Source organism: Azospirillum oryzae (genome assembly GCF_900177515.1).
Classification (GTDB): Bacteria; Pseudomonadota; Alphaproteobacteria; order Azospirillales; family Azospirillaceae; genus Azospirillum; species Azospirillum oryzae_A.
The window spans coordinates 1-452,773 of the sequence record NZ_FXAK01000010.1 but is presented as its reverse complement, the minus strand read 5'-3'; the positions used below and the strand labels follow the sequence as shown (position 1 = coordinate 452,773).

Below are 452,773 nucleotides of genomic sequence, written 5' to 3'. Positions count from 1 at the left end.
CATCGTCTACGGCTATCTGCGCGCCGACGGCGGGGAGATCCGGGTGAACGGCAATCCTGCCGCCATCCGGACGCCGCGCGACGCGCTGGCCGCCGGCATCGGCATGGTTCACCAGCACTTCATGCTGGTCGACCCCTTCAGCGTGCTGGAGAACGTGCTGCTGGGGGCGGAAGGCGGGGTCACCCTGGCGGGCGGCCTTGCCCGCGCACGCACCGAGCTGACCCGTCTGGCCCGCGATTATGGGCTGGAGGTCGACCTCGACAGCCCGGTCGGCGATCTGCCGGTCGGCGCCCAGCAGCGGGTGGAGATCCTGAAGGCGCTCTATCGTGGCGCCGACATCCTGATCCTGGACGAACCCACCGGCGTGCTGACCCCGCAGGAGGCCGACCATCTGTTCCGCATCCTGCGGGCGCTGCGCCAGCAGGGCAAGACGGTCATCATCATCACCCACAAGCTCCGCGAGATCATGGAGCTGACCGACAACGTCACGGTGATGCGGCGCGGGCAGGTGGTCGCCAACGTTGCCACCGCCGACACCAGCCGGGCGCAGTTGGCCGAGCTGATGGTCGGCCGCAAGGTCCTGCTGCGCGTCGACAAGACGCCGGCCAATCCTGGGGCGGAGGTGCTGCGGGTCGAGGGCCTACGGGTGCGCGATCCTTCGGGCGTGGAGCGGGTGAAGGGCGTCGGCCTGTCGGTGCGGGCCGGCGAGATCGTCGGGATCGCCGGCGTCTCCGGCAACGGCCAGTCCGAACTGCTGGAGGCGCTGGCCGGCATGCGTCCCATCGCCGGCGGCTCCGTCCGCCTGCGCGGGGAGGAACTGGCCGGTCGCCCGGATCGCTTCAACGCCCGCGCGCTGCGGGGGCTGGGCGTGGGTCATGTGCCGGAGGACCGGCAGAAGGTCGGGCTCGTCACCAGCTTCTCGGCGGAGGAATGTTCGATCCTGGGCTTCCAGGACGATCCGGCCTGGAACGGCCGGGTGCTGATGGACCGCGACGCCATCGCCGCCGACTGCGCCCGCCGGATGGAGGAGTACGACACCCGCCCGCGCGACGGGTCGCTGGCGGCGGCCAACTTCTCCGGCGGCAACCAGCAGAAGATCGTGCTGGCCCGCGAGATCGAGCGGAACCCCGACCTGCTGCTGGTCGGCCAGCCCACCCGCGGCGTCGACATCGGCGCCATCGAGTTCATCCACCGCCGGCTCGTGGCCCTGCGCGACCAGGGCAAGGCGATCCTGCTGGTGTCGGTCGAACTGGACGAGATCCGCGCCCTGTCCGACCGCATCGTCGTCATGTTCGACGGCCACATCGTCGGCGAGGTGATGCCGGATCAGGCGGACGAGAAGACGCTGGGGCTGATGATGGCGGGATGTGGGTGAGGGGGCTGACGCCGCAAGAAGCCAGCCCCCATCCACCTCACTTCGCGAACAGCTGCGACATGTCCGCGAACGCCTTGAACTCCAGCGCGTTGCCGGCGGGGTCGAGGAAGAACATGGTGGACTGCTCGCCCACCTGACCCTTGAAGCGGGTATAGGGCTCGATCACGAACTTCACCCCGGCGGCCTTCAGCTTTTCCGCCAGCGCGTCCCAATCGGCGGGCTGCAGCACGACGCCGAAATGCGGGACCGGCACGTCGTGGCCGTCCACCGGGTTGTGGTGGGCAGGGGCGACGTTCGGATCGCGGGGCTTTAAATGGGCGACGATCTGATGGCCGAACAGGTCGAAATCGATCCATTCGTCGCTGCTGCGCCCCTCCGGGCAGCCCAGGACGGTGCCGTAGAACTGGCGGGCGGCGGCGAGGTCGTCGACCGGGAAGGCGATGTGGAAGGGCGTCAGCGTGGTCATCGGAGGGTGGCCTTCGGGGATGGCTGTTGGTGGACCCAGCAGAGCGTATCGCCGCAGACTTGACAAACGAGTTCTCGGGCAGAGATTTATGAGTTCAACTCATGATTCGGTTCATCCATGCCCGAACGCTCTCTCCCGTCGCTCAACGCCGTCCGCAGCTTCGTCGCGGTGGCCCGCCACCTCAGCTTCACCCGGGCGGCCGACGAACTGGCGGTGACCCAGGGCGCGGTCAGCCGGATGATGCAGACCCTGCAGGCGGACCTGGGCGTCGAGCTGATCCGCCGTGTCGGCCGCGGGATCGAGCTGACGCCGACCGGCGCGGCCTTCTATGGCGAGGCGTCGGCGGCGCTCGACCGCATCGCCGCGGCGGCGCGGGCGGCCCGCGCGCAGGAGGGCGGGGTGCTGCGGGTCAGCGCGCTGCCGACCCTGACGCAGCGCTGGCTGATCCCGCGGCTGAAGCGCTTCCAGGCGGACAATCCGGAGATACAGGTCGAGGTGAGCATCGGCGAGCATCGCGTCGACTTCGCCAAGGAGCGCATCGACGTCGCCATCCGCTATGGCGTGGAGGAGTGGCCGGGGGCCGAGACGGCGACGCTGATGCCGGAGACGATGGGCGTCTTCTGCGCGCCGGCGCTGCTGGAGCAGGAACCGCCGTTGCGCCATCCCGCCGATCTGGCGCAGCACCGGCTGCTGCAGCACACCACCCGGCCCGATTCCTGGCGTGTCTATCTCGGCGCCTTCGGCCTGCCCCTGCCGGACTCGGCGCTGTCGCTGGCTTTCGAGCATTTCTTCATGATCATCGAGGCGGCGTCGGCCGGCATGGGGGTGGCCCTGCTGCCGGTCTTTCTGGTGCGGGAGGACGTGGCGTCGGGCCGGCTGGTCCAGCCGATGCCCGAGACGCTGCGCCCGCGCGGCTGCTACCTGATCGCCCACGCGCCGGGAGCCGAGCGCGCCCGGCGGGTGCGCCGATTCAAGGAGTGGCTGCTGACCGAGGTGGAGTAGGGCTTCCGGCCTTCAAGCCGGGTCCTTCTCCCAGGACGGTGTCGGCAGGGTCATACCGTGGTTGCCGCGATAGGCCGCGACCTCCGGCGACGACCAGCCCGCCAGCTGCGCCGGGTCCAGCCGGTAGACCTCGACGCCCAGCGGGCGGCAGACCTCCAGCGGGTCGCGGGCGTCGGGGCCCCACAGCGGCACGCTGAGGTCGCCGCCGGGGCAGGTCGACAGGGCGCAGAGCAGGTCGATCTCGGCGAAGAACTCCAGGAAATCGCCCTTCTTGGCCGGGCAGGCCTTCATGAAATACTTGTCCTCGGCGTTCAGCCCGGTGACCTGGAAGACGTTCAGCACGTCATGTACGTCGAATTCGGTCAGGCCATAGGGGGCGACGGCGCGGGTCAGGTTGGAATGGCAGTGGTGGTGGAAATCCTCGCCCGTCAGCATGCGGTTGACATAGGGATCGCAGCGGGTGCCCAGCAGGTCGTGGACCCGGCCGCCATACTCGTCGATGCCGTAATCGGCCAGCGTGTCGTGGGTGATCGTCGCCAGCGGCCGCAGATAGGGCAGCGTCGACCACAGCCGGTCGAAAATGCTGACATGCGCCTGCTGGAGTTGCCGCGTGCGCGAGGCCCAGAACCGTTCGCGCGGGTTGTGGCGGTTCCAGATGTTGAGGTCGGCGACCTGCGGCCCCTCGATGGTGACGATGCGGAAGACATGGCCGGCCGGCACGGTCCAGGCGCGGCCGGAGCGGATCGGCACAATGAACTGCTCCACCAGCTCCCGCCCGCCCGTCTCCGACCCGATACGCCCGTAGAAGGCGCGGTCGACGTCGAGCGCCGAGCCTTTGCTGGCCTGATAGGCGGCGGGATAGCTGGGCATCGCGGACTCCTCAGGATGATCGGCGGGCGGAATGGTCCGGTCTTTTCAAACCGGACCGCGATCATGACGAGGGAGCCGCAGGGTACGCAACAGTTGTCAACAAGGGTGCCGTCAGGCCGCGACGGCGGCGGCCAGGACGCGGGTCTGGCGGGCGACCTTTTCGAAGGCCTTTTCCTCGATCTGGCGGATGCGCTCACGGCTGACGCCGTAGCGGACCGACAGGTCTTCCAGGGTCAGCGGGCTGTCGGACAAGCGGCGGCTGGTCAGGATGTCGCGCTCGCGGTCGTTCAGAACGCCCATCGCCTCGTGCAGCAGGGCGCTGCGCTGCCGGGCCTCGCCACGTTCGACCAGCGACTCCTCCACCGAGGGACGCTCGTCGGCCAGCAGGTCCTGCCATTCGCCGGAATCGCCGTCTGCGCTCATCGGCGCGTTCAGCGAGGCCACCGGCGCCGACAGGCGGCGGTTCATGGCGACCACGTCTTCTTCCGGCACCGACAGGTCGTTGGCGATGCTGGTGACGCTGTCGGGCTGCAGGTCGCCGCTGCCGTACTCGCCCAGCTTCCGCTTCAGGCGGCCCAGGCTGAAGAACAGCTTCTTCTGGGCGGCGGTGGTGCCGATCTTCACGAGGCTCCAGGACCGCAGGATGTAATCCTGGATCGAGGCCTTGATCCACCACATCGCGTAGGTGGACAGGCGGAAGCCGCGTTCCGGTTCGAATTTCTTGACGGCGGTCATCAGGCCGAGATTGCCCTCGGCGATCAGGTCGGACAGCGGCAGGCCGTAGCCGCGATAGCCGCCGGCGATCTTGACGACGAGACGGAGATGGCTGGTGACCAGCTTGTGCGCCGCATCGACATCGCCATGCTCGGTCCAGGCCTTGGCCAGCATGTATTCGTCCTCGGCCGGCAGGACCGGGTAACGATGCGTGTCGTTGATGTAGCGGGACAGCGATTCGCCGGAATCGGGCGAACGGAGGGCAATGGCGGTGCTCATGTCACATCCTCGTGCAAAGCGATATGACGGGTGCAAGGCCCCCAGATGGCAGGCCCAGGCCTCTCCGGCGGAGCAGGCATGGATATAGTACAAAATCGGTGCTGAAAGTCAAGCGTGGCGGTCGGGTATAGGGGCACGGCTCCGGAACCGGGGGGCGCCGGCCAGCGCTTATTCTGTTGCCCGGCGGGGGTGGGGCGCTTACGGTCGCATGTGTCGCACCCTACGAGAAATTCCCAGTCCGGTCACTTTGCCCAGATGCCGCGCCCCGTGATCCGCCGCCTGATCGATGCCGTGCCGACCGCCATCCTGCCGATGGCGGCGGGGGTGGGGCTGTCGGCGCTGGTGGCGCCGCAGCCGGATGCCGCCATGGCCCTGCTGCGCGGGCTGGTGGTCACGCTTCTGCTCATCCTGCCGTCGCTGGCGGTCGGCACCGCGCTGGGCACGCTGGCCGGATCCTGGGCGGCGGTGGCGCCGCGGTCGGCCGGCGGGCTGGTCGGACGGCTGCTGGCTGGAGCCGGACCGCTGCTGCCGGGTTTCCTGCTGGCCGCGGTCGCGGCACTCGCGGTGCGGGCCGGGGCGTCGGCGGCGCCGCTGGCCTGGACCGCCCTGTCGATTCCCGCAGCCTGCCAAGCCGCCCGGCTGGCGCGCCCGGCGATGGGCCGTGCCCTGGGCTCCGGGCCGGAGGGCGGGGCGGTGCGCATGGCGCGCGGGCTGGGGCTGGACGAGCGTACCGTGCTGCGTCACCACGCCCTGCCTCAGGCGGTCGCCCCGGTGATGGGCGGCCTGCGCGCCGCGGTGCTGGCGGCGATGGTCGGGGCAGTGGCGCTGGAAAGCCTGCTGGACCTGCCGGGGGCCGGGGTGCTGATGATCGACGCCGCCCGTGCCGGCTCGGCCGCCGGGGCGGTGCCGGCCCTGCTGGCGCTGGGCGGTCTGACCGCATTGCTGAACGCGCTGGGCCTTGGGGTGCGCGACTGGATCGACCCGGCCAACCACAGCTCCACGCCCTATGAGGGGGCGTGACCGCCGCGAAGGACCCTGATGGCCGAATTCGACCAATCGCCGCTTTCCCACCCGGTGCCGCCGGAGCCGCCGCGCGCCGGCTTCGCCCGGCAGTTGTCCGGGGCCGCCGTGCTTGCCGGCCTGGCGCTCGCCTGCGCAGCGGCGCCGCTGATGGCCGACGGCAGTGCGGTTCACCGGCTGGACGCCGACCCGGTCGCCGCGGCGCTGTTCGACGGGCGAGGCAGCCTGTCCTTCGCGCTGCTGGCGGCGGTGCTGGGCGGGGCGCTGGGCATCGGCTGGGCGCTGCTGGCCGGGGTTCTCGGCAATCTGGTCGGCAACCGGGTGGAGCGGCGCCTCATCGCCGCCGCCCATCGCATGGCCGGCTGGCCGCTCGCCCTGCTGGTTCCGCTGGCCGGCGGGCTGATGGGGAAGGTCTGGCTGCTGGCGCTGGTCACCGCGCTGACCGCGGCCCCGGCGGTCGCCGCCCTCGCCCATGCCGAACTGTCGGCGCTGTTGCGGGCGGAGTTCCTGACCGCCGCCCGCGCCGCCGGCCTGCCGGAGGGAGAGGTGCTGCGCCGGCACCTGATCCCCAACCTGACGCGCCCGCTGCTGGCCGCTGGAACGCTGGCCCTGCCGCGCGTTCTGGCGGCGGAGAGTTTCGCCAGCCTGCTCGGTCTCGGCCTGCCGCCGGCCTTGGGCAGTTGGGGCGCCTCGGTCGGGCTGGCGGCGCGGTTGGGCGACCCGGTGGCCTTCGCCCCGCCGGCCCTGCTGCTGTCGCTCGCCCTCTGGGCCGCCTGCGCCATCGCCGACGGCATGCAGGCCATGAACGGCCGGAAATCATGAACCACATCTCCGCAAAGCCCGCGCCGGTGGAGACCGAGGCGCTGACCCTGATGCTGGGCGACCGCGTCCTGCTCGACCGTGCGAGCCTGCGGTTGGAACGGGGGGAGGTGCTGGCCGTCACCGGCGGGGCCGGCAGCGGCAAGACCGCCCTGCTGGCTGCGCTCGCCGGCCAGCCTCCGGCCGGGGTCGACGTGGCCGGCGGAATCCGCGTCGAGGGGCATCTGCTGATTGCACAGGGCGGCCGGCTGGCGCCGCGCCGGCCGCTGGCCCTGCAGGTGGCGGAGGTGGTCGGCCATCATCTCGGGCTGGATCTGCGGTCGGCGCTGCGCCGGACCGCCGACGGGCTGGACCGCATGGGCGTGCCCGCCGCCGCCCGCCGGTTCGACCTGCCGCCGGAACAGCTGCCGGACTCCCTGCGCTGGGCCTGCCTGTTCGCCATGGCGGTGGCGGTGGGGCCGGCGGTGCTGCTGGCCGACGCCCCGGCCGCCGGGCTGGACCCGACGGTGCGGCTGCGGCTTCTCCACCGGCTGGCCGACTGGGCGCGGGCCGACGGTGTGGCGCTGATCCTCGCAGGCCGGCCGGAGGAAGGGATGGCCGGTCCCGCCGACCATGTGCTTGCGCTCCGCCGCGGCCGTCTGCTGCCGCCCAGACCGACGCGCACCGCCCCGCTGACGCCGCTGGAGCCGCCGGGCACCGCCCGCCTGCATGCCCGCGGCGTCGGCATGTCCTATCCTCTCTCCCCCGGCCCCAAGGGGGAGCCGCGGACGCTGGCCGTCCTGCATGGCGTCGACCTGGACCTGCGGACCGGGGAGACGCTGGCCCTGCTGGGCGAGACCGGCAGCGCCAAGGCGACGCTGGCCCGCGCGCTGCTCTGCCTGCCGCCGCCGACGGCAGGGGCGGTGGTGTGGATGGGCCGCGACCTGATGGCCGCCTCGGCACCGCCGGCCGCGGGGGAGGACCCCGACAGCAGTGGGCCCGATCATGTTGGGCTGCGCCGCGCCCGCCGCGACCTGCAGCCGCTGTTCCCGGACCCGGCCGCCTCCTTCGACCCGGCCATGACCATCGGTGCCCAGTTCGACCTCGCGCTGGCGAGCCTGCGCCCCGACATCGCCGCCGACCGCCGCGACCACCGCATCGACGAGGCGCTGGAAGAGGCCGGGCTGCGCCCCGAGGCGGCACTGCGTTGGCCCTCAGCACTGACGGTGGCGGAGGCCGCCCATGCCGGCCTCGCCCGTGCCATCCTGCCGGAGCCGCGGGTGCTGATCGCCGATGAACCGGCCGCCAGCCTGTCGGCGGAGGAGCGCGAGACCTTCCTCGACACGCTGATGGCGGTGCGCGACCGCCGCCGCCTGTCGCTGGTGCTGGCGACCGACCGCTATGACGAGGGGCTGCGCGACGCCCATCGCGGCATCGTGATGCTGGCCGGCCGGGTGGTGGAGAGCGCCGACGCCGAGACCCTGCGCACCGCGCCGCTGCATCCCTACAGCCGCGCGATGTTGGCGGCGTCCCGTGGCGAGCGCCCGGCGCTGGAGGGTGATGCACCGTCCGCCTTCGGCCAACCGACCGGCTGCCCGCTGCGCCGCCGCTGCCCCCTGGCGCGGGAGTTCTGCGCCCAGGCGGTGCCGGCATTGGAGGAGGTGGCGCCCGGCCATCACGTCGCCTGCCATTATTGGGACACGCCTGCGGACGAGTGAGCGGCCGGACCTCAACGGCTGGCTGTTTTCATGCCATCGTGCTACCTTTCCAGGACGTGACAGAACCTGTCCGGAACGCCTGCCGCCGGGGAGCCGATGCCGTCCCTGTCCGCCACGAAGCCCGCCTTGCCGGACCTGACTCTGTTGACCGGCCTTGCCACGCCGCTGTGGCTGGTGCGGGCGGAGGATGGCGGCGTGGTCTGGATGAACCGGGCGGCCCGAAGGCTGCTCGACCCTGAGTCCGTGGGCGGAACTCTGTGCCTGTCGCCCGCCGGGCCGGCGCCGGCGGTGGCCACCGAGCGCGCCGCGACCATCCGCGGCACCGTCGGTGAAACGCTGTCGCTGACCGTCCGCATCGGCCCGGTTCCGGGGACCGATCTCGTGCTGGTGGAGGCGCCGGCCGATCTTGCCGCCCGGCAGGAGGTGGCGCGGCTGAACGAACAGCTGGTCGCCCTGTCATACGCCTATCCCGATCTGCGGTTCGAGCTGCGGCGCGACGGCAGCATCCTGGACTTCGCCGCCGGCAGCCCCGCCGACCTCGGCATCCCGGCCCAGAAGTTCCTGAAAGGCCGCATCCAGGATGTGCTGCCCAAGGCCGCCGCCGGACCGCTGATGAAGGCGCTGGAACGGGTGACGGTGGGCGCCCTCACCGCCAGCGTCCACATCCGCCTTCCCGTCAATGGGGCAACCGGCGGCGAAGCCGGCGGAGAGGGCGACGCGGTGTTCGAGGCCCGGCTGGTCGCCCTTTCCGACGACGGCGACCGCATCCTCTGCATCCTGCGCAACATCACCGGCCGGGCACGGGCGGAGCAACGGGCGGAACGGGCACACCGGCTGCTGCTGGACGCGATCGACAGCATCGGCGAGGGCTTCGTCCTCTATGACGCCGACGACCGGCTGGTGCTGTTCAACCGGCGCTACCGCGACCTGAAGATCTCCGACCCCGATCTGGCGCAGCCGGGCACGCCGTTCGAGAGTTTGCTGCGCGACGGGATGCGGCGCGGCCTCTACCGGGTCCCGCCGGAGCGGGCGGAGGAGTGGATGGCCCATCGGCTGGCCCTGCACCGCCATGGCGGCCCGCCGATGGAGGTGCAACTGGCCGACGGCCGCTGGCTGCGGATCGAGGAACGGCGGACCTCCGACGGCGGGACCGTCGGCCTGCGCACCGACATCACCGACCTGAAGGCGCGGGCGCTGGAGCTGGCCGCCGCCAACCGCCGCAAGTCCGACTATGTCCATCACCTGAGCCACGAGCTGCGCACGCCGTTGACTGCGGTGATGGGTTTTGCCGAGATCCTGCGCGACCAGCTGCTGGGACCGCCGGGCAGCCCGCGCTATGGCGAGGCGGCGGCGCAGATCGTCGCGGCCGGCGAGTATATGCTGGAGCTGATCAACAACCTGCTCGACCTCGCCCGCATCGAGGCCGGGCGGCTGGAGCTGCATGAGGAGGATTGCCCGCCCGCCCTGATCGTCGATGCCACCCTGTCGATGATGGCGGCACGGGCCGATCAGGCGGGTGTGACACTCTCCGCCAGCCTGCCGGCCGACCTGCCGGTGCTGTGGGCCGATCCGTCGCTGGTCCGGCAGATGCTGACCAACCTCGTCGGCAATGCCCTGAAATTCACCGATCCCGGTGGCCACGTGACGGTGTCGGCGGAGCGCGACACGGACGGCGGCCTGGTCCTGGCGGTTTCCGACGACGGCCGCGGCATGCCGCCGGAGCGCATCCCGCAGGCGCTGACCGCCTTCGCCCAGATCCATGACCCGACCCGCGACCGCATGACCGCGACGCAGCACGGCTCCGGCCTCGGCCTTCCGCTGACCGCCGCGCTGGTGGACCTGCATGGCGGCGGCATCGCCGTCGACAGCGCGCCGGGACGCGGCACCACGGTGCGGCTGCGCTTCCCGCCGGAGCGGGTGATGGGATAGGCGCGCCCGCGCCCATCGCCCACACCCAAGAAAATACCCAAGGAAAAAACCCCCGCTCCGGTTGGAGCGGGGGTTTTTCACATCACAACGACCGATGAGAGATCAGGCCATCTCGATGCGCTGAGCCTCGGGACCCTTGGCGCCCTGGCGGATGGTGACGCGGACCTGCGCACCGTCGTCCAGACCGCTGATGCCCGACCGCTCCAGCGCACGGATGTGCACGAAGATGTCCTTGCCGCCGGTGGACGGGGCGATGAAGCCGAAGCCCTTCGACACGTTGAACCACTTCACCGTGCCGTCGACGGTCTCGCCGCCGTCCGAATCGCCGTAGCTGTCGTAGCCGCCGCGGCTGCCGCCGTAGCTGTTGCCGCCGCCGTAGCCGCCGTCGTTGCCCCAGCTGTCACGCTCGCGCGGGGCGCGCGACGGACGGCTCGGAGCGGCGGTCGAGGTGTCGACCGCGTGGATGGTGGCAACCTGCGGGCCCTTCGGGCCGCGCGACAGGTCGCAGGTGATGGTGGCGCCTTCGGGCAGGCTGTCGTGTCCGCAGAACTGCAGAACCGTGGAGTGCAGGAAAGCGTCGGGCGACCCGTCGTCGGGGGTGACGAAGCCGAAGCCCTTGGTTGCGTTGAACCACTTGACGGTGGCGCGGATGTCGCGCTGGGTGATTTCAGGAGCGCGGAAGGAGGAGCGCTGCGGACGGTCGAACATCAGTTATCGTCTCATCTGTCGTGTTAAACCCCATCCCGGCAAGAACCAAAGAAGGGAGACCCGGAACAGGGCGAGCGAAGGATGATCGGTTCCGACCCATAATTCAATCAGGATTGCGCATTTTCCCGGTCAGCGCACAACAAAAGCACCGCCGCCGCCTGTCGGTCAGGCGGGGCGGGTGCGATTTCGCCATAATTGTGCAGGTGCAGCGTGACGATTCAGCCGCGACTCAGGCCCAACCGTCAGGCGTGCAGGATCACGCGCCGTGGCACTTCTTGTACTTCTTGCCGCTGCCGCAGGGGCAGGGGTCGTTGCGTCCGACCTTGGGGCCGCTGCGCGGGCGGGCGCCCAGCTGGCCGTCCACATAGTACCAGCGGCCGTCCTGGTGGGTGAAACGGCTGGTCTCGTGGTGGGTCATCGGCTTGCCGTTCATGCTGAACCGCGCGACGAACTCCACGATCCCGTCGCTGTCGCCGGGCTGGCCGGCCTCGGTCGAGCGGATTTCCACGCCAGTCCACACGCTGTTCTTGGCCCAGGTCTCGATCTCTTCACGGTTGAAGTCGTCGCGGGTGCTGGGCAGCAGCGTGTCGTGCAGATAGTCGATGTTGCCGGTGGCGAAGGCCGAATAGCGCGAGCGCATCAGCGCCTCGGCCGTCGGGGCGGGCATGCCGGCCAGATAGGGTCCGCAGCAGGCGTCCAGCGGCTTGCCGGAACGGCAGGGGCATTCGGCGGCGGTCTGGGTGGTGTCGGTCATGGCCTGCTTCTCGGGTGATGGCGTGGCGGGTTTTGGCGTGGTCCGGATATCAGGGGCGCATCCATAGCGCAGCCGCGCTTCGCTTCTCAAGTGCTTGGTTGAGGCAAATCGGCGCGGCCTTGCGCCCGGACTCAGCCGCCGCTATCAAGCGGCCCCATCCCGTCCCAACCCGGAAGGCCACCCGCCGATGCCTGCCAAAGCGCCCCGCAAAGCAGCCGCTCCCCGGCAGCGGCCCGACCTGTCGCTGGAGGCGGGATTCGGCCCCGGCCGCCGCGTCTGCGGCATCGACGAGGTCGGGCGCGGCCCGCTTTGCGGCCCGGTGGTCGCCGCCGCCGTGGTCTTGGCGCCCGAAGGCCTGCCGCCGGAGATCGCCGCCCAGATCGACGACAGCAAGGCGGTCACCCGCCGCCTGCGCGAGGAGATCGAGCCGGCGATCCGGGCGCATGCTCTTGCCTTTGCCATCGCCGAGGCCTCGGCCGCCGAGATCGACGAGCTGAACATCCACAAGGCGACGCTGCTGGCGATGAAACGGGCCTATCTGGCGCTGCCCGGCGCTCCGCCCGACGCGGCGCTGGTGGACGGCAAATTCACCCCCGACATCGCGTGCGAGCGGGTGGCGGTCGTCAAGGGCGACAGCCGCAGCCAGTCCATCGCCGCCGCCTCTATTCTCGCCAAAGTGGCGCGCGACAGCGAGATGTTGCGGTTGTCGGTGCTGTATCCACACTATGGATGGGACCGAAACGCCGGCTATCCAACACCCGAGCATCTGGAAGCGCTGACCCGCCATGGTGTCACGCCGCATCACCGAGTCAGTTTTGCACCAGTGAAACGCCAAAAGGCACTAAGCGGCTGACCCGCCGTCACTTGGCAAAGAAAGCTGTTGACGGCGACTCGGCCGCGACTCATTGTCCGGCCGAGTCCCAGTTCTTTGCCGGTCGTAAAATGCTCCCTGAAAACCGTATCCTGGTCGGCGATTGCATCGCTCTCATGAACGATCTGCCGCCCGCTTCGGTCGATCTCGTCTTCGCCGATCCGCCCTACAACTTGCAGTTGGGTGGCGAATTGCTGCGGCCGAACCATACCCGCGTCGCCGGGGTGGATGACGAATGGGACAAGTTCGACGATTTCGAAGCCTATGACCGCTTCACCCGCGACTGGATGACGGCCGCCCGCCGCATCCTGAAGCCGGAAGGCTCGCTGTGGGTGATCGGCAGCTATCACAACATCTTCCGCGTCGGCGCCACGCTGCAGAATCTGGGCTTCTGGATTCTGAACGACATCGTCTGGCGCAAGACCAACCCGATGCCGAACTTCCGCGGCACCCGCTTCGCCAACGCCCATGAGACGATGATCTGGGCGGCCCGCGACAAGGACGCGCGCTATCGCTTCAATTACGAGGCGATGAAGAACCTCAACGAGGATCTTCAGATGCGCAGCGACTGGCTGCTGCCGATCTGCAGCGGCGGCGAACGCCTGCGCGACGAGGAAGGAAAGAAGACCCACCCGACGCAGAAGCCGGAATCGCTGCTGTACCGGGTGATCCTGTCCTCGTCCCGCCCCGGCGATGTGGTGCTGGATCCCTTCTTCGGCACCGGCACCACCGGCGCGGTCGCCAAGCGGCTCGGCCGCAAATGGATCGGGCTGGAGCGCGACGACACCTATGTCAAGGCGGCCCAGGCCCGCATCGACGCGGTGGAGGAGGCGCCGGAAGCCGCGATCCTCGACACCCCGCCCAAGCGCAGCGCGCCGCGCATTCCCTTCGGCTGGGTGGTGGAGCGCGGGCTGCTGCGCCCCGGTTCGACCCTGTTCGACCAGCGCCGCCGCGTCGCCGCCCGCGTGCGCGCCGACGGCACGCTGATCGGCTCCGGCCCGCGCGGCGACCATCGCGGCTCGATCCATCAGGTGGGTGCCGCCATGGCCGGGCTGCCGGCCTGCAACGGCTGGACCTTCTGGCACTATGAGGAGGGCGAGGATCTGCGCCCGATCGACGTGCTGCGCGAGCGCATCCGCTCGGAGATGCACTGAGTCCGCCCCTGACCTGTCCGTCTGGCATGGGAATCGGCGGGGACGGCGGCTTGGCAGCGGTGGCGCCGCCGTGTTAGGGCTGTCGCCCATGAACAAGCTCTTCGCCACCGTCACCGCCCCGGTGCCGCGTTCGGCCCCGGCGGCGCTGTCCACCCGTTGTTTCGTCCGCGATCTGGTGATGGACGCGCTGATCGGCGTCTATGCCCATGAACGGCTGAAGCCCCAGCGCATCCGCCTGAACCTCGACCTCGAGGTGATCGCCCCCGGCGTCACCGGCGAGGACATGGCGACAATCGTCAAGGGCGTGGTCACCCAGGGCCATGTCACGCTGGTGGAGACGCTGGCCGAACGCATCGCCGAGCGCTGCCTCGCCGACGCGCGGGTGACGATGGCCAAGGTGCGGGTGGAGAAGCTGGACGTCTTCCCCGACGCCGCCAGCGTCGGCGTGGAGATCGAGCGCGCCCGCGCCTGACCGTTTCCCACCCGATAGAAGAGGAAGCCGCCTCCCGTGTCGTCTCTCGCCGTCCTCACCGCCGAACAGACCGCCGCCCGCCTTCCTTTCCCCGCCTTGTGCGACGCCGTGGCCGCAGCCGCCCGCGACTATGCCGCCGGGCGCATCACCAGCCCGGAGCGGCAGGTGCTGCCGCTGCCCGACGGCGGCGTGCTGCTGTCGATGCCGGCGACATCGGCGGACATCGCCATCCACAAGCTGGTCAACGTCAATCCCGGCAACGGCGCCCGCGGACTGCCGACCATCCATGGCGTGGTCAGCGCCTTCGACGCGCCGACCGGCGCGCCGCAGGTGATCCTGGACGGCCCCACCGTCACCGCGCGCCGCACCGCCGCCGTGTCGATGCTGGGCATCCGCACGCTGGCCCCGGCTCCGCGCCATGTCGCACTGCTCGGCGCCGGCACCCAGTCGGCCGGCCATGTCGCGGCGCTGGCATCGCTCTTCCCTGGCATCCGCATCGACGTCCACAGCCGCAGCCTGGACAGCGCCAAGGCATTCTGCGCCAGGCAGGACGGGCAGGGGGTGGAGTTGCGGCCGATGAGCGGCCCGGTCGATCCGGGGGCCGAGGTGGTGATCGCGCTGACCACCAGCCTGTCTCCCATCTATGACGAGACGCCGCGCCCCGACCGCCTGCTGGTCGGCGTCGGCGCCTTCAAGCCGGAGATGGCGGAATTCGGCCCGACCGCCGTCCATGGCAGCGAGCTGTTCGTCGACGATCCCGCCGGCGCCCGCCACGAGGCCGGCGATTTCATCCAGGCCGGGGTCGAGTGGGGCACCGTCAAGTCGCTGGTCGATGCGCTGGACGGCCGCGCCACGCCGGGCCGCCCGCGCCTGTTCAAGAGCGTCGGCTGCGCCGCGTGGGATTTGGCGGCGGCGCGCTGCGCGCTGGGGCAGGGCGCCTGACCGCGTCCCTCACCGCCCCCGTCAACGCCGCAGCGGCACCGCGCGCTTGACCAGCCGGCGGTCCATGTCGGCCGCGGCCACCGTCGGCTCGCCCAGGCTGCGCATGACGAAGGCGAAGGTGTCCATCACCCGGTCCAGCACGATCTCGTTGTCGTCCGGGCGGCGGCTGACCGACACCACCGCATAACCGGCGGCGCGGGCCACCGCCGGTTCGCCGCGCAGGCCGCGCACGCCCCAGCCGGCCAGCGCATCCTTGCAACGGAACAGCTCGGCGGCGAAACCGCCCGCCGACTGGGTGCGGCCGACCACATAGGCGGCGGCGACAGCCAGCGGCGCCAGCAGCCCGTCCCAGTCCAGGCAATCCTCCCGACCGACCCATACCCCGCCGACCGAGCAGGCGGCGGCGCCGATGGCCTCGCCCAGCCCGGCGCGGAAGGCACGCAGCGACTCCACCGCCTCGGCCGCCGGCATCGGCTCCACCCGGCGTCCCTCCGGCATCAGCATCAGCCGGCCCGCCCATTCCGACGAGGGCGGCAGCTGTTCGGTCAGGCGCGCGAGCAGCGCCTCGCGGGCGGCGGCGAAGGGAACGACCTCGGACATCGGGGCCTGCGGCAATGGTGTGGAGGGGAGGGCGAGTAGAAGCCCGAGAAGCCTGGAATTGTCAAGAGCAAGCCTGCGCATCGGCAACCCAGGGGTGCGTCGCGGCGGCAATGTCACGGGCCGGCAGCGCAAAGCCGGTCCTTTCCGGAAAAAATCCGCGGCTCTGCGTTTTTCCGCTTGCCAGGATTCATCATCGGCCATATAAGGCGGGCCTCTGTTCCCGGTTAGCTCAGTTGGTAGAGCAGCGGACTGTTAATCCGCTTGTCGCTGGTTCGAGTCCAGCACCGGGAGCCATCGCGCGGGTGTAGCTCAGTTGGTTAGAGCGCCGGCCTGTCACGCCGGAGGCCGCGGGTTCAAGTCCCGTCACTCGCGCCATTCTCTCCTATATCTCCCCAATTCGATGTAGCGGATGATGGCGACTGCCCCACCGGGCGGCTTCGCGCTATCATGCGTTCTTCGCCGCGTCCACGATGCGGCCGATGGCGCCGGTTCCCTGTTGTACGGAGTCTGCGCGCCGAACGGCCGCGCAACAGCCGGGGAGGAACCGCTCATGCGTTTGTCTGACAAGGTCGCCGTCGTCACCGGCGGGGGATCGGGCTTCGGCGAGGGCATCGCCCGCCGCTTCGCCGCCGAAGGAGCCCGCGTCATCGTCGCCGACCTGGACGAGGCGGCCGCCGGCCGCGTCGCCGACAGCCTGGGCGAGACGGCGCTCGCCGTCCGCGCCGACGTCGCGGTGGGGGAGGATTACGAGGCCATCGTCTCGGCCGCGCTCGGCGAATTCGGCCGGCTCGACATCCTGGTCAACAATGCCGGCTACACCCACCGCTACGGCTCGATGCTGGACGTGGACGAGGCCACCTTCGACCGCATCTATGCCGTCAACGTGAAGTCGATCTATCACAGCGCCATCCACGCCGTGCCGGTGTTCCGCGCCCAGGGCGGCGGCGTGATCCTGAACATCGCCTCGACCGCCGGGCTGCGGCCCCGGCCCAACCTGACCTGGTACAACGGCTCCAAGGGCGCGGTCATCACCCTGACCAAGTCGATGGCGGCGGAACTGGCAGCCGACAACGTCCGCGTCTGCGCCATCGCCCCGGTGGCCGGCGAGACCGGCATGCTCCACCGCTTCATGGGCCAGGACACGCCGGAACGCCGCGAGCAGTTCCGCAGCAGCATCCCGCTGGGGCGCCTGTCGACGCCGGGCGACATCGCCAACGCGGCGCTCTATCTGTGCTCCGACGAGGGGAACTTCCTGACCGGCGTCTGCCTGGAGGTGGATGGCGGGCGGTGTATCTGAGCGCTTCTTGAGGAAGTTAGACCCCCACCCTAACCCTCCCCCGCTGGGCGGGGGAGGGAACTCCGCCGCTCTTCCGGTTCAGCGACCAATCCCCCTCCCCCGCCCAGCGGGGGAGGGTCGGGGTGGGGGCAAGTGGAACCGTCCATTTGCGCCACCACCTCCTCCTCAACCACCTCCTCCACCTCCTCCCGCTTCTCGTCGGGCAGCACGGCGTCCAGCAGGCGGGCAATGTCGTCGGTCGGCAGCAGGGCGCCATAGCCCGGCGCGTTGTAGTCCCAGTCATATTCGGCGAAGCCGCGGAACCCGGCGATGACCGGGTCGCTCGCCCATGCCTTCCTCAAGGCCTGGCGGCGCAGCTCCGCCGGCACGTCGGGGCGGAGAAAGCCGGTGTAGTCGCTGCCGGCATCCAGACTGTCCAGCGAGGGCAGCTCCGGCGCCTCTTCCTCGGCAACCTCGGCCTCGGCCGTTTCCGCCGGCAGCATGGCGGGCGCCTCCGGCACTGCCGGTTCGGCGACCGGTTCATCCTTCCGCGCCTCACGTTTCAGCCGTGACCAGCGGCCGAGGAAGCCGATCTCTTCCTCCATCCGCTCAGTCATGCTGCGGCCCTCCGGTGCGGCGGCGGAGCGCCAGGGCTTCCGGGTCGGCTCGGTCGCGTTTGCGCTTGTGGAAGGGGCGCTCGACGTAGTGGCGGGCGACGAAGCCGTCCATCCACAGCAGCAGCGGAATCGGCAGCGGCAGCGCCTCGATCACGTCGTCGCCGGCTTCGGCATGGGTGTCGATCTCGCCGGGGTCAGCGGTGACGGCCAGCAGCCGGATCCCCGGCGCAGGGCCGCCCGGCCGCAGGATGACGTAGGCGCTGGGGCTGCCGCCGTCGAGGTTGTGCTTGTAATTCTCCGTCTCGGTCGGGAACAGGGCGATCTCGGCGGTGCCGGCGTAATGGCGCGTCCAGTCCGGCCCTTCGGCCAGCACGCTCCAGTCCGGCAGGGTGGGATCGGCCGGAACCAGCATCACCGGCTGCCAGCGCGCCTCGATCCAGGGATTGTCGACGCGCCGCCGCTCCACCACCACGCCGACGCTGCGCCGTTCGGCGCGGTCGGGCGGCGAGGCCGGGGCTGTGGCGATGGAGGTGGGGGAAGACGGGAACTCGCTGGGCATTGTCGGTGTTCCTGATGGGCTGGGACCGGACGGCCGAAGCCGGACTCCGTCCCCGGTACAACGCGCCAAAGGCCGATTGGTGCCGCCGCGCGCCATGCTCCGACGGATTCCCCCGACGGTCGCCCAAAGGCCGAAGGCCAAAGGAAGGATGCGCCATGCGCAAGATCGCCGCCGCCCTGCTCCTGTCGGGGCTCTTGTCCGGCCTGCCGCTGCTCGGCGCCGCCGCGCAACAGGCGGATCAGCAGCAGTCCCAATCCGGGCAGCCCCAATCCGACCAGCCCCAATCCGACCAGACTGGGGCGGCTCCGGTCGAGTCAGGGTCGAAGGAGTCCACCGGCGACGCCCTCGCGCGCGATGCCGGGGTTCAGAAGAGCCAGGATCCTCAACCGACGCCGCAGGGCACCCGGCCGCCCGATGCGTCCAGCTCCGCCGCCACCGGCAGCAGCGAGCTGCAGCAGGCGCTCGCCGCCGTGCGCCGTGCGCCGCCCGACCTGAACGGCAACCCGGTGCCGCGTCCCAACCAGTGGGCGAGCGAGCCCGATCAGCCCAACGAGCCGACGCGCTCGCAGAACCCGTCGGACCTGACCAGCCAGGAAGTCAAATAATCAGAGGTCAGCCGGACACCCGGCGGCTGCGGACGCGGATCAGGCCGCTGCCCTCCGGATCGGCGCGGTCCGGCTTCAACATGGCGTCCAGCAGACGGGCGTCGCTGGTCCAATAGGGCACGTACCACGTGCGGTCGGGGTCCATCACCAGCGCGCGCTTCGTCGCCGCGTCATAGGCGCCCAGCGGAGCGATGTGGCCGACGCCGACATCCCCGGTCAGCGTGCCCTGGTCGAAGGCCAGCAGGATGATGTCGTCGGCTCTGCGCTCGTTCTCGGCCAGGATGCGGCGCAGCTCGGCCAGCGTGGCGGGAGAGGCGTCGCGCGGGCGCCAGACCTCCACCTCGGCATCGATGTCGTAGGCGGCAAGGCTGCGGCGGACATAATCGACCAGCTCCCCGAACGAGACGCCTTCGCCGTCGTCGGCGGTGGCGGCGCGCCAATGGTCGTCGTCCAGCCGGTCGAGCAGTTGCCTGCCCGTCACCAACCGGTCCGAGGCCAGGGCGGGCAGGCCACGCAGCGCGTTCAGCATCATCGTCACGCTGGCCAGCGAGCAGGAGGCACCGGTCGTCTGCGGCACGTAATAGGGGCTGAGCGCCCAGTAATCCGGCGCCGGGGCGTGGCGGACATAGTCGCTGGAACGCGTGATCGGCATCGCGTCCGGGCCGAACTTCGGCTTCAGCTCCTCCTGCGCCCAGGCGGGCGTTGCCAAGGGCGTTGCCGTGCAGGCGGTCCACAGCAGAAGGCCGCTTCCCAGGATTTTCGCCAAAGCCCCTGCGGTCAACGTCGCTTGCGTCATCTGAAAACGGTCTCGGTCCGTCTGGTCTGATAGGGGATGCGCCCCGTTCCGTTACCGGGGCGCGGCCTGCATATGGTGCGCTGCGGTGCGGGAGCCAAGCAGCGGAAAGTTCGAACCGGGTTTCCCCAAAAGCGGAAGGGCGGAGCCCGCGCCGCCCGATCATCGAGCGAAACGGGCCCCGCCCATGCCGCGGGGCCGGCGCATCGAAGGCGTAGCCCCGATGCGCCGTATCCGGGCCTTGGTCAGACGGCGTCCCAGAAATGCTCCAGACCGACCGCGGCGACGCCGTCGGCGCCCATCTTCGCCCAGGCGAGATCGTGGATGCCCATGGCGAAGGCCGGCGAGGATGCCTGCAGGGAATAGTCGTTCCAATAGGCGTTGGTGAACATCGGCTTGCCGACCACATCGTGATCGCCGTACTTCGGCACGTTGTAGACAAGGTTGTTGTCGATGACGAAGTCGTTGGCACTCAGCAACTCGGTGTAGTCGTCGAGCGGCAGGGTGCCCATGACCACGTTCTTGGTGATCGTGTTGTTGTGCGGGTCGCCGGCGGTGCCGTGCACCGGCTGCCATTCGATGCGGATGAAGTCTTCCTTGTTGCTGGCGATGACCGAGAAGTTGTTGGTCACCACGTTGTTGTCGCCACCATGGATCTGCACCGAGGCCCAGTCGGCGTCCTTGATGAAGTTGTCCTTGACGGTGATGCCGCCGGCCATGTCGTCCAGATAGATGCCGAAGCCCTTCTGGCCGTACATCCAGGTATCCTGCGCGCTGGTGGCCAGCCCGTTGGCGTGCTCGATCCAGTTGCCCTGGATGACCATGCCGGTGTTGGCGCTGGACCGGCCCAGGATTTCGATGGCGCCGTCGTCGGCGGTCTCCAGCCCGGTGTAGGAGATGTGGTTGTACTGGATGATGTTGTTGTGGTTCACCGTGTTGGTGGTGCCGCCGTAATCCTTGAACGAGATGCCGTAGCGCGCGCTGTGGTCGATGTCGTTGTTGGAGATCAGGTTGTTGTCCACCCCGGTGCCGATGATGCCGGCCACCGCCTTGCGCACTTCGCCGATGTTGCTGATCGTGTTGGCATAGATGCTGTTGCCGTTGCTGCGGCCATCCATCTCGATGCCGTTCTCGGCCATGTGGTTCAGCGTGTTGTGGGCGATCTGGTTGTTGGAGGAGCCGGCGGTCAGCTTGATCGCCGTGCCGACGTTCAGGAAGCTGTTGTCGCTGATGTGGTTGCCGTCGGCATTGTTCAGCAGCAGGGCGTCGCCGCCGGTGGTGGTGTTCTTGAAGGTCAGCCCGTCGATGGTCACGTCGCTGGCGCCGTTCAGCTTGACCAGCGTACCCAGCCGCGGCACCTCGACCCCGGTGGAGACGAAGCCGGAGCTGGCCGCCTTGTAGAGCAGCTTGCCGTCCGTGTTGCGCCACGCGAACTCGCCCGCCTGATCGACGTAGGAGGCGTTGTTCAGCAGCTTGTAGGTGGTGCCTTCCGCAAACGGCAGGGAGGCGCCGTTCTTCAGCATGATGGTGCGGGTGGAGGCGTTGAAGCTGGCGATGCTGGTCAGCGTGTCGCCCAGCCGCTCGGCATCCATGATCTGGATCAGCGTGCCCGGCTGGATGTCGGCGCTGGTCACCTCGGTGCCGTGGGAGCGGATGTACCAGCCGCTCGGGCCGCCTGAGGCCGCATCGGCGAACTTCCAGCCGCTGGTCACGTCGGCGGCGTCATAGGCGTACTTCTCGGCCAGATGCTGGCGGACGTCGCCGACGATCAGGTCGAGGTTGCTGGCGGTGGCGAGCTTGGCCGAATAGAGGCCGTTGCCCTCGCTGGTGAAGCTCTTCACCACCTCGCCGCCGCTCAAGACCGGCTTCTCGCCGGGATAGTTCTGGAAGCTGTGGCCGTTGTCGAGCGAGGTCAGCTCCAGCGTCTTGGTCAGGTGATAGGTGCCCTCGCGGACATAGGTGGTGTCGATGGTCGAGCTGGCCCGCATGGCGGCCTGGGCCTTCTCCAGGCTGGCGAAGGGGCCATCGGTGCCGTCGGCGTTCGGGGCCGCCAGCTTGCCGGACCACGTATCCTTGCCGTTGGCGGCGACGTAGAAGGCCGGCTTGGTCGGGGCGGTCGGGACCGGGGTCTGGTTGATGGGCGCGTCGCCGAACAGGTCGGCGCCGGCCTTGACGTTCAGGGCGCCGCCCCAAAACAGGCCTTCCTGGCCCTTGACCACGTCCTTGCCGTCGACGGCACCCTTGTCATAGGTGACGATGCTGTCGGTGGCGGCGACGGTGTGGCCGTTGATGGCGACCGACTTGACGTACAGGTTGCGGTCGACGCCGTTCACGGTGGCGTCGTTGTCGTACCAGACCTGGACGGTGTGGGCCTTGGTCGGATCGACGTTGGCGGTGAACTTGTAGGCGGAGGTGGTGGCCGCGGCCTTGGCGTCGCCGATCACCTGCCCGTCGACCAGCAGCTTGAAATGCGCCGCCTGTCCGCCGGCCGAGGTGCCGTAGGCGTTGACGACGATGTCCACCGACTTGCTCGGCGGCGGCGGGGGCGGCGGGACATAGGCGCCGCCGAAATACTCCTCGGGCACGCCGAAGGTCAGGGCGCCGCCCCAAAAGAGGCCTTCCTGGCCGGCGACAACGAATTTGCCGTCCACCGGACCCTTGTCGTAGGAGGCCATGTCGGAGGTCGACGCGATGGTCTTGCCGTCGATGTTGATCGACTTGACGAACAGGTTGCGGTCAACGCCGTTCACGGTGGCGTCGTTGTCGTACCAGACCTGGATCTTGTGGGCTTCGTTCGGGTCGACCTTGGCGGTGAAGGTGTAGTCGGTGGCCGAGGTGGCGTTGACCCAGGCATCGCCCACCACCTGATCGTCCACCAGCAGCTTGAAGTGCGGGGCCTGCCCGCCGGCGCTGATGCCATAGGCCTTGACCTTGATGGTCGTGGTCATGCTGGCCGCGGTATCCGCATCCGGGGAGGTGGCGGCGGACGAGAACATCGTGGCGGGCAGCGGCACGTTCAGCGCGCCCGGCCAGTACATCTCCGTCTGCCCGCCGATGACGTTCAGGCCGTCGACCTTGCCGGTGTCGTATTTGACCGACGGGTCGATCGACAGGATGGTCTTGTCGTTCACCTCGAACGACTTGACGAACAGGTTGCGGTCCACGCCGTTAACCGTGTCGTCGTTGTCGTAGACCAGCTGCAGCGCGTGCGCCTTGTCGGCCGGCACGTTGGCGGTGAAGACGTAACGCGACTGGGTGGCGGAGGAGACGGTGGCCTCGCCGATGCTGGTGCCGTCCAGAAGCAGTTGAAAATGCGGCCATTTTCCGCCGGCTGCCGTGCCCCAGGCATTGACCGCGAAGGTGACCTGGATCGTGCCGTCGGTGTTGGTGGTAGCCATTTTGGAACTCCGCTTTATGGGTATCGCCTCGTTCCGCAGGCTCGTCCGTTAGCCTTAATCGCGTACTAACACTTATGGTTAGGAAATTATGAATGAGGGGGTTTCCCGTGGCAGAACTGAGACAAAAATGGGATATCGCCGATTGGGCATGATTTGGCCAAAAATGAAACTTTGCTGATGCGATGAAGGATTGGGCATGCATTCGGCAGATTTTTCCCACTCGACTTGAGCTTGGCCGTTCCGCGTCGATGCGATGCTGAGAAACAAGCTCAAATGCCGAAATTCTTTGATGCTTTGACTTGGCCTTTTCCCCGTGGATAGGCGAACGCGCTTGCCGGATGAATGACGGGTTGAATGGAACCGAACGGCCCCGCGCCGCGTCTAGAACGAGCATCCCGACGATGCGGAGCGAAGCGGCGGAGGCGGCGGGCGTGGACGGCGGAACAGATGGTGGGCGGTGGGATGGCGGCCGGGAACCGGGACCGGGACAGGACAGGCCTCCCGTCGACCGCGTCAACCTCGCCCTCTGGCTGCTGGGCGTGCTGGCCGCGGCGGCCTCGCTGTGGGTTCTGCAGGCGGCGGCGTCCATCCTGATCCCACTGACGTCCGCCTTCTTCGTCGCGATCGCGGTGGCGCCGGTCGGCCGCTGGGTGCGCGGGCAGGTGCCGCGCCGCCTGTCCTGGCTCGGGCTGACCGCGTCGATGCTGCTGATCCTGGTCATCCTCGCCGCCTTCTTCGGCAGCATGGCCCTGGTGGCGCAGCGGGTGGCGGAGGATTTCCCGCAATATGCCGAAGCGCTGGGCAAGCTGTGGGCCAAGGCGAACCACTGGATCCGGGGCGCCAAGGCCGACCTGACGGCGGCGCAAGGCGGCCAAGGAGCCGGACAGGGGGCGGGGCAGGCGGCAGGGCAGGGCGGCACGGTGCCGGTCGACCCGATCACCGGATTTGCCAAGACCGCCCTGTCGTCCGCCGGGCAGACGATCTCGATCCTGGTGCTGACCGTCTTCCTGTCGCTGCTGATGCAGTTGGAGGCGCCGGTCTGGCGCGAGAAGATCGTCATGACCCTGGGCCGCGAGCGCTGCCGCATGGCGGTGGAGGCGGTGACCGCCATCGCCCAGCAGTTCCGCCGCTATCTGGTGGTCAGCAGCGTGCTGGGGCTGATCACCGGCGCGCTTTATGTCGGCTGGCTGTCGCTGTTCGGCGTGGATCTGGTTCTGCTGTGGGGATTCCTGGCCTTCCTGCTGAACTATGTGCCGGTGGTCGGGTCGGTGGTGGCCGGTGCGCTGCCCGTGCTGCTGGTCCTGGCGACGCAGGATGCCGGCACCGCGATGGCCGTCGCCGCCGGCCTGCTGGTGATCGAGCAGGTGATGGGCAACTTCGTGGCCCCGCACATGCAGGGCAAGCAGCTGGCCATCTCGCCGCTGGTGGTGATGATCGCGCTTCTGCTGTGGAGCTGGCTGTGGGGAGCCGCCGGTGCGCTGCTGGCGGCACCGATGGCTGTGCTGATCGCCATCACCCTGAACCACGCCGACGCCCTGCGGCCCTTCGCCATCTTCATGAGCGACAAGAGCGACCGCGAACGCTTCGACGCCCACACCCATCCGGAGTGAGGGCGGCGGAGTGAAAGCGGAACCGCGATTTTGCGGCGCACAATGTTGCAACCGGATAGAAATGTCAGTGGTTTGCGCAAAGTAGGAATGTCAGTAGGTCAGGCTTAGGCTTGACGGTGTGTCGGGGGGCCGGCCTTTTTCGGCATATCTGGCATGGATGCGTTTGGGATCGGCTCGGCGGCGCGGTCAAGCCCCATCGCCGCTTTGCGGTGCGCCGCAGGCGCAGGGCTTGACGGCGGCGACGATCGCCGAGCCATCATCCTGCTGCCAGAAATGCCGGCCGCATCGGGTCTTCAAGTCGGGGGCAAACACCTGCGGTCAGTCGGCCGCGCAGGCACTGTCGGGTGGTCCGCCCTGCCGCTTGCGCCGGCCTGTCTTGCGGTAGCCGGTCTTCTCGCTGTTGGTCTTCACCCGAGGTGGAGGTCGGCTCTCCTGCATCTCCTTCACCTGGGCCAGCACCGCACTCAGCCGCTTGTTCTCCACAACGTCGGCCTGGGTGACCCGCTGGTCCTTGTCGAAGGCCCGATAAGACAAGGCCACCCCCTTCCATCGCACCTCCAGACGGCCATCGGCGAAGGCGTAGGTGTCGACATACTGGCCAACCAGCCCCCGCGTCAGCTCGGTTTCCTCCAGCATGATCAGCTTGCGCTCGTAGGACAGCGTCAGCTGCTGCCCGACATGGCGCTGTTCGCGCCAGCACAGCACCTGGCGCAGCCGATCCGGCGCGATGTTCAACGGCCGGTGCAGATCGTCCGGCCGGGAAGGGGGCAGGGCAAAGCGGGCGTTGAAGCGCTCGACGAAGCCGGGCAGGAAGGCGTTGCCCGCCTCGATGCCGGTGATGCCGGCCAGCCGCAACTCCTTCACCAGCCGGTCCTGCAGCGTCCGGTTCACCCGCTCGACCCGCCCTTTGGCTTGGCTGGAGTTGGCACACAGGATCTCGATGTTCAATTCCGCCAAGGCCCGGCCGAACTGCGTCATGCCCTGGCCCCCCTTCGCCTCGCGCTGTGGAACCCGGAACACCGTGGCTTTGTCCGAGTAGAAGGCCAACGGCCGGCCATGGGCGTTCAGATAGCCCTCCAGCGCCTCGAAGTAGGAAAAGGCGCTCTCCGATTGAGCGAAGCGAAGCTGCATCAACTGGCCTGTCGCATCGTCGATGAACACCAGAAGCGTGCAGGGATCGGCGCGATCCTCGAACCAGCGGTGCTCGCTGCCGTCGATCTGGATCAACTCGCCGAACCGCTCGCGGCGCAGCCGGGGAGGGTGGAACTGCCGGCGCTGCCGACGCGACAACCACAGACCAGCGTCCGTCATCCACTGGCGCAACGTCTCGCGCGAGACCGTCAGCCCATGCTTGTCCCGCAGCAGTTCCGCCGCCAGGGTCGGGCCGAAATCGCCATACCGGCTGCGAACCAACTCCAGCGCCCGCTCCCGCACATCATCGCCAAGCCGCCGGTTCGATGGACGGCCGCGCCCCCGGTGAACCAAAGCACCGCCGCCACCGGCCTTGTAGCGCGCCAGAAGCCGCCACACCTGACGCTCGCTCAAAGCCAGAACCGACGCCGCCGATCCGATCCCACGGCGACCGCTCAGCACCTCGCCGAGAACCTCGACCCGTTGCAAGTCCCGTTCGCTCATCGTGATCCAGCCCATCGCCAGCCTCCCAGCCGTCGAAAACCGGATGGAAGACTGACACTTCTATGTTGCGCTGGACTGACATTTTAGCTTTGCGCCTACACACACAAGTGACACATAAGTTGAATTATGGAAATTGGTGACGGGCGCAGCTCCGTCGATTGCGGCCTGGCTCGGCACATGATCCGACGGGCTTACCGGTGCCGGGAAGAAAAAATGTCGGAGGTCGCGGAATAAACCGGTTCGCCGCCGGTCCACCCCCGCAAGACCGCGGCGAGACACACCGAGGATTTCCTTATGCGACATTCCACAGTGGCAGCCATAGCCCTCGTCCTGATGGCCGGAATAGCGACGTCGAGGCAGGCCGAAGCCCAAAGCGCCGACGCTGCTTCAATCGAGCCGCCCGCAACGGCCGCACTCGACGAGGAAGCCCCGTTCCTCGCGGAAAACACCGTCGCCATGGACAAAATGATGTCCGGCATGGCGGTCAAGCCAACGGGCGATGTCGACGCGGACTTCACCGCGATGATGATTCCTCATCATCAGGGCGCAATCGACATGGCGCTCGCCGAACTGCGCTATGGGAAGAACGAGCAGCTTCGGCGCATCGCCCAAGAGATCATCGTCGAGCAGCAGCAGGAGATCGCCGCCATGCGCATGGCGTTGGGGCAGCCGCTGCCGCCGTCCATGCCGGTGCCGACCCAGGTCCAGCCTCAATCACAGGATCTGAAGACCGCCCCGTCTCCAATGCACATGCACATGCACATGAATAAGGATCAGTCCCGATGAAGATTCGTCTGCTTTCCACGCTGGCGATGATCGCCGGATCCGTGCTTGCCGGGAATCTGCCCGCCTATGCCGGGCAAGCGCCGTACGCCAGCACCGCGCCGGATTTCCCGATCAGCCATCGTGATCGCGTCTACGCGGCCGAACAGTTCTCGAACACGGTTTCGGTCATCGATCCCGTCGACAACAAGGTCCTCGGCGTCATTCGACTGGGCGATCCGCAGCCGGCGAACTTCAGTCCTCTCTACAAGGGGCAGGTCCTGGTCCATGGCATGGGCTTCTCGCCCGACCGCAAGACCATCGCGGTCGTGTCGATCGGCTCCAACTCGGTCACCTTCATCGACACGGCCACCAATTCGGTCAAGCACACCACCTATGTCGGACGCTCGCCTCACGAAGCGTTCTACACTCAGGACGGCAGCGAGGTCTGGGTCACCGTGCGCGGCGAGGATTATGTCGCGGTCCTCAATGCCAAGACCTTCGAAGAGAAGACCCGCATCAAGACGCCGAACGGCCCCGGCATGCAGATCTTCTCGCCGGACGGAAAATACGGCTACATCTGCTCGTCCTTCAACCCGGAGACGGACGTCGTCAGCGTGGCGGACCACCAGATCGTCGCCCGTGTCCAGCAGGCAAGTCCATTCTGCCCGAATATCGCGGCGACCCCGGACGGCCAACAGGTCTGGTTCACGCTGAAGGATGTCGGCAAGACCCAGATCTTCAACGCCCAGCCGCCGTTCGACGTGATCAAGACGCTCGACACCGGCCCGATCACCAACCACGTCAATTTCGCGCACAACGCCAATGGGACATTCGCCTACGTCACCGTCGGCGGCCTGAACGAAGTGAAGGTCTTTCGCACCGATACGTTCGAGCAGGTCGCGACCATCCCCGTCGGCAACCTGCCGCATGGCATCTGGCCCTCCGGCGACGGCAGCCGCATCTATGTCGGGCTGGAGAATGCGGACGGGATGGCCGCGATCGATACCCTGACGAACAAGGTGATCGCGACCGTGCCCATCGGTCAGGCACCGCAGGCGATCACCTATGTGCCCGACGCTGTGCCCGAGGGCCCCGGCACCGACAACCTGACACCGCTCGGAATCGCCGGGCAGGCGGCGCATCTTGATCTTGCGGTCTCGGCGAACGGGAAACCCGGTAAGGTCGTCACGACGGTGTCGTTGTTCGAACAGGGCCTGATCCAGGTTCTTCAGGCCTCCGTGACGGGCCTGGAGCCCAAGAAGCCCTATGTGCTGGCGCTGGCCGAGACCGGAACCGGCCGAGGAGCATTGCAGCCGCTCGCCGCGTTCATGACGAATCCGGCCGGATCCGCGATCGTCAATGCGTCGGGGCCGATCCGGCAGATCGTGCAGAGCACCACGAAAGCCGAAAAGCGGTATCTGGTCATCGCCGAGGGCACGGCGGCCCAGCCCGGCGCCGTCGTCCAAATCCAGGCGCGGTAGCATTCGGCCCGCCCGCCGCGAACGCAGCGGGTGGGCTGGCCCAAAGTCCATCGCCGCACAAGTCTCATACCGGGTTCGGAAAGTTCTGACTTTCCAAACCCGGTGTCGCCCGCGACTGCGGGCGCGCGCCGAAAGGCGCGAAGCCTGCGTGGCGCATGAACGCAGCGGTCAGAATTTTTCTGACCGCGTATCATAGTCTACAGTCGCACGATGTCCGATCATGATCGAACTTCTCGAACCCCTCATTCCGGCGCTTCGCCGATACGCGCGTTCGCTGCTTCGCGACCGCACGGCGGCCGACGATCTGGTTCAGGACTGCCTGGAACGCGCGATCGCCCATTGGAGTCAGCGTCGGGTCGGCGGCGACACCCGCAGCTGGGTCTTCACCATCCTCCATAACCTGGCGATGACGGAGTTGAAGCGCAGGGCCCCGCGATCTTCGGACATCAGCGTCGAGTCCGCCGAAAACTGGCTCTCGACGCCTCCATCGCAGGAGGATGGCCTGCACCACCGCGCCCTGCTGCATGCGCTCGCAGCACTTCCCGAGGATCAGCGCGCGGTCATTCTGCTTGTCAGCATCGAGGACCTTTCCTATGCGGATGCAGCCAAGGTTCTGGATGTTCCAATAGGGACCGTGATGTCACGCCTGTCGCGTGCGCGCGAAAAGCTGCTGAAGAGCATCAAGGACATGCCGGCCGAACCCGCCGAACGACCCCATTTGCGGAGGGTGAAATGACCAGTCGTCCGATCACCGAGGACGATCTCAACGCCTTCGTCGACCAGCGCCTCGATCCCGCTCGGCTGGCCGAGGTGGCGGCCTATCTGGAGGCCCATCCCGACGTGGCGGAGCGCGTGAACGGGTACGCTGCTCAACGCGGCGAACTCAGAGCCCTTCTCTTGCCGATCTCCGACGAACCGGTCCCCGCGGCGCTCAACGTCCGGCACATCGCGGAAGGTCACGGACGCCGATCCCGCCTGCCCTGGTGGGCGGCAGCGGCGGCGGCCGTCCTGTTGATCGGCTTGGGCGGCGCCGGCGGCTGGACGATGCGGGGGTGGTCCGGCCCGCCGCTGCAAGGCATCGCCTCGCTTGGCCAGGAGGCCGCGGACAATTATGCCGTCTACGGTCCCGACCATGTCCGTCCCGTCGAACTGCGTGCCGGTGCCGGCACCGAACTTGCCGATTGGATCTCGACGCGCCTGGGGCGGCAGATCGCAGCCCCCGACCTCGAAGCGTCGGGCTACCGCTTCATGGGCGGACGTGTCGTCGCAACCCCGCACGGGCCGGCAGCGCTCTTCATGTATGACAACGACCGCGGCACGCGCCTCGTCATGCTCAGTCGCCCGATGGCAGTCGATCACGACGTCCCGATGCAGCCCCTGAGCCAGGCGGCGGCCAGCGGCTTTTCATGGGCGGCCAAGGGCATGGGCTACAGTCTGGTGGGTCCTGCCGATGCGCAGTCACTTCTGCATCCGATTGCCGACGAGGTGCGGCGTCAGATCGGCAACGATGCGTAAACGCCGCCCGGCCTCGCGACCGGACGGCGTTCGGAACCCTGCCGACAAAGGCGCGTGAGGCTCAGGCGGCGTTCTCGCTCAGCACGCCGCGGCGGATCTGGTCGAGTTCGATGGATTCGAACAGCGCCTTGAAATTGCCCTCGCCGAAGCCCTCGTTGCCGATGCGCTGGATGATCTCGAAGAAGATCGGGCCGATGACGTTCTGGGTGAAGATCTGCAGCAGCAGGCCCTGGCCTTCGGTCGGGGCGCCGTCGAGCAGGATGCGGTTCGCCTGCAGGCGCTTCAGGTCCTGGCCATGGCCGGGCACGCGGGCATCGACACGCTCGTAATAGGTGTCGGGCGTGTCCTGGAACGGCGTGCCCATGCCGCGCATCGTCTCCACGGTGTGGACGATGTCGTTGGTGCCGAGCGCCACGTGCTGGATGCCCTCGCCCTTGTAGTCGCGCAGATATTCGACGATCTGCGACTTGGTGTCGGCGGACTCGTTGATCGGGATGCGGATCTTGCCGCAGGGGCTGGTCATCGCCTTCGAGCGCAGGCCGGTCAGCTTGCCCTCGATGTCGAAATAGCGGATCTCTCGGAAGCCGAACAGGCGGGTGTAGAAGTCGGCCCACTCCTCCATCCGCCCGGTGTGGACGTTGTGGGTCAGGTGGTCGATGTAGGTCAGGCCGGCGCCCTTGGGATGCTGGTCCACACCCGGCAGCGGCACGAAATCGACCTCATAGATGCTGCCGCGCTCGCCATAACGGTCGACGAGGTAGATCAGCGAATCGCCGATGCCCTTGATGGCGGGGATGTTCAGTTCCATCGCGCCGACGCGGTTCTCGACGCCCCAGGCGCCGAGGTCGACGGCCCGGCGGTAGGCGAAGGCGGCGTCGGCGACGCGGAAGGCGATGGCGCAGATCGACGGGCCGTGCTGGGCGGCGAAGTTGCGCGGGAAGCCCGACGGCTCGGCATTGACGATGAAGTTCACGTCACCCTGGCGGTAGAGCGTGACGTCCTTCGACCGGTGGCGGGCGACGGCGGTGAAGCCCAGCTGCTCAAACAGGCGGCCCAGAGCCACCGTGTCCGGCGCGGTGAATTCGATGAACTCGAATCCGTCGGTCTTCATCGGGTTTTCCCACATGTCGGCCATGATCGCCTCTCCCTTGGTTCATTCTGCGATCAGTATGCCGGACTATCGGTGGAAATAGCTTTCAAAGTGGGGCAGGCACTCCTATGATTTTGGCAGGATTTTCCGTCCTCTTCTGCTGATCCGGAGAAATTTGCCATTGTCCGCCGCCCTATCGGAAATCGACATCAGAATTCTGGTCGCCCTGCAGGAGGACTCCCGCCTGACCGTGCAGGAGCTGGCCGACCGCGTCGGCACCTCGCCGTCCTCCTGCTGGCGCCGTCTGAAGTCGCTGGAGGAGACCGGGGTGATCCGCCGCTACACGGCGCTGGTCGATCCCAAGGCGGCGTCGGTCGGCGAGTGCGTTTTCGCCCATGTGACGCTGGACCGCCATTCGGCCGAGACCGCCGCCGTCTTCATCGACGCGGTGCGCAAGCGGCCGGAGGTGCTGGAATGCTATGCGGTGTCGGGCGATGCGGACTATCTGCTGCGGGTCGCGGTGCGGGCCATCGCCGACTACAACCGCTTCCTGGAGGAGTTCGTCTTCCAGCTGCCCTTCCAGGTCCGCATCCGCTCCAACTTCGCCCTGAAGGAAATCAAGTTCGAGACGGCGCTACCGCTGGGGGGTGGGGCGTAGCGCCCCACCTCGCCTCTCTCCCCTACCCCGCCACGCGGCGCTTGGCCTGCACGGCCGCGGCGGCTGCTGCAGGATGCGGGCCGGCGATGCGGTCGAGCAGCAGGTCCAGGCCGGTGCGGCTGGTCTCGAAGGCCACCCGGGCACGGGTCAGCGTCTGGGCTGAGGCGGCGGCGAGCGCCTCGCGGTCGTCGGCCCAGGCCGCCAGGATCGGCAGCGCCGCCTTGACGAAGTCGGCGTCCCGCGGCACCAGCCCGTCGGCCGGAATGTCGGAGCCGATGCAGCCGCGCTCGTATGCCAGCACCGGCACGCCGGCGGCCATCGCCTCGAACAGCACCAGCGGCTGCGCCTCGTTGCGGTACTGGGTCGGGAAGACGAAGACGTCGATGTCGCGGTAGAAGGCCTCCTTGGCCTCGCCATGCACCGGGCCGTGATATTCCACCGCCCCGTCGAAGGCCATCAGCCCGGCGGCGACCATCGCGTTGTCCCTCGGCTTCAGCCCGGGTCCGGCCAGCACCAGCTTGGCGTCCACCCCCTCCAGCTGCAAGGCGCGCAGCAGGGCGAACAGCGTGTCCAGGCCCTTCTCGCCGCACAGGTTCGACAGGTGGCCGATGCGCAGGGGACCGTCGCGCCGCGGGCGCGGGGCCGCGTCGGGCGTGGAGAAGATGGCGTTCGACATGGTCATGCAGGTGCGCGCCGCCGGATAGATCGACTGGAAGCGCATCTGCATCGCCGGGCACAGCAGCACATGGGTGCAGTCGGCGCCGGCCACGCGGGTCAGCAGCCGCATCCGCCAGGTCGGTTTGCTGATGGTGGCGAAGGAGTGATGGTGCAGCACCTGCTCGTAGCCGAACAGCCGCGCGGTCCCGGCCAATGCCGCGGTGTAGAGCGTGCCCCAGCCCGAATCCACCGGCATGTAGAAACGGCGGTCGGCTTTCCGCAGCCCGGCGGCGAGCCGGCCCATGGTGCCGAACACCCGCGTCATCTTGCGCAGATGGTAGGCGACGCCGCCGCCGTTCCAGCCGGGCGACAGGTCGGCGACCTCCACGCGGCCGCGCCCCCGCATGCGGTCCTGCAGACGCTCCAGCACCAGGGCCGTCACCCGGCTCATCCCGTCCACCGGAGGCGGCAGGCGCCCGGAGACGACCACATGGGTGCGCGCGTTCCGTTCCATCGTCAACTCCCGGTCAATGCCGCTCCGGTCGACCGGCCATGCTGGCCACCCTCCGGACCGGCGGAATAGTCGGACACATAGTCCGTGTCCGCGCTGCGCTCCGCCTTGGGGCCGCCCAGCGCCACCACGGCCTTCTCCACCGACTGGGCGAAGAAGCTGGCGTCGGCCAACGCCTGGAAGGGCCGCCCGTTCAGGCTCAGACGGCGCCACTCGTCCTCGTCCCCTGCGACCGACAGCATGTAGCGCGCCAGCCCCTCGGGGTTGTCCGGCTCCACGATGTGGCCGTTCAGCCCGCTGCGGATCAGCACGTCGCGCGCGCCGCACTGGTCGGACAGGATGGTCGGCACGCCCATGGCCAAAGCCTCGTTCACCACCAGACCGAACTGCTCCTCCAGCGACGGCAGAAGCAGGCAGAGCGTCGATCCCAGCGTCTCGGCGATCCCCTTTTCCTGCAGGAAGCCGCGGAAGATGATCGACCCGTCCAGACCGCGCCGCGTCACCTCGGCCCGCAATTCCGCCTCCAGCGGACCGGATCCGCAGAGGTGGAGCGGACGGGCGGCCGGACCGGCCAACTGCCGGTAAATGTCGTAGGCTTCGACCGCCCGGAACAAGTTCTTCTTCGGGACGAAGCGCGCGATGATGGTGAAGTGGCGGTCGGCGAAGGGTACTCCCCCAGGGGCCGGCTCCATCCCGGACAGTCGGCGGATGCGGTCCAACGACAGCGTGTCATACCCGATATAGAGCCGATCCTTCGGGAGTCCCAACAGACGGAAGTAATCCACCGTGCGGTGACTTCCGCCGATCCCCGCCTGATAGGGGGAATAGAAGACGCTCTTTACCATCTCCCGCCACAGGATGCGCGGCTTGTCGTCGTATTTGGACGCGTTCATGTTGATGACCTTGCGCCCCATCAGCCGCATGGTCAGGGCGAGCGCGAAGACGTCCGGATCCTCGTAATGGCACAGGAAGACATAGCGGGCGTCGACGCGCCGGCATTCGCGCAGCAGCGCGCGGTACACCGTGGCCGTGGACAGGTCCGCCTTCGACTGGCCGGGAAACAGGGTGATCTTGCGGAAATTCTGCCCGGAACCGGTCGAATCCCAGGCGTAGGTGTGCGATTTCGACCCGACCTCCAGCCCGATCACGTCATAGACGTGGCCCAGCCGGCGGCCGACCGCTTCCATCCGGTCCATATGGTAGGGGCCGAACATCTCCCAGCTGAAGACCAGCGCGGGCTTCTTCATGCTGCCTCTCCCAACAGAAGGCGGGCGTAGCGGTCGAGCGCCACGGCGCGGGTGGCGTTCGCCTCCACCCAGGCACGGCCGCGGCGGCCCATGGCGGTGGCGCGGGCGGGGTCCGACAGCAGGGCCGCCACCGCCTCGGCCATGGCGCGCGGCTCCTCCGGCGGGGTGCACAGGAAGGCGCCGACCTGCGCCTCCAGCGTGGCGAGCGCCGATCCCGGCAGGCAGGTGCTGACGAAGGGCCGGCCGGCGGCGAGGATGGTCACCGCCTTGCCGGGCATGGCGAAGGCCGCCCCCTCGGGCCGCTGGGGCACGAGATGGACGTCCCCCTCCGCCATCGCCTCGTTCAGCTGGTCCTTGGGCGCCAGCGGCTGGAAGATCACGTTGCCCAGCCCCATGGCGCGGGCGCGCGACTTCAGCTCCTCCTCCAGGCCGCCCTGCCCGCGCAGCTTGATCCGCGCCCGCGGCATCAGCTCCGCCAGATGGCCTGCCATGTCCAACACCTGCTCCAGCCCCTGCTTGCGGGCGAAAGCGCCGCTGTAAAGCGCCGTCGGCGGCTGGTCGGGACGCGGCAGCGGATAGACCGCGTCGGCATCGACATGGGGCGGGATCACATGGATCGGCCGGGTGACGCCCAGCTCCTCCAGCACGCCGCGCATCGGCTCCGACAGGACGACGATGGCGTCGGCGCGGTTCAGCGCCCGGCGCTCCATGGCGCGGATTGCCTTGACCGCCGCCTTGCCGCCCATCCCCAGCGCGCCGGCAAGGCCGGACTGGATGTCGTGGACGATGGCGACGTGGCGCCCGCCCGGTGCCTTGAAACGGTCGGCGACGCCCACCGAAAGGATCGACGGGCAGAGCGACAACACGGCGCTGTGCCGCCCGACCCGGCCGCGGACGCGGGCAGCGGCGAAGCCGGCATGCAGCACGCCCTCGTGGATCAGCCGGGCCTTCATGCCGCCGCCGGCCGGCGGGATGGTGTGCAGCCGCTCGATCAGCACCCCGTCCACCGTCTTGCTGTCCTGCGACCCGTCGGCGTAGCCGTCATAGACCCTGTTGCCGGGATAGTTGGGACGCGCGGTCAGCACCGTGGTCTCGGCCCCGGCCGCCGCGAAGGCGGTGGCGAGGTCGGTCATCATCGGCGCACTGCCGGCCGGTTCCGGCCAATAGCTCTGCGCCACGAGCAGCAGCTCCTCCGGCACCGGCACGTCCGCCAGGGAAAGAGAGCTGGACGGCCGGTCGGTGACCGGCTCCCGCAGATGGATGGAATCGTCCGGCATCGGCCTTTACTCCGCAGCCTGCTTCGGAGCCTGCTGGCGTTCCGGAGCGGCGTTCTCCAGGAACCAGGCGTAGGTGCGGCGCAGCCCCTCCTCCAGCGACACCTTGGGGCGCCAGCCTGTGGCGAACAGGCGCGACACGTCCATCAGCTTGCGCGGATGGCCGTCGGGCTTGCTCAGATCGTGGGTCAGCGTGCCGGTGTAGCCGACGGTGTCGCGGATCGATGCTGCGAGGTCGGCAATGGCGATGTCGTCGCCGGGACCGACATTGATGATCTCCCCGCTGTCGTAATGATCCATCAGATGCAGGCAGGCGTCCGCCATGTCGTCGACATAGAGGAACTCGCGCCGCGGCTTGCCGGTGCCCCACAGGGTGACCGTCGGATCGCCCGCCAGCTTGGCGTCGTGGAAGCGGCGGATCATCCCCGGCAGCGCGTGCGAGGTCTCCGGATCGAAATGGTCGCCGGGGCCGTACAGGTTGGAGGGCATGGCGCAGATGGCGTTGAAGCCGTACTGGCGCCGGTAGGCCTGGCACATGGTGATGCCGGCGATCTTGGCGACGGCGTAGGGCTTGTTGCTCGGCTCCATCGGGCCGGACAGCAGCGCCTCCTCCTTGATCGGCTGTTCCGCATGCTTCGGGTAGAGGCAGGAGGAGCCCAGGAACAGCAGCTTTTTCACGCCGGCGCGCCAGGCGGCGTCGATGACGTTGTTCTGGATCAGCAGGTTGTCGCGGATGAAGTCGCCGCCGAAACGGTCGTTGGCGAGAATGCCGCCCACCTTCGCCGCGGCCAGGATCACATGCTCGATCCCCTCGCGGTCGAAGAAGGCGCGCACCGCCGCCTGATCGGTCAGGTCGAGCTGCGACCGGTCACGGATCACGAGGTCGGTGTGCCCGGCCTCAGTCAGCTGCCGCAGAATGGCGGATCCGACGAGTCCCCGGTGGCCGGCGACGAAGATACGGCTGTTGCGGTCCATGCGGGCCGTCTCCTGATGAAGAGGTGTCTTGGGGGTGGAGGCCTGTTTGCCTCCTCCCCATCCCTCCCCCGCCCTCGGCCGGCCAAAGGCCGGTCCGATCGCGGGAGAGGGGGTAGAACGCTTGCTGCAGTCCTTTCAAAGGACAGCGGCAGTTCCCTCTCCCTCGACAAAGAGGGGGAGGGGGAGGGTTAGGGAGGGGGCAGAGAACGCCTCCTACTCCGCCGCCTGCCCCATGCGCCCCAGGTCCGCCCGCGCACGCTCCGCGTACCACTCCACCACGCCGGGCAGGCCGGCGGAGAGCGGGATGCGCGGGGTGAAGCCCAGGGCCGTCAGCTTGGCGATGTCGGGGCTGCGGCGGTCGGTGCCGCCGGGGGCGGCGGGACCCGGCATCACCTGGGCCTCGCGGCCGAGGCAGGCCACCGTCTGGCGGGCGAGGTCGGCGATGGTGACCTCCTCCGGGTTGCCGACATGGTAGATGCCGAGATGCTCGCCCTTGTCGATCACCGTCACGATGCCGTCGATGGCGTCGTCGATGTGGACGAAGGCGCGGGTCTGGCGGCCGTCGCCCTGGATCTTGAAGGGCACCGCCCCGCTCGGATGGCCGGCGATCGCCTCCACCGCGCGGCGGGAGAATTCCGGCACCACATGCTCCCAGCCCATGTCGGGGCCGTAGACATTGTGCGGGCGGAAGATCGCCACGCGGTCGAAGCCGCTGCGGCCCCAGTTGATCGCCAGCAGCTCCGAGATCAGCTTGGAGCCGCCGTAGCTGTAGCGGGCGTTCAGCACGTCCGGCACCACCAGCGGCACCTCCTCCGGCGTCGGCACCATCGGCGGGGTCTGGTAGGCCTCCGAGGAGGAGGCGACGACGAGGTCGCCCACGCCGTCGGCGCGGCAGGCATCCAGCACGTTCAGCATCCCGCGCACGCCGACGTCCAGCACCACCTCCGGCTTTTCGTAGAAATGCTTGGTGCCGTTGACGGCGGCCAGATGCAGCACGCCGTCGACGCCGCGCACCGCCTTGCGCACGGCGGCCGGGTCGCGGATGTCGCCCTGGACGAATTCGACGTCGTCCAGCACGCCGGCCAGCCGCCCGGTGTGCCCGCGCGAGTTGTCGTCCAGAACGCGGACGCGGTGGCCGTCACGGACCAGCCGGTGGACCAGGGCGGCGCCGATGAAGCCGCTGCCGCCGGTGACGAGATAGTGTTTCATGTCGGTCAAATTCCTCTTCTGGCCCGGATAACGTCAGGCCACATGCGCGTAGCGGGCGGCGCCATGGCTGCCGAGAGCCACGTAGGCGGTGCCTTCCGGCAGGTCGACATCGCGGCTGTTGAAGTTGTTCCAGAAGTCGTAGATCACGCCCGGACGGTCCATCCGCTGGGCCAGATCCGGCAGCGGCATGGAGGTGAAGACCGGGTGGTTGTTCAGGATCACCGCCAGATTGGCGCCGGACACCGCCTCGGCCATGTTGGCCGCCGGCTCCAGCCCGAAGGAGCGGATGTCGTCCGGCCGCACCACCGCGTCGAAGCCGCGCAGGCGGGCGGTGGGGAAGCGCTGGCGCAGTTCCTCCAGCACCGGCTTGGCCATGGTGCCGCGCAGGTCGTCGGTCGCCGGCCGGCCCTTGAAGGCGAGACCCATCAGGCTGATGGTCGGCGCCTGCGGGAAGCCCTGCATCGAATGGGCGAGCTTGCCGAGGAAGTCGGCGACCTCGATCGGCTGGCTTTCGTTGACCAGACGGCCGGCGGCGGTGATCGCCATGTCGACGCCGACCTCGCGCGCCGCCTCGATCAGGATGTGGGGGTCCTTCTCCAGGCAGGGACCGCCGACCGGGCCGGGCAGCGGCAGGTTGGTGCGCGGGTAGCCCAGCTTGCCGGCGCGCGCCACCTCGACCGCCGAGATCTCCATGGCGTTGCACAGCTTGGCGATCTCGTTGGAGAAGGCGAAGGTGACGTCGCGGTAGGTGTTGTCGACCAGCTTGATCAGCTCCGCCGTCTCCAGAGTGGAGACCTTGACGGTGGTCGGGGTCAGGAAGCCGAAGATCTGCGCCGCGCGGGTGGCGACGTCCATGCTCTCCGCCCCGACGATCTGCGGCAGCTGGTTCAGCTCCAGCAGCGCCTGCCCTTCCAGCGTGCGTTCCGGGCAGAAGGCGATGTCGAACTGCTTGCCGGTGGCGCGCAGGATCGGCGCCACGATGTTGCGGGTGGTGCCCAGCTTCACGGTGGAGCGCAGGATGACCAGATCGCCGTCATGCAGGCAGCTGGCGACCTGACGGGTCGCCGCCTCGATCATGTCGGTGCGGACCCGGCCGTCCTTGCTCAGCGGCGTGCCGACCGTGATGATGAAGACGCTGGCGTTGCTGCAATCGTCCTGATTGCGGCTGAAGGTGAAGCGGCCGCGTGCGATGACGTGGCGCAGCTTCTCCGTCAGGCCCGGTTCGTGGAAGTGCGGGTTGCCCTGGCCGAGCTTGTCGAGCACGTCCTGCCGCACCTCGACCCCATGCACCTGGAAGCCGGCGTCCGCCATCGCCACCGCCAGCGTCAGGCCGACATAGCCGAGCCCGAGGACGCAGACGTTACGATCGGAAAAAGTCTTGGGAAGCATCGTCGCTCCTGCCGTTTGCTGAGGCCCCGCCACCGGCGGCGGGTTGCCGAGAGTTTGGAGACGCCCCGACTGCCCTGCCCTGTTGCCAAGGGTGCAGACGAAGAAACCTCGAAATTCGAAATTGTTTTCTTGTTGTGACTTCGCCGTGACGATGAAGTACCTCGTTACCGGCGTTGTGCAGCGCGAAGTGTTTCAGAAATCACCGTCGGATGAAAAGACTATGATTGCTGCTCACCGACGTATTAAGAGTATTAACCCCCGCCGACGTCGAATGAATGCTTGGAGGGACCAACAGAGACGTTCGAAAGTGGTGCAAGAGGCGCAAGTCGTTTCAGCTACCGGCACGGATCCACCCGGCATTGCGGAATTGAGGGTTGCATCCGACCTCCCTGCCACGACCCGCCCCCTCAGGCCGTGGCACTGGTCAGTCGGCGCAACCGTTTCAGCTGCACCAGTCCCGTCAGCACCGCCATGGCCGCATAGACCGCGACCATCGCCACGCTGCCGATGACGAAATGCACCAGCGCCGGCGTCCGGTCGAACAGCGGGGCGGCGACCTGGTCGAGTGCCAGTGCCGCGGCCACGGAGGCTCCGGCGCACAGCAGCGCCTTCGCGGCGATCCCGCCATACAGCTCGCCGACCGCCTGCCGATGGATCCAGGCGATGGCGACCGTGGCGGCCAGTTCGGCGGTGAAGGTCGCCATCGCGGCCCCTTCGATGCCATAGCGCGGGATCCACCAGATGTTCAGCACGGCATTCAGCGCGCCGCCCGACAGCATGGCGATCATGTAGCCGGTCTGCCGGTGCCAGACGAGCAGCGGGTTGCCCAGGATCATGTTCGCGTAGACCACCGCCGAGGCCAGCATCAGCAGCCGCAAGGCCAGCGTCGCCGGAGCGTAGGCGTCGCCGAACAGCGTGCCCAGGATCGACGGCGCCAGGGCGAGGCCGCCGGCGATGACCAGCCCGCCGACCGCCAGCATGACCGAGGCATAGGCCCGCATGCGGTCGCGCATCGGCCCCAACTCGCCATAGGCCGCCGCCAACTGCGGCAGGAAGGCGTTCATCACGATGTTGCCGACCAGATTCGCCAGGGTCTGGATCTTCACCGCCGCGCTGTACCAGCCGACTTCGGTGTGCGGGGCCAGGAAGCCCAGCATCACCACGTCCAGATGGGTGAAGATCGCCCAGGCGAAGACGCCGACCGCCATCGGCGTCGCCGCCGTCAGGATCTGGCGCCACACCTTCAGGTCGACCCTGGGGCGCAGCGTGCCGAAGTCGCGGCGGAACCGGCCGATCATCACCAGCGCGTTTACGGTGATCGATCCGCCGGTTATGGCGGCTGCGGTGATGGCGTCCTCAGGCCCACGCACCAGCAGGAAGACAAGAAGCATGGAGCCGATGGAGGTGCCGATCTCGCGCGTGGCGATCACCCCCATCTTCTCGGTCGCCTGGTAAACAAAGTCGAGCACCAGGGCGTTCCCGAGCAGCTGCACCGCCTGCACCAGAAGAACCGCCTTCACCTCCATCGGTTTGTCCAGCGACAGGACGAAGGCGGCATAGAGGGCGCCCACCACCAGGGCAAGGACGGTGCGCAGGGTCAGCACATGCTCCGACAGCTCGGCCGCCTGCTCGCGGTGACCATTCTGTTCGCGATTGCGGGCGATCTCGCGGATGGCGTAGGTGGACAGGCCCATGTTCACGAACAGCGCCGCATAGGCCATCAGCGAGGTGCCGAAGCCCAGCACGCCGAAACTGTCGGGCCCCAGCACCCGCGCGGTCCAGGCCGCGGTGACCAGCCCGCTCGCCATCGTCGCCGTCTTGGCGGCGGCAAGGGCGCGGATGTTCCGGAAGATGCGGTGTCCAGCCGACATTCATGGGCTCTTCAGTGGTTCAAAACGTCACGTTGCACGGTGCAAAAACTCTTCTCCCGCCTTTTCGGGGCGGGAGAAGGAGACCTCAGTTCGCGTAGTAGCGGCGGTAGCCGTGGTAGCGGCCGCTGTCCGGGAACTCGTACTGGGCATGACGGCGGGTATCGACCTGACTGAACAGGACGCCCACCACCTCGCCGCCGGCTTCGATCACCTCCTTCAGGCCGGCCATCGCGGTTCCCCGCTTGGTCATGCCCCAGCGGACGATGAAGACGGTCTGGTCGGCGAGTGCGGCCAGCAGCTTGCCTTCCGACACCGCCAGCACCGGCGGCGAATCCAGCACGATGCGGTCGTAGTTGACCGACAGGCGCGACAGCAGCTGGTGCATGGCCGACGACCCCAGGGCATCCTGCGGCAGCGACGAGCCATGGCCGGCGACGATGACGTGCAGACCGGTGCGCGGATCGACCTGGATCACGTCCTCCAGCGCCACGGTGCCGGCCAGCACCTCCGACAGGCCGCGGTTGTTGGACAGGCCCAGCATCTCGTGCAGGCTCTTCCGCCGCAGGTCGCAGTCGACCAGGATCGTCCGCTGGCCGGCATTGGCGCAGGTGCGGGCGAAGGCCGCGGCGACGGAGCTTTTGCCCTCGCCCGGAACCGAGGAGCTGAACAGGATCACCCGGTGCCGCCCGTCGGGATTGGCAAGCAGAAGCGAGGTGCGCAGGTTCTGCATCGATTCCGCAAAGGCGGAGATCGGCTTGTCGACCACATAGGCGGCCGGCGAGCCGCCGAAGCGCGGGATGCGCGGCACGATGCCCAGGCTGCGCACGCCGGTCGCCAGCTCGAACTGGTGCGGGCTGCGGAAACCGCCGTCGGCCCGTTCGCGCAGCATGGCCAGCAGCACGCCCAGCGTGCCCGACGCCACCAGCGCCAGCAGCAGGATCAGCTTACGGTTGGGCTGCGACGGGTCGAGCGGGATCGCCGCCTCCGACACCACGCGGGCGTCGGGCTGGCGCATGTCGGTCTGCGCCGCGATCTGCTGCGAGCGGGTCAGCAGGGATTCGTACATCGCCTGTGCGGTGCTGGCGTCGCGTTCCAGCGTGCGCAGGCCGACGGTCGCCTGCTGCTGCTGGTTCTGCTTGACCTCGGCCTGATCCAGGCTGGCCTTCAGCGCCTGCTCGCGGCCCTTCGCCAGTTCGACCTCGTTGCTGAGGTTGGAGACGATCTTGCCGACGTCGGCCTTGATCTGGCCTTGCAGGTCGCGCAGCTGGCTCTGCAGGGCCTGCAGCATCGGGTGCTTGGTGCCGTAGCGGTTGGTGGCGTCGGCGATCTGGCGCTGCAGATCGACCTCGCGCTCACGCAGGGCCTGGATCAGTGGGGAGCCCAGCACATCGCCGACCGCCGAGGCGCCGCGCGGCGAATTCGCCATCGCGGTGACGTCGCGCAGCTTGGTTTCCGCCTCCTGCCGCTTGGTGCGGGCCAGGATATAGTCGGTGTTGAGCTGGCTCAGCTGCTGGCCGACAACCGTGCTCTCGTTGTTGGACGAGGTGGTCAGGCCATGCTCGGTGCGGTACTTCTCCACCGCGTCACCGGTCGTCTGCGCCTCCTTGCGCAGGTCGGCCAGCCGTTCCTCCAGCCACTGCGTGGCGCGCTTGGAGGCCTTGAACTTCTCATCCAGCTGGTCGACCAGATAAAGGTCGGCCATGGTGTTGGTGATCAGCGATGCCTTGCGCGGGTCCTCGCTGTCGAAGCTGACGGCGATGACGTAGGAGCGTCCCTGCGGCCGGACCGAGGTGTTGTCGAGCACCGCATTGACCACCGAGGTCATCTGGTTGCGCTCGACCTCCTCCGGCGACAGCGGCACGGTGCCGCCGCTCTTCCAGCTGTCGGGGATCCAGTTGCGCGGATTCAGCGCGGCCAGCCATCCCGGCGGCGGCGGACGCAGCGCCGAATTGAATTCCGGATCGTTCATCAGCTTCAGCTTCGCCACCACCTTTTCGGCGAAGGCGGGCGATTTCAGGATCGCGACCTCGCTCTGCAGCGCGCTGATGTCGGGGGTCATGTCGGACACCACGCCCTCGAAATTCAGGACGGTGTTCTTGCGGTGCTCGACCATGATCAGGGTTTCGGCGGTATAGAGCGGCGTCATCCGGAAGGCGATCAGGGCCGCCAGCCCGGTGCCGAGCACGATCACCGTGCCGATCAGCAGCTTGTGCCGGCGCAGCAGGCCGGTTGTCCGGCGCACGGCGCTGGCGGCGCTGGCCGACAGATCATAGGAAATGCCGGGGGAGGCGGAACCGGAGCCCCGCCGAGACTCAGGGGTATTGCGTCGGGGTTGTTCCTGAAGTTCCTGGGTGGCCAAGGGGTCCTCCTCGCGTAACGACCAAAAGCGCGGCCATAGGACCGTCCGTTAGCCCGATCCTCCATTCCGGGCAGCGGATGCTGTCCGGCGGGCAGGCTCGGCGGTTCGTCCGATTGGCTGAAACGCAGTGTTAGTCCAGCCGTTGCATCGGCCATCCAGTGCATGAGGCGAGCAATGGGCGCGCAGTGGGTAGCCTTCCTGACCCTGTTGCAGTGCAGTATGGACCGTCGAAGCAGGACCGGCGATAATGGGGGTTACTCGGAAGGACAGGTTCCATGACGTTCGATCGCACCGGCTGGGCCGCGGAAATCCCGGCGCTTTTCCCGACGCTGGCGAAGCTGGACCCGGATCAGGCCGCCCATCTCGCCAACGCCGGCAGGCGGGTGAACGTTCCGCGCGGAACCGTCCTGTTCCGCGCCGGCGACCGTTGTCACACCTTCCTGATGGTGCTGGACGGCGCGGTGCGGGTGCAGATGGCGTCGGAAAACGGGCGCGAGATCGTGCTGTACCGCGTCGGCCGCGGCGAGACCTGCATCGTGACGACCGCCTGCCTGCTGACCGACAAGCCCTACAGCGCCGAGGCGGTGGCGGAGACCGACATCGACGCGGTGGCGCTGGCGGCCGGCCCCTTCCACGATCTGGTGGCGCGCTCCGCCGCCTTCCGCGACTTCGTCTTCGCGTCCTTCGGCAACCGGCTGACCGGCATGATGATGCTGATCGAAGAGGTCGCCTTCGGCCGCGTCGACCTGCGCCTCGCCCGCTTCCTGGCCGACCGCCGCGACGGCACGGGCGGGCTCGACACCACCCATCAGGCGCTGGCGGTGGAACTGGGCACCGCGCGCGAGGTGGTGAGCCGGCAGTTGAAGGAGTTCGAACGCCGCGGCTTCGTGGCGCTGTCGCGCGGCCGCATCCAGGTGCTCGACCCGGCGGCGCTGCAGGATCTGGAGAAAGGTGCGCCATGACTCCGGTCGTGCGACGAATTGTTCCGTACACGTATTTTTATGCTATGATGGATAGCCTTAAAGGTATATGGTGTGTATGTCTTTTGGACGGAGAATTGCGATATGCCGCACCGTCAGGAATCCGCCACCGTCTGCGCGATCAGACAGATCCGCGACCACAGCCGTGAATGCCACAACCTGCCTGCCCGTGAGGTGCTGTTGCGGATCGAGCGGCGGATGATCGAACTCCTTGAGGATGGGCCGGTTCTGCCGACGCAGGGCTTATGGTCGAACTAGCACAACACTTCGCAGCGTGACTCAATCACAGACGGCATCACAGCACGGGTGTAGAGCGGACAACACCGTTCATACACGATAGGTGCCGCCATGAATTGCCGCAACATGGGCCCGGTGGATCGCGCGCTGCGCGCCATCGTCGGGCTGATCCTGATTTCGCTGACCGTCGTCGGGCCGCAGACCCTGTGGGGACTGGTCGGGCTGGTGCCGCTGCTGACGGCCGTCGTCGGCTTCTGCCCGGCCTATACGCTGCTGGGCATCAAGACCTGCCGGACGGAAGACCGCACCGCCTGACCGGCGTTTCGGCCCGATATGCGAACGGCCCGCTCCCTTCCGGGGCGGGCCGTTCGCGTTTCTCGCCGAAGCCGCGGCTTTTCAGGCGCGCGGGGCGTGCTTGTTCAGGATGCGCTGCAGGGTGCGGCGGTGCATCTTCAGGCGGCGCGCGGTCTCGGACACATTGCGGTCGCACTGTTCGAAGACGCGCTGGATGTGTTCCCAACGGACGCGATCGGCCGACATCGGGTTTTCCGGCGGCTGCGGCAGCGGCCGGCCGTCGGCCAGCAGCGCCGATTCCACCGCGTCGGCATCGGCCGGCTTCGGCAGGTAATCGACGGCGCCGGCCTTCACCGCGGCGACGGCGGTGGCGATGTTGCCGTAGCCGGTCAGCATGACGACGCGGGCGTCGGGGCGGGCGTCGCGCAGGGCCGCCACCACGTCCAGCCCGTTGCCGTCGCCCAGCCGCAGGTCGACCACCGCGAAGGCGGGGGCGGATTCCTGCGCCACCTCGATGCCGAGTTGGACACAGTCGACCGCGACGACGTTGAAGCCGCGCTTCTCCATGGCGCGGGCCAGCCGCGTGCGGAAGGGGGCGTCGTCGTCGACGATCAGGAGGCTGCGGGTGACGTCGCCAGTGAATGTCAGTTTGACGGCATCGCCCGACAGCAGGTCATCGGTTGTTTTGAGGGTGTCCACCGTGAAACCTCATTTCTTGGCGTTGATGGTCTTCCAGCGCACGGAAATCCGTGCACCCGTTCCGCCCTGGTTGGCATGCCCGCCGGCGGTCTGGTCGGCGGGCGGAGTGCCGGCAGACTGTGGAATGACTGGCGGATTGTTGCTGTAGCGCACGGTCGCGCCGGTCTTTTCCAGCAGCGTCTGCGCGATGAAGATGCCCAGCCCCATATGGCCGCCGCCCGTCTGCCCCTTCGGGCCGGAGCGTTCGCCGCGCACCGACAGATACGGCTCGCCGATGCGGCCCAGCAGATGGGGCGGGAAGCCCGGACCGTCGTCCATCACCGTGATGGTGACGCCGCGTCCGTCCCAGGCGGCGGCGACCGTCACCTTGTGGCGGGCGAACTGGTGGGCGTTCTGGATGAAGTTGCCGATGCCGTGGATGATCTCCGGGCTGCGGCGCAGGAAGGGCTCCTCCGCCTCGCCGACCGGATGGGGTTCCACGACGAAGTCGATGTGACCGAGACGGTGCGGGGCGGCGGCGGCCTCGATCAGCGTGGTCAGCGGCAGCCGTTCGAACGGGTCGCCGCCGTCGGCCTCCGGCTTGCGCGCCAGATCGGCCAGGATCTCGCGGCAGCGCATCACCTGGCTCTGCAGAAGCTCGACATCCTCGCCATAGGGGCTGTCCGGCGGCAGGTCGCGCGCCAGCTCCTTCGCCACCACGGCGATGGTGCCGAGCGGCGAGCCCAGCTCATGCGCGGCGGCGGCGGCGAGCGCGCCCAGCGCGCCGAGGCGCTGTTCGCGGGCGAGCGCCACCTGCGAGGCGGCGAGCGCGTCGGCGAAGCGCCGCGCCTCGGCGGCGACGCGGAAGACATAGCCGGCGATGAAGACCGACGACACCGACAGCGACAGCCAGACGCCGAAGGCGTAGAGCGGCGCCATCGAGCGCACCGGCTCCTCCCACGGCAGCGGGAAGTGCCAGAGGGCGAGCGCGGTCAGGCAGATCAGGTTCAACCCGGTCAGCAGCACCGTGCTGTAGCGCGACAGGATGGCCGCACCGACGGTCATCGGCGCCAGCAGCAGGATGGCGAAGGGGTTGCTCAACCCGCCGGTCAGATAGAGCAGCAGCGTCAGCTGCAGCATGTCGTAGCTGAGATACAGCGCGGCGTCGCGGTCGGCCAGCCGCAGCCGGCCGCCGCGCTGGGCCATCGCCACCACGTTCAGCAGGGCCGACGCGCTGATGGCGGCCAGCACCGGCCCCAGCGGCAGCGGGAAGCCCAGGCCGAGACTGACGAAGGCGACCGCGGCCAGCTGACCCAGCACCGCGACCCAGCGGATCAGGATCAGCGTGCGCAGCGTGATGCGGCCGTCGGGCTGCGCCCATTGCGGCGGCGGCGGAGCGACCGGGAACGGCGCGGTCAGCGCGCTGGCCAGCGTCACCATGATCCTTGTCCCCGGCCTGCATGCATCTGGATCGTATGCCCCTGGCGGTTGCGGCGGACGCCGCCATATTCTGTGCCCATGACCGAGCCAACCATGACGTCCCGCCCCTCGACGGCCTTATCGCCCGCCTTATCGCCCGCCATCCGGGCGGACGGGCTGACCAAGCGCTTCCCGACTCCGGACGGGCGGGAGGTGACGGCGGTCGACGCCATCGCCTTCACCGTACCGCGCGGCAGCGTCACCGGCCTTCTCGGCGGCAACGGGGCGGGCAAGACGACGACCATCTCGATGCTGCTGGGGCTTTTGCTGCCGACGGCCGGGACGGTGGAGATCCTGGGCGTCGACATGGCGCGCCACCGGCATGCCGTGCTTCCGCGCATGAACTTCTCCTCCCCCTACGTCGAGCTGCCCCATCGGCTGACGGTGCGGGAGAACCTTACCGTCTATGCCCACCTCTACGGTTTGACATGCGTCAAAAAGCGCGTCCAAGAGTTGGCCGAGCATCTTGACCTGTCGCGTTTTCTCGATCGCCCGTCCGGCGGGCTGTCGGCGGGGCAGAAAACCCGCGTAGCGCTTGCGAAAGCCTTGCTGAACGATCCGGAAGTCTTGCTGCTGGACGAGCCCACCGCCTCGCTCGACCCCGACACCGCCGACTGGATCCGGACATATCTTGAGCGGTACCGCCTGCGCACCGGCGCCACCATCCTGCTGGCATCCCACAACATGCTGGAGGTGGAGCGGCTGTGCGACGGCGTGCTGATGATGCGGCAGGGCCGGATCGTCGACCGCGGCGCCCCGTCCGCCCTGGTCGCCCGCTATGGCCGCCAGACGCTGGAGGAGGTGTTCCTCGACATTGCCCGCGCGTCCGGCAGCGTTGAATCCGATGGCCGCATCCTCACCGGGGAGACCGCCGATGCAGCCGAATGAAGCCCAGATCCCCGGGGCGATCCCGCGCGCCGACTTCTCGCTGCGCCGGGTCGGCGCCATGGTGCTGCGCTACTGGTATCTGCTGCGCGGGTCCTGGCCGCGCATCCTGGAGCTGGCCTATTGGCCGACCATGCAGATGATCCTGTGGGGCTACATCAACCAGTTCATGGCCTCGACCAACGGCGGCGGCAGCGGCTGGGTGGCGCAGGGCGCCGGTGTGCTGGTCAGCGCGGTTCTGCTGTGGGACGTGCTGTTCCGCGGCCAGCTCGGCGTCTCCATCTCCTTTCTGGAAGAAATGTGGTCGCGCAATCTCGGCCATCTGTTCGTCAGCCCCTTGCGCCCGGGCGAATGGGTGACGGCGCTGATGACCATGAGCCTGCTGCGCACCCTGATCGGCGTGCTGCCGGCAACGGCGCTGGCGATTCCCTTCTTCGGCTATTCGGTTTACGCGCTGGGCCTGCCGCTGGCCGCCTTCTTCGCCAACCTGATCGTGCTGGGCTGGTCACTTGGGCTGCTGATCGTGGCGCTGATCCTGCGCTACGGCATGGGGGCGGAGGGGCTGGCCTGGATCGTCGTCTTCATGCTGGCCCCGGTCAGCGCCGTCTATTACCCGGTCTCGGTGCTGCCGGCCTGGCTGCAGCCGGTGTCGTTGGCCCTGCCCTCGGCCCATGTGTTCGAGGGCATGCGGGCGCTGGTGTTCGAGGGCGTCCTGCGCTGGGATCATCTGGCCTGGGCGGTCGGGCTGAACGTGCTCTACATGGCGGGCGGCATCGCCGTGTTCCTCTACGCCTTCCATCAGGCGCGCGTACGCGGAGCCTTGCTGCAAACCGGCGAATAGCGGGTAAAGTGTCTGCCCTCTTCCGTCAGCCGCATCGGAGACCGCAGCCATGACCGCCGCCACCGTCACCTCCCTTGGCCCCGACTTGTTCGACCGGCTCGTCGCCGAGGCGCGGCCGGACTGGTCGGCCTATGTCGACCACGCCTTCGTGCGCGGGATGGGCGACGGGACGCTGCCGCAGGCGTGCTTCCGGCATTATCTGGTGCAGGATTACCTGTTCCTGATCCATTTCGCCCGCGCCTATGCGCTCGCCATCTATAAGGGCCGCGACCTGCGCGAGATGCGGGCGTCGCTTGCCGGGCTGAAGGCGATCCTCGACGTGGAGATGGACCTGCATGTCGGTCTGTGCGCCGGCTGGGGCCTGCCGGCCACCGAGCTGGAACAGGCGGCGGAGGCCAAGGCGACGATGGCCTACACCCGCTATGTGCTGGAAACCGGCCTGCGCGGCGACCTGCTGGACCTGCATGTGGCGCTCAGCCCCTGCGTCATCGGCTATGCCGAGATCGGCCGCCGGCTGGCCGCGCTGCCCGGCGCGCTGGACGACTCCAACCCCTACCGCGTCTGGATCGCGGAGTATGCGGGGGAGGCCTATCAGGAGGTGGCGCAGGCGGCGCGGGAGAATCTCGACCGGCTGGCGGCGGACGGGATGACGGAGGCGCGCTTCCCCCGTCTGCTGACCGTCTTCCGGCAGGCCTGCCGGCTGGAGGCCGATTTCTGGGAAATGGGCATGACGCTGGCAGGGTGAGGACTCATACCGGCAAGTCATTGACTTGACTTGCCGTATTGCGTTCAAACGCCACGCAGGCTTTTCCGCGCCCATGTGGGCGCGCCGCCGCAGTCGCGGCGGCCGACGAACGATCAAAGGGTCAGTTTGATCGTTCGCCGGTCTCACCCCTGCTTGCCGGCCGCCGCCTTCTCCCGGTCCACCGCCTCCAGAATCCGCTGCAACGCCTCGGTGGTCAGCGGCGAATCCATGGTCAGGCCGTCGCCGAACTTGCGGAGGGCGCCGATGGCGCGGCGGCGGGCGATGAACTCGTCGTCGCCGGCCTCGAACGGCTCGACCACCGGACCCTTGTAATAGCTGCCGCGGAACCCCCACTGGCGCCGCCCGTCGGCGCGCCATTCGCTGCCGTCGGACAGGATCATGCAGCGCCCGCCCTCTTTGTAGCGTTCCACCGTCGCGATGGATTGCGGAATGGACTGGCCGCTGCGGATCGTCACGCGGTCGCCGACGCGGAAGCTGGCGGCAGTGAACATGCTGTCTCCCTGAATGGCGCACACCCCCGAGGGGGCCGGAGCGCCGCAAAAATCGCGAAGGCGCTGTTTTCCACCAGATGCCCCGGCAAATCCAGCACCAAGTCCGGCCCTTCCCGACTCAGCCGGCCTTCTCCGCGGCCGGAGCCGGGCCTGCCGGAGCGAACGCCTTCTTCGTCAGTTGGGCGATGTAGATCCGGGCCAGCGACTTGAGGATCGGCGGCATCGCCGTCACCGCATCCTCGAAGCTGCGCTTGTCGATGACCTCGCAGATGCCGCCGGCGACCGCCACGGCGGTGACGTCGGGCTGGCGGCCGGTCAGCAGATATATCTCGCCGAACAAGCGGCCGGGCCCGAGCGTCGCGATGTCGTCGCCCAGCGTGCCGCGGCCGGGCCGCAGTGCGACGCGGCCGGACTGGATCAGGTAGGCGGCGTTCACCGGCTCGTTGGGGCCGAAGAAGACATGCCCCTCGCGGATCATCCGGCGGTCGACCACCTTCTGGAAGGAGTTGGTGGAGCGGAAATCCACCGCATTGCCGTAGCGCTCGACCGCCGGCAGGCCATAGTCGCGGCGGATGGCGGCGATCAGGCTCTGCAGCAGGAACGACGCCAGCGGCGGACTGCGCTTCAGCAAACCCTGGAAGGCCTCCCGCGTCACCTCGACGCAGGACACCTCGGTCAGCGAGCGCACGGTGGCGCTGCGCTCGCCATCGTCGATCAGCGCCATCTCGCCGACCACCGCCCCCTTGCCGACGACGCTCAGCCGCCGGGTGCCGCCGTCTGGCAGGGTCAGCAGCACCTCCAGCTCGCCGGATTCGATCAGCCACGCCCGGTCGGCGCGCTCTCCCTGCCGCATCATCACGATGCCGGGGCCGATGGTGTAGCGCTTGGGGCCGGGAGAGGCGGATTGCGTCATGGAAGGGCTCGGGACAGGCGGATAAGCGAAGCGTCAGAGTACCCCATCACCGGAAAACCGTCAGCCGCCCGTCTTCATCACCCCGCCGCGTCCGCGTGCCGGCCCGCCGCCATGGCCGAGAAATTGGCGCAGGAAGGCGACGACCTCCGGCGAATCCCACTCCACCGCCCCTTCGACACGGCCAAGCTCGCGCCCCTCCGGATCGACCAGGATCGTGGTGGGCAGGCCGCGCAGGGACAGCGCCTTCATCGATTCCGATCCGGGATCGAGGAACACCGTCAGATGCTCCACCCCCGTCTTCTTATAGAATGGCTCCACCGCCGTCCGCCCGCCGCGGTCCAGCGACAGGGCCACCACCTGGAAGGCGTCGCCGCCCAACTGGCCCTGCAGGCGGTCGAGCGACGGCATCTCCTTCACGCAGGGCCCGCACCAGGTCGCCCACAGGTTCAGCAGGATCACCCGGTCCTTGAAATCGGCCAGATCGACCCGCCGGCCCTCGGCATCGACGAAGGACAGCGGCGGCATCGGCTTGGGCTCCGCCCCCTTGAACTTCTCCAGCTTGTCGGCACCGGTGGAGGCGACCGGCGTAGCGGCATCCGCCGCGCCCAGCCGCACCACCTCCGGTGCAGCGGGCGCCGCGCCGGCGCTCCACCACAGGCCGGCCCCGGCCATGCACACACAAACCGTTGCGACGGCCGCCAAAGTCCGCATACTCACGCTTCCTCGCTCCCCTTCACCCGAATGCCCCGGTATACGTCCCCATGAGCGCCGATCAGACCCCGCCGAATTCCGCCGCCGCACCCGCCGCCAGCCAGATGTGGGGCGGGCGATTCGCGCGCGGTCCCGCCGCCATCATGGAGAAGATCAACGCCTCCATCGGCTTCGACAAGCGGCTCGCCGACCAGGACATCGCCGGGTCGAAGGCACATGCCGCGATGCTGGCCAAGCAGGGCATCATAACCCAGGCCGACGCCGACGCCATCATCGACGGCCTCGACCGCGTAAAGGCAGAGATTGACGCCGGCGACTTCACCTTCAAGGTGGAGCTGGAGGACATCCACATGAATGTGGAGGCCAGGCTGGCCGAACTGATCGGCGAACCGGCCAAGCGCCTGCACACCGGCCGCTCGCGCAACGATCAGGTGGCGACCGACTTCAAGCTGTGGGTGCGCGACGCCATCGACCGGACCATCGCCGGCCTGACCGCCCTGCAGACCGCGCTGATCGATCTGGCGGAGCAGCACACCGAAACGGTGATGCCGGGCTTCACCCACCTGCAGGCGGCGCAGCCGATCAGCTTCGCCCATCACCTGCTGGCCTATGTCGAGATGTTCGGGCGCGACCGCAGCCGCTTCCGCGACGCCCGCTGCCGGCTGAACGAATGCCCGCTCGGGTCCGCCGCGCTGGCCGGCACCCCCTACCCCATCGACCGCTTCATGACGGCGGAGGCGCTGGGCTTCAACCGGCCGACCGCCAATTCGCTGGACGCGGTGTCCGACCGTGACTTCGCGCTGGAATACCTGTCGGCGGCGTCGATCTGCGCCATGCACCTGTCGCGCTTCGCCGAAGAGATCGTGATCTGGTGCTCGGCCCAGTTCCGCTTCATCAAGCTGACGGACGCCTTCACCACCGGCTCCTCCATCATGCCGCAGAAGAAGAACCCCGACGCGGCGGAGCTGGTGCGTGCCAAGGCCGGCCGGGTGATCGGCAGCCTGAACAGCCTGCTGATCGCCATGAAGGGCCTGCCGCTGGCCTATTCCAAGGACATGCAGGAAGACAAGGAGCCGGTGTTCGAGGCCGACGACACGCTGGCTCTCTGCATCGCCGCCATGGAAGGCATGGTGCGCGACATGCAGCCGAACATCCCGGCGATGCGCGAGGCGGCCGACCGCGGCTTCCTGAACGCCACCGACCTCGCCGACTGGCTGGTGCGGGAGCTGGACATGCCCTTCCGCGAGGCGCACCACGTCACCGGCCGCGCCGTCAAGGCGGCGGAGGATCGCCGCGTCGGCCTGACCGACCTGACGCTGGAAGAGTTGCAGGCCATCGAGCCGCGCATCACCGAAGCCGTCTATCCGGCGCTGAGCATCGAGGCGTCGCTGAACAGCCGCACCAGCTTTGGCGGCCCGGCCCCCGTCCGCGTGCAGGAGGCGGTGAAGGCCGCCCGGGAGCGTTTCCTGTGAACCGCCATCTTCCCCGGCCCGTCACCCTGACCGTCCTCGCCCTGGCCGGCGTGCTGGCGCTCGCCGGCTGCGGCAAGAAGCCCAGCGTCGTCGACAGCCCGCGTCCGGAAGGTCAAGTCGATCCCTTCCCGCGCACCTATCCCAACCCCTCGCTGGACCCGAAGCCCGCTAAGCCGGCCGGTTCCGGAGTCCAGTTCCCATGACCGCCCGCACCGGTTCTCCGAATGGCTCGCCGATGAGCGTCTTCGCCTACCGCAACGGTGTTCTGCACGCCGAATCCGTGTCGCTTGAGGATGTCGCGCGGGAGGTGGGCACCCCCTTCTACCTCTATTCCACCGCGGCACTGGAATCGCACTACAACGCCTATGCCGGCGCCTTCGCCGGCCAGGACGCCGGCGTCTGCTACGCGCTGAAGGCCAACTCCAACCTTGCCGTCATCCGCACCCTGTCCAGGCTCGGGGCCGGCGGCGACGTGGTGTCGGTGGGCGAGATGAAGCGCGCGCTGGCCGGCGGCATCCCGGCGGAGCGCATCGTCTTCTCCGGCGTCGGCAAGACCCGCGAGGATCTGCGCGCCGCGCTGGAGGCCGGCATCCACCAGATCAACGTCGAATCGGTGCCGGAGCTGGAGGCGCTGAGCGAGGTCGCCTCGTCCATGGGCGTGGAGGCTCCCATCGCCTTCCGCGTCAACCCTGACGTCGACGCCAAGACCCACGCCAAGATCGCCACCGGCAAGAAAGAGAACAAGTTCGGCATCGACTATGACCACGCGCGCGAGATCTACCGCCGCGCGGCCGCCCTGCCGGGCATCAAGCCGGTCGCCATCGCCGTCCATATCGGCTCGCAGCTGACCGACCTCGCCCCCTTCCGGGCGGCCTACGAGCGGGTGGCGGCCCTGCTGCACCAGCTGCGCGAGGACGGCCACGACATCCAGCGGCTCGACCTCGGCGGCGGTCTCGGCATCACCTACAGGAACGAGGCGCCGCCCGATCTGGCCGACTATGCCGCGATGGTGCGCTCCATCACCGGCAATCTCGGCTGCCGCATCACGCTGGAGCCGGGCCGGTCGCTGGTCGGCAACGCCGGCATCCTGGTCAGCCGCGTCATCTATGTGAAGCAGGGGTTGCACCGCCGCTTCGCCATCGTCGACGCGGCGATGAACGACCTGATCCGCCCGTCGCTGTACGACGCCTATCACGGCATCGTCCCGGTGGCGGAGCCGGCCGACGGCGCGGCGCAGGAGCCTTATGACGTGGTCGGCCCGGTGTGCGAGAGCGGCGACACCTTCGCCGTGCAGCGCCCGCTGCCGCCGCTGGCCGACGACGACCTCGTCGCCTTCCTGTCGGCCGGCGCCTATGGCGCGGTGATGGCCTCGACCTACAACACCCGGCCGCTGGTGCCGGAGGTTCTGGTCAACGGCGACCGCTTCTCAGTCATCCGCCCGCGCCCGACGGTGGAGGAGATGCTGGCGGCCGAGCGCGTTCCCGACTGGCTGTAAAGGACCAGGAGCGCGAAGGGAGTATGCGGCTGGCCGCCGCGCCCGATGGCCCTAGGTCAGGCTCGACCGGTCCCCGCGATGGCGGCGGACCGGTCCGACCATGACCAGCAGGGAGACATCACCATGGCGATGCGGCAATCGGACGCCGAATGGCGCGGCGACCTGAAATCGGGCAGCGGCAAGATGCGGCTGGGCAGCGGCGCCTTCGAAGGCAGCTACTCCTTCCCGTCGCGATTCGAGAACGGCCAGGGCACCAATCCGGAGGAGTTGATCGCGGCGGCGCATGCCGGCTGCTTCTCCATGGCGCTGTCGGCCGGGCTCAGTCAGGCCGGGCACACGCCGACCCGTGTCCACACCACCGCCAAGGTGCATCTGGAGAAGGCCGGCGCCGGCTTCGCCATCAGCCGGATCGAGCTGGAGTGCGAGGCGGAAATCCCCGGCATCGACGAGGCCGCCTTCCAGGAACAGGCGAACGGCGCCAAGGCAAACTGCCCGGTGTCCAAGGCGCTGGCCGGCACTGAGATCAGGCTGACCGCCAAGCTGGTCTGATCCGCCGGATATGGGTCGCGCCGCCCGCCGCCGGGGCGGCGCCCCTCCCCCGGCCGCAATCATGCCTGCACCGATAATAATGAGCCATGTCGTCGGCGGGACTGCCGCAATGGCAATGATCGTACGCACCCACAGATCGGCCGAAGGGCAGATTGACCCCGCCGGTTTCCCCCACCCATAGTGCCGCGTTACGCGTGCGGAGGCCAAATCTTCCGTCCGCCGACCCCATCGAACGACGGCCAATGTTTTCCGCAGCCCTCCGCCTGTTCCATCATATCCTGGTTCTGCTTGCCCTCGCGCTTTCGCTTGCGGCAGTGCCGGCCGCTGCCGCGGCAAAATCGGCCCCGGAACCGGTGGTGCTGGCGCTGGACGGCGAATTCGGGCTGAACAACAGCACCTCGGCCGAATCCATCGAGCGCGGGATCCTGACCGCCATCGACGACATCAACCGCGCCGGCGGCGTTCTGGACGGCCGGCCGCTGACGCTGATCAAGCGCGAACACCGCTCGATCTCCGCCCGCGGCATCAAGAACATCCGGGAACTGGCCACCATCCCCGGACTGGTCGCCGTCTTCGGCGGCCGGTTCAGCCCGGTGGTGATCGAGGAGCTGCCGGTGCTGGAACAGACCCGCACCCTGTTCCTGGCACCCTGGTCGTCGGCCGACGCCATCGTCGACAACGGGATGAAGCCCAACTACATCTTCCGCCTGTCGCTGCGCGACAGCCTTGCGATGCCCTTCCTGCTGAAGCGGGCCGCCGACCGCGGCCTGACCCGCGTCGGGCTGCTGCTGACCAACACCGCCTGGGGCCGCTCCAACCTGGAGGCCGCCAACCGCTACCTCACCGATCACAAGACGCCGGACCTCGTTGCCACCGCCTGGTACAACTGGCGCGACCGTAGCCTGATCGACAAGTATCGGGCGCTGGCCGATGCCGGCGCCCAGGCGATCCTGTTGGTCGCCAACGACGACGAGGCCGCCGTGCTGGTGCGCGAGGTCGCCGCCCTGTCGCCGGCGCAGCGCTTGCCGATCCTCAGCCATTGGGGCGTCACCGGCGGGGATTTCGTCGGACAGGCCGGAGCGGCCCTGCAGGGGGTGGACTTCAGCGTGATCCAGACCTTCAGCCCCTTCCGCATTCCCAAGGAAAGGCTGGCTCCGGTGCTGGAGACCGCCGGGCGCCTGTTCGGCATCCAGCGGCCGGAGGACATCGTCTCGCCGGTGGGCTTCCTGCACGCCTATGAGCTGACCCGCATCCTGGCGCTCGCCATCGATCGCGCTGGGACCACCGACCGCGCCGCCGTGCGCGACGCGCTGGAACAGGTCGGCCCCTATCACGGGGTGACCCGCGACTACGACCGTCCCTTCGCCCCCGGCCGGCACGAGGCGCTGGGGCCGGACGACCTGCTGATGGCCCGCTTCCGCGCCGACGGCGTGCTGGTTCCGGTGGATTGAGAGCACGGATGACCGATCCAAGCCAACCAGGCTCCCCCCACACCGGCTCCCCCCACGGCGGCACCATCCCGCGCGCCGCCCAGCGGATGCTGACGTCCGGGCGGCTGGCCCGCCGCTTCGCGCTGGTGTCGCTGGCGCTGGGCGTGCTGATCGCCATCCTGATCGGCGCCAGCCTGTATCTGGTGTCGAGCCGCCATTTGGCGCGCCAGCACCACGCCAATGTGGAGGCAAACGCCAGCCTCGCCGCCCGCCAGACCGAAGGGCTGCTGAGCACGCTGGTGACGACGGTGCGCGAACTGGCGGACAACAGCGTGCTCGCCACGGCGCTGGTCGATTCGGCCGGGAAGGAGACCTATCTGATCCCCTTCCTGGGCAGCTTCAACCACATCGCCAGCGTGCCGGTGGCGCTGGTCTTCACCGACTTCGAAGGTGAACCGATCGCCGACAACGGGCGCCATGCCGCCCCGCTGGCCATCGCGCCGGCCGACATGGCCTGGCTGCGCGCCGCCATCGCCTCCGGCAAGCCCGCCGCCAGGGTGGTGCGGCAGGGCGACACCCAATTCCTGCTGGCGGCGGAAATGCTGATCTATTCCCGCACCGCCTCGCCGGAAGGGGCGCTGCTCTACAAGGTGCCGCTCGACTCCCTGGTCCTGCATCCGGAGGCGCAGCTTCTCCACGGCACTGCGCCGCCCCCGCCGGTGCCGTCCGACATGATGGCGGTGACGGTGCCGCTGACCGTGCCCGAACGGCTGGCGAAGTTGGGGTTGAAGCTGCGGCTGGAGGCGCCGGAAACGCCGACCACCGCGCTGCTGTCCTGGATGCTGCCCGCCTATGGGCTGGTGGCCGTGCTCGCCCTGCTGGCGATCTACATCGGCAGCCGCGCCGTCGGCAACCACATGACCCGGTCCCTGCGCGAGCTGGAACGGCTGGCCGGCGCCATCGCCACCGACGGCTTCACCGGGCAGCGCGCCCGGATCCGCGGCAATGACGAGGTTTCGGCCCTGGCGCGCGGCTTCAACGCCATGCTGGACCACATCGCGGCGATCCAGCGCGAGCGCGAGATGCGCGCGGCGGAGGAGATCACCATCCAGCGCACCCTGGCCGAGCGCGCCGAACAGGCCCGCGCCGAGGCGGAAAGCGCCCGCAACGAGGAGGAACGCTCGCGCCAGGAGGCGGTGATGGCGCTGATGGTGGCGGAGCGCGCCAACGCCGCCAAGACGCATTTCCTGGCGGCGGCAAGCCACGACCTGCGCCAGCCGGTGCAGTCGCTGGTCCTGCTGACTTCCGCCCTGGCGATCCGGCTGGGCGACCATCCGGCGGCATCGCTGGTCGGCAGCATCGAAGCGTCGATGGACGCGCTGTGCCGCCTGCTCGACGCCATCCTGGACATCTCCAAGCTGGATGCCGGCACGGTGTCCCCCAACATCCAGGCGGTGTCGCTCGGCACCATCTTCGCCCGGCTGGAGGGCGAATACCGGCTGCGCGCCGCGGAGAAGGGCGTCGCCTTCCGCAGCGTCCCCACCAACGTGACGCTGAACGCCGACCCGGCACTGCTGGAGCGGATCATCCGCAATCTGGTGGAGAACGCGTTGCGCTACACCGACCACGGCCGCATCCTGCTGGGCTGCCGCCATCGTCCGGGCGCCTTGCGCATCCAGGTCTACGACACCGGCATCGGCATCCCGCCCGAGCATCTGGAGCGGATCTTCCACGAATTCTACCAGATCTCCAATCCCACCCGCGACCGCGGCAAGGGGCTGGGGCTGGGGCTGGCCATCGTCGACCGGCTGGCGCGGCTGCTGGGCTACCGGGTGCATGTCGCGTCCCGGCCGAACAAGGGGTCCTGCTTCACGCTGGACATCCCCACCTCCGCCCTGCCCGCGGTCGAGACGGTGTCCGGGGCGCCCGATGCGGAACAGGCGCCGGAGCCCGGACGCGGCACCGCCCTGGTGATCGACGACGATCCGCTGGTGCGCGAGGGGCTGACCCTGCTGATCGAGGATTTCGGCTGGCGCGCGACCGCGGCGGACAGTGCCGCCGACGCGCTCCGCCTGCTGCGGGACCAGCCGCGCCCACCCGATCTGGTGATCGCCGATTACCGGCTGGAGGCGGGCGCCACCGGGCTGGAGGCCATCCAGGCGGTCGAAGCCGCCCTGCGGGAGCGGGGATTCCCGGCGCCGGCCAGCGTCGTGCTGACCGGCGATACCGCACCCGAGCGCATCGCCGATGCGGAGGCCAGCGGCTACCGCATCCTGCACAAGCCGATCGCCGCCAAGGAGGTCGCGCAGCTGTTGAGCGACTCCCTGCTCGACCAGCCGGCTGACCGGCGCAGTTCGACCATCCTGCAGGACTGATCGCGCCGGTCCGCCGGTGAGTCTCAGCCGCGGCTGTATTGACCGGCCGCGTCCACCTGCAAGGCCAATCGTTCGATGATGCGCACCGCCATCTGATGCCGGCTGCCGGGTGGGGGCACTTCCTGCCGCTGATGTGCGGCCGCCGCATCCTCCAGCACGCCCCGCGCCTCCTCGGCCGTGAACAGGCCTTTTTCAACCATCGCAATCACCAACGATTCACACACCGAAAGAGCGGCCAGCCCTGCCGCCTCTTCCTCCGCCGTCATCATGCCCCCCGCTTCATTTGTTCGCCATTTCACCCGGCCAAACCGCCGGTAGGTCCAATTGCATAGGGAACAACACGCGGGTCGGCTGCGCGTCACAGGCCGTTCGAGAAAAATATTCGGCCGATTAACCTATGTTGTGGCCGCCTTTGCTGAAAACCCTAAACGTTCGAGACCTCGCGGAACCGGTTCAACGGCGCGCCCGTTTATCGAAACGCCAATATTAGGACAAAGAAGGCAAAGAGACGACCATGACTCGCGCCCCGGCGAGCCGCGCCCTAGAGTCCACTCCATTGTGGCTCAAATTGAGCAGCTACCTCGTCCTGTCGGACGAGGAAAAGATGTATCTCGCCGATCTGGAAAGGACGATCGACCGCGTGTCGCCACGCACCGATCTTCTCCAACAGGGCGAAAGATATCGCGACGTCCGCATCATGAGAGAGGGATGGGCGATCCGCCACAAAGCCTTGCCCGACGGGCGGCGGCAGGTCGTCAACTTCGTGTTGCCGGGCGACATCATCGGCATGTACTGCACCCTGTTTGAATCGGCCGACCACAGCGTCACCACCCTGACCCCTGTCGAGGTGGCGAGCTTCCCGCCGGAGAAGATCGGCGAGCTGTTCCGGTCCTTCCCGCGCCTTGCCGCCGCGCTCGCCTGGTCCGGCGCGCGGGAAGAGGCCATCGTCGCCGAACGGCTGCTCAGCCTGGGCCGGCGCACCGCGCTGGAGCGCACCGCCCACCTGATCGTCGAGCTTCTGCGCCGCCTCAGCGTCGTCAACATGGTGACCGATGGGCATTTTGTGCTGCCGGTGACGCAGGAGATCCTGGCCGACGCGCTGGGCCTCAGCATCGTCCACATCAACCGCACCCTGCGGCGGCTGCGCGACAGCGGCCTGATCGAGCTGAACGGACAGCGGATCACCGTCAACGACGTGCGCCAGCTCGCCTCCGTCGGCCAGTTCGACGAGCTGTACCTCCACCTGATCCGCGCGCCCCGCCGCCTGGAGCGCGCTTTCTCCGGCGCCCACCACCACAACGGCGCCAGGATGGACGGCGAAAACCGCCCGAAGGCGTGACGGGAGTCCGTGCGGGGTGAGGTGGGGGGAACATCGCCTTCCACCCCCCGAAATTCCCCCCGCCACCCCCTGGCCCTGCCTGCGACCACGCGCCATCATCCCCATCGACCGACAGCCATTGGAAGGCCCGACGCGATGAAACAGGTGATGTTCGTGGAACTCGGCATGGGGGTGGATCTGCATGGCCAGGACGTGACCAAGGCCGCCGTCCGCGCCGTGCGCAACGCCATAGAGCGCAACTCCATGCCCGGCATGCGCACCCTGGTCGACGGCGACACCAGCCGGATGCAGGTGCGCGTCCACCTCGCCGTGCCGGCCGACGCCGACCGGCTGGACCACGAGGCGGTGAAGGCCGTCTTCCCCTATGGCGCCGTCAGCATCCACGTCACCGCCGGCGGCATGCTGGCGCCGAGCGGCATCTTCCTGGCCGACAAGAACGACCGCAACGAGCAGATCTACGTCGTCAACGCGGCGGTAGAGGTCGGGATCTAGGCCGCTTCAGGCTCCGCGCATCTTCGCCGGCGACGCGCCGAACCAGCGGCTGAAGGCGCGGCTGAAGGCGCTGACCTCCGAATAACCCAGCAGGGCGCCGATGTCGGCGATGGGGACGTGGCGCTGGCGGATATAGACCGCCGCAAGGTCGCGCCGCACCCCCTCCACCAGATCGGAGAAGCTCAGCCCCTCGTCGGCCAGCCGGCGCTGCAGGGTCCAGCGGGCGATGCCCAGCCGGTCGGCGATGTCTTCGACATAAGGCGGGCCCTCCGGCAGCCGCGCCCGCACCTCCGCCTTCACGCGGTCGAGCAGCGGCGGCGTGCCGGTGTCGCGGGCGATGTCGATCAGCGTGCCGCACAGCCCGGTCAGCCGCGCCATGTCGCCGCCGGGCATGCGGCGGTCGAGATGGCGGTCGCGCAGCAGGATGGCGTTGGTGCGCTGGCCGAAATGGGCCGGCGCGTCGAACAGCGCCTGATGCTGGCGCCACCCCTCCGGCTTGGGATGCTCGAAATGCACCTCCTCCGGCATCCAGTTCGGGCCGAGGCAGGCGCGCACCACATTGGCGAACATGCCCATGGTCAGTTCGGCATCCTGCCGCCGCTCGACGATGCGGCCGTCGAGGATGCGGTATTCCAGCCTCAGCAACTCGCCCTCGCGGACGAAGCGGGTCTCGGTCGCCTGCTGGTGGAAGGGAAAGAGCCGGGCCAGATGGTCGAGTGCGGCCCCCAGAGTCGGCGCGGCCAGCGCGATGGAGCCGATCAGCCCCAGCATTTCCGGCTGGAACTGCCGGCCGTACAGCAGACCGAAATTGTCGTTTCCGGTCTCCGCCGCCGCCACCTCCATCATCGACACATAGGCGCGGAGGTCGAGCGCCACCGTCGGCTGGCCCAGCGCCCGCTCCTCCACGCCGGCGCGGTGGAACACCCGGTCGGGACAGCCGCCCTGCGCGGCGATGAAGCCGGACACCCCGGACGCGGCGGCGGCCAGGATGTTGTGTTGCACAGAACCTGTGCGGCCTCCGCCAAGCTGGCCGGCAGTCTGCCCAATAGTCGGTCGGTGCGGCGTCATGACACAGCCCCTCGCAGCCGTTTTGCCGCAGCGCAGCAAACATCGTGCCGGAGTTCAGCCTGCCAGAATTGGTTTGCTTAGGAAATTATACGATCGCCTTACGATCACGCGGAAGAGCGACAGGCCCGTCAGCCCGGCGCCTGCCGGATCGCCTCGTATGCAGCGTTCAGGCGCTGCAGAACAGACTCCTGGCCCGACGGGCCGCTTGCCTCTGCGTTCAGATGACGCGCGCGCAGTTCCTCCATCAGCGCCTCCCACAGGGGCGGGCCGCCCTCTTCGAGCAGTTGGGCGCGGATCGACAACTCTCTGGAGGCAGGGGCATGCCGCCGCCCCCAGGCGCCCATCTGGGCCAGCATCGGCACAAGCTGGATCGCCGGTTCGGTCAGGCTGTAGATCGCGCTCTGCCGGTGACGCGGATCGTCGGACTTGGTCAGCAGGCCCGCCGCGACCAGCCGCTTGAGCCGGTCCGCCAGGACATTGGACGCGATGCCCTCCTCCGAGCGGGTGAGGAGTTCGCGATAGCGGCGCCGGTCGCCGAAAATGATGTCGCGGATGACGATCAGGCTCCAGCGGTCGCCCAGGACCTCCAGCGTCAGGTTGATCGGGCACCCCGATCGATGTGCGTCCTGCAAGACCGGTCTCCTTCCGCTTGCAAAGTAGGATCAGTCACGGTATCTTTCAACTGCTTGCAAATCGCAATCGGTTGGAGGTCCCCCGATGTCGCTGACGCTCTATGCACATCCCTTCTCGTCCTATTCCCAGAAGGTGCTGATCGCGCTCTGGGAGAACGAGATTCCCTTCACCTACCGGAATCTGGAGGATCGGGGTGCGGCGGCGGAGCGGGCGGCGCTTTGGCCGCTCGGTCGCTTTCCCGTTCTGGTGGACGATGGCCGCACGGTCGTGGAATCCAGCATCATCATCGAGCATCTGGATCTCCACCATGCCGGGCCGATCCGGTTGGTGCCCGAGGATGGCGACGCCGCGCTGGAGGTCCGGCTGATGGACCGCTTCTTCGACAACTACATCATGACGCCCATGCAGGCGCCGGTGTTCGAGTCGCTGCGACCTGACGCGACGCGGCTGGACGAGGTGAAGGAGAAAACCCGCAAGGATCTCGATACGGCTTATGGCTGGCTGGAGGAAAGGCTGTCCGGCCGACGCTGGGCGGCAGGCGAAAGCTTCACCATGGCCGACTGCGCCGCGGCCCCGTCGCTCTTCTATGCCGACTGGGTTCACCGGATCGGCCCTGACTTCCCCCGGCTGCGGGACTATCGCGCACGGCTGCTGGCGCGGCCGTCCATCGCGCGCGCCGTCGACGAGGGGCGCCCTTACCGGTCCTACTTCCCGCTCGGTGCGCCCGACCGCGACTGACCGGCGTCAAGCACGTGCCGGCGAGTTCTGGGCAGGCGATCGGTGGATAATGAAGAGATCACTGCTCAGAGCGCTCCCTCAGACCGCTGGCTTCATCCCGCCGCCCGAGACGTCGTTCTCCCGATGGCAGTGCCGCAGCCGGAAGGCGGTCACCAGCGCCAGCACGCCGAAGGCGATCAGGTACGCCGCGACGCCCCAGGCGAGCGCCAGCAGCCCCAGCGCCGGCAGCACCCACATGCTGAGCCCGAACAGGATCGACAGCACGCCGGCCACGCCCCAGGCCCATTTGCCATGGGTGCGGTCCATCCGCCACGCCCCCATCACCTCGGCAAAGCCGGTGATCACCGACCAGGCCGCGATCAGGAACACCAGCGCGAACAGGCTGGCGGCCGGCCACAGGGCGGCGACGATGCCGGCGATCAGGCTGACCACCCCCTCCAGGATGAAGGGCAGCGAGCGTTCATGGTGACGGGAGGCACGGATGCCGGCTAGAATCGCGAAGACGCCGTCCAGCAGCAGATAGGCGGCGAAGGTCAGCGCCAGCGTCGCCACCGTCACGCCCGGCATCAGCAGGGCCAGCACCCCCAGCAGGATCGCCGCCGCCCCGCGCAGGGCCAGAGCCCACCAGTTGCGCGCCAGCACCCTGTTCATGCCGTGCAGGCGGCTCGCCGGCTCGACTCCCGGCCGGCCGGTCCCGGTCTGATGTGCCTGATCGTAGGACATGGAACGCCTCCTGTTGCCGGTCGCGCGACAAGACAACAGGAGGAGAAGGGTTTTGTTGCCCGCCCTCTGATAGGCCGGTCAGTTGTTGCGGCCGAAATCCGATCCGCGTTGCGGCTCCTTGAAATAGAACATCTCGCGGTCGAAGGTGACGTCGGTGCGGGGGTTCAGCAGCGCCACCTCGGTGGTCATGCCCTGGGCGTCCAGCACCCGCCATTTGCGCAACTGGAACGGATGATCCTCGAACACCAGGGTCAGGGTGCCCTTGCCGGGGTCCTTGCTCTCCAGCAGGCTGACCTCGATCACGCCGGGGGCCTGGAAAACCTCGGTGACGGTGACATCGCCCGACAGCCGGATGTTCTTGCGCAGGATGAAGTCGGCAAGCGTCGAGCCGATGGGCGCGCTCGACTGCTGGCGCATCTCGCCGTCCCAATAGAAGACGAAAGTGCCGTCGGCGACGATGAAGTCCTTCAGCGGCCGGTCATATTCCAGCCGCATCCGGCCGGGCCGCCACAGATAGAAGGTGCCGGTCGCCTGCCGCCCGTTGGGCGCCACCTGCAGGAACTTCGACTGCAGGGTGGTGATGCCGTTCAGATACTCCTCCACCTTGGCGACGACCGCCTGATCCTGTGCCGACAGCGAGACCGGGGTGGCCGGCGCGGCGATGGCGGCAGACGGAAGCAGGACGGGAAGCGGGGCGAGGAGAGCAGCGGACAGCAGGGCGGCGGCCCGCAGAGAACGGGAAAGACGGCGAAGCACGATCTTCATCCTTGGTCGGAGTGGCCCGTGATCCCTTAACCGGGCGGTATGGCGGACATAAGGCGTCCGCCCCCCGCTGCCAAGGAGCACCAATGGCAGGACCACGGAAGTGAAATCAGGCGAAGTGAAATCGGACGGAAAGCGTTACAGCGGCTGTCCCTTGATCATCCGCGGCAGGTCGCCGACCACGCCCATCGCGTGTTTCATGAAGAAGCGCTTGACCGGCGGCAGCCGGTTGATCACCGCCATGCCCAGGTCACGCGCCAGCTTCACCGGCGGGATGTTGTTGGAGAACAGATGGACCAGCCCGTCGCACACCGCCGCCAGCAGCACGGTGTCGAAGCGGCGCCAGCGCTGGAAGCGGGCCAGCACCTCCGGCCCGCCGACGTCCAGGCCCAGGCGGTAGGCGTCGACCACCACCTCCGCCAGCGCGGCGACGTCGCGCATGCCCAGGTTCAGACCCTGCCCGGCGATCGGGTGGATGGCGTGCGCCGCCTCCCCCACCAGGGCCAGACGGTCGGCGATGAAGCGGTCGGCCAGCAGCACCGACAGCGGCCACGCCTCGCGCTTGGTCAGCAGCGTGATCTCGCCGAGATAGCCGCCGGAGCGGCGCTGAAGCTCGTCGACGAACTGGTCGTCGGGCAGCTTCAGATAGGTGTCGACCAGCGAGGTCTTCTCGCTCCACACGATGGAACAGCGGTTGTCCGTCATCGGCAGCACGGCGAAGGGGCCGTTGGGCAGGAAGTGCTCCACCGCGACGCCCTTGTTCGGCTCGGTGTGGCGGATGGTGCAGATGATGGCGCTCTGGTCGTAGGACCAGCGCCGCACCTTGATGCCCGCGCTCTCGCGCGCCATCGACCGCCGCCCGTCGGCGCCGACCAGCAGCCGGCCGCGCACCGTCCGCCCGTCGGCCAGCCGCACCGTCACGCCCGACCGCGTCCGCTCCACCGCCACCGCCTTGGCCGGCGCCAGATGGACCAGCCCCGGCAGCTCGGCCGCGCGGGTGAACAGGGCGCGGCGGATGTCCTTGTTGTCCAGAATCCAGCCGAAGGGCTGGTGCTTGCCCTCCATCGCCAGTTCGGTGTGGTCGTAATGGATGAACAGGGGGGAGAACTGGTCGGCGATGCGGATGTCCAGCATCGGGCCGGCCTGATCGGCCATGTGGTGCCACACCCCCGCCGCCTCCAGCACCATCTTGGAGGCATAGGAGATCGCGGTGGTGCGGATGTCGAACTCCTGCCCGCCCATGCGTTCGGGACTGTCCTGGTCGATGCAGACCACCGGCACGCCGGCGCTGGCCAGCGCCGCCGCCATGGTCAGCCCGGCCAGACCGCCGCCCAGCACCACGACCTCCGTGGTGATGTCTCCGCCCTGCGGCGGGACGGTCGCGTTGCCCGATTCGGTGCCCGGTACGGCCATGATGCTCGCTGCCCTCTCGCCTTCTTGTGCCTGTGCCGCCGTCGCCGGCCGGGCTTGAGCCTTGCTCCTCCCCATTGCCGGCGCTGCTGCGCGATCAGACAATTGTCGCGCGGGCGCGTCCTGTCCAGTGTCCTGTCCCCGACCCGTCGCGGCCAGCCACCGGACAGATTGTCGCTGAACGGATTTTGGGCAGCTGCCGCCTTTTTAAGCGCCCATTCGACAGGCATATTCCCATCCTTTCAGGGCAATTCAACCGGCACGATTCTTGTAATCGTTGATTTTTGCGGTCGACGCGAACAGGCTTGGGCCATCGGCGGAAGGACGGTACGGTGACAGGCCGGACTGGAACCGCAACGGGGCGGCCACAGCCTTACACGCGGCCGGAACAACGCTTTAAGGGGAAGCCACATGAAACTGGTTATGGCCATCATCAAGCCGTTCAAGCTCGACGAAGTGCGCGAGGCGCTGACGTCGCTCGGGATCCAGGGCCTGACCGTCAGCGAGGTCAAGGGCTTCGGCCGCCAGAAGGGCCAGACGGAAATCTACCGCGGCGCCGAATATTCCGTGAGCTTCCTGCCCAAGGTGAAGGTCGAGGTCGCCGTGTCCGACGATCAGTACGAGCAGGTGGTGGAGGCGATCCAGAAGGCCGCCAACACCGGCCGCATCGGCGACGGCAAGATCTTCGTGCTGGAGATCGCCCAGGCCGTGCGCATCCGCACCGGCGAGACCAACTCCGAGGCGCTGTAAGGCTTTCGGCCTCAGACTGCGGCCATGGCGGGTCCGCTCCTTCCGGCGGGAACGGACCCGATGGGCGCGCGTAGGCGCGCCTTCTCATTTTTTCAGCCGCCTTCGTTCAGGTTGACCAACGCCTCCGCCGCCAATGCGCGGGCATAATCGCGCAGGTCGGCCGGCCAGTCCGCCGTCAGTGCGTCAAACCGCGCGCGATCCGCGGCATAGAGCGCCCGCACCGCCTCCTCATATCCCGGCCGGTCGCCGGCCAGTTCCAGCATGACGCGATAGGCGGCCTCCTGCGCCCGGCGCACGCGGTCCTTCGCCTCGCTCCCTTTGCGCGCCTCGTCCACCAGCTTGCGCAGCGCCACCGACGCCCCACCCGGCTGGGCGTTCAGCCATTCCCAATGGCGCGGGAGCAGCGTGACCTCCCGCGCCACCACCCCCAGCTTCGGCCGCCCCGGCCCGCGCGGCAAGGGAGGCGGCGGTGGAGAAAGACGCCACGCGACCTCCTCGTCGCTTCCCCGCAGATCGAGGTCGATCCTTTTGCCGGTGGCATCCTCGAACACCAGCACCGGCGGCCCATCCGGCTCCGCATCCAGTGCCGCCCGCAAAGCCCGCGCAACGCTCAGCGCATCCCCGGCGGCAAGCCGGCGCTCGCCCCGGAAGGCGGTACAGAGGGTCTCGGCGGTGACGGACATGATCGGAACTCCGGTTGTGAGGAGCGGATTTTACCCGGATAAAATGTGCGCGTCAATATCACCCGGGCGAAACAGAAAGGCTCCCTCTCCCGCCCCCCTGTGACCGTTCGGCCACCTGCCACGCTGAGCCGCAATCAAGGGCTTTGTGCGCTTGTGCCCCCCGTGCCGCGCCGATAGGATCGCCCCTTCACGAGACGTGGCCGCCTCCCCGCGCCGGGGTGCGGCATCCGGGGTGCGAAGAGGGTTGCGGTCGCCATGGTCCTCACCGATTTCAGCGTCAACAGCGGTGCCGTGTTCACCGAGGCGATCGGCAATGACCGGCTCGACCTGCTGACCGACTATCCCTTCACCCGGCTGGCCAACCTGCTGGCGCCGATCACTCCGCGCGCCAATGTCTCCCCCATCCTGCTGACGGTGGGCGAGCCGCAGCACACCCCGCCGGCCATCCTCGAAGAGACGCTCCGCGCCACGGCGTCCGGCTGGAACAAGTATCCGCCGGTCGGTGGCACGCCGGAGTTCCGCGCCGCCGTCGGCGACTGGCTGACCCGCCGCTACGATCTGCCGGCCGGCCTGCTGCACGCCGACAGTTCCGTCCTGCCACTGTCCGGCACGCGGGAGGCGCTGTTCATGCTGGCCCTGCTGGCGGTGCCGACGCAGAAGGCGGGGCGCCAGCCGGCGGTGCTGATGCCGAACCCCTTCTACGCGCCCTATGAAGGGGCGGCGGTGATGGCGGGGGCGGAGCCGGTGTTCCTGTCGGCGACGCGCGAGACCGGCTTCCTGCCCGACCTCGACGCCCTGACGCCGGAACTGCTGGAGCGCACCGCCCTCTTCTATCTCTGCACCCCCGCCAACCCGCAGGGCGCGGCGGCGACGCCGGCCTATCTCGCCAAGGCCATCGGGCTGGCGCGGCAGTATGGGTTCGTGCTGGCGGTCGACGAGTGCTATGCCGAAATCTGGCTGGACGCCCCGCCGGTCGGCGCGCTCCAGGTCGCGGCCGGCCTTCACAAAACCAATGGGCCCCACGCGGACGGCAAGCCCTGGGCCAACCTGCTGGTCTTCCATTCCCTGTCCAAGCGGTCGAGCGCCGCCGGCCTGCGCTCCGGCTTCGTTGCCGGCGACCCGGCGCTGATCGGCCGCTTCTCCCGCCTGCGCAGCTACGGCTGCGCCGGAATGCCGCTGCCGGTTCTGGCCGCCAGCACCGCGCTGTGGCGCGACGAGGCGCATGTGGAGGACAACCGCGTCGCCTACCGCGCCAAATTCGCGGCGGCGGAGGCGGAGCTGGGCGGCCGCTACGGCTATTACCGCCCGGCCGGCGGCTTCTTCCTCTGGCTGGAGGTCGGCAACGGCGAGGAAGCCGCCAAGCGGCTGTGGGCGGAGGGCGCCGTCCGCGTCCTGCCCGGCGCCTATCTGTCGCGCAACAACCCCGGCGAGCCGAACCCCGGCGACGCCTTCATCCGCGTGGCCCTGGTGCAGGACGCCGACACCGTCGCCCAGGCCTGCGCGTCCATCGTCCGCATTCTCGGCTGACCGGTTCCGGCCAGCCCGCTTTTCGGTTTCTACAGCACGAGGTTTCCGTCCCATGGCCCGACCCGCCGGCCCCTCCTCCGCGCGCCCCCGGCCCAGCCTGGGACGGCAAGCCGCCAGCCCGCGCAAGGGGGCGCCCCGCGACGGCGTAAAGGAACCGACGAAGGACCGCATCCGCGCCGGCCGCGGCCGGCAGGAGAAGCCGCCTTTCTTCTCGCCCGCCATGCGCGCCTTCGTCGTCGCCCGTGCGCGCGAGGCGATGGGGTTCGTGCTCGGCCTGTTCGGCCTGCTGCTGATGGTGCTGCTGGGCAGCTACGACCCGCATGATCCCTCGCTGAACTCGGTCCCCGCCAATTTGGGAAGTGCGCACAACCTGTTCGGCACGCCCGGCGCCTATGCCGCCGACCTGCTGATCCAGTCGCTGGGCTGGGCCGCCTTCGTCATCGCCCTGGTGCCGATGTTCTGGGGCTGGCGGCTGGGTGCCCAGCGCAAGCTCGGCAATCCGCTGTTCCGCACCGTGCTGGCGCTGTGGGGCGTGTTCCTGGTGTCGATGGCGCTGGCCGGTCTGACCGACGCCTCCACCGATCCGCTCGCCCCGCTTCCCGGCGGCAGCGTCGGTCAGGTGCTTCTGCGCGGAGTCGGCAACCTGTTCGGAGCCGAGCCGATGGTGGCGACCGCCGCCGCGGTCGGCGGCGGTCTGGTGCTGTTCCTGGCCGCCGGGCTGACCATCGGCGAATGGATCGCCAGCGTCCGTTCGCTCGGCCGCGGCACGGTGAACGGTCTGCGCATGATCCGCCAGGGCGCCCGCAACGGCGTCGACACTCTGCGCCGCCATGGCCGCACCGCCGCCCAGGCTGCCTCGGTCGCGGTGGACGACGCGCTACGCGGCGACGATGCGCCGAAGCGCAATCGCCCGCGCTTCGACGAAGCCGTTCAGGTGACCCCGCTGCCCCCAGCCGGTCTTGACGCCGGTCCGGTTCCCCTGTCCGCCGGCCCGGCTGCCGCCCCGAACACAGCCGACAAGCCGATCCGCGCCGTCCCGATCATCGCCCCGCCGAAATCCGCCGCGTCGGAGCGTGAGGCGGCGAAGAACGATCCGCGTCAGACCCGCCTACCGCTCAGCGAGGAGGACGGCCCGCCGGGCTACGAGCTGCCGCCGCTCGACCTGCTGCAGATGCCGCCCACTGGCATCCGCGGCGAACAGCTGGACGAGGCGGCGCTTCAGCGCAACGCCGGGCAGCTGGAAGGCGTTCTGTCCGACTTCGGTGTTCGCGGCGAGATCCAGAAGGTTCATCCCGGCCCGGTCGTCACCCTGTACGAGCTGGAACCGGCCCCGGGCACCAAGTCGTCGCGCGTCATCGGCCTTGCCGACGACATCGCCCGCTCGATGAGCGCGGTGTCGGTCCGCGTCGCCGTGGTGCCCGGCCGCAACGTCATCGGCGTCGAGCTGCCGAACGCCAAGCGCGAGACGGTGCTGCTGCGCGAGTTGATGGCGGCGGAAGGCTTCGACAAGCATGGCGGCAAGCTGGCGCTGGCGCTCGGCAAGGACATCGGCGGCCAGCCGGTGGTCGCCGACCTCGCCCGCTTCCCCCACCTGCTGGTCGCCGGCACCACCGGCTCGGGCAAGTCGGTGGCAATCAACACGATGATCCTGTCGCTGCTCTACCGGCTGCCGCCGGAACGCTGCCGCTTCATCATGATCGACCCAAAGATGCTGGAACTGTCGGTCTACGAGGGCATCCCCCACCTGCTGACGCCCGTCGTCACCGACCCCAAGAAGGCGGTGGTCGCGCTGAAATGGACGGTGCGGGAGATGGAGGACCGCTATCGCAACATGTCCAAGCTGGGCGTGCGCAACATCGAGGGGTACAACGCCCGCCTGCGCGAGGCGCGCGAGGGCGGCGAGTCGCTGACCCGCCGCGTCCAGACCGGCTTCGACCCCGACACCGGCAAGCCGCTGTTCGAGGAGCAGCCGCTCGACCTCACCGAGCTGCCCTACATCGTGGTCATTGTCGATGAGATGGCCGACCTGATGCTGGTCGCCGGCAAGGACATCGAAGCGGCGATCCAGCGGCTCGCCCAGATGGCGCGCGCCGCCGGCATCCACCTGATCATGGCGACGCAGCGCCCGTCGGTGGACGTCATCACCGGCACCATCAAGGCCAATTTCCCGACCCGCATCAGCTTCCAGGTGACGTCGAAGATCGACAGCCGCACCATCCTGGGCGAACAGGGCGCCGAGCAGCTGCTGGGCCAGGGCGACATGCTCTATATGGCCGGCGGCGGCCGCATCACCCGCGTCCACGGCCCCTTCGTCTCCGACCATGAGGTCGAGCAGATCGTCCGGTTCCTCAAGGCGCAGGGCGAGCCCAACTACGTCGACGCCATTCTGGAGGACGAAGAGGGCGAGGAGTCCTTCGACGACGGCAGCCTGCCCGGCACCGGCGGCGGCTCCGGCGACGACCTCTACGACAAGGCAGTGGCCGTGGTCTGCCGCGAGCGCAAGGCCTCGACAAGCTTCATCCAGCGCCAGCTCCGCATCGGCTACAACTCCGCCGCCCGCCTGATCGAGCGGATGGAAACCGAGGGGGTGGTCAGCAAGCCCAACCACTCCGGCAAGCGCGAAGTGCTGGCGCGCAACATCGACGAATGAGTGTTTTTCGGCGCCCCGTTGACAGTGGGCGGGTGTAGCACCAATATCGGGGGTAGGCAGGCCGAGGACTGGTACTCCCCGGCCCGCCCGCCCGATCTTAGTGCATCAGAAGGTCAAGCAGCCGCTTGACGATCTCCAGCACCAGGATCAGGAGAGTGAGGAAGCGTTCCATCCTCAAACCCTCCGTTCGTGCGGCGGCGATGGCGGCCCTTCCGCCATCGCGTCCGCCGGGGGACTATGGCGCAGGCGCGCACGTCCGCAAACGGGAATTACATGCGGGCGTAATCTTTTCCTGATTGCAGTCAGCGACGCACATCAACGCCGCACATCAACGCCGTATAGGCACCAGCGATCCCAGCAGGAACAGCGCTGCCGCCGACACCACCACGCTCGGTCCGCCCGGCAAATCCCAGTTCAGCGACGCCAGCAGCCCGGCGACCACAGCCAGGATGCCCAGGACCGACGCCAGCACCGCCATTCCCTCCGGCGTGCGGGCGAAACGGCGGGCGGAGGCCGCCGGGATGATCAGCAGCGAGGTGATCAGCAGGATGCCGACGATCTTCATGGCGATGGCGATCACCAGCGCGATCAGCAGCATGAAGGCCAGCCGCAGGGCGTCGACCGGCATGCCCTCCACCCGCGCCAGATCCTCGTCCACCGTCACCGCCAGCAGCCGGCGCCACAGCAGTGCCAGCCCGGTCAGCGCCACCGCGCCGCCGCCATAGATCGCCATCAGGTCGCCGTCGGTCACCGACAGGATGTCACCGAACAGATAGGCCATCAGATCGACGCGCAAGGTCTCCAGAAACGCCAGCGCCACCAGCCCCAGCGACAGCGACCCGTGCGACAGGATGCCCAGCAGCGTATCCGCCGCAAGGTTGCGCCGCCTCTGCAGCGCCACCAGCGCCAGCGCCAGCGTCACGCACACCACCATCACGCCGATCATCGGATTGACGCCCAGCAGGAAACCCAGCGTCACGCCCAGCAAGGCCGAATGGGCCAGCGTGTCGCCGAAATAGGCCATGCGCCGCCACACCACGAAGGACCCCAGCGGCCCGGCCAGCAGGGCGATGCCGCCGCCGGCCAGCAGGGCGCGGATCACGAACTCATCCATGGCAGCAGCTCCCGTCATGCTCCGGAACCACCTTGCCGTCCTCGGCATGGGCGTGGTCGTGGTGATGGACATAGACGGCCAGATCGCGGGCATGGCCGCCGAACAGCGCGTGATATTCCGGGTGCCGGCTGACATCCTCCGGCCGGCCGGAACAGCAGACATGGCTGTTCAGGCAGATCACCCGGTCGGTGCGCGCCATCACCGTGTGCAGGTCGTGGCTGACCAGCAGCACGCCGCAGCCGCGCCGCTGCCGCACCTGGGCGATGCGGTTGAACAGTTCCGCCTGCCCATGCACGTCCACCGCCTGATCGGGTTCGTCCAGCACCAGCAGGTCCGGTTCGCCCAGCAGGGCACGGGCCAGCAGAACCCGCTGCATCTCGCCGCCGGAGATGGTCTGCACCGCCGAATCGGCCAGCCGCGTCACCCCGGCCTCCTCCAGCGCCGCCTCCACCTTGTCGGCGGTCACCGGCCGCCAAAGCGCCAGGAACCGGCGCACGGTCAGCGGCAGCGTGCGGTCCACCGCCAGCCGTTGCGGCATGTAGCCGACCCGCAGGTTCGGGCGCCGCAGCACCCGCCCGCCGTCGGGCGCCACCAGCCCCAGCACGGCGCGCACCAGCGTCGTCTTGCCGGCGCCGTTCGGGCCGATCAGCGTCACCACCTCCCCCGGCTGGACGGCGACGTTGACGCGGTCCAGCACGGTGCGGCGGCCGAAACGCACGGTCAGATCCTCGGTCCAGGCGAGCGGGCCGGCGAACAGCGCGGACTCATCCCGTGAAAGAGTGGGTGTTGACATGTTATGTTATAACGTGACACCAGTTGAGCGTGACTTCCCTATGCGCTGAAACCAGCGACCTGTCCAGCAAGTCGAGAGGATCCCTCCCATGCGCCTTACCGCGCTGTCCGCACTTCTGACCGCGGCCCTTGCCGCGACCGCCGCAACCGCCTCCCTGCCGGCCTGGGCCGAGGCGCCGAAGGTGGTGGTGTCGATCAAGCCGATCCATTCCCTCGTCGCTTCGGTCATGCACGGGGTGGGGGAGCCGACGCTGCTGGTCCGCGGCGGCGCCTCCCCGCACAGCTACACGATGAAGCCGTCGGACGCGAAGGCGCTGTCGGCCGCCGATCTGGTGGTCTGGGTCGGCCCCGAACTGGAAGGTTTCCTGGAAAAGCCCTTGCAGGCCAACGCGCCCAAGGCGACGCGGCTGACCCTGATGGACCTGAAAAGCCTGACCCTGCTGCAAGCCCGCGAAGGCGGCGCCTGGGAACCCCACGACCACGGCCATGAGCATCATGACCATGACCACAAGGATCACGCCCATGAAGACCACGAGGAACTGAACAGCCACATCTGGCTCGATCCCGCCAACGCCCGCGCCATCGTCACGGCGACGGCCGACGCGCTGGCCGCCAAGGACCCGGCCGATGCCGAGGCCTACCGCACCAACGCCGACCGCACGCTGCAGGCGCTCGACGCGCTGGACGCGGAACTGAAGACGACGCTCGCACCGCTGAAGGACAAGCCCTTCGTCGTCTTCCACGACGCCTACCAGTATTTCGAGGCGCGCTACGACCTGTCGGCGGTGGGGTCGATCACCGTCAGCCCCGACCGCCGTCCCTCGGCCAAACGGCTGTCCGCCATCCGCGCCAAGATCGCCGGTCTGAACGCCGCCTGCGTCTTTTCCGAGCCGCAGTTCGAACCGACGCTGGTCCGCACGGTGGTCGAGGGCACCAAGGCCAAGACCGGCGTGCTCGACCCCGAAGGCGCCGACCTGCCGGAAGGCGAAGCGCTCTACCCCACCCTGATGCGCAACCTCGCCGCATCGCTGCGCGGCTGCCTTGGCGCTTAAGCCCCGGCCGGGCCTGTGCTAAACCGCTGGGAGGGCTGGAAAGCCGGCCGGCAGAGATGAACAGGGGATGGGCGTCATGAAGATCGGTGTCGTCGGGTGCGCGGGGCGCATGGGCCAGATGCTGGTGCGCGAGATCGCGGCGACCGCGGGCTGCACGGTGGCCGGCGGGACCGAGCGGGTGGGCGGCCCGGCTCTGGGCAAGGATCTGGGCATCCTGGCCGGGATCGACCCGCTGGGCGTGACCGCCATCGACGACCCGGTCGCCCTGTTCGCGGAGGCGGATGCGGTGATCGACTTCACCAGCCCCGAGTCGACGGAACGGCACGCTGCGCTGGCCGCCCAGTCGGAAACCGTGCTGGTCGTCGGCACCACCGGCCTGAATCCGTCGCAGCAGGCGGCCATCGCCACCGCCGCCACCCACACCGCCATCGTCCAGTCGCCCAACATGTCGCTGGGCGTCAACCTGCTGCTGGCGCTGGTGGAGCAGGTGGCCCACACGCTGGGCGACGATTTCGACATCGACATCCTGGAGATGCACCACCGCCGCAAGGTCGATGCGCCGTCGGGCACCGCGCTCGGCCTCGGCCGCGCCGCGGCGGCCGGACGCGGGGTTGCGCTGGAGGATGTCTGGCAGAAGGTGCGCGACGGCCACACCGGCGCCCGCCCGCAGGGCGAAATCGGCTTCGCCACCCTGCGCGGCGGCGATGTGATCGGCGATCACACCGTCATCTTCGCCGGCGACGGCGAGCGGGTCGAGCTGACCCACAAGGCCTCCGGTCGTCAGATCTACGCCAAGGGCGCCGTCCGCGCCGCCCTGTGGGCGCAGGACAAGACGCCGGGCCTCTACAGCATGCGCGACGTGCTGGGCGTCTGAGCACCAGAGGGGCGTCTTCGACGGGACGGGGGACCTACACCCCCGCCCCGTCGCGTTCCAGCACGGCCAGAAAGGCATCGACCACGCGCGGGTCGAAATGGCTGCCCGCTTCGGCGCGCAGCAAATCCAGCACTTCTGCGATGTCCCACGCCTTCTTGTAGGGACGGCAATGCAGCAGCGCGTCGAACACGTCGGCGACGGCGACGATGCGGCCGGCAAGCGGGATGGAGTCACCGGCCAGCCCCTGCGGATAGCCGCTGCCGTCGAACTTCTCGTGATGGCTCTCGGCGATCTCCGCCCCCATCGACAGATAGCCGCGGCGGTCGCCGCCGCAGGCGTCGCGCAGGATGCTGCCGCCGATGGACGCATGGTCGCGCATCACCGCCATCTCCGCCTCGTCCAGCCGGCCCGGCTTGCGCAGGATGGCGTCGGGGATGCTGACCTTGCCGACGTCGTGCAGAACGCTGGCAAGCCCGATGGTGTCGCAGAACCAGTCGTCCAGCTCGTCCGCGAAGGCGTTGCGGGCATACAGCTCGCGGGCGATGGCGGTGGCCCAGCGGCCCAGCCGCTTCACATGGTCGCCGGTGACCTCGTCCTTGTATTCGGCCAGCTTGCCCAGCGCATGGACGGTGGCGATCTGCGCCTGGTTCAGCCGCTCATAGAGCCGCAGATTGTCCAGCCCGACCGCAGCCTTGGTGCAGAGCAGTTCCACCAGCGGCCGGTCGCCCTCGATAAAGGGGCCGCCCAGCAGGCAGAGCGCCAAGGGGGCGGCGTCGCGGCTGCGCAGCGCCGCCACCCCATGCCGGCTCCCCCAGCGCGCCTGACCATCGCCCAGCGTCGCCAGGATGTCGGCCGCGGCCTCCGCCGGCAGGTCGGCAGGCAGACCGGCCTCCGCCACGATCGCCGGCCGGCCGCCCTCCCCCGGTCCATACAGCAGGGCGGACTGTACGCCGGTCACCAGCGCCGCCGCCCGCCCGACCAGCCCGGCCAGGAAATGCGAGCGCGAGCGCAGCCCGGCCAGATGGTCGGCCGCCTCCATCACCCGCTCCAGCCCCTGCCGGCCACGCTCGATGGTGGCGATGTGCTGGTAGGAGCGCAGAGCCGCGACGGCAGCGGTGTAGAGCTTCTGCGCCGTCAGCTCGCTCTTGGCCTTGTAGTCGTTGATGTCGTAGGCGGCGATCACCTGCCGCTCCGGCGCCTGCCCCGGCTGGCCGGTGCGCAGGATGATGCGGACCTGCCGGTTGCCCATCTCCTCGCGGATGTGGCGGACCAGCTTCAGCCCGGCGTCGTCGGTCTCCATCACCACGTCCAGCAGGATGGCGGCGATGCCCGGATGCTCGACCAGAAGCGAGCGCGCCTGCCGCGCGGTGTAGGCCGACAGGAAGCGGACCGGCCGCTCCTCGAAGCTCATCTCGCCCAGCACGACGCGGGTGATGGCGTGGACCTCGTGGTCGTCGTCGACGATCAGGATCAGCCAGGGCGGGTTGCGCCGCCAGCCGTCGCCATCCCCATCGGCGGCGTCCTCGGTCTCGGCGGCGAATTCCAACACGTCGCCGTTTTCACCCCTGTCGCAGCCCTCGGCCATCACCGCCCCCGCGGTTCGATTCGCTTCGGCCGGCGTCCTGAAAATTACCGGCGCGTGCATCCCCCAATGCACCGACAATTTTCGATGAAGTTATGATGATTTGTCAATGAAACGGCGGCTGCACGACCGCCTCAGGCCGTCCGCTTCCAGGCGACGGTCAGCAGCCCGGCCGCCATCAGCAGCGACCCGCCGACCCGGTTGACCGCCCGCTGCACCGACGGCCTCCGCACCGCGCGCCGCGCCGCCGAAGCCAGCAGCGCATAACCGGCGGCGTTCAGTGTCGCCAGCACCAGGAAGGTCGCCTCCATCACCACCATCTGCCCGGCCAGCGGCCGGCCGGTGTCGAGGAACTGCGGCAGGAAAGCGACGAAGAAGACGATGCTCTTGGGGTTCAGCGCGGTGACGGCATAGGTGTGCAGCATCATGCGCCAGGGCCGGACGCCCGACTCGTCGGCCACCGTCTCCACCCCTTTGACCGGCGCCCGCCACAGCTTGATGCCGAGATAGACCAGATAGGCGGCACCGACCCATTTCAGCACGGTGAACAGCGCCGCCGAGGTCGACAGCAGCACCCCGAGCCCCAGCATGGAGGCGGTCATGGCGGTGAAGTCGCCCAGCGCCACCCCCGCCACCGTCGCCATCGCCGATTGCCGCCCATGGCCCAGCGCATAGGACACGACGATCAGCACCGTCGGCCCGGGGATCATCAGCATGATGGCGGAGGCGGCGGCGAAGGCGAGCCACAGATCGGGGGACATCGGACGGGTCTCCGGGTAGTGCCAGGAACCCGTCCATCAATCCACAGCGCGGCGGCCGGCGCAATAGCCCCGCTGGCGGCCGGCTGGCGTCAAATCCGCCGCAGCGGACGCCGGGCGCTCCATACCCCGGCCAGGAAGGGCAGCGCCAGCAGGATCTGCAGGGCCGCCCAGCCCAGCGCCTCCCAGTTCGGCCGCGTCCAATCGACCTCGTGCAGCGCCTCCATGAAGGGAAGCTGGCCGTAGATCAGCGATTCGAGCGGCACGAAGCCCTCCGCCACCACCGTCAGCAGCGCCCCCAGCAGCAGCCCGAATCCCAGGGCCGACTCGACCGGCAGGCGGCGGACGGCGCCGCACAGGCCGCGCGGCTCGCCGTCGGAGGCGGGGACCGCCGGGCGGAACAGGCTGGCGATGCCCAGCGCGTTGCGCGTCTCCGTCCCCACCGGCCGGCGGGCGGCACGGATCAGGCCCAGCGCCGGCAGCGCCACCGCCGGGATCAGCAGATACGGGTTGGGGAAGTCACGATAACGCCCGTCGAACACGATCAGCAGCGACCACACCAGCGCCACCAACCCCAGCGCGACGGCGCTCCACCGCCCCACCCGCTCGGTGCGGGTCAGGGCCGGGCGGGCATGGCGCAGGCCGACCAGCGGCTCGCGCGCCAGACCGCCGCTCGCCAGCGTGCGGTGGGCGGTCAGCAGCACCGCCAGCGCCAAGGCGGCGGTCAGCGCCAGCATCACCACGGCCAGCGTGGTGTCCTGCCAGTAATGCTTGCCATGCTCCGCCACGAAGGCGGCACGGACGTAGAGGGTGGACAGCGCCTGCGCCAGCAGGATCAGCGCCACCCAGCCGGTGCCCGGCACATGGCGGCGCAACAGCGCCAGACCGCCTAGCAGCACCAGCGCCAGCCCGCTCGACACCGCGAACAGCCAGGGCCATGCGACATTGCCGACCACCGGCCCGGCCAGCGAGAATTTCGGCGTGCGGTCGGCATTGTACAGGCCCCAATGGCCGCCGACGGTGCCCTCAAGCTTGGCCTTCCATTCCTGGTCGAAGGCCTCGATCACGTTGTAATCGAAGCCCTCCTGCTCGGCCATGCGGACGAAGGCGTTGACGAACTTCGCCTTGTTGACCAGCCCCGGCACGGCGGCCCCGCGCGAGCGGCCTTGCGTCGGCCAGCCGGTCTCGCCGACCAGGATCGGTTTGCCGGGGAAACGGTGGGCGATGATGCGATAGCTCTGGCGGATGCGCTCGGTCGCGGCCTCGACCCCGGCCGGCACGTCCTCCCAATAGGGCAGCAGATGGATGGTCAGGTAATCGACATGGTCCGCGATCTGCGGGTATTTCAGCCACCATTCCCACACGTCGGCATAGGACACCGGCTGCTTCACCGCCGCCTTGACGCGGTCGATGTAGCCGGCGACCTGCTCCGGCGTCAGTTCGCGGCGCAGCAGCACCTCGTTGCCGACGATGACGCGGGTGATGACGTCGGGATAGCGGTTGGCGAGGTCGATCAGCGAGGCGATCTCCGCCTCGTTCTTGTCGGTCCGGGACGACAGCCACGCCCCCATGGTGACCTGCAGCCCATGCTTGCGCGCCAGTTCCGGCACCACCTGCAGGCCTTCCAGCGAGGTGTAGGTGCGGATGCCGGCCACCTGCGGCGCGAGGGCGACCATGTCCTCCTCGATCTGGGCGGTGGAGGGCAGGACGCCGGTCAGCGGGCTCTGCCCGTCGCGGAAAGGCGCGAAGGACACGCTGCGCAGCTTGCCCCCCGGCGGCGGGTCGAGCGGCACCGGACGGTTCGGCAGGGACCAGACGGCGAGATTCGCGAGGCCGGAGACGATCATCGCGGCGAGGATGAGGATCAGGCGCATGGGCGGGATGTCTACACCAAAGGCTTGACGGTTTGAACGGTGACCGTCGCACCAACAGGCCGGACGGCGATTTTATTCACCGGCTCCCGACGGAAAATCGGGGGACAGAAAATGGGCGCGCCCCCCGGAGGAGGCGCGCCCAGTCGGTCAAGGATTGAGTGACGTGCCTTCGTCACGAATTGGTAAACCGGCGGGAGGGGGAGTTTATTCCATCGAAAGTTAGCCCACCCTCACCGCTCCACGAACGCCTTCTCGATGACGAAACCGCCCGGCTCGCCGTTGGTGCCCATGACGAAGCCGCGGCGTTCCATCATCGCGGTGGTCTCGGCCAGCATCGCCGGGCTGCCGCAGATCATCACGCGGTCCTTTTCGGCGTCCAGTTCCGGCAGGCCCAGGTCGCTGTAGAGCTTGCCGGTCTCCATCAGCGTGGTCAGGCGGCCCTGGTTGCGGAAGGGCTCGCGCGTCACGGTGGGGTAATACAGCAGCTTTTCCTTCACCTGCTCGCCGAAGAACTCGTTCTCCGGCAGGCTGTGCTGGATCAGGTCGTCATAGGCCAGCTCCGCCACGGTGCGGGTGCCGTGGGTCAGGATCACCCGGTCGAACTTCTCGTACATCTCCGGGTCCTTGATGATGCTGAGGAACGGCGCCAGACCGGTGCCGGTGCTCAGCAGATACAGGTTCCGCCCGGGAAGCAGGTTATCGGTGATCAGCGTGCCGGTCGCCTTGCGGTTCACCAGCAGCGTGTCGCCTTCCTTCAGGTGCTGCAGGCGCGAGGTCAGCGGGCCGTCCTGCACCTTGATGCTGAAGAACTCCAGCGTCTCCTCGTAATGGGCGCTGACGAGGCTGTAGGCACGCAGCAGGGGCCGACCATCGACCTCCAGCCCGATCATGGTGAACTGCCCCGGCAGGAAGCGGAAGGACGGATCGCGCGTGGTGGTGAAGCTGAACAGCGTGTCGGTCCAGTGGTGAACGGTCAGCACGCGCTCTTTGATCAAGTTGCTCATGGGGGCGTTCCAAAACCTGTCGAGGCCAAGCTCGGTTGGCGGTGTTCAAGCCGCAATGTTCAAACCATCGTCCGGGACGCTGCGTTCAGGTGGCCGGTGCGCAAACACGCAAGCGGAGCTGCCGCGACGCAACGGCCGAAACCTATCAACAAACCCGGTCGAAGGCCAAGGATTTCTACCAGTCGAATGACGGGCTTTCCGGCAAACAACACAAACAACGCCGTACAACATTGATCCCGGTCAATTCGCCCGCTATTCCGCGCTGGGCGGGGCGAACAGATAGGGGGAGAGGCCGCGCAAATTCTCATCGACGATAAGCCGATGATTCAACGGCGGAAACGCCCGCTGCGAGCAGTCCAGCCGCGGGCAGAGCCGGCAATTCACGCCGATCGGCGTCGCCGCATCGGTGTTGGACAGGTCGAACCCGTCCGCATAGGTGACCTGAGCCGCATGCTGGACGTCGCAGCCCAGCGCCACGGCGAATTGCTGCGGCGGGCTGCGGTGGCCGCCGCCGGCCTTCACCACCGTGCGGGCGATGGAGAAATAGGCGGTGCCGTCCGGCATCTCCGCCATCTGGCTGTGGATCTTGCCCGGCGTGCGGAAGGCCTCATAGACGATCCAGCGCGGGCAGCCGCCGCCGAAACGGGCGAAGTGGAAGCCGGCGCCGGAAAAGCGCTTCGACACGTTGCCGGCGCTGTCCACCCGCATGAAGAAGAAGGGCACGCCCTTGGCCCCCGACCGGTGCAGGGTGGTCAGCCGGTGGCAGACCTGCTCGAACGACGCATCGAAGCGCCGCCGCAGGATCTCGATGTCGTAGCGCAGTTGGGTCGCCGCCTCGTGGAAGCGGTCGTAGGGCATCAGCACCGCCGCCGCGAAGTAGTTGGCCAGCCCGATGCGGGTCAGCCGCCGCGCCTCGTCGTCGGACAGGTTGGCGGCATCGACGATGCCGTTCAGCAGGTCGCGGTGGCGCAGCAGCGCGATCTGGCAGGCCAGTTGGAAGGTGCGGCCCGACGGCGCCAGCATCTCCGACAGCAGAATGCGCCGGCTGTGGCGGTCGAACCGGCGCACGGCATAGCCCATCACCTCCGACGGCAGCAGGCGGACGCGGACGCTGTGCTGGGTGTTCAGCCAGTCGACCAGCCCGCGATAGAGGTCGCCGCGCTCCAGCTTGCCGTCCTGCCACAGGCTTTCCGCCGCCGCCTCCAGCTCCGGGAAATGGTTGGAATGGGCCTGGAACAGGTCGCGCACCTCGTCCTGCGGAAAGCCGGTGGCCTGCACCAGATGCAGCTTCTCGCGGTCGGCCACCCGCTCCGCCAGCGCCTGCAGGTCGTCGCGCGCCCCGCGGAAGCCGCGATAGAGCGCCACCACCGCCTGCCCCAGCGTCGGCGCCACCGCCGCCAGTTCGCGGAAATCCTGGTTCTTGATGTCGGAGCCGTCGAACAGCGGATCGGCGAACACCTCGCGCAGGCCCGCCACCAGCCGGCTTTCCTCATCCTCGGCGAAGGCCTGCAGGTCGACGCCGAACTGCTGGCCCAGCTTCAGCAGCAGCGGCACCGTCACCGGGCGCTGGTTGTGCTCGATCAGGTTCAGATAGCTGGGGGAGATGCCGAGCTGATCAGCCATCTGCGCCTGGGTCAGCCCCTGGTCGCGGCGCAGGCGGCGGACCTTCGGACCCAGCATCGCCTTCTTTTCCATGGTCGCCACGGCACGCCCCTCCGGCAGGTCACTGACTTTACAAGATTTACGGATTTACAGGATTGTGAAGACGGCAGTTTACAAACGGACCTTTTTACAAACAAGGGCTTATTGCAACGCACTCAGGGCAGGTTTAAGTCTTGTTTCACGGCCGCGCTGTAAAGCGCAAGCGGCCCCGAAGACGGCAAAGTGCAGTCGATAACGGCGGGAGGAAACGCCGCTGCACGACAGCCGCAGGGACCGACAAAAGGCCCGCCCCGAGACCCCAGTTCCGCCCCGATCAACCGGGCTTACCGGACAATAAGGAACCTGACCCATGTCGCTCGATGAAAAGACCAAGGCCGCCATCCACGCCGCCCGTTACGAGGGCATCCGCCGCGACTACACCATGGACGACGTCAAGCGTCTGAGCGGCTCGGTCAAGATCGAGTACACGCTGGCCGAGCTGGGTGCGCGCCGCCTGTGGGAGCTGCTGAACACCGAGCCCTACATCAACACGCTGGGCGCGCTGACCGGCAACCAGGCGATGCAGGCGGTCAAGGCCGGCCTGAAGGCCATCTACCTGTCGGGCTGGCAGGTCGCCGGCGACGCCAACACGGCCGGCCAGATGTACCCGGACCAGAGCCTGTATCCGGTGAACTCGGTCCCGGCGGTCGTCGAGCGCATCAACAACACCTTCAAGCGCGCCGACGAGATCCAGACCTCCGAGGGCAAGGGCGACACCTACTGGTTCGCGCCGATCATCGCGGATGCCGAGGCCGGTTTCGGCGGCCCGCTGAACGCCTTCGAGCTGATGAAGTCGATGATCAAGGCCGGCGCCGCCGGCGTGCACTGGGAAGACCAGCTGGCGTCCGAAAAGAAGTGCGGCCATCTCGGCGGCAAGGTTTTGATCCCGACGCAGCAGCACATCCGCACGCTGAACGCCGCCCGTCTGGCCGCCGACGTCTGCGGCACCTCGACCCTGGTGATCGCCCGCACCGACGCGGAGTCGGCGCAGCTCATCACCTCGGACATCGACGAGCGTGACCATCCCTTCATCGATTTCGACGCCGGCCGCACCACCGAGGGCTTCTTCCGCCTGAAGAAGGGCATGGGCGTCGATCACTGCATCGCCCGCGGCCTGTCCTACGCGCCGTATTCGGACCTGATGTGGTGGGAGACCTCCAAGCCGAACCTGGACGAGGCGCGCCGCTTCGCCGAGGCCGTGCACAAGCAGTTCCCGGGCAAGATGCTGGCCTACAACTGCTCGCCCTCCTTCAACTGGAAGGCCAACCTGGACGACGCCACCATCGCCAAGTACCAGCGCGAGCTGGGCGCCATGGGCTACAAGTTCCAGTTCGTCACGCTGGCCGGCTTCCACAGCCTGAACTACTCGGCCTTCACCCTCGCCAAGGGCTACGCCGAGCGCGGCATGGCCGCCTACTCCGAACTGCAGCAGGCCGAGTTCGCGGCCGAGAAGGACGGCTACACCGCCACCAAGCACCAGCGCGAAGTCGGCACCGGCTACTTCGACGCGGTCGCCACGGCGATCTCCGGCGGCACCTCCTCGACCACCGCGTACAAGGACTCCACCGAGGCTGACCAGTTCCATTGATCGCAGGTTCCGATCATCGGGATTGGTCCGTGATCCAGTGTGCGAGCTGGATCTTTTCGAACGGCTGATGCTTTGACTTGCCGACGGCCGGGGGCCTTCCCCCCGGCCGCTTTTTTTGTGCCCGAACAGTTCTCGGGCGGTTCAATGGGAATAAGCCTTCGGTTAAGCCACGCACCTATGGTATGGCAGCCCTGCACCGCATCAACCGGTGGTACGATACGGCCGGCCCGAAAGTCTTGAACTGGGCTGGAAAATGCCGGCAAATCCACTGTCGGAACCGGTTTCCGGGCCGCTGCATCCTTGGGTGCGGCGCGGAATCCGTTGTTGACTTGGAACCGCATCGGGACCAATTAAGTCCCCATGCTGAAAACAAACCGATCCGGGACGTAAAGGTCCCACACGCCGGCACCCGACCTTGGGCTACCGGCGGGCGGAACTGGCCGCCGCGCAACCCCTTGCGCGGCGATGACCGTTTCCCGACCGCCTCCCCTGCCCCGGCGGGTTCTCCCTGGCCGACATGCCATCGGAGATGCTCCGGCGTTCTTTGGTGAAACGATGAAAGGACACGACAGTATGGATCAATCGCTCGCAGGAAAGTCTATCGCCATCCTCGTCTCCAACGGCTTCGAAGAAGCGGAGATGACCGAGCCGCAACGCGCGCTCATCAAGACCGGCGCCACGCTGCGTACCATCTCCACCGAGACGGGTCTGGTCAACGGCTGGCACGGCAAATCCTGGGGCCATTACTTCCCGGTGGACAAGCATCTGAGCGAGGCGCTGGGCGCCGACTTCGACATGCTGCTGCTGCCGGGCGGTGAGCGCAGCGTGGCGAAGCTGCAGCAGTCGGCCCACACCCGCCGCATCGTCGGCCATTTCCTGGATGCCGGCAAGCCGATCGCCGCCATCGACCAGGGCATCCAGCTGCTCGCCATCCCCGGCAAGCTGCGCGGCCGTCTGCTGGCCGCCCCGGAGGCCTACCGCGCCGACCTGACCGCCGCCGGCGGCCGGATCAGCGAAGAGGCGCTGGTCGTCGACGACATCACGGTCTCGGCGCTCGGCCAGGACCAGTTGAACGAGTTCGTCGAAGCCGTGGTGAAGCTGTTCACCGAACTGGGTTCCGTTCGCAAGGCCGCCTGATCTCCATCCTCAGACGGTCCCGAAACGGCCGCCGCACCAACCGGGTGCGGCGGCCGTTTCGTTTTCGGGTCCAACTCCTCCGCCGCTGTGACCATTGCCCGTCCGCATGTGATCTCCGACCAATTCACTTACCTTCCGCGTTGATAATTTTAAACGTTCGGATTAGTAAGATTGAGGGTCGAATAATTCCTTCGGGCAGGACAGCTTCTTGTCGGAAGTTTGGCGGGGGTGCAGGCAAATTGGCTAAAATTCGCACATTCGGACAGCTGACCATCCGCGCCAAGATCATCGTCGCCGTGCTCGGCACCGTGGTGATGGCCGGCGCCTTCGGGCTGTTCACGCTCAGCCGGCTGGAAATCCTAAACAATGCCGCCGAGACGATGCGCAGCCGTTCGCTGCCGGCGACCCAGCTGGCCGGTCAACTGACCTCCGCCGCGCAGAGCCACCGCATTGCCGAAGCCGCCTATGCGCTCGCCACCAACGAGATGCAGGTGAATCAGGCCGAAAAGGGCTGGACCGACGCGGTGGCCGAGGTGACGGCCCGCCGTCAGGCCGCAGGATCCCGCTTCACCGGCGGCGAGGGCGCGGCGCGGCTGGCGGCGTTTGACGAGGCCTGGACCGCCTACGCATCCGCCGCCGACCGGGTGCGCGCCCAAGCCCGCGACGGCAATGCCCAGTCCGCCGTCAGCGTCTTCAAGCGCCCCAGCGCCGTCGCCTTCGCCCGCGTGCAGGAGGCTCTTGACGCTCTGGTCGAGAGCACGATGGTCGATGCCGGCGCGGTGGCCGACCAGGGCGCGGCGGTCTATAACAGTGCCCACGGCATGGTTCTGGGCGGGGTGACGCTCTGCACGCTGCTGGCGCTGGGATTCGGCGCCGTGCTGGTGCGCGGCATCTCCCGCCCGATCCTCGATGTCGCCAGTTCGCTGGAACGGCTGGCCGCCCGCGACTTCACCGCCATTTTCGAGGAAGGCCGCCGCGACGAGATCGGGCGCATGGCCACCGCCGCTCGCGTTTTCCGCGACACCATGCTCGACACCGAACGCCTGCAGCAGGAGCAGGAACGGCTGAAGACCGTCGCCGCGGAGGAACGCCGCCGCGAGTTGCGCACGCTCGCCGACGGCTTCGAGGCGACGGTAAAGCGCCTTGTCGAGGCGCTGTCGGCCTCCACCGCCGAAATGGCCGCCGCCTCCACCGCGATGGCGGAGGGCGCGGCCGAGACCGCGCGCCACTCCGACGCGGTGTCGTCGGCGGCCGGCCGCGCCTCGGCCAATGTCGACAGCGTCGCCGCCGCGACGGCCGAACTGTCGGCCAGCTTCGCCGGCATCTCGCAGTTGGTCGCCGATTCCGCCGGGATCGCCGCCGACGCCACCCGCGACGCCGAGCGCAGCACCGCCGTGATGGGCAGCCTTGCCGAGGCGGCAGAGGAGATCGGCAAGGTGGTCGACATGATTTCCGGCATCGCCGGCCAGACCAACCTGCTGGCGCTGAACGCCACCATCGAGGCCGCCCGCGCGGGTGAGGCCGGCAAGGGCTTCGCCGTCGTCGCCAGCGAGGTCAAGCAGCTCGCCGGCCAGACCGCCAAGGCGACCGCCGAGATCCAGGCGCGCATCGCCGAAATCCAGAGCGCGTCGGGCACGGCGGTCGACACCATCGGCGCCGTAACCCGCACCATCGCCCGCCTGAACGAGATCGCCGGCGAGGTCGCCGCCGCGGTCGAACAGCAAAGCGCCGCGGTGGGCGAGATCGCCGCCAACATCCAGGACGCCGCCGACGGCACCCGCAGCGTGTCCGACAACATCGCCGCCGTCACCGCCGCCGCGGCGTCCGCCGAGCAGGCGAGCAGCGTCATGGTGCGCTCTGTCGACACCGTCACCGGCGACGCCGGACGGATGCGGCAGGAGGTGGACGGCTTCCTGGGGGCGTTGCGGGCGTCGTAAGCCCGCCATCGATCCTCCCCTGCCGACGGCGAGCCCGAGGGCCGTCGCGACCATCGAAAGCAAGCCGGCGTAAAGCAAGCTGGCCCCGCTTCGGACCGATAAGGGTCCGGCGGGGCCCGCGTGCATGCGGGCGTGGCGGAACTGTGCCACTCCTTCGCCCATACCGGAGCGCCGCCGTCGGTCATGGGTCCGGCAGCACCCCTCCCCCTTCGTCTTGCCTCTTCCGCATCGCACAAAATCCTTAAAACTGCGCCGACCTTGTATCGGTGCAGGCCCCTGCACGCCCGCATCCGGTGGAGCGCGCCCCAAGCCATGCGCCGGAATTCCGAAGCAAGGAACTGATTTTCAACAGGTTTTTTGGCGCCATCCTGCCCACCCCGAAAGCGACACACATTTGCGCTTTACAGTCTTTGATCTGTATCATATTTTGCTTTCAGAAAATGTTCGCTGGACGCGCAATCCATCTCGGGGATGCCGATGTACACGCAGGGTTTGGACGCCAAGACCGAGCAGAGCGCTCAACCGTCTCCCCGGCTGGTGACGGAACAGGACGCCGCTCTCCAGGGCCGCTTCCAGGAGCGCGTCGACGCCGAAGAGAAGATCGAGCCGCGCGACTGGATGCCGGAGGGCTACCGCCGCACGCTGGTCCGCCAGATCTCGCAGCACGCCCATTCGGAAATCGTCGGCATGCTGCCGGAAGGCAACTGGGTCACCCGCGCCCCGACCCTGCGCCGCAAGGTGGCCCTGCTGGCCAAGGTGCAGGACGAGGGCGGTCATGGCCTCTACCTCTACAGCGCTGCGGAGACGCTGGGCGTGTCGCGCGACGAGCTGGTCGGCCAGCTGCTGTCAGGCAAGGCCAAATATTCCAGCATCTTCAACTACCCGACCCCGACCTGGGCCGACATCGGCGCCATCGGCTGGCTGGTGGACGGTGCGGCAATCATGAATCAGGTGCCGCTCTGCCGCTGCTCCTACGGCCCCTATGCCCGCGCCATGGTCCGCATCTGCCGGGAGGAGAGCTTCCACCAGCGCCAGGGCTATGAACTGATGCTGGCGCTGGCCCAGGGCACGGCCGACCAGAAGCGGATGGCGCAGGACGCGCTGAACCGCTGGTGGTGGCCGTCGCTGATGATGTTCGGCCCGTCGGACGACCAGTCCGCCCACTCCGCCCAGAACATGGCCTGGAAGATCAAGCGCTTCTCCAACGACGAGCTGCGCCAGCGCTTCGTCGACGCCACGGTGCCGCAGGCGGAGTTCCTGGGCCTGACCATCCCGGACCCGGAGCTGCGCTTCAACGCCGAGACCGGCCGTTACGAGTTCGGCGCCATCGACTGGACCGAGTTCAACGAGATCCTGAAGGGCAACGGCCCCTGCAACCGCGAGCGCATCGAGGCCCGCCGCAAGGCGTGGGACGATGGCGCCTGGGTGCGCGAGGCCGCCGTCGCCCATGCCGCCAAACGCAAGCAGCGCGCCCTGAAGAAGGCCGGCTGAGCCAAGAAATCCGAGGGAACGAGACCATGGACCGTAAAGACTGGCCGCTGTTCGAAATCTTCATCCGGCCGAAGAACGGGTTGTCGCACAAGCATGTCGGCAGCCTGCACGCCGCCGATGCCCGCATGGCGCTGGACAACGCCCGCGACGTCTACACCCGCCGCGGCGAGGGCGTCAGCATCTGGGCGGTCCCAGCATCCAGCATCGCCGCGTCCGACCCGTCGGAGAAGGCCAGCCTGTTCGATCCGGCCGACGACAAGGTCTATCGCCACCCGACCTTCTACGACATCCCTGCAGACGTGAAGAATATCTGATGAGCACGGATCTTCTGAAGGAGGCGCTGTTCGCCACCGCGCTGCGGCTGGGCGACACGTCGCTGGTGCTGGGGCACCGGCTGTCGGAATGGTGCGGCCATGCGCCGGAGCTGGAAGAGGACATCGCGCTGACCAACGTCGCGCTCGACCTCGTCGGCCATGCCCGCATGCTGCTGACCTACGCCGGCGAACTGGAGGGCAAGGGCCGCGACGAAGACTGCCTCGCCTACCGCCGCGACGTCTTCGACTACCGCAACCACCTGCTGGTCGAGCAGCCCAACCGCGACTTCGGCCACACCATCGTCCGCCAGTTCCTGCACGACGCCTGGGCGGTGGAGCTGTATGAGCGGCTCTGCGCCTCCAAGGACGAGACGTTGGCCGGCATCGCCGCCAAGGCGGTCAAGGAGGTGCGCTACCATGTCCGCCACAGCGGCGACTGGCTGGTGCGGCTGGGCGACGGCACCGACGTCAGCCACGCCAAGGTCGCCGACGCGCTCGGCCGCCTCTGGCCCTACACCGGCGAGATGTTCGAGCGCGACGAGGCCGAACAGGCGCTGGTCGCCGCCGGCATCGTCCCCGACCCGGCCGAGTTGAAGGCCGCCTGGACCGCCCGCGTCGAAGCGGTGCTGGAGGAGGCGACGCTCGACCGCCCGGCCGACGGCTGGATGCAGAAGGGCGGCCGCCGCGGCGAGCACAGCGAGCATCTGGGCTATCTGCTGGCCGAGATGCAGTTCCTGCCGCGCGCCTATCCCGACGCGACGTGGTGAGGCCGAAATGCCGGATGCAGCAGGCTGCTGGGGACCGGAACCGGGCGCCGACGCGGTCGTGAAGGCCGCCTGGGACGCGCTGGCCGGGGTGATGGATCCGGAGATCCCGGTGCTGAGCATCGTCGATCTCGGCATCGTCCGCGCGGTGTCCGCCGATGCGGAGGGGCATCTGTCGGTGGCGCTGACCCCGACTTATTCCGGCTGCCCGGCGACCGGCGTGATCGTTCTGGAGGCGGAAACCGCGCTGGCCCGCGCGCGCCTCGACGCCCGCGTCTCGGTGGTGATCGCCCCGCCCTGGACCACCGACTGGATCAGCGACACCGGCCGCGAAAAGCTGGCCGAGGTCGGCATCGTCCCGCCGCCGCACTCCGGCAAGCGCGCCCTGACCGCGCCGGACGAGGTGATCGCCTGCCCGCGCTGCGGCTCCCAGGACACCCGCCAGATCAGCCGCTTCGGCTCCACCGCCTGCAAGGCGCTGCACGCCTGCAACTCCTGCCTCGAACCGTTCGACGTGTTCAAATGCCATTGAGTGGAAGCGCCGGCCGCGAATGCCCCCTCCCTAACCCTCCCCCACCTTCGGTGGGAGAGGGAACCGCCGCCGCTTCGCATAAGGCACCCTCTCCCGCGAAGCGGGGGAGGGTTGGGGAGGGGGCAAACGACGCGACCACTCCACCGGCCCGCCCCCAACCGGCCCGATCGAGGACCACCCCATGACCACCCCCAGCTTCCACCCGCTGACCATCCGCGAGTGCCGCCGGGAGACCGCGGACACCGTGTCGATCGCCTTCGACGTGCCGGCCGATCTCGCCGACCGCTTCCGCTTCGTCCAGGGCCAGTACCTGACCCTCAAGACCCACATAGGGGACGAGGAGGTGCGGCGCTCCTACTCAATCTGCTCCGGTGTGGGCGAGGGCGAGTTGCGCGTGGCGGTGAAGAAGGTCGATGGCGGCCTGTTCTCCACCCACGCCAACCAGTCGCTGGCGCCGGGCGCGGTGCTGGAGGTGATGACGCCGATGGGGCGCTTCCACACGCCCATCGACCCGGACGCCGCCCGCACCTATGTCGCCTTCGCCGCCGGCAGCGGCATCACCCCGGTGATGTCGATCCTGAAGACCGTGCTGGCGCAGGAGCCGAAGAGCCGCTTCGTGCTGGTCTACGGCAACCGCACCGTCACCTCCATCATCTTCCGGGAAGAGCTGGAGGACCTGAAGAACCGCTATATCGGCCGGCTGGTCATCCACCATGTGCTGAGCCGCGAACCGGAAGAGGCCGGCCTGCTGGGCGGCCGGATCGGCGCCGGTCTGGTGCGCGAACTCTGCGCCGGCCCGCTGAAGGCCGAGGACATCGACGCCGCTTTCCTCTGCGGCCCCCAGCCGATGGTGGAGGAGGTGCGCGACGCCCTGGCCGCCTGCGGCACGCCGCCCGCCAACATCCATGTCGAGCTGTTCGGCACCACGACCGCCGCCCGCCCTGCAGTCAGGAAGGTGGCGACCGACACCCCCACTGACGCGGCGACCATCGCCATCCTGCAGGACGGCAAGCGCAAGGAATTCACGCTGCCCTATGACGGCGAGAGCATCCTCGACGCCGCCCACCGGCATGGCGCCGACCTGCCCTATTCCTGCAAGTCCGGCGTCTGCTGCACCTGCCGCGCCAAGGTCCGCGAAGGCAAGGTGGAGATGGCCGAGAACTACTCGCTGGAGCCGTGGGAGGTCGAGGCCGGCTATGTCCTGACCTGCCAGTCGCGCCCGCTGACCGAACGGGTCGTCATCGACTTCGACGCCGCCTGACACAACGAGAAAAAGGAAACGCCCCGCCATGACCACCACCCCGCAGAGCCTGTTCGAGACGCACGAGGCGACGCTGCAGAAGGCCGTGGAGGCCTGCCGCAGCCGCGCCTACTGGTCGGCCTTCCCTGAAATGCCGAGCCCGCGCGCCTATGGCGAGACGGCGGCGGCGGATGGCGAGGCGGCCTTCGCGGCCTACCGCGACAAGCCTTTCGAGCTGGACCAGCCGGGCGTCACCGGCACGGTGGGTGGCGAGCGCTCGCCCTTCGGCTTCGACCTCGGCATCACCTATCCGGTGTCGGACGTCGATGCGCTGGTGAAGGCGGCCAAGGCGGCGATGCCGGGCTGGCGCAAGGCCGGGCCGAACGGCCGCGCCGGCGTCTGCCTGGAAATCCTGAAGCGGCTGAATGCCCGCAGCTTCGAGATCGCCAATGCGGTGATGCACACCACCGGGCAGGCCTTCATGATGGCCTTCCAGGCCGGCGCCCCGCACGCCCAGGACCGCGGGCTTGAGGCGGTGGCCTATGGCTGGAAGGCGATGACCGACCAGACCCCGGCCGCGCGCTGGGAAAAGCCGCAGGGCAAGAACCCGCCGCTGGTGATGGACAAGCGGTTCGAGGTGGTCGGCCGCGGCGTCGGGCTGGTCATCGGCTGCGCCACCTTCCCGACCTGGAACGGCTATCCCGGCCTGTTCGCCAGCCTCGTCACCGGCAACGCGGTGATCGTCAAGCCCGGCCCCACCGCCATCCTGCCGCTCGCCATCACCGTGAAGATCGCACGGGAGGTTCTGGCGGAGTGTGGGCTCGACCCCAACCTCGTCACGCTCGCCATCGGCGACACCGTCGCCAAGGATCTGGCACTGCGGCCGGAAGTGGCGGTGATCGACTACACCGGCTCAACCGGCTTCGGCGATTGGCTAGAGCAGAACGCCCGTCAGGCCCAGGTCTACACCGAGAAGGCCGGCGTCAACACGGTGGTGATCGACGGCACCGACGACCCCAAGGGCATGGTGCGCAACCTCGCCTTCACGCTCAGCCTCTATTCCGGCCAGATGTGCACGACGACCCAGGTCATCTTCGTGCCCAAGGACGGCATCCAGGCCGGGCCTGAGCGCATGAGCTTCGATCAGGTCGTCTCCGCACTCGCCGGCGGCGTCGACAAGTTCCTGTCGGACCCGGAACGCGCGGTGGAGGTGCTGGGCGCCATCCAGTCCGACGCCACGCTGGCCCGCATCGACGAGGCCGCCAAGCTCGGCACCGTCGTGCTGCCGTCCCGCGCCATCACCCACCCGAAGTTCCCCGACGCCCGCATCCGCACGCCGCTGATCCTGACCATGGACGCGGCGGATGAGGACAAGTACGGCCATGAGCTGTTCGGCCCGATCTCCATCATCGTGAAGACCGACAGCACCGCCGACAGCCTGGAGCGCGCCGCCCGCCTGACCCGCACGAAGGGCGCGCTGACCACCGGCCTCTACAGCACCGACCCGCAGCTGATCGAACAGGCGACCGACCTGTTCGTCGAGGCCGGCGTCGCCCTGTCGGTCAACCTGACCGGCGGCGTCTTCGTCAACCAGTCGGCGGCCTTCAGCGACTTCCACGGCACCGGCGCCAACCCGGCGGCCAATGCGGCGCTGTGCGACCTCGCTTTCGTCGCCAACCGCTTCCGCGTGGTGCAGAGCCGCGTTCCGGTTCTGGAGGCCGCGCAATGAGCGACCGGCAGACCACCGACAAGACCATCCTCCTCGATATCGCCGACGGCGTCGCCACCATCACGCTGAACCGGCCCGACCGGCTGAACAGCTTCACCGCAGCGATGCATCAGGAGCTGCGCGAAGCCATCGGCGAGGTGCGCGAGGACAAGGCCGTCCGCTGCCTGCTGCTGACCGGCGCCGGGCGCGGCTTCTGCGCCGGGCAGGACCTGTCCGACCGTGCCGTGGCTCCCGGTGCCCAGGGCCCCGACCTCGGCGTGTCGATCGAGAGCAACTACAACCCGCTGGTCCGGTCCTTGCGCGCCCTGCCGATGCCGGTGATCTGCGCCGTCAACGGCGTCGCCGCCGGGGCGGGCGCCAACATCGCTCTCGCCTGCGACATCGTGCTGGCGGCGCGGTCGGCCAGCTTCATCCAGGCCTTCTGCAAGATCGGGCTGATCCCCGACAGCGGCGGCACCTGGACCCTGCCGCGTCTGGTCGGACATGCCCGCGCCATGGGCCTCGCCATGCTGGGCGACAAGGTCCCGGCCGAGCAGGCCGAAGCCTGGGGCATGATCTGGAAGGCGGTGGACGACGACAAGCTGATGGCGGAGGCCGGCGCCCTCGCCCGCCAGCTCGCCACCCAGCCGACGCGCGGTCTGGCCCTCATCAAGCAGGCGCTCAACGCCTCCTCCGCCAACGACCTCGACACCCAACTGGATCTGGAACGCGATCTCCAGCGCGAGGCCGGCCGCACGCACGACTATCGCGAGGGCGTCGCCGCCTTCGTGAGCAAGCGCGCGCCGAAGTTCGAGGGGCGGTGATGGCGGCGCTCGATCCCTCCGTCACCGTCGCGGTGGTCGGGGCCGGCGCCATGGGCCAGGGCATCGCCCAGGTCGCCGCGCAGGCCGGCCACCCGGTCCTGCTGGTCGACACCCGCCCCGGCGCCGCGCAGGCCGCCGTCGAATCCATCGCCAAGGCGCTGACCACGCTGGTCGAAAAGGGCAAGCGCACGGCGGTGGAGCGCGACGCCACGGTGGACCGTCTGCGTGCCGTGAACGGCCTGTCCGACCTCGCCCCCGCCGGTCTGGTGGTGGAGGCCATCGTCGAGGATCTCGACGTCAAGCGCCGCCTGTTCGCGGAGCTTGAGGACATCGTCGGCGCGGATGCCATCCTCGCCACCAACACCTCGTCGCTGTCGGTCACCGCCATCGGCGCCGGGGTGCGGCGGCCGGAACGGCTGGCCGGCCTGCACTTCTTTAACCCCGCCCCCTTGATGGCGCTGGTGGAGATCGTCAGCGGGCTCGCCACCGATCCGGCGGTGCTCGACACGCTGTTCGACACAGCCAAGGCCTGGGGCAAAAGCCCGGTGCGCTGCCGCTCCACCCCCGGCTTCATCGTCAACCGGGTCGCCCGCCCCTTCTACGCCGAAGGACTGCGGCTGGTGCAGGAGCAGGCGGCCGATCCCGCCACCATCGACGCCGTCGTCCGCGAGGCCGGCGGCTTCCGCATGGGGCCGTTCGAGCTGATGGACCTGATCGGCCATGACGTGAACTTCGCCGTCACCCGCTCCGTCCACGCCGCCTATTTCGGCGACCCGCGCTTCCAGCCTTCGCTGATCCAGCAGGAGTTGGTCGAGGCCGGGCGCCTCGGCCGCAAGACCGGCCGCGGCTTCTACGACCACAGCCCCGGCGCCGCCAAGCCGGTGCCGCGCAGCGCCGAACCGGCCGCCAAGCCGCAGCGCGTCACCGTGCAGGGCGAGCTTGGCCCCGCCGCACCCCTGGTCGGGCTGCTGCGCGAGGCCGGCATCGCCGTCGAGGAGACGGCCGGTCCCGGCATGCTCGTCGTCGATGGCATCACCCTGGCCCTGACCGACGGCCGCACCGCCACCGCCCGCGCGGCGGAGGACGGCATCGCCCCGCTGGTGCTGTTCGACCTCGCGCTGGACTACGCCAAGGCGACCCGCGTGGCGCTGGCCCCCGCCGACGGCACGCCGCTTAAGGCGCTCGCCGCCGCCGCCGGGCTGTTCCAGGCGCTGGGCAAGGCGGTGTCGGTGATCGACGACGCCCCTGGTCTGGTGGTGATGCGCACCGTCGCCATGCTCGCCAACGAGGCGGCGGACGCGGCGATGCAGGGCGTCGCCAGCGCCGCCGACATCGACATCGCGATGACCAAGGGCGTGAACTACCCGCTGGGTCCGCTGGCCTGGGCCGACCGCATCGGCCTGCCCCATGTGCTGGCCGTGCTCGACGCGCTGGCCCGCACCTACGGCGAGGACCGCTACCGGGCGTCGGCTCTGCTGCGCCGCAAAATCTCCGCCGCCCAAATCCCCTCTCCCCCCCGGGGAGAGGGTCAGGGTGAGGGGGTCGCACCGCGTGGCTTCCCAAGCAGCGGAAACCCCAACGCCACCACCGACTCCACGCCGCGCATCCCCCTCACCCCAACCCTCTCCCCGGGGGGGAGAGGGGGTAAGGAGCCGACCCTATGACCACCGATCCCCAAAGCCTCGCCGAAGCGGTCGGCCGCGGCATGTACGAGCGCGACCATTGCGCCCAGGCCCACGGCATCGAGCTGCTGGAGATCGCCCCCGGCTATGCCCGCATGGCGATGACCGTGCGCAAGGACATGGTGAACGGCCACGACATCGGCCATGGCGGCATGACCTTCACGCTGGCCGACACCGCCTTCGCCTATGCCTGCAACGCGGCGAACGAGGTGACGGTGGCGGCGGGCTGCTCCATCACCTTCCCGGCTCCGGCCAGGCTGGGCGACGTGCTGACCGCCGAATGCCGCGAAGTGCACAAGCGCGGCCGCTCCGGCGTCTACGACGTCACCGTCACCAACCAGGACGGCACGGTGGTCGGCCTGTTCCGCGGCCAGTCGGCCCGCATCGCGGGGGCAGTCATTTCGGTGGAGTGATTCCAGTGGACTAAACGCCTCTGGCGGCCACGGTCACGATCCCCATCTGTTAGTTTCTGGAGCGAACCATGCGTGAAGCCTACATCTGCGATGCCGTCCGCACCCCCTTCGGCCGTTACGGCGGCGGGCTGGCCCCGGTGCGCCCGGACGACCTCGCCGCGGTGCCGCTGAAGGCCCTGATGGAGCGCAACCCCGGCGTCGAATGGTCCGCCGTCGACGATGTGATCCTCGGCTGCGCAAATCAGGCCGGCGAGGACAACCGCAACGTCGCCCGCATGGCGGCGCTGCTGGCAGGATTGTCTGAGGCGGTGCCCGGCACCACGGTCAACCGCCTCTGCGGCTCCGGCATGGACAGCATCGGCATGGCCGCCCGCGCCATCAAGGCCGGCGAGGCCGAGTTGATCGTCGCCGGCGGCGTGGAGAGCATGACCCGCGCCCCCTTCGTCATGGGCAAGTCCGACAGCGCCTTTTCCCGGCAGGCGGAGATCTTCGACACCACCATCGGCTGGCGCTTCGTCAATCCGCTGATGAAGGCGAAGTTCGGCATCGACAGCATGCCGGAGACGGCGGAGAACGTCGCCGCCGACTATGCCATCTCCCGCGCCGACCAGGACGCCTTCGCCGTCCGCAGCCAGCAACGCGCCGGCCGCGCCCAGGAATCGGGCCGCCTCGCCCGCGAGATCGTCCCGGTCTCGATTCCCCGCCGCAAGGGCGAGCCGACCATCGTCGCCGCCGACGAGCATCTGCGTCCCGACACCACGCTGGAGGCGCTGGCCAAGCTCTCCACCCCCTTCCGCAAGGAGGGCGGCAGCGTCACCGCCGGTAACGCGTCGGGCGTCAATGACGGCGCCGCCGCGGTGATCGTGGCGTCCGCGGATGCCGTGAAGCGTTACGGCCTGACCCCGCGCGCCCGCGTCGTCGGCACCGCGGTGGCCGGCGTGGCGCCGCGCGTGATGGGCATCGGCCCCGCCCCGGCGACGCAGAAGCTGCTGGCCCGCCTCGGCCTGACCATCGGCGATGTCGACGTGATCGAGCTGAACGAGGCCTTCGCCGCCCAGGGCCTCGCCGTGCTGCGCATGCTGGGCCTGCCCGACGATGCCGAGCATGTGAACCCCAACGGCGGCGCCATCGCGCTGGGCCACCCGCTGGGCGCCAGCGGCACCCGCCTGGTCGCCAGCGCGGTGATGGAGCTGGAGGACCGCAAGGCGACCCGCGCGCTCTGCACCATGTGCATCGGCGTCGGCCAGGGCATCGCCATGATGGTGGAGCGGGTCTGAACGGATAGGGCCAACACCGGCCGTCAAGCGCCGGGCATCAGTACGAAGGGAGAAGCGCACCATGTCCATCATGACCGATACCGGCGTTAACCAGGGCGCGAAAGCCGGCATGGACCGCTACGAATTCGCCAGCCGCGACGAGATCGTGGCGATGCAGACGGAGCGGCTGGCATGGTCGCTCCGCCATTCATACGCCAACGTCGACTCCTTCCGCGCCAAGTGCGAGGCGAAGGGCGTCCATCCCGACGACTTCAAGGAACTGAAGGATCTGGCGCTGTTCCCCTTCACCGTGAAGGACGACCTGCGCCGCGCCTATCCCTACGGCATGTTCGCCGTGCCGATGGAGGACATCGTGCGCGTCCATGCCTCCAGCGGCACCACCGGGCGGCCGACGGTGGTCGGCTACACCAAGGGCGACATCGACGTGTGGTCGGAGGTCGTCGCCCGCTCCATCCGGGCAGCGGGCGGCACGCGCAACGACATCGTGCACATCGCCTATGGCTACGGCCTGTTCACCGGCGGCCTCGGCGCCCATTACGGGGCGGAACGGCTGGGCTGCGCCGTGGTGCCGATGTCGGGCGGCCAGACCGAGAAGCAGGTCCAGCTGATCCAGGACTTCAAGCCGACCATCATCATGGTCACGCCGTCCTACATGCTGAACATCGCCGACGAGATGCGCCGCCAGGGCATCGACCCGCGCAGCACCAGCCTGCGCGTCGGCATCTTCGGCGCCGAGCCCTGGACCGGCGCGCTGCGCGAGGAGATCGAGCGCACCTTCAACATCCACGCGGTGGACATCTACGGCCTGTCGGAGGTGATGGGACCGGGCGTGGCGTCGGAATGCGTCGAGACCAAGGATGGCCCGGTGATCTGGGAGGACCATTTCTATCCCGAGATCATCGACCCGGAAACCGGCGAGGTGCTGCCCGACGGCTCCTACGGCGAGCTGGTCTTCACCACCCTGACCAAGCAGGGCATGCCGGTCATCCGCTACCGCACCCGCGACCTGACCCGGCTGCTGCCGCCGACGGCGCGCGGCATGCGGCGGATGGACAAGATCACCGGCCGCTCCGACGACATGCTCATCATCCGCGGCGTGAACGTCTTCCCGACCCAGGTCGAGGAGCTGATCTGCAAGATCCCCGCCCTCGCCCCGCACTATGAACTGGTGGTCAGCCGCGACGGCCACATGGACAACCTCGCCGTCCGGGTGGAGATGCACGAGGACATCCACCCGTCGGAATGGGATGGCCACGCCCGGCACCTGCAGCACTCGATCAAATCGCTGATCGGCATCAGCACCCGCGTCGAGGTGGTGGAGCCCGGCGGCATCGCCCGCTCCATCGGCAAGGCCAAGCGCGTGCAGGACCTGCGTCCGAAGGCTTGACCGCCTCAGCCCTGCTTCGACAGCAGCGGGAAGGCGTCCAGAACACCGGTCAACAGGATCTGGACGCCGACGCAGAACAGCAGGAAGGCGAACAGCCGCGTCAGCACCCGCACCCGCGTCGGACCCAGGAAGGCGACGATGCGGTCGGCGGAGCGGTAGGACAGCCAGACCAGGGCAGCGATTGCCAGCGCCGCCCCCGACATGCCGATGAAGAACTCCATCAGCCCGCCGGCCCCGCGTGTCGGGCGGGTGGATCCCAACGCGATGGCGACCGAAATGGTGCCCGGCCCGGTGGTGAAGGGGATCGTCATCGGGAAGAAGGCCGATTCCGCCAACTGGTCGTTGTCGCTGGTGGGCGCGGCCTGTTCCTGCTTGCGCGCCTCGTGCCGTTCCGGCGCCGACAGCAGCGCCCAGGCCCGTTCGGCCACCACGAAGCCGCCGGCGATCCGCAGCGCCGCCATCGACACGCCGAAGAAGTTCAACACATAGGCACCCGCCCACAGCGCGGTCAGCATGACGATGGCCGAATAGACGCTGACCAGCCCGGCCAGCCGCGCCCGGTCGCGCGGACTGCTGTCCGCCGTCACCTGACTGAAAATCAGCGCCATCGCCAGCGGATTGACGATGGAGAACAGGGCGGTGAAGGCGAGTAGGAAACTGTCGAACATGGCATCCAAGCGTTTGTCGGCTGTCTGAACAGTTAGCGGGGACTGGGCAGGACTGGCAAGGGTGGTTTGATTACCCTCTCCCGCCCCGGGAGAGGGAAGGGGCCCAAGCGAAGCTTGGGAAGGGTGAGGGGTGATCCAAGGATCAGGAATCCATGTCCGGATTGCCCCTCACCCTCCCGCCTTCGGCGGGTCCCTCCCTCTCCCGGGGCGGGAGAGGGCATATCTCCTGCCCGAAAATTCACCACCGATACAGCCTCAGCCCGAAAATTGTGCGCTCCTCGCAAAGCACACCCACCGGACCACTGTCCATCCCGTCAGTTCCTGTCCCAACGGACAAGTTTTCTCTTCGTGAAATCAAACTACTACTTGCCAACCTCCCCACCCCCGCCCCATCTGGTCCGCTTCTTGCTCCCGTCCCCTGCGACAGACGACAACGCGAAGGGACGACCGCCGTGCCAGCCGCCCAGCCCGCACCGCTCACTCTGGTTCCGCCGGCCGCAGACACGGCACCGCGCACCATCGTCGACATCCGCAACCTGACCCTGACCTATCAGGCCGCCGATCATCCGGTCTATGCGCTGAGCGACGTCAGCCTGTCGATTGCCAAGGGCGATTTCATCTCGCTGATCGGTCCCAGCGGCTGCGGCAAGACCACGCTGATGCGCGTCGTCGCCGACCTCGAACAGCCGACCTCCGGCGAGGTGACGGTCAACGGCATGACGCCGGAACAGGCACGTCTGAAGCGCGCCTATGGCTATGTCTTCCAGGCCCCGGCGCTCTACCCGTGGCGGACGGTGGAGCGCAACGTCATGCTGCCGCTGGAAATCATGGGAATGCCCAAGGCCGACCGGCAGCAGCGCGCCCGCGAGCAGCTGGACCTCGTCGGCCTGTCGGGCTTCGAGCGCAAATTCCCCTGGCAGCTGTCCGGCGGCATGCAGCAGCGGGTGTCCATCGCCCGCGCGCTCGCCTTCAATCCGGACCTGTTGTTGATGGACGAGCCGTTCGGAGCGCTCGACGAGATCACCCGTGACCATCTGAATTTGCAGCTCACCCGCCTGTGGCTGAGCACCCGCAAGACCTGCATCTTTGTTACGCACTCCATCGCCGAGGCGGTGTTCCTCTCCACCCGCATCGTGGTGATGAGCCCGCGCCCCGGCCGCATCCTCGACGTCATCGACTGCGACCGCGACCTGCCGCGCGAACGCACGCTCGACATCCGCGAAAGCCCTGAGTTCCAGCGCATCGCCCACCGCGTCCGCGAAGGGCTGATGGAGGGCCACAGCTATGACGACTAAACACACGCTGCCCGTCGCCGTGATGGCGCTGGCGGTGCTGGTGCTGTGGTACGCCGGTGCGGTCTGGCTGAACGCGCCGATGGCGACGGATGCGCTGAACCGCGCCGGCCAGGGCTGGACGACCGCCGACCTGATCCGCGCCACGCTGGCGATGAAGCGCCCGATCCTGCCGACGCCGGATCAGGTGGCGCTGGACCTCTACAACTCCCTGACCGGCTATCCGGTGACCAGCATCCGCAACCTGCTCTACCACACCGGCGTCACCGCCGGGGCGGCGCTGGCCGGCTTCGGCATGGGGGTGGTGCTGGGGGTGGCGCTGGCGGCGGGGATCGTCCAGGCGCGCACGCTGGAATCGAGCCTTCTGCCCTGGGTCATCGCCTCCCAGACCGTGCCGATCCTGGCGATCGCGCCGATGATCGTGGTGATCCTCGGCAACCTGGGCTTCACCGGCCTGCTGCCCAAGGCGATCATCGCCGCCTATCTCTGCTTTTTCCCGATCACCATCGGCATGGTGAAGGGGCTGCGCTCCGCCGATCCGCTGACGCTGGACCTGATGCGCACCTACAGCGCCGGCACCGCCCAGACCTTCCGCCTGCTGCGCCTGCCGGCCTCCCTGCCCTACCTGTTCACCAGCCTGAAGATCGCGGTCGCCGCCAGCGTCGTCGGCGCCATCGTGGCGGAGCTGCCGACCGGCGGACAGGCGGGGTTGGGCGCCCGGCTGCTGTCCGGCTCCTACTATGGCCAGACCGTGCAGATCTGGAGCGCCCTGGTGATGGCCGCCTTGCTGAGCGTCACGCTGGTCGCCGCCGTCGGCCTCGCCGAGCGGGCGCTGGTGCCGGGTGCCCGCGGAGGTGCGCGATGAACCGCCCCGCCATGGCGCACCCCACCATGTCCCCGTGGCCGCTGGTGATGCTGGCCGCCCCGCTGCTGCCCTTCGCCACGTTCGACGGCACCGCCCTGTATCTGCCGCAGATACCGGCGGCGCTGGCCCTCTTCGCCCTGACCGTCGCGACGATCCTCGCCCGCCGCCTGCCCGGCTCCGCGCTGGGCGAGGCCATTCTCCTGCTTGCCGGAGTCGCCTCCGCCTATGCCGCCCCGCTGGTTCTGTTGAACCAAGGCCACGCCCTCGCCCAGGCCGGCGGACTGTGGATCTACGTGGCGGGCGCCACGCTGCTGCTGTGGCGCGTGCTGGCGCTCCTGGCGGGAACCAGCGGCCCGGTCCGGCTGACCGGTCCCGCCCTGTTCGGGCTGGCGCTGGTCATGCTGTGGGAGATCCTGACCCGCGGCTTCCAGGTGCCGATCATCCTGCTGCCGCCGCCAAGCCTCGTGGCAACCGCCTTCGTCGCCAACGCCGCCGACCTGTGGGACGATTTCCGCCAGACGGTGCTGATCTCGGTCCTGCGCGGCTACCTGATCGGCTGCGGCGCCGGCTTCCTCGTGGCGATTCTGGCCGACCGGGTGCCCTTCCTGGCGCGCGGGCTGCTGCCGCTCGGCAACCTCGCCAGCGCCGTGCCGGTGGTGGGCATCGCGCCGATCATGGTGATGTGGTTCGGCTTCGACTGGCAGTCCAAGGCCGCCGTCATCGTGGTGATGACCTTTTTCCCGATGCTCATCAACACGCTGGCCGGGCTGCAAAGCGCCGAACGCATCCAGCTCGACCTGATGCGGTCCTACGGCGCCGGCTATTGGCGCACGCTGGCGATGCTGCGGCTTCCCTGCGCCTTGCCCTTTTTGTTCAACGGACTGAAGATCAACTCGACCTTGGCCTTGATCGGGGCCATCGTCGCCGAGTTCTTCGGGACGCCGGTGGTGGGGATGGGCTTCCGCATCTCCACCCAGGTCGCCCGGATGAATCTGGACATCGTGTGGGCGACCATCGCCGTCGCCGCCCTGACCGGATCGCTGCTCTACGGCGCATTGGCGCTGGCGGAGCGGCATGTCACCGCCTGGCACCCGTCTTTGCGCAAACGCTGACCGCCTTTCTTCAAGCCAAAACAAACTCCAGCCAGAAGAGGATCGAACGCGATGAAGACCCTTGCCTCCGCCGTCCTGCTCGCCGCCACCGCGCTCACCGGCCTCGCCGGCTGGGGGGCGCCGGCCGCCGCCGCCGATCCGCTGACGCTGCAGCTGAAATGGGTCACCCAGGCCCAGTTCGCCGGCTATTACGTCGCGGCGGCCAAGGGCTTCTACAAGGACGCCGGGCTGGACGTCACCATCAAGGCCGGCGGCCCCGACATCAACCCGACCCAGGTCATCGCCGCCGGCGGCGCCGACGTGATCGTCGACTGGATGCCGTCTGCGCTCGCCAGCCGGGAAAAGGGCGTGCCGCTGGTCAACATCGCCCAGATGTTCCAGAAGTCCGGCATGATGCTGACCTGCCGCAAGGACGCCAACATCAAGGACCCGAAGGACTTCAAGGGCCACACGCTGGGCGTCTGGTTCTCCGGCAACGAATATCCCTTCCTGTCCTGGATGAGCAAGCTGGGCTACTCCACCTCCGGCTCCAGCCCGGACGTCAAGGTCCTGAAGCAGGGCTTCAACGTCGATCCGCTGCTGCAGAAGCAGGCCAGCTGCATCTCCACCATGACCTACAACGAATATTGGCAGCTGATCGAAGCCGGGATGAAGGCCGACGAACTGACCGTCTTCAAGTACCAGGACCAGGGCGTGGCGACGCTGGAAGACGGCCTCTACGCCACGGAAAAGGCGCTGTCCGATCCGAAGACGGTCGAGAAGCTGGCCAAGTTCGTGAAGGCGTCGGCCAAGGGCTGGGAATACGCCGCCAAGAACCAGGCGGAGGCGGTGAAGATCGTTCTGGAGAACGACACCACCGGCGCCCAGACCGAGGAACACCAGACCACCATGATGCAGGAGGTCGCCAAGCTGATCGACGGCGGCGCCAAGGGCACCGGCTATCTCGACCCGGCCGACTTCAACCGCACGGTCGACATCCTGATGTCGGGCGCCTCCACCCCGGTCATCTCGAAGAAGCCGGAAGGCGCCTACAGCCACGCGGTGTTCGACGCGGCGGCGAAGCTGTAAGAAGCAGGATGGGGGCGCTTCCCGCGCCCCCTATCCCCGCGCCGCCATCAGCGTCCGCAACATCCGCTCGAACCGCGCGCCGGCGAGCGAGACCTGATCGAGCAGCCCCTCGTCCAGCTCGTCCTCCATGATCCGGCCGGCATCCATCGTCTGGCCCTTGCCGTATTTCAGCCGGTCAACCGTGCCGCGCAGGCGGTCGGCCAGGAAGATCGCCAGGGCCTTGTAGAAGCGCCCGGCGAAGCCGCCGTCACTGCGCAGCCGCGCTTCGATCTCCCGCTTCGCCAGCGCCAGAACGATGCAGCGCCCATCCGCCGACACGGTGGCCGAGGGCGGGGCAGAATCGACGAAGGACACCTCGCCGACCACCTCGCCGCTGCCCAGCCGCGCGACGGTGCCGACCCCGGCGACATCGACGGTGGCGTGCCCCTCCAGCACAATGAACAGCGAGTCCGACGCCTCCCCCTGGCGCACCAGCACCTGCCCGCCGGCCAGATCGAGCCGCCGGCCGGCGCGAGCCATCCACTCGATGTCCTCGTCGCTGAGGTTTCCCAGAATATACAGGACCTTACGCATCGTTCCCCCTAAAGCAACTGCCGGCTGGCCAGCGTCCGGAACGGCCCGTCCACCGCCATCAGATCCTCGTACCGCCCGGACTGCACCAGCCGCCCGGCCTCCAGCACCAGGATGCGGTCGACGTCGCGGATGGTGCTGAGGCGGTGGGCGATCACCACGCGGGTGACGCTGAGCTTGGCGAGCGACGCCGTCACCACCGCCTGGGTGCGGTTGTCGAGCGCGCTGGTCGCCTCGTCCAGCAGCAGGACGCGCGGGCGATGCACCAGGGCGCGGGCGATCATCAGCCGCTGGCGCTGGCCGCCCGACAGGGTGCCGCCGCCGTCCATCAGCACCGTGTGCATGCCCATCGGCATCTGTTCGATGTCGCGGTCCAGCCCGACCAGCCGCGCCGCGTGCCACGCATCGTCCAGCCCCAGCGGCGCGGTGCCGACGATGTTCCGGAACAGGCTGCCCGAGGTGATGCGGCCGTTCTGCAAGACCACGCCGATCTGCCGGCGCACGGCGGCGAGGTCGAGCCGTTCGGCGGCGCGCCCGTCGAAGAACACCTCCCCCTGATCCGGCCGCTCGAAGCCCAGCAGCAGGCGCATCACCGTGGATTTGCCGCTGCCCGACGCCCCGACGATGGCGACGAACTCCCCCGGTTCGATCGACAGGCTGAGGTCGTGCAGCACCGGCGGCGCATCGGGGGCATAGCGGAAGCCGACGCGGCTCAAGGTGATGCCGCCCTGCAGTTCGCCCGGCGCGTCGCGGCCGGCCGGCACCTCGGGCGCGGTGTCCAGGATCGGCCGGGCGCGCTCCAGCAGCGGCAGGACGGTCAGGCTCTTGGTCAGGGCGTGCGCCATCTCGGTCAGCGCCGCCAGCAGCTGGCCGAAGGCGGTGATGAAGGCCAGGAAACTGCCGGTGGAGAAGGGGGCCGGAGGCGCCTCGCCCGGCGTGGCGGCGAGCGCCTGCAAGGCCTGCTGCTTGGCATCCGATTCCATCAGCAGCGCCACCGCCAGGAACACCGCGATGGTCGCCAGCGTCGGGAAGGCGGCGTGGAAGGTCTCCAGCGCGTTGCCGTAGCGTTGGGCGGCCACCGCGCGCGACTTCTGAGCCGAGAATCCGCGCGCCCATTCCGCCATCGCCCGCGGCTCCGCCCCGGCGACGCGCAGCTTGCCGATGCCGACGATCAGCTGCAGCACCAGCCCGTCCAAGCGGCCCTGACGGCGGATATGCTCCCGCTCGTGCCGCAACTGGCCATAGGACAGCGCCCCGGTCACCAGCGCCGACAGCAGCGCCAGCGCGGTCGCGATCAGGGCGAGGCGCCAGTCATAGACCGCCAGCAGCCCCAGGCTGATCGACCCGAACAGCGCGCCCAGCAGGCCGGTCACCGTGCTGGCCGCCAGGATCTCGCGCACCGTCTGCAACCCCAGCGCCCGGTCGGCGAGGTCGCCGGCGGTGTAGCGGCGGAAGAAGCCCACCGGCAATGCGAACAGCCGGTCGATGAAGGCCGCCTGCATCACCCCGTCGATCCGGCTTTCCAGCCGCAGCACCGCCATCACCTTGACGATGTCGAAGGCCGCACTGCCGATGGCGGCGGCGACCAGTCCGGCGATGATGAAGACCAGCTGCCCGGTATCGGCGCGCGGGATGGCACTGTCGAACAGGAAGCCGGTGGCGACCGGCACCAGCAGCCCCAACACCGCCGCCGCCAGCCCGCTCAGCCCCAGCCGCATCCCGTCGCCGCCCAGGCCGCGCAGGGGAAAGCGGATCGCCTCCGCCGCACCCAGCGCATGGGCCGGCAGCGGGCGGTAGAGGTGCAGCGCCTCCGCCGCCAGCAGGTCGGCGACTTCCTGCGTCACGCGGCGCCGTCCGCCGCCATCCAGCATGTCGAAGCCGGCCGGGGTGGGCAGCAGCGCCACCGGCACCCTGCCTTCCTCCAGCCAGCCGAGCATCGGCGCCCCTTCGCCCCGCCACCAGCCGTCGCGCAGGATGACCTTGCGCCCGCGCAGGCGCGCCGCGGCCAGCATCAGGTCCAGCGTTTCCGAGGCAGGCTTGCCGGCGGCATCGATGCGGGGAAGCGGCTCCTCCAGCCCCATCTGCGCCATCAGCGCGGCCAGGGCAGCCGACAGCGGGTCCGCCGCCGGGGCCATGGCGGTCGCGGAGGCCGGCCCGTCGACGAGGTCGGACAGGCCGCCCAACGCCTGGGCCAGCGAGTCCTTCGCCGAGTCCCGGCTGCGCTGGGCGCGCTTCACCTCGCTGTCGGCCTGGGCGGCGATGCGCCCGCCGATGCGGTCGAGCGCCAGCGCATGGAAACGGTCGAAGGCCGGCCACAGCGTGGCAGCGTCGGGCCAAGCCTCGGTCACCGCAACGGCGGCTCCGCCAGCGCTTTCAATCCAGGCGCGGTCGACCATCGGCAGCGGCGGCTCTCCTGCCACTGTCGCCGGTGCGCCCAGCCATGCCGCCTGCCCCTCCGTCACCGTCAGCCACAGCGGCCGGCGCGGGTCGGCGTGCAGCCGCTCACCGGCACCGAGCGAGCGCTCGCCCGGTTCCGCCACCCGGTCAGGCCAGACCGCCTCGCCGCCGGTCGCGGCATCGGTCAGGCGCAGGACCCAGGCCTCTGCATGGGGCAGGAAATCCTCCGCCCCGGCCAGCGCCTCCCGCTCCACCCCGCTGAGGCGCGAGCCGATGGACCCGACCGCGACCAGCGTCGCACCATCATGCGCGCCGACCCCGAACAGCAGCGCCCCGGTTTCCGCCCGGAACAGGTGGCGGCGCCGGCCGCTGTTGCCCGCGAGGTGGAACAGGTCGACATAGCCGTCCTCCACCCGCCAGCCCAGCCGCGGGTCGTCCAGCGTCAGCGGCCGGTGGTTGCCGCCCTCCACGAGAATGGGGGCCTGCAGGGTCGCGGGGCTGTCCAGAACGTCCATCGCCTCACCCCGCCGCGATCAGCGAGGCATACTCGCCGCCGCGCGCCAGAAGATCCTCGTGGCTGCCGCGCTCCACCACCCGCCCCTGGTTCAGCACGATGATCTCGTCGCAGTCGCGGATCGTGCTCAGCCGGTGGGCGATGATGATGCAGGTGCAGCCGCGCCGCCGCAGATTGTCGTCGATCAGCTTCTCCGTCGCCACGTCCAGCGCCGCCGTCGCCTCGTCCAGCACCAGGATCGAGGGGTCGGCGGTCAGGGCGCGGGCGATCTCCAGCCGCTGGCGCTGGCCGCCGCTCAAATTCACGCCGCCTTCGGCGACCGGCGCGTCGAGCTGGCCCTGGCGCCCGGCGACCTCTCCCAGGATGGCGGCGTCCTCCAGCGCGCGGGTCAGCGCCGCTTCCGGCACCGTGCGGTCCCACAGGGTCAGGTTGTCGCGCACCGACCCGTCGAACAGGAAGACGTCCTGATCGACATAGGCGATGGAGGCGGCGCGCAGCCCCACCGGGATCTCCGCCGGCGGACGCCCGTCGAACAGGATCTGCCCCGACCAGGGCTGGACGAGGCCGCAGATCAGCCGGCCGACGGTGGATTTCCCGCTGCCCGACCCGCCGACCAGCGCCACCCGCATCCCCGGCGCCAGCACCAGCGACAGCCCCTCGATCAGCGGCGGGTCGAGCACGCTGTAGCCGAAGGAGACATCCACCAGTTCCACCGCCCCGCTCAGCCGCGCCGGCCCCTCTGCAACCTCCGCCCCCTCGGCGGCGAGGCCGGACTGCGGGTCCGGCGCATGGTCCAGCGTGTCGTTCAGCCGCTGCAGGTCGGCCTTCACCCGCTGCAGCGTCCCGCCCATGCCGACCAGCTTGGCGACCGGCTCGGAGAAGCTGGCGGCTAGGCTCTGGAACGCCACCAGCGCGCCGACGGTCAGCGCGCCGTCCATCACCCGCACCGCGCCCAGCCCCAGGATCGCCGCCGTGCCCAGCGCGTTGAGGAAGGCCGGCGCCACCGTCAGCATCGCCGAATGCACCCCCAGCGTCTGGCGCACCGACAACAGCCGCGCCTGATAGCCGGCCCAGCGCTCGAACGCCTGCCCCTCCAGCCCGGCCGATTTCAGCGTTTCGATCGCCTGGATGCTGCCGATGGTGACGGCCCCCAGCTTGGCCTGTTCCGACAGCAGGCGCCGCCCGGCATCCTCCCGCCCGCGCGAGGCGCCGCGCAGGAACAGCACATTGCCCAGCACCAGCAGGATGGTCACCGCCGCCAGCGCCACGTCGTAGGTCAGCATGACCAGCCCGAAGAAGACCACCGTCAGCAGGCTCATCGCCGCCGTCGCCATCTCCCCCGACAACAGCCGCGCCACCCGGTCGTTGGCGGCGACACGGCCGGCGATGTCGCCGGGATGGCGCTGCCCGAAGAACGGCACCGGAAGCTGCAGCAGCCGCCAGACATAGCGGCTGGCCATCACCAGGGCGAATTTGGTCTCCAGCTTCAGCAGGGCCGACTGCTGCAGCGCCGTCAGCGCCGCCCGCAGCAGCGCCGTGGCGCCCATGCCCAGCAGCAGCGGCGCCAGCCAGCTGCGCTGACCGCCGATCAGCACCTCGTCGACGAAGGCCTTGGTGAAGGCCGGCAGGGCGATGCCCGGCAGCACCAGCGCCAGACTGGCGGCCAGCGCGAATCCCACCGCGGCGCGCGACCGCTTCAACTGCCGCCCGAGCATGCCGGCAAGGCTTGGCGGCCTCTCACCGGCGACGAACTCCGGCCCGGTCTCGAAGGCCAGCGCCACGCCGGTGAAGGCCTCGGAGAACTCGGCGCGGGTGACGCGGCGCGGGCCGGTGACCGGATCGTTCAGATAGGCGTGATCGCCCTTGAAACCTTCGAAGACCAGATAATGGTTGAAGTTCCAATGGACGATCAGCGGCCAGGGCATGTCGGCCAGCGCGTCCGGCTCCTTCTTGAAGCCCTTGGCGGTCAGGCCGTAGCGCCGGGCGGCGCGCAGCAGGTTGCTGGCCTTGCTGCCGTCGCGCGAGACGCCGCAGGCGACGCGCAGCTCCTCCAGCGGCACCCAGCGGCCGAAATAAGCCAGTACGATACCGAGCGAGGCGGCGCCGCACTCCACCGCCTCCATCTGCAGCAGGGTGGGCGTGCGGACTCTGCTCTGACGGCGAACCGGCTGCTTTGCGCTCACAGGCCGGTCGCCTTGCGCAGGGCCGGGATGACGAAGGCCATCGGCGGCTGTTCGCGCACCGTCACCTCGCCCTCGGCCAGCGTGCCGCTGGTGATGGTCATCGCCGGCCCGCCGCCGGACGACCAGCGGTAGCCGGACGGCGTTCCGGCCTCCGGCACCAGATCGACGCGCACGGCAAACGGCGGCCCCTTGGCGGAGAACTGCGTCACCAGCCGGTCGTTCTGCAGCACCGCCAGCATGCCCTGCGGGGTGGAGGGGAAGTCCGACACCTCGGCGACCCGGCCGACCAGCGTGCCGTATTCCTCCTTGCGCACCGTCGACGGCGCGATGCGGACATCCATGCCGGGCTTCAGCTTCTTGCCGTGCTCCGGCGGGACATAGAGCACCAGTTGCAGGCCGCGCGATCCGCTTTCGATGCTGACCACCGGGGTGCCGGCCGCCACGCGCGCCCCCTCCGCCACCTTCCATTCGGTGACGCGCCCGTCGGTCGGGCTGAGGATCCGGGTGTCCTGCTCCAACTGCAGGGCCAGTTCGTCCACCCGCCGGCGGGCGTCGGCGACGCGGTCGCGCCCCTCCGTCAGCGTCTGCTCGGCCCGGCTGGCCATGTCCAGTTCCTCGGTGTCGATCTGCAGAAGCTGGCTCTTGGCGTCGCTGACCTTCTGGCGGGCGGCGGCCAGCTCCTGCCGGGTGTCCTCCACCCGCTGGCGGGTGGTGAAGCCGCGGCTGGCGATGTCCTCCTGCCCGCGCAGCAGGGTGTCGAGGAACTGCACGCGCGTCTCCGCGGCGGCCACCACCTGCCGCAGGGCAGCGCGGCGGGCGGCGAAATTGGCGCGGCGGGCCTGCGCCTCGCGCTCCAGCTGATTGGTGCGGCGCGCCAGATCCTGCTCCCGCTCCCTCACCACCGCCCGCGCGTGGTCGAGCGTCTGTTCAAGCTCCGCCTTGTCGACGCGGGCCAACAGCTGGCCAGCGGTCACAGTGTCGCCGGGCTTCACCAGCGGCGCCACCAGCGCGCCGGACGCGCTGGCGACCGCGTCGAACACCCGGCCGCCGCTGCTGACCAGCAGTCCGGAGCCGATCACCCGCGTCGGGATGGTCCCCACCACCGCCCAAACCAGCGCCAGTGCCAGCAGCCCCAGCAGCGCGGCCAATGCCAGCCAGCCGCGCGGCGTAGTCAGCGTGACCAGCCGGTCCAGCTCCTCCGGCGACGACAGCCGGTCGAGCGCCGCCTTGCGGAACAGCCTTTCCGACGGCGAGGGGGTGGTCGGCGCTGCGGTCATGCGGATCGGGCTCGCAATGGGCGGTGCAAAGGTGGGTGTACGAATGGGTAGGTTGTGGAGAGTGAAACAAGCAGCGTGGCCATTGCAACCCTGCTGAACCGCGCCTCCCACGCTGTCACAGGAACTGTCACCGGACGGCCATGAATTTCCGGCGGCAAAAGGCTTTTCGCCTATGGAAGCGCAGCGATATATTAGTAACCGCGGCGTCAGGCCGAAGGACAGGATCGGGACGACAATGACTTCCAACGCGGGCGATTCGAATCTGGTGGCCGCACCGGCGCGCCGCCGCCGTCGCCGGCCCGCCAGCGCCACCGCAAGGCCCGCCCACCGCGGCGCCACCGTGTCGGGCACCATCTACCGCGACCTGCGCGACGACATCGTCTCGCTGCGCCGCAAGCCGGGCGAGCCGGTGATCGAGAAGGAGGTGGCGGAGGCCTATGGCGTGAGCCGCACGCCGGTGCGCGAGGCGATGCTGAAGCTTGCCGACGAAGGGCTGGTGGAGGTGTTCCCGCAGTCCGGCACCTTCGTCGCCCGCATTCCGATCAGCGCCCTGCCGGAGGCCATCGCCATCCGCCGCGCGCTGGAGGAGGCGACGGTGCGCTACGCCGCCGAACAGGCGACCGGCAGCCAGATCGCCCGCCTGCGCGCCAACCTGGAACTGCAGCGCGAGATGAAGGAGGCCGGCAATCTCGACGGCTTCCACGATGCCGACGAGGCGTTCCACGCGCTGCTGGCGGAGATCTCCGGCTATCCCGGCTTCTGGGCGGTGACCCAGCAGGTGAAGCGGCAGGTCGACCGCTACCGCCACCTGACCCTGCCGGCGGCCGGCAGGATGGACAAGGCGCTGGGTGAACACAGCGCCATCGTCGAGGCGGTCGCCGCCCGCGACCCCGACCGCGCGGTGGGCGAGTTGCGCCACCACCTGACCGACCTGCAGCTGGGCATCGGCGACGTCCAGCGGACCTATCCGCAGTATTTCACCGCCTGAGGATGGCGGGACGCGCTCACAGTTTGCGCGTCTCGTACTCCGTGAAGCAGGCGGCGCGCGGCGTGTAGCCGCCGGCGAAATGGGGCGAGGAGACGATCATGTCGGCCGTCGCCTCGTTGCAGGCCATCGGGATGTTGTAGAGCGTCGCCAGCCGGGTCAGCGCCTTCACATCCACATCGTGCGGCTGGGCGGTCATCGGATCGACGAAGAAGACCAGCAGGTCGATCCGCCCCTCCGCGATCATCGCGCCGATCTGCTGGTCGCCGCCCAGCGGGCCGCTCTTCAGCGGGGTCACGTCCAGGCCGGGATGGGCGTCGCGCACCTTCTGGCCGGTGGTTCCGGTCGCCCAATAGGCGTGGCCGTCCAGCGCCGCGATGTTGGCGCCGATCCAGGCGATGAGGTCCGCCTTGCGGGCGTCGTGGGCGACGAGGGCGATGCGCTTGCGGGGCTGCTGGCCAGAGCGTTGGCCAGAGTGCTGGGTGGTCATTGACGGACACTCCGGACGGGGACCATACACTAATATATTACCCCGTCCGCCAGCGCAACGCGGGTCCGCCGCCCCGCCACGGTTCGGCCGTTCAAAGCAACTTTGCCGCACCCTCCGCCTGATGAAATGTCCGGAATTCCATCATTAATCCTTGCCCTGCTTACTAGTATATTAGTATGATTGCGCCAGACCCGCCGGACAGCCGGCTGCACAGATTTGAAAGGACCCACCCCATGAAAATCTCCGTCCGGCACGCCTCCCACCCCGATGCCGTCCGCGGTTACGACACCGAGACGCTGCGCGACCATTTCCTGGTTCCGACCATCTTCGAGGCCGACGAGACCGTCTTCACCTACAGCCACATCGACCGTTTCGTGGTCGGCGGCGCCATGCCGGTTGCCGGCCCGGTGAAGCTGGAGTCCTCCAAGGAGATCGGCTCGCCCAACTTCCTCGACCGGCGCGAGCTGGGCGTGGTCAATGTCGGCGGCGCCGGCCGCGTCACCGTCGACGGTGCCGTCTATGAACTGGCGCCGCGCGACGCGCTCTATGTCGCGATGGGCAGCACGGACGTCACGTTCGAGAGCCTGGACCGCCGCGAGCCGGCCAAGTTCTACCTGAACAGCACCCCCGCCCATGCCCGGTTCGAGACGATGAAGATCTCGATCGGTCAGGCCAAGGCCGTGCATCTCGGCGACCCGGCCCAGTCGAACGAGCGCACCATCTACCAGATGATCCACCCCGACGTGGTCCGCACCGCGCAGCTGGTGCTGGGCATGACGGTGCTGAAGCCGAACAACATGTGGAACACGATGCCGTGCCACACCCATGACCGGCGCTGCGAGGTCTATTTCTACTTCGACCTGCCGGAAGAGGCGCGCGTCATCCACCTGATGGGCGAGCCGGAGCAGACCCGCCACATCGTGGTCGCCAACGAGCAGGCGGTGATCTCCCCGCCCTGGTCGATCCATTCCGGCGTCGGCACCCGCAACTACACCTTCATCTGGGCGATGGGCGGCGACAACCAGGACTTCACGGACATGGACTTCGTCGCCATGGACCGCCTGCGCTGAGGATGGCCGCCATGACGACCCCGTTCGATCTTTCCGGCAAAACGGCTCTGGTCACCGGCGCCAACACCGGCATCGGTCAGGCCATCGCCGTGGCGCTGGCCCAGGCCGGCGCCGACGTCGCGGTGGCCGGCCGCACCCCGCCGGTCGAGACGCAGGCGATGGTGGAGGCCGCCGGCCGCCGCTTCGTCTCGATTTCCGCCGACTTCACCAGCATCGAGCCGATCCCCCGCATCATGGAGGAGGCGGTCGCCGGGTTGGGCAAGCTCGACATCCTCGTCAACAACGCCGGCATTATCCGCCGGGCCGATTCCATCGACTTCACCGAAGCCGACTGGGACGAGGTGATGACCGTCAACGTCAAGTCGACCTTCTTCCTCTGCCAGGCCTTCGGCCGCCACATCATGGGCCGGAACGCGAAGGGCAAGATCATCAACATCGCGTCGATGCTGTCCTTCCAGGGCGGCATCCGGGTGCCGTCCTACACGGCCTCCAAGAGCGGCGTCGCCGGCATCACCAAGCTGCTGGCCTGTGAATGGGCAGGCAAGGGCATCAACGTGAACGCCATCGCGCCGGGCTATGTCGAGACCAACAACACCACGGCTCTGCGCGCCGACGAGAAGCGCAACGCCGAGATCCTGGCCCGCATCCCGGCCGGGCGCTGGAGCGTGCCGGCCGACATGGCCGGCCCGGCGGTGTTCCTGGCGTCGGACGCCTCCGACTATGTCCACGGCACCATCCTGCCGGTCGACGGCGGCTGGCTGGCGCGCTGATCCGCAACAACGCCCCTCTCCCCGCCGGAGAGGGGAGACCGGCAGGGAGAGGGGAGAGATGACCACAGACGTGTTCGTGACCGCTGGCGACATCCCGTGGCAGGATCTGGGCGACGGCGTGCGCCGCAAGATTCTCGGCTACAACGACACGATGATGATGGTGCGGGTGGAGTTCGAGGCCGGCGCCATCGGCGCGCAGCATCGCCATCCCCATGTCCAGTGCGCCGTGGTGGAGAAGGGATCCTTCGACGTCACCATCGACGGCCGCACGCAGCGCCTGACTGCCGGCGACGGCTATATGGTGCCGTCCAACGTGCTGCATGGCGTGGTGGCGCTGGAGCCGGGCGTGCTGCTCGACATCTTCACGCCGATCCGCGAGGACTTCCTGGGCGAGCCGGTGGCCTACGCCGCGGAAGCCGACGCCAAGTAAGTTCTAGGCCGGATCGCCCGGCGCCGTGAAATAGCGCGGATAGTCGCGCCGGATGTCGGCGACCGAGATCTGCAGGTCGTCCAGATGGTCGTCGAGCGCCTTGATGGCGGCCGCGGGATCGTTGGCCGCCACCGCCTCGACGATGGCCGCATGCTCGGCGATCACCTCGGCGATGCGGCCGCGCACCGGCAGGGTCAGCAGGCGGTAGCGGTCGATCTGCACCTTGGTCTGCTGGATCAGCGTCCAAAAACCGGGATAGCCGGCGATGTCCGCGATCAGCGCGTGGAACGCCTCGTCGGCCTGATGGAAACCTTCATAGTTGGCGGTCTCCTGCATCTCCCGCTGCAGTTCCAGATTGGCGCGGAGCGCCGCGATCTGGCTGCGGCTGGCCCGCGCCGCCGCATAGCGCACCGTCGCCTCCTCCAGAGCCTTGCGGATGGCGAAGGCCTCCGGCAGGGCATCCAGCGGGATGCGCGACACGAAGGTGCCGGACTGCGGGAAAATCTCGATCAGCCCTTCATCGGCCAGCTTCAGCACCGCCTCGCGCACCGGCGTGCGGCTGACGCCATAGGCCTCGGCGATCTGCTTCTCGGCGATGGCGTCGCCGGGCTTGCGCTTCAGCGAGACGATCTCCGCCCGCAGATCGCGGTAGATGCGCGACGCCACGGTCGCGGCGCGGCGCGGCGGACGGACCGCCGCGGCCGGGGCCGCCGCACGGCGCACGGTTGCGGAGACCAGGCCGCCTTCATCCTCTGTCGTCGCGACCTTCTTCACCGATGGCTCCATTCCGGCAGGCATGTAACCGGGCGGCGCGCCGCCACCCGTGGGATGTTCGTCATACCCGTCAATCTACCCGCCCCCCTTCACCAAGGTCAAATCCATCGCCGATCTCCCAACAGGATCGGGTGCGGCGACTGGGCGCAGGCCGCACCGGTGCCGATGCCGCGGAACGGGAACGATTGGGCTTGCAATCTAATCTGATATATTAATATTATACGACCAGCCGGTAGGGACGGTCCCCCGCACGGACCCCGCCTTTTCCCCACCCTGCTTTTGTCCCTCTCATGCAGCGTAGAGGCTTCCGATGCTTCACCCCGACCGTCTTTTCCCGAGCGACCCGACGCAACGCGACATCGCGCGCCGCCTGTATGGCGAAGTCGCCGCCCTGCCGATCGTCAGCCCGCACGGCCACACCGATCCGTCCTGGTTCGCGAAGGACGAGGCGTTTCCCGATCCGGCCAGCCTGTTCGTCAAGCCCGATCATTATGCATTCCGCATGCTCTACAGCCAGGGAATTCCGCTGGAGCAGCTGGGTGTTCCGCGCAAGGACGGCGGCGAGACCTCGACCGATTCGCGCGCCATCTGGCGGCTGCTGGCCAGCAACTGGCACCTGTTCCGCGGCACGCCGACCTCGATGTGGCTGACCCACGCCTTCGAGACCGTCTTCGGCGTCACCGAGCGTCTGAGCGCCGCCAGCGCCGACCGCATCTACGACCAGATCGAGGACTGCCTGCGCAAGCCGGAGTTCCGCCCGCGCGCCCTGTTCGAGCGCTTCAACCTCGAAGTGCTGGCGACCACCGAATCGCCGCTCGACCCGCTGGTGCACCACAAGGCGATCCGCGAGAGCGGCTGGAAGGGCCGGGTCATCACCGCCTTCCGTCCCGACCCGGTCGTCGATCCCGAGTTCGAGGGCTTCCGCGAGAACCTCGCCGAGCTGGGCCGCATCACCGGCAAGGACACCGCCACCTGGGACGGCTATCTCGCCGCGCTCGCCGACCGCCGCCTCTATTTCAAGAGCTATGGCGCCACCTCGACCGACCACGGCCACCCCACGGCGGCGACCGCCGATCTGGCCCGCGGGGAAGCCGAGAAGCTGTTCGACATCGTCCGTCGCGGCGGCGCCACTGCCAATGAGGCCGAGCTGTTCCGCGCCCAGATGCTGACCGAAATGGCGCGGATGAGCCTGGAGGACGGGCTGGTGATGCAGATCCACCCCGGGTCTTTCCGCAACCACAACGACCTCGTGTTCCAGCGCTTTGGCCGCGACAAGGGCGCCGACATCCCGAGCGGCACCGAGTATGTGCGGGCGCTGAAGCCGCTGCTCGACCGCTTCGGCAACGAGCGCGACCTGACCATCATCCTGTTCACGCTGGACGAGGACAGCTACGCCCGAGAGCTGGCGCCGCTGGCCGGCCATTACCCGGCACTGCGCGTCGGCCCGGCTTGGTGGTTCCACGACAGCCCCGAGGGCATGCGCCGCTACCGCGAGATGATCACGGAGACGGCCGGCTTCTACAACACGGTGGGCTTCAACGACGACACCCGCGCCTTCTGCTCGATCCCGGCCCGCCACGACGTGTCGCGCCGCGTCGATTGCAGCTTCCTCGCCCGTCTGGTCGCCGAACACCGGCTGGCCGAGGACGAAGCCGCGGAGTTGGCCGTCGACCTCGCCTACCGCCTCGCCAAGAACGCCTACAAGCTGTGATCGGCTGAACCTTCCTCTCCCCCGCCCGCGCGGGGGAGAGGAAGGATCACGTCTCCTCAAGGACATCTTCCCATGGCATCGCTGACCATCCGCCTGCACCCCGCCGACAACGTCGTCGTCGCCGGCGCCGACCTGGAGCCCGGCATCACCCTGCCCGGTTCCGCAGAGGGCTCTGGCGTCGCGACCACCGGGCCGGTGCCGGCCGGGCACAAGGTCGCGGTGCGCGCCATCGCTCTGGGCGAGCCGGTGCGCAAGTACAATCAGGTCATCGGCTTCGCCACCGCGGCGATCCAGCCGGGCGACCATGTCCACGTCCACAACATGGGCATGGGCAGCGACTTCGAACGCGATTACGCCTTCGGTGCCGACGTCCACCCGGTGGAAATGATCCCGGAGGCCGAGCGCGCCACCTTCCAGGGCATCCTGCGCCCGGACGGCCGCGTCGCCACCCGCAACTACATCGGCGTGCTGACCTCGGTGAACTGCTCCGCCACCGCGGCGCGGATGATCGCCGACCATTTCCGCGGCCCCGCGCTCGCCGCCTATCCCAACATCGACGGCGTCGTGGCGCTGACCCACGGCTACGGCTGCGGCATGGCCGGCAGCGGCGAGGTGATGGACACGCTGCGCCGGACCATCGCCGGCTATGCCCGCCACCCGAACTTCGCGGCGGTGATCCTGCTGGGTCTCGGCTGCGAGGTGAACCAGATCGACAAGCTGATGGAGGCCACCGGTCTTGAGGAGGGCGCCCGCGTCATCCCCATCGGCATCCAGGATATGGGTGGTACGGCGGCGGCTGCCCGCGAGGGCATCCGCCGGATCGAGGCGCTGCTGCCGGAGATCAACGACGTCACCCGCCAGACCCTGCCGGCCAGCCACCTGACGCTGGCGCTGCAGTGCGGCGGCTCCGACGGCTATTCGGGCATCACCGCCAACCCGGCGCTGGGCTATGCCGTCGACCTGCTGGTCCGCAACGGCGGCACCGCCGTGCTGAGCGAGACGCCGGAGGTCTATGGCGCCGAGCATCTGCTGACCCGCCGCGCCGTCCGCCGCGAGGTGGGCGAGGCGCTGGTCGAGCGCATCGGCTGGTGGGAGGACTACACCAGCCGCACCGGCGGCGAGATGAACAACAACCCGTCGCCCGGCAACAAGAAGGGCGGCCTGACCACCATCCTGGAAAAGTCGCTGGGCGCGGTCGCCAAGGGCGGCACCACCCCGATGACCGCGGTCTACCGCTATGCCGAGCCGATCACCGACAAGGGCTTCGTCTTCATGGACACCCCCGGCTACGACCCGGTGTCGGCGACCGGTCAGGTAGCGGGCGGCGCCAACGTGCTGTGCTTCACCACCGGCCGCGGCTCGGTCTTCGGCTGCAAGCCGACGCCCAGCCTGAAGCTGGCGACCAACAGCACGCTGTTCCGCCGGATGCCGGACGACATGGACATCGATTGCGGCGCCATCGCCACCGGCGACGCCACCATCGAGGAGGTCGGCCGCGCGATCTTCCAACTGGTGCTCGACACCGCGTCGGGCCGTAAGACCAAGAGCGAGGAACTCGGCGTCGGCGCCGATGAATTTGCTCCTTGGCAGATGGGAGCGGTTATGTAAGGGGTCCGCCCCCTTACCGATAACCGTAGACGAGCCGGCGCCATGCCCGACAGTTCCCTACACCGCACCGATGCCGACACCGGCCCTTCGCCGGTCAACGCGCCTCAGACCCCGATCCAGCCCACCGGGTCGGCGTCCAAGGGCACGGAGCCGATGCGGGCGATCCTGCTGGTGGTGCTGGCGGTGGCCTGCCTGTCCTGCTCCGACGCCACTGCGAAATATCTCGCCCGGACCCTGCCGCCGGCCGAGATCGCCTGGATGCGCTATGTCGTCTTCACCGCGCTGGTGATGCCGCTGGCGCTGCGCGGCGGCTCGCTCCGGGTGCTGAAGACGACGCGGCCGGGGCTTCAGGTGGTGCGCGGGCTGGGCATGCTGGGCTCGGCGCTGTTCTTCATCATGGCGATGCAGCATCTGCCGCTGGCCGAGGCGGCGGCGATCAGCTTCGTCTCCCCCGTCTTCGTCACCGTGCTGTCGATCCTGCTGTTAGCCGAGAAGGTCGGCGTCCGCCGCTGGGCGGCGCTGCTGGTCGGGCTGGCCGGCGTCATCATCGTCATCCGGCCGGGTGCGGAGGGGTTCCAGCCGGCCTCGCTGCTGCCGATCCTGACCGCCTTCAGCTGGGCCCTGGGTCTGGTCGCGACGCGCAAGATGACGGTGCAGGAGAACCCGCTGACCACCTTGGTGTGGAGCGCGCTCACCGGCCTGATCGTTCTGACGGCGCTGCTTCCCCTGCACGCGGCATGGCCGACGCCGTGGGAGATGCTGCTGGGGGTCTTCATCGGGCTGGTCTACACCCTGTCGCAATGGCTGCTGATCCTGGCCTACCGCCAGGGTGAGGCATCGGTGCTGGCGCCCTTCACCTATGTGCAGCTGATCTGGTCCACCGCGCTGGGATTCCTCGTCTTCGGCGCGGTTCCCGACCATTGGACCTTCGTCGGCACCGGCGTGATCATCGCCAGCGGCCTCTACACCGCGCACCGCGAACGGATGCGGGCGCGCCAGAACCGCCCCGCGGCGGCATGAAAAATATGGATTTGCCGGGGCATCCCCCGGCTTGCGGAGAAGAAGCATGACCGACACGCCCAACCGCGTCGCCGCGCTCGGCGAATGCATGATCGAGATGTTCCGGCGGCCGGACGGGTCGCTGACCATGGGCTTCGGCGGCGACACGCTGAACACCGCGGTCTATCTGGCGCGTCTGGGCACGCCGGTCGACTATGTCACCGCTCTCGGCGACGACAGCATCAGCGAGGACATGATCGCCGCCTGGGCCGCCGAAGGCGTGGGCACCGGCCACGTCCTGCGCGTGCCGAACCGCCTGCCCGGCCTCTACCTGATCGAGACCGACTCCAGCGGCGAGCGCCGCTTCCTCTACTGGCGCGACAATGCTCCGGCGCGCGAGCTGTTCGCCCTGCCCCAGACGCCGGAGCTGTGCGCAGCGCTGGAGGGCTACGGCGTCGTCTACCTCTCCGGCATCAGCATCGCCATCCTGGGCGAGCAGGGCCGCGAGCGGCTGTTCGAGGTGCTGCAGCGGGTCCGCGCGCGCGGCGGCAAGGTCGCCTTCGACACCAACTGGCGCCCGCGCCTGTGGCCGGACCTCGAGACCGCCCGCGCCGCCTTCGACCGCATGCTGCGGCTGACCGATATCGCGCTGCCCGGCGTCACCGACCTGCGCGACCTCTATGGCGATGCCGATGCCGACGCCGTGCTGGCCCGCGTGCGCGATGCCGGCGTCTCCGAGATCGTGCTGAAGCTGGAACAGCCCGGCTGCGTCGTGTTCCAGGACGGTAATGCCGTCGAGGTTCCCGCGCTGAAGGTCGCCACCGTGGTGGACACCACGGCGGCTGGCGACAGCTTCAGCGCCGGCTATCTCGCAGCCCGCCTGCGCGGCGAGGGGCCGGCCGACGCCGCCCGCGCCGCCCACCGGCTGGCTGCCGCCGTCATCCAACACCGCGGCGCCATCATCCCGCGCAAGGCGATGCCGGCCTGAACCAAGGTTTTTTTGGCTTCCAGATCACCCTTCCGCCGCCAGTTCGCGGCGGAAGGCGCGGCTCGCCATCTGCGCGAAGCTGGTGAGCGCCGCCTCGTCGGCGCCGTCGCGCGCCGCCGCCGACATTCCCCGCATCGCGATCGTCACGAAGTCGGCCAGTGCGCCGGCCCGCTCCGGCGCCTCTTCGGCGATGAAGTCGCGGAGCGCCGCCACGCCGGCCTTCCTCATCTCTTCGGCCAACGCGCAGGCTTCCGGGTCGGCGCTGTTGCGCGCCCCGTCGAGCACGAGGCAGCCCGCCACCCCGTTCCGCTCCGGATAGAGCCGCGCCGCCAGCAGCAGCGTGCGCTCGACCACCTCGGCCACGCCGCCGCCCTCTGCCCGCGCGCGGGCGAAGATGTTCGCCTCCCCCGCCGCATAGCGCTGAAGCGCCCGCTCGAACAGCCCGGCCTTGCTGCCGAAGGCGGCATAGAAGCTCGGCGGCTTGATCCCCAGTTCCGACCCCAGCTCGGCGACGCCGACGGCGTCGTAGCCGCGCGCATGGAACAGCCTCATTGCTGTTTCCACGGCCTCGTCCACATCGAAGGACCGCCGCCGTCCACGCGACCCGGACGATTCTGTAGCGACCACTATATTTTCTCCTTGCGCAAACGCCCCGCTGCCATTTATATAGCGCTCACTACATTGTCTCAAGGAGCGCATCATGGGTGAGTTCACCGGCCGCAAGATCCTGGTCCTCGGCGGCAGCCGCGGCATCGGCAAGGCCATCGTCCGCCGCTTCGCCAAGGCCGGCGGCACCGTCGCCTTCACCTATGCCGGGTCGAAGGATGCGGCCGAGGCGCTTGCCGCGGAAACCGGCGCCGAGGCCATCCGCACCGACAGCGCCGACCGCGACGCCCTGATCGCCACCGTGGCGGGTCGCGGCGCGCTGGATGTGCTGGTCGTCAATGCCGGCACGGCGATCATCGGCGATCCGCTGACCTTCGATCCCGACGCCGTCGACCGCATGATCGACATCAATGTCCGCGCGCCGTACCACGCGTCGGTCGAAGCGGCACGGCGCATGAACGAGGGCGGACGCATCATCGTCATCGGGTCGGTCAACGGCGACCGCGTGCCCTTCGCCGGAGCGGCCGCCTATGGCATGACCAAGTCCGCGGTGCAAAGCATGGTGCGCGGTCTCGCCCGCGATTTCGGCCACCGCGGCATCACCGTGAACGCCATCCAGCCGGGTCCGACCGACAGCGACATGAATCCGGCCGACGGCCCGATGGCGCCCGCCATGAAGGAATTTATGGCCATCAAGCGCTACATCCATGCCGACGAGGTCGCCGAACTGACCGCCTATGTCGCCGGTCCGCATGCCGGGATGATCACCGGCTCGTTCCAGACCATCGACGGCGGCTTCGGCGCCTGACGACGGCCGTTCGGCATTGAAAAAGGGGGACGGCGACCGTCCCCCCTTTGCGTTCCTACTTGTCGCCGCCCCGCCGCTTCGCGCCTTCGCCGCCGGTCTCGTCCGGCATCGGCGTCTGCATGGTGTCGCCGGTGATGTGCTGCGGGTCGTCGCCGCTCCGCGGCGTGTTGCCGGTGGACATGGCGTCGACGGCGCGCTTCGTCCGCTCACCGTCCTTGCGCGCATCCTGCTCATGTCCTGACAGGTCGCCGGATGCCTTGTCCTTGGCCTGATCGATCACGCCCTTCATGCGCTCGTTGTCGCCTGCGCTCCGGTTCTGGTCGTTCTTGTCGCTCATGGCGCTCCCTTTCGTTGGCGTGGTGACGGCGCCGGCCGGCTGACCGGCTGCGTCGCCTCTCCCTTCAACAACCGAAGCGCCGCCGCAAAGTGCGCCGCGCAAAAGCGGTAGGGCGCGCGTCTACCGCAAGGCTACGCCTTCATGCGCCAGCAGCCAGCGCTTGCGCTCCACCCCGCCGCCATAGCCGGTCAGCGCCCCGCCGGAGCCGATCACCCGGTGGCAGGGCACCACGATGCCGATCGGGTTGGCGCCGTTGGCATGTCCCGCCGCCCGCACCGCCGCCGGACGCCCGGCCAGCGTCGCCAGTTCGCGATAGGTGACGGTCCCGCCGCAGGGAATGCCGCGCAGCGCCGCCCATACCGCGCGCTGGAACGGCGTGCCGCCGGTGCGTACGGGCAGCCGGTCGATCGCCGCAAGCTCGCCCGCGAAATAGGCATCCATCGCCCGCCTCAGCCCACCCGGATCGGCGGACGGCCGCAATTCGTAACCGCCGGGATGGTGCAGGCGCAGCAGCCGGTGCAGCCGGTCCTCATGGTCGGTCCAGTCGATGGCGCGCAGGGCGCCGTCGGTGTCGGCGACCACGATCAGCTCGCCGATGGGCGTGGCGGTGCGGTCGATCAGCAGGCTGGACGGAGCGGACATGGCGGCACCCTCTATCCCTCTCGCATAAGGCGCTGCCGAAATTGAAGGCAGCGGCCTGCCGATGCAACTCTTTGATACGGCGCAATTTCCTGTTTCCGCTCCCCCCGTTTCCCATGGATTTCTTGCAGCAAGCCGCCAAAAGAGGCGCCAAAAGGCTGAGTTGCGTGCAATCCGCATGGCTGGCATGATGGCGGCATGCCTGTCCATATCGTCAGTTCTTGACCGAACAGTCAGCTTTTCCGCCGCCCGTCTTCGTTGGCAGTGCTGGTTGGTTCTCTTGGCACGCGGGTTGCTGACACTTCGGTAGACACGCCGCTCCGCGACCGAAGGGAAGCCATCCGCCATGACCCTGATCGCTACGCTTGCCACCACTCCAAAGCCCGACGCGGACCAGCCGCCCTCGCCCTATGCCGACCTGAGCCCGGCGATGACGCCGGTGCAGGCGCTGGCCGAGAGCAACCGCTGCCTGTTCTGCTACGACGCACCCTGCATCAAGGCCTGTCCGACCGGGATCGACATCCCTGCCTTCATCCGCTCGATCGCCACCGGCAACCTGAAGGGCGCCGCGACGACGATCCTGTCGGAGAACATCATGGGCGGCACCTGCGGCCGCGTCTGCCCGACCGAGACTCTGTGCGAACAATCCTGCGTCCGCAACCGGGCGGAGGACCGCCCCGTCGCCATCGGCCGGCTGCAGCGCCATGCCACCGACCGCCTCATTGATGGCGAGCCGGCCCACCCCTTCCCCCGCGCCGCCGCCACCGGCAAGCGCGTCGCCGTGGTCGGCGCCGGCCCGGCCGGCCTGTCCTGCGCCCACCGCCTCGCCACGCTCGGCCATGAGGTGACGGTGTTCGAGGCCAAGGCGAAGTCCGGCGGCCTCAACGAATACGGCCTCGCCCCCTATAAGATGGCCGATGATTTCGCCCAGCGCGAGGTCGCCTTCATCCTCGGCGTCGGCGGCATCAGTGTGGAGCATGGCCGCAAGCTGGGCGCCGACCTGTCGCTCGACAGCCTGCGCGCCGACTATGACGCCGTGTTCCTGGGCGTCGGCCTGGGGTCCAACAACCGCCTCGGCATCCCCGGCGAGGAGCGGGCGGGCGTCGAGGACGCCACCGCCTTCATCGAGCGTGTCCGTCAGGCTCCCCCCGGCCAGCCGCCAGCCGTCGGCCGCAGCGTCGTGGTGATCGGCGGCGGCAACACCGCCGTTGACGCCGCCATCCAGGCCAAGCGCCTGGGTGCCGAGGATGTCACCCTGGTCTACCGTCGCGGCCGGGCCCAGATGGGCGCCACCGCCTGGGAGCAGGAGCTGGCCCAGACCGAGGGCGTCGTGCTGAAGACCTTCGCCGCCCCGAAGGAAATCGGCGAGACCACAATCACCTTCGAACGCACCCGCCTGACCGACGGCAGGCTGACCGGCACCGGCGAGACCTTCACCCTCCAGGCAGACATGGTGCTGAAGGCGGTGGGGCAGAAACTGTCGGCCGACGCGCTGGACGGACTGCAGGTCACCGGCGGCAAGATCGCCGTCGACGACGCCTATCGCACCACGCTTGCCAAGGTCTGGGCCGGCGGCGACTGCGTCGCGACGGGCGAGGATCTGACGGTCCAGTCCGTGCAGGACGGCAAACTCGCCGCGCTCGCCATCCACAGCCACCTGTCCGCCTGAGGAAAGGGAGCCACATCATGGCCGATCTCAGCAGCACCATCGCCGGCATCCGCTCCCCCAACCCCTTCTGGCTGGCGTCGGCCCCGCCGACCGACAAGGCCTACAACGTCGTCCGCGCCTTCAAGGCGGGCTGGGGCGGCGTGGTGTGGAAGACGCTGGGCGAGGACCCGCCAGTGGTCAACGTCTCCAGCCGCTACGGTGCCCATCTTGACACCGACCGCCGGATGATCGGCTTCAACAACATCGAGCTGATCTCCGACAGGCCGCTCGACGTCAATCTGCAGGAGATCATCCAGGTCAAGCGCGACTGGCCCGACCGCGCCATGGTCGTTTCGCTGATGGCGACCATGACGGAAACGGCCTGGGCCGGCCTTGCCCGCCGCATCGCCGAGACCGGGGCGGCCGACGGGCTGGAACTCAACCTCGGCTGTCCGCACGGCATGTGCGAGCGCGGCATGGGCTCCGCCATCGGGCAGGTGCCGGAGATGGTGGAGCAGGTCACCCGCTGGGTGAAGAACGCCGTCAACCTGCCGGTGATCGTCAAGCTGACCCCCAACATCACCAACATCCTGTGGTCGGCGGAAGCGGCCAAGCGCGGCGGCGCCGACGCGGTGTCCCTCATCAACACCGTCAACTCCATCGTCGCGGTCGACCTCGACGCCATGGCCCCCACGCCGGTGGTCGACGGCAAGGGCAGCCACGGCGGCTATTGCGGCCCGGCGGTGAAGCCGATCGCGCTCAACATGGTGGCGGAGATCGCCCGCAACCCCGAGACCCGCGGCCTGCCGGTCAGCGGCATCGGCGGCATCACCACATGGCGCGACGCCGCGGAATTCCTGGCGCTGGGCGCCACCAACGTCCAGGTCTGCACCGCCGCCATGACCTACGGCTTCAAGATCGTCGAGGACATGATCGGCGGCCTGTCCAACTGGATGGACGAGAAGGGATACCGGACCTTGGACGAGTTGAGCGGCCGCGCCGTGCGCAACGTCGTCAACTGGAACGACCTGAACATGAACTTCTCGACCAAGGCGGTGATCGACCCCGCCTTGTGCATCGACTGCGGCCGCTGCCACATCGTCTGCGAGGACACCTCGCACCAGGCAATCCGCATCGATCAAGGGGAGGGCCGCCGCCTCTTCACCGTGGTCAACGAGGAGTGCGTCGGCTGCAACCTGTGCAGCCATGTCTGCCCGGTGCCGGACTGCATCACCATGGTGCCGGAGCAGAACAACCTGCCCTACGTCACCTGGCCCAACGACGCCCGCAACCCGATGCGCGTTCCCGAAGCCGCCGCCGAATAAACGACGTTCAGGAGAGAGCAACATGTCCACCCCGCAGAATGTCGCCGTCAACGGCTCGCGCCTGTGGCAGAGCCTGATGGACATGGCGCAGATCGGCGCCACGCCCAAGGGCGGCGTGTGCCGGCTGGCGCTGACCGACCTCGACAAACAGGGCCGCGACCTGTTCGTGCGCTGGTGCGAGGAGGCCGGCTGCACGGTTTCGGTCGACAAGATGGGCAACATCTTCGCCCGCCGCCCCGGCCGCGACGACAGCCTGCCGCCGGTCATCATGGGCAGCCATCTCGACAGCCAGCCGACCGGCGGCAAGTATGACGGCGTCTATGGCGTGCTGGCCGGGCTGGAGGTGGTGCGCAGCCTGAACGACATGAACTACGTCACCGAGGCCCCGGTGGAGGTCGCGGTCTGGACCAACGAGGAAGGCTCGCGCTTCGCCCCCGCCATGGTGTCGTCCGGCGTCTTCGCCGGGGTGTTCGATCTGGAGTACGGCCTGTCGCGCGCCGACCTCGACGGCAAGACGATGGGCGAGGAGTTGGCCCGCATCGGCTATGCCGGCGACCAGGAAGTCGGTGGCCGCAAGGTCGGCGCCTATTTCGAGGCCCACATCGAACAGGGTCCGATCCTGGAGATCGAAGGCAAGACCATCGGCGTCGTCACCGACTGCCAGGGCCAGCGCTGGTACGAGATCACCTTCACCGGCCAGGAGGCCCATGCCGGCCCGACCCCGATGGTCCGCCGCAAGGACGCGCTGCTGGGAGCATCCCGCGTCGTCGATGCGGTCAACCGCATCGGCCTGAAATACGGCCCGCTCGCCTGCGCCACGGTTGGGCTGATGCAGATCCATCCCAACAGCCGCAATGTCATCCCCGGCCGTGTCTTCTTCACCGTCGACTTCCGCCATCCCGACGACGCCATCCTCGCCGCCATGGACGGCGAGCTGCGTGCCGAGGTGGAGCGCATCGCCGGCGAGATCGGGCTGGAGAGCGATTTCCAGCAGATCTGGTACTACGCCCCGATCAAGTTCGACGAGACCTGCGTCGCCGCCGTCCGCAAGGGGGTGGAGCGCACCGGCCACAGCTTCCGCGACATCGTCTCGGGCGCCGGGCATGACGCCTGTTACCTGTCGAAGGTGGCGCCCACGGCCATGGTCTTCATCCCCTGCATCGACGGCATCAGCCACAACGAGGTCGAAGAGACGACCCCGGAATGGTCGACCGCCGGCTGCGAGGTGCTGCTGCACGCCGTGCTCGACCGAGCAGACGCCATGGCGGAGCAGGTGAAAGCGCCCGCGGAGTGATACGCTCCCGCTGAGAAGGCATCAGCAACAGCAATGGCAAAAGCGATGGCGCGAACGGCTGCCGACACCACCGACACCACCTCGCCCCAGGGCCGCATCCGGCGTGAGAACGTCGAGCGCATCCTGAAGGCGGCCGAACGCGTCTTCGCCGAAGCCGGCTTCGCCGGCGCCACCATGGCCGACATCGCCGAGCGGGCCGGCCTGCCCAAGGCCAACCTGCATTACTATTTCGGCACCAAGGACGAACTCTACCGCGCGGTGCTCGACAACATCCTGCGGATGTGGCTGGCGCCGATCGATTCCTTCACCCCCGATGCCGATCCGTCCGTCGCGCTGACCGCCTACGTCATCGCCAAGATGGAGGCGTCGCGCACCCGGCCCCACGCCTCGAAGGTCTTCGCCAACGAGATCCTGCATGGCGGGAACCAGGTCGAACGTTTCCTGGCCGAGGACCTGAAGTCGCTGGTCGACGCCAAGGCAGGCGTCATCGACGGCTGGGTCGCCGCCGGCCGCATGGCGCCGGTGGATGCCCGCCAGTTCCTGTTCATGATCTGGGCGGTGACCCAGCATTACGCCGACTTCGACGTGCAGATCCGCAAGGTGCTGGGCCGCCGCAGCCTGACCCGCCAGGACTTCGCCGCCATGACGGCGGAGGTGCTGCGCATGGTCCTGCGCGCCGCCGGGCTACCGGAACCTGAAATCCCGATTACGCCCACCGACTCCGTCCCATCGAACCTCTGAGGGAGCGCCCGAGCATGTCCACCATCCTGATCCGCGGCGGCACCGTCGTCACCGCCGAGCACACCCGCCGCGCCGACGTCCTCTGCCAGGACGGCATCATCACCGCGGTGGGCGACACTCTCGACGTGCCGGCGGGGGCGGAGGTGGTGGATGCCGGCGGCTGCTACGTCATGCCCGGCGGCATCGATCCGCACACCCACATGGAACTGCCCTTCATGGGCACGGTGACGACGGAGGATTTCTTCAGCGGCACCGCCGCCGGCTTCGCCGGGGGAACGACGATGATCATCGACTTCGTCATCCCCAACCCGAAGCAGAGCCTGATGGAGGCCTACCGCACCTGGCGCGGCTGGGCGGAGAAGGCGGCCGGCGACTACAGCTTCCACGTCGCCGTGACGTGGTGGGACGAGAGCGTGCGGCAGGACATGGGCACGCTGGTCGCCGACCATGGCGTGAACAGCTTCAAGCACTTCATGGCCTACAAGAACGCCATCATGGCCGACGACGAGACGCTGGTGAACAGCTTCCAGCGCTGCCTGGAGCTGGGCGCGATTCCCACCGTCCATGCCGAGAACGGCGAGCTGGTCTTCCAACTGCAGAAGAAGCTGCTGGCCCAGGGACTGACCGGTCCCGAAGCGCACCCCCTCTCCCGCCCACCCGAGGTGGAGGGCGAGGCCGCCAACCGCGCCATCCAGGTCGCCCGCGTGTTCGGCGTGCCGGTCTACATCGTCCATGTCTCGGCCAAGGAGGCGCTGGAAGCAATCGAACGCGGCCAGAACGGCGGCCAGCGCGTGTTCGGCGAGGTGCTGGCCGGACATCTGCTGATCGACGACAGCGTCTACCGCAATCCCGACTGGGACTTCGCCGCCGGCCACGTCATGAGCCCGCCCTTCCGCCCGAAGGAACATCAGGACGCGCTGTGGCGCGGCCTGCAGGCGGGGCACCTGCACACCACCGCCACCGACCATTGCTGCTTCTGCGCGGAGCAGAAGGCGATGGGCCGCAACGACTTCACCAAGATCCCGAACGGCACCGCCGGCATCGAGGACCGCATGACCGCGCTGTGGACCCACGGCGTCAACACCGGCCGGCTGACGATGAACGAGTTCGTCGCCGTGACCTCCGCCAACGCCGCCAAGATCTTCAACCTCTACCCGCGCAAGGGCTCGGTCAGCGTCGGGGCCGATGCCGATCTGGTGGTGTGGGACCCGAAGGCGACCAAGACCATCTCGGCCAAGACCCAGATGCAGAAAGTCGGCCTGAATATCTTCGAAGGCATGACCGTCACCGGCACCCCGGCCTACACGCTGAGCCAGGGCCGCATCGTCCACGCGCTGGGCGAAAGCCGCGCCGTGCGCGGTGCCGGCCGCTACATCAACCGCCCCGCCTTCCCGCCGGTCTACGAGGCGGTGTCGAAGCGCAACGCCCTGAACGTCCCGGTGGCGGTGGAACGGTAAGAAACCGGAAGAGCCCCCGCCCGAAAGCTCGGGCGAGGGCTCTTTCCGTCTAACTAGACGCTCACTTCAGCCGTCACCCCACCGGGTTGGCGAACAGGAAGTTCTCCGCCGTCAGGCTGTTGCGGTCGACGCCCATCAGCTTGATGGAGTTGAAGGCGCCGAGGTCGATCGACAGGTCGGCGCCGTTCTGCGCCGAGTGGGTCAGCACGTCGTTCAGGCTGCTGAAGCCGGAGATGCTGCGGAGGTCGACCACGTCGCCGCCGGTGCCGGCCTGGAAGTCGCCGATGCAGTCCCACCCGTCGCCGGCATTCTGGACGAAGGTGTCCCGCCCGGCGCCGCCGACCATGTAGTCGTTGCCGCCGTTGCCGGTGATGGTGTCGTTGCCGCTGCCGCCGGCCAGGAATTCCCCGGCCGAGGTGCCGGTGATGGTCTGGCCGGTGGGGCCGGTGGACCCGCCCGTGCCGCCACCCGTGCTGCCGCCCACCGTCGCGAAGGAGAAGTTGGCGGCGGTCAGGCTGCTGCGGGTGACGTTGGCCAGGATGGCGCTGTTGCCGTTGTCGAAGCGGACGACGGTGTTGGCGCCGTCCTGAACGGTGACGGCCATCACCGAGGCGAAATCCTTCAGCCCGTTCCAGCCCGCGACGTTCAGCACGTCGCCGCCGCTGCCGGCCTGGAAATCGCCGATGTAATCCCAGCCGTCGCCCGGCTTGAAGACGAAGCTGTCGCTGCCGGCGCCGCCGACCATATAGTCGTTGCCGGCATTGCTGATGATGGTGTCGTTGCCGCTGCCGCCGGCCAGATAGTCGCGGGCGTCGGTGCCGGTCAGGGTCAGCCCGCCCGTGCCGCCACCGGTGTTGCCGCCCCCGGTGTCACCGCCGCCGGTCGAGCCGCCGGAACCGGCCTGCCCCAGCGTGATGGTGTTGCCCGACAGGCTGATGTCCGACGCGGCGAAGCTGCCGGCGATGCGCAGGGTCATGTCGGACCCGGCGGTGGAATCCAGCCCGACATGGACCAGGGTGACGCCGTTCACCGTCTCCGCCTGGACCTGTCCGGCCTGCAGCGCGCTGCCGGTGCCCGACCCGACGCTGCCGGACAGCGACGCCCCGGCGATGGCGAAGGCATCGCCGGTCACGGCACCGGTGATGCTGGTGAAGCCGTTGGCCTGGGCCGCGGTCATCGTCACCGTGTGACGCTTGCTGCCGGTCAGGGCCAGTGTCTCGACGCTGGTCAGCGTCATGCCGCTGATGTCGATCTTCGGAGAGGCGACGTCGGTGAAATATTCCAGATCGTAGCCGTTGTAGCTGGTCAGGTTGTCCGACCGCAGTTCCAGCGTGTCGGTGCCGGTGCCGCCATCGAAGCTGACGGTGCCGGCATCATACTGGCTGACCACGATGTAGCGGTCGTTGCCGCCCTCGCCATAGAGGGTGTCGGCCTGGGTCTGGGCATAGCTGCCCGAGCTGACGATGCCGGCCAGGATGGTGTCGTCGCCGTCGCCGCCATGGATGGTGTCGCGTTCCCAGTCGCCCTTCATCAGGTCGTTGCCGGCATCGCCATAGAGCAGGTCGGCCCCGCCGCCGCCGGCCACCGTGTCGTTGCCGATCTGCCCATGAAGTTCGTCATTGTCGGCGCGGCCGTACATCAGGTCGGTGCCGCCGCCGCCGAAGATGGTGTCGTTGCCGTCGCCGGCCTCCAGCGTGTCGTTGCCGGCTCCGCCATATTCGACGTCGTTGCCGCCATGGCCCCAGAACCACACCGCGCTGTCGCCGGCGGTCAGGCTGTCGTCATGCTCCGACCCGACCCAGCGCTGGATGTCGACGAAGGTGTCGCCGGCCGCCTCGCCGGTGTTGTTGGCGCCGTTGGTCAGGTCCAGCGTGATGCCGGTGGTGGCGTTCTCGTAGGTGACGATGGTGAAGCCGTTGCCGCCGACATAATGGTCGCCGCCCAGCCCGCCGTTCAGCGTGTCGCCGGCCGACTGGCCGCTGTTGCCGCCGCCGACCAGCGTGTCGTTGCCGGTCCCGCCGAGCAGGCTGTCGTTGCCGGTGCCGCCGACGATGCTGTCGTTGCCGGCCAGCCCGTTGATGGTGTTGCCGCCGTTATCGCCGATCAGCGTGTCGTTGCCGCTGGTCGCCGTGCCGCTGTAGGCCAGAGTGTGCGGCCAGGCCTCCGCCCCCGCGAACGGACGGGCGGCCAGGATCGGGCCGGTCACGACGTCGAGATCCCACGAGCCGCCCTGGTCGGCATGGCCCACCGGATGGCTGGCGGCGGCGACGCGGGCGCCGGTGACGGCGGCCAGACGCTCGACGAAGCGGCGCCCGTTGCTGCCGGCGCCGACGTCGCAGGCATGGATCAGGATCTCGCAGCCGGACGCATCGGGCCAGCGGCGGTCGAACAGGGCGCTTGTGTCGAGCGGCGTCGCCCCCAGCTTCACCACACCCGGCGCGCCATGGGCAATCAGGTGGATCGCGGTGGCACCCGTCGCCGATGCCGTTTCCAGCGCCTCGACCAGCAGGGCGACGGCGTCCTCGTCGGCGGCGACCCGGATCACCGTCATGTCCGGCGCGTGCCGGCCGATCAGCGCATCGATGTCGGACAGACCGGCGTCGGCAAGAATGATCCCGTGCATGAAAACCCCTTTCTGGGGAGTTGTTGGAAATCGTTTTGCTCGACTGTGATGTACGGGATCATGTCCACGGAACAACGTCCAATAAGCCGATCATTCCTTGGGAAGCATCCGCCCCGGCCGGGCGACCTTTTTCTCTCCCGAAGCGCAAGCAGTACAGTCGCTATCGATTTCGACGCCACCCGGCTGGCCCAGCCCGGTGCGGCGGCTTGCCACTCTTTTTCCCAAATCGGGTAGATCCCCGGCCGATTACCTCCAATTCGGGGTGAGGCCCGGCGGGCGCACAAAAAAATAGGGCCACCGGGAAGATCCCGATGGCCCAGTCCAGGAGAGAAGTCGTTCGGCAGGCGGGAAAACCGGTCGCCGGCCTCAATCCGCGAACATGTGCGGCAGCGCCAGGGAGATCGCCGGGACGTAGGTGACCAGCATCAGCGTGACCAGGCAGGCGATGTAGAAGGGCCAGATCGTCCGCACGGCCTGCATGATCGGTATGCGTCCCACCGCGCAGCCGACGAACAGCACCGATCCCACCGGCGGCGTGCAGAGTCCAATGCCGAGGTTCAGGATCAGGATCACGCCGAAATGCACCGGGTCCATGCCGAAGGCCTTGATGACCGGCAGGAAGATCGGCGTGGTGATGATGATCAGCGGCGACATGTCCATGAAGCAGCCGAGCACCAGCAGCGCCACGTTGATCAGCAGGAAGATGACATAGGGGTTGTCGCTGATGCTGCGCATCAGGTTGACGGTCGCGGTCGGCACCTGCATCAGGGCCAGCAGCCACCCGAAGGAGGCGGCGGCGCCGATGACCAGCAGCACCATCGCGGTGGTCCGGGCGGCACCCATGGTGGCGGCGACGAAATCGGTCCAGCTCATGCTGCGGTAGACCGTCAGCGTGATCAGCAGCGCATAGGCCACCGACACCATCGAGCTTTCGGTGGCGGTGAACACGCCCGACCGCACGCCGCCGACGATGATGCCGATCAGCAGCAGGCCCGGCACCGCGTTGATGAAGATGCCGCCGACCGCACCCCAGCCCGGAAAGGTCTCCGACGGGTAGTTGCGCTTGCGGGCGACGTAATAGGCCGCGACCATCAGCAGGCCGGCCAGCAGCAGGCCGGGGACGATGCCAGCGGTGAACAGGTCGGCGATGGAGATCGTGCCGCCGGCCGAGATCGAATAGATGATCATGTTGTGGCTGGGCGGGATCATCAGCGCGATGATCGCCGAGGTCACGGTGATGTTCACCGCGTAATCGACGCCATAGCCGCGCTTCTGCATCTGCGGGATCATCAGCCCGCCGACCGCCGAGGCGTCGGCCACCGCCGAGCCGGACACGCCGCCGAAGAAGGTGGAGGCGGTGACGTTGACCAGCCCCAGCCCGCCGCGGAAATGGCCGACCATGGCCGCCGCCAGCCGCACCAGCTTCTCGGCGATGGCGCCGCGCACCATCAGCTCGCCGGCATAGATGAAGAAGGGGATCGCCATCAGGGCGAAGGCGTTCATGCCCGACGCCATGCGCTGGAAGACGATCAGCGGCGGCATGCCCATGTAGACGATGGTCGCCAGCGACGAGATGCCGAGCACGAAGGCGATCGGCACGCCCAGGAACAGCAGCACCACGAAGGTGCCGAAAAGGATGGTGAGTTCCATGACCGGAGTTCCCCAAGGCAGGGCCGCCGCCGCTTTCGCGCCGGCCGGTGCCGAGTTCTGAATGTGCTGACTGGTCGGCGCCCTGCCATTCGGCGCCCGATTAGACTGTGCCCGCGTTATTCCGCGCCCAGTTATTCCGCGCTGGGCAGCACGGCATGCGCCTGGGCCAGCGCCTCCGCTCCCGCCTGCGACCGGCGTTCCACCAGCAGGTGCAGCGTGCGTTCGATCGAGAACAGGGCGATCAGGACACCGGAGACGGTCAGCGGCAGGTAGGTGAAGCTTTCCGGGATCTCCAGCACCGGGATGGTGGCGCTCCAGGTGCCGATCACCAGATCCAGGCTGTACCAGGCCATCGCCGCCCCGAAGGCGCCGACGATCAGGAAGCTGGCGATGTCCATGCCCACGCGCACGATTTCCGGCACGATGTCGCGGATCAGATCGAGCCCGAGATGGAAGCGCTCGCGCACGCCGACTGCGGCGACAAGCAGGATGAACCACAGCATCAGCAGAAGCGACAGCGGCTCGGTCCAGGACGGGCTGTCGTTGAGGACGAAACGGCCCCAGACCTGCCAGCCGACGGCGGCGGTCATCACCACGAGGCCGGTGGCGCCGAGCCAGAGGGCGATGCGGCTGAGGACGTCGAGCAGGCCGGACAATGCGTCGAGCGCGGTTTTCATGAAGGGACTCCGCACGGGAAAACCGCGCCGGCCGAAGCCGGCGCGGGGGAGAGAGGCCTCACTTGACGGCGCGGATGCGCGCGACGAGGTCCTTCATCTTCGGATCGGTGACGTACTTGGCATAGACAGGCTCGACGGCCTTTTCGAATTCGGCCTTGTCGATCTCGTTGATCTGGACGCCGGCCTCGCGGACGACGGCCTCCGACTTCTTCTCGTTGGCCTGCCACAGCTCGCGCATCTTGGCGACGGACTCCTTGGCCGCCTTGCGGATCAGCGCCTGATCGTCCTTCGACATCTTGTCGTAGGTCTTCTTCGACATCACCAGCACTTCCGGCACCATCGAGTGCTCGGTCAGCGAATAGAACTTGGCGACCTCATAGTGATGGCTGCTCTGATAGCTCGGCCAGTTGTTCTCCGCGCCATCGACGACGCCGGTCTGCAGGCCGCTGTAGACCTCGCCGTAGGGCATCGGCGTCGGATTGGCACCCAGCGCCTTGACCAGATCGATGAACAGGTCCGACTGCTGCACGCGCAGCTTCAGGCCCTTCATGTCGGCCAGCGTCTTGATCGGGCGCTTGCTGTTGTAGAAGCTGCGGGCGCCGGAGTCGTAATAGGCCAGCCCGATCATGCCATGCGATTCGAAGGCCTTCAGGATCTCGTCGCCGATCGCGCCGTCCAGCACCTTGTGCATGTGATCGACCGAGCGGAACAGGAACGGCAGGGCCGGGATGCGGGTCTCGGGAACAATGTTGTTCAGCGCCGCGAAATTGATGCGGTTCATGTCGATGACGCCGAACTGCGTCTGCTGGATGGTGTCCTTCTCCTCGCCCAGCTGGCCCGACGGGAAGACCTTGATGTTGATCCGGCCGTTGGTCTCCTTGGAGAGCAGCTCGCCCATATACTTGACGGCTTCGACGGTCGGATAGCCGTCGGGATGGATTTCCGCCGACCGCAGCGTCACCTGCTGGGCGTTCGCCGCCGACAGGCCGGCGATCAGGGCCATGGCGGTGGAGGCCAGCAGCGTCACAAAGGATTTCATGCTCGTTTCCTCATTTGGTCTTATTGGTGCGTCCGCCACGGCCAAAGCGGTTCCGGCATGAACCGTGCGGGGTTAGTCGGTGAGCGGACGGCCTGCAGCCGTCATCGTCGCGTTCGGTTATATTAATATATCAGATGTTGGAGGCCTCAGCAATCGGGATCGAAGCCATCCGGGAACGAAATCTCGGACGCCTTCCATCATCTGTTCGGCCCCTCATCGATCATACCCCCGGCGGTGGCGGAGCGACAGGGGTGGCACTCCCTTACGCCGGCTCGCCCACCGCGACGGTTCGCCCGCTGTCCGCCGCCTGCAGCAGCGCTTCGATCAGCCGATGGACCTTCAGCGCCTCGCGCCCGTCCACCCGCGGCCGGCGCCCCTGGTCGAGCGCGTCGAGGAAGTCGGACAGCACGGCGCGGTGGTGCTGGTGGGAGAAGGCCATCGGGTCGGCCCCGCCGCCCAGCGTGGCGCCGTCCCGCCCTTCGACGATGCGCTCGCCGGTCACCAGCTGCACCTCCAGCCGGTCGCCGGCCAGCACGGCCGAGCCGCCGGTGCCGGCGATCTCGATCCGCTCCGGATAGCCGGGATAGGCGGCGGTGGTGGCATCGACGGTCGCCAGCATGCCGTTGCCGTAGCGGAGCGCGGCGGCAACCACATCCTCGGTATCCATTCCCGTGTCCGGGCTGCGCAAAACACTCGTCGCGGCGAATCCGGCGACCTCGTCAGGCAGCCCGAGCAGGCTGACGAAGCCGTCCAGCGTGTGGATCGCCTGGGTCAGCAGCACGCCGCCGCCATCGCGCGCCTTCTTCCCCCGACCGGGCTGGGCGTAATAGGCGGCGTCGCGCCACCAGCGCACCGACACCGCCGCCGTCAGCGGGCGGCCCAGCGCGCCGTCGCGCATCAGCCCGGCCAGCCGCTCCACCGACGCCCGGAAGCGGTGCTGCAGTATGACGCCCAGCGTCAGCCCGGCCGCCTCCATCGCCGAGACCACCGCCCGCGCCCCCTCCGGGGTGGCGTCCAGCGGCTTTTCCAGCAGCACATGCTTGCCGGCGGCGGCGCAGCGCGCCACCAGATCGGCATGGGTGTCGGGCGGGGTCAGCAGCAGGACGGCCGACAGCGCCGGGTCCTCCAGCAGCGTCTCCAGCCGGTCGACCACCGGCAGGCCGTGGCGGGCGGCGAAGGCGGCGCGGCGTTCGGCCGACGGGCTGAAGCAGCCCGCCACCTCCACCCGGCCGGCCAGATCAATCAGGCTCTGCGCATGCGGCGGCGAGGCCATGCCCAGCCCGATGACGCCGACGCGGCGGCGGGGATTGTTCGTCATCAGGGTGCTCCGTCCGGAAGGGCAATCCCGTCGGTCAGGCTGCCGGAGAAATAGAGCGGGGCGGCGTTGCGCACGTCGTCCACCGTGATCTGCAGATTGTCCAGATGCCGGATCAGGCTCTGTTCGGCGCGGTCGGGGTCGTGCCCGGCGATGGCCTCGACGATGGCCTCATGCTCGGCGATGACGGTGCGCATGCGGCCGGGAACCGGCAGGGTCAGGCGGCGGCAGCGGTCGAGCTGGACCTTGGCCTGCTGGATGATGCCCCAGAAGCCGGGATATCCCGCCATCTCGGTGATCTGGGCGTGGAACGCCTCGTCGGCCTGATGGAAGCCGTCGGCGTCGCCCTCCGCATCGACCTCGCGCTGCTGTTCCAGGCAGGCGCGGAGCGCCGCGATCTGGCTGCGGGTGGCGCGCTCGGCGGCGAAGCGCACGGTCGCCCGCTCCAGCACCTTGCGGATCACGCCGGCTTCCGGCAGGGCGCCCAAGGGTATGCGGGCGACGAAGGTGCCGGACTGCGGGAAAATCTCGATCAGCCCCTCGTCCGCCAGCCGCAGCACCGCCTCGCGCACCGGCGTGCGGCTGACGCCATAGGCCTCGGCGACCTGTTTCTCGGCGATGGGTTCGCCCGGCTTGCGTTTCAGCGACACGATCTCCGCCCGCAGGTCGCGGTGGATGGCGTCGGCGGCGGTCGGACCGCGCCGCATGTCCCGGCGTGCCGGCGGGCGGCTCAGGAGCGGAGTGGCCTTGGCCGGCAGGATCGGCGTCGTCGATGGTGGGGGAGTCGCAATGGAACCGGTTTTGGCCGGCGGGTTGCCCGATGGCATGGCGTCCAGCCTCCTCAGAAGCGAATGCCACAGAATATTAATATATCAGCTGGAACGGCAAGCAATTTCGCTCGTGACGCATCCGCCCATGGGTGTGACAAAGGCGCCCCCACTCCCGCCATGGCTGTGGAGAGAGGGCGCGACGCCGTTACAGCCCCGCCGCCAGCGTCGTCCCCTGGGCGATGGCGCGCTTGGCGTCCAGCTCCGCCGCGACGTCGGCACCGCCGATCAGGTGGACGGCGATGCCGGCGGCCTCCAGCGGAGCCTGCAGCTCGCGCAGCGGCTCCTGACCGGTGCACAGCACGATGCTGTCGACGGCCAGCGTCTGCACCCGCTCGCGCTTCTCGCCGAAGCTGATGGTCAGCCCCTCGTCGTCGATGCGCTCGTAATTCACGCCGGCCAGCGCCTTGATGTTCTTCATCTTCAACTGCGCCCGATGGATCCAGCCGGTGGTCTTGCCCAAGCCGGCGCCGGGCTTGGTCGCCTTGCGCTGGAGCAGCACGATCTCGCGGGCTGGCGGCGTCAGGTGCGGGCGGACGCCGGCGACGCCGCCGCGCGCCTCGGCCGGGTCGGCCACCCCCCATTCGGCGCGCCACAGCGCCGGGTCGAGGCTGGGCGACGGCGCCTCCTGCGCCAGGAATTCGCTGACGTCGAAGCCGATACCGCCGGCCCCCACCACCGCGACGCGCCGCCCCACCGGCTTGGCGCCGCGCAGCACGTCGACGTAGGTCAGCACCTTGGGGTGGTCCTGGCCGGGGATCTTCGGGTCGCGCGGCACCACCCCGGTCGCCAGCACCACCTCGTCGAACCCGCCACCCGTCAAGTCATCGGTCGTCACCCGCCGCCCCAGATGCAGCGCCACCCCCGTCTCCGCCAGCCGGTTGCGGAAATAGCGCAGCGTCTCGTGGAACTCCTCCTTGCCGGGGATCAGCTTGGCCATGTTGAACTGACCGCCGATCTCATCGGCCGCGTCGAACAGATGGACCTCGTGCCCGCGTTCCGCCGCCGTGGTGGCGCAGGCGAGGCCGGCCGGACCCGCGCCGACCACGGCGACGCGCTTGCGCTTGACGGCGGGGACGATCACCAGCTCCGTCTCGTGGCAGGCGCGCGGGTTGACCAGACAGCTGGCCGTCTTGCCGGAGAAGATGTGGTCCAGGCAGGCCTGGTTGCAGGCGATGCAGGTGTTGATCGCCTCCGGCTTGCCCGCCGCCGCCTTGGCAACGAAGTCCGGATCGGCCAGAAAGGGCCGCGCCATCGACACCATGTCGGCCAGCCCCTCACCGATCACCGCGTCGCCGACCTCGGGCGTGTTGATGCGGTTGGTGGTGCAGAGCGGGATCGATATCCCCCGATCCAACAGGGCACCCTTCAGCTTGCCCGTCACCCAGGCGAAGTTGGCGCGCGGCACGCTGGTGGCGATGGTCGGCACCCGCGCCTCGTGCCAGCCGATGCCGGTGTTGATGATGGTGGCCCCGGCCCGCTCGATGGCCTGGGCAAGCTGCACCACCTCCTCCCAACTGCTGCCGTCGGGGATCAGGTCCAGCATCGACAGCCGGTAGATGATGATGAAATCGCGTCCGACCGCCTCGCGCATGCGCGACACGATCTCCACCGGAAAGCGCATGCGGTTCTCGTAAGCGCCGCCCCATTTGTCGGTGCGCTGGTTGGTGTGGGTCACCAGGAACTGGTTGATGAGGTAGCCTTCCGACCCCATCACCTCCACCCCGTCATAGCCGGCCTCGCGCGCCAGTTCGGCACAGCGGACATAGGCGCGGATCTGGCGCTCCACCCCCCGCCCGGTCAGGGCGCGCGGCGTGAAGGGCGTGATCGGCGACTTGATGCGCGACGGCGCCACCGACAGCGGGCTGTAGGCATAGCGGCCGGCATGCAGGATCTGAAGCGCGATCTTGCCATCTTCGGCATGCACCGCATCGGTGATGACCCGGTGCGCCCGCGCCGCACCATGCCGCGCCAGGGTGGAGCCGAAGGGCGACAGCCATCCCTCCACATTGGGGGAGAAACCGCCGGTCACCATCAGCCCGACCCCGCCGCGCGCCCGCTCGGCGAAATAGGCAGCCAGCCGCGGGAAATGGCGGCGCCGATCCTCCAGCCCGGTGTGCATCGACCCCATCAGCACCCGGTTCTTCAGCACCGTGAAGCCGAGATCGAGCGGGGCCAGCAGATGCGGATAGGGCTGGGGCGCAGGCTGGGTCACGGGACGCTTCCTCCGGTTATGGAACCCGCGCTTCTTGCGGCGCTAGGCAGACGGATGATTGACGGTGCGAAGCCTAGTTCAGGTTGACGTATGCGTCAACTACGTTCCGTAACCACCGCCAACGCCCATGCGGCCCGATCGTTCGCGCATCCCGCTTTCCGCTGTGTGAAAAAGCCGTCCGGCGAACTGGCTCAAGGGCCTGCGCGGCGGTCAAGCTCCCTTCCCAAGGGCCGCCCCTCCATCCGCGGCGGCCAATTCGCGTAACCGGGAGTTCGGTCATGGTGCAATTCGCCGCCAATCTGACGATGCTCTACAACGAGCGTCCCTTTCTCGACCGATTCGCCGCGGCGGCCGATGCCGGCTTCCGTGGGGTCGAGTACCTGTTTCCCTATGATTTCCCCGCCGACGCGCTGGCCGAGAAGCTGCGCCAGCATGGGCTGACCCAGGTCCTGCACAATCTGCCGGCCGGCAACTGGGGCGGCGGCGAGCGCGGCATCGCCATCATGCCCGACCGCGTGCAGGAATTCCGCGACGGCGTCGCCCGCGCCATCGACTATGCCGGCACGCTGGGCTGCAAACAGGTCAACTGCCTCGTCGGCATCCTGCCGCAAGGGACAGCCGGGGGCGGGGACGCCGCCGCGGCCGAAAGCACGCTGGTCGGCAACCTCGCCTATGCCGCCGACGCGCTGGCCGGCGCCGGGATCAAGCTGCTGGTCGAGCCGATCAACACCCGCGACATCCCAGGCTTCTACCTGACCCGCACGAAACAGGCGCTGGACCTGATCGACAAGGTCGGCTCCGGCAATCTGTACGTGCAGTACGACATCTACCACATGCAGATCATGGAAGGCGATCTGGCCCGCACGATCGAGGCCAACCTCTCCCGCATCGCCCATGTCCAGCTGGCCGACAACCCCGGCCGCAATGAGCCCGGCACCGGCGAGATCAATTATCCCTTCCTGTTCAAGCATCTGGACGCCATCGGCTACAGCGGCTGGGTCGGCTGCGAATACAAGCCGAAGACGACGACGGACGAGGGGCTCGGCTGGTTCGCCCCCTACAGGACCGAACCGGCGACCGCCTGAAACGCCCCCAACATCACGCGAGAAAGGACCAAAGTCATGAAGGTCGGATTCATCGGTCTCGGCATCATGGGCACCCCGATGGTGGGGCATCTGCTGGACGCCGGTCACACGCTCTATGTCCACGACCTCAAGCCGGTCCCGGCCGAGCTGACCGACAAGGGCGCCATCCCCTGCCCGAGCGGCGCGGAGGTCGCGGCAGCGGCCGAGGTCATCATCACCATGGTGCCGGACACCCCCCATGTCGGCGCCGCCCTGTTCGGCGAGAACGGCGTCGCCGCCGGCTTGTCGTCGGGCAAGATCGTGGTCGACATGTCCTCGATCTCGCCGATCGAGACCAAGGAATACGCCAAGCGCATCAACGACCTGGGCTGCGCCTACCTCGACGCCCCGGTGTCGGGCGGCGAGGTCGGGGCCAAGGCCGCCTCGCTGACCATCATGGTCGGCGGCCCGCAGGAGGCGTTCGACACGGTCAAGCCGCTGTTCGACAAGATGGGCAAGAACGTTACGCTGGTCGGCGGCAACGGCGACGGCCAGACCACCAAGGTCGCCAACCAGATCATCGTCGCGCTGACCATCGAGGCGGTGGCCGAGGCCCTGCTGTTCGCGTCGAAGGCCGGCGCCGATCCGGCCAAGGTCCGTCAGGCGCTGATGGGCGGCTTCGCCTCCTCCCGCATCCTGGAGGTCCATGGCGAGCGGATGATCAACCGCAACTTCAACCCCGGCTTCCGCATCGAGCTGCACCAGAAGGACCTGAACCTGGCGCTGAGCGGCGCCAAGGCGCTGAACCTGTCGCTGCCGCACACCGCCAGCTGCCAGCAGCTGTTCAACGCCTGCGCCGCGCAGGGCGGCTCGGCCTGGGATCACTCCGGCATGCTCCGCGCGCTGGAGCTGCTGGCCGGGCATGAGGTCGGGTCGAAGTGAGCTTAGGTTCGGCGCCGGGTTGCCCCCTCCCTTCCCATGCTGACGCATGGGCCCCTTCCCTCCCCCGCTTCGCGGTAGAGGGAGGTGGGCGCGAAAGCGGCGGAGTTCCCTCTCCCGCGAAGCGGGGGAGGGTTAGGGAGGGGGCAACCGGCGCCACCCACCAAACACCACCCCACCCAAACCATTGGCCAACCCCGCATTCCCGTGCATTCTAAGCGCCCCGCCTCCACGACGCCCGAGCGACCATGACCAGCACCGACGCCCTGCTCCACGACCTGTTCCAGGCGGCCCTCACCGCGGTGACCGCCGAGACCCGGCTGCCGGCGGCCCTGCCGCAGCCGCCGAAGGGCCGCACGGTGGTCATCGGCGCCGGCAAAGCGGCGGCGGCCATGGCGAAGACGGTGGAGGACAATTGGCCGGGGCCGCTGACCGGCCTCGTCGTCACCCGTTACGACCACGACCTGCCGACCGAGCGGATCGAGGTGGTGCAGGCCAGCCACCCGGTGCCCGACGCCGCCGGGCAGGAGGCCGCCCGCCGCATCGTCGACATGGTGCAGGGGCTGACCGCCGACGACCTCGTACTGTGCCTGATCTCCGGCGGCGGCTCCGCCCTGCTGGCCTTGCCGGCGCCCGGCATCACGCTGGAGGACAAGCGCGCCGTCGCCAAGGCGCTGCTGAAGAGCGGCGCCGACATCGGCGAGATGAACTGCGTGCGCAAGCACCTGTCGGCGGTGAAGGGCGGCCGGCTCGCCGCCATGGCCCACCCGGCCCGCGTCGTCTCGCTGCTGGTGTCCGACGTGCCGGGCGACGACCCGTCGGTGATCGCCAGCGGCCCGACCGTGCCCGACCCGACCAGCTTCGCCGATGCCCGCGCCATCCTGGCCAAATACAACATCACCCCGCCGCCCGCCGTCGCCGCCTTCCTGGCGGCCGCGGAGGACGAGACGCCGAAGCCCGGCGACCCACGCCTCGGCGGCGCCGAGACCACCATCATCGCCACCCCGCAGGACGCGCTTGAAGCGGCGGCGTCCCTCGCCCGCGACCGCGGCTACACCCCGGTCATCCTCGGCGACGCCATCGAGGGCGAAGCGCGCGAGGTCGCCAAGGTCCATGCCGGCATCGCCCGGCAGGTTGCCCGCCATGGCCAGCCGGCCGCGGTTCCCGCCGTGATCCTGTCCGGCGGCGAGACCACGGTGACGGTGCGCGGCCAGGGCCGCGGCGGCCGCAACGTCGAATTCCTGCTGGCACTGGCGGTGGCGCTCGACGGCCAGCCCGGCATCTGGGCCGCCGCCTTCGACACCGACGGCATCGACGGGACGGAGGACAATGCCGGCGCCATCCTGCGTCCCGACACGCTGAAGCGCGCGGAGGAGAAGGGCCTCGACGCCAAGGCCTTCCTCGCCGACAACGACGGCTACAGCTTCTTCAAGGCGCTGGGCGATCTGGTCGTCACCGGCCCGACCCGCACCAACGTCAACGACTTCCGGGTGATCGTCATCGACCGCAGCTGACGGCACAGCTGACGGTGGGGCGACCTACAGCGAGAAGGTCGCCACCACCGGCGCGTGGTAGCTGACCGGCGACGGCTCGTCGGCATGGTCGACCTCGTCGGTCAGGTCCTCGTTGTGGATGGCGATGTCGCGCAGCCGCTCGGTCAGGCGCGGCGAGGTCATCAGATGGTCCAGCAGCACCGCCGTGCCGGCATGCAGCACGGTGTAGCGCCGCTCTTCCGGGATCGCCTCCTCCAACGGCTCCAGCACGCGGCCCGCCAGGTCTGGATTGCCGGTGAAGTCGGAGGCGGCGCGGATGATGCGGACGGCGGTCTGCTCCAGATCGGCGTTGCAGTCGCCGGCCACCACGATCAGCGCATCGGGATCGGCGTCGAACAGCCGGTCCACCGCCATCCGTGTCTCCAGCGCCTGCCCCGCCCGCTTGATCGAGGCGAGATAGAAGCCCTCGGCCCAGCCGGACGCCGTCTTCCAGGTCTGGGCCCCGGCCTTCTGCCCGGGCACCGGCGCGGCGATGGGCGCGCGCAGATGCAGGTCGAAGACATGCAGGATGCGCCCGTCCGGCATCTCCACCTCGGCATGCAGCACCGGCCGGTCCCAGCCGACCTCCGTCTCCCCCTCCGCCACCGGGTCGGCGGTGGCGAGGCGCACGCGGGCCGGCGGCACCAGATGATGGCGCAGCAGCCGCGCCGCCCGGATCGGCCAGCGGCTGACGATCACCGGATTGTGGCGGTCGGCCGGCGACGGGCCATCGCCGGCGGTGACGTGGTAACCGGCATAGCGCGTGCCCTCCAGCAGGCGGGTCAGCGCGCGCAGCGTCCGCGGCTCGCTCTTCACCGGATGCTGGGCGTCGACCTCCTGCAGGCAGAGGATATCGGCCTCCAGCCGCTCCAGCTGCGGGCGCAGCGTGGCGATCCGCGCCTCGAAGGGCGGCTCGTCGGCATCGTCGTCCAGGTTTTCCAGGTTGAAGGTGGCGATCCGGAACAGCGTGTCGGCCATGAAGCGCTCCGCGGAAGGACGGCGGGTGTCGGCGGCGCAGCCCATAGCTGACGAAACGCCGCCGGTCGAGCTTATCAGAACAGCTCGACGTCGCCTTCGATCCGCGACTTGCGCAGATGCTCGATGTAGGACGATTCGTTGCGGGCGATGTCGTGCAGCGTCTCGTCGCCGATCAGCCGGCGCTGGCTGCGCCCGGTGGTGGGGAAGAAGCGCACGGCACGCGGGCTGGCGCCGCCGACATCCCAGCTGACGGTGGGGATGCCCTCCGTCGCCAGGTACTCCATCACGAATTCGACGTTGCGCTGGCCGATGTTGGCGCTGCGCAGCGTGGTCAGGTTGACGTTGGCGCCGCCGAACAGCTTGGCGCGCAGCCGGTCGCGCCGGCCGGTGACCTTCAGCAGCCGGTTGATCAGTTGCTCCATCGCCGTGGCGCCGTAGCGCGAGGACAGCGACAGCGTGTCGCTTCCGGCGTCGGGCAGCAGGAAATGGTTCATCCCGCCGATCTCCGCCACCGGATCATACAGGCAGGCGGCGACGCAGGAGCCCAGCGTGGTGGTGATGACGACGTTCGGGTCGTCGGTGACGACGCAGCCGCCGACAACGATGTTGACGACCTCCGCCCCCAGCCGCCGGTCGTGATAGCGGTTGGCGGCAACATCCTGACGTTCCAGCCGGCGGCGCAGGACGCTGCGCGCGGTAGAGGTGCAGGAACGGTCTGTCATCATCGGATCTGGGGTTCTCTCTGCAGGGTGTGCACGGATATGGGGCGGCCGGGCCGGCGATCAATCCGTTACAGGTCGATTACGGCCGCTTCAACTTTGACCTGCATTTTAGCGAGGACACCATCTTCGTTCCTATGACTTATGTCAGTCAATAGGTGGAAGCCCACCGCTCCAGGATTTCGCCCTGCAACCGGCGGGCACCGGCGGCCCAGGTGCGCGCCTCCGCCGGCGTCGCGGTCACCCGGCGGTCGAGCGCGGCATCCATCGCCGCCCGGCGCGCGGGATCGGCGATGAACAGGACGAAGCCCAGCCTCCGGCCGCTGGCCACCGTCAGCAGCCCGGCCAGCCCCTTGACGTAGGCCAGCGTGCCCGATTTGGCATGGACGCCGGGGGGCAGCGCCTTGCCGTCCTCCTCCCCCGGCAGCAGGTCCCACAGGGCGGGTCCGCCGGCCCGCAGCAGCGCCGCCATCTGCCGCGGCGTGGCGCGCGACCCGGTGCCCAGCCCGGAATGGTTGGCCAGTTGCAGACCGTTCCAGTTCGCCGCTCCAATCGGCTGCCGCGTCAGCCAGCCTTGCAGCAGTCCCGCCGACCGCTGCAGGGTGGTGGCCGACGGATCCAGCCGGCGCGACGCGGCGAGCCCGATCACCTCGGCCGACAAATTGTTGGAATGGCGCAGCAGCCCGCGCGCCAGCTCCGCCAGCGGCAGGCTGTCCAGCACCGCCAGCGCCGGTGCTCCGGATGGCGCCCCACCGGCCGCCCTTCCGGCCACGGGCGCCGGCAGGGCGATGCCGGCATCGGCGGCCAGCCGGCGGAACAGCGTGGCGGCGGCCAGCCCCGGCCGCGCCACCGGCACCCAGGCGGCCCCCGCCTCGCCGGAGGCGGGCGGGGCCATCAGCCAGCGGTCCACCCCGTCCGGCAGCAGCGGAAACCCTCCGCCCGCCGCCATCGGCCGGACCGCGACGCTGTCCAGCGGCAGCCGCCCGGCATCGGCCACCGTCAGCGCGTCCGGCCCGGCAGGAGTGCCGCCGCGCCGCCAGCTCAGCAGGGCCCGGTTGTAGTTCAGCGACAGCGCCCCGACCCCGGTGTTGTAAGGCGCGGCCCAGGGCTGTCCGGAATCGATCTCCGCCAGTTCGGGCAGCAGCGCGGTGTCGTACAGGAACCGCCCCGCCACCTGCCGCAAACCGGCGGCACCGAGGCCGGCCAGCAGCTGCAGCAGCCCTTCGGTCGCCAGGGCCGGATCGCCGCCGCCCTGCAGGATCAGATCGCCGCGCAGCACCCCGCCCTCCAGCGGCCCGGTCCCCAGCAGGCGGGTGGCGAAGCGGTGATCCGGCCCCAGCAGCGCCAGCGCCGCCGCCACAGTCGGCAGCTTCGCCACCGACGCCGGGATGAAGGCGGTGTCCGCCGCCCGCTCCTCCAGGGCCCGTCCGCTGTCGGGATCGAACAGGAAATATCCGACCGAACCACTTTCTAAACCATTGGTGGCATTCTGCGGTCCCGTAGCCCAGGCGACACGCGCCGGTAGGGCAAGCGCCCCAAGCAGACCGAGAAGCGGTCGGCGGCCCATGGACAGCCGCGATGTGGGACAGGACGGGTTGCTGTCCGATTGTCGGTTTGCGGTCAAGGTCAGGGTCTTTCCGCTTCTGATGTTAAGGTTCATAAAGTATTTTGGTGAAAAATCGCTGGAAATAGCGGGTGGGGACGTAGCCGGACACCATGCCGGGTGGGGGCATGGTCAAGGGGGGACGCTATGGCGATGTCCAAACGGCGCGAAGCGCGCTTCGAGGTGGTGGTCGAACAGGGCGGCAAGCCCAACATCGACGGCGTCTTCGACGACGAGAAGTCGGCGACGGAACGCGCCAACTTCCTGTTGCGCCTTGCCAAGTTCCCGGTGGTGCGCGTGGTGAAGGTCACCGGCACCGGACGGGAGGAGACGATCTTCCAGAAGACCTCCTCCGGCGGCGCCAAGCTGACGAACATTTCGCCGATCGACAGCGCCAACCTCTGCACCGACGTGCTGCAGGTCTTCTCCTTCGACAGCCGGATGACCCTGCTGCGGTTGCTGCGCGGTTATTGGGACGACCAGGGCGTCATTCCGTCCGAACAGCTCCACCGCTACTATCCGTTGCGCTATTTCGAGCGTGAGGCGCTGCTGTTCAACCCCTCGATCAGCCGCCTCGCCACCCTCCAGGCGCCGATGCTGGGGGTGAAGCCGCATGAGCGCTACGACCAGCTCAGCCGCCTGTTCGCGACGCTGAAGGACCTCGCCCAGAAATCGGACACGCTGGCCCCCTTTGACCAGGCGCTGATGCGCGGCGGAGTTTCCGGCCTGCTGCTGGCCGCCGTCGACCGCCCGGCGGAGGAGCGCGACCGCATCGTCACCCACGCCTTCGGCACCCTGCTGGAACCGCACCGCGAATGGGGGGCCAAGCTGACCGCCGTCCTGCGCCTGCACAATGAAGAGGACGGCGAAAGCACCCGGCTGGTCGACGAATTCGCGGCGGAGATCACCGACGGGCGGGAGCCGATCCGCGCCCTGATCGGCTATTCGCCCGACCTCGCCTCCGCCATCCTGGCGCTGCTGGCGGCGTTGCGCGGCGACCTGGACGACCGGCTGCCCCACACCGAACCGCTGCTGGCGCTGTCCAACGCCCTGGCCTCCGACGGGACCGGGCTCGGCTTCGCCCGCACGCGCGAGGCGCTGCTGAATCGCATCCGCGGCGGGCTGGACGGGCTGACCCCGCTGACCCGCACCGGGGCGGCCAGCGACGCCCGCGCCTTCTCCACCATCGTCGACGGCATGATCGCCTTCGACGGCTACATGGGCGGGCCGGCGATGGCGGAGTCGCTGACCCGCCGCGGCAAGACCGTCTGGGCGACCGGCGGCAGCGACCTGCCCTTCGAGGAGACGATGACGCGGCTGGCCGGCCGCTTCAACACGGCGGCGGGGCGGCTCGGCTATCTGCTCGACCTCGGCGCCAGCCCCTACGGCCACAAGAAGATCAGCGTCGTCATCCAGCGCGTCGCCGACGAGTTCAACCGGGTGAAGTCCGCGGCGGAGCTGGCGGCCCCTGGCGCCTCCATCCAGGAGGTGCGCGAAGGGCTGGGCCGCCGCCTGCGCGCCGCCGGCATCCCGCGGGCCCTGGCGGACGGGCTGATCGCCAAGATCGCCGCCATCCCCGATGACCGGCGCGTTTCGGTGACCGGCAGCGGCGTCGCGGCGGGCCAGCGCATGGCGGCCCTGCCGGCTGCCCGGCCGACGGACATGACCGTCGACATGCAGGCGCCGCCGATGCCGGCCGCCCGCCTGACGCTCAGCTACCAGGGCCGGACGGTGGCCCTGCGCGACGCCGGCGAAGACGTCGTGATCGGCCGTGCCGCCGAATGCGGGATCGTGCTGGACCATGCCTCCGCCTCGCGCCGCCATGCGGTGGTGCGGCTGCGCGACGGCGCCTTCACGCTGGAGGATCTCAGCCGCAACGGCACCCGTCTGGTGCCGCAGGACGGCGAACAGCGGCTGCTGAAGCTGGGCGACGTGGCGCCGCTGTCCGGCCGGGGGGAGATCGTCATCGGCTCCCTCGACCTCGGCGAACATCCGGCGCGCATCGCCTGGGATTTGTCCGGACGCTGAAAGGCCGCTCAGTCGCCGGCGCAGGCTTCGGCCGCAAGTTCGGTATTGGCGGTCATCCGGGCGTCCAGCATCGCCACCGCCCACACCGCCAGACCGCCCAGCGCCAGCGCCGCACCGACCCAGCCGGTGGATGTCCAGCCCAGCCCGGCGGCGATCGCCATGCCGCCCAGCCAGGGGCCCAGCGCGTTGGCGGCGTTGAAGGCGCTGTGGTTCAGCGCGGCGGCCAGCGTCTGCGCATCCTCCGCCACATCCATCAGCCGGGCCTGCAGGGGCGTGCCCAGCCCGCCGCCGCAGCCGATCATGAAGACGACCACCGACACCAGCCAGATATTGCCGGCGGCGAAGGGATAGAGCGCCAGCGACCCGGCGCTCCACAGCAGGACGAAGGCGACGGTCGGCATCAGGGCGCGGTCGGCGGCCCAGGCGCTGACCAGCGTGCCGACGGTCATGCCGGCGCCGAACACCGCCAGCACCACCGGCACCACCGCCGGCGACACCTGCGTCACCTCCATCAGGGTCGAGGCGACATAGGTGTAGACCGCGAACATGCCGCCGAAGCCGATGGCGCCGATGCCCAGCGTCAGCCAGACCTGCCGCCGCTTCAGCGCCCCCAGCTCCCGCAGCGGACTCGACTCCGGATGCGGCCGGTCGTTGGGGGCGAAGATCCAGACCAGCAGCACCGTCAGCAGGGCGAGCAGCCCGACCACGCCGAAGCCCCAGCGCCAGCCCAGCGCCTGCCCGATCCAGTTGGCCATCGGCACGCCGACGATGGTCGCCACCGTCAGCCCCAGCATGGTCCGCGCCACCGCCTGCGCCCGGCGCTGCGGCGGCACCAGCGAGGCGGCGACCAGCGCCGCGACGCCGAAATAGGCGCCGTGCGGCAGCCCGCTCAGGAAGCGAAAGACCAGCATCCAGCCGTAGGAGGGCGAGAAGGCGCTGGCCACATTGGCGGCGGCGAACACCGCCATCAGCCCGATCAGCAGGGTCCGCCGCGCCAGCCTTGCCGCCAGAACCGCGATGATCGGCGCGCCCACCACAACGCCCAGCGCATAGGCGCTGATGACGTGGCCGGCGGTCGGCTCGTCGATTCCCAGGCCCCGGGCGAAATAGGGCAGCAGGCTCATCGTCGCGAATTCGGTCGTTCCGATGGCGAAACCGCCCATGGCGAGCGCCAGCAGCACCAGCCCGGGATGGGCCGGGGTCAGCTGTGTCCCGGCACGCATGTCGCCATTATGGCCGGCAGAAGCCATGGTCGTTACTCCGCTGTCGCGCAGGATGGGAACGGGAAGGGCCCGGCGGCAGGGAGAGACGGAAAGCAACCGGGGCGAGGTCAGGATATTTGCCCGACCCCCGCTGAGGCAATCCGCCGCAGGCCGCCATTTCCGCAGGTGCGAAATGAGCGGCGGGCATGGCTAGCGTGGGAATCCTCCCGGTGGAGCGGCCCGCTTCGCCCTGCCTACGCGACTGCTTACGCCACGGCCGCCATCGGCGTCAGGCCGTGGGTCAGACGCTCCACCTCGCGGTCGAACACCTCCTGGTCGGCGTCGGACAGGTCGAACTTCACGTGCAGCCGGTCATGCTCGCTGGACTTGATGCGGGCGGTCAGCGGGCGGGTCACCCCATCGATGCGCAAGCTCAGTGTCCGGCCGCTCACGCCGCCGATCATCTGGTCCGGCACGCCGGTCAGCATGGCGCCGCCCGCCGACAGGTTGGCGACGGTGGCGCGCATCGGTGCGGCGCCGGCCCCCTCCAGCACGCAGCCGACCGACAGGGCGAAGCGCGGGCGCTGGCGGCGGTCGACGTCGGTGGTGGCGGTGCGGACGACGCGGATCAGCACGTTGCGCAGGGAATCGATGCCGCCGGCGACATCGACGGCGACCGTCCGCACCTCTCCGGCGCGGCTCTGGGTCGCGTCGGCCTCGGCGGAGACACGGCGGATGCGCACCGACACCTCCTTCGCCGCGTCGCTGGTCTGGCTGACGGAGCGGGCGATCTCCTGGGTCGCCGCCGCCTGCTCCTCGACCGCGGCGGCGATGGAGGACGAGATGCCGGCCACCTCGTCGATGGTGTCCGACACCTCGCCGACGGCGCCGACCGCCGATGCCGTCACCGATTCCACCTCGGCGATCAGCGAGCCGATCTCCTCGGTCGACCGCGCGGTCTGGCTGGCGAGATTCTTCACCTCGTTCGCCACCACGGCGAAACCGCGCCCGGCCTCGCCGGCCCGCGCCGCCTCGATGGTGGCGTTCAGCGCCAGCAGGTTGGTCTGGCTGGCGATGTCGCCGATCAGCCGGGCGACCGCGCCGATCCGCTCGACCGAGGCCGACAGCCGTTCGATGGTGGACCGCGCCAGCCCGGCCCGCTCCACCGCGCGGCCGGTCACCCGCGTGGCGGCGGACACCTGCATGCCGATGTCGCCGATGGCGGCCGACAGTTCCTCCGTCGCGGCGGCGACGGTCTCGGCATTGCTCAGCGCCTGCTGGGCGGCGGCGGCGACGTTCTGGGCGTTGTCGCTGACCTGCACCGCCGATTCCGCCATGGCGCCGGCATTGCTGCTCATTCGGCTGGTACGCTCGGCCACATGATCGACGGCGACGCGGGTCTCGCGCTCCACCTTCTCCGCCATCGACTCCAGCGCCTGGCGCCGCTCCTCCTCGCCGCGGCGGCGGGTCTCCTCCTGGGCGGCGCGCAGGCGCGCATTCTCCTGCGCACCCTCCTGGAAAACGCGGACGGTGTCGGCCATGTGGCCGATCTCGTCCCGGCGCTCGGTCAGGCCGATCTCGACATCCAGATTGCCGCCGGCCAGCGCCACCATGGCGCGGCGCAGCCGCTCCATCGGGCGGATCATCGCCGCCTCCAGGAACACGACGCAGGCCGCGGCCATCAGCAGGATCGCCAGCCCGGCGCCGATCAGGGTCCAGCGCAGCCCGTCCGCCGTGTCCCGCACCGCCTCGATGCCCGCGGTCAGTTCCTTCAGCCGATCCGAACTGACGGCGACCACGCTGGCGCCCAGCGCCTCCAGGCTGTCGCCCATGGCGTCGGCGACCTGGTCGAACTGGCCCATGATCGGGTTGCCGGCCGCCGGGCCGCCGTCGACATAGGCCTGCGCCATGCGCCGCCCCATCTCGTAATAGGGGCCGAAGGCCTTGTTGGTGCGCTCGATCTCCGCCACCACCTGCGGCAGTTTCAGCGCCCGCGCCAGTTCGGCCGCCCTGGCGGTGTGCTCCGCGAAGCGGCGGGCGTAATCCGCCGCCTTTTCCGGCCCGTCATTCATCCCGTCCAGCCCGCGGGTGGCCGACACGTCGGTCAGCCACTGCTGGGTCTGCACCACGTCGAACCGGATCTCGCCCACAAGCGACACCAGGGGGATGACGCTGCCGACCACGTCGTGCGTCTCGCGCTGGACGTCGGACAGGCGATCGGTTTGCCGCCCCATGTCGCGCATGGTGAGGACGGAGGACAGGCCGACCGCGGCGAAGACGAACACCGCGACCGCCACAACCTTCGCCCGGATCGAGATGACGTGGAGAATGTTGCCGGCAGCGATCATGGTGAGGACTTCATTGGTTAAGAGTACGAATGATCGGCGGCGGCCGATCACCACGCACTCTAGACCTTTCAAACCATTCCGTCACCGGTATCACTGATAATACCAAAGATCTGCGACCGCAGGTCGCTGTTTTCCTTTGGCAATGACCTCATCCACAGCCGGAAACAAAGTAATCGCCGGCGCGATGTTTCATTTCCTCATACCGTCGCATGTTCGGCTTCGCTGTCGGCTGCCGGCCGGATGTGGGACGACAGCGCCTCCAGCGTGGCGTCGGCGACGGGGCCGAGCGCTTCGGCCAGCGGATCGCCGGCGAGGCAGCCGTCGGGACAGCCGCCCGGGCTCTGCACCCGCTGTTCGAGCAGCGAGGCCAGACGGCTGAGCCGCACGGCGCCGATGTTTGCCGCGGTTCCCTTCAGGGTATGGGCCATGCGGACCAGCGGCGTCCCATCCCCATCCCGCCGAGCCCCATCGCGAATCGCGGCCACGCTGTCGTCCACCGTCCGCCGGAAGGCGGTCACCGTCTGGCCCCAGGCCTCGTCGCCGATCACCGAACGCAGCGAGTCGGCCTGTTCGATATCCAGCAGCGGCGCCGTGCGCCAATGCTCCGGGCCCCTGGCGGCGGGCGACAGGGTGGGCAACGGCGCGGGTGGCGGGACGGGACGCGGCAGGGCCGCAGGCCGCGCCGGGGGGGACCGGCCGGCGCTCGCCCCATCTTCGCCGTCCTCGGCCACACCCTCCGCCGCCCGCGGCATAGCGGCCGTCCTCAGCACCTCATACAGGTCGGCCGACACGATGGGCTTCGTCAGATAGGCGGTCATGCCGGCCGCGAGATATTCGGCGCGGTGGCCGGGCATGACGTTGCCGGTCAGCGCGACGATCGGCAGGCGGCCCGCCTCGCCCGGCATGGCGCGGATGTGCCGGGTGGCGGTGACGCCGTCCATCACCGGCATCTGCACGTCCATCAGGACGAGGTCGAATCCGCCCTCCTCCACCAGCCGCACCGCCTGCAGCCCGTCCTCCACCGCGGTCACGCGATGGCCGGCGCGGCGCAGCATGGTGACGACGATGTCGCGGTTGATCTCGTTGTCCTCGGCCACCAGCACATGCAGGCCCGCCGCCGTCGGAGTTTCCGAACCGCCGGCCGGCACCGGTTCCGGCGCGCAGGGCACGGAGAGCACGCCGGCCGACGGGTCGGCGGCGGGTTCGCAGCGGACGGTGAACCAGAAGGTGCTGCCCTTGCCCTCGGCGCTGGTCACGCCGATCCGCCCGCCCATCAGCGTCACCAGCTCGCGGCTGATCGCCAGCCCCAGCCCGGTGCCGCCGAAGCGCCGGGTGGTGGAGCTGTCGCCCTGGGTGAAGCGGCGGAACAGGGTCGGCTGCACGTCCTCCGGGATGCCGATGCCGGTGTCGGCCACCTCGAAGCGCAGGAAGAAGCTGCCGTCCGCCGCCGGCTCCCCCTCCGGCCCGACCCGCACGGCGACGCCGCCGCGGTTGGTGAACTTCAGCGCGTTGCCGACCAGATTGACCAGCACCTGCCGGATGCGGCGCAGGTCGGCGCGCACGCGGTCGGGCACGGCGGGCGCCACCTCCCGCGTCAGGATCAGGCCGCGCCCGCAGGCGGCCGGCTCCAGCAGGTCGATGCTGTCGCCCAGCACCGCGCGCAGTTCGAAATCGACCGGCTCGACCTCCGCCTTGCCGGCCTCGAGCTTGGACAGGTCGAGGATGTCGTCGATGATCTGCAGCAGCGCGTTGCCCGACCGGTTGGCGACCTCCAGCAGCTGGCGCTGGTCGTCGTCCAGGTTCGGCCCCTCCACCAGGGCCAGCGCGCCGAGGACGCCGTTCATCGGCGTGCGGATCTCGTGGCTCATCGTCGCCAGGAACTCGCCCTTGGCGCGATTGGCCTGATCGGCCGCCTCCTTGGCGCGGCGCAGGCTGGCCTCGATCTCGCGCTGGGCGGTGACGTCGCGGAGCGCGCCGGTGACATAGCGGCGGTCGCCCTCGCGCCAGCCGGCCAGCGTCACCTCCAGCGGGAACTCGCTGCCGTCCTTGCGGCGGCCGGTTAGCTCCCGCATCTCCGACCGCGGGACCGCGGCGTCGCTCCCGCGGTATGTCGCCAGCAGCCCGTCATGCACCGCGCCGACGGCGCTCGGCATCAGCCGGGTCATCGGCCCGCCCACCACGTCGGCGGCGCGGTAGCCGAACAGCCGCTCCGCCGCGCGGTTGAAGGCATCGACGGTGCCATGCTCGTCGATGGTGACGATCGGCTGGCCGACCGCCTCGAACATGGCGCGGTAGCGCGCCTCGCTGGAAGCCAGCCGGTTGGCGGCCTGCTCGCGCTCGGTGACGTCGGTGGCGGAGCCGCGATAGCCGCGGAAATGGCCGCCCTCGTCGAAGACCGGACGGCCGCTGACGCTGAAATAGCGCAAACCGGCCGCCGTCATCACCCGGTAGCGGAAATTCCGGAACGGCTCCCGTCGCTCCATCAGCTGGCGGTGCCGCTCCCACTTGGCGCCATCCCCAGGCTCGCGCAGCGCCACATCCTCCCGCCGCAACCCGATGGGCAGCGTGCCGTTGGCGACGTGCGGCACCAGCGGCCCGGCCAGATGCGAGAATCGCAGGTCGGAGTCCATCTCCCAGAACCAGTCGGAGGCGGTCTCCGCCTGATCGCGGAAGCGTTCCTCGCTCTGGGCCAGCCGGCGGGCCAATGCGGCGAGCCGCGCCGTCTGCCGCGTCGCCAGCAGCGCCATGCCGACCAGCACGAGGCTGCAGGCCGCCGCCGCCAGCAGATAGAGCCGCTGCCGCGTTCTGGTGTCGGCCAGGAAGGACGCCTCGTCGAAGGCGGCGATGACGATCAGCGGATAGGTCGCCAGGGTCCGGAAGGACTGCAGGCGCGGAATGCCGTCGATCACGCTGGCGACGCGCAGGAACCCGGTGGGCTGCCGGCGCGCCATCAGCAGAACCGGCGATTCGCCGACATCGCGGCCGACGATGCGGTCGGTCATCTGCGACCGGGCGCGCAGGATGCCGTCGGTGCCGACGATCGCCACCGCCCCGTTGGGACCGACGTCCAGTTCCTCCAGCGAGCGGCTGAAATAGAAGGGGTCGATCGACGCGACCAGCACCCCGGCGAAGCTGCCGTCACCGTTGTCGACGCGCCGCGTCAGCTGGATCGACCATTTGCCGGACGCCCGGCCGAACACCGGCTTGCCGATGAAAAGCCCGGCATTCGGGTTGTTGACATGGACGCGGAAATGCTCGCGGTCGGCCAGACGGACGCGGGCCGGCGCATCCTCCACGCTGGTGTGGGTGAGGTCGCCATGCCTATCGATCACCGCCAGCTGCACCAGGATGCCCGACCGATCCACCGCCTGGCGCAGCATGCGGGCCCGGCCGGGGGTCCAGCTGTCGCCATGCTCGTGGAAGTCGTCGATCAGGAACTGCAGGATCTGGTCGGCTTCGGCGATGGCCCGGGTCGCCTGCTCGGCGACGACGCGGGCGAGGTTGCCGCTGTCGCGCTCGGCCCGCGCCATCGCCTCGGCATCGTCGTAATGGGCGAGCGCCAGGGCCGCCGCCCACAGCCCGGCGGCGATCACCAGGGTCGCCGTCCAGATGGCGGCGATGAAGCCCTGCAGATGAAAGCGCCCGCCCATCAGCGCCGCTCTCCCTCATCGTCCGCGTACCGCGGACCGCCCGCGGCGAGCGCCGCCACCCCGCGCGCCAACCGCGGCAGATCGACCGGCAGCGGCAGCAGCAGGTCGGCCGGACCGCCGGCCTCGGCTCCCGGCCCCCCGGAGGCGGGTCCCGAAGCGGCATAGAGGACGCAGGGCAGGTCCGCCCGCAGCGCCTTCAGGCGGCCAACCAGCGCCTGGCCGGCCGGAAGCGCGCTCAGCCCCGGCCCGATCACCACCGCGTCGAAGAAGCCCGGCTCGTCGGTGACGACCTCCAGCGCTTCGCGGAGATCCTCGCAGACCGAAACCTCGAACCCCTGCCGCTCCAGCCCGGCCTGGAAGCGGTCGCCGGACGCCGGATCGCCATCCACCACCAGGATCTTGTATGCCGGGGCGACATGGTGCCGCGCCGGGGCCGGGGACAGGGATGGTGCCGGCGATGCGGCGGGGATGTGGAGCCGCACCGCCGTGCCTTCCGCCGGGTGGGTCAGCAGGCTGAGGCCGCCGTCGTGGCGCCGCGCCGTCTGCAAGGCCGCCGGCCAATGGGCGTCTTCCGTCCCGGCCGTCTGGCCCCGGCGGTAGCAGGCGCGGGCGGCCAGCAGGGGATCGGCCAGCCCCGCCAGCACCTCGTCCGCCAGCGGCGGGCCGTCGACCCGCAGTTCGAACAGGGCGTGCGGACCCGGCAGCGGCGTCAGCAGCGGGCGGACGGTCCAGCCGGCCGCGGCGGCGTCGGCATCCGGATCGCCGGCCGATTTGTGGGCGTCCGCCGGAAAGAAGGCGCGCAGGCAGAGCCGGGCATCGCCGCCCCTGCCGGTGGCGGCGAGGATCTGCGCCGCCAGCCCGGCCAGCGTCCGCGCCAGCAGGCCGGCGTTGCAGATGGGGTCGGGCGTGGCGGCGTCATGACGGATGGAAAGGCTGCCCGGCGCCGCCGACACCGAGCGCAGAAGCGCCGCGGCCTCGTCCACGACCGTCGCGGCACGTTCGGGCTTCAGTGGAACCGGCTCCGTCCTGGCTTCCGCCACCAGCCGGCGGAGGCCGGAGCGGGCGCGGTCGACGGCGGCGACGGCCCGGCCCGCATAGTCGGCCTGCGGCGAGCCTTCCGGCAGGTCGCAGACGAGGAAGTCGGCATAGCCGGCAACCGCGCCCAGCGTGTTGTTCATGTCGTGGACGATGGCGCCGGCAAGGTCGGCCCGGGCATCCATCGCCGCGATCTGCTGGCTGCGCAGCCGCTCGACGGCCTGCCGGCCGCACTGCCGCAGCGCCTCCTCAAGGGTGGCGACATGAGCCGCAATCGCGGTGGAGCTTTCCACCGCCGGCCCGTCGGGCGACGCCGAGGGAACCGGTACGGGATGGGCCTGCGGCCCGCCGTCTCCGGCGGGACGGCGGCGCGCGCTCCGGATCGACAGAAGCGCCAGCCCGCCCGCCGCACCGCTGCCGGCCGCCATCAGGGGAAGCAGCCAGGGAAACGCCTCGCGCACGGGATCCAGCACGGACAGCAGAAGCACCGCCGCCCCGGCCAGCGCGGCGATCACGGGCACCGCCACGCCGCTGCCGAAAGCGCCGGCAGGAACGGTTCGGCCCGCGCGCGGCCCGGACAGGGAATGGTCGGATGGGCTCATCAGCGGCTCGGGTTGCAGCGACTCGGGTTGCAGCGGTCTTGCGGTTGCGCCCGCCCCGGCGGCGCCGCACGAAGGCGGACTGCCGGGCCAGGGGAGCGAGAACGGGGTGACCATACCAGAAAGGGCGGGATCATGCTGCTGGGACCACCCCTATGCGGTTCCCCATGCGACCATGCACCTATCTATCCGATGAGACCGGGCGACGGAGTTAGGGGGACGGGGATCAGGGCGACGCTTCGTTCAGGATGCGCGACAGCAGGCCGGCCTGCTGGGCGCGGCGTACCGCGTCGGTGCGGTTGCGCGCCCCCAGCTTGCGCAGGATGCGCCGGGTGTGCAGCTTGACCGTCACCTCCTGAAGGCTCAGGTGCCGCCCGATCTCCTTGTTGGTGGCACCGGTGGCGAGCATCGACAGCACCTGCCGTTCCCGGTCGGTCAGGGGGGACGACGTCGCCCCTTCCCCCTCCGGCGACGGCCCCTCTTCCTCCTCCGCCTCGTCGATGTCGAGCGACAGGTCGGTCATCTGCATCAGGTCGAGCGCCACGCATTTCGGCACGAAGCTGCCGCCCTCCGCCACCAGACGCAGGGCCTGGGCCAGGATGCGGCGCGGCGTGGTCTTCGGCAGGAAGGCCTCGGCACCGCAGCGCAGAACCTCCAGCGCGGTCAGCGCATCCTCCGCCCCGGTCACCACGGCGACCGGCCCCTGAACCCCCAACCGGCGCAGCACGCTGATCGGGTCGCTTCCCTCCGCACCCGGCATGCGCCAGTCGAGAACGATGAGGTCGTACCGGAAGACCGTGACGGGGGCGCCGTCGTCCGAGTTCGGCAGGACAGGCAATTCCAATAACGACCCGATGCAGCCGACCTCCGCATCCGGCCATGCCTGACGGATCGACAGCTCCAGCGCGTCGCGGAACAGGGGATGGTCGTCCGCCACCAAGATCTTCATCAACCAGCCTCCGCCACCTTCGGCCAACACTCATCCCAAGGTATCAACATTCCCTGTTATGCCGTCCGAAATCTTAAGTTTTCGTGGCTTTGCCATATTTCACGTCAGTCATAATTGCGCCGGAGCGTCCTGCACGGCCTTTTCCGGGGCGCGGGATAATATCCCCGCTATCCCATTTCCCGCCCCCGCTATCCCAGACACAGCGGGTGCGCGCATCGGTAGACGTCTATGCTGTGGCTTAGCAAATTCCATCCGGTGCAACCCACCGATGTATGGCGGAAGACGGAAGCGGCGACCATGGACATGACCCTTTACGAGTTGCGGCCCAAATCCGCTCCCAAATCCGCTCCCCCCGCCGCCCCCGCCGGTGCCGTCCTGCTGGTCGACGACGATCCCGATTTCCGCGAGATGGTGCGCACCGCCTTCCACCGCGCCGGCTACGCCGTGCTGGAGGCGGAGAACGGCAATGCCGCGCTGGCCATCATGGCCGGCCACACGGTCGATCTGGTGGTGACCGACATCATCATGCCGGAGGCCGACGGGTACGAGGTGATCCTGCGGCTGAAGGAGCAGAAATCGCGTCCGCCCCTGATCGCGGTGACCGGCGGCAGCCTGCGCCTGCGGATGGAACTGCCGGGCATGGCCCGGCTGCTGGGCGCCGAGGCGGCCTTCGAAAAGCCGGTCGACCTGAAGGCCCTGCTCGCCGAAGCCGGCCGGCTGATCGCCGCCCGCAGAGCCGCCGAACAAGAGGCGGGGGCCGCAGGATGAACATCCTCATCGTCGACGACGACCGCACCAACCTGTTCATCATGGCCGCCATCGTCCGCCGGCTGGACGATGTCGAGCCGGTCACGATGGAAAGCCCGCTCGACGCCGTCGAGTGGCTGCGCGGGAACGAGCCCGACCTGATCCTTCTGGACCAGATGATGCCGGACATGGACGGCATGGAGCTGCTGCGCCACATCCGTGACGATGCGCGGCTGGATACCGTCCCGGTGGTGATGGTCACCGCCAACACGGCGGTCGACATCCGCGTGCGGGCGCTGGACGAGGGCTGCAACGATTTCCTGACCAAGCCGGTCGTCGTTCCGGAGGTGCAGGCGCGGCTGCGCAACCTGCTGGCCCTGCGCCAGAGCCGCGCCCTGCTGCGCGACCGCGCCGCCCTGCTGGCCAACGAGGTGGAGCGGGTGACCGCCGCCCTCCAGCGCCAGGGGGAGGAACTGGTCAACCGCCTGTCGCGCGCCTCCGAATACCGCGATCCCGAAACCGGCGCCCATATCGAGCGGATGGCGCTCTATTCGCAGCTGATCGCCGAAGCGGCCGGCTGCGGCGCCGCCTATGCCCAGGAGCTGATGAAGGCGGCGCCGATGCACGACATCGGCAAGATCGGCATTCCCGACATGATCCTGCTGAAGCCGGGGCGTCTGACCCCGGAAGAGATGACGGTGATGCGCCAGCATGCCGCCATCGGCCACCGCATCCTGGCCAACAGCGACATCCCGCTCCTGCGGCTGGCGGCGGAAATCGCGCTCGGCCATCACGAGAAATTCGACGGCAGCGGCTATCCCAACGGCGTGGCCGGGACCGGGATCCCGCTGTCCGGCCGCATCGTCGCCATCGCCGACGTGTTCGACGCCCTGACCTCCACCCGCCCCTACAAGCGGTCATGGACGCTGGACGAGGCGCGCGCCTACATGGTCCAGAACCGCGGCCTGCATTTCGACCCGTCCCTGCTCGACGCCTTCCTGTCGCGCTGGGACGAGGTCTGCCGGATTCATCACGAAAACGCCGACGAACTGCCGGCGCTCATCCCCGAAGAGGCGTGAGCCCCCGGCAGGACCGGGGCAGGCGGCGCGCCGTCAGTTGACGATGCGCCAGGTGCCGTCGGGCTGGAGACACGCGGTGCCGTAGACCGGCTGCGACCGGCCGCCGACCATGGCGCGGCTCTGGTATTCGCGGCATTGCTGGCCGTTGCGCGAATAATAGACCGGGCCGGCCGGATCGACGCCGACCGCGGCCGGCGGCGGCTGATAATATTGAACCACCGGCGGCGGGGGCGCATAGACGACCGGCGGCGGCGCGTAATACTGCACCACCGGCGGCGGCGGGGCATAATAATGGTAGGGGCGGTAATAGCCGTAGCCGGGGAAAACCGGCCCGATGCCGATGCCGACCGACACCGACGTGCGCGCCTGCGCCGTTCCCGGAACCGACATCACTGCGGCGGCGGCCACGGCCGCCAGCATCACAGCACCCAGGGCGACCGCCCCCCGCACCGTCTTCATCATCCGTCTCCCGCCACGACGCGAGGTCACTATCCCGCCGATCGCATGGCTCCGGCAGGCATCATACACCGGTCCCGCGGCGCATCACAGGGGCTGCGCGCGCGGGTGCCCATAGAGGACGGTATGGCAGGGCGCCATGCAGGGCGATCAGATGTCGAGCGGCAGGTTGTCGGGATCGAAGCCCAGCTGCTCCACGATGGCGCGGGCGAGCGGGATGCTGGTCTCGAAGCGCCATTCGGCCATGCCGGGGCGGTATTCCGACACATTGGGCCGGCCATTGGCGAAGCGGCGCGGGTGCAGCTCGTACCAATAGATGTCGCTCAGCGACACGCCCTGTTCCTGCGCATAGGCCTCGGCGATGCGGGGCCAGTCATTCACGGCGGGCTGGGGCGACCCGGCCGCCTTGGCGATGTCGGTCTGTTCCAGGAAAGCGACGATGCGCTTCCCCTCGCGCTCGAAATCGGCAACCCGGATGGTGACGGGCTGCTTTCCTTCACGCTGATAGGTCCACTCGCGGTTCTTCTCGACCAAGGCCTTGTCCACGGCAAATGCTCCGGTTTACTCCTGCAAAGGCTAACCGACCGGCCCGCCTTAAGCCAACTGTTCCGTTGCCTTATCCGAACAGGCATGGCGTATCGCAGCCGCGTGCCGTCCGGCAAGGCGGATCGCAGGTTGCCAAGGAGTGCCGTTTTTTCTTCGCCTACGGGAATTGTGACGCCCGGCCGTCAGCCGGGCGCCTCGTGCCTGCCCTCCCTCGGTGGCCGTCCTCAGTAACCGATCGTCATGCCGTCGGGGTTGCGCGGGTCGGAATAGCCGTACAGCCCGTCGTCGCGCAGCTGGATGGTCTGGGTGCGGCCCATCGTCGGCTTCACCGCCACCTTGTGGCCCATCTGCTCCAGCAGCCGCACGGTGTCCGGGCTGAGCCCCTTCTCCACCCGCAGCTCGTCGGGGGTCCACTGGTGATGGACGCGCGGCAGGGCGGCGGCCTCGGCCGGGTTCATGTTGAAGTCGATGTGGTCGATCACCGTCTCCATGGTGGTGGTGATGATGCGGCTGCCGCCCGGGCTGCCGGTGACCAGCCAGGGCTTGCCATCCTTCAGCACGATGGTCGGCGACATGGAGCTGAGCGGCCGCTTGAAGGGCTGGACGGCGTTGGCGTCGCCGCCGATCAGGCCGAAGGCGTTGGGCACGCCCGGCTTGGCCGAGAAGTCGTCCATCTCGTTGTTCAGCAGGATGCCGGTGCCCGCGGCGACGATGCCGCTGCCGAAATTGAGGTTCAGCGTGTAGGTGGTGCTGACCACGTTGCCCTGGCTGTCCGCCACCGAGAAATGGGTGGTCTGGTCGCTCTCGTAGGGGGCCGGCTTGCCGGGCTTGATGCTGCTGGCCGGGGTCGCCTTCTCCGGATCGATCTTCGCCGCCAGCTCGTCGGCGTATTTGCGCGAGGTCAGGCCCTTCACCGGCACCTTGGTGAAGTCGGGGTCGCCCAGATATTCGGAGCGGTCGGCATAGGCGAGCTTCATCGCCTCCGCCATCAGGTGGATCGCCTTGGCGCTGTCGGGGCCGTAATCCTTCAGCGGCCAGCGTTCCAGGATGTTCAGCATCTGGATGATGTGCGTCCCGCCGGAGCTGGGCGGCGGCATCGACTTGACCGTATAGCCGCGGTAGCTTCCGCTGACCGGCTCGCGCTCCACCACCTTGTAGGCCTTCAGGTCCTCCTTGGTGATGTAGCCGCCATGCTGGGCCATCTCCGCCGCGATCTTCTCGGCGATGGCCCCTTCATAGAAGGCCTTCGCCCCCTGCTGGGCGATCATCTCCAGCGAGTTGGCGAGATCGGGGTTGGCCAACGTCTCGCCGGCGGTCAGCGGCCGGCCGTCCTTGAAGAAGATCGCTTTGGTGGCGTCCCACGCAGCCAGATGGTCGCGCTCGACCTCCAGCAGGCCGGCCAGCTGCGGCGTGACGGTGTAGCCCTCGCGCGCCAGCTTGATCGCCGGGGCCATCACGTCGGCCAGCTTCATCGTGCCGTATTTTTCCAGCGCATGGGCCAGCCCGGCGACGGTGCCGGGGATGCCGACCGCCAGATGGGTGTAGAGCGAGCGGTCGGGGACCACCTTGCCCTGCTGGTCCAGATACATGTCGCGGAAGGCCTTGGCCGGGGCCATCTCGCGGAAGTCGATGGCGACGTCCTTGCCGCTCCTGGCGTCATGGACGACCATGAAGCCGCCGCCGCCGACATTGCCGGCGTTCGGCAGCACCACCGCCAGGGCGAAGCCGACGGCCACCGCCGCATCGATCGCATTGCCGCCGCGCTTGAGGATGTCGACGCCGATCTCGGTCGCCAGCCGGTGTTCGGAGGCAACCATCCCGTTCTCGCCGCGGACGGGATAGAAGATGTCGTAGCCGATGTCGTAGCGGACCGAGGCCGGTGCGGAGGTGGCCTTCTGGGCGAGCGCCGGCACCGGCAGCACGAAGGCCGAACCGAGGGCCGAGCCGACGCAGAGCGCCGCCAGCGCCGCAACGGGCAAACGGGATCGGAAAGCGGGGAACCACATGCGGTGAATCTCCTGAGCGGGACGTCAGGTCGGGGGCCGCAGCCCGGGGTAAGGCAGGATGTCACACCCGCCTTCCCCGGTCTTCACCCCGTCGCTGGTCTGCCCAACAATTCACCATCAGGGTTAATGGCGTCACGCATTCCCGTGAATGGAATGCGACAGACGGTGAACGGATCCGATCCGGCGTGCCGCCGGTCAGTAGGTCTCCGCCATGCGCGAGTGATCGACACCGCGCGACTCGCCATAGGAACTTCCGCGGGAGCCGTCATGGCCCAGCCGGTCATGCTGGTGGCCGGACAGGCGTTCCTTGACCGGGCAATGGCCGCTCATGCCGCGGGCGACCAGGGCGGCGCCGACCAGCCCCATGATGGCGCCGGGGATGCTGGCGCCCTTGCGCAGGCCGCCCGCCGCGACGGCGAGGCCGAGACCGGTCGAGACGATGCGCTCGCCCATGCCCATGTTGGTGTGGCCTTCGAACACGCTGTCATAGGCGTCGCGGATCGTGGATTGGGCGTTCATGGCTGCTCCGGGGCTGAAATGGACGGAAATCGCCTTTCCAACGCCGCGACGCCCCGTCAGGTTCCCTTGGGCCCTGTTCCCTTCAGCCCTCCACCGCCGCCATGTCGCGGATGGAGCGGACCAGCCGGGACGGTTCGATCGGCTTGGACAGCACGGTCAGGTCCACCTCCTGTGCCGCGGCGGTGGAGGTCAGATCCTCGGCATAGCCGGTGACCATCAGGATCGGCGTGGCGACGCGCCGGGCACGCAGGGTGCGGGCCATCTCCAGCCCGGTCATCCCCGGCATCATGTGGTCGGTGACGATCACGTCCGGCCGGAAGCCGTGGTCGAGCAGCGAGAGGGCCGCCGCCCCGTCGGCCGCTTCGCGCACCGCGAATCCCGCCTGTTCCAGATAGCCGGCGGTGGCGCTGCGCACCAGCTCCTCGTCATCCACCAGCAGGACGGCGCAGCCCTTCCCGATGCCGGCCGCGTCCCCGGCCGTCTTCTCCGGCGCCCGCGGCGCGGCGGTTCCGGCGGACGGCGCATCCGCCTCCTGATCGGCGCGCGGCAGATAGAGCGTCACCGTGGTGCCCAGCCCCTGCCGGCTGTCCAGCTCCACCCCGCCGCCGGACTGGGTCGCCAGCCCGTGCACCATGCTGAGGCCCAGCCCGGTGCCGCGCCCGACCTCCTTGGTGGTGAAGAAGGGTTCGAAGGCGCGGGCCTGCACCTCGGCCGGCATGCCGGTGCCGGTGTCGCGCACCCGCAGCACGACATAGTCACCGGCCACCATCCCAGGCACGAGCCCGGCGCCGACCGACCGGTTGCCGGCCAGGATCCACAGCGTGCCGCCGCCGGGCATGGCGTCGCGGGCGTTCAGCGCCAGGTTCAGCACTGCCATTTCCAGCTGGGTCGGGTCGATCATCGCCGGCCACAGGTCGGGGGCGACTTCCGTCACGATCCGCACCGGCTGCCCCAGCGTGCGGCCGAGCAGGCGGCTGACCCGCTCCACCAGCGCCGCGACGTCGACCGGGACCGGGCGAAGCTGCTGCCGGCGCGAGAAGGCCAGCAGATGCTGGGTCAGGGTCGCCCCGCGCTCCACCGCCTGCAGGGCCAGCCGTGCCGGTCCGGCGATGCGCTCGTCGTCGGTGCGGCTGCCGATGACATGCAGGTTGATGCCGATGGCCTGCAGCAGGTTGTTGAAATCATGGGCGACGCCGCCTGTCAGCTGGCCGATCGCCTCCATCTTCTGGCTCTGGCGCAGCGCATGCTCGGCCTGCTCCCGCCCCTCCACCGCGCGGCGGGCGGCGTCCATCGCCCAGGCCGCCGCCTCGTAGGCGCTGAACTGGCGGGCCAGCGCCCACAGCGACAGCAGCAGCGCGGCGATCCCGGCGGCGCCGGCGGCACCGATGGTCCAGGCCTGGATGCGCCACTCGCTCAGCACCGCGTCCAGCCTGCGGGTGACGTTGACGACCAGCGGATAGTCGGCCAGCGCCCGCGTCGCCACCAGACGGGCGCCGTCGTTCAGCCCCTTGGCGGACAGGAAGACGCCGGACTTCGCATGCTCCAGCACCTTCAGGAACTGGCCATGGCCCAGCGGCCGGCCGATGTCCGGCAGCATCGGATAGCGGGCCAGCAGGATGCCGTCGCGCCGCCACAGGCTGATGCTGCCGTCGGCATCCGGCTGCAGCGCCTTGTAGATCCGCTCGAAATAGCTCAGTTCGATGGCGCCCAGCACCAGCCCGACGAAACCGCCGTCCGGGCCGCTGATCCGCCGGGCCAGATAGATGGTCCAGCTGCCGTTGCCGCGGTTGCGCACAGGTTCGCTGATGAAGGGCTCGTCGGTATCGTGGTCGCGCAGATAGGCGAAATAATCCCGGTCGGACACGTTGACCGGCGGAATCGGGTAATAGCGCGAGAAGTTGATCAGGTGCCCGTCGGCCGCGATCATCGTCACCGCATCCAGCTGCGGCAGTCCGCTGATCCGCGCCCGCAGCATCTGGTAGGTGTCGCGCCCGCCCATCCGGCGGACATAGTCTTCGGGCGTCGCGATGCCGTCCGCCTTCAGCTGCTCGATGATGGTCGTCAGCACCAGATCGACGCTCTGCGTCGCGCTGCCCGTCTGTTCCGCCAGCGACAGGTTCAGGGTGGACAGCTCACGCTCCGCTCCCGCCAGTTCGCGGTCGCGCATGCTGACGATGTAGTGGATCGTCGCCGTCAGCAGCACGGCGACCGACAGCCCGCCGATCAGCAGCAGGATGCGCAACGGCCGGCTGGCGCGCAGATGGGCCAGCCAATGGTAGGACGGCGGAACCGGTGTGCCACCTGGCGGGCGACTGGCCGGCTGCGCGGTCCTTTCGGGAGAGATCAAAGCTTGCCTATGGTTTAGTGACGCACTGATCGACCGGAATGATCCGGACGCCATAACGCCGCGTCAAGCATACCAAGGTTAATAGGACCTTGACGATTTCGTCCCTTCGGCAACCCGTCAGGCCCGCACCCGCACCGGGGCGGGCAGCTTCAGCACCGACAGCGCCAGCCCGGCGAAGACCAGCAGCCCGCCGGCCAGCTTCACCGCGGTGAAGGTCTCTCCCAGCAGCAGCGCGCTGGAACTCATGCCGAAGATCGGCACCAGCAGCGAGAAGGGGGCGACCAGGCTGGCCGGGTAATGCCGCATCAGGAAGCCCCAGGCGGCGAAGCCGAACAGCGTCGCCGCCGCCGCGATGTAGACCAGCGAACCGACCCCGACCGGCGTCAGCGTGGTGAAGGCGTGGATGATGCGCTCCGGCCCCTCCAGCGCCAGCGACATCGCCAGCAGCGGCAAGGGCGGGATCAGGCTGACCCAGACCATCAGGCTGAACAGGTCGGGCGCCTTGGCCTGCTTCATCACGATGTTCGACACGCCCCAGGCCGCCGCCGCCGCCAGCGTCAGCCCGAGGCCGAGCAGCGAGTCGCCCGCCGGCATCTCGAGCGCGATCAGCCCGACGCCGGCGAAGGCGACCACCATGCCGCCGATCTGCCGCGGCCCCGGCCGGTCGCCCAGCGCGAAGGCGGCGAAGATGGCGGTGAAGAAGGCCTGCGCCTGCAACACCAGCGAGGCCAGCCCCGCCGGCATGCCGACGTCGATGCCCAGGAACAGCAGCGGGAACTTCACCACCCCCAGCATCACGCCGATGCCGATCACGAAGCGCCAAGGCACCGGCGGCCCCTTGCCCCAGCCCAGCACCACCACCGGCAGCGCCGCCAGCGCGAAGCGCAGGCAGGAGAAGAGCAGAGGCGGGAAATCGCGCAATCCGACCTTGATCGCGACGAAGTTGAAGCCCCAGACGGCGGCGACCGCCACGGCGAGCAGGATGTGGGAAGCACGCATGATGGGGAGGCTAAACGGGCGCCGCGGCGGCGGTCAATCGGCGGCGGGGCGCGCTTGCCGCGTGGCTGACCTGCGCCCCGCAACCAGGGGCAGGCGTCACGGATCGGCGTGCAGGATCCGGCATTCGTCCGACGCGTTGATCGCCCAGGACGATCCCCCCAGCAGCATCGTGCCGAGTTCCCCCAGCCCGCTGCTGCGGAAGCTGACGCGGTGGGCGCGGGCCAGCGGCTCCATCTCCTCCAGGAAGCCCTTGGTCGGCACGGCGACATAGAGGCTGCCGTTTGGCAGGCCGCGGGCGCTCAGCGACAGGCGCGGTCCCATGTCGGCGCTGACGGTCAGGTCGTAGCGTTCGCCGGGCTTCACCACCGCCCCGCTGTCCGACGGGGTGAAGCCCGACAGGATGAAGCCCGATTCGACCGAGGCGGTGCGGAAGGTCAGGCGCGGCGCGGCGTTCTGCCCGACCGGGATCCCGCGCTCGGCGACGCAGAAGCGCTTGCCGCTTGGCGGCGAGTGGATGGTGACGGTCCAGCCCTTGCCCGAGCTGAAGGGCTTGGCCGGCCCGTCCTCCAGCCCGGCCACGGGGGGAGGCGCGGACGGCGGCGGCGGCACGGTCTCGCAGGCGGAAAGCGCCAGCGCCAAACCGGCCAGCAGGGCGAATGGCGTCGCCGCCCGGACGGCGCGGCGGTCCCTGAAGGCCGGCCGCAGTCGGGCGACGGGTGCAAGGTGCTGCCGATCCATCGCGGCGTCCTCCCCATCCCTGGTCATGATGCGGCGACTTCCATACCACGTTCGCATACGTCCGCGCGACCGTCGCGGGAAGCGTCCGGCCTGTGCTAGAACCGGGGGCCCTTCTCGCAGCAAGCCCCCGGTTGCCATGCCCCACGCCGACTTCATCCACCTGCGCGTCCATTCCGCCTATTCGCTGTCGGAAGGTGCGATCAAGGTGAAGGAGCTGGTCAAGCTCTGCCTGAAACAGCAGATGCCGGCCGTCGCCGTCACCGACACCGGCAACCTGTTCGGCGCGCTGGAATTCGCGCTGGCGGCATCCGATGCCGGCGTTCAGCCGATCATCGGCACCGTGCTGGGCATCACCCGCATCGGCCCGGCCCAGACGAAACCGGGCCTGCCCGGCAAGGCGGCGGCCACCCCCGACCAGCTCGTCCTGCTCTGCCAGAACGAGGAGGGCTACCGCAACCTGACGGCGCTGGTGTCCAAGGCCTTCCTGGAGTCGGACCCGCTGGCCGGCCCGCAGGTGACGCTCGACGCGCTGGAAGGCCGGTCCGCCGGGCTGATCGCGCTGACCGGCGGCCCCGGCGGCTCCATCGGCCGGCTGCTGCACGAGGGGCAGAAGGATCTGGCGCTCGACGTGCTGGAACGTCTGAAGCGCCTGTTCCCCGGCCGCCTCTATGTCGAGCTGCAGCGGCACGAGGGCGGGCGCGGCCATTTCGCCACGGTGGAGAACGCCGTCGAGCCGGCGCTGATCGACCTCGCCTACGCCCACGACCTGCCGCTGGTCGCCACCAACGACTGCTATTTCGCCACCGAGGACATGTACGAGGCGCACGACGCGCTGCTCTGCATCGCCGAGGGCGCCTATCTCAGCCAGGAGGACCGCCGCCGCCTGACCCCCGACCACCGCTTCAAGTCGGCGGAGGAGATGCGGCTGCTGTTCGCCGATTTGCCGGAGGCGGTGGACAACACGGTGGCCATCGCCCGGCGCTGCTCCTTCCTGCTGAAGCCGATCAAGCCGATCTTGCCGCCCTTCGCCTGCGAAGGCGGCCGCACCGAGGATGACGAGCTGCGCGCCCAGTCGCGCGCCGGCCTGGAGATGCGGCTGGAGAAGGTCGTCTTCACCCCCGACATGACGCCGGAACAGCGCAAGGAAACCCGCAAGACCTATTTCGAGCGGCTGGAGTTCGAGCTGGACGTCATCGTCAAGATGAAGTTCCCCGGCTACTTCCTGATCGTGTCGGACTTCATCAAATGGGCGAAGAACCACGACATTCCCGTTGGTCCGGGCCGCGGCTCGGGCGCCGGCTCCGTCGTCGCCTGGGCGCTGACCATCACCGATCTGGACCCGCTGCGCTTCGGCCTGCTGTTCGAGCGCTTCCTGAACCCCGAACGCGTGTCGATGCCCGACTTCGACATCGACTTCTGCCAGGACCGCCGCGAAGAGGTCATCCGCTACGTCCAGAACAAGTACGGCTACGACCGCGTCGCCCAGATCATCACCTTCGGTAAGCTGCAGGCCCGCGCCGTTCTGCGCGACGTCGGCCGCGTGTTGCAGATGCCCTACGGGCAGGTCGACAAGATCTGCAAGATGGTGCCGAACAACCCGGCCAATCCGGTGACCTTGCAGCAGGCGCTGGACAGCGAGGAGATGCTGCGGCAGGCGCGCGACGGCGACGACACCGTGCGCCACCTGATCGACATCGCATTGAAGCTGGAGGGTCTCTACCGCCACGCCTCGACCCACGCCGCCGGCGTGGTGATCGGCGACCGGCCGTTGCAGGAGCTGGTGCCGCTCTACCGAGATCCGCGCTCCGACATGCCGGTCACCCAGTTCAACATGAAGTATGTCGAACAGGCCGGTCTGGTGAAGTTCGACTTCCTGGGATTGAAGACGCTGACCGTGCTGAAGACCGCGGTCGACCTGATCCCCGAGAAGCCGGACCTGACCACCGTCCCGCTGGACGACGAGAAGAGCTACCAGCTGCTCAGCCGCGCCGAGGCGACCGGCGTGTTCCAGCTGGAAAGCTCGGGCATGCGCGACGTTCTGCGCCGGCTGAAGCCGAACCGGCTGGAGGACATCATCGCGCTGGTGTCGCTCTACCGTCCCGGCCCGATGGACAACATCCCGAAATACATCCGGGTGAAGAACGGCGAGGAAAAAGCCGACTACATGCATGACAGCCTGGAAGGCATCCTGAAGGAGACCTTCGGGATCATGATCTATCAGGAACAGGTCATGCAGATCGCCCAGGTGCTGTCCGGCTATTCGCTGGGCGGCGCCGATCTTCTGCGCCGCGCCATGGGCAAGAAGATCAAGGAGGAGATGGACAACCAGCGCAAGATCTTCTGCGACGGCGCGGAGGCGCGCGGCGTCAAGGCCGATCTGGCCAGCATGATCTTCGATCAGGTCATGAAGTTCGCCGGCTACGGCTTCAACAAGTCCCACGCCGCCGCCTATGCCCTGGTCGCCTACCACACCGCCTATCTCAAGGCGAACCACCCGGTGGAATTCATGGCGGCGTCGATGACGCTCGACCTCGGCAACACCGACAAGCTGAACGTCTTCCGGCAGGAGCTGGCCCGGCTGCGCATCAAGCTGCTGACGCCGGACATCAACAAATCCGACTCCATTTTCGGGGTGGAGCAGCTGGCCGACGGCACCAAGGCGGTGCGCTATGCGCTCGCCGCCGTCAAGGGCGTCGGCCTGCCCGCCATGCGGGCGGTGGTGGAGGAGCGGCGGAAGAACGGCCCGTTCAAGAGCCTGTTCGACTTCGCCCGCCGCCTGGATTTGAAGACCATCAACAAGCGCCAGCTTGAGAATCTAGCCTGCGCCGGCGCCTTCGACGGGCTGAACCCCAACCGCGCCCAGGTCCATGCCGCGCTGGAGACCATCATCCGCTACGCCCAGGCGGAGGCGGCGGAGCGCGACAGCGGCATCGGCAATCTCTTCGGCGGCGGTGGCGGCGGCCTGCCCGAACCCGACCTGCCCAAGGTCAAGGATTGGGAACCGCTGGAAAAGCTGAAGCACGAGTTCGGCGCCATCGGCTTCTACCTGTCGGCCCACCCGCTGGACGCCTATTCCGGCCCGCTCGGCCGCATGAAGGTGGTGCGCTCGGCCGAACTCCAGACGGCAATCGCGAAGGGCGGCTCCACCCGCTACAAGATGGCGGGCATCGTCGTCTCGAAGAAGGAGAAGACCGCCAAATCCGGCAACCGCTTCGCCTTCGTCGAGCTGTCGGACGCCACCGGCGGCTATGAGGTGACGCTGTTCTCCGAGGTGCTGGCCGCCAACCGTGACCTGCTGGAGCCCGGCCGCCCGGTGCTGATGACGGTGGACGCCCAGCTGAACGGCGAGGAGGTCCGGCTGACCTGCCAGGAGATCAAGCCGCTGGAGGAGGCCGTCGCCTCGGTCAGCGCAGGCCTGCGCGTGGTGCTGCGCGACCCCGGCCCGATCGAGCATCTGCGCGCCACGCTCGACCGGCTGTCGCGCGGCAAGAGCCGCATCAACGTGCTGGTGGAGGTCGATCCGCTGAAGGAGATCGAGATCGAGCTGCCCGGCAGCTACACCATCACCGCGCAAAGCCGCTCCGCCCTGAAGGCGGTGCCGGGCGTGGTGGAGGTGGCGGAGCTGTAAGGCAGCCTATTTGAACTTGGTGCCGAAGAACTGTCCGAACTGGGTCTTGTGCGTGTCCTTGCGTTCCTTGACCATCGTGCTCGAACTGTTCAGGGGAACCCGGTAGTAGACGACCCAGTTTTCCGGCCGGTTCCTCAGCCAGGGTTCGCAATTGTCGCAGGGGCTGTAATCGACGTAGACGTGGCAACGCCCGTTTCCGTCGGTCCACAGCCCGTATTGGCTCTTGCCGATCAGGATCGCGGTCTGTTCCGCATGCTGTTCCCTCTGCGACGACGCGAAGGGATTGTTCGGATTGATGTCGTCGGACATCTCGTTGAAGACCGGATCGAGGCCGGCATGCAGGCGCGACGAGCCGAAGCAGACGGAGAAATCGGCATAGGTCGGCAGGAAGGCGGTCTTCTTCACCGCGACGGCGGCGTTGCACGACTCATAACCGAAGCCCAGATTCTTGAACCCGTGGAAAGAGACGAAATGGTGCTTCGCCGCAGCGTAGAGGTCCAGTCCGGGGCTGCCCTGCGGAAGGACGTCCGTGCTGAGGTCGTACATCTGATGGATGGTCATGTTTCGCTCGTCCATAAGAGGATTGCGATCTGAATGCAGCACGCCAGGGGTGGAAAACCTGGAGCGACAGGAGACTAACACGGGTGTATGCCGCACACCACCACCGTGGCGGCGACGGCGGCCGTCAGGCCGATTGGGCATTGTCCCCCCTGCCCGCCTCGGTTAAGGGTGGGGCCCTTCAGCCATCCAGCCCCTGCCCCGCCCCTGCCCCTGCCCCGATGCCCCGCTCTCCCACCGCCTTCGGCCGCTTCATCGCCATCGACTGGTCCGGCGCGCTGGCCAAGCGCTATGCCGGCATCGCGGTGGCGGAGTGCGCGGCGGGCGAGGCCGCCCCCCGGCTGGTCGAGGGTCCCGGCGGCTGGTGGTCGCGGACGGCGGTATTCGACTGGCTGCGCGCGGAACTTTCCCGCGAACCGGCCTTGGTCGGGATCGACTGCGCCTTCTCCCTGCCCTTCGCGGTGGCGGCGCGCGGCTTTCCCGGCCGGGAGGCGACGGCGTTCGACCTGTGGGACGCGGTGGAGGAAATCTGCGCCGGTGAACCCGACTTCGGCGGCGGTTCCTTCGCCAGCCACCCGCTGCACGGCGCCGGCTTCTGGCATGGCGGGCCGCAGCCGGACTGGTACGAGGACCCGCACCGAGCCACCGAATGGGCCTGCCGCGCCGACGGGCTGGGCCACCCGCAGAGCCCCTACAAGCTGATCGGGTCAAAGCAGGTCGGCAAGGGCGCGCTGGCCGGCATGCGGGTGCTGTGCGCCCTGCGCGCCGCCCTGCCCGGCCGGCTGGCGGTCTGGCCCTTCGAGGATCCGGCGCCGGGGAAAAGCGTGATGGTGGAGATCTACCCGCGCCTGTTCCTGAAGCACACCGGTTTCGGCCAGCGCAAGATCCGCGACGGCGCCGAAATGGACGAGGCGCTGATCCGGCTGGGCTCGCACCCGTTGCAGCGCTCCGGTATGGTCAGCGACCATGACAGCGACGCGCTGGTGTCGGCGGCCGGTTTGCGCTGGCTCGCGGCGCAGGCGTCGGCCTGGACGCCGCCGGGACTGGACGACACCGCGCGGCGGCAAGAGGGATGGATTTTCGGGGTGGGGACGAGCGGATCATGACGGCAATCGGCATCGCGCCGGCACAACAGGACCTCGCGCGGGGCCCCCGCCGTCCGGCCATCGACGTGGCGCGCGGGCTGGCGCTGGTCGCGATGGCGGCCTATCACGGCAGCTGGGACGCCACCTATTTCGGCCTCGCCCGCTTCGATCTGCTGGGCGATCCGCTGTGGCTGGCGGCGCGCGCCGTGATCCTGTCGAGCTTCCTGCTGCTGGCCGGCATCGGGCTGGTGCTGGCGACCCGTGACGGGCTCGATCCGCGGCGCTTCCTGCGCCGGCTGGGGCGGGTGGCGGCCGGGGCGGCGGCGGTGTCGGCGGCGTCCTACGCCCTGTTCCCCGACAGCCCGATCTTCTTCGGCGTGCTGCACCACATCGCGGTGGCGAGCGTCATCGGCCTCGCCTTCGTCCGCCTGCCGGCCGCCGTGACCCTGGCGGCGGCGGCTGCCGCGGTGCTGATCGGGACGACGCAAGGCTTCCCGCTGTTCGACAGCCCATGGCTGCGTTGGATCGGGCTGACCACGGTCCAGCCGGACTCCAACGATTTCGTCCCGCTGCTGCCCTGGATCGGCGGCGTTCTGGCCGGGATCGGGCTGGCGCGGCTGTGGCCGGCGATTGGCGAGGGCGTGGCGGTGACCGGCCCCGCCGGGCGGCTGCTGGCCCTGGCCGGACGGCACAGCCTTGCGGTCTATCTGCTGCACCAGCCGCTGCTGTTCGGCATCGCCTGGGCCGCGGCGCAGCTGTCGCCGGTGGAGACGCCCGCCGCACGCGATTTCCAGGCAGCCTGCGTATCGAGTTGCGAGCGCGCCGGGGTGTCGTCGGCGACCTGCACCGCCAATTGCCGTTGCGTGCAGTCGGAACTGGTGCGGATCGGGGTGTGGGAGGGATTCGTCGCCAACCACCTCAGCGAGCGCGATCAGCGCGGGCTGGAGGCCGCGGTCGCCGCCTGCCGCAAGCCCTGAAAGCCCGAAATCAGACCGACTGCCGCTTTTCCAGCAGGCCGCGCAGCAGGCTGGTCAGCGTCTCGGCCAGCTTGTACTGGTCGTCGCCCGGCAGCCCGGCGATGACGCCGGCGAAGTCGTTCAGCGGGTCGTGGCGCAGCAGTTCCAGCGCCTTCGGCGTCGGGTGCAGTTGGGTCACGCGGCGGTCCTCCGGAACCGGCACGCGGACCAGCAGCTCCTTGCCCACCAGCACCTCCACCATCTGCGAGGCGGCCCCGCGGGTGGTGGCGTGGAAGTCGGCGAAGGCCGAGACGGTGCGCTGGCTGTTGTTGGCCCCGGCGAAATAACGCAGCGCCGTCCACTGTGACGGCTTCAGCCCGTGGGTGTAGCCAAGGCTGTCGGCGATGTGGGCGATCTGAAGCATGACGTCGGCGATGGCCTGCGGCGAGGCGCCGCCGGCATGATCCGGTTCGGCGAAGTCCATGGCGGCTCCGATGGGTCCGGCCCCGATCGACGTCCGATCCAGCGCCCCGTTGTTCCGCACCGACATGAGGCTCGCCGCACCGCCGCGCACTTTTGGAAAGTCCATTTTTTCCACTCTATAAAGTTTAGTGGCTATACGATGGCCGTATCAAAAGGCTGCGGCTAACGCGGTAAGGCGGCAGCCACGTCGATCATGACACCACGTCATATATTAGCGTGATTGAACAAAAAACGGAACATCGAACACTTCATCCTTTTGTTGCAAATTGTCGCATTGCTTTGGGTCCGGCAACAGGATCGGCGGCGCCGGAACCCCAGGCAAACACAGGCGGAATCGGCATGCCGGCCATGCCGGCGCGCTTTGTCGCCATGTTTCACTGGCGTAATCTTCGATTCGGCGGTATACGCGCGCGATGACCACATCCCCCGTTCCGAAGTCCGCATCGCCGGCCGCCGCCCAGACCATGGGCGCCCCGAAGGTCGGCATCGTCAGCCTCGGCTGCCCCAAGGCGCTCGTCGATTCAGAGCGTATCCTGACGCGCCTGCGCGCGGAGGGGTACGAGATCTCCCCCAGCTACGACGGTGCCGACGTCGTGCTGGTCAACACCTGCGGCTTCCTCGACAGCGCCAAGAAGGAGTCGCTGGACGCCATCGGCGAGGCGATCAAGGAGAACGGGCGGGTCATCGTCACCGGCTGCATGGGCGTGGAATCGGACATGATCCGGCAAATCCACCCCGACGTGCTGGCCGTCACCGGTCCGCACCAGTATGAACAGGTGGTCAGCGCGGTGCACGAGGCGGTGCCGCCGACGCACAACCCCTTCACCGACCTGGTGCCGCCGGAAGGGCTGCGGCTGACCCCGCGCCACTACGCGTACCTGAAGATTTCCGAAGGCTGCAACAACCGCTGCAGCTTCTGCATCATCCCCAGCCTTCGCGGCGATCTGGTCAGCCGGCCGATCCATTCGGTCCTGCGCGAGGCGGAGAAGCTGGCGGTCGCCGGCGTCAAGGAACTGCTGGTCATCTCGCAGGACACCAGCGCCTATGGCGTCGACGTGAAGTACAAGACGGAGAAATGGTACGACCGCGAGGTCCGCACCCGCTTCTTCGACCTGTGCAACGAGCTGGCGAACTTCGACCTCTGGGTCCGTCTGCATTACGTCTATCCCTACCCGCATGTGGACGAGGTCATCCCGCTGATGGCGGAGGGCAGGATCCTCCCCTATCTCGACATCCCGTTCCAGCATGCCTCGCCCACCGTGCTGAAGGCGATGCGCCGCCCGGCCGCCCAGGAAAAGCAGCTGGACCGCATCCGCAAGTGGCGTGACGAGTGCCCGCATCTGGTCCTGCGCTCCACCTTCATCACCGGCTTCCCCGGCGAGACGGAGGAGGACTTCCAGTTCATGCTGGACTGGCTGAAGGAGGCCCAGCTCGACCGCGTCGGCTGCTTCAAGTACGAGCCGGTGGAGGGCGCCACCGCCAACGACCTGCCCGGCGCCGTCCCGGAAGAGGTCAAGCAGGAGCGCTGGGAACGCTTCATGGAGACGCAGAAGGCGATCAGCGCCGAGCGGCTCCAGCAGAAGGTCGGCTATACGCTGGGCGTGCTGATCGACGAGGTCGACGAGGAAGGCGCCATCGGCCGTTCCTACGCCGACGCGCCGGAGATCGACGGCAACGTCTTCCTGAACGGCGAGACCGGCCTGAAGCCCGGCGACATGGTCGACGTCACCATCGAGCATGCCGACGAATACGACCTGTGGGGCAGCGTCGAGCGCGACCTGTAAGACCCTGACAAGAGGAAGCGCCATGCCCGTGACGCCGGACGATGCCAGGCTGATGGACGTCCAGCAGGGCGGGCGCTGCTTCTTCTGCGACGGGCCGGTGGGGGCGAAGGCCACCTTCGACCATCTGATCCCGCAGGCATACGGCGGAATCGACGATCCGGCCAACGTCGTGCTGGCGCACCGCCGCTGCAACCAGCGCAAGGAAGACCGGCTGCCGACCGCGGAGGAGCTGGACCGCTTCTTCGCGCTGCGCCGCTCCAGCCGGCTCGGCGTCTGGACCCCGTTGCGCGCACTGCGCGACGCGGACGAATGGGCGACGGAGGAGGAGCGGTGGATGACGGTGGCCCAGGCGATCGCCCGGCATAGGTAACGTCAACCGCGACCGAAACCATTGCCGGCCGATCCGGTTAAGGGGAGACACCTTATATAAGGGAGACCCGACCGATGACCGGCCAGCAGAACAAGCAGCCCCACACCGAACAGACCGTCCGCCACACCGAGGGCGAGCAGAACACCGGCAACCACAAGAAGCCGGACGCCCCCGACGCCAAGGGCGCCGACCGCTTCGGCGGCACCCGCGCCGGTGCCGAGAACGTCGAACCCAAGAAATAAGCCTTTTCGGGCTGGCATCGCACCGCCGGCCTGTGCGAGATCCGGGGGACGGCATCCGGGGAGCCAATTCGCCTCGTGACCGCCCCCACTTCGCACCCGTGACCTGATGGCCCCTTCGATCTTCAAGCGCTACAAGCTCCACTTCACCCGCCCGCTGCCGGGTTTGCGCCCGGGGCGGCCGGAACGCGACGCGATGGTGGAGCGGGTACGGCGGCTGGCCAGCGAGAACGGCATGGCCGGCGATCTGCACACCATCGCCCCCAACGCCGGCTTCGGCATCCTCGAAGTCCGCTGCACCGAACGTCTCGCCCGCCGCCTGTCCGACCTGTCGGAAATCGAAACCGTCCAGGAAGCCTGACCCTCCCCCCGGAAACCGGCGGACCATCAGGACAAACCCCGCCATCAGGACAAACCCCAAGGTTCTGCCCGGTGAAATCCCGCATCGGCCCGCCCGGATTCGTGATAGTTTGAGCCTGAAGCAATGTTCGGGCCGCATCGCCACAAGAAGGCGGCACAAGAGGGGGGATCGTGGGACGCTTCCTACGGGGCGCGCTGGTGATGGTCGTGGTGCTGGCCGCGTTGGCGGGCAATGCGGGCCACCGGATCTACCACGATTACCAGGACACGCTGCAGCGCCGCTTCGCCATGGTCCGGGACATGGCCCGGCTGGTCGACGACCATGTCCACCGCACGGTGCGCACGGCCGACATCGCGCTCGACCAGACCGCGGCGATGGTGGCGGAGGCCGGCGGCCCGCAGCATGTGCGCGACCTGAAGCATTGGACCCGGCTGCGCGAATATGCCGCCCAGGTCGAGGGTGCCGACGCCGTCTGGATCTATGACGCCGACGGCCGGCCGGTCCTGGAATCGGCCAGCTTTCCCAGCCGCATCGCCGACTTCGCCGATCCGGCCGGCTTGGCGACCTTGCGCGGCGGCGCGCGCCTGCATGTCGGGGCGGCGCAGACGATCCGCAGCGGCAGCCAGCCGCTGGTCTTCCCGGTCTCGCGTCCCCTGCATGACGACGAAGGGCGTTTCGTCGGGACGGCGTCGGCAACCATCCGGGTGGACTCGCTGACCGATTTCTACGCCCTGCTGGGCGTCGAGTTCGATCCGCTGATCGGCGTCTACGGCCCGGCCGGCGAGGTCCTCGCCCGCCGCCCGGCCACCCTGGAGTCGGCCGGCAAATCGGTGGCCGGCGGGCTGCTGTTCCAATCCAAGCTGCGCGAGGCGCCGGCGGGGCAGTTGCTGCTGCCGTCGGTGCTGGACGGGGTGCTGCGCATCGCCGCCTACCGGACGGTGCGCGACTATGGCCTGGTGGTGCTGACCGGCATCGGCCGGGACGAGGCGATGGCCGAATGGCGCACCCGCACCCTGCACACGGTGCTGGAGACCGCCATCGGGCTGCTGGCGATCCTGGCGATGCTGGGCTGGGGCCTGCGCTACCTCGACCGCGAGCGCAAGGCGCAGGTGGCGCTGGCCGAGGCGCGCAACGCCGTGGAACGGACCAGCGCCGAGCGCGACGAGACCGCGCGGCTCGCCGCCGAGCTGGACAAGGCCCGCGACATGGCGGAAACGGCACGCCGGGCCGCCGAGGCCGCCAACCACGACAAGGGCGAGTTCCTGGCGGGCCTGAGCCACGAGCTGCGCACGCCGCTGAACGCGGTGATCGGCTTCTCCGACCTGATCGCCCGCGAGGCGGAGGGACCGGTCGGCACGCCCTCCTATCGCCAATATGCCGCCAATGTCCGCGATTCCGGCCAGCATGTGCTGGAGCTGATCAACGAGATCCTCGACCATGCGCGGGCGGAAGCCGGAGCGCTGACGCTCGAGGAAGGCCCCTGCGACCTGGAGGACGCCGCCGATTTCGCCGTCCGCATGCTGACCCCGCGGGCCGAGCATGCCGGCGTTCTGCTGTCGGCGGCGGTGGCGCCGGCGGTGCGCAACCTGCGCGGCGACGACCGTCGCATCCGCCAGATCCTGCTGAACCTGATCGCCAACGGGGTGAAATACACGCCGTCGGGCGGGTCGGTGACCCTGTCCGCCGCCCTGGACGACGGCGCGCCGGTGATCCGCGTCATCGACACCGGGCTCGGCATCCCGACCGAGGACATCGACCGCGTGCTGGAGCCCTTCGCCCGGGCCGGGAACGCCACCCGCGGGGTGGAGGGCGCCGGGCTGGGCCTGCCCCTGACCAAGCGGCTGGTCGAACTGCATGGCGGCACCCTGGAGCTGCGCAGCACGCTGGGCGTCGGCACGACGGTGACGGTGCGCCTGCCGGCGAGCCGCCTGCTGCCGGCCAACCCATTCGACATGCCGCGGGCCGAAGCCGCCATTCCCGCCGCTGGGCCGGCCCCCGCCGCGCCCCAGGCACAGTCCCCTTCACCGCCCCCGGCACCGGCGCCGGCGTCCGGGCCGCTGTCGGTGCTGCTGGTGGACGACGACCCGACGGTGCGCGACATGGTGGCCGGGCTGCTGCGCGGCTGGGGGCATCGGGTGATCGCGGCGGCCAACGCCAACGAGGCGCTGGTGGTGCTGGACGGGCATGAGCCGCTGGACCTGCTGCTGAGCGACGTCGTCATGCCGCCGGGCATGGACGGGACGGAGCTGGCGCGGCACGCCGCCCGCATGCGTCCCGGCCTGCCGGTGCTGCTGGCCTCCGGCTTCGCCGCCCATGCCGCCGGCACCCCGTCGGCCTTCGGTCCCGACATCGCGATGATCGCCAAGCCCTTCGCCATCGACGACCTGCGCCGGCAGCTCGCCCGCATCGCCGCCCGCCCGGACGGAGCCGCAAGCCCGACGAAGGCGGCCGCTCCGCCCTCCGCCGCCGCACGCCCCGCCGCCCCTCCCGCCACCGCGCCCACCGACCGCTCCCCCGGGCCGCCGCGCCTGCTGATCGCCGAGGATCTGGCGATCAATCGCGAACTGCTGGCCGCTCTGTTCCGCGACAGCGGTTACGCCATCGATCTGGTGGCCGACGGTGCCGCGGCGGTGGAGGCGGTGGAGACCGGCGACTACGACCTCGTGCTGATGGACGTGCAGATGCCGGGCATGGATGGGCTGGAGGCGAGCCGCGCCATCCGCGAGATGCCGCCGCCGCGCGGCGACCTGCCGATCCTGGCGCTGACCGCCGGCTCGTCGGAGGAGGAGCGGCGGAACTGCCGCGAGGCCGGGATGATCGGCCATATCGGCAAGCCCTATGACCGCGAAATCCTGCTGCGTCAGGTTACCCGCGCGCTGGACGCCACGCGGAGCCGCACCGGCGCGGCCTGACGGTCCGTCAGGGCTGGTCGAACACCCGCGGGAAATGGGCGAGCCGGCGACCGAACAGGCTCTGCGGCGCGGAGTCGGCCGCCGCCGGCGCCTGTGCCATCGCGGGGGCCATCGCCGCACCGGTCGGCAGCGCCGTCACCGGCAGGGGCGTGGACGACAGCGCGCGTGCCGAGGTCGGGCGCGGGCGGCGTTCGGACTTGTCGGGCGGGGCGTAGAAATGCAGGGTCAGCTGGCCGTCGGCTTCCGCCGCATAGGGCAAGCCGGGGGCCGTCCGGCGTTCGGTGCCGGGAAGCACATACTGCTCACCTTGGTCGGTGCGTTCGATATGCGGCATGACCGGTATCCTGTCTCCACCGCACCGATCCTGCCGTTCCCGCCCTTGCGGGTCAAGGCCGCGCTGCATCCCGAAGGGCTTATCCTTTCGCCCTGTCGTTCTGCAGGCGTTCTCCCCCCGATTCTACGCCCTTACGGGCGCAGCACGGCGGCGACCAGCAGGTAGGACAGCCACGCGACGATGCCGGAGGCGGGAATCGTCAGCACCCAGGCCCAGACGATTCGGCCCGCCAGCCCCCAGCGCACCGCCGAGGTGCGGCGGGCGGAGCCGACGCCGACGATGGCGCCGGTGATGGTGTGGGTGGTCGACACCGGAATGCCCAGCCACGTCGCGCCGAACAGGGTGATCGCGCCCGCCGTCTCGGCGCAGAAGCCCTGATAGGGCTTCAGGTCGGTGATGCGCGACCCCATGGTGCGGACGATGCGCCAGCCGCCCATCATCGTGCCCAGCCCCATCGCCAGCTGGCAGGCGATGATGACCCAGAAGGGGACGTGGAAGGTATCGCCCAGCATGCCCTGGCTGAACAGCAGCACGGCGATGATGCCCATCGTCTTCTGCGCGTCGTTGCCGCCATGGCCCAGGCTGTAGAGCGCCGCCGACACCAGCTGCAGATGGCGGAACTGGCGGTCGACCGTGAAGGGGGCGGCGCGGCGCAGCGCCCAGGACGCCACCAGCATCAGGAACAGCGCCAGCAGCAGGCCGATGCCGGGCGACAGCACGATGGCGACCGCCGTCTTGGTGAAGCCGCTGGCGACGATGGCGCCGAATCCCGCCTTGGCGATGCCGGCCCCGGCGATGCCGCCGACCAGCGCGTGCGACGAGGAGGACGGCAGCCCGAGATACCAGGTGATCAGGTTCCAGCCGATGGCGCCGATCAGCGCCGCCAGGATCACCGCCGGGTCCATCACCAGCGGGTCGACCAGCCCGGTGCCGATGGTGGTGGCGACATGCAGGCCGAAGAACAGGAAGGCGATGAAGTTGAAGAAGGCCGCCCACAGGACCGCCAGCTTGGGCGACAGCACGCGGGTCGACACCACGGTGGCGATGGAGTTCGCCGCGTCGTGCAGGCCGTTGATGAAGTCGAAGGCGAGCGCCACCAGAATGATGAGGACGATCGCCGGCAGACCGAGTTGCAGGGCCTCCATCGACGCGGCCTCAGACCTGATCGAGCGTGATGCCCGCGACAAGGTCGCCGACGTCGTCGCAGCGGTCGGTCACCGCCTCCAGCATCTCGTACAGCTCGCGCCGGCCGAGGAAGGCGATCATGTCCGGCTTCTCCGCGATCAGCGCCTTCAGCGCCTCGCGCAGCACGTCGTCGGCCTCGTCCTCCAGATCGGACAGCCGGCCGCAGAGATGGTCGATCCGTTCGGCGTTGCGGGCGATGGCGCCCAGCAGCGGCATCAGTTCCAGCAGCACGTCGGCCTGCTGGCGGATCAGGGCGACGAAGCGGCGCATCGGCTCGTCGAACACCTCGACGCCGTACAGGCCGGCATGGCGCGGCACCTCGTCCATCAGGTCGATGGCGTCGTCCAGCGCGTTGATCAGCGACAGGATGTCCGACCGGTCGAAGGGCGTGATGAAGGCGCGGTGCAGGTCGCGCCCTGCATCCTTGGCGACGCGGTCGGCGTCCTTCTCCACCCGCTTCAGCGCCGCGATCTTCTGCGTGCGGTCGTCCGGTCCCGCGTCCATCACCGCTTCCAGGGCGGCGGATGCCGCCACGATGTGACGGGCCTGCTCGACGAACTGGTCGACGAAGCGTTCCTCCTTCGGCATCAGCGAACGGAATGCGCGCAGCAGCATGGGACGGTGACTCGCGTGAACAGGTGAGATTTCGGGCTGCTCTTAGCACGCTTCGCGGTGCGGTGCAGCGGCGGCATGTCATGTAAACGCCATGAAAACGTCATCCGGTAGCAAAATCGCCACAGGTCGCGGCAGAATGCCGCTCTTTCCCTCCGCCGACTCGCGGCGGGTGCGGCACCATGGAAAGCCGCCGGCCGCCTCCCCAAATCTCCGGAAGGCCCCTTTTCGACCGCAGGTCCTCCCGCATGACGCGCCCGACCACTCTCCTCCGCCGCCTTGGCATGCCGGCTCTCGCCGCCCTGCTGTTGAGCGCCGCGCCACTGCACGCCCAGACGGCACCTCCTCCGGACGACCCGGCCGGCCGCTGCAGCCCCACCGTCTCGGCCGCGCTCGGCGCCTGGGACACCGGGCTGGCGGCGGCGGAGCGGTTCGGCGACAAGGCGGTGGCGGTGGCGCGCGAGAAGGGACGGGAATATCTGCTGCCGCTGCTGGGCATCGACCCCAAGACGGCGCAGCCCGACGCCAGGGGCGGCGACACGACGGACGACGTCGGCCGCGCGCTGGAGGAAAGCCGCGACGACCCGCAACGCCGCGCCGCGCTCTGCGCCGCCATCACCCGCGCGGCGGACGAGGCGAAATCCTCCGCCGGCGCCGGGCTGGACGCGCTGAGGCGGGCGCTGGACAACTGGCAGCTCTCGCCGCCCGCCACACCGGCGCCAGCGCCGACCCCGACCCCGACCCCGGCCCCGCCGAAGCAGGACGGCCTGATCCGGACCTGACCGGCGGCAATCGCCGCCCCCTCCCCCATGGGCAAAACCGCGTCCGGCGCAAGAGGGGATTGCCGGAGGACCGGGCCGGAATTTGCCGCGTCAGACCCGCGAAACGGTCACAGGCGGAATAATTCGCCCCGACCTATGTTGATGCCGGTATCGGCCGATCCACGGCGGCATCGCGAGGACGCCGGTTGTGGCACCATCGTTGAATTGTCACAGCCGAACGTCATAGGCACCATTGTGGAAACCGGCCCGAAGGTCTAATCTGTTCGTGTTCCCAACAATTCCCGAACATGGGAAGGTGCCATCCATGAATCTGCACAGTCTGGCCAGCGACATGGTGCAAACCGTCCTGGCCTGTGAAAAGGCGCTCCCCGGTCGGGCGAACGCCGATGACCAAGATCTCGCCCGGCACATCCTGGTCGAACCCGACCATGCCTGGCACGTTTGCGAGACCTACGCCCGCGCCGTCCGCATTCCGGTCGAACAGCTCCCGGTCAGCCAGCTCCGCGGCCTCATCAGCGACATCGTCCTGTCGAAGCTTCCCCGTTACGACTGAGTTTCTCGATCCCTAGGGCCGGCACCGTATCCGGCGATGGCCGGAACGATCCGGGTTTTCCAATCCCGCACTCCAAGTTCCGTGGTGCCACCATGGCGATCGAGCTTCATTCCTTCACCGTAACGCTGGCCGTCGCGGATGCGACCGGTTGCGCCAGCGCCGCCGAACACCGTGCCCGCATCTGGAAGGCCGTGTCCGAACTGTCGGCCACCGTCCGCAATGCCGGCATGGCGACAGAGGCCCGTTTCCGCGGCCAGGACCGCCAGGGCCATGTCCTGTTCGAGGCGACCGACACCGGCGCCGCCTTCCTGCGCGGCCTCCCCTTCATCGCCCGCGTCGATGACGCGCGCCTGAACGGCGGACGCGTCCAGCTTCGTCACTGAGCGGCCGGCAGTTCCGCCGCCGCAAAAACGAAGGCCCGCCGCTCCGATCCGGGGCGGCGGGCCTTGCCGTGTTCAGCTACCTTATTCAGCGGCCGATTTCAGCGTGCGCGATGCCGCAGCGGCCGGACGTTGCTTTCGGTTTCGACCTCTTCTTCGACCGGGCGCACCTTCTTCAGCTGGACGATGAAACGCTCGGCGCCGTTCTCCATGACGGCGATGCCGGTCAGGCCATGCGCCCAGTCACAGGGAACGACGTGGATTTCCTTGATGGTGGCGGTGCCGGCCGCCAGTTCCGCACGGTCCAGGACCACGTCCCCGACCCGGAATCCCAAATAGGCGTCGATCAGCATTCTGTTGGGCGTCCGTCTTCCGTTTCAGGCCACGCACCGGGTCCGGCACCGACGGCCGGTCTCCCTCACGATGGACCATCTTGCCATAGATTGGACCGTTCGTGGCGCTTTCCCAGCGATGACGACGCAGTAAACCGATGGGGAGCCCCGTTTGCCCCACGCCCGCCGGTCCAAAACGGCAGGCGCGGAAGCGGCCGTCCCCGTACGAGGGAGGAGACGGAAACGGCCGCTTCGGCGGTCTCCGACCCTTTGCGGATGCCCAAGGCCGGGAGCAGGAACGCCGGCCGTCGCACCAGCGGCGACCGGGACGGCGGCGTCCGGCAGGTGCAGAATAGTTCGAATGGCAAACCATGTGCGCCCCCTACCTTCGTTCAGCGCTGCACAGTTTTTGGGCAATGCCGAGCCCGGCCGTTGTTGGCGGGCCGGGGCTTGGGATAGGGTCATTGCAAACATCCCACCACAACAGGTCCGTCGGTCGTGCAGAGTTGGCTGGTGCTGGCCGTTTCGGCGGCCTATCTGGGGGTGCTGTTCGCCATCGCCTGGTGGGGCGACCGCCGCACCGCCGGGGGTGCGCTGCTGTCGGCGTCGCCGCGGACGGCCGGCATCCTCTATGCGCTGACGCTCTGCATCTACAACACGAGCTGGAGCTTCTACGGCTCGGTCGGGCGGGCATCGGCCAGCGGCTTCGATTTCCTGCCGATCTACCTGGCGCCGATGATCCTACTGCTGGCGGCAAGGCCGGTGCTGACCAAGACCATCGCCATCACCAAGGCGCAGAACGTCACCTCCATCGCCGACTTCATCGGCGCCCGCTATGGCAAGAGCCAGGCGGTGGCGGCGCTGGTGACGCTGACCGCGCTGGTCGGCGTGCTGCCCTACATCGCCTTGCAGCTGAAGGCGGTGGCCGCCAGCTTCGACGTGCTCACCTCCCCCTCGCTGGCCGCGCCGGCCGCCCTGCCGCCGCCGATCTGGGGCGACACCGCCTTCGCGGTGGCGCTGTCGATGGCGGTCTTCACCATCCTGTTCGGCGTCCGCCACATCAACGCCAGCGAACACCATCGCGGCCTGATGCTGGCCATCGCGTTCGAGAGTCTGGTGAAGCTGACCGTCTTCCTGGCGGTGGCGGCCTTCATCGTCTGGGGCATGTTCGACGGCTACACCGACCTGATCGCCCGGCCGCAGGCGGAACCGCTGCTATCGCCTGACTTCACCGACCCGACATGGTGGTCGAACACGGCGATCTCGATCATCGCCTTCCTCTGCCTGCCGCAGATGTACCATGTGATGACGGTGGAGAATGACAGCCCCCGCCATCTGCGCGCCGCCGCCTGGATGTACCCGACCTACCTGCTGGCGCTCAGCGCGCTGATGATCCCCATCGCGGTGGCCGGTCTGGTGACCTTCGGAGAGGGAGGGATCAACCCCGACACCTTCATGATCACCCTGCCCATCGCGGCGGGGGCCGGCGGCTTCAGCCTGCTGTCCTTCATCGGCGGCCTGTCGGCGGCGACCGGCATGGTCATCGTCGCCGCGGTGTCGCTCAGCACCATGCTGTGCAACGACGTGGTGATGCCGCTGCTGCTCAGCCGCCCCCGCTTCGCCGCCCGCGTCGGCCGGCGCGACATGGTCGGCACGCTGCTGCTGGTGCGGCGGCTGTCGGTGCTGGGGATCCTGCTGCTGGCCTATGTCATGCACCGGCTGGTCGACCGCGATTACCCGCTGACCGTCATCGGCCTGCTCTCCTTCGTCGCGGTGGCGCAGTTCGGCCCGGCCTTCTTCGGTGGGCTCTACTGGCCGCGCGCCAACCGGGTGGGGGCGCTGGCCGGGCTGGGCGCCGGTTTCCTGCTGTGGGTCTACACGCTGCTGGTGCCGTCGATGGGCGGCATCATCCCGGTGTCCACCGACTTCCTGGAGTTCGGCCCCTGGGGCATCGGCTGGCTGCGCCCGCAGGCGTTGTTCGGGATCGAGGGGCTGGACCCCATCTCCCACGCCAGCCTGTGGAGCCTGCTCGCCAACCTGATCGCCTTCGTCGCCGGCTCCCTGCTGGCCCGTCCCAGCGCGGTGGAGCGCACCCAGGCCGTCTTCTACACCACCGCCACCGCCGACCGCGACGAGGACGACACCCCCCAGGCTCTCGCCAAGCTGGCCGATTTGCGCGCGCTCGCCATCCGCTTCGTCGGGGCGGAGCGCGGCAACGCCGCCTTCGATGCCTACGCCGCCAGAGGCAGCCTCCTCAACTCCGCCGGCCGCAAGGGCGAGGCCGGCCCTGCTGACCTCGACGCCGTCCGCTTCACCGAGACGCTGATCGCCGGCGCCATCGGTGCCGCGTCGGCGCGGGTGGTGATGGCCGCCTCGCTGCAGGGCCGCTCGCTGTCGCGCGGCGACGCCATGGCGATGCTGGACGAGGCGTCGGAGGCGCTGCGGTTCAACCGGAAACTCCTGCAGGCGACGCTGGAGAACATCGGCCAGGGCATCTGCGTGATCGACGCCGACCATCGAATCGCCGCCTGGAACCACCGCTACCTGGAACTGCTCGACCTGCCGGCCGACATGGTGCGGGTGGGCGTGCCCTTCGCCGACCTGATCCGCTTCAACGAGCGGCGCGGCGAATACAGCGCCCGCGACATGGAGGCGCTGCTGATCAACCGCGACACCGCCAACCAGCAATGGCCCTACCGCTACGAGCGGCGGCGCCCCGACGGCACGGTGCTGGAGATCGTCGCCAACCCGCTGCCGGAAGGCGGCTACGTCTCCACCTACACCGACGTGACCGAGCGCTACCGCGCCGCCGAGGCGCTGCGCGAGGCCAACGAAAGCCTGGAGCACCGCGTTCGGGAACGCACCGACGCCCTGCAGCAGGCGAAGGCGGAGGCCGAGGCGGCCAACGCCAGCAAGACCCGCTTCCTCGCCGCCGCCAGCCACGACCTGCTGCAGCCGCTGAACGCCGCCCGCCTGTTCGTCTCGGCTCTGGAGGAAAGCATGCGCGGCCCGCTGCCGACGCCCGACCAGCGGTCAGCCGAATGCGGCATGATCGACAACGCCGCCGCTTCCCTGCGCTCGACCGAGATGCTGCTGGGCGGGCTGCTCGACATCTCCTCGCTGGACGCCGGCAATGTCCGGGTGCAGAAGCGCAGCTTCGCCATCGACGATCTGCTGGGCGGGCTGGGAGTCGAGTTCTCCGCCCTGGCGCAGGAGCGCGGCCTGACGCTGAAGGTGGTCGGCTGCGGCGCGGTGGTGCGGTCCGACCCGCAGCTTCTGCGCCGCATCCTGCAGAACTTCCTGTCCAACGCCATCCGTTACACGCCGAAGGGCCGGGTGCTGCTCGGCTGCCGGCGCCGCCGTGATCCCATTAACGGTGACCGCCTGCGCATCGAGGTGTGGGACACCGGCCCCGGCATCCCCGAGGCCAAGCGCCGCGAGGTCTTCGAGGAATTCCGCCGGCTGGGCGGCGAAAACGGCGGCGGCAACCCGGCCGACAAGGGTCTCGGCCTCGGCCTCGCCATCGTCGACCGCATCGCCCGGCTGCTCGGCCATCCCGTCAGCCTGCGCTCCACCGTCGGGCGCGGCACCGGCTTCGCGGTGGAGGTGCCGATGGAGCAGGCCCGCGCCACCCCGGTCGACCGCCCGGTCACCGCCCCCGCAGCCCTGTCCGCCGGTCTGCTGGTCCTGTGCATCGACAACGAGGAGCCGATCCTGGCGGGCCTGCGCGCCCTGCTCGGCCAATGGGGCTGCCGGGTGGCGACGGCGTCGGACGTCACCGGGGCGCTGGCGGCGCTGGCTCCCTTCGACGGGGCGCTTCCCGATGTCGTCTGCGTCGATTATCACGTAGGCTCTGGAGGGGGCGGCGAACAGACGGGGCTTGCGGTTCTGGAGCGGTTGCGGGAATTGTGGGACCGTCCGGTCAAGGGGCTGCTGCTGACCGCCGACCGTTCCGAAGCGGTGCGGGCCGAGGCGGAGCGTTGCGGCTGCGGCGTGCTCTACAAACCGGTGAAGCCGGCGTCGCTGCGCCGCTTCCTCAACGGGGCGGCGCTGCAGACGGCGGCCGTCGCCGAACGGTAAGGCCGGAACCGGACAAAAGCCGGGCGGCCGCAAATGGGGGGAGTGCGGAAGCCATGGGCGAGGACAGCGCGGCAGGCGCGGCAGTAAAAGAGACGACGATCGTCATCGGCGACGACCATCCGCTGGTCCAGGCCGCCTTGCGCGACGCGCTGGGCAAGGCGATGCCGGAGGTGCGGGTGATCGAATGCCCGGACCTCGACTCGGTGATGACCGCGGTGGGGCGGCAGCCGGACGACATCGACCTCGTTCTTCTCGACCTCAACATGCCCGGCACCAACGGCTTCGCCGGCCTGTTCCTGATGCTGGCCCACCACCCGACCGTGCCGGTCGCCATCCTGTCGGCCCTGCAGGACTCCGACACCATCCGCCGGGCGCTCGCCTATGGCGCGTCGGGCTACATCCCGAAATCGCTGTCGATGCCGGCGATGGCCGACGCCATCCGCGCCATCCTGTCCGGCGAGACCTGGGCGCCGCCGCTGTCGGCCGCCTCGACGGAAGCCGACGAGGCCGACGCCGCCCGCCGCTTCGCCTCCCTGTCGCCGCAGCAGCTGCGCATCCTGACGATGATCGTCGACGGCAAGTTGAACAAGCAGATCGCTGGAGAGTTGAACGTGTCGGAGCAGACGGTGAAGGTCCACGTCTCCAGCATCCTGCGCAAACTGAATGTGGTGAGCCGCACCCAGGCCGCCGTCGTCGCCGGCCGGCTGGCGGTGGGCGGGGATGTTCTCAGATAGACGCTACAGCCGCTGAACGGCGGCGAGCCGCAGGCCGAAGCCGATCAGCAGGGCGGCGAAGCTCCAGCGCTGCACCGCCTCCACGATCCGGTGGCGGGCGACCAGTCCGGCAAGTGCCGCTCCGGCCAGGGCATAGAGGCCGTCGAAGGCCATCCCGACACCGACCAGGATCGCGCCCAGCAGGGTGAACTGCCCCGCAACACCGCCGGCGTCGGTCTGGATGAACTGCGGCAGCAGCACCGAGCAGAACAGCAAAGCCTTCGGATTCAGTAGGTTGGTCAACAGACCGCGCAGGATGTCCGCAAGGTAGGACGCAGCACCCCCCTCCCCCTGCAACTCAGCCGCACCACCGATGGCAGCGGCGGCGAGTGGCGGCATGCGCAGGACGCCGATGCCCAGCCACACCAGATAGGCCGCTCCGACGATGCGGACGAGGTCGAAGACCGCAGGCGCAGTTTGCAGCAACGCCGCCAGCCCCAGGCCGGCCAGCGCCACATGGGTCGCCCGCGCCATCGCCAGCCCCAGCGCCGTCGCCAGTGCATGCCTCCGCCCCCGCCGTGCCCCGGTCTGCAACAGCAAAAGCATGTCGGCTCCCGGCACCAGATAGGCCACCGCCAGCGCGCCGATGAAAATCGAAAGTTCCGGCATATCCGCCTCCATTGCTTGGAATCGATGACCGACTCTAGCTCTGCGGACGCTGGCAGGTCCTTGCGAGTTGCGCTGCCAAGAGGCAGTATCCTGATGGATCATGCCAAGGAATTGGCCTTCAGCATCAAGGTCATGCCAACTATGAAATTCGACGCCATAGACCGCCGCATCCTGGCGGCTTTGCAGCGCGACGCCCGGCTGACCAATGTCGAATTGGCCGAGGAGGTCGGGCTGTCGCCCTCTCCCTGCCTGCGCCGGGTTCGCCTGCTGGAGGAGGCCGGCGTCATCGCCGGTTACCACGCCTCCCTCGACCGTAAAGCCGTCGGCCTCGGCCTGACGGTGTTCGTCGGCATCAAGGTGGAACGCCACCACGACCGCGAGGCGACCGCCTTCCGCGAAGCGGTGAAGGCGCTGCCGGAGGTGGTGTCCTGCCATCTGGTTTCGGGGGAGTCCGACTTCCTGCTTCAGGTCGTCGTTCCCGAACTGGCCGGGTACGAAAAATTCCTGTTGGGAACCCTGCTGAAGCTGCCGGGCGTCGCCGACATCCGCAGCAATTTCGCCATCCAGACGGTCAAGGCCGGCGGCGCCTTGCCGCTCGACCATCTGCCGGCCCATTCCCCGCCGCCAAACGGTAAGCCCTGACACGGACTGTCAGTTCCGTTCACCATACGTACCCAAATACTGGCCCCCACTGCCGCGTCTTGCTACTCTCGGCCTTTCCGACCGCCGGACCGAGAAAGCCACGGGTCAGCCACCATGACGACCGCCCTGCACAGCGTCTGCCGCGACTGCGCCGCCGCCCTGCCGGGTGAACTGACGCGCTGCCCGAAATGCGGCAGCCGGCGGCTGTTCCGCCATGCCGAGCTGCACAGCCTGCCCATCGGCCACATCGACTGCGACAGCTTCTATGCCACGGTGGAAAAGCGCGACCGGCCGGAGCTTGCCAGCCGCCCGGTGATCGTCGGCGGCGACGACCATCGCGGGGTGGTGGCCGCCTGCTGCTATGTCGCGCGGATATCCGGCGTCCGCTCCGCCATGACGATCCGCGAGGCGCTGGACCGCTGCCCCGACGCCACCATCATCCGCCCCAACATCGCCAAATATAAAGAGGTCGGCCACCAAGCCCGCGCGATCATGGAGGCCTTCACCCCCCTGGTCGAGCCGATCAGCATCGACGAGGCCTATCTCGACCTCACCGGCGTCGAGGACCGGCTCAGCATCAGTCCGGCCCAGGCGCTGGTGGAGATCGTCCGCCGGTTCGAAAGCGAGCTGCGCATCACCGCCTCCATCGGCCTCAGCTATAACAAGCTGCTGGCGAAGATCGCGTCCGACCTCGACAAGCCGCGCGGCTTCTCCGCGCTCGGTCGGGCGGAGGCGGCGGCCTTCCTGGCGCCCAAACGGGTCACCATCCTGTGGGGCGTCGGCCCGGCGCTGGAGCGCAAGCTGTTCGCCGACGGCATCACCCGCGTCGGCGACCTGCAGGACAAGGACGAGCATTGGCTGGTCAAGCGCTACGGCGCCATGGGCCGCGTGCTCTACAGCTACGCCCGCGGCGAGGATTCCCGCCGGGTCCATCCCGAGTCGCCGAGCAAGAGCATCTCGTCGGAGGAAACCTTCGACTGGGACGTCACCACCCTGCCCGCCTTGACGCAGGAGCTTCGCCCGCTGGCCGACAAGGTCGCCCGCCGGCTGGAGCGCGAGGGGCTGCTCGGCCGCAGCGTGGTCCTGAAGCTGAAGACCAAGGATTTCCAGCAGCTCACCCGCTCCCGCCGGGTGGAGCCGACCCGCTCGGCCGAGGCGATCCTGGCCGCCGGCCTCGCCCTGCTGGAGCGCGAGGCGGACGGCCGCGCCTTCCGCCTGATCGGCATCGGCTGCACCGACCTGACCCACCCGGAAACGGCGCCGGACCCGGAACTGGACCTGTTCGGCTGAACCTGCCTCAGTCCGCCTGTTCCTCCAGCGCCGGCAGGCTGCCCGGCCGCACCACGCTGCGGATGGCGAAGCTCGACTGGATGCGCACCACGCCGGGCAGGCGCGACAGCGAGTCCTTGTAGATGCGGTCGTAATCGGCCGGGTCCTGCGCCACCACCCGCAGCAGATAGTCGGAACTGCCCGACAGCAGATAGCATTCCCGCACCTCCGGACAGCGGCGGACGGCGGCGTCGAAGCGGCGCAGGTAATCGTCGGTCTGCCGTTCCAGCGTGATCTGGACGATGACCGTGACCGACCGCTCCTCGTCCGCCGTCTCGATGATGGCGGTATAGCCGCGGATGACGCCGGAATGCTCCAGCATGTGCAGGCGGCGCAGGCAGGCCGATGGCGACAGCCCGACCTCCGCCGCCAGCTTGGCGTTGCTCATCCGGCCGTCCTTGCGGAGAAGGCGCAGGATCTTGTGGTCCAGGGCGTCCAGGGCGTGCATGCAACTTTATTCGAAGACGTGGCCGATCGTGCGAAAGCTCCACCACACAATGGGGGATTCATGCAAGGCTTTGCAGAGATTCTCTCCGTCCGCCGGCCGTATAGTGACTTTGCTGAGACAATCCGCCACACCGATGGTTTCCCCGGTTACCAGATCGGGGATACCGGATCGGCCGGATTGGCTGGAGCGGGCGTTCGGATCGGGGAGTTCTCGCATGGTCACGCGCATCGGCGTTCCCAAGGAAATCAAGAACCACGAGTACCGCGTCGGGTTGACCCCGGCCTCGGTCCGCGAACTGGCGGCGGACGGCCATGCCCTGCTGGTGCAGAGCGGCGCCGGTGCCGAGATCGGCTTTTCCGACGAGGCCTACCGCGCGGCGGGGGCCGAGATTGCCGGCTCCGCCGAGGAGGTCTTCGCGAAGGCCGAGCTTATCGTGAAGGTCAAGGAACCGCAGCCGGCGGAATGTCGCAGGCTGCGCCCGGATCAGGTGCTGTTCACCTACCTGCACCTCGCCCCCGATCCCGAACAGGCCCGGCTGCTGATGGAAAGCGGCTGCACCGCCATCGCCTATGAGACGGTCACCGACCGCGCCGGCCGCCTGCCGCTGCTGGCGCCGATGTCGGAGATCGCCGGCCGCATGGCGATCCAGGTCGGCGCCGTCGCCTTGCAGAAGAGCAACGGCGGCTCCGGCATCCTGCTCGGCGGCGTGCCCGGCGTGCTGCCCGGCAAGGTGCTGGTCATCGGCGGCGGCGTGGTCGGCACCAACGCCGCCCGCATGGCGATGGGGCTGGGCGCCGACGTCACCATCGCCGACCGCTCCGTGCCGCGGCTGGCCCAGCTCGACGACCTGTTCGGGCCGCGGCTGAAGACGGTCTATGCCTCCGCCGACGCGCTCGACCGGCTGGTCGCCGACGCCGATCTGGTGGTCGGCGCCGTGCTGGTGCCGGGGGCCGCCGCGCCGAAGCTGGTGCGCCGCGACCAGTTGTCCGGCATGCGCCGCGGGTCGGTGCTGGTGGACGTCGCCATCGACCAGGGCGGCTGTTTCGAGACCAGCCACGCCACCACCCATTCCGACCCGACCTATGTGGTGGACGGCGTCGTCCACTATTGCGTCGCCAACATGCCGGGCGCCGTCGCCCGCACCAGCACGGAGGCGCTGAACCATGCCACCCTGCCCTTCGTCCAGGCGCTGGCCGGCAAAGGGTGGAAACGGGCGCTGGCCGAGGATCCGCACCTGCTGGCCGGGCTGAACGTCCAGGCCGGCCGGCTGACCTATCGGGCGGTCGCCGAGGCCCTGGGACAGCCCTTCACCGACCCCCGCGATCTGGTCGGCGGATGATGTGAACAGCTGTTGACAAGAAACTGAACGAAGTTTCCCACGCCCACAGGTCGGGGAAATTTTCATCGGAACAGATCAAAGCGTTCAGAACGATTGTTGTTTTTTTCGCCCATCGGAAAGAGAGTGTTGCGCCTACTGATCAAGTTGCATTACCTGTCTGTGTCAAGAAAACCGACAGCATACGCAACCGGCACCTAAGTGCCGGGGCTGAAGACAAAGAACAGTTTTGAACAGGGTAAGGCGCGGCGCCTCTCGCCGACTGGTGCGGATCGGGCGGTCATTCCGTCCGATCTGAGCCGAGATTCACAAACAGGATGTCCGGCAGCGATGCCGGTGGGGACGCCACGGCCGCAGGCCGTGCCGCGCAAGTGGGAGCTGTTGGCTATGGTCGAACGACGGAACGCCGCTCGGGTGCAGAACCGCACCCCCGCGCTGTCGTCGCATATCCGGATGACGGAAGGCCCGATCCGGGGCCGCCGGACGATTCCGGCCCGCTACATGCCGCCGCGCGGCGGTCCCCGATAAAGAATTCGCCCGAAGCCCCGCCGGATCCCGCATCCGGCGGGGCTTCGGCAAGAACCGGGTGCGGCGGCGGGGTTCCAAGCGTCCCCTGCCTCGGTCCTGGATGTTCTCCCCCGTTCATCCGGATCGGAACCCTGCTGCCGCACACGGCTTAATTCAAAAACTCGAGCACCAAGTCTCGCGTGCCTGCCTAATCGGTGTCCTGGGAGAGTGGGAGAAGCCTGTCTGATGGATTATTTCATACAGCAATTGATCAACGGCTTGTCGCTTGGGGCGATTTACGGCCTGATCGCGATCGGCTACACGATGGTGTACGGCATCATCGGGATGATCAACTTCGCCCATGGCGAGATTTACATGATCGGTGCCTTCGTGGCGCTGATCACCTTCCTGGCCATCGGCGCGCTCGGCGTCACCTGGGTGCCGCTGGCGCTGCTGATCATGCTGGTCGCCTCCATGCTGTTCACCAGCGTCTATGGCTGGACGGTGGAGCGCATCGCCTACCGGCCCCTGCGCTCCTCGCCCCGGCTGGCGCCGCTGATCTCCGCCATCGGCATGTCGATCTTCCTGCAGAACTACATCCAGATCCTCCAGGGCGCCCGCTCCAAGCCGCTGCAGCCCATCCTCCCCGGCAACCTCACCCTGATGGACGGCGCCGTCTCCGTCAGCTACGTGCGCCTCGCCACCATCATCATCACCCTGGTCCTGATGGTCGGCTTCACCATCCTGATCAACCGCACCTCTCTCGGCCGCGCCCAGCGTGCCTGCGAGCAGGACAAGAAGATGGCAGGATTGCTCGGCGTCAACGTCGACCGCGTCATCTCGCTGACCTTCGTCATGGGCGCGGCGCTCGCCGCCGTCGCCGGCATGATGGTGCTGCTGATCTATGGCGTCATCGACTTCTACATCGGCTTCCTCGCCGGCGTGAAAAGCTTCACCGCAGCCGTGCTCGGCGGCGTCGGCTCGCTGCCCGGCGCCATGCTCGGCGGCGTGGTCATCGGCCTGATCGAGGCCTTCTGGTCGGGCTATGTCGGCTCCGAATGGAAGGACGTCGCAACCTTCTCCATCCTCGTCCTCGTCCTGATCTTCCGGCCCACCGGCCTGCTCGGCCGGCCCGAGATCGAGAAGGTGTAAGCGCCATGACCACCCATTCCAACACCGTCTCCTCCGCCGGGAGCATCAAGGCGCGCGGCGTCGATTGGGCCGCCACCATCAAGGACGCCGGGCTGGCCGCCTTCGTCGCCTTGCTGCTGACCGTGCCGCTGGTCGGCCTGCGCACCGTCGACCGCCCCACCGGGCTGGGCATCGAAGCCCGGCCGGAGGAGGTCGTCGCCTCCATCCTGCTGGTCTTCCTCGGCCGCCTCGGCCTCGGGCTGATCCGCCAGGGCATGGCCATGCCGGTGCTGATCCTGGCACTCATTTGCGCCGGCGTCGGGCTGGTGCTGCCAATGCCGACCCAGGTGCTGCGCCTGGTGCTGGTGCTGGGCGGCGGCGTCATTGCGCTCCGCGCCGCCATGACGGTGGCCACCGGCCGCTCCAAGCTGAGCCAGGCCGACCGCGACCGCCGCATGGACCGCATCGCCGCCAAGGTGCAGCACGCCAGCAAATACATCGGCCCGGTCGCCGTCGCCTTCGCCGTCGTGCTGCCCTTCACCCCGCTGGCCGACCGCATGATCCTGGACATCGGCATCCTGCTGCTGACCTACATCATGCTGGGCTGGGGCCTGAACATCGTGGTCGGCCTCGCCGGCCTGCTCGACCTCGGCTATGTCGCCTTCTACGCCGTCGGCGCCTATTCCTACGCGCTGCTGGCCCATTACTTCGGCCTCAGCTTCTGGGTATGCCTGCCGCTGGCGGGATTGCTCGCCGCCTGTTCCGGCGTGCTGCTGGGCTTCCCGGTGCTGCGTCTGCGCGGCGACTATTTCGCCATCGTGACCTTGGGCTTCGGCGAGATCATCCGCATCATCCTGGTGAACTGGTACCAGTTCACCGGCGGCCCCAACGGCATCTCCGGCATTCCGCGGCCGAGCTTCTTCGGCATCGCCGACTTCTCCCGCACGCCGGCCGAGGGCATGGCCGCCTTCCACGAGCTGTTCGGGCTGGAGTTCTCGCCGCTCCACCGCATCGTCTTCCTCTACTACCTCATCCTGGCCTTGGCCCTTGTGGTGAACCTGTTCACGCTGCGGGTGCGCAAGCTGCCGCTGGGCCGGGCCTGGGAGGCCCTGCGCGAGGACGACATCGCCTGCGCCTCGCTCGGCATCAACCGCACCAACATGAAGCTGGCGGCCTTCGCCATCGCGGCGATGTTCGGCGGCTTCGCCGGCTCCTTCTTCGCCACGCGCCAGGGCTTCATCAGCCCGGAGAGCTTCACCTTCATCGAGTCGGCGATCATCCTGGCCATCGTGGTGCTGGGCGGCATGGGCAGCCAGATCGGCGTGGTGGTGGCCACGCTGCTGGTGATCGGCCTGCCGGAGGCGTTCCGCGAGTTGGCCGACTACCGCATGCTGGCCTTCGGCGCCGGCATGGTGGTGATCATGCTGTGGCGTCCGCGCGGCCTGCTGGCCCACCGCGACCCGACCATCCTCCTGCATGGCGGCAAGCCCCCCGCCGCGACGGGAGCCGCGAAATGAGCGCCGTGATGCCCCACACCACGATGAACGACAAGCCTTTGCTGAGCGTCGAACACCTGACCATGCGCTTCGGCGGTCTGGTGGCGAACAACGACGTGTCCTTCGAGGCGCGGGCGGGCGAGATCACCGCGCTGATCGGCCCGAACGGCGCCGGCAAGACGACGCTGTTCAACTGCGTCACCGGCTTCTACACCCCCACGGTGGGGCGGCTGACGCTGCGCCACCCGGCGGGCAAGGAGTTCCTGCTGGAGCGGATGCCGGGCTACCGCATCGCCCAGCTGGCCGGCGTGGCGCGCACCTTCCAGAACATTCGGCTGTTCAGCGGCATGAGCGTTCTGGAGAACCTGATCGTCGCCCAGCACAACAAGCTGATGCGGGCGTCGGGCTTCGCCATCGGCGGGCTGCTGGGCCTGCCGGGCTTCCGCAAGGCCGAGCATGAGGCGGTGGAGCTGGCGAAATACTGGCTGGACCGGGTGCGGCTGACCGAGTTCGCCGACTGGGAGGCCGGCAACCTGCCCTACGGCGCCCAGCGCCGGCTGGAGATCGCCCGGGCCATGTGCACCGAGCCGGTGCTGCTGTGCCTGGACGAGCCGGCGGCCGGCCTGAACCCGCGCGAGTCGGGCGAACTGGCCGAGATCCTGACCTTCATCCGTGATGTGCAGACCCCGCAGGGCCACCGGACCGGCGTTCTGCTGATCGAGCATGACATGAGCGTGGTGATGCGCATTTCCGACCATGTGGTGGTGCTGGACTATGGCCGGAAGATTTCCGACGGCGATCCGGAGCATGTGAAGAACGACCCGGCGGTGATCCGCGCCTACCTCGGCGAGGACGAGGACGAAGCCCTGCCGCCGGAGGTCGCCGCCGACCTGAACCTCGCCCCCACCACCAACCAGAAGGGGGCCTGAGCCATGCTGAAGGTATCGGGCGTCCACACCTTCTACGGCGCCATCGAGGCGCTGAAGGGCATCGACATCGAGATCGGCGCCGGCGAGATCGTCTCGCTGATCGGCGCCAACGGGGCCGGCAAGTCGACGCTGCTGATGACGATCTGCGGCAGCCCGCGGGCGCGCCAGGGCCGGGTGTTCTTCGAGGGCGAGGACATCACCGACCTCCCCACCCACGAGATCGTGCGGCGCGGCATCGCGCAGTCTCCGGAAGGCCGGCGCATTTTCCCGCGCATGACGGTGCTGGAGAATTTGCAGATGGGCTCCATCGTCGCCCAGCCCGGCAGCTTCGACCGTGAGCTGGAGCGGGTGCTGACGCTGTTCCCGCGCCTGAAGGAGCGCATCAACCAGCGCGCCGGCACGATGTCGGGCGGCGAGCAGCAGATGCTGGCGATCGGCCGCGCGCTGATGAGCCAGCCGCGTTTGCTGCTGCTGGACGAGCCCTCGCTGGGTCTGGCGCCGCTGATCGTGAAGCAGATCTTCCAGGTGATCCAGGAGATCAACCGGGAACAGAAGATGACGGTGTTCATGGTGGAGCAGAACGCCTTCCACGCGCTGAAGTTGGCGCACCGGGCCTATGTGATGGTGACGGGGAAGATCACGATGACTGGGACGGGGGCGCAGCTTCTGGCCGATCCGGAGGTGCGGTCGGCTTATCTGGAAGGGGGTCACTGAGATGGAGACGATCCTTGGCTCTTCGCTTCCGGTCTTCCTGTTCCTGACGCTTCTGGTGTTCGGCGGCTGCGGCGTGCTGACCGGGCAGACGCTGGCGGAGGGCTGGAAGCCGGTGTCGAACGTTCTGGCCTATTCGCTGCTGCTGGGGGTGGGCGACCGCTTCCTGGCCTGGGGCCTGTTCGGCGAGGAACTGCTGTCGCTGTGGGGCTTCATCGTCCATACGGTGGTGCTCGCCATCATCACGCTGACCGCGCACCGCATCGCCATCGCAAGGCGCATGGTCAACCAGTATCCATGGCTCTATGAGACCGCTGGCCCGTTCGGCTGGCGGGAGCGCAATCCGGCCCGCGGCTGAGACGCTATGATCCTGGGGTGTCCCGGTTCCCATTGGTGCCCGGACACCCCAGGATAACGCACAATCAAAAGAACAGAAGCCGGATTGGCGATATATCCGGCGTGGAAAGGCGCCGTTCCGTCAACGAAACGGCGGCATCTTCACTTTGGCCGAGTCGGCCCGCGACTTTTTGATTGCTGTGACAACTGGCAATCATCCGAAGGTCAGAGAAGAAGATCATGGCGCAGACCATGACGTTCCGTTACAATACCATTTAAATTTTGCAATTCGTTGACGCTTCGACAGCAAACGCCGGTCTTTCCGGCGGCTGATCCGTCATGCCTTGACGGGTCATGCGTTGATGGGCGATGCGACGCGAAGGCGGCATGGGAAGGGGCAAGAGCATGGCAGTGGACAAGGCGGCCGCATCCCGGCCGCGTCGGTTCTGGAGCGTCGGGCGGAAGGTGACGGCGGCCTTCGTCGCGGCCATCGTCGGCGGCTTCATCGTCATCATGGGGCTGCAGGCCAAGATGCAGTATGACGACGCGGTGCGGCTGGCCACGCACGACGCCCGCGTCAAGACGGACATGCTGGCGAACGCCACCAAGACCAGCTTCATCGCCAGCGACGGCGCCTCCATCGAGACGGAGTTCATGCCGCTGGCCGACAGCCACGAGGTTCAACTCGCCTCGCTGCGCGCCGCGACGTCCTCAGACACGCTGGCCGACTTCTCCAACCCGCGCTTCGCCAAGTACGACCTGAAGGCCGACCAGGATCTGGTCGAGGCGGTGCTGGCCGGCAAGGGGGCGCAGACCCGCTCGGCCAAGGGCCACATCGTGGTGACGGTGCCGGTGGTGACCGGCAAGAGCAACCGGCTGGTCGGCGCCCTGCAGATCGCCTGGAGCCTGGACCAGCAGATCGACGCCATCGCCGCCCAGATGCGCAACCAGATCGCCATCTGCCTGATCGCGCTGGTGGTGCAGATCGTCCTGCTGAACGTCATGCTCGGCCGCATCGTCATCCGCCCCTTGCGTGCCATGTCGGCGGCGATGGCGAAGCTGGCCGACGGCGACACCGCGGTCGAGGTGCCCGGCAACGGCCGCTCCGACGAGATCGGCGCCATGGCCGGCTCGGTCACCGTCTTCCGCGACAACGCCCGCGCCATCGCGCGCATGCACGCCGCGCAAGCCGAGGCCGACGCCAGGGCGGAGGAGGCCAAGCGCGCAGCATTGCTCGACCTCGCCGACCGCTTCCAGGGCACGGTGAAGCGCCTGGTGGAGGGCATCGCCGAATCGGCCGCCGGCATGGCCGACAGCGCCGACCGCATGGCGATGGTGGTGGGCGAGGCGTCCAGCCAGACCCGCAACGTCGCCCGCGAATCCGACGACATCCAATCCAACGTCCGCTCCGCCGCGGCGGCGGCGACCGAACTCGCCAGCTCCATCGGCGGCATCACCGAACAGGTCGGCCATTCCGCCCGCATCGCCGGCGAGGCGGTGTCCCACGCCGACCGCACCAACGCCACCGTCCAGGGGCTGATCGCCAATGCCGAGCGCATCGGTCAGGTGGTCGGGCTGATCCACGCCATCGCCAAGCAGACCAACCTCTTGGCGCTGAACGCCACCATAGAGGCGGCGCGTGCGGGGGAGGCCGGAAAAGGCTTTGCAGTCGTGGCGACCGAGGTGAAGGGGCTGGCCGACCAGACCGCCAAGGCCACCGACGAGATCGCCGCCCAGGTCAACGCCATGCAGTCGGTGACCCGCGAAGCCGCCGAGGCCATCGGCACCATCGGCAGCACCATCACCGAGATCGACGGCATTTCCGGCACCATCACTCAGTCGGTGCAGGAACAGAACTCCGCCACCCAGGAGATCGCGCGGGCGGTGGAGATGGCTGCACTTGGCACCCAGGACGTATCGGCGACCATCGCCGCGCTGGCCCACACGGCGGAAAGTGCCGGCAGTACCGCGCTGGGCGTTCAGGACGCCGCCCGCGGCCTGTCCGGCCAGACCCGCGCGCTGGCATCCGAGGTCGACCGCTTCCTGGCGGAGGTCCGCCAGCAGGCGACCGGAGATGTGAGGGCGGCGTGAGTTCCCTGACGGAACTCACCCCAGCAGCAGGAACCCCGCTCCGGTGCCGATCAGGGCGCCCGCCCACAGCAGATCGAAATTCACCCAGCCGCGGCGCAGGATGCCGAGCCCGACGGTTTCGAAGACCGCCAGCCCGATGACGGCGATCACCGCCAGCATCGCCGCCATATGCACCAGAACCACAGCCAGCCCGGCCGCCGCCGATCCAAGTGCGGCGACCGGGCCGGTCATCTCCGCCCCCGGACCGCACAGGGACAGCGCCATCAATTGCGCCGGCGCCAGCATGCCCAGCAGCAGGGGCAGGATCATCAGCCCGGCTCCGTGGGCCGACGCCATCAGGAAGGACCAGAGCGTCAGCCCGGCAAAGCCGGTGCGCATGCCGACCCGCAGCCGGTGGCGGTATCCGCGCACCAGCCGGTAGAGGCCGAAACCGATCAGGAGGGCAGGCGTGACCAGCCTCAGCGGGGCCGTCGTGACGACCAGCTGCAGGATGGCGAAGCCCGCCACCACCACCAGCACCGACAGGGCATGGCCCAGCGCGATGGGGGGCAGAGCCCTGATGACGGCGCCCCGCCGCCCCTCCTGAAGGCCCAGCGCCACGGCGAAGAGCCATCCCATCGCCGGGTTTACTCCATGGAAGGCGCCGAGCCCCGCCAGCGCCAGCCATTGCCAAGGGTCGTCCATGGTGATGGTCCCTCGGGCGGCGGTCATGGATAGCAGTAGGAATCCGAAGAGGCGTCGCCGCCCTCCAGCCGGATCTGGTGACCGCGGAACTCGTCGTCGAAGCGCAGGAAGAACCGCTCGTCGATGGTCAGGCCACCATCCGGGTCGGCATCGAGCTTGACCATCCAACTCTTGATGCCGTCCGGATAGAACTGGTCGTCCCAGCTCCGGTACAGCGAATTGGTGAAGTAGACCCGCTTGCCGTCGCGGCTGACCTCGACCATCTGCGGACCACCGTTGAGGGCGCCGCCACCGGCATCGCCGCCGGGATGGCCGCTGCGCCCGACGATCCCTCCCAACCGCACCGAGCTGGTCAGCCTGGGCTGGAACGGATCGGACACGTCGTACCGCCGCATCTCCCCCGTGCCCCAGCAGGACACGTAGAGCCAGCGGTCGTCCAGCGACAGGTCGATGTCGGTGACGAGCGGCGGCACCGCCTTGAAGCCCTTGAGCATCGGCGGCAGCAGATCCGGGTCCGCCGGCTCGGCCGGGATGTCGATCACCTTCCGCATGGCCCACCGGCCGTCACCGTTCCCGGCGGTCTCGCGATGCCAGAGCCAGATCGACGAGGACAGGTCCGACAGGTTGACCACGGCGTTCATGAACCCATGGGCCCTGGTCGGGTCGTGGGCCGGCCGCAGTTCCAGCGCCAGCTGGTATTCCGGCCCCAAATCGATGGTCTGCCGGTGCCGGCGGTCGCGCAGATCCCAGAAATGGACCTGATGGCCGTATTTCGCGCCGAGCAGCAGTTCGGGGTTCAGCCCGTCCTCGATCATGTCGGGCGTGCCCCATTCGCTGGTGATCAGCGTGTCCTGGCCGAGATGCCACCAGACGTCATAGGCCAGGAACTGCGGGCCGCGGTCGATCTCCCACTGGCCGAGCACCTCGAAGGTATCGTGGTCCATCAGGAAGACGCCGCCCGGCCCGCCGCCATCGCCCTTCCCGTTGCCGAGCGCGCTGACATAGATGCCTTCGGGTCCGCAATGCAGCGTGTGCGGGCGGGAGTAATTGGCGCGGGCCGCGAGTTCCCCCGGCTCGATGACCTTGACGATCTTCGGGCTGGCCGGATCGGGCTTGGTGTCCAGAATGTGGATGCGCGACGACCGCAGCCCGGGCACGATCAGATATCGCCGCTCGACATGCGGATGCGGGGCGTAGGGGCACAGGGCGGAACTGCAGGCGTTCCAGCCGAAATGGTGCAGCTCGTCGCCGACATTCGGCATGTCGACCCGCCGGAGGAGCCGGCCGAAGCTGGCCGAGGATGGATCGACATCGACCACCCCCAGCGCATCCGGCCCCCCTCCGACATTCAGCATCGCCACATAGGCCAGCCGTTCCGAAGGAGCCTGCATCGCCATGCGTGGCGAGGGGTAGAAACTGGGATCAGGAGTCCAGGTTGCCATGGAAATTCCTCCCAAATCGGCATGCGCCGAATTGGAAAGAATACCTCAGCCTTGACAGACGACAGCGAAAGAAAAGGGAGTGGATTGTCTATATACCGCGCCGACAATCACCCCAATTCTGAAGTAGCTTTTGGGAGGACCCGGCTGAGTCCTCTGGAACGCCCGGCACACAGTAGAAAAATTCCCGCCTCGGGACAAAGGAAGCCGGCGTCAGCTGAAAAGAGGGGCTTACTCCGGGAATCCGCAACCACACCGATTCCCGAAAGGTCCCCATGCTTTCGCCGCATCACGCTGGCTCCCCTTCTCTCCCCGGCACCGGACGGATCTGCGATCCGCCCGATGCCGCCGGCAACGCATGCGTTGGCACGAGAGGCGGGAAAGGGGATGGACGTCCCGCTTAGAAGAACGCCTGCAGGCCCGTCTGCGCCCGGCCCAGGATCAGGGCGTGGACGTCGTGGGTGCCTTCGTAGGTGTTCACCGTCTCCAGGTTCACCATGTGGCGGATGACCTGGAATTCTTCGGAGATGCCGTTGCCGCCGTGCATGTCGCGGGCGACGCGGGCGATGTCCAGCGCCTTGCCGCAATTGTTGCGCTTGATCAGCGAGATCGCCTCCGGCGACCAGCTGCCGTCGTCCATCATGCGGCCGACACGCAGGCAGGCCTGCAGCCCCAGCGTGATCTCCGTCATCATGTCGGCCAGCTTCTTCTGCACCAGCTGGGTCTGGGCCAGCGGGCGGCCGAACTGCTTGCGGTCCATCGTGTACTGGCGGGCGGCGTGCCAGCAGAACTCCGCCGCGCCCATCACGCCCCAGGCGATGCCGTAGCGCGCCTTGTTCAGGCAGCCGAACGGCCCGCCGAGACCGGACGCATTGGGCAGCAGGTTCTCTTCCGGCACGAAGGCCTCGTCCAGCACGATCTCGCCGGTGACCGACGAGCGCAGCGACAGCTTGCCCTCGATCTTCGGGGTGGAGAAGCCCTTGGTCCCGCGCTCGACCACGAAGCCCTTGATCTTGTTGTCATGGGCCTCCGACTTCGCCCAGACGACGGCGAGGTCGGCGATGGGGGAGTTGGTGATCCACATCTTGGAGCCCGACAGCAGATAGCCGCCGTCGACCTTGGTTGCGCGGGTCTTCATGCCGCCGGGGTCGGAACCGTGGTCCGGCTCGGTCAGGCCGAAGCAGCCGACCAGCTCGCCAGTGGCCAGACGCGGCAGCCACTTCTTCTTCTGCTCTTCGCTGCCATAGGCGTAGATCGGGTGCATGACCAGCGACGACTGCACCGACATCGCCGAGCGATAGCCGCTGTCCACCCGCTCCACCTCGCGGGCGACCAGCCCGTAGGCGACGTGGCTGACGCCCGGCCCGCCATACTCCTCCGGGATGGTCGGACCCAGCAGGCCCAGCTCGCCCATCTCGGTCATGATCTCGCGGTCGAACCGCTCCTCGCGGAAGGCGGAGATGACGCGCGGCTGCAGCCGGTCCTGGCAGTAGGCGCGGGCGCTGTCGCGCACCAGCTTCTCATCCTCGGTCAGCTGGGCTTCAAGGAGGAAGGCGTCGTCCCACTGGATGCTCTGCACGGTGCGTCTCCTGGTCGGGTGGCGGTTCGGCCGTCGGCGGTCATTTGGCCGGCCGTTTATTGGGACGCACTGTGCCGCGCCGGCGCCATAGCTGCAAACACATATTTTCTATCATGCCCATACTGTTTCGATATGGATCAAAGAAAACAGTCGCTATGCCGCACGGTTCTACAAAAGTTTTAACGTGAAGCTTACCTTTTCCTATGCAATTTTGCCGGCGGCACCGTAGCCGCCCCCCTCCCAACGGACATCCCGCCCGTGTTTGCTGCATTGCAACCAATAACCGCCCTCGCCGGTTTTCCCCTGTTGCTGGGCCTTGCTTTGCTGACCCTTCTGCACGAAGACGTTGCGATTGCAGCGGGTGCGAGCCTTGTCAGCGTCGGCACCGTCAGCATTGGCGTGACTGCCTTCACGCTGCTGTGTGGAATCGTTATCGGCGACCTGTTCATTTATGTCCTCGGACTATTGTCGCTGCGGGTCACATGGATCAGGCGGCGGACCGAAGGGCCGATGCTTGAGCGCTGCCGTGGCGCCTTGCAGAAAAACCTTCTGCCGACGCTGGTGACTTGCCGGCTGGTTCCCGGCGTCTTGTTCCCGACCTATTTCGCCTGCGGCGTGATGCGGGTGCCGTTCCTGCGCTTCGTCGCCATCACCCTGGCGACCGCCGGCGTGCATGTCGGGCTGCTGCTGACGCTGATGACCTCGTCGCTGGAGGCGGCGGCGGTGCAGGTCCAGGTGATCGGCATCGGCTGCGCGGCGGCGCTGGTGCTCCTGCGCACGCGGCGCGCCCGCACCATCGCCGGCGCGCTGTTCGCCCACGCCCGGGCGACGCTGGAGCCGCAACTGCCGGCCGCCCTGCGCAATGCGCTGCATGGCAGCCCGACCCCGCGCGCCATCGCCCTGCCCGGCCTGCCGGTGGTGCCGGCCGGCGCCCCCACCATCGGCTGGGCGGAGCGCATCCCGCCGCTGCTGTTCTACATCCCGCTGGTGGCGCAGTGGTTCGCGCTGGGCGTCCGCCACCGCAGCCTGACCCTGCCGACCGCAGCCAACCCGTCGATCGAGGCCGGCGGGCTGCTCGGCGAGTCGAAGATCGCCTGCATGGACCTGATCGGGCCGGCGGCGCGGCGCTGGGCCGCACGGTCCGTTGCCCTGGCCAACTACCCGTCGCTGACCCCGGCCGCGTTGGACACGCTGGCGTCCGGCGCCGGCCTGTCCTTCCCGCTGGTCGCCAAGCCCGACATCGGCTGGCGCGGCATCGGCGTGCGTCTGGTGCGCGACAGCGCCGACCTCCACGCCTATCTCCGCGGCTTCCCGGCCGACGCCCGGCTGATCCTGCAGGAGCATGTGGCTTACGCTGGCGAGGCCGGCATCTTCTATGTCCGCAAGCCGGGGGAGCGGCACGGGCGCATCTTCTCCATGACCTTCCGCTATTACCCGCATGTGGTCGGCGACGGCCGCTCCACCCTGCGCCAGCTGATCGCCGCCGACCCGCGCGCCTCCTGGAAGTCCGACCTCCATCACGAGGCGCTGGCCGACCGGCTGGACGAGGTGCCGGAGGCGGGCCGCACGGTGCGGCTGTCGCTGGTCGGCAGCAGCCGGGTCGGCGGCCTCTACAAGGACGCCTGCGGCCATGTCACGGCGACGCTGACCGCCCGTTTCGACGAGATCGCCGACGAGATGCCGGGCTTCCATTTCGGCCGCTTCGACGTCCGCTTCGCCTCGGTGGAGCGGCTGGCGGTGGGCGAGGAATTCCGCATCATCGAGGTGAATGGCGCCGGGGCGGAGGCCATCCACATGTGGGATCCGGAATTCAGGCTGGGCGACGCCTACGCCACCCTGTTCCACCAGCAGGCCCTGATGTTCGAGGTCGCCGCCGCCTGCCGGGCGCAGGGTGCCCGGCCGCTGGGCGCGCTGGAGCTGGTCCGCTACCAGCGCCGACAGCAGAACCTCCTGCCGCTCTATCCCGCCTCCAACTGAACGACCGAAGCCGCTCAGCGCGCCCGCGCCGACAGGACGATGCCGCCGGCGATCATCGCCACGCTCGCCAGCACGCCCGCGCTCAGCGGCTCGTGGTAGAAGACCGCGCTCAGCAGCAGCGCCGTGATCGGCACCAGGCAGACGATCTGCCCGGCCTGGCTGGCCGGCATCACCGACAGCGCCTTGCCCCACCACCAATAGCAAAGCCCGGTGGCGATCAGGCAGTTGTAGGCGACGACCGCCAGCAGGGAGCCCGACCAGTGGACCGGGTGCCCCGATTCGGTGGACAGCGCCAGCGGCACCATCACCAGCGCGCTGGCGGCGATCTGCCAGAAGGTCTGGGTCCAGAAGGGCGTGCGCCAGACCCGTCGGCGGTAGAGCGTCGCCCCCAGCGCCCAGCTGAGCGCGCAGCCGATGAGCAGGCCGTTGCCGATCAGCGCGTTGGCATCGCTCCAGTCCACCAGCGCCGGGTTGAAGAAGACGACCACCCCGGCGAAGGTCAGCCCCGCCGCCGCGGCGCGCCGCCCGGTGATCCGCTCGCCCAGCAGCAGCAGGCCGAGCGGCAGCGCCCACATCTGCATGGTGTAGGCGAGCACCGACGCCCGCCCCGGCGAGACGAACTGCAGCCCGAGGTTGCTCAGCCCCATCATGCCGGCGACCTGAAGCAGCCCGACGACGGCCAGCATCAGCCGCTCGCCGCGCTGGGGCAGCAGGGGAAAGCGCAGGACCGGCGCCATCGCCGCCACGCTCAGCGCGGTTCCGAACAGCCGCACGGCGCAGAAGGTGAGCGGCCCGATATCGACCAGTGCCAGCTTCATCAGCGGCCAATTGGCGCCCCAGAACAGCACGATCCCGGCAAGCTGCGCATAGACCGTCAGACCGGGTCCGGTTCCCGAAGCCGTTTGGGAGGTCCGGCGGCCAGTTCCCCGCCGCCCGCCATTCACCGCGTCCTCCGTCACGACCGCTTCCTCTCCTCTGGTTGCGGTGCATGCTAATTCCGCAGACTGACAATCAGCCCTGCGTTCCTCTTGCGGCAGCCGTGCGTCGACGCGGCTCCCCCCGCCCCCGCATCGCCTGCCAATTCCGTGAATTACTTCGCTTCTCTCAAAGCCGCAGATCGGCGACCGTCCGGCAGCCGAGCAGGGCCATGGTCCGGTCCAGTTCGTCCCGCAGGATCGCCAGCGCGTGTTCCGCCCCCGCCTGTCCGCCGGCCGCCAGTCCGAACAGCGGCGCCCGGCCGAGCAGAACCGCCGCCGCGCCGGCGGCCAGCAGCTTCGCGGCGTCACTGCCGCGCCGCACGCCGCTGTCGGCCAGCACCGTCATCCGGTCGCCGACCGCGTCCATGATCCGCGGCAGAACCGTAAGCGGCGAGGGCGCGCAGTCCAGGTTGCGCCCGCCATGGTTGGACACCACGACGGCCTCGACCCCGGACCCGGCCGCGCGCCGCGCATCCTCCGGCGCCAGCAGGCCCTTGAGGATGATGCGGCCCTGCCAGCGGCGGCGCAGCTCCGCCACGTCGTCCCAGCTCACCCGGTCGCACAGCCGGATCGGGTCGTGGGCGGCGGCGTCGGTGATGCGGGTGCGGAACTGCGGCGGATAGTGGGCGTATCCCGGCCAGCCGCCATCGGCCAGCAGACGCAGCAGCACCCCGCCCGCCCAGGCGGGATGGCGCGCCACGTCCAGGGCGCCGCGCAGCGACGGCGTGACCGGCACGGTGAAACCGTTGTGCGCGTTGTACTCTCGTTTCGGCGACACGGCGGTGTCCACCGTCAGGATCAACGTATCGACGCCGCAGGCGGCGACCCGGTCGAGCAGGGCATGGGTCAGGCTGCGGTCGCGCCACACATAAAGCTGGAACCACAGCTCGGCCCCGGCCTCGGCGATGGCCTCGATGCTGGTGATCGACTGGGTCGAGACGCAGAAGGGGATGCCGGCGGCACGGGCGGCCCGCGCCAGCAGCACCTCCCCGTCGTAGCGGACCAGCCCGGCGGCGGCGGTGGGCGCGATGACGAAGGGCAGCGGGCGCGCGCGCCCGAACAGCGTCACGCCGGTGTGGCGGTCGGCGCAATCGACCAGCACCCGCGGCGTCAGCTCGGCATGGTCGAAGCCGTCGCGCAGCCGGCGCAGGGCGGTCTCGTCCTCGGTGCCGCGGTCGATATACTCGAACAGGCCGCGCGGCAGGAAGCGGCGGGCCTGCAGTCGCAACTCGTCGATGTTCAGGCATGCCTGATGGGCCGCCATCGGATCACCGCCTCCCGCGGGCTGGAGCGCTATCGCGAATAGCTGCCGAACTTGTGGACGGAGATCGAGGCCGCGGCCACCTGCACATGGCGGGCGAGTTCCTGCTCGACCTGCTCCGGCGTCCAGCGCGTGGCCGGGACGGAGATGCTGAGGCCGGCCACGGCGCGGCCATGCTCGTCGGTGATGGCGGCGCCGACGGAGATGTCGCCCATCACCGTCTCGTTGATCAGCAGGGCATAGCCCTTCTCGCCCGCCTCGCGCACGCGGGCGCGCAGCCGGTCGGGATCGCAGACGGTGAAGGGGGTCAGCGGGCGCAGGTCGGTGCGGGCCAGGATCTCCTCCCGCTCCTCCTCCGACAAACGCGACAGGATGGCGGTGCCGGACGCCGTGTAATAGGCGGGCAGCCGGCTGCCGACCATGAACTCGATGTTGACCAGATGCTTGCCGGGGAAGCGGGCGACGAAGACGATCTCGGCGCCGTCCAGCTCCTGCAGGTTGGTGGTCTCGCCGACGCTGCGGCTGATGTCGAGAAGATAGGGGAAGGCCTTCTCGATCAGCTCATTGGCGCGCAGGTAGTTGTAGGAGAACTGCAGCAGCTTGGGCGTCAGCGCATAATTGCGCGTGCCGTGGACGCGGCGCAGGTAACCCAGCACCTCCAGCGTGTAGACCAGCCGCTGGGCGGCGCTGCGGTCCAGGTTGGCGGCCTTGGCGATCTCCGACAGCGGCATCTGCCGGTGCGGCCCGTCGAAGGCATGCAGGATCTGGAAGGTCTTCTCGGTCGAGCCGACGAACAGCGAGGATTCGCGCGGATCGGCCTTCTTCGTGTCCGGCTCCGCTGCCGCCGCGACCGGGCCTGTTTCCGTCACGGACTCTTGCGCCTTCGGCATCCGTCCTGCTGTCCGCGTCATCGGCAATCCCCCAAGACTTCGTCATCCCGCCGGGCCAGCGCCTTCACGCCATCGCCCGGCGCCTCCCGCGCTAACGCATAGCATCCGGCGAACCGATTGCCACGCGCCGCGCGGTTGCCACCCGTCACGCCGGCTGGGCGGCCGGCATTCCCTCATAGGTAACCAGCAGGCGCGACAGCTCGCGCCGCAGCGCCTGCTTCAGCGGCTCGCCCGGCTCGCGCAGCGGCGCCAGCATCGCCGGGGCATGCACGCCGACCAGATCCATCACCGACTTCATCGGGCCGGGGTTGGTCTCGGCGAAGGCGAGGTTCATCATCGGGATCAGCGAGCGGTGGATCTCCAGCGCCTTGTCCAGCTTGCCCGTGGAGGCGAGGTCGTGGATCAGACGCCACGCCCGCGGCAGCAGGTTGGCCGTCACCACGATGCCGCCCCTGGCCCCGGCCGCCACCTGCAGCGGGAACAGCGTGTCCTCGCCGCTCAGCACAGCGAAGGAGGAGTCGACCCCCGCCACCGTGCGCAGGAAATGGTACATGTCGGTGTTGCAGGCCTTCATGCCGACGATCCGCTCGTGCCGCGACAGCTCGTGCAGGATCTCCGGATCGATGGCGATGCGGGTGCGGTAGGGGATCTCGTAGATCAGGATCGGCACCGGCGATTCGTCAGCATAGCGCAGGAAATAGTCGCGGATGCCGGCCTGCGTCGGGTTGGTGTAGTAGGGGGTCAGCACCAAGAGCCCGTCCACCCCGGCCGCCGCGAAATCGCGGCCGGCGGCCAGCGCGTCGTAATAGCCGGTGTCGAGCACGCCGGCGATCACCGGGCCGCGCTTCTCGCCTACGCCCGCCATCGCCTCGACCGACAGCTCGGCGAAGCGGATGCGCTGGTCCTTCGCCAGCGCGCCATACTCGCCGGTGCCGCCGAGCGGGACCAGCCCGTCGACGCCCTGGCGGAACAGCCAGGAGAACAGCGCCCTGGAGGCCGCCACGTCGATGGTGCCGTCGGCTGTCACCGGCGTCGGGGTGGCGGGCAGAATGCCGCGAAGCTTCGTGGCGTCAAGCATGTCTTGTCCTTGGAAGAAGCGAGGGGTGATAAGCGGTTGGGGGGCCGGTCTCAGCCGGCGAGGCTGCGCCGCCGCAGCCGGTCCGCGACGAAGATCAGGGTGGCGACGAACAGCAGCAGCCCGGTCGACACCGCCGCGATGACGGGGGAGACCTGCAGCGTCACCTCGTCCCAGAACTGCTTGGGCAGCGTGGCGCTCAGCCCGCCCGAGGAGAACAGCGAGATGGTCAGCTCGTCGAAGGAGGTGGCGAAGGCGAACAGGAAGGAGGACAGCATGCCCGCCCCCAGGATCGGGAAGGTGACGTGGCGCAGCGCCGCCAGCGGCCGGGCGCCCAGGCTCTGCGCCGCAAGGTCGAGCCGGGTGTCGTAGTTGCGCAGCACCGCCATCATCGTCATCACCACATAGGGCACGGCGACCACCGTGTGGCCGATGACAAGACCCAGGATCGTGCCGACCAGCCCCATCTGGGCGAAGACATAGAACATGCCGACGGCGATGATCATGCGCGGCACGACGATGGGCGACAGGATGAAGGCCAGCATGGCGCCCTTGCCCCGCATCCGGCTGCGCACCATCAGGAAGGCGGCGGGAACGCCGATCGCCATCGACAGGAGGCCGGTGCCGAACGCCACGACGATGGACCGCCACAGCGCCTGCATCCAGATCGGCGAGTCCAGCAGCTGCTGGTACCACTGCAGTGTGAAGCCCGACGGCGGCCAGGCCAGCCCGCCCTTGCCGACGGACAGCGGGATCATCAGGAAGGCGGGCAGGCTGATCAGCACCAGCAGCAGCCAGACGAAGGCGGTCAGGGCCACCGGCTTCTCCGACCGGCCGCGCAGGGGGTGGCGGCGCGGCAGCAGGCCGATCAGCGCATCGCTGGCCGATCCCAGCGCCGCCAGCACGCGCCCGCCCAGCCGCCGCATGGCGGTGTCGCGGTTGCGCACCACAGCGCTCTCCCCGGTCAGCGAGGCGAAGCCGAAGACGCGGTCGTACAGCACGAACACCACCAGCACGACCGTCAGCAGCAGGACCGAGATGGCGCCGGCCAGCCCCCAGTTCAGCGTCTGCTGCACCTGGTCGATGATCAGCTGGGTGATCATCGTCTCCTTCCGGCCGCCCAGCAGGGCGGGCACGATGAAGAAGCCGATGGCCGACACGAAGACCATGATCGCCGACGCGGCGACGCCCGGCAGCGACAGCGGGAAATAGACGGTCCAGAAGGCGGTGCCGGGCTTTGCTCCCAGCGTGCCGGCGGCGCGCGGCAGGGTGCGGTCGATGTTCTCCATCACCGCCAGCATGGTCATCACCGCCAGCGGCAGCATGGCGTGCACCATGCCGACCAGCACCGCGCCGAAGCCGTAGAGCAGGTCGGCCGGGCTGTCGATGATGCCCAGCGACATCAGCGTGCTGTTGACGACGCCGTTGCGGCCCAGGATGACGACCCAGGCGAAGGCGCGCACCAGGAAGCTGGTCCAGAAGGACAGCAGCACCCAGAAGATCAGCCGGCTCTTCGCCGGCCCCTTGGCGATGGAGATCAGGTAGGCGACCGGATAGGCCGCGACCACCGCGACCAGCGTCGTCGCCAGCGAGATCTTCAGCGTGATCCACAGCACGGTGACATAGAGGCTGGAGGCGAACAGCTGCGCGTAGGGCGCCAGCGTGAAGCCCTGCCCGTTGTAGACGCTGAGCGCCAGCAGCTGCCCGACCGGAAAGACCAGGAAGGCGACGAGCAGCAGGACGAGCGGGGCGCCCATCAGCACCGGCTTGCGCCAGGCGGGCGGGGGCGAATGGCGTTTGGCGCTGGCGGCGTGGGTCATGGTCATGAACTGTCCGCTCATCTCACGCCGTCCCCGCAGCGCGCGCCGCATCGGCGATCACCACGGCGTCGCGCCCGCTCCAGGACAGCGTCAGCACGTCGTCGATGCGCACGGCGTCGGCCTCGTTGCGGGTGGGGAAGGCGGCGACCAGCGGCGGCAGCTTGCCGTCGAGCGGCTCCATGTAGACCTTGGTCAGGCTGCCGGTGACCATCACCTCCGACACCCGGCCCTGCAACCCGCCTGCAGCGTTTCCGGCCCCGCGCGCGACGGTCAGGTTCTGCGGACGCACCATCACCCGCACCTCGGTGCCCGGCGGCAGGTCGTTGCCGTTGGCCAGCGCCCGGCCGGGAATGCCCTGCGTGCCCAGCCCGATCTCGACCTCATCGCCGCTGCGGCTGCGGAGCGCCGCGGGCAGGATGTTGGATTCGCCCAGGAAATCGGCGACGAACAGCGAGCGCGGGCGGAAATACAGGTCGGCCGGCGTGCCCAGCTGTTCGATCCGCCCGGCATTCATCAGGCAGATGCGGTCGGACATCGTCATCGCCTCTTCCTGGTCGTGGGTGACGTAGACGACCGTCGTTCCCATCTCGCGGTGCAGGCGCTTGATCTCCAGCTGCATATGCTCGCGCAGCTTCTTGTCGAGCGCGCCCAGCGGCTCGTCCATCAGGATGATCGACGGCTTGTAGACCATGCAGCGGGCGAGCGCGACGCGCTGCTGCTGGCCGCCCGACAGCTCGCGCGGGTAGCGGCCGGCGATGTGCGGCAGATGCACCATCTCCAGCGCCTCGCGCGCCCGCCGCTTGGCGTCGGCAGCTCCCACCTTCCGCATCTTCAGCGGGAAGGCGATGTTCTCCTCGATGGTCATGTGCGGGAACAGCGCGTAGTTCTGGAACACCACGCCGATGTCCCGCTCGTAGGGCGGGGCATAGGTGACGTCCTGCGACCCGATGCGCACGCTTCCCCCGTCGGGCGGCACCAGCCCGGCCAGCAGGCTGAGCAGCGTCGTCTTGCCGGAGCCCGACGGGCCGAGCAGCGTCAGGAATTCGCCGTCGGCGACGACGAGATCCGTCGGGGCGAGCGCCACGAAGTCACCGTAGCGCTTGGCAAGACCCTGGACGGAAAGGCTGGAAGAAGACATGCGCGCCTCCTCGTGAAGGGGGTGGGGCCGAAGGGGGGAATGGGCTTGCGAGGGGCGGTGAGGGGGCGCCGCGACGGCGCGCCCCTCCCGCCGTTCCTCAGCTCAGCAGCCAGGCGTTGTAGCGCTCCAGACCCTTCTGCTGGTTCTTCAGCCAATAGTCGGCGTTGATCTGCACGCCGCGCTCGATGTTGGCCGGGAAGGTCGGGCAATCGGCGGCGATCTTGGCGTCGATGTACTTGAAGGCGTCCGGCTGGGTGACGCCGGCCGGGAAATACTTCACCAGCTCGGCCTGCCGCTTGGGATCGGAAGCGAACTTGATGAACTGGCGACAGGCGTCGGCGTTCGGCGTGCCGGCCAGGATCGACCAGCTGTCGAGGCCCCAGATGTTCTGGTCCCAGACGATGCCGACCGGCGCGCCGGCGGCGATGGCGGCCTGCGGACGCGACACCCAGGTCGGGACCATGTCGACTTCACCGGACAGCAGCATCTGCTCGACCTGCGCGCCGCTGGTCCAGAACACCGCGATGTCCTTCTTGATGCGGTCCAGCGCCTTGAAGGCACGGTCGAGGTCGCAGGGATAGACCTGATCGGTCGGCACGCCGTCGGCCATCAGCGCCTGCTCGATGGTGTCGAACGGGTGCTTGCGCAGGGCGCGGCGGCCGGGGAAGTTGGCGACGTCGTAGAAGTCCTTCCACGAGGCCGGCGCCTTGCGGCCCTTGAAGGCCTCGGTGCGGTAGGCAAGCACCGTGGTGTAGACGTTGGTGCCGACGCCGTACTCCGACATGTACTGCTTGGGGATCGAGGCGACGGCCGGGTCGGCCTCCAGCCCGTGCTTCTCCAGCAGCGGCTTGTCGCCGCCGGTCAGCATCAGGATGGCCGGCTGGCTGATCTTCGCCATGTCCCAGGTGTAGGACTTCGCCTCCACCATCGAGCGGATCTGCGCCGTCGGCTCGGCATTCGCCTGGACGCCGATCACCTCGATGCCGGTCGCCGCGGTGAAGGGTTTGTAGAACACCTCGCCATAGGCCTTGGTGTAGATGCCGCCATCGTCGCGCACCACGATCCGCTTGTTCTGCGCGCGCGCCGGGCTCCAGATCGCCGGCATGGCAAGGGCGGATGCGCCGACGGCGCCGGCTTTCAGCAGGGTGCGGCGGGACCAACCGGATTGGCGGATGCTCATGTCGGAACTCCTCTTGGTGGGCCGGAACGGCGAAGAAACGGCGGAAGAAAGGACGAAAAAGCGGGCTCAGCCCGGCGGCAGCAGGCGGCCGGGATTGAAGAGGTTCTGCGGGTCCAGCGCCTGCTTCACCGCGCGCATCAGCGCCAGTTCGGCGGCGGGCTTGTAGCGCGCCATCTCGCCCAGCTGGACGCGGCCGACGCCATGTTCGGCGCTGAAGGTGCCGTTGAGCCGGGCGGCCTCGTCGTTCACCGCATGGCGCATGGCGGCGGCCAGCGCCTCGCGGTCGTTGACCGCGCTCCAGGCGTCGAAGGTGAAGAAGGGGATGAAGTGGACGTTGCCGTCGCCGAGATGGGCGACGACGATCACCGGCAGATCCGGCACCAGCGCCCGCACGGCGGCGGTCGCGGCGGAGATGAAGGCGGGCACCGCCGACAGCGGCACCGCGCAGTCGGTGGTCAGCCCGACGCCGGCCTTCTTGTTCGCCTCCGAAACGCTGTGGCGCACCTCCCACAGGGCGTGGCGCTGGGCGTCGCTGGCGGCCAGCGCCGCGTCGGTCAACAGCCCGTCGGCGAAGGCGTCTTCCAGGATCGCCTGAAGCTCCGCGTCCAGCGCGTCGCCGTCGCTGTTGTCGGACAACTCGATCAGCACATGCCAGTCGGCCGAAGTCTCGATCGGGCTGCGGCGGCCCGGAACCTGCTCCACCACCAGATCGAGCTGGAGGCGGTTGATCATCTCGAAGGCCGACAGCCGGGCGCCGCAGCGTTCCTGCACGCGGGTCAGCAGGGTCAGCGCATCGGCCGGATTGGCGATCCCGACCCAGGCGACGGCATGGCGCGTCGGCAGCGGATGCAGCTTCAGCGTCGCCGCGGTGATGATGCCGAGCGTGCCTTCCGACCCGATGAACAGGTGCTTCAGGTCATAGCCGGTGTTGTTCTTGCGCAGACCGTACAGGCCGGACCAGATGGTGCCGTCGGCCAGCACCACCTCCAGCCCCAGCACATTGTCGCGCGTGTTGCCGTAGCGCAGGACGGACGTGCCGCCGGCGTTGGTCGCGATGGTCCCGCCGATCTGGCAGGAGCCTTCCGCGCCCAGGCTGACCGGATAGAGCCGCCCCGCCGCCGCCGCCGCTTCCTGCACGGTGGCGAGCACGCAGCCGGCCTCGACCTCCATCGTGCTGTTGACCGGGTCGATGGCGCGGACCGCGCGCATGCGCGCCAGATTGAGGATGACCGGCGCCGGACCCGTCTCCGACGGGGTGGCGCCGCCGCACAGGCTGGTGTTGCCGCCCTGCGGCAGCAGCGGAATCCCGAGCCGGACGCAGCAGCGCACCACCGCGGCCACCTGCTCGGCATTCGCCGGCCGGACGAGGCAGAGCGCCGGCCCGCGGTAACGCCCGCGCCAGTCCTCCGTAGCCCCCTCGAGGTCGGATTTGGATGTCAGAACGGCGTCGGCGCCGATCAGGCCCGACAGCTCAGCGATCACGTCCACACGCGATCTCCTTGATCTGCATGGTGTCTGTTTAAGTAATCGTTATACGATTACAACAACTGAAATATGATAGCCTGTGATTGGCACGCCAACAATCCACTTTTTGCATAGAGACCGAATTTTTGGTCGAGCGGCCGAATAGGGCACCAAACGGGATGCCGGCGCTGCGACCGCACGGACTCTCGACCTGCGGTGGCGGGCCCGCCTATAGTCGGCGCGGGTTTGACATGGCAGGGCCGTCCTGCCCCTGGGGCGAGAGGTCATGAGCCGTTTGATTGATGCAGTGCGTGCCCGTCCGGCGGCGAAACCCACACCAACGCAATCATCCGCCCGCCGTTTCGTCGTCATCGATTGCGAGACCACCGGGCTGTCGCCGGCCGGTGGCGACCGCATGGTCAGCTTCGCCGCGATCGAACTGGCGGAGGCGACGCCGACCGGCCGCTGCCTCAGCCTCATCTTCAATCCGGGGCGCAAGTCGAACCCGCATGCGCTGAGGGTGCATGGGCTGCCGGATCACCTGCTGCGCCACCAGGATCCCTTCCACAGCGTCGCCCGGGACATCCGCGACTTCCTCGACGGCGCGGTGCTGGTCGGCCACAATGTCGGCTTCGACATCGACTTCCTGCGGCACGAGTTCCAACTCTGCGGCATTCCCTGGGCACCGCCCCAATCGGTCTGCACCATGCAGCATGCCAGGGCGCAGGTGGCGGGGCGCGCGTCGCTCGACGCGGTGGCGACCCTGTTCGGCATCGATGTCGGCATCCGGGCGCGCTTCCACGGCGCCTTCGTCGATGCCGAGATCACCAGCCGCCTGTTCCAGAAGATGATCCTCGGCAGCGCCGAGATGCTGGCGGTTCCCCATCTGGCGCCGACCAACCAGATCGACCCGCCGCCGGTGGTCCGGGCTCCGACCGCTCCCATCACGCACGGCATCGACGGGTACGCCTTCGCCGTCACCGGCGAACTGACCGGCCTGTCGCGCGAGGCCGTGATGGCACGCATCCTGGCGCTGGGCGGACGCTGGCATCACAGCGTCCGCAAGGACACCGACTATCTCGTCGTCGGCCACGCCCCCGGCGCCACCAAGCTGGACACCGCCGCCGCCCGCCGCGCCAGATACGGCAAGCCCGACATCATCGACGAGGCGCAGTTCTTCGCGATGGTGACGGCGTCCCGCGCCGGAAAGCGCGGCTGACGCCGCTGCCACCGCGTCAGGCCGCGCGGACCTCGCCGATGAAGGCCTGGATCCGCTCGCGCAGGCGGTCGGAGTCGCGCGACAGGCTGTCGGCGGCGCCCAGCACTTCCCCGGCGGCCTGCCCGACCTGACCGGCGGAGCTGCTGACCTCGGCGATGCTGCCGGTCACCAGCTGGGTTCCCTGGGCCGCCTGCTGGATGTTGCGGCCGATCTCCTGGGTGGCCGCGGTCTGCTGTTCCACCGCCGCGGCGATGGCTCCGGCGATGGAATCGACGTCGTTGATGGTGCGGCCGATGGTCTGGATCGCGGTCACCGTGCCGTCCGTCACCGTCTGGATCTCGGCGATCTGGCTGCCGATCTCCTCGGTCGCCTGCGCGGTCTGGGTGGCCAGCGCCTTCACCTCCTGCGCCACGACGGCGAAGCCCTTGCCGGCCTCCCCCGCCCGCGCCGCCTCGATGGTGGCGTTCAGGGCCAGCAGGTTGGTCTGGCTGGCGATGTTCTGGATCAGGCTGACGACGTCGCCGATCCGCTGCGCCGCCTCGACCAGCCGGCCGACCAGCGCGTTGGTCCGCTCGCCCTCCTCCACCGCGTTGCGCGCGATGGCGGCGGCGGCGTTGACCTGCCGGCCGATCTCGCCGATGGAGCTGCCGAGCTGTTCCGACGCCGCGGCGACGGTGGCGACGTTGGCCGAGGATTGCGCCGTGGTGGCGGCGACGGACGACGCCTGCTCCGTCGTGCGCGAGGCGATGGCGGTCATCGTCTCGGCATTGCCGCGCAGATGGCGCGCGGCCAACGCCACCGCCTGCACCACGTCCTGCACGTCGGCGTCGAAGCGGTCGGCCAGCGCCCTCATGGCTGCCTGCCGGTCGCGCTCGGCCTGCAGCTTCTGCGCCTCGCGCTCTTCCTGCAGGCTGCGCATGGCAAGGCCGTTGCTCTTGAACACCTGCAGCGCGCGGGCGAGCAGCCCGACCTCGTCCCTGCGCCCGGCGCCCTGGATCTCGACCGCGAGGTTGCCGTCGGCGATGGCGGTCATGTCGGCGACCAGCCGGTGCAGCGGCCGGACGACGAAGGCCACGATGATGGCGCCGAACAGGCCGAAGGCGACCAGCAGGCCAACGCCCGCGACCCCGTACAGGCGGGCCATGACGCTGGAGGACAGGGCAAGGGCCCGGTCCTCGGCATGCTTGGTCTCCTCCAGGCTGTGCTCCACCCGCTCCGTCAGCGCCGCGGTCAGCTTCTGCCGCACCGGGCGGCCGACGTCGATCGACACGCGGATGGCGCTGTCTGTGTCGTAGGCGCGCGCCAGCTCGACCGCCTTCTCGGACACCCGCTCATACTCGCCGACGATGGACTTGATGCCGGCGATCGCCTCGCGGTCGGCCGGGGCGTCATAGGCGGCGGCCAGCCGGTCGATGGCGGCCAGCGCCGTGCCGATGTTGGACTTGTAGGTGGCGAAGGCGGCGTCGATGCGCTCGCGCGTGCCGCCGACCAGCGCGTTGGATTCCGCATCCATCGCGTCGCCCATGGCCGACTGGATGGCCAGCGCCGCCGCCAGCCGGCCGGCCACCACGTCGGTCACCCGGCTGGTGGAGGCGGTGAGGTCGACCAGCGCCGACCGCGCGGTCCAGACCACGCTGCCCATGACGGCAAGCAGCAGGACCGCCGGGATCAGCAGCTTATGAACCAGTTTCCGGTCGGAAAACCAGCGGTGCAGGGCCATGGGATGCCTCTTTCGGAAGAACTCGGGCGGGCCGAGCGGGAGCGTTCCGCCCAAGCCAGTCGGCGGGCAGCCATTCCCGGAATTATAATTGAAATGCGATTGCTTTACGCGCATTATGATAGCGAAAGATCCGTTCCTGAACAAACGGATTTCTTATCGGCCACACGCACGGCATCGGCGGCTGCGCCCGGCAGCCACCGTTGGAGAAGAGTCAGCGTCGGGGAAGATTGGAGCGCCGGCGGCCCGAACGCGCTACGCGCCCAGCAGTCCGCGGGCCTGCAGGTCGGCGAAACGGCCGGCATGGGCGACGCGGCCGCCGTCCAGGATCAGGATGCGGTCGGCGCCGCGGATGGTTTCCAGCCGGTGGGCGATGACGATCCGCGTGCAGTCCAGCGACGACAGGGTGCGGATGGTCGCCGCCTGGGTGGCGTTGTCCAGCGCGCTGGTCGCCTCGTCGAGGATCAGCACGTCGGGCTTGGTCACCAGCGCGCGGGCCAGCAGCAGCCGCTGCACCTGCCCGCCCGACAGCGTGCGCGACGCATCGGCGATGGGCGTGCGCACGCCGAGCGGCATCGCCCGGATCTCGTCGGCGATGGCGGATGCCGCCAGCGCGTCCCAGATTTCCGCCTCGGTCGCGTCGCTCAGGCCGCGCACCACGTCGATCAGCGCGCCGGGCGGCAGCTGCGCCCCCTGCAGCACGGTGCCGACCCGCCGCCGCAACAGCCCCAGATCGAGCGAGGAAAGGTCGTTGCCGTCATAGGTGACGCTGCCCACCCGCGGCCGTTCCAACCCCAGCAGCAGCCGGACGAGCGTGGACTTGCCGCAGCCCGACCGGCCGAGGATCGCCACATATTCGCCGGCGGCGATGCTCAGGTTCAGGTTGGCGAACACCGGGGTCTCGGCCTGGGCATAGTTGAAATACAGGCCGCTGACCGCGATCTGGCCGGACAGCCGGCCGGGATCGATCCGCCCCAGCGCCGGTTCCGGCGCGCAGCGCAGCACCGGATCGGCGAAGGCGCGGGCGGCATAGACCTGATAGAAGGCGCCGAACCCGTCGCCCAACGCCGCCGCCGCGCCGTTGGCGATCATATAGGCGGTCATCATCGCGACGATGCTGGCGCTGTCGGTCCCGGCGGAATGGAAGACCAGGAACAGCGCCGCCATCGCCAGCACCGGCAGGGCGGAATTGACCGCCGCCATCCGGCCCTCGATCTCCTGCACCTCCATGCGCTTCTCGCGCATGCCGATGAAGCGCTCCGACCAGTGGGTCAGCGCCCAATGCTCGGCGGCGGCCAGACGCAGCTTGGCGATGCCGGTCAGGAACTGCATCGCCAGGGAATCGGCCTGCCCGCTCAGCGCCTCGCCCACCTTGTAGACCCGCGCCCGCAGCACCGCCGACAGGACCGCCAGCCCCAGTTGCACCGCCAGCGCCAGCACCGCCACCACCGCGCCGCCGCCATGGAAGGACGCCATGGCGAAGATGCTGGCCACCAGCACCGCGCCGGTGCCGATGCCGGCGACGGTGAAGCCCTGCGCGGCCAGCGGCAGGGCCATCGCCATCCCCACCCGCGCCGCCATGTCGCCGGCCGAATGCTGGCGCAGCACCGGCATCGGCAGCCGCAGCACCCGGTCCCACAGGCCGGCATGCAGCCCGGCTTCGCGCATGGTCTGCATGCTCTGCCGCGTCACCTCGCCGACCAGCTGGACCACCAGCGTGACGGCGGCGACGCAGCCCAGCAGGATGCCAAGCTCCAGCAGGCCGCCATGGTCGCGCGCCGGCACCAGCGACGAGAAGGCGAACTTCATCCCGAACGGGCTGGCAAGGCCGAGCAGCGCGCCCAGCGCCGCCACCGCCAGGGTCAGCAGCCAGAAGGCCGGCGGGGTCCGGACGAACCGCATCAGCGACCCGACGGTCTGCGGCCGGTCCGGCAGCGGCTCCACCATGGTCCAGGCCGACGGCGACAGTCCGGCGGCGACCGGCGCGGTGACGCGGACCGGCCGGGCGTCCTCGCCAGCCAGCAGGTCATAGCCGCGCCCCTTCGGCAGCAGCGCCACCGGCCGGCCGTCCAGCGTCGCGCCGACCAGCGGGCCGAGCGGCCGGCGCCACCAGCCCTCCGTCAGCGTCACCGGCCGCATGTGCTGGCCGGAGGCGCGGGCGATCTCCTCCATCGTCGGCTGCACGTCGAGGTCGCGCTCGCGCAACAGGGTCGGGCGGCGCAGCCGCAGGCGGGGGTTGGTGCGGGCGGCGACCGCGCTCATCCCCGCGAACAGCGGATCGTGATGGCCGCCGTCCGCCGGCGCCGGCGGCTTGCGGGCATGGTCGAGCAGGCGCCCGGCCAGATGGACGAAGCGCTCGCCCTCCTCCGCCTCGCGCGCGCCGCGCAGCGACAGCCGCCCGGCCTCGTCGGCCTCGGCCAGACCGCGGGCGCCCATCAGCATTTCGCCGCAGGCCGCGGTCAGCGCATGGATGCCGGTCAGCGCGGCGGGCAGGTCGCGCGGCAGCGGACGGCGGCCGAAGACGATGCGCATCGGCCCCGCCGCCTTCAGCCACGCGCGCGGCGGCAGCGGCATGATGCCCTGGACGATCTCCTGCTCCAGCAGCAGGGCGCCGGGGGCTGGCACCGCGCACCACAAACCGGCCTCCTGCACCATCGCCAGCTGCCCGTCCGCCAGCTCGACCGCCGCGCCGCTGCGGGCCTGCCGGTCGATGCGCTCGGGATGCCAGAGGATGGCGGCGATGCCGGAGATCAGGGTGGACGACCACGCCTCCATCCCCGCCAGCAGGGCGTCCGGCTCGATCTCTTCCAGCGGGTCGGCGACGGCCTCCAGCCGCGACCCGGCGGCCGGCACGGCGATCAGCCCCTGCATGAAGGCATCGATGCCGACCAGCAGGCTGCCCGCCGGCAGGCGGCCGAGGAACAGGCGGGACCCGGCGTTGGCGCCCATGGCGGCGACGGCGAAGATGTCGGCCTCGCCCTCCTCCAGGAACCAGACCGACCCCGCCGGCTCCAGCGCCACGGCCGGCTGCTGGAAGGCGATGACGGGAGAGCCGGACACCTCCTGGATGTCGGAGTCCGGCAGGACGGCTTCGGCTGCGGTCGTCATCGGCGGCTCATCCGGTCAGGCCATGCTCAGCATCAGCGAGGAAAAGGCGCCCGCGCGGCGCGCCAGCTCGGCCGGCGGGCCGGACTCGACGATCTCGCCGCTCTGCATCACCAGCACCCGGTCGCAGTCGCGGATCGCCGTCAGCCGGTGGGCGATCACCAGCATGGTGGATCCCCGGCGGCGCAGGTTGGAGAGCAGCTGCGCCTGGGTGTGGTCGTCGAGCGCGGCGGTCGCCTCGTCCATCACCAGGATGCGCGGGTTCTGCACCAGGGCGCGCGCCATCTCGATGCGGGCGCGCTGGCCCCCCGACAGGTTGGCCCCGCCTTCGCTGACCGGAGAGGCATAGCCGTCGCGGCGGTCGATGATGATGTCGTGGATCACCGCGTCGCGGGCGGCGGCGAACAGCCGCTCGTCCGACACCGTCGGGTCCCACAGGGCGATGTTGTCGCGCACGCTGCCTTCGAACAGCGTCACGTTCTGGTCGACGACCTGCACGCTCTGCCGCAGCACCCGGCGCGGGATCTCGCGCAGCGGCTTGTCGTCGAGCAGCACCTCGCCCGACCAGGGCTCAAAGAGGCCGGCGGTCAGCAGCGCCAGCGTCGATTTGCCGGAGCCGGAGCCGCCGACCACCCCGACCCGCTCGCCCGGCTCGATGGTCAGCGACAGGCCGCGGATCAGCGGCAGCGCCCGGCGGGAATGGCCGAAGGTGACGTCGCGCAGCTCGATCCGCCCGGTCAGCCGGCGCAGCACGGCGGGGGCCTGCTGCGGCTGTGCCTGCCGGAACTCCTCGGCGATGGGATGCTGCATGGTGTCGTCGAGCAGGCGCAGGTAGGATCGCGCCTCCTGGATGCGGGCGCCAAGCTGGACGAGGCGCGACACCGGCGCCAGGAAGGCCGACATCAGCACCATGAATCCCATCATGGCGCCGATGGTCATGCCGCCTTCCGCGACGATGCCGCCGCCGACGGTGACCACGGCGGCCGACGCCACCCCGCCGACGAAGGCCGGCAGCAGCCGCAGAACGGCGCGGCGCAGCATCAGCGACTGGCGGATGTTCAGCACGCGGGCATGGCGGGCGACCAGCCGCTCGAACAGCAGCCGCTCCGCTCCCGCCGCGCGATAGGTCTCGATCATGCGCAGCCCCTGCTTGGCGTCGGCGCCCTCCTGCGCCGTCTCGTTCAGCAGGCGCTGCTGCCCCTCCTCCAATTGCCGCGACAGCAGGGCCAGCGCCAGCGCCAGGCTGGCGGCGGCGGCCACGGCGACCAGCGCCAGCGCCGGCTGGTAGAAGGCCATCGCCGCCAGATAGGTCAGCGCGGTCAGGATGGCGAACAGGCAGCCGCCGATCTCGCCGGCCAGCAGCTCGGCCAGACGGTCGCTCTGCATGATGCGGTCGGCGACCGCCGCCGGCCCGCGCTGGCCGAAGAAGCCCATCGGCAGCCGCAGCACCCGCTCCATGAAGCCGATGCCGCCCAGCAGGGCCAGCCGGGTCTCCAACCGGTGCAGCACGCTCTTCTGCAGCCATGTGAAGGTCAGCGTGACCGCGCCGACCATCAGCATCGCGCCGATCAGCGGGGTCATCCAGTCGGCCAGCCCGCCGACCAGCACGCTGTCCATGAAGATCTGGCGGAAGGCGGGGAACAGCATGCCGGGGATCGCCAGCAGCAGGCTGAGCGCGGCGGCGAACCACACCGCCCCCCAGGATTTGCGCAGCCGCCGAGCGAGGCCGCGCAGCGCGCTGGGGGCGGACCCGCCCTTGCGGAACTCCGGTCCCGGCGCCATCAGCAGGGCGATGCCGGTGAACTGGCGGCGGAATTCGGCATCGTCGACGCGGCGGCGTCCGCGCGCCGGATCGTTCAGATACCACCAGCGCCCGCGCCGCCCCTCCAGCACCAGGAAATGGTCCATGCCCCAATGCAGGATCATTGGCCCGGCCTGTCCCTGCAGACCCTCCGGCTCGGTGCGCACGCCGCGGGCCTGGAGCCCGAGTTCGCGCGCGGCCTGGACCAGATTGGCGGCGCGGCTGCCGTCGCGCGAGATGCCGCAGCGCTCGCGCAGGTCCTCCAGCGTCAGCCAGCGGCCGTAATGGGCGGCGACGATGCCGAGCGCCGCCGCGCCGCATTCCGCCGCCTCGATCTGCAGGATCGACGGGGTGCGCATCTCAGGCTCCGGACGGGGCCGGCGCCCCTGCGGGCATCTTGCCCGCATCCGCCTGCGGCGCCACGTCGGTCAGATCCAGCCGCAGCCATTGCTGAAGGATGGGCAGGGCCAGCGCGATCAGCCGGACCTTCTGCACCGTGATCTCCACCGACACCAGCGTGCCGCCATCCATCGAGAATTTCGGCGGATTGCCGGTGGACCAGCGCAGCGCGCCGGCCGGGTCGCGCTCCAGCCGGATCATGATCTCGAAGGGGGTGCGCAGCGTCTTCTGGAATTCGCCGACCAGCGCATCGTTCTGCAGGGTGCGCAGCATGCCGACGCTGCTGGCGGGGGTGTCGGCCACGCGGTCGACCCGCCCGATCAGGTGTCCGTGCTCCTCCTTGCGGACCGAGGCCGGCGACACGTCGGCCTCCATGCCATGGCGCAGCTTCTTGCCGTCCTGCGCCCCGACATAGACCAGGGCCACCAGATCGCCACCTTGCCCGGCCAGCGCGCCGTCGCGCTCGATGCTGACGATCGGCGCGCCGCTCGACACCACCTGCCCGATGTTCGCCTTCGCCTCCACCACCCGGCCGCCATAGGGCGACAGCACGGCGGCATAGCGCTTCAGCCGGTCGCGGGCGGACTCCACCGCGCGCGTGGCGGTCGCCACCCGCTGCTCGGCGGCCAGCATGTCCTTCTCGCGCTGGGTCTGGCGGCGGGCGGCGTCGAGCGTCATGGTTTGCAGTTCGTTGCGCTGGGCCTCCAGGTCGGAGCGGATGGTGAACAGCTCGATCTTGGCGGAGATGGCGCGGTCGCGGGTGATCAGCCCGCGGTCGGCGAGCTGGCGGACCAGCTCCTCGCGCTCGGTCATCATGCGCTGGCGTTCCTGCAGCGACGCGATGTTGCCGTTGACCGCCTGCTCGCGCGCCTGCCGCCAGACCTCGTCGGCATGCAGGTCGCGCTCCTGGAAGCGCCGCATGTCGTCGCGGGCGGCGACGGCGTCCTGCAATTCGCCCTCGGCCTCCGCCAGCCGCAGCTTCTGCTCGCTCTGGTCGACCAGCGCCACCACGTCGCCGGGGTGGATCACGTCGCCCGGCTTGAAGCGGATGTCGTTGATCCGGCCGCTGGATTCCGACACCACGTCGATGACGCCGGCCGGGCTGACCAGGATGCCCTGCCCGGTGACCTTGATCGGCACGTCGGTGAAGGACGCCCAGACCACGACGCCGACGACCAGCAGGGCCAGCGTGACGCAGAAGGCCAGCACCGGCGGCCGAACCACCTCCAGCGCATCGTCCACCTGCGACACGGAGGTGGCGGCCTCCGCGGCTTCGGCCCGGAAGCTCGCCTTGCCGCCATCCTTGCCGGTATTGCCGCCGGAAGCGGCCGGATCGCCGCCCCCGGCCGGCGAAGCCGCCGCAACCGGCCGTTCCGCCTGCCGTTCCGCCGTCGCGCTGTCGCTCATGCCGCGATGCCGTCCGACAATCCGCCCGGCATCACCACTTCTTCATCTTCTTCTTGATGGAGTTGGTGACGCTCTTCGCCGTGTTCGACACGCTGTTGACGGTGCTCTGCGCCGTGCTCGACACGTCGTGGACCGCCGTCTGCGCGGTGTTGCTGACCGTGCTGGCGGTGTTCTGCGCCGTGTTGGACACCGTGTGCGCCGCGTCGGTCACCGCCGGGGCCGCGGTGGTCGCCACCGACTGCGCGGTGTTGGCGACCGTGTGGGCGGCGTCGGTGACGGCCGGCGTGGCCGCGGTCACCGCCTGGGCGCCGGCATGTTCCAGCGGGGCGGTGTTGACGGTGACCTCCTGGCCCACCGTGACGCCGCCGATGCCGATCGCCGCCGTGGCGCCGAGCCCGAGCGTGACATGGCCGTCGGAATAGCCGGCGGTGACCTCGGTGCCGGCACCGACCGAGCCGGAATCGATGACGCCGACCGTGGTGGTGCTGCTGACGTCGTTGTTCCCGGCGGTGACCGAGGCCGTGACCTCCACGTAATTGCCGGCATAGGTGCTGACGTCGCCATGGACGCCGCTCGCCCCGATGGAGCCGCTGACCTCGGCGCCGGCGCCGACCGCGATGGTCTGGGTGACCGTGCCCTCCACCGTGACGCCATGGCCGACATTGCCGCCGACCGTGGTTTCGGTGGTCACCGAAACGCCGACCGAGCCGGATGCCGAGGCTTCCACCCCGGTGTAGGACACCGAGACGCTGGCGCTGCCGCTGACGCCGGCCTCATAGCTGATGGTCTGCGTGACCGGCCCGTTGGTGACCGTCACGCTGCCGTGGCTGCCGGCGAAGCCGTCGGCCGTCGCGGTGACGCCGCCCGACCCGACGGTGACGCCCGCCGACCCGCTGGCGCCGGCCCCGACCTCGGTCGTCACGGTGGCGCCGCCGATGTCGTGGCTGCTGGAGGTGGAAACGCCGACGCTGCCCGACGCGCTGGCGACCTCGACCCCGACGCTGACGCTGACTCCGTTCTCATCCTCCTGCGCATGGCCGGACTGGGCGTTGGTCGAGCCGGTTCCGCCCACCACCACCAGAAGCTCGTCATCGGAAATTTCGACCATCGCCGCCTGCGTCTTGCTCATGCCTGCAATCCCTGGTTATTGGATGATCGGAAGTCATTCGCCCCGGCATTGGCTGCCGCCGGGATCCGCGCAAAGTTTGCGCCAAATCCTTTGTATGGGTACTAACCGTTCTGGGTAATCCCATGTTTATGGGAGATCTGGAGAAACCGGGATTTTCGCAAGTTCTGGTGGCGCCGAACCGATGCCTGCTCTATCGGATGCTTTAAAAGTCCGGCAGGCGGAATGGCAGATCGATGACGACGCGGGTACCAATCGCACCGGTGACCAGGGTCAGGTCGGCACCCAGCGACGCCGCGCGCTGGCGCATGTTGTTCAGCCCCTTGCCGGGCCTCGCCGCAATGCCGTCCGGAATGCCGCGGCCCTCGTCCCCGACGACGATCCTGACCGCGAACTGCCCCTTGCTCTCGGAGGCATTGTCCGGTGCCGGCGCCATGACGATGCTGACCCGGCGGCAGCCGGAATGGCGCACCGCGTTGGTCACCGCCTCCTGCAGGATGCGGAACAGGGTCAGGGCATGTTCCGACCTGAGCCCCTCGATGTCGGGCAGCGGCGCCATCTGCCAGTCGAGTTCCATCCCCTGCGCCTGCAGCTGGGGACCGATGCGCTCGTGGAACTGCGCCAGCATCATGCCCAGGTCGTTGCCGACATCGTCCAGCGACGCCACGACCAGCCGCAGGTCGTCCAGCGCCTGCCGGGCCGCCGCGCCGATGCGGCGGTAATCATGCTGCGGCAGCTCGCACTGGGCGACGATCGACACCAGCTGCCCGGCCAGCCCGTCATGCAGGTCGCGGGTCAGGCGCAGCCGTTCGCTTTCCAGCGCGACGGCGCGGGTCTGCGCCTGTTCGCGGGCGAAGCTGGCCCGCAACTCGGCCTCCGCCGTCGCCACCTCGCGCCGCAGGATGTCGTTGAAGCGGCTGACTTCGCCCAGCGCCTTGGCGAACCGCCACATCAGCGTCGCGCTGATCACCGTCATCAGCAGCGGCGCCATGTAGCGGGTCATCGACGGCACCCGCAGGTCGAGAACACCGGTCACCGCCAGAATGTCGTGGCCGGCCATCATCACGATGACGATCAGGCCGCCAAGCACGAGCTGGGCGGCGGCATGGTTCCGCCGGATCGCCGCCGACAGCACGATCCAGCTCGACCAGCCCAGCATCGCCACCGCCCAGGGAATCACAAGGACGAGCCACAGCCACGCGAACCATGGCTGCAGCCGGGCCGGGTCGACTGCCGCGAGCAGGAACGCGCCGGCGACCACCGCCGGGATCACCAGCAGCCAGCGGATCGGAACCGCCAGCTCACGCCCGACCAGACGGGACATCACGAAGGGCAGCAGCGCCCCCTGCCACTGGCCGGCGAAGTTGAGGACGCGATACAGCCGCTCCAGCCCGTTCGGTTCGGTGTTGAACATCGGCAGGCCCTGGAGCACGCCCAACCCCAGGATCAGGCTCATCACCAGATGGATCGGCTCGTCGCGATGGCCGGCCCACACGATCAGCAGCGACAGGCACAGGGCCGCCTGCCACGCCACCAGCAGGCGCGGCAGCGTGACCATCATCCATTCGCGCTGGCTGTAGGCGGGGCGAAGCAGACGGTCTGGGCCCACCACCACCGTGTCGAGAAAGCCGCCGGACTGGCTCCAGGCCGCGATGCGGACGTCGATCCGGTTCTCGCCGTCCCGCAACAGCGGCTTCGGAATCGGCTGGATCAGCGGCAGCGACTGGTTGACGACCACGTCGGACTGGATGGTCCCGCTGTCGACCAGCAGCGCCCCGTTCAGCCAAAGCGTCGCGCGCCCGGACAGGATCGGCACATAGATCGACCAGAGATCCCCGTCGCCGGGATAATCGCCCGGATCATAGCGGAAAGTCAGGCGGAACAGGCCGGAACAGCCGACCGGATCGGGAACCGCCTTGCAGCGGTACGGCAGCGGGACGGCGACGGCCTCCGGCGGCATCGTCCCGGGCGGCGGACTGTCCATGTCCAGGTCCATCGCCAGCGGGACGAAGGTCGCCTCGGCAATGGCCAATCCGCCCTCCGGCATCTCCGGGGTCGCCGTCACCAGCACGAGGCCGAGAATCGCGGCCAACCCGTAATACAGAAGCAGCAGCGGGCCGCGGCCTCTCAGCCATGCCCGCAGGCTCCCCGCCAGGGACGGGCCGGACGCCGGCAACCCGGCGATATGCTGGCTCAAATTCGCCTCAAGGCGTCAGTCCGACAGCTTGATGATTCTCCGCTCCACCGCAGTGTAGACCGCTTCGCTTCGGGAATTAACCTCAAGCTTGCGGTAGATGTTCTTGATGTGGCTGGGAACCGTCTGCCGGCTGATGCCGAGCCGGGCGGCGATGTCGTTGTAGGTGAAGCCCTTGGCGATGCCCCACAGGATGTCCATCTCGCGCGGGGTCAGGGCGGGCGGCGCCTCCTCCGCCATCACGGGCGGAGCGGTCTGGGTCTGCCGGATGATGTGGCGGGCGATGGAGGCGGAAATCGGCGACCGGCCGTTTGTCAGGTCATGGATCGCCGCGATCAGGTCGATCGGCCGCGCGTCCTTCAGGATATAGCCGGAGGCGCCGGCCCGCACCGCCTGCATCACCGACGGCTCGTCGCCCAGGACGGAGATCACCATGATCTCGGTTTCCGGCATGCGTTGCCGCACCTCGCGGATCAGATCGCTGCCATGGCCGTCGGGCAGCTTCAGGTCGGTCACCAGCACGCCCGGACGGCCGCTCTCCAGCGCCGCGCGCGCCTCCGCCAGCGTTCCGACCGAGGCCTGCAGGCGGATCCCCTCGCCGGCGGCCAGCGATGCGGCCAGGAAGTCGCGGGTCGGCGCGTCGTCCTCCACCAGGACCACGGAGATGACGCCGCCGGCATCGGCGGCCGATCGTGCCTGATCCACTGTGACGACCCCATGCGGACTGTCGGATCGAACCTTCGATTCGGAATTCATCATAGCGGGCCGCAGAGGCAAATCGCCATACCATGAAAACGGGATGCCTTTCCCGGTATGCAATCTGCCACCATGCACCGCACCGCCGCCACGGCGACCGCATCCGGGACCGCCCCAAAATGACCACGCCGCCCAACCTCCTTGCCGCTTCGCCTGCCGACAGCGAACCGCCCGCCGAGGCGCTGGAGGACTGGCGCCGCATCGTCGGGCCGGAGCATGTCCGAACCGCGGTGGCCGAGCGGCTGGACTGGGGCCGGCGCACCTTCGCGCCCGATGTCCGGGTGTCGGCCATCGTCAGTCCGGCCGATGCCGATCAGACGGCCGCCTGCCTCGCCGTCGCCACCCGGCACCGCCTGCCGGTCCATCCGGTCAGCCGCGGCGCCAACTGGGGGCTGGGGTCGCGGGCGCCGACGCGGGACGGCGCGGTGGTGCTCGACCTCCGGCAGCTCGACCGCATCTCGGGCTTCGATGGCGAGCGCGGGCTGGTGCGGGTGGAGCCTGGGGTGACCTTCCGGGCGCTCGCCGACTTCCTGGCGGAGCGGACCGACCGCTTCTTCATCCCCGTCATCGGCGGCCCGGCGGAGGCCAGCGCGCTCGCCAACGCGCTCGACCGCGGCGACGGCAGCATGGGCGAGCGCTGGACCTCGCTGTGCGAGCTGGAGGTCGCCCTGCCGGACGGCCGGCGGCTGCGGACCGGCTGCGGGCCGCTGGGGGCCGACCGCACGGTGGGGCTCGACCCGGCGCCGGCCGGACCGCTGATCGACGGGCTGTTCAGCCAGTCGAACCTCGGGGTGGTGACAAGCGCCGTCATCCGGCTGGAGGCGATGCCCAGCGACCTCGCCATCCTGTCGATCGACATCGGCGGCCTCGACGCCCTGCCCGCCTTCCTGGAGCTGTGGCGCGACTGCCAGTGCGAGCAATCCCTGCCCGACCGGTCGCTGACCCTGTGGAACGGCATCAAATGGCTGGCGCTGGACGATGTCCGCGCGGCCGTCCCGACCGACCGGCTCGCCCCGGCCGCCCTCAACGAGTGGCATGCCTCCGCCCTGATCCGCGCGGAGTCGCCGGAGGTGCTGGAGGCCCGCGCCGGCCGACTGTCCCGGCGCTTCGCCGCGGTGTCCCAGACGGTGGAACTGGACATCGCCCGGCGCGACGGCGCCTGGATCGAGGGGTTCGAGGATTGGCTGGGCGTGCCGGACGGACGCAACCTGCGAACGGTCTATTGGCGCAAGGACCGGCACCCCGACCTCGCGACAGCCGATCCCGACCGCGACGGCTGCGGTCTGATCTGGCTCTGCCTCGCCTTCCCCTTCGAGTTCGGGGCGCTGGCCGATTACCTGAGCTGGGCGCGCGACCGGCTGGAACAGGCCGGCATCGACCTCAATGTCGGGATCGAGTCCAACGGCTTCCGCTGCCTGCTGACCTATTTCACTCTTGGCTTCGACCGGATGATGCCTGGTGCGGACGAGGCCGCCCTCGCCGCTTACCGGGATCTGATCGGAACCGCCCTGGAAAGGGGCTTCGCGCCCTACCGGCTGGCGAACGGCCTGCCGGTGCCCGAGGCGCTGCGCCGGTCACCGGCCGCGACCTTGCTGACGGAACTGCGCGCGGCGGGCGACCCGGCCGGCATTCTGTCGCCGGGCCGCAACGGCATCGGCTGAGCCCGCTCCCAAAGGAGGCGGCCCAAATCAGGCGGGCCACTGCCGCCACAGCTTGGCCGCGCAGACCACCAGCGGCACCGACAGGGTCGCCCAGCACAGCCAGTCCCACACCCCGTCGCCCAGGATGGCGGCGGCAAGCCCGATGACGGAGAGCACGGCCAGCGCGGCCGGAATGCGCCAGACGCCGGTCATGCCTTGCTCCCCAGCTTGGCCTCGGACGCGTCTCGCCCTGCCGACACCGCCCGCGCCCGCGGCCGTTTCAGCCAGACGATGAAGCCGGTCACCGTCACCACCCCGGTGACGATGGTGAACAGCGCCCAGACGATCTGCAGCGGCAGCCCGCCGTAATCGCCGAAATGGAACGGCCCCGACAGCATCAGCACCGTCATGTACCAGGGCGTGCCGGCCGCCTCCGCAACCACGCCGGTCTCGGCGTCCACCAGGGCGACGCTGAGCAGCCGCTGGGTCAGTTCGGTGTGGCCGCGCACCATCACGCTGAAATGGCGGCTGCCGGCATATTCGTTGCCGGGATAGGCGATGAAGGCCAGATCCTTGCCGGGAAAGGCCGCCAGCCCGGCTTCGGCCACCCGGTCGATCGACACCATGCTTCCGGTCATCGGCTCCGGATGGCGGGCGGTCATCGCCGCCAGCTCGGTCTTCTGCCAATAGCCGGTGATCAGCGGCGAGAAGGACAGGATGGCGCCGGTCAGCCCGACGACGAAGGCCCAGACCAGTGTCGCCACGCCGAACAGGTTGTGCAGGTCGATGTTGCCGATCCGCGTCCCCCGGCCGAAGCGCAGGATGCCGAAGGCCAGCTTCTTCATGAAGGGGCCGTAGACGACCAGCCCGCTGACCGTGCTGACCACGAACAGCAGCCCCATCACCCCGACGAACATCTGCCCGGCGAAGCCGGTGAACAGGTCGACATGCAGCTTCAAGAGGAAGCCGACCAGCGTCTCGGTCGGCTGCTTCAGCATCTGGTTGGCGCCGGTGAAGCCGTTCAGCACCACCCAGCGCCCCAGCTCGAACCCGCTCTCCTCCGGCGGTCCCAGATAGATGTAGTTGACCGCCTTGTCCTCCGGATCGAAGGACAAGAGCTTGGGCTCCAGCTTGGGGTCGGCCTTCCGCGCGATATCCACCAGCGACTGGAGCGGCAGGCGGGCCTGCCCCTCCGTGTAGCTGCTGTCCAGCTCCTCCCCCATCAGATGCTGGATCTCGTGGTGGAACACCAGGATCAGCCCGGTCACGCAGAGGATCAGCAGGTTCGCCGAACAGATCAGGCTGGTCCAGCGGTGGACGAGGCGCCAGCCCCGCAGGCTCGCAGGCGTCATGACGGCTTCCTTTGCCAATGGGGACGGAGGGACGGCAAGGGGCTTACCAGCGATAGCGCAGGCCGGCGGTCACCGTCCGCTGATAGCCGTAGGCGCACCACTCGCCGTAATAGCAGGAGGCGACATACTCCTTGTTGAACAGGTTCTTGCCGTTGACGGTGACCTCCGCCCCCTGGAGCTTGGAGGACAGGGCACCCAGGTCGTAGGACACGGTGGCGTCCACCAGCGTGAAGGACGGCACCTTGAAGGTGTTGGCCGTGTTCATCGTGCTGCCGGTGAAGCGCACGCCGGCACCGACGCCGAGACCGGTCAGCGCGGTGCCTTCCGGCATGTGGTACATGGCCCAGGCCGACGCCTGATGGCGCGGCACCGCCGGCAGCCGCTTGCCCTCTAGCCCGTCATTGTCCTTGGTGTATTTGGTGTCGAGGTAGGTGTAGGTGCCGATCAGCTCCAGGTCCTTGGTCACGCCGACCTTGGCCTCCAGCTCGATGCCGCGCGACCGCGCCTCGCCGCTCTGGACGGAGAATCCGGGGTGGGCGGGATCGCTGGTCGTCAGGTTGCTGCGGGTCAGGTCGAACACGGCCGCGGTGAACAGGCTGTTCATGCCCGGCGGCTGGTACTTCACGCCGACCTCGTACTGGGTGCCTTCCTCCGGCTTGAAGGGCGTGCCGGCGAAATCGACGCCGCTGCTGGGCGTGAAGGACTCGGCATAGCTGACGTAAGGCGCGATGCCGTTCTCGAAGACGTAGGTCAGGCCGGCGCGGCCGGTCCAGGCCTGATCGGACCGGGTGCTGCTGCCGAAGGCGGAGCTTGAGGTCGTCTTCGCCCAGTCGCGACGCCCGGCCACCGTCAGGATGAAGCCGCCGAGCCGCATCTGGTCCTGCAGGTAGACGCCGGTCTGCCGCCCGTCGATGTCGGTGCGGTTGGTTGCCGGCGGGGTGACGGCGATGCCGTAGACCGGGTTGAACACGTCGAGCGACGGCGCCAGCCCGAAACCGGCGGCGTAATGGCCGTCGAGCCGCTGGTAATCGACGCCGGCCAGCAGCGTGTGGCCGACCGGACCGGTGGAGAAGCGCCCTTCGATCTGGTTGTCGAAGGTGTAGCTGTTCATCTCCTCCCGCGAGGTGGCGATGCCGCGGTAAAGGGTGCGGTAGTCGGGCGCGAGGCCGTTGGCGTACAGGCTGTCGTAGGCGACCTTGGCATGCAGCCAGCGCCCGTTCAGCCGGACGGTCCAGACGTCGCTCAGCTTCTTGTCGAAGGCATAGCCGACCGAGGCCTGACGGCGGTCGAACTTCTCGTAATTCGGATCGCCGTCATAGAAATCGACCGGGATTTTGCCCAGCGGGTTCGACAGCACCGTGCCCTGCGGCGGGATGCCGCCATAGGAATTGCCCTTCGGGTCGTGCTGGTAGAAGCCCAGCAGGGTCAGGCTGGTCTCGGCATCCGGCCTCCAGGTGAAGGAGGGGGCGACGGCGATGCGCTCGTTCTCCGTCATCCGGATCTGGCCGTCCTCGCTCAGGCCGACGGCGGTCAGGCGGTAGAGGAACTTGCCGTCCTTGTCGATCGGGCCGGAGAAGTCGGCGGTGCCGCGCCAGTGGTTGTCGGTGCCGTATTCGACCCCGACCTCGTTCAGCGCGGTGGCGGTCGGGCGCTTGGAGACCTGATTGATCAGGCCGCCGGCCGGCGACTGCCCGTACAGCACGGAGGTCGGGCCCTTCAGAACCTCCGCCCGTTCCAGCAGATAGGGGTCGATCTGCGGTGCCGCGTAGTAGAGCGACTGCAGCTTCAGCCCGTTCAGATAGGTGTCGGCGTCGAAACCGCGGACCTTCAACTGGTCATAGCGGGTCGCCACCGCGCCGCGCGTCTCCGCCGTGACGCCGGCGGTGTAGCGCACCACCTGGTTCAGCGTCTGGGCGTTCTGGTCGCGGATCTGGTCGGCCGGGATGACCGAGATCGACTGCGGCGTCTCGATCAGCGGCGTGTCGGTCTTGGTGCCGGTCGCCTGCTGGTTGGCGACATAGCCGGTCACCGGCGACAGCGCCGTTTCCCCCTGCCCGGTCACCGTCACCGCCGGTATCTGCAGCGCGGCGCCATCGGAGCCCTGCCCCCCGGCACTCTGGCCCCCGACGCTTTGCGCCCCCGCCACCGCCGGCACCATCAGACCGCCCAGCACCACGGCGCCGAACGCCGCCCCACGCGACACCCGGCCGCCCTCAACCCGTTTCTTCACTTGCTTGCCCCCGGCACGAATAAGAATCATTCGCAGTAAGCAGCCCTCATAATGCAACTCATTCTCAAATTCAACGCCTATTCGCGTATGTGCAGCGACAATCGCATCCTGCTGGCGGCCCCATCATCGGCAAGCCGCCACCGGCGCCGTGAAGGCGCGCACCGGCCGGGCGCAGGCGGCCGGCTCATTGACTCGACCTGCTTAACCCATCATATTGATTTTCGATGGATATTTTCGCTGGATGACAAATCGTGACGGCGCCGATGAACGGAACCTTGCCGATGCGGATTCTCCACGACCTGCACCGCAGCGGCGTGGCGACGGTCGCGTCCGGTGCGCTGGTCGGGCGTTATGGGTCCGCATCGACGGTAAGCCGTGCACTGAGGAAACTCGTCGCCGCGGAGAAGATCGAACCCATCCAGCGTGGCCTCTACCGCGTCCTGCCGGAAGGGGAGCCGCGTCTTGCCTTCAATCGGGCCTGGAGCAATCCCGCCGGCAGGTTCGACCCCGACCACCTGATCGCCATGACGCTTGCCCGGCCGACCTTCAGGGACGTTGCCCGGCTTTGCAAAGCCTACGGCGTTCGTCGGGTGCGCCGTGTCCTGAACGACCTCGAAGCGGAGAAGGATGTCCCGCCCGTCCTGGCGTCGGAGTGGCGGCATCGCCTGGACAACATCGAGAAGGGGTTCCGCGATGCTGCGCGTCGACTGTCTGCCGGACGAAACCAAGCGGCTGCTTGAGGCGATCTCGTCCTGTCAGAAAATCCGTGAATGGCAGGCAGGTAGTCAAATTTCAATAAACCGACAGCATGCCTCACCACAAATTATATAACTGCAACGCCAACCACGTCATTATGGATCTAGACATGGATACGGAATACGAATTGGAGCTACGGAGACGACTTGAAATACTCAAAACGCAAATGGCGGATGGACGGGTAAAGTTTCTTCCGCATGTTTTTGAATCCATTAAAGACAGCATGCTTGCAGTTCGTTATGGGTTGGATGGTCAAATTGATCTCTCCACAGTAGATGCGAGCGTGCGAGCATTAGCAATGACCGTTACGGTCATGAAAGATCGTGAAGACGCCAAGAAAGCAGTTTCTCTTCATGATTTACAAAGAGGGTATTTTGAGACCATTGAGGTCAATTTTGGTCGATACCATCGCATAATGGTCAATAAAAAATTGACACCGCATGATGTCGCGCGTTCTATCTCAAACAACCAGGATTTGGTTGAAGAAATTTCTTCCAGCTTTCCAGATTTCCTTAATTGGGTAGAGAAGCTATGGGAAAGTGCGAGCGATATTGCGTCGATTCACATTGAAGACACTCGCGCCCTTAAGGCTGTCTTTGGTGGAGACCTATTCCCATCCAATCAGCGTAATATCGCATCTTCATGCGGCGTATATGTCGATACGATTGTTCTTCCGGATCCTTTTATTCGGACAAAGATGTTTCTGACCAGTGACAATAAGTCAAAAGCTGTTTATTATCTAATCAAACACGCGCTCAATCTTCTCAACTACAAAGAGCTTGCGCTTGCCGACGTCAACCCACCCATGGTGGTCGTAGTTCCCGACCGATCCCTGATCGAACAAAGTGAGGACAAGCTTCTTGCTGATGTTTCAGAACAGGACACAATCACCCATGTTAATCGCCTTTTTAGACAAACATTCTCGACCATTGATGACGCGATGGATTTTGTGAAGCCTCTTCTAAAGGCTGAGCAAGCAATTCGAGCAGTCAAAGACCGGTCGCGTGTCCTGTTCGATACAGAACTAAGGGAGCCTTTGGAGCAACAACTTCAAGAATATCTTGACGAATATCTTTCCCCGCTCGGATATAAACACGCAGGACAAGCACTCGTTCTTCATGCTGCCGGCAGAATGCGCCAAGCAAATGATGTGCTATTGCGCAGCCGTTATTTGGGCGGTGTTCCCTTGATCGACGCACCAACATCATGGAAATACTTCCAATGGAAATTGGAATATGACGCCGGAAAAATCGACCACGATAATATGGTTAATCTTCATCTATCCAAGGCACTGCAAACAGCCGCCGATGGAGAAATGACTTGGCTCGGCAATGTACCGCCGGTCGCGTTGGTGGAAATGCGCAAGGTAGGCGCGATTAGCGAGCTTCGCCAAATGTTGTCGGCGGGAGTAGCGGAGATGGTCGAAACAAATCCGTCTAACTTTCACCGCACAAGCGATCAGGTCATTCATAACCTTCAAAGCGCGTTTGATGCACATCGCAAGGAGTTAGCGGCTCTCAAAGGTAAGAAATGGCGTTTTGCGGGCATCGATCTAGGAACGTGCGTGGTACGTGGGGCGGTCGAGATTGCTTCCGCGTGTGGCGTACCGGTTGTCAGTTTGATAAAAACCGCACTGGAAGAGGTGGTCGATGCCCCCAAAATCAAGGAAATTCCTGAACGATATCGGCAATTGAAGGAAGAGGATAAGCGGCTGAAGAGGTCGCCGGTTGGTATCCTCTTCCGTCACCAGAAATGAGCCAGTTTAGCTTCCTTGGTTTGAGTTCTAGGTCAAAAAATTTTCTCCGCCCCCCCCGACGAATCGCTCCCGCCGCCCCGTATCAGGAACGAACAGCAAGACCGGGGCGGCCGAAAACGCCGTCCGGTCGGGCGTTGGGGCAAGGGTCGGAACAGGTCATGACGATTCGTTGGAAGCCGGTGGTCACCGGTGTGGTTCTCGCCGGTCTGGTCGGCGGCGTCGGCTACGCGGTCCAGCAGAAGCTGGCAACCCAGGCGGCAACCCAGCCGGGCCGCCCCCCGGCCGGTGCCCGCAACAGCGTGGTGGCGGTGCAGGCCGGCACCGTGGCGCGGGAGGATGTGCCGATCTGGTTCGACGGCATCGGCACGGTCCAGGCCTTCAACACAGTCACCGTACGCGCCCGCGTCGATGGCGAGCTTCAGCGCGTCTCGCTCCAGGAAGGCCAGCTGGTCAAGGCCGGCGACCTGCTGGCGACCATCGACTCCCGCCCGCTCCAGGCCCAGCTTGCGCAAGCCCAGGCGAAGAAGGCGCAGGACGAGGCGCAGCTGGCCAACGCGCGGCGCGACCTTGAGCGCAACATGAACCTGAAGGAGTTCGCCTCGCGCCAGACGGTCGACACCCAGCGCGCGCTGGTCGCCCAGTACGAGGCGCAGATCCGCGCCGACGAGGCGGCGATCGAGGCGGTGCAGGTCCAGCTGAACTACACCACCATCACCGCGCCGATCAGCGGCCGCATCGGCCTGCGCAACGTCGACCAGGGCAACGTGGTGCGGGCCAGCGACCAGAACGGCATCGCCACCATCACGCAAATCCAGCCCATCGCCGTCCTCTTCACCCTGCCGGAAAAGCAGCTGCAGGCGGTGCTGGCCGCCCAGGCGCAAGGGCCGGTGACGGTCGAGGCGCAGGACCGCGAGGGCCGCCGCGTGCTCGACACCGGGTCGCTGGCGGTGATTGATAACCTGATCGACACGGGCACCGGCACCATCCGCCTGAAGGCCGAGATGCCGAACGACCCGCAGAAGCTGTGGCCCGGCCAGTTCGTCAATGTCCGCCTGCTCTCCACCATCCGCCGCGGCGCCACCACCGTGCCGGCGACCGTGGTGCAGCGCGGCCCCCAGGGCACCTACGCCTACGTCATCAAGGACGACCTGACGGTGGAACAGCGCCCGATCAAGGTCGCCCGCCAGGAGGAGAACAAGGCCATCATCGACGAGGGCCTGACCCCCGGCGAGCGGGTGGTGGTCGACGGCCAATACCGCCTGCAGCCCGGCTCGAAGATCCGCATCGTCGAACCCATCGCCTCGGCCGCACCGGTTGGCGCCGCTCCCGCCACCCCCGCTCCGGAGGCCGCCCCCGCCAACCGGCCGCAGGACCAGCCACACGACCCGGCCGCGCGCGAGGAACGGCGGCGCGAACGGCAGCAGCAGCGCGAGAACAACGGAGGCGGCAACGCCCCCACCCCAACCACCTCGCGTGAGGGACGGCAGCCCTCATGAACATCTCCGCCCCCTTTATCCTGCGGCCGGTCGCCACCGGTCTGCTGATGCTGGCGGTGGTGCTGCTGGGCCTGCTGGGCTACAGCACCCTGCCGATCTCCTCGCTGCCGACGGTCGATTTCCCGACGGTGCGCGTCACCACCCAGCTGCCGGGTGCCGCCCCCGACGTGATGGCCTCCTCGGTCACCGCGCCCCTGGAACGCCAGCTCGGCCAGATCGCCGGCATCTCCTCGATGGTGTCGACCAGTTCCTTCGGGCTGTCGGTCATCACCCTGCAGTTCGACCTGACCCGCGACATCGACGCCGCCTCGCAGGACGTGCAGTCGGCGATCAGCGCCGCGTCGGGCACGCTGCCCAAGGGCCTGCCCAACCCGCCGGTCTACGACAAGGTCAACCCGGCCGACACGCCGATCATGGTGCTGGCGCTGAGTTCGGACAGCCTTCGCCTGGAAACCGTCAGCGACGCCGCCGACACGCTGCTGGCGCAGAAGCTGTCCCAGGTCGACGGCGTCGGCTATGTCGGGATCGAGGGCGGCCTGCGCCCGGCCGTGCGCGTCCAGGTCAATCCGGCCGCCGTCGCCGGCCTCGGCCTGACGCTGGAGGATGTGCGGACCACCATCACCCAGGCCAACGTCAATGCGCCGAAGGGCAGCTTCGACGGGCCGCGCCAGTCCTGGTCGATCAGCGTCAACGACCAGATCGAGAATGCCGCCGCCTACCGCCCGATCGTCGTCGCCTACAAGAACGGCGGCCCGGTGCGGCTGACCGACATCGGCACCGTGGTCGATTCGGTGGAGAACACCCGTCTCGCCGCCTGGCACGACGGCAAGCCGGCGGTGCTGCTGAACGTGCTGCGCCAGCCCGGCGCCAACATCATCGACACGGTGGACCGCATCCGCAAGCTGCTGCCGTCGCTGCAGTCCAGCCTGCCGCCGCAGATCCACATGGCGGTGCTGACCGACCGGACGGAGACCATCCGCGCCTCGGTGGTGGATGTGCAGAAGACGCTGGTGCTGACCGCCGGGCTGGTGGTGATGGTGATCTTCCTGTTCCTGCGCAAGGCGTGGGCGACGGTGATCCCGGCCGCCGCCCTGCCGCTGTCGCTGATCGGCACCTTCGGCATCATGGCCCTGTGCGGCTTCAGCCTGGACAACCTGTCGCTGATGGCGCTGACCATCGCGTCCGGCTTCGTCGTCGACGACGCCATCGTGATGATCGAGAACATCGTCCGCCACATCGAACAGGGCGAAAAACCGATGCAGGCGGCCCTCAAGGGCGCCCGCCAGATCGGCTTCACCGTCGTCTCGCTGACGCTGTCGCTGATCGCGGTGTTCATCCCGCTGCTGTTCATGGGCGGGGTGGTCGGCCGGCTGTTCCGCGAGTTCGCCATCACGCTGTCCATCGCCGTGCTGGTGTCGGCGGTAATCTCGCTGACGCTGACGCCGATGATGTGCGCCCGCCTGCTGAAAGCCGAAACCGAGACCAAGCCCAACCGGCTGTTCCGCTGGACCGAACGCGGCTTCGACGCGCTGCTGAACGGCTACGCCGCCTCCCTGCGCGTCGTCCTGCGCCACCAGCCGGCGACGCTGCTCTTCACCATCGCGACGCTGGCCGCCACCCTCTACCTGTACGACGTGGTGCCCAAGGGTTTCCTGCCGCAGCAGGACACCGGCGTCATCATCGGCGTGACCGACGCCGCGCCCTCCATCTCGGTCAAGGCGATGGCGGAGCGCCAGCGCGAGGTCGCCGACATCGTCCGGCGCGACCCCGACGTGGCCGGGGTGGCGAGCTTCGTCGGCACCGGCACGGTGAATGCCACCACCAACACCGGCAACCTGACCATCGCGCTCAAGCCGCGCGACCAGCGCAACTCCTCGGCCGAGGAGATCATCGCCCGCCTGCGCGCCGCGACCGGGGACCTGAAGGGCGTGTCGCTGTTCATGCAGGCGGTGCAGGACGTGCAGATCGACAGCCGCGTCAGCCGCACGCAATACCAGTACGTCCTTCAGGACGCCGACCCGCGCGAGCTGGAGAACTGGACCCCGCGCCTGCTGGAAGCGCTCCGCGCCCGCCCCGAACTGACCGACGTGGCGAGCGACCAGCAGCCCGACGGCCTGCAGGTCTACCTGACCATCGACCGCGACGCCGCCAGCCGCCTGCATGTGCTGCCCCAGGCCATCGACGACACGCTCTACGACGCCTTCGGCCAGCGGCAGGTCTCGACCATCTACACCCAGACCAACCAGTACCGCGTGATCCTGGAGGTCGAGCCGTCCTTCCAGATGGATCCGGCGTCGCTGTCCAAGATCTATGTGAAGGCCAGCGGCAGCACCAACGGAAACACCGTCGTGCCCCTGAATGCCGTGGTGTCGGTGGAGCGCAGGACCGCCCCGCTGGTCATCACCCACCAGGGCCAGTTCCCGTCGGTCACCCTGTCCTTCAACGTCGCTCCCGGCGTCTCTCTCGGTGCGGCGGTGGCGGCGATCCAGGAGGCGCGCGCCGGCATCGGCATGCCCGACACCGCGACCGCCCGCTTCGCCGGCACGGCCGCCGAGTTCCGCTCCTCGCTTGACACCCAGCCCTGGCTGATCCTGGCGGCGGTGGTCGCGGTCTACATCGTGCTGGGCGTGCTGTACGAGAGCACGATCCACCCCATCACCATCCTGTCGACCCTGCCGTCCGCCGGCATCGGCGCACTGCTGGCGCTGATGGCGACCGGCCACGACCTGTCGCTGATCGCGCTGGTCGGCATCGTCCTGCTGATCGGCATCGTCAAGAAGAACGCCATCATGATGATCGACTTCGCGCTGGAGGCCGAACGTCACCAGGGCATGGCGCCGGAACGCTCGATCTACGAGGCGTCGCTCCTGCGCTTCCGCCCGATCATGATGACGACCATGGCGGCCCTGCTGGGCGCCCTGCCGCTGGCGCTGGAGAACGGCACCGGATCGGAACTGCGCAAGCCGATGGGCATCGCCATCGTCGGCGGCCTGCTGCTCAGCCAGGTGCTGACGCTCTACACCACGCCGGTGGTCTATCTCTACATGGACCGTCTCGGCAACCGGCTGGGCCGCTGGCTGCGGCCGTGGCGGCGGAAGGAGGTTTCGGAAGCGGGCAACGACCCAGATACCGTCCAGTCTCCCGGCCGGGCGGCGGCGGAGTAGCCGGCCATGCTTCCCGCAAATCTTCTCCCCTCCGGCGCCTCGCTCTCCGCCCCCTTCATCCGGCGGCCGGTCGGCACGTCGCTGCTGATGGTCGGGCTGATGATCCTCGGCATGGTGGCCTACCGCTTCCTGCCGGTGGCGCCGCTGCCGCAGGTGGAATTCCCCACCATCATCGTCACCGCCTCCCTGCCCGGCGCCAGCCCGGAGACCATGGCCGCTTCCGTCGCCACGCCGCTGGAACGCCGCCTCTCCCGCATCGCCGGCGTGTCGGAGATGACCTCCAACAGCAAGCTCGGCAGCACCACCGTCGTCGTGCAGTTCGAGCTGAACCGCGACGTGGAAGCGGCGTCGCGCGACGTGCAGGCCGCCATCAACGCCGCCGGCGGCGACCTGCCGGCCGACCTGCCGAGCCCGCCCAAGATGCGGCGCATCAACCCGGCCGACGCGCCGGTGATGACGCTGGCGATGACCTCCACCACGCTCGCCCCGGCGGAGCTTTACAATCTCGCCGACAGCATCATCGGCCAGCGCCTGAGCCAGATCGAGGGGGTGGCCCAGGTCTCCATCAACGGGGCGGAGAAGACGGCGGTGCGCGTGCGCGTCAACGCCGCCGCCGCCGCCAACATGGGCGTCAGCCTGGAATCGATCCGCAGCGTCATCGCCCAGGCCAATGCCAACGGCCCGAAGGGCAGCTTCGACGGCACTCACGAATCCTGGTCGATCGGCGCCAGCGACCAGCTGTTCGGCGCCGATGCCTACCGCCGGCTGATCGTCACCGAGAAGAACGGCGCCACCATCCGCCTCGGCGACGTCGCCGAGGTGATCGAGGCGCCGGAGAACAGCCGCACCGCCGCCTGGCAGGACGGCCAGCGCGCCGTGCTCATCAACATCCAGAAGCAGCCCGGCTCCAACGTGGTCGACACGGTGGACCGCATCCGGGCGGAGCTGCCGACCCTGCGCGGCTGGATGCCGCCGGGGGTCAGCCTCGCGGTGCGCACCGACCGCACGCCGACCATCCGCGCCTCCATCGACGACGTGCAGAAGACGCTGGCGGTCACCGTGGCGCTGGTGGTGATGGTGATGGCGTTGTTCCTGCGCCGGCTGTGGGCCACGGTGATCCCGGCGGCCTCGGTGCCGCTGTCGCTGGCCGGCACCTTCGGCGTGATGTGGATCGTCGGCTACAGCCTGGACAATTTCTCGCTGATGGCGCTGACCATCTCGGTCGGCTTCGTGGTGGACGACGCCATCGTCGTCATCGAGAACATCGTCCGCCACATCGAAAAGGGCGCCCGGCCGTTCGAGGCGGCGGTGAAGGGCGCCCGGCAGGTCGCCTTCACCGTGATCTCCATCAGCCTGTCGCTGGTCGCCGTCTTCATCCCCATCCTGTTCATGGGCGGCATCCAGGGCCGGCTGTTCCGCGAGTTCGCCGTGGTGCTGTCGGTCGCCATCGCCGTCTCGGCGGTGGTGTCGCTGACGCTGACCCCGATGATGTGCGCCCACCTGCTGGAACCGGAGGCGGAGCGCAAGCCCCCCGGCCGCCTCGCCCGCGCGCTCGGCTGGGTTGGCGACCGGCTGTTCGGCCTCTATGCCGGCGGCCTCGACTGGGTGCTGGCCCACCGCCGCACCATGCTGGCGGCGACCTTCGCCATCATCGGCGTCAGCGTCTGGCTCTACGGGCAGGTGCCGAAGGGCTTCGTGCCGCAGCAGGACACCGGTCTGCTGATCGGCTTCAGCGACCCGCCGCCCGACATCTCGTTCCGCGCCATGGTGACGCGCCAGCGCGCGCTGCAGGATGCCGTTTCCGGCGACCCGGCGGTGGACAGCGTCGGCGGCACCATCGGCGGCGGCGGTCCCGGCGGCACCTATTCCGGCCAGATCTACATCGCCCTGAAACCGAAGGCGGAGCGTGAGGATCTCGCCACCGTCACCCAGCGGCTGCGCATGCGCGCCGGCAAGGTGCCGGGGGTGCAGCTCTACCTGATGCCGGTGCAGGACATCCGCGTCGGCGGTTTCCAGGGCCGCAGCCAGTACCGCTACAGCCTGCAGGATTCCGACATCGGCGCGCTCAACGAATGGGCGCCCAAGCTGGTGGAGAAGATGCGCACCCTGCCGGAGCTGGTCGACGTCGCCAACGACCGCCAGAACGGCGGCATCCAGGCCAACGTCATCGTCGACCGCGACGCCGCCGCCCGCCTCGGCGTATCCTTGAGCAGCCTGGAGGCGACGCTCTACGACGCCTTCGGCCAGCGGCAGGTCTCGACCATGTATCTGGCGCAGAACCAGCACAAGGTGGTGCTGGAGGTCGCGCCGTCCGAGGCGCTCAGCCCCGACGACCTGAAGCGCATTTATGTGACGGGGCGCGACGGCATGGTGCCCTTGTCGGCGGTGTCGCGCGTCGTCATCGGCAATCAGGCCGCCAGCATCCAGCACCAGAGCGGCTTCCCGGTCGCCAATCTGACCTTCGACCTCGCCCCCGGCGTCTCGCTGTCCCAGGCGACCGAGGTGATCCAGCGCGCGGCCGAGGACATCGGCATGCCCGCCAGCATCCGCGCCGGCTTCCAGGGCGACGCGCGGGCCTTCCAGCAATCCTCCTCCAGCCAGCCCTTGCTGATCCTGGCGGCGCTGATCACCATCTACATCGTGCTGGGGGTGCTGTACGAAAGCCTGATCCACCCGCTGACCATCCTGTCGACCCTGCCGTCCGCCGGTCTGGGGGCGCTGATCGCGCTGATCCTGACCGGCTACGACCTGTCGATCGTGGCGCTGATCGGCATCATCCTGCTGATCGGCATCGTCAAGAAGAACGCCATCATGATGATCGACTTCGCCCTGGAGGCGGAGCGGGAACGCGGCCTGTCGCCCCTGGAGGCGATCCGCGAGGCCGGACTTGTCCGCTTCCGCCCGATCATGATGACGACGATGGCGGCGCTGCTGGGCGCCGTGCCCCTGGCCTTCGATTACGGCACCGGCGGCGAGATCCGCCGCCCGCTCGGCATCGCCATCATCGGCGGCCTTCTGGTCAGCCAGATGCTGACGCTCTACACCACGCCGGTGGTCTATCTGACCCTGGAACGGCTGGCCCTGCGGCGCACCCGCCGCGCCGCCATCGCCGCCCCGGCGGAATAGGGGGCGGCGGATGGGTGTGCTGATCCTCGGCGATAAATGCCCTCTCCCGCCCCGGGAGAGGGAGGGGACCCGCGCCGAAGGCGCGGGGAGGGTGAGGGGTGTCCCAAGACTCCTAGACCGCATGGTTCCTTGGATCACCCCTCACCCTTCCCAAGCTCCGCTTGGGCCCCTTCCCTCTCCCGGGACGGGAGAGGGAGCAATATCCTCGCACCCCTGGCGCCCCCTCGCTCTCTTGGGCATAGTTCTCGCCCACGGCATGAGCGGAGCCCCGGTGATCGAGGCCAGCGACACGGACGACGAGTTGATGGCCCGCGTGGCCGGCGGCGACGCCGCCGCCTTCGACCGTCTGGCCGCCCGCCACATGCGCCGCGCCGTGGCGCTGGCCCAGCGGATGACCGGCAACCCGTCCGACGCCGACGAGATCGCGCAGGAGGCCTTCCTGCGGGTCTGGCAGCATGCCGGCCGTTGGGACGGGGCGCGCGCCGCCTTCACCACCTGGCTCTACCGCATCGTCATGAACCTCGCCATCGACCGTGGCCGCCGCCCCGGCTGGTCGCCGCTGGAGGAGGCCGGCGATCCGCCCGACGAGTCCCCCGACGCGCTGACCCGCATCGCCGAGCGCCAGACCGCCGAGCGGGTCAACCAAGCGCTGGCCGCCTTGCCCGACCGCCAGCGCGCCGCCGTCGTGCTGTTCCACCAGGAGGGGCTCAGCCTGCGGCAGGCCGCCGAGGTCCTGACCATGAGCGAAAGCGCCTTCGCCTCGCTGCTGGCCCGCGCCCGCGCCGCGCTGAAATCCGCGCTCACCGCCGCCGACGCCCGATGAGGAGGGAGGACACCATGACCGACGAAGACTTCCTCCGCCACCTGGACGATTACGGCGCTTCGCCGGAGCGCTGGCCGCCGGAGCTGCGCGCCGCGGCCGACGCCGCGCTCGCCCGCTCCCCCGCCCTGCGCGACGCGCTGGAGGACGCCCGGTCCTTCGACCGCCTGCTCGCCACCCCCGCCCCGCCGGTGGAGGACGCCCGCGTCGACCGACTGCTGGCCGCCGTCGGCAAGGCGGCGCGCGGCATGCCGCAGGACAGCATCGCGGTGTTGCTGCTCGGCCGGATGCCGCGGCGGACGGTTGCCGGCTTCTGCGTCGTCCTGCTCGCGCTCGGCTGGCTGACCGGAGGCTGGCTGAGCGGCCAGCTCGCCGGCCCCGCCCCCACCGCCCCGCGCAGCCAGGAGCTGGCCTTGCTGAATGACGAGGTCGTCACCCTGTTCGACGGAGACTCCCGATGAGCGGTTTCGCCGCCCCCCAGCCATCCGTCCTGACGAGGCTCCGCCAGCGGATCAGTCTGCGCACGCTGGCCCTGGCGTCGCTGGCGCTGAACCTGTTCCTCGGCGCCATGCTGGTGGCGACGATCCGCAACCCGCCGCCCCCGCCCTACCGGCCGATGCCCGACCGCTTCGTCGAGCATGTGGCGGCCGACCTGTCCGACGCCGACGCCGCCGTCCTGCGCGCCGCCTTCGAGCCGCTGCGCCCGCGCTACGACGCGCTGTCCCAGGAGTACCGCGACGCCGGGCAGCGGGTGCGCGCCCTGCTGCAGGCCGAGCCTGTGGATTTCGACTCCCTGCGCGCCGCGACCTCCGCCGCCCGCGCCAAGCGCCGCCAGATCGGCGAACTGACCGAGGAAACCGTGCTGTCCATCCTGCCAGACCTGTCGCCGGCCGGCCGGCTGCGGCTGGTCGGCGGGCCGGGGTCGGACAAGCCGCCCCATCCGCCCAAAAAATAGGCAAACCCACTCATCCACAGGCCGGATGGGCCGGCCGGAAGGGTGCGGATGATTCTGTTCGGAGATTGCGCACACATCTATCCACAGATTCTGTGGAGAAGAAAACCAGCGGAAATTTTATCCACACAAATTCACAAGTTATCATCCCCAAGTTTTATCGCCCGCCTTCCCATGGATCCTTGTATCCACCAGCGATCCGGCATATCCAAATAACGTGGATCAGCAAGATTGGTGGGGGATCGTCATGATCGGAGATCCGTTTCATCCAAAGAAGGCGACGATCTCTTTGCGCGTTGATCGCCGAATCAAAGATGTCGCCAAGAATTACGCACGTCAGCGGCAGACGCCTCTGGCCGAGGTCATGCGCGACCTCTTGGCCCGCTATGTCGCCGAATGCGCGCGGGAGAATGCCCAGGCGACCCCGGACCTGTTGAAGGACCGGCCGACGCAATATGTGGATTTCGCAAAGCTGGAAGGCCTGATGGGCCGTCAGGAGTAGACCCGCCCATCTTGAGCGGGCCGCTCCGGCCCCATACATCGACGGTGGACAAGCTGCCAGGGGAAGGAGCCCCGCCATGCCGCCCACCGCCCAAGCTTCAGGTCAGTCTTCCACAGGTCCCGGTTCTTTTTCCGCCGACAGCCTGCACATCGCCTGCCCGCATTGCGACACGCTGAACCGCGTGCCTCCGGCCCGTCTGGGCGGCGGCAAGTGCGGCCGCTGCGGCAACGCCCTGTTCGGAGGAAAGCCGGTGGCGCTCGACGCCCGCCGCTTCGCCGCCCATGCCGAGAAGAGCGACCTGCCGCTGCTGATCGACTTCTGGGCCGAGTGGTGCGGCCCCTGCCGCATGATGGCCCCCGTCTTCACCCAGGCCGCGGCCCAGCTGGAGCCCCGTGTCCGCCTCGCCAAGATCGACACCGAGGCCTCTCCCGACCTCGCCGCCCGCTTCGGCATCCGCAGCATCCCGTCCCTGGTCCTGGTCCATCACGGCCGCGAAATCGCCCGAACCGCCGGCGCCATGCCGCTGCCGGCCCTGGTGGCGTGGGTGCGTCAACAAATCCCCTCTCCCCGGGGGTGAGAGGGGGATAGCGCCCCCCTACGCCGCCCGCACCGTCGCGATGAAGGTCCCCACCTCCCGGCGCAGCCGCTCGGCCTCGACCGCCAGTTCTTGCGAGGTGCCGTGGACGCGGCCGGCGGCGTCGCCGGTCTCGTGAACGGCGGTGCTGACGCCGGCGATGTTGCTTGACACCTCCTCGGTGCCCTGCGCCGCCTGGGTGACGCTGGAGGCGATCTCGCGGGTGGCGGCGGCCTGTTCCTCGATGGCGGCGGCGATGGCGGTGGTGATCTCGCTCATGTGGCCGATGGTCTTGCCGATGCTGCCGATGGCCTTCTGGGCGCCGCCGGTGGTCTGCTGAATCTCCTGCACCTTGGACTGGATCTCGTCGGTGGCGCGCGCGGTCTGGCTGGCCAGCGCCTTCACCTCGCTGGCGACCACGGCAAAGCCCTTGCCGGCCTCGCCCGCCCGCGCCGCCTCGATGGTGGCGTTCAACGCCAGCAGGTTGGTCTGCGCGGCGATGCCGCTGATCAGTTCCACCACCGCGCCGATCTGTTCGGCGGCGGAGACCAGATCGCGCATGGTGCGGTCGGCGCCGTCGGCGTCGGCCACCGCCTGGGTGGCGATGCGCGTGGAGTTCTCCACCTGCTGGCCGATCTCGGAGATGGAGGCCGACAGTTCCTCCGTCGCGGTGGCGACGGTCTGCACATTGGCCGAAGCCTGTTCGGAGGCCGAGGCGACCAGCAGCGACCGCTCGCTCGCCTCCTGCGCGGTAGCGGTCAGTTCGGTCGCGGCGTCGCGCATGCCGGTGGCGGCATTGGCGACGGTGTCGACGATGCCCTTCACCGCGCTCTCGAAGCTGTCGGCCATCTGCATCATGGTCTGGCGGCGCTGGGCGGCGGCCTGCCGCTCGCTCTCCTCCTGCGCCTTGCGCATCCGATCCATCTCATAGGCGTTGGTCTTGAAGACCTGGAGCGCGCGGGCCAGCGCGCCGATCTCGTCCCGGCGCGCGTCGTCGGTGACGGCGATGCTCAGGTCGCCTTCGGCCAGACGGCCCATCGCCCGCGTGATGTTGCCCAGCGGCTTGGTGATCGCCCGCGAGATCGCCCAGGCCAGCAGCAGGCCGACCAGCAGGGCGGCGACCGTCACCACGGTGCCGCGCCCCTCGGCCGCCTTCACCTCGGCGGCGGCGCTGCTCTCCAGCTGCGACAGGAAATCGGCGGAATGCGAGCGGATCAGGCCGATCTTGTCGCCGATCTCCTTGCCGGCCTTGCCCAGAGTCTCGTTGTTCAGCGACTTCAGCTGGTCGCTCAGCGTTGCGATGCGGTCGATGCCGGCGCCATAGGCCGGAAGCTTGGCGACCGCGTCGGCCAGCTTGGCCTTCATCGGCCCGTCGGCCATGCCGTCGCGCAGCGCCGTGGCCTTCGCGATCACGTCGGCCAGATCCTTGCGGATGCGCGCCAGATCCTCCGCCTGGGTCTCCGCCACGAAGCGGGCGACCAGCACGCGGACCAGCAGATACTGCTCGCTGACGTCGGCGGCCTTCACCGTGCGGTCGAGATCGCCCAGGTCCTTCTCCGCCTTGACCGTCTCGCTCAGCGTGCGGCGGATGTCGGCGCCCAGCTTGTTCACCACCGACGCGACGATCGAGTCGCGCTCCGTCCGCGCGGCGACCAGTTGGTCGAAACCGCCGGTCAGCGTCTTCTGCAGGGTGGCGATCTCCTGCGCCGCCTGACGGTCGGTCGCGCTGGTCATGCGCGCGGTGGCGGCGTCCAGCTTCTTCGTGAACTTGTCCACATCGGCGCGGAAGCGGTCGGCCACCGCCGGAGACCCGCTGGACACGAACTCCTCCGCCGCCCCCAGGGCGTCGGCCATGTTGGTGTCCGCCTCCGCCACCGCCATGGCGACGTGCGACTGGCCGGCATAGCGGCGGAGCGCGTCGTCGCTCGATCTCAAGCCCGTCCAGGACACCGCCCCCAACCCGACCAGCAGCGCGAGCGTCACGCCGAAGCCGGTATAGATCTTGGTCGCCGTGCGCAGATTGGCGAAGGCGCCGGCTTTGGTCGGCTGGGCGGCGGTCTGCTGGCCTGGGTGGGTGGCGTTCATGGCTGGGGACCTCGTCTCTGACCCGCTACTGGCAAGCTTCCGATCTTTCGGGTGATCGGTTGTCAACGAGGTACCCTACAAGAACAATGCCAAAGGACCATTAACGCCGCGGTGTTTTTCTGCCCTGTGAAATCACCCTCTCTCCAATAGACCGCGCCCATTACCCCTTCGCAATTTGCCAAGATCATTGAGATCGCTTTGCATTTTGCCAAAGCTTGACCTTCGCAATTGCAAAAAATTATCCTTTAGTTATAGAACTGACCGCCATTCACCTCGATGGTCTGGCCGGTGATGTAACCCGCCAGCCGGTTGGAGGCGAGGAACAGGTAGGCGCCGACGCAATCCTCCGCCGTGCCCAGCCGCTTCAGCGGGATGCGCGCCGCGGTCTGCGCCAGCTTGTCGGCGGTCGAATAGCGCTGATGGAAATCGGTATCGATGGTGCCGGGCGACACCGCGTTGACGCGGATGCCGTGCGGCGCCAGCTCCGTCGCCAGCGAACGGGCGAGGCTTGCCTGGAATGCCTTGGCGGCGCTGTAGAGCGACGAGCCGGCGCTGCCGCCGGTGCGGCCGGAAATGGAGCCGGTGTTGACGATGGCCCCCTTCGACTCGATCAGCGCCGGCAGGGCGGCGCGGCTGGCGACGACCGCCGAGGCGGCGTTCAGATCGAACTGCCGCTGCAGGAAGTCGTCATCGATGTCGGCCAGCGCCACCCGGCCCAGCATGGTGCCGGCATTGTTGATCAGCACGTCCAGCCCGCCCAGCCGGTCCACCGCCTGTTCCACCAATGCACGGGTCTGCCCCTTGTCGGCGAAATCGCCGGCCAGCCCGACCACGCCGTTGCCCATCCCCGCCGCCACGGCCTCCACCGCCGTCCGGTCGCGGCCATGGATGGCGACGCGGGCGCCGAGCTGGGCAAAGGCCGCCGCCACCGCGGCGCCGATGCCGCGGCTGCTGCCGGTGACCAGCACCCGCTTGCCCCGGAACTCCTGGGCCAGCAGGTCGGCGGGCCAGCTGGTGGTGTCGGTTGCGGTCATGACGCGCTCTCTCCCCTGCTTGCCGGCCGATAATGTGTTCGGAATCGAAAGCCGGCATGATTGTTCGTGTTCCAATCCGATCATAAGGGGCGGCGCCCCGCCGTCAATTGCCGGGTCGTCCGCGCCTGCCGATTTGCGAGAATCCTGTCGTAGATGGCCGGCCTTCGGGCTATCAAGGCGGGATGAACACCGACCAAGACAAGACCGCCGCCGCGCAGCCCTTCGAGATTTTCCTGGTGGCCGCTCCCGGCCTGGAATCCGTGCTGTGCGCCGAGGCGCGCGAGCGCGGCTTCGCCAACCCCACCGCAGTGAAGGGCGGGGTGACGGTCACCGGCGGCTGGCCGGAGGTCTGGCGGGCCAATCTGGAGCTGCGCGGCGCCACCCGCGTGCTGGCGCGCATCGCCAGCTTCCGCGCCCTGCATCTGGCGCAGTTGGACAAGCGCGCCCGCCGGGTTCCCTGGGCCGAGATCCTGCGTGCCGACGTTCCGGTGCGGGTCGAGGCGTCCTGCAAGGCCTCGCGCATCTACCATGCCGGCGCCGCCGCCCAGCGCATCGAGCGCGCCATCGCCGAGGAACTCGGCGCCCCCATCGTCAAGGCCGCCCCCAAGCCGACCGGCAAGAAGCCCGCCAAGGATATGGAGGCAGAGGCGGAGGACACCCGCGCCGTCCAGATCAAGGCACGGATCGACGACGACCTCTGCACCATCAGCGTCGACAGCTCCGGCGAGTCGCTGCACAAACGCGGCCACAAGGAGGCGGTCAACAAGGCGCCGATGCGCGAGACGCTGGCCGCGCTGTTCCTGCGCCAGTGCGGCTATGACGGCCGCGAGCCCGTGGTGGACCCCATGTGCGGCTCCGGCACCTTCGTCATCGAGGCCGCCGAAATCGCCGCCGGCCTGAAGCCCGGCCGCTCCCGTCATTTCGCCTTCGAACAGCTCGCCAATTTCGACCCCGCCCTCTGGCAGAGCCTGCGCGCCGGCGGCACGCCCACCGCGCCCACCGTCCGCTTTTACGGCAGCGACCGCGACGCTGGCGCCATCGCCATGAGCCGCGCCAACGCCGAGCGTGCCGGCGTCTCCGCCTGGACCGAGTTCACCCACCACGCCATCAGCGACCTGACCCCACCCGAGGGTCCCCCCGGCCTCGTGATCGTCAACCCGCCCTACGGCGCCCGCATCGGCGAGGGCAAGTCCCTGATCCCGCTCTACCACGCCATGGGCCAGACGCTGAAAGCGCGGTTTGCAGGCTGGCGCGTGGGCATCATCACCAACGAAGCCGCTCTGGCGAAGGCGACGGAGCTGCCGTTCGGGGAAGACGGGGTGTCGGTGTCGAACGGGGGGATTCGGGTGACGCTGTATCAGACGGGGGTGTTGGGGTAGTCCCCCACCCTTTTTTGGTCGCCATTTTCAAAAGCGTGGAAACCCAAGTATTTCAATCTCTTAGTTATTGCCTTCCCAGGCTAATAGCTTTGCAAAGGTGGCATCACTCACGTTTCCAGCGAATGCGCCATCTCGTTAACCCTAAAAAATTGGTTCTCCAACAGCGAACTATGTTGACCAGAACGCAGCTCGGCATTATCTTCGCACTCAGTTGGTGACGTTAATGGAGATACGCCCATTCACTGAGTGAACCACATGGTTCACTCGCGGGAGATGTAAAAATCTCCTAACATCCTGCACGGGTGGTCCGGTGGCGCGGCAACGCGGCGGCGGTCGTCCGCAGGCGGCGCGGGGCCGGGGCACCGGCCCCGCGCCGGGTCAAGCTGGGTAAAGCCGTCGTTCCCACTTCTCGTTGGGGGCAGAAGCGTCTGCAGCCTCGCAGTCGTTTGCAACGAGAGGGAGAACTCTGCCATGTCGGTAGTTGATTCACGTACCAACCAGCGACGGCGGCGGCAGATCCTTACTCAGGTATTGCGCGTATTGTGCAACCCCTGGACGGCACGGTTTGTGATCGCAGTCGCGCGACTGATCGCGAAGGTGATCGAAAGCTTTGACGATAGGAACTGACGCCACCCAGCCTTGTTACCCTGGAAGGCATTCGAGGAGGTGACCGTGTTGAACGAAGCCTTGCGACTGCTCCGGGTCTTCCATGACTTGTCGCAGAAGGATTTGGCAGCAAAGCTCGGCGTGACGAAGTCGTATATCTCGGAGATTGAGGCAGGCAAGAAAACTCCTACGTTACAGCTACTTGAGCGATATGCTCAGGTATACAATATGCCTTTGTCTTCAATTATGTTCTTCGCCGAGAACATCGGCAAAGAAGGTGCGGCTGAAAGAGCACGCCAGTTTGTATCCGAAAAGGTCTTGCGGCTGATGGCATTCATTGCGGAGCGGTCGGGGAAGCAAGATGAAGACGAAGAAAATCAAAAATTATCCGCTTGACCAGTCTCCTTTATACAAGTTGACGACAAAGCGGAAGTTGGCTGAATTACTTTGCCTCCCCCTGGCAAGGCTGAAGAGAATCGCTACTCTTTCACCGAACATGTACAATGAGTGGACGCAAGAGAAGAAAAATGGGGATTTGCGTACGATCGAAGACCCAGCACGTCCACTCAAAATGGTTCAAAGTCGGATTGCAAAGATCCTTTCTTCAATATCAGCACCAGAATACTTACATTGCCCGGTCAAGGGAAAATCTTATATCTCGAACGCCGCTCAGCATATCGGCTCAAAACACATTAGGAATGTAGATATTAGTAACTATTTCCCTTCCACAAAGTCTAGAAGAGTTTATTGGTTCTTTCATAACATTCTGAAGTGCTCACCTGACGTAGCAGGCCTACTTACCACACTTACAACTTATAAAGGGCATTTGCCGTGCGGAAGCCCGTCAAGTTCCATATTAGCCTACTATGCCCATTACGATATGTGGCAGAACATTTATCAGATCGTCTCGGAAAGCGGCTGCAAACTTTCCGTGTATATGGATGATGTGACGGTTTCCGGAGGCGTGGTGACAGAGCGCGTCATGTTTCAGGTGCGCCGATGCATATACCGATCAGGTCTTCAGCCAAAGAAAGAAAAAGAAAGATGGTACCGCCGTGGCATTGGTATCGTTACGGGAATTGTTGTGCGCTCTGGTGGGCTTTCTGCTCCAAATGCAGCGCACCTAAAGCGATTTAAGCTACGTAACAAGTTAGCGACCTCATCTAATGACGAGGAAAGAATCACCTTGCAGAAAAGTCTTCGGGGAATAGATGGTCAACAGTCTCAGATCGACAAGTGGAATAGACGCTTAAATACTTCAACAAAAAGCGTGAGAGCAGATCTGCAATAGGATTCGATGCATATTACCTTATACACCAACTCTGCTCTTCACAGACTCTGTTGGAAACAGGAAAGGCAAAAGAAGATGGCGTCCCCGACGGGAGTCGAACCCGTGTCGCCGCCGTGAAAGGGCGGTGTCCTAGGCCTCTAGACGACGGGGACGGTGTACCTTCAACTCGTGCTCTGCACTCGCGCTCAAAAAACGCATCCAGCGCGTGGATGGCGTCCCCTAGGGGAGTCGAACCCCTGTTACCGCCGTGAGAGGGCGGTGTCCTAGGCCTCTAGACGAAGGGGACGTCTGGTCCCGATGCGCAACTCGCGGCGGTGGAGGCTGCCACCGGCCGCGCGACCCAACCTTGGAAGGTTGGCGTCCCCTAGGGGAGTCGAACCCCTGTTACCGCCGTGAGAGGGCGGTGTCCTAGGCCTCTAGACGAAGGGGACGTCATCGGCGTGGGCGGGTTTCTAACCAAGCCTGCCCCGCCGATCAAGCCTTTTCTTGCAGGCTGCGCAAAATAGCCAGCAAACCGTCCACCGCCGCCGCCGGCGTGTCGAACGCCGTCACGAAGCGTGCCGTGCCGTCGTCCCAGCGGTAGAAGCCGTAGCCGGCCCCCTCCAGCGCCTCGGCATAGGCATCCGGCAGCCGGACGAACAGCTCGTTCGCCTCCACCGGGTGGGCCAGCTCGACGCCCGGCAGCGCGGTCAGCCCGGCGGCCAGACGGTCGGCCATGGCGTTGGCGTGGGCGGCCAGGCGCAGCCACAGCCCGTCGTCCAGCCAGGCGTCCAACTGCGCCGACAGGAAGCGCATCTTCGACACCAGATGGCCGCCGCGCTTGCGGCCGAAGCCGAAATCCTCGGCCATCGCCGGGTTGAAGAACACCACCGCCTCGGCGGCGAGGCAGCCGCCCTTGGTGCCACCCAGCGTCAGCACGTCGACCCCGGCGCGCCACGTCACCTCGGCCGGGGCGCAGCCCAAACGGGCGATGGCGTTGGCGAAGCGGGCACCGTCCATGTGCACGGCCATGCCGTTGGAATGGGCGGTCTCGACCAGCGCCTCGACCTCCGCCGGGGTATAGACGGTGCCGGCCTCCGTCGCCTGGGTCAGGCTGAGGGCTGCGGGCTGGACGCGATGGACGACGCCGACGCCGGCCTTGGCGATGTGGCGCGACACGGCGTCGGGCGTCAGCTTGCCATGTTCGCCGGCCAGCGGGACCAGCTTGGCGCCGCCGGTGAAGAATTCCGGCGCGCCGCATTCGTCGGTGCCGATGTGCGCGTCCTCATGGCACAGCACGGCGCCATAGGGCGGCACCAGCGCCGACAGCGCCAGCGAGTTGGCGGCCGTGCCGGTGGCGACCGGGAAGACCGCGACCTCCGTCTCGAAGATCGCGCACAGCCGCTCGGTCACCCGCGCGGTCCAGGGATCGTTGCCGTAGGGGGAGGCGGTGCCGGCCGACGCCGCCGCCAGCGCCGTCATCACCTGCGGCGCGGCACCGGCGACATTGTCGCTGCGGAAATCATGCATGATCGCGAGACCTGTCTGTTACGGAGCGGCGGGGCCGACAATGACCGTCGCGGTGACGGCGCCGGTGCGCGGGTCGATCAGATAGAGGCGGTCCGGCCCCTGCGGCAGGGTCACCTTGAACAGCACGCGGTTGCCCGCCACCAGCATCTCGCCGATGCGGGCGCCGGCCGGGACGTCCAGCGTCACTTCGGCGGGGCGGTCGATCACGGTGGTCGTGGTGGCGGGTCCGGTCAGGGAAGCGCGGTTGGGGTCCGACATCCGCTTGTACAGCTCCACCCCCAGAAAGGTGAAGCCGGCGAGGATCAGAACGCCCATGATGACGACGAGTGCCTTGAGGATCTGCACGGTTTGGGGTCCACTCCCGGACGATTGAAACAGGACGCGATACGCAAAGCTTATGGCCGCCAACTCACCGGACGACAACACACCCGACGATCTGTCCGACGATTTCCTCGATCCGGACGATGACGCCGGCTCGCCCGCCTACGCCACTGCCCGGGCCCTCGCCTACACGATCCCCGACGAGGCGGCGGGCCAGCGGCTGGACAAGGCGTTGGCGGCGGGCCTGCCGGACCTGTCGCGGTCGCGCGTCCAGGCCCTGCTTGACCAGGGCTGCGTGCGCGGCGACGGCCGGACGATAACGGACGCGTCCCTGAGGGTCAAACCCGGCCAACGCTTCGAGGTCGATGTGCCGGGGGCGGAGGCCGCCGAACCGGTGGCGCAGGACATCCCGCTCGACGTGGTGTACGAGGACGCCGACGTGCTGGTGATCGACAAGCCGGCCGGGCTGGTGGTGCATCCCGCCGCCGGCAACCCGGACGGCACGCTGGTCAACGCCCTGCTGGCCCATTGCGGCGACAGCCTGTCCGGCATCGGCGGGGTGCGTCGGCCGGGCATCGTCCACCGGCTGGACAAGGACACCAGCGGCCTGATGGTGGTCGCCAAGAATGACCGCGCCCATCACGGCCTGTCTGACCAGTTCTCCGACCGGACGCTCAGCCGCACCTATCTGGCGCTGGTCTGGGGCGTGCCGAATCCGATTCAGGGCCGGATCGAGGGCAACATCGGCCGCAGCAGCGCCGACCGCAAGAAGATGGCGGTGGTGACCGGCGGCGGCAAACCGGCTGCCACCAAGTACCGCGTGGTCAAGAGCTTCGGCATGGCCGCCTCGCTGGTCGAATGCGTGCTGGAGACCGGGCGCACCCACCAGATCCGCGTTCATCTGACCCACATCGGCCATCCGCTGGTCGGCGACCCGCTCTATGGCCGCGGCCGGTCGGGGCGGCCGGGGGGCAAATTCGCCTCGCTTCTGCCGGAACCGGTTCGGGGCAGCCTTGTTGGGTTTCCGCGACAGGCGCTGCACGCCGCGGCGCTGACCTTCCGTCATCCGGTCAGTGGCGAAATCGTGGCATTCCGCTCCCCAATTCCGGCGGATATTCATGAACTAATTGTCACCTTGGAGTCGCTTTAAAACGGTACACCGGGAAATCTTTCTTGGATAGACTCCCGGTCAATGGCGAGGTTCCGCCGCCCGCTCATTGCGAGGGGCCTTTGGAACCCGCGCTGAAGAATGGCCGCATGCCCATGAATTCCTTCTCATGGGTATACCGGCCGTCAGGAGAGGGGTTTGGTCATGGCGACGGCATCCAATCTTCCGGCCATCGGGTCCGAGAGCAATCTGTCCCGCTATCTCCAGGAGATCCGCAAGTTCCCGATGCTGGAGCCGGAGCGGGAATACATGCTGGCCAAGAGCTGGCAGCAGCATGAGGATTCCGGCGCCGCCCACCAGCTGGTCACCAGCCACCTGCGTCTGGTGGCCAAGATCGCCATGGGCTATCGCGGCTACGGCCTGCCTTTGTCGGAGCTGATCTCCGAAGGCAATGTCGGCATGATGCAGGCGGTGAAGCGCTTCGACCCCGACCGCGGCTTCCGGCTGGCGACCTACGCCATGTGGTGGATTCGCGCGGCGATCCAGGAATACATCCTGCACAGCTGGTCGCTGGTGAAGATGGGCACGACGGCGGCCCAGAAGAAGCTGTTCTTCAACCTGCGCCGGCTGAAGGGCCAGATGCAGGCGATCGAGGAAGGCGACCTGTCGCCCGAACAGGTCCAGGCCATCGCCACCAAGCTGGACGTGCCCGAACAGGACGTCGTCAACATGAACCGGCGCCTTGCCAGCCCCGACCATTCGCTGAACGCGCCGCTGCGGGCGGAGAGCGAGGGCGAATGGCAGGATTTCCTGGTCGACGAGACCGCCAGCCAGGAAATCACGCTGGCCGACCGCGAGGAGTTGGGCAAGCGCCGCAAGCTGCTGGCGAACGCCATGACCGCGCTGAACGACCGCGAACGCGACATCCTGACCGAACGCCGCCTGCGCGAGGCGCCGACGACGCTGGAGGATCTGTCGCAGAAATACGGCATCAGCCGCGAGCGCGTCCGCCAGATCGAGGTCCGCGCCTTTGAAAAGCTGCAGAAGGCGATCAAGGCCGCCGCGGTCGAACAGAAGATGGAGACGGAGGCGTAAGGGAAAGCCCGACCGCCGCCACAGCGTTATGACCAGAACCAAGCAGGACGGCGAGGTTTCCCTCGCCACGGTCGCGCCCGGCGATCTGCCGGCCTTCAAAAGCGATATGGAGGCGTCCTTCGCGGTCGCCGTCATCGAGGAGTTCGGGTGCCTTCCCGACGATTCGATTCCACGCGGCAGCGATCTCGACGAGTCGATGAACGCGCCGGGCACCGAGCTTCTGCATATTCTTTGCGATGGCCAAAGGGTCGGCGGCGCCGTCGTCGTGATCGACGAGACGACGCAGCGCAATTCGTTGGACCTGTTCTTCCTGTCGCCGGCGCAGCATGGCCGGGGATTGGGCTTCAAAGCGTGGATGGCGATCGAGCGGCGCTATCCCGGAACGCTGGTCTGGCAGACCCACACGCCCTATTTCGAGAAGCGCAACATCCACTTCTACGTCAACAAGTGCGGCTTCAAGATCGTCGAGTTCTTCGGGGCCCGTCACCCGGATCCGCATTGGCCCGGCCCGTCCGGCCTGCCCGGCGGCGGCGAGATGTTCCGCTTCGAGAAGGTGATGCGATAGCGGCGGCCAAGCGGTGACGGACCCGGCCCTCACGCCTTGACGTAGACCCAGGCCTCCGCCCCCGACGTCAACCGGACCATGACGCGCCTGTAATCCGCGACCTCGTACGAATCGGCAGCCGCCAGTTCTTCCGCGGTGATCTCGAACAGGGTGCCGGCGACCTCGTCGGCCGGATCGCCGCTTTCGCTGACCACGGGGTGGAAGCGCTTGCCGCTGGTGCGGATCACCTCCGGATCGGTGATCTCCAGCATGTCGCGGCGGTATCCCGGCATGGCGTCCGGCCGCCCGGCCAGCAGCCGGCCGAAGGACGCCATCTGCACATTCTCCTGCTGCAGGGTGCCGTAGGAGAACAGAAGGACCGTGTCCTCAGCCATCGCCATCCCTCCTTACCTCCGCCCCGACGCGCAGCAGGTTGCCGTCCGGGTCGATGTGGGCGAACTCGCGCAGGCCATAGGGCGTGTCGGACACCGCCGTCAGCCGACCGCCGACCCTCGCGGCCTTCCAAGCCGCATGCAGCGCGTCGGCGTCGCTGACATAGAGATAGCAGGCGACGACCGAGCGTTCGGGATCCAGATCCGGAACCCGCGTCAGATGCAGGCTCACCCCATTCCAATCCAAGAACCCATAGACCGGGTCCGCGGCGGCCTCGTCGTAGGCGGTCACCGTGAAGCCGAGGCTCCGGTAATGGTCGAGTGCCGCACGCACATCCCGGACCGGCAGGATCGGTGCCACCCGCTCGAACTGGACGGTCATTTCAGCCTCACACCAGGATCGAGCCTTCGAGATACAGCACCGCCTGCCCGCCGATCTTCACCCGGTCGCCGGCCAGTTCGCACAGCAGGTCGCCGCCGCGGGCCGAGACCTGCCGCGCCGTCAGCACCGTCTTGCCCAGCCGCTCCGCCCAATAGGGGGTCAGCATGCAGTGGGTGGAGCCGGTGACCGGGTCCTCCGGAATGCCCTGGGCCGGGGCGAACAGCCGCGACACGAAATCGATCCCACCGTCTCCCGGCGCGGTGACGCAGACCGCGAACAGGTCCAGCTTCGACAGCAGCGCCATGTCCGGCGCCAGCGCCCGCACCGCGTCGGCCGACTCGTAGACCACCAGATAGTCGCGCCCGCTCAGCACCGCGGCCGGGGCCGGGCCGCCCAGCGCCGCCAGCAGGTTGGGATCGACGCGCTCCGCCGGCTTGGCCGGACGGTTGGGGAAGTCCAGCGTGTAGCGGTCGCCGTCGCGGGTGACGGTCAGCGTGCCAGCCTGCCGGGTGGCGAAGTCCATGCGCCCGCGGCCCGGTTCCAGGATGGTGGAGATGACGAAGGCGGTCGCCAGCGTGGCATGGCCGCACAGATCGACCTCCACCGCCGGGGTGAACCAGCGCAACTCATAACCGTCGCCGCTGCGGATGAAATAGGCGGTCTCCGCCAGATTGTTCTCCGCCGCGATGGCCTGCAGCTGCGCATCGGGCAGCCAGGACTCCAGCGGCACGACCGCCGCCGGATTGCCGGCGAAGACGCGGTCGGTGAAGGCATCGACCTGATAGATGGGCAGGCGCATGGCTTTCCCGGTCATGGGATGGATCCCTTACGTCTTGGGGGAGTTTGAACAACGAAGCGTCATCGCCCTCTCCCGCCCCGGGAGAGGGAGGGGACCCGCGCCGTCAGGCGTGGGGAGGGTGAGGGGTAGGGCAAGACTCCAGAACCGCATGGCTCCTTGAGTCACCCCTCACCCTTCCCATGCTGCGCATGGGCCCCTTCCCTCTCCCGGGACGGGAGAGGGAGTTTAGCCCGCCACCAACGCGGCGAAGCGGGCGAGGTCGACGTTGCCGCCGGTGACGACGATGCCGACGCGCTTGCCCCGCACGTCGATCTTGCCGGACAGAACCGCCGCCGCCGCGAGGCAGCCGGTCGGCTCGACCAGCATCTTCATCCGGCTGGCGAAGAAGCGCATGGCGTCGACCAGCTGGTCGTCGGTGACGGTGTCGATGTCGTCGACCAGACGCTGCATCACCGGGAAGGTCAGCTGGCCGACGTTGCGGCTCTGGGCGCCGTCGGCGATGGTCTTCGGCGGTTCGATGCGGACGATGTTGCCGCTGCGCAGGCTCTGCTGGGCGTCGTTGCCGGCCTCCGGCTCGATGCCGATCACTCGGCAGCCGGGGTTCAGCGTCTTCGCCGCCACCGCGCAGCCGGCCAGCAGCCCGCCGCCGCTGGTCGGCACCACCAGCAGGTCAAGCGGTGCCCCGCCGCCCGCCAGAACCTCCTCGATCAGCTCCTTGGCGACGGTGCCCTGCCCGGCCATCACATGCGGGTGGTCGAAGGGCGGGATGAAGATGCCGCCCCGCTCTTCCAGCACCCGGGCGACGGCGGCGTCGGGCGGCTCGGCATAGCGGTCGTACAGCACCACGTCGGCGCCATAGCCGCGGGTGGCCGCCAGCTTGGACGCCGGGGCGTCCTGCGGCATGACGATGGTGGCCTTCACCCGCAGCATCGATGCCGCCAGCGCGATGGCCTGGGCGTGGTTGCCGGACGAATAGGCGACGACGCCGACCGCGCGCTGAACGGGCGTGAAGCGGGCGATGGCGTTGTAGGCGCCGCGAATCTTGAAGGCGCCGGTGCGCTGGAAATTCTCGCACTTGAACAGCAGCTCGCCGCCGGTCAGCGTGTCGGCGGTGCGGCTGGTCAGCACCGGTGTGCGGTGGGCGACGCCGGCGATCCGCTCCGCCGCCCCGGCCACGTCATCGTAGGAGATGGCGAGACCGGCAGTGTCGATCCTGCTGTCGGCCCCGCTGCTGGTGATCGTATCGGGCATGGCGGCGGTGCTCCCCCCGGTGTGTTATTCCAGATCGGTGAACAGGAAGGCCTGTTCGTGCCGCTTCAGTCCGGCCTGCTCGTAGAAGCTGATGGCCTTGGGCGCCGACAGCAGCAGGCACATGGTGCCCGGCCCCATCGCGTCGCGGGTGCGGCGCATCAGCTCCTTGCCGATGCCGCGCCCCTGCAGGGCGCGGTCGACGGCAAGGTCGGACAGGTAGCAGCAATAGACGAAGTCGGTGATCGACCGGGCGACGCCGACCAGCCGGCCCTGCTCCCTTGCGGTGACGATCAGGCCGGCGTTGCGCAGCATCGCCTCCACCCGCGGGCGGTCGCCCACGGGCCGGCGTTCCGCCAGCCCGGAGCGTTCCAGAACGTCAATGAACGCGTCGGCGCTCAGGTCCGGTTCGACCGCGTATTCGATTTGTACGGATTTGTCGGCCATCGTCTCATCCCCGCCAGAACGGCTTCGACACCTCCCGCTCCACTTCGGACCGGCTGACGCCGATGTCCTTCAGCTGATGGTCGTCGAGCCTCATCAGTGCATGACGTTGTTTGCGCCGTTCCATCGCGGAAAACAACACGTCGAGCAGCCACCAGAGCGAGCGTGAGGCGACACGGGTGACGCGGTCGGCGGCCGGGACGGCGCCCGGGGCTGCCGTGTACGGGCCGGAACTGCGGGTCACATCGGTGTGGCGCATCGGATCCTCCATCATCTGGCGCACAACGCTCGAACAATCGAGACAATCAGGATTATGAAGACGTAATCGGCGGGGTCAAACGGAACATTGTCACCATTACATTTCCGATGTCGGATGTATCTTTTCGGCCACAGCCACAACCACCACCTTCGACGGACTGGAAAAACCCTTGCGATACGAAGGATTGCGCCATTCTTCCCGGAAATGGTTCGGCCCGGCGGATGGTTTGCGAGACAAGTGGAGGGCCGGCCGGCCGATTGTCATGGTAGCATTGTGCCGGTCGCGTGGCCCGCCGCGCCGGCTGGTCCGGCCATCCCTCCGCCATATGACCGGCCGCGCCATTGCGCCCGGCCCCGCCGCCGCCCTATGCTGATATATCACTCAAGATCTTATCGGGAGAACGCCATGCAGCCGCCCTACCTTGCCGCCGACGGGCGATACGAGGGCATGAGCTATCGCCGCACCGGCCGCAGCGGCCTGGACCTGCCGGCCATTTCGCTGGGGCTTTGGCAGAATTTCGGCGGCACCGACGTGTTCGCCACCGGGCGCGCCGTGCTGCGCCGGGCCTTCGACCGCGGCGTCACCCATTTCGACCTCGCCAACAACTACGGCCCGCCGCCGGGTTCGGCGGAGGAGAATTTCGGCCGCATCCTCGCCACCGATTTCCGCCCCTACCGCGACCAGATGGTCATCTCGACCAAGGCCGGTTACGAGATGTGGCCCGGCCCCTACGGCAACTGGGGCTCCCGCAAATATCTGGTCTCCAGCCTGGACCAGAGCCTGAAGCGGATGGGTCTCGATTATGTCGACATCTTCTATTCGCACCGCGTCGATCCCCGAACCCCGCTGGAGGAGACGATGGGTGCGCTCGACCACATCGTCCGCCAGGGCAAGGCGCTCTATGTCGGCATCTCCTCCTACTCGCCGGAGATGACGCGGCGGGCGGCCGGCATCCTGAAGGACCTCGGCACCCCCTGCCTGATCCACCAGCCGTCCTACTCGATGCTGAACCGCTGGGTGGAAGGCGGGCTGCTGGAGACGCTGGAGGACCTCGGCATGGGCTGCATCGCCTTCTCGCCGCTGGCGCAGGGCATGCTGACCAACAAATACCTGGGCGGCCAACCTGCGGACGCCCGTGCCGCCAAGGGCGGGACCCTGCGCGCCAACTTCCTGTCGCATGAGAACCTGGAGCGCATCCGCGCACTCGACGCCATCGCCCAGCGGCGCGGCCAGACGCTGGCGCAGATGGCCATCGCCTGGGTCCTGCGCGATCCGCGCGTGACCTCCGCCCTGATCGGCGCGCGGAACGTCGAGCAGCTCGACAATTCGCTGGACGCACTGAACAACCTGTCCTTCAGCCCGGAGGAGCTGGCGGAGATCGACACCCACGCCGTCGCCGACGCCGGCATCAACCTGTGGAGCGCCTCCTCCTCGGCCGAAGCCGGCTGAACATCACCGCCTGAGAAGAAGGGTGGGAGGGCTGGCCCCGGCCGCCCTCCCCCACCCTGTCAGACCATCTCAGCCCGCCTGCCCGGCCGCCAGACGCCCCAGAATCGCCGCATGGCTGCGGATGCCGTTGCGCAGGCATTTCAGCTCGAACTTCTCGTTCGGCGAATGGATGCGGTCGTCGTCCAGCCCGAAGCCGACCAGGATGGTGTCCAACCCCAGATGCTCGCGGAACCAGCCGACGATGGGGATCGACCCGCCGCCGCCGATCAGCACGCCGTCGCGCCCCGTCGCCTCCTTCAGCCCGCCGCGCACCGCCTGCATCCACGGCGTGTCGGTCGGCACCTCGATCCCCGGCGACGAACTGAAGCTGCGGAAGCTGACCGTGCAGTCCGCCGGCAGCCGCTCCTCGAAGAAGCGCCGGACCGACGCCTCCACCGCCGCCGGGTCCTGGCCGGGCACCAGGCGGCAGCTCAGCTTGCACGATGCCTTGGCCGGGATGACCGTCTTCGATCCCTCGCCGGTATAGCCGCCCCAGATGCCGTTGATGTCGCAGGTCGGCCGGGTCCAGATGCGCTCCAGCAGCGTCCGCCCCGCCTCGCCATGGCTGCGCGTCAGGCCGAGCGCGCCCAGGAACTGCGCCTCGTCCAGCGGCAGGCCGCGGATCTGCGCCCGCAGCTCGTCCGGCAGCTCGCGCACGCCGTCATAGAAGCCGTCGAAGCGCACCCGCCCGTCGGCATCGTGGATCTGGCCCAGGATGCCGCTCAGCACGTTCAGCGGGTTGGGCACGGCGCCGCCGAACAGGCCGGAATGCAGGTCGTGGCTCGGGCCCGTGACGGTCGCTTCCAGATAGAGCAGGCCGCGCAGCCGCGTGGTGATCGCCGGGGTGTCGACGTCCCAGGCATTGGTATCGGTGACCAGACAGAAGTCGGCCTGCAGCTCGTCCGCATGCTCCGTCAGGAAGCGCGGCAGCGACGGGCTGCCGGTCTCCTCCTCGCCCTCCAGCAGCACGGTGGCGCGGATCGGGATGGAGCCGTGGACGGCATGCCAAGCCTCGAAGGCCTCCATGAAGGTCATGGTCTGGCCCTTGTCGTCGGCGGCCCCGCGGGCGACGACGCGGCGGCCCCGCTCGGCCTCGACGATCACCGGATCGAAGGGAGGGCTGTTCCACAGCTCCATCGGGTCGGCGGGCTGCACGTCGTAATGCCCGTAATAGAGCACATGCGGCGTCTCCGCCCCCTGCGGCCCCGGATGATGGGCGACCAGGATGGGATGGCCCGGCGTGTCATGGATGGTGACGCTGAACCCCATCGCCGTCAGCCTGTCGGCACACCAGCGCGCCGCGCGCCGGACCTCGCCGGCATAGGCGGGATCGGTGCTGACCGAGGGAATGCGCAGCAGCTCGCAAAGCCGGCCGACCGACTCTTCGAAGGATTCGTCCACCTTGCGCAGAACGGCATCGACAGGAAGCATGACAGCCCTCTTCTTGTTGACCACGCGATCCACCCGTTCCCCTCTCCACGGGGGAGAGGGGAACCACTCACCCTCCAAGCCCCAGCAATCTGCCCAAAATCGGCTGCCCCACCGCCGCCCCCAGCGCGAAGCCGGCGAGCAGCCCGATCAGCAGACCCACAAGCCCCGCCCCCATCCCGCCGCCCGACCGTGCCCCATTGCGTTCCGCCTGCCGCGCCCCGTTGCCCCCGCCGCCCGGCTCTTCGCCCTCGTCGATCGACGACGCGCGACGCGCGCTGTAGGAGGTGTCGGTCGCCTCGTGCCACGCCTGGATGCGCTCCAGCGCCGGCTTCAGCTGGGCGTCGTCGGGCGCGCTGCCGCGGCCATGGACGATTTCCCAGGCCAGCGCCGCGAACCGGGCCGTCGTCCGCCCGTCCGGCGTGAAGATCGTTGCCGGCATCCGGCGGTAGGTCGCCTTTACCACGTCCACGTCATAGGGGAAGGCGGTACGGAACATCTGCTCCGGGAACTCGTTGCGCAGCTGGGTCAGCGATTCACGCCCGACCTCGTCGTTGGTGATCGACAGCATCAGGATGCCGGCCAGCGCCAGGCTGGGGTTCAGCCCGTTCTGGATATGCTCCACCACCTGCAGGGTGCGCCGCAGCCCGTCCAGCGCATAGCGGCCCGGAAACACCGGCACGATCAGCCGGTCCGACGCCGCCAGCGCGCCGGCCGCCAGATGGCCCAGTGCCGGCGGGCAGTCGATGACGACATAGTCCGGCGGGTTGCGCGAGAAGTGCAGAGCCTTGCGCAGCCCCCGCTGCGAGCCGCCGCGGCTGTCCAGCGCATGTTCCAGCGAATAGAGCTTGCGCGCGCCGACGATCATCGACAGCCCGTCGAACGCGGTCGGGGTGATGGCGTCCTCGACGAAGGTTTCCTTGCGCAGCAGGTCGTTGATGCCGACCTTGGCCTTGTCGCGCAGCAGGAAGTTGCTGGTGGCGCTGCTCTGCGGGTCGAAATCGATCAGCACGACGCTCTTGCCCAGCGCCGCCAGCGCCAGCGCGAGGTTCACCGAGGTGGTCGTTTTGCCGACGCCGCCCTTCTGGTTGTAGACCGACAAAATGGTCGGCTGCCGTGTCTCTGGCGTGTCGAAGACGTCATCGTGGCTGGTCATGTCCATTCCGCTTCGCCGTTTCTGCGGCTGTCCCCCGCCCCGCACCCTTTGTCCTGGACCAGGGTTTCCCGTGGCTGGAGCGCGGGCGCACTATAAGCGCCGGACGCGTCCAAGTCTCCCCACACGTTCGGGGGTTGCGGACGGCCATCGGGGGGCGCTTGCCGCATTCCTGCACAACCGATGCGCAAAGTTTCGGGTCGCCTCGAAGGGCCGCACAGGTCCACATGGTGACAAACAATCCCGAGGGAGGACAATAGGATGACCACCGAACTTCAGCACCTGATCGGCGGCAAGCTGGTTTCCGGAACGTCGGGGCGGTTCGCCGACGTCTACTCCCCGATGACCGGCGAGGTGCGCGCCCGCGTCCCGCTGGCGAGCGTGGAGGAGATGCGCGCCGCGGTCGAGAATGCCAAGGAGGCGCAGCGCGGCTGGGCCGCCACCAACCCGCAACGCCGCGCCCGCGTGCTGATGCGCTTCCTCGACCTCGTCCAGCGCGACTATGACGAGCTGGCGCTGCTGCTGTCGCTGGAGCATGGCAAGACCATCATCGACGCCAAGGGCGACATCCAGCGCGGGCTGGAGGTGGTGGAGTTCGCCTGCGGCATCCCGCACCTGCTGAAGGGCGAGTTCACCGACGGCGCCGGCCCCGGCATCGACATCTATTCGATGCGCCAGCCGCTGGGCGTCGTCGCCGGCATCACGCCGTTCAACTTCCCGGCGATGATCCCGATGTGGAAGTTCGCCCCGGCCATCGCCTGCGGCAACGCCTTCATCCTGAAGCCGTCGGAGCGCACGCCGGGCGTGCCGGTCAAGCTGGCCGAACTGATGCTGGAAGCCGGCCTGCCGCCGGGCATCCTCAACGTCGTCCATGGCGACAAGGTGGCGGTCGATGCCATCCTCGACGACCGCGACATCAAGGCGGTGGGCTTCGTCGGCTCCACCCCGATCGCCGAATACATCTACAACCGCGGCTGCGCGGCGGGTAAGCGCGTGCAGTGCTTCGGCGGCGCCAAGAACCACGCGCTGGTGATGCCGGACGCCGACCTTGACCAGGCGACCGACGCGCTGATCGGCGCCGGCTACGGTGCGGCGGGCGAGCGCTGCATGGCGATCTCCGTCGTCGTGCCGGTCGGCAAGAAGACCGCCGACGCCCTGATGGACCGCCTGATCCCGCGGGTGGAAGGCCTGAAGGTCGGCCCCTCGACCGACAGCAGCGCCGATTTCGGCCCGCTGGTGACGCGCGAGCATCTGGAGCGCGTGAAGTCCTACGTCGATCTCGGCGTCAAGGAAGGCGCCAAGCTGGCGGTCGACGGCCGCGAGTTCAGCATGCAGGGCTACGAGAACGGCTTCTACATGGGCGGCTGCCTGTTCGACGAGGTGAAGCCGGACATGCGCATCTACAAGGAGGAGATCTTCGGCCCGGTCCTCTCCGTCGTCCGTGCCGATAGCTACGAAGAGGCGCTGGCCCTGCCGAACGACCACGAGTACGGCAACGGCGTGGCGATCTTCACCCGCGACGGCGACGCCGCCCGCGACTTCGCGTCCCGCGTCGATGTCGGCATGGTCGGCATCAACGTTCCGATCCCGGTTCCGCTCGCCTACTACACCTTCGGCGGCTGGAAGCGCTCGGGCTTCGGCGACCTGAACCAGCACGGACCGGATTCGGTGCGCTTCTACACCAAGACCAAGACCGTCACCTCCCGCTGGCCCTCGGGCGTCAAGGAAGGCGCCAGCTTCGTCATTCCGACCATGGATTGATGAGGTATCCTTCCCTCTCCCGCCCCGGGAGAGGGAGGGGACCCACGAAGTGGGGAGGGTGAGGGGGACACCGAGAATCAAGAACCGCATGGCTCCTCGGATCCCCCCTCACCCTTCCCACCGCTTCGCGGCGGGCCCCTTCCCTCTCCCGGGACGGGAGAGGGGAACTTCGAGGAGGTGACGCATGTCCTTTGAACTGACCGAAGACCAGGTCGCCATCCGCGACATGGCGTTGTCCTTCGCCAGCGACGAGCTGGCGCCGAACGCCGTCGAGTGGGACCAGAAGAAGCATTTCCCCGTCGACACGCTGCGCGCCGCTGGCGAACTCGGCATGGGCGGCATCTATGTGTCGGAGGACCATGGCGGGTCGGCGCTCAGCCGCTTCGACGCCGTGGTGATCTTCGAGGCGCTGAGCCAGGGCTGCCCGACCATCGCCTCCTACATCTCCATCCACAACATGGTGGCGGGGATGGTGGACAATTTCGGCAATGCCGAGCAGAAGGCTTATTGGCTGCCGAAGCTCTGCACCATGGAATGGCTCGCCAGCTATTGCCTGACGGAGGCCAACGCCGGTTCCGACGCCGCGGCCCTGCGCACCAGGGCGGTCCGCGACGGCGACGGCTACGTCCTGAACGGTGCCAAGCAGTTCATCTCCGGCGCCGGCAGTTCCGACCTCTACCTCGTCATGGCCCGCACCGGCGAGGACGGCCCCGGCGGCATCAGCGCCTTCCTGGTCCCCAAGGACACCCCCGGCCTCTCCTTCGGCGCCAACGAGCACAAGATGGGCTGGAACGCCCAGCCGACCCGCGCGGTCATCATGGAGGACGCCCGCGTCCCCGCATCCGCCCTGCTGGGTCAGGAGGGGATGGGCTTCAAGTTCGCCATGAAGGGTCTGGACGGCGGCCGCATCAACATTGCCGCCTGCTCCATCGGCGGCGCCCAGGCCGCGCTCGACAAGGCGCTGACCTACATGAGCGAGCGAAAGGCCTTCGGCCAGTCGCTCGACCGCTTCCAGGCCCTGCAGTTCCGCATCGCCGACATGGCGACGGAGCTGGAGGCCGCCCGCACCTTCGTCCACCGCGCCGCCTCGGCGCTGGATGCGAAGAGCGAGGACGCCACCCGCCTCTGCGCGATGGCGAAGCGGTTTGCCACCGACACCGGCTTCGAGGTGGCGAACAACGCCCTGCAGCTGTTCGGCGGCTACGGTTATCTGGCCGATTACGGCGTGGAGAAGATCGTCCGCGATCTGCGTGTCCACCAGATCCTGGAAGGCACCAACGAGATCATGCGCCTGATCGTCTCGCGCAGCGAGATCAGGCGGATGGCGTAACGAGGATTGTTTCCCTCTCCCGCCCCGGGAGAGGGAAGGGGCCCATGCGGAGCATGGGAAGGGTGAGGGGCAGCGCAAGAATTCCGAACCGCATGGTTACTTGCATTCCCCCTCACCCTCCCCGCCTCCGGCGGGTCCCCTCCCTCTCCCGGGGCGGGAGAGGGCGATATAAAAACCAAAGCAACGGGAGACGCGACGATGGCGGTGATCGGTTTCATCGGATTGGGCAACATGGGCGGCCCGATGGCCGCGAACCTCGTGAAGGCGGGGCATCAGGTGGTGGGCTACGACCTCGTGCCGGCCGCCATCGACGCGGCCAAGGCGGCCGGCGTCACCATCGGCGAATCGCCCGCGGCCATCGCCGCGGCGGCGGAGGTGGTCATCACCATGCTGCCAGGCGGCCGCCATGTGCTGGGCGTCTATGGCGACATCGTGCCGGTGTCCCGGCCGGGCACGCTGCTGATCGACTGCTCGACCATCGACGTCGATTCCGCCCGCAAGGCGCACGCCCTGGCGGCGGAGCAAGGCGCCGCCTCGCTCGACGCGCCGGTGTCGGGCGGCGTCGGCGGTGCGTCGGCCGGCACGCTGACCTTCATGGCCGGCGGCGAAGCCGACGCCTTCGAGCGCGCCCGCCCGATCCTGGAAGCCATGGGCAAGAAGATCGTCCATTGCGGCGGCGCCGGTGCCGGTCAGGCGGCGAAGATCTGCAACAACATGATCCTCGGCATCTCGATGATCGGCGTCTGCGAGGCCTTCGTCCTGGCGGAAAAGCTCGGCCTGTCGCATCAGGCGCTGTTCGACGTGTCGTCCACCTCCTCGGGCCAGTGCTGGTCGCTGACCAGCTATTGCCCGGTCCCCGGCCCGGTGCCGGCCAGCCCGGCCAACCGCGACTACCAGCCCGGTTTCGCGGCGGCGCTGATGCTGAAGGACCTGAAGCTGGCCCAGGAAGCGGCGCAGAGCGCCGGCGCCCCCACCCCGCTGGGCGCGGCGGCGGCGCAGCTCTACGCCATGATGAACGCGCAAGGCGAAGGCGGCACCGACTTCTCCGGCATCATCCGCATGCTGCGCGGCGAAGGGTAATCAGGCTGCGGCCAATCAAATGGTCGGCGGGGGCAGGAACAGCGCCTGCTCCCGCCGCACCAGATCGGCGATATAGTCGGCGGTCATCGAAATCCGCGCCAGCGAGCGCAGATCCTCATGCACGATCAGCCAGAAGGACCGGGTGATCGTCACCTCCTCCGGCAAGACCTGCACCAAATCCGGCTCGCCGGCCGCGATGAAGGCCGGCAGCATGCACAGCCCCGCCCCCGCCAGCGTCGCCTTCAGCTGGGCGACGAGGCTGCTGCTCTTGATCCGCGGCGCCACCTCCCCGATCGTCTCGACATAGTCCAGCTCGGGCGCGAAGATCAGGTCGTCGATGTAGCCGATGAAGGAATGGCCGCGCAGGTCGGCGCGGCTGCGGATCGGTGGCCGCGCCTCCAGATAGGCGGAGGTGCCGTACAGACCCAGCCGGTAATCGGTCAGTTTCCGCGCATAGAGCCGCCCTTCCTGCGGGCGCGACAGGCTGATGGCGATGTCGGCCTCGCGCTTGGACAGGCTGAAGACGCGCGGCATGGCGACCAGCTGCACCTCCAGCTCCGGATGGCGTTCGCAGAGCGCCCCGATCCGCGGCGCCAGGAAACAGCTGCCGAAGCCGTCCGGCGCCCCGATCCTGACCGCGCCGGCGAGCGCCAGATCGCCGTCGGCGACCATCCCCTGCGCCAGCAGCGCCGCGCTCTCCATCACCTCCGCCGTCTGTTTCAACCGCTCGCCCTGCGGCGTCAGGGTAAAGCCGCTGGGCCGGCGCTCGAACAGGGTGACGCGCAGCGCATCCTCCAGCGCGGTGATGCGGCGGCTGACCGTGGTGTGATCGGCACGCAGGCGCTGGGCCGCCGTGGTCAGCGTGCCGGCCCGGGCCACCGCCAGGAAAAAGCGCAGGTCGTTCCAGTTGAAATCGGCCATGTCGCCGGCGCCGCCGTCCATTCTCGCTGGGGAAACAGGGGCCGAACTGTCCCACCAACCCGCCCGCCTGACAAGAGCGCCAACCCACCCCTGCGACAAAGCCGCACCCCGCGCCAGAATTCGGGGCCAGCCCCACCGCCGAAAGAGCCCGCCCGGAAGGAGTACCGCGTCTCCCGGACACCGCCCCCATTTCGCGCGGACGAACAGGCGCGCTGATGCGTTTATCTGTTGAGAGACGCGAGCGCGATGATCGAAAGGGCGGAGGATGCCGGGCGAGGGTCGGACGACGACCGGAAGCGGGATGGTGATGGCGGCGGCACTCGCGGCCCTGCTTGCCGCCCTTTGCGCAAATTCCGTAGCGGGACCGGCTGCCGCGGAACCGCTGCTGTATGCGCCGGAGACCGCCAGCCCCCTGCCCGCCCCCGCTCCTCCGGAACCGGTGGCGTCCGCCCCGGCAAAGCCGGTCGCGGTGGCCATACAGGCGCCGAAGCGGCCGCAGACCGACGCCCTCGACTGCTGGATTCTCGATCCCAACCGCCTGGAGCGGGCGGCCGACAGCGGCCTGTGCAACGACGCCTTCGCCAGTGCACCGGAAACCGCCGCTTTACCGGATGGCCCTCCCCCGCCGGCGGTCACGCCGCTGCGCAAGCCGAAGGTCCCCAAGCGTCATACCCGCAGCGCCAGCCGCCGATCCAGCCACAGCGAGGCCCACGAGACGACGGCCTCCGCCGCGCGGGCGTCCCGCAATGGCGGCAGCGTCGATTTCTTCGGCAATTTCCAGCGCGACTTCGGCGCGCTGACCGACCTGCTGAGCGGCGGCTCCTCCCCCGGCCGCAGCGGCAGCCGGAACGGCATCGCCCCCCATTCGTCGCACGGCCACTGAAGCCGGGTCAGGCCTCGCCATCCGCCTCGGGACCGATGTCCTCCGCCTCGACGTCGATGGTGACGCCGGTGCGGCCGGACCGGCCATGGTCATGCTCCGGATCGATGCCATGGTCGCGGCGCAGCTCGTCGCGGACCTCCGCCATACGGGCGCGCAGCCGGGCATATTCGGCCATCAGCTGCCGGCGCCGATCGTTCGGCGTCACGTCCTTCGGCGGGCGCAGCGACCGCTTGAAGTCGATCAGCTGGCGGCGGGTCACGTCCGGACGGATCAGCCCCTGTGCCTTGGCGCGCTCCAGCTCGTCCGGCGTCATGGTGACGATCTGGTAGGCGACGCTTTCCGCCCCCGGCAGCACCTCCAGCGACAGCCGGCCGGTGTCCACCGCCTCCGCCACCGCACGGAACCGGAAGGCGGTTTCGACCGAGAACGGCATGTCGCTCTCGATCATCGCCTCGAAGTCGCCATGCGGCAGGATTTCCTTGGCGCGGTTCAGATACCGGCCGATCGACAGGAATTCCTTGCGGCTGCGGTTCCAGTGATAGCGGATTTCCTGCGCGAATTCCTGCCGGGTGTGGCAGGGCACGATGGCGTCGCTGATGTCGGACGCCCGGCGGTCCGCCTTCGACGGCGCCACCGCCGTCCCTGACCGCACAGGGGTAGACGCTACCTCCGGCTTGGCCGCCGGCGGGGGAGCGGCCTTGCCCTGCTCCGCCACCTTCTTCATGAAGGACTTCACATTCGCCATCTTCAGATCCCCAGCTCGTGCCGGATGAAGTACCAGGCGCCCAGGCATTCGTCGGCGCCGTTGACCGATCCGACATCGACGATGGAACAGCCGACATCGTCGACCCGGTGCATGTCCTCGATGTCCGGCACCTCGTGCGGCACCAGCCGGCCGACCCGGCCCAGCTCCAGCTTGGCCTCGCGCAGGCTGACCGACCGGCGCTTGACCCGGTTCAGCAGGAAGGCGGCGGGGCGGCCGTAATCGCGCAGGAACTCCATCCAGGGGATGACGCTCATCTTGTCGAAACGCCCGACCCCGGTCGGCACCAGCACCAGATCGGCCCGGCGCAGCAGGATCTTGGTCGCCTCCGGGTACAGCTCCACCGACGGCGGCGTGTCGATGAACACCACGTCATAGCGGGCGGGGTCGATCTGGGCCAGCGCGGCGTCGATCTCGTCCAGCGTCCCTTCATAATGGTCGATGGCCGCCACGTCGTGCGGCCGGCGCAGCTCGTGCCACTGCCCCAGCGTGCGCTGCGGATCGAAATCCAGCGTCGCCACCCGCATGCCGTCCTTGGCCGCGGCGACGGCGGTGTTCTTGCAGCTGGTGGTCTTGCCGGTGCCGCCCTTCGGCGCACTGTACACCACCCAACGCGCGGGCTTCGGCGCGGCTGGCTTTACCGGCTCTCCGGCGCCTTGGGCCGCCTGTCTGCCGCTTGATTTACCTGTCGATTTGCCCGCAGACTTCCTCGTGGCGACGGCGGTCGGATCGGCCATCTGTTTCCCCTGCATCGCGTGCCAGTCTACTTGATGGCCTTCTTATTAGCGGATCGGCGGCCGGCTCGAAAGGGCAAAGGCGATACCTGCGCCATGGAAATAGGCCGTCTCTGTACCGCGAAAACCGTTACCGGTAACGCCTGCCGCCGCAGGTCCGTTACCGACATCCGTTACCGGTAACGCTTCCGGTGCGACGGCAAGCCCCCACTCTGTTGCCGGTACGAAACATTCCGTCACCACTTTCGGTATTTCCGTGCAGCCGTCCGGTCGCTAAAATGTTTCGTATCCATTGGTTTACGACAGCGTATTGCCTTCCCTTCGGATTTCCGGGGCGGCGAGAGGATGGGATCGGTGATGCGAGTATCAGGGGTGTTCGGCATGGCGCGGCACCGGACGGCGTTGCGCCACAGCACGGCGCTGGCGGGTGCGGCCCGCTTCGCGATCGTCGCCGCGATCACCTCCCTCCCACTGACTCCGGCCCTGCCCCTCCCGGCCCTGGCCAATCCCGAAGGCGGCGTGGTCACCGACGGCGCCGCCACCATCCAGTCGACCGCCCCCGGCCGGCTCGATGTCATCCAGTCGACCTCCAGGGCGGTGATCGACTGGCAGCGCTTCGGCATCCGCGAGGGCGAGCACACCAACTTCCAGCAGCCCGACGCCGGCTCCATCACCCTCAACCGCGTCACCGGTCCCGACCCGTCGGCGATCCTGGGGCGGCTGACCGCCAACGGGCAGGTCTGGCTGGTCAACCCCAACGGCATCCTGTTCGGGCCGAACGCCCAGGTCGATGTGGGCGGGCTGCTCGCCACCACCCACGACATCCGCAACGACGACTTCATGGCCGGCCGTTACCGGTTCGAGGGCCGCGCCGGTTCCACCGCGACGGTGGAGAATGAGGGCACCATCACGGTGGCCGAGGCGGGGCTGGCGGCGCTGGTCGCCCCCGGCGTCGCCAACCGCGGCACCATCCAGGCCCGGCTGGGCGAGGTGACGCTGGCGTCCGGCCGGCGCTTCGTCGTCGACCTGTTCGGCGACCAGAAGATCAACATCGCGGTGGATGCGAAAACCGATGCGCGTCCCGTCGGCGCCAACGGCAAGCCGGTGGATGCGCTGGTCAGCAACAGCGGCAAGATCTTCGCCGACGGCGGCCGGGTGCAGATGACGGCAAGCGCCGCCAGGGGGCTGGTCGACCGCGTCGTCAACATGTCCGGCACCGTGCAGGCCCGCCGGGTGGAGCAGCAGGGCGGCGACATCGTCCTGCTCGGCGACGGCGGCGAGGTCGAGGTGTCCGGCACGCTCGACGCCGGCGGCAACGGGCCCACCCAGACCGGCGGTTCCGTCACCGTCTCCGGCAACCGCACGACGCTGGCGGCCACGGCGCGCATCGACGCTTCCGGTCCCGCCGGGGGCGGGGAGGTGCTGATCGGCGGCGACGTGCAGGGCGGCAAGGCGACCGCCGCCACGCTGGCCGGCTACAACATCCGCCCGGCGCGCAAGCCGGTGCCGCCCTCCACCGACACAATGGTGGCCCAGGGCGCCACCATCGCGGCCGACGCCACGCAGAGCGGCAAGGGCGGCAAGGTGGTGGTGTGGGCCGACGGCACCACGCACTTCGACGGCGCCATCTCCGCCCGCGGCGGTGCAGCCGGCGGCGACGGCGGCTTCGTCGAGACCTCCGGCAAGCTGTCGCTGCACGTGCGGGGCAGGGTCGATGCGGGGGCGGGAGTAGGGAAGGGCGGTTCCTGGCTGCTCGACCCGACCAACATCATCGTGGCGGACACCGGCGGCACCATCACCGCCACCGAGATCCAGGCCTCGCTGAACAGCGGCACCAGCGTCACGCTGCAGACCGACACCACCGGGTCCGAGGCCGGCGACATCACCGTCAACCAGTCCATCCTGAAATCGTCCGGCGGCGACGCCTCGCTGACGCTGAAGGCCTACCGCAACATCTATGTGTTCAAAAGCATCACCTCCACCGCGGGCGCCCTGAACGTCACGCTGAATTCCGCCACCGGGATCGGCAAGGGCACGGTCCAGGTGGCCGGAACCTCCGCCAGCCCCGTCACCATCGCCACCAACGGCGGCGCCTTCATCGTGGGCGGCGGTCTGGCCCCATCGACCACCGCCGCCGCCGCTCCTTCCGACGACGCCCAGGGCATCGGGGTCGGGTTCAGCTATGCCGATGTCAGAACCGGCGCCGGCAACATCACGATCAACGGGACCGGCGGCGAAAACCTGGGCGGAGGCATGTACGGCATCCGGCTGTATCAAAGCCAACTGACCACCACGACCGGCAGGATGGCCCTGACCGGCAGCGGCGGCAGCAACAGCTTCACCGTGGCGACCGACCCCGCCGGGCTGCACAGCGGCGACAATGTCGGTGTCCTGATCGACGGTTCCACGCTTCGCAGTACGGGCGGCGACGTCACCATATCCGGCACGGGCGGCGACAGCGATGCGGCCAGCAGCCCGGGATCCTCGGGAAGTCCCGAAATCCAGCTTCTCGGCAGCGATCATGGAATGGGCATACGGCTCCAGAACGCCACCATCGAAACGGGCGGTGCGGGAGCCATCACCCTGGCCGGCACCGGCGGCTCGAACCTGAGCGGCGGCAACCATGGCATCTCGATCTACGACAGCACTGTGACCACGGCGGGCGGCCCCATCATCCTGACGGGTGAAGGGGGCTGGGACGGCATTTTCCGGTGGGACTGCCCGGAAGGCAACTGGACCTGTTCCGTCCAGTCGCATTCCGGCGAGAATGTCGGTGTCGTGCTGGAGAAGGCCACCGTGCAAAGCACCGGCGGCGCGATCACCGTCAACGGCACCGGAGGCGCCAGCGCCAGCGAGGCCTACGACGGAAATGATTCCATCCGCATCCTCGGCGCCTCGTCACTGACCGTTCTCGGCGACGCTCCCATCACCCTTCGGAGCGATCAGGGGCGGCGCAGCGATATCCTGCTGGAGTTGTCGGCTCTGTCCTCCCATGCGGGATCGCTCACGATCGATGCAGGGCAGAACCTGATCATGGACCATGCGACCCTCGCCTCCGGCCGTGAAGCCTCGCTCAAGGCCGGGGAGGACATCGAGTTCGTGAATGGCACCCTTACGACCGGTGGGGCGCCGGTGGTCCTCAACAGTTACCGCGACAGCTATGGTGGAGGCTCCCTGCTTCTGGATCACAGTTCGATCCAGACCCTTGGCGGCGCCATCACCCTGGGCGGCGGGGAAGACCCGCTGCTTTCGCCCGCGACCGGCAACTGGACGAGCACGGCCGGCGTGACGCTCGACACCAGCACGCTGGCTTCCGGCGGCGGCGCCATCTCCATCCGGGGGGAAGGCTCCGGGTATGACAACGAGGGGCATGGCGTATCGATCATCGGCGCATCGACCATCGATTCCGGCACCGGCAAGATCGCCATCCGCGGCAAAGCGCTGTCCTATTACGGCTGGAACGCCGGCGTGCTGATCGCCTCCGCCGATGGCGGCAATCCGGTCGTCCGCTCCGGCTCCTCGGCATCCGATGCGATCCTGATCGACGGTGACGCCACCGAGGCGGACGCGGACGAGGCGTGGGGCGTGAAGATCCAGGGCTCGGCGACGATCGCCTCGTCCGGCGGCATCGCCATCACCGGCAAGGCCGGCGCATCGGCCGTCACCTACGATGTCGCCGGCATCGGCCTCGATGCCGACACCGGCGGCAGCATCCGCATCGCGGCCGGCGGCGGAGAGGTGTCCCTGCAGGGCACCGCCGGAACCGGCGAAAAGGCGACGGCGCTGTACAGCAACGGCGACGTGGTGATCAGCAGCTCTCCGCCGCCTCCCCCGCCACCACCGCCGCCGCCCCCTCCGCCGCCCCCTCCGCCGGTGACGCCCCCGGTTACACCACCGGTGACGCCCCCGATCACGGACGACCCGACCACTCCGACCACGCCGACCACGCCGACGACGCCCACGACGCCGACCACCCCCGGCACTGACGGCGGAGACGGAACCGGCACGCCGACCACCGGCACCGACACGTCTGGAACGGACACCGGCGGAACCGGCACGACATCCCCGTCGACCACCCCGTCCACCGCGACCGGCAGCAGTACCGTGCAGACGGTGCTGCAGACGGTGGCGCAGATCGCATCCACCCCGACGGGGACGACGGCCACCGGCTCGACCGCAACGAACACCGGCACCACGACCGGCACCACGACCAGCCCATCGACCGGCTCCCCGACCACCGCGGCCACCCCGCAGACCTTCCTGGCGGCACTGGAGCAGGGGACCGGCCAAGGGACAGGGCAGGAGACCGCTCAAGGGACAGGGCAGGGCGGCCAGTCCTCCGGCGGCACCCAGCCGGCCGGCAACGGCCCGACCTCACCGCCGCCGCCGCCCGCCCCGGCGACGGTGGTGCTGCCGTCCGGGCGCTCCGTCACCTTTACGGCGGAGGCGACGCAGGCCTACGCCTCCGGCGCCACCCTGTCGCAGCCGGGGCCGCAGCTTCTCGCCGCGCCGCAGGTGCAGGCGGCGGCCGGCAGCCTCATCCAGGCGGCCGGCAGCGGCGGCATGGTCCAGGCGGTGACGAGCCTTTCGACTGGCAGCCTCTCCCTGCCGGAACAGCGCGCGGTGCTGGCCAGCGTTCCCGTCCCCACCCTGATCGGCGGCCTGACCGCCAGCGGCGATCCGGTGGCGGTGCGCGTCGGCGGCATCCTGCAGAACAGCGCGTCCGGCCAGCCCGGCGGCTATGCCCAGGTGCGCGCCGCGGTGACCCAGGCCAACCTGCCGCCCCAGGTCGCCCGCACCTACCTCGCCATGGTCCAGCGGGTGGAGCGCGAGCAGCGCACCCAGGCCTTCGCCGGCGCGCTGCGGCAGTTGGTGGCGAACCCGCGGGCGGCGGACATGTTCGGCCGGCCGACCGCCGCCTCGGCCCCGCCCAGCCTGCAGCAGGCGCGCGGCGGCCGCACCCGCGGCGGCAGCATGACCCTGCGCGGCATCGTCGCCGACAGCGCCAACCTGGCGGAGGCGCGGGTGAACGGCCGCTGGGTCTTCATCGACGAGAAGGGCCAGTTCCGCACCAGCATCCCGGTGGAGCCGGGGGCGACCGAAGCCACCCTGACCATGACCGACGAGGCCGGCAAGACGACCGAGCAGCGCATCGCCATCGACAGCGCCACCGCCTCCCCCGATCCCGCCGCCCCGCCGAAGCCGCGCAAGATCGCCCTGATGATCGCGGTCGACAGCTACCGCGACGGCGCCATCCCGGCGCTCGCCACGCCCGAGGCCGACATCAAGGCGGTGGCGCAGGCGCTGAACGACCATCTCGGCTACGAGACGCGGACCCTGCGCAACCCGACCAAGGCGCAGATCGGCGAGGCCCTGCGCAAGCTCGGCCGCGAGGTCGGCGAGCAGGATCAGGTGATGGTCTATTACGCCGGCCACGGCTACGAACTGGCGGAGACCGGCACCGGCTATTGGCTGCCGGCCGATGCGGAGACGACCAGCGCCCGCAACTGGGTGTCCAACAACGACATCGGCCGCTTCCTCAGCCGCATGCCGGCCAAGCATGTGATGGTGGTGTCGGACAGCTGCTATTCCGGCGCCTTCACCAAGGAACAGAAGATCGACGCCAGCCGCCTCGCCAGCGAGCAGGAGATCCGGCAGCGCCGCTCCGTCATGGCCCTGTCGTCGGGCGGCGACGAGCCGGTCGCCGACGGCGAGGTGAATTCCCCCTTCGCGGTGGCGCTGAAGAAGCGGGTGCTGGCCCTGCCGAAGGACAGCAACGGCTACAGCCTGTATCAGGAGGTCCGCGCCGACGTGACCAGCGAAGCGCCGCAGACCCCGCAATATGGCGTGATCCGCACCGCCGGCTACGACGAAGGCGGCGACTTCATCCTGGACCTGCCGGATCGCGCCATGAACTGAGGGGCCGCGATCAACGCCCTCTCCCGTCCCGGGAGAGGGAGGGGACCCGCCGAAGGCGGGGAGGGTGAGGGGGAATCCAAGGAACCAGAAGCGCAAGGTTCCTTGCACTACCCCTCACCCTTCCCATGGCTTACGCCATGGGCCCCTTCCCTCTCCCGGGGCGGGAGAGGGAGCTATTCATTTTCCCCTGGCGCATAGTTTCAAAAGAAACTATATGAGCGACAAATGGTCGCGCCCGGCGCCCACGCCGGCCGCATCCCCCGGATCAGGGAGCTGCCCGCATGACGTCCTCCGCCTTCACCTACCAGTCCGGCTTCGGCAACGAGTTCGCGACGGAGGCGCTGCCCGGCGCCTTGCCCGTCGGCCGCAACTCGCCGCAGCGTCCACCCTACGGCCTCTACGCCGAACAGATCAGCGGCACCGCCTTCACCGCGCCCCGCGCCCACAACCGCCGCTCCTGGCTCTACCGCATCCGCCCGGCGGTGGTGCACGAACCCTTCCGCCCGCTGGAGTCCGGCCGCCTGACCAGCCGCTTCGACGAGGTGCCGGCCCCGCCGACCCAGCTGCGCTGGAACCCGCCGCCGATGCCGGATGCCCCCACCGACTTCGTCGCCGGCCTCACCACCATGGGCGGCAATGGCGGGCCGCAGGCGCAGACCGGCTGCGGCATCCATCTCTACGCCGCCAACCGGTCGATGCAGGGCCGCTTCTTCTACGATGCCGACGGCGAGCTGCTGATCGTGCCGCAGCAGGGCCGCCTGCGCCTCTACACCGAGCTTGGCGTGCTGGAGGTCGAACCGCAGGAGATCGCCCTGATCCCCCGCGGCATCCGCTTCCGGGTGGAACTGCTCGACGGCACCGCCCGCGGCTATGTCTGCGAGAATTTCGGCGCACCCTTCCGCCTGCCGGACCTCGGCCCCATCGGCTCCAACGGGCTGGCCAACCCGCGTGACTTCCTGACGCCCGACGCCTGGTACGAGGATGTCGACGGCGCCTTCGAACTGGTGGCGAAGTTCGACGGCGCCCTGTGGACCGCCCGCATCGGCCATTCGCCGCTGGACGTGGTGGCATGGCACGGCAACCACGCGCCCTGCAAATACGACCTGCGCCGCTTCAACACCATCGGCTCGATCAGCTTCGACCATCCCGACCCGTCGATCTTCCTGGTTCTGCAATCGCCCAGCGACACCCCCGGCGTCGACAGCATCGATTTCGTCATCTTCCCGCCGCGCTGGCTGGTGCAGGAGGACACCTTCCGTCCGCCCTGGTTCCACCGCAACATCGCCAGCGAGTTCATGGGCCTGATCCATGGCGTCTACGACGCGAAGGAGGAGGGCTTCCTGCCCGGCGGCGCCAGCTTGCACAACTGCATGAGCGGCCACGGCCCCGATGCGGAGACCTTCGCCAAGGCCACCGCCGCCGACACCAGCCGGCCGCAGCGGGTCGGCGACACCATGGCCTTCATGTTCGAAACCCGCGCCGTCATCCGTCCGACACGGCACGCACTGGAAACTGCCGAGCTTCAGCACGATTATTACCGCTGCTGGCAGGGGCTGGCGAAGCGCTTCGACCCAAAACGGCCATAGGCCAACCGGAAACCCGGCAAGGCGCACCCACCGGCCCCCGACCATGCGACATTTTGTCTCGACGGCGCGCGCGCAGCCTTTCACACTGCTGCCGTGCCGTTCGTGCGCTTGGCAAGGGGAGGGGGCCGATGGCGGCCGAGATTGGTACTGCTGCGGAAAGCCGGTCGCTGCTCGACCGCATGATCGACCGGATGACGGTGCAGCGCAACGCGCTGGCCTGGGCGCAGCGCGCGGTCGCCGGGCGCGACGGCATGGTGCTGGAGGTGGGGCTGGGCAAGGGCCGCACCTTCGACCATCTGCGCCACCTGTTCCCGCCGCGCGACATCCTGGTCTTCGACATGTGGGTGCGCGTGCCGCCGGAACTGACGCCGGACGAGGACCGCCTGTTCGTCGGCGATTTCCAGGAAACCATGCCGGCCGCCGCCGAACGGTTCGGCCGCTGCGCTCGGCTGGCCCATGCCGATTTCGGCAGCACCGACCGCAATCACGACGCCAAACAGGCGGCGTGGCTGGCGCCGCTGATTGACGCGCTGATGCTGCCCGGCGGCGTCGTGCTGTCCGACCGGCCGCTGCAGCGTCCCAACTGGACCCCGCTTCCCCTGCCGCAGGACGAACGCTGGACCTATCACGCCTGGAAGGTCGAAGGCTGAGCGGAGCGGCATCAGTGGAAAATGGCCCGGCCGAAGCCAATCTTCCGTCCTTCATTCCCCCGCGCGTGATCCCAGCGGCCCCGACCGGCCGTGACGCTGAAGGCCTTTGATGGACCGCAACATATTTCAGTTCATTTGGAAGCACAGCGGACGCCAGCAGATCCTGCTCGCCCTGTTGACGGTCGCGTCGTTCCCGGTGCTCTACGCCTCGCTTGAACTGCCGAAGATCATCATCAACCGGGCCTTGTCCGATCCCCAGCCGGTGCGCGAGATCCTCGGCGTCGCCATGGGGCCGGTGACCTACCTGCTGGTGCTGTGCTTCACCTTCCTGGCGCTGGTGCTGGCCAACGGCGCCTTCAAGATGCGGATCAACACCTTCAAGGGCGTGGTCGGCGAACGACAGGTGCGGCGCCTGCGCTTCATGCTGCTGGACCGCATGCTGCGCTTCCCGCTGCCGCATTTCTCCAAGGTCAGCCAGGGAGAGCTGATCTCCACCATCTCGGCGGAAACCGAACCGCTGGCCGGCTTCATCGGCGATTCCTTCGCCCAGCCGCTCTACCAGGGCGGCACGATGCTCACCATCCTGCTGTTCCTGTTCATCCAGCAGCCGACCATCGGTCTGGTCTCGGTCGCGCTGATCCCGGTGCAGGCCTACATCATCCCCAAGCTTCAGATGAAGGTGAAGCTGCTGGGCAAGGAGCGGGTGCGCAAGGTCCGGCAGCTGTCCGAACGCATCGGCGAAAGCGTGGAGAACGTCCGCGAGGTCCGCGTCAACGGCACCGTCCGCTACGTACTGGCCGAGTTCTCTCAATATCTCGGAAGCATCTACTGGATCAGGCTTGAGATCTACAAGCGCAAGTATTTCGTCAAGTTCCTGAACAACTTCATCAACCAGATCACACCCTTCTTCCTATTTTCCATCGGCGGCTATCTGGTCCTGCATGGGAACATGACCATCGGCGCGCTGGTGGCCGCGCTCTCCGCCTTCAAGGACCTGACAGCCCCCTGGAAGGAGCTGCTCGACTATTACCAGAACATGATCGACGCCCAGATCAAGTACGAGCAGATCGCCGACCAGTTCTCGCCCCCCTTCCTGTTCGAGTGGACGCCGCCGACGCCCGCCACCCCCACCGACCTCAAGGCCCCCCTGCGGCTGGATGCGGTGACCTGGGCCAACGAGTACGGCGACCGCATGCTGCAGCGCCTGTCGCTGGAGGTGCCGCCGGGCGCGATGGTCGGCATCGCCGGCACCAACGCGCTGGCCCTGCGCCGTCTGGCGGAGGTGCTGGTGCGGCTGTCGCCGCCGACCTCCGGCCGGATCACCATCGGCGACCGGACGCTGGACGAGCTGCCGCTGGAACTGCTGGGCCGCCGCATGGCCTATGCCAGCCCCGAACCGCGCATGTTCACCGGCAGCATGATGCAGAACATCACCTACGGGCTGCGCCACCGCCCGCCGGCCGACGATCCGGACTCCATGTCGCCCGCCCGCCGGCGCGAGATCGCGGAGGCCGAGGCGTCGGGCAACTCCACCGACAGCATGGAGGGGATCTGGACCGACTTCGCCATGATCGGCGCCACCGACTGGACCAGCCTGCGTCCCTGGTTCATGCAGTGCCTGGCGGCGACCGGCGGCGAGACCGCCGTCTACCAGCGCGGCCTGCGCGAGGTGTTCGATCCCGACGACTACCCCTTCGTCGCCCAGCCGCTGCTGCGCGCCCGCCACTGGCTGCGCGACGCCATCGCCGAACGCGGGATGGACAAGCTGCTGGCCCGCTTCGACCGCAACCGCTTCAACCCCTACGCCAGCCTCGCCGAGAACATGCTGTTCGGCCTGCCGGACGGCAAGCGGCTGACGGTCGCCCGCATGGTCTGCAACCCGACCGTCCGCGAGCTGATGGAGACCTACGGGCTGTGGGAGTCCGCCGTCCGCATCGGCCGCCGCTTCGCCATGCGGGTGGTCGGGGTCTATCGCGACAGCGCCGACGGCGACGTCATGATCATGCGCTACCCGCACATCGACGACGCCCTGTTCGAGGAGCTGGTGGAGGCGGTCACCCGGCTGAAGCGCCGCTCCGAACGGCCGCAGCGCCGCCACCAGGAGGCGGACACCCTGCTGTTCGCCACCATGTTCCTGATGATCGTGCCCAAGCGCGACGGCATGGACTTCGTGCCCCCGGCGGAGCGCGAGGCGATCATGGCGATCCGCCACAGCCTGCTGAAGGAGATGCCGTACGAGCTGCGCGACAAGGTCGCCGTCTTCGATCCGGACCTTTACCACCCGCGCCTGAACGTGATGGACAACCTTCTGTTCGGCCGCATCACCACCGAGGATCCGCGCGCCATCACCCAGCTGCGCGCCCTGGTGGACGAGGCGCTGGAACGGACCGACGCGCGCGCCTTCGTGCTAATCCTGGTGGCGCTGGGCGAGGTCGGCATCGGCGGCTCGCTGCTGCCGATCAGCGTGCGCCAGCGGGTGCAGCTGATCCGCGGCCTGATGAAGAAGCCGGACATCTTCGTCATCTATCAGGCGCTCAACAGCTACGATCCGGAGGAGCGGCTGCGCATCTTCCTGCGCATGAAGGAGCTGCTGCCGACCATGACGCTGATCGTGCTGGAGGAGCGGATTTCCGACAACCCGGCCTTCGACGCGCTCTACGACCTGGAGGACGGCCGGCTGGTCCGGCGCGGCCAGCATGGCGCCGACCATGACGAGGACACCATGCCGGGCGAGGCTGAGGAGACCGACGAGCCGGCCCTGCGCCTGCTGTCGCGCTCGCCCGTCTTCTCCGACCTGCCGGAAACGGTGCTGCGCCGCCTGCTGACGGCGTCGGAATGGCGCAGCGTGGCGGCCGGCGATTTCATCTACCGCAGCGGCGAACCGTCGGAATTCACCTTCGTCCTGGCGGAAGGGGAGGCGGAGCTGGTGCGGCTGATGCCCGACAACCAGCCGCCGCTGCACATCGCCTACATCAAGCCGCCCGAGGTGATCGGCGATCTGGAGCTTCTGGCCGGCGTCCGCCGCTTCTCCACCATCCGCGCCCGCACCGACCTGCGCCTGCTGCGGCTGGACGGGGCGAACATGCTGCGGCTGCTGTCGACGGTGCCGGATTTGCCGCTGCGGGTGATCCAGCAGGTCGGCAAGCGCCTGACCAGCGAAGCGCCGGCCGTCCCTCCTCCTGCGACCCAAATCCCTCTCCCGCCCCGGGAGAGGGAAGGGGCCCAGGCGGAGCCTGGGAAGGGTGAGGGGTGAGGCAAGGGATGCGATGAGCCTGGAGACCCAAAGATGCTGACTGTCGAGGGCCTGACGATCCGCTTCCGCAACGCCCCCCGCCCGGTGGTCGACGGCGTCGGCTTCTCCATCGGCGCCGGGCAGAGCGTCGCACTGGTCGGCGAATCCGGCTCGGGCAAGACGCTGACCTGCCGCAGCATCCTCGGCATCCTGCCGCGCGGGGCGGAGGTGGCGGGCGGCTCCATCCTGTTCGGCCGCGGGAACGAGGCGGTCGACCTGCTGCGCCTGTCCAAGGCGGGCCTGCGCGACATCCGCGGCAGCCGCATCTCGATGATCTTCCAGGAACCGATGAGCGCGCTGTCGCCGCTCCACACCATCGGCGACCAGACGATCGAGGTGCTGCGGCTGCACGGCAACTGCAACCGCACGAGCGCGCGCGAACGCTGCCTCGCCATGTTCGACCGCGTCGGCTTCCCCGATCCGGTGCGCGCCTTCCGCTCCTATCCGTTCCAGCTGTCGGGCGGCCTGCGCCAGCGCGCGATGATCGCCATGGCGATGGTCGCCCGCCCGCAGCTGCTGATCGCCGACGAGCCGACGACCGCCCTCGACGTCACCCTGCAGGCCCAGGTTCTGGCCCTCATCAAGGAGCTGCAGGCCGAGACCGGCATGGCGGTTCTGCTGGTCACCCACGATCTGGGGGTGGTCGCCAACATGGCCGACGCCGTGGTGGTGATGCGCGCCGGCCGGGTGATGGAATCGGGCTGTTGCGCCGACGTACTCGGCCGGCCGCTGCACGGCTACACCCGCAAGCTGATGGCCGCCGCCCCCTCAATCCCCGCGATGGTCTGCGTGCCGCCGGGCGAGGACGTGCGCGACGCCATCCTGGAATTCCACGGCGTCGCCAAGACCTACGAGCGCGGCAACCTGCGCATCCGCGCGCTGGACGGCGTCGACCTGTCGGTCGGCCGCGGCGAGACGCTGGCCATCGTCGGCGAGTCAGGATCAGGCAAGACGACGCTGGCGCGGCTGGCCATGCTGGCGGAGCGGCCGGATCCCGGTGGCCGCCTGCTGTTCCGGCCGGCCGCCGGGCAGCCGCCGCTCGACCTCCTTTCCGCCGCCGGGCCGGAGCTGACCGCCTACCGCCGCCGTGCCCAGATGGTGTTCCAGGATCCCTATGCCTCCCTCAGTCCCCGCATGAGCGTCGGCGAGATCATCGCGGAGCCGCTGGCGATCCACGGCGTCTGCGGCCGCGGCGAGGGGCGCGAGCGGGTGCGGGCGCTGATGGCGCAGGTCGGCCTCGATCCCGCCTGGGCCAACCGCTATCCCCACGCCTTCTCCGGCGGCCAGCGCCAGCGCATCGGCATCGCCCGCGCGCTCGCCCTCGACCCGCAGCTGCTGATCTGCGACGAGCCGACCTCGGCGCTCGACGTGTCGGTGCAGGCACAGGTGCTCGACCTGCTGGAATCGATCAAGCAGCGGCTCGGCCTCAGCCTGATGTTCATCTCGCACGATCTGGCTGTGGTGGCGCGGCTGGCCGACCGCGTCGCGGTGATGCGCGCCGGCCGGGTGATGGAGGAGGCGCCGCCAGCCCTGCTGTTCTCCGCCCCGCTGCATCCCTACACCCGCGCGCTGATCGCCGCCTCGCCGGAACCGGACGTCGACCGCCCGATCGACATCGCCACCGTGGCCTTGGGCGCCGGCCGCCCCGACCTCTGGCCCGAACCCTTCCGCCCCACCCCCGACGGCGCCCCCCCTCCATTGGTGGAAGCCGCGCCCGGTCATTTCGTGAGGCGGGCGGCATGAGGACGCTCTTTCGCCCCGCTGGGAGAAATCGCCCTCTCCCGCCCCGGGAGAGGGGGGGGCCCCGCCGCTTTGCGGCGGGGTGGGTGAGGGGTATTTCAAGAATCCTGAACCGCATGGTTCCTTGGATCACCCCTCACCCTTCCCATGCTTCGCATGGGCCCCTTCCCTCTCCCGGGGCGGGAGAGGGAGTCCGTGGGATCGCACTCCTTCTCCTCCTCCTCACCATCGCCACCCCCGCCGCCGCCTTCACCCCGCAGGAGCCGGCCCTGCTGCGCGACGAGGTCGTCTACGGCCTGATCCCGCCGGTGCGCCAGCGCATGCCGGACGAGCCGCTGATCGTCGACCTGGAGGCCAAGGGCCGCGACCTCGGCCGCTCCGGCGGCTGGATCCGCACCTTCATCACCCAGCGGCGCAACAGCCGCATCGCCGTGCTCTACGGCTATGCCCGGCTGGTCGGCTACACCGCCAAGCGGGAGATCGTCCCCGACATCCTGAAGGCCGTGACCGTCCATGACGGCCGCGACTTCACCCTGACCCTGCGGGCCGGCCACCGCTGGTCCGACGGCGCCCCCTTCACCAGCGACGACATCCGCTACTGGTGGGAGGACATCGCCAACAACCCGATGCTGTCGCCGTCCGGCCCGCCGCGCTTCATGCTGGTGGACGGCAAGCCGCCGGAGGTCAGTTTCCCCGACGCGGTCACCGCCCGCTTCCGCTGGGACGAGCCGAACCCCTATTTCCTGCCGGCGCTGGCCGCCGCCCGGCCGCCCTTCATCTACCGCCCGGCCCATTACCTGAAGCGTTTCCACGCCCGCTACACCAGCGAGGCCGACCTCGCCCCGCTGATCGCCAAATACAAGGTCCGCAACTGGGCGGCCCTGCACAACGCCCGCGACGACATGTTCCGGATGGAGAACCCGGACGAGCCGACGCTGCAGCCCTGGATGGCGATCTCCAAGGGCACCGGCACCCATCTGCTGTTCCAGCGCAATCCCTATTACCACCGCTTCGACGCGCGCGGCATGCAGTTGCCCTACACCGACGGGCTGGACGTGACGGTGATGGCCGGCGGGCTGATCCCGGCCCAGGTCGCCACCGGCAAAGCCGACCTCCAGGCCGAAGGGCTGACCTTCTCCCAGGTCCCGGTCCTGGTGTCGGGGGAGCGGCAGGGCGACTACCGCACCCTGCTGTGGCCGGAGGGCAAGGCGGCGGAGATCGCGCTCTATCCCAACCTGAACTACAACGATCCGGTCTGGCGCGCCGTGCTGCGCGACGTCCGCTTCCGCCGCGCCCTGTCGATGGGCATCGACCGCCGCATCATCAACCGCTCGCTCTTCTTCGGGCTGGCGCAGGAAAGCGGCGTCGACGTGCTGCCGCGCAGCCCGCTCTACAAGCCGGAGCGCACCGGGGTGTGGACCGGCTACGACCCCAAACAGGCGGCGGCCCTGCTGGACCAGATGGGGCTGAAGCGCCCGCGCGGCGCCGCCTACCGCCGGCTTCCCGACGGCCGGCCGCTGGAGGTGATCGTCGAGACCGCCGGCGAGAAGCCGGAGATTTCCGACGCGCTGCAGATCATCGCCGAGACCTGGCGCGACATCGGCGTCCGGCTGCTGGTGCGCACGGTGGACCGCGACGTGCTGCGCAACCGGGTCTATGCCGGCCAGACGATGATGGCGGTGTGGGGCGGCTGGGACAACGGCATCCCCGACCCCGACAGCAGCCCGGAGGAGCTGGCGCCGATGACCCAGGAGAATTTCAGCTGGCCGAAATGGGGGCAGTATTACCAGACCTCCGGCAGCGCCGGCGAACCCATCGACATGCCGATCCCGCAGGAGCTGATGGACCTCGCCCACCGCTGGCGCCGCACCACCGACGAGACGGAACGCCGCGCCCTGTGGTCGGCGCTGCTCGACATCCATGCCGACCAGCTCTACGCCATCGGCGTGGTGTCGAAGACGCCGCAGCCCATCGCCGTCTCCAACCGCCTGCGCAACGTCCCGGACAAGGGGCTGTGGCTGTGGGATCCCGGCGCCTATCTCGGCGTCTACCGCCCCGACGAGTTCTATTTCGCCGATGCCCGCCCGGCCGATCCGGAGCCGGCCGGCAGCCACCGCGGGGGGAACTGAACGCCATGCTGCGCTTCATCCTGCACCGGCTGCTGGTGATGGTGCCGACGCTGCTCGTGGTGTCGATGCTGATCTTCATCGTCATCAATCTCCCCCCCGGCGACTATCTGTCCAACCAGATCGCCGAGCTGCGCGCCACCGGCCAGGAGGCCGGTCTGGCCAAGGCGGAGTTCCTGCGCCACGAATATGCGCTCGACCGCCCTTTGCCTGAGCAGTATCTGGTCTGGATCGGCGTCTGGCCGGGGCCGAACGGCTTCCACGGGCTGCTGCAGGGCGATCTCGGCTGGTCCTTCGAGTTCAACAAGCCGGTGGCGGAGGTGGTGGGGGAGACGCTGTGGTTCACCGTCATCCTCAACCTCGCCGCCGTGCTGTTCGTCTATCTGGTCTCCTTCCCGCTGGGGGCGCTGGCGGCGATCCGCGCCAACAGCTGGGTCGATTACCTCGCCGCCGCCGTCGGCTACATCGGTCTGGCGACGCCGAATTTCCTGCTGGCGCTGATCCTGCTCTATTACGGCCAGAAATGGCTGGGCCTTCCCATCGGCGGACTGGTCGACGCCCGCTATGAGAACCAGGCGCTCAGTTGGGCCAAGATCGGCTCGGTGCTGGAACACCTGATCGTGCCGACCATCGTCATCGGCCTGTCCGGCACCGCCGCCATGGTGCGCCGCCTGCGCGCCAATTTGCTGGACGAGCTGGGCAAGCCCTATGTCGTCACCGCCAAGGCCAAGGGCGTGCCGCCGCTGCGCCGGCTGACCCGCTATCCCTTGCGCATGGCGCTGAACCCCTTCGTCTCCGACATCGGCTCGCTGCTGCCGTCGCTGGTGTCGGGATCGGTGCTGATCTCGGTGGTGCTCAGCCTGCCCACCATCGGCCCGGCCCTGCTGGAGGCGTTGCGGGCGCAGGACATCTTCCTGTCCGGCTTCATCCTGATGTTCATCTCGCTGCTGGTGCTGGTCGGCATGCTGGTCTCCGACATCGCGCTCGCCCTGCTCGACCCCCGCATCCGCCTGGGCAAGGCGAGGAAGGCCCAATCGTGAAAGACGAGGCCATGAAGGGTCCGGGCGCGGAAAACCCGGGCATGAAAGACCCGGTCGTGAAAGGCAGTTGGACGCATTACGTCGACAGTCGGCCCTATCCCGATCCGGAGGCGGCGGACGCCCCCGCGACCCGTTTCGACGCCAACGCCTCCGCCGGGCGGCTGATGCTGCGCCGTTTCCTGCGCCACCGGCTGGCGGTGCTGGGGGCGCTGTTCCTGGGCCTGTCCTATCTCAGCCTGCCCTTCGTCGATTTCCTCGTCCCCTACGGCGCCAACGACCGCGACGTGGAGCATCTCTATGCCCCGCCGCAGGGCATCCACCTGTTCCACGAGGGCGCCTTCATCGGCCCCTTCGTCTACCCGACCGTCGGCCATCCCGACCTGAAGGACTATCGCTGGCGCTACGAGACCGACACCAGCCGGCCGATGCCGCTGGAGTTCTTCTGCCCCGGCACGCCCTACCGCTTCCTGGGCCTGGTGGAGTTGCGGATGCGGCTGGTCTGCCCGCCGCCGGACGCCTCGCTGCATCTGCTCGGCACCGACCGGCTGGGCCGCGACATGCTCTCCCGCCTCGCCATCGGGGCGCAGCTGTCGCTGACCGTCGGGCTGCTGGGCATCGCCGTGTCCTTCGCCATCGGCATCACGCTGGGCGGCATGGCGGGCTATTTCGGCGGCTGGATCGACGCCGGGGTGCAGCGCCTGTCGGAGATCCTCAAATCCCTGCCGGAGCTGCCGCTGTGGCTGGCGCTCTCCGCCGCGGTGCCGGCGCAATGGAGCCCGGTGACGGTGTTCCTCTGCATCTCCGTCATCCTCGGCCTGCTCGACTGGCCGTCGCTGGCCCGCGCCGTGCGCTCGCGCTTCCTGGCGCTGCGCGAGGAGGATTTCGTCATGGCGGCGGAGCTGATGGGCGCCAGCCCGGCCCGCATCATCCGCCGCCATCTGCTGCCCAACTTCGCCAGCCACCTGCTGGCCAGCGCCACCCTGTCGATCCCGGCGATGATCCTGGGCGAGACGGCACTGTCCTTCCTGGGGCTGGGCCTGCGCCCGCCGGCGACCAGTTGGGGGGTGATGCTGAACGACGCCCAGAACCTTATGGCCGTGGAAACCTATCCTTGGGTGTCATTGCCGATGCTGCCGGTGATCCTGGTAGTCTTGTCCTTCAACTTCTTCGGCGACGGCCTGCGCGACGCCCTGGATCCCTATCATGGCGACTGACTCCCCAAAGCGGCGGACTCTCCGAAGCGTGAGCTTGGCCGTAACTCATATACCACAGCGCATAGCTGGGTTGCCGCCCTTTGGCCGGAAGGCAGGTTGATGCGCGGCGCAATCCATGTGAGGGGTTCTATCCAGGCTGGAGCGCTGCTGCCGGCATCTGGACCAGACGCGCAACCACCGGGACCGAGCCGGTCCTCAGACGAGCACAGTAAATTGTTCTGCAACGGCTTTTCGGTTCCGACGCAGTGCTGAAGCGGAGTGTCCGAGCATGCACCAGCCCCTGGCCCCCCTTCGCTCCATCCATCCCGACCGCACCCCGCCGCGCATCCTGCTCTACAGCCACGACACCTTCGGGCTGGGTCATCTGCGGCGGTCGCGGACGATTGCCCAAGCGCTGGTGTCGGCCTTTCCCGACGCCTCGGCGCTGATCCTCACCGGCTCGCCGGTCGCCGGCCGCTTCGATTTTCCGGAGCGGGTCGACCATGTGCGCCTGCCCGGCGTGGTGAAGCTGCCGGACGGCGGCTATACCGCCCGCAACCTCGGCCTGCCGATCGAGGAGACCGCCGCCATCCGGGCGGAGATCATCCGCGCCACCGCCCGCGCCTTCCGCCCGACGCTGGCCATCGTCGACAAGGAGCCGACCGGCCTGCACGGCGAATTCCTGCCGGCCCTGGAGGAGATGCGGGCGACCGGCAACACCCGCGTGGTGCTGGGCCTGCGCGACGTGCTGGACGCGCCCGAAGCCCTGCAGCCGGAATGGGAGCGCAAGGAGGCGGCCGCCGCCATCGAGCGCTATTACGACCAGCTCTGGATCTACGGCCTGCCGGAGGTCTACCGCCCGCTGGACGGCCTCGACCTGCCGGCGGAGATCGCGGCGCGGGTGCGCTACACCGGCTATCTGAAGCGCGAGCCGACGGAGGGCGGCGGTGCCGTCCAGGCCGCGGACTTGCCCATGGCGGCGCCTTATGTGCTGGTGACGCCCGGCGGCGGCGGCGACGGCGCGGCCCTGGTCGACTGGACCATCGCCGCCTATGAGGCCGATCCGGACCTCACCCCCCGCGCCCTGATCGTCTACGGCCCCTTCCTGGAGGATGCCCGCCGCCAGGAGTTCGCCGCCCGCATCCGCCGGCTGAAGGGCAGGGTGGAGACCATCAACTTCCATTCCCGCATGGAGGATCTCTATGCCGGCGCCATCGGCGTGGTGGCGATGGGCGGCTACAACACCTTCTGCGAGATCCTGTCCTTCGACAAGCCGTCGGTCCTGGCCCCGCGCACCCGCCCGCGGCTGGAACAGCGCATCCGTGCCGAAGCGGCCGAGGCCCTCGGCCTGCTGCGCACGCTGGACAGCGACCGCGACGGCGCCGACCCGCTGGCGATGGCCGCCGCCATCCGCGCCCTGTCGAGCCAGCCGCCGCCCTCGGCCAGCCCGCTGCCCGGCCTGCTCGGCGGTCTGGACCGCATCGTCGGGCTGACTCGCGAGGTGCTGGAGGCGGACTCAGGCGTCGCCCGCGCCACCCCCGTCACCCCGATCCGCCGGGCGGCGGAACGGATGTCCCGCGCGATGGCGGGCAAGCGCGCATGACCGACAAGGGAACGGACGGCACCATGCCGTCCAGCGTGCCGACCCGTACGCCGTTGAAGATCGCCGCGCCATTCAAAATCGCCGTGGTGGTCAAGGGCTATCCCCGCCTGTCGGAGACCTTCATCGCGCAGGAACTTCTGGCCCTGCAGCAGCGCGGCATCGAACTGGCGATCTGGTCGCTGCGCCGCCCCACCGACAGCCGCCGCCACGCCCTGCACGACCGCATCACCGCGCCCGTCCATTACCTGCCCGAGTACCTGCGCGACGAGCCGGGCCGCGTCCTGTGCGCTCTCGGCCGCCTGATCCTCCGCCACCCGGCCGGCCTGCTCCGCACGGCGCTGGGCTGGCTGCGCGACCTCAACCGCGACCGCACCGCCAACCGGGGCCGCCGCTTCGGACAGGCCCTCGTCCTCGCGGCGGAGTTGCCGGCCGACGTGCCCTTCCTCTACGCCCATTTCCTGCACACGCCCGCTTCGGTCGGGCGCTATGCCGCATCGATCCGCGGCATCGGCTGGGGCTTTTCCGCCCATGCCAAGGACATCTGGACCACACCGGAGTGGGAGAAGCGCGAGAAGCTGGCCGACGCCCGCTTCGGCGCCACCTGCACCGCTGTCGGCGCCGCCCACCTGCGCGGCCTTGCCGCCGACCCCAACCGCATCGACCTCGTCTATCACGGCCTCGACCTCTCCCGCTTCCCCGACCCGCCGGACCGCAAGGACGCCCCGGCCCGCGACGGCTCCACCTCTACCCTTGCAGTGGAAATCCTGTCGGTCGGCCGGCTGGTGGAGAAGAAGGGCTATGACCGGCTGCTCGACGCGCTGGCCCTGCTGCCCGCCGGCCTGCATTGGCGGCTGGTCCATATCGGCTCCGGCGACCTGAAGCAGTCCTTGCGCGCCCAGGCGGAGCGGCTCGGCCTGTCCGACCGCATCGACTGGCGCGGCGCCCAGGATCAGGCGACGGTGATCGAGGCGCTGCGCCATGCCGACCTGTTCGTGCTGACCAGCGTCGTGGCCGAGGACGGCGACCGCGACGGCCTGCCCAACGTGCTGATGGAGGCGGCGAGCCAGCGCCTCGCCATCCTCTCCACCGCCGTCTCCGCCATCCCGGAATTCATCGCCGACGGCACCCACGGCCTGCTGACCGACGGCACGCCGCCCGCCATCGCCGCCGCGCTCGAACGGCTCGCCGGCGACCCGGCGCTCCGCCTGCGGCTGGGCGAGGCCGCCCATGACCGCCTGCGCGCCGAGTTCGGCATGACCGCCGGCATCGACCGGCTCGTCCGCCGGCTGGAGGAGGCCGCGGCGTGACCGCCCCCCGGATTGCCTTCTACGCTCCCCTGAAACCGGTCGACCACCCGATCCCCTCGGGCGACCGCCAGATGGCGCGGCTGATCCTGCGCGCCCTGGAGGCGTCCGGCCCGGTTGAGGTGGCGAGCGGCCTGCGCATCTATGACGGCGCCGGCGACCCCGCCGCGCAGGCCCGCCTGTCCGCCGCCGCCGCCGCCGAATGCGACCGGCTGCTGACCCTCTACGCCGCCGAACCGGCGCGGCGCCCGGCGCTGTGGCTCAGCTACCATGTCTATTACAAGGCGCCCGACCTGATCGGCCCGGCCGTCACCCGCGCCCTCGGCATCCCCTATGTCGTTGTCGAGGCGACCCGCGCCCGCAAGCGCCTGACCGGCCCCTGGTCCGCCTTCGCCGCCGCCGCCGAGTCCGCCATCGAACAGGCCGACCTCGTCCTTTGCGTCAGCGCCCGCGACCGTCAGGCAGTGGAGGCCTATGGCCCGCCCGGCCAGCAGGTGGCGATGCTGCCCCCCTTCCTCGACCTGCCGCCTGCCCCCGAAGCCGAAGCCGTCGCCCGCACTGAGCCGGTCTCTCCGCCCCGCCTGCTGACCGTCGCCATGATGCGGCCGGGCGACAAGCTGGCCTCCTACCGCCTGCTCGCCGACTCCCTCCACCTCCTGCCCGCCCAGCCCTGGACCCTCGACATCGTCGGCGACGGCCCCGCCGCGGCGGATGTCTCGGCGCTCTTCACCCCCTTCGCCCCACGCGTGACGCTCCACGGCGCCAGCGCCCCCAGCGATCTCGCCGCCCACTACCGCGCCGCCGACCTGCTGGTCTGGCCCGGCCTGAACGAGGCCTTCGGCATGGTCTACCTGGAGGCCCAGGCCCACGGCGTCCCCGTGCTCGCCGTCGACAATGCCGGCACCGGAACCGTCATCCGCGACGGCGTCGGCGGCCGGCTGACCGGCCCGACCGCACCGGACTACGCCGCCGCCCTGTCCGCCCTGCTGTCCGACCCGCCGGCCCTGCGCGGTCTCGGCCGGCGTGCCCGCGCCCATGTCGAAGCCAACCACGCCCTGTCTGCGGCGGCGGAGCGTCTGCGCGGCCTGCTGGCCGGACTGCTGTCATGATCCGCCTCGCTTTCCTGCGCCACGGCATCACCGCCTGGAACCGCGAGGGCCGCATCCAGGGCCGCACCGACATCCCCCTCGACCCGGAGGGCCGCGACCGCCTCGCCCGCCTGACCCTGCCTGCGGAGTGGCGCGACGCCACCCTCCACGCCAGCCCCCTCTCGCGCGCCATCGAGACCGCCCGCATCCTAGGCAACGACCGCCCCGTCCATACCGACCCCCGCCTGATCGAGATGGACTGGGGCGCCTGGGAGGGCCAACGCGGCCACGACCTCCGCGCCGACCCCGCCAGCGGTTACCGCGACCTCGACCATTGGGGCTGGGACTTCCGCCCCCCGGGCGGCGAAAGCCCCGCGGACGTGCGGGACCGGTTGAGGGGGTGGCTGAAGGACCACCAATCCCCTCTCCCCCCCGGGGAGAGGGAGATCCCCACCCCCCACCTCATCGTCACCCACATCGGCGTCATCCGCGTCGCCCTGGCGCTCGCCTGGGGCTGGGACTTCCGCGGCCCGCCGCCGGTCCCGGTCAAGCGCGACCGCCTCTATGCCATGACGCTCGCCGCCGACGGCACGCTCCACCCCGCCGGCCCACGGGAGGGGCAACGCCTGTCATGAAGCTCCTGATCGCCGTCACCCATCTGCTCGGCACCGGCCATCTCAGCCGCGCCCTCGCCCTGGCCGAGGCCTTCGCCGCCCGCGGCTGGAGCGTCGATGTGGTCAGCGGCGGCCGTCCCGCCCCTCATCTCACGGGTGATGGCGCCACCCTGCACCAGCTGCCGCCGCTGGCGAGCGACGGCGCCGACTTCGCCACCCTGCTGGCCGCCGACGGCCGCCCCGCCGACGCCGCGCTCTTCGCCGCGCGGCAGGCGATGCTGACCGGCCTGCTCGACAGCCTCCGCCCCGACGTGCTGATCACCGAACTCTTCCCCTTCGGCCGCCGCGCGCTCGCCGCCGAGTTCGACGCCCTGCTGGAGCGCGCCCGCGCCCTGCCGCGCCCGCCACTGACGCTCGCCTCCGTCCGCGACATCCTGGCCCCGCCCTCCAAGCCGAAGCGGGTCGCCGAAACCGAAAGCCGCCTTCTGCGCTTCTACGACGGCGTGCTGGTCCATTCCGACCCCGCCCTGATCCCGCTGGAGGACAGCTGGCCGCTGACCCCGGCGATGCGCCCGCTGCTGCGCTACACCGGCTTCGTCGTTCCCCCGCCGCCCGTCCCCGACGACGGCGACGACGGCAATGCTGAGATCCTGGTCACCGCCGGCGGCGGCCCGGTCGGCCGCCCGGTCTTCGAAGCCGCAGCGCTTTGCGCCGCCTCCGGCACCCTGCCCAATCGCTGGCGCCTGCTGGTGGCGAAGGGCGACGCGGCGCTGGCCGACCGGCTGCGCGCCATGGCCCCGGCCGACCGCCTGCTGGTGGAGCCGGTGCGCCCCGACTTCCGCGCCCTGCTGGGCCGGGCATCCGCCGCGGTCGGCCGTTGCGGCTACAACACGGCGCTGGATTGCCTGACGGCCGGCGTCCCCAGCGTCTTCTGCCCCTTCGAGGACGGCAGGGAGGTCGAGCAGACCATCCGCGCCGCCATCCTGGCCCGCCAGCCCGGCATCGCCACCCTGCGCGAGGCCGACCTCACGCCCGACAGCCTCGCCCAGGCGTTACAGTCCGTGCTGGGCGCCCGCATCCCGCCGCTCAGCCCCGCTTCGCTGGCCGGTGCGGCGCGCAGCGTGGAGATCGTCGAAACCATGCTGGCGGAGAAGACGCCATGACCAATTGGACCGCGGTGGATCACGAACTGGCGCGCTGGACCGATCTCGGCCGCCGCTGCGCCTTCTGGCTGCGCGACGATGACGCGGTCGCCGCCAGCCCGCAGCTCGACCGCCTTCTGCAGCGCTGCGCCGAGGCCAACATCCCGCTCGGCCTCGCCGTCATCCCCGCCGACGCCAAGCCCTCGCTGGCGCAAGCGCTCGCCGGCCACCCGACCGTCACCCCGCTGGTCCATGGCTGGTCCCACGCCGACCACGCCGCCCCCGGCAAGAAGAAGTGCGAGTTCGGCCCCGAACGCCCCGCCGAAATCCGCCAGGCCGAGGCCGAACGCGGCCTGTCGGTCCTGCACACCCTGTTCGGCGAGCGCCTTCTCCCGCTGTTCGTCCCGCCCTGGAACCGCATGGCCGCCGACATGCCGTCCCGCCTGTCCGCCGCCGGCTACCGCGCCGTCTCCGCCTTCGGCCCGTCCCCCGCAAGCCGCGACGGCATAAGCTGGGTCAACACCCACCTCGACCTGATCGATTGGCACGGCATCCGCTCCGCCGTCGCGCCGGATGCGTTGCTGGACCTCCTCTGCCGCGAACTCCGCGACCGACGCGAGGGCCGACGCGACGCCGGGGAACCCATCGGCCTGCTGACCCACCACCTCGTCCACGACGCCGCGATCTGGGACCTGCTGGACCGCCTGCTCGACCGTCTGGCAGGGCATCCGGCGGTGGACTGGCCGGCGGTTGGACGCCTGTCTCGGTCCTGAACACGAAAAAAGCCGGCCCGCGCCTTTCGACGCGAACCGGCCCTTTTTTCAGAGTCAACCGCCCGGCGTTACGCCGCGTGGTCGGTGATGTAGCCCGTGGCGGTGCCGAGGTTGGCGGTACCGTGGGTCAGGTGCAGCAGGAAGTTCTCCGTGCCCTCGCCGGCGTTGTCGCCGTTGACGTGGACGGTGACCGTCTTGCTCGTCTCGCCCGGCTGGAAGGTCAGGCTGCCGTGGGCGGCGGTGTAGTCGCTGCCGGCCTTGGCGGTGCCGTCCTCGGTCGCGTAGTCGATGGTGGTGGCGGTGGTGACCGCCTTGGCCAGCTGCACGGTGAAGACCGCCTCGTCGCTGCCGGGCACCGAACCGGATTGGCCGGAGCTGGACGCCAGACCCGCCTTGATGATGTTCATCTTGGTCGGATCGATGGTCTTGTAGTCCTTCTCCAGCAGGCCGCCGACGTCGCCCGATTCCGGGGTCCAGGCCCAATAGGTCCAGTTCATGCCCTGCTGGCCGGCCGGCAGGTCGCTCTTGCCGTCCAGGTTCCAGTCGCCGTTCATGTACTTGACGAAGGCGTTGGCCCAGGTCTGCTCGGCCGCGCTGTTCATCTGGCCGCCGAACTCGCCGATCAGGACCGGGGCGATGTTGTTCTTATAGATGAAGCCCCACATGCCGTCATACTGGGCCGGCAGGTTGTTGGGGAAGTTGCTGTCGGTCAGCCAGCTGAAGTTGCCGACGCTCTGGCCATAGGCGTGCGGCGAATAGACCAGCTTGTTCGGCACGTCGAACTCGATGGGATGGTTCTTCACGCCGGCCAGCGTGCTGCTCCACTCCGTGCCCTCGACCAGCAGCAGCCAGTCCTTGTTGACGGTCTGGATCGAGTTGCCGATGCGCTCGGCCGCCGCGGCCCAGTCGGTGGCCTGGTTGCCGTCGCCCCAGGTGGCGGTCACGCTCGGCTCGTTGTGCAGGTCGGCGCCGATCACCGCCTCGTTGCCGGCATAGTGCTGGGCCAGCATCTTCCAGTTCTCGATCACCTTCGATTCCGGGTTGTTGGCGGTGTACCACAGCCCGTGCTCGTTGGTGCCGGCGCCGCCGTCGTTGCGGTGGTGGTCCAGGATCACCTTCATCCCGACCTTGCCGGCGTAATCGATGACCTTGTCATAGACCTGCAGGCGGGTCAGGCCCTTCAGGTCCGGGTTCTTCGAATAGTCGATGCCGTTGGTGACGGCCTCGCTGTCGAACATGTCGTCGGCCCAGGTCAGGCGGATGACGTTGAAGCCCAGGCCCTTCATGCTGTCGATGTGGCCCTGGTAGCTGTCGGCCCACAGGCCGGCGGGCACATAGTTGTAGCCCTCGCCGCCGAACCAGTTGACGCCGGTCAGGCGGACGTTGTTGCCGCTTTCATCGACGATCTGGTTGCCGTTGGTGTGCAGGAAGCCGTTGATCGAGCCGCTGCTCTGCACCATGCCCGGATCCGACACGGTGACGTTGCCGACCTTCAGCGACAGCGAGGCGTCGCCCGTCGAACCGCCGGTGGAGCCGCCCGTCGAACCCCCGGTGGACCCACCCGTGCCGCTGCCGCCCTTGCCGGCATCGGTGGAGCCGCCGGTCGAGCCGCCCGTGGAGCCGCCCGTGCTGCTGCCGGTGGCCGCGAAATGGCTGGCGTCCAGCTTGGCGGTCAGCGTGGCATCCCAATAGAGGTCGCTGGTGGCCCCCAGGTCGGCGCCGTCCGCCGTGCGGTGGACCGACATGGCGGCATCGGTGGCCGCCACGGTCTTGCCGTCGACGCCGACGCTGTGGACATACAGGTTGCGGTCGCTGCCGCCGATGACGGCGTCGTTGTCGTACTTCACCTCGACCGCATGGGCGGTGCCCTGCGTCAGATCGGCGGTGAATTTGAAGTCCTTGGCGTCCGGGCTGGTAGCCGTGCCCTCGCCGATCTGCTTGCCGTCGACCAGCACGGTGAAGTGCGCGCCTTCGCCGCCCGCCGCGTCGCCGGCGGCGTTCACGGTGATGACGTTCTGCGCGGCTCCCGCGGTGGGAGCGGCCGGGACGCTGGGGGCGGCCGGAGCGGCGGCCACCGGGGCGGCGTAATGGCTGGCGGGGGTCTTGAAGGTCAGCGCGCCGTCCCACCACATGGCTTCCTGGCCGGCCTGGGTCGGCGCCGGGGCGGCATCGTCATGGCGCTCATAGACGGCGTCGGTCGGCTTCAGCGTGTGGCCGTTCACCTCGATCGACTGAACATAGAGATCACGATTGGCGGCGTTCACGGTGTCGTTGTCGTAGACGACCTGGACGGTGTGCGCGGTGTTCGCCGCAAGGTCGGCGGTGAAGCTGTATGCCTTCGACGAGGCGGCCGTCGCATTGGCCGAACCGACCTCGTGACCATCCACCAGAAGCTTGAAATGCGGCGCGACGCCATCCTGGGACTGGCCGTAGGCGTTGACGACGATCTTGCTCGGCGCGGTGGTCGTGCTCATGACTTCAATCCTATGTCCGTTGTGTTGAAGCCATGCTGGGGCTTCAATGGTTAACGAAACCTTTCCAAGTCCGTTTAACTTTTCTCGAAGCTTGTGGCAAATTTGGCCCAGCCGATCACAGGGTCGTTCAAGAGGGTGGAGTCAGATCAGCAAACTATATCCCATCTTGGTCACAGGTTTTGCGGTCGGTGACACAGTCTTCTTTTCATCACATCAGTATCCGCTTTGCTTTCACTGACTTTCCCAAGATGATCTCAAAAGACATAGACCAGACAATCCGCGCAAATATGCGCTACTGCGCATCATTCTTTCAAAAATACCGCCGCTTGGTGCCATATGTTTGCCGATTATATTTACCCATTCGGACACTGGATTGATAGACAGCTGTCGCGCTGAGTTACAGCCATCGGAGTAAGCTAAATTCGTAAACCACCCTTTGCGTCCGCAAAAAAGTTAACATCCGTGAGCGCATAACGCCGTCCACCGGACTCGTTAAGAGATAAATTGACTGATTATATTCCTTTCATACCCAAATCGTTCGAGTGACGGCCGTCACTTTTCCTCCGCCCGCGACGCAGTATGATGGGATAAATCGATCGCCTGCGAAGGAACGGACCCATGGCCACCGGCACGCACGCCGCCTTTCTGAACAGCATCAGGGATGCGGCGCAGTCGCGCATCAAGACGGGCGTCTTCGCCGATGCCGCGGCGTCGAAGGCGGAGATCGAGCAGGTCGGCCAGTCCATCGCCGCCAAATACCGCGGCGTCATCTCCGCCGCCCCGATCAAGAGCGAGGAGCGCGCGTCCCAGAAGGTCGGCATGGACTATGACGGTGACTGGCATTCCATCAAGGATCTGGCGCGCATGACCATCATCGTGCCGACCCTGGCCGATTGCCGTTCGGTGCTGGTCGATCTGAAGCGCGCCTTCACCGCCTCGCAGGGGCGCGGCCTGATCCAGGTGAAGGAGGTGGGGGCCGACGCCGATCCCTGCGGCTATTCCTCGACCACCGTCTTCGTCCGCACCTCGAACGGCCGGCCGGCGGAAATCCAGATCAACGTGCCGGAGATCATCTACGCCAAGCAGTCGGAGGAGAGCGTCCGCCGCATCCTGGGGCCGGTGCGCTTCATGAACATCAAGATGAAGTATCAGCTGGACGGCGGGCTGGGCCACGCCCTGTACGAGATCTACCGCGTCGCCCCCGCCTCCAGCCGCGGCCAGTCCGCCGCCGCCCTCAGCAGGAGCTATTACGCCTTCTTCCGCCAGACCGTCCCCAGCCCCGCCGCCGCGTCCGGCCTGCGCAAGGCGCTGATGGACCTCGGCGTGCGCAAGCACTGAGACCGGGGCAGGGCAGGGGGGGAGACGGCGGAAGGGCAGGGCGCTCCGTTCAGCGTGCTTCCACCATGCCGATGAACTGCGCCAGTTCGGGCGTAGCCGGCCGGTCGAACAGTTCGGCCGGCGGTCCCTGTTCGATGATCCGGCCGCCATGCATGAAGACCAGCCGGTCGCAGACCTCGCGGGCGAATCGCATCTCGTGCGTCACCAGGATCAGCGTCATCCCCTCTTCCGCCAGCTTGCGCACCACCCCCAGCACCTCGGCGACCAGCTCAGGATCAAGCGCCGAGGTGATCTCGTCGCACAGCAGAACCTTGGGCGCCATCGCCAGCGACCGCGCGATGGCGACGCGCTGCTGCTGGCCGCCCGACAGCTGCGACGGGTAGGCGTCGAACTTCTGGCCCAGCCCGACCTTGGCCAGCGCCGCTTCCGCCGCGGCACGGGTGGCGGCCTTGTCCTGCTTCTTCACCACCTTCAGCGCCAGCATGACATTCTCGCCGGCGGTCAGGTGGGGGAACAGGTTGAACTGCTGGAACACCATGCCGACCTTCTGGCGCAGCGCCCGCAGGTCGATCTGGCCGGGATCGACGCATTCGCCGTCCACCTCGATGACGCCGCCGTCGATGCGCTCCAGCCCGTTGATGCTGCGCAGCAGCGTGCTCTTGCCCGATCCGCTGCGGCCGATCATGGCGACGACCTGACCCTCCTCCACCGCCATGTCGACGCCCTTCAGCACCTCCACCGGGCCGAAGGATTTGCGGATGCCGGACAGCTTCACCAGGGGCCTGCCGGTGGCGTTCTTAACGGGCGACATTCAGCTTCCTTTCCAGCGCCTTGGCCGACAGCGACAGCGGGTAGCACAGGGCGAAATAGATCAGCCCGACCAGCCCATAGACCAGGAAGGGCTGGAAGGTGGCGTTGGTGATCATGGTGCCGGCCTTCGTCACCTCGACGAAGCCGATGATGGAGGTCACCGCCGTGCCCTTCACCACCTGCACCGAGAATCCGACGGTCGGCGGCACCGCGATGCGCAGCGCCTGCGGCAGGATGACGTGGCGCATCTGCTCAGCAAAAGTCATCGCCAGGCTGGCGGACGCCTCCCATTGCCCCTTCGGCACCGCCTCGACGCAGCCGCGCCAGATCTCGGCGAGATAGGCGGCGGTGAACAGCGTCAGCCCGACGGCGGCGGCGGTCCAGGCGGAGGTCTCGATGCCGATCAGCGGCAGGGCGAAGAAGACGATGAACAGCTGCATCAGCAGCGGCGTGCCCTGGAACACCTCGATGAACAGCTTCGCCGCGACGCGCAGCGGCGGCAGCGGCGACACCCGCGCCAGCAGCAGCAGCAGCCCCGCCACCCCGCCGGAGACGAAGGCGATCAGCGACAGCAGCACCGTCCAGCGCGCCGCCAGCAGCAGGTTGGACAGGATGTCCCACAGGGTGAACTCAAGCACGCGACACCCCCTTGGCGAACATCCGCCCGCCGATCAGGCTCAGGACCCAGCGCAGGGCCACCGCCAGCGCCAGATACAGCGCCGTCGCCAGGAAATAGACTTCGAAGGGCCGGAAATTGCGGGACTGGATGAAGTTGGCGGCGAAGCTCAACTCCTCCGCCGCGATCTGCGAGCAGACCGACGACCCCAGCATGACGATGACGATCTGGCTGGTCAGCGCCGGCCATATCTTCCCCATCGCCGGCCCCAGCACGACGTAGCGGAAGATCTGCGGCCCGGTCATGCCCAGGCTGGCCCCGGCCTCGATCTGGCCCTTCGGCGTGGCGTCGATGCCGGCGCGGATGATCTCGGTCGAATAGGCGCCGAGATTGACCACCATCGCCAGCACCGCCGCCTGCCATTCCGCCAGCCGGATGCCCAGCGACGGCAGTCCGAAGAAGATGAAGAACAGCTGCACCAGGAAGGGCGTGTTGCGGATCAGCTCGACATAGGCGCCGACCACCACCGCCAGCGGCTTGACCGTGGAGGTCCGCGCCGCCGCCCCGCCGATGCCGAGCGCCACCCCCAGCACCGTGCTGACCGCCGTCAGCCCGATGGTCGTCACCACCCCGTCCACCAGCACGGGCGTGTAGTCCAACAGGGACGAGAAATCGAAACTGTAGGCCATTGTGTGGGGTCCGTAGGTGGGTGCCCCCTCCCCATCCCTCCCCCTCTTCGAGGGAGAGGGGGCAGGAGCTTTGCGGGAGCGCGGCGGCAGTCCCCTCTCCCACCGAAGGTGGGGGAGGGTTAGGGAGGGGGCAAAATGCCGATCACAAATCCTTCGGCAGCGGCGCGTGCAGCCACTTCTTGGCGATGGCGTTCAGCGATCCGTCATCCTTCGCCTTGGCGATGATGGCGTTGACCTTCTCCATCAGCGGCCCTTCGTTCTTGTTCAGCCCGACATAGCAGGGGGAGTTCTTGATCAGGAACTTCATGATCGGCAGGCGCGGCGGGTTGCGCTCGAAGATGGCGGCGGCGACGACGTTGCCGGTGGCGACCAGCTGCACCTGTCCCGACAGGAAGGCGGAGATGGTGCCGTTGTTGTCCTCGTAGCGGCGGACGGTGACCTTGTCCGACACGATCTTCGACAGCTCGATGTCCTCGACCGAGCCGCGGGTGACGCCGACGGTCTTGCCGTCCAGATCCTCCGGCTTCTCCGCCTTGATGTCGTCGGGGCCGAAGACGCCGTTGTAGAAGGGGGCGTAGGCGGTGGAGAAGTCGATGACCTTCTCGCGCTCCGCATTCTTGCCCAGGCTGGAGATCACCAGATCGACCTTGCCGGTGGTCAGGTAGGGGATGCGGTTGGTGCTGGTCACCGGCACCAGCTCCACCTTGGCGCCCATTTCCTTGGCGATCAGGGTGGCGGCGTCGATGTCGTAGCCGACCGGCTTCAGGTCGGTGCCGACCGAGCCGAAGGGCGGGAAGTCCTGCGGAACGGCGACGCGCAGCACCTTTTCCTTGGCGATGCGCTCAAGCGCGTCGGCTTTTGCATGGGTCGGGGCAAGCCCCCCGGCCAGAACCGCCGTTGCAAGGCCGAGAGCACCCAGAATCTTTGCGAACCGCATGGCACCTGATCTCCAGAGCGAAGGACGATGACCCCCTCCTTTTCAATCGGCGTGCCACTTCCGTCCTATGAATTCCGATGTGAGCCAAAGCACGGAAATGTTACGAATATCCCGCCACAGCCAAAATCCGTTACGTCTGTAACGCCGCATAAGTCGCACTCCAAAAGCTGATTTTTTATGCAAATGCCGGAACCGCGAGGCGATCAGCCTATGAAACAGGCAAAGCCATTCACCCCCCCGACCGACGGCGCCGAGCCATCCCTGACCGCGCGCATCCGCGACCGCTACGGCGATCTCAGCCCGCTGGAGCGGCAACTCGCCGACGTCATCCTCGCCTGTCCGGGCGAGCTGTCGGGCTATTCGGCGACCGAGCTGGCGGGGCGGGCCGGGGTGTCGAAGATGACGGTGTCGCGTCTGGTCCGCCGCCTCGGCTATGCCGGCTTCGAGGAGGCCCGTCTGGCCGCCCGGCGCGGCGGCGACTGGGGCTCGCCCCTGTTCCTGCTGCCCCCCGGCGGCCCGGCCTCCGACAGCGATCCCGCCCCCCTGGAAGCGCATTTCCAGCGCAGCGCGGAGGCGTTGGCCGCCACCGCCCGCCAGACCGACCCGGCGCTGCTGGCCCAGGCCGCCCGCGCGCTTGCCGACGCCCGGCGGATCTGGGTCTGCGGCGCGCGCAACAGCGCCTTCCTGGCCGGCTATGCCCGCTGGCAGTTCATCCAGGTCCGCGGCGAGGTGCACCAGCTGGCGGCCTCCGGCGAGACGATGGCGGAGACGCTGGCCGATCTTAATCCTGGAGATCGGGGGCCCGGCGACCTGCTGTTCCTGGTCGGCATCCGCCGCCGCCCGCCAGCCATCGTCCGCCTGCTGCAGACGGTGCGGGAGCGCGCGATTCCGACCATCCTGATCGCCGACAGCCACTCCGCCCTGGAAGCCCCGCCGCCGCCGCTGACCTTCCGCTGCGAGACGCGCAGCCTGGCCGCCCTCGACACCCATGTCGCCGCCCTGGCGGTGATCCATGCGCTTGCCGCCGAACTGATCCTCCTGACCGGCGCCGCCGGCCGCGCCCGCATCCGCGCCATCGAGGACCTGCACGAGCGGTTGGAAGAACTCTGACCCCGCCAGCCGCCTTGCTTTCCGGCCGGGATGGCGACACCTTGTTCAGGCACGCGAACAGTCGACGGGCTCCCCCAACCGGTTGCCCGCCCCGGCCGTTTCCTTGCGGACCAGTCACCCCGCCGTCCCTCCAAGGTGGCCGCCGTCCCGTCGGCGCACCGGACGGCCCAGCCAACAGAGGACGGCCCCCGCGGCCGGAACCACATGCGCCGTCATCGCCGCGCCAAGATCGTCGCCACCGTCGGACCGGCCAGCAACTCGCCCGAGATGCTGAAGACCCTGTTCCTGGCCGGTGTCGACACCTTCCGGCTGAACTTCAGCCATGGCACCCACGACGACCACGCCAAGGTCCACCGCGCCATCCGCGAGCTGGAGGCGGAGGTCGGCCGCCCCATCGGCATCCTGCAGGATCTCCAGGGTCCGAAGATCCGCGTCGGCACCATCCGTGACGGCAAGCTCGCCGTCGCCACCGGCGAGCAGATCCGCTTCGTGCTGCATGGCAGCGAGGGCGACAAGCGCTCCATCCCGCTGCCGCACCCGGAAATCTTCGCCGCCATCATGCCGGGCCACCATCTGCTGATCGACGACGGCCGCGTCCGCGTCGAGGTGACCGAGCTGGGCGACGACTGGATCGAGGCCCGCGTCGTCGTCGGCGGCACCATCTCCAACCGCAAGGGCGTCAACCTGCCGGGCACCATCCTGGACCTGTCGCCCCTGACCGAAAAGGACCGCGCCGACCTCGCCTTCGGGCTGGAGCTGGGGGTCGACTGGGTCGCCATGTCCTTCGTGCAGAAGCCGGGCGACATCCTGGAAGGCCGCGGCCTGATCGGCGACCGCGCCGGCATCATGGCGAAGATCGAGAAGCCGCAGGCGCTGGAGCGGATCGACGACATCATCCGCCTGTCCGACGCGGTGATGGTGGCGCGCGGCGACCTCGGCGTCGAAATCCCGCACGAGGATGTGCCCGGCCGCCAGAAGGAGCTGGTGCGTGCCTGCCGTCTGGCGGTGAAGCCGGTGATCGTCGCCACCCAGATGCTCGACTCGATGGTCTCCGCCCCGACCCCGACGCGGGCCGAGGCGTCGGACGTGGCGACCGCCATCTATGACGGCGCCGACGCGGTGATGCTGTCGGCCGAATCGGCGTCCGGCCAATATCCGGTCGAGGCGGTCACCATGATGGACCGCATCATCCGCTCCACCGAGCAGCACAAGCTCTATCACTCGCTGATCCAGGCGACCCATCCGGGCGAGGAGCACAGCCCGCCCCACGCCGTGGCCGCCGCCGCCGCCGATCTGGCCAACAGCCTGCATTCCTCGGCCATCGTCGCCTTCACCTCCAGCGGCACCACCGCGGCGCGCATCGCCCGCAAGCGGCCGGAGGTGCCGATCCTGGCGATCACCCCGGACCGGGCGGTGTCGCGCCGGCTCTGCCTGCTGTGGGGTGCCCACAGCGTGCTGTCCGACGACATCCGCACCTACGAGGAGATGGTCGACCGCGCCATCTCCACCGCGCGGGCGGAGGAGTTCGCCGGCCGGACCGGCACCATGGTCGTCGTCGCCGGCATCCCCTTCGCCCAGGCCGGCACCACCAACAACCTGCGCGTCATCCACATGGACGGCAAGGCGTGAGGGCAGGGCGACTCTCCCCCGTTCCTTATCGGTCGGGGGAGAGTCGCCTACCGTTCCATCTTGGTCGACAGCACGATGGACGACATCGTCCGTTCCACGCCGGGCAGCCGGCCGATGCTGTCCAGCGCGGCGTCCATCGCGTCATGCGTCTCGGTGCCGACGGTGGCGCACAGGTCATACTGTCCGCTGATGCTGTGCAGCCGGATCACCTCCGGCATCTTGCGCAGGGCATGGACGGCGCGGTCGGCCAGCCGGGCATTCACGCTGATCATCACCAGCGCCGACACGCCCCGGCGCGGCGCCGGGTCGCCCAGCTTCACGGTATAGCCGGCGATCACCCCCTGCCGCTCCAGCCGGGCGATCCGGTCCTGCACGGTCGACCGCGACAGCCCCAGCGCCCGGCCCAGCGCCGCCGTGCTGGTGCGCGCGTTCACCGTCAACAGATCGATCAGCCGGCGGTCGATGTCGTCCATGGAGGTCCGTCGCACAGAATCCCCTCTCTCCCCCGGGGAGAGGGTTAGGGTGAGGGGGGAGCATAGCGAGGATTCTCGGGATGGCCACGCAGTGCATCCCCCTCTCCCCGGGGGGAAGAGGGGGATAAGTGCAAGCCGCCCCCCTTATACCTCGCAACCCGCCTGATAGCGCTGCATGGCGGCGCGGATGTCGTCGGGGATCGGCACCGCGGCGAAATCGTCCAGCGAGGTGGTGACCACCGTCAGGCTGCCCGACAGCCGGACCTGCCCCTCATGCTCGCCGTTGATCCGCAGCCTAAGGGAGCTGCGGCCCAGCCGTTCCAGCAGGACGCCCAGCGTCAGCGTGTCGCCCATGCGGCTGGGGATGACGAAATCGCATTCGGCATGCACGATCGGCAGGCCCAGCCGCCGCTGCAGGATCATCGTCGCATAGTCGATGTCCAGCCCCTGGGTGAACCAGTCCTCCACCGCGCCGTTGAACATGTCGAAATAGACCGGGAAATAGACGATGCCGGCCGGGTCGCAATGGGAAAAGCGAATGGGCCGCTGCACCCGGAAGCAGCCCGGCGGCAACGGCCGGTGGCTGGGGTCATCGACGGCGCGGCGCGGCCGCTCGCTGTACTCGTGCATCTCTCAGTCAATCCTCGTTCCGCTCGGCATCCGGACATATGGGGGTCCGGAGCCTCGCGGTCACCGCGTCTCGTTCCGGCGGCAGACAGTTGTGGCTATTCCAAACAATCCGGGAAAAGCACCTTTCGTTCAACGGCTTCCTGCAGGAATAGGGGAAAGCCGCAATTTTCGCACGGCTCGCTGTTGCGGAAATGCTGCACTGCAATCACGACCATCGTGCGAATCGGCCCACGGCAGGATTAGCCACAATTTGTCGCAGATTCGGCGCTTTTAAGCGAAAACATCACACAAAGATCCCGCCGCTCCTCGCCATCCTCCGCCGGCATCCGGGTTCAGGCCCAAAACGGACATCAGACCCCAGGGGCACGGCACTGCCCCGGGGCACATCAGGCGAGGACACCGAACCGATGGCCACCACCTCCACCAAGATCGTCGTCAACGCGCTCGGCAAGGCCGCCGCCGGCGTGAACGCCCATTTCACTCTGCTGGTCGACGGCCAGAAGGTGGGTGAGGGTACCGCCGGCACGACGGCGAAGGACTTCGTCTTCACGCCCGTGCTGACCGCCGACACCGCGCACAAGGTGCAGATCCGGTACGACAACGATGCCGTCGTCAACGGCCAGGACCGCAGCCTGACCGTCAACAGCATCAGCATCGGCGGCAAGACGATCGCGCCGACCGCCGGCATCGTCAGCTACGACAAGGGCGCGCTCGACGGCCGCGACGTCGCCGCCGGCCAGTCGAACATGTGGTGGAACGGCACGCTGGTGGTGAACGCCGACAAGAGCTATTTCCCCGCCGCCACCCCCACCCCGGCGCCGGCCGCCACGGCGGGCAAGGACACCATCGTCGTGAACGCGTCGGGCACCGCGGCGGGCGGCGTCAACGCCCACTTCAAGGTGCTGGTCGACGGCAAGCAGATCGGCGAGGCGACCGCCGGCACCACCGCCAAGAACTTCACCTTCACCACCGATGCCGCCGACAATGTCGCGCACAAGGTGCAGATCCAGTACGACAACGACGCCATGGTCAACGGCCAGGACCGCAGCCTGACCGTCAACAGCATCTCCATCAACGGCCACAGCTACGCCTCCACCAGCAGCGCCGTCACCTATGACAAGGGCGCGCTCGACGGCAAGGACGTGGTGGCCGGCCAGAAGGGGATGTGGTGGAACGGCACGCTGGTGCTGAACGCCCCGGCCTCCGACTTCCCGGCCGGCACCACCAACACCCCTACGCCGACCACCCCGACTCCGACCACGCCGACGCCCACCAACCCGGCCCCCACCGGCCCGGCCTTCTACGTCGCCACCAACGGCAAGGACAGCTGGTCGGGCAAGCTGGCCGCCCCCAACGCCGCCGGCACCGACGGTCCCTTCGCCAGCCTCGCCAAGGCGCAGGCGGCGATGCGCGCCGATCCGAACATCGACACCACCTACATCCGCGGCGGCGACTACCATCAGAACGGGGTGTGGCTGAACGCCCAGGATTCCGGCGTCACCTTCGCCGGCTACGGCAATGAGAAGGCGGTGATCCACGGCAGCTCTTCGGCGTCGGTGTCCTTCGGCCTCGGCGGCGCCAAGAACGTCACCATCGAAGGCCTGACCTTCGCCGACGGCGTCACCAGCGGCCATTACGTCTTCGCCGACAACGCCGCCGGCCTGACCTTCGCCAACAATGTCGTGAAGGGCGGCGGCTACGGCATCACGGTGCAGAACAGCGCCAACAGCAAGGTCACCGGCAACCAGTTCGACAACACCGGCGCCGAGTCGATCTTCGTCAAGGCCGGCTCCAACGCCACGCTGGTCTCCGACAACCTGATCCGGCACCCGAACGCCGCCGACCGCGGCGACGCCGGCATCTGGGTCAACGGCAGCTCCGACGTGAAGGTCACCCACAACCAGATCGAAAACTCGCCGGAGAAGGCCATCGCGGTGGGCTCGGTCCAGACCGACGGCAGCGACGCCGCCTATCGCGTGACCATCTCCTTCAACAAGGTGATCAACGCCAACCTGGAGTCCAACGACGGCGGCGGCATCTACCTGATCAACCGCCAGCAGGATCTGGCCAATCACACCGTCATCAACAACGACGTGTCCGGCACCACCGCGACCAACCCGACCGGGCAGGTGGCGAGCTGGGGCATCTATCTCGACGACTGGACCAGCGGCACCACGGTGAAGGGCAACGTCGTCCACGACAACATCGGCGGCGTGTTCCTGCATGGCGGCTGGAACAACACGGTCACCGAGAACGTGATCGCCGGCAACAGCGGCGCCCAGATCGGCCTGCAGCAGGACGTCGCCTGGAGCGGCTGGAAGGGCCACACGATGAGCGGCAACGACATCTCGGGCAACGTCATCGACGTCCGCGAGGGCACCGCCGTCCACATCTACGGCCCGGCCAATGTCGGCAACCTGCACAACAACTTCTACAGCAGCCTCGACACCGCCGCGAAGGAGTTCGACGCCTGGCCGCAGGTGATGTCGAGCGGCGCCTGGGGCACCCTGTCGAACTGGCAGGCCGCCGGCTACGACAAGGGTTCGATGATGCTGAACCCGGGTTTCGTCAATCCGTCCGCGGACGACTTCAGCCTGTCGTCGAACTCGCCGGTCTACGCCCACGGCTTCGACCACATCGCCTACGGCGACATCGGTTTGCTGCACGCGTAACCCGCTCTCCACGACGGGATCCCCTCTCCCCCTGGGACATATCCCCTCTCCCCCCCGGGGAGAGGGTTAGGGTGAGGGGGTCGCGCGGCGAGGATTTTCAAGCATCGCGCAGTCCCCATTCTCCACCACATCCACCTTGTGCATCCCCCTCACCCCGACCCTCTCCCCGCCTGTCGCGTCAGCGCAAACGAAGTTTGCGCGAGAGCGGGGGAGAGGGGGATTTTACCCCGGCCGCCGGTCCTAGAACCTGCGGCCAGGGGAGGCCCGGCTGGAACCTTGGGGTGAACAAGGCGTTATGGCTTTCGAAAAGTCGCCCGGTCCGACACCGGGCGTATCTTGAAGTGAAGACCAGCCACCCCAACCTGTCAGTCGTCATGCCGCCCCTTCCTTTCCAAAAGGAACGTGGGCGTCGTCCCGTGAAACACATCGGATGACCCGCCCATGGCGCATTTTCCGCTAAGGGCGGCATGCCGCAGGTCTGCCCGGCATTCGGCCGGCGGCCAGCCAATTCAAGAGGAAACCATGGATCGCCAGGAATTCTGGATGAAGGACCCCGAACTGAAGGCCGCCTACGAGGCTCTCGGCCCCAACTTCCGGCGCGAGGTCGAACAGGCCCAGGCGCGCCGCAGCCAGCGCACCCTGCAGGGTGCCGCCATCGCGTCGCGCGGCCGCTCCCCCCGTCCCCACCAGCCCCATTCGGGCAGCACCGCCCGTCGCTAAAGCCGGTTTTTCGCGTATGAACGGCCCCTTCGGGCCAGATCTGCGCGAGCGTGGCTGGACCTGCGGAAAAAAACGGACCTAAACTCGGCCCTCTGCCGTTTCATCCGTCCTTTTCCCCTGCTTCCGGCCCCATTCGATGCCTTCTGCCAATCGCCCGCACCACCCGCTGCCCAACCGGCTGCGCCGGCCCCGCCATGTCTGGATGTCTCCCAGAAACTGGCGGCGGCGCCTGCTGTTCTGGTCCGGTGCCGGTGCGGTCGGGCTGGTCGCCGTGCTGTTCGCCGTCGCTGCGGATTATGCCCAGCAGCTGTTCCGGCTGGCGGAGTCGGCATCGCCCTGGCTGCCCTTCCTGCTGACCCCGCTCGGGCTGGCTTTTTCGGCCTGGGTGGCGTTGAAGGTCGTGCCGGGATCGCAGGGCAGCGGCATCCCCCAGGCCATCGCCGCCCGCCATGTCCAGGATCCGGCGGCCAAGCGCCGGCTGCTGTCGCCGCGCATCGCCGTGGGGAAGATCCTGCTGACCCTGGTCGGGCTGGCCTGCGGCGCCTCCATCGGACGCGAGGGGCCGACGGTGCAGGTCGGCGCCTCGATCATGCTGCTGGCCGGTTCCCTCGCCGGGCTGGGGCGGGAGCCTGGACTGATCCTCGCCGGCGGGGCGGCCGGCGTCGCCGCGGCCTTCAACACGCCGCTGGCCGGCATCGTCTTCGCCATCGAGGAGATGGCCCGCAGCTTCGAAAAGCGGACCAGCAGCCTCGTGCTGATCGCGGTGGTGGCGGCCGGTCTGGTCGCCGTCGGCCTGCTCGGCAACTACGCCTATTTCGGCCACACCGCCGCCTCGGCCAACTGGCACGACTGGGAGGCGGTTCTGGCGACCGGCGTCGTCGGCGGTCTGGCCGGCGGCGGGTTCAGTTCCCTGCTGCTGTGGCTGACGCGCTGGATCCGCTGCGGCCTGGGCGGGCGGATCGGCCGCCACCCGCTGCTGGTCGCGCTGGTCTGCGGCCTTGCCCTGGCGGCGGTCGGCGCCGCCACCGGCGGCCTGACCTTCGGCACCGGCTACGAGCAGGCGCGCGCCGTGCTCGACGGGGTGGAGACGCTGCCCTGGTACTATGCCCCGGCCAAGCTGCTGGCGACCGTGCTGTCCGGCATCTGCGGCATTCCCGGCGGCATCTTCTCCCCCTCCCTGTCGGTGGGGGCGGGCATCGGCTCGATCGTCGGCGGACTGCTGCCGGACAGCCCGCTGGGCGCCGTGGTGCTGTTGTCGATGGTGGCCTATTTCGCCGGCGTGGTGCAGGCGCCGCTGACCGCCGTCGTCATCGTGATGGAGATGAGCGCCTCGCCCGAGATGCTGCTGCCGCTGATGCTGAGCGCCGCGCTCGCCACCACCCTGTCGCGGCTGGTCTGCCCGCACTCGGTCTATCACGCCATGGCTGACGCCTTCCTGGCGGTGCTGAAGACGGACGCGGCCGGCAAGCCGGCCCCGCCCAAAGCATCGGCGATTCCCACTCCCTGACCGATTGCCTCAATAAGCGCTGGCCCGATCCAGCCGCCCGATGTCCTCGGCATCCAGCCGCAGAGCGGCGGCGGCGATCAGGTCGCCCATCTGCTCCGGCTTCGACGCGCTCGCGATCGGCGCCGTCAGGCCGGGCCGCGCGATCAGCCAGGCGAGCGCCACTTGGCCCGGCGTCGCCCCATGCCGTCCGGCGACCTCGTCCAGAGCGGCCAGGATCGCCCGGCCGCGCTCGTTCAGATATTTCGACACCACCCCGCCGCCGCGCGCACTCTTGCCGGCATCCTCGGCCGAGCGGTACTTGCCGGTCAGGAAGCCGGCGGCCAGCGAATAGTAGGTGATGACGCCCAGCCCGTTCTCCCGGCAAATCCCCTCCAGTTCCGCCTCGTAGCCCTCGCGGCTGTAGAGGTTGTATTCCGGCTGCAGGGTCTCGTAGCGGGGCAGGCCGGTGCGGGCGCTGACCTCCAGCGCCTCGCGCAGGCGGGGCGCCGACAGGTTGGAGGCGCCGATGGCGCGGACCTTGCCCTGGTCGATCAGCTCCTTGTAGGCGCCCAGCGTGTCCTCGAACGGGGTCGCGGGATCGTCCCAATGGGACTGGTAGAGGTCGATGCGGTCGGTCTGGAGCCGCTTCAGCGAATCCTCCACCGCCGTCCGGATCCAGGCGGGCGACAGCCCTTTCCTGCCAGGCCCCATCTCCGACCCGACCTTGGTCGCCAGGACGATGCGGTCGCGGTTGCCGCGGCTCTTCATCCATTTGCCGATGATCGTCTCCGACTCGCCGCCGGAGTTGCCGGGCGCCCAGGCCGAATAGACGTCGGCGGTGTCGACGAAGTTGAAGCCGGCATCGACGAAGGCGTCGAGCAGCCGGAAGGAGGTGGCCTCGTCGGCGGTCCAGCCGAACACGTTGCCGCCGAAGCAGAGCGGCGACACCGTCAGGCCGCTCCGGCCCAAAGGACGTTGATTGGGCTGGCGTTGATCCATTGCGTCGTCTCCTTAAGTCAGGCGGCGTGCCGCCCACGGAATTCGGTCAGGTAGAACAGCAGGCCCAAGGCGGGAAAGGCGAAGCCGATCCAGGTCACCGGCTCCCACCCGCCGACGGCGAAGGCGTAGCCGGCCAGCGCCGAGCCCGCAGCGCCGCCCAGGAAGAAGATCGCCATATAGATGGCGTTCATCCGGCTGCGAGTCTCCGCTCCCAGCGAATAGATGGCGCGCTGCCCCAGCACCATGTTCATCTGCACGCCCATGTCGAGCAGCAGCCCGGCCAGCACCAGCAGCGCGATGGAGCCCTCTCCCGCCCGTGCGACGAAGAAGGACAAGGCCGCCATCGCCAGCGCGAAGCCGGTGGCCGGCCGGGTCCAGCCGCGGTCGGCGATCCGCCCGGCAATGGGGGCCACCAGCGCGCCCGCCGCCCCGGACAGGGCGAACAGCGCGATTCCCCGCTGGCTGAGATGGAAGGGCGCCCCCATCAGCAGCAGCGGGACGGAGGTCCAGTAGAGGCTGAAGGCGGCGAACATCATGGTCTGGTAGAAGGTCCGCCGCTGCAGCACCGGCGTCCGCACCAAGAGCCGCCCCAGCGAGCCGAGCAGCGCGCCATAGCTGGACTGCCCCTTGGGCCGCCGCTGCGGCAGCACCCGCCACAGCAGCAGGGCGAAGCCGACCATCACCACCGCCGACAGACCGAACACCGCGCGCCAGCCCAGGCTGTCGGCGATCAGGCTCGACACCGGCCGGGCCAGCAGGATGCCCAGCAGCAGCCCGCTCATCACATTGCCCACCACCTGCCCGCGCGAGGCCTCCGGCGCCATGTGGGCGGCCAGCGGCACCAGCATCTGCACGGCGACGGAGGTGACGCCGATCAGGAAGGCCGCCGTCAGGAACAGCGAGGCGGTGGGGGCGACCGCCGCCACCAGCAGGGCCACCACCGTGCTGCACAGGGTGACCACCACCAGCCGCCGGTTCTCCAGCAGATCGCCCAGCGGCACCAGCAGCACCAGCCCGGCGCCATAGCCGATCTGGGTCAGGGTGACGACGAGGCTGGCGGTCTCCGGCGACAGCCCGACCGCCGGCCCGATCAGCCCGACCAGCGGCTGGGCATAATAGATGTTGGCGACCACCACCCCGCAGGCCAGCGCCATCAGCACGACGAGCGAGCGGGACAGGGCAGGGTGGGCAATGTCTTCCGTGGAATGCGGAACAGCGGTGGGCGGCATCGCGCGGTCCTGTAAGGGTCGTGACTGCTTGGAACGGGCACAAAACAGCGCGCAGCCTATGTCGGCACCTGCGGCCCGCGCATCGGTCAATTGCGCCACCCGGCCATGCGCCACCTATTCCACTTCAGCGCACACCGCATAGAGCCAGTCGCGGAAAGGCGTGAAGCCCCCATCCTCGCGGCGGGAGGCGCGACAGACCAGATACCAGGAATGGACCATCGGCACCGCCAGCCCGAACGGCGTGGCGAGCCGCCCGGCGGCGATGTCGTCCAGGATGTAGAGCCTCGGCGCCAGCGCCACCCCGACGCCGTCGATGGCCGCCTGCAGGGTCATGGCATAGCTGCCGAAGGACAGCCCCCTTATTCCCGAAGGCGCCGACGGCTCCGCCACCCCGGCGGCATCCAGCCAGCGCGGCCAGTCCTCCCCCCAATGGGACACATGCAGCAGGGTGGCGCCGGCCAGATCCGCCGGCTTGCGCAACTCCGCCGCCAGCCGCGGCGCGCAGACCGGCTGCAGGCTGGAGGAGAACAGCCGCTCCGCCTCATAGCCCGGCCATTGCCCGTCGCCCAGCAGGACGGCGCAGGTCCAGTCGTCGTTCATCGGCGCCCCCGCCCCGCCGGTGGCGATCCGCACCTCGATCTCCGGATGGGCGAGATGGAAACTCGACAGGCGCGGGATCAGCCAGCGCACCGCCACCGTCGCCCCCATCCCCACCGTCAGCACCGGCCCCGCCCGCATCGCCGACACCTGCTCCACCCGCCGGGCGATGCCGTCGAAGGCGTCGGTCAGCGTCGGCTGCAGCGCCCGGCCGCGTTCGGTCAGCACCAGCGCGTTGGCCCGCCGGTCGAACAGGGCGAAGCCCAGCCGCTCCTCCAGCAGCTTCACCATCCGGCTGATCGCCGCCTGCGAGACATGCAGCTCCGCCGCCGCCGCGGTGAAGCTGCCGTGGCGGGCCGCCGCCTCGAACGCGCGCAGGCCGTTCAGCGAGGGCAGTCGGCGCATGCGTCCATCCTTACTTCACCCCAACATTTCCTGGGCCTCAGCATCGAACAATGCCGTTTGCGGCGCAATCGCGCGCGTGCGAATTTTCCCCATCATCTCCGACATCCAGGCAGAACATGCTGACGCTTCCGCTGATGGTGGGGCTTGGCCTCACCGTTCTCGTGACCTCGTTTCTGTCGGGCCTGTTCGGCATGGCCGGCGGCATGGTGCTGATGGGCCTGCTGCTGATCCTGCTGCCGGTGCCGTCGGCGATGCTGCTGCATGGCGTGACCCAGTTCGCCTCCAACGGCTGGCGGGCGTGGCTGTGGCGGCGCCATGTGGTCTGGCCGATCATCCTGCGATTCGCGCTGGGCGGCTCCGTCGCCGGCCTGCTGTTCGCCCTGGTCGGCGCCGTGCCCGACCGTGCGGTGTCGCTGCTGATTCTGGGGCTGACCCCCTTCCTGGCGCTGGCCATCCCCGCCCGCTGGGCGCTGAACGCGCAGAAGCCGCTGCACGGCGTGCTGGGCGGCTTCCTCTGCATGGGCATCCAGCTGGTCGCCGGAATCTCCGGCCCCCTGCTTGATGCCTTCTTCATCCGCAGCGCCATGACCCGTCAGAGCGTGGTCGCCACCAAGGCCGCCATCCAGTCGGTCGGCCATCTGGTCAAGATCGCTTACTTCGCCCCGCTGGTGGCCGGCAATGCCGATGAGACGGTGGAACTGACGGTGATCCTGATGTCGATCGCCATGGCCCTGCTCGGCACGAATCTCTCCCGCCGCGTCCTGGACCGCATGAGCGACGCCCAGTTCCGCCTGTGGAGCCGTTATCTGGTGATGGGAACCGCCGGCGTCTATCTCGGCCAGGGGCTGTTCCTGCTGGCAGCCCATTAAGAAAAACATTTTAAATCAATCTACTAACCTGTTCCTCCATTTCCATCCTTACTCCCTGGGGGCCGGATCCCGCCCCGGAGCCGCTGCAAAGCCCGCCTCTCCAATCCTTACGGCTTGGGGGCGGGCTTCCTTACATCCCGGGGGCGGGTAAGCCCTTGAGACTCCTGATCCGCCCCAGAATCTGACCCGCAACTCCGCAGACTCCCGCCATCCTTACCTCTCGGGGGCCTGGATCCGGCATTGGGCGCCCCCAAGCCGTAAGGATTGCGGTTGTCCACCGACCCCCGAACAGCAAAAATGCCTGAACGCCCCCAGGCAGTAAGGATAGAGCATGCCCGATAACACCGCTCCGCAGACTCGAGTCGCTGCGATTCGCGACATGAAGGCCTCCCGACCGGCCTGTCCGGCCGAGATTCGCACATCGGAAGCCTCGGCAGATCCGGCACTTGGCGTGCGCTTGCCTCTCCCTTTCCCTTTTAAGAAGATTCGTCGGCGCGAATCTCCAGGAGAGTCCGCGAGTCGCATCGAATCTTCCTTACAGGGTGGGGGAAATAGCCTTACCGGGTGGGGGCGAGTCGCACACCCCCCGGGGCGTAAGGGTTCCGCCCCCAGGATGTAAGGATGATCGGGATTCTTCGGCGCGACCCTTTCCTTACTTGTTTTTGGGGTAAGGATTGATTTAGCCTCGCTCGATTTCGCGGGAGGAAGGCGATGGCGGGTACGGGGCGCAGGAAGGCGCGCGGTGCGGTGACGGAGGAGTCCGTCCCGTCGGACGCGGCTGCGCCCGTCAAGGCGAACACGGTCAACACGGCGAAGACCGCCGCCCCGAATCTCGTCGTGCTGGGTCCGGAGGATCTGGCCGGCGGCGCCGTGATCGACGGCGACGGTGCCGCCACCACCCTGCCGGCGGTCGGCCCCGAATCCGCCGCTCCGGTCGCCGGCCTGACCGCCCGCGTCGCCAGCGCCACCTTCGAGCGCGACGGCTACAAGCATCTGATCAAGGCGGCGGAGGCGGTCTACAGCTATCCCGCCAACGGCACGCGCCTGTCGCTGCCGGCGCAGAAGATGCTGAATTTCATGATCCATCTGGCCGGCAGCCAGAACTTCGCCAACAAGCTCTACCGCCTGCCCAAGCGCGTGGTGCGCGGCAACCACAAGGGCAACGAGCGGATCTTCGACGCGCTGAAGGAGATTTTCGACTCCAGCCTCGTGGTCATCGGCCCCTTCCGTGGCCGCCGGTCGCGCGCCGAGCTGCGCATCCTCTCCAGCTATGTCCGGCCGGAGGAGGAGGAGGACAGCGACGCCGCCGACATCCATTTCCAGTTCACCGACGCCTTCCTGGAAATCCAGCGCTCGTCGCAGCTGTGGGCCAAGCTGTCCGGCCCGGCGATGGTCAAGGTCACCAGCACCTACGCGCTGAAGCTCTACGAGATCGGCATGCAGCGCTACCAGATGGACTATCCGTCGCTGGAGCTGGACATCGACACGCTGCGCAAGCTGATGAACGTGCCGGAGGGCGCCTACAAGGATTTCGGCATCCTGCGCACCCGCACCATCGACCGCGCCATCGCCGAGGTGAACCAGCTCGCCCCCTTCCGCGTCAGCATGCCGGAAGACAAGATGAAGCGGAAAGGCCGCAAGATCGAGGCGGTGACCCTGGAATTCCTCGCCAAGGACGAGGAGGAGGCGGCCGAGACCTATCTGGAGCGCGAACGCCACAGCGCCGGCCGCCGCGCCCGCCGCATCGGCAAGGTCGACACCGTCGCCCCCGCCGATCCCGTAGAATCCGGCCTCGCCGACCTCGGCCCGCTGCCCGACGCCGACGACGTGACCGCCCTGTGGGCCGCCGTCCTGCACGCCCTGAAGGGCAAGGTCCCCGCCCCGCTGCTGGCCGAACTGGAGCCGGAACGGGTGGAGGAAGCCCCCCAGGGCGGCCGCCGCCTCGTCCTGAAGGCCAGGAACGCCGCCGTCGCCGACACCGCCCGCATGAACCACTGGCCGAGCCTGAAATCGGCCCTGTCGTCCCTCACCGCCGGAATGATCGAGGACGTGGCCTTCGAGGTGGCGGCGCGCAAGCCGAAGGCGGCGAAGGCGGCCTCCCCCGAGGCGTAAGGATTGGGGCGCCTTCAGGGGCTACATCGTTTCCCGTTTCCGATCCGACGAACACCCGGCTGCACCTCTGCCGTTGTCGGGGGGTGTTTGCGTCCGCCGCCGTCAGGCGGTCGCCGCCTTGGCCGTCCGTCCGGCGACGTCGTCGAGGAAGGCGGTGATGTCGTCCTGCAAGTCGGACGGATCCTCCAGCCCGACGCTGATGCGCAGGATCAGGTCCTCACCGGTCCAGGGGCGGGCGGTGCGGTTGCGCTTCACGGGCATCGGCGCCATCAGGCTACGGGTCCCGCCCCAGGAGGCGCCGATGGCGAAGGTGCGCAACATGTCGAGGGCCGGCGGGACGTGCGGCGTCGCCGCGGGCGTGAACACGACGCTGAAGACGCCGCTGGCCCCGAGGAAATCACGCTTCCACACTGCATGGCCGGGAGAGTCGGGGAGTGCCGGATACAGAACCTTCTCCACCAGCGGGTGGCCGGCCAACCGTTCGGCCAGCGCCATCGCCCCGTCTGACGCCTGCCGCATCCGCACGCCCAGTGTCTCCATTCCCCGCAGCACCAGCGAGGCGTCATCGGGCGAAACACCGATCCCGTAGCGGCCGAGAGCGCTGCGGATCGGCGTGATCAGGGCCTCGTTCCGCACGGTGAGCGACCCCATCAGCAGATCGGAATGGCCGCTGACGTACTTCGTCAGCGCTTCGGTCACCAGATCGGCGCCATGGTCCAGAGGCTTGAAGTTCAGCGGGGTGGCCCAGCTGTTGTCGCAGCCGACCAGGGCGCCATGGCGGTGCGCCACCGCCGCGATGGCCGGCAGGTCCTGGACCTCCATGGTGGTGGAGCCGGGGGATTCGCACCAGACGACCTTGGTGCGTCCGTCGATCCGCCGCTCCAGGTCGGCGACGGAGGTCGGGTCGTAATAGTCGACCTCGATGCCGAATCTGACCAGATCGTGATCGGCGAAGTCGCGCATCGGTGGATAGGAGGTGTCGGCGATCAACATCCTGTCGCCCGCCTGCAGGAAGGGCAGCACGGCAAAGCTGTTGGCTGCCTGCCCTGACGGCAGAAGGAAAGTCCAGGCGCCGTTTTCAAGCGCCGTCAGCTTGGCTTCCAGCGTCCGGGTCGTTGGGGTGCCGTAAAGGCCGTAGGTATAGCCGGTATGCCCGCGTTCGCCGCGTGCCGCGTAATCTTCGGCGTTGGCGAATACGATTGTCGATCCACGATGGACGGGCACGGTGAGGCTATCGAACCCTTCGGCGGCAACCGAAGGATTCACCACGCATTGGGTGAGATCTTTCATGGGAGGCGTCCTTTGACTGACTCCCCCGATATGACGCCACCAGCCCTATTTCGTCCAATATGGATTTCAAGCTAGTCTATTCCCACAGGTTATAGAGAGACCATCATGAACCTGCGGCAGGTCGAGGTGTTCCACGCGGTGATGACCAACGGCACCGCTTCGCGCGCGGCCGAGGTGCTGCGCATTTCGCAACCCGCCGTCAGCAAGGCGCTCCAGGAGTTGGAGCGGGAAATCGGCTTCGCGCTGTTCCACCGCGCCAAAGGGCGCATGCTCCCGACGGAGGAGGCGCGGCTGTTCTTCCAGGAAGTGGCCTCATCCTTTGCCGGTCTGATCCATCTGCGCGCCGCCGCAGCGCGCATCCGTGACTTCGGCTCGGGGGAAATCCGGGTCGCCTGCCATTCGGCGGTCAGCACCACCATTCTGCCGAAGGCATTGCGTGCCTTCCAAGTGCGGCATCCCGACGTGTCGATCACAGTGCAAGCGCGTATGTCCTCGGTGGTGAAGGACCTGATCACTTCCGGCCAGTTCGATGTCGGGCTGGCGGCCGACGAGATCGACGTCACCGGAGTGGATGCGACGCTTTTCATGCAGCAGCGTCTCGTGATCGCGGTTCCGGCCGACCACCTGCTTGCGCAACGCAAAGTTCTGCATCCTGCCGATCTACACGGCACGCCATTCATCGCCCTCGCTCCCGAGGACACCGCGCGCCGCCGGCTGGATGGGGTGCTGGCCGCCCATGGCGTGATGCCGAAAATCGTGCTGGAGACGCCCTACTCGATGACCGTATGTGCGATGGTGCAGGCTGGCATCGGGTGCGGTCTGGTCAATCCACTGACTGCCGAACCCTATCTCGGTCGAGGCCTGGTCGTCTGTGCGTTCGAGCCGGAAATTCGATCACGCACTCTGCTCCTTCTGCCACCGAACCGTCGTCCATCTCGCATTGTCGCCGACTGCATCGCGGAGTTGATGGCGTTTTCAACGGATTGAGGTCTCCCCTCTCGGGAGGGGCCGAACGGCCGCAAACATCCATTCTCGGTTACCCTGTCCGACGGATTGCGGATCGGATAGCCGCCGTTCGTAAAAAGGTGGAGGCTTTCCAGCCCGCAACGGTCGTGCTGCCGCCAGGCGGCCGCACGCTACGGGGCATGGTGAGGTTTGCACCAATCCATGCTGTCGCATCGGTAACCGGGATGGCGTTGCGCTGGTTGAACGTCCTTGCCTTGGAAAGCGATGGCGTGGTGGCTGTTATGACAAGCCGGCACTATGGGGTGTAGGAGCACATGTTCCGAGCGCGTTTTCACATCCCGGACAATCTGAGCACTTCCGTCCCATCGCCCCCTGATCCCGGCGGGGCGCCGACCTTAACCTCTTGATCCCTGCGGATTTTGCACAAAACTCCCTATAAAGGGACAATTTTCCTATACCCTCTCCGCGAAACAGCCCCACCCCCTTGCGGAGCCACCCCATGCCCCTCGACAGCCGTACCCTGACCCCCAACGCTCTTGGCGACCGTTTCCCCTGCTGGGCCGAGGAACCGCCGGTGCCGTCCGAAGGCTCGCTGGTTCCCGGTTCGCAGTTTCATGAGGAGCAATGGGTCATGGCCGCCGGCATGCTGGCCCGTGGCAGCAGCTTTCTCAGCGTCTCCCGCGCCATGGGTTGCAGCCGGACGACTCTCTGGCGCGCCTATTACGGATCGAAGGACTTCCGTCACAGGGTGTGGTGGGAACGGCAGGCGCTGAACCGCGAGGCCGAACTCCGGCTCTCCTCTCTCCGCGCCCTGGTGGCGGAGCAGATCGAACGGCTGGTCTCGGCCGGCGATCCGTCGACCGTCCGCTGGCTGGCCGACCGGCTCGGTCTTCTCGACGGTCTCGGAGCCCCCTCTGCCCAACAGGCGGCCCAACAGCCGCAAACCCGGCAGCCGGCCGACTTCGCCGCCCCGCAGCGGTCGGAAGACCCGTCTGTCGAGATCGTCCCCGAACTGGACGATGACGACGACATCCCCGGCGCGATCCGTGAGCGCACCCCGCCCGATCCGCGCGCCGTCGCCGCCATCCTGGCCCGCCCGGAATCGACCGGGCCGAAGGGCGTCTATCCCTGGACGCTCAACCCCGACGATCCCTATCCCAACCTCGGCTCGGTGCAGGAGCGTCGGGGCGGAAAGGCCGCCTTCGGCCGTCTGTGAGGCATGCGGGCCAGCGGACATGGAACAGCAGCCGGAAACCGTTCCACGCTGTTCCATCCCCCCAAAGGCCCCCAAGCGGTAAGGATCGGCGGAGTCTCCCCCGCCGATCCCGTCACCCTCAGCCCTGCTTGGCCTTCAGCGCCGCCAGACGGTCGGACAGGCTGGTCGGCGCGGTCTTGCCCGACGCGGCGGCGAGCGCGGCGGCGATGTTGGGGTCTTCCTTCTCAGGGGCCGACGGGCGCAGCAGCTTGGCCTTGGCGTTGGCGGCCTCCGCCGCGGCCAGATCCTTGGCGGCGGTGTCCTGCATCGCCTTCAGCGCGACGGTCAGGCCGCTGGTCGCGCCGGCGAGGCCGGCGGCCTGACGGGCGGCTTCGGCCTGACGTTCGGCCATGGCGCGCTGCTGGTCGGCGCGGCCCATGTCGCGCTGGGCGCGGGTCAGTTCGGCGCGGGCGGCCTTCAGCTTGGCGCCGGCGTCGGCATAGTTCTTTTCCAGCATCTCCAGGAACTCGCGCGCCTCGACCGCATCGCGGACCTCGCGGTCGATCTCCGGAGCCATCTCCTCCAGCATGGCGACGACGGTCTCCAGGCTCTTCTCCAGGCCGGCCTTGCGGGTCGGGTCGGTCTCGGCCTCGATCTGGCGCTGCAGATGCTCGGCGGCGGCCATGCGCTGGTTCGACAGCGCCTTGATCTCGTCGGCCTCGCGCTGCTCGCGGTCATGGATGGCGCGGGCCTCCGCCACCTGCCGGCCAAGCTGGTCCAGATGCTGCTCCATGGTCCGCAGCTCCGCCTCGGTCGCGGACTTCGGATCCCAGCGCACCAGCGCCTCCATGGCGCCCTGGACGGCCTGGTCGGTCTTGACACCCATAAGGTTGCGGATGAAGGCAAGCATGGCTGATTCCTGTCGAAGGAGGGTTGTTGGAGGCGCCCCCCGCACCGGGGCGACGGACGCTTCGCCTGCACAGATGGGGAGGGGGCGATCCCGGAACCAGACCCCATCCTTACCTCTCGGGGGAGAGCTGTCTCCCCTTTATCCCGCCATGGCGGCGGCGTTGATCAGCGCCACCCCCAGCTGGACCCCGACCAGCGCCGCGGCCGACGCGACGTTGCCCGATTCGATCTGGCCGCGCAGGTCGCGGATCAGCAGGGTCGCCACGGCGAAGGCGACCAGTTGCAGGATCAGCGCCACCACGCCCCACAGCAGGATGTCCAGCACGAAGGCGCTGGTCGCCAGCGTCGCCGCCAGCGGGATGGCCAGCGCCACGATGGACCCGGCCAGCGTCAGGCCGCCGGCGGCATTGCCTTCCGCCACCAGCCGGCGCTCGTCGAAGGGGGTGATGCGGGTGTAGACGGCGACGCCCGCCACCAGCAGCGCCAGCGCGGTGGCGAGCTGGACCAGCAGCACCGGAAGGCCGGTGCCGAGCGCGGTCAGGATGGAACCGAAGGTGCTTTCCATGGGGCCGGCACTCTTGTCGTGTGGGTTAGGACAGGGAGAGGGAAGCGGGGTTCACGTCGATGCCGGCGGCGATCTCGACCGACGCGCGGCCGGACCGCTCCACCGCCTCCACCAGGATATATTCGGTGGCGGGCGCCGGGGACGCGGCGTTGGTCGGCGCGCCGTACAGCATCGACTGGCTGGTCACCGTCTCGGTCCCGCGCAGGGTCTGGCGCGCCTCGCTGAGGGTGAAGGGCTGGATCCGGCTGGCCCCCGGCTGCCAGACGCGGGGATAGAGCTTGCCGTCCTTGGTCTGGAATTCCGGCCAGCCGATCATCCCCTCCGCATCGTCCAGCCAGAACCCCCACTCGCCCTCGTCGGATGGGGTGACGCTGTCGATGGGCGTGAAATAGCGGCACTCGTCCGGCTGCCCGTCGGGGCCGAGGTGGATCTGGAAGAAGCCGCCCCCCGGCAGATGCAGGCGATAGACGGTCGCCGGGCCGGAGGTGACTGTGCCGACCGCCTCGATCGACACCAGCCGGTCGGTGCCGGTGTCCGGCGCCTTGACCTTGGTGGCGCCCTCCGCCAGCAGGAAGGGGGTGGGGTCGATGGTGACGGTCATGCCCAGCCGGAACAGCGACGGGCTGTAGGCCTTGCCGCTGAGCTTCTGGTTGACGTAATTGCCGAGCGTTCCGAACAGGGGCACGTCCGATCCTCCCTTGGATACAGGGCTGTTGGCGACTGGACCCGATTTTGGCGGCGACTCCATCCGGCGCCGCGCCCGCCACAGCAGGAACAGCACCGCGATGCCGAGCAGCAGGAAGCCCCACCACCAGAAGCCGTGCCCGCCGGATCCGCCACCGACATCGCCTGGGGCCTGCGCCGCGCTGGCGCTGTCCACCGAACTGGACGAGTCGGCGCGGGCCAGTTCCGCCGGCACGTCGGGCGGCAGCTGACCGGCCTCGCGCGGGGTTCCGGCCTGGGCGGCCATCTGCTGGTCGAGCTGGTCCAGCTTGGCGCGCAGTTCCGCATTGTCGCTGGCCAGCCGGTCGGCCTCCTGCCGCCACTCGCGATAGCCGGGGTCTTCGGCATTGTTGTGGAAGAAGGCGGCATGTCCCGGCCGGGTCAGCGTGTCGAGCATGAACCACAGGAACAGCCCGTCCCAGATGCCGAAGCGGCGGGGGGCGCTGTAGGCGTAGGGCGGCGGGCTCCAGCCGTAGCCGCCATAGCGGTTGGCCGGCGCCGGCCGTGTCGACGGGGTGCGGTAGGAGGAGCCGCCCGATCCCCAGCCCCACCCCCAGCCCGAGCCGCTGGACCCGCTGCTGCGGCCTTGGGTCGAGGCGGCGGGCGGCGGCGCGCCCGGCTGGGCCGGCGGCGTGCGGTCGTTCTCCTGCCGGGTGCGGTAGCGGTTCAGCGCATCCGCCGAACCCTGCTGGCTGAAGGTCCGGTCACCGGCCGAGCTGGGCGGCGCGGCGACCGGCGGGGCGCTGTTGCCCGGCCGGGCATAGCCGCCGCTGGAACTGGACGGCCCGCCGGAGAACCAGCCGCCGCCGCTTCCGGTGGAAGGCGTTCGCGGCGCGGACGGGCGGGAATAGCCGCCGCTGCCGCCGCCGATGGACGGGGTACGGGACGGTCGCGAATAACCGCCGGACGACCGGCTTCTGGAGCCGGCGCGGGCTTCGGCCTCTCCCGGCGCCAGGGTGATGGCTGCAACGGTGGCGGCGATGGCAAGCGGAGCGGGGGCAACAGGAGCGGTAAGGATCGCGCCGACGGGGACCGACAGCGGCTGCACCGTCATCAGAAGGGCGACGGCGGCGGCGCGCCACCGTTTCGTCCAGCGGTCCTGACGCCGGGTGGGCCTTTGGGGCTTCTCGGTTTGCGTCATCTTCCTCTCGCGCGTCATCCGGAGCCGGTTCAACCGGCCCTTCCGGCGATTCGTTGCGCGAGCCTAGGCAGATACGCCGCCGTGCTCAAGGATAACCGTCGTGGTCGGCTCTTATGGTGCCCGTCAGGAGACGGCGGTCACCGTCCGCTTGTCCCGTTCCGGTTCCGGCTGCGGCGGGCGCAGGGTCGGCGGGCCGCCGGCGGCGGTGACGAGACGGTCGCTCGCGGCCTCCAGCCGCTCCTCCAGGTCGCGCATCGCCTCGGCGCGCGGCGTTCCGGGCATGATCGGCGGCAGGAACTCCACCACCACCGTGCCGGGATACTTCAGGAAGCTGTGGCGCGGCCAATAGAGCCCGGCATTCAGCGCCATCGGCACGATGGGAATGCCCAGGCTGTCGTACAGCACGCCGACGCCGATGCGGTAGGGCCGGTAGGTGCCCGGCGCGACGCGGGTGCCCTGCGGGAAGATCACGATCGGGCGACCCTCGTCCCGCACCGGGCGGGAGTTGCGGATCAGCGACTTGATCGCCGCCCCGCCGGCGCCGCGGTCGACCGGGATCATCTTCGCCTTGGCGGCGTACCAACCCCAGATCGGGATCCACATCAGCTCGCGCTTCAGGATGATCGCGGGATCCTTCACCAGCAGGTGGAGCTTCATCGTCTCCCAGGCCGACTGGTGCTTGGCCGCCAGCAGGAAGGGACCGTCGGGCAGGTTCTCGCGCCCGCGCACCTCGTAGCGGATGCCGACGAGCGTGCGCTCAAGCCAGCCGACCGTGCGCAGATACCACACCACGACCGCCACCATCTGCGGCCGCGGCAGCAGCAGCATCCACAGCAGGGCGAAGCACATCAGCGCGGTCCAGAGATGGAACGCGATGTTGAAGGCGAGGGACCGGATCCAGATCATGGCCGGCAACTTGTCAGGTCTTCGCCGACTTCTCAAGTATTCCGCGTGGTCCGGGACATCTTCGAAGGTTGCGGGGCGGGGTGGACTCCGCCCCCCGCCGGGTGCATTGTCCCCGGCGCGGAGGGGTTGACGAGCTGTGGTGGGACCGTGATTCGTTTCGAGAATGTCGGCTTGCGGTACGGCACCGAGGCGGAGGTGCTGCGCGACATCAGCTTTACCCTTCAGCCCGGATCCTTCCATTTCCTGACCGGCGCCAGCGGCGCGGGCAAATCGTCGCTGCTGAAGCTGATGTATCTCGCCCACCGGCCCTCGCGCGGGCTGGTCACCCTGTTCGGCCGTGACATGGCGATGGTGACCCGCCGCGACCTGCCGGAACTCCGCCGCCAGATCGGCGTGGTGTTCCAGGATTTCGCTCTGCTCGACCATCTGTCGGCACTGGACAATGTCGCGCTGCCGCTGCGCATGGCCGGCACGCCGGAAGCCGACGTGGTCGCCCATTGCAGCGAGATCCTGCGCTGGGTGGGGCTGGGCAACCACCTGCACGCCAAGCCGTCGACCCTGTCGGGCGGGCAGAAGCAGCGGGTCGCCATCGCCCGGTCGGTGATCAACCGGCCGCGGCTGCTGCTGGCCGACGAGCCCACCGGCAACGTCGACGACGGCATCGGCATGCGGCTGCTCTATCTGTTCGAGGAACTGTACAAGCTGGGGACCACCGTGGTGATCGCCACCCACAACGAGGCGCTGATCCGCCGTTTCGACCATCCGCGCCTGCATCTCGACAATGGCCGGCTGATGGTCGTTCCCTCGCGCGGCAGCCGGGCGAATGAGGGCCGGGCGCAGGACGCGCGGGCCAACGATGCAAGGTGGGAGTAGCGGCATGGCGCTTCGTCCCGTGCGTCCCCGTTCCGACCTGCCGCTGGCGGTCGATCCGTCCTCGCGCTTTCTCGGCTGGATCACCGCGCTGATGGCCTTCCTGGCGGCGCTGGCGCTGGCCGGCGCCATGCTGGTGTCGGACATGGCGCAACGCTGGGACAACGGGCTGGCCGGCGGCCTGACCGTGCAGGTGGCGCCGATGCCGGGCGCTCCCGTGGCGCCGCTGGACGAGCGGGCGGAGGCGGCGTTGACCGTGCTGCGCTCCACCCCCGGGATCGGGTCCGCCACCCTGCTGAGCGGCGGCGAGATCGCCCGGCTGCTGGAGCCCTGGCTGGGATCGGGGGCTTCGGACCCGCTGCTGCCGATGCCAAGGATGATCGATGTCGTCGCCGACGGGCCGGTCGACATTGCGGGGCTGCGCCTGCGCCTGACCTCCGCAGCACCGGGGGCGACGCTGGACGACCATGCGGTTTGGCTGGCCGACCTGCGCTCATTCGCCGGGGCGATCCGGCTGGCGGCGGTTGGCGTGTTGCTGCTGATCGGTGCGGCGGCGGTGATGACGGTGGTCTTCGCCGTGCGCACAGGCCTTGCCATCCACCGGCCGGTGGTGGAACTGCTGCACCTGATGGGAGCCACCGACTGCTACGTCTCCCGCCAGTTCGAACGGCATGTGGTGTCCTTGAGCCTGCGCGGCGGCGGGATCGGTCTGCTGCTGGCCGGCGGCACCATGTATGGGCTGCACCGCGCATCCCAGGGATTGCGGGCCAGCCTGCTGCCGGATCTGGCGCTGGAGCCCTGGCAATGGGTGGTTCTGCTGCTGGTGCCGGCTGCGTTGGCCCTGCTGGCGCTGGCGACCGCGCGCTGGACCGTGCTGCGCACGCTGGAGTCGATGCCGTGACGGGGGTGCGATGAGCCTCATCCACCGACAGCGCGGCAGCGGGGTGATGGCGCGGGCGGTCGGACATCTGTTCACCGGCGCGCTGGTGCTGGCGGTCGCCTGGCTGGCCGGTCTGTTCTGGTATGCGGCCGACGTGCCGCGCTCGCCCCCCACCGGCGCCGATGCCGAACGGCGGACCGACGCCATCGTCGTGCTGACCGGCGGCAGCAACCGGCTGGTCACCGGGCTGGAACTGCTGGCCGCCGGGCGGGCGAAGAAGTTGTTTGTGTCCGGCGTCTATGACGGGGTGGAGGTGCAGGAGTTGCTGAAGCTCTCCCGCCATTCCCCGACCGAGATGGAATGCTGCATCACGCTGGGCTATTCCGCCGACAGCACCATCGGCAACGCCTATGAGACCGCGGATTGGATGCGCGACCAGGGGTTCCGGTCGCTGCGGCTGGTGACCGCCAACTACCACATGCGCCGCAGCATGCTGGAACTGTCGATGGCGATGCCCGACCTGGAACTGGTCCCCCATCCCGTCGTCGCTCCCACCGTCCATCTCGACGATTGGTGGATGTGGCCCGGCACCGCCAACCTGCTCGTCAATGAATACAACAAGCTGCTGGTGGTGGGCCTGCGCTGGATGGTGCGCAGCCTGTTCCGGGACTGACCAGGGAAATCGGAGTGGTGCGCCCTAAAAGCGAATGAGAATGACTTGCAATTGGCGGCGGGCGAAGGTAGGGTTCGGTTCAGGGTTCACGCCCGGACACCGCCGACCGCAACGTCCGTCCAGCAAGAAAGACACGCCATGCACGACAGCGCCGTCTCCGCTCCCGCCTCCTTCATCGCCGCGTCCCTGCCGGTGGTCGAATCCGCCCGCCTGATGTCGGGCAGCCGCGAGATCGTGATCCAGCACGCCGGGCAGAGCTACCGCCTGCGCGTGACCCGCGCCAATAAACTGATTCTGACCAAATAAAAGACCTTCAACGAACCTTCCGGGAAGACGTCACCGAGAATGGGCGCCGGCCGCATGGTCCGGCGCCCATTTTCTTTTTTGTGATGACGTTTCACGCCCGGCCTTGTACCTCATAGCCGGCATCTTCGATGGCTTGGCGGATGACGGATTCATCAGCTTTGCCTTCAACGGAAACCTGGCCGGCCTTCAGGTCGACCAGCGCACGGTCCACCGCGGGAACGGCTTCCACGGCCTTGGTCACGGTCTGGGCGCAGTGGCCGCAGGTCATTCCGGATACCTTCAGTGTCAGCATTGGTCTTCTCCCTTGATCGCGTGTGATGCTTGATTGGGACAGGCTGCGCCTTCCAGCGACTGGAAGGTCAAGCGGCATTCCATAGGCCCGCTCAACCGCTTGTCGGCGAGATCGTCCCACCCTTCCGGCGCCGTCTAAAAAATGAGACGAAATCTCCAACTGGAGACCGACGGCAGAGCGCTTGTCTCGAATCTGAGATGTAGGTTCGGGCACCGTTTTTGTGTGCAGCGCAAAAAGTCCGATGCGTCAAAGGTTTCGCCTGCGACGATCGAACCGTCTGCTACTGGCATGACCCTTGCTGATACCGATGCATGCACCCGTGACCGGGTTCACCACGAGAGGCTGCGGCGGCTGTCTCCGCCGCAATGCCCGGAACCGACATCCCTGACGTCGGCCATCCGAAAAGAACAATCGAGGGAGCATCGTCCAAATGAGTTTCCTGATCTGCTTGGGAGCGCTCGCGTTCCTCATGCTGGTCGCCTACCGGGGCTTCAGCGTCATCCTCTTCGCGCCGGTGGCGGCGCTGGCGGCGGTGCTGCTGACCGATCCGTCCGCCGTGCCGCCGGTCTTCACCGGCCTGTTCATGGACAAGATGGTCGGCTTCGTGAGGCTGTACTTCCCGGTCTTCCTGCTGGGGGCGGTGTTCGGCAAGGTGATCGAACTGTCCGGCTTCTCCAAGTCGATCGTCTCCGCCGTCATCAAGCTGGTCGGGCGCGAGCGTGCGGTGACCTCCATCGTCCTGGTCTGTCTGCTGCTCACCTATGGCGGCGTGTCGCTGTTCGTCGTGGTTTTCGCCGTCTATCCCTTCGCGGCGGAGATGTTCCGGCAGGGCGACATTCCCAAGCGCCTGATCCCAGGCGTGATCGCGCTGGGCGCTTTCACCGTCACCATGGATGCGCTGCCGGGCACGCCGCAGATCCAGAACATCATCCCGACCACTTTCTTCAAGACCGACGCCTATGCCGCTCCCTGGCTGGGCCTGATCGGCTCGGTTTTCATCCTGACGCTGGGCCTGCTCTATCTGGAATGGCGGGTGCGCTCCGCCATCGCGCGCGGTGAGGGGTATGGCAACGGCCACACCAACGAGCCGGAGCCGGTGGCTTCCGAGCTGCTGCCGAATCCGATCCTGGCGCTGTCGCCGCTGGTCGCCGTTGGCGTGCTGAACAAGCTGTTCACCATGGCGATTCCCGGCATTTACGGCACCACCAGCGAGGTGGCGCTGACCCCCGGCGCCAAGCCGCTGGTGACGCAGGTCTCCGCCGTCGCCGGCATCTGGGCGGTGGAAGGGGCGTTGCTCTGCGGCATCCTGCTGGTGCTGGCCTTCGCCTGGAAGCCGGTGTCCCAGCGCTTCGCCGAGGGCACGAAGGCCGCCATCGGCGGGTCGCTGCTGGCCTCGATGAACACGGCGTCGGAATACGGCTTCGGTGCGGTCATCGCGGCGCTGCCGGGCTTCCTGGTGATCCGCGATGCGCTGTCCGCCATCCCCAACCCGCTGGTGAACGAGGCGGTGACGGTCACCGCGCTCGCCGGCATCACCGGGTCGGCGTCCGGCGGCATGAGCATCGCCCTGGCGGCGATGGCCGACCAGTTCATCACCGCCGCCAACGCCGCCGGCATCCCGATGGAGGTGCTGCACCGCGTCGCCTCGATGGCCAGCGGCGGCATGGACACCTTGCCGCACAACGGTGCCGTCATCACCTTGCTGGGCGTCACCGGGCTGACGCACCGGCAGTCCTATGGCGACATCTTCGCCGTCACCTGCATCAAGACGCTGGCGGTCTTCTTCGTGATCGCCGTCTACTACCTGACCGGGATCGTCTGATCATGAAGAACAAGCTCATATCCCTGGAAGAGGCCGTTGCACGCATTCCCGACGGCGCTTCCCTGCTGATCGGCGGCTTCATGGCCGTCGGCGGCCCCAACCGCCTGGTGGACGAACTGATCCGCCAGGGCAAGCGCGACCTGACCATCATCGCCAACGACACCGCCCGGCCCAACAACGGCCTGGGCAAGCTGGTGGTGGAGAAGCTGGTGCGCCGTGTCGTCACCAGTCACATCGGCCTGAACCCCGAGACGCAGAAGCAGATGATCGCCGGCGACATCGAGGTGGAACTGGTGCCGCAGGGTACGCTGGCCGAGCGCATCCGTGCCGGCGGCGTCGGGCTGGGCGGCGTGCTGACCCCCACCGGCGTCGGCACCACGGTGGAGGAGGGCAAGCGCAAGGTCGAGATCGACGGCGTGACCTATCTGCTGGAAATGCCGATCAAGGCCGACTTCGCGCTGGTCGCCGCCAAGCAGGCCGACCTGTACGGCAACCTGACCTACGCGCTGACGGCGCGCAACTTCAACCCGCTGATGGCGATGGCTGGCGCCACCGTCATCGCCGAGGCCGAAGACATCCTGCCCGTCGGCTGCATCCCGCCAGATGCGGTGATGACGCCGTCGGTGCTGGTCGACCACATCGTCACCTCCAAGCCGCGCTGATCGGGGAGTATCGAGCCATGGATGAAAAGACCCTGATCGCCAAGCGTGTCGCGCTGGAGCTGAAGGACGGTGACCTCGTCAACCTGGGCATCGGCCTGCCGACTCTCGTCGCCCGCTATGTCCCGGCCGGACGCCACGTGTTCTTCCAGTCGGAGAACGGGATCGTCGGCATGTCCGGCCCGATCACCGGAGCGGAGAATCACGACCTGACCGATGCCGGCGGCTCGCCCATCTCAGCCCTGCCGGGGGCGGCGTCCTTCGACAGCGCCCTCTCCTTCGGGCTGATCCGCGGCGGCCATCTGGACGTCACCGTGCTGGGCGGCCTGCAGGTGGACCGCGAGGGGCGGCTCGCCAACTGGATGGTGCCGGGCAAGATGGTGCCGGGCATGGGCGGGGCGATGGATCTGGTCACCGGCGCCCGCCGGGTGATCGTCGCCATGCAGCACAGCGCCAAGGGCGAGGCCAAGATCGTCGGGCGTTGCGGCCTGCCGCTGACCTCGGTCCGCCGCGTCGATCTGGTGGTGACCGACCTCGCCGTCATCGAGCCGACCGATGCCGGCCTCGTCTTGAAGGAAACCGCCCCCGGTGTCACGGTGGAGCAGGTGATCGCCAACACCGGGTGCGAACTGATCATCGCCCCGGACCTCCGTTCCATGCCGATCGAAGGATAAAGAAGAATGACCAATCTGAAGGGGAAGGCCGCACTCGTTACTGGGTCCACCAGCGGGATCGGCCTTGGGATCGCACGGCAGCTTGCGGGGCAGGGCGCCGACCTGATGCTGAACGGCTTCGGCGATGCCGGCTATATCGCCGAGTTGTGCCGGTCGCTGTCGACGGAATTCGGCGTGCGCGTCGCCCACAACGGCGCCGACATGTCGAAGCCCGAGGAGATCGAGGCGATGGTCGCCGCCACCGAGGAGGCCTATGGCCGGCTGGACGTGCTGGTCAACAATGCCGGCATCCAGCATGTGGCGCCGGTCGACGCCTTCCCGGTGGAACGATGGGACGCGGTGATCGCCATCAACCTGTCGGCCGTCTTCCATGGCACCCGCGCGGCGTTGCCGGGCATGAAGACGCGGGGCTGGGGCCGGGTCATCAACATCGCGTCGGTGCATGGGCTGGTGGCGTCGGTCAACAAGTCGGCCTACGTCGCCGCCAAGCACGGCGTGATCGGCCTGACCAAGGTGACGGCACTGGAACTGGCGGAGACCAACATCACCTGCAACGCCATTTGCCCAGGCTGGGTGCTGACCCCGCTGGTGCAGAAGCAGATCGACGCGCTGGCTGCCTCCCGCAACCTGTCGGTGGAGGACGCCGGGCGCGAACTGCTGAGCGAGAAGCAGCCGTCCAAGTCCTTCGTCACGCCGGAACAGCTGGGCGAACTGGCGGTGTTCCTGTGCTCGGAGGCCGCCGGCAACATGCGTGGTGCGGCCCTGACGATGGACGGCGGCTGGACCGCCCAATAAGATTGGCGCCGTGACGCATTGGGGGCGGGTCGACAGGCCTGTCCCCATGAGTCCCGGGTTTTTCAGGTGTCAGGTGTCAGCTGTCGCTGGTGATGGGGACGAGGTCGAAGGGCGTCGCGATGAAAGGGCGGCCCCGGCCGTGACCGGCACGCGCATGGCCGCGTTCGGTCGCCGCCTGCCGGAAATAGCCGACCACGAACACGCGCAGGGCGTTGGCAAGCGACACGCCCGCCTGGGAAGAACGGCGGCCCTGCTGCTCCATGCGATCACGGACGTCGTAGCAGAGGTCGTCCACCGTCAGATCCTCCCGACGGCAGATTTCTTCGAGCCCTTCCCAATATGACGGCTCCAATCGGATCGTTACATCGCGCCCGGACAATTTGAGCGTGCGGGAAGTCAGTGAAGCGACGCCCGTGAATTGATCGACGCTGGATTTCCTGTTCCCTTCGCTCGACATGCTCTTAAGCCCTCGTGCTACCCGTGCGATTGCCCCCAACGCATGCACACTATAACGCGACCACAACCTATTTTGGGAACAAAACTTTAGGCAGGTAAGGATTCCCCCTAGGGAACCCGTTCAGGGTCACCGGCCATGTCCTTTAGTAGTGCCAGATCATTGATGACGATAAACCCTTTGGCATATGTCACCACTCCGGCCTTTCGCAGGGCACCGAGGCACTTGTTCACCATTTCACGGGTGACTCCCAACATGTTGGCCAGGGCCTCCTGTGACAACGGCAGGGTCAGCCGCAGGCCGGTCGCAGTCTGCTGCCCATAGCTGTCGGACAGCAGCAGCAGCCTGCGGGCCAGCCGACGCGGCACATCATGGAAGACGGCGTCCTCGATATTCTCCGATACCCAGCGCAGCCGGTCGCACAGAACGATCATCATGCGGGTACACAGGCGCGGGTGACGCTCCAGGAACGGAATGAAGTCGGCGCGGTCGATGCGGTAAAGCTCGACCGGCCGCAGGGCGATCGCGGCGGCTGTGCGTTCCCGCCCGTCGATCAGGCCGATCTCGCCCAGGACATCGCCGGCTTCCAGGATGTTGAGCAGCATCGTCTTTCCGTCCGCCGAGGAGGTGCGGATGGCGATCTGTCCCTTCAACACGGCGAACAGGCTGTCGCCGGGGTCCCCCTTATCGAAGATGATCTGGTCGGCATCAAAGCGGGCAATGCGACCCAGCGTCAGCATTTCCGTCATCTGACCGGCATCGAGTTCCCCGAGCAGCCGGTTGCGCCTCAGCACCGCCGCAACATCCATCGGCGCGTTCATCCGTCCGTCCAGGCACAGTTTCGCGCCGGGCTGGCAGTCATCGCCACCCCGGCGCGATCAGTCTAGCCGATACGCCCTTACATCGCGAGCGGAGCCGCGTCGCGCAGGGCACGCTCCCAAAGGACGGTGCGCTCGAAGTGGAAACGAGCCTCCGGCGCCGCATCGTCACCGGTCGGACGGCCGAGCCGTCGAGCCATGGTGCGCAGCATCGCCTTGGCGTCCTCGCGCTTCTGGTCGAACCGGCCATGCGGCAGCCAACCGCGGAAAGCCGCCAGTTCGCCCGCCGAAAGGCCGATATCGGCACCCAGCCGCAGCATCCGGCCGTAGCCGCGCTCGCGGTAGGGCAGTTCCTTGGCGATCGATTCCAGGCGGAGGGCCGTTTCGGCGGTCAGCACCCGGTCTGCCATTGCGTCGGACAGGGTGCGGCGGATGTTGACCATGGCCTCAGACAGCGAGGTGTAGCCCAACTCGGCCGGGCCGTGGATCACCGCCACCTCGTCGTCGTCCTCCAGCCGGCCGTCGCGGAACGCCTCGAAGATGGCGCCGACGCCGATCATGCCGAAGGGGTACAGCTCCGCCGCGCGTAGCGCCCCCATGCTGGAGGCACCGAACACCGGAATGCCGGCATGGATGGCGTAGAGGATTTCCTTGTGCCAGACCGACGGCACGCTTTCGAAGAAGCCGTCGATGATGCCGATGGCCGCCGGCTTTTCCGCACACAGCCGCAACACGTCGCCCTGGGCGACCGGCGGCAGATAGGTGGCGTCCAGCTCCAACGCCGCATCCTCGCGCGGCAGGGTGGGGCCGAGGAAGACATAGACGCCGCTCATGCCGCCTTCTCCATGGCTTGGGTGCCGAGCGCGCGCAGACCGCGTTCGCCCAGCAGGTAGTCGGGGGATTCGTCGGCACCCTCCAGCCCCGGAACGACGACGCGCACGACGGGGATGCCGAATTCGGGCTTGGTCAGGTCGACCGCCACCGCTTCCTCGATCCCGACCGCGCGCAGCCGGTCGAGCTGGTGGGCGAGGTCGGCCTCGATGGTGGGGGCGGTGCTGGTCGGACAATGGTGGAAGGAGCGCCGGCCGGCGCCCTCCACGATCATGGCCTTCCAGCGGGCGTGGTGGGCAGGGTCGAGGTGGCGTTCGTATTCGGCCCGGGGCATGTCGTCACGGGCGCCGGCGATGAAGGTCAGGCGGCTCTGTGCCGCTTCGGTCAGGGCGCGGGACAGGGCGATCTCGCGCGCCGCATGACAACCCATGCCGGTGGCCGGACGGATGGAATGCTGGGGCATTTCCTCGCGTTCGACGATGCGGCAGAGGAAGGCGGGCAGGCCGACGTCGCTGGTGGTCTCCCACACGCCGACGGCGACCCCGGCCGCCTCGAAGCGGTCGATCAGCGAGCGGCAGACCGGATCGTCGATGCTGTCCAGGTCGATGCGGGTCGCCGCCTGGGCCACCGGGTCCTGCAGGCGCCACAGGGTGGTCGCGTCGCGCTCCACCAGTTCGGTGACGGCGTGGCTGATCGCCTCCACCTTGTGGTTTCCCGACGCCAGCCCGTTGGATCCGGCCAGGAAGGCGCCGTGGCCGGGGGCCATCGGCACGGTGAAATTCAGGTGGACCATCTCGAACGGAACCCATTTCGGGCCGCCGTTCAGCAGGTCCTGCCCCTCGATCCACAGGATGGGGCTGTTGGGGTTGAAGCTGCCGGTCGACAACCGGGGCAGGCGGTCGACGTCCACCACCGGATGGGTCCAGCGCAGCTCCTCGAAACTGGCGAACTTCAGCGGCAGGGTGATGCGTTCGGCGTGGTAGCTCTCGATCGACTCCATGACACCCGACGCCTTGGCGGCGGCGAGCGTCACCCCCTTGCCCTGCGACACCGAGATGGAGCGGGAATTCGGTCGTGTCACCATCACCACCGGAATGCCGACGGCATCCAGCCCGGTGACGTTGGCGACCCGGGTGATCCCCATGATCGGCAGGAACGGGGCGACCCGCGCCAGGGTCTGTTCGGGCGCCATGACCCGGTGGGTGCCGACCGTGTGGGCCTTCACCGCATCCGAAGCGGAGGCTTTGACATCGAGCAGATCGAAGGGCATCGCGGCTTGTCCGGGGTGGAGGAAAATCGAGAGGGCGCGTCCCGTTCCCGGGTCCGTGGCCGGTCAGCACCAGTGCGGTGCTGGTGGCCACGGTCCGAAGAACCGGAACCGGGAACCCGATCAGGCGCCCGGAGCGATCATGGTACGGGCAGCCTCGTGGTCTGCGGTTTCGAAACCGGCGCGATCACCCGAGCGAATATGGGTACGGGCGGTGGCGATAGCCGTGTCGGCAATTTCCGAAACCCCGTGTGCGGTCACGCTATACAGACGGCCATCGGCGCCACGGATCATCGACGCCTGCGAAATCGACATGTTCATATGAAAGTCCTTCATGTGTGTGGCTGACAGACAAACTCTTCACATGCAAAGGAATATCTTGCTGTGAAAAACTTCACAGTGCTCGAATCGCGATCAGTGTAGAGATCTCAGGAGACAACGTCATTCCGTCCAGCTTTAGGAGCGGTCTATGCGATTTCACAGAAAATCTTTATCTGATGCGTCGTATGGCACTGATCTGCGCAGCCTAATGGTGTGGCCGTCGGTGGTCTCCCGGACCATCCCTCTCATGGATCGGCGCGCAAAATTGCGCTTGGAAATGGCGATCTGGAGTGGATTGGACGAAATAGCAAAAAAAGAAGAGCGCCCTGTCCGTGATCTCTGTCAAGAAGTAGATGCTTCGCGGCCAGCCACGATGCCGTTAACGAACGCAATCCGCAGCTATGTGCTAGATTATTTCCGGCAGGCGGAGATTCGCTAATTGTGCATAAAGGTTTAGTTAATAACCCTTTCCTGATCGCTGACTCCGAAATTTTTTCTGTTCAATGTTCTAGAGCACCTGTCCGCGATGCGAATCAAAGACAACGCTCTTGCATTCTTTTCTGCAATTTCTAAACGTTTTTTTGTCTCACCTAAACTGTTGTGCATAATAAAATTTACCTCCGCTTCAAGTGCTTCTGCCTTAGCCAAATAGCCAAGTCTAGCTGTTTCAGATGCCGACTTCCGGACGAATGCAGCCCGTATTCTTGCCTGTTCCGGCGCGCCTGCTAGAAGGTGTGTTTCAGCAAGCCAAAGATGTACCTGACTAATATAGGCATTGACCCGCTCCTGTTCAGCAATCGCCAATCCCTGCTGAAAGAGCGCAAGGCCATCATTGATCCTACCGGTTAGAGCGTTTGCATAGGCCACAGCTCCCATCAGAAATGGCTTATGCAGCTTTGAATGTATCGACTCGCACAATTCTAGTGCCGATTCAAGGTAGGGCATTGACTGGATCGGGTTCCCTAATAATAGATAAGTCCACCCAATGTGCTCGTAGGCATAGAGCCGAGAAAAATTGTGATTGCTTGCATCTGCAGCAACGACGGCGTCAATAGCCATGCTGATCGCTTCGCATTCAAGGTCAATTTCGGCACAGTTTCTTGCAAGGTTAGCGCAAATTCCAACCTTTGCGACAACGGCAAGTCCAAACCGCTCATGGAGACAGTTATTGGGCAACATCTTGCGAGCGGATCGAAGCAAATTCCGTCCTTCTAAATAGTGACCCTTTTCTGCCAATATGCCACCTAGGCGTCCAAGAAGCTGTATCTGTGTCTTGCGATCAAAACTCCCATCATTGGCTGCTAGCCCTTCGCGGCTGTATTGAACAGCTTTATCTATATTGCCGTTCGACCACTCTACTGCAGCAAGCATTGACGACACCCGCGCATAGCGTCGCGGATCTCCGAGAGTAAGAGACAAGTTGCGAGTTTCGTTAAGAAGTGGACCCGTATCTGTAAAGCCGCGCGGCATCCGCGCGCGTGATAATGAAATAGAAGTATCAATCCGCCGCAACCGGTTGCGCGGTGTGTCCAGGCATCGGTCAAGGGCAGTCAAGGCGTTCCGGTAATGCCGGCTCGCGTCCTCCAGCCGGGAGCGCAGTTCCGCCCGCACGCCCGCCCGCCGGCCGAACAGGTGCGCGGCCGGCCAGTTTTCCGCCTTGAAGGCGTGGTGAGCCAGCAGGTCCAGGCGGTTGGGCAGGTCGGCGTCGCGGCGGTGGCGCAGCGCCTCCAGCACGCGGGCATGAAGCGCCCGGCGGTCGGACTTGGTCAGGGTGGCGTAGGCGACCTCCTGGATCAGCGCATGCTTGAAGGAATATTCCAGGTTGGGCAGCAGGCGGGTGCGCAGCACGAAGCCGGCGCGCTCCAGATAGGCCAGAGTGTCGGACAGGACTGGCATGGGCAGGCAGGTCAGCGCCTGCAGCAGCCCGACATCGAAGGTGGTGCCGATCACGGCGGCATTCATTAGCAGCCGGCGCCGTTCGAGCGTCATCAGGTCCATGCGCTCGCCCAGCAGCGCGTGCAGCGTGCGCGGCAGCTTGTCGACCACCAGCGGGTCGATCAGCCGGTAGGAGCCCGGCGAACCTTCGATGGCGTTGGCTGTCTCCAGCGTGCGCAGAACCTCTTCCAGATAGAGCGGAACGCCCTGGCAGCGGGTGGCGACCTGGGTCTTCAACTCGACCAGCGACCAGTCCGGCCCCAGCCAATGGGCCAGGAAACGCTGCACCTGATCCGGCGACAGCATACCCAACTCCATGCGCCGCCCGCCCGGCCGGCCGTTCCAGCCCTGTTCCCGCGATTCCGGCCCCAGCGGCGGCGGTCGCCGGGTGGCGAGCAGCAGCAGGCGCGACCCGGACCCCGGCAGCGCTTCCGCCAGCCTGTCCAGCAGCCGCACCATCACCGGCCGCGCCCAGTGCGCATCCTCGACCAGGACCAGCAGCGGCCGGCCCACGACCCCCTCACCATCGGTCTCGGCGCCATCATGCGCTGGGACCGGAGCCGCGAGTTCAAGCGTCGCCCCCACCAGCCCTTCGATGCCCAGCGACAGGCGCTGCGCCGCATCAAGGCCGCTCCACAGCGGGTCGAGCCCCGGCAGGCCGAACAGTGCCCGCACGGCGTCGCCCGCCAGCGAACCGGAGCGGCGGCCCGCGGCCGCGCATACCCAGCCGACGCCTTCCTCGCTGGCACGGCCGGCCACCTGCTCCGCCAGGCTCAGCGCCACCGCCTCGAGGTCGTCGGGATCGGCCAGCCGGCGGATCGGCATTTGCGGCCATTGCAGCAGCGTCCAGCGCCGGCTGCGCGGATCGCGCAGAAACTCCCCCACCAGCCGCGACTTGCCGATGCCGGCATCCCCTTGAAGCAGGAGTTGGGCCGGCGCCCCGGCCTCCACCGAATCGGCGATGGCGAACAGGGTCGCCACCTCCTGCTCGCGGCCGACATAGGGGGCGTCGGTGGCGGACAGCAGGTCGGTGGCGGTGCGGCGGACGGCGCGGGCTCCGTCGAGCAGGAAGGCCGGCATCGGCTCCACCTCGTCGGACAAACGCAGGCTTCCCATCGGGCGCGCCGTCACGCCGACGGGGATCAGGTCCAGCGTGTCGCGGCTGAGCTGCGCGGTGTCGGAGGCGGCGCGTTGCTGCAGCTTGGCGGCCATATGCACGCATTCACCGACGGCACGATAGTCGGTCCACAGGCCGTTGGTCACCACATGGGTCACGGCGTCGCCGGAGCTGATGCCGATGCGAATCTGGAAAAGCGGCTTTCCGTTCTCGTCGCGGGTGGCGCTGAGGATGTCCTGGGCGGCCAGACAGGCGCGCAGGGCGTGGTCCTCCTTTGCGCCGGGGGCGCCGAAGGTCGCCAGGAAACCGTCGCCCAGCATCTGCGTCACCGTGCCCTCGAAACGCGGCACCGCCTCCGTCACGCGATCCAGGATGGAGAGGAGCAGGTCGTCCGCATCCTCCGGATCACGGCCGGCCACGATGGCGGAGGAGCGGACGATGTCGACGAACATCGCCGTTACCACCTTGCGCTCGCGCGGCTTTTCGCCCGGCAGGCGTGATGCATCCTGCCAAGGACGGCCTTCGTCCGTCGCTGTGCTCAACATGGTGTCCGCCATGTCCGCCCCCTTTGCGGAATTCGCGTTGGCATATTAGAGCATGCAATTCGAATTTTGCGAACATCCGAGCGATGTATCGCCCTAAGATTTTCGCGCAGGCGGAAGCCAACATATCGGTGTATGTAATTCGGGGCAAAAAGAAAGCGCCGCGACTTGCGCGGCGCCTTGATTGTTACTTGTGATGAATATCCGTTGTGCCTGACTCGGCCGGGGTTGACGATGGCCGGGCCAACCCGGCTCAGCGGCGGACGGCGATATTCTCCACCTGGGAAACGTCGCGCACGGCGCCGCGGTCGGCGCTGGTCGTCAGGGCGGCATAGGCGCGGAGCGCAGGGGAAACCACGCGGTCGCGGCTGGCCGGCTTCCAGGCATCCACACCCTTGGCGTTCATCGCATCGCGGCGGCGCTGCATCTCCTGGTCGTCGATGGCAAGGCGGATGATGCGGTTGGGGATGTCGATCTCGATGCGGTCGCCGTCCTGCACCAGTCCGATGGCGCCGCCCTGCGCCGCTTCCGGCGAGACATGGCCGATCGACAGCCCCGACGTGCCGCCGGAGAAGCGGCCGTCCGTGACCAGCGCGCAGGCCTTGCCCAGCCCCTTCGACTTCAGGTAGCTGGTCGGGTACAGCATTTCCTGCATGCCGGGGCCGCCGCGCGGACCCTCGTAGCGGATGATCACCACCTCGCCCGCCTTGACGACGTCGCCCAGGATGCCGGCGACGGCGTCGTCCTGGCTCTCGAACACGCGGGCCGGGCCGGCGAAGACGAGGTTGGAGGCATCGACGCCCGCCGTCTTCACGATGCAGCCGTTCTCCGCGATGTTGCCGTACAGCACGGCGAGGCCGCCATCCTGGCTGAAGGCGTTCTCGGCCTTGCGGATCACGCCCTTTTCACGGTCGAGGTCCAGTTCCGGCCAGCGGCGTTCCTGGCTGAAGGGCACGACGGTCGGAATGCCGCCGGGCGCGGCCCGGTACAGGGTGTGGACGGACTGGTCCTGCGTGCGCATCACGTCCCAGCGGTCCAGCGCGTCACCCAGCGTGGGGGCATGGACGGTCGGCGCCTCGCGGTTCAGCAGGCCGGCGCGGTCCAGTTCGCCCAGGATGCCGAAGATGCCGCCGGCGCGGTGCACGTCCTCGATATGGACGTCCGACACCGCCGGGGCGACCTTGCAGACGTTGGGGACGCGGCGCGACAGCCGGTCGATGTCGGACATCGTGAAGTCGATGCCGCCCTCCTGCGCCGCGGCCAGGATGTGCAGGACGGTGTTGGTCGAACCGCCCATGGCGATGTCGAGCGTCATCGCGTTCTCGAACGCCGCCTTGCTGGCGATGCCGCGCGGCAGGGCGGTGGCGTCCTCCTCCTGGTACCAGCGGCGGCAGAGATCGACGGCGAGCCGGCCGGCGGCGAGGAACAGCTCCTTGCGGTCGGCGTGGGTCGCCAGGATGGTGCCGTTGCCGGGCAGGGACAGGCCCAGCGCCTCGGTCAGGCAGTTCATCGAGTTGGCGGTGAACATGCCGGAGCAGGATCCGCAGGTCGGGCAGGAGCCGCGCTCCATCTCCGCCGCCTCCTCGTCGGAGACGGTCGGGTCGGCGGCGGCGACCATCGCGTCGATCAGGTCGACCGACTTGACCTTGCCGCGCCACTTGACCTTGCCGGCCTCCATCGGGCCGCCGGAGACGAAGACCGCCGGGATGTTCAGGCGCATCGCGGCCATCAGCATGCCGGGCGTGATCTTGTCACAGTTGGAGATGCAGACCAGCGCATCGGCGCAATGCGCGTTCGCCATGTACTCCACCGCGTCGGCGATCAGCTCGCGCGAGGGCAGGCTGTACAGCATGCCGCCATGGCCCATGGCAATGCCGTCGTCCACCGCGATGGTGTTGAACTCCTTCGCCACGCCGCCGGCCTTCTCGATCTCGCGCGCGACCAACTGGCCCAGATCCTTCAGGTGGACGTGTCCGGGGACGAACTGGGTGAAGGAGTTGGCGATGGCGATGATCGGCTTGCCGAAATCGCCGTCCTTCATGCCGGTCGCCCGCCACAGGCCGCGCGCGCCCGCCATGTTGCGGCCGTGGGTGGAGGTGCGGGAACGGTAGTGCGGCATGGATCGGTCCTCAGCTGGTCGATTTGGGCGAGTTGGCGAAAGGAATGGAACGAAACGGGTGGGCACCTTAGCAATCTCCTGTCGCGCGCGCCAGAGGCGCGATCCTTTCTCAGGCGCTGGAGGCGCGACATCGGCGTGGCCCTGCCATGCGCGCCGCGAGGATTGCCGATGATAAGCACGCTTATTAGTTCTGTGGCATCGATAAGCAAGCTTATGATATGCCGATGTCCGCCTCCGCCGATGCCCGCTCTGCAAACCCTCACTCGACGAGCCCCCATTCGATGAGCTTGGGTGCCGTCCTGACCGATACGGCGCGGATGATGCGCGTCCGTTTCGACCAGCGCGCCCGCCATCTCGGCCTGACCCGCGCGCAATGGTCGGTGATCGCCACGCTGGCGCGGAACGAAGGGATCAAGCAGGCGGCGCTGGCGGATCTGCTGGAGATCGAGCCGATCACGCTCTGCCGGCAGATCGACCGCATGGAGGAAGGCGGCTGGATCGAACGCCGTGCCGACCCGACCGACCGGCGCGCCCGGCTGCCCCACCTGACGCCGAAGGCGCATGCGGTGCTGGAGCAGGGCCGGGCGCTCGCCACCGGGATTTATGCGGAGGCGCTGGCCGGCCTTCCGTCCGATGCCGAGGCCAAGCTGGTCGAAATGCTGGCCCACATGCGCGCCAACCTGTCCGACCGCCGGACCGAGCCGCCTGAGAAGACGACGGCCGGGAAAATCGCCGCCAAAGCCTGACGCATTCCGCTTTTCTTCCTTCGGGACCCGACCGCAATGACCGCCGTGACCGACCGCGATACCGAAACCCGTCCTGCCGCTCAACCGGCCGCCAAACCCGTCCGCCGGACGCGCTGGCGCCGCTGGGTTCTGATGGCCGCCCTGCCGCTGTTGGTGGCGGTCGGCGGCGGCTATGAGTATGTGGTCGGCGGGCGCTATGTCTCGACCGACAACGCCTATGTCCAGCAGGACAAGGTGACGATCAGTCCGGACGTCTCCGGCCGCATCGTCGAGGTGGCGGTGCGCGAGAACCAGCCGGTCCATCGGGGCGACCTGCTGTTCCGCATCGATGACGAACCTTACCGGCTGGCCCTTCAACAGGCGGACGCCGCGCTGGCATCGGCCCGGCTGAAAGTGGAGCAGTTGCGCGCCGACCTGGGCGAGGCGCAGGCCAAGCAGGCCGCGGCGGAGGAGAAGGTCGCCTTCGAGCAGCGCGAGTTCCAGCGCCAGCAGGACCTGCTGAAGACCGGCGTCGCAGCGCGTGCGACCTATGATTCCGTGCGCCACGACCTGATGGCGGCGCAGCAGGACCTGAACACGGAAAAGCAGGCGGTGGTCAGCGCCCGCGCCGCGCTCGGCGGCGATCCCGACATTCCCACCGACCGCCATCCGATGGTGCTGGAGGCACTGGCGAAGAAGGCGACGGCGCAGCGCGACCTGGACCACACGGTGGTGACGGCGCCGGCCGACGGCGTGGTCAGCCAGACCGACCGGCTGCTGGTCGGGCAATATGCCTCGGTCGGGCTGTCGGCGGTCAGTCTGGTGATGAGCGGGTCGAGCTGGGTCGAGGCCAATTTCAAGGAAACCGACCTGACCCACATGGCGGTCGGCCAGACCGCGACCGTGGTGCTGGATGCCTATTCCGGCCGCACCCTGACCGCCCATGTCGAGAGCATCGGCGCCGGCACCGGATCGGAATTCTCTGTCCTGCCCGCCCAGAACGCCACCGGCAACTGGGTGAAGGTGGTCCAGCGCGTGCCGGTCCGTCTGCGCATCGACGGAACGGATGCCGCCGGCGTGCCGCTGCGCACCGGCCTGAGCGCCGATGTGGAGGTCGACACCCATTACAGCCGGCCGCTGCCGGGCGTGATCGGCAGCGCGGTCGCGGCGATCCGGTAAGGCCTTCGCCCCCACCAACCGACAATCATCCGCAGGCATGCCATGGCCGCCAGCCAATCCCCTGCCGCCCCGCATGAGGTGAAGCACCGCGGCATGATCACCGTGTCGATCATGCTCGCCACCATCATGCAGGTGCTGGACACCACCATCGCCAACGTCGCCCTGCCCAGCATGCAGGGCAGCCTGGGGGCGGCGCAGGACACCATCACCTGGGTGCTGACCTCCTACATTGTCGCCGCGGCCATCGCGACGCCGGCCACCGGCTGGATGGCCGACCGGTTCGGGCGCAAGCGGCTGTTCCTGATCGCGGTGGCGGGCTTTACCGCGGCGTCGGTGCTGTGCGGGTTGGCCGGCAGCCTGACGCAGATGGTCGCCTTCCGGCTGGTGCAGGGCATCTTCGGCGCGGCCCTGGTGCCGCTGTCGCAGTCGGTGCTGCTGGACATCAACCCGAAGGAGCGGCACGGGCAGGCGATGGCGCTGTGGGGCGCCGGCATCATGGTCGGGCCCATCGCCGGGCCGACGCTGGGCGGCTGGCTGACCGACAGCTTCAGCTGGCGCTGGGTCTTCTACATCAACCTGCCGGTGGGGCTGCTCGCCTTCTTCGGCATGCTGGTCTTCCTGCACGAGACCAAGGGCCGGCAGCGCAGCTTCGATTTCTTCGGCTTCGCCATGCTGGGGCTGGCGGTCGGCGCCTTCCAGATGTTGCTGGACCGCGGCGAGCAGCTGGACTGGTTCGGCGCGACCGAGATCTGGATCGAGACGGCGCTGGCCGCCTGCGCCTTCTGGATCTTCGCCGTCCACATCGCCACCGCCCACGGCAACACGAAGACCGAGCCCTTCATCGACCCGGCGCTGCTGCGCGACCGCAATTTCGTCACCGGCCTGATCCTGATATTTGTGATCGGCGTGATCCTGCTGGCGACCATGGCGCTGCTGCCGCCGATGCTGCAGAACCTGCTGGGCTACCCGACGGTCACCACGGGGCTGGTGCTGGCGCCGCGCGGCGTCGGCACGATGATCTCGATGCTGGCGGTGGGCCGGCTGGTGCGCAAGGTGGACGCGCGGCTGCTGATCCTGGCCGGCGTGCTGCTGACCAGCTGGTCGCTGTGGTACATGACCGGCTTCACCATCGTGATGGACCGCAACCCGATCATCATCAGCGGCGTGGTGCAGGGGCTTGGGCTGGGGCTGGTCTTCGTGCCGCTCAGCACCATCGCCTTCGCCACGCTGGAGCCGCGGCTGCGCACCGATGCCGCCAGCCTGTTCAGCCTGATCCGCAACCTGGGCAGCAGCGTCGGCATCTCGGTGGTGATGACGCTGCTGTCGCAGAACACCCAGGTCAACCATGCCAGCCTGGCCGCGCACCTGACGCCGTTCTCCCAGGCGATGACGGAGCAGGTCACCGCGGCGCCCCAGGCGCTGGCGACGCTGAACGCCCAGGTCACGCAGCAGGCGGCGATGATCGCCTACATCGACGATTTCAAGCTGATGATGTATGTCGCGCTGCTGGTGATCCCGATGCTGCTGCTGCTCCGGCGGCCGAAGGCGGGGGCTCCGGCGCCGGAGGAAGCGGCGGTGATGGAGTAGGGGACCGCCGCAATCAGACGGCCGGATCAGGCGGCCATGGTCGACATCGAGCGGCAGCTTTCGGCGCAGCGGCGGCACATGTCGGCGCACCGCTTCATCATGGCGTCGTCGGCCATGCGGTCGCAGTCGTCGGCACAGGCCGCACAGATCTCGGCACAGGCGCCGCAGGTCAGGTGATGGAAGCGGGAGCCGCGGATCATGAAATCCGCGCTGGTGCGGCAGATGTCGACGCAGTCCAGCAGCAGGCGGATATGCCCGGCCTCCGCATGCGCACCGCCCTTGGTCAGGCAATGCGCGACGGTTTCCAGGCAGATCGTGTGGCAGTCGGTGCAGTTGCGGATGCAGTCGTCCATCGACGGCGTGCCGGCCATGACAGGTCCTCCGGAGAAGATTGCAAGTTGGACCTGTCAACCGGCTCCGGGGCCGCAGGGTTCCGCCGGCGGGTGGTGGCGTCAGTCGGCCGATGCGCTCTTGCCGCCGTCCTTCTTCGGGCTGCGCGGAGTCTTGGTGGGGGTTGTCTTGGCGGGCGTCGCTTTTGCGGTGGTCTTGCCAGCCGCTGCCTTGGGGGCATCCTCGGCCTTCGCCTTGGGGGCGGCCGGCTTTGCCTTCGCCGGCTTGGCGGGGGCGGACTTGGTGCCCTCCGCCGGGGTGCTCGCGACCTCGGACAGGGATTCGGCGGCGGCGCGGGTGCTCTTGCCGGCGGCCTTGGAGGTGGCGGGCTTCTTGCGCGATCCGGCGGCCTTTTCGGTCGGCTCCAGCGCGCCGGCGCCGCGGATTTCGGCTTCCGCCTGGGTCCAATGGTCGGAATCGCGGCCGTGCGGGCGGCCCTCGCTCTCCCACAACTCGTGGGCGCGGCGTCGGATACGCTCCAGGATGTCGTCGGTATCGGCCATCGAGTCCCCCATGTGTCTGTCCGGCAATTGTCTGCGCGGCGCGTCTGCCATACCGTATTTTGTGGCAGCGCCCCGCCAACGTTGCAAAGCCACTCGTGAGAGGCACCACGAAAGAGACGGAGAATCCCGACTCCGCCGTTTCATGAGGGCAACACCGCAAGGATCGCACTGGTTCCCGGCGGGAACGGGAGATGGTTCCCAATCGGCGTTTTCCATGCCACAAGGCGCCCGCCGACCTGAACCGTGAGCGCAGCACATCATGACGCCTGCCCCCTCCGTCGCCCGTCCCTCCCTGCTCGACCGTGTCGCGGCGGCGCCCTGGTGGCTGCTGTGCCTGGGGCTGGCCGCGGCGATGGCGCTGTCGGTCCTGCTGGTCGGATTCCGGCTGCCCTATTGGGTCCATTCGGACCAGGATCTGGTGCTGGTCTATCACGGGCTGCTGTTCGGCGACGGGCTGCCGCAGGAGTATTTCGACCATCCCGGCTACGGCTATTTCCTGGTGATCGACGTCTGGTACCGGCTGCTGCATGCGGTCGGGCTGCTGCCGGTCGCCAGCCTGTCGGCCCTGCCGCCGGGCAGCGATGTGGCGGCGACGCAGGCGGTCTGGCAGTCGCTGGTCCAGGCCGGACGGGCGCTGTCGATCCTGCTGACCGCCGCCTTCGCCGTCAGCTACGCCACGCTGCTGCGCGGGCTGCTGGGCGACCGGCGGGTGGCGCTGCTGGCCGGAGTGCTGCTGGCCTTCGGCGTTGGGCTGACCGCGCAGGGGAGGCAGATGCGCACCGACCTGCTGTCGGCCGGCTTCGTCGTGCTGGGGCTGCTGCTGGTCCTGCGGGCGGTGCGGCCGGCGGAAGGGCGCGGCTGCGGCGGCGCGTCGCTGCTGCAACTGGCGCTGGGCGGGCTGCTGGTCGGGCTGGCCATGGTGACCAAGGTGCAGGCGGTGTTCCTGGCGATGGGGCTGCCGGTGGCGGCGATCCTGTTCGGGCGACGGGCGGAGCCGGAGACCGCTTCCGCATCGACCTGGGGCGTGGCGGCCGTGGCCGGGCTGCTGGCGGTCGCGGCGGCGGTGCCGGCCTTCGGGCTGATCCAGGCGGGGTTGGCCGGCTGGGGACGGGCGGTCTATCCCTACACCCCTGTCGGCGGAGGGCTGTCGGGCGGCGGCTATCAGAGCATCGTCGCCGGCTGGGTTCTGGTCGGCATCCTGGTCCATGCGGTGGTGCACCGGGTACCGGTCGCCCGCGCGGTGGCCGGGGCGGCAGCGGTGCTGCTGGGGCTGGCTGTGGGATTGCTGACACTCGACATCCGCTGGAACGAGCAGAACGCGATCGCCGTGGCGAACTTCGTCGAGCACATGTTCGTCTTCTCCTCCTGGCGGCACGGGGCGGAGCTGCAGGGGCAGGGCAACGTGGTGGGGCAGGGGACGCTGGCGCTTCTGCTCGCCGGGATCGGCCGCACCCTGGCGATCCGCACCATCGTCCTTCACCCCGACAACATCCCGCAGACCATCATCGTGGAGTGGTTCGCCCTGGCCGGTTCGGTGGTGCTGTGGCGGCGGGGGGAGAGGCTGGCTGCGGTGCAGGCGCTGTTCCTGCTGCTGGTCGCCTGGGGGCTGGAGGCGCTGTTCTCGCTGCGCGGCTTCCAGCGCGCCTATGCCGCCTACACCGACCCGCTGGCGATCCTGTCCGCCGCCTGGGTGCTGGCGCGGATGCCGGGGCTGCTGGACGGCAAGAAGCCGCGGCGCTGGATCCTGGCAGGAGTGGCGCTGGTGGTGGTCGCGGCCCATGCCTGGCCGATCATCGAGACCCGCAAGCTGCCCAACCCGGTCACCCATTGCGAGTGGATCCCGATCTACATGCCCAAGGTCGCACCGTTTCCCTTCTGCCGTTAGGTGACTCCCATCTCCCGTGCGCGGTCCAGCGCCTCGACCACGCCGGCGCTGTCGATGTCGGCGAAGTCGGGGCGGTGGTGGATCAGCACGCGCGGGCCGGTGCTGTGGATCGGGTCGGAGGCGTCGGAGAACACCACCACGGTGGGGCAGCCGACCGCGGCGATCAGGTGGGTCGGGCCGGTGTCGTTGCCGACCGCCCCCCAGGCCCGGCGCGCCAGCCCGCCCAATTCCGGCACGCTGGTGCGGTCGGTCAGATCGACCGCCTGCGGGCAATACTCCGCGATGGACCGGGCGAGGTCGCTCTCGATGCCCGTGCCGATCACCACCGGAATGACGCCGCGCCCGGCCAGTGCCGCCGCCACCTCGGCATAGCGGCGGACCGGCCAGCGCTTGTCCGGCCGTCCGGGGGAGGAGCCGGGGACCAGCAGGGCGAAGCGCTCCGGCAGTCCGAACTTGGAGATGTCGGCGTCGAGCCAGGACAGGTCGGGCTTCTCGTCCGGCACGATGCCGAAGGGGGCGAGCTGGCGGACATAGCGGTCGCGCACCGGCACCTTGCGCCGGCCTTCATAGCGGTCGGGGTGGGAGGCGCCATGGGCGGTGCCCGACCATTCCGGCCAGGGGCCGGGGAACAGCAGCCGATGATAGAGGTCGGTGCGCGTCTGTGCCTGGAGGTCATAGACGCGGTCGAAACGGTGGGCGCGCAAGACGCGGCGGACCGCCAGATAGGCCGACAGCGAACGCTCGCGCGGGTCCTCCAGCACCTCGTCGAACAGGCCGCTCATCCGAGCGAGCGGGGCGAGGGACGGCAGGGTCAGCAAGGTCACCCGGTCGCCGGCATGGTGGCGGCGGATGGCGGCGAAGGTCGTCTGGGCCAGGAAGAAGTCGCCGAAGGCGCCCAACTTGATGACCAGGATGCGGAGCGGGCGCTTGCTCATCGATTCTTGTCCCCGATACGGGCCCCGATACGGGTTGCCAGGCGCAGCATCAGCGCGGCGGAAAGGAAGCCTGCCATCCACCAGGGCTGCCAGATGCCGTAGGCGGTGCTGCCCATCGCCATCGCCGTGGCGAACAGGGCGAGCGCGAAGGGCTGGTCGCGGCGGTCCAGCCGGGCGGTGGCGGCCAGCAGCAGCAGCATGACGGCCAACGCCAACGCGGCCCCGACCGCCCCGGTCTCCAGCCAGACCTGGAGGAAGGCGTTGTGCGGGTGCAGCGGCAGCAGGCTGTCGCCGATCGGCGAGAACTCCGACACCGCCCCTTCCGGCGGCAGGGAACGCGAGGCGTCGATCCCCTGGCCGAACACCGGGGTGCGCAAGGCGCGGTCGGCCGCATGGCCCCAGATCTCGACCCGGTGCTGGGCGGAGCGGAACAGCAGCGGCGAATGGGCGAGGTCGAGCGGACCGGCGAACAGCAGGGCGGCGGGCAGCACCAGCAGGAAGGCGGCGGTCACCGCGGCGGCGAACAGCCGGCGGGTCCAGCGCGCCGACGCGCGGGCGGCGGCCAGCGTGACCAGCCCGGCGGCGATGCCCAGCATGGCCGAGCGGCTGGTCAGCGGCAGGCAGGCCAGCGCATAGCCGACCGGCACCAGCAGGGCCAGCGTCCGCCGCCCGAAGCGGTCGACCGCCAGGGCGGCCGGCCAGACCAGCAGGCAGAGCAGCGCCGCCGTCCGCTTCGGCACATTGCCGTTCAGCAGGTTGGGCAGCTGGTCGTCGGGGACGCTGTTCCACCAGCGGTTCAGCGGGAAGTCCAGCGCCGCCTCCACCGCGAACAGCAGCCCGCCGGCGAGCCCGCCAGCCAGGAACAGCCCGCCCAGCCGCCGCGCGTCGGCCGCCGGCAGCCCGGCGATCCAGGCGCCGCCGGCCAGCGCGCCGAGCGCGATGTAGCCGATCTCCAGCACCGTCTCCAGCGCGCGGTCCGACGGGCTCCACAGGCAGGAGGCGAGCGCGAGGACCAGGAAGGCGCCCACCGCCGCCACCGCCGGGGTCGGCCGCAGGATGCGCCCGAAGGCCTCGCGCCGGGCCAATCCCGTCAGCGACAGCAGCAGCACAAGGATGGCCCAGACCGGCAGCCCGCGCGGGGCGAGCGCGGCCAATGGCCCCAGCACCAGGGCGGCGGCCCCGGCCAGCCCCCGCAACGCGGCGTCGATCCCGCTGCCGGCTGGGGGCGGGGCGAGAGACGGGGGGGCGGGGCGCGACGCGGTGGCGTCCAGGGACTCGACGGGCATGAACTCGACGCGGATCAGCGGAAACCGGCGGGGACTTAACCGCACTCCCGCCGCGAAAGCAACGGCGCGCGGTCCTTGGCGGCGGCGCGCCGGGCTAGGGGGTTGGAACAGCGTGGAACAGGGTTGCGGGCGCTGTTCCATTGTTTCATCCGGCCGTGGGGTGGTGGGCGGATGGCGCTGGATGGAACGTTTGGAACAGCATGAAACAGGAATCCGGGGGCTGTTCCACTGTTCCATCGGGGGTGAAGCCGTTGGTGGGGAGGGCAGATCGGGCGGACGGCAACCGGTGGGGCATGGCGGTTTCCTCCTGGCGACGGGCGGGATGATATTCCTATCACGGCTGCGGAGGGATAGAAAAAGGTGGATGAAAATCGGGGTTGGGACGTGTCGCATGTAGCTCCCTCTCCCGTCCCGGGAGAGGGAAGGGGCCCGCCGCAAAGCGGTGGGAAGGGTGAGGGGTTAGGCACAGAGCGATGCGGTTCGGGATGCTTGGATTACCCCTCACCCTCCCGATGCTGCGCATGGGTCCCCTCCCTCTCCCGGGGCGGGAGAGGGCGATGGTGGCGACCGCAGCCCATATTGTGTCCCGGATTGCCTTGTGGCGATGCTGACGGTTACGCTCTGTTCCCTTCGTTCGAGGGAGGCGGCGATGGAACACAGCGAAGGGCAGGGGACGGACGGTTATCGGATCCGGGTGATGAGCCGGGCCGACCTCGATCGGGCTGTGGACTGGGCGCGGGAGGAGGGATGGAACCCCGGCCTGCACGACGCCAGCGCCTTCCATGCGGTCGACCCGGCGGGCTTTCTGGTCGGGCTGCTGGACGGGCAGCCGGTGGCCTCGCTGTCGGTGGTCCGCTATCCGGGCAATTTCGGCTTTCTCGGTTTCTACATCGTGCGGCCGGAGGTGCGCGGGCGGGGCTATGGCTGGCGGCTGTGGCAGGCGGGGCTGCGCCATCTGGAGGGCTGCACCGTCGGCCTCGACGGCGTGGTCGCCCAGCAGGAGAACTACCGCAAATCCGGCTTTGCCCTGTCCCACCGCAACATCCGCTTCGGCGGCAGCGTGCCGGACGGCGGGGCGGGCGAGACCGCTCTGGTCGACGCGCGGACGGTGCCCTTCGACCGGCTGGCCGCCTTGGACGCCGGGCTTTTCCCGGCGCCGCGTCCCGGATTCCTCGCCAACTGGATCGCCCTGCCGGGCGCCACGGCGCTGGCGGCGGTGAGGGACGGCGCGCTGACCGGCTTCGGGGTGATCCGGCCCTGCCACAGCGGCTTCAAGATCGGCCCGCTCTATGCGGCGGATGGGACGGTGGCGCGGGATCTGGTGCTGGCGCTGGCACGGGCGGCCGGCGCCGGGCCGGTGTTCCTCGACGTGCCGGAGCCGAACGGGGAGGCGGTGCGGCTGGCGCAGGAGTTCGGGCTGACGCAGCAGTTCGAGACGGCGCGGATGTATCTGGGGCCGGCGCCGGCGACGGATCTGGGGCGGCTGTTCGGGGTCACGAGCTTCGAGTTGGGGTGAGTGGACCTAGCAACGAAGGATTTTCACCATCAAAAGTTCATCGATATAAATCCCATCCACTTTCAGCGCCCGCGGTTCCGTTCCGAACGGCTTGAAACCCAATCGTTCGTAAAAGCCGATGGCCCGTTTGTTCGTCGCCGCGACGGAGAGATGGACTTGCTCGACCTGTTCCTCGGCATGGGCGAGGACGGTTGTCATGACCGCATCGGCCAGGCCGCTGCCTCGCCTGTTCTCGCGGACATAGACGCCCCAAATCATGCCCTTGTGGCGTGACTTGGCCTTGGCGGAGGTCAACAGCCCGGCCGTGGCATCAAGCTGTCCGTCGACGAACCCGCCGACGATGTATCCGCCCGTGATCCAATCCGCAAAGCTGGAGACAGGGCGGTCAACTTCCTCGGCATGGCTCGATCCAAACGCCTCGGGATGCCGCTGGAGGGCTTCAAGTCGGAGCGAGCGAAACTCCTCCGAATCTTTTGGCAGGAGTTGTCTCACCAGTGTCATGAGCCCGCCCTTTCCCGGCCCCTCCGACTATCGTGGGGGTGAGCGTACGACGTGTGTCGCCGGCAGAGCCATCGGCTTATGTGCCTCCCCTCACGCCAGCAAATCGTCGTGCCGGTTGCGCCTGATCCACGTCGCGGCGTAGCTGCAGAGCGGGACGATCTTCAGCCCCTCGGCGCGGGCGGTTTCCACCACGCCTTCCATCAGGCGGCCGGCGGCGCCGGTGCCGCGCAGCGAGGGCGGGGCCTCGACATAGGAAATCACCAGGGTCCGGCCGTTGCGGCGGTAGTCGGCGAAAACCGTCTGGCTGCCGACCGCCAGTTCGAACCGGTTCATGGCGCGGTTGTCGGTGACCGCCTGTCCCATCCTGTGCGCTCCGTCGGTTGTGGGGCCTTTCCCTCTTAACAATGGGATGCGGGCAAGAGGCAGGCAGCCCCCCTTTTTCGCGGATGCATCTTCACTCCCAATCCTCACTCCACTTGCCAGCCGCAGGCGGACAGGGCGTTCCGCATGTGCTCCGGTGCGGGGGCGACGGCGCTGACCGGAGCGAATTCGAAGGCCATGCGGAAGGCGACGGAGCGGGCCAGCAGATGCAGGTTGCCGGGCGGACGGCGCTCGGGGCCGTAGAAGGGTTCCCCAACCAGCGGGCAGCCGATGGCGGCGCAATGGACGCGGATCTGATGGGTGCGGCCGGTGCGCGGGCGCAGCTCCAGCCAGGAACGGCCGTCGGCGCCGGTGCCCAGCACGCGGTAGTCGGTGACCGCCGGCTGGCCGGCCGGATCGGGCAGGATGGTCCAGGAGGAGCGGGAGGCACCCGGTTCGATCCGCTTGAGCAGCGGCAGGTCGATGACGCCGGAGTCCGCCTCCGGGATGCCCTCGGCCACCGCCCAATAGGTCTTCTCGACATGGCCGGCGGCGAACATCTGGCCGAAGCGCTTCAGCGCCCAGGGGGTGCGGCCCAGGATCAGGCAGCCGGCGGTGTCGCGGTCCAGCCGATGGGCGAGCTTCGGCGGTTCCTCGTCCGGGCCTGCCCCATCCAGCCCGGCGAGGTGGGGCAGGTACAGCTCCAGATGGTCGGTGATGCGTCCCGCCTTGTGGACGGCCAGACCGGCCGGCTTGTCGATGACGAAGCACTCCGTGTCCCGGTGCAGGACGCGGGCCTGCAGCTGGTCCGCGGTCAGCGAGGGTGGAGTCTGCGAGGGCGGGTTCGGCAAGATGGAGGTACGCGAGTCGGAGATCATGGCCGGCACCATGACCGCCGGCGGGCCGCCTGCGCAAGTATTCGTAACGGATCGTCATACGGAAAGTTTGCCAACTGAAGCATGGCGGCGGACAGCCAGCGGCACGGTGTCGCGCCCGTGGTTTGCCGCGCTTTTCCAAGCGTTACTGCCTATGAGAAAGGTCCGGGCCGACTTCGGACCTTGCGGATAAAGATCGGCTTGTACGAGGACATTCGGCCGGTTTTCTTTTGATTTCGGCCGCCGGGACTAGCCTTTTGCCCGGTCTCGGAAGGTTTGTTGCGCAGTCGCGGAAGGCGTGGCAGAAAGCCGGGAACCACGGTCGTGCCTCCGCCGGCTCCGCTTGCGGCTCTGCGTTCCGTGGCAGATGGATTTGACTTCGCCTCAACCACAAGAGACGTACAATGCGGAAACCCGTGCGCAAGGTGGTGTTCCCGGTCGCCGGTCTCGGCACGCGCTTCCTGCCGGCCACCAAGGCCATCCCGAAAGAGATGCTGCCCCTGGTCGACCGCCCCCTGCTGCAGCATGCCGTCGAAGAAGCGCGCGCCGCCGGCATCGAGGATTTCGTTTTCGTCACCGGCCGGTCCAAGCGCGCCATCGAAGACCATTTCGACGCCGACACCGAGCTGAACCGCACGCTTGAAGAGCGCGGCAAGATGGACGCGCTGGAGGAGGTCCGCCACAGCGAGATCGCTCCCGGCCGCTGCTTCTACACCCGCCAGCAGGTTCCGCTCGGCCTCGGCCACGCCGTGTGGTGCGCCCGCGCCCTGATCGGCAACGACCCGTTCGCCATCGTGCTGCCCGACGACTTCGTCCAGGGCAAGACCCCCTGCCTGAAGCAGATGGTCGAGGCGTACGAGGAGGTCGGCGGCAACATCGTCGCCGTCGTCGACGTGCCGCGCGAAAAGACCAGCAGCTACGGCATCCTGGACGTCGAGAAGGACGACGGCCGTCTGGCCACCGTCCGCGGTCTCGTGGAGAAGCCGAAGCCGGAAGAGGCGCCGTCGACCCTGTCGATCATCGGCCGCTACATCCTGCAGCCGGAAATCTTCGACCATCTGGAAAAGCAGCAGCGCGGCGCCGGCAACGAAATCCAGCTGACCGACGCCATGGCCAACCTGATCGGCACCCAGCCGTTCCACGGCCTGCGCTTCGAAGGCACCCGCTACGACTGCGGCGACAAGGTCGGCTTCATCGAGGCGACGCTGGCCCACGCACTGAACCGGCCGGACATGGCCGACAAGGTGCGCGAGATGCTGCGCAAATATTGCTGAGCGACGGGCTGCAGTCCTGATGCCGTGCCCGCCCCCGTCCCCTGATCCGGACGGTGGCGGGCGCGTGCGTTTGGGCTGCGCATCCGAATACCGAACGATGACAAGAGCCGGGCAGTCGAAATGACCGGCCATGAGGAACGCCCCGCGGTGAAAATTCACCTGGGCATCCCAGAGACATACAGGTTTCCTTTTAAGGACATGAGGGGGACGCGATGCGCATAGCGATGATCGGCACGGGCTATGTCGGCCTGGTCTCCGGCGCCTGCTTTTCGGAGTTCGGCGTGCACGTCACTTGCGTCGACAAGGACGCCGGCAAGATCGAGCGGCTGAAGAACGGCGAGATTCCGATCTACGAACCCGGCCTGGACGACCTCGTCGCCCGCAACGTCGCCGCCGGCCGCCTGTCCTTCACCATGGATCTGAAGGAGGCGATGCAGGGCGTCGACGCCGTGTTCATCGCGGTGGGCACCCCGTCGCGCCGCGGCGACGGCCATGCCGACCTGTCCTATGTCTTCGGCGCCGCCGAGGAGATCGCCCAGCATCTCGACCACTATACGGTGGTGGTGACCAAGTCGACGGTTCCGGTCGGGACGGGACGCGAGGTCGAGGCGATCATCCGCCGCGTCCGCCCCGAGGCCGAGTTCGACGTCGCCTCCAACCCGGAATTCCTGCGCGAAGGCTCCGCCATCGGCGACTTCATGCGGCCGGACCGCGTCGTCATCGGCGCCACGTCGGACCGCGCGGGCGACGTGATGCGCCGGCTCTACCGGCCGCTCTACCTGATCGAGACGCCGATCGTGGTGACCTCGCTGGAGACGGCGGAGCTGACGAAATACGCCGCCAACACCTTCCTGGCCGCCAAGATCACCTTCATCAACGAGATCGCCGACCTGTGCGAGAAGGTGGGCGCCAACGTCCATGACGTGGCGCGCGGCATCGGCCTGGACGGCCGCATCGGCAAGAAGTTCCTGCACCCCGGTCCGGGTTACGGCGGGTCCTGCTTCCCCAAGGACACGCTGGCGCTGGTCCGCACCGCCCAGCAGGTGGGCAGTCCGCTGCGCATCATCGAGACGGTGGTGGACATCAACGACAAGCGCAAGAAGCAGATGGCGGAGCGCATCATCGCCGCCTGCGGCGGGTCGGTGGACGGCAAGACCGTCGCCGTGCTGGGCGTCGCCTTCAAGCCGAACACCGACGACATGCGTGACAGCCCGTCGCTGGACATCATCCCGGCGCTGCAGGCGGCCGGCGCCCATGTGCGCGCCTTCGATCCGGCGGCGATGCACGAGGCCGAGAAGCTGCTGCCCGGCGTGGAATGGGCCAAGAACGCCTACGGCACCTTGGAAGGGGCCGATTGCGTCGCTATTCTCACGGAGTGGAACGAATTCCGCGCGCTCGACCTGCGTCGGGTCAAGTCGATGCTGAAGCGGCCGGTGATGATCGACCTGCGCAACATCTACAACCCCGAGGACATGGCGAAGGCCGGCTTCACCTACAGCTCCATCGGCCGGCCGTCGCCGGCGGGTGGCATGGACCGCGGCTGACGGTCCAAAGACGGCGTCCAACAGAGGACTAACGAGACGATGAGCGAAGCCCATACCTTCCACCCCACGGTGCTGCGCGAGTACGACATCCGCGGCATCGTCGGCAAGACGCTGACCCCCGCCGACGCCCGCGCGGTCGGCCGCTCCTTCGGCACCGTGGTGGTGCGCAAGGGTGGCAAGACGGTCTGCGTCGGCTACGACGGCCGTCTGTCCTCGCCGGAGCTGGAGGAGGCGCTGGTCGAGGGGCTGGTTTCCACCGGCCTGCACGTTCTGCGCATCGGGCTCGGCCCCACGCCGATGCTGTATTTCGCCACCCGCGACCGCGACGCGGCGGCCGGCATCATGATCACCGGCTCGCACAACCCGCCGGACTACAACGGCATCAAGATGATGCTGGGCAAGGGTCCGGTCTATGGCCAGCAGATCCTCGACCTCGGCACCATGGCGGCCAAGGCCGACTGGGAGCAGGGCCAGGGCTCGTCGGAGAAGATCGACGTTAGGGATGAGTATGTCGCCCGCCTGCTGAAGGACTATGACGGCACCCGCGACCTGAAGATCGCCTGGGATGCCGGCAACGGCGCGTCGGGCGAGATCCTGCGCCGCCTGACCGCCAAGCTGCCGGGCACGCATGTCCTGCTGTTCGACGACATCGACGGCAACTTCCCCAACCACCATCCGGACCCGACGGTCGAGGCCAATCTGGTCGACCTGAAAAAGGCGGTGGCGGAGCATGGCTGCGACATCGGCATCGGCTTCGACGGCGACGGCGACCGCATCGGCGCCATCGACCACAAGGGCCGCGTGGTGTGGGGCGACCAGCTGGTCGCGCTCTATGCCGCCGACGTGCTGAAGAGCCATCCGGGCGCCACCATCATCGCCGACGTCAAGGCCAGCCAGGCCCTGTTCGACGAGATCGCCAAGCATGGCGGCAACCCGCTGATGTGGAAGACCGGCCACTCGCTCTTGAAGGCCAAGATGGCGGAGACCGGGTCGCCGCTGGCCGGCGAGATGTCGGGCCACATCTTCTTCGCCGACAAGTGGTACGGCTTCGACGACGCGCTCTATTGCGGCGTCCGTCTGGTCGGGCTGGTCAGCAAGCTGAACACCACGCTGGCGGCCCTGCGCGACGGCCTGCCGGACATGGTCAACACGCCGGAGACCCGCTTCCAGATCGACGAGGAACGCAAGTTCGCCGTGGTCGAGGAGGTCAAGGGCCGGGTCAAGGCGTCGGGCGCCAAGGTCAACGACATCGACGGCGTCCGCGTGACGACCGACGACGGCTGGTGGCTGCTGCGCGCGTCCAACACCCAGGACGTGCTGGTGGCACGCGCCGAGTCCTACAGCCAGGAAGGGCTGGAGCGGCTGAAGGGCGCGCTGATCGAGCAGCTGGTGGCGTCGGGGCTGAGCGCGCCGTCGTTCGAAGGCGGCGGGTCGCACTGAGGGGTGTTTTTTGGGGGGAGTCGTCGGCTGACGGTGCCCCCACCCTAACCCTCCCCCGCTCTCAGCGGACCTATGGTCCGCCTGCCGCGTCAGCACAAAGCGGAGCTTTGTGCGAGAGCTGGGCGGGGGAGGGGATTGGTGCTGATGCGGGAGAGTGTCGCTCTGCGAAGTGGCGGCAGTCCCTCCCCCGCCCAGCGGGGGAGGCTAGGTGGGGGTCTAACGCCCCCTTCACCGAAAACTCGCCAGATGCCGTCTGAACCGCGCCAGGCTCCAGGCGAAGAACAGGGCGCCGATTCCGGCGGTGGCCGCAAATCTCGGCCACACCACGTCGAAGCCGGCGCCGCGGAACAGGATCGCCTGGGCGAAGGCGACGAAATGGGTGGACGGTGACAGCTGCATCGCCGTCTGCAGCCATTCCGGCTCGCTTTCCAGCGGGGTGAAGCCGCCGGACAGCATGTCCATCGGCAGCACGATCAGGATGAACAGCAAGCCCAGCTGCGGCATCGAGCGCGCCACGGTGCCGAGGAAGATGCCGAGTGCCGTCGCGAAGAACAGGTAGAGCGCCGTCCCGGCCAAAAACAGCGGGACCGAGCCGGCCAGCGGCACCGACAGCAGGCCGCGCAGCACCACATAGAGCGCCACCAGCGTCAGGCCCAGGATCACCGCACCATTCGCCAGCACCTTGGCGGTCATGATCTCGGCCGGGCGGACCGGCATCACCAGCAAATGTTCCAGCGTGCCGTGCTCGCGCTCGCGGATCAGGGCGGCGCCGGCCAGCAGCACCGCCAGCATGGTGACGTTGCTGACCACCGCCATGGTGCCGGTGAACCATTTGGTGTCGAGCGCCTCGTTGTAGGCGACGCGGATTTGAAGGCTGACCGGGGCGGCGGCCCCCTCGGCCTCGCGGCGGACGAAGCGGCCGACCTCGTCATCGACGATGCCCTCGATGGTGCCGGCGCCGATGCCGGCTTGCATCATCGCGGTGGCGTCGATCAGCAGCTGGATCGTCGGGCTGCGGCCGGCCAGCACGTCGGCCTGGAAATCGGGCGGGATGTCGAGGACGAAGGTGTAGCGGGCGGAATCCATCGCCGGATCGACCTCGGCATGGCCGATCATCACCGGGGTCTGGAACTCCGGTTGGTGAAAGCTGGAGACCAGACGCTGCGACAGGGTGGAGCGGTCCTCGTCGACGATCGCGATGGCGGCGTTGCGCAGCTCGTGCGAGATGCCGGTCGCCTCGCTGTAGACGGAGAAGGTGAAGGAATAGACGACGAAGCCCAGCATGAAGACGTCGCGCAGCAGGCTGATCCACTCCTTGCGCGCCAATGTCAGGCTGTTGCGGAGGAAGCGCATCATGGCTCAGCGCTCCTGTTTCGGCAGGAAGGCGACGCCCAGCGCCAGGAAGACGGGCACGAAGGCGGCGGTCGCCAGGATGAAGGGGAGAAGCTCAGGGAAGGCGAGGCCCTTGGTGAAGGCGCCGACGGAGATCTTCAGGAAATGGGTGGTGGGGAACAGCGTGCCGAACAGCCACGCCCCGCCTTCCAGCGTGGAGACCGGTTGCAGCATGCCGGAGAATTGGGTGGCCGGCAGCATGGTGACGATGGCGGTGCCGAACACCGCCGCCGTCTGGGTCGCGGTGAAGACGGAGATCAGCAGCCCCAGCGCCGTGGTCGCCACCACATAAACCAGGCCGCCCAGCAGCAGCCCGAACAGGCTGCCCTTCACCGGCACGCCGAACAGGGTGACGGCCATGACGACCATCAGCAGCAGGTTGAAGGCGGCCAGACCGACATAGGGCAACTGCTTGCCCAACAGGAACTCCAGCCGCGTCACCGGGGTGACGTAGAGGTTGGTGATGGAACCCAGTTCCTTTTCGCGCACCACGCCGAGGGCGGCGAGGATGGCGGGGATGAAGACCAGCAGCAGGCCGATGGTGCTGGGCACCATGGCGTCGAGGCTGCGGAAGGCCTGGTTGTACCGGTAACGCATCTCAAGATTGGCGGGGGAGGCGGGCAGGGTGACGCCGGAGGCGGTGGCCGAATCCTGGATGAAGCGCTGGTGCAGGCCGGTGACGTAGCCCTGGATGGTCTCCGCCCGGAAAGGCATGGCGCCGTCGATGCGCACCGCCACCTCCGGGATGCGGCCACGGCGGAGGTCGCGGCCGAAGCCTTCGGGGATCTCGATGGTCAGGGAGGCTTCTCCCCGTTGCAGGCGGAGCGCGAGGTCGCGGGCGTCGACGGCCGGCGGGGTGGCGCGGAAGCTGCGCGAGCCGTCGAACTGCTCGATGTAGGCGCGGCTTTCCGGCGTGCGGTCGTGGTCGAGCACGGCGAAGGTCAGGTTCTCGACGTCCATGGTGATGCCGAAGCCGAAGACCAGCATGAGCAGCACGGTGCCGAGCAGGGCGACGGTCAGGCGGACAGGGTCGCGGCGGAGTTCGAGCGTTTCGCGCCATGCGTAGGCGAGCAGGCGGCGGCGGGAGAGGGGGGAGGACTCCCTCTCCCGCCCCGGGAGAGGGAAGGGGCCCATGGCATCGCCATGGGAAGGGTGAGGGGTAGTGCAAGGAACCATGCGGTTCGGGTTGCTTGGATCACCCCTCACCCTCCCCACGCCTACGGCGTGGGTCCCCTCCCTCTCCCGGGGCGGGAGAGGGCGATTTTGGTCGGATTCCTCCGCCTGTTCCATAAACCCGATGAAGGCGTCGTCCAGGCTGTCGGCCTGCTGCTGGCGGCGCAACTCGTCCGGGGGCCCGGCGGCGATGACGCGGCCGGCGTTCATGAAGGCCACCCGGTCGCAGCGCGCCGCTTCGTTCATGAAATGGGTGGAGACGAAGATCGTCACCCCCTGGTCGCGCGACAAGGCGATCAGGTCGCGCCAGAACTGGTCGCGCGCCACCGGGTCGACGCCGGAGGTCGGCTCGTCGAGGATCAGCAACTCCGGCCCGTGCAGGATGGCGACGGCCAGCGACAGCCGCTGCCGCACGCCCAGCGGCAGGCGGTCGGCCACCGCGTCGATATAGGGGGACAGGCCGAAGCGCTCCACCAGCGTCGCCAGACGGGTTTCGGCGTCGGGAAGCTCGAACAGCCGGGCGTGCAGGTCGAGGTTCTGGCGCACCGTCAGCTCGCCATAGAGCGAGAAGGCCTGCGCCATGTAGCCGACGCGGCGGCGGCTCTCCAGATCGCCGGCGTCCACCGGCTTGCCGAACAGCCGCGCCTCACCGGCGCTGGCTGGCAGCAGGCCGGTCAGCATCTTCATGGTGGTGGTCTTGCCGCAGCCGTTGGAGCCGAGGAAGCCGAAGATCTCACCGCGGCCGATGCGGAAGCTGATGTCCGACACCGCGGTGAAGTCGCCGAAGCGGCGGGTCAGGCCGATGGCCTCGATGGCCGGTTCGGCGCCGATGGGCTCGGGCGGGCGGGGCGGGACGGTCAGGCGCTGGTGGCCGCGTCTGGCATCCTCCGGCAGCAGCGCGACGAAGGCCTCCTCAAGGTCGGCGGCGCCGGTCCGGGCCTTCAGCGCGGCGGGGGTGTCGTGGGCGAGCAGGCGGCCGGCATTCATCATCACCACGCTGTCGAACCGCTCCGCCTCGTCCATGTAGGAGGTGGCGACCAGCACCGTCATGCCGGCGCGGCCGGCGCGGATGCGGCCGATCAGCTCCCAGAACTGGCGGCGGGAGAGTGGATCGACGCCGGTCGTCGGCTCGTCGAGGATCAGCAGGTCGGGGTCGTGCAGCAGGGCGCAGCAGAGGCCGAGCTTCTGCTTCATGCCGCCGGACAGCTTGCCGGCCGGGCGGTCGGGGAAGGGGGCGAGGCCGGTGGACTCCAGCAGGTCGGCGATGCGGCGCCGGCGCTCGTCGGCGTCGAGGCCGAAGAGGCGGCCGAAGAACTGGAGGTTTTCGGCGACGCTGAGGTCGGCGTAGAGGTTGCGGCCAAGACCCTGCGGCATGTAGGCGATGCGCGGCTGGAGGGCGGCGCGGCCACGGCGGTCGGCGACGTCGGTGCCGAGGACGCGGACGCTGCCCTGCTGGATCTTCTTGGCGGTGGAGATCAGGCCGAGCAGGGTCGATTTGCCGACGCCGTCCGGGCCGATGACGGCGACGCTTGCCCCGGCGGGGATGTCGAGCGAGGCGTCCTCCAGCGCCACCGTCCCGCCATAGCGGTGCCGCACGCCGGACAGCGAGACGGCTGGGGCGGGAGTCATGATGATGCCCTCTCCCGCCCCGGGAGAGGGAGGGGACCCGCCGAAGGCGGGGAGGGTGAGGGGTGAGCCAAGAATCCCGAACCGCATGGCCCCGAAGCGCATGGCTTCATGCCCAACCCCTCACCCTTCCCATGGCGATGCCATGGGCCCCTTCCCTCTCCCGGGGCGGGAGAGGGAGCCATTTCGGCGAAATCACGCGGCGCGTCCCCCTTACCCCGACCCTCTCCCCGGGGGGGAGAGGGAGGATTCTGGGGGGGAGAGGAAGCTTCCCGCGTCAGTTTCGATTCCAGCCAGTCCGGCCAGACCGCGGTGTCGTCCAGCTTCACATAGGCCATGCCGGTCAGGCCGGTCTTCACCCGCTCGATGTAGCGGGTCACCAGCGCTTCGGGGACGCGGGCCTTGACGCGGAACATCATGCGGTCGCGTTCCGACTTGGTCTCCACCTGCTTGGGCGTGAACTGGGCGCGCGGGGCGACGAAGGTGACGGCGGCGGGGATCGCGGTGTCGGGGACGGCGTCCAGCAGGATGCGGGCGTCGGCGCCGAGCGCAAGGTTTCCCGCCGTGTCGGTCGGCAGGAAGAAGGTCATGTAGACGTTCGACAGGTCGAGCAGCGTCGCCGCCTTGCCGCCGGCCGCCAGCACCTCGCCGGGTTCGGCGAGGCGGTAGAGGACGCGGGACTTGCGCGGCGCCTTCAGCACGCCGTCGGCGACCAGGGTGGTCAGGCGGTCGACGTCGCCGGCGGCGGCGGTGATCGCCTCGTCGGCGCTGGCGAGGTGGCTCTTGGCCGCGTCGAGCGCGGCGTCGGCGGTGCGGCGGCTGTTGCGGGCCTGATCGACGCGCTGTTCGGAAACATGGCCCTTGCCGAACAGGACCAGCGCCCGCTCCATCTCCTTGGCGGCGAAATCGGCCTCGCTGGCGCGCTGGGCGACCAGGGCGACGGCTTCGTCGCGGGCGCGGCGGGACTGGCGCAGCTGGGCCTCGGCGGAGCGGAGCTGCGCTTCGAGGTCGCGGGTGTCGAGCGTGGCGATGACGGCGCCGGCCTCCACCAGATCGCCTTCCTCGACCGGGATGGTCAGGACGCGGGCGGCGTATTTGGTGGCGACGTCGATCTCGTTCGCCTCGATCCGGCCATTGCCGGAGGCGAAGCCGGCAGGCAGCCGGTTGCCCTGCATCGCCCGCCAGCCATAGGCGGCCCCGGCGCCGAGCAGCGCCAGCAGTGCCAGGGCGATGAGGATGCGCTTGAGGGTCATGGCTGCGCTCCCTTGCCTGCCTTGTCGTCAATGTGCAGCGCGCCCATGACGCCGGCCAGGATCCGTTCGCGCGTTGCGTCGTCGGGGGCGGCGTCCAGCGTGCGGCGGAGCGCCAGCAGAGCTTCGGCATAATGGTTGTGCCAGTCGAGACCGGCGGCGAGGTCGGCGGGGGCGAGGCGGGGATGACGGTCGGCCGGCACCAGCGGGCGCGGGGCGGCGAGGTCGACGCGGTCGTCCAGTGCCGGCTGGGCGATGCGCTCCGCCGACCAGCCCTTGTCGAGCAGGGCCTGGCGGATGGAGGCGCGGGCGGGCTCCTCGCCATGGACCAGGAACAGGCCGTGGCCGACGCCGTGGCGGGCCTCCACCCAGTCCAGCAGCGTCGAACGGTCGGCATGGCCGGAATAGACGTCGATGGAGCGGACCTTCGCCTTCACCGCGATTTCCTCGCCATGGATGCGGACGCGGGGGGTGCCCGCCTGCAGCAGGCGGCCCAGCGTGCCGGGGGCTTGGTAGCCGACCAGAAGAACGGTGTCCTGCGGGCGCCACAGGCGGTTCTTCAGATGGTGGCGGATGCGGCCGGCGTCGCACATGCCGCTGGCCGCCATGATGATGGCGCCGCCGGCGATGCTGTTCAGGCGCTGGCTGTCGGGCACGCCGCGGACATGGTGGAAGTTGGCGCGGGTGAAGGGATCGCCGTCGGTCTCCAGATCGTCGAGATGGCGGCGGAAGACGCCGGTCACCGCATCGGCGAGGGGCGAGTCGAGGAAGACGTCCACCGCCGGCAGCTGGCCGCCGTCGAACAGGCAGTCGAGGTCGTAGAGCAGTTCCTGCGTGCGCTCCACCGCGAAGACCGGGATCAGCAGGACACCCCCGCCCGCCAGCGCGCTTGACACTTCGGCGCGCAGCACCGCCTGCCGGCCGGCCTCGTCCAGGTCGGTGCGGTCGCGGTCGCCGTAGGTGGTCTCCAGCACCATCCAGTCCGGCCGCTCCGGCCCCTCGGCATCGGCGTGGAAGCTCTTGCCGCCGGGGCCGAGGTCGCCGGAGAACAGGATGCGGGTGGGGTCGGAGGCGCCACCCCCGAAGCCGTCGAGTGCTTCGATCTCGATGGAGGCGGAGCCCAGGATATGGCCGGCCTGCCAGAAGCGGGCGCGCAGGCCGGGCAGGATCTCGATCCAGCGGTCGTATTCGACGCGGCGGAGCCGGCGCAGGCTGCGGATGGCGTCGTCTTGGGTGTAGATCGCCTGGACCGGCGGACGGCCGCGCTGGCGGTTGCGGCGGTTCAGCCGCTCGACCTCGCCCTCCTGGATGTAGCCGCTGTCGGGCAGCATGTATTCCAGCAGGTCCACCGTGCCGCCGGTGGCGTAGATGCGGCCACGGAAGCCGAGACGGGTCAGCTTCGGCAGCAGGCCGGAATGGTCGATGTGGGCGTGGGTCAGCAGCACCGCGGCGATCGAGGACGGATCGAAGGGGAAGGGGCGGTAGTTCAGTTCCCGGATCGTCTTGGTGCCCTGGAACATGCCGCAGTCGATCAGCACGTCGCCGTTCGGCGTCGACAGGCGGAAGCAGGAGCCGGTCACCGTGCCGGCGGCACCATGGAAGGTCAGCGACAGGGACATGGATCGGCTCCTTGGCTTGTCAGTTCACCCCACCACCCGCACCCCATTGTCATCCGCGGCATGGGCCTGGGCGAAGGTGAAGTCGGCGTTGGTGCTGGCGTGGATGCGGTAGAGCGGTTCGCCCCGGCGCACGCGCTCGCCAACCTTGCGCAGCAGGTCGATGCCGGCGCCCTTGTCGGTGGGCGCGCCGGCCAGCCGCGCGATGCGGGCGAGGCGGTAGCAGTCGAGCGACGATACCACTCCGTCGGCGGGAGAGGCGACCTCGGCAACCAGGGATCCCAGCGTCGCGACGGCGGGCGGCGGACCCTGCATGGCGATGATGCGTTCCATGGCGGCGAGTGCGGCGCCGGACTCCAGCAGGTCGCGCGCCCGGCGGTTGCCGCTGCCGCCACGGACGGCGGGGTCGAATTCCAGGATGCGGCCGGCCAGCAGCAGGGCGCGCTCCTTCAGGTCGGCGGGGCCGGCGGGGTCGTTGCGCAGCACCGCCATCACGTCGCGCGCCTCCAGCACCGGGCCGATGCCGCGCCCGACCGGCTGGGAGCCGTCGGTGACCGCCACCTCCAGCGTCAGGCCGAGCCGGTCGCCGACATGCTCGAACAGCTTGCGCAGGCGCACCGCTTCGCCGGCGCTGCGGATCTTGGCGCTGGGGCCGACGGGGATGTCGATCAGCAGATGGGTGGAGCCGGCCGCCACCTTCTTCGACAGGATCGAGGCGACCAGCTGTTCGCGGGTGTCGATGGCGAGCGGCCGTTCGACCGAGATCAGGATGTCGTCGGCCGGCGACAGCCGGACATGGCCGCCCCAGACCAGACAGCCCTTGGCCTCGCGCACCAGGGCCTGCATGCGCTCCATCGGCACGTCGACATTCGCCAGCACCTCCATGGTGTCGGCGGTGCCGGCGGGGGACGTGATGGCGCGCGACGAGGTCTTCGGGATCGGCAGGCCATGGGCGGCGACGATCGGCACCACGATCATCGAGGTGCGGTTGCCGGGGATGCCGCCGATGCAGTGCTTGTCGGCGATGGTGCCGAGACCCTCCCAGTGCAGACGCGTGCCGGCGGCGATCATGGCGCGGGTCAGGCCCAGCACCTCCGCCGTCGTCATGAAGCTGGCGCAGGCGATCAGGAAGGCGGCGATCTCGATCTTGGAATAACGCTGGTCGGTGACGTCGCGGATGACGGCGGCCAGCTGCTCGTCGGTCAGGGCGGCGCCGCCGACCTTGGCGCGCACCAGCTCGAAGCTTTCCGGCGGGGTCGGCGGGACGAGATGGACGGCGGAGCCCTCGGCAAGGCCGAGCTGCGCGAAGGCGGGGTCGGACAGGCCGATTTCGTCGGGGGCGACGATGGCGGGATCGTCGACGATGTTCAGAACCGCCAGCAGGGAGCGGCCGTCGTTCCGCACCTCCACCCGGCCCAGCCCGAGGAAATCCTCGACATGGTAGCGGGTGCAGCGGCGGTTGAGGAAGGCGACGTTCTCCCGGACGGTGTCGATCGCCAGATGTCGAAGCGTCAGCATACGCACAGTCTACGCCCGGCCCCGCGGCTTAGCGACGCCGAGCCTGCGCGTCAGCCATGCCGGGCCTTACGCGCCGCAGTTGATCCGGATCATTGGCGGGGCGGAAGGGCTGTGGTTTGGGGGGGCGAATGCCCCCTTCTCTCACGTGCTCTCCCGCGCGATGAAGGTCAGGCCGAGGTCGAGGCGCCTCTGCGGCGGTTCCTTGCCGTCCATCAGGTCGAGCAGCATGGCGGCGGCGTGGCGGCCGATGGCGTAGCGCGGCGTGGCGACGGTGGTCAGGGTCGGGGTGGTCCAGGCCGAGGCCGGCAGGTCGTTGAAGCCGGCGACGGCGAGCTGGTCGGGCACGCGGATGCCGCGGCGCTGGCACTGGAACAGGGCGCCCTGCGCCAGATCGTCGTTGCAGAAGAAGACGGCGTCGCAGTCGCTGTTCTCCGCCATCAGCCGGTCGATCATCGCGGCGCCGAGATGGATGGAGGACGGGTCGGGCAGGCGCCAGACGCGCTTCTCGTCATACAGCCCGGCCTCCTCCAGCGCGTGGCGGTAGCCGTCGAGGCGGGCCAGCGTGCGGGGGTCGAGCTGCACGGCGACGAAGCCGATGCGGCGATAGCCGCGCTCCAGCAGGTGGGTGGTCATCAGCCGGCCGCCCTCCTCCTGCGAACAGCCGACGCTGAGGCTGTCGGGGTCGTCCAGCAGCTCCATCATGTGGACGGTCGGGCTGGAGAGCGCCGACAGGTAGGTGCGGGTGACCGCCGTATGGTCGGTGCCGGTCAGCAGGATGCCGTCGGGCTGGAACTGCAGGTAGGTGCGGATCAGCCGCTCCTCCTCCTCCGGCGAATAGTGGGTGACGCCGATCAGGGCGCGGTAGCCGCGCGGCAGCAGCATGTCGTGGATGCCGGCCAGCGTCTCGACGAAGACCATGTTGGTCATCGACGGGATCAGCACCGCCACCGTCATCGACCGCGCCGAGGCGAGCGCGCTGGCGGCCTGGTTCGGCACGTAGCCCATCGACTGCGCGGTGTCGAGGATGCGCTGGCGAAGCTCCGGCGCCACCAGCTCCGGCCGCTTGAAGGCACGCGACACGGTGATGGCGCTGATGCCCACCCGCTCCGCCACGTCCGCCATGGTGGCGCGGCCGGTGCGCGAGGAGCGCGGCTTGCGCGTCTTGACCGCCGGGGTTGCTGGCCGATCACCGCCACGGGTCGTCACAGGGCTTCGTCCTTTCAATTCCGGCGGTCCGATTCCGGCCGGCGCGACGGAAGGTCGCGCAGGCTCGCCAGTCGCCGATGTGTATCATGCTCAGCAACAGCCGCATGCCATGCAGAGCCTGAGCCTGCAACCCGCGGCCATCCCCGATCAGTTTGTCCGCAACTCAAACAAAACTCTTTACGCGCGTCAAGGTTAGCGCTAACAGTACCAGCACCTCGTCTCGGCGTCATCCGTGCAGTCCGGCCTGCCTGGTCGTGGACCTCTCAGTGACCCGCGGATGATAGCGCTAACATAACTTTGTCAGTGCGTGGTCCGCCGCGACTTGCCGTCGCGGATGCCGTCCCGCACCGGTATTCGGGAAAAGGCTCATGAACGGTCCCTCCATCGCGCCGTCCCCCGGCAAGACCGCCATTCAAACCGAACCGCCGTCCGGCAAACCGGCCGGTGCCGGTCCGCAGATCGTCGTGGTGATGGGCGTGGCCGGCTGCGGCAAGTCCAGCGTCGGCCAGAGCCTTGCCGCTGCGCTGGGCCATGAGTTCATCGAAGGCGACGCGCACCACCCGCCCGCCAACATCGAGAAGATGTCGGCCGGCATCCCGCTGACCGACGCCGACCGCGACGGCTGGTTGGGCACGCTGGCCGGCTTCATCGCCGAGGCCGACCGCGAGGGCAGGGGGCTGGTCGTCGCCTGTTCGGCGCTGAAGCGGCGCTATCGCGACCGGCTGCGTGGCGATTGCAAACGGGTGGTTTTTCTGCACCTGCACGGCGACAAGGCGCTGATTGCCTCGCGCATGGGCGCGCGGACCGCCCATTTCATGCCGATGGCGCTGGTCGACAGCCAGTTCGCCGACCTGGAGATGCCGGCGGCCGACGAAGCGGTGCTGTCCTACGAGGTGACGTTGCCGGCCGAGGCCATCGTCGCCGATGCGCATGCCCGCCTGACCGGCGGCGATTGTTTTGGGAGGAACGCATGAAGCGCGTTGCTGATCTGCTGGAGCGGGTCACCGAATGGATCATGGCGCTGATGCTGGCGGTCATGGTCGGTCTCGTCTTCGGCAACGTCGTCCTGCGCTATGTCTTCAACAGCGGCATCGTCGCGGCTGAGGAGATCGCGCGGCTGATGTTCGTCTGGCTGGTGTTCCTGGGCGCCACGGTGGCGCTGCGGCACCAGCGGCATCTGGGGCTGGAGATCGTGCAGAGCCGCCTGCCGGTCAAGGTGCGGCGGGTCTGCGCGGTGATCGCGCACCTGATGATGCTGTACGCCCTGTGGCTGTTCGTGCAGGGAAGCTGGATCCAGCTGCTGATCGGGATGGAGACCTTCTCCACCGTCCTGCGCTTCCCCATGGCCTTCTATGCGGCGGCGGGCTTCTTCCCGGCCATCGCCATGGCGCTGATCGTGCTGGCGAACCTGGTGCGGATCGTCACCAACCAGCCGGGCGCCCGCCTCCCCGGCGATCCCGACACCATGCTGGACCATCCGGAATCGCACGGGCCCGCCGTTGCCCCGCCGGCACCGGCCGCCGGACAACATGGCGCCGGCCATCCGGCCGGCCACGGTGCCGCCTCCGGTGCGGCCGTCGCCAAGCATTGAGCCCAGACCAATAGATTTCCTGCGGACGGAGACGCCGCCATGACGCTCACCATTTTCCTGGGCTCGCTGTTCGGCTTCATGCTGCTCGGCATGCCCATCGCCTTCGCGCTGATGCTGACCGGCGTCGCGCTGATGGTCCACCTCGACTTCTTCGACGCCCAGCTGGTCGCCCAGAACATGCTGAGCGGCGCCGACAACTATCCGCTGATGGCGGTGCCCTTCTTCATCCTGGCCGGCGAGCTGATGAACGCCGGCGGCATCTCCCAGCGCATCATCAACCTGGCGGTCAGCCTGGTCGGCCATATCAAGGGCGGCCTGGGATACGTCACCATCGGCGCCTCGGTGATGCTGGCCAGCCTGTCCGGCTCGGCCATCGCCGACACCGCCGCGCTGGCGACCCTGCTGATCCCGATGATGCGCGACCACGGCTATCCGGTGCCGCGCTCCGCAGGCCTGATCGCGTCGGGCGGCATCATCGCCCCGATCATCCCGCCCAGCATGCCCTTCATCATCTTCGGCGTGACCACCAACACCTCGATCAGCGCGCTGTTCATGGCCGGCATCGTGCCCGGCCTGCTGATGGGCATCGGTCTGGTTTGCGCCTGGATGTTCGTCGTCCGCGACATGACGGTGAAGCTGCAGCCGAAGGCGAGCGGTCGCGAGCGGCTGAAGGCGCTGGGCGACGGCGTCTGGGCGCTGGCCCTGCCGGTCATCATCATCGGCGGCCTGCGCGGCGGCATCTTCACGCCCACGGAGGCCGCGGTGGTCGCCGCCGTCTATTCGCTGTTCGTGGCGCTGTTCGTCTACCGTCAGGTCACGCTGCCGCAGCTGGTGCCGCTGCTGGTCCAGGCGGCGCGCACCACCAGCACCGTCATGTTCCTCTGCGCCGCCGCGCTGGTGTCGTCCTACATGGTGACGCTGGCCGACCTGCCGCAGCAGATGACGGAGCTGCTGGCACCGCTGATGGACCATCCGAAGCTGCTGATGCTGGCCATCGCCTTCCTGCTGCTGGCCGTCGGCACGGTGATGGACCTGACGCCGACCATCCTGGTGCTGGGCCCCGTCCTGACCCCGCTTGCGATCAAGGCCGGCATCGACCCCGCTTATTTCGGCGTGATGTTCGTCCTGATCGGCACGCTGGGCCTGATCCATCCGCCGGTCTGCACGGTGCTGAACGTGGTGTGCGGCGTCGCCCGCATCTCGCTGGAGAGCGCCACCAAGGGCATCTGGCCCTTCCTGTTGACCTACATCGTGCTGCTCGGGCTGCTGATCGCCGTGCCGGAGATCATCACCATGCCGCTGCACCTGTTCCACTGACGCCTACCAAGACCAATCAGAACGAAACACCAGACGTTAAGGGAGTTCGACACCATGTTCCGCAAACTGCTGCTCGCCACCGGCATCGCCGCCGCGCTGCTCGCCCCGGTCGCCGTCGCGACCTCCGCTGCCGCCCAGGACGTGAAGACCCGCATCATCCGCTTCGGCTACGGCCTGTCGGAGAACAGCAACCAGGGCCGGGCGGTGAAGTATTTCGCCGAGGAGCTGTCCAAGCGCAGCGGCGGCAAGTTCAAGATGAAGGGCTTCGGCGACGCCAGCCTGGGCAGCGACATCCAGATGCAGAACGCCCTGATCGGCGGCGCGCAGGAGATGATGGTCGGCTCCACCGCGACGCTGGTCGGCATCGTGAAGGATTTCGGCGTCTATGACCTGCCCTTCCTGTTCAACAACGAAAAGGAAGCCGACGCCGTCCTGGACGGCCCGTTCGGCGAGAAGCTGCTGAAGGCGCTGAACGACAAGGGGCTGGTCGGTCTGGTCTATTGGGAGAACGGCTTCCGCAACCTGACCAACAGCAAGCGCCCGATCACCAAGGTCGAGGACATGGGCGGCATCAAGCTGCGCGTGATGCAGAACCCGGTCTATATCGACATGTTCAACCGCTTCGGCGCCAACGCGGTGCCGCTGGCCTTCTCCGAACTGTTCACCGCGCTGGAGACCGGCACGGTCGACGGCCAGGAGAACCCGGTCACGACCATCCAGTCGTCCAAGTTCTATGAAGTGCAGAAGTATCTGACCATTTCCCGCCACGTCTACAGCCCGTGGATCGTGCTGGCCAGCAAGCGCTGGTACGACGCTCTGTCGGCCGACGAGAAGAAGATCCTGAACGAGGCCGCCGTCGCCTCGCGCGATTTCGAGCGCAAGGACAGCCGCGAGGCCTCGGCCCAGAGCGTGGCCTACCTGAAGGAGAAGGGCATGCAGATCAACGAGCTGAGCCCGGCCGAGCTGGACCGCATGCGCGAGATGGTCAAGCCCGCCTTCGACAAGTACGCCGCCGACGGCGGTGCCGAGGTGCTGAAGGACCTGCAGGCCGCCATCACCGCCGCCCGGAAGTAATCGCGGGCGACGCATCGTGACGGTGCGAAAGGGGCGGACCGGGACGACCGGTCCGCCCCTTTCCTGTTTGCGCAACATTTAGAATGTCGGCGAGAAATAAATAAACGAAAGAAGGGGCTATCCGGGGATATCGCCATTGAAAATATAGTGGAAGACATGAAGCGGACGACCTGCGGGGGAGTTTTTAGGAACGGTTCGCAAAGACGCAATTTTGTCGCACCAAGGTTTCCAGACTATTTACTCGAATTTAACGGTAAATCGCTAAACTGTGGACTGGACTGATATATCGTCATTCGAACGTGTCGCGGGGAAGGCTCATGTTCAAGAAGCTGCCTTTGGTGACCAAGCTGGTGCTTGCGATCGGCTTTGTTCTCTTGGTCGGATTGAGTTTGGGGACAGTGGTGATTTCCGCCAAGAGCGGGGCGGATACCGACGCGCTGTCCTTTCAAGCCGGAGAGGAGTTGGGCAAGTATCATGCCGCCACCGTCGAACGGCGGCTGAACGAGGCGATGAACATCAGCCGCAACATAAGCACCACCCTGCTCGCCCTGAAGCGCCAGGGAATTGTCGACCGCGACAAGTTGAGCGAGTGGCTGAAGAGCCTGCTGGTTGCTGATCCCAAACTGCTGGGTGTCTGGGTGGGTATGGAGCCGAACGCCCTCGATGGCAGGGACAAGGACTTCGTAAACGCCCCCACCGGCGACTCCACCGGACGTTTCATTCCGTATTGGAACAGGGTCGGCGACAAGATCAATTATCAGCCGTTGTCCCATTATGAAAGTTCCGGCCCTGACGGCTTTTACTATAACGAAGCCAAGCGCACGAAGCGTGAAGTCATCGTTGAACCCTATTCATATCTTGTTGCCGGTAAAAATGTCCTGATGGTGTCGCTTGTCGTTCCCATCATGGAAGACGGCAAAGTCATCGGCGTTGCCGGCGTGGACATTGCCAACGACCAAATCTGGAACGAACTGAAATCCGCTAAGCCGTTCGAAACGGGCTCGGTCTTCCTGATTTCCAATGGCGGCGCATGGGCGGCCTACAGCAATCCCGACCACCTGGGCAAGCCGATCGTGGAGACCAACCAGCGGCTGAAGGAGGCGCTCCCCGCCATCCGCGAGGGCAAGCCCTTCGCCCATTTTTCGGTGTCGGCCAGCCTGAAGACCGAGGTGAAGCAGCTGTTCAAGCCGGTGGTCATCGACGGCACGGGAACGCCCTGGTCGATCCTGGTCAATCTGCCGATCAACCGGATCGAAATCCCGAAGCAGGAATTGCGGACCTTCATCGCCGTCGGCGCGGTGCTGCTGGCCTCCGGGCTGGTGCTGGCACTGTGGCTGGCGAGCAGGATCGTCGTCGGCACGCCGCTGCGCCGGATCATCGCGACGGTGGAGGCGCTGACCGCCGGCCGGCAGGACGTGGAGGTGCGCGACCGCGACCGCTCCGACGAGATCGGGGCGATCAACAAGGCGCTGCAGCTGTTCAAGGAGAATGCCGGCCGCGTCGCCGAGATGGAGGAGCAGCGCCGCCGGGACGAGGCGCTGGCCGCCGAGCGGCGCAGGCAGGAGCTGGCCCGCATGGCCGACCGGTTCGAGGGCACGGTCGGCGGCGTGGTCGCCAATGTGGCCCAGCAGGCCGAGGCGATCCGCACCGATTCGGAAGGGCTGTCGGCCATCGCCGAGCAGACCAACGCCCAGGCCGCCGCCGTCGCCAGCGCCGCCGACGTCGCCAGCAGCAACGTGCAGACGGTGGCCGCCGCGGCGGAGGAGCTGGCCCATTCCATCGAGGAGATCAACCAGCGCATCGCCGCCTCGTCGCGCATGGCGAACGACGCGGTGGGCGAGGTCGAGAAGACCAACGGCACCGTCGCCGGCTTGGCCGAGGCGGCGCAGAAGATCGGCGACGTGGTGAACCTGATCCAGTCCATCGCCGGCCAGACCAACCTGCTGGCGCTGAACGCCACCATCGAGGCGGCGCGCGCGGGGGAGGCCGGCAAGGGCTTCGCCGTCGTGGCGCAGGAGGTGAAGAACCTCGCCAGCCAGACCGCCAAGGCGACGGAGGAGATCGCCGCCCAGATCGCCGAGATCCAGTCGGTCAGCGGCAGCGCCGTCGGCGCCATCCAGGCCATCGGCCGCACCATCCTGGGCATCAGCGAGACGGTCACCGCCGTCGCCGCCGCCGCGGAGGAGCAGGGGGCGGCGACCCGCGAGATCAGCCGCAACGTCCAGCAGGCCGCCGCCGGCACCCGCGAGGTGTCGACCAACATCGAGGGCGTCACCCGCGCCGCCAGCGAGACCGGCAGCATGGCCTCCCAGGCCCGCGCCGCCGCCGACACGCTGTCGCACCAGTCGGCGCAGCTGCGGACCGAGGTGCAGCGCTTCGTGGCGACGATCCGCGAGGGGTGAGGGCTCCAATTGCTCCCTCCCCATCCCTCCCCCGCTAACGCGGGAGAGAGGGGCAGGAGCTTTGCGGGAGAGCGGCGGCAGTCCCCTCTCCCACCGAAGGTGGGGGAGGGTTAGGGAGGGGGCATCGTCAGCCGACGCCCCCCACCCTCAACAATCGAAGAACACCGTCTCCCCCTCGCCCTGCAGGCGGATGTCGAAGCGGTAGACCACGCCTCCCGGAACTTCGGCGCGCCGGGCGATCAGGGTGTCGCGGCGGTCGGCGGGGACGGTGGTCAGCACCGGGTCCGCGGCGTTCGCCGCCGTTTCGTCGGAGAAATGCAGGCGGGTGAAGAGGTGGCTCAGCATGCCGCGGGCGAACACCGTCACCGCGATGTGCGGGGCGTGGCCGGGGTCGCAGACGCCCGGCTTCACCGTGTCGAAGAAGTAATGGCCGGCGTCGTCGGTGCCGCAGCGGCCGAAGCCGGCCGCACCGGGGGCGTGGCGGCCGTCGGCGCCGGCCTGCCAGATTTCCACGACGCAGTCGCGGATCGGGGCGCCCTCGCCGTCATAGACGACGCCTTCGATGCGGATGTGCTCGCCCGGGGTGTCGCGGGTGGCCAGCCGGTTGGTCGCCAGCGGGCGGCGGCCGTAGAGTTCCGGGGTCCAGGCATAGGCGAAATAGGGGCCGACAGTCTGGGACGGGGTCTGTTTCAGCATCTGGCTCATCAGGATCAGCCCTCCATCGGCGTGGCCTGGCGTCCGCGCAGGACGATGTCGAATTCATAGCCGAGCGCCCACAGCGGTTCGGTCACGTCGATGGAGAAGCGGGAGACCAGCAGCTCGCGCGCCCCCTCCGGCACCCCGTTGTAGATGGGGTCGAGCGGCAGCAGCGGGTCGCCGGGGAAATACATCTGGGTGACCAGCCGGGTCAGGAAGGACGGCCCGAACAGCGAGAAATGGATGTGCGCCGGACGCCACGCATTGTGGTGGTTGCCCCAGGGATAGGCGCCGGGCTTGATGGTGGTGAAACGGTAGCGGCCTTCGGCGTCGGTGATGCAGCGGCCGGCCCCGAAGAAGTTGGGGTCGAGCGGCGCGTCATGCTGGTCCCAGCGGTGGACGTAGCGGCCGCAGGCGTTGGCCTGCCAGATCTCCAGCAGCGTGTGCGGCACCGGACGGCCGCTCTCGTCCAGCACGCGGCCGGTGACGATCATGCGCTCGCCAACCGGCTCGCCGTTGACGCGGCCGTTCTTCGTCAGGTCGCTGTCGAGCGGATCGACGCTGTCATGGCCGAACACCGGGCCGCTGCGCACCGACAGGCACTGCTTCATCGGGATCAGCGGCTTGGACGGCGAGCGCAGCACCGTCGATTTGTAGAGCGGCGACAGGTAGGGCGGGTGCTGCGCCCAATCGCGGGGGGTGAAGTCGCCCTCCGCCTCGTGAACGGCTGTGTCCATCCTGGGTGTCCCTCCTTGGGAGCGGTCAGCTTTGCCGGCCTTGTGTCTGCTTGTGGTCTGTGAGCACGCGATCGATGAAGTGGGAGGCGGAGCCGGTGTAGTTCAGCGGGTCGAACAGGAGGTCGAGGGCGTCCGAACCCAGCGCCTGCGCCACCTCGGCGTCCTCGCCCAGCACGTCGCGCAGGGGACGGGCGGAGGAGGATGCGCGGCGGCTGGCCTCGGCCACGCGGGAATGGGCGGCCATGCGGCCCATGCGGTCGCCCAGCGCCATGGTGACGGCTTCGGCCAGGATCAGGCCGCGGGTCAGGTCGAGGTTGGCGCGCATGCGCTCCGCATCGACGGTCAGGCCGGCAACGGTCTCGCGGGCATGGCGGGCGGCGCCGGCGAGGAGGCGGCAGAGATCGGGCAGGGCCTGCCACTCGGCATGCCAGCCGCCGAGGCCGCGTTCATGCTCCTGCACCTGTGCCGCCAGCAGACCGCCGACCAGGGCGGGGGCGCGGATGGCGGTGGAGAGCAGGACGGCGCAGGACACCGGGTTGCGCTTGTGCGGCATGGTGGAGGAGCCGCCACGGCCGGGGGCGGCGGGCTCGAACGCTTCGGCGACCTCCATCTGCATCATCAGCGAGATGTCGCGGCCGAGAGTGCCCAGCGTGCCGGCGAGGATGCCGAGGGCCGAGGCGAGTTCGGCGATGCGATCGCGGCTGCCGTGCCAGGGCAGGGCGGGCAGCGGAAGGTCGAGGTCGCGCGCCAGGGCCTCCGCCACCGCCGGGCCTGCGTCGCCGAGTGCCGCCAGCGTGCCGGCGGCGCCGCCGAACTGCAGGGCAAGGCGGTCGCGGGCGGCGGCGAGGCGCTGGCGGTCGCGGCCCAGCGCGTCGAGCCAGCCGGCGGCCTTCAGGCCGAAGGTCGTCGGCAGGGCGTGCTGCAGCCAGGTGCGGGCGACCATCGGCGTGGAGCGGTGGCGGTCGGCGAGGTCGGCCAAGCCGTCGGCCAGTGCTGCGAGATCGGTGTCGAGGCCGTCGAGGAAGCGGCGCAACTGCAGCATCAGGCCGCTGTCCATCGCGTCCTGGCTGGTGGCGCCCCAATGGACGTAGCGCGACGCCTCCTCGTCGGTGGCCTTCACGGTACGGGTCAGGTGCTTGACCATCGGGATCGCGGTGTTGCCGGCCAGCGCCGCCTCCGCCCCCAGCGCGGTCAGGTCGTAGAGGTCGGCCCTGCACGCCGCCTCGATGGCGGGGACGGCGCGGGCGGGGATGACGCCGACTGCAGCCTCCGCCCTTGCCAGCGCCGCCTCGAACTCCAGCATGCCCTGCAGCCGCGCCGCGGGGGAGAAGGCGTCGGCCGCTGCGTCGGTGGTGAAGAGCGGGTCGAGCAGCGGGTCGGCGTGGCGTGTGGCGGTCATCCCTTTTTCGCGTCCTCTTCGTCCATCTCGGCATAGACGGCGCGGGCCAGCGCGATGGCGTGGTTTCCGGCAGGGACGCCGGCATAGACGGCGGCCTGCATCAGGATTTCCTTCACCTCGTCGCGGGTGACGCCGGTGTTGCGGGTGGCGCGGATGTGCAGCTTCAGCTCGCCGTCCTTGCCCAACGCCGCCAGCATGCCGATGGTCAGCATGCTGCGCGTCCGGATGTCCAGGCCCGGCCGGGTCCAGATCTGGCCCCAGGCGGTCTTGGTGATGAACTCCTGGAAATCGGCGTCGAAGTCGGTGGCGCGCTCCAGCGAGCGGTCGACATGGGCATCGCCGAGGACGGAGCGGCGCACGGCCATGCCGCGGTCGTAGAGGTCCTCATCGTCCATTATAGGTCCCTCAGGAAGCCGTCGATCAGGGCGGCCAGTTCCGCCGGCTTCTCGACGCCGGGGATGTGGGCGGCGCCGGGCAGCAGTTCGAACCGCGCGCCGGGGATGCCGGCGGCCAGCGCGCGGGCGGCGTCGGGCGGGGTGGCGACGTCATGCTCGCCGCAGATCACCAGGGTGGGGGCGGTGATGGCGGCGTTGGCGGCGCTGAGGTCGGCGTCGCGGATCGCCATGGCGCAGCCGACATAGCCGTCCTCCGGGATGCGGGCGACCATGGCGGTGTAGCCGCGGATCTGGTCGGGGCGGCCGTCGCGGAAGGCTTGGGTGAACCAGCGGGCCATGACGCCGTCGGCGATCGCGGTCATGCCGCGGGCACGGATGGCGGCGATGCGGTCGGTCCAGACCGAGGCCGGGCCGATGACTCCGGCGGTGTCGCACAGGATCAGGCCGTGGATTCGGCCGGGCGCCTTGACGGCGAGGCGCTGCGCCATCATGCCGCCGATCGACAGGCCGCAGACATGGGCGCGGGCGATGCCGAGCGCGTCGAGCAGGCCGGCGGCGTCGTCGGCGAGGATGTCCATGCTGTAGCCGGCATCGTCGGTGACCGGCGTCACCTGGGTCAGCCCGTGGCCGCGCATGTCGTAGCGCAGGATGCGGTAGCGCTGCGACAGGTGCGGGACGACGGCGTCCCAGATGTGGAAGCTGGTGCCAATGGAGTTGGCGAACAGCAGCACCGGCGCATCGGCCGGGCCGGTCAGGTCGTAGTGCTGGGTGATGCCGGCGGCTTCGATGAAGGGCATGGGTGGTCCTACTCGCCTCTTGGAAAGCTAGACCCCCACCCTAACCCTCCCCCGCTGGGCGGGGGAGGGGACAAGCGCTTGTTCGGGAGGGGGCGGCAGTCCCTCCCCCACCCAGTGGGGGAGGATAGGTGGGGGTCTAACTTTTACGGCTACACCCGCTCGATCATCACCGCGATGCCCTGGCCGACGCCGATGCACATTGTGCAGAGCGCCGTCCGGCCGCCGGACTGTTCGAGCTGGTAGAGCGCGGTGGTCGCCAGACGGGCGCCGCTCGCCCCCAGCGGATGGCCGAGCGCGATGGCGCCGCCTTGCGGGTTCACATGCGCGGCGTCGTCGGGCAGGCCAAGCTCCCGCAGCACGGCAAGGCCCTGGGCGGCGAAGGCCTCGTTCAGCTCGATCAGGTCGATGTCGGCGATGGTCCGGCCGAGACGCTCCAGCAGCTTGCGGGTGGCGGGGACCGGGCCGATGCCCATGACGCGCGGCGGGACGCCGGCGGTGGCGCCGCCGAGGATGCGGGCGCGCGGGGTCAGGCCGAAACGCTTCACCGCCGCTTCCGATGCGATCAGCAGGGCGGCGGCGCCGTCGTTGACGCCGGAGGCGTTGCCGGCGGTCACCGTGCCGCCGGGGCGGACGATCGGCTTCAGGGCCGACAGTGCCTCGATGGTCGTGGCGCGGGGGTGCTCGTCGGTGGTCACCACCGTCTCGCCCTTGCGGGTTCTGATGGTGACGGGGGCGATCTCGCGGGCCATGCTGCCGTCGGCGATGGCGCGGGCGGCGCGCTCCTGGCTGCGCAGCGCGAAGGCGTCCTGGTCGGCGCGGGCGATCTTCCAGTCGTCGGCGACGTTCTCCGCCGTCTCCGGCATCGAATCGGTGCCATAGGCCGCCTTCATCGCCGGGTTGACGAAGCGCCAGCCGATGGTGGTGTCGAAGATCTCGGCCTGCCGGGAGAAGGGCGTGTCGGCCTTGCCCATGACGAAGGGGGCGCGGCTCATGCTCTCCACCCCGCCGGCGATCATCAACTCGGCCTCTCCCGCCTTGACGGCGCGGGCGGCGGTGGCGAGCGCGTCGAGACCGGAGCCGCAGAGCCGGTTCATCGTCGTGCCCGGCACCGCGTCGGGCAATCCCGCCAGCAGGGCCGCCATGCGGGCGACGTTGCGGTTGTCCTCGCCGGCCTGGTTGGCGCAGCCATAGATGACGTCGTCCACCGCGGCCCAGTCGACCGACGGGTTGCGCTGCATCAGGGCGCGGATCGGCACGGCGCCGAGATCGTCGGTGCGCACCGACGACAGGGCTCCGGCATAGCGGCCGATGGGGGTGCGGATGGCGTCGCAGATATAGGCGTCACGCATTGCTTTATCCTTCTCCGCCGGCTTGCCCCTGGGCGGTGCCATGGGCTGCAGCAGTGCGGGCTTGGAGGTCGCGGAGCGCCGTCAGGGTTTCGGCGTCCGGGACTTCGGTGGTCTTCAGGTCGGGCGAGATCTTCAGGTCCCAGCCGGTGGCGGCCTTCACCTGCTCCACCGTCACGCCGGGATGGATGCCGGTCAGGGTCAGTTCCTTGCTCACCGGGTCGGGGGTGAGGATGCCGAGGTCGGTGATGACCGCGGTCGGCCCGGCGCCGGGAATGCCGGCCCTGGTCCGCGCGTCCCCGCCGTCGAGATAACCGGCCGAGGTGACGAAAGGCAGCTTGGCGACGAAGGCCTTCGGGCTGTGCTTCAGGACGATGAAGACCTCCTTGGCCTGGGAGGCGATCTCCGGCGCGCCGCCGGCACCGGGCAGTCGCACCTTGGGCGCGTCATAGGGGCCGATGACGGTGGTGTTGATGTTGGCGAAGCGGTCGACCTGCGCCGCGCCGAGGAAACCGACGTCGATCCGCCCGCCCTGCAGCCAGTAGCGGAAGATCTCCGGCGTGCCGACCACGGTGTCGGCGGTCAGCGCGAGGTCGCCGTCGCCGATCGACAGCGGCAGAACCGTCGGCTTGGCGCCGATCGGGCCGGATTCATAGATCAGCACCACGTCGGGCGCATGGGTCAGCCGGGCGAGGTTGGCGGCGGTGGAGGGCAGACCGATGCCGACGAAGCAGACGGTGCCGTCCTTCAGCAGCCGGCTGGCCGCCACCGTCATGATCTCGGTCGCGGTGAAGTCCATCGTTGCCGTGCTCATCACGCAACCTCCGTCATGCTTTGGGGCATGCTTTCGGCCAGCACGCGGCGGAAGTCGGCGAAATCGTCGGTGTCCAGCACATGGCGCCGCATCCAGGCCTGGAAGGTCTCGCGCGAGCGGGCGATGGGGTCCCAGGCCTTGTAGAAGCGGTTGTCGCGCTCCGAATAGCCCTGCGCGTAGGACGGATAGGCGCCGCCGGGGACGGGGCAGACGGCGGAGAGCGCCCAGGCCGGCAGCACGCAGGCGTTCGGCGGCGCCTCCAGGTCATCGACGATTTCCTCCACCGTGACGATGGAGCGCTTGGCGGCGAGAACCGCCTCCTTCTGGACGCCGAGGATGCCCCAGAGCAGGACGTTGCCGCGGCGGTCGGCCTTCTGGGCGTGGATCACCGTCACGTCGGGGCGGACGGAGGGGATGGCGGCCAGCTTCTCACCCGTGAAGGGGCACTCGACGAAGCGGATGTTCGGGTTGACCTTCGGCAGGTCGGAGCCGGTGTAGCCGCGCAGCAGCGCGAAGGGCAGGTTGGAGGCGCCGGCGACATAGGCGTTGGCCATGCCGGCGTGGCTGTGCTCCTCGATGGCGAGCGGTTGCGGCCAGCCCTGTTCGACCGCGTCGCGGAAACGGTGGAGGGAGCCGACGCCGGGATTGCCGCCCCAGGAGAAGATCAGCTTCGCGGCGCAGCCCATGCCGATCATCTGGTCATAGATCAGGTCCGGCGTCATCCGCACCAGCGTCAGGCCGCGCCGGCCCTGCCGGATGATCTCGTGCCCGGCGGCATGGGGAATCAGGTGGGTGAATCCTTCCAGGGCGACCGTGTCGCCGTCGCGCACAAGGCTCGCCACCGCCTCGCGCAGGGGCGTGATCTTCGCCATATGACCTCCCGAGTGTGCGAAAATCGCACGAACATTCGCCTTTACGCACAGAGTGACGAGAGCGGCGGTTCGCTGTCAAGGTCGAAAACGGCAGAAATAGGGCGATAAACGCCCATATTGCGGCGCAACATGAGCAATGTGCGGTGGAAAGTCTCAGGCGATGTTAAAAACAGAAGCAGTGTCAGGGTATTAGTCGGAAGGCCGGCTTTGTGCGATTATAGAACATTATATCAAATATCGCACTTGACGGTTCGGCCGTCCCTCAGTACGGTTGTTGCAACAGTCAATGACCGGGACAAAAGAGTTCCGGCGCCGGCATATGGTCACATGTGGGAGGGACAATGACGAGGACTCTGCGCAACGCGCTGCTGGGTGCGGCGTTCGGTCTGGCGCTGGCGGCCGGTCCGGCCGGTGCCGCCACCATCAAGGTCGGCGTCGTGGCGCCCTTCTCCGGCCCGTTCGGCGTGGTCGGCAAGAGCTTCAAGGAAGCCATCGAGGTCTATCAGGCCGAACATGGCAAGACCGTCGGCAACGACACCGTGGAGTTCATCTACAAGGACCTCGACCAGCCGAACCCGTCCCAATCCAAGGCGCTGTCGCAGGAACTGATCGTCAAGGAGAAGGTGTCCTTCCTCGCCGGCTATTTCTTCACGCCGGACGCGCTGGCGGTCGCCCCGCTGATCGACGAGGCGAACATCCCCTGCGTGATCTTCAACGCAGCCACCTCCGCCATCACGGAGAAGTCGCCGCGCTATGTCCGCACCTCCTTCACCCTGTGGCAGAACACGGTGCCGCTGGCCGAATACATGGCCAAGCAGGGCATCAAGAAGGCGGTGTCGGCGGTCAGCGACTATGGACCCGGCATCGACGGCGAGGCCGCCTTCAAGACCACTTTCGAGAAGCATGGCGGCACGGTGGTGGACACCATCCGCATGCCGCTGAAGTCCACCGACTTCGCCCCCTTCATGCAGCGCATCAAGGATTCGGGCGCCGAAGCCGTCTATGCCTTCCTGCCGGCCGGCCCGGCGACGCTGGCCTTCGCCAAGGCCTTCAACGACACCGGGCTGCGGGCGGCGGGCATCAAGTTCTTCGGCCCCGGCGACCTGACCCAGGAACCGGACCTGCCGGCGCTGGGCGACGCGGCGATGGGCATCACCACCACCTTCAACTACAGCCGCGCCCATGATTCGGCGATGAACAAGGCCTTCGTCGCCAAGCACAAGGAGATGTTCGGCTCGGTCGACAGCGTCACCTTCACCTCGGTCGGCGCCTATGACGGCGTTCACGTCATCTATCAGATGATCAAGAACGGCGGCGGCAAGATCGACGGCGCCAAGGCCGTGGAGTCGGTGAAGGGCATGAGCTGGGAAAGCCCGCGAGGGTCCCTGACCATCGACCCGGACAGCCGCCACGTCACCCAGACGATCTATCTGCGCACCGTCGAGAAGGTCGACGGCAAATTGGAGAATGTCGAGAAGCAGGCGTTCCCGAAGCAGCCGGACTATGGGTACAAGTTGGCGAAGTGAGGGGAGGTTGTCCCTCTCCCGTCCCGGGAGAGGGAAGGGGCCCGCGAAGCGGGAAGGGTGAGGGGTGAGGCACGGAGCCATGCGGTTCGGGATCCTTGGCCCACCCCTCACCCTCCCCATGGCTTTGCCATGGGTCCCCTCCCTCTCCCGGGGCGGGAGAGGGCAGGTGGAGAGACATCATGGAAACCATGTTCGGGATCGCCGTCGACGGGGTCGCCTACGGCATGATCCTCTTCATCATCTCCGTCGGGCTGTCGGTGACGCTGGGGCTGATGCGGGTGGTCAATCTGGCGCATGGCGCCTTCGCCATGGTCGGCGGCTATGTCGCGTCCTATGCGGCGCAGGAGGCCGGGCTGCCCTATGCGGCGGCGCTGGTGGCGGCGGTGGCGCTGACGGTGCTGGCGACGCTGCCGCTGGAACGGCTGCTGTACCGCCGCATCTACGGCTCGGCCAACGAGCTGGCGCAGGTGCTGCTGACCATCGGGCTGACCTTCGTCATCGTCGCCGGCATCAATTACCTGTTCGGCCCGACGCTGAAGCGCATCCCGCTGCCGGAGCTGCTGACCGGCACGGTGGAGCTGGGGCCGAAGGCGATCCCGGCCCACCGCGCCTTCGTGATCGCCGCCGGGGCGGCGACGCTGCTGGGGCTGTGGTGGCTGCTGGAGCGCACCGATTTCGGCATCCGGCTGCGCGCGGCGGTGGATGATCCCGCCATGGCGGCGGCGTTGGGCATCCGGACCGAACGGCTCTATCTGGCGACCTTCGCGCTCGGCACCGGGCTGGCGGCGCTGGGGGGCGTGCTGGGGGCGGAGCTGCTGCCGCTGGAGCCCTATTACGCCATCCGCTACATCGTGCTGTTCCTGGCGGTGGTGGCGGTCGGCGGGGCCGGCAGCATCTTCGGATCGGCGGCGGCGGCGCTGGCGCTGGGCATCGTCGACACCGCCGGCAAATACCTGATCCCGAGCTTCGGCGAGTTCTTCTTCTACGCCGCGCTGATCCTGATCCTGTTCCGCTGGCCCCACGGCTTCTTCAAAGGGAGGACGGCATGACGAGCGTCGCCGAGCGAGACGGCAAGGGCGACGGCAAGGCGGGCCGGATGACCGGGCGCACCCCGCTGGCGGCCCGCCGCGATCTCGGCTGGATCGGCATTCCTCTGGTCGCGGCGGTCGGGCTGGCCGCCTTCTGGCTGCTGCCGGACGATCTGGCGCTGCTGACCCGCATCGCCGCCTCGGCCCTGTTCGTGCTGTCGCTCGATCTCGTGCTCGGCTATGGCGGGATCGCCACGCTGGGGCAGGCGGCGATGTTTGGCACCGGCGCCTATGCCGCCGGCATCGTCGCGGTCAACTGGAACAACGATCCCTTCATCATGCTGGCGGCCGGCGGGCTGGCCGGCGGGCTGATCGCGCTGACGACCGGTGCCCTGATCCTGCATGCGCGCGGGCTGACCCTGCTGATGCTGACCATCGCGGTCGGGCAGATCGTGCAGGAGGTCGCCAACAAGGCGCGCGACTGGACCGGCGGCAGCGACGGTTTGTCGGGCATCGACCCGGCGCCGGTGCTGGGGATGTTCCGCTTCGACATGTATGGCCGGACCTCCTACCTGTTCGCGCTGGCGGTGCTGGTGGTCGGGCTGCTGGTGGCGCGGCGGATCGTGCGCTCGCCCTTCGGGCTGGCCTGCCGCGGGGTCAGTGAGGATCCGCTGCGGATCTCCGCCATCGGCGGCTCGCCGAAATCCTATCTGGTGGTTCTGTATGGCGTGGCCGGGGTGTTCGCCGGGATGGCGGGGGCCCTGACCGCCGTGACCAGCGGCATCGTCGGGCTGGACAGCGCCGGCTTCCCCTGGTCGGCGGAGGCGCTGGTGATGCTGGTGCTGGGCGGCACCGGGCGGCTCTATGGCGCGGTGATCGGCACGGCGGCCTTCATGGGCATCCACCATATCCTGGCCGCCAGCGACCCCTTCCACTGGATGGGCTTCATCGGCCTGTTCCTGATCGGCATCGTCCTGTTCCTGCCCGGCGGCATCGCCTCGGGCGTGGAGCGGCTCGGCGGGCTGCTGCGGGGCCCATCGCAAAACAATGGTGAGGACCGGGCATGACGGCGCTGTTGGAAGTCGAGGGGCTGTCCAAGAATTTCGGCGGGCTGCAGGTGTCGTCCGACATTTCCATGATGCTGAATGCCGGCGACCGCTGCGCCCTGATCGGGCCGAACGGGGCGGGCAAGACGACCTTCGTCAACCTCGTCACCGGGGTGATCCCGCCCAGCGCCGGTACCATCCGGCTGGACGGCCGCGACGTGACGACGCTGTCGGCGGCGGAGCGGGTGCGGCTGGGGCTGATCCGCAGCTTCCAGGTGGCGCGGCTGTTCAAGTCGATGACGGTGCGCGAGCATCTGGAACTGGCCGTGCTGCAGCGCGACCGCCGCACCTTCCGGCTGTTCGCCAATGTCGCGAAGGTCGCCGGGCTGGCCGACGAGGTGGCGGGGCTGCTCGACAGCATGGGGCTGACGCCGGTGGCGCATACGGCGGTGGGCTCGCTGGCCTACGGGCAGCAGCGGCTGCTGGAGATCGCGCTGGCGCTCGCCATGAAGCCGAAGGTGCTGATCCTGGACGAGCCGGCGGCCGGCGTGCCCCATTCGGAAAGCCAGCGCATCCTCGACGCCATCGACCGGCTGCCCAAGGATCTGGCGGTGCTGATGATCGAGCACGACATGGACCTCGTCTTCCGTTTCGCCAGGACCATCGTCGTGCTGGCGCAGGGGCGGCTGCTGTGCAGCGGCACCGCCAAGGAGATCGTCGCCGACCCGCGCGTGCGCGAGGTCTATCTGGGGAGCCGCGCCGATGCACACTGAACCGCGTGGAGCCTTCGAGGTGACGGATCTGCGCGCCGGCTATGGCAAGACGCTGATCCTCGACGGCGTGTCGCTGGCTGTGCCGGCGGGCGGGCGGCTGGCGCTGCTCGGCCGCAACGGGGTGGGGAAGACGACGACGCTGGCGACGCTGGTCGGCCAGACCACCCGCCATGGCGGCGGCATCCGGCTGGACGGGGTGGAACTGGCGGGCATGAGCAGTTCGGCGCGGGCGGCGGCGGGGCTCGGCTACGTGCCGCAGACGCGCGACATCTTCAAATCGCTGACGGTGGAGGAGAACCTCGTCACCGGGCTGAAGGGGCGGCCGCGCTCGGCGCTTGAGGAGGCATACGAGCTGTTCCCCCGGCTGGGCGAGCGGCGGCGCAACGGCGGCGGCGAACTGTCGGGCGGTGAGCAGCAGATGCTGTCGGTCGCCCGCGCCCTGCTGGGCAAGCCGACGGTGCTGCTGCTGGACGAACCGCTGGAGGGGCTGGCGCCGGTGATCTGCGACACGCTGATGGCGGCGCTGTCGAGACTCGACATGACCATTCTGCTGGTGGAGCAGCAGGTCGACCGCGCGCTGGAGTTCGCCGACCGCGTGGTCTTCCTCGACCGCGGCCGGGTGGTGCATGCCGGGCCGGCGGCGCAGGCGAAGGCCGATCCGGCGCTGCTGGAACGCCATCTGGGCGTGGCGCTGGCGGCGTAGGGGAGGTGATATCCCCGTCCCCCCCCCGGGGAGAGGGGATCTTGGGGGATGGTGCGCTCTACCTGAACGGCGGGGCGTAGAGCAACCCGCCCTGGGTCCAGGGCTTGTTCATGCCGGGGTCCATGCCGTAGGGGGTGCCGAGATTGCGGCCGAAGATCTCGCCGTAGTTGCCGACCTGCGCCAGCACCTGCAGGGCCCAGTCGTCGGGAAGGCCCAGCGTCCGGGCGACGCTGCCGGCGTGGCCAAGCATCCGGTGCAGTTCGGGGTCGTCGGGGATGCGGCCGGCCTGTACGTCGGCGGCGGTGACGCCCTTGGAATCGGCCAGCACGATGGCGTGGAGGACCCAGCGGGTGATGTCGTACCAGTTGCGGTCGCCGCGCGCGATGTAGGGGGTCAGCGGCTCGCGCGAGATCACGTCCGGGTAGATGGTGATGCCCATGCCTGCCTGGCGGTAGCCGGCCAGCGAGGTCACCAGCACCGTGCGGTCGGTGGTCAGCAGGTCGCATTCATGGGCGAGGAAGGCCTGCAGCGCCTCGTCCAGCGTCTGGAAGGTGCGGATCGTCCAGGGCAGGTCGGACTTGCGGATATAGTCCTCCAGATTGCGGACCGTGGTGGTGGCGGTCTTGACGCAGACGGTGCGCGGCCCCAGCCGGTCGAGCGGCGGTGGCGGCGTGCCGTCGCCGTGGATGGCGAAGCCCTGGCCGTCATGCAGCAGCGGCATCAGGAACTCGATGTCGTGCGACAGGTCGCGGCTGAAGGTCCAGGTCGTGGTGGTCAGCGCCACGTCGACCTCGTGCTTCTCGACCGCCTGGAACTCCTGCGGCTTTTCCGGCAGGCGGACGACGCGGATCGCCTGGGCGTTGCCCAGCGTCGCCGCGGCGAAGACCCGGCAGACATCGACCAGGAAGCCGTCGAGATGACCCTGCGGGTCGGAGAAGGAGATGCCGCTGACGCCGCTGCGCAGGCCGCAGATCAGGAAGCCGCGGCTGTGGATGCGCTCCAGCGTGTCGCCGTCCTCGGCATAAGCCGGTGATGTGAGCGCCGGCAGGGCCGACACGATCGCCAGCAGCACAAGCAACAGCAGCCGCATCCCGACACCCATCTCCCCACCCGTCCCATCCGCCGCCTGTCCGCGGCGGGCGGGGTCAGGCCGCCTGCCCGGCGCGCAGCGTGCCGAGCAGACTATGCAGCGAAGCGGCTTCCTCGGCCAGCGTGTTCGCCGTCTTGGTCAGCGAGGCGGCGATGTCGCCGGTGCGCGCCGCCTGGGCGCCGACTCCGTCGATCAGCGCCGCCACCTCGCCGGTGTTGCCGGCGATCACGCCGACACGGCTGCGGATGTCGGTGGAGGATTCGGTCTGGCGGGCCACCGCCTCGCCGATCAGGTCCTGCACCTCGTTGATGCGCTCGACCGAGCCGGAGATGCGGGCGAAGGTGCCGACGGTGTTCTGGATGCTGCCGTTGATGGCGCTGACCGAACCGGCGATCTGCACCGTGGCGTTGGCGGTCTCCTCCGCCAGCTTCTTCACCTCTGCCGCCACCACGGCGAAGCCGCGGCCCGCGACGCCGGCCGCCGCCGCCTCGATGGTGGCGTTCAGGGCCAACAGCTTGGTCTGGTGGGCGATGCCGGTGATGACGTCGACGATGCGGCGGATCTGCTCGGTGTTCTCGCCCAGCTGGCCGACCACCTCGCGGGCGGCGGTCAGCTCGTCCAGCGTGGCGCCGACCACGCCGGCCGCCTCGGTGGCGAGGTTGGAGACGGTGCCGATGGTGTCCATCAGCACCCCGGCGCTGTCGTTGCAGGTGGTGGCGTTGCGGTTGCTCTCGGCGACGAAGCTGCCGGCGCTGACCGTGCTGTCGATGGTGCCGGCCGATTCCCGGCGCAGCGCGTCGGCCAGCTCGCGCAGTTGGCCCGACTGGGTGGCGACGCCGGACGCGACGGTGTGCACGTCCTCCATCAGCTGGCGGGCCAGCGCGGCGGAGCGCATCTGCTCGCTCACGTCGGTCCAGGACAGGGTCTTGCCCAGCACATTGCCCTGGTCGTCGAAGACGGTGTCGACATGGGCCTCCACCGTCGTCTCGCCCACCGTCAGGGTGCGGCGCGGGATCGGCGGACGGGCGGGATCGGTGCAGTCGGCGGTGAAGTCCGGCCCCTGCGCCAGCAGGTCGGGACCGGCGGGGTCGATGCCGTGCGCCTCGCAGAAGGTCCGGGCGGCCGGGTTGACGAAGCCGACTTGCCCATCGGTGCGCAGGAGGGCGGTGGGCACCGGGCTGCTGTCGACCATCCGCTTCATCAGCAGCACCTGCTCCACGCTGCCGCGCAGGTGGCGGAGCGCCGCCGCCATCACCGCCAATTCGTCGCGGCCGGTGCGCGGGATCTCGATGGACAGGTCGCCGGCGGCGATCTGCTCCATGGCGCGGGCGAACTTGCGCAGGTTGGCGAAGACGGCGACGCGCAGCAGCAGGGCGGCGGCGATGGCGACGGCCAGCGCGAAGGCGCCGACCATCTTCAGCGCGTCGTTGCGCAGAGCCTCCGTCGCGCCGACGAACTCCGACACGTCGCGCGAGATCTCCGCCGTCGCCCAGGGCAGCCCGCCGTCGCCGCCGAGCGCGACCTTGGTGGTGGACAGCTTGGCATGGTCGGACGGCTCGCCGCCCTTGGCCTCGAACAGCACGCCGCCCTTGCCGTCGGTGAAGCGGATGTCGGCGTCGAGAACGGCGCCCAGGCTGGACAGGGCGGGCAGGGGATCGGTCACCACCTCGAGGAAGCCCAGGACGCGGAAGCCGCCGATGGGGACGATCATGCTGAACAGCGGCCGGCCCTGGCCATCGCGCCACAGCAGGCTGGCCGGGCGGCGCTTGTCGGCGATGTCGCGCGACTTCAGCGCCTCGAAGAGCGGGGCGACGGTGGCGACGCTATCCTGCTCCCCGCCGGTTGTGGCGATCCGGGCCATGTCGGCGTCATAGACGGCGACCGAGACCAACCGCACCTCGCGGTCGACCACGACGGGCCGGGCATTGATGTTCTTCAGCGCCAGCATCGTCTTGGCTGGGTCCTTCTGGTTGATGCTGTCGACCAGGAAGGAATCGCGGCTCCATTCGTTGGCGTGGCCCTGGAGCCATTCCGTGTAGTTCTTGCGGATGCGGTCGTTGGCCAGCACCCGCAAGGTCGCCGCCGCGCTGCTGTTGAAGGTTTCGAGCGCGAAGTCGGTGTAGCGTTGCGACACCCAGGCCTGGCTGGCGATCAGCGCCGCCACCAGCACGCCCACCACCGACACCATGGCGCGGCGCAGGGTCCAGAAGCGGTGGCGTGCGCCGCCGTCGTCCAGGGTGCCGCCCGTCTTCGTCACGCCTGCTTTCGTCGAGATCGCCGTCATGCCCAAACCCCCCGCCGCCACAAAAACGGTTCCACGGATTGCTACGCGCATATCGTCGCAGGGCCCTTTGAACGGTTTAGCGTCCAATTGTGAACAGCTCGTGACTTTTGGTTCGCATTTGAGACAAGCGGGGGCGCCGGAGCCAAAGAAACGGACGGATTTTCCGGTCGACGGGCGGTCTATGACTTTCCTATGGGGGAGTGCTGCAAGACAAAAAGCAACCGGGTGTGGTGGGTTGACTTCGAAAAAGGCCGGTTGCCCGCTCCGATGCATAAAAAATGGGCCACGGAAGCGCGCGAAAAATTTTCGCGATTTCCGTGGCCGAGGTTGCCGAGCGCGTGGCCGCCGCGAGACTGAAGCGACGGGGGAGTTTGCTCGGGGTTCGGTGTCTAGCCCTCTCCCGCCCCGCTCCCCCTCTCCCCCCCCGGGGAGAGGGTCGGGGTGAGGGGGTGGCATAGGGTGGATTCGGTGGCGAATGGGGACTGTGCGACCCTTGAAAATCCTCGCTGTGCAACCCCCTCACCCTAACCCTCTCCCCGGGGGGAGAGGGGACCCGAAGGGCGGGAGAGGGAGTGTTCACCCGTCCTGCGTGACGTCGCCAGCGAAGAGGTAGCCGGTGCCGTGGACCGTTACGATCAGCCTCGGGTCGGCGGGGTCGGGTTCGATCAGGCGGCGCAGGCGGCGGACGAGGCTGTCGATGGTGCGGTCGGTGGCGTCGGTCTTGCGCCGGGTCGTCGCCGTCAGCAGATAGTCGCGGTTCATCACCCGGCCGGGGTTGCAGACGAAGGTCGACAGCAGCTCGAATTCCGCGCCGGTCAGACGCACCGGATTGCCCTGCGGGTCGGTGAGGCGCATGCGGTCCAGCCACAGCGTCCAGCCGGCGAAGCTGCGCCGGCGGTCGTCGCGCTGGTCGCCCGGCGCCTTCAGCCGGCGCAGCAGGTTGCGCACGCGGGCGAGGATCTCGCGCGGCTCGAAGGGCTTGGCGATGTAGTCGTCGGCCCCCATCTCCAGCCCGATGATGCGGTCCAGCTTCTCCGCCCGGCTGCTGACCAGGATGATGCCGATCTCCGACCCCGCGCGAAGCTCGCGGGTCAGGGTCAGCCCGTCCTGGCGCGGCAGCCGGATGTCGAGCAGCACGAGGTCCACCGCGGCGGTCGCCAGCAGATCCTTCAGCTCCTCGGCACTTCGGGCCTGCAGGACGTCGAAGCCCTCATCCGTCAGATAGGACTTCAGCGTCTCGCGCGTCACCGCGTCGTCGTCGGTGATGGCAATGGTCGCCGGCATGGCCCTCTTGTCCGCCTCTCAGCGCCCCCTTATGCCTCAATGCTCCAGGATCTGGCCCAGGAACTGGCGGGTGCGCTCGCTTTTCGGGTTCTCGAAGAATTCGGCCGGCGACCCGCTCTCGATGATCGAGCCCTCGGCCATGAAGACAATAGAGTCGGCGACCTGCCGGGCGAAGCCCATTTCGTGGGTGACGCAGACCATGGTCATGCCCTCGCCCGCCAGCTCGGTCATCACGTCCAGCACCTCCTTGACCATTTCGGGGTCGAGGGCGGAGGTCGGCTCGTCGAACAGCATGATCTCCGGCCGCATGCACAGCGCGCGGGCGATGGCGACGCGCTGCTGCTGGCCGCCGGACAGCTGGCCGGGGAACTTGTGCGCCTGGTCGGGGATGCGCACCCGCTTCAGGTACATCATGGCGATTTCCTCGATCTCGGACTTCGCCATGCCGCGGACCCAGATCGGCGCCAGCGTCAGGTTCTGCAGAACGGTCAGGTGCGGGAACAGGTTGAAGTTCTGGAACACCATGCCGACCTTGCGGCGGATCTTCTCCACCGCCTTCACGTCGTCGGTCAGCTCGATGCCGTCGACGATGATGTGGCCGGTCTGGTGCGCTTCAAGCCGGTTGATGCAGCGGATCATCGTCGACTTGCCCGAGCCGGAGGGTCCGCAGACGACGACTTTCTCGCCCTTCTTGATGCTGATGCTGACGTCGCGCAGCGCGTGGTAGCTGTTGTACCACTTGCCGACCTTGCGGAGTTCGATGATGGCGTTCTCGGTCATGACGTGTCTCCAGAAGGCCGGTCAGCGGCGGGTGTAGCGGTTGGCCAGACGCTCCAGCCACTGGCTGTAGCGCGACATGCTGAAGCAGAAGATCCAGAACATCAGCCCGGCGAAGACATAGACCTCGGCGAAATAGGGACGCCATTCGGGGTCGGTCGTCGCCACGGTGGCGGCGGTCAGCAGGTCGTACAGGCCGACGATGGTGACCAGCGAGGTGTCCTTGAAGGCGCTGATGAACTGGTTGACGATGGGCGGGATGACGATGCGCAGCGCCTGCGGCAGGACGATCAGCACCGTCTTCTGCCAGTAGGACAGGCCCAGCGCGTCGGCGGCCTCGTACTGGCCCTTGGGGATCGCCTGCAGGCCGCCGCGCACGGCTTCGGCAAGGTAGGCGGCGGTGAACAGGGTCATGCCGGCCAGGGCGCGCAGCAGCTTGTCCACCGTGACGCCTTCCGGCAGGAACAGCGGGAACATCACCGACGCCATGAACAGCACGCTGACCAGCGGCACGCCGCGCATCGTCTCGATGAAGCCGACGCAGAAGGTGCGGATCGCCGGCAGCGACGACTGGCGGCCCAGCGCCAGCAGGATCGACAGCGGGAAAGCGATGGCGATGGAGAAGACCGACAGCATCAGCGTGATCGGCAGGCCGCCCCAGCGGTCGTTCGGCACATAGCTGAGGCCGGCGACGCCGCCCCACATCAGCACGCCCATGCCGACCAGCGTCAGCGCCCAGGCCACGGCCAGCCAGGGCCGCCAGAAGGCGCGCACGCCGCTGGCGCCCAGCATCGCCACGAACAGCGCGCAGGCCAGGAAGGGGCGCCACTGCTCGTCATAGGGATAGGTGCCGAAGAAGATCAGCCGGTGCTTGACCACGATCACCGACCAGCAGGCGCCGGCCGCCTCGCGGCAGGCCTCCGACGAGCCGGACCAGCTGGCCTTCAGCAGCAGCCAGTTCGCCGCCGGCGGCACCACCAGCCACAGCAGGGCGAGGCAGGCGAGGGTCAGGACGGTGTTCAACGGCGTGTTGAACAGGTTGTCCTTGGCCCAGCCGAAGGGCTTCAGCGCCGTCATGCCGTTGGCCTGCGGCGGGGTGGAGGCCTGGGTCGGCTCCTCCTCGTAGGAAGCGGCCCAATGGGCGGGAGGAACGGGACCGGTGGGAATCGGGGCCTGATCGGCCGGGAACTGCTTGCTCATCGGGTCACCAGAGCCACGCGGCGGTTGTACCAGTTCATGAAGCCGGAGATGCTGAGGCTGATGATGAGATAGACCACCATCATCATCGCCACCGCCTCCACCACCTGTCCGGTCTGGTTGGCCGAGGTGTTGGAGACGCTGACCAGATCCGGATAGCCGATGGCGACGGCCAGCGAGCTGTTCTTGGTCAGGTTCAGATACTGGCTGGTCAGCGGCGGCACGATGACGCGCAGCGCCTGCGGCAGGATGATGAGGCGCAGGATCTTGCCCGGCGACAGGCCCAGCGCCAGCCCGGCCTCCGTCTGGCCATGCGGCACGGCGAGGATGCCGGAACGGACGATCTCGGCGATGAAGCCGGCGGTGTAGACCGACAGGCCGATCAGCAGGGCGGTGAATTCCGGGGTGACCGACCCGCCGCCCTCGAAGTTGAAGCCGGAGAGCACCGGAACGTCGAAGGCCAGCGGCGCGCCGGTGGCGACGAACACCAGGGCCGGCGGCAGCAGCACCGCGGCGATGGCGGCCGGCAGGGTGGGGAAGGGCTTGCCGGTGGCCTCGCGGTGACGGCGGCCATGGCGGACGATGGCGACGGCGGCAGCGATGCCCGCGATCAGGGCCAGCAGCGCCCAGCCATGGCCGGCATGCTCCACCAGCACCGGGAACTTCATGCCGCGGTTGCTGAGGAAGATGCCCGGCACCACCTCCAGCGCCTCGCGCGGGCTGGGGAGCCGGTTCATGATGGTGTACCAGACCACCAGCTGCAGCAGCAGCGGCACGTTGCGGATCGTCTCGACATACAGGGTGGCGAAGCGGTTCACCATCCAGTTGGAGGACAGCCGCGCGATGCCGATCAGCACGCCCAGCACGGTCGCCAGCACGACGCCGGCGGCCGACACCGCCAGCGTGTTCAAGAGGCCGACGACCAGCGCCTTCAGATAGGTGTCGGACGCGGAATAGGAGAGCAGGCTCTCGCCGATCTCGAAACCCGCCTCGCGCTCCAGGAAGCCGAAGCCGGTGGCGACGCCGCGGGTGGCGAGATTGGTCAGCGTGTTGGAAACGAGATACCAGGCGACGGCGAGGGCGCAGGCCAGGAACAATGCCTGATACAGCCACCCCCGCACGCGCGCGGAATTCAGCGCCTGGACCGGGTTTGTCATGGTGTTGCTCCGTGCGGGGGAGTGAGGCGTGGCGGACACTTGCCCCCACCCCGACCCTCCCCTGCGATCGGACCGGCCTTCGGCCGACCGAGAGCGGGGGAGGGTTAGGGAGGGGGCATCGCTGCCGGCGCTTACTTCATCGGCGGGGCGTACATCATGCCGCCTTCGGTGTAGAGGGCGTTCTGGCCGCGCGGCATCTTCAGCTTGGAGCCGGTGCCGACGTTGCGCTCGAAGCTCTGGGCGTAGTTGCCGACCTGCTTGATGATGTTGAAGGCCCAGTTCTCCTCGACGCCCAGCGCCTTGCCGTTGCCGGCGGTGACGCCCAGCAGGCGCTTCACGTCCGGATCGGGCGAGGTCATGGCGGCGTCGACGTTTTCGGAGGTCAGGCCCTTCTCCTCGGCCTGCACCATGGCGTAGAAGGCCCAGATGACCAGGTTCATCCACTCCTCGTCGCCCTGGCGGACGGCCGGGGACAGCGGCTCTTTCGAGATCAGCTCGGGCAGGATGACGTAGTCGTTGGGGTTCTGCACCTCGGCGGCGCGGATGGCGGCCAGCTGCGAGGCGTCGGAGGTCAGGGCGTCACAGCGGCCGGCGAAGAAGGCCTTGTTCAGCTCCTCGTTCTTCTCGATGACGACCGGCTTGAAGGTCATCTTGTTGGCGCGGAAGTAATCCGACACGTTCTGTTCGGTGGTGGTGCCGGGCAGGACGCAGACGGTGGCGCCGTTCAGCTGCTTGGCGCTCTTCAGGCCCAGCTTGGCCGAGACCATGAAGCCCTGGCCGTCGAAATAGTTGGTCGGGCCGAAGTTGAGGCCGTTGGCGGTGTCGCGGGTCAGGGTGCGGGTGGTGTTGCGGGCGAGGATGTCGATCTCGCCGGACTGGAGCGCCGGCAGGCGCTGCTGCGCCGACAGCGGGGTGTACTTCACCTTTTCGGCATCGCCGAACATGGCGGCGGCGACGGCGCGGCACATGTCGACGTCAAGGCCCGACCACTTGCCCTTGTCGTCGGGCGAGGAGAAGCCGTACAGGCCCAGGTTGACGCCGCACTGGACGTAGCCCTTCTGCTTCACGCCGTCGAAGGTGGCGCCGGCCTGGGCCGTACCGGACAGGGCAAGGGCGGAGACGGACAGGGTGGCCGCGATGGCGAGCGCGCTCAGACGGGACTTCACGGGGCGTGGCTCCTTCAGCCTTGGTGGTTCGTGGGGCGCCGGGGCGGGAGGCTCCGGCCGCCGCGCAACGTCACAATCGCTCCGTGGATTGAACAAAGTGCCCGCCCGGCATGAACGGATGTGGCGGAGTTGTGAACAGCTTTGGACAAATGGGGCCGCGCGGGCTGCGAAAGGCTGGGTCGGGCCTCGCCCGTTGATGGTCACGCCGTCGGTTCGATATTTCACGTGCGCAGGCTGCGCGCCGGCCCTACAAGCGATGGGTGCCGGTGAAATGTCCGCACGGGAAGTCGGGGGAAGTGACGTCGATGGGGTCCGATCGGCCGATCTGGCAATTGTTCGCGCGCTTTTCGCTGCTGCGGCGCGGCCCGGCGGCGCGCTATGGCATGGCCGTGCTGACCTTCGCCGCCGCCCTGCTGCTGCGCCGGCTGGTCGACAACACCCTGCCGCCCGGCTTTCCTTATCTCACTTTCTTCCCGGCGGTGATCCTGACCACTTTCATTGCCGGGCGGGGGCCGGGGGTGGTGACGGCGGTGCTGTCGGGGCTGGCAGCCTGGTATTTCTACATCCCGCCCTTCGACAGCTTCGCCCTGGATGGGTCGGTCGCGCTGGCGCTGGTCTTCTACGCGGTGGTGGTCGCGGTGGATATCGCGCTGATCCACGGCATGCAGGTGACGCTGGCCAGCCTGCAGGAGGAGCGCAGCCGAACCGCCTCCCTGCTGGAGGCGCAGACCACCATGTTCCACGAGCTGCAGCACCGTGTCGCCAACAACATGCAGTTCGTCTCCTCCCTGCTGGATCTGCAGAGGCGGTCGGTCGCCCGCTCGCCGGAGGGGGCGATGGCGGCACTGGAGGAGGCGGGGCGGCGACTCGACACCATGGCCCGGGTGCACCGGCGGCTGCACGACCCGCGCTCCGGCGACGATTTCGGCAGCCATGTCGAGGCTCTGTGCCGGGACATGCTGGCGGCGGCCGGCGTCCCCGGCGTGGCCTGCCGCGTGACGGTGCGGGCGGCGCCGCAGTCGCCCGAACGGCTGCTGGCGCTGGCGATGCTGATCGTGGAGGCGTTGACCAACAGCCTGAAACACGCCTTCGCCGGCCGCCACGGCGGCACCGTCACCATCGAACTGAAGCCGGTGCCGGGAGAGCCGGGCCAGCTGCATCTGCTGGTGATGGACGACGGCATCGGCCTGCCGGACGGCTTCGACGTGCAGCGCCTGCCCAGCCTGGGCTGGAAGATCATCCAGAGCCTGGCCGCCCAGCTGTCCGGCGACCTGAGCCACGGCCCCGCCGACGGCAGCGGCACGCGGATCGACCTGCGCTTTCCGGCCTGACCGGGAATATCCGTCGTGGCTTTTCCATCGCCAGACGATGAACTATCTGTGATCCTGCCGGTTGCTGCGAGGACCGGCAGGGGACAGCAGGAGGGGACTTTCTGATGGCGACGCTGAAGGAATTCGAGGACGCGCTGAAGGCGGCGGGCAACACGGCCGCGCTGGAGATCCTTGAGTCCCTGCGGGCGCGCGACCGCTCCCAGCGCTCCGTCCGGCCGGCGCGGCGCCTGACCGGGCGCAAGATGACGCCGGAACTGGCCGCCGAGATCCTGCACCTGCACGAGACCACCAACATGACCCAGCAGGAGATCGCCTTCCAGCTGGGCGTGAATCAGGGCCGGGTGAACGAGGTCATCAAGCGCCGCAAATGGCTGACCGACAATCCCGAGGCCCCGGAGGCCCAGGCCCGCGACAAGGCCAAGCAGCGCGCCAAGGAAGGCGTCGGCGTCGCCCCGCGCCGTCCGCCCCGGAAGAAGAAGGAAAAGGTCGAGGCGGCGCCGGAGGCCGCTCAGCCCGTGGAAGCGGCGGCGGAGGTGGTGCCCGAGTCGGTGGCGGTGCCGGAGCCGGTCGCGCCGGAACCGGTTGTTCAGGAACCCGTCGCGCAGCCCGCGCCGGAACCGGCGGCCGCACCGCCGATGGCCGCGCCGGAATTGCCGGTGGAGCAGCCCCAGGCTTCCGCCGAACCGGCGGCTGAGCCGGCAGCGGAACTGCCGCCCGACGTGGCGAAGGAGAAGGCGAAGGGGAAGGCGCGCAAGCGGGGCAAGGACAAGGAACCGCCGGCGCAGCTGCTGTTCAAGGATCTGCTATAGCCCGATGAAGGGCTGCATCAGCCGGCCCATCAGGCCGGTGAAGCGCAGCGGCGCGTCCGTCGCGATCAGGCAGACGCAGTCGCGGTGGCTGTCGGCGATGGGCTGGTGGTTGGTGTCGCCGTCGACCTCCGCCAGATCGCCGGGGCCGTAGCGGCCGAGTTCATCGGCGAAATGGCCGCTCAGCACCACGGTCAGTTCCAGCCCGCCATGGCCGTGGTGGGGCAGGGCGGTGCCGGGGGCGATGCGCAGAAGCTGGGCCGCGCCGCCCGACGCCGTGCGCGGCAGCAGCTCCACCCGCCGCACGCCGGGGGCCAGCCGCTGCCAGGACAGATCCTCAAGCGAGGGCACATAGGCGCGCAGCGGACCCGGCAGGGACGGGGCCGGCGGAGACGGGGCGGCCGGGCGGCTGCATCGCGGTCGCATCCGCATGGCCTTGCAGGGGTTGCCCGGCGCCTCCTCCCGATCCAGGCGGTCGAGGGTGGCGGACAGCGACAGGCTTTCCAGCGGGGCCGGCGGCAGATCCTCCAGCAGGGCGCCGCCCAGCGCCTCCACCTCCGCCAGGGTGGCGCGGCAGTCCGGGCAATGGGCGAGGTGGACGGCGACGGCCAGCGACAGCCCTTCTCCCAGGCTGCCCGCGCCATAGGCCACCAGCAGGGCGTCGCTGGGGTGGTGGTTCGGCAGGAAAAGTTGGCGGGCGGTCATTGATCGTCGTCTCCCAGCGCCTTGCGGATCTTGGCCATGGCCAGGCGCAGGCGCGATTTCACGGTGCCCAGCGGAACGTCCAGCCGTTCGGCGATGGCCGGATGGGCGAGGTCGGCGAAGAAGGACAGCTGCACCACCTCCGCCTGTTCCGGCGTCAGCGAGGCCAGCGCGCCGCGCAGGCGGCGGGCGCGGCGGTCGCCGTCCAGCACGTCGTCGGCGCGCGGGCGGTCGTCCTCATGCTCCAGCAGTTCGTCGTCAGACACCTCCGGATGGCGTTCGCGGCGCAGCATGTCGATGCGCAGGTTGCGGGCGATGGTGAAGACCCAGGTCGCCGCCTCCGCTTTCGCCGGATCGTAGAGCGCGGCCTTGCGCCACACCGACAGCATGGTGTCCTGCGCCAGATCCTCCGCCCGCTGTCCCGGCATCCCCAGCTTCAGCATGTAGGCCTTCACCCGTGGGGCGAAATGGGCGAACAGCCGGGCGAAGGCCGCCCGGTCGCCCGCCGCCACCGCGATCAGATCGGCCGACTGGTCCGCCGCCAGCCTCGCGGCGGCGGGATCGGGCGTCCGGTCGGCTCCGGCGGCATGCGTCAGAAGGGAGGCCAATGGGGCGATCATGGCCAGGATACGCCGCAGCCTGCGCTTCGGATCACCGCCGGTTTTGTCTTTTCGATGCTGGCGGGAAAGCGCGGACGTGGCGATGATCCGACGGCGATTTGCCGCCGTATCCCGATCACAAGCCGGACCTACCCATTTCGGGGTAATGTCCGGGTCCACGCATCGCCAGACTCCCGACGAAATCCGCCAAGGACCGCCCCATGCCGCTTTCCCCGACCGACCTCCCCCCGCCGGCGCCGCTCGACATCGCGGTGGTCGGCTCCGGCATCGCCGGGCTGTCGGCGGCCTGGCTGCTGTCGAAGGTGCACCGCGTCACCCTCTATGAGAAGGAGGACCGGCCGGGCGGCCATGCCAACACGGTCGAGGCCGACGGCGCCGGCCCGGTCGACACTGGCTTCATCGTCTACAACGAGCCCTGCTATCCCAATCTGGTCGCCCTGTTCGACCATCTGGGCGTGCCGACGCGGGCGACGGACATGAGCTTTTCCGCCTCGCTGGACGGCGGGCGGGTGGAGTATGCCGGCACGCCCGGCACCCTGTTCGCGCAAAAGCGCAACCTGCTGCGCCCGCGCTTCTGGCGGATGATCGCCGACATCCTGCGCTTCTACCGCGAAGCGCCGGGGCTGCTGGCCGATCCGGCGGCGGAGACGCTGACGCTGGGCGAGGTGCTGGACCGCGGCGGCTATTCCGACGCCTTCATCCGCGACCATCTGCTGCCGATGGCCGCCGCCATCTGGTCCAGCCCGGCGGAGTCGATGCGCGGCCATCCCGCCGCCGCCTTCATCCGCTTCTGCGACAACCACGGCCTGCTGAAGCTGAAGGGCCGGCCGGTCTGGCGCACGGTGGAGGGCGGCAGTCGCAGCTATGTCAGCCGCATCCTGGCCGACATGCCCGGCGTTCTGCGCCTGAACCGCGCGGTGGAGGGCATCGTCCGCGAGGAGGGCCGCGTCCTGCTGCGCGACCGCCGCGGCGACGTGCGCGCCCACGACCATGTGGTGATCGCCACCCATGCCGATCAGGCGCTGGCCCTGCTGGAGGATGCCGGCGGAGAGGAGCGCCGGCTGCTGGGCGCCTTCGGTTACGAGCGCAACCTCGCCATCCTGCACAGCGACCCCGCGCTGATGCCGAAGCGCCGGGCGGTGTGGTCGAGCTGGAACTATCTGGCCGAGCGGGGGGATGGCGGCCAGGAGGGTGGGAACGACGCTTTGTGCGTCACCTATTGGATGAACCGGCTGCAGGGCTTCCTGCCGCGGGAGCGCGACCTGTTCGTCACGCTGAACCCGATCCGCCCGCCGCGCGAGGGCAGCATCCTGCGCAGCGTGCTCTACGACCACCCGATCTTCGGGATGGAGGCGCTGGCGGCGCAGCGGCAGCTGTGGAGCCTGCAGGGCCGGCGGCGGACCTGGTTCGCCGGCTCCTATTTCGGCGCCGGCTTCCACGAGGACGGGGCGCAAGCCGGGCTGGCGGTGGCGGAGGCGCTGGGTGGCCTACGCCGGCCCTGGACGGTGCCGAACGAATCCGGCCGCATCCATGTCGGGCCTGCGCCGGCCGCGCGCGCCGCCAAGCTGGAGGCCGCGTGATGGAGGGGCGGCGCTTCGCCTCCGGACTCTATGTCGGCACGGTGATGCACCACCGGGTGAAGCCGGTGCGGCACCGCCTGTCCTACCGGGTGTTCAGCCTGCTGACCGATCTGGACGAGCTTCCCCGGCTGGACCGCGACTTGCGGCTGTTCGCCCACAACCGATTCGGGCTGATCGGGTTCAATGATGGCGATTTCGGGCCGTTGGGAGAGTCCCCTCTCCCCCCGGGGAGAGGGTTAGGGTGAGGGGGGAGCGCGGCGAGGATCTTCAAGAGCCGCGCACTCACCGCTCCCACGGAATCCTCCCCATGCATCCCCCTCACCCCGACCCTCTCCCCGGGGGGGAGAGGGAGATTCGGGGGCTCAAGGGTTGGGCCGAGCGCCAACTCGCGGAGGCAGGGATCGAGGGGGGCGGGCCGGTTCGCCTGCTGTGCTTTCCGCGGGTGCTGGGCTTTGTCTTCAACCCGCTCTGCGTCTGGTTCTGCCATCGCCGGGATGGGACGCTCGCCGCCGTCATCCATGAGGTGACCAACACCTTCGGCCAGCGCCACGCCTATCTGATCCCGGCGGCGCCGGGAGCGGACGGGCTGGTGCGCCAGAGTTGCGACAAGCGCTTCTACGTCTCGCCCTTCATGGACATGGAGACCGCCTATCACTTCCGCATCCGCCCGCCCATGGGCGAAGCGGGGGAGCCGCTGGCGGTGTCCATCCGCCAGACCGATGTGGCGGGGCCGGTGCTGCATGCGTCGCTGACATTGAGGCGGGTGGAGCTGACCGACGGCGCCATCCTGCGCGCCTGGGCCCGCCACCCGCTGATGACCGCCAAGGTGGTCGCCGGCATCCATTGGGAGGCGCTGCAGCTGTGGCGCAAGGGGCTGGCGATCCGCCCGCGCCCGCCGGCCCCGGTCCATCCCGTCACCGTCGTCAAAAACATCGTCGTTCCCGACCGTTTCCGAGAAGGCCATTCATGACCGACATCGCTACCGAGATCGCTGCGACCGCGCCTCGACGTCACCCCCGGTGGCTGCGGCTGGTGACCGGACGCGACCTGTGGACCGGCGCCCTGGTGAGGATGGCCGGCGGCATCCGCCGCGGTGAGCTGACCCTGCGCCTGCCCGACGGGCGGACGATGTGCGTCGGCGATCCGGCCGAGGGGCCGCGGGCCGACCTGACGCTGCTCGACGATGCCGCGGCGCGGCGGCTGATGCTGGGCGGCGCGGTCGGCATGGCGGAGGCCTATGGCGACGGGCTGTGGCGCAGCGGCGATTTGCCGGCGCTGATCGAACTGGCGATCCGCAACGAGGCGGCGATCGGGGGCGGGACGAAGGGTGGCGGGGCCAGGGCGGGAGGATTCAGGGGCACGGTCGCGGCGGCGGCGGCCAACCGGCTGTTCCACCGCAGCCGCACCAACTCCCGCCGCGGCAGCCGCCGCAACATCGCCTTCCACTATGACCTGGGCAACGGCTTCTACCGGCTGTGGCTCGATCCCGGCATGACCTATTCCTCCGCCCTGTACGAGCGGGAGGGGCAGAGCCTTGAGGACGCGCAGGAGGCCAAGATCGCCCGCGTCGCCGACCTGCTGCAACTCAGCCCCGGCGACCGGGTGCTGGAGGTCGGCTGCGGCTGGGGCGGGATGGCGGAGCATCTGGCCGGCCGCCGCGGCGCCTCGGTCGTCGGGCTGACCCTGTCGGCGGAGCAGCTGGCCTTCGCCCGCGCGCGGCTGGAGCGGGCCGGGCTGGCCGGGCGGGTCGATCTGCGGCTGATGGACTATCGCGATGCTGGAGGCAGCTTCGACCGTATCGTCTCCATCGAGATGATCGAGGCGGTGGGGGAGGAGCATTGGCCGCGCTATTTCGCCACCCTGCGCGACCGGCTGGTGCCCGGCGGGGCGGCGGTGGTCCAGGCGATCACCATCGACGACGCCCGCTTCCCGCGCTACCGCCGCGGCTGCGACTTCATCCAGCGCCACATCTTCCCCGGAGGCCTGCTGCCCTGCCCGTCGGCCCTGCGCGCCGAGGCGGAGCGGGCTGGGCTGGTGGTGGAGCATGTCGAGACTTTCGGCGCCTCCTATGCCCGGACCTGCGCGGAGTGGCGGCGGCGCTTCCTGGAGGCCGGGCCGCAGGTGGCGGCGATGGGCTTCGACGACCGGTTCCGCCGGCTGTGGGACTATTACCTCGCCTATTGCGAGGCCGGGTTCCGTGCCGGGACCATCGACGTCGGTCTCTGGCGCTTCCGCAAGCCGTGAGCGGGGACCACTCGCGATGAAGATCGGGGATTTCGCCGGCAACACGCCCGAATTGCGGATCGAGCGCTATTTCGCCGGGCGCATCCATGCCTGGGGCGTGTTCGAGGACCGGTTCGGCACGTTGCGCCGCAGCTTCACCGTCGCCATCGACGGGCAGTGGGACGGGCGGGAACTGGTGCTGGACGAACGCTTCCTCTATGCCGACGGCGAGACCGACCGCCGGGTCTGGCGCATCACCAGGACGGTAGAGGGTACTTATGAGGGGCGGGCCGACGACGTCATCGGCACGGCGGTGGGGCGGTCGGCCGGCAATGCGCTGAACTGGACCTACGAGATGGCGCTGAAGGTGGGCGGCGACCGCTGGCGCGTGCGCTTCGACGACTGGATGTGGCTGCAGCCGGGCGATGCGCTGATCAACCGCGCCAATGTCTATCGCTGGGGCCTGTGGATCGGCACGGTCAGCCTGTTCTTCCTGCCCGAAAGCCGGATGGTCCGGCCCGTCGCCGATGTCAATCCGGCGGTGCAGCCCCCAGCCGCCGCCGAATAGCGCGAAGTGGGGCGCCCAGCAGCGGCAGGCGCAGATAGACATGCTCGCCGGAATCCCAATGGTCGATATGCTCGGCCACCCGGCCGTCGGCAACCTGCCGCACCTCGCTGGTGCCGATCACGTCCATCCGGCCGATGCCGGTCACCGTCGCCTCGAAGCGCCAGCGCAGGATCGCCAGATCGGGTGCGAACAGCCGGTGGGTGACGGTGAAGCGCAGATCGCGGCAGCCGTTCAGCGTGTGGACCAGTGCCGCGCGCACCGCGTCGCGCCCGCGGGCGTCGTTGAAGGGGTCGCGGAAACGCACCTCCGGCACGGTCAGCGCCGGCAGCCGGTCGAGCGTTTCGACGCTGAGCGATTCGAAGAAATCGACCCAGGCGTCCAGCCCGCGGTGTCTTGGATCGTCCGTCATGCCCCTGTCGCCTTGCGCACCAGCGGGAAGTAAAGCCGATAGGGCAGGCAGCGCGCCAGCTTCAGCTTGCGGGTGAAGCGTTTGGGAAAGGTGATCTCGAAGCGGTCGCTCTCCAGTTCCTCCGCCAGTTGGCGGGCCGCATTCTCCACCGGCATCAGGTCCGGCATGGGGAAGGGATTGCGGGCGGTCAGCGGCGTGTCGACGAAGCCGGGGCAGACCAGCTGCAGCCTGATCCCGGCGCGGTCGCAGTCGGGCTTCAGCGATTCGCACAGGTTGATGAGCGCCGCCTTGGTCGGGCCATAGGCCGCCGCCGTCGGCAGGCCGCGGTATCCGGCGACGGAGGCGACCACCGCCACCTGCCCACGCCTGCGCGCCCGCATCCGCGGCAGCAGCGCCTCCAGCCCATGGACCACGCCCATATAGTTGACCTCCATCAGCCGGCGGGCGGTGTCGGCGGAGAAATCCGCCAGCGACATCGGGGTGTGGGTGCCGGCGTTCAGCACCGCCCGGTCGATGGGGCCTAGCCAGCGTTCAATGGCGGCGACGGTGGCGGTGGTGGCGACGCGGTCGGTGACGTCCAGCGGGAACAGGCGCATGCGGTCCGGGCTGTGCTGCACCGTTGACGTCAGATCTTCGACCGAGCGGGCGGAGAGCGCCACCCGCGCACCGCCGTCGGCGAGATGGATCGCCAGCGCCCGGCCGATGCCGCTGCTGGCGCCGGTGATCCAGGTGATGCCGGGCGGCTTGCCGTTCGCTTCGGCTTGCGTTTCGTTCATCGCGTACGCTCTTCGGACTGGCTCGGGGCCGATACGCAGCCGGGGCCCCGCCGGATCACCAGATGCGGCGGGCCAGCTGGTCGCCGCGTTCCGACAGGTCGCGCATCAGGGCGCGGGCCTCGTCCTCGCCGGTCCAGCGGGCGACCGACGCGATGCCGTCGGGGCTGTCGGAGGCGCCGTCGCGGCCACCCTCGGCGTCATCCGGCAGGCCGAACACCCGTCCCGCCCGTGCCTCCACCACGGCGAAGCGGCCGTCGCAGGCCACCAGCCTGAAACTGCCCTTCTCCTCCACAACCGAAACCTGGGTCATCGGCCTTCTCCTTGGCGCTGTCTCGATTGGCGCTGTCTCGTTTGTCGGTTCAACCGGCCGGAGCGCCGGAAGGTTGCGCGGCGTCGAGATTCTTCACGACAGCGGGGCTCAATGATGGTAGTGAGACTTATTCGCACTTGATCGCGGATGGCTGTTCCGGTGGTCGAGACTGTTCGTGGGGCCAATGAAACCACGGCCTTAGGGCGGCGAATTCCCACAAAAACGCAAGTTTCCCCGTCGGCGGCGGTCGATTTTCAGTGCGAGTGCGACTCATTCGCATTATAACCGCGTGGGGTATCCGCTCTGGAGCATAGCGCCGGAGCGCCATCGGGATTTTTGCACCGCGCGTGCCGGACACGCGCCGAGGGGGAGTTGGACCGCCATGCCGACATCGTTTCGCCACCGTCCTGCGCTGGCCGCCGCACTTGCCGGTGCCGGCGCTCTGATGGCCGGCGCCGCCGCCCGCGCGCAGGAGGCCGCCGCGCCCGCCGCCGGGGCGGTGTCGGCGCCGGTGGAGGCGGTGCAGGGGGCGGTGCAGTCCGCTCCGGACGCAGCGGCTGCCGCTCTCGCCTCGCTGCCGCACGACCTGTCGCCCTGGGGCATGTTCGTCACCGCCAGCCCGGTGGTGCAGGCGGTGATGGTGGGTCTGGCGCTCGCCTCGGTCGTCACCTGGACCATCGCCATCGCCAAGACGGTGGAGCTGTCGTCGGCCAGGCGCAAGGCGCGCGCGGCGCTGGCGATGCTGGAGGAGTCGCGCTCGCTGTCGCAGGCGGCGGAGCGGGTCGGCTTCAGCCAGGGCACCGCGGCGGCGCTGGTCCGCGCCGTGGTCGCCGAGACCCATCTGTCGGCCGACGCGCCGTCGCGCGACGGGCTGATGGACCGCGCCGCCTCGCGGCTGGAGCGGATCGAGTCGGCGGCCGGCCGGCGCATGGCGCGCGGCACCGGCATCCTCGCCACCATCGGCTCGACCGGCCCCTTCATCGGCCTGTTCGGCACGGTGTGGGGCATCATGACCAGCTTCATCGGCATTTCGAAGGCGCAGACCACCAACCTCGCCGTGGTGGCGCCGGGCATCGCCGAGGCGCTGCTGGCCACCGCCATCGGCCTCGTCGCCGCCATCCCGGCGGTGGTGGTCTACAACGCCTGCAGCCGCGCCATCGGCGGCCACAAGGCGCAGCTGACCGACGCGTCGGCGGCGGTGCTGCGCCTGCTGAGCCGCGACATCGACCGCCATGCGCTGCCGCGTCCCCACAGCAATTCCCGTGCGGCGGAGTGACGGCGATGGGTGCGCGACTCGGCTCCAGCGGCAGCGACGACGATCTGACCGAAACCCATGAGATCAACGTCACGCCCTTCATCGACGTCGTCCTCGTCCTGCTGATCATCTTCATGGTCGCGGCCCCGCTGGCGACGGTGGATGTGCCGGTCGATCTGCCGGCCTCCACCGCCACGCCGACGCCGCGGCCGGACAAGCCGCTGTTCCTGACCATCCAGGCCGACAAGACCCTGTCGCTGGGCGACACCACGACGACCAGGGAGGCCCTGGGCGCGGCGCTGGACGCCGCCACCCACGGCGACAAGACCCAGCGCGTCTTCCTGCGCGCCGACAAGACCGTGGATTACGGCGCCCTGACCGAGGTGATGAACAGCCTGCGCGCCGCCGGCTATCTGAAGATCGGCCTCGTCGGGCTGGAAGCGGCGCCGGCGCCATGAGTGCGGCCTTCGACCAGGACGCGGCGGGCTGGTCCGCCGACGGGGCGGAGCGTCCGGCGCGCGGGGCTTTCCGCTGGGGCGGCAGCCTGATGCTGGCCTTGGGCGTCCATGCCGCGGCCGGCGTGGCGATGGTGGCGTGGCATGTGCCGATCACGCAGTCGGAGGCCGACCCGCCGGCCGTGCTGCTGGAACTGGCGCCGCTGCCGGTGGCGCCGCCGGAGCCGACGCCCGCCATCGACATTCCCCTGCCGGAACCGATGCCGGAGCCGGTGATCGAACCGGACCCTGAACCGCCGCCGCCCGAACCCGAACCGGTGGTCGAGGAACCGCCGCCGCCGCCGGAGCCGCCCCCCGTGGTCGAGCCGGAAGTGGTGCTGCCCAAACCGCCGCCCGAACCGCCGAAGCCGAAGCCCAAACTGGAAAAGCCCAAACCGGAGAAGCCGAAGCCGCCCCGGCCGGTGGCCCAGCCGGTGCAGCCGGCCCCGGTGACCGCTCCGCCGGCGCCTGCACCGGCTCCCGCACCGGCGGCACCGGCGCCGTCGGCCGCAGCCAGCCGGGCGATTCCAAGTTGGCAGGGACGGCTGCTGAGCCATCTGGAACGGCACAAGCGCTATCCGCGCGCCGCCCAGGCCCGTCGGCAGGAGGGCGTTGCCCAGGTCCGCTTCACCATCGACCGCGACGGGAACGTGCTGTCGGTCCGGCTCGACCGCAGTTCCGGCGTGCCGTCGCTGGACGAGGAGACGGTGGAGATGGTCCGCCGCGCCTCCCCCCTGCCGGCCCCGCCGGAGGAGATGGCGAAGGACCGCATCGAACTGGTGGTCCCGGTCCAGTTCTTCATCCGCTGATCGGCGATCCGCGGCGTCACATTCAGTCCAGCGTCGGTTCCGCCCGCTGGCCGACGCGGCGCTGGGAATCGACGGCGGCGCGCAGGCGGTCGCGGGCCGCGCCCCGGCTGGAGCCGCCGGTGGTGGCCGCCGGGCGCAGGCCGTTGAGGGCGGCCAGGAAATTGGTGCCGGCGCGCGCCTTCTGTTCGCGGCCCTTCGGTTCGGAGACGCGCCAGGCGGGCAGCGCCGGAATCTCCTGCGTGACCTCTTCCCGATCGACGGCGCCGTCCGGCGCCGCGGCGGCCTTCGCCTGGGCGCGGGCCTGCTGCGCCTCCACCCGCGCACGGGCGACGATGCGTTCGCGCAGGTCGACATCCAGCGTGCGGAAGACGCGCGACGCCTCGGTCAGTTCGCGTTCCCGGCCGCTGTCCAGGGTGCGTTTCAGCGCGTTCGCCAGCAGGCGGCATTCCAGGACGCCGGGCACCCGCTCGCGCTCCACCGCGCGGGCGAGGACGCCGACGGCTTCCAGGGTTTCGCGGTCGAGGGTGCCCTGCGGCATGGTGCGGCCTGATCCGAAAGGGGTAGGGTCGACACTATCGGCGGGCAAGCGTCGGTATTCAAGCCGCTTGTTAACCTTTGGTGCGACGCACCCGGATCAGCGTCCTACCGCTATTTGCCCGCCCCTATCGTCCCGCCGTGGCTTCCGGCCGATCCTGCTCCACCGCGCCGCGGCGCTGCAGCCATTCGGCGACCATCCAGCACAGCGCCGCCCAGGCGGCACCGACGCTCCAGCCCGCCAGCACGTCGGTCGGCCAGTGGACGCCGAGATAGACGCGGCTCGCCCCGATGATAAGGGTCAGCAGCATCGCCCAGCTCAGCAGATAGGCCTTGGTCCGCCGGCCCTCGACGAACTGGGTCAGCAGGGCGCCCAGCGTCAGGTAGACGACGGCCGACTGCATAGCGTGGCCGCTGGGGAAGCTGGCGGAGATCACCTGATCGCCATGCGGCACCAGATCGGGACGGGCGCGGTCGAACAGCATCTTCAGCACGGTGCTGAGCGCCCCGCCGCCGCCGACCGACACCAGCACCAGCAGGGCCGCCGCCCGCTTGTGCAGGAGCAGCAGGAAGCCCAGCGTGGCGGCGGTGAGGATGGCGAGGATGGTGGTGCTGCCGAGCGAGGTGATGTCGCGCGCCACCCGGGCCAGCCACCAGGGGCCGCCGGGCAGGTCGGGGTTCAGCGGATCGCGCAGCGCCAGCAGGATGTGCTTGTCGAAGGCGGTGGTCTCGCCCTCCATCACCTCGCCGGCCAGTTCGACGAAGCCGAACAGCAGGCCGGCGATGACCGACAGGCCGATCAGAACGCCGGGCTGATAGCGGTTCAGCCTGTCCCGCACCGCCGCCCGGATGCTGCCCCTGGTCGCGTCCCCGGCCCCGTCCCCGGCCCCGTCACTCGTCCTCACCGGCATCCTCCATCCCGTTGCCCGTTCAGGCGGGAGAGAGCAGCCGCACCGGTGAGCCGGCCGTCCAGGCCAGGATATCCTCCAGGGCGTCGCGGTAGAACACCGCGTAATTCTCCCGCGTCACGTAGCCGAGATGGGGCGTCAGCACGGTGTTGGGAAGGTCAAGCCAAAGGCTGTCTTTCGGCAGAGGCTCGATGGGGAAGACGTCGATGCCGGCGCCGCCGATATGGCCGTGGCGCAGCGCATGGACCAGCGCCGCCTCGTCCACCAGCCCGGCGCGCGAGGTGTTGACGAGGAGGGCGGTCGGCTTCATCGCGCCGATCTCCTCCGCCCCGACCACACCGCGGGTGCGCTCGCTCAGCACCAGATGGATGCTGACCACGTCGGAGGTCGCGAACAGTTCGCGCTTTTCGACACGGGTCACCCCGGCCTCCGCCGCGCGCTCGTCGGTCAGGTTGGGGCTCCAGGCCACCACCTCCATGCCGAAGGCCTGACCCACCTTGGCGACCTTGCTGCCGAGCTTGCCCAAGCCGACCAGACCCAGCCGCTTGGCCCCGAGGTCGCCGGTCAGTCCGGTCTGCCAGCGGCCCTCGCGCAGCGCGCGCTCTTCGGCCGGGATGCGCTTGGCCAGCGCCAGGATCAGGCCCCAGGTCAGTTCCGCCGTCGGCGCCCCGACCATGCGGGTGCCGCAGACGGGGATGCCGCGCGCCGCACAGGCCGCAAGATCAATGGCGTTGTTGCGGGCGCCGGTGGTGACCAGCAGCTTCAGGTTCGGCAGCCGGTCGATCAGGCTTGCCGGGAACGGCGTGCGTTCCCGCATGATGACCAGCACGTCGAAGGGCTCAAGCGCCGCCGCCACCGCGTCCATATCGCCGAGTGGCTGCTCGAAGACCGTCAGGTCGCTGCCGGCGGGAAGCTGCGACCAGTCGGCGAGGTCGCGGGCGACCCCCTGGTAATCGTCGAGGACGGCGACGCGCATGGAGCCCTCTCCCGCTTACTTGGTGAAGTAGGGCGCCAGGTTGGCGCGGATGCGGTCGAGGATCGGGACGGCGGTGGCCGGCACCTCGAACGGGCGGCCGGTGATGGTCTCGCCGGCTTCGATGTAGACGCGGGCCGCTTCCAGCACCACCTCGGCGGGGATTTCCGGGATGTCCTGGGTGTAGGGATCGCAGCGGGCGACGACCCAGTTGCGGACGAAGTCCTTGTCGAAGCTTTCCGGCTTTTCGCCGGCCTCGAACCGCTCCTGATAGCTGGCGGCAAACCAGTAGCGCGAGCTGTCCGGGGTGTGGATCTCGTCGGCCAGCAGGATGTTGCCGTCCTCGTCGAAGCCGAACTCGTACTTGGTGTCGACCAGGATCAGGCCGCGCTCCGCCGCCATCTTCTGGCCGCGGGCGAACAGCGCCAGCGCCTTGTCCGACACCTCGTCCCACTGGGCGCGGGTCAGCAGGTTGCGCCCGACGATCTCGGCCGCGGTCAGCTCCTCGTCATGGCCGGCGTCGAAGGCCTTGGTGGTCGGCGTGATGATAGGGGTTTCCAGCCTCTGGTTCTGGCGCAGCCCGTCGGGGAAGATGTGGCCGTACATCTCGCGCCGGCCCTGCTTGTACATCGACCAGATCGAGGTGCCGGTGGTGCCGGCCATGTAGTCGCGGACCACGACTTCGACCGGCATGATGGTCAGGCGCTTGGCCACCACCACGTTGGGATCGGGGTATTCCAGGACATGGTTGGCGCAGATGTCCTTCGTCGCCTCGAACCAGAAGCGGGCGGTCTGGGTCAGCACCTGCCCCTTGAAGGGGATGGCGGTCAGGGCGCGGTCGAAGGCCGACAGACGGTCGGTGGTGATCAGGATCCGCCGCCCGTCCGGAAGGTCGTAGTTTTCGCGCACCTTGCCGCGGTAATGATTGGGCAGCTCCGGGATGAAGGCGTCACGAAGAACGTTGGTCAGATGCGGGGCGAGCAGGGCGGTGTCAACCATGGGATCCTGGTCCGGATGCAGGGGCGGATGCGAGAGGCGCGCATGATACCCGAAACCCCCGCCGGAGCCAGGGCGCTAAATTGAGAGGGAGGATCGCTGTCCGATGCATGACGGGACCATCAGAATGCCCGCAGCCGGAACCGCAACGGAGGGCGCCGGCGACTATGTCCTGCCGCCCGGAGTCGTCCGCGTCTGGTTCGCCGATCTGGCCGCCCTGTCGGCCCACAGGGAGGCGATGCGCGCCCTGCTGTCCGCCGATGAGGTGGAGCGCGCCGACCGCTTCATGATGGAACGGCTGACCGAGCGCTTCATCCTGCGCCGCGGGCTGTTGCGGCTGCTGCTGGGGCGCTGCACCGGGCGCGATCCGGCGGGGCTGGTCTTCGATTACGGCACGCACGGCAAGCCGGCGCTGGCCGGCGGCCCGGCCTTCAACCTCAGCGACAGCGAGGATGCGCTGGCCATCGCCGTGGCGGCGGAGGGGCGGATCGGCGTCGACATCGAGCGGCTGCGCCCGATCGAAAGCGCCGACGGCATCGCCGACCGCTTCTTCCACGCGAGCGAGCGTGCGGCGTTGCAGGGATTGGGTCCGGAGCAAAGGGACGAGGGCTTCCTGCTGGCCTGGACCCGGAAGGAGGCCTTCATCAAGGCGGCCGGCGTCGGGCTGTCGATGCCGCTCGACCAGTTCGCGGTGGAGGTGACGCCCGGTGCGTCGCCGGCCCTGCTGGAGATCGACGGGCGTCTGCGCGGCGATGTCGGGACGCCGGCGGAGTGGAGCCTGTTCGACCGCCGGGTGCTGCCCGGCACCATCGCCGCCATCGCGGCGCACGGCACCGGCTGGAGGGTGGAGACTCGGGTGATGGATGCGGGGTTCGTGGGGTAGGGGGACCCTACCTCACTCCCCGCCGGCCAGCGTTCCGGTCAGGCGGTTGCGGATGGCGGAGACGGCGCATTCCAGCGGGCGGTCGTCGTCGGGCTTGGGGGCCTTGTCCATCACGTCGGGGCACATGTCCTGCGCCAGCCAAACCTGCGGCTTCGGCGGGACCGGGGCGTTGGGGTCGCAGGTGGCAGGGTCGGGGTGGGTTTCCTCGGTACTGCCGTGGGTCGGCTTGACCTCCAGGTTCGGGGAGACGCCGAAGCAGTCCACCAGCGCCCCCGACGGGCGGTAGTAGCGGGCGGTGGTCAGGCGGATGCCGGTGTCGACGCTGAGCGAGGAAATCGTCTGCACCGACCCCTTGCCGTAGGAGCGGGAGCCGAACAACAGCGCCCGGTGATGGTCCTGCAGGGCGCCGGCCACGATCTCCGACGCCGAGGCCGAGCCGCTGTTGATCAGCACCACCACCGGCAGGCCGGCCAGCAGGTCGCCGGGGGTGCCGCGGTAGTTGCGGGATTCCTCCGGATCGCGGCCACGGACGGAGACGATGTCCACCGTTTCCAGGAAGCGGTCGGCCACCTGCACCGCCTGCTCCAGCAGGCCGCCGGGATTGTTGCGCAGGTCGATGACGGCGCCGGTCAGCCGGCCCTTCGCCTGTCGGCGCATGGTCTCGATCGCCGCGTCCAGCGCCGTGGAGGTCGACTGGTTGAAGGTGGCGATGCGGACATAGGCGACGTTGCCCTCCAGCCGATAGCGCACCGGCTGGATCTTCACGATGGCGCGGGTCAGCGAAACGCGCGTGTTGGCCTCTGTCGAGGGCGGGCGGCGGATCGACAGGGCGACGGAGCTGCCGACGGGCCCGCGCATGCGGGCGACGGCGTCGTGCAGGTTCAGCCCCTTCACCGCCACATCGTCGATGCGGGCGATCAGGTCGCCGCTGCGCAGGCCGGCGCGGGCGGCGGGCGAGCCGTCGATGGGGGAGACGACCTTGATCAGGCCGCTTTCCTCGTCCATCGTCACCTCGATGCCGAGACCGCCGAACTCGCCCTGCGTCTGTTCGCGCAGATAGCGGTAGCGCTCGGCGTCGAGGAAGCTGGAGTAGGGGTCGAGCGAGCCCAGCATGCTGTCCAGCGCCGCCTCGGTCAGCACGCGGTCGCTGGCCTTCGGGCTCTCCGCCTTCTTCTTCTTCAGCCCGTCCTCCGCCTTGTCGATCAGCACCTGCGGATCGTAGGCCTTCACATGCTCCGTCAGGACACGGCGCATGGCGTCGGAGAAGAGGACGTAATTGCGGTCGGCGGTGGACAGCGAACCATAGCCGCGGATCTTCGCGAAATCCGTCCGGTAGCGGTCGAGCGCCGCGACGGTGTCGGCCCGGCTGGTGGGCGCCACGGCGCAGGCGGGGCCGATCGCCACCATCATCAGCAGCAAGGCAGCCAGCAGCTTCGCCATCCTTGGACCCTCTTGACTGGCCGATCCGGCCGGCGGTCTTACGCGCATCGTTCACTTATACCAGTGTTTCGCCGGTTGCCGCGACCCTAGCACGTCGTCCGCCCATTCTCAAAATCCATCCCGATTTCGGCAAGAGGGTCATGCCCGGGAAGGATCGGCCGAACCGCGCAGGAGGGCGGACTCCAGAGATAGGGCGCACAAACGGCGATGTCGCGCGCCCCGATGGAACGCGCGACCTGTCCGAACGGACGAACGCTTTTGGAGAGCGGGCGGAGGGGCGTCAGTAGGCGCCGCTGCCCTTCACCACGACCCGCACGGTGCGCAGCATGATGCCGATGTCGGCCCAGAAGTTCCAGCCGACGACATAGGCGGTGTCGAGCTGGACGCGGCGCACGTAATCGACGTCGCTGCGGCCGCTGACCTGCCACAGCCCGGTCAGGCCGGGGCGGCAGCGGGTGTAGAAGGGGAAGCAGGCGTGGTAATAGGACACCTCGTCGTCGATGATCGGGCGGGGGCCGACCAGGCTCATGTCGCCGCGCAGGACGTTGATGAGCTGCGGCAACTCGTCCAGGCTCGACTTGCGCAGGAAGCGGCCGACCGGAGTGATGCGCGGGTCGTTGCGCAGCTTGCGCGCCGACAGCCATTCGGCGCGCGCCGTCTCGTCGGTGGCGAGCAGCCGTTCCAGCACCTCGGCCGAGTTGACGACCATGGAGCGGAATTTCAGGCAGGTGAAGGGGCGCCCGTCGGCGCCGATGCGCCGGTGGCCGAACACCGCCGGGCCGCCGTCGCGCGCCACCATCCAGGCGAGCACGAGCATCAGCGGCCCGAAAACCGCAAGCAGCCCCAGCGCGCCGACGATGTCGAAGGCGCGCTTCACGCGGTGCCTGTGCAAGGGTGGGCAACCGGGAAGCCGGTCCATCGCCTGCATCGCCGACCGGGTCCCGGCCATCCGGCCGGGGTCCAGACGGGGAGCGCCCAGAAGGGCGATGTTGGACAACGCCATTATTTTCTCTCGTCGCTGATCGTCTCGGGTCAGAGCATAGGACCATCCGAGAGAGGCAACGGCCAGCGCGCGAAAGGGGTCCCGCCAAAGGGACGAGACATTTGGAAAGGGTGAGTTAGCCCGCCGGTACGGGTCAGCAGATCCGGGGAAGCTGTTCCCCGGTCAGCCAATCCACGATCCGGCGGCCACCGAAACGGGTCTCCATCTGAACGAAGCGGTGGGGGTCTTCCACCACACATCCGATGCGGGCGGCGTCCCGTCCCAACGGGTGGTCGCGCATGACGGAGAGCAGACGGTCGCACTCCTCTTCGGCGCAGATCGCGATCAGCTTACCTTCGTTGGCGGCATAGAGCGGGTCCAATCCCAACAATTCGCAGGCCGCCGCGACCTGCGCCCGCACCGGGATGTCCGATTCGCGCAGCCGCATGCCGACGCCGGACTGGTGGGCGATCTCGTTCAGCGTCGTCGCCAGCCCGCCGCGGGTGGGATCGCGCAGCACATGGACGTCGGGCACCGCCGCCACCATCGCCGCGACCAGCCCGTTCAGCGCCGCGCTGTCGGACAGGATCGCCGTCTCGAAGCCCAGATTGTCGCGGGTCGACATGATGGCGACGCCATGGTCGCCCATGGTGCCGCTGACCAGGATCGAGTCGCCCGGCCGCGCCCGGTCGCCGGAGGGGGCGACGCCCGGCGGCACCATGCCGATGCCGGTGGTGGTGATGAAAATGCCGTCGCCCTTGCCGCGCTCCACCACCTTGGTGTCGCCCGACACGATGGCGACCCCGGCCTCGCGTGCCGCGGCGGCCATGCTGTCGACCACCCGCTTCAGGTCGGCGAGCGGGAAGCCCTCCTCGATGATGAAGCCGGCGGTCAGGTGCAGCGGCACGGCACCGGCCATGGCGACGTCGTTCACCGTGCCGTGGACGGCCAGCGACCCGATGTCGCCGCCGGGGAAGAACAGCGGCGAGACGACGAAGCCGTCGGTCGTCATCACCATGCGCCCGCCCGGCACGTCGAAGGCGGCCTGGTCGTTGCCCTGGTCGAGATACGGGTTGGCGAAGGCGGCGGCGAACAGCTCTCGCACCAGCTGCGCCATCGCCTTGCCGCCCGACCCGTGGGTCATGTCCACCGCCCCGCGGGCGATGTCGAGCTTGCGGGTGAAGAGGCGGCGGTCGGTCATGGGCGTGGGGTCCGGGTGGTCGGCGGTGTGTGGAGGAGGGGCGTCAGGCAGCGGCGTCCGCGACCTCGGCCAGCAGAGCGAGCGTTCGCTCGGCCTCCTCGGCGTCGAGGCGGGAGAGGGCGTAGCCGACATGGACGATCACGTAGTCGCCGACGGCGACCCCATCGACCAGCTCCAGCGAGCAGGTGGAGGTGACGCCGCCCAGGCTGACGGTGGCGCGGTCGTCGGGCAGCAGGGCGGTGACCAGGGCAGGGACGGCAAGGCACATGGCGAGGGTCCTCCGGTCAGACGGTGGCGGCGTGGGAGGCGCGGGACTCCGCCAGACCGTCGGCGATCCAGTCGTACCACTCCTCCAGCCCCTGGCCGGTGGTGGCCGACAGCTGGATCACCGCCAGCGACGGGTTCAGGCGCTGGGCGTAGCCGATCATGCGCTCGACGTCGAAGCTGAGATGCGGCAGCAGGTCGATCTTGTTGACCACCAGCAGGTCGGCGCGGACGAACATGTCCGGGTATTTCAGGGGCTTGTCCTCTCCCTCCGTCACCGACAGGACGACGACGCGGTGGGTCTCGCCCAGGTCGAAGCCGGCGGGACAGACCAGATTGCCGACATTCTCGACGAACAGCACGCCGTCCCCGGCGAACTGGCCGTCGGCCGCCAGCTTGTCGGCGGCCTGCGCCACCATGGAGGCGTCGAGGTGGCAGCCCTTGCCGGTGTTGACCTGCACCGCCGGGGTGCCGGTGGCGCGGATGCGGTCGGCGTCGAAGCTGGTCTGCTGGTCGCCCTCGATCACCGCGACGGGGAAGCGGCCCTTCAGGTCGGTCAGGCTGCGGGTCAGCAGGGTGGTCTTGCCCGATCCGGGGCTGGACATCAGGTTCAGCACGAACACCCCGCGCTCGGCGAAGCGGCGCCGGTTGACGGCGGCCAGACCGTCGTTCTTCGCCAGGATGTCGCGTTCGATGGTGACCAGCCGCGGCTGGTTCAGCGCGGCGCCGCCGTCGATGGCGTCGGCACGGTCGGGACGGTGGTGGTCGTGGGTGTGATGATGGTGGCCGTGGTCGTCATGCCCGTGGTCGTGGGGCTCATGATCGTGATGGCTGTGGCGGAACACCGTGCCGTCGGGGGCGACATGCTCGTGGGTGTCGTCATGGTGATGATGGGCATGGTGGTGCGCCTCGCCATGGCGATGGCGATAGACCTTGCCGTCGGGGCCGATATGCTCATGCTCGGCATCGGCGGCCTTGCCGTCTATCCGGGTTTCGCCTTCGCCGCATCCGCAAACCGTGCACATCACGCGCTCTCCCGCTCTTCGATCCGCAATCCGTCCGCCCCGCCCATCATCGGCCTGCCCGCAGGCTTCGGCAAGCGCTCGTCATTCGTGTACTTCTATGCCGCATGCGACGCAGGGGTCCAGCATCGCGACCAGCAGCCGCGCCCGCTCCACCGCATCGTCGCGGTCGCGCGCCGCCGCCCCCGCCAGCCCGCGCGCCAGCGGGCCGTCGGCGGCGAAGTTCCAGTCGGTCGGCGCCACCATGCGGGCGTCGGCCAGCCGACCGTCGCCGTCCAGCCGCAGCCAATGGGCCAGACGCCCGCGCGCCGTCTCCGCCACGCCGCAGCCCTCGCCCGGGCCGGGCCGTCCGGCACTGGCCGGCTCGGCGGGGCGAAGGTCGGCGATGGCCGCCTCCATCCGCCGCGGCAGCTCCGCCAGATCGGCGAGCCGCGCCGCGAACAACCGGGCCAGCCCGTCGCCGAAGCGCTCCGTCACCGAGGCGACCAGGGGGTGGTTCGCCTGCCGCTCCAGCGGGCCGGTCAGGGCGGCGGCATCCTTGGATCGGGGATTGGCGGCGAAGGACGGGTCGCCGCTCAGCGCCGCCGCGAACCAGTCGGGCTGCCGTTCGCCGAGCAGCGGTGAGCCGCAGGCGCCCCAGCCGGCCAGTTCGGGCGACAGCAGCCGGGCGGCCAGCCGTGCCGCGTCGCTGCCGCCGCCTGCCGCCCAGCGGGCGAGGTCGTCGGCATCCCGCGGCGGCGTGCCGGCGAAGACGGTCGTCTCCAGCCAGCCGGTTATCCGTGCCAGCGCCTCGCGCAGGGCCACCGTGTCCGGCCGCAGGACGCCGCCGCCGGGGCGCAACCCGTCCTTGGCGGGGTAAAGCGCCGGCAGGATCAAGGACACCGCCGCGCGCAGGTCGCGCAAGGCCGCCGGGCGGGGCGGGGCGCCGAGGCGTGCCGGCCATTCGACCACGGCCTGCCAGCCATGGCTGTCCAGCGCCTCCGCATCGGTCAGCAGGGCGCGGGCTGTCTCGTGGGGAGTGGCGTCGATTCCCAGCGCCGCCTCGCAGGCACGGGCGACTGCCAGCCCCTGGGCGCTGCCGCACAGGCTGAACAGCAGGGGCGCCAGCCGCGCCGCCTCCTCCGCCTTGCGTCCGACCAGGGCGGCCACCGCACGCGGGCGGCGGGCGGCGACCTCGGCGCGGCGGATGGCTCCGCCGCCGAGCCACAGCCGGATGGAGACCGAACCCTCTCCGGGAAGCGTGGCGGTGGACATCGGGGATTCCTGTGGCATCGGGCAGCGCATGGTGACGGATCGGGGGTGCAACTCATTGACCTGCGTCAAAAGACGTAGATCCGGCGGGGTGGAGCCCCCCTCTCGGCCATGGCCGGGCTGATGCTTTCTGCTACACTTCGCCCCGACAGCGCCACACCGCCGGGCTCCGATGCGTCGGGCCGGAGATTCCGGGCGGCGAAATTCCATGGGCGCGACACGACATCAGAGGATGCTGGTCAATGAAACGTTTCCCCCTCGCCTCGGCGGTGCTGCTGGCCGGGCTGGTGCTGCCCGCGGTCGCCGACGCCCACACCTTCGGCGCCCATGACGCGGGCTTCGCCCATGGCTTCCTGCATCCGATCGGCGGCTGGGACCATCTGCTGGCGATGGTCGCGGTCGGGCTGTGGGCGGCGCAGCGCGGCGGTGCCGCCCTGTGGGCGCTGCCGGCCGCCTTCGTCACCGCCATGATCGGCGGCGGGCTGCTGGGCATGAGCGGCATCGCGCTGCCGGCGGTGGAGCTGGGGATCGCCGGGTCGGTGATCGCGCTGGGCGCCCTGGTCGCCGCACAGTCGCGCCTGTCGCTGCCGCTGTCGATGGCGGTGGTCGCGGCGTTCGCCCTGTTCCACGGCCACGCCCATGGCGCCGAGATGCCGGAGGCGGCGCAGCCGCTGCTCTACGGCCTCGGCTTCGCGCTGGCCACCGCGCTGCTGCACGGCGCCGGCGTCGCCGCGGCCCTGTCGCTGCGCGGCATCGCCCGCGGGACGGGGGCGCCTCTCGCCCTGCGCGGCCTGGGTGCCGCCATCAGTTTGGGTGGCGTGGCGCTGGCCGCGCTGGCCTGATCCGAAGCCTTGCGATCCCAAGTTCATGAGGAAGGCCGGGCGGGAGACCGTCCGGCCTTTTTTGTGGAAATGCCGCAGTGAAGCGACATTTTTCCACATGCGCCGGGCGACAAGGTTGCGCCGCCGCGTGTTCACGCGCTATAGGGCAGGCCTCCCCCGCCCGCATCTCCTCAACTGAAAATCGACGGACAGACCGTGGACTCGCTGATTCCGGAATTGATCGCGCTTGCCCAAGTGGTGTTCATCGACCTGGTGCTGGCTGGTGACAACGCCATCGTCGTCGGCATGGCCGCCGCCGGGGTGGCGCGCGAGAAACGCGCACGCGTGATCTTCTGGGGCATCGCCGCCGCGGTGGTCCTGCGCATCGGCTTCGCGCTGGCGGCCACCCGGCTGATGGACATCATCGGGCTGACGCTGGCCGGCGGATTGCTGCTGCTGTGGGTGTGCTGGAAGCTGTTCCGCGAGCTGCGCAGCCAGCGCGAGGAGGCAGAGGCCGCCGCCCTGATGGACGAGGAGGATGACGATGCCGCCGCTGTTCCCGCCGGGGGCGGCAAGCCGGTGAGCGCGGCCATCCGGCAGGTCATCATCGCCGACGTGTCGATGTCGCTCGACAATGTGCTGGCGGTGGCGGGTGCGGCGCGCGAGCATCTGTGGGTGCTGGCCATCGGCCTGCTGCTGTCGGTGGCGCTGATGGGCGCGGCGGCGACGGTGATCGCGCGGCTGCTGAACCGCTTCCACTGGATCGCCTATCTGGGGCTGGTGGTCATCGTCTATGTCGCCGTCCGCATGATCTGGCAGGGCAGCATGGAGGTCATGGCTTTCGCCCAGCATGTGACCTGATCGGGCGGGTTCCGGGCCGGCGCGGCCGGAACAATCGGCGTCTCCTGGTGTTGCAAGCCGGCAGCCCCCACAGGAGACGCCCGGCATGACCCATCACAACGACGCCATTCCGTCCGCCGCTCCGTCCGCCGCTCACTCCGATGCGGCCGCCACAGCCACCTCCCCCCAGGGCCGCCGGCCGGAAGAGATCGAGCACGAGATCCAGTCGATCCGCGCCCGCATGGACTCGGTGATCGACGAGATCGAGTTCCGCCTGTCGCCCGGCCAGATGTCCGGCGGTGTGGTGCAGGTGGTGCGCGACGTGATCCAGGGCGGCGGCGACGGCCTGTCCGGCCGCATCGCCCGCGCGGTGCGCGCCAACCCGATCCCCGTGGCGCTGATGGGCGTCGGCGCCCTCTGGCTTGCCGTTGCGGTCGCCCGCACGCCGGAATCGGCCACCGAATTCGACGATTACGACCCCCATGGCCGCCACCTGGACCCGCGCAGCCGCCATCTGCTGACCGACCTGATCGCCGCCTGCCGCGACGGCGCCGAGGCTTTCCGCCGCGCCGACATGACCATCGCCGACACGACGCTGTCCGCCCGGCTGGAGGATCTGGCCGACCAGCTCGACCGCAGCGCCATGGCGCTGGACGCCGAACTGCGTACCGGCGGCGGCTGGATCGAGACCGCCGGCGAGGGCACGCGCGTCTGGTCGCCGATGCATGGACTGGCCGAGGCCAGCGCCCGCAGCGTGATGGCCGGGGCCGGCGGGCCGGGCGCCCGCGGCGATCTGCTGGCCCGGCTGGAAGGCGGGCTGGACGGCACGCTGTCGCTGTTCCGCGATGCCCTGCGCGACACGCCGGACGACCATCTGCAGGTCGTCATCGGCGCACAGTTCCACGCCATCGAAACGGCGCGCCATCGCGTCGGCGCCCTGCGCGAAGCCGTGGTCTGAGGGGGGCGGGGGCATGCTGGGGCTGAGCCGACGCCATTACTACGAGCACCGCAACCGCGCGGACGGGCGCGCCGCGAATGACGGCAACGGCGGGGGCGGCGGCCGTGGCCGGTCGGCGGACAGCCCGTCGGACATCCCCAAGCGCGGCTGGAAGGACATCCTGCTGCGGGTGTGGGACGAGCAGAGCAAGGACAACGTGTCGATGCTGGCGGCCGGCGTCGCCTATTACGCGCTGCTCGCCATCTTCCCCGCCGTCGCGGCGCTGGTGTCGATCTACGGCCTCGTCGCCGACCCGTCGATGATCGAGAGCCAGCTGAACCAGCTGGGCAGCCTGCTGCCGCCGGAAGCGCTGTCCATCGTCAGCGATCAGGCGCGCAAGGTGGCGACCGCCCCGTCGCAGGGGCTGGGCTTCGGCCTGATCTTCGGCCTGCTGCTGACATTGTGGAGCGCGTCGCGCGGCACCAACTCGCTGGTGACGGCGCTGAACATCGCCTATGGCGAGAAGGAGACGCGCGGTTTCATCATGCTGGCGGCGCTGTCGATGGGGCTGACGGTGGCGGGGCTGCTGTTCGTCATCCTCGCCATTGTGATGATCGTCGCCGTGCCGGCCGCCATCGCCATCGTCGGGCTGCAGGACACCCCGATCGGCTGGATCGCCAGCCTCGCCCGCTGGCCGATCCTGGCGGTGACGATCATGCTGGCGCTGGCCGTCTTCTACCGCTACGCCCCCGACCGGCGCGAGCCGCAATGGCGCTGGGTCACCTGGGGATCGGCGGTGGCGACCGCGGTCTGGCTGCTGGGGTCGCTGGGCTTCTCGATCTATGTGTCGAATTTCGGCAGCTACAACGAGACCTACGGGTCGGTCGGCGCCGTCGTGATCCTGCTGCTGTGGTTCAACCTGACCTCCTATGTCGTGCTGATGGGGGCGGAGCTGAACGCGGAGATCGAGCACCAGACCGCCCGCGACACCACCGACCGCGACGGCCAGCCCTCCCGCCCGATGGGCCGGCGCGACGCCTATGTCGCCGACACGGTGGGCGAGCGGAAGGCCGGCTGACCGGCAAGCATCCCACTTGGCCAAAATCCTTCTTGGCAGGGCGGCAACCGCGCGCTATGGTCGCCCCATGCAACAGATGCTTTCCATCGCGTCCTCAGGACGTTCCCGATATTTTGGCCGCTGGTTTCGTTCGGCGGCCTAGGAACGCGCATCTGTCGCTCACTCCCGAAGCCGCCCGGACCGACCCGCGGCGGCTTTCGTGTTTGTGACCCCGGCCTTTGATGGGCCTCACATCCTGAAAATCCGAACACGGGCGACCCGGACGGCCTCACCATCCGCGAAGAGAGGTTGTCATGTTCGATTTCGATGTCGTTACCGGCCCCACCCAGCCGCCCCACTGCCCGATCGCCGAAGACTCTGCCGTATCGGGGGCCGCCGAGTCGTCCCCGCGGCCGGCCGGCCTTGCCACGACGGCCGGAAACACCCGCGCCGAGTCGCTGTCAAGTAACGGGGAAAAGCCGCGGTCCTGAGCCGGATGGGGCCGCCGACCATGGCGTGCAGGTCCCGCATCCCAGCTTTCGACCAAAAAAATCACGAATCCTGCCTATGTTCCGCCGGCTGTTGTCGTATACTCCCTTAGGGCAGACGTGTCCGGGTTACGGCTCAGCCGGCCGTACCTCTTGTTTGGTGCTCCTCGAACGGCGTTCGGATCGGGTTTTCGGACTTGGTTTCGGGCGTGGGGATCGGATCGGAAGAAGGATGACTGATCATGGCGGATGATGCTCTCTCAAGCGTCAACTCCCTGGTGTCCAGCCTCAACGCCTCGATCAACAATGCGGTCGAGGCGATCAAGAAGTCGCAGAGCAACCAGGCGGTCGGCGACGTCAAGGAATATTCCAAGACGGTGAACAAGTCGGCGCTGAACACCAATGCCGGCGCGACCGACATCGGCGTGATTTCCAAGAACACCACCCGCCTGAACGTCGCCAGCACGCTGGCCGCGAACGACAAGGTCGATTTCTACAAGTTCAAGGTCGTCACCAAGGGCGAACTGACCATGGGCCAGGTCGGCGACGACGGCGTGCATGTCCAGCTGATGAACCGGCTTGGCCGGGTGATGGCCGACAGCGACCCGAAGGCCGGCGACAATTACACCGCCTTCAAGAAGCTGCAGGCCGGCAACCTGACGGTCGACAAGGGCGACTACACCCTGCGCGTCACCCGCGACAAGGGCCAGTCCGACAAGGACCCGAAGAACTACGCCATGCAGCTGGTGATGGGCAATTACAGCCAGGACTACGACACCGTGGCCAAGCAGCCGGCCAAGGGCGACACCGGCCTGACGCTGTCGACCGGCCAGCAGGCGACGCTCGACGGGCTGAATCAGGCCATCAGCAGCATGAACTCCATCCCCACCGGCCAGACCGGCACGCAGAAGCTGATGGGCAGCTTCAGCCTGTTCGTGTGAAGCCGGGCTGTCGGCTGTGCTATGACCGGGCGGAGCCGATCCGTTCCGGAGCAGACCCTTGCAGTCCAAAGACCCGTCCATCACGCGCCTGACCCCGGCCGACCATCGCCGCGTTCCCTGGAAGAATGGCGGCGGCGTCACCACCGAACTGGCGGTGGAGCCGGTCGCCGACGGCCGCTTCGTCTGGCGCGTCAGCATCGCCGACGTGATCGAACCCGGCCCCTTCTCCGCCTTTCCCGGCTATGACCGGCTGATCGCGGTGGTGGAGGGCGACGGCATGCGCCTGTCGGTCGATGGCGCCGTGCCAGTCGAACGCCGCCGCCTGGAGCCCGCCTTCGCCTTCCCCGGCGAGGCACCAGTCTGGTGTGAGCCGACCGCCGGCCCGATCCGCGACGTGAACCTGATGCTGGACCGCGCATCGGCGACCGGCACGCTCACCCTGCTGGCGGGAAGTCCTGCCCATCGCGCCGCCGGCGACGTGCTGCTGGTCCATGCGCTGGCCGGAACGCTGACTGTCATCCCGGACGGTGGGGTGGCGCTGACGGTTCCCGCCGGCCACAGCCTGCTTCTGCGCGACGCGGCCGTGCTGGTGGAGGCACCGGACGGGGCGGAGGGCGTCTGCGCGGAGGTGCGGCGGCGCTGACGGGATGGATCGCCCTCAGGCGGCTTCCATAGCTTTCACTTCGGTATCGAGCCGGTCGCCGAGCGCGCGCTTGGCGACCTCGATGTCGTAATGGGCTTGCAAATTGGCCCAAAATCCTTCGGACATGCGGAAGTAGCGCGAAAGGCGCAAGGCAGTGTCGGCGGTGATGGCACGCTTGCCTTCCAGGATCGCCGTGATCCTGGTCAGGGGAACGCCGATGTCCTTGGCAAGGCGGTAGGCGGAAATCCCCTTCGGTTCCAGGAATTCCTCCCGCAGGATTTCTCCGGGATGAACGGGCGTGAAGGGGACGGCGGCGGAATCGACGACATCCGACAGGTCCGGATATTCGGCCTCAAGTTCTTCGCGGCGGATGGTCATGTCGATCCTCTCAGTCGTGATAATCGCAGAACTCGACATCATAGGCGTCGCCGTCGACCCATGTCAGACAGATGCGCCATTGCTTGTTGACGCGGATGCTGTGTTGGCCGGCACGGTCACCGTCCAGCGATTCCAGCTTGTTGCCCGGCGGATTGCGCAGATCTTCCAGCAGAGCCGACTTGTCGATCATGACCAGCTTGCGATGGGCACGCAGCGCAACGTCGGAAGGAACTCCCTTGATCGGCCTGCCGAGGAACAGCGCCACGGTCCGCTTGTCGGCGAAGGACTTGATCACTGCGATAAACCTAGGAAAGCGGAATGGTTCCGTCAAGCGTTACGGTGACGTATGACGGAACCATTCCGTATGAGGGTCAGGCCTTCGCCGCCCGGATCAGTTCCGCGTACCAGCGCGCCGAATCCTTCGGCGTGCGGGCCAGGGTCTGGAAATCGACATGGACGATGCCGAAGCGTTGGCCATAGCCGCTGCCCCATTCGAAATTGTCCAGCAGCGACCAGACGAAATAGCCGCGCACGTCGGCACCCTGGGCCATCGCGTCGCGCATCGCGGCGTTGTAGATGGTCAGATAGTTGATGCGGTGCGGGTCATGGACCCTGCCGTCGGGGCTGACGGTGTCGCTGCCGCCGCAGCCGTTCTCTGTCACCACGATGGGCAGGCGGTAGCGGCGCTGGATGGTCAGCAGCTCGTCGCGGAAGGCGTCGGGGAAGATCGCCCAGCCGACGCCGTGGGTCGGCGAATCAGGCGGCGCGTCGCCCCAGCCATAGCCCCAGGTCCGCGCCGGGTCGGCCTTGGCGAAGATCGGGCCGTAGTGGTTCAGCCCGAACCAGTCCACCGGCCGGGCGATGCGCGCCATGTCGCCGGGCCGGACATAGGGCTCGATGGCGGCGGCGGTCTGCGGCGGGTAGTATCCCAGGATCTGCGGGTCGCAGAAGACGAGGTTCCAATGCTCGTCCAGCAATGCTGCGGCGGCGCGGTTCTCCGGCGTGTCGGTCTCGGGGATGACGACCTGACGGTTGTGGATGGCGCCGATGGAGGCCCCCGGCACCATGTCGCGCAGCACGTCCACCCCGGCGCCATGGGCGAGATTGACGTGGTGGATGGCGCGCAGATGCTGCGCCCGGTCGACGATGCCCGGCGCCGCCCAGGGGATGGCATAGCCGAACAGGGTGAAGACCGAGAACTCGTTGAAGGTGATCCAGCGCTTCACCCGGTCGCCGTAGCGCCGGGCGCAGAGCGCGGCATAATCGGCGTACCAGCCGGCGCAGTCGCGGGACGACCAGCCGCCCAGATCCTGCAGGGCCTGCGGCAGGTCCCAATGGTAGAGGCAGAGCCAGGGCTCGATGCCCGACTCCAGCAGCCGGTCGATCAGCCGGTCGTAGAAGTCCAGCCCGGCGTCGTTCACCGCGCCCTTGCCGCGCGGCATCACCCTGGGCCAGGAGACCGAGAAGCGGTAGGCGTCGACGCCCAGCCCCTTCATCAGCGCCACATCCTCCGGCATGCGGTGGTAGTGGTCGCAGGCGACGTCGCCGGTGTCGCCGTTCACCACCCCGCCCTGGGTGCGGCAGCGCACGTCCCAGATGCTGGCGCCGCGCCCATCCTCGGCCGCCGCCCCCTCGATCTGATAGGCGGAGGTGGAAACGCCCCAGACGAAGTTGGGCGGATAGGAGAAGGTCCGGTCGGTCATGGTCAGGCTGCGATCTGGTTGATGCTGCGGCAGCGGGCCTCGAAGGCGTCGGAGATGAATTCGGGGCGCTTGTAATAACCCTTGATCCAGCTCGCCAGCAGGCAGAGTTCCTCCAGCTTCACCAGCTCGTCCAGCGTTCCTTCGGGAAAGCGGATGGCGAAGCTTTCGGAGATGTATTCCAGAACCTGTTCGACCTGATCGATCGACAGCTGGATGTCGGTCTCCAGGGTCGCATTGCGGGTCAGCAGAGCCTCGTCGACCCCATATTCGTCGCGGATCAGCTTCACGATCCAGCGGAACATGTGCATCCAGTTGGATACACCCTCGATCGACTTGCTCATCGCGACGCTCGGCTTTGGGTTGCGCGAAAGGGGTAGGCAACAGCGACTGTACGCACCGATCGTTAAAGAATAAAGCAGTCAGCATCGGGGTCTCCAGCCGGGCGCGGCAAAAAACCGCGTGGGATTTGCCACCTCCGCGGGCAGGGGGCGCCGAAGTGTGCCCAGACATTGTGCAGGATCGGACGGGCCCGGGACTGGAATCCGCCGCGGGGCGGAGCGGCACGCCCCATGCAGAACGAAGCCGATTCACCGGACAGCAAGGCTTCCGCCATGACAAGCGCCGCCACCACTCCTGACGTCCATCCCGTCGACGAGATCCTGCCGCCCTGGCGGCTGCTGGCGCTGGGGCTGCAGCATGTGCTGGTGATGTATGCCGGGGCCATCGCGGTGCCGCTGATCGTCGGCGGGGCGCTGAAGCTGCCGAAGGATCAGATCGCCATGCTGATCAACGCCGATCTGTTCGCCTGCGGCGTGGTCACGCTGATCCAGGCGGTGGGGGTCTGGCGCTTCGGCATCCGCCTGCCGGTGATGATGGGCGTCACCTTCGCCGCCGTAGGTCCCATGGTGGCGATGGCGACCAACCCGTCGCTGGGTCTGCTGGGGATCTATGGCGCGGTGATCGGGTCGGGCATCTTCGCCATCCTGGCGGCGCCGCTGGTCGGCCGTCTGCTGCCGCTGTTCCCGCCGGTGGTGACCGGCAGCGTCATCGCCATCATCGGCATCTCGCTGATGCGGGTCGGGGTGGGCTGGGCCGGCGGCGGGGTCGGCAACCCGCGTTTCGGCGATCCGGCCTTTCTGGGCGTGGCGGCCTTCGTGCTGCTGGTGATCCTGGCGCTGATGAAGCATGGCCGCGGGTTCGTCCGCAACGTCGCGGTTCTTCTTGGGCTGGTGGCCGGCATGGCGCTGGCGATGGCGCTGGGCATGGTCGACTTCAAAGGGCTGGCGGAGGCGCCTTGGGTGGCGGCGGTGCAGCCGTTCCAGTTCGGGATGCCGGTGTTCGATCCGGTCGCCATCCTGACCATGTCGCTGGTGATGATCGTGGTGATGATCGAGTCGACCGGCATGTTCCTGGCGGTAGGCGACATGGTCGGCCGCCCGGTGAGCCGGGAGGATCTGGTCCGCGGCCTGCGCACCGACGGGCTGGGCACGCTGATCGGCGGCGTCTTCAACACCTTTCCCTACACCTCCTTCTCGCAGAATGTTGGGCTGGTTGGGGTGACGGGGGTGCGCAGCCGCTGGGTCTGCGCTGCGGGCGGGCTGATCCTGCTTCTGCTGGGGCTGCTGCCGAAGCTGGCCCATGTGGTGGCGTCGGTGCCGGCCTTCGTGCTGGGCGGGGCCGGGCTGGTGATGTTCGGCATGGTGGCGGCGACCGGCGTGAAGATCCTGTCGCAGGTCGATTTCGCCAACCGGCGCGAGAACCTGATCGTCGTGGCGGTCAGCGTCGGCGTCGGGCTGATCCCGCTGGTGTCGGACAAGTTCTTCTCGCAGATGCCGGCCTTCCTGTCGCCGCTGCTGCACAGCGGCATCCTGCTCGGCACCCTGACGGCGGTGGCGCTGAACTGGTACTTCAACGGTGTTGAAAATGCTGGAGAATTTCGTTCCGCGGCTCTGGCTGCATCGCCTGAATAGGGGCATACGTCAAACTTCTGTCGAACTGCCAAACGGCGGAGGTCGCATACGTGCCTTGCGCCCAAGCTTTGGCTGCGAGGCGCCATCTAGGCTGCGCCCCTTCAAGGTGCTGGCACCTTGAAGATGATCTTGATATACGCTGAGTGAATTATAGGTCTCCGAGGTGCCAGCACCTAGCAGGGGTCGTTACAATCTGGTGGAAGACGCCAACTCTCACAGGTGCAAGCACCTCGATGTCTTCCGACACCAAGTACCTTGCCAACTTCCCATCCCTCTTTCTTGCGTCTAAATCATCTTCAGCAAGCGCTAACTGGCTACCCCGCTTCGGTTGGTAGCGCGGCGCCTTACCGCAGAGGATGTTCCTATGAAGGCACGCAAGACCATGACCCCGCTGAAGGACTGGTGCGACGCCAATAGCGTCCCGTATTCCACGGCGCGGTTCTATCTCGCAAACAAGCCCGAGATGATGCCCGAGACCATCATGGTTGGCCGGCGGCACTTCATCACGGAAGAGGCTGACGCCGAATTCAGGGATCGTCGGCTGGAGGCAACCCGCGCAGAGCGGGCGCGGCGGGCGGAGACGTCGGCAGTTGCCGGCATGGCCGCCTGATCGGATTTAGCGATGCGCCAGACCGGAATGCACCCGGTGGCGCGCATCTCCACAGCTAAGGGCGACACCGCCACCGGATCACATCACCCGCTGTTGGCGCGGCGGGCGCGGTAGCCCCATTCCCAACCCCACCAAGGACTGAAAACGTGAGCGACTCATTTATGGGCGCAGAGCCCCCGCACGTCCAGAAATCATCTGGACCCATTCCTGCCGTTATCGACCGTCAATTCAACGGAAAGGTAATCGGACAACGCTTGGCGGATGGCTACCTGAACCTGACCGCGATGGGGAAGGCTACAGGAAAGCAGCCCTCCCATTATATGGAAAATGCTGGCACGGCTGCCTTTCTTGATGAGTTGTCCCTATCTCTCGGAATTCCGAGGGACAGCTTGATCATCTCCAAGCCGGGACGTCCCGGCCGTGGCGGCGGCACCTGGGGGCATCCGCAAGTCGGCTACCATTTCGCGCAGTGGTGCAGTCCAGCCTTCGCCGTCCAGGTGACGGAGTGGATACACGACATCAAGAGGCAGGGCTACGCGACGGCGACGGGAGTTTCTCTGAACACCGAACCGCCGCCTAAAGCAGCGAAGCCCCGCCTTCCATCCCCGAATGCGGTCTTCCGCGACTACATGCGCACCATGAAGATGATCGGGTTCAGCGCCAGCGAAGCGGCGTTGGCGGCCAATCGAGCGACCGTGGCCGATACCGGCAAGGACATTCTCGAAACGGCTGGCGTGAAGGCTTTGTCCGCTCCTGCCGGCTCGCCGCATCTATCGCCGTCGGACATCGGGGCCGAACTGGCATCATTGACCGGCGGTGCCGTGCTTTCTGGGCAGAAGGTCAACAGCCTGCTGATGCGATACGGCTTCCAGGAAAAGGGCGCAACAAAGGCCACACCCTGGGTTCCGACCGAAAAGGGCGACCCGTTCAAGGAGTGGACCGTCACGGGCAAGAAGCATCGTGACGGTTCCTCGGTGAACTGGCTGCGTTGGAAGGCAGACATCGTCCCGGCTCTGGTCGCGGCGATGTCTGCCACCCCGTCCACCGACACCACCATACAGCACTGAGGGGGCGCCGGCATGCCCACCTTGGACACTGACAGATTTGCCAAGGTTCTCGCGCTCGCCGGCTCCGACCACGATGGGGAGGCGCTGGCGGCGCTGCGGAAGGCGCGTGGCATGCTCCAGACCGCTGGGATGACGTTCACCGACGTCGCCCAGCGGATGGGGACACCCGCTGTGCCCGACAACTCTGCCAGCTTCACCGATGCCGAATTCGACGACCTGATGCGGCAATGGGCCGAGCCGACGGCAAAGAAGAAGCCTGCGCCCTACGTCGACCCATGCGGCAACAAGTGGGGGAGCAAGGCGGATTACGAGAGTTGGAAGGCATCCAACGACGCGCGGTTTGAGCGGGATCGCCAGAAGCACGCGGCAGAACGGGCGGCCATCATCGCCCGGTATGGCTGTTTTGAAGCCGCAGCGGCGCGGGACGAGCGGGAGCAACTTCTCCATGAAGCGGCAATGCCTTGGCTGGAGGGGGCGAACGTCGAAGTCGATCCTGAGTTCGCGCACCAGAGCGGCCGATGGCACAAGCGGATGGGTGGGTGGGAACCATATGGCTCGACCAAGCATCCGGTCGCCCCCTGCCGGCTGGCAATCGAGAACGCTTATCCCATGCCCTCCACGATCCGTGAGGCGCGTGACGAGCATCTGGCCTGGGAGCAGCGCAGTCGCGAACTAGACCTGATCCAAGAAGCGTATGGCGCTTACGAGGTGCTGGACCTCCCGGCCCATTACCGATGGGAGCGGGTGCGTCGGCTCTACGAGTCGGAGCTTCCCATCGTCACGATGGATGACCTGCACATCCGCCTTCAGTTTGCCCGAGATGCCGACAACACGCACGACGTCTGCGATGCGGTGCCGTCGATCATCGACGCCTTCGAGCGGCTGGTGATGCACGCCCCGCATGCAACATCCGTCGGCGCGCCACCGAGCCGCCGACCACGCAAGACGAAACCCAAGGCCGCCACTGCGCCGGCCGATCCGAGACAGCGGGACTTGTTCCCTGAAAATGGAGCGACCCCATGACCATCACCGAGACAGGGGCGCAGTGGCACGAAGCCCGCGCCACATTCATTGAGCGTATCGACGCGCTGGACGCGCATGGCGAAGCGGTCGGGCATGAGGTGCCTTGGCCGTTCGTCTCGCATGGCAAGCGCGGCACGGTTTACCTCTCGGCCGCAGAGATCGACCGGGACAGGCGGCTTTCGCCGAGGGTGAAGGAGCGGCTGAAGGGCCGGTTGGAGCGTGCCATCGTCGCGCACAACGAAGCCCGGCAGCGGCTCGGCCTTGCCGAGATTGAAGCCGCCGTCAACGCGGCCAGTGAGGACGTCGGGCGACTCGGCCATGCCCTTGCCGACGACAGGTCCGGCACCGTCCAGGCCATCGTCACCAAGCTGCGCGTGCTGACCGTCGAGGTAGAGGACGGCGGCGACATGTCCGGCTATGCGTCTGGGCTGCTGGCATCGGCGCTGGCGGATGCGGAAGCTTTGGCCGCCGCATCGGATGACCTGATCGGCTTGCATCGGGAATGGTCGGCGCTGATGGAGCAGGTCGACCAGCGCCACAACGGCCCGAGTGCCACCCGGCCGGATTACCCGGATTACGACCGGATCGGGGGACTGGAGGAGCTGATCGCCCACTACCCTGACACCGGCATCGCCGCTGCCGTCATGCGGCTGGACGTGGCGCTGGGCACGTTCGTCGGCTCGGTGATGTGCGGCGAGGTGGAGATGCTGGACGAAGGCGCCATCGTGGGCGCCACACGCGCGCTGGAGTCGCTGGCAGCTTCCGCCCCCGGTGTGAAGCCCTGGACCATCCAGGCGCGTCAGCGGGGCTTGGAGCGGCTTGCCGCGCATCGGGTGCGGGAGGCCGCGGAATGACCACGCAACATGAAGGCCGCTATCCGGCGCCGCCGGAGAATTACCTCCCGGCGCTGGAGGGCGTCGACAACCTGTGGCGCAGAGGCGTGAAGGTCCCGGTGACGATGCTGTGCGACCTTGACCGGCTGGACCCGGACGAAGCGATAGCCGGCGGCCGGGACTTCCTCAACGATCCCAATGGCCTGGAGCCGGGCACCAACCGCTCCCGCTCCTACTGGCATGGGTGGCGGGTTGCCCGGATGAACCGAGATCCGGATGGGCCGGATGGGATCGACATAGCCCACCGGGAACTGACCCGCCGGATTTACTGGTGGCTGAACCGCTCGTATTCCGACAGCCGTGTCGCCCGCGAGCCGCACCGTTATGCGGACCTGGAGCGTGCATACCGAAACGGGGAGGCCGTCTGATGACCGAGACCACCAACGTGACACGGCTTCCTGTCCATCCCCGCCCCCGGATGATCCGGCACCACTCCGCTGCCGAACGGGTGCGTGGTGCGGCTGCCGACATCCGGGACTGCATCGCTGAAAGCGCTGTCGATCTGGACGGCCTGCGTGAGATTGCCCGGCGCCTCGACTCTGTCGCCGGCCAACTGGAGGGCCGCTGACATGGCGCGCATCCGCAGCGTGAAGCCTGAATTTTGCACCTCCGATGACACCATGGCGCTGTCGCGGGACGCCCGGTTGACCTTCATCCTGTTGTGGCCGTTCTGCGACGACGGCGGCGTCCATCTCGCCTCACTCCGCAAGATCAAGGCGGAGATTTACCCGTCTGACGAAGACGTGACGCTCGCCTTGCTCGGTACGTGGCTGGACGAGGCCATCGTGCAAGGGCTGATCGGCCGGTTCACCTTCGAAGGCCAGCAGTACCTCTATGTGACCGGCTGGAAGCAGCACCAGCGCATCGACAAGCCGCAGCCGCTCCGCTATCCGCAGCCCGATAGTCCCGGAGCGATCCCCGACCATTCCCTTTTCTGTGGCGGAACGGTCCCGGTCCAATCCTCGACCATTCCCGCCCCTGTGCCGATGTCTTCCACGAGCATTCCCGAAGCTGTCGGCGAACAGGACGGGGCTATTCCCGAACCGCTCCCGGACCACTCCCAGAGTGTTCCCGGACCATTCCCGCCTGATAGGAAAGGAAGGGATAGGAAGGGAGAAGAGATCTCTGAGCGGTCGGTCGGCGATGCCGACGCGACCCGTGCGGATGATCGGTTCGAAGAGTTTTGGTCGGTTTACCCGTCACGCGGCACGGCGTCGAACCCGAAGAAGCCGGCAAAGGACAAGTTCGCCCGGCTGGTCAAGGCGGGGGTGGACCCGGAAGCGATGATCAACGGCGCCAAGGCCTATGGTCGGAACATCCGAGCGCTGGGGAAGGATCGCACCGACGGGGTGGCGCAGGCGCTCACCTTCCTGAACCAGGAACGTTGGCGGGACCTGCTGGACCAGCGTCCACAGGATGAGGCGCCGTGGCGTACCGACCCGCGCGCCTGGACCGACCGGGACCGTCCGCCGCCATGGGACGATGCCCCCGTGGGCACGATGTGCGGGGCGTGGCGCAAGACACCGACAAGCTGGGCGTATCTGCGATGACCGATCTGCTGAACGAACTGGCCGGGCATGGCATCCGGCCCCAGCGTGGCGGAGCCTTCCGTCACGGCGACAATGCGACGACCTGCCCGCAGTGCTCTGCCCAGCGCCACGGGGCGAACAAGGGCAAGCCCTGCCTGTCGGTGAAGCTGGACGACGATGGCGGGGCGGTGTGGCGGTGTCATCACTGCGAATGGACCGGCAACATCCCCGGCCGGCGCGCCGCGGGTGTGGGTAGCTTCCGCCGCCCTGCCCCGAAGGCGCCTATCCGTCGCCCTGATCCGCCGGTGGAGACGCCGCGCCCCGACGCTTTCCTGAGCTTCTTCGACGGGCGTGGGATCGCCCGCGACGTGGTGGAGGAGATGGGCGTGTACCGCGGCGTGAAGTTCTTCTCTCAGGTTGGGGAGGAGCGTCCTTGCGTGGTGTTCCCCTACCTGAGGGGCGGGGAACTGGAGAACAACAAGTACCGCGACCGTGAGAAGAACTTCGCGCAAGACAAGGACGCGGAGCGGGCGCTGTACAACTTCGACCAGATCGCCGACGACGTGCTGATCTGGGTGGAAGGCGAGATGGACGTCCTCGCCTGCATGACGGGCGGCTATCGCTCCGTCACCACCCTTCCTGACGGTGCGCCCGCGAAGCTGAAAGACGAAGACGATCCGACGCGAGACTCCGACCGGCGGTTCGAGGCGATGGTGAACGCGGCCGACCGGTTGGCGTCGGTGCGCAAGATCATCATCGCCACCGACGGTGACGGGCCGGGCGGCAATCTGGCGGAAGAGTTGGCCCGCCGGCTGGGGAAGGAGCGTTGCTGGCGTGTCCGCTATCCCGAAGGCTGCAAGGATGCCAACGACGTCCTGCTGAAGTTGGGGCCGGACGCCCTGCGTCTGATGATCGAGTCGGCGCAGCCGTACCCGATCCGCGGCGTCCACACGGCCGAAGATTTCTGGGATGACGTCCTGGCCCTCTACAACGGGGAGCGTGCTGTCGGTCTGACCACCGGCTTCGACAATCTGGACCCGCTCATGAAGTTGACGGGAACGGGCCTGCTGGTCGTCGTCACCGGCATCCCTAATCACGGGAAAAGCGAGTTTGTCGACCAGCTCATGGTCAACTATGCCCGGACCTATGGATGGAAGGTCGGATATTGTTCGTTCGAGAATGCTCCGCCTCGACACATTGCAAAGTTTGCAGAAAAGATCATCGGAAAGCCGTTTTTCTGCTATAATGATCACCGTCGGCTGAGGATGGATGAAATGGAACTGGAGGCGGCGCGAGAGTGGGTGAGACATCACATCCATTTCATCCGGGCGGATGATGACGCCCCGACTGTGGATTGGATCATCGAGAAGTCGCGAGTTCTGGTCATGCGCCACGGGATCAAGGCGCTGATCATCGACCCGTACAACGAGATCGAACATCGCCGGCAGCCGGGCAAGACGGAAACCGAATACATCAGCGAGGTGCTGGGCAAGCTGCGGCGGTTTGGGGAGAACCACGGTGTCGACGTTTTCATCGTCGCCCACCCGACCAAACTCCAGACCAACGGCGAAGGCACTGCCGAGCCTGTTCCCGGTCTCTACGACATTTCCGGTGGCGCCCATTGGAACAACAAGGCCGACATCGGCTTCACGGTCTGGCGTGACCGCTCGATCCTGCCCCGTGGCGCGAAAAGCTCCACGCTGGTGAAGGTTCACAAGGTCCGGTCCAAGGAACTCGGCCGGCCCGGCGCCGCTGACTTCGAATACGACATCCCCACCGGCATCTACTCCCCGATCTACTGAGGAATTGCCATGAACCAAGAGGTTTCGCAGATCGGCGGGGGCTACCCGCCAAAGGGTACGGAACACGAACGGCTGACGGCCGAACTGATCAAGCTGACCCGCGCCGTGAGCGCGAACCGGGAGCGCTTCGAGGCATCGGGCCGCGGGAGCATCCACGACGACCCGACCGAGATGAGGCTCAAGGGCGAAATCCAGGCCATTGGCGAGCGGCTGGACGGCATCGGCGGTTGGGGCGCGATGATCACGGCCTGTGACGAGGTGGAGGATACCGTCGGCTTCATGGGCGGCGTTGTGCTGAACTACGCCTGGGATGGGATTGGGAGGTGGGCAGCGTGAAGACGAACAGCATGATCAGCAACAAGCCCGCCCCGTCGGTCGCCTTCGTTCTTCCGGTGACGCTGACCGTCGACGCCATGGCCAAGCGCCGTACCGATCTGCCGGATTACTGGACGGCCGAACTCGGGTTGGCGGACGGGAAGGTCATCCGCCGGCACTTCCGGAAGTCCGAAGAGGATGGGGAGTTGGAGGACGTCACCGATCTGGTGACGGACCTCCTCCTAGACCGCGCCCGGTCGATGAAGACGGCCGAGCGGTCGCGCCAAGCCGAACAGGTCGGCCGGGTGGGTGTGGTAACCCCGGAACGGCTCCGGCGGGACCGTGGGGAGATCGTGGAAGAGGGGACGATGCGGGCCGGACAGATGCGCGCCCGCGCCGTCTCCAGCCTGGACACCCTGAACCAACGCAAGCTGTTGACGATGCGCCAGCACGAAGCGGGCGACCGCCTGGCGCAAGACATCAAGGTCATGAGCGGGGCGAAGGAGTCGCGGGACGATGCTGCCCCGCCGATTGGCTCCATCAGCCCGGACGCCGGGCGGTGCTGGGAAGACTTCGCAGTGTCCGCCTCCCGCCGCTTCCAAGCCGCTCGCGATGCGGTCCAGCAGCTCCCCGCATTCGAGGGCGTCATCCCGTGGTCCGTCATCGAGCATGTCGTGATCCGGGACGGAGCGATCACGGAGCTATCGGCAAGCCATGCCCGGTCGGTCATGCGCCGGTACAAGGCAGCGCTGCGGATGGGGCTGGACCGCATCGCAGACACCTACGGTCTTGGTGACAACGTCCTGTTCGGGCGCGTCCTCCATGCCGGCATCCCGCGGGAACTCCTCTATCGGGAAGATCGGGACGGCCCCGACCAAAACGGAGAGGCGCGGATCATCGTCCGTTCGGTCACGCTAAATGGCGCCCCATGGGTTGCGGTGTTCGATACCTGGAATGAACTGTACGACGCGGCGCGCAAGCACCTTCGCGCCTTGGGTGCGCCGGGGGCTTGACCGAATACGACTTCCCGGCTATTGTGCGAGGGTGTGTATCACGCGCACACGATCATGACCCCGCCCCGTCCCAACGGCGCGGGGTTTTTTCGTGCCTTCCCTCGGGCAAGGTTGTGCAGCGCGGCGGGGCGGCTCCCTCACCGTTTCCGCCGCGCGCCTCCCTTCCACCATCCCGCCGCCGGTCAGTCCGACTAGGCGCCAACCCCCTTCGAAGGACTGACCGCCCATGGACAGCCTCACTCTCCCCGACATTGGGGACACCCTCCATTCCATCGCTGGCTTAAGCCCCGCCGCGCAACTCGCGGCTATCTTCTGCCTTGGCGCCATCGTCGTGACGTGGATTTGGGCACGCCGGCCGCAGCCTGGACCTGATGCGCAGATCGTTGTCGAGGCATTGAAGAGCACGGCTCAAGCCCAGGTGGAGACGGCGGCCAGCATCGCCGCCATGGCCCAACAGAACGAGTTGATCGTTTCGGAGGTGCGCGGCGCCGTTGCAGAGATGCGTGTCATGGTCAATGCGGCCCTGGCCACTATCAAGCAGGCGGCCTGATCCCATGGACCTGCTGAGCATTCCGTCCGAGGTTCTAGAGCGCATGATCGGGGTGGTGGAGAGGGCCAATACACTAATAGCGATGCCTCGCCATAAGGCGATCGTAGTGCATCCGGATGTGAGGCTGCATCGAGCGATGCCCGCTTGCGTCCTCGATGATAGCGCTCGACTGACTGCGTCCTGACAGGCTGCCCATGATGTAGCAAGCGGCGGTATCGTAGTCGGGCATTGGAAGCCGGCCGAGCATGTAGGGGTTTTCTGGCTGCTGAAAAATCACCGTCACGGTCATGGCAACTTCCCTGTCAGCTGGGGTCTCAAGGCTGCGCTTGGGTAAGCCTAAAGGACTAGGCGGAACGGCCTGATGATATGGGTCAATTGTTTCGTTGTGGAAATGCGGGTCCTGCTACCAGAGGGCGCGCCCGAAGCGTTTAAGGAAGCAAATCGCTATGCGTGCCAGCGTCACCATCACCGGCAGCCTGGAGGACGCCTTCAACGAGTGGACGGAGTCGACCGCCCGTCGGCTGACCGACGTCACGGAACATGCCGCGTCCACCATGCGTGACGAGATGCGGACCGCCATGGCGAATGCCGGTCTCGGCAAGCTGGGGCGGGCGCTGGGCCATGCCGGCTATCCTGGGGGCGGCAACTACAGCTTCCACCCTGCCGCAGAGGTGTTCGTCCGGGGCAAGGCTGCATCGGCCGCGAAGTGGGAGGGCGTCATCGACGCTTTCGCACAGGGCGCGACGATCCGTTCCAAGCGGGGCTGGCTGGCCATCCCAACCAAGAACTGCCCCAAGGGTAACCGCGGTCGCTACCTCACCCCGGACCAAGTCGCCGAGCGGTTCGGCCCGCTCCGCTCCATCGCCGCCGGCAAGTCCGTCCTGCTGTTCGCTGACGTGGTTGCCGGCAAGTCCGGCGGTGTGCGCAAGGCCACGGCCGGGCGCATCGCACAGGGCAGAGAGGCCAAGTTGACGCTGATGTTCGTCCTGGTGAAGGAAGCGACGATCCGCAAGCGCCTGGACCTGGACGCCGTCATCCGGCAGTGGGAGACCCGCTTCCCCACCATGATCGCCGATGCGCTGAAAGCCGAGTGAGGGGGCGACATGAAGCGTGTTCAGGTGATCGTAGAAGTGGACGTCGATGACAAGGTGTGGATCGGCGATATCAACGGCGCCGTCTTTGCTGCGCTCGAAACTGCCGGCTCGGTGACCGTGCCCCGTGGTCAGGTCTTCCTGCGCACCGCTCGCGTCCTCAACAGGAACGTGGCTGAGGCCGCCCGCAAACGGTGGGATGACAAATGACCCGCTCCATGCGGTCGACCATCGCTGTCAATCGGCTTCCAAATTCCAGCCGGCATCGGCTTGCAATTTCCAGCCACGCTTGCGGTTGCAGAACCTGTTGTCCAGGGAGTCCACGGGAGGGTCCCGCGCGCGCCGCGGAGTGCCCTTATGGCTGACGCAGCGGCGCGCGTGGGAGGGGCCTGTGGGCCCCCCTGGGCAACGGATAGGGGGAAGGCTTTGGATCAGGAGCGGTTCTTGAACCGCCAGCTCTCGTTGCCGGTTTCCAGGATGTCGCAGTGATGCGTCAGCCGGTCGAGCAAAGCGGTGGTCATCTTGGCGTCGCCAGCGAACACCGTCGGCCATTCAGCGAAGCTCAAGTTGGTGGTGATCAACACCGAGGTCCGCGAGTACAACTGGCTGAGCGCGTGGAACAGCAGTTGGCCGCCACTCTGGGAGAACGGCAGGTAGCCGAGTTCGTCCAGCACCACGAGATCAACGCGGGTCAACTGGTCAGCGAGCTTGCCCGCCTGCCCGGTCCGGGCTTCGGCCTCCAACCGGTTCACCAGGTCGATGACGTTGAAGAACCGGGCACGGGCGCCGCGGCGCACGCAGTTGGCCGTGATGGCGATGCACATGTGCGTCTTGCCGGTCCCGGTTCCCCCGATGAACACGGCGTTGCGCTGGGTTTCCAGAAAGCCGCCATCGTGCAGGTCGCGCACCAGCCCCTCGTTGAGGGGACTGGCGGTGAAGTCGAACTCGGCCAGCGTCTTGGCCAGAGGCAGCTTGGCGGCGCCGAGTTGGTAGCGGATCGAGCGCGCCTGCTTCTCCGCCCGCTCCGCCGCCAGCAGGTCGCCCAGGATCTGCTGGACGGTGCGCTGCCGCTTCAGTCCATCGCTCATTACCTCGTCGTAGGCGGCACGCATGCCGGCCAGGCTGAGCTCGGCCATCATCGCCATCAGCTCATGCCGTTCCATGGCAGCCCTCCCGCACCGCGCGCAGGCGGTCGTAGCGCCCGCAGTCGGCGGCCGGCTCAATGGACAGCGTCAACGCCGTCGGCACCGCCATGGCCGGTGCCGGTGTGACGTCGTGGCGCCGGGCGAGGATGTTCAGGATCACGTCCCGGCTGTGCGTACCGCTCGCCAGTGCCTCGCGGCAGGCGACCTCCACCGCCTCCAGGCCATCGGTGAGGATGGCGGCGAGCACGCCAACGAACTGCCGGTCAGCGTCGTCGCCGCGGCCCAGGCGGGTCCGCACCGTCGCCAGGGCTGGCGGCAAATCCCAGTCCCGGAACGGCGCCCCGTTGCGCAGCGCCCCCGGCTTGCGGACGAGAACCGGCAGGTAGTGCAGCGGATTGTACCGCGTGTGGCCGTGCCCGAAAGCTCGTGGGTGCTCGGCGACGATCGCGCCGTTGAACCACACCACGATCCGTGTCGCGTAGGCGCGGACCTGCACCGGCTTGCCGGCGGCGATCGCGGCCACGCTGTAGCGGTTGCGGTCAAAGTGGATCAGGCAGGTTTTCGAGACGCTGAGCGTGGCCTCGTGGAAGCCGTCGAAAGGATCGCTCACGGTGATCAGCGCCGGCCGCTCCGCCTGGAACACCTCCCACACCGTCCGGCTCCTATCCTCTGGATGCGGCGTCTGTTGGGCCCAGACGATCACCTCGTCGTGCAGGCGTTCGTTCACCTCTTCCAGCGTCTTGGCCCGCAGCCGCGGCGTGAACAGCCGCTGGCGCAAGGTGCCGACCTGGTTCTCGACCTGGCCCTTTTCCCAGCCCGAAGCCGGGGTGCAGGCCACCGGCTCGACCAGGTAATGCGAGCACATCTGGGCGAAGCGGCGGTTGAAGCGGCGCTCTTTGCCGACAAATACGGCGTCCACCGCCGTCTTCATGTTGTCGTAGATGCCGCGCTCGCACAGGCCGCCGTAGAAGGCCGCGGCACGGGCGTGGGCGTCGAACACCATCTCCTGGGTCTGGCGCGGGTAGACCGCCACAAACGGCATGCGGCTGTGGCACAGGCGGGCATGGGCCACCTGCACCTTGGTCGTCACGCCGTCCAGGATGATCCACTCTTCCGCCCAGTCGAACTGGTACGCCTCGGCCGGGGCAAAGGTGAGCGGAACGTAGGCGTTCACCGGCCCACTCGGCGGCTGGCGCTGCTTGAAGCGCTTGATGTAGCGCCGCACCGTGTCGTAGCCGCCCTGGAACCCGGCATCCTTCAGCCGTCCGAAGAGCCCCAGGTAGTCGAGCCGGTCGCGGGCTGGCCGCCGCTCGTTCTCCGTGATCAGCCGTTCCAGCTCCTCCTGGAACCCGGACAACTTCGGAAGCGGCTGGTGCTGGCGCTCGTAGCGCGGCGCCGTCTCGCCCGAGCGCAGGTATTTCGTCACCGTCTCCCGCGACACCTTCAGCGACCGGGCAATGGCCCGGATGCTTTTCCCCTTCGCGTGCTCGCGTCGTATCCGTGCGATCGTCTCCACCGTCAACATCCCTGTCCGCCACCCTGTCGTCCAAACCCAGGGTGGTAGTCTGCCAGATCAGGGGTGGCTGGTTATTGGACGCCGATCACCCCTGAAACTGGCCCAGTGTTGCAGGCCGATGCACAACCATCGCCGCGGTGGACGCCTTGGCCACGCCTTCCATCCCGACGCAGGGGACGACTGATCGCCCCCTCCCCGATGGGGGCAGCTTCACCATTGGGTTCGCCACCGGCTACGCCGCCGGCATCCTCACCGCTGTGGCCGTGATCGCCTCCGGGCTGGTCATAGTGGGGTGGTGACCATGGAGCGGGCGAAGGCGTGGGGTGCGGCCATGGCGGTGCTGGCACTGGTCTACGGCGACCTGCTGCTGGTCGACCGGATGTTCCCGCCCGGCCGGGTCCACCGCCGGGCAGTCCGCCCCATCGTCCGGACCCCTACCGAAGGGACCAAGGGAGACTGACCCTCCCATAGAGGGCCAGTCCATAGGGCGCCCGCTGATGCGTCCTCCCGCGTGCCGCTCATCGCACGTCCGATGCGCCAGAGGCCAGCCGCGAGCCGCCTGACGGGCAGGATGGGGCCATCTCACGGCGGGGCAGGGGTAGGGGGGGTGTCGTGGGTCCTTCCGGGTGGCCCCCCTATAGAGGGTGGGACAAGTCCGATCATCGTCCAGGTATGAAAATTCCATAAGGGGGTTCCGCTTCCCCTTTGGCGTGTGGGTGGGGTGTGGCTATGGCAACTCAGAAGGAAGTCGCCGAACACCTCGATCTGACCGACCGTTCCGTCCGCGACCTCAAGGCGCGGGGCGTTTTCAACGCTGACGCGCGCAGTCAGATGGACATCGACGCCTGCCGGGTGGCCTACATCCGCCACCTTCGGGAGCGCGCCGCCGGCCGGACCTCGGACGAGGCCGAAGCGGAAGGCCTCGACCTCGTCGCGGAGAAAGCCCGGCTGGCGAAGGAGCAGGCCGACCACTACGCGATGCGCAACGCGGAAAAGCGGGGCGAGCTGGTGCCGGTCGCCGATTACACCGCCGCGGTGCTGTCGGTCATCGAGATGGTCAAGGCGAAGCTGCTGCGCATCCCGGCCAAGGTCGCCAAGACCGACAGTCGGCTGAAAGACCGCATCGCCGATGCGCTGGAGGATGCGCTGGACGAATTGAGCGCGGCCCGGATCGTCGAAGAGATGGGCGGCGGGGACGATGACGGGGACGACGATGCAGACGAATGACGGCGTCCGCGTCCGCGGCGCTCTGCTGGCCGAGCATGTCGCCCGGTGGCTGCTGGCGCTGAAGCCCCGCCGGCGGATGACGCTGTCGGACTGGTCGCTCAAGAATGCCCGGTTGGAGGACGGCACGCGCTACCGCCCGTTCCCCTTCCAGGTCGGCATGATGGACGCCTTCACCGAGCCGGGCGTGCGGCAGATCACGGCGAAGAAGTCGAGCCGCATCGGCTACAGCCAGATCGTCAAGAACTACATCGCCTATTGCGCCGACCAGCTGCCCAGCCGGGTTCTGGTCTATCAGCCGACCATCGACGATGCCGAGGACTTCGCCAAGGACGACGTCGCCAAGCTGATCCTGTGGCCGGCGGTGCGGCGCCTGTTCTCCACCAAGACGCGGAACAGCAGCAACACCATCCGGTCGAAGCGCTTCCCCGGCGGCTGGATCAAGATCAAGGGGGCCAACAGCCCGAAGGAGTTCCGCCGCATCACCGCCGACAAGGTCATCTTGGAGGAGCCGGACGGCTATCCGCCGACTGCCGGTGTCGAAGGCGACCAAGTGGAGTTGGCCTTCAAGCGCTGCCTGACATCGGACGACCCGCTGAAGGCGGCAGGCTCCACCCCGACGATCAAGGGGCATTCCAAGATCGACGCGCTGTTTGAGCAGGGGACGCAGGAATACCGGTATGTCCCCTGTCCGCACTGTGGCGAGATGCAGATCCTTGTGTTCGGCAACGGCACCGGCGCCGGCATCCACTTTGAGCCGAAGGACGCGCCGACCAAGGCTTGGTACGTCTGCGTCAACGGCTGCGTGATCGAGGAGGATCACAAGGCGGATATGGACGAGCGGGGCGAGTGGCGGGCGCATGCGCCGCAGAACTGGCCGCATCGGTCCTTCCACATTTGGGCCGCCTACAGTCAGTTTCCCGGCGCCGCGTGGCTGGAGATCGCCAAGGAGTTCGTCCGGGCGAGGAAGGACCCGAACAAGCTCCGCGTCTTCGTCAATCAGGTGTTGGCCGAGACCTACGAGGTGAAGGGAGAGGCGCCACAATGGCGCGTCCTCTATGACCGCCGGGAGGACTATCAGGGCGTGCCGGCCGGCGGGCTGGTGTTGACCGCCGGTCTCGACGTTCAGAAAAGCCCCGGTCGCCTTGAGCTGTTCGTGTGGGCATGGGGGCAGGACTTCCAATGTTGGCTGGTCGATCACGTCGTGATCCCCGGCAACCCCTACGACGCAGCGGTGTGGGACGAGGCATCCCGCGTCATCCACGGCACATGGAGGCATCCGTCGGGCGTCGATCTGCGCTTGTCGAAGGTCGGGGCCGACACGGGCTTTGCCACCACGCAGGTTGAAGCGTGGGCGAAGCGCCATCCGGGCTTGGTCATCCCCGTGAAGGGCGCCAGCACGATAGGCGCTCCGTCCTTCGCATGGTCCAGCGTGCGAGAGGCCAGCCCGAACGGGAAGCGGCGCAAGCGTGGCCTGCAGCTCGGCATGATCGGTGGCCACGTCCTGACCCTGGAGCTTTACGGCAAGCTGAGCCTGCAGCCTCCCACCGACGAAGAGGCGGCCGACGGTGCCGGGTTTCCGGCCGGCTATGTCCACCTCAACGGGCTGGCCACCGAAGAGGTGTGCAAACAGCTTGTCGGCGACCAGTGGATCGAGGGCCGGGGCGAATGGAAACAGGTTCACGCCACGGAGGCGCTGGACGGCTGGAAATATGCCCGCGCCTGCACCGTGGCCATGGGGCTGGAGCGCTGGACCGCCGCGCGCTGGGCGGAGTTGCGGAAGGCGCTTGCGGTGGCGGTGAAGGCCGAGCAGCCGCGGGCAAAAGCGACAGAGATACCGGCGCCGGAGCCGTCGGCCGGGCAGGAACAGTCCCGACCGGACGAGCGGCGCCCATCCGGTGGCGGCTGGCTTGGCGGGCGCGGTGGCGGATGGGGAAGGCGGTAAAGCATGGCACTGACGCAGACGCACCTTAACACCCTGGTCGAAGCATGGGCCGCCGGCACGACCAGCGTCACCATCGACGGCAAGCGAGTGGACTACCGCTCCATGCGCGATCTGGAGACGGCAATCGCCGTCACGGCGAAGGTAATCGGCGCACCGAACCCGCTCCATCCGGCGCAGCCCGTCTCCCGGACCAGCGTCACCAAGTTTTCGCGGGGCTAGAGCATGAACATTCTGGACAAGGCCATCGGCTGGATTGCCCCGGAGTCCGGTGCCAAGCGTGCGCGTGCGCGCGTCGCCATGGAGATGATGCGGCGCAGCTATGACGGAGCCACCACCGGCCGGCGGACGGACGGTTGGAACACCAGCGGCACGTCGGCGAACGCAGAAATCGGACCCGCCCTTGCCCGGCTGCGCGCCCGCTCCCGCGATCTGGTGCGCAACAACCCCTATGCCGCCCGCGTTGCGGACATTTGGGCTGCGAACGTGGTCGGAACTGGCATCATGCCGTTGAGCCGAACCGGGGATGAAGGCCTGGACAAGCGCGTCAACACGCTGTTCCGGCGCTGGTCGGAGCAATGCGACGCCGAAGGGCAGTTGGACTTTGCCGGTCTTCAGACCCTCATCGTGCGGACGGTGGTGGAGGGTGGCGAAGCGCTCCCACGCCACCGCAACCGCCGGCCGGAAGACGGATTGCCGGTGCCCTATCAGGTCCAGGTCCTGGAGGGCGACTTTCTCGACTCCTCCCGCGACAGCACGTTGACCGGGCGCCGCACGATCCAGGGTGTGGAGTTCGACGCGCTGGACCGGCGCACCGGCTATTGGCTGTTCCGCACCCACCCCGGCGACCCTTACAGCGTCACGGCGGAAGGCTTGACCAGCGCCCTGGTGCCGGCATCGGAGGTGATGCACGTCTATCGCAAGCTGCGGTCCGGTCAGGTTCGCGGCGTGCCGTGGTTCGCCCCGGTGCTGCTGAAGGCGCGCGACCTGGACGACTTCCACGAAGCCGCCATCGTCCGGGCGCGGATGGAGGCCTGTATCGGGATGGTGGTGACGTCCGCCGATGACGGCGGGCAAAACCCCATCGGCATCACCAGCGGGACGGAGAACGGCCGGCGGGTGGAGGGGATGGAGCCGGGCATGGTCCCGTACCTGAAGCCCGGTGAAAGCGTGCAGTTCCTGAACCCGACGGCGTCGCCGTCCTTCGACCCCTTCACCCTGCACACCCTGATGGCGATGGCGGTCGGGACGGGCGTCACCTACGACCAGATGACCGGCGATCTGCGGCAGGCCAATTATTCCAGCCTGCGCGCCGGCAAGGTGGAGTTCCGCCGGCTGGTCGAGCAGGCGCAGTGGCAGATGCTGATCCCGATGTTCTGCGCGCCGGTGTGGCGGCGCTTCATCGAGACGGCGACCCTCTCTGGCGCGCTTCCGGCCGGGGACTACCCGGTCGAGTGGGCGACGCCGGCCCATGAACCCATCGACCCCGTCAAGGACATGCAGGCCGACATTCTCGCGGTCCGCACCGGCCGGCTGACCTGGGAGCAGTTCGTCGCGCTGTGGGGCTTCGATCCGAAACAGCAGCTCGCCGACATCGCCCGCATCAACGCCGCCATGGACGACGCGGGCGTCACCCTCGACACCGATCCCCGCAAGGTGACCAAGGCCGGCGGGACGCAGCAGGCGCAGCAAGGAGATCCGCAGAATGCCTGACAGCCTGACCCCCGGCGGCCAGACCATGGACATGCCGATGCAGACGCGCGCGGCGGCTGTCCAGACGGTGGACGAAGCCGCGCGCACCATCGAGCTGGTCTGGTCGACGGGCGCCGCGGTTCCGCGCATCAACCCCATGACCGGGGAGCGCTACCTGGAGGAGCTGTCGCTCGATCCGGCGCACTGCGACCTGACCCGCCTCAACAGCGGCGCGCCCGTCCTCAACAACCACGGCAAGTACGACCTCAGTCAGGTCATGGGCGTGGTCGAGCGCGCGGCGGTCGATGGGACCAGCGGCACGGCAACGGTGCGCTTTTCCGACCGGCCGGACGTCGAACCCTTCTGGCGGGACATCCGCAGCGGGATCATCCGCAACGTCTCCGCCGGCTATGTCGTCCGCAAGTTCGAGGTGACGCGCGAAGACGGCAAGCTGCCGACCTACCGCGCCATCGACTGGGTGCCGATGGAGCTGTCCCTGGTTCCCATCGGTGCCGATGCCGGCGCCGGCACCCGCTCCGCCGAACCGTCAACCACCCCCTGCCAGATCATCAACCGGGCGTCGCCCGCCAACAAGGAGAGTGCCAACATGCCGGACACCGTCCAGCACGAGCCGGGCCACGAGATGCCCGCCAGCAACACCCGCGCCACCGATGCCGCCGCTCTGAATGCCGCCATCGCGGCCGAACGCGCCCGCATCGCCCATGTCAACGACGTGGCGCAGCGTCACGCGCTGGGGACCGATTTCGTCCGCACCCATGTGGACGGCGGGTCCACGGCTGAAGCGGTCAACGCCGCGGCCCTGACCGCGCTTGCCGCCCGGTCGGAACAGTCCCCGTCGTCCTCTATCCGCATCGGCATGTCCCATGACGACCCGGAAGCGGTCCGTTCGGCCATGGCTGACGCCATCGTCGCCCGCGCCACCTACACGGCCCCGGAGAACGAGCGGGCGCGCGGCTACATGGGCGCGAGCATGCTGGAGATGGCGGCCGACCTGTGCGGCATCCGCTCCCGCAATCCGGACGAGATCATGCGTCGTGCGATGCACAGCACGTCGGATTTCCCGCTGCTGCTGGAGGCCGCCGCCAACAAGGTGCTGCTGCGCACCTATCAGGCCGCGACCCCGACCTATCGCAGCATCGCCCGCCGCCGCGATTTCAACGACTTCAAGCCGACCAAGTTCCTCCAGGCCGGCGACTTCCCGCCGCTGCTGGAGTATGGCGAGACGGGTGAAATCAAGGACGGCACCGTTTCGGAGGGCCGGGAAACCGTCACGCTGTCCAGCTATGGACGCATCGTCAACATCAGCCGCCGGGTGTTCATCAACGATGACCTGGGCGCCTTCAACGACCTCATCAACATGGCGTCGCGCCGTGTGGCTGACTTCGAGAACGCCACCTTCTACGCCATGATGCTGAAGAACAGCGGCGCCGGCCCGACCCTGTCGGACAACAAGGCGGTGTTCCACTCGGGCCACGGCAACCTTGCTGCGTCGGGTGGCGCCATCGGCGTTTCGACCGTGAGCGATGGCCGCGCCGCAATGCGCAAACAGACCAGCATCGACGGGCTGAAGCTGAACATCACCCCGTCCATGATCGTCTGCGGTCCGGACAAGGAGACGGAGGCCGAACAGCTCATTGCGGCGATCCAGCCGCAGCAGGCCGGCAACGTCAACCCGTTCTCGGGCCGCCTGTCCACCGTGGCTGACGCCAACATCACCGGCAACGCTTGGTGGCTGTTCGCTGACCCGTCGGTCGCCGAAGTGTTCATCTACGGCTATCTGGCGGGCAACCCCGGCCCCCGTTTCGTGACCGAAGAGGGTTTCCGGACCGACGGCGTATCGCTGCGCGTCACCCTGGACTTCGGCTGCGGCGCGGTCGACTACCGCGGCGCCTACCGCAACGCCGGCAACTGATCCACCACCCCGATAACGACGGCATGAGGGCGCCCATTGTGGCGCCCTTGCCGTTTCTGGAGATCACGCGATGAAGACTTTCATTCAGCCCGGCAAGACGGTGACCGTTGCCGCCCCCTACGACGTGGCCAGCGGCGCCGGCTGTCTGGTCGGCTCCCTGTTCGGCGTCGCCACCATGGACGCCGCCAGCGGCGCCAGCGTCGATATCACGACCTGCGGCGTCTATACCCTCGCCAAGACCAGCGCGCAGGCCTGGACCGTCGGCGCCAAGGTCTATTGGGACGACACCAACAAGGTGGTCACCACCACGGCGACCAGCAACACGCTGATCGGCTGCGCCCTGGAGGCCGCCGCCAACCCGTCCGCCACCGGCACCGTCCGCCTCAACGGCACGGTCTGACCGTGAGCGTCTTCGACGCCATGTTCGGCGTCCTGTTCGCTGATCCGAACATGGCGTCGGACGCCACCTATACCGCCCCCGGCCCCGGTGGCGCGTCCACCCCCTGCCGCGCCGTCTTCCGCCAGCCTGATACGGATTGGAGGGGAAACGACGCAGAGGTGACCACGCCTAGCCGGATTGCAGAGGTGCGGGTTTCGGAAGTCCCGGTGATGAAGGAGGCGGGAACCCTCGCCATCGGCGGGAAAACCTACACGATCCAGAAGGCGAGCCGGCCGGATGCTGATCGGCTTCTCTGGCGCCTGGAGTTGCGCTGATGCCCACCTCCGTCCGTGAACAGGTCTTGTCCGCATTCGCGACGATGCTCGGCACCGTCGCGGCGGAGAACGTCCCCGGCACGATCAAGGTCTATCGGGCGCGCCGCAAGCCGCTGTCCGATGACGACGAGGCGGACCAGTTGCCGGCCCTGCTGATGCGGTCGGCCCCCGGCGCTTCCGAACAGACCAGCGCCGCGGTGACCCGCAACCTGGAGCGGATCACCGTCACCGCCGTGCTGAAGGCAGACACCGACGAAGGGCTGGACCAAGCCCTTGCCGATATGTGGGCTGCCCTGCAACGCGCCGTCGAAGCCGATCCGACGCTTGGGGGCGTCGCGGTGGACGTGACCCTTGCCGATGCGGACCAGAGCGCGGCCGACGGCGATGGCATCGGCGGGGTTGGCGACGTCTTCGCCGCCTATGACGTCGAGTATTGGACCCGGCCGGGCGACCCCTACGCCTTCGCCCCCTGACCCTTCAACCTGGAGACCATCCCATGACGATCCCGTCCCACCGGGCGGCGGCGGCGGTGCCGACGCCTGCCCACACCTTTGAGCTTCGCGCGGGCGAACTCATCAACCTGACGGAGGCCGCGCGCAAGGCCGCTGAAGCGCCCGAAACCGCCGCGGCGCCTGTCGCCAAGTCCCGCCGCCCCGCCAGCGATGCACCCGCCGGGGCCGCCCCGTCGGCCGACCAGTAAGGAGCTGCCACCATGGCACTGCGCCCCCGTAACGCCGCCCTGCTGGCGAAGATCGAGACCACGGAAGGCGTCGACGCCTCTCCGGTTGCCGGCACCGATGCCGTGCTGGTCGAAAACCCGCAAATCAGCTTCAACCCCAACATCGTCCAGACCAACGAGGCGACCGGCAGCCTGGACGGGCGCGGCCCGATCACCGGCGGCATGACGGTACAGATCACCTGTGACGTCTACCTGAAGGGGTCCGGCGCCCCCGGCACCGCCCCGGAATGGGGCAAGCTGCTGAAGGCCTCCGGCTGGGCCGAGACCATCACCAGCACCGCCGTTCCCGGATCGGCTGAAGCCGCCACCGCCGGCACCGCCACCAGCCTGACGCTGGGGGCCGGCGCCAGCGGGACGGCGCAGACCTATCGCGGGATGCCCCTGCTGCTGACCGGCAACCCGGCGGCCGGTGCCACGTCCTTCGTGGCCGACTACACCGCCGGCAAGGTGGCCACCCTGGCTGACCAGTTCGGGACGGCCCTGTCGACCGGAACAAGCTATCAGGTTCCGGTGAACGTGCTGTATCGGCCCGCCTCCACCTCCATCCCATCGCTGACCCTGTACCTCTACATGGACGGGTTGCTCTACAAGGTGGTGGGCGCCCGCGGCAACGCCACCATGCGGCTGACCAGCGGCAACGCCGGCCGGTTCAGCTTCACCTTCACCGGCATGTTCGTGTCGAAGGAAGACGCAAGCATGCCGACCGGGCTTGTCTACGACGCCACCCGCCCGCCGATCTGGAAAGGCGGCAAGGCGTTGGTCAACCGCGTGGCGTCGGCCATGTCCTCGCTGTCGGTGGAGTTCGGCAACAGCCTGACCAACCCGGACAACCCGAACGCGGCCGAAGGCTACGACCCCTCCATCATCACCGCCCGCAACATGACGGGTTCGTGTGATCCGCTGGAGGTGCTGGTCGCCACGCGCGACAGCATGGCCGCGTTCCGCTCCGGTACGGCGCAGATCGTCCACGCCAGCTATGGCGCGGTGGCGGGGAACCGGATCGGCCTGACCCTCCCGGCGGCGCAGTACACCAACCTGCAGCCGGGCGACCGCAACGGGCTGATGACCCTTACCCATCAGTTCGCCTGCACCGGTCAGGACGCGGGCGGCTTCATCTGCATTTTCTGACCTGAGACCCCGGCGGCAACCGGGCAACCAGTCGGCGACGGCCGACGGGGCGCATTCGTGCGCCTGTCGCGGGTGGTGTTGCCGGCGCCACCCGCCCCCTTCCCGGCAGAGGAACCCTTTCATGCTCCCCATTTCGTCCAAGGACGTCGTCCCCTTCACTCCGCGGCTGGACTTCCTAAACCATCTGCGCGACCTCCATGCAAATGCGCAGGGCGCCAAGGCGAAGGGCGAACTTCAGGCGACGATTGATCTTGTCCAAGCCGAGATCGACGCGACGCCGCAGCCGGTCTTTCGTCTCGCTGTTGCAAGCCACCTCCAGCGCGCCGCGTTCCGCCGCGACCTGCTGGCCACCGGCGCCACCTATGCCGGCGACAAGGCGCTCTATGCCGCTCTGCGTGCCGATATCGAGGCCATTTCCCCCGACAATCTGGCGGAAGCGCTGGAGATCATCGACGCCGTGGAGGCGGTCGGCAAGCCGGCCGACGCGGACCCGGAGTTGCGCGACCGCTATACGGAAATCGCCCGCATCGCCCGCGGGCTTGGCGGACGCTATGCCGGGGTGGAGGGCGACTTTGAATATTACCTGTCGGTCGCCCCCTTCATCGCCTGCCGTCACTTCCTGATGGGGTGGGAGGGCGTGAAGGACGCCGCCGGCAACGATGCGCCGTTCGTCCGCCGGGGCAATCTCACCACGGACGAGACGCTTGGCCATCTGGACGAAAACGAGATGCGGGCGGTGGGGTTCAAAATCCTGAACCTGATGCAGCCGACCAAGGCCATGGAAAAAAACTCCGTATCGCCGTCGCGGTCAGCCTCCAGCCGGACGCTTTCCCCGACGGCGAAGAAGAAGCGCCCGACGGTTCGGCGTGGGAAATCTTCGGCGAACGGTACGACCGCAACCCCCGCCTGAACCTGTCCGACGGGGATTTGGAAATGGTGCGCTACTGGCGCGCCTACCGACCCCATCCCGGACGCATCGGCGGCATGGCCGCCGGCATCATCCCCGCCACCGGGCACCTTCCGGAGTCCGGCGGCTACGGCGACCAAGCCGCGATCATGCTCGACGCTTTCGAGATCATGAGCGGGGCTGAAGCCGAACTCCTCGCAATGGAACGCTGATGCGAAGGCCGCCGGCCCCCATGCCGGCGGCCTACGTACGCACGTAGCTACGTCCTGGTTTTGACCTGGGTCAAAACCGCCTTTCCCATCGAAACCGGAGCATGCCCATGGCTGGCCGCAACGTCACCGCTCGCTTTGCTGTAGAGGCCGACGTCGCGCAGGCGAAGCGCGACCTTGAGGCGGTGACGCAGCAAATCGACCAGC

General features: G+C 68.5%; 406 protein-coding genes and 5 tRNA genes (1 of these 411 cut by a window edge). 220 read left to right on the top strand and 191 right to left on the bottom strand.

All coding sequences use genetic code 11. The annotated features are described in order from the left end of the window. On the top strand, positions 1-1,375 hold the 3' portion of the coding sequence (locus tag B9N97_RS33810; RefSeq protein ID WP_085092190.1) for an ABC transporter ATP-binding protein. It extends 158 nt beyond the left edge of the window; the window shows 1,375 of its 1,533 coding nt (coding positions 159-1,533); its start codon lies beyond the left edge, outside the window; the stop codon is at positions 1,373-1,375. Positions 1,376-1,412: 37 nt separating this feature from the next. Here B9N97_RS33810 and B9N97_RS33805 read toward each other — a convergent pair whose 3' ends face one another. Then, entirely contained in the window at positions 1,413-1,841 is a 429-nt protein-coding gene (locus B9N97_RS33805; protein WP_085092189.1) for a VOC family protein, read from the bottom strand. A gap of 117 nt (positions 1,842-1,958) precedes the next feature. Between B9N97_RS33805 and B9N97_RS33800 the strand changes: the two genes are divergently transcribed. Further along, on the top strand, positions 1,959-2,843 hold the full coding sequence (locus tag B9N97_RS33800) for a LysR substrate-binding domain-containing protein (RefSeq protein WP_085092188.1): 885 nt from the start codon (positions 1,959-1,961) through the stop codon (positions 2,841-2,843). 12 nt (positions 2,844-2,855) lie between these two features. Here B9N97_RS33800 and B9N97_RS33795 read toward each other — a convergent pair whose 3' ends face one another. Both B9N97_RS33795 and rpoH (B9N97_RS33790) read right to left on the bottom strand, forming a co-directional pair. Beyond that, positions 2,856-3,713: an urea carboxylase-associated family protein gene (locus B9N97_RS33795; protein ID WP_085092187.1), complete on the bottom strand. Its 858-nt coding sequence runs from the start codon at positions 3,711-3,713 to the stop codon at positions 2,856-2,858. A gap of 111 nt (positions 3,714-3,824) precedes the next feature. Continuing rightward, positions 3,825-4,706: an RNA polymerase sigma factor RpoH gene (rpoH, locus tag B9N97_RS33790; protein WP_085092186.1), complete on the bottom strand. Its 882-nt coding sequence runs from the start codon at positions 4,704-4,706 to the stop codon at positions 3,825-3,827. A 255-nt stretch (positions 4,707-4,961) separates the two neighbouring features. On the opposite strand from rpoH (B9N97_RS33790), the gene B9N97_RS33785 reads away from it, so the two are divergent. The 4 genes from B9N97_RS33785 to B9N97_RS36035 all read left to right on the top strand — a co-directional run bounded on the left by B9N97_RS33785 (position 4,962) and on the right by B9N97_RS36035 (position 10,171). Beyond that, complete coding sequence (locus tag B9N97_RS33785) at positions 4,962-5,726, top strand: ABC transporter permease subunit (RefSeq protein ID WP_085092185.1); 765 nt, start codon at positions 4,962-4,964, stop codon at positions 5,724-5,726. 18 nt (positions 5,727-5,744) lie between these two features. Then, positions 5,745-6,548 (top strand): ABC transporter permease subunit, encoded by an 804-nt coding sequence (locus B9N97_RS33780; protein WP_085092184.1) that lies wholly within the window; start codon positions 5,745-5,747, stop codon positions 6,546-6,548. Continuing rightward, positions 6,545-8,242, top strand: a complete 1,698-nt coding sequence (locus B9N97_RS33775) for an ABC transporter ATP-binding protein (RefSeq protein ID WP_085092183.1) — start codon at positions 6,545-6,547, stop codon at positions 8,240-8,242. The genes B9N97_RS33780 and B9N97_RS33775 overlap by 4 nt, the downstream gene beginning before the upstream one ends. Positions 8,243-8,338: 96 nt before the next feature. Then, entirely contained in the window at positions 8,339-10,171 is a 1,833-nt protein-coding gene (locus tag B9N97_RS36035; RefSeq protein ID WP_143266980.1) for a PAS domain-containing sensor histidine kinase, read from the top strand. Between the two features lie 102 nt (positions 10,172-10,273). Here B9N97_RS36035 and B9N97_RS36870 read toward each other — a convergent pair whose 3' ends face one another. After that, positions 10,274-10,879 carry a cold-shock protein gene (locus tag B9N97_RS36870; protein WP_085092182.1) on the bottom strand — a complete coding sequence of 202 codons (606 nt, stop codon included), beginning with the start codon at positions 10,877-10,879 and terminating at the stop codon, positions 10,274-10,276. A gap of 256 nt (positions 10,880-11,135) precedes the next feature. After that, the gene (locus tag B9N97_RS33760; RefSeq protein WP_085092181.1) at positions 11,136-11,633 is read right to left on the bottom strand and encodes a YchJ family protein; all 498 of its coding nucleotides are present in this window, start codon (positions 11,631-11,633) and stop codon (positions 11,136-11,138) included. Positions 11,634-11,820: 187 nt separating this feature from the next. Between B9N97_RS33760 and B9N97_RS33755 the strand changes: the two genes are divergently transcribed. From B9N97_RS33755 to lhpI, 4 genes are all read left to right on the top strand, one after another. Continuing rightward, positions 11,821-12,486: a ribonuclease HII gene (locus tag B9N97_RS33755; RefSeq protein ID WP_085092180.1), complete on the top strand. Its 666-nt coding sequence runs from the start codon at positions 11,821-11,823 to the stop codon at positions 12,484-12,486. An 89-nt stretch (positions 12,487-12,575) separates the two neighbouring features. Next, positions 12,576-13,658: a site-specific DNA-methyltransferase gene (locus tag B9N97_RS33750; protein ID WP_085092179.1), complete on the top strand. Its 1,083-nt coding sequence runs from the start codon at positions 12,576-12,578 to the stop codon at positions 13,656-13,658. 88 nt (positions 13,659-13,746) lie between these two features. Continuing rightward, positions 13,747-14,130, top strand: a complete 384-nt coding sequence (locus B9N97_RS33745) for a dihydroneopterin aldolase (RefSeq protein WP_085092178.1) — start codon at positions 13,747-13,749, stop codon at positions 14,128-14,130. A gap of 36 nt (positions 14,131-14,166) precedes the next feature. After that, on the top strand, positions 14,167-15,072 hold the full coding sequence (gene lhpI, locus B9N97_RS33740; RefSeq protein ID WP_085092177.1) for a bifunctional Delta(1)-pyrroline-2-carboxylate/Delta(1)-piperideine-2-carboxylate reductase: 906 nt from the start codon (positions 14,167-14,169) through the stop codon (positions 15,070-15,072). A 21-nt stretch (positions 15,073-15,093) separates the two neighbouring features. On the opposite strand, the gene B9N97_RS33735 is transcribed toward lhpI, so the two are convergent. Then, entirely contained in the window at positions 15,094-15,672 is a 579-nt protein-coding gene (locus tag B9N97_RS33735; protein WP_244561075.1) for a hypothetical protein, read from the bottom strand. A 218-nt stretch (positions 15,673-15,890) separates the two neighbouring features. On the opposite strand from B9N97_RS33735, the gene B9N97_RS33730 reads away from it, so the two are divergent. The 3 genes from B9N97_RS33730 to B9N97_RS33720 all read left to right on the top strand — a co-directional run bounded on the left by B9N97_RS33730 (position 15,891) and on the right by B9N97_RS33720 (position 16,969). Then, positions 15,891-15,966 (top strand) — tRNA-Asn (locus tag B9N97_RS33730). Positions 15,967-15,970: 4 nt separating this feature from the next. Next, a tRNA-Asp gene (locus B9N97_RS33725) sits at positions 15,971-16,047 on the top strand. A gap of 175 nt (positions 16,048-16,222) precedes the next feature. Continuing rightward, positions 16,223-16,969, top strand: coding sequence for a glucose 1-dehydrogenase (locus B9N97_RS33720; protein WP_085092175.1), 747 nt, complete (start codon positions 16,223-16,225; stop codon positions 16,967-16,969). A 29-nt stretch (positions 16,970-16,998) separates the two neighbouring features. Here B9N97_RS33720 and B9N97_RS33715 read toward each other — a convergent pair whose 3' ends face one another. Continuing rightward, positions 16,999-17,565, bottom strand: a complete 567-nt coding sequence (locus B9N97_RS33715) for a DUF3306 domain-containing protein (protein WP_085092174.1) — start codon at positions 17,563-17,565, stop codon at positions 16,999-17,001. Then, complete coding sequence (locus B9N97_RS33710; RefSeq protein WP_085092173.1) at positions 17,558-18,124, bottom strand: DUF3305 domain-containing protein; 567 nt, start codon at positions 18,122-18,124, stop codon at positions 17,558-17,560. Before B9N97_RS33710 ends, B9N97_RS33715 begins: the two co-directional genes overlap by 8 nt. 155 nt (positions 18,125-18,279) lie before the next feature. Here B9N97_RS33710 and B9N97_RS33705 point away from each other — a divergent pair, with 155 nt between their 5' ends. Beyond that, positions 18,280-18,729, top strand: a complete 450-nt coding sequence (locus B9N97_RS33705) for a hypothetical protein (RefSeq protein ID WP_085092172.1) — start codon at positions 18,280-18,282, stop codon at positions 18,727-18,729. Between the two features lie 7 nt (positions 18,730-18,736). Here B9N97_RS33705 and B9N97_RS33700 read toward each other — a convergent pair whose 3' ends face one another. Continuing rightward, positions 18,737-19,525: a phytochelatin synthase family protein gene (locus B9N97_RS33700; protein ID WP_085092171.1), complete on the bottom strand. Its 789-nt coding sequence runs from the start codon at positions 19,523-19,525 to the stop codon at positions 18,737-18,739. A 242-nt stretch (positions 19,526-19,767) separates the two neighbouring features. After that, positions 19,768-22,920 (bottom strand): carbohydrate-binding domain-containing protein, encoded by a 3,153-nt coding sequence (locus B9N97_RS33695; protein WP_085092170.1) that lies wholly within the window; start codon positions 22,918-22,920, stop codon positions 19,768-19,770. A gap of 401 nt (positions 22,921-23,321) precedes the next feature. On the opposite strand from B9N97_RS33695, the gene B9N97_RS33690 reads away from it, so the two are divergent. After that, positions 23,322-24,530, top strand: a complete 1,209-nt coding sequence (locus B9N97_RS33690) for an AI-2E family transporter (RefSeq protein WP_085092169.1) — start codon at positions 23,322-23,324, stop codon at positions 24,528-24,530. 318 nt (positions 24,531-24,848) lie between these two features. On the opposite strand, the gene B9N97_RS33685 is transcribed toward B9N97_RS33690, so the two are convergent. Further along, positions 24,849-26,180, bottom strand: coding sequence for an ISNCY family transposase (locus tag B9N97_RS33685; protein WP_085083673.1), 1,332 nt, complete (start codon positions 26,178-26,180; stop codon positions 24,849-24,851). A 279-nt stretch (positions 26,181-26,459) separates the two neighbouring features. Here B9N97_RS33685 and B9N97_RS33680 point away from each other — a divergent pair, with 279 nt between their 5' ends. From B9N97_RS33680 to B9N97_RS33665, 4 genes are all read left to right on the top strand, one after another. Next, entirely contained in the window at positions 26,460-26,951 is a 492-nt protein-coding gene (locus tag B9N97_RS33680) for a DUF305 domain-containing protein (RefSeq protein ID WP_085092168.1), read from the top strand. After that, positions 26,948-28,411: a YncE family protein gene (locus B9N97_RS33675; RefSeq protein ID WP_085092167.1), complete on the top strand. Its 1,464-nt coding sequence runs from the start codon at positions 26,948-26,950 to the stop codon at positions 28,409-28,411. The genes B9N97_RS33680 and B9N97_RS33675 overlap by 4 nt, the downstream gene beginning before the upstream one ends. 220 nt (positions 28,412-28,631) lie before the next feature. After that, positions 28,632-29,147, top strand: coding sequence for a sigma-70 family RNA polymerase sigma factor (locus tag B9N97_RS33670; RefSeq protein ID WP_085092166.1), 516 nt, complete (start codon positions 28,632-28,634; stop codon positions 29,145-29,147). Next, positions 29,144-29,926, top strand: coding sequence for an anti-sigma factor family protein (locus B9N97_RS33665; protein ID WP_085092165.1), 783 nt, complete (start codon positions 29,144-29,146; stop codon positions 29,924-29,926). The genes B9N97_RS33670 and B9N97_RS33665 overlap by 4 nt, the downstream gene beginning before the upstream one ends. A 61-nt stretch (positions 29,927-29,987) precedes the next feature. On the opposite strand, the gene hppD is transcribed toward B9N97_RS33665, so the two are convergent. Next, the gene (gene hppD, locus B9N97_RS33660) at positions 29,988-31,061 is read right to left on the bottom strand and encodes a 4-hydroxyphenylpyruvate dioxygenase (protein WP_085092164.1); all 1,074 of its coding nucleotides are present in this window, start codon (positions 31,059-31,061) and stop codon (positions 29,988-29,990) included. A 136-nt stretch (positions 31,062-31,197) separates the two neighbouring features. Between hppD and B9N97_RS33655 the strand changes: the two genes are divergently transcribed. Next, positions 31,198-31,674, top strand: a complete 477-nt coding sequence (locus tag B9N97_RS33655) for an Lrp/AsnC family transcriptional regulator (protein ID WP_085092163.1) — start codon at positions 31,198-31,200, stop codon at positions 31,672-31,674. Between the two features lie 22 nt (positions 31,675-31,696). Here the strand turns inward: B9N97_RS33655 and B9N97_RS33650 are convergent, their stop codons facing one another. The 8 genes from B9N97_RS33650 to B9N97_RS33615 form a co-directional block, all read right to left on the bottom strand. Beyond that, the gene (locus B9N97_RS33650; RefSeq protein WP_085092162.1) at positions 31,697-32,845 is read right to left on the bottom strand and encodes a glycosyltransferase family 4 protein; all 1,149 of its coding nucleotides are present in this window, start codon (positions 32,843-32,845) and stop codon (positions 31,697-31,699) included. Between the two features lie 2 nt (positions 32,846-32,847). Beyond that, positions 32,848-34,089: a glycosyltransferase family 4 protein gene (locus B9N97_RS33645; protein WP_085092161.1), complete on the bottom strand. Its 1,242-nt coding sequence runs from the start codon at positions 34,087-34,089 to the stop codon at positions 32,848-32,850. Beyond that, positions 34,086-35,366, bottom strand: a complete 1,281-nt coding sequence (locus tag B9N97_RS33640) for a glycosyltransferase family 4 protein (RefSeq protein WP_085092160.1) — start codon at positions 35,364-35,366, stop codon at positions 34,086-34,088. Before B9N97_RS33640 ends, B9N97_RS33645 begins: the two co-directional genes overlap by 4 nt. A 6-nt stretch (positions 35,367-35,372) precedes the next feature. Next, complete coding sequence (locus B9N97_RS33635; RefSeq protein ID WP_085092159.1) at positions 35,373-36,338, bottom strand: GDP-L-fucose synthase family protein; 966 nt, start codon at positions 36,336-36,338, stop codon at positions 35,373-35,375. A 213-nt stretch (positions 36,339-36,551) separates the two neighbouring features. Then, positions 36,552-37,547, bottom strand: coding sequence for an NAD-dependent epimerase/dehydratase family protein (locus B9N97_RS33630; RefSeq protein ID WP_085092158.1), 996 nt, complete (start codon positions 37,545-37,547; stop codon positions 36,552-36,554). Between the two features lie 33 nt (positions 37,548-37,580). Continuing rightward, a complete protein-coding gene (locus B9N97_RS33625) occupies positions 37,581-38,936 on the bottom strand; it encodes a nucleotide sugar dehydrogenase (RefSeq protein ID WP_085092157.1) in 1,356 nt (451 codons plus the stop codon). A 407-nt stretch (positions 38,937-39,343) separates the two neighbouring features. Beyond that, the gene (locus B9N97_RS33620; protein WP_085092156.1) at positions 39,344-40,807 is read right to left on the bottom strand and encodes a flippase; all 1,464 of its coding nucleotides are present in this window, start codon (positions 40,805-40,807) and stop codon (positions 39,344-39,346) included. An 85-nt stretch (positions 40,808-40,892) separates the two neighbouring features. Further along, positions 40,893-43,166, bottom strand: a complete 2,274-nt coding sequence (locus tag B9N97_RS33615) for a GumC family protein (RefSeq protein WP_085092155.1) — start codon at positions 43,164-43,166, stop codon at positions 40,893-40,895. Between the two features lie 275 nt (positions 43,167-43,441). On the opposite strand from B9N97_RS33615, the gene B9N97_RS33610 reads away from it, so the two are divergent. From B9N97_RS33610 to B9N97_RS33605, 3 genes are all read left to right on the top strand, one after another. Beyond that, positions 43,442-44,128 carry a Crp/Fnr family transcriptional regulator gene (locus B9N97_RS33610; protein ID WP_085092154.1) on the top strand — a complete coding sequence of 229 codons (687 nt, stop codon included), beginning with the start codon at positions 43,442-43,444 and terminating at the stop codon, positions 44,126-44,128. 102 nt (positions 44,129-44,230) lie between these two features. Further along, complete coding sequence (locus B9N97_RS35840) at positions 44,231-44,404, top strand: hypothetical protein (protein ID WP_167393472.1); 174 nt, start codon at positions 44,231-44,233, stop codon at positions 44,402-44,404. 90 nt (positions 44,405-44,494) lie between these two features. Continuing rightward, positions 44,495-44,698, top strand: coding sequence for a YgaP family membrane protein (locus B9N97_RS33605; protein ID WP_085092153.1), 204 nt, complete (start codon positions 44,495-44,497; stop codon positions 44,696-44,698). 81 nt (positions 44,699-44,779) lie between these two features. Here the strand turns inward: B9N97_RS33605 and B9N97_RS33600 are convergent, their stop codons facing one another. Beyond that, positions 44,780-45,376 (bottom strand): ActR/PrrA/RegA family redox response regulator transcription factor, encoded by a 597-nt coding sequence (locus tag B9N97_RS33600; protein ID WP_432264223.1) that lies wholly within the window; start codon positions 45,374-45,376, stop codon positions 44,780-44,782. 9 nt (positions 45,377-45,385) lie between these two features. Beyond that, positions 45,386-46,795, bottom strand: coding sequence for an ActS/PrrB/RegB family redox-sensitive histidine kinase (locus B9N97_RS33595; RefSeq protein WP_085092152.1), 1,410 nt, complete (start codon positions 46,793-46,795; stop codon positions 45,386-45,388). 93 nt (positions 46,796-46,888) lie between these two features. Between B9N97_RS33595 and B9N97_RS33590 the strand changes: the two genes are divergently transcribed. Genes B9N97_RS33590 through tenA form a run of 3 tightly spaced genes read left to right on the top strand, consistent with a single transcriptional unit; the run spans position 46,889 to position 49,305 of the window. After that, the gene (locus tag B9N97_RS33590) at positions 46,889-47,722 is read left to right on the top strand and encodes an ABC transporter ATP-binding protein (protein ID WP_208621358.1); all 834 of its coding nucleotides are present in this window, start codon (positions 46,889-46,891) and stop codon (positions 47,720-47,722) included. After that, complete coding sequence (locus tag B9N97_RS33585; protein ID WP_143266979.1) at positions 47,709-48,560, top strand: ABC transporter permease; 852 nt, start codon at positions 47,709-47,711, stop codon at positions 48,558-48,560. Before B9N97_RS33590 ends, B9N97_RS33585 begins: the two co-directional genes overlap by 14 nt. Before the next feature lie 49 nt (positions 48,561-48,609). After that, complete coding sequence (gene tenA / locus B9N97_RS33580) at positions 48,610-49,305, top strand: thiaminase II (RefSeq protein WP_085092149.1); 696 nt, start codon at positions 48,610-48,612, stop codon at positions 49,303-49,305. Positions 49,306-49,448: 143 nt separating this feature from the next. On the opposite strand, the gene B9N97_RS33575 is transcribed toward tenA, so the two are convergent. From B9N97_RS33575 to B9N97_RS33565, 3 genes are all read right to left on the bottom strand, one after another. Continuing rightward, complete coding sequence (locus tag B9N97_RS33575; RefSeq protein WP_085092148.1) at positions 49,449-49,817, bottom strand: hypothetical protein; 369 nt, start codon at positions 49,815-49,817, stop codon at positions 49,449-49,451. 118 nt (positions 49,818-49,935) lie between these two features. Further along, positions 49,936-50,730 carry a cyclic nucleotide-binding domain-containing protein gene (locus B9N97_RS33570; RefSeq protein WP_085092147.1) on the bottom strand — a complete coding sequence of 265 codons (795 nt, stop codon included), beginning with the start codon at positions 50,728-50,730 and terminating at the stop codon, positions 49,936-49,938. A gap of 60 nt (positions 50,731-50,790) precedes the next feature. After that, positions 50,791-51,402, bottom strand: a complete 612-nt coding sequence (locus B9N97_RS33565; protein ID WP_244561074.1) for a TlpA family protein disulfide reductase — start codon at positions 51,400-51,402, stop codon at positions 50,791-50,793. An 89-nt stretch (positions 51,403-51,491) separates the two neighbouring features. Between B9N97_RS33565 and argH the strand changes: the two genes are divergently transcribed. From argH to B9N97_RS33535, 6 genes are all read left to right on the top strand, one after another. Next, positions 51,492-52,913 (top strand): argininosuccinate lyase, encoded by a 1,422-nt coding sequence (gene argH / locus B9N97_RS33560; RefSeq protein ID WP_085092145.1) that lies wholly within the window; start codon positions 51,492-51,494, stop codon positions 52,911-52,913. Further along, entirely contained in the window at positions 52,910-53,116 is a 207-nt protein-coding gene (locus B9N97_RS33555; RefSeq protein WP_085092144.1) for a hypothetical protein, read from the top strand. The genes argH and B9N97_RS33555 overlap by 4 nt, the downstream gene beginning before the upstream one ends. 32 nt (positions 53,117-53,148) lie before the next feature. After that, positions 53,149-54,408 carry a diaminopimelate decarboxylase gene (gene lysA / locus B9N97_RS33550; RefSeq protein WP_085092365.1) on the top strand — a complete coding sequence of 420 codons (1,260 nt, stop codon included), beginning with the start codon at positions 53,149-53,151 and terminating at the stop codon, positions 54,406-54,408. Positions 54,409-54,531: 123 nt separating this feature from the next. After that, a complete protein-coding gene (locus B9N97_RS33545; RefSeq protein ID WP_085092364.1) occupies positions 54,532-54,957 on the top strand; it encodes an OsmC family protein in 426 nt (141 codons plus the stop codon). A gap of 242 nt (positions 54,958-55,199) precedes the next feature. Continuing rightward, complete coding sequence (locus B9N97_RS33540; RefSeq protein WP_085092143.1) at positions 55,200-56,408, top strand: ABC transporter substrate-binding protein; 1,209 nt, start codon at positions 55,200-55,202, stop codon at positions 56,406-56,408. Between the two features lie 8 nt (positions 56,409-56,416). After that, positions 56,417-58,762 carry an ATP-binding protein gene (locus tag B9N97_RS33535; protein WP_085092142.1) on the top strand — a complete coding sequence of 782 codons (2,346 nt, stop codon included), beginning with the start codon at positions 56,417-56,419 and terminating at the stop codon, positions 58,760-58,762. A 23-nt stretch (positions 58,763-58,785) separates the two neighbouring features. Here B9N97_RS33535 and B9N97_RS33530 read toward each other — a convergent pair whose 3' ends face one another. After that, complete coding sequence (locus tag B9N97_RS33530) at positions 58,786-59,031, bottom strand: hypothetical protein (RefSeq protein ID WP_244561073.1); 246 nt, start codon at positions 59,029-59,031, stop codon at positions 58,786-58,788. Between the two features lie 299 nt (positions 59,032-59,330). Here B9N97_RS33530 and B9N97_RS33525 point away from each other — a divergent pair, with 299 nt between their 5' ends. After that, positions 59,331-60,101: a Crp/Fnr family transcriptional regulator gene (locus B9N97_RS33525; protein ID WP_167393471.1), complete on the top strand. Its 771-nt coding sequence runs from the start codon at positions 59,331-59,333 to the stop codon at positions 60,099-60,101. Positions 60,102-60,236: 135 nt separating this feature from the next. Then, entirely contained in the window at positions 60,237-60,593 is a 357-nt protein-coding gene (locus B9N97_RS33520; RefSeq protein ID WP_085092139.1) for a Lin0512 family protein, read from the top strand. Between the two features lie 6 nt (positions 60,594-60,599). Here B9N97_RS33520 and qhpR read toward each other — a convergent pair whose 3' ends face one another. Beyond that, complete coding sequence (gene qhpR, locus B9N97_RS33515) at positions 60,600-61,595, bottom strand: AraC-like transcriptional regulator QhpR (protein ID WP_085092138.1); 996 nt, start codon at positions 61,593-61,595, stop codon at positions 60,600-60,602. 194 nt (positions 61,596-61,789) lie between these two features. Beyond that, positions 61,790-62,293 (bottom strand): winged helix-turn-helix transcriptional regulator, encoded by a 504-nt coding sequence (locus B9N97_RS33510; protein ID WP_085092137.1) that lies wholly within the window; start codon positions 62,291-62,293, stop codon positions 61,790-61,792. 85 nt (positions 62,294-62,378) lie between these two features. Here B9N97_RS33510 and B9N97_RS33505 point away from each other — a divergent pair, with 85 nt between their 5' ends. Continuing rightward, positions 62,379-63,032: a glutathione S-transferase family protein gene (locus B9N97_RS33505; protein ID WP_085092136.1), complete on the top strand. Its 654-nt coding sequence runs from the start codon at positions 62,379-62,381 to the stop codon at positions 63,030-63,032. 78 nt (positions 63,033-63,110) lie between these two features. Here the strand turns inward: B9N97_RS33505 and B9N97_RS33500 are convergent, their stop codons facing one another. From B9N97_RS33500 to B9N97_RS33490, 3 genes are all read right to left on the bottom strand, one after another. After that, positions 63,111-63,755, bottom strand: a complete 645-nt coding sequence (locus B9N97_RS33500; RefSeq protein WP_085092135.1) for an HdeD family acid-resistance protein — start codon at positions 63,753-63,755, stop codon at positions 63,111-63,113. 78 nt (positions 63,756-63,833) lie between these two features. After that, on the bottom strand, positions 63,834-64,520 hold the full coding sequence (locus B9N97_RS33495; RefSeq protein ID WP_085092134.1) for a LolA family protein: 687 nt from the start codon (positions 64,518-64,520) through the stop codon (positions 63,834-63,836). A gap of 135 nt (positions 64,521-64,655) precedes the next feature. Next, a complete protein-coding gene (locus B9N97_RS33490; protein ID WP_085092133.1) occupies positions 64,656-65,930 on the bottom strand; it encodes a UbiH/UbiF/VisC/COQ6 family ubiquinone biosynthesis hydroxylase in 1,275 nt (424 codons plus the stop codon). 408 nt (positions 65,931-66,338) lie between these two features. Between B9N97_RS33490 and glnK the strand changes: the two genes are divergently transcribed. After that, positions 66,339-66,677: a P-II family nitrogen regulator gene (gene glnK / locus B9N97_RS33485; RefSeq protein ID WP_014189833.1), complete on the top strand. Its 339-nt coding sequence runs from the start codon at positions 66,339-66,341 to the stop codon at positions 66,675-66,677. Positions 66,678-66,769: 92 nt separating this feature from the next. On the opposite strand, the gene B9N97_RS33480 is transcribed toward glnK, so the two are convergent. Continuing rightward, entirely contained in the window at positions 66,770-67,360 is a 591-nt protein-coding gene (locus tag B9N97_RS33480) for a DUF2239 family protein (protein ID WP_085092132.1), read from the bottom strand. Between the two features lie 255 nt (positions 67,361-67,615). Between B9N97_RS33480 and B9N97_RS33475 the strand changes: the two genes are divergently transcribed. Together B9N97_RS33475 and B9N97_RS33470 are read left to right on the top strand one after the other, a co-directional pair. Further along, positions 67,616-68,887: an aminotransferase class I/II-fold pyridoxal phosphate-dependent enzyme gene (locus tag B9N97_RS33475; RefSeq protein ID WP_085092131.1), complete on the top strand. Its 1,272-nt coding sequence runs from the start codon at positions 67,616-67,618 to the stop codon at positions 68,885-68,887. A 52-nt stretch (positions 68,888-68,939) separates the two neighbouring features. After that, positions 68,940-71,537, top strand: coding sequence for a DNA translocase FtsK (locus tag B9N97_RS33470; RefSeq protein ID WP_244561072.1), 2,598 nt, complete (start codon positions 68,940-68,942; stop codon positions 71,535-71,537). A 328-nt stretch (positions 71,538-71,865) separates the two neighbouring features. On the opposite strand, the gene znuB is transcribed toward B9N97_RS33470, so the two are convergent. Together znuB and znuC are read right to left on the bottom strand one after the other, a co-directional pair. After that, a complete protein-coding gene (gene znuB, locus B9N97_RS33465; protein ID WP_085092130.1) occupies positions 71,866-72,651 on the bottom strand; it encodes a zinc ABC transporter permease subunit ZnuB in 786 nt (261 codons plus the stop codon). Beyond that, on the bottom strand, positions 72,644-73,444 hold the full coding sequence (gene znuC, locus B9N97_RS33460; RefSeq protein ID WP_208621357.1) for a zinc ABC transporter ATP-binding protein ZnuC: 801 nt from the start codon (positions 73,442-73,444) through the stop codon (positions 72,644-72,646). The genes znuB and znuC overlap by 8 nt, the downstream gene beginning before the upstream one ends. Positions 73,445-73,532: 88 nt before the next feature. On the opposite strand from znuC, the gene znuA reads away from it, so the two are divergent. Both znuA and dapB read left to right on the top strand, forming a co-directional pair. After that, the gene (gene znuA / locus B9N97_RS33455) at positions 73,533-74,495 is read left to right on the top strand and encodes a zinc ABC transporter substrate-binding protein ZnuA (protein ID WP_085092129.1); all 963 of its coding nucleotides are present in this window, start codon (positions 73,533-73,535) and stop codon (positions 74,493-74,495) included. Positions 74,496-74,571: 76 nt separating this feature from the next. Further along, positions 74,572-75,369 (top strand): 4-hydroxy-tetrahydrodipicolinate reductase, encoded by a 798-nt coding sequence (dapB, locus tag B9N97_RS33450; protein WP_085092361.1) that lies wholly within the window; start codon positions 74,572-74,574, stop codon positions 75,367-75,369. A 34-nt stretch (positions 75,370-75,403) separates the two neighbouring features. Here dapB and B9N97_RS33445 read toward each other — a convergent pair whose 3' ends face one another. From B9N97_RS33445 to B9N97_RS33425, 5 genes are all read right to left on the bottom strand, one after another. Continuing rightward, positions 75,404-76,954: a response regulator gene (locus B9N97_RS33445; protein WP_085092128.1), complete on the bottom strand. Its 1,551-nt coding sequence runs from the start codon at positions 76,952-76,954 to the stop codon at positions 75,404-75,406. A gap of 131 nt (positions 76,955-77,085) precedes the next feature. Continuing rightward, entirely contained in the window at positions 77,086-77,712 is a 627-nt protein-coding gene (locus B9N97_RS33440; protein WP_085092127.1) for a LysE family translocator, read from the bottom strand. A gap of 89 nt (positions 77,713-77,801) precedes the next feature. After that, positions 77,802-79,583, bottom strand: a complete 1,782-nt coding sequence (locus B9N97_RS33435; RefSeq protein ID WP_085092126.1) for a glycoside hydrolase family 17 protein — start codon at positions 79,581-79,583, stop codon at positions 77,802-77,804. A 230-nt stretch (positions 79,584-79,813) separates the two neighbouring features. Continuing rightward, the gene (locus tag B9N97_RS33430) at positions 79,814-80,587 is read right to left on the bottom strand and encodes a ferredoxin--NADP reductase (RefSeq protein ID WP_085092125.1); all 774 of its coding nucleotides are present in this window, start codon (positions 80,585-80,587) and stop codon (positions 79,814-79,816) included. 252 nt (positions 80,588-80,839) lie between these two features. Continuing rightward, entirely contained in the window at positions 80,840-82,282 is a 1,443-nt protein-coding gene (locus tag B9N97_RS33425) for a helix-turn-helix domain-containing protein (RefSeq protein WP_085092360.1), read from the bottom strand. Between the two features lie 316 nt (positions 82,283-82,598). Here B9N97_RS33425 and aceA point away from each other — a divergent pair, with 316 nt between their 5' ends. The 14 genes from aceA (at position 82,599) to paaK (ending at position 98,582) form a co-directional block, all read left to right on the top strand. Next, a complete protein-coding gene (gene aceA, locus B9N97_RS33420) occupies positions 82,599-83,876 on the top strand; it encodes an isocitrate lyase (protein ID WP_085092124.1) in 1,278 nt (425 codons plus the stop codon). Between the two features lie 573 nt (positions 83,877-84,449). Then, on the top strand, positions 84,450-85,013 hold the full coding sequence (locus B9N97_RS33415) for a DJ-1/PfpI family protein (protein ID WP_085092123.1): 564 nt from the start codon (positions 84,450-84,452) through the stop codon (positions 85,011-85,013). A gap of 239 nt (positions 85,014-85,252) precedes the next feature. Continuing rightward, a complete protein-coding gene (locus B9N97_RS33410; protein ID WP_085092122.1) occupies positions 85,253-86,950 on the top strand; it encodes a methyl-accepting chemotaxis protein in 1,698 nt (565 codons plus the stop codon). A gap of 477 nt (positions 86,951-87,427) precedes the next feature. Then, the gene (gene paaA / locus B9N97_RS33405; RefSeq protein WP_085092121.1) at positions 87,428-88,441 is read left to right on the top strand and encodes a 1,2-phenylacetyl-CoA epoxidase subunit PaaA; all 1,014 of its coding nucleotides are present in this window, start codon (positions 87,428-87,430) and stop codon (positions 88,439-88,441) included. Positions 88,442-88,467: 26 nt separating this feature from the next. Further along, positions 88,468-88,755: a 1,2-phenylacetyl-CoA epoxidase subunit PaaB gene (gene paaB, locus B9N97_RS33400; protein ID WP_085092120.1), complete on the top strand. Its 288-nt coding sequence runs from the start codon at positions 88,468-88,470 to the stop codon at positions 88,753-88,755. Further along, on the top strand, positions 88,755-89,522 hold the full coding sequence (paaC, locus tag B9N97_RS33395) for a 1,2-phenylacetyl-CoA epoxidase subunit PaaC (protein WP_085092119.1): 768 nt from the start codon (positions 88,755-88,757) through the stop codon (positions 89,520-89,522). Before paaB ends, paaC begins: the two co-directional genes overlap by 1 nt. Before the next feature lie 7 nt (positions 89,523-89,529). Further along, positions 89,530-90,051 (top strand): 1,2-phenylacetyl-CoA epoxidase subunit PaaD, encoded by a 522-nt coding sequence (gene paaD, locus B9N97_RS33390; protein ID WP_085092118.1) that lies wholly within the window; start codon positions 89,530-89,532, stop codon positions 90,049-90,051. A 181-nt stretch (positions 90,052-90,232) separates the two neighbouring features. Beyond that, positions 90,233-91,312: a 1,2-phenylacetyl-CoA epoxidase subunit PaaE gene (gene paaE / locus B9N97_RS33385; RefSeq protein ID WP_085092117.1), complete on the top strand. Its 1,080-nt coding sequence runs from the start codon at positions 90,233-90,235 to the stop codon at positions 91,310-91,312. A gap of 28 nt (positions 91,313-91,340) precedes the next feature. After that, entirely contained in the window at positions 91,341-93,020 is a 1,680-nt protein-coding gene (gene paaN / locus B9N97_RS33380) for a phenylacetic acid degradation protein PaaN (protein ID WP_085092116.1), read from the top strand. Next, positions 93,017-93,823 (top strand): 2-(1,2-epoxy-1,2-dihydrophenyl)acetyl-CoA isomerase PaaG, encoded by an 807-nt coding sequence (gene paaG / locus B9N97_RS33375; protein WP_085092115.1) that lies wholly within the window; start codon positions 93,017-93,019, stop codon positions 93,821-93,823. Before paaN ends, paaG begins: the two co-directional genes overlap by 4 nt. Continuing rightward, entirely contained in the window at positions 93,823-95,487 is a 1,665-nt protein-coding gene (gene paaH / locus B9N97_RS33370) for a 3-hydroxyacyl-CoA dehydrogenase PaaH (RefSeq protein ID WP_085092114.1), read from the top strand. Before paaG ends, paaH begins: the two co-directional genes overlap by 1 nt. After that, the gene (gene paaI, locus B9N97_RS33365; RefSeq protein WP_085092113.1) at positions 95,484-95,918 is read left to right on the top strand and encodes a hydroxyphenylacetyl-CoA thioesterase PaaI; all 435 of its coding nucleotides are present in this window, start codon (positions 95,484-95,486) and stop codon (positions 95,916-95,918) included. Before paaH ends, paaI begins: the two co-directional genes overlap by 4 nt. A gap of 68 nt (positions 95,919-95,986) precedes the next feature. Then, on the top strand, positions 95,987-97,195 hold the full coding sequence (gene pcaF, locus B9N97_RS33360) for a 3-oxoadipyl-CoA thiolase (protein ID WP_085092112.1): 1,209 nt from the start codon (positions 95,987-95,989) through the stop codon (positions 97,193-97,195). Positions 97,196-97,256: 61 nt separating this feature from the next. Further along, positions 97,257-98,582, top strand: a complete 1,326-nt coding sequence (paaK, locus tag B9N97_RS33355) for a phenylacetate--CoA ligase PaaK (protein ID WP_208621356.1) — start codon at positions 97,257-97,259, stop codon at positions 98,580-98,582. A gap of 5 nt (positions 98,583-98,587) precedes the next feature. Here paaK and B9N97_RS33350 read toward each other — a convergent pair whose 3' ends face one another. Continuing rightward, positions 98,588-99,250, bottom strand: coding sequence for a MarC family protein (locus B9N97_RS33350; protein ID WP_085092358.1), 663 nt, complete (start codon positions 99,248-99,250; stop codon positions 98,588-98,590). A gap of 452 nt (positions 99,251-99,702) precedes the next feature. Here B9N97_RS33350 and B9N97_RS33345 point away from each other — a divergent pair, with 452 nt between their 5' ends. The 4 genes from B9N97_RS33345 to B9N97_RS33330 are packed head-to-tail and all read left to right on the top strand — an operon-like array spanning position 99,703 to position 103,587. Continuing rightward, positions 99,703-100,545, top strand: coding sequence for an ABC transporter ATP-binding protein (locus tag B9N97_RS33345; RefSeq protein ID WP_085092111.1), 843 nt, complete (start codon positions 99,703-99,705; stop codon positions 100,543-100,545). Continuing rightward, complete coding sequence (locus tag B9N97_RS33340) at positions 100,535-101,407, top strand: ABC transporter permease (RefSeq protein WP_085092110.1); 873 nt, start codon at positions 100,535-100,537, stop codon at positions 101,405-101,407. Before B9N97_RS33345 ends, B9N97_RS33340 begins: the two co-directional genes overlap by 11 nt. Then, on the top strand, positions 101,404-102,519 hold the full coding sequence (locus B9N97_RS33335) for an ABC transporter permease (RefSeq protein ID WP_085092109.1): 1,116 nt from the start codon (positions 101,404-101,406) through the stop codon (positions 102,517-102,519). Before B9N97_RS33340 ends, B9N97_RS33335 begins: the two co-directional genes overlap by 4 nt. Before the next feature lie 51 nt (positions 102,520-102,570). Beyond that, positions 102,571-103,587: an ABC transporter substrate-binding protein gene (locus tag B9N97_RS33330; RefSeq protein ID WP_085092108.1), complete on the top strand. Its 1,017-nt coding sequence runs from the start codon at positions 102,571-102,573 to the stop codon at positions 103,585-103,587. Between the two features lie 30 nt (positions 103,588-103,617). Here B9N97_RS33330 and B9N97_RS33325 read toward each other — a convergent pair whose 3' ends face one another. The 4 genes from B9N97_RS33325 to B9N97_RS36030 are packed head-to-tail and all read right to left on the bottom strand — an operon-like array spanning position 103,618 to position 110,528. After that, positions 103,618-104,160 carry a cyclic nucleotide-binding domain-containing protein gene (locus tag B9N97_RS33325; protein ID WP_085092107.1) on the bottom strand — a complete coding sequence of 181 codons (543 nt, stop codon included), beginning with the start codon at positions 104,158-104,160 and terminating at the stop codon, positions 103,618-103,620. Positions 104,161-104,168: 8 nt separating this feature from the next. Beyond that, positions 104,169-107,069 carry an NHLP bacteriocin export ABC transporter permease/ATPase subunit gene (locus tag B9N97_RS33320; RefSeq protein ID WP_085092106.1) on the bottom strand — a complete coding sequence of 967 codons (2,901 nt, stop codon included), beginning with the start codon at positions 107,067-107,069 and terminating at the stop codon, positions 104,169-104,171. 4 nt (positions 107,070-107,073) lie between these two features. Next, positions 107,074-109,251, bottom strand: coding sequence for an NHLP family bacteriocin export ABC transporter peptidase/permease/ATPase subunit (locus tag B9N97_RS33315; protein WP_244561071.1), 2,178 nt, complete (start codon positions 109,249-109,251; stop codon positions 107,074-107,076). Beyond that, complete coding sequence (locus B9N97_RS36030; protein ID WP_085092104.1) at positions 109,248-110,528, bottom strand: NHLP bacteriocin system secretion protein; 1,281 nt, start codon at positions 110,526-110,528, stop codon at positions 109,248-109,250. The genes B9N97_RS33315 and B9N97_RS36030 overlap by 4 nt, the downstream gene beginning before the upstream one ends. Positions 110,529-110,763: 235 nt before the next feature. On the opposite strand from B9N97_RS36030, the gene B9N97_RS33305 reads away from it, so the two are divergent. Beyond that, a complete protein-coding gene (locus B9N97_RS33305; protein WP_085092103.1) occupies positions 110,764-111,516 on the top strand; it encodes a GntR family transcriptional regulator in 753 nt (250 codons plus the stop codon). Positions 111,517-111,532: 16 nt separating this feature from the next. On the opposite strand, the gene B9N97_RS33300 is transcribed toward B9N97_RS33305, so the two are convergent. After that, on the bottom strand, positions 111,533-112,003 hold the full coding sequence (locus tag B9N97_RS33300) for a methylglyoxal synthase (protein WP_085092102.1): 471 nt from the start codon (positions 112,001-112,003) through the stop codon (positions 111,533-111,535). Between the two features lie 233 nt (positions 112,004-112,236). On the opposite strand from B9N97_RS33300, the gene kduI reads away from it, so the two are divergent. The 3 genes from kduI to B9N97_RS33285 are packed head-to-tail and all read left to right on the top strand — an operon-like array spanning position 112,237 to position 114,273. Beyond that, positions 112,237-113,073 (top strand): 5-dehydro-4-deoxy-D-glucuronate isomerase, encoded by an 837-nt coding sequence (gene kduI, locus B9N97_RS33295; RefSeq protein WP_085092101.1) that lies wholly within the window; start codon positions 112,237-112,239, stop codon positions 113,071-113,073. Between the two features lie 11 nt (positions 113,074-113,084). Further along, positions 113,085-113,843 carry a 2-dehydro-3-deoxy-D-gluconate 5-dehydrogenase KduD gene (kduD, locus tag B9N97_RS33290; RefSeq protein ID WP_085092357.1) on the top strand — a complete coding sequence of 253 codons (759 nt, stop codon included), beginning with the start codon at positions 113,085-113,087 and terminating at the stop codon, positions 113,841-113,843. Between the two features lie 58 nt (positions 113,844-113,901). Beyond that, positions 113,902-114,273, top strand: coding sequence for a cupin domain-containing protein (locus B9N97_RS33285; RefSeq protein ID WP_085092100.1), 372 nt, complete (start codon positions 113,902-113,904; stop codon positions 114,271-114,273). A 3-nt stretch (positions 114,274-114,276) separates the two neighbouring features. Here the strand turns inward: B9N97_RS33285 and B9N97_RS33280 are convergent, their stop codons facing one another. Continuing rightward, complete coding sequence (locus B9N97_RS33280) at positions 114,277-115,059, bottom strand: GntR family transcriptional regulator (RefSeq protein ID WP_085092356.1); 783 nt, start codon at positions 115,057-115,059, stop codon at positions 114,277-114,279. Between the two features lie 298 nt (positions 115,060-115,357). Between B9N97_RS33280 and uxaC the strand changes: the two genes are divergently transcribed. The 4 genes from uxaC (at position 115,358) to B9N97_RS33260 (ending at position 120,353) form a co-directional block, all read left to right on the top strand. Then, on the top strand, positions 115,358-116,758 hold the full coding sequence (uxaC, locus tag B9N97_RS33275; RefSeq protein ID WP_085092099.1) for a glucuronate isomerase: 1,401 nt from the start codon (positions 115,358-115,360) through the stop codon (positions 116,756-116,758). 72 nt (positions 116,759-116,830) lie between these two features. Next, positions 116,831-118,366 carry a UxaA family hydrolase gene (locus tag B9N97_RS33270; RefSeq protein ID WP_085092098.1) on the top strand — a complete coding sequence of 512 codons (1,536 nt, stop codon included), beginning with the start codon at positions 116,831-116,833 and terminating at the stop codon, positions 118,364-118,366. A gap of 42 nt (positions 118,367-118,408) precedes the next feature. Next, complete coding sequence (locus tag B9N97_RS33265) at positions 118,409-119,386, top strand: DMT family transporter (RefSeq protein WP_085092097.1); 978 nt, start codon at positions 118,409-118,411, stop codon at positions 119,384-119,386. 46 nt (positions 119,387-119,432) lie between these two features. Then, positions 119,433-120,353: a sugar kinase gene (locus B9N97_RS33260; protein ID WP_085092096.1), complete on the top strand. Its 921-nt coding sequence runs from the start codon at positions 119,433-119,435 to the stop codon at positions 120,351-120,353. 24 nt (positions 120,354-120,377) lie between these two features. On the opposite strand, the gene B9N97_RS33255 is transcribed toward B9N97_RS33260, so the two are convergent. Further along, positions 120,378-120,905 carry a TetR/AcrR family transcriptional regulator gene (locus tag B9N97_RS33255; RefSeq protein ID WP_244561070.1) on the bottom strand — a complete coding sequence of 176 codons (528 nt, stop codon included), beginning with the start codon at positions 120,903-120,905 and terminating at the stop codon, positions 120,378-120,380. Between the two features lie 148 nt (positions 120,906-121,053). Between B9N97_RS33255 and bdcA the strand changes: the two genes are divergently transcribed. Further along, positions 121,054-121,767: an SDR family oxidoreductase gene (gene bdcA / locus B9N97_RS33250; protein ID WP_085092094.1), complete on the top strand. Its 714-nt coding sequence runs from the start codon at positions 121,054-121,056 to the stop codon at positions 121,765-121,767. 55 nt (positions 121,768-121,822) lie between these two features. On the opposite strand, the gene B9N97_RS33245 is transcribed toward bdcA, so the two are convergent. Both B9N97_RS33245 and ogt read right to left on the bottom strand, forming a co-directional pair. Beyond that, the gene (locus B9N97_RS33245) at positions 121,823-122,104 is read right to left on the bottom strand and encodes a hypothetical protein (RefSeq protein ID WP_085092093.1); all 282 of its coding nucleotides are present in this window, start codon (positions 122,102-122,104) and stop codon (positions 121,823-121,825) included. Positions 122,105-122,224: 120 nt separating this feature from the next. After that, the gene (ogt, locus tag B9N97_RS33240) at positions 122,225-122,746 is read right to left on the bottom strand and encodes a methylated-DNA--[protein]-cysteine S-methyltransferase (RefSeq protein ID WP_085092092.1); all 522 of its coding nucleotides are present in this window, start codon (positions 122,744-122,746) and stop codon (positions 122,225-122,227) included. 343 nt (positions 122,747-123,089) lie between these two features. On the opposite strand from ogt, the gene B9N97_RS33235 reads away from it, so the two are divergent. From B9N97_RS33235 to hydA, 5 genes are read left to right on the top strand one after another with little or no spacing between them, the layout of a single operon-like run. Then, on the top strand, positions 123,090-124,412 hold the full coding sequence (locus B9N97_RS33235; protein ID WP_085092091.1) for an NAD(P)-dependent oxidoreductase: 1,323 nt from the start codon (positions 123,090-123,092) through the stop codon (positions 124,410-124,412). A gap of 17 nt (positions 124,413-124,429) precedes the next feature. Beyond that, positions 124,430-125,716: an NAD-dependent dihydropyrimidine dehydrogenase subunit PreA gene (gene preA / locus B9N97_RS33230; protein WP_085092090.1), complete on the top strand. Its 1,287-nt coding sequence runs from the start codon at positions 124,430-124,432 to the stop codon at positions 125,714-125,716. A gap of 22 nt (positions 125,717-125,738) precedes the next feature. Further along, positions 125,739-127,010, top strand: a complete 1,272-nt coding sequence (locus B9N97_RS33225) for a Zn-dependent hydrolase (protein ID WP_085092089.1) — start codon at positions 125,739-125,741, stop codon at positions 127,008-127,010. A gap of 45 nt (positions 127,011-127,055) precedes the next feature. Continuing rightward, positions 127,056-127,751 carry a TetR/AcrR family transcriptional regulator gene (locus B9N97_RS33220; RefSeq protein ID WP_244561069.1) on the top strand — a complete coding sequence of 232 codons (696 nt, stop codon included), beginning with the start codon at positions 127,056-127,058 and terminating at the stop codon, positions 127,749-127,751. Positions 127,752-127,765: 14 nt separating this feature from the next. Next, positions 127,766-129,208, top strand: a complete 1,443-nt coding sequence (hydA, locus tag B9N97_RS33215) for a dihydropyrimidinase (RefSeq protein ID WP_085092087.1) — start codon at positions 127,766-127,768, stop codon at positions 129,206-129,208. A 73-nt stretch (positions 129,209-129,281) separates the two neighbouring features. Here hydA and B9N97_RS33210 read toward each other — a convergent pair whose 3' ends face one another. The 7 genes from B9N97_RS33210 to B9N97_RS33180 all read right to left on the bottom strand — a co-directional run bounded on the left by B9N97_RS33210 (position 129,282) and on the right by B9N97_RS33180 (position 139,554). After that, positions 129,282-131,831 (bottom strand): DUF4347 domain-containing protein, encoded by a 2,550-nt coding sequence (locus tag B9N97_RS33210; protein WP_085092086.1) that lies wholly within the window; start codon positions 131,829-131,831, stop codon positions 129,282-129,284. 366 nt (positions 131,832-132,197) lie between these two features. After that, positions 132,198-133,481 carry a TRAP transporter large permease gene (locus B9N97_RS33205; RefSeq protein ID WP_085092085.1) on the bottom strand — a complete coding sequence of 428 codons (1,284 nt, stop codon included), beginning with the start codon at positions 133,479-133,481 and terminating at the stop codon, positions 132,198-132,200. Between the two features lie 131 nt (positions 133,482-133,612). Continuing rightward, entirely contained in the window at positions 133,613-134,158 is a 546-nt protein-coding gene (locus B9N97_RS33200) for a TRAP transporter small permease (RefSeq protein WP_085092084.1), read from the bottom strand. A gap of 58 nt (positions 134,159-134,216) precedes the next feature. Then, positions 134,217-135,197, bottom strand: a complete 981-nt coding sequence (locus tag B9N97_RS33195) for a TRAP transporter substrate-binding protein (RefSeq protein ID WP_085092083.1) — start codon at positions 135,195-135,197, stop codon at positions 134,217-134,219. A gap of 262 nt (positions 135,198-135,459) precedes the next feature. Next, positions 135,460-136,515 (bottom strand): Gfo/Idh/MocA family protein, encoded by a 1,056-nt coding sequence (locus tag B9N97_RS33190; protein WP_085092082.1) that lies wholly within the window; start codon positions 136,513-136,515, stop codon positions 135,460-135,462. Next, entirely contained in the window at positions 136,515-137,339 is an 825-nt protein-coding gene (locus B9N97_RS33185; RefSeq protein WP_085092081.1) for a GntR family transcriptional regulator, read from the bottom strand. The genes B9N97_RS33190 and B9N97_RS33185 overlap by 1 nt, the downstream gene beginning before the upstream one ends. A 148-nt stretch (positions 137,340-137,487) precedes the next feature. After that, the gene (locus tag B9N97_RS33180; protein ID WP_085092080.1) at positions 137,488-139,554 is read right to left on the bottom strand and encodes an NADPH-dependent 2,4-dienoyl-CoA reductase; all 2,067 of its coding nucleotides are present in this window, start codon (positions 139,552-139,554) and stop codon (positions 137,488-137,490) included. A 278-nt stretch (positions 139,555-139,832) separates the two neighbouring features. Between B9N97_RS33180 and hyi the strand changes: the two genes are divergently transcribed. From hyi to B9N97_RS33165, 3 genes are all read left to right on the top strand, one after another. After that, positions 139,833-140,639: a hydroxypyruvate isomerase gene (gene hyi / locus B9N97_RS33175; protein ID WP_085092079.1), complete on the top strand. Its 807-nt coding sequence runs from the start codon at positions 139,833-139,835 to the stop codon at positions 140,637-140,639. Between the two features lie 36 nt (positions 140,640-140,675). Beyond that, a complete protein-coding gene (glxR, locus tag B9N97_RS33170; protein ID WP_085092078.1) occupies positions 140,676-141,560 on the top strand; it encodes a 2-hydroxy-3-oxopropionate reductase in 885 nt (294 codons plus the stop codon). A 245-nt stretch (positions 141,561-141,805) separates the two neighbouring features. Then, on the top strand, positions 141,806-143,071 hold the full coding sequence (locus B9N97_RS33165; protein ID WP_085092077.1) for a glycerate kinase type-2 family protein: 1,266 nt from the start codon (positions 141,806-141,808) through the stop codon (positions 143,069-143,071). Positions 143,072-143,095: 24 nt separating this feature from the next. On the opposite strand, the gene B9N97_RS33160 is transcribed toward B9N97_RS33165, so the two are convergent. From B9N97_RS33160 to B9N97_RS33150, 3 genes are all read right to left on the bottom strand, one after another. Next, on the bottom strand, positions 143,096-144,067 hold the full coding sequence (locus B9N97_RS33160; RefSeq protein ID WP_085092355.1) for an endonuclease/exonuclease/phosphatase family protein: 972 nt from the start codon (positions 144,065-144,067) through the stop codon (positions 143,096-143,098). Between the two features lie 74 nt (positions 144,068-144,141). After that, a complete protein-coding gene (locus B9N97_RS33155) occupies positions 144,142-144,792 on the bottom strand; it encodes a chemotaxis protein (protein ID WP_085092076.1) in 651 nt (216 codons plus the stop codon). 145 nt (positions 144,793-144,937) lie between these two features. Then, positions 144,938-146,410 (bottom strand): D-alanyl-D-alanine carboxypeptidase/D-alanyl-D-alanine-endopeptidase, encoded by a 1,473-nt coding sequence (locus B9N97_RS33150; RefSeq protein ID WP_244561068.1) that lies wholly within the window; start codon positions 146,408-146,410, stop codon positions 144,938-144,940. 126 nt (positions 146,411-146,536) lie between these two features. Here B9N97_RS33150 and B9N97_RS33145 point away from each other — a divergent pair, with 126 nt between their 5' ends. After that, complete coding sequence (locus tag B9N97_RS33145) at positions 146,537-148,417, top strand: FHA domain-containing protein (protein WP_085092074.1); 1,881 nt, start codon at positions 146,537-146,539, stop codon at positions 148,415-148,417. 8 nt (positions 148,418-148,425) lie between these two features. On the opposite strand, the gene B9N97_RS33140 is transcribed toward B9N97_RS33145, so the two are convergent. The 5 genes from B9N97_RS33140 to B9N97_RS33120 all read right to left on the bottom strand — a co-directional run bounded on the left by B9N97_RS33140 (position 148,426) and on the right by B9N97_RS33120 (position 158,200). After that, complete coding sequence (locus B9N97_RS33140) at positions 148,426-149,667, bottom strand: MFS transporter (RefSeq protein WP_085092073.1); 1,242 nt, start codon at positions 149,665-149,667, stop codon at positions 148,426-148,428. A gap of 218 nt (positions 149,668-149,885) precedes the next feature. After that, positions 149,886-151,967, bottom strand: a complete 2,082-nt coding sequence (locus tag B9N97_RS33135; RefSeq protein ID WP_244561067.1) for a methyl-accepting chemotaxis protein — start codon at positions 151,965-151,967, stop codon at positions 149,886-149,888. Positions 151,968-152,164: 197 nt separating this feature from the next. After that, positions 152,165-155,617: a PAS domain S-box protein gene (locus B9N97_RS33130; RefSeq protein ID WP_085092072.1), complete on the bottom strand. Its 3,453-nt coding sequence runs from the start codon at positions 155,615-155,617 to the stop codon at positions 152,165-152,167. Continuing rightward, positions 155,617-157,254, bottom strand: coding sequence for a hypothetical protein (locus B9N97_RS33125; RefSeq protein ID WP_085092071.1), 1,638 nt, complete (start codon positions 157,252-157,254; stop codon positions 155,617-155,619). Before B9N97_RS33125 ends, B9N97_RS33130 begins: the two co-directional genes overlap by 1 nt. A 223-nt stretch (positions 157,255-157,477) precedes the next feature. Continuing rightward, the gene (locus tag B9N97_RS33120) at positions 157,478-158,200 is read right to left on the bottom strand and encodes a LuxR C-terminal-related transcriptional regulator (protein ID WP_085092070.1); all 723 of its coding nucleotides are present in this window, start codon (positions 158,198-158,200) and stop codon (positions 157,478-157,480) included. Between the two features lie 297 nt (positions 158,201-158,497). Here B9N97_RS33120 and B9N97_RS33115 point away from each other — a divergent pair, with 297 nt between their 5' ends. After that, positions 158,498-158,968, top strand: coding sequence for a response regulator (locus B9N97_RS33115; RefSeq protein ID WP_085092069.1), 471 nt, complete (start codon positions 158,498-158,500; stop codon positions 158,966-158,968). Next, complete coding sequence (locus B9N97_RS33110) at positions 158,965-160,026, top strand: HD-GYP domain-containing protein (protein ID WP_085092068.1); 1,062 nt, start codon at positions 158,965-158,967, stop codon at positions 160,024-160,026. Before B9N97_RS33115 ends, B9N97_RS33110 begins: the two co-directional genes overlap by 4 nt. Positions 160,027-160,059: 33 nt before the next feature. Here the strand turns inward: B9N97_RS33110 and B9N97_RS33105 are convergent, their stop codons facing one another. The 7 genes from B9N97_RS33105 to B9N97_RS33075 all read right to left on the bottom strand — a co-directional run bounded on the left by B9N97_RS33105 (position 160,060) and on the right by B9N97_RS33075 (position 167,637). Beyond that, positions 160,060-160,488: a hypothetical protein gene (locus B9N97_RS33105; protein ID WP_244561066.1), complete on the bottom strand. Its 429-nt coding sequence runs from the start codon at positions 160,486-160,488 to the stop codon at positions 160,060-160,062. A 144-nt stretch (positions 160,489-160,632) separates the two neighbouring features. Beyond that, positions 160,633-161,028: a hypothetical protein gene (locus B9N97_RS33100; protein WP_085092067.1), complete on the bottom strand. Its 396-nt coding sequence runs from the start codon at positions 161,026-161,028 to the stop codon at positions 160,633-160,635. 224 nt (positions 161,029-161,252) lie between these two features. After that, complete coding sequence (gene ggt, locus B9N97_RS33095) at positions 161,253-163,034, bottom strand: gamma-glutamyltransferase (protein ID WP_085092066.1); 1,782 nt, start codon at positions 163,032-163,034, stop codon at positions 161,253-161,255. A gap of 195 nt (positions 163,035-163,229) precedes the next feature. Continuing rightward, a complete protein-coding gene (locus B9N97_RS33090; protein ID WP_085092065.1) occupies positions 163,230-163,553 on the bottom strand; it encodes a YgaP family membrane protein in 324 nt (107 codons plus the stop codon). 82 nt (positions 163,554-163,635) lie between these two features. Next, positions 163,636-165,795: a hybrid sensor histidine kinase/response regulator gene (locus B9N97_RS33085; protein WP_244561065.1), complete on the bottom strand. Its 2,160-nt coding sequence runs from the start codon at positions 165,793-165,795 to the stop codon at positions 163,636-163,638. A gap of 222 nt (positions 165,796-166,017) precedes the next feature. Continuing rightward, positions 166,018-166,899 carry an EamA family transporter gene (locus B9N97_RS33080; RefSeq protein ID WP_085092064.1) on the bottom strand — a complete coding sequence of 294 codons (882 nt, stop codon included), beginning with the start codon at positions 166,897-166,899 and terminating at the stop codon, positions 166,018-166,020. A gap of 96 nt (positions 166,900-166,995) precedes the next feature. Then, positions 166,996-167,637, bottom strand: a complete 642-nt coding sequence (locus B9N97_RS33075; RefSeq protein WP_085092063.1) for a hypothetical protein — start codon at positions 167,635-167,637, stop codon at positions 166,996-166,998. Between the two features lie 136 nt (positions 167,638-167,773). Between B9N97_RS33075 and dnaE the strand changes: the two genes are divergently transcribed. Further along, positions 167,774-171,265: a DNA polymerase III subunit alpha gene (gene dnaE / locus B9N97_RS33070; protein WP_085092062.1), complete on the top strand. Its 3,492-nt coding sequence runs from the start codon at positions 167,774-167,776 to the stop codon at positions 171,263-171,265. 6 nt (positions 171,266-171,271) lie between these two features. On the opposite strand, the gene B9N97_RS33065 is transcribed toward dnaE, so the two are convergent. After that, positions 171,272-171,826 (bottom strand): cytidine/deoxycytidylate deaminase family protein, encoded by a 555-nt coding sequence (locus B9N97_RS33065; protein WP_085092061.1) that lies wholly within the window; start codon positions 171,824-171,826, stop codon positions 171,272-171,274. Positions 171,827-172,044: 218 nt separating this feature from the next. On the opposite strand from B9N97_RS33065, the gene B9N97_RS33060 reads away from it, so the two are divergent. After that, positions 172,045-172,929: a hypothetical protein gene (locus tag B9N97_RS33060; RefSeq protein WP_085092060.1), complete on the top strand. Its 885-nt coding sequence runs from the start codon at positions 172,045-172,047 to the stop codon at positions 172,927-172,929. After that, complete coding sequence (locus B9N97_RS33055) at positions 172,926-173,885, top strand: acetyltransferase domain-containing protein (protein ID WP_244561064.1); 960 nt, start codon at positions 172,926-172,928, stop codon at positions 173,883-173,885. Before B9N97_RS33060 ends, B9N97_RS33055 begins: the two co-directional genes overlap by 4 nt. Before the next feature lie 10 nt (positions 173,886-173,895). Here B9N97_RS33055 and B9N97_RS33050 read toward each other — a convergent pair whose 3' ends face one another. Further along, on the bottom strand, positions 173,896-174,348 hold the full coding sequence (locus tag B9N97_RS33050; RefSeq protein ID WP_085092351.1) for a MarR family winged helix-turn-helix transcriptional regulator: 453 nt from the start codon (positions 174,346-174,348) through the stop codon (positions 173,896-173,898). A gap of 463 nt (positions 174,349-174,811) precedes the next feature. Between B9N97_RS33050 and rimO the strand changes: the two genes are divergently transcribed. The 5 genes from rimO (at position 174,812) to B9N97_RS33030 (ending at position 180,013) form a co-directional block, all read left to right on the top strand. Continuing rightward, positions 174,812-176,131, top strand: coding sequence for a 30S ribosomal protein S12 methylthiotransferase RimO (gene rimO, locus B9N97_RS33045; protein WP_085092058.1), 1,320 nt, complete (start codon positions 174,812-174,814; stop codon positions 176,129-176,131). Positions 176,132-176,153: 22 nt separating this feature from the next. After that, positions 176,154-176,501 (top strand): HNH endonuclease, encoded by a 348-nt coding sequence (locus B9N97_RS33040; RefSeq protein WP_085092057.1) that lies wholly within the window; start codon positions 176,154-176,156, stop codon positions 176,499-176,501. A gap of 74 nt (positions 176,502-176,575) precedes the next feature. Then, on the top strand, positions 176,576-176,743 hold the full coding sequence (locus B9N97_RS35835; protein WP_167393469.1) for a hypothetical protein: 168 nt from the start codon (positions 176,576-176,578) through the stop codon (positions 176,741-176,743). 106 nt (positions 176,744-176,849) lie between these two features. Continuing rightward, a complete protein-coding gene (locus tag B9N97_RS33035) occupies positions 176,850-177,101 on the top strand; it encodes a hypothetical protein (RefSeq protein ID WP_042690341.1) in 252 nt (83 codons plus the stop codon). Positions 177,102-177,271: 170 nt separating this feature from the next. Then, the gene (locus B9N97_RS33030; protein ID WP_085092056.1) at positions 177,272-180,013 is read left to right on the top strand and encodes a response regulator; all 2,742 of its coding nucleotides are present in this window, start codon (positions 177,272-177,274) and stop codon (positions 180,011-180,013) included. Positions 180,014-180,020: 7 nt separating this feature from the next. Here the strand turns inward: B9N97_RS33030 and B9N97_RS33025 are convergent, their stop codons facing one another. The 3 genes from B9N97_RS33025 to B9N97_RS33015 all read right to left on the bottom strand — a co-directional run bounded on the left by B9N97_RS33025 (position 180,021) and on the right by B9N97_RS33015 (position 182,147). After that, complete coding sequence (locus B9N97_RS33025; protein ID WP_085092055.1) at positions 180,021-180,347, bottom strand: hypothetical protein; 327 nt, start codon at positions 180,345-180,347, stop codon at positions 180,021-180,023. Between the two features lie 131 nt (positions 180,348-180,478). Then, the gene (locus B9N97_RS33020) at positions 180,479-181,492 is read right to left on the bottom strand and encodes an inorganic phosphate transporter (RefSeq protein ID WP_085092054.1); all 1,014 of its coding nucleotides are present in this window, start codon (positions 181,490-181,492) and stop codon (positions 180,479-180,481) included. A 10-nt stretch (positions 181,493-181,502) separates the two neighbouring features. Next, on the bottom strand, positions 181,503-182,147 hold the full coding sequence (locus B9N97_RS33015) for a DUF47 domain-containing protein (RefSeq protein WP_085092053.1): 645 nt from the start codon (positions 182,145-182,147) through the stop codon (positions 181,503-181,505). A 245-nt stretch (positions 182,148-182,392) separates the two neighbouring features. On the opposite strand from B9N97_RS33015, the gene B9N97_RS33010 reads away from it, so the two are divergent. The 3 genes from B9N97_RS33010 to B9N97_RS33000 all read left to right on the top strand — a co-directional run bounded on the left by B9N97_RS33010 (position 182,393) and on the right by B9N97_RS33000 (position 183,862). Continuing rightward, on the top strand, positions 182,393-182,926 hold the full coding sequence (locus tag B9N97_RS33010; protein WP_085092052.1) for a hypothetical protein: 534 nt from the start codon (positions 182,393-182,395) through the stop codon (positions 182,924-182,926). Between the two features lie 304 nt (positions 182,927-183,230). Then, positions 183,231-183,479 carry a hypothetical protein gene (locus B9N97_RS33005; protein ID WP_085092051.1) on the top strand — a complete coding sequence of 83 codons (249 nt, stop codon included), beginning with the start codon at positions 183,231-183,233 and terminating at the stop codon, positions 183,477-183,479. 92 nt (positions 183,480-183,571) lie between these two features. Next, on the top strand, positions 183,572-183,862 hold the full coding sequence (locus B9N97_RS33000; protein WP_085092050.1) for a hypothetical protein: 291 nt from the start codon (positions 183,572-183,574) through the stop codon (positions 183,860-183,862). 98 nt (positions 183,863-183,960) lie between these two features. Here B9N97_RS33000 and B9N97_RS32995 read toward each other — a convergent pair whose 3' ends face one another. Continuing rightward, on the bottom strand, positions 183,961-184,212 hold the full coding sequence (locus B9N97_RS32995) for a hypothetical protein (RefSeq protein ID WP_085092049.1): 252 nt from the start codon (positions 184,210-184,212) through the stop codon (positions 183,961-183,963). Positions 184,213-184,689: 477 nt separating this feature from the next. On the opposite strand from B9N97_RS32995, the gene B9N97_RS32990 reads away from it, so the two are divergent. Then, entirely contained in the window at positions 184,690-188,271 is a 3,582-nt protein-coding gene (locus B9N97_RS32990) for a hybrid sensor histidine kinase/response regulator (RefSeq protein WP_085092048.1), read from the top strand. Positions 188,272-188,324: 53 nt separating this feature from the next. Further along, positions 188,325-189,005: a LuxR C-terminal-related transcriptional regulator gene (locus B9N97_RS32985; RefSeq protein ID WP_085092047.1), complete on the top strand. Its 681-nt coding sequence runs from the start codon at positions 188,325-188,327 to the stop codon at positions 189,003-189,005. A 3-nt stretch (positions 189,006-189,008) separates the two neighbouring features. Here the strand turns inward: B9N97_RS32985 and B9N97_RS32980 are convergent, their stop codons facing one another. Next, positions 189,009-189,653: a LysE family translocator gene (locus tag B9N97_RS32980; RefSeq protein ID WP_085092350.1), complete on the bottom strand. Its 645-nt coding sequence runs from the start codon at positions 189,651-189,653 to the stop codon at positions 189,009-189,011. Positions 189,654-189,746: 93 nt separating this feature from the next. Between B9N97_RS32980 and B9N97_RS32975 the strand changes: the two genes are divergently transcribed. After that, the gene (locus tag B9N97_RS32975) at positions 189,747-190,295 is read left to right on the top strand and encodes an Lrp/AsnC family transcriptional regulator (protein WP_244561063.1); all 549 of its coding nucleotides are present in this window, start codon (positions 189,747-189,749) and stop codon (positions 190,293-190,295) included. A 114-nt stretch (positions 190,296-190,409) separates the two neighbouring features. Beyond that, entirely contained in the window at positions 190,410-191,585 is a 1,176-nt protein-coding gene (locus B9N97_RS32970; protein ID WP_085092046.1) for a DNA polymerase IV, read from the top strand. 7 nt (positions 191,586-191,592) lie between these two features. Here the strand turns inward: B9N97_RS32970 and B9N97_RS32965 are convergent, their stop codons facing one another. Next, positions 191,593-192,072 carry an Lrp/AsnC family transcriptional regulator gene (locus B9N97_RS32965; protein ID WP_085092045.1) on the bottom strand — a complete coding sequence of 160 codons (480 nt, stop codon included), beginning with the start codon at positions 192,070-192,072 and terminating at the stop codon, positions 191,593-191,595. A gap of 214 nt (positions 192,073-192,286) precedes the next feature. Here B9N97_RS32965 and ald point away from each other — a divergent pair, with 214 nt between their 5' ends. The 7 genes from ald (at position 192,287) to B9N97_RS32920 (ending at position 200,609) form a co-directional block, all read left to right on the top strand. Next, complete coding sequence (gene ald / locus B9N97_RS32955; protein WP_085092043.1) at positions 192,287-193,411, top strand: alanine dehydrogenase; 1,125 nt, start codon at positions 192,287-192,289, stop codon at positions 193,409-193,411. A 750-nt stretch (positions 193,412-194,161) separates the two neighbouring features. After that, positions 194,162-195,067 (top strand): branched-chain amino acid ABC transporter permease, encoded by a 906-nt coding sequence (locus B9N97_RS32945; RefSeq protein ID WP_085092041.1) that lies wholly within the window; start codon positions 194,162-194,164, stop codon positions 195,065-195,067. Between the two features lie 5 nt (positions 195,068-195,072). Further along, positions 195,073-196,563, top strand: a complete 1,491-nt coding sequence (gene livM / locus B9N97_RS32940) for a high-affinity branched-chain amino acid ABC transporter permease LivM (RefSeq protein WP_208621355.1) — start codon at positions 195,073-195,075, stop codon at positions 196,561-196,563. After that, positions 196,560-197,471, top strand: a complete 912-nt coding sequence (locus B9N97_RS32935) for an ABC transporter ATP-binding protein (protein WP_085092040.1) — start codon at positions 196,560-196,562, stop codon at positions 197,469-197,471. The genes livM and B9N97_RS32935 overlap by 4 nt, the downstream gene beginning before the upstream one ends. A gap of 3 nt (positions 197,472-197,474) precedes the next feature. Next, positions 197,475-198,185 (top strand): ABC transporter ATP-binding protein, encoded by a 711-nt coding sequence (locus B9N97_RS32930; RefSeq protein WP_042696422.1) that lies wholly within the window; start codon positions 197,475-197,477, stop codon positions 198,183-198,185. A gap of 1 nt (position 198,186) precedes the next feature. Next, positions 198,187-198,540: a DUF6867 family protein gene (locus tag B9N97_RS32925; protein ID WP_085092039.1), complete on the top strand. Its 354-nt coding sequence runs from the start codon at positions 198,187-198,189 to the stop codon at positions 198,538-198,540. 383 nt (positions 198,541-198,923) lie between these two features. Continuing rightward, complete coding sequence (locus B9N97_RS32920; RefSeq protein WP_244561062.1) at positions 198,924-200,609, top strand: methyl-accepting chemotaxis protein; 1,686 nt, start codon at positions 198,924-198,926, stop codon at positions 200,607-200,609. Between the two features lie 15 nt (positions 200,610-200,624). Here B9N97_RS32920 and B9N97_RS32915 read toward each other — a convergent pair whose 3' ends face one another. The 3 genes from B9N97_RS32915 to B9N97_RS32905 form a co-directional block, all read right to left on the bottom strand. Continuing rightward, complete coding sequence (locus tag B9N97_RS32915; protein ID WP_244561061.1) at positions 200,625-201,320, bottom strand: hypothetical protein; 696 nt, start codon at positions 201,318-201,320, stop codon at positions 200,625-200,627. After that, positions 201,317-202,735, bottom strand: a complete 1,419-nt coding sequence (locus B9N97_RS32910) for a selenium-binding protein SBP56-related protein (RefSeq protein WP_085092037.1) — start codon at positions 202,733-202,735, stop codon at positions 201,317-201,319. The genes B9N97_RS32915 and B9N97_RS32910 overlap by 4 nt, the downstream gene beginning before the upstream one ends. 397 nt (positions 202,736-203,132) lie before the next feature. After that, on the bottom strand, positions 203,133-204,311 hold the full coding sequence (locus B9N97_RS32905; protein ID WP_085092036.1) for an acyl-CoA dehydrogenase: 1,179 nt from the start codon (positions 204,309-204,311) through the stop codon (positions 203,133-203,135). 258 nt (positions 204,312-204,569) lie between these two features. On the opposite strand from B9N97_RS32905, the gene B9N97_RS32895 reads away from it, so the two are divergent. Next, positions 204,570-206,288, top strand: a complete 1,719-nt coding sequence (locus tag B9N97_RS32895) for a VTT domain-containing protein (protein ID WP_143266976.1) — start codon at positions 204,570-204,572, stop codon at positions 206,286-206,288. Positions 206,289-206,302: 14 nt separating this feature from the next. Here B9N97_RS32895 and B9N97_RS32890 read toward each other — a convergent pair whose 3' ends face one another. The 8 genes from B9N97_RS32890 to B9N97_RS32855 all read right to left on the bottom strand — a co-directional run bounded on the left by B9N97_RS32890 (position 206,303) and on the right by B9N97_RS32855 (position 216,117). Next, positions 206,303-207,247, bottom strand: coding sequence for a DMT family transporter (locus B9N97_RS32890; RefSeq protein ID WP_085092034.1), 945 nt, complete (start codon positions 207,245-207,247; stop codon positions 206,303-206,305). Between the two features lie 145 nt (positions 207,248-207,392). Further along, entirely contained in the window at positions 207,393-208,529 is a 1,137-nt protein-coding gene (locus B9N97_RS32885) for an alpha-hydroxy acid oxidase (protein ID WP_085092033.1), read from the bottom strand. A gap of 29 nt (positions 208,530-208,558) precedes the next feature. After that, a complete protein-coding gene (locus B9N97_RS32880) occupies positions 208,559-209,416 on the bottom strand; it encodes an IclR family transcriptional regulator (RefSeq protein WP_085092032.1) in 858 nt (285 codons plus the stop codon). Positions 209,417-209,561: 145 nt separating this feature from the next. Beyond that, positions 209,562-210,494: a dihydrodipicolinate synthase family protein gene (locus tag B9N97_RS32875; RefSeq protein WP_085092031.1), complete on the bottom strand. Its 933-nt coding sequence runs from the start codon at positions 210,492-210,494 to the stop codon at positions 209,562-209,564. Positions 210,495-210,544: 50 nt separating this feature from the next. Next, complete coding sequence (locus tag B9N97_RS32870) at positions 210,545-212,332, bottom strand: ABC transporter permease subunit (protein WP_143266975.1); 1,788 nt, start codon at positions 212,330-212,332, stop codon at positions 210,545-210,547. Between the two features lies 1 nt (position 212,333). Continuing rightward, entirely contained in the window at positions 212,334-213,449 is a 1,116-nt protein-coding gene (locus B9N97_RS32865) for an ABC transporter ATP-binding protein (protein WP_085092030.1), read from the bottom strand. A 97-nt stretch (positions 213,450-213,546) separates the two neighbouring features. Further along, positions 213,547-214,629 (bottom strand): ABC transporter substrate-binding protein, encoded by a 1,083-nt coding sequence (locus B9N97_RS32860; protein WP_085092029.1) that lies wholly within the window; start codon positions 214,627-214,629, stop codon positions 213,547-213,549. A 66-nt stretch (positions 214,630-214,695) separates the two neighbouring features. Continuing rightward, positions 214,696-216,117 carry an FAD-binding oxidoreductase gene (locus tag B9N97_RS32855; RefSeq protein ID WP_085092028.1) on the bottom strand — a complete coding sequence of 474 codons (1,422 nt, stop codon included), beginning with the start codon at positions 216,115-216,117 and terminating at the stop codon, positions 214,696-214,698. Between the two features lie 262 nt (positions 216,118-216,379). Here B9N97_RS32855 and B9N97_RS32850 point away from each other — a divergent pair, with 262 nt between their 5' ends. Continuing rightward, positions 216,380-217,312, top strand: a complete 933-nt coding sequence (locus B9N97_RS32850) for an exonuclease domain-containing protein (protein ID WP_085092027.1) — start codon at positions 216,380-216,382, stop codon at positions 217,310-217,312. A gap of 16 nt (positions 217,313-217,328) precedes the next feature. Here B9N97_RS32850 and B9N97_RS32845 read toward each other — a convergent pair whose 3' ends face one another. From B9N97_RS32845 to B9N97_RS32815, 7 genes are all read right to left on the bottom strand, one after another. After that, positions 217,329-219,032, bottom strand: a complete 1,704-nt coding sequence (locus B9N97_RS32845; RefSeq protein WP_085092026.1) for a methyl-accepting chemotaxis protein — start codon at positions 219,030-219,032, stop codon at positions 217,329-217,331. A gap of 252 nt (positions 219,033-219,284) precedes the next feature. Next, positions 219,285-222,137 carry an ATP-binding cassette domain-containing protein gene (locus tag B9N97_RS32840; RefSeq protein WP_085092025.1) on the bottom strand — a complete coding sequence of 951 codons (2,853 nt, stop codon included), beginning with the start codon at positions 222,135-222,137 and terminating at the stop codon, positions 219,285-219,287. A 15-nt stretch (positions 222,138-222,152) separates the two neighbouring features. Next, positions 222,153-224,294 carry a cysteine peptidase family C39 domain-containing protein gene (locus B9N97_RS32835; RefSeq protein ID WP_167393468.1) on the bottom strand — a complete coding sequence of 714 codons (2,142 nt, stop codon included), beginning with the start codon at positions 224,292-224,294 and terminating at the stop codon, positions 222,153-222,155. A gap of 1 nt (position 224,295) precedes the next feature. Continuing rightward, positions 224,296-225,741, bottom strand: coding sequence for an NHLP bacteriocin system secretion protein (locus tag B9N97_RS32830; protein ID WP_085092023.1), 1,446 nt, complete (start codon positions 225,739-225,741; stop codon positions 224,296-224,298). Positions 225,742-225,772: 31 nt separating this feature from the next. Beyond that, a complete protein-coding gene (locus tag B9N97_RS32825; RefSeq protein WP_085092022.1) occupies positions 225,773-226,870 on the bottom strand; it encodes a RodZ family helix-turn-helix domain-containing protein in 1,098 nt (365 codons plus the stop codon). A gap of 202 nt (positions 226,871-227,072) precedes the next feature. Further along, complete coding sequence (locus B9N97_RS32820; protein ID WP_143266974.1) at positions 227,073-229,064, bottom strand: sensor histidine kinase; 1,992 nt, start codon at positions 229,062-229,064, stop codon at positions 227,073-227,075. Between the two features lie 15 nt (positions 229,065-229,079). Beyond that, positions 229,080-229,766 carry a response regulator gene (locus B9N97_RS32815; RefSeq protein ID WP_244561060.1) on the bottom strand — a complete coding sequence of 229 codons (687 nt, stop codon included), beginning with the start codon at positions 229,764-229,766 and terminating at the stop codon, positions 229,080-229,082. A gap of 170 nt (positions 229,767-229,936) precedes the next feature. Here B9N97_RS32815 and B9N97_RS32810 point away from each other — a divergent pair, with 170 nt between their 5' ends. After that, positions 229,937-231,478 carry an FAD-binding oxidoreductase gene (locus B9N97_RS32810; protein ID WP_085092020.1) on the top strand — a complete coding sequence of 514 codons (1,542 nt, stop codon included), beginning with the start codon at positions 229,937-229,939 and terminating at the stop codon, positions 231,476-231,478. Between the two features lie 27 nt (positions 231,479-231,505). Here B9N97_RS32810 and B9N97_RS35830 read toward each other — a convergent pair whose 3' ends face one another. Genes B9N97_RS35830 through B9N97_RS32800 form a run of 3 tightly spaced genes read right to left on the bottom strand, consistent with a single transcriptional unit; the run spans position 231,506 to position 235,039 of the window. Beyond that, on the bottom strand, positions 231,506-231,670 hold the full coding sequence (locus B9N97_RS35830; RefSeq protein ID WP_167393467.1) for a hypothetical protein: 165 nt from the start codon (positions 231,668-231,670) through the stop codon (positions 231,506-231,508). Further along, positions 231,667-232,809: a PepSY-associated TM helix domain-containing protein gene (locus B9N97_RS32805; protein WP_085092019.1), complete on the bottom strand. Its 1,143-nt coding sequence runs from the start codon at positions 232,807-232,809 to the stop codon at positions 231,667-231,669. The genes B9N97_RS35830 and B9N97_RS32805 overlap by 4 nt, the downstream gene beginning before the upstream one ends. 43 nt (positions 232,810-232,852) lie before the next feature. After that, positions 232,853-235,039 (bottom strand): TonB-dependent siderophore receptor, encoded by a 2,187-nt coding sequence (locus B9N97_RS32800; protein WP_244561059.1) that lies wholly within the window; start codon positions 235,037-235,039, stop codon positions 232,853-232,855. A gap of 51 nt (positions 235,040-235,090) precedes the next feature. Here B9N97_RS32800 and B9N97_RS35420 point away from each other — a divergent pair, with 51 nt between their 5' ends. From B9N97_RS35420 to trxC, 11 genes are all read left to right on the top strand, one after another. After that, positions 235,091-235,294, top strand: a complete 204-nt coding sequence (locus tag B9N97_RS35420) for a hypothetical protein (protein ID WP_143266972.1) — start codon at positions 235,091-235,093, stop codon at positions 235,292-235,294. Beyond that, positions 235,291-235,779, top strand: coding sequence for a hypothetical protein (locus B9N97_RS32795; protein WP_143266971.1), 489 nt, complete (start codon positions 235,291-235,293; stop codon positions 235,777-235,779). Before B9N97_RS35420 ends, B9N97_RS32795 begins: the two co-directional genes overlap by 4 nt. 125 nt (positions 235,780-235,904) lie before the next feature. Continuing rightward, positions 235,905-237,551: a hypothetical protein gene (locus tag B9N97_RS35415; RefSeq protein WP_143266970.1), complete on the top strand. Its 1,647-nt coding sequence runs from the start codon at positions 235,905-235,907 to the stop codon at positions 237,549-237,551. A gap of 158 nt (positions 237,552-237,709) precedes the next feature. Further along, positions 237,710-239,047 (top strand): efflux RND transporter periplasmic adaptor subunit, encoded by a 1,338-nt coding sequence (locus B9N97_RS32790; RefSeq protein ID WP_085092016.1) that lies wholly within the window; start codon positions 237,710-237,712, stop codon positions 239,045-239,047. Beyond that, entirely contained in the window at positions 239,044-242,211 is a 3,168-nt protein-coding gene (locus B9N97_RS32785) for a multidrug efflux RND transporter permease subunit (protein WP_085092015.1), read from the top strand. The genes B9N97_RS32790 and B9N97_RS32785 overlap by 4 nt, the downstream gene beginning before the upstream one ends. Positions 242,212-242,217: 6 nt before the next feature. Further along, a complete protein-coding gene (locus tag B9N97_RS32780; protein WP_085092014.1) occupies positions 242,218-245,337 on the top strand; it encodes an efflux RND transporter permease subunit in 3,120 nt (1,039 codons plus the stop codon). Positions 245,338-245,608: 271 nt separating this feature from the next. After that, a complete protein-coding gene (locus tag B9N97_RS32775; RefSeq protein ID WP_085092344.1) occupies positions 245,609-246,160 on the top strand; it encodes an RNA polymerase sigma factor in 552 nt (183 codons plus the stop codon). 14 nt (positions 246,161-246,174) lie between these two features. After that, entirely contained in the window at positions 246,175-246,618 is a 444-nt protein-coding gene (locus B9N97_RS32770; RefSeq protein WP_244561058.1) for a hypothetical protein, read from the top strand. Further along, positions 246,615-247,112 (top strand): periplasmic heavy metal sensor, encoded by a 498-nt coding sequence (locus tag B9N97_RS32765; protein ID WP_085092012.1) that lies wholly within the window; start codon positions 246,615-246,617, stop codon positions 247,110-247,112. The genes B9N97_RS32770 and B9N97_RS32765 overlap by 4 nt, the downstream gene beginning before the upstream one ends. A gap of 244 nt (positions 247,113-247,356) precedes the next feature. Beyond that, a complete protein-coding gene (locus B9N97_RS32760) occupies positions 247,357-247,611 on the top strand; it encodes a hypothetical protein (protein WP_244561057.1) in 255 nt (84 codons plus the stop codon). A gap of 76 nt (positions 247,612-247,687) precedes the next feature. Continuing rightward, positions 247,688-248,188, top strand: a complete 501-nt coding sequence (trxC, locus tag B9N97_RS32755; protein WP_085092010.1) for a thioredoxin TrxC — start codon at positions 247,688-247,690, stop codon at positions 248,186-248,188. Positions 248,189-248,206: 18 nt separating this feature from the next. On the opposite strand, the gene B9N97_RS32750 is transcribed toward trxC, so the two are convergent. Both B9N97_RS32750 and B9N97_RS32745 read right to left on the bottom strand, forming a co-directional pair. Continuing rightward, positions 248,207-250,270 (bottom strand): methyl-accepting chemotaxis protein, encoded by a 2,064-nt coding sequence (locus tag B9N97_RS32750; RefSeq protein ID WP_085092009.1) that lies wholly within the window; start codon positions 250,268-250,270, stop codon positions 248,207-248,209. Between the two features lie 245 nt (positions 250,271-250,515). Beyond that, positions 250,516-251,304: an SDR family NAD(P)-dependent oxidoreductase gene (locus B9N97_RS32745; RefSeq protein ID WP_085092008.1), complete on the bottom strand. Its 789-nt coding sequence runs from the start codon at positions 251,302-251,304 to the stop codon at positions 250,516-250,518. 182 nt (positions 251,305-251,486) lie between these two features. Between B9N97_RS32745 and B9N97_RS32740 the strand changes: the two genes are divergently transcribed. The 3 genes from B9N97_RS32740 to B9N97_RS32730 all read left to right on the top strand — a co-directional run bounded on the left by B9N97_RS32740 (position 251,487) and on the right by B9N97_RS32730 (position 254,580). Next, positions 251,487-252,683 (top strand): THUMP domain-containing class I SAM-dependent RNA methyltransferase, encoded by a 1,197-nt coding sequence (locus tag B9N97_RS32740; protein WP_085092007.1) that lies wholly within the window; start codon positions 251,487-251,489, stop codon positions 252,681-252,683. Between the two features lie 672 nt (positions 252,684-253,355). Then, positions 253,356-253,685, top strand: a complete 330-nt coding sequence (locus tag B9N97_RS32735) for a helix-turn-helix transcriptional regulator (protein WP_085092343.1) — start codon at positions 253,356-253,358, stop codon at positions 253,683-253,685. Beyond that, positions 253,651-254,580: a reverse transcriptase family protein gene (locus B9N97_RS32730; protein WP_085092006.1), complete on the top strand. Its 930-nt coding sequence runs from the start codon at positions 253,651-253,653 to the stop codon at positions 254,578-254,580. Before B9N97_RS32735 ends, B9N97_RS32730 begins: the two co-directional genes overlap by 35 nt. 76 nt (positions 254,581-254,656) lie before the next feature. Here the strand turns inward: B9N97_RS32730 and B9N97_RS32725 are convergent. From B9N97_RS32725 to B9N97_RS32705, 5 genes are all read right to left on the bottom strand, one after another. Beyond that, positions 254,657-254,732, bottom strand: a tRNA-Glu gene (locus tag B9N97_RS32725). A 58-nt stretch (positions 254,733-254,790) separates the two neighbouring features. Further along, positions 254,791-254,866, bottom strand: a tRNA-Glu gene (locus tag B9N97_RS32720). A 69-nt stretch (positions 254,867-254,935) separates the two neighbouring features. Then, positions 254,936-255,011 (bottom strand) — tRNA-Glu (locus B9N97_RS32715). A 43-nt stretch (positions 255,012-255,054) separates the two neighbouring features. Next, entirely contained in the window at positions 255,055-256,089 is a 1,035-nt protein-coding gene (locus tag B9N97_RS32710; RefSeq protein ID WP_085092005.1) for a threonine aldolase family protein, read from the bottom strand. Positions 256,090-256,107: 18 nt separating this feature from the next. Beyond that, the gene (locus B9N97_RS32705) at positions 256,108-256,434 is read right to left on the bottom strand and encodes a hypothetical protein (protein WP_085092004.1); all 327 of its coding nucleotides are present in this window, start codon (positions 256,432-256,434) and stop codon (positions 256,108-256,110) included. Between the two features lie 52 nt (positions 256,435-256,486). On the opposite strand from B9N97_RS32705, the gene B9N97_RS32700 reads away from it, so the two are divergent. The 3 genes from B9N97_RS32700 (at position 256,487) to B9N97_RS32690 (ending at position 259,178) form a co-directional block, all read left to right on the top strand. Further along, a complete protein-coding gene (locus B9N97_RS32700) occupies positions 256,487-257,560 on the top strand; it encodes an RluA family pseudouridine synthase (protein WP_085092003.1) in 1,074 nt (357 codons plus the stop codon). A gap of 162 nt (positions 257,561-257,722) precedes the next feature. Beyond that, a complete protein-coding gene (gene rpoH / locus B9N97_RS32695; protein ID WP_085092002.1) occupies positions 257,723-258,613 on the top strand; it encodes an RNA polymerase sigma factor RpoH in 891 nt (296 codons plus the stop codon). Positions 258,614-258,641: 28 nt separating this feature from the next. Next, on the top strand, positions 258,642-259,178 hold the full coding sequence (locus B9N97_RS32690; protein WP_085092001.1) for a GNAT family N-acetyltransferase: 537 nt from the start codon (positions 258,642-258,644) through the stop codon (positions 259,176-259,178). Positions 259,179-259,207: 29 nt separating this feature from the next. Here the strand turns inward: B9N97_RS32690 and B9N97_RS32685 are convergent, their stop codons facing one another. The 6 genes from B9N97_RS32685 to B9N97_RS32660 all read right to left on the bottom strand — a co-directional run bounded on the left by B9N97_RS32685 (position 259,208) and on the right by B9N97_RS32660 (position 262,681). Continuing rightward, positions 259,208-259,552 carry a gamma-glutamylcyclotransferase family protein gene (locus B9N97_RS32685; protein WP_085092000.1) on the bottom strand — a complete coding sequence of 115 codons (345 nt, stop codon included), beginning with the start codon at positions 259,550-259,552 and terminating at the stop codon, positions 259,208-259,210. Beyond that, the gene (locus tag B9N97_RS32680) at positions 259,545-259,931 is read right to left on the bottom strand and encodes a bleomycin resistance protein (protein WP_085091999.1); all 387 of its coding nucleotides are present in this window, start codon (positions 259,929-259,931) and stop codon (positions 259,545-259,547) included. Before B9N97_RS32680 ends, B9N97_RS32685 begins: the two co-directional genes overlap by 8 nt. Before the next feature lie 7 nt (positions 259,932-259,938). Next, entirely contained in the window at positions 259,939-260,745 is an 807-nt protein-coding gene (locus B9N97_RS32675; protein ID WP_244561056.1) for a PhzF family phenazine biosynthesis protein, read from the bottom strand. A 210-nt stretch (positions 260,746-260,955) separates the two neighbouring features. Beyond that, entirely contained in the window at positions 260,956-261,981 is a 1,026-nt protein-coding gene (locus B9N97_RS32670; RefSeq protein ID WP_085091997.1) for a threo-3-hydroxy-L-aspartate ammonia-lyase, read from the bottom strand. A gap of 24 nt (positions 261,982-262,005) precedes the next feature. After that, the gene (locus B9N97_RS32665; protein ID WP_085091996.1) at positions 262,006-262,425 is read right to left on the bottom strand and encodes a GNAT family N-acetyltransferase; all 420 of its coding nucleotides are present in this window, start codon (positions 262,423-262,425) and stop codon (positions 262,006-262,008) included. Between the two features lie 4 nt (positions 262,426-262,429). After that, positions 262,430-262,681, bottom strand: coding sequence for a DUF1127 domain-containing protein (locus B9N97_RS32660; RefSeq protein ID WP_244561055.1), 252 nt, complete (start codon positions 262,679-262,681; stop codon positions 262,430-262,432). A 405-nt stretch (positions 262,682-263,086) separates the two neighbouring features. On the opposite strand from B9N97_RS32660, the gene mgrA reads away from it, so the two are divergent. After that, the gene (mgrA, locus tag B9N97_RS32655; RefSeq protein WP_085091995.1) at positions 263,087-264,130 is read left to right on the top strand and encodes an L-glyceraldehyde 3-phosphate reductase; all 1,044 of its coding nucleotides are present in this window, start codon (positions 263,087-263,089) and stop codon (positions 264,128-264,130) included. A gap of 69 nt (positions 264,131-264,199) precedes the next feature. Here mgrA and B9N97_RS32650 read toward each other — a convergent pair whose 3' ends face one another. Both B9N97_RS32650 and B9N97_RS32645 read right to left on the bottom strand, forming a co-directional pair. Continuing rightward, entirely contained in the window at positions 264,200-265,600 is a 1,401-nt protein-coding gene (locus B9N97_RS32650) for a M20/M25/M40 family metallo-hydrolase (protein ID WP_085092341.1), read from the bottom strand. 67 nt (positions 265,601-265,667) lie between these two features. After that, positions 265,668-266,753 (bottom strand): ParA family protein, encoded by a 1,086-nt coding sequence (locus B9N97_RS32645; protein ID WP_280174807.1) that lies wholly within the window; start codon positions 266,751-266,753, stop codon positions 265,668-265,670. 258 nt (positions 266,754-267,011) lie between these two features. Between B9N97_RS32645 and B9N97_RS32640 the strand changes: the two genes are divergently transcribed. From B9N97_RS32640 to mmsB, 3 genes are all read left to right on the top strand, one after another. After that, the gene (locus B9N97_RS32640; RefSeq protein ID WP_085091993.1) at positions 267,012-268,511 is read left to right on the top strand and encodes a CoA-acylating methylmalonate-semialdehyde dehydrogenase; all 1,500 of its coding nucleotides are present in this window, start codon (positions 267,012-267,014) and stop codon (positions 268,509-268,511) included. A 184-nt stretch (positions 268,512-268,695) separates the two neighbouring features. Next, complete coding sequence (locus B9N97_RS32635) at positions 268,696-269,841, top strand: isobutyryl-CoA dehydrogenase (protein ID WP_085091992.1); 1,146 nt, start codon at positions 268,696-268,698, stop codon at positions 269,839-269,841. A 198-nt stretch (positions 269,842-270,039) separates the two neighbouring features. After that, positions 270,040-270,921 (top strand): 3-hydroxyisobutyrate dehydrogenase, encoded by an 882-nt coding sequence (mmsB, locus tag B9N97_RS32625; RefSeq protein WP_085091990.1) that lies wholly within the window; start codon positions 270,040-270,042, stop codon positions 270,919-270,921. A gap of 15 nt (positions 270,922-270,936) precedes the next feature. Here mmsB and B9N97_RS32620 read toward each other — a convergent pair whose 3' ends face one another. Further along, complete coding sequence (locus B9N97_RS32620) at positions 270,937-271,842, bottom strand: LysR family transcriptional regulator (RefSeq protein WP_085092340.1); 906 nt, start codon at positions 271,840-271,842, stop codon at positions 270,937-270,939. Positions 271,843-272,149: 307 nt separating this feature from the next. On the opposite strand from B9N97_RS32620, the gene B9N97_RS32615 reads away from it, so the two are divergent. Further along, positions 272,150-272,725, top strand: coding sequence for a hypothetical protein (locus B9N97_RS32615; RefSeq protein WP_244561054.1), 576 nt, complete (start codon positions 272,150-272,152; stop codon positions 272,723-272,725). Between the two features lie 7 nt (positions 272,726-272,732). Here the strand turns inward: B9N97_RS32615 and B9N97_RS32610 are convergent, their stop codons facing one another. Next, complete coding sequence (locus B9N97_RS32610) at positions 272,733-273,470, bottom strand: DUF3102 domain-containing protein (protein WP_085091988.1); 738 nt, start codon at positions 273,468-273,470, stop codon at positions 272,733-272,735. Positions 273,471-273,472: 2 nt separating this feature from the next. Then, entirely contained in the window at positions 273,473-274,096 is a 624-nt protein-coding gene (locus tag B9N97_RS32605; protein WP_244561053.1) for a ParA family protein, read from the bottom strand. A gap of 483 nt (positions 274,097-274,579) precedes the next feature. Between B9N97_RS32605 and B9N97_RS32600 the strand changes: the two genes are divergently transcribed. From B9N97_RS32600 to B9N97_RS32535, 14 genes are all read left to right on the top strand, one after another. Beyond that, positions 274,580-280,141: a two-partner secretion domain-containing protein gene (locus tag B9N97_RS32600; protein ID WP_167393466.1), complete on the top strand. Its 5,562-nt coding sequence runs from the start codon at positions 274,580-274,582 to the stop codon at positions 280,139-280,141. Positions 280,142-280,422: 281 nt separating this feature from the next. After that, entirely contained in the window at positions 280,423-281,727 is a 1,305-nt protein-coding gene (hmgA, locus tag B9N97_RS32595) for a homogentisate 1,2-dioxygenase (RefSeq protein ID WP_085091985.1), read from the top strand. Positions 281,728-281,855: 128 nt separating this feature from the next. Beyond that, entirely contained in the window at positions 281,856-282,377 is a 522-nt protein-coding gene (locus B9N97_RS32590; RefSeq protein WP_085091984.1) for a class I SAM-dependent methyltransferase, read from the top strand. A 109-nt stretch (positions 282,378-282,486) separates the two neighbouring features. After that, the gene (locus B9N97_RS32585; RefSeq protein ID WP_085091983.1) at positions 282,487-285,630 is read left to right on the top strand and encodes an ABC transporter transmembrane domain-containing protein; all 3,144 of its coding nucleotides are present in this window, start codon (positions 282,487-282,489) and stop codon (positions 285,628-285,630) included. Between the two features lie 33 nt (positions 285,631-285,663). Beyond that, positions 285,664-287,412: an ABC transporter ATP-binding protein gene (locus tag B9N97_RS32580; protein WP_085091982.1), complete on the top strand. Its 1,749-nt coding sequence runs from the start codon at positions 285,664-285,666 to the stop codon at positions 287,410-287,412. Positions 287,413-287,525: 113 nt separating this feature from the next. Continuing rightward, positions 287,526-289,538: an ABC transporter substrate-binding protein gene (locus tag B9N97_RS32575; RefSeq protein ID WP_244561052.1), complete on the top strand. Its 2,013-nt coding sequence runs from the start codon at positions 287,526-287,528 to the stop codon at positions 289,536-289,538. 5 nt (positions 289,539-289,543) lie between these two features. Next, positions 289,544-290,575 (top strand): ABC transporter permease, encoded by a 1,032-nt coding sequence (locus B9N97_RS32570; RefSeq protein ID WP_085091981.1) that lies wholly within the window; start codon positions 289,544-289,546, stop codon positions 290,573-290,575. A 41-nt stretch (positions 290,576-290,616) separates the two neighbouring features. Next, complete coding sequence (locus tag B9N97_RS32565) at positions 290,617-291,789, top strand: ABC transporter permease (protein ID WP_085092338.1); 1,173 nt, start codon at positions 290,617-290,619, stop codon at positions 291,787-291,789. 268 nt (positions 291,790-292,057) lie between these two features. After that, on the top strand, positions 292,058-293,371 hold the full coding sequence (locus tag B9N97_RS32560; protein WP_085091980.1) for a glycosyltransferase family protein: 1,314 nt from the start codon (positions 292,058-292,060) through the stop codon (positions 293,369-293,371). A 23-nt stretch (positions 293,372-293,394) separates the two neighbouring features. Next, positions 293,395-294,678 carry a glycosyltransferase gene (locus tag B9N97_RS32555; protein ID WP_085092337.1) on the top strand — a complete coding sequence of 428 codons (1,284 nt, stop codon included), beginning with the start codon at positions 293,395-293,397 and terminating at the stop codon, positions 294,676-294,678. Then, positions 294,675-295,784: a glycosyltransferase family 4 protein gene (locus B9N97_RS32550; RefSeq protein ID WP_085091979.1), complete on the top strand. Its 1,110-nt coding sequence runs from the start codon at positions 294,675-294,677 to the stop codon at positions 295,782-295,784. The genes B9N97_RS32555 and B9N97_RS32550 overlap by 4 nt, the downstream gene beginning before the upstream one ends. Continuing rightward, positions 295,781-296,398 (top strand): histidine phosphatase family protein, encoded by a 618-nt coding sequence (locus B9N97_RS32545; protein WP_085091978.1) that lies wholly within the window; start codon positions 295,781-295,783, stop codon positions 296,396-296,398. The genes B9N97_RS32550 and B9N97_RS32545 overlap by 4 nt, the downstream gene beginning before the upstream one ends. Beyond that, complete coding sequence (locus B9N97_RS32540; RefSeq protein ID WP_085091977.1) at positions 296,395-297,540, top strand: glycosyltransferase family protein; 1,146 nt, start codon at positions 296,395-296,397, stop codon at positions 297,538-297,540. Before B9N97_RS32545 ends, B9N97_RS32540 begins: the two co-directional genes overlap by 4 nt. After that, positions 297,537-298,292: a polysaccharide deacetylase family protein gene (locus B9N97_RS32535; protein WP_085091976.1), complete on the top strand. Its 756-nt coding sequence runs from the start codon at positions 297,537-297,539 to the stop codon at positions 298,290-298,292. Before B9N97_RS32540 ends, B9N97_RS32535 begins: the two co-directional genes overlap by 4 nt. Before the next feature lie 68 nt (positions 298,293-298,360). Here B9N97_RS32535 and B9N97_RS32530 read toward each other — a convergent pair whose 3' ends face one another. Next, positions 298,361-300,766: a cellulase family glycosylhydrolase gene (locus B9N97_RS32530; protein WP_085091975.1), complete on the bottom strand. Its 2,406-nt coding sequence runs from the start codon at positions 300,764-300,766 to the stop codon at positions 298,361-298,363. A 618-nt stretch (positions 300,767-301,384) separates the two neighbouring features. On the opposite strand from B9N97_RS32530, the gene B9N97_RS32525 reads away from it, so the two are divergent. Next, complete coding sequence (locus B9N97_RS32525; RefSeq protein ID WP_085091974.1) at positions 301,385-302,104, top strand: nucleotidyltransferase family protein; 720 nt, start codon at positions 301,385-301,387, stop codon at positions 302,102-302,104. 49 nt (positions 302,105-302,153) lie between these two features. On the opposite strand, the gene B9N97_RS32520 is transcribed toward B9N97_RS32525, so the two are convergent. From B9N97_RS32520 to B9N97_RS32505, 4 genes are all read right to left on the bottom strand, one after another. Next, positions 302,154-302,915: an amino acid ABC transporter ATP-binding protein gene (locus tag B9N97_RS32520; protein ID WP_085091973.1), complete on the bottom strand. Its 762-nt coding sequence runs from the start codon at positions 302,913-302,915 to the stop codon at positions 302,154-302,156. Next, a complete protein-coding gene (locus B9N97_RS32515) occupies positions 302,902-303,552 on the bottom strand; it encodes an amino acid ABC transporter permease (protein WP_085091972.1) in 651 nt (216 codons plus the stop codon). Before B9N97_RS32515 ends, B9N97_RS32520 begins: the two co-directional genes overlap by 14 nt. Further along, positions 303,545-304,219 carry an amino acid ABC transporter permease gene (locus B9N97_RS32510; RefSeq protein WP_085091971.1) on the bottom strand — a complete coding sequence of 225 codons (675 nt, stop codon included), beginning with the start codon at positions 304,217-304,219 and terminating at the stop codon, positions 303,545-303,547. The genes B9N97_RS32515 and B9N97_RS32510 overlap by 8 nt, the downstream gene beginning before the upstream one ends. 142 nt (positions 304,220-304,361) lie before the next feature. Next, positions 304,362-305,156 carry a transporter substrate-binding domain-containing protein gene (locus B9N97_RS32505; protein ID WP_085091970.1) on the bottom strand — a complete coding sequence of 265 codons (795 nt, stop codon included), beginning with the start codon at positions 305,154-305,156 and terminating at the stop codon, positions 304,362-304,364. Between the two features lie 210 nt (positions 305,157-305,366). Here B9N97_RS32505 and B9N97_RS32500 point away from each other — a divergent pair, with 210 nt between their 5' ends. Together B9N97_RS32500 and pyk are read left to right on the top strand one after the other, a co-directional pair. Continuing rightward, the gene (locus B9N97_RS32500) at positions 305,367-306,266 is read left to right on the top strand and encodes a MurR/RpiR family transcriptional regulator (protein ID WP_085091969.1); all 900 of its coding nucleotides are present in this window, start codon (positions 305,367-305,369) and stop codon (positions 306,264-306,266) included. A 204-nt stretch (positions 306,267-306,470) separates the two neighbouring features. Continuing rightward, positions 306,471-307,895: a pyruvate kinase gene (gene pyk / locus B9N97_RS32495; RefSeq protein WP_085091968.1), complete on the top strand. Its 1,425-nt coding sequence runs from the start codon at positions 306,471-306,473 to the stop codon at positions 307,893-307,895. A 47-nt stretch (positions 307,896-307,942) separates the two neighbouring features. Here the strand turns inward: pyk and B9N97_RS32490 are convergent, their stop codons facing one another. Together B9N97_RS32490 and B9N97_RS32485 are read right to left on the bottom strand one after the other, a co-directional pair. Beyond that, the gene (locus B9N97_RS32490; RefSeq protein WP_085091967.1) at positions 307,943-308,368 is read right to left on the bottom strand and encodes an Lrp/AsnC family transcriptional regulator; all 426 of its coding nucleotides are present in this window, start codon (positions 308,366-308,368) and stop codon (positions 307,943-307,945) included. Positions 308,369-308,512: 144 nt separating this feature from the next. Next, positions 308,513-308,998, bottom strand: coding sequence for an acyl-CoA thioesterase (locus B9N97_RS32485; RefSeq protein ID WP_244561050.1), 486 nt, complete (start codon positions 308,996-308,998; stop codon positions 308,513-308,515). A 407-nt stretch (positions 308,999-309,405) separates the two neighbouring features. Here B9N97_RS32485 and B9N97_RS32480 point away from each other — a divergent pair, with 407 nt between their 5' ends. From B9N97_RS32480 to B9N97_RS32470, 3 genes are all read left to right on the top strand, one after another. After that, the gene (locus tag B9N97_RS32480; RefSeq protein WP_085091966.1) at positions 309,406-311,670 is read left to right on the top strand and encodes a right-handed parallel beta-helix repeat-containing protein; all 2,265 of its coding nucleotides are present in this window, start codon (positions 309,406-309,408) and stop codon (positions 311,668-311,670) included. Positions 311,671-312,192: 522 nt separating this feature from the next. Beyond that, positions 312,193-312,390 carry a hypothetical protein gene (locus B9N97_RS32475; RefSeq protein ID WP_244561049.1) on the top strand — a complete coding sequence of 66 codons (198 nt, stop codon included), beginning with the start codon at positions 312,193-312,195 and terminating at the stop codon, positions 312,388-312,390. Between the two features lie 136 nt (positions 312,391-312,526). Then, a complete protein-coding gene (locus tag B9N97_RS32470; RefSeq protein ID WP_085091964.1) occupies positions 312,527-313,897 on the top strand; it encodes a chloride channel protein in 1,371 nt (456 codons plus the stop codon). A 9-nt stretch (positions 313,898-313,906) separates the two neighbouring features. On the opposite strand, the gene B9N97_RS32465 is transcribed toward B9N97_RS32470, so the two are convergent. The 3 genes from B9N97_RS32465 to gcvA form a co-directional block, all read right to left on the bottom strand. After that, positions 313,907-314,875 (bottom strand): aldo/keto reductase, encoded by a 969-nt coding sequence (locus B9N97_RS32465; RefSeq protein WP_085091963.1) that lies wholly within the window; start codon positions 314,873-314,875, stop codon positions 313,907-313,909. A 17-nt stretch (positions 314,876-314,892) separates the two neighbouring features. Beyond that, positions 314,893-316,104, bottom strand: coding sequence for an MFS transporter (locus B9N97_RS32460; protein WP_085091962.1), 1,212 nt, complete (start codon positions 316,102-316,104; stop codon positions 314,893-314,895). A gap of 114 nt (positions 316,105-316,218) precedes the next feature. Continuing rightward, positions 316,219-317,106 (bottom strand): transcriptional regulator GcvA, encoded by an 888-nt coding sequence (gene gcvA, locus B9N97_RS32455; protein WP_085091961.1) that lies wholly within the window; start codon positions 317,104-317,106, stop codon positions 316,219-316,221. 116 nt (positions 317,107-317,222) lie between these two features. Here gcvA and B9N97_RS32450 point away from each other — a divergent pair, with 116 nt between their 5' ends. Both B9N97_RS32450 and B9N97_RS32445 read left to right on the top strand, forming a co-directional pair. Beyond that, positions 317,223-317,975: a sulfite exporter TauE/SafE family protein gene (locus B9N97_RS32450; protein WP_085091960.1), complete on the top strand. Its 753-nt coding sequence runs from the start codon at positions 317,223-317,225 to the stop codon at positions 317,973-317,975. 711 nt (positions 317,976-318,686) lie between these two features. Continuing rightward, a complete protein-coding gene (locus B9N97_RS32445; RefSeq protein WP_085091959.1) occupies positions 318,687-320,087 on the top strand; it encodes a replication initiation protein in 1,401 nt (466 codons plus the stop codon). A gap of 102 nt (positions 320,088-320,189) precedes the next feature. Here B9N97_RS32445 and B9N97_RS32440 read toward each other — a convergent pair whose 3' ends face one another. Beyond that, entirely contained in the window at positions 320,190-321,377 is a 1,188-nt protein-coding gene (locus tag B9N97_RS32440) for a trans-sulfuration enzyme family protein (RefSeq protein ID WP_085091958.1), read from the bottom strand. A 105-nt stretch (positions 321,378-321,482) separates the two neighbouring features. Here B9N97_RS32440 and B9N97_RS32435 point away from each other — a divergent pair, with 105 nt between their 5' ends. Both B9N97_RS32435 and B9N97_RS32430 read left to right on the top strand, forming a co-directional pair. Continuing rightward, complete coding sequence (locus B9N97_RS32435) at positions 321,483-322,364, top strand: LysR substrate-binding domain-containing protein (RefSeq protein WP_085091957.1); 882 nt, start codon at positions 321,483-321,485, stop codon at positions 322,362-322,364. A gap of 478 nt (positions 322,365-322,842) precedes the next feature. Next, the gene (locus tag B9N97_RS32430; RefSeq protein WP_085091956.1) at positions 322,843-323,559 is read left to right on the top strand and encodes a hypothetical protein; all 717 of its coding nucleotides are present in this window, start codon (positions 322,843-322,845) and stop codon (positions 323,557-323,559) included. Between the two features lie 118 nt (positions 323,560-323,677). Here B9N97_RS32430 and B9N97_RS32425 read toward each other — a convergent pair whose 3' ends face one another. The 4 genes from B9N97_RS32425 to B9N97_RS32410 form a co-directional block, all read right to left on the bottom strand. After that, on the bottom strand, positions 323,678-324,448 hold the full coding sequence (locus B9N97_RS32425) for a hypothetical protein (RefSeq protein ID WP_085091955.1): 771 nt from the start codon (positions 324,446-324,448) through the stop codon (positions 323,678-323,680). Between the two features lie 138 nt (positions 324,449-324,586). Then, positions 324,587-325,012, bottom strand: coding sequence for a DUF350 domain-containing protein (locus B9N97_RS32420; RefSeq protein WP_085091954.1), 426 nt, complete (start codon positions 325,010-325,012; stop codon positions 324,587-324,589). Positions 325,013-325,037: 25 nt separating this feature from the next. Further along, positions 325,038-326,876, bottom strand: a complete 1,839-nt coding sequence (locus tag B9N97_RS32415) for a DUF2491 family protein (RefSeq protein ID WP_244561048.1) — start codon at positions 326,874-326,876, stop codon at positions 325,038-325,040. 123 nt (positions 326,877-326,999) lie between these two features. Continuing rightward, complete coding sequence (locus tag B9N97_RS32410; protein WP_085091952.1) at positions 327,000-327,782, bottom strand: lysophospholipid acyltransferase family protein; 783 nt, start codon at positions 327,780-327,782, stop codon at positions 327,000-327,002. Between the two features lie 147 nt (positions 327,783-327,929). Between B9N97_RS32410 and ftsE the strand changes: the two genes are divergently transcribed. The 4 genes from ftsE to hemP all read left to right on the top strand — a co-directional run bounded on the left by ftsE (position 327,930) and on the right by hemP (position 330,511). Then, positions 327,930-328,655, top strand: coding sequence for a cell division ATP-binding protein FtsE (gene ftsE / locus B9N97_RS32405; RefSeq protein ID WP_085091951.1), 726 nt, complete (start codon positions 327,930-327,932; stop codon positions 328,653-328,655). Between the two features lie 4 nt (positions 328,656-328,659). Beyond that, a complete protein-coding gene (locus B9N97_RS32400; protein WP_085091950.1) occupies positions 328,660-329,553 on the top strand; it encodes a cell division protein FtsX in 894 nt (297 codons plus the stop codon). A 10-nt stretch (positions 329,554-329,563) separates the two neighbouring features. After that, a complete protein-coding gene (locus B9N97_RS32395) occupies positions 329,564-330,205 on the top strand; it encodes a YdcF family protein (protein ID WP_085091949.1) in 642 nt (213 codons plus the stop codon). A gap of 138 nt (positions 330,206-330,343) precedes the next feature. Beyond that, complete coding sequence (gene hemP / locus B9N97_RS32390) at positions 330,344-330,511, top strand: hemin uptake protein HemP (RefSeq protein WP_085091948.1); 168 nt, start codon at positions 330,344-330,346, stop codon at positions 330,509-330,511. A gap of 91 nt (positions 330,512-330,602) precedes the next feature. On the opposite strand, the gene B9N97_RS32385 is transcribed toward hemP, so the two are convergent. After that, positions 330,603-330,803 (bottom strand): heavy-metal-associated domain-containing protein, encoded by a 201-nt coding sequence (locus B9N97_RS32385; RefSeq protein ID WP_085091947.1) that lies wholly within the window; start codon positions 330,801-330,803, stop codon positions 330,603-330,605. A gap of 430 nt (positions 330,804-331,233) precedes the next feature. On the opposite strand from B9N97_RS32385, the gene B9N97_RS32380 reads away from it, so the two are divergent. Genes B9N97_RS32380 through B9N97_RS32365 form a run of 4 tightly spaced genes read left to right on the top strand, consistent with a single transcriptional unit; the run spans position 331,234 to position 334,753 of the window. After that, entirely contained in the window at positions 331,234-332,625 is a 1,392-nt protein-coding gene (locus B9N97_RS32380) for a GntP family permease (RefSeq protein WP_085091946.1), read from the top strand. A 2-nt stretch (positions 332,626-332,627) separates the two neighbouring features. Next, positions 332,628-333,287 carry a CoA transferase subunit A gene (locus B9N97_RS32375; protein ID WP_085091945.1) on the top strand — a complete coding sequence of 220 codons (660 nt, stop codon included), beginning with the start codon at positions 332,628-332,630 and terminating at the stop codon, positions 333,285-333,287. Between the two features lie 17 nt (positions 333,288-333,304). Then, a complete protein-coding gene (locus tag B9N97_RS32370; protein ID WP_085091944.1) occupies positions 333,305-333,958 on the top strand; it encodes a 3-oxoacid CoA-transferase subunit B in 654 nt (217 codons plus the stop codon). A gap of 6 nt (positions 333,959-333,964) precedes the next feature. Then, positions 333,965-334,753, top strand: a complete 789-nt coding sequence (locus tag B9N97_RS32365) for a 3-hydroxybutyrate dehydrogenase (protein ID WP_085091943.1) — start codon at positions 333,965-333,967, stop codon at positions 334,751-334,753. A 76-nt stretch (positions 334,754-334,829) separates the two neighbouring features. Here B9N97_RS32365 and B9N97_RS32360 read toward each other — a convergent pair whose 3' ends face one another. The 5 genes from B9N97_RS32360 to B9N97_RS32340 form a co-directional block, all read right to left on the bottom strand. Next, on the bottom strand, positions 334,830-335,210 hold the full coding sequence (locus tag B9N97_RS32360) for a ribbon-helix-helix domain-containing protein (RefSeq protein ID WP_085091942.1): 381 nt from the start codon (positions 335,208-335,210) through the stop codon (positions 334,830-334,832). A 107-nt stretch (positions 335,211-335,317) separates the two neighbouring features. Beyond that, entirely contained in the window at positions 335,318-336,028 is a 711-nt protein-coding gene (locus B9N97_RS32355) for a Crp/Fnr family transcriptional regulator (RefSeq protein ID WP_085091941.1), read from the bottom strand. A gap of 77 nt (positions 336,029-336,105) precedes the next feature. Beyond that, the gene (locus tag B9N97_RS32350; RefSeq protein ID WP_085091940.1) at positions 336,106-336,858 is read right to left on the bottom strand and encodes a TfuA-like protein; all 753 of its coding nucleotides are present in this window, start codon (positions 336,856-336,858) and stop codon (positions 336,106-336,108) included. Beyond that, positions 336,855-338,126 carry a YcaO-like family protein gene (locus B9N97_RS32345; protein WP_085091939.1) on the bottom strand — a complete coding sequence of 424 codons (1,272 nt, stop codon included), beginning with the start codon at positions 338,124-338,126 and terminating at the stop codon, positions 336,855-336,857. Before B9N97_RS32345 ends, B9N97_RS32350 begins: the two co-directional genes overlap by 4 nt. A 120-nt stretch (positions 338,127-338,246) precedes the next feature. After that, entirely contained in the window at positions 338,247-338,444 is a 198-nt protein-coding gene (locus B9N97_RS32340) for a hypothetical protein (protein WP_085092335.1), read from the bottom strand. Between the two features lie 148 nt (positions 338,445-338,592). Between B9N97_RS32340 and B9N97_RS32335 the strand changes: the two genes are divergently transcribed. Then, positions 338,593-338,883: a ribbon-helix-helix domain-containing protein gene (locus B9N97_RS32335; protein WP_085091938.1), complete on the top strand. Its 291-nt coding sequence runs from the start codon at positions 338,593-338,595 to the stop codon at positions 338,881-338,883. Positions 338,884-338,897: 14 nt separating this feature from the next. On the opposite strand, the gene B9N97_RS32330 is transcribed toward B9N97_RS32335, so the two are convergent. Then, positions 338,898-342,053 (bottom strand): ATP-binding protein, encoded by a 3,156-nt coding sequence (locus B9N97_RS32330; protein ID WP_085091937.1) that lies wholly within the window; start codon positions 342,051-342,053, stop codon positions 338,898-338,900. A 238-nt stretch (positions 342,054-342,291) separates the two neighbouring features. Beyond that, positions 342,292-344,157, bottom strand: a complete 1,866-nt coding sequence (gene ilvD / locus B9N97_RS32325) for a dihydroxy-acid dehydratase (protein ID WP_085091936.1) — start codon at positions 344,155-344,157, stop codon at positions 342,292-342,294. Between the two features lie 281 nt (positions 344,158-344,438). On the opposite strand from ilvD, the gene B9N97_RS32320 reads away from it, so the two are divergent. The 3 genes from B9N97_RS32320 to B9N97_RS32310 are packed head-to-tail and all read left to right on the top strand — an operon-like array spanning position 344,439 to position 347,648. Beyond that, entirely contained in the window at positions 344,439-344,903 is a 465-nt protein-coding gene (locus B9N97_RS32320) for a MarR family winged helix-turn-helix transcriptional regulator (RefSeq protein ID WP_244561047.1), read from the top strand. A 36-nt stretch (positions 344,904-344,939) separates the two neighbouring features. Beyond that, positions 344,940-346,061 carry an HlyD family secretion protein gene (locus tag B9N97_RS32315; RefSeq protein ID WP_085091934.1) on the top strand — a complete coding sequence of 374 codons (1,122 nt, stop codon included), beginning with the start codon at positions 344,940-344,942 and terminating at the stop codon, positions 346,059-346,061. Positions 346,062-346,103: 42 nt separating this feature from the next. After that, the gene (locus tag B9N97_RS32310) at positions 346,104-347,648 is read left to right on the top strand and encodes a DHA2 family efflux MFS transporter permease subunit (protein WP_085091933.1); all 1,545 of its coding nucleotides are present in this window, start codon (positions 346,104-346,106) and stop codon (positions 347,646-347,648) included. Positions 347,649-347,674: 26 nt separating this feature from the next. Here B9N97_RS32310 and B9N97_RS32305 read toward each other — a convergent pair whose 3' ends face one another. Both B9N97_RS32305 and B9N97_RS32300 read right to left on the bottom strand, forming a co-directional pair. Then, entirely contained in the window at positions 347,675-348,019 is a 345-nt protein-coding gene (locus B9N97_RS32305; protein ID WP_085091932.1) for a four-helix bundle copper-binding protein, read from the bottom strand. An 81-nt stretch (positions 348,020-348,100) separates the two neighbouring features. Then, complete coding sequence (locus tag B9N97_RS32300) at positions 348,101-348,541, bottom strand: DUF2934 domain-containing protein (RefSeq protein WP_085092334.1); 441 nt, start codon at positions 348,539-348,541, stop codon at positions 348,101-348,103. A 259-nt stretch (positions 348,542-348,800) separates the two neighbouring features. Here B9N97_RS32300 and B9N97_RS32295 point away from each other — a divergent pair, with 259 nt between their 5' ends. Continuing rightward, complete coding sequence (locus B9N97_RS32295; RefSeq protein ID WP_085091931.1) at positions 348,801-350,426, top strand: glycosyltransferase family 39 protein; 1,626 nt, start codon at positions 348,801-348,803, stop codon at positions 350,424-350,426. Here the strand turns inward: B9N97_RS32295 and B9N97_RS32290 are convergent. Both B9N97_RS32290 and B9N97_RS32285 read right to left on the bottom strand, forming a co-directional pair. After that, positions 350,423-351,361, bottom strand: coding sequence for a glycosyltransferase family 9 protein (locus B9N97_RS32290; RefSeq protein ID WP_085091930.1), 939 nt, complete (start codon positions 351,359-351,361; stop codon positions 350,423-350,425). The two genes, B9N97_RS32295 and B9N97_RS32290, sit on opposite strands and share 4 nt — an antisense overlap. Then, positions 351,358-352,647 carry an O-antigen ligase family protein gene (locus B9N97_RS32285; protein ID WP_244561046.1) on the bottom strand — a complete coding sequence of 430 codons (1,290 nt, stop codon included), beginning with the start codon at positions 352,645-352,647 and terminating at the stop codon, positions 351,358-351,360. The genes B9N97_RS32290 and B9N97_RS32285 overlap by 4 nt, the downstream gene beginning before the upstream one ends. Before the next feature lie 649 nt (positions 352,648-353,296). On the opposite strand from B9N97_RS32285, the gene B9N97_RS32280 reads away from it, so the two are divergent. Then, positions 353,297-354,163, top strand: coding sequence for a GNAT family N-acetyltransferase (locus B9N97_RS32280; RefSeq protein ID WP_085091928.1), 867 nt, complete (start codon positions 353,297-353,299; stop codon positions 354,161-354,163). Positions 354,164-354,169: 6 nt separating this feature from the next. On the opposite strand, the gene B9N97_RS32275 is transcribed toward B9N97_RS32280, so the two are convergent. From B9N97_RS32275 to B9N97_RS32265, 3 genes are all read right to left on the bottom strand, one after another. Beyond that, positions 354,170-354,664, bottom strand: coding sequence for a GNAT family N-acetyltransferase (locus B9N97_RS32275; RefSeq protein ID WP_085091927.1), 495 nt, complete (start codon positions 354,662-354,664; stop codon positions 354,170-354,172). Between the two features lie 90 nt (positions 354,665-354,754). Then, on the bottom strand, positions 354,755-355,027 hold the full coding sequence (locus B9N97_RS32270) for a GNAT family N-acetyltransferase (RefSeq protein WP_085091926.1): 273 nt from the start codon (positions 355,025-355,027) through the stop codon (positions 354,755-354,757). A gap of 104 nt (positions 355,028-355,131) precedes the next feature. Next, entirely contained in the window at positions 355,132-355,902 is a 771-nt protein-coding gene (locus B9N97_RS32265; RefSeq protein WP_085092333.1) for an RluA family pseudouridine synthase, read from the bottom strand. A gap of 401 nt (positions 355,903-356,303) precedes the next feature. Between B9N97_RS32265 and galU the strand changes: the two genes are divergently transcribed. The 3 genes from galU to pgmG all read left to right on the top strand — a co-directional run bounded on the left by galU (position 356,304) and on the right by pgmG (position 360,157). Then, positions 356,304-357,173: a UTP--glucose-1-phosphate uridylyltransferase GalU gene (gene galU, locus B9N97_RS32260; protein ID WP_085091925.1), complete on the top strand. Its 870-nt coding sequence runs from the start codon at positions 356,304-356,306 to the stop codon at positions 357,171-357,173. Between the two features lie 212 nt (positions 357,174-357,385). Further along, positions 357,386-358,717 (top strand): UDP-glucose dehydrogenase family protein, encoded by a 1,332-nt coding sequence (locus B9N97_RS32255; protein ID WP_085091924.1) that lies wholly within the window; start codon positions 357,386-357,388, stop codon positions 358,715-358,717. Between the two features lie 39 nt (positions 358,718-358,756). After that, positions 358,757-360,157 (top strand): phosphoglucomutase/phosphomannomutase PgmG, encoded by a 1,401-nt coding sequence (gene pgmG, locus B9N97_RS32250; RefSeq protein WP_085091923.1) that lies wholly within the window; start codon positions 358,757-358,759, stop codon positions 360,155-360,157. A gap of 228 nt (positions 360,158-360,385) precedes the next feature. Here pgmG and B9N97_RS32245 read toward each other — a convergent pair whose 3' ends face one another. From B9N97_RS32245 to B9N97_RS32220, 6 genes are all read right to left on the bottom strand, one after another. Next, entirely contained in the window at positions 360,386-361,513 is a 1,128-nt protein-coding gene (locus B9N97_RS32245) for an ABC transporter permease (RefSeq protein WP_085091922.1), read from the bottom strand. Positions 361,514-361,516: 3 nt separating this feature from the next. Next, positions 361,517-364,351 (bottom strand): ribosome-associated ATPase/putative transporter RbbA, encoded by a 2,835-nt coding sequence (gene rbbA / locus B9N97_RS32240; protein ID WP_085091921.1) that lies wholly within the window; start codon positions 364,349-364,351, stop codon positions 361,517-361,519. Next, positions 364,348-365,601: an HlyD family secretion protein gene (locus B9N97_RS32235; protein ID WP_244561045.1), complete on the bottom strand. Its 1,254-nt coding sequence runs from the start codon at positions 365,599-365,601 to the stop codon at positions 364,348-364,350. The genes rbbA and B9N97_RS32235 overlap by 4 nt, the downstream gene beginning before the upstream one ends. Then, positions 365,598-367,217 carry an MBL fold metallo-hydrolase gene (locus B9N97_RS32230; RefSeq protein ID WP_085091920.1) on the bottom strand — a complete coding sequence of 540 codons (1,620 nt, stop codon included), beginning with the start codon at positions 367,215-367,217 and terminating at the stop codon, positions 365,598-365,600. The genes B9N97_RS32235 and B9N97_RS32230 overlap by 4 nt, the downstream gene beginning before the upstream one ends. Before the next feature lie 24 nt (positions 367,218-367,241). Then, positions 367,242-368,732 carry a thymidine phosphorylase family protein gene (locus B9N97_RS32225; RefSeq protein ID WP_085091919.1) on the bottom strand — a complete coding sequence of 497 codons (1,491 nt, stop codon included), beginning with the start codon at positions 368,730-368,732 and terminating at the stop codon, positions 367,242-367,244. A 141-nt stretch (positions 368,733-368,873) separates the two neighbouring features. Continuing rightward, a complete protein-coding gene (locus B9N97_RS32220; protein ID WP_244561044.1) occupies positions 368,874-369,938 on the bottom strand; it encodes an HTH-type transcriptional regulator GntR in 1,065 nt (354 codons plus the stop codon). A 368-nt stretch (positions 369,939-370,306) separates the two neighbouring features. Here B9N97_RS32220 and B9N97_RS32215 point away from each other — a divergent pair, with 368 nt between their 5' ends. The 5 genes from B9N97_RS32215 to B9N97_RS32195 all read left to right on the top strand — a co-directional run bounded on the left by B9N97_RS32215 (position 370,307) and on the right by B9N97_RS32195 (position 376,322). Next, complete coding sequence (locus B9N97_RS32215; RefSeq protein WP_085091918.1) at positions 370,307-370,912, top strand: gluconokinase; 606 nt, start codon at positions 370,307-370,309, stop codon at positions 370,910-370,912. Next, complete coding sequence (locus B9N97_RS32210; protein ID WP_244561043.1) at positions 370,909-371,529, top strand: TRAP transporter small permease; 621 nt, start codon at positions 370,909-370,911, stop codon at positions 371,527-371,529. Before B9N97_RS32215 ends, B9N97_RS32210 begins: the two co-directional genes overlap by 4 nt. 39 nt (positions 371,530-371,568) lie before the next feature. Further along, positions 371,569-372,846 (top strand): TRAP transporter large permease, encoded by a 1,278-nt coding sequence (locus tag B9N97_RS32205; RefSeq protein ID WP_085091917.1) that lies wholly within the window; start codon positions 371,569-371,571, stop codon positions 372,844-372,846. Positions 372,847-372,900: 54 nt separating this feature from the next. Further along, positions 372,901-373,920 carry a TRAP transporter substrate-binding protein gene (locus B9N97_RS32200; RefSeq protein ID WP_085091916.1) on the top strand — a complete coding sequence of 340 codons (1,020 nt, stop codon included), beginning with the start codon at positions 372,901-372,903 and terminating at the stop codon, positions 373,918-373,920. A 317-nt stretch (positions 373,921-374,237) separates the two neighbouring features. Continuing rightward, entirely contained in the window at positions 374,238-376,322 is a 2,085-nt protein-coding gene (locus B9N97_RS32195; RefSeq protein ID WP_085091915.1) for a methyl-accepting chemotaxis protein, read from the top strand. A 147-nt stretch (positions 376,323-376,469) separates the two neighbouring features. Here B9N97_RS32195 and pcaG read toward each other — a convergent pair whose 3' ends face one another. The 8 genes from pcaG to B9N97_RS32155 all read right to left on the bottom strand — a co-directional run bounded on the left by pcaG (position 376,470) and on the right by B9N97_RS32155 (position 383,378). Beyond that, on the bottom strand, positions 376,470-377,027 hold the full coding sequence (gene pcaG, locus B9N97_RS32190) for a protocatechuate 3,4-dioxygenase subunit alpha (RefSeq protein WP_085091914.1): 558 nt from the start codon (positions 377,025-377,027) through the stop codon (positions 376,470-376,472). Positions 377,028-377,032: 5 nt separating this feature from the next. After that, positions 377,033-377,755, bottom strand: coding sequence for a protocatechuate 3,4-dioxygenase subunit beta (pcaH, locus tag B9N97_RS32185; protein WP_085091913.1), 723 nt, complete (start codon positions 377,753-377,755; stop codon positions 377,033-377,035). 25 nt (positions 377,756-377,780) lie between these two features. Further along, positions 377,781-379,154 (bottom strand): 3-carboxy-cis,cis-muconate cycloisomerase, encoded by a 1,374-nt coding sequence (locus B9N97_RS32180; protein WP_085091912.1) that lies wholly within the window; start codon positions 379,152-379,154, stop codon positions 377,781-377,783. Then, a complete protein-coding gene (gene pcaC, locus B9N97_RS32175) occupies positions 379,151-379,549 on the bottom strand; it encodes a 4-carboxymuconolactone decarboxylase (RefSeq protein WP_085091911.1) in 399 nt (132 codons plus the stop codon). Before pcaC ends, B9N97_RS32180 begins: the two co-directional genes overlap by 4 nt. Beyond that, a complete protein-coding gene (gene pcaD, locus B9N97_RS32170; RefSeq protein WP_085091910.1) occupies positions 379,549-380,346 on the bottom strand; it encodes a 3-oxoadipate enol-lactonase in 798 nt (265 codons plus the stop codon). The genes pcaC and pcaD overlap by 1 nt, the downstream gene beginning before the upstream one ends. Before the next feature lie 149 nt (positions 380,347-380,495). Further along, complete coding sequence (pcaF, locus tag B9N97_RS32165) at positions 380,496-381,695, bottom strand: 3-oxoadipyl-CoA thiolase (protein ID WP_085091909.1); 1,200 nt, start codon at positions 381,693-381,695, stop codon at positions 380,496-380,498. A gap of 4 nt (positions 381,696-381,699) precedes the next feature. Further along, positions 381,700-382,506 (bottom strand): CoA-transferase subunit beta, encoded by an 807-nt coding sequence (locus tag B9N97_RS32160; RefSeq protein ID WP_143266969.1) that lies wholly within the window; start codon positions 382,504-382,506, stop codon positions 381,700-381,702. After that, on the bottom strand, positions 382,506-383,378 hold the full coding sequence (locus B9N97_RS32155; RefSeq protein ID WP_085091908.1) for a CoA transferase subunit A: 873 nt from the start codon (positions 383,376-383,378) through the stop codon (positions 382,506-382,508). Before B9N97_RS32155 ends, B9N97_RS32160 begins: the two co-directional genes overlap by 1 nt. A 341-nt stretch (positions 383,379-383,719) precedes the next feature. Here B9N97_RS32155 and B9N97_RS32150 point away from each other — a divergent pair, with 341 nt between their 5' ends. From B9N97_RS32150 to B9N97_RS32130, 5 genes are all read left to right on the top strand, one after another. Further along, positions 383,720-384,904, top strand: a complete 1,185-nt coding sequence (locus B9N97_RS32150; protein WP_143266968.1) for an ABC transporter substrate-binding protein — start codon at positions 383,720-383,722, stop codon at positions 384,902-384,904. A gap of 179 nt (positions 384,905-385,083) precedes the next feature. Further along, positions 385,084-385,953, top strand: a complete 870-nt coding sequence (locus B9N97_RS32145; protein ID WP_085091907.1) for a branched-chain amino acid ABC transporter permease — start codon at positions 385,084-385,086, stop codon at positions 385,951-385,953. Continuing rightward, positions 385,950-386,999, top strand: a complete 1,050-nt coding sequence (locus B9N97_RS32140) for a branched-chain amino acid ABC transporter permease (RefSeq protein WP_143266967.1) — start codon at positions 385,950-385,952, stop codon at positions 386,997-386,999. The genes B9N97_RS32145 and B9N97_RS32140 overlap by 4 nt, the downstream gene beginning before the upstream one ends. Then, the gene (locus tag B9N97_RS32135; protein ID WP_085091906.1) at positions 386,996-387,751 is read left to right on the top strand and encodes an ABC transporter ATP-binding protein; all 756 of its coding nucleotides are present in this window, start codon (positions 386,996-386,998) and stop codon (positions 387,749-387,751) included. The genes B9N97_RS32140 and B9N97_RS32135 overlap by 4 nt, the downstream gene beginning before the upstream one ends. Then, complete coding sequence (locus B9N97_RS32130) at positions 387,741-388,454, top strand: ABC transporter ATP-binding protein (RefSeq protein WP_085091905.1); 714 nt, start codon at positions 387,741-387,743, stop codon at positions 388,452-388,454. Before B9N97_RS32135 ends, B9N97_RS32130 begins: the two co-directional genes overlap by 11 nt. Before the next feature lie 58 nt (positions 388,455-388,512). On the opposite strand, the gene B9N97_RS32125 is transcribed toward B9N97_RS32130, so the two are convergent. The 7 genes from B9N97_RS32125 to B9N97_RS32095 form a co-directional block, all read right to left on the bottom strand. Continuing rightward, entirely contained in the window at positions 388,513-389,544 is a 1,032-nt protein-coding gene (locus tag B9N97_RS32125) for an amino acid ABC transporter substrate-binding protein (RefSeq protein ID WP_244561042.1), read from the bottom strand. A gap of 55 nt (positions 389,545-389,599) precedes the next feature. Beyond that, positions 389,600-391,828, bottom strand: a complete 2,229-nt coding sequence (locus B9N97_RS32120; protein WP_085091903.1) for a methyl-accepting chemotaxis protein — start codon at positions 391,826-391,828, stop codon at positions 389,600-389,602. A 576-nt stretch (positions 391,829-392,404) separates the two neighbouring features. After that, the gene (locus B9N97_RS32115) at positions 392,405-393,112 is read right to left on the bottom strand and encodes a response regulator (protein WP_085091902.1); all 708 of its coding nucleotides are present in this window, start codon (positions 393,110-393,112) and stop codon (positions 392,405-392,407) included. 36 nt (positions 393,113-393,148) lie between these two features. Next, positions 393,149-393,892 (bottom strand): amino acid ABC transporter ATP-binding protein, encoded by a 744-nt coding sequence (locus B9N97_RS32110; protein ID WP_085091901.1) that lies wholly within the window; start codon positions 393,890-393,892, stop codon positions 393,149-393,151. Between the two features lie 21 nt (positions 393,893-393,913). After that, positions 393,914-395,089: an amino acid ABC transporter permease gene (locus tag B9N97_RS32105; RefSeq protein WP_143266966.1), complete on the bottom strand. Its 1,176-nt coding sequence runs from the start codon at positions 395,087-395,089 to the stop codon at positions 393,914-393,916. Then, positions 395,086-396,243, bottom strand: coding sequence for an amino acid ABC transporter permease (locus B9N97_RS32100; protein WP_085091900.1), 1,158 nt, complete (start codon positions 396,241-396,243; stop codon positions 395,086-395,088). Before B9N97_RS32100 ends, B9N97_RS32105 begins: the two co-directional genes overlap by 4 nt. 131 nt (positions 396,244-396,374) lie before the next feature. After that, positions 396,375-397,409: an amino acid ABC transporter substrate-binding protein gene (locus B9N97_RS32095; protein WP_085091899.1), complete on the bottom strand. Its 1,035-nt coding sequence runs from the start codon at positions 397,407-397,409 to the stop codon at positions 396,375-396,377. Between the two features lie 305 nt (positions 397,410-397,714). On the opposite strand from B9N97_RS32095, the gene B9N97_RS32090 reads away from it, so the two are divergent. Beyond that, on the top strand, positions 397,715-398,740 hold the full coding sequence (locus B9N97_RS32090; protein ID WP_085091898.1) for a sensor histidine kinase: 1,026 nt from the start codon (positions 397,715-397,717) through the stop codon (positions 398,738-398,740). Positions 398,741-398,844: 104 nt separating this feature from the next. After that, positions 398,845-399,549, top strand: coding sequence for a hypothetical protein (locus tag B9N97_RS32085; protein ID WP_085091897.1), 705 nt, complete (start codon positions 398,845-398,847; stop codon positions 399,547-399,549). Here the strand turns inward: B9N97_RS32085 and B9N97_RS32080 are convergent. Further along, positions 399,544-400,251, bottom strand: coding sequence for a ChrR family anti-sigma-E factor (locus B9N97_RS32080; protein ID WP_085091896.1), 708 nt, complete (start codon positions 400,249-400,251; stop codon positions 399,544-399,546). The genes B9N97_RS32085 and B9N97_RS32080 overlap by 6 nt on opposite strands. Next, positions 400,248-400,868 (bottom strand): sigma-70 family RNA polymerase sigma factor, encoded by a 621-nt coding sequence (locus tag B9N97_RS32075; RefSeq protein WP_085091895.1) that lies wholly within the window; start codon positions 400,866-400,868, stop codon positions 400,248-400,250. The genes B9N97_RS32080 and B9N97_RS32075 overlap by 4 nt, the downstream gene beginning before the upstream one ends. Positions 400,869-401,068: 200 nt before the next feature. On the opposite strand from B9N97_RS32075, the gene B9N97_RS32070 reads away from it, so the two are divergent. The 5 genes from B9N97_RS32070 (at position 401,069) to B9N97_RS32050 (ending at position 405,239) form a co-directional block, all read left to right on the top strand. Then, positions 401,069-402,448 carry an NAD(P)/FAD-dependent oxidoreductase gene (locus B9N97_RS32070; RefSeq protein ID WP_085091894.1) on the top strand — a complete coding sequence of 460 codons (1,380 nt, stop codon included), beginning with the start codon at positions 401,069-401,071 and terminating at the stop codon, positions 402,446-402,448. Beyond that, positions 402,448-402,693: a DUF1365 family protein gene (locus B9N97_RS32065; protein ID WP_085091893.1), complete on the top strand. Its 246-nt coding sequence runs from the start codon at positions 402,448-402,450 to the stop codon at positions 402,691-402,693. Before B9N97_RS32070 ends, B9N97_RS32065 begins: the two co-directional genes overlap by 1 nt. 62 nt (positions 402,694-402,755) lie before the next feature. Then, positions 402,756-403,418, top strand: coding sequence for a DUF1365 domain-containing protein (locus B9N97_RS32060; protein WP_085091892.1), 663 nt, complete (start codon positions 402,756-402,758; stop codon positions 403,416-403,418). Continuing rightward, entirely contained in the window at positions 403,415-404,692 is a 1,278-nt protein-coding gene (locus tag B9N97_RS32055; protein ID WP_085091891.1) for an SAM-dependent methyltransferase, read from the top strand. The genes B9N97_RS32060 and B9N97_RS32055 overlap by 4 nt, the downstream gene beginning before the upstream one ends. Before the next feature lie 16 nt (positions 404,693-404,708). Then, complete coding sequence (locus B9N97_RS32050) at positions 404,709-405,239, top strand: DUF3833 domain-containing protein (RefSeq protein WP_085091890.1); 531 nt, start codon at positions 404,709-404,711, stop codon at positions 405,237-405,239. On the opposite strand, the gene B9N97_RS32045 is transcribed toward B9N97_RS32050, so the two are convergent. From B9N97_RS32045 to B9N97_RS32035, 3 genes are read right to left on the bottom strand one after another with little or no spacing between them, the layout of a single operon-like run. Next, positions 405,202-405,648, bottom strand: coding sequence for a nuclear transport factor 2 family protein (locus B9N97_RS32045; RefSeq protein ID WP_085091889.1), 447 nt, complete (start codon positions 405,646-405,648; stop codon positions 405,202-405,204). The genes B9N97_RS32050 and B9N97_RS32045 overlap by 38 nt on opposite strands. Then, positions 405,645-406,424, bottom strand: coding sequence for an SDR family NAD(P)-dependent oxidoreductase (locus B9N97_RS32040; RefSeq protein ID WP_085091888.1), 780 nt, complete (start codon positions 406,422-406,424; stop codon positions 405,645-405,647). The genes B9N97_RS32045 and B9N97_RS32040 overlap by 4 nt, the downstream gene beginning before the upstream one ends. Before the next feature lie 55 nt (positions 406,425-406,479). Further along, positions 406,480-406,734: a hypothetical protein gene (locus B9N97_RS32035; RefSeq protein ID WP_085091887.1), complete on the bottom strand. Its 255-nt coding sequence runs from the start codon at positions 406,732-406,734 to the stop codon at positions 406,480-406,482. Positions 406,735-407,116: 382 nt separating this feature from the next. Between B9N97_RS32035 and exbB the strand changes: the two genes are divergently transcribed. The 3 genes from exbB to B9N97_RS32020 are packed head-to-tail and all read left to right on the top strand — an operon-like array spanning position 407,117 to position 409,292. Further along, positions 407,117-408,010 (top strand): tonB-system energizer ExbB, encoded by an 894-nt coding sequence (exbB, locus tag B9N97_RS32030; RefSeq protein WP_244561041.1) that lies wholly within the window; start codon positions 407,117-407,119, stop codon positions 408,008-408,010. Between the two features lie 5 nt (positions 408,011-408,015). Then, on the top strand, positions 408,016-408,447 hold the full coding sequence (gene exbD, locus B9N97_RS32025; protein ID WP_085091886.1) for a TonB system transport protein ExbD: 432 nt from the start codon (positions 408,016-408,018) through the stop codon (positions 408,445-408,447). Further along, positions 408,444-409,292: an energy transducer TonB gene (locus B9N97_RS32020; protein ID WP_085091885.1), complete on the top strand. Its 849-nt coding sequence runs from the start codon at positions 408,444-408,446 to the stop codon at positions 409,290-409,292. The genes exbD and B9N97_RS32020 overlap by 4 nt, the downstream gene beginning before the upstream one ends. Before the next feature lie 22 nt (positions 409,293-409,314). Here the strand turns inward: B9N97_RS32020 and B9N97_RS32015 are convergent, their stop codons facing one another. From B9N97_RS32015 to B9N97_RS32000, 4 genes are all read right to left on the bottom strand, one after another. Continuing rightward, positions 409,315-409,830, bottom strand: coding sequence for a hypothetical protein (locus tag B9N97_RS32015; protein ID WP_085091884.1), 516 nt, complete (start codon positions 409,828-409,830; stop codon positions 409,315-409,317). 124 nt (positions 409,831-409,954) lie between these two features. Then, a complete protein-coding gene (locus tag B9N97_RS32010) occupies positions 409,955-410,731 on the bottom strand; it encodes a phosphatase PAP2 family protein (protein WP_348520109.1) in 777 nt (258 codons plus the stop codon). Between the two features lie 25 nt (positions 410,732-410,756). Beyond that, positions 410,757-411,710, bottom strand: coding sequence for a D-2-hydroxyacid dehydrogenase family protein (locus tag B9N97_RS32005; protein ID WP_085091882.1), 954 nt, complete (start codon positions 411,708-411,710; stop codon positions 410,757-410,759). A gap of 15 nt (positions 411,711-411,725) precedes the next feature. After that, positions 411,726-412,706: a phosphoribosylaminoimidazolesuccinocarboxamide synthase gene (locus B9N97_RS32000; protein WP_085091881.1), complete on the bottom strand. Its 981-nt coding sequence runs from the start codon at positions 412,704-412,706 to the stop codon at positions 411,726-411,728. A gap of 124 nt (positions 412,707-412,830) precedes the next feature. Between B9N97_RS32000 and B9N97_RS31995 the strand changes: the two genes are divergently transcribed. Next, entirely contained in the window at positions 412,831-413,586 is a 756-nt protein-coding gene (locus B9N97_RS31995) for a 4'-phosphopantetheinyl transferase family protein (protein ID WP_244561040.1), read from the top strand. A gap of 12 nt (positions 413,587-413,598) precedes the next feature. Here the strand turns inward: B9N97_RS31995 and B9N97_RS31990 are convergent, their stop codons facing one another. From B9N97_RS31990 to B9N97_RS31965, 6 genes are all read right to left on the bottom strand, one after another. Then, positions 413,599-415,026, bottom strand: a complete 1,428-nt coding sequence (locus tag B9N97_RS31990; RefSeq protein WP_085091879.1) for a S41 family peptidase — start codon at positions 415,024-415,026, stop codon at positions 413,599-413,601. A 280-nt stretch (positions 415,027-415,306) separates the two neighbouring features. Further along, complete coding sequence (locus B9N97_RS31985; RefSeq protein WP_244561039.1) at positions 415,307-416,029, bottom strand: sugar transferase; 723 nt, start codon at positions 416,027-416,029, stop codon at positions 415,307-415,309. 133 nt (positions 416,030-416,162) lie between these two features. Beyond that, positions 416,163-417,209, bottom strand: a complete 1,047-nt coding sequence (hypE, locus tag B9N97_RS31980) for a hydrogenase expression/formation protein HypE (RefSeq protein ID WP_085091878.1) — start codon at positions 417,207-417,209, stop codon at positions 416,163-416,165. Positions 417,210-417,252: 43 nt separating this feature from the next. Continuing rightward, on the bottom strand, positions 417,253-417,477 hold the full coding sequence (locus tag B9N97_RS31975) for a HypC/HybG/HupF family hydrogenase formation chaperone (RefSeq protein WP_085091877.1): 225 nt from the start codon (positions 417,475-417,477) through the stop codon (positions 417,253-417,255). Positions 417,478-417,493: 16 nt separating this feature from the next. Next, complete coding sequence (gene hypB, locus B9N97_RS31970; protein ID WP_085091876.1) at positions 417,494-418,498, bottom strand: hydrogenase nickel incorporation protein HypB; 1,005 nt, start codon at positions 418,496-418,498, stop codon at positions 417,494-417,496. Between the two features lie 81 nt (positions 418,499-418,579). Beyond that, entirely contained in the window at positions 418,580-419,749 is a 1,170-nt protein-coding gene (locus tag B9N97_RS31965) for a nickel-dependent hydrogenase large subunit (protein WP_244561038.1), read from the bottom strand. A 239-nt stretch (positions 419,750-419,988) separates the two neighbouring features. Here B9N97_RS31965 and B9N97_RS31960 point away from each other — a divergent pair, with 239 nt between their 5' ends. From B9N97_RS31960 to B9N97_RS31930, 6 genes are all read left to right on the top strand, one after another. After that, positions 419,989-420,588 carry a HupE/UreJ family protein gene (locus B9N97_RS31960; protein ID WP_085091874.1) on the top strand — a complete coding sequence of 200 codons (600 nt, stop codon included), beginning with the start codon at positions 419,989-419,991 and terminating at the stop codon, positions 420,586-420,588. A 195-nt stretch (positions 420,589-420,783) separates the two neighbouring features. Beyond that, on the top strand, positions 420,784-421,428 hold the full coding sequence (locus B9N97_RS31955; protein ID WP_085091873.1) for a YjbE family putative metal transport protein: 645 nt from the start codon (positions 420,784-420,786) through the stop codon (positions 421,426-421,428). Between the two features lie 85 nt (positions 421,429-421,513). Next, positions 421,514-422,365: a DUF3618 domain-containing protein gene (locus tag B9N97_RS31950; protein ID WP_085091872.1), complete on the top strand. Its 852-nt coding sequence runs from the start codon at positions 421,514-421,516 to the stop codon at positions 422,363-422,365. A 13-nt stretch (positions 422,366-422,378) separates the two neighbouring features. Next, the gene (locus B9N97_RS31945) at positions 422,379-423,422 is read left to right on the top strand and encodes a YihY/virulence factor BrkB family protein (protein WP_085091871.1); all 1,044 of its coding nucleotides are present in this window, start codon (positions 422,379-422,381) and stop codon (positions 423,420-423,422) included. A 709-nt stretch (positions 423,423-424,131) separates the two neighbouring features. Then, positions 424,132-424,830, top strand: a complete 699-nt coding sequence (locus B9N97_RS31935; protein ID WP_085091869.1) for a hypothetical protein — start codon at positions 424,132-424,134, stop codon at positions 424,828-424,830. A gap of 58 nt (positions 424,831-424,888) precedes the next feature. Then, on the top strand, positions 424,889-425,473 hold the full coding sequence (locus tag B9N97_RS31930) for a HutD/Ves family protein (protein ID WP_085091868.1): 585 nt from the start codon (positions 424,889-424,891) through the stop codon (positions 425,471-425,473). A 15-nt stretch (positions 425,474-425,488) separates the two neighbouring features. On the opposite strand, the gene B9N97_RS31925 is transcribed toward B9N97_RS31930, so the two are convergent. The 4 genes from B9N97_RS31925 to B9N97_RS31910 all read right to left on the bottom strand — a co-directional run bounded on the left by B9N97_RS31925 (position 425,489) and on the right by B9N97_RS31910 (position 427,895). Further along, complete coding sequence (locus tag B9N97_RS31925; RefSeq protein ID WP_085091867.1) at positions 425,489-425,851, bottom strand: HigA family addiction module antitoxin; 363 nt, start codon at positions 425,849-425,851, stop codon at positions 425,489-425,491. Between the two features lie 10 nt (positions 425,852-425,861). Beyond that, complete coding sequence (locus B9N97_RS31920; RefSeq protein WP_085091866.1) at positions 425,862-426,146, bottom strand: type II toxin-antitoxin system RelE/ParE family toxin; 285 nt, start codon at positions 426,144-426,146, stop codon at positions 425,862-425,864. Between the two features lie 76 nt (positions 426,147-426,222). After that, positions 426,223-427,554, bottom strand: coding sequence for a GH1 family beta-glucosidase (locus B9N97_RS31915; protein WP_085091865.1), 1,332 nt, complete (start codon positions 427,552-427,554; stop codon positions 426,223-426,225). A gap of 2 nt (positions 427,555-427,556) precedes the next feature. Further along, positions 427,557-427,895 carry an acyl carrier protein gene (locus tag B9N97_RS31910; RefSeq protein WP_085091864.1) on the bottom strand — a complete coding sequence of 113 codons (339 nt, stop codon included), beginning with the start codon at positions 427,893-427,895 and terminating at the stop codon, positions 427,557-427,559. 228 nt (positions 427,896-428,123) lie between these two features. On the opposite strand from B9N97_RS31910, the gene B9N97_RS31905 reads away from it, so the two are divergent. The 12 genes from B9N97_RS31905 to B9N97_RS31850 all read left to right on the top strand — a co-directional run bounded on the left by B9N97_RS31905 (position 428,124) and on the right by B9N97_RS31850 (position 438,326). Then, positions 428,124-429,524, top strand: coding sequence for a nucleobase:cation symporter-2 family protein (locus B9N97_RS31905; RefSeq protein WP_085091863.1), 1,401 nt, complete (start codon positions 428,124-428,126; stop codon positions 429,522-429,524). A gap of 364 nt (positions 429,525-429,888) precedes the next feature. Further along, the gene (locus B9N97_RS31900; protein ID WP_085091862.1) at positions 429,889-430,134 is read left to right on the top strand and encodes a hypothetical protein; all 246 of its coding nucleotides are present in this window, start codon (positions 429,889-429,891) and stop codon (positions 430,132-430,134) included. A gap of 146 nt (positions 430,135-430,280) precedes the next feature. After that, positions 430,281-431,201: a KilA-N domain-containing protein gene (locus B9N97_RS31895; protein WP_143266965.1), complete on the top strand. Its 921-nt coding sequence runs from the start codon at positions 430,281-430,283 to the stop codon at positions 431,199-431,201. 12 nt (positions 431,202-431,213) lie between these two features. Further along, positions 431,214-432,224: a hypothetical protein gene (locus B9N97_RS31890; RefSeq protein ID WP_085091860.1), complete on the top strand. Its 1,011-nt coding sequence runs from the start codon at positions 431,214-431,216 to the stop codon at positions 432,222-432,224. After that, positions 432,221-433,078 carry a hypothetical protein gene (locus B9N97_RS31885; protein WP_085091859.1) on the top strand — a complete coding sequence of 286 codons (858 nt, stop codon included), beginning with the start codon at positions 432,221-432,223 and terminating at the stop codon, positions 433,076-433,078. The genes B9N97_RS31890 and B9N97_RS31885 overlap by 4 nt, the downstream gene beginning before the upstream one ends. Further along, entirely contained in the window at positions 433,075-433,485 is a 411-nt protein-coding gene (locus tag B9N97_RS31880) for a hypothetical protein (RefSeq protein ID WP_085091858.1), read from the top strand. The genes B9N97_RS31885 and B9N97_RS31880 overlap by 4 nt, the downstream gene beginning before the upstream one ends. After that, complete coding sequence (locus B9N97_RS31875) at positions 433,485-433,685, top strand: hypothetical protein (protein WP_085091857.1); 201 nt, start codon at positions 433,485-433,487, stop codon at positions 433,683-433,685. The genes B9N97_RS31880 and B9N97_RS31875 overlap by 1 nt, the downstream gene beginning before the upstream one ends. Position 433,686: 1 nt before the next feature. After that, the gene (locus tag B9N97_RS31870) at positions 433,687-434,667 is read left to right on the top strand and encodes a hypothetical protein (protein ID WP_085091856.1); all 981 of its coding nucleotides are present in this window, start codon (positions 433,687-433,689) and stop codon (positions 434,665-434,667) included. Next, positions 434,628-436,448 (top strand): DnaB-like helicase C-terminal domain-containing protein, encoded by a 1,821-nt coding sequence (locus tag B9N97_RS31865; RefSeq protein WP_208621353.1) that lies wholly within the window; start codon positions 434,628-434,630, stop codon positions 436,446-436,448. Before B9N97_RS31870 ends, B9N97_RS31865 begins: the two co-directional genes overlap by 40 nt. Before the next feature lie 9 nt (positions 436,449-436,457). Next, the gene (locus B9N97_RS31860; RefSeq protein ID WP_085091854.1) at positions 436,458-436,784 is read left to right on the top strand and encodes a hypothetical protein; all 327 of its coding nucleotides are present in this window, start codon (positions 436,458-436,460) and stop codon (positions 436,782-436,784) included. Next, positions 436,781-437,776: a hypothetical protein gene (locus tag B9N97_RS31855; protein ID WP_143266964.1), complete on the top strand. Its 996-nt coding sequence runs from the start codon at positions 436,781-436,783 to the stop codon at positions 437,774-437,776. Before B9N97_RS31860 ends, B9N97_RS31855 begins: the two co-directional genes overlap by 4 nt. 226 nt (positions 437,777-438,002) lie before the next feature. Next, positions 438,003-438,326, top strand: coding sequence for a hypothetical protein (locus B9N97_RS31850; protein ID WP_085091852.1), 324 nt, complete (start codon positions 438,003-438,005; stop codon positions 438,324-438,326). A 73-nt stretch (positions 438,327-438,399) separates the two neighbouring features. On the opposite strand, the gene B9N97_RS31845 is transcribed toward B9N97_RS31850, so the two are convergent. After that, entirely contained in the window at positions 438,400-438,615 is a 216-nt protein-coding gene (locus B9N97_RS31845; protein ID WP_085091851.1) for a hypothetical protein, read from the bottom strand. A gap of 157 nt (positions 438,616-438,772) precedes the next feature. On the opposite strand from B9N97_RS31845, the gene B9N97_RS31840 reads away from it, so the two are divergent. Both B9N97_RS31840 and B9N97_RS31835 read left to right on the top strand, forming a co-directional pair. Next, entirely contained in the window at positions 438,773-439,420 is a 648-nt protein-coding gene (locus tag B9N97_RS31840) for a DUF6441 family protein (RefSeq protein WP_085091850.1), read from the top strand. Between the two features lie 9 nt (positions 439,421-439,429). After that, complete coding sequence (locus B9N97_RS31835) at positions 439,430-439,627, top strand: hypothetical protein (RefSeq protein WP_085091849.1); 198 nt, start codon at positions 439,430-439,432, stop codon at positions 439,625-439,627. 221 nt (positions 439,628-439,848) lie between these two features. Here the strand turns inward: B9N97_RS31835 and istB are convergent, their stop codons facing one another. Further along, on the bottom strand, positions 439,849-440,580 hold the full coding sequence (istB, locus tag B9N97_RS31830; protein ID WP_085084044.1) for an IS21-like element helper ATPase IstB: 732 nt from the start codon (positions 440,578-440,580) through the stop codon (positions 439,849-439,851). Next, a complete protein-coding gene (gene istA, locus B9N97_RS31825) occupies positions 440,567-442,087 on the bottom strand; it encodes an IS21 family transposase (protein ID WP_085084042.1) in 1,521 nt (506 codons plus the stop codon). Before istA ends, istB begins: the two co-directional genes overlap by 14 nt. 292 nt (positions 442,088-442,379) lie before the next feature. On the opposite strand from istA, the gene B9N97_RS35825 reads away from it, so the two are divergent. The 13 genes from B9N97_RS35825 to B9N97_RS31765 all read left to right on the top strand — a co-directional run bounded on the left by B9N97_RS35825 (position 442,380) and on the right by B9N97_RS31765 (position 452,569). Beyond that, the gene (locus B9N97_RS35825; RefSeq protein ID WP_167393463.1) at positions 442,380-442,538 is read left to right on the top strand and encodes a hypothetical protein; all 159 of its coding nucleotides are present in this window, start codon (positions 442,380-442,382) and stop codon (positions 442,536-442,538) included. Positions 442,539-442,807: 269 nt separating this feature from the next. Continuing rightward, the gene (locus B9N97_RS31820; protein ID WP_085091848.1) at positions 442,808-443,305 is read left to right on the top strand and encodes a hypothetical protein; all 498 of its coding nucleotides are present in this window, start codon (positions 442,808-442,810) and stop codon (positions 443,303-443,305) included. Next, positions 443,292-445,247 (top strand): phage terminase large subunit family protein, encoded by a 1,956-nt coding sequence (locus tag B9N97_RS31815; RefSeq protein ID WP_167393462.1) that lies wholly within the window; start codon positions 443,292-443,294, stop codon positions 445,245-445,247. Before B9N97_RS31820 ends, B9N97_RS31815 begins: the two co-directional genes overlap by 14 nt. Before the next feature lie 3 nt (positions 445,248-445,250). Beyond that, positions 445,251-445,466, top strand: a complete 216-nt coding sequence (locus tag B9N97_RS31810; protein ID WP_085091846.1) for a phage head-tail joining protein — start codon at positions 445,251-445,253, stop codon at positions 445,464-445,466. 3 nt (positions 445,467-445,469) lie between these two features. After that, positions 445,470-446,957: a phage portal protein gene (locus B9N97_RS31805; protein WP_085091845.1), complete on the top strand. Its 1,488-nt coding sequence runs from the start codon at positions 445,470-445,472 to the stop codon at positions 446,955-446,957. Then, positions 446,950-448,869 carry a prohead protease/major capsid protein fusion protein gene (locus tag B9N97_RS31800; RefSeq protein WP_085091844.1) on the top strand — a complete coding sequence of 640 codons (1,920 nt, stop codon included), beginning with the start codon at positions 446,950-446,952 and terminating at the stop codon, positions 448,867-448,869. Before B9N97_RS31805 ends, B9N97_RS31800 begins: the two co-directional genes overlap by 8 nt. 70 nt (positions 448,870-448,939) lie before the next feature. After that, positions 448,940-449,269 (top strand): DUF2190 family protein, encoded by a 330-nt coding sequence (locus B9N97_RS31795; RefSeq protein ID WP_085091843.1) that lies wholly within the window; start codon positions 448,940-448,942, stop codon positions 449,267-449,269. Between the two features lie 2 nt (positions 449,270-449,271). Continuing rightward, positions 449,272-449,583, top strand: coding sequence for a head-tail joining protein (locus tag B9N97_RS31790; protein WP_085091842.1), 312 nt, complete (start codon positions 449,272-449,274; stop codon positions 449,581-449,583). Continuing rightward, entirely contained in the window at positions 449,583-450,056 is a 474-nt protein-coding gene (locus tag B9N97_RS31785) for a hypothetical protein (protein ID WP_085091841.1), read from the top strand. Before B9N97_RS31790 ends, B9N97_RS31785 begins: the two co-directional genes overlap by 1 nt. A gap of 23 nt (positions 450,057-450,079) precedes the next feature. Continuing rightward, a complete protein-coding gene (locus tag B9N97_RS31780) occupies positions 450,080-450,283 on the top strand; it encodes a hypothetical protein (RefSeq protein ID WP_085091840.1) in 204 nt (67 codons plus the stop codon). Positions 450,284-450,295: 12 nt separating this feature from the next. Continuing rightward, a complete protein-coding gene (locus tag B9N97_RS31775) occupies positions 450,296-451,450 on the top strand; it encodes a phage tail tube protein (RefSeq protein ID WP_085091839.1) in 1,155 nt (384 codons plus the stop codon). A 121-nt stretch (positions 451,451-451,571) separates the two neighbouring features. Next, positions 451,572-452,360, top strand: coding sequence for a hypothetical protein (locus B9N97_RS31770; protein ID WP_085091838.1), 789 nt, complete (start codon positions 451,572-451,574; stop codon positions 452,358-452,360). A 23-nt stretch (positions 452,361-452,383) separates the two neighbouring features. Further along, the gene (locus B9N97_RS31765) at positions 452,384-452,569 is read left to right on the top strand and encodes a hypothetical protein (RefSeq protein ID WP_085091837.1); all 186 of its coding nucleotides are present in this window, start codon (positions 452,384-452,386) and stop codon (positions 452,567-452,569) included. Positions 452,570-452,773: the final 204 nt, after the last annotated feature.

What these genes read in the sequence shown, in the direction of transcription:
- istA (WP_085084042.1), bottom strand. Translation starts at nt 442,087, where the DNA reads ATGTTGACGGTGGAGACGATCGCACGGATACGACGCGAGCACGCGAAG.
- B9N97_RS33795 (WP_085092187.1), bottom strand. Translation starts at nt 3,713, where the DNA reads ATGCCCAGCTATCCCGCCGCCTATCAGGCCAGCAAAGGCTCGGCGCTC.
- B9N97_RS32370 (WP_085091944.1), top strand. Translation starts at nt 333,305, where the DNA reads ATGGATGAAAAGACCCTGATCGCCAAGCGTGTCGCGCTGGAGCTGAAG.
- ald (WP_085092043.1), top strand. Translation starts at nt 192,287, where the DNA reads ATGGTCACGCGCATCGGCGTTCCCAAGGAAATCAAGAACCACGAGTAC.
- B9N97_RS32460 (WP_085091962.1), bottom strand. Translation starts at nt 316,104, where the DNA reads ATGCCGCCCACCGCTGTTCCGCATTCCACGGAAGACATTGCCCACCCT.
- paaA (WP_085092121.1), top strand. Translation starts at nt 87,428, where the DNA reads ATGTACACGCAGGGTTTGGACGCCAAGACCGAGCAGAGCGCTCAACCG.
- B9N97_RS31845 (WP_085091851.1), bottom strand. Translation starts at nt 438,615, where the DNA reads ATGACCGTGACGGTGATTTTTCAGCAGCCAGAAAACCCCTACATGCTC.
- B9N97_RS33800 (WP_085092188.1), top strand. Translation starts at nt 1,959, where the DNA reads ATGCCCGAACGCTCTCTCCCGTCGCTCAACGCCGTCCGCAGCTTCGTC.
- B9N97_RS33020 (WP_085092054.1), bottom strand. Translation starts at nt 181,492, where the DNA reads ATGGAGGCCCTGCAACTCGGTCTGCCGGCGATCGTCCTCATCATTCTG.
- paaG (WP_085092115.1), top strand. Translation starts at nt 93,017, where the DNA reads ATGAGCGACCGGCAGACCACCGACAAGACCATCCTCCTCGATATCGCC.
- paaD (WP_085092118.1), top strand. Translation starts at nt 89,530, where the DNA reads ATGCCGGATGCAGCAGGCTGCTGGGGACCGGAACCGGGCGCCGACGCG.
- B9N97_RS32050 (WP_085091890.1), top strand. Translation starts at nt 404,709, where the DNA reads ATGAAGATCGGGGATTTCGCCGGCAACACGCCCGAATTGCGGATCGAG.
- B9N97_RS32485 (WP_244561050.1), bottom strand. Translation starts at nt 308,998, where the DNA reads ATGCACGAGTACAGCGAGCGGCCGCGCCGCGCCGTCGATGACCCCAGC.
- B9N97_RS33125 (WP_085092071.1), bottom strand. Translation starts at nt 157,254, where the DNA reads ATGAGCCCATCCGACCATTCCCTGTCCGGGCCGCGCGCGGGCCGAACC.
- uxaC (WP_085092099.1), top strand. Translation starts at nt 115,358, where the DNA reads ATGCTTCACCCCGACCGTCTTTTCCCGAGCGACCCGACGCAACGCGAC.
- B9N97_RS32135 (WP_085091906.1), top strand. Translation starts at nt 386,996, where the DNA reads ATGACGGCGCTGTTGGAAGTCGAGGGGCTGTCCAAGAATTTCGGCGGG.
- paaK (WP_208621356.1), top strand. Translation starts at nt 97,257, where the DNA reads ATGTCCATCATGACCGATACCGGCGTTAACCAGGGCGCGAAAGCCGGC.
- B9N97_RS32080 (WP_085091896.1), bottom strand. Translation starts at nt 400,251, where the DNA reads ATGACCGCCCGCCAACTTTTCCTGCCGAACCACCACCCCAGCGACGCC.
- B9N97_RS33320 (WP_085092106.1), bottom strand. Translation starts at nt 107,069, where the DNA reads ATGGACGTTCTGGACAGCCCCGCGACCCTGCAGGCCCCCATTCTCGTG.
- B9N97_RS32045 (WP_085091889.1), bottom strand. Translation starts at nt 405,648, where the DNA reads ATGACGGACGATCCAAGACACCGCGGGCTGGACGCCTGGGTCGATTTC.
- B9N97_RS33015 (WP_085092053.1), bottom strand. Translation starts at nt 182,147, where the DNA reads ATGCTGCTGCGCGCATTCCGTTCGCTGATGCCGAAGGAGGAACGCTTC.
- B9N97_RS32305 (WP_085091932.1), bottom strand. Translation starts at nt 348,019, where the DNA reads ATGGCCGGCACGCCGTCGATGGACGACTGCATCCGCAACTGCACCGAC.
- B9N97_RS32160 (WP_143266969.1), bottom strand. Translation starts at nt 382,506, where the DNA reads ATGAGCACGGCAACGATGGACTTCACCGCGACCGAGATCATGACGGTG.
- B9N97_RS33160 (WP_085092355.1), bottom strand. Translation starts at nt 144,067, where the DNA reads ATGGCCGACACGCTGTTCCGGATCGCCACCTTCAACCTGGAAAACCTG.
- B9N97_RS31915 (WP_085091865.1), bottom strand. Translation starts at nt 427,554, where the DNA reads ATGACCGACCGGACCTTCTCCTATCCGCCCAACTTCGTCTGGGGCGTT.
- B9N97_RS32335 (WP_085091938.1), top strand. Translation starts at nt 338,593, where the DNA reads ATGCGATTTCACAGAAAATCTTTATCTGATGCGTCGTATGGCACTGAT.
- B9N97_RS32525 (WP_085091974.1), top strand. Translation starts at nt 301,385, where the DNA reads ATGGCCACCGGCACGCACGCCGCCTTTCTGAACAGCATCAGGGATGCG.
- B9N97_RS33595 (WP_085092152.1), bottom strand. Translation starts at nt 46,795, where the DNA reads ATGGTGACGCTGGCCAGCGCGCTGACCGCGCCGTTCCCGGTCGCTCCG.
- B9N97_RS32400 (WP_085091950.1), top strand. Translation starts at nt 328,660, where the DNA reads ATGGCGCTTCGTCCCGTGCGTCCCCGTTCCGACCTGCCGCTGGCGGTC.
- B9N97_RS33435 (WP_085092126.1), bottom strand. Translation starts at nt 79,583, where the DNA reads ATGCGCCTGATCCTCATCCTCGCCGCGATGATCGTCTCCGGCCTCGCG.
- B9N97_RS33625 (WP_085092157.1), bottom strand. Translation starts at nt 38,936, where the DNA reads ATGCTTCCCAAGACTTTTTCCGATCGTAACGTCTGCGTCCTCGGGCTC.
- B9N97_RS32635 (WP_085091992.1), top strand. Translation starts at nt 268,696, where the DNA reads ATGTCCTTTGAACTGACCGAAGACCAGGTCGCCATCCGCGACATGGCG.
- B9N97_RS31910 (WP_085091864.1), bottom strand. Translation starts at nt 427,895, where the DNA reads ATGAGCAAGTCGATCGAGGGTGTATCCAACTGGATGCACATGTTCCGC.
- B9N97_RS32830 (WP_085092023.1), bottom strand. Translation starts at nt 225,741, where the DNA reads ATGAGCGACAGCGCGACGGCGGAACGGCAGGCGGAACGGCCGGTTGCG.
- B9N97_RS32060 (WP_085091892.1), top strand. Translation starts at nt 402,756, where the DNA reads ATGCATCCCCCTCACCCCGACCCTCTCCCCGGGGGGGAGAGGGAGATT.
- B9N97_RS32415 (WP_244561048.1), bottom strand. Translation starts at nt 326,876, where the DNA reads ATGACGCAAACCGAGAAGCCCCAAAGGCCCACCCGGCGTCAGGACCGC.
- B9N97_RS33255 (WP_244561070.1), bottom strand. Translation starts at nt 120,905, where the DNA reads ATGAGGCTGTTCCATGCGCGCGGCTACGACGCCGTCGGCGTCGCCGAG.
- B9N97_RS32125 (WP_244561042.1), bottom strand. Translation starts at nt 389,544, where the DNA reads ATGCGGCTGCTGTTGCTTGTGCTGCTGGCGATCGTGTCGGCCCTGCCG.
- B9N97_RS32945 (WP_085092041.1), top strand. Translation starts at nt 194,162, where the DNA reads ATGGATTATTTCATACAGCAATTGATCAACGGCTTGTCGCTTGGGGCG.
- B9N97_RS33540 (WP_085092143.1), top strand. Translation starts at nt 55,200, where the DNA reads ATGTTTTCCGCAGCCCTCCGCCTGTTCCATCATATCCTGGTTCTGCTT.
- B9N97_RS33080 (WP_085092064.1), bottom strand. Translation starts at nt 166,899, where the DNA reads ATGCGTGCTTCCCACATCCTGCTCGCCGTGGCGGTCGCCGCCGTCTGG.
- pcaH (WP_085091913.1), bottom strand. Translation starts at nt 377,755, where the DNA reads ATGGACACAGCCGTTCACGAGGCGGAGGGCGACTTCACCCCCCGCGAT.
- B9N97_RS32330 (WP_085091937.1), bottom strand. Translation starts at nt 342,053, where the DNA reads ATGGCGGACACCATGTTGAGCACAGCGACGGACGAAGGCCGTCCTTGG.
- B9N97_RS33705 (WP_085092172.1), top strand. Translation starts at nt 18,280, where the DNA reads ATGCGCAAGATCGCCGCCGCCCTGCTCCTGTCGGGGCTCTTGTCCGGC.
- B9N97_RS32925 (WP_085092039.1), top strand. Translation starts at nt 198,187, where the DNA reads ATGGAGACGATCCTTGGCTCTTCGCTTCCGGTCTTCCTGTTCCTGACG.
- B9N97_RS33135 (WP_244561067.1), bottom strand. Translation starts at nt 151,967, where the DNA reads ATGATCGCTGCCGGCAACATTCTCCACGTCATCTCGATCCGGGCGAAG.
- B9N97_RS33000 (WP_085092050.1), top strand. Translation starts at nt 183,572, where the DNA reads ATGGCGATCGAGCTTCATTCCTTCACCGTAACGCTGGCCGTCGCGGAT.
- B9N97_RS33590 (WP_208621358.1), top strand. Translation starts at nt 46,889, where the DNA reads ATGACGTCCCGCCCCTCGACGGCCTTATCGCCCGCCTTATCGCCCGCC.
- B9N97_RS31850 (WP_085091852.1), top strand. Translation starts at nt 438,003, where the DNA reads ATGGACAGCCTCACTCTCCCCGACATTGGGGACACCCTCCATTCCATC.
- B9N97_RS32115 (WP_085091902.1), bottom strand. Translation starts at nt 393,112, where the DNA reads ATGCCGGCGACCATTGCCATCACCGACGACGACGCGGTGACGCGCGAG.
- B9N97_RS33675 (WP_085092167.1), top strand. Translation starts at nt 26,948, where the DNA reads ATGAAGATTCGTCTGCTTTCCACGCTGGCGATGATCGCCGGATCCGTG.
- B9N97_RS33055 (WP_244561064.1), top strand. Translation starts at nt 172,926, where the DNA reads ATGACGGCAATCGGCATCGCGCCGGCACAACAGGACCTCGCGCGGGGC.
- B9N97_RS33265 (WP_085092097.1), top strand. Translation starts at nt 118,409, where the DNA reads ATGCCCGACAGTTCCCTACACCGCACCGATGCCGACACCGGCCCTTCG.
- B9N97_RS33140 (WP_085092073.1), bottom strand. Translation starts at nt 149,667, where the DNA reads ATGGCTTCTGCCGGCCATAATGGCGACATGCGTGCCGGGACACAGCTG.
- B9N97_RS32090 (WP_085091898.1), top strand. Translation starts at nt 397,715, where the DNA reads ATGGGGTCCGATCGGCCGATCTGGCAATTGTTCGCGCGCTTTTCGCTG.
- B9N97_RS32365 (WP_085091943.1), top strand. Translation starts at nt 333,965, where the DNA reads ATGACCAATCTGAAGGGGAAGGCCGCACTCGTTACTGGGTCCACCAGC.
- B9N97_RS33260 (WP_085092096.1), top strand. Translation starts at nt 119,433, where the DNA reads ATGACCGACACGCCCAACCGCGTCGCCGCGCTCGGCGAATGCATGATC.
- B9N97_RS32590 (WP_085091984.1), top strand. Translation starts at nt 281,856, where the DNA reads ATGGCGGCCGAGATTGGTACTGCTGCGGAAAGCCGGTCGCTGCTCGAC.
- B9N97_RS32980 (WP_085092350.1), bottom strand. Translation starts at nt 189,653, where the DNA reads ATGCCGGAACTTTCGATTTTCATCGGCGCGCTGGCGGTGGCCTATCTG.
- B9N97_RS32685 (WP_085092000.1), bottom strand. Translation starts at nt 259,552, where the DNA reads ATGGCTGAGGACACGGTCCTTCTGTTCTCCTACGGCACCCTGCAGCAG.
- B9N97_RS32140 (WP_143266967.1), top strand. Translation starts at nt 385,950, where the DNA reads ATGACGAGCGTCGCCGAGCGAGACGGCAAGGGCGACGGCAAGGCGGGC.
- B9N97_RS32085 (WP_085091897.1), top strand. Translation starts at nt 398,845, where the DNA reads ATGGCGACGCTGAAGGAATTCGAGGACGCGCTGAAGGCGGCGGGCAAC.
- pcaC (WP_085091911.1), bottom strand. Translation starts at nt 379,549, where the DNA reads ATGGACGATGAGGACCTCTACGACCGCGGCATGGCCGTGCGCCGCTCC.
- hyi (WP_085092079.1), top strand. Translation starts at nt 139,833, where the DNA reads ATGGTGCAATTCGCCGCCAATCTGACGATGCTCTACAACGAGCGTCCC.
- B9N97_RS33620 (WP_085092156.1), bottom strand. Translation starts at nt 40,807, where the DNA reads ATGTCGGCTGGACACCGCATCTTCCGGAACATCCGCGCCCTTGCCGCC.
- B9N97_RS31975 (WP_085091877.1), bottom strand. Translation starts at nt 417,477, where the DNA reads ATGTGCCTTGCCGTCCCTGCCCTGGTCACCGCCCTGCTGCCCGACGAC.
- B9N97_RS33570 (WP_085092147.1), bottom strand. Translation starts at nt 50,730, where the DNA reads ATGACGCAATCCGCCTCTCCCGGCCCCAAGCGCTACACCATCGGCCCC.
- B9N97_RS32885 (WP_085092033.1), bottom strand. Translation starts at nt 208,529, where the DNA reads ATGGCGGCCCATCAGGCATGCCTGAACATCGACGAGTTGCGACTGCAG.
- B9N97_RS32145 (WP_085091907.1), top strand. Translation starts at nt 385,084, where the DNA reads ATGGAAACCATGTTCGGGATCGCCGTCGACGGGGTCGCCTACGGCATG.
- B9N97_RS32610 (WP_085091988.1), bottom strand. Translation starts at nt 273,470, where the DNA reads ATGGCGAATGTGAAGTCCTTCATGAAGAAGGTGGCGGAGCAGGGCAAG.
- B9N97_RS33340 (WP_085092110.1), top strand. Translation starts at nt 100,535, where the DNA reads ATGACGACTAAACACACGCTGCCCGTCGCCGTGATGGCGCTGGCGGTG.
- B9N97_RS32760 (WP_244561057.1), top strand. Translation starts at nt 247,357, where the DNA reads ATGATCGGAGATCCGTTTCATCCAAAGAAGGCGACGATCTCTTTGCGC.
- paaE (WP_085092117.1), top strand. Translation starts at nt 90,233, where the DNA reads ATGACCACCCCCAGCTTCCACCCGCTGACCATCCGCGAGTGCCGCCGG.
- B9N97_RS32235 (WP_244561045.1), bottom strand. Translation starts at nt 365,601, where the DNA reads ATGACCCTCAAGCGCATCCTCATCGCCCTGGCACTGCTGGCGCTGCTC.
- B9N97_RS33200 (WP_085092084.1), bottom strand. Translation starts at nt 134,158, where the DNA reads ATGAAAACCGCGCTCGACGCATTGTCCGGCCTGCTCGACGTCCTCAGC.
- B9N97_RS32615 (WP_244561054.1), top strand. Translation starts at nt 272,150, where the DNA reads ATGGCGGCGGCACTCGCGGCCCTGCTTGCCGCCCTTTGCGCAAATTCC.
- B9N97_RS33490 (WP_085092133.1), bottom strand. Translation starts at nt 65,930, where the DNA reads ATGGCCGTACCGGGCACCGAATCGGGCAACGCGACCGTCCCGCCGCAG.
- B9N97_RS32555 (WP_085092337.1), top strand. Translation starts at nt 293,395, where the DNA reads ATGCCGTCCAGCGTGCCGACCCGTACGCCGTTGAAGATCGCCGCGCCA.
- B9N97_RS33325 (WP_085092107.1), bottom strand. Translation starts at nt 104,160, where the DNA reads ATGCGTAAGGTCCTGTATATTCTGGGAAACCTCAGCGACGAGGACATC.
- B9N97_RS32730 (WP_085092006.1), top strand. Translation starts at nt 253,651, where the DNA reads ATGAAGACGAAGAAAATCAAAAATTATCCGCTTGACCAGTCTCCTTTA.
- B9N97_RS32005 (WP_085091882.1), bottom strand. Translation starts at nt 411,710, where the DNA reads ATGCGCGTCGCCGTCCTCGACGATTACCAGGGGGTCGCCCGCGACCTC.
- B9N97_RS32545 (WP_085091978.1), top strand. Translation starts at nt 295,781, where the DNA reads ATGATCCGCCTCGCTTTCCTGCGCCACGGCATCACCGCCTGGAACCGC.
- B9N97_RS31875 (WP_085091857.1), top strand. Translation starts at nt 433,485, where the DNA reads ATGACCGAGACCACCAACGTGACACGGCTTCCTGTCCATCCCCGCCCC.
- pcaF (WP_085091909.1), bottom strand. Translation starts at nt 381,695, where the DNA reads ATGCGTGACGCCTATATCTGCGACGCCATCCGCACCCCCATCGGCCGC.
- B9N97_RS32100 (WP_085091900.1), bottom strand. Translation starts at nt 396,243, where the DNA reads ATGACAAACCCGGTCCAGGCGCTGAATTCCGCGCGCGTGCGGGGGTGG.
- paaH (WP_085092114.1), top strand. Translation starts at nt 93,823, where the DNA reads ATGGCGGCGCTCGATCCCTCCGTCACCGTCGCGGTGGTCGGGGCCGGC.
- preA (WP_085092090.1), top strand. Translation starts at nt 124,430, where the DNA reads ATGGCCGATCTCAGCAGCACCATCGCCGGCATCCGCTCCCCCAACCCC.
- B9N97_RS32015 (WP_085091884.1), bottom strand. Translation starts at nt 409,830, where the DNA reads ATGCCGCAGGGCACCCTCGACCGCGAAACCCTGGAAGCCGTCGGCGTC.
- B9N97_RS32985 (WP_085092047.1), top strand. Translation starts at nt 188,325, where the DNA reads ATGGGCGAGGACAGCGCGGCAGGCGCGGCAGTAAAAGAGACGACGATC.
- B9N97_RS32450 (WP_085091960.1), top strand. Translation starts at nt 317,223, where the DNA reads ATGCTGACGCTTCCGCTGATGGTGGGGCTTGGCCTCACCGTTCTCGTG.
- B9N97_RS32000 (WP_085091881.1), bottom strand. Translation starts at nt 412,706, where the DNA reads ATGGTTGACACCGCCCTGCTCGCCCCGCATCTGACCAACGTTCTTCGT.
- B9N97_RS33165 (WP_085092077.1), top strand. Translation starts at nt 141,806, where the DNA reads ATGACCAGCACCGACGCCCTGCTCCACGACCTGTTCCAGGCGGCCCTC.
- B9N97_RS33755 (WP_085092180.1), top strand. Translation starts at nt 11,821, where the DNA reads ATGCCTGCCAAAGCGCCCCGCAAAGCAGCCGCTCCCCGGCAGCGGCCC.
- B9N97_RS32835 (WP_167393468.1), bottom strand. Translation starts at nt 224,294, where the DNA reads ATGCGCACCCCGTCGATCCTGCAGATCGAGGCGGCGGAATGCGGCGCG.
- B9N97_RS32935 (WP_085092040.1), top strand. Translation starts at nt 196,560, where the DNA reads ATGAGCGCCGTGATGCCCCACACCACGATGAACGACAAGCCTTTGCTG.
- B9N97_RS32230 (WP_085091920.1), bottom strand. Translation starts at nt 367,217, where the DNA reads ATGTCCCTGTCGCTGACCTTCCATGGTGCCGCCGGCACGGTGACCGGC.
- B9N97_RS33610 (WP_085092154.1), top strand. Translation starts at nt 43,442, where the DNA reads ATGACGTTCGATCGCACCGGCTGGGCCGCGGAAATCCCGGCGCTTTTC.
- B9N97_RS33605 (WP_085092153.1), top strand. Translation starts at nt 44,495, where the DNA reads ATGAATTGCCGCAACATGGGCCCGGTGGATCGCGCGCTGCGCGCCATC.
- B9N97_RS32475 (WP_244561049.1), top strand. Translation starts at nt 312,193, where the DNA reads ATGGATCGCCAGGAATTCTGGATGAAGGACCCCGAACTGAAGGCCGCC.
- B9N97_RS32530 (WP_085091975.1), bottom strand. Translation starts at nt 300,766, where the DNA reads ATGAGCACGACCACCGCGCCGAGCAAGATCGTCGTCAACGCCTACGGC.
- B9N97_RS32670 (WP_085091997.1), bottom strand. Translation starts at nt 261,981, where the DNA reads ATGCCCGATACGATCACCAGCAGCGGGGCCGACAGCAGGATCGACACT.
- B9N97_RS31990 (WP_085091879.1), bottom strand. Translation starts at nt 415,026, where the DNA reads ATGGCGAAGCTGCTGGCTGCCTTGCTGCTGATGATGGTGGCGATCGGC.
- B9N97_RS32740 (WP_085092007.1), top strand. Translation starts at nt 251,487, where the DNA reads ATGAACACCGACCAAGACAAGACCGCCGCCGCGCAGCCCTTCGAGATT.
- B9N97_RS33285 (WP_085092100.1), top strand. Translation starts at nt 113,902, where the DNA reads ATGACCACAGACGTGTTCGTGACCGCTGGCGACATCCCGTGGCAGGAT.
- B9N97_RS31815 (WP_167393462.1), top strand. Translation starts at nt 443,292, where the DNA reads ATGCAGACGAATGACGGCGTCCGCGTCCGCGGCGCTCTGCTGGCCGAG.
- B9N97_RS33210 (WP_085092086.1), bottom strand. Translation starts at nt 131,831, where the DNA reads ATGCACGGGATCATTCTTGCCGACGCCGGTCTGTCCGACATCGATGCG.
- B9N97_RS33430 (WP_085092125.1), bottom strand. Translation starts at nt 80,587, where the DNA reads ATGAGCAACTTGATCAAAGAGCGCGTGCTGACCGTTCACCACTGGACC.
- tenA (WP_085092149.1), top strand. Translation starts at nt 48,610, where the DNA reads ATGACCGCCGCCACCGTCACCTCCCTTGGCCCCGACTTGTTCGACCGG.
- B9N97_RS33050 (WP_085092351.1), bottom strand. Translation starts at nt 174,348, where the DNA reads ATGGACTTCGCCGAACCGGATCATGCCGGCGGCGCCTCGCCGCAGGCC.
- B9N97_RS33245 (WP_085092093.1), bottom strand. Translation starts at nt 122,104, where the DNA reads ATGAGCGACAAGAACGACCAGAACCGGAGCGCAGGCGACAACGAGCGC.
- B9N97_RS31770 (WP_085091838.1), top strand. Translation starts at nt 451,572, where the DNA reads ATGCTCCCCATTTCGTCCAAGGACGTCGTCCCCTTCACTCCGCGGCTG.
- B9N97_RS33545 (WP_085092364.1), top strand. Translation starts at nt 54,532, where the DNA reads ATGGCGATGCGGCAATCGGACGCCGAATGGCGCGGCGACCTGAAATCG.
- rbbA (WP_085091921.1), bottom strand. Translation starts at nt 364,351, where the DNA reads ATGACTCCCGCCCCAGCCGTCTCGCTGTCCGGCGTGCGGCACCGCTAT.
- pcaG (WP_085091914.1), bottom strand. Translation starts at nt 377,027, where the DNA reads ATGAGCCAGATGCTGAAACAGACCCCGTCCCAGACTGTCGGCCCCTAT.
- B9N97_RS32965 (WP_085092045.1), bottom strand. Translation starts at nt 192,072, where the DNA reads ATGCACGCCCTGGACGCCCTGGACCACAAGATCCTGCGCCTTCTCCGC.
- B9N97_RS33105 (WP_244561066.1), bottom strand. Translation starts at nt 160,488, where the DNA reads ATGATGAAGACGGTGCGGGGGGCGGTCGCCCTGGGTGCTGTGATGCTG.
- B9N97_RS32070 (WP_085091894.1), top strand. Translation starts at nt 401,069, where the DNA reads ATGCCGCTTTCCCCGACCGACCTCCCCCCGCCGGCGCCGCTCGACATC.
- hypB (WP_085091876.1), bottom strand. Translation starts at nt 418,498, where the DNA reads ATGTGCACGGTTTGCGGATGCGGCGAAGGCGAAACCCGGATAGACGGC.
- B9N97_RS32040 (WP_085091888.1), bottom strand. Translation starts at nt 406,424, where the DNA reads ATGAACGAAACGCAAGCCGAAGCGAACGGCAAGCCGCCCGGCATCACC.
- B9N97_RS32020 (WP_085091885.1), top strand. Translation starts at nt 408,444, where the DNA reads ATGAGTGCGGCCTTCGACCAGGACGCGGCGGGCTGGTCCGCCGACGGG.
- B9N97_RS33775 (WP_085092183.1), top strand. Translation starts at nt 6,545, where the DNA reads ATGAACCACATCTCCGCAAAGCCCGCGCCGGTGGAGACCGAGGCGCTG.
- mmsB (WP_085091990.1), top strand. Translation starts at nt 270,040, where the DNA reads ATGGCGGTGATCGGTTTCATCGGATTGGGCAACATGGGCGGCCCGATG.
- B9N97_RS32920 (WP_244561062.1), top strand. Translation starts at nt 198,924, where the DNA reads ATGGCAGTGGACAAGGCGGCCGCATCCCGGCCGCGTCGGTTCTGGAGC.
- B9N97_RS33535 (WP_085092142.1), top strand. Translation starts at nt 56,417, where the DNA reads ATGACCGATCCAAGCCAACCAGGCTCCCCCCACACCGGCTCCCCCCAC.
- B9N97_RS32840 (WP_085092025.1), bottom strand. Translation starts at nt 222,137, where the DNA reads ATGACGACCGCAGCCGAAGCCGTCCTGCCGGACTCCGACATCCAGGAG.
- B9N97_RS33505 (WP_085092136.1), top strand. Translation starts at nt 62,379, where the DNA reads ATGTCGCTGACGCTCTATGCACATCCCTTCTCGTCCTATTCCCAGAAG.
- B9N97_RS33415 (WP_085092123.1), top strand. Translation starts at nt 84,450, where the DNA reads ATGGATCAATCGCTCGCAGGAAAGTCTATCGCCATCCTCGTCTCCAAC.
- znuB (WP_085092130.1), bottom strand. Translation starts at nt 72,651, where the DNA reads ATGGATGAGTTCGTGATCCGCGCCCTGCTGGCCGGCGGCGGCATCGCC.
- B9N97_RS32520 (WP_085091973.1), bottom strand. Translation starts at nt 302,915, where the DNA reads ATGTCGCCCGTTAAGAACGCCACCGGCAGGCCCCTGGTGAAGCTGTCC.
- B9N97_RS32055 (WP_085091891.1), top strand. Translation starts at nt 403,415, where the DNA reads ATGACCGACATCGCTACCGAGATCGCTGCGACCGCGCCTCGACGTCAC.
- rpoH (WP_085092002.1), top strand. Translation starts at nt 257,723, where the DNA reads ATGGCGACGGCATCCAATCTTCCGGCCATCGGGTCCGAGAGCAATCTG.
- B9N97_RS32750 (WP_085092009.1), bottom strand. Translation starts at nt 250,270, where the DNA reads ATGAACGCCACCCACCCAGGCCAGCAGACCGCCGCCCAGCCGACCAAA.
- B9N97_RS32065 (WP_085091893.1), top strand. Translation starts at nt 402,448, where the DNA reads ATGGAGGGGCGGCGCTTCGCCTCCGGACTCTATGTCGGCACGGTGATG.
- B9N97_RS32345 (WP_085091939.1), bottom strand. Translation starts at nt 338,126, where the DNA reads ATGCCCTTCGATCTGCTCGATGTCAAAGCCTCCGCTTCGGATGCGGTG.
- B9N97_RS32290 (WP_085091930.1), bottom strand. Translation starts at nt 351,361, where the DNA reads ATGAGCAAGCGCCCGCTCCGCATCCTGGTCATCAAGTTGGGCGCCTTC.
- B9N97_RS33205 (WP_085092085.1), bottom strand. Translation starts at nt 133,481, where the DNA reads ATGGAACTCACCATCCTTTTCGGCACCTTCGTGGTGCTGCTGTTCCTG.
- B9N97_RS31780 (WP_085091840.1), top strand. Translation starts at nt 450,080, where the DNA reads ATGACGATCCCGTCCCACCGGGCGGCGGCGGCGGTGCCGACGCCTGCC.
- B9N97_RS31985 (WP_244561039.1), bottom strand. Translation starts at nt 416,029, where the DNA reads ATGGCGTTGTCCAACATCGCCCTTCTGGGCGCTCCCCGTCTGGACCCC.
- B9N97_RS33780 (WP_085092184.1), top strand. Translation starts at nt 5,745, where the DNA reads ATGGCCGAATTCGACCAATCGCCGCTTTCCCACCCGGTGCCGCCGGAG.
- B9N97_RS33710 (WP_085092173.1), bottom strand. Translation starts at nt 18,124, where the DNA reads ATGCCCAGCGAGTTCCCGTCTTCCCCCACCTCCATCGCCACAGCCCCG.
- B9N97_RS31925 (WP_085091867.1), bottom strand. Translation starts at nt 425,851, where the DNA reads ATGACCATCCGCCGCGAAGAACTTGAGGCCGAATATCCGGACCTGTCG.
- exbB (WP_244561041.1), top strand. Translation starts at nt 407,117, where the DNA reads ATGCCGACATCGTTTCGCCACCGTCCTGCGCTGGCCGCCGCACTTGCC.
- B9N97_RS32505 (WP_085091970.1), bottom strand. Translation starts at nt 305,156, where the DNA reads ATGCGGTTCGCAAAGATTCTGGGTGCTCTCGGCCTTGCAACGGCGGTT.
- B9N97_RS33640 (WP_085092160.1), bottom strand. Translation starts at nt 35,366, where the DNA reads ATGCCGGACGATTCCATCCATCTGCGGGAGCCGGTCACCGACCGGCCG.
- B9N97_RS32745 (WP_085092008.1), bottom strand. Translation starts at nt 251,304, where the DNA reads ATGACCGCAACCGACACCACCAGCTGGCCCGCCGACCTGCTGGCCCAG.
- B9N97_RS33065 (WP_085092061.1), bottom strand. Translation starts at nt 171,826, where the DNA reads ATGACCATCCATCAGATGTACGACCTCAGCACGGACGTCCTTCCGCAG.
- lysA (WP_085092365.1), top strand. Translation starts at nt 53,149, where the DNA reads ATGAGCGTCTTCGCCTACCGCAACGGTGTTCTGCACGCCGAATCCGTG.
- paaC (WP_085092119.1), top strand. Translation starts at nt 88,755, where the DNA reads ATGAGCACGGATCTTCTGAAGGAGGCGCTGTTCGCCACCGCGCTGCGG.
- B9N97_RS33805 (WP_085092189.1), bottom strand. Translation starts at nt 1,841, where the DNA reads ATGACCACGCTGACGCCCTTCCACATCGCCTTCCCGGTCGACGACCTC.
- B9N97_RS33035 (WP_042690341.1), top strand. Translation starts at nt 176,850, where the DNA reads ATGGCCCCTTCGATCTTCAAGCGCTACAAGCTCCACTTCACCCGCCCG.
- B9N97_RS33650 (WP_085092162.1), bottom strand. Translation starts at nt 32,845, where the DNA reads ATGGAACGGAACGCGCGCACCCATGTGGTCGTCTCCGGGCGCCTGCCG.
- B9N97_RS31885 (WP_085091859.1), top strand. Translation starts at nt 432,221, where the DNA reads ATGACCATCACCGAGACAGGGGCGCAGTGGCACGAAGCCCGCGCCACA.
- B9N97_RS32225 (WP_085091919.1), bottom strand. Translation starts at nt 368,732, where the DNA reads ATGCTGACGCTTCGACATCTGGCGATCGACACCGTCCGGGAGAACGTC.
- B9N97_RS32310 (WP_085091933.1), top strand. Translation starts at nt 346,104, where the DNA reads ATGGCCGCCAGCCAATCCCCTGCCGCCCCGCATGAGGTGAAGCACCGC.
- livM (WP_208621355.1), top strand. Translation starts at nt 195,073, where the DNA reads ATGACCACCCATTCCAACACCGTCTCCTCCGCCGGGAGCATCAAGGCG.
- B9N97_RS33025 (WP_085092055.1), bottom strand. Translation starts at nt 180,347, where the DNA reads ATGCCGCATATCGAACGCACCGACCAAGGTGAGCAGTATGTGCTTCCC.
- B9N97_RS31785 (WP_085091841.1), top strand. Translation starts at nt 449,583, where the DNA reads ATGCCCACCTCCGTCCGTGAACAGGTCTTGTCCGCATTCGCGACGATG.
- galU (WP_085091925.1), top strand. Translation starts at nt 356,304, where the DNA reads ATGCGGAAACCCGTGCGCAAGGTGGTGTTCCCGGTCGCCGGTCTCGGC.
- B9N97_RS33115 (WP_085092069.1), top strand. Translation starts at nt 158,498, where the DNA reads ATGGACATGACCCTTTACGAGTTGCGGCCCAAATCCGCTCCCAAATCC.
- B9N97_RS33155 (WP_085092076.1), bottom strand. Translation starts at nt 144,792, where the DNA reads ATGATGACAGACCGTTCCTGCACCTCTACCGCGCGCAGCGTCCTGCGC.
- B9N97_RS32875 (WP_085092031.1), bottom strand. Translation starts at nt 210,494, where the DNA reads ATGCTTGACGCCACGAAGCTTCGCGGCATTCTGCCCGCCACCCCGACG.
- B9N97_RS32180 (WP_085091912.1), bottom strand. Translation starts at nt 379,154, where the DNA reads ATGACCGCCACACGCCACGCCGACCCGCTGCTCGACCCGCTCTTCACC.
- B9N97_RS32385 (WP_085091947.1), bottom strand. Translation starts at nt 330,803, where the DNA reads ATGCTGACACTGAAGGTATCCGGAATGACCTGCGGCCACTGCGCCCAG.
- B9N97_RS35415 (WP_143266970.1), top strand. Translation starts at nt 235,905, where the DNA reads ATGGATACGGAATACGAATTGGAGCTACGGAGACGACTTGAAATACTC.
- B9N97_RS32680 (WP_085091999.1), bottom strand. Translation starts at nt 259,931, where the DNA reads ATGACCGTCCAGTTCGAGCGGGTGGCACCGATCCTGCCGGTCCGGGAT.
- B9N97_RS32320 (WP_244561047.1), top strand. Translation starts at nt 344,439, where the DNA reads ATGAGCTTGGGTGCCGTCCTGACCGATACGGCGCGGATGATGCGCGTC.
- B9N97_RS32425 (WP_085091955.1), bottom strand. Translation starts at nt 324,448, where the DNA reads ATGCTTGCCTTCATCCGCAACCTTATGGGTGTCAAGACCGACCAGGCC.
- B9N97_RS33075 (WP_085092063.1), bottom strand. Translation starts at nt 167,637, where the DNA reads ATGGATCGGCAGCACCTTGCACCCGTCGCCCGACTGCGGCCGGCCTTC.
- exbD (WP_085091886.1), top strand. Translation starts at nt 408,016, where the DNA reads ATGGGTGCGCGACTCGGCTCCAGCGGCAGCGACGACGATCTGACCGAA.
- B9N97_RS36030 (WP_085092104.1), bottom strand. Translation starts at nt 110,528, where the DNA reads ATGACCGCAGCGCCGACCACCCCCTCGCCGTCGGAAAGGCTGTTCCGC.
- B9N97_RS32480 (WP_085091966.1), top strand. Translation starts at nt 309,406, where the DNA reads ATGGCCACCACCTCCACCAAGATCGTCGTCAACGCGCTCGGCAAGGCC.
- B9N97_RS32270 (WP_085091926.1), bottom strand. Translation starts at nt 355,027, where the DNA reads ATGGGACAGGCGGTCACCGACAACCGCGCCATGAACCGGTTCGAACTG.
- B9N97_RS32600 (WP_167393466.1), top strand. Translation starts at nt 274,580, where the DNA reads ATGCGAGTATCAGGGGTGTTCGGCATGGCGCGGCACCGGACGGCGTTG.
- B9N97_RS35420 (WP_143266972.1), top strand. Translation starts at nt 235,091, where the DNA reads ATGCAACTCATTCTCAAATTCAACGCCTATTCGCGTATGTGCAGCGAC.
- B9N97_RS33680 (WP_085092168.1), top strand. Translation starts at nt 26,460, where the DNA reads ATGCGACATTCCACAGTGGCAGCCATAGCCCTCGTCCTGATGGCCGGA.
- B9N97_RS33745 (WP_085092178.1), top strand. Translation starts at nt 13,747, where the DNA reads ATGAACAAGCTCTTCGCCACCGTCACCGCCCCGGTGCCGCGTTCGGCC.
- B9N97_RS33735 (WP_244561075.1), bottom strand. Translation starts at nt 15,672, where the DNA reads ATGTCCGAGGTCGTTCCCTTCGCCGCCGCCCGCGAGGCGCTGCTCGCG.
- B9N97_RS36035 (WP_143266980.1), top strand. Translation starts at nt 8,339, where the DNA reads ATGCCGTCCCTGTCCGCCACGAAGCCCGCCTTGCCGGACCTGACTCTG.
- B9N97_RS32490 (WP_085091967.1), bottom strand. Translation starts at nt 308,368, where the DNA reads ATGGACGACATCGACCGCCGGCTGATCGATCTGTTGACGGTGAACGCG.
- B9N97_RS32395 (WP_085091949.1), top strand. Translation starts at nt 329,564, where the DNA reads ATGAGCCTCATCCACCGACAGCGCGGCAGCGGGGTGATGGCGCGGGCG.
- B9N97_RS32865 (WP_085092030.1), bottom strand. Translation starts at nt 213,449, where the DNA reads ATGTCTTCTTCCAGCCTTTCCGTCCAGGGTCTTGCCAAGCGCTACGGT.
- B9N97_RS33585 (WP_143266979.1), top strand. Translation starts at nt 47,709, where the DNA reads ATGCAGCCGAATGAAGCCCAGATCCCCGGGGCGATCCCGCGCGCCGAC.
- B9N97_RS32280 (WP_085091928.1), top strand. Translation starts at nt 353,297, where the DNA reads ATGGAACACAGCGAAGGGCAGGGGACGGACGGTTATCGGATCCGGGTG.
- B9N97_RS33760 (WP_085092181.1), bottom strand. Translation starts at nt 11,633, where the DNA reads ATGACCGACACCACCCAGACCGCCGCCGAATGCCCCTGCCGTTCCGGC.
- gcvA (WP_085091961.1), bottom strand. Translation starts at nt 317,106, where the DNA reads ATGCGCCGACTGCCCTCGCTGAACGGCCTGCGCGCGTTCGAGGCGGCG.
- B9N97_RS33715 (WP_085092174.1), bottom strand. Translation starts at nt 17,565, where the DNA reads ATGACTGAGCGGATGGAGGAAGAGATCGGCTTCCTCGGCCGCTGGTCA.
- B9N97_RS32860 (WP_085092029.1), bottom strand. Translation starts at nt 214,629, where the DNA reads ATGAGCATCCGCCAATCCGGTTGGTCCCGCCGCACCCTGCTGAAAGCC.
- B9N97_RS32200 (WP_085091916.1), top strand. Translation starts at nt 372,901, where the DNA reads ATGTTCCGCAAACTGCTGCTCGCCACCGGCATCGCCGCCGCGCTGCTC.
- B9N97_RS32105 (WP_143266966.1), bottom strand. Translation starts at nt 395,089, where the DNA reads ATGAGCAAGCAGTTCCCGGCCGATCAGGCCCCGATTCCCACCGGTCCC.
- B9N97_RS32110 (WP_085091901.1), bottom strand. Translation starts at nt 393,892, where the DNA reads ATGACCGAGAACGCCATCATCGAACTCCGCAAGGTCGGCAAGTGGTAC.
- B9N97_RS32355 (WP_085091941.1), bottom strand. Translation starts at nt 336,028, where the DNA reads ATGAACGCGCCGATGGATGTTGCGGCGGTGCTGAGGCGCAACCGGCTG.
- B9N97_RS32640 (WP_085091993.1), top strand. Translation starts at nt 267,012, where the DNA reads ATGACCACCGAACTTCAGCACCTGATCGGCGGCAAGCTGGTTTCCGGA.
- B9N97_RS33225 (WP_085092089.1), top strand. Translation starts at nt 125,739, where the DNA reads ATGTCCACCCCGCAGAATGTCGCCGTCAACGGCTCGCGCCTGTGGCAG.
- B9N97_RS33470 (WP_244561072.1), top strand. Translation starts at nt 68,940, where the DNA reads ATGGCCCGACCCGCCGGCCCCTCCTCCGCGCGCCCCCGGCCCAGCCTG.
- B9N97_RS33445 (WP_085092128.1), bottom strand. Translation starts at nt 76,954, where the DNA reads ATGGCCGAGGGCTGCGACAGGGGTGAAAACGGCGACGTGTTGGAATTC.
- B9N97_RS33635 (WP_085092159.1), bottom strand. Translation starts at nt 36,338, where the DNA reads ATGGACCGCAACAGCCGTATCTTCGTCGCCGGCCACCGGGGACTCGTC.
- B9N97_RS32420 (WP_085091954.1), bottom strand. Translation starts at nt 325,012, where the DNA reads ATGGAAAGCACCTTCGGTTCCATCCTGACCGCGCTCGGCACCGGCCTT.
- B9N97_RS33785 (WP_085092185.1), top strand. Translation starts at nt 4,962, where the DNA reads ATGCCGCGCCCCGTGATCCGCCGCCTGATCGATGCCGTGCCGACCGCC.
- B9N97_RS32780 (WP_085092014.1), top strand. Translation starts at nt 242,218, where the DNA reads ATGCTTCCCGCAAATCTTCTCCCCTCCGGCGCCTCGCTCTCCGCCCCC.
- B9N97_RS33695 (WP_085092170.1), bottom strand. Translation starts at nt 22,920, where the DNA reads ATGGCTACCACCAACACCGACGGCACGATCCAGGTCACCTTCGCGGTC.
- B9N97_RS33700 (WP_085092171.1), bottom strand. Translation starts at nt 19,525, where the DNA reads ATGACGCAAGCGACGTTGACCGCAGGGGCTTTGGCGAAAATCCTGGGA.
- B9N97_RS33425 (WP_085092360.1), bottom strand. Translation starts at nt 82,282, where the DNA reads ATGGAAAAGAAGGCGATGCTGGGTCCGAAGGTCCGCCGCCTGCGCCGC.
- B9N97_RS32275 (WP_085091927.1), bottom strand. Translation starts at nt 354,664, where the DNA reads ATGACACTGGTGAGACAACTCCTGCCAAAAGATTCGGAGGAGTTTCGC.
- B9N97_RS32675 (WP_244561056.1), bottom strand. Translation starts at nt 260,745, where the DNA reads ATGACCGGGAAAGCCATGCGCCTGCCCATCTATCAGGTCGATGCCTTC.
- B9N97_RS32300 (WP_085092334.1), bottom strand. Translation starts at nt 348,541, where the DNA reads ATGGCCGATACCGACGACATCCTGGAGCGTATCCGACGCCGCGCCCAC.
- B9N97_RS32410 (WP_085091952.1), bottom strand. Translation starts at nt 327,782, where the DNA reads ATGATCTGGATCCGGTCCCTCGCCTTCAACATCGCGTTCCATCTCTGG.
- B9N97_RS33185 (WP_085092081.1), bottom strand. Translation starts at nt 137,339, where the DNA reads ATGCCATCGGGCAACCCGCCGGCCAAAACCGGTTCCATTGCGACTCCC.
- B9N97_RS32255 (WP_085091924.1), top strand. Translation starts at nt 357,386, where the DNA reads ATGCGCATAGCGATGATCGGCACGGGCTATGTCGGCCTGGTCTCCGGC.
- dnaE (WP_085092062.1), top strand. Translation starts at nt 167,774, where the DNA reads ATGCCCCACGCCGACTTCATCCACCTGCGCGTCCATTCCGCCTATTCG.
- B9N97_RS31950 (WP_085091872.1), top strand. Translation starts at nt 421,514, where the DNA reads ATGACCCATCACAACGACGCCATTCCGTCCGCCGCTCCGTCCGCCGCT.
- B9N97_RS33220 (WP_244561069.1), top strand. Translation starts at nt 127,056, where the DNA reads ATGGCGCGAACGGCTGCCGACACCACCGACACCACCTCGCCCCAGGGC.
- B9N97_RS35830 (WP_167393467.1), bottom strand. Translation starts at nt 231,670, where the DNA reads ATGACCGGCGTCTGGCGCATTCCGGCCGCGCTGGCCGTGCTCTCCGTC.
- B9N97_RS32445 (WP_085091959.1), top strand. Translation starts at nt 318,687, where the DNA reads ATGGCGGGTACGGGGCGCAGGAAGGCGCGCGGTGCGGTGACGGAGGAG.
- B9N97_RS33495 (WP_085092134.1), bottom strand. Translation starts at nt 64,520, where the DNA reads ATGAAGATCGTGCTTCGCCGTCTTTCCCGTTCTCTGCGGGCCGCCGCC.
- B9N97_RS32645 (WP_280174807.1), bottom strand. Translation starts at nt 266,753, where the DNA reads ATGACCAGCCACGATGACGTCTTCGACACGCCAGAGACACGGCAGCCG.
- B9N97_RS31840 (WP_085091850.1), top strand. Translation starts at nt 438,773, where the DNA reads ATGCGTGCCAGCGTCACCATCACCGGCAGCCTGGAGGACGCCTTCAAC.
- B9N97_RS33305 (WP_085092103.1), top strand. Translation starts at nt 110,764, where the DNA reads ATGACTTCCAACGCGGGCGATTCGAATCTGGTGGCCGCACCGGCGCGC.
- B9N97_RS33690 (WP_085092169.1), top strand. Translation starts at nt 23,322, where the DNA reads ATGCGGAGCGAAGCGGCGGAGGCGGCGGGCGTGGACGGCGGAACAGAT.
- aceA (WP_085092124.1), top strand. Translation starts at nt 82,599, where the DNA reads ATGTCGCTCGATGAAAAGACCAAGGCCGCCATCCACGCCGCCCGTTAC.
- B9N97_RS32710 (WP_085092005.1), bottom strand. Translation starts at nt 256,089, where the DNA reads ATGCATGATTTCCGCAGCGACAATGTCGCCGGTGCCGCGCCGCAGGTG.
- B9N97_RS33005 (WP_085092051.1), top strand. Translation starts at nt 183,231, where the DNA reads ATGAATCTGCACAGTCTGGCCAGCGACATGGTGCAAACCGTCCTGGCC.
- B9N97_RS32380 (WP_085091946.1), top strand. Translation starts at nt 331,234, where the DNA reads ATGAGTTTCCTGATCTGCTTGGGAGCGCTCGCGTTCCTCATGCTGGTC.
- B9N97_RS33685 (WP_085083673.1), bottom strand. Translation starts at nt 26,180, where the DNA reads ATGGGCTGGATCACGATGAGCGAACGGGACTTGCAACGGGTCGAGGTT.
- B9N97_RS32995 (WP_085092049.1), bottom strand. Translation starts at nt 184,212, where the DNA reads ATGCTGATCGACGCCTATTTGGGATTCCGGGTCGGGGACGTGGTCCTG.
- dapB (WP_085092361.1), top strand. Translation starts at nt 74,572, where the DNA reads ATGAAGATCGGTGTCGTCGGGTGCGCGGGGCGCATGGGCCAGATGCTG.
- B9N97_RS35825 (WP_167393463.1), top strand. Translation starts at nt 442,380, where the DNA reads ATGGAGCGGGCGAAGGCGTGGGGTGCGGCCATGGCGGTGCTGGCACTG.
- B9N97_RS32690 (WP_085092001.1), top strand. Translation starts at nt 258,642, where the DNA reads ATGACCAGAACCAAGCAGGACGGCGAGGTTTCCCTCGCCACGGTCGCG.
- B9N97_RS33040 (WP_085092057.1), top strand. Translation starts at nt 176,154, where the DNA reads ATGCCCGTGACGCCGGACGATGCCAGGCTGATGGACGTCCAGCAGGGC.
- B9N97_RS32790 (WP_085092016.1), top strand. Translation starts at nt 237,710, where the DNA reads ATGACGATTCGTTGGAAGCCGGTGGTCACCGGTGTGGTTCTCGCCGGT.
- argH (WP_085092145.1), top strand. Translation starts at nt 51,492, where the DNA reads ATGAGCGCCGATCAGACCCCGCCGAATTCCGCCGCCGCACCCGCCGCC.
- B9N97_RS32580 (WP_085091982.1), top strand. Translation starts at nt 285,664, where the DNA reads ATGCTGACTGTCGAGGGCCTGACGATCCGCTTCCGCAACGCCCCCCGC.
- B9N97_RS31945 (WP_085091871.1), top strand. Translation starts at nt 422,379, where the DNA reads ATGCTGGGGCTGAGCCGACGCCATTACTACGAGCACCGCAACCGCGCG.
- B9N97_RS32285 (WP_244561046.1), bottom strand. Translation starts at nt 352,647, where the DNA reads ATGCCCGTCGAGTCCCTGGACGCCACCGCGTCGCGCCCCGCCCCCCCG.
- B9N97_RS32430 (WP_085091956.1), top strand. Translation starts at nt 322,843, where the DNA reads ATGCCCCTCGACAGCCGTACCCTGACCCCCAACGCTCTTGGCGACCGT.
- B9N97_RS33520 (WP_085092139.1), top strand. Translation starts at nt 60,237, where the DNA reads ATGAAACAGGTGATGTTCGTGGAACTCGGCATGGGGGTGGATCTGCAT.
- mgrA (WP_085091995.1), top strand. Translation starts at nt 263,087, where the DNA reads ATGCAGCCGCCCTACCTTGCCGCCGACGGGCGATACGAGGGCATGAGC.
- B9N97_RS33350 (WP_085092358.1), bottom strand. Translation starts at nt 99,250, where the DNA reads ATGTTCGACAGTTTCCTACTCGCCTTCACCGCCCTGTTCTCCATCGTC.
- B9N97_RS32540 (WP_085091977.1), top strand. Translation starts at nt 296,395, where the DNA reads ATGAAGCTCCTGATCGCCGTCACCCATCTGCTCGGCACCGGCCATCTC.
- B9N97_RS33720 (WP_085092175.1), top strand. Translation starts at nt 16,223, where the DNA reads ATGCGTTTGTCTGACAAGGTCGCCGTCGTCACCGGCGGGGGATCGGGC.
- B9N97_RS32035 (WP_085091887.1), bottom strand. Translation starts at nt 406,734, where the DNA reads ATGACCCAGGTTTCGGTTGTGGAGGAGAAGGGCAGTTTCAGGCTGGTG.
- B9N97_RS32785 (WP_085092015.1), top strand. Translation starts at nt 239,044, where the DNA reads ATGAACATCTCCGCCCCCTTTATCCTGCGGCCGGTCGCCACCGGTCTG.
- istB (WP_085084044.1), bottom strand. Translation starts at nt 440,580, where the DNA reads ATGGAACGGCATGAGCTGATGGCGATGATGGCCGAGCTCAGCCTGGCC.
- B9N97_RS33475 (WP_085092131.1), top strand. Translation starts at nt 67,616, where the DNA reads ATGGTCCTCACCGATTTCAGCGTCAACAGCGGTGCCGTGTTCACCGAG.
- B9N97_RS32825 (WP_085092022.1), bottom strand. Translation starts at nt 226,870, where the DNA reads ATGAGCAAGACGCAGGCGGCGATGGTCGAAATTTCCGATGACGAGCTT.
- B9N97_RS31935 (WP_085091869.1), top strand. Translation starts at nt 424,132, where the DNA reads ATGGCGGATGATGCTCTCTCAAGCGTCAACTCCCTGGTGTCCAGCCTC.
- B9N97_RS33565 (WP_244561074.1), bottom strand. Translation starts at nt 51,402, where the DNA reads ATGGCCGGGGCCGGCCTGTGGTGGAGCGCCGGCGCGGCGCCCGCTGCA.
- B9N97_RS32340 (WP_085092335.1), bottom strand. Translation starts at nt 338,444, where the DNA reads ATGAACATGTCGATTTCGCAGGCGTCGATGATCCGTGGCGCCGATGGC.
- hypE (WP_085091878.1), bottom strand. Translation starts at nt 417,209, where the DNA reads ATGACCGACCGCCGCCTCTTCACCCGCAAGCTCGACATCGCCCGCGGG.
- B9N97_RS33195 (WP_085092083.1), bottom strand. Translation starts at nt 135,197, where the DNA reads ATGAAATCCTTTGTGACGCTGCTGGCCTCCACCGCCATGGCCCTGATC.
- glnK (WP_014189833.1), top strand. Translation starts at nt 66,339, where the DNA reads ATGAAACTGGTTATGGCCATCATCAAGCCGTTCAAGCTCGACGAAGTG.
- B9N97_RS31880 (WP_085091858.1), top strand. Translation starts at nt 433,075, where the DNA reads ATGACCACGCAACATGAAGGCCGCTATCCGGCGCCGCCGGAGAATTAC.
- B9N97_RS33090 (WP_085092065.1), bottom strand. Translation starts at nt 163,553, where the DNA reads ATGAACGCCCAATCCACGATCCGCGACGCCTATGACAGCGTGTTCGAA.
- ogt (WP_085092092.1), bottom strand. Translation starts at nt 122,746, where the DNA reads ATGTCCGCTCCGTCCAGCCTGCTGATCGACCGCACCGCCACGCCCATC.
- B9N97_RS31835 (WP_085091849.1), top strand. Translation starts at nt 439,430, where the DNA reads ATGAAGCGTGTTCAGGTGATCGTAGAAGTGGACGTCGATGACAAGGTG.
- B9N97_RS33130 (WP_085092072.1), bottom strand. Translation starts at nt 155,617, where the DNA reads ATGGGCGGGCGCTTTCATCTGCAGGGCTTCATCGCCGCCATCTGGACG.
- B9N97_RS31810 (WP_085091846.1), top strand. Translation starts at nt 445,251, where the DNA reads ATGGCACTGACGCAGACGCACCTTAACACCCTGGTCGAAGCATGGGCC.
- B9N97_RS32850 (WP_085092027.1), top strand. Translation starts at nt 216,380, where the DNA reads ATGAGCCGTTTGATTGATGCAGTGCGTGCCCGTCCGGCGGCGAAACCC.
- B9N97_RS31995 (WP_244561040.1), top strand. Translation starts at nt 412,831, where the DNA reads ATGCCCGCAGCCGGAACCGCAACGGAGGGCGCCGGCGACTATGTCCTG.
- B9N97_RS32970 (WP_085092046.1), top strand. Translation starts at nt 190,410, where the DNA reads ATGACGACCGCCCTGCACAGCGTCTGCCGCGACTGCGCCGCCGCCCTG.
- B9N97_RS32870 (WP_143266975.1), bottom strand. Translation starts at nt 212,332, where the DNA reads ATGAGCGGACAGTTCATGACCATGACCCACGCCGCCAGCGCCAAACGC.
- B9N97_RS32660 (WP_244561055.1), bottom strand. Translation starts at nt 262,681, where the DNA reads ATGCGCCACACCGATGTGACCCGCAGTTCCGGCCCGTACACGGCAGCC.
- B9N97_RS33440 (WP_085092127.1), bottom strand. Translation starts at nt 77,712, where the DNA reads ATGTCCCCCGATCTGTGGCTCGCCTTCGCCGCCGCCTCCGCCATCATG.
- B9N97_RS31795 (WP_085091843.1), top strand. Translation starts at nt 448,940, where the DNA reads ATGAAGACTTTCATTCAGCCCGGCAAGACGGTGACCGTTGCCGCCCCC.
- B9N97_RS33750 (WP_085092179.1), top strand. Translation starts at nt 12,576, where the DNA reads ATGCTCCCTGAAAACCGTATCCTGGTCGGCGATTGCATCGCTCTCATG.
- B9N97_RS31960 (WP_085091874.1), top strand. Translation starts at nt 419,989, where the DNA reads ATGAAACGTTTCCCCCTCGCCTCGGCGGTGCTGCTGGCCGGGCTGGTG.
- hydA (WP_085092087.1), top strand. Translation starts at nt 127,766, where the DNA reads ATGTCCACCATCCTGATCCGCGGCGGCACCGTCGTCACCGCCGAGCAC.
- B9N97_RS31905 (WP_085091863.1), top strand. Translation starts at nt 428,124, where the DNA reads ATGCAGAACGAAGCCGATTCACCGGACAGCAAGGCTTCCGCCATGACA.
- B9N97_RS31870 (WP_085091856.1), top strand. Translation starts at nt 433,687, where the DNA reads ATGGCGCGCATCCGCAGCGTGAAGCCTGAATTTTGCACCTCCGATGAC.
- B9N97_RS33335 (WP_085092109.1), top strand. Translation starts at nt 101,404, where the DNA reads ATGAACCGCCCCGCCATGGCGCACCCCACCATGTCCCCGTGGCCGCTG.
- znuA (WP_085092129.1), top strand. Translation starts at nt 73,533, where the DNA reads ATGCGCCTTACCGCGCTGTCCGCACTTCTGACCGCGGCCCTTGCCGCG.
- B9N97_RS32765 (WP_085092012.1), top strand. Translation starts at nt 246,615, where the DNA reads ATGAGCGGTTTCGCCGCCCCCCAGCCATCCGTCCTGACGAGGCTCCGC.
- B9N97_RS32465 (WP_085091963.1), bottom strand. Translation starts at nt 314,875, where the DNA reads ATGGATCAACGCCAGCCCAATCAACGTCCTTTGGGCCGGAGCGGCCTG.
- B9N97_RS32155 (WP_085091908.1), bottom strand. Translation starts at nt 383,378, where the DNA reads ATGGCGAAGATCACGCCCCTGCGCGAGGCGGTGGCGAGCCTTGTGCGC.
- glxR (WP_085092078.1), top strand. Translation starts at nt 140,676, where the DNA reads ATGAAGGTCGGATTCATCGGTCTCGGCATCATGGGCACCCCGATGGTG.
- B9N97_RS32150 (WP_143266968.1), top strand. Translation starts at nt 383,720, where the DNA reads ATGACGAGGACTCTGCGCAACGCGCTGCTGGGTGCGGCGTTCGGTCTG.
- B9N97_RS33330 (WP_085092108.1), top strand. Translation starts at nt 102,571, where the DNA reads ATGAAGACCCTTGCCTCCGCCGTCCTGCTCGCCGCCACCGCGCTCACC.
- paaN (WP_085092116.1), top strand. Translation starts at nt 91,341, where the DNA reads ATGACCACCACCCCGCAGAGCCTGTTCGAGACGCACGAGGCGACGCTG.
- ggt (WP_085092066.1), bottom strand. Translation starts at nt 163,034, where the DNA reads ATGTGGTTCCCCGCTTTCCGATCCCGTTTGCCCGTTGCGGCGCTGGCG.
- B9N97_RS32650 (WP_085092341.1), bottom strand. Translation starts at nt 265,600, where the DNA reads ATGCTTCCTGTCGATGCCGTTCTGCGCAAGGTGGACGAATCCTTCGAA.
- B9N97_RS32470 (WP_085091964.1), top strand. Translation starts at nt 312,527, where the DNA reads ATGCCTTCTGCCAATCGCCCGCACCACCCGCTGCCCAACCGGCTGCGC.
- kduI (WP_085092101.1), top strand. Translation starts at nt 112,237, where the DNA reads ATGAAAATCTCCGTCCGGCACGCCTCCCACCCCGATGCCGTCCGCGGT.
- B9N97_RS32130 (WP_085091905.1), top strand. Translation starts at nt 387,741, where the DNA reads ATGCACACTGAACCGCGTGGAGCCTTCGAGGTGACGGATCTGCGCGCC.
- B9N97_RS33575 (WP_085092148.1), bottom strand. Translation starts at nt 49,817, where the DNA reads ATGTTCACTGCCGCCAGCTTCCGCGTCGGCGACCGCGTGACGATCCGC.
- pcaD (WP_085091910.1), bottom strand. Translation starts at nt 380,346, where the DNA reads ATGCCCTTCATCGAAGCCGCCGGCATCACCCAGCACTACGACCTGACC.
- pcaF (WP_085092112.1), top strand. Translation starts at nt 95,987, where the DNA reads ATGCGTGAAGCCTACATCTGCGATGCCGTCCGCACCCCCTTCGGCCGT.
- B9N97_RS35840 (WP_167393472.1), top strand. Translation starts at nt 44,231, where the DNA reads ATGCCGCACCGTCAGGAATCCGCCACCGTCTGCGCGATCAGACAGATC.
- rpoH (WP_085092186.1), bottom strand. Translation starts at nt 4,706, where the DNA reads ATGAGCACCGCCATTGCCCTCCGTTCGCCCGATTCCGGCGAATCGCTG.
- B9N97_RS32770 (WP_244561058.1), top strand. Translation starts at nt 246,175, where the DNA reads ATGACCGACGAAGACTTCCTCCGCCACCTGGACGATTACGGCGCTTCG.
- B9N97_RS31820 (WP_085091848.1), top strand. Translation starts at nt 442,808, where the DNA reads ATGGCAACTCAGAAGGAAGTCGCCGAACACCTCGATCTGACCGACCGT.
- B9N97_RS32565 (WP_085092338.1), top strand. Translation starts at nt 290,617, where the DNA reads ATGAAAGACCCGGTCGTGAAAGGCAGTTGGACGCATTACGTCGACAGT.
- B9N97_RS33235 (WP_085092091.1), top strand. Translation starts at nt 123,090, where the DNA reads ATGACCCTGATCGCTACGCTTGCCACCACTCCAAAGCCCGACGCGGAC.
- B9N97_RS33270 (WP_085092098.1), top strand. Translation starts at nt 116,831, where the DNA reads ATGGCATCGCTGACCATCCGCCTGCACCCCGCCGACAACGTCGTCGTC.
- B9N97_RS32360 (WP_085091942.1), bottom strand. Translation starts at nt 335,210, where the DNA reads ATGTCGAGCGAAGGGAACAGGAAATCCAGCGTCGATCAATTCACGGGC.
- B9N97_RS32930 (WP_042696422.1), top strand. Translation starts at nt 197,475, where the DNA reads ATGCTGAAGGTATCGGGCGTCCACACCTTCTACGGCGCCATCGAGGCG.
- hemP (WP_085091948.1), top strand. Translation starts at nt 330,344, where the DNA reads ATGCACGACAGCGCCGTCTCCGCTCCCGCCTCCTTCATCGCCGCGTCC.
- B9N97_RS31800 (WP_085091844.1), top strand. Translation starts at nt 446,950, where the DNA reads ATGCCTGACAGCCTGACCCCCGGCGGCCAGACCATGGACATGCCGATG.
- B9N97_RS32810 (WP_085092020.1), top strand. Translation starts at nt 229,937, where the DNA reads ATGACCACGCCGCCCAACCTCCTTGCCGCTTCGCCTGCCGACAGCGAA.
- B9N97_RS32575 (WP_244561052.1), top strand. Translation starts at nt 287,526, where the DNA reads ATGGTTCCTTGGATCACCCCTCACCCTTCCCATGCTTCGCATGGGCCC.
- B9N97_RS32315 (WP_085091934.1), top strand. Translation starts at nt 344,940, where the DNA reads ATGACCGCCGTGACCGACCGCGATACCGAAACCCGTCCTGCCGCTCAA.
- B9N97_RS32245 (WP_085091922.1), bottom strand. Translation starts at nt 361,513, where the DNA reads ATGATGCGCTTCCTCCGCAACAGCCTGACATTGGCGCGCAAGGAGTGG.
- paaI (WP_085092113.1), top strand. Translation starts at nt 95,484, where the DNA reads ATGACCACCGATCCCCAAAGCCTCGCCGAAGCGGTCGGCCGCGGCATG.
- B9N97_RS33670 (WP_085092166.1), top strand. Translation starts at nt 28,632, where the DNA reads ATGATCGAACTTCTCGAACCCCTCATTCCGGCGCTTCGCCGATACGCG.
- B9N97_RS32215 (WP_085091918.1), top strand. Translation starts at nt 370,307, where the DNA reads ATGAACGGTCCCTCCATCGCGCCGTCCCCCGGCAAGACCGCCATTCAA.
- pgmG (WP_085091923.1), top strand. Translation starts at nt 358,757, where the DNA reads ATGAGCGAAGCCCATACCTTCCACCCCACGGTGCTGCGCGAGTACGAC.
- B9N97_RS33530 (WP_244561073.1), bottom strand. Translation starts at nt 59,031, where the DNA reads ATGATGACGGCGGAGGAAGAGGCGGCAGGGCTGGCCGCTCTTTCGGTG.
- B9N97_RS33120 (WP_085092070.1), bottom strand. Translation starts at nt 158,200, where the DNA reads ATGAAGATCTTGGTGGCGGACGACCATCCCCTGTTCCGCGACGCGCTG.
- bdcA (WP_085092094.1), top strand. Translation starts at nt 121,054, where the DNA reads ATGGGTGAGTTCACCGGCCGCAAGATCCTGGTCCTCGGCGGCAGCCGC.
- paaB (WP_085092120.1), top strand. Translation starts at nt 88,468, where the DNA reads ATGGACCGTAAAGACTGGCCGCTGTTCGAAATCTTCATCCGGCCGAAG.
- B9N97_RS31775 (WP_085091839.1), top strand. Translation starts at nt 450,296, where the DNA reads ATGGCACTGCGCCCCCGTAACGCCGCCCTGCTGGCGAAGATCGAGACC.
- B9N97_RS32535 (WP_085091976.1), top strand. Translation starts at nt 297,537, where the DNA reads ATGACCAATTGGACCGCGGTGGATCACGAACTGGCGCGCTGGACCGAT.
- B9N97_RS33010 (WP_085092052.1), top strand. Translation starts at nt 182,393, where the DNA reads ATGACGCGCCCGACCACTCTCCTCCGCCGCCTTGGCATGCCGGCTCTC.
- hmgA (WP_085091985.1), top strand. Translation starts at nt 280,423, where the DNA reads ATGACGTCCTCCGCCTTCACCTACCAGTCCGGCTTCGGCAACGAGTTC.
- B9N97_RS32880 (WP_085092032.1), bottom strand. Translation starts at nt 209,416, where the DNA reads ATGCCGAAGGCGCAAGAGTCCGTGACGGAAACAGGCCCGGTCGCGGCG.
- B9N97_RS32350 (WP_085091940.1), bottom strand. Translation starts at nt 336,858, where the DNA reads ATGAGCGGCGTCTATGTCTTCCTCGGCCCCACCCTGCCGCGCGAGGAT.
- B9N97_RS32620 (WP_085092340.1), bottom strand. Translation starts at nt 271,842, where the DNA reads ATGGCCGATTTCAACTGGAACGACCTGCGCTTTTTCCTGGCGGTGGCC.
- B9N97_RS33665 (WP_085092165.1), top strand. Translation starts at nt 29,144, where the DNA reads ATGACCAGTCGTCCGATCACCGAGGACGATCTCAACGCCTTCGTCGAC.
- B9N97_RS31805 (WP_085091845.1), top strand. Translation starts at nt 445,470, where the DNA reads ATGAACATTCTGGACAAGGCCATCGGCTGGATTGCCCCGGAGTCCGGT.
- B9N97_RS32205 (WP_085091917.1), top strand. Translation starts at nt 371,569, where the DNA reads ATGACGCTCACCATTTTCCTGGGCTCGCTGTTCGGCTTCATGCTGCTC.
- B9N97_RS32585 (WP_085091983.1), top strand. Translation starts at nt 282,487, where the DNA reads ATGGACCGCAACATATTTCAGTTCATTTGGAAGCACAGCGGACGCCAG.
- trxC (WP_085092010.1), top strand. Translation starts at nt 247,688, where the DNA reads ATGCCGCCCACCGCCCAAGCTTCAGGTCAGTCTTCCACAGGTCCCGGT.
- B9N97_RS32265 (WP_085092333.1), bottom strand. Translation starts at nt 355,902, where the DNA reads ATGATCTCCGACTCGCGTACCTCCATCTTGCCGAACCCGCCCTCGCAG.
- B9N97_RS33645 (WP_085092161.1), bottom strand. Translation starts at nt 34,089, where the DNA reads ATGAAGAAGCCCGCGCTGGTCTTCAGCTGGGAGATGTTCGGCCCCTAC.
- B9N97_RS32570 (WP_085091981.1), top strand. Translation starts at nt 289,544, where the DNA reads ATGCTGCGCTTCATCCTGCACCGGCTGCTGGTGATGGTGCCGACGCTG.
- B9N97_RS32500 (WP_085091969.1), top strand. Translation starts at nt 305,367, where the DNA reads ATGAAACAGGCAAAGCCATTCACCCCCCCGACCGACGGCGCCGAGCCA.
- B9N97_RS31900 (WP_085091862.1), top strand. Translation starts at nt 429,889, where the DNA reads ATGAAGGCACGCAAGACCATGACCCCGCTGAAGGACTGGTGCGACGCC.
- B9N97_RS32560 (WP_085091980.1), top strand. Translation starts at nt 292,058, where the DNA reads ATGCACCAGCCCCTGGCCCCCCTTCGCTCCATCCATCCCGACCGCACC.
- B9N97_RS31890 (WP_085091860.1), top strand. Translation starts at nt 431,214, where the DNA reads ATGCCCACCTTGGACACTGACAGATTTGCCAAGGTTCTCGCGCTCGCC.
- B9N97_RS32195 (WP_085091915.1), top strand. Translation starts at nt 374,238, where the DNA reads ATGTTCAAGAAGCTGCCTTTGGTGACCAAGCTGGTGCTTGCGATCGGC.
- B9N97_RS32375 (WP_085091945.1), top strand. Translation starts at nt 332,628, where the DNA reads ATGAAGAACAAGCTCATATCCCTGGAAGAGGCCGTTGCACGCATTCCC.
- B9N97_RS33300 (WP_085092102.1), bottom strand. Translation starts at nt 112,003, where the DNA reads ATGACCACCCAGCACTCTGGCCAACGCTCTGGCCAGCAGCCCCGCAAG.
- ilvD (WP_085091936.1), bottom strand. Translation starts at nt 344,157, where the DNA reads ATGCCGCACTACCGTTCCCGCACCTCCACCCACGGCCGCAACATGGCG.
- B9N97_RS33280 (WP_085092356.1), bottom strand. Translation starts at nt 115,059, where the DNA reads ATGGAGCCATCGGTGAAGAAGGTCGCGACGACAGAGGATGAAGGCGGC.
- B9N97_RS32435 (WP_085091957.1), top strand. Translation starts at nt 321,483, where the DNA reads ATGAACCTGCGGCAGGTCGAGGTGTTCCACGCGGTGATGACCAACGGC.
- B9N97_RS32295 (WP_085091931.1), top strand. Translation starts at nt 348,801, where the DNA reads ATGACGCCTGCCCCCTCCGTCGCCCGTCCCTCCCTGCTCGACCGTGTC.
- B9N97_RS31765 (WP_085091837.1), top strand. Translation starts at nt 452,384, where the DNA reads ATGGTGCGCTACTGGCGCGCCTACCGACCCCATCCCGGACGCATCGGC.
- B9N97_RS32975 (WP_244561063.1), top strand. Translation starts at nt 189,747, where the DNA reads ATGGATCATGCCAAGGAATTGGCCTTCAGCATCAAGGTCATGCCAACT.
- rimO (WP_085092058.1), top strand. Translation starts at nt 174,812, where the DNA reads ATGGGCGCCCCGAAGGTCGGCATCGTCAGCCTCGGCTGCCCCAAGGCG.
- B9N97_RS32510 (WP_085091971.1), bottom strand. Translation starts at nt 304,219, where the DNA reads ATGGCCTACAGTTTCGATTTCTCGTCCCTGTTGGACTACACGCCCGTG.
- B9N97_RS32700 (WP_085092003.1), top strand. Translation starts at nt 256,487, where the DNA reads ATGGCCGCCAACTCACCGGACGACAACACACCCGACGATCTGTCCGAC.
- B9N97_RS32665 (WP_085091996.1), bottom strand. Translation starts at nt 262,425, where the DNA reads ATGGCCGACAAATCCGTACAAATCGAATACGCGGTCGAACCGGACCTG.
- B9N97_RS33145 (WP_085092074.1), top strand. Translation starts at nt 146,537, where the DNA reads ATGGCGATGTCCAAACGGCGCGAAGCGCGCTTCGAGGTGGTGGTCGAA.
- B9N97_RS33190 (WP_085092082.1), bottom strand. Translation starts at nt 136,515, where the DNA reads ATGACGAACAATCCCCGCCGCCGCGTCGGCGTCATCGGGCTGGGCATG.
- B9N97_RS32120 (WP_085091903.1), bottom strand. Translation starts at nt 391,828, where the DNA reads ATGACGGCGATCTCGACGAAAGCAGGCGTGACGAAGACGGGCGGCACC.
- B9N97_RS36870 (WP_085092182.1), bottom strand. Translation starts at nt 10,879, where the DNA reads ATGTTCGACCGTCCGCAGCGCTCCTCCTTCCGCGCTCCTGAAATCACC.
- B9N97_RS32910 (WP_085092037.1), bottom strand. Translation starts at nt 202,735, where the DNA reads ATGGCAACCTGGACTCCTGATCCCAGTTTCTACCCCTCGCCACGCATG.
- B9N97_RS32210 (WP_244561043.1), top strand. Translation starts at nt 370,909, where the DNA reads ATGAAGCGCGTTGCTGATCTGCTGGAGCGGGTCACCGAATGGATCATG.
- pyk (WP_085091968.1), top strand. Translation starts at nt 306,471, where the DNA reads ATGCGCCGTCATCGCCGCGCCAAGATCGTCGCCACCGTCGGACCGGCC.
- B9N97_RS32805 (WP_085092019.1), bottom strand. Translation starts at nt 232,809, where the DNA reads ATGACGCCTGCGAGCCTGCGGGGCTGGCGCCTCGTCCACCGCTGGACC.
- B9N97_RS33630 (WP_085092158.1), bottom strand. Translation starts at nt 37,547, where the DNA reads ATGAAACACTATCTCGTCACCGGCGGCAGCGGCTTCATCGGCGCCGCC.
- B9N97_RS35835 (WP_167393469.1), top strand. Translation starts at nt 176,576, where the DNA reads ATGACCGGCCAGCAGAACAAGCAGCCCCACACCGAACAGACCGTCCGC.
- B9N97_RS32075 (WP_085091895.1), bottom strand. Translation starts at nt 400,868, where the DNA reads ATGATCGCCCCATTGGCCTCCCTTCTGACGCATGCCGCCGGAGCCGAC.
- kduD (WP_085092357.1), top strand. Translation starts at nt 113,085, where the DNA reads ATGACGACCCCGTTCGATCTTTCCGGCAAAACGGCTCTGGTCACCGGC.
- B9N97_RS32440 (WP_085091958.1), bottom strand. Translation starts at nt 321,377, where the DNA reads ATGAAAGATCTCACCCAATGCGTGGTGAATCCTTCGGTTGCCGCCGAA.
- B9N97_RS32845 (WP_085092026.1), bottom strand. Translation starts at nt 219,032, where the DNA reads ATGGCCCTGCACCGCTGGTTTTCCGACCGGAAACTGGTTCATAAGCTG.
- hppD (WP_085092164.1), bottom strand. Translation starts at nt 31,061, where the DNA reads ATGGCCGACATGTGGGAAAACCCGATGAAGACCGACGGATTCGAGTTC.
- B9N97_RS33110 (WP_085092068.1), top strand. Translation starts at nt 158,965, where the DNA reads ATGAACATCCTCATCGTCGACGACGACCGCACCAACCTGTTCATCATG.
- B9N97_RS32915 (WP_244561061.1), bottom strand. Translation starts at nt 201,320, where the DNA reads ATGACCGCCGCCCGAGGGACCATCACCATGGACGACCCTTGGCAATGG.
- B9N97_RS33480 (WP_085092132.1), bottom strand. Translation starts at nt 67,360, where the DNA reads ATGTCCGTCACCGCCGAGACCCTCTGTACCGCCTTCCGGGGCGAGCGC.
- B9N97_RS31860 (WP_085091854.1), top strand. Translation starts at nt 436,458, where the DNA reads ATGAACCAAGAGGTTTCGCAGATCGGCGGGGGCTACCCGCCAAAGGGT.
- B9N97_RS33060 (WP_085092060.1), top strand. Translation starts at nt 172,045, where the DNA reads ATGCCCCGCTCTCCCACCGCCTTCGGCCGCTTCATCGCCATCGACTGG.
- znuC (WP_208621357.1), bottom strand. Translation starts at nt 73,444, where the DNA reads ATGTCAACACCCACTCTTTCACGGGATGAGTCCGCGCTGTTCGCCGGC.
- B9N97_RS31965 (WP_244561038.1), bottom strand. Translation starts at nt 419,749, where the DNA reads ATGTCCACCGCCACGCTTCCCGGAGAGGGTTCGGTCTCCATCCGGCTG.
- B9N97_RS33500 (WP_085092135.1), bottom strand. Translation starts at nt 63,755, where the DNA reads ATGTCCTACGATCAGGCACATCAGACCGGGACCGGCCGGCCGGGAGTC.